Below are 454827 nucleotides of genomic sequence, written 5' to 3' on the forward strand. Positions count from 1 at the left end.
CCTTCGGCGTCGCGCTGACGGCCCCGGTCGCGTCCACCCTCCTCAACCCCGACCTCGGCATCCTCGAGTCGCTGGTCTCGGTCGGCTACAGCCTCGTGGTCGGCCTGCTCATCGGCTTCGTCGTCATCCGCATCGACCTGCTGCTCACCGGTGGTCGCGGCGCCGTCGTGCCGAGCGGTCGTCCGGCCGGCCGGCGGGCGGCGCGGGAGGCCGAGGACGCCTCCGCCGTACGCCCCGAGCCCGGTCGCACCCGCGCCCTGCTCTGACGCCGGCCTCCGCCCGAGTCCGGCCTACCGATGGGTAGGGCATACCTTTCTGACCATGCCGCGCAACCCCGTCACCGCCGTCACCGCAGAAATGGTCGCCAACGTCATGAGCGTGGCGGTCTCCCCGGGGGACGACGTGCAGGCCGGCGACACGGTGGTGCTGCTCGAGTCGATGAAGATGGAGATCCCCGTGCTCGTCGAGCAGCCCGGCACCGTCTCCGCCGTCAAGGTGGCTCCCGGCGACGTCGTCCAGGAGGGCGACGTGCTGGTCGAGATCACCCGCTGAGCGATCTCGCCTCCGCGCAGCAGCCGCCACGCCCGGCCGACGCCCCCTCTGGCGGCGCCTCGCTGGCGCTCGCCTCCGCAGAGGGGGCGGGATTCGAACCCGCGGTAGGTCTCCCTACGACCGCTTTCAAGGCGGTTCCGATAGGCCACTCCGGCACCCCTCCGTGGCCGGTCGCGACCGGCCACGGACCCGAGTGTAGGGCCCGAGTGTCGGGAGAGTACGCCGCGGATCAGTCCTCGCCGCCGAGCTCGAGCTCGACCTCGTCGTACGCCAGGTCGTTGAGCCGCTGCACGTGGTGGTTGAGGTCGACGACGAGCCGGCGCAGCTCGGCGCGGAGCCGCTCCACGTCGGGCCGGTCGAGCACGTCGGTGCCGAGGTGGGCGACGCGGCTCAGCAGGCTCCCGCGCTCGCGGAGGGCGGTGCCTCCGCGTGCGGCCAGCCAGGCGTTGCCGGCGGCCGTGACGGTGTCCTCGGCCGCGAGCGCGTCGCGTACGCCGCCCAGCCGTTGCCGGACCGACCAGCGCCAGTTGCCGACCGGCGTGCCCGGCCGCGGCGGCGCGATGGCCTGCTCCAGAGCGCGCAGCGCCTCCGTCATGGCGGGACCGGTCATGCGACGAGTGTGACCCAGGTCACCAAGGGCGGCAAGAGGATGCGGCGGTCGGCCGGGACCGGGGTGACAATGGGCGGGTGCCAGCTCCGACCAGCCCCGACGACGTCGTCCACTACCGCCTCGCCCCCTCCGTCGCGGCCCGCTTCCTCGGCGCCTCCGTGGTCGCGCTGGCGGTCGTCGTCTTCGTCGCGACGGCGGTGGTCGCGCTGGTCGGCGCAGACTTCGGCATCGTCCTGCTGGTGGCCCTGCTCGGCCTCGTCGGCGTGCTCACCTTCGGCTGGTGGCTCCGCGCCAAGGCGTACGTCGTCAGGGCGGCGACGCAGGGCTACTCGGTGCGTCTCGTGCGCGGTGCCGGCGTACGCGAGGCGCGCTGGGCGGACGTCGCCGAGGCGGTCACCTCCTCGCCGCGAGGTGTCCCGTGCCTCGTCCTGCGGCTCAAGGACGGCCGCACCACGACGATCCCCGTCACCATCCTGGCGATCGACCGCGAGGAGTTCGTCCGGCGGATGCAGCGCCACCTCGGCGGCTCCGTCCGTCGGCTCAGTCCGAGTGATCTGGGCTGAGGCCGGCCGGGACCTACAGATTCGTCCTCGGACCCGGTTGCCTTGTAGCCTGTGCGGGCTGTCGGGGAGGCGTCGCCTAGTCCGGTCTATGGCGCCCGCCTGCTAAGCGGGTTGAGGGCTACACCCCTCTCGCGGGTTCAAATCCCGCCGCCTCCGCCAGCCGGCCCCCTTCCTCCGGAAGGGGGCCTTCCCATGTCGTGACGGCGGTCACCCCAGCGCTGCACCTTTGTGCAGTGCAGATTTATGAGGGAGACGCCGACTAGGGCGCTGCAAGCACTTGCAGGCAGACTTCTCACTGCCCGGTGGTCTGCCCCGTCGGGTATTCCGAGACAACAAGGACACACCATGAAGATCGTTCGTAAGTTCGGCATCGCCCTGGCAGCCGTCACCGCTGTCGGCGTCAGCGTCCTGGGGATCTCGGCCCCGGCCCACGCTGACACGAGCTGGGGCCGGCCCGGCGTGGTCGCGACCGGCGTCTTCCGCTGACAAGGGCTCTTCACACGAACCGGAGGCCGCTGGCCTCCGGTTCGTTCCTTCGGGGCCGGCGCTCCTGCTGTTACGGCTCGTCGGTCCCTGTGACCCCGAGCCGGCCGATCGTGTAGCCGAGCTGGAAGCGGGTCTCGGCCTCGAACTCCTCCTTGAGGTCGGCGACGTAGCCGGCGTAGGTCCGGGGGCTGACGCCCAGCCGCTTCGCGGCGGAGGGGTCGGAGTGGCCCTCGATCAGCATCCGCATCGTCATCGCGCGCTGCTCGGCAGCGATGTCCCTCATCACCGAGGTGTCGCTGCTCGTGAACGGGCGGGCCCGCTCCCACGAGCGCTCGAAGACGTCGACGAGGTAGCCGACGACGGTCGGCTCGCGGATCGCGAGAGCGGAGTCGAAGCTCTCCGGGCTCGGGATGACCGCGATCCGGCGGTCGAAGACCAGCATCCGGTTGAAGAACTCGTCGAGCGTCCGCACCTCGGCGCCGAGCTCGGTCACGGCGGCGACGTACTCCCGGGTCACCGTGCTGCGCCTCGCCGCGTGCTGGTAGAGCGTCCGCATCGTCGCGCCCCGCTTGAGCAGATCGCTGTCGGTCTGCAGCGCCCGCGCCAGGTCGGCCCCGGTGTCTCGGCCCGTTTGCGGCTGCGCCGTGAGGACCTCGTCCTGGCACTCCGCGACGAGGCCGGCGATGAAGGGGCTGATCTGGTCGCCGTGGACGTAGGTGAAGGGGCCCCGCCCCGCCGCGGCGGGCGCGCGTCGCCAGACCTGGGAGACGCTGGCGAAGTCGTGGGCCCACTGCGAGGACTCGTCGAGCAGCCGGGCGCCCTCGGCGCCGAGCGGGGAGACGATCCGGGACTGGACGCTGGCCGGGTCCTCGGGCCGCCAGAGCGGTTGGCCCTCGCTGTCGAGCCGGAGCAGACCGAGCCTCACCAGGAGGTCGAAGGCGGGCTTCCACTTGCCGTCCGGTGTGATCCGCTCGTCGTCCTCGGCGATCCCGCCCGACTCGACCGCAGCCTCGTAGAGGGCCATTCCCTCGTTCTCGAAGAGCGCGCGGTCCTCGGGACCCAGAGCCTCCACCGTTCACCTCCCCACCGAGCCGGTGCGACGATCCTGTCACAAGGCATGCCCGCGGACGAGGAGCCGAAACGCCGCCAGGATCCCCTGGGCCTCCGACCGGGTCAGCCGCGGTGACGGCGTACGTCGAACCTCGTCGCCTTGACCTTGAACTCGTGCGCCTCGTCCTGGACCGTCTCGGCGTACCACTCGCCGTGGCCACGGAGCGTGTACTTCCCGGCGCGCCGGTAGTCGCAGAGCTGGAAGTACGACGTCCCGCGACCCGAGCCGGCGTAGGGATGGTCCCGGGTGATGACCTTGCCGCCGGGTCCGACGACCTCGACGGTGAGGTACCAGCTGTCGGTGGGCACGTCGAGGTCGTAGCGGTAGGTGTGGTGGTGGCAGCCGGTGCGCAGCACCACGTCCTTCGTGTGGAGGCTGCCACCGGCCCTGGGCTCGGGATCGGGCTCCTCGACGAGCGCGCCGCGTACGCCGTCGACCACCTCGCCGACCGTGTCGCCCACCGTCCCGACCAGATTCCCGACCGGCCCGCTCGGCAAGCCGCTCTGCAAGCCGCTCTGAAGACCGAGCGGGAGGAGGGCCAGCGCTGCCAGGGAGGAGGTGCCGCGTCGCATGCCGGTGAGTGTGACACGGTGTCGCACTATCTTTGGAGGTGCCGACGCCGTGCCCTTGGTCACGCGGGTCCGCCCGGACCCTGAGGATTTCGGCTCGTGCCCGCGCGTCCGCTACTCTTCTCTGGTCGCATGACGCTGCGCCTGTAGCTCAACGGATAGAGCATCTGACTACGGATCAGAAGGTTTGGGGTTCGAATCCCTACAGGCGCGCAGATGGCCCCGGCTGACCGACAGGTCGCCGGGGCCCTGTCGTTCCCGCTACTTCTCGGAGGACCCGAGCGCCGCGGCGAGCGAGGTCAGCATCTCGGGCACGACCTGGTAGTAGGCCCACTTCCCGCGCTGCTCGCGGGTCGCGAGGCCGGCCTCGACGAGCACCTTCATGTGGTGGGAGACCGTCGGCTGGGAGAGGCCGACGGGCTCGGTGAGGTCGCAGATGCACGCCTCGCCCTCGGGAGCGGCGGCGATCAGGGAGAGCAGCTTGACCCGGGTCGGCTCGCCCAGTGCCTTGAACATCCGCGCGAGCGTCTCGGCGGTCGCGTCGGTGACCACCCCGCCGGTGACCGGTGAGCAGCAGGCGGCGATGGCGTCGGGCTCGATGATCGGCAGGCTCGCGGGCATGGACCGATTCTGACTCATCCATTGACATTTGTCGATATGAGACGCAGTGTTGACGCATCGACGTTCGTGAATGTGAGGTTGATCGGGATGAGAGAGCTTCCTGTCGTCGTGATCGGTGCCGGCCCGCAGGGCCTGGCCGCGGCGGCGCATCTGCTGGAGCGTGGGCTGGAGCCGCTCGTACTGGAGTCCGGGGACGGCGCAGGTGCGGCGGTGGCCGAGTGGGGTCACGTGCGGCTGTTCTCGGAATGGCCCGAGCTGGTCGACCGATCCGCGGTCCGGCTGCTGGAGCCGACCGGCTGGAAGGCGCCGGCCAGCGGCTATCCGACGGGCGCGGAGTGGGTCGACCGCTATCTCGCTCCGCTCGCGGCGGTGCTCGATGACCGGGTCCGCTACGACGCCCGCGTCGTCGGGGTCTCGCGGCATGGACGCGACCGGTTGGTGGATGCCGGCCGCGGCGACCAGCCGTTCACGGTCCACGTCGCACCGCGCGCCGGCGGGGAGTACCGGATCGAGGCCCGCGCGGTGATCGACGCCTCCGGCACGTGGCGTACGCCGAACCCGGCGGGCGCCGACGGGCTGCCCGCGCTGGGCGAGCGAGCAGCAGGCGACCGGATCACCTACCGCGTCCCCGACTCCGCGGACCCCGCGGCGTACGCCGGCAGGCACACCGTGGTGCTCGGCGCGGGCCACTCCGCGGCGACCGCCGTCGTCGAGCTCGGCCGGATCGCCGAGGCGCATCCCGGCACCCGGGTCACCTGGGCCCTTCGCCGGGGCTCGGTGGGCAACGTCTACGGCGGCGGCGCCGCCGACCAGCTCCCCGCGCGGGGCGCACTCGGGATGAGGGCCAGGGAGGCCGTCGAGTCCGGCCTGGTCGACCTGGTGACGGGATTCCGCACCGCGCAGGTGCGCCGGTTCGACGACGGTCGGGTGGTGCTGGTGTCCGAGGACGGCCGCGAGCTGCCGCCCGCCGACACGGTGGTGGTGCTGACCGGGTTCCGGCCCGACCTGTCCTTCCTCACGGAGCTGCGTCTCGACCTGGACCCGACGCTCGAGGCACCCCGGAGGATCGCTGCGGAGATCGACCCCAACATCCACTCCTGCGGCACGGTCGGCGCCACCGGGGCGGCAGACCTGGCTCAGCCGGAGCCCGACCTGTATCTCGTCGGGATGAAGTCGTACGGCCGAGCCCCGACCTTCCTGGCCATGACCGGCTACGAGCAGGTCCGCAGCGTGGTGGCCGAGCTGGCCGGTGACCACGAGGCGGCGGCGCGGGTCGAGCTCCAGCTGCCCGACACCGGCGTGTGCGGCGGCTCCGGGCTGTACGACGACCCTGCCGGCGCCTCGGCCGGAGGCTGCTGCGCGCCCGCCCCGGCGCTCCTCACGATCGGCCGTCCGTCGAACGGCGGCTGTGGCTGACCGGGGCGACTCGACCGATGGGCGCCCGGTCGCCGGCGCCGCGCCGCCGCGCGGCGTGCTGGTCACCCTGTGCGTCACGGTCACGGTCAGCTACGGCGTCCTGTACTACGCGTTCGCGGTCCTCGCGCCGAGCATCACCCGGACGACCGGCTGGTCGCACGCGGCGATCACCGCCGCCTTCTCGGCGGGGAGCCTGACCGGAGCGGCCTCCGGCATCGCGGTCGGCCGGCACCTGCAGCGCCACGGCCCCTACCTCGTGATGGTGGCCGCCGCGGCCCTCGGCAGCCTCGCCGCTGGCGGCGTCGGGCTCGCGCCTGTCTATCCGGTCTTCGTCGCCTGCTGGGTGGTCGCGGGCCTGTCCACCTCGGGCCTGTTCTACCCGCCCGCCTTCGCCGCCCTCACGCAGTGGTACGGCGCCCGTCGGGTGCGCGCCATCACGACGCTGACCCTCGTCGCCGGCTTCGCCTCGACCATCTTCGCCCCGCTGACCAATGCGCTCGACGACGCACTCGGCTGGCGACGTACCTATCTCGTCCTGGCCGCGCTCCTCCTCGTCGTCGCCCTGCCGGCTCACGCCGTCGTGCTGCGGCGGCCCTGGACGGCCGCGGCGGAGCACACCAGACGGCGTACGACCGGAGACCGGGAGATCCTGGCCAGCCGGGCGTTCCTCCTGCTCGCGGCCGCCGGCACGCTCACCTCGCTGGCGATGTATGCCTCGCTGGTCAACCTCGTCCCGCTGCTGACGGATCGCGGGCTCAGCACCGGCCTGGCGGCCTGGGCGCTCGGCATCGGTGGCGCCGGCCAGGTCGCCGGCCGGCTCTGCTACCCGGCCCTCACCCGGCGTACGTCCGCGACCGGTCGTGCGGTCGCGGTCATCGGCCTCCTCGCCGCCACCCTGGCCGCGCTGGCGGTGGTGCCGGGCCCGGCGGCACTGCTCGTCGCGGTCGCCGTGCTGACCGGTGCGGCCCGTGGGTTGTTCACCCTGGTCGGCGCGACCCTGGTCGCCGACCACTGGGGCACGGAGCGGTACGCCGCCATCAGCGGGGTCTACAACGCGCCCGTCTCCGCGGCCGCGGCGCTCGCACCCGGCCTCGGCGCGGCTCTGGCGGCGGTCACGGGCGGCTATGGCCCGCTGTTCGCCGTGCTGTCGGTCGTGGCCGTGGCCGCCGCCGGGCTCGCCGCGCTGAGCGCCAGGTCCCCGAGCGGAGCGTCAGCGCTGCGCCGCGACGCCGAGCTCGTCGAGTAGCCCGAGCACCCGCTGCTCGATCTCGTCGCGGACCGGTCGGACCGCCTCCACGGCGAGGCCGGCGGGGTCGTCGAGGGTCCACTCCTCGTACCGCTTGCCGGGGAAGACCGGGCAGGCGTCGCCGCACCCCATCGTGATCACCACGTCGGCGGCCCGGACGATCTCGTCGGTCCAGGGCTTGGGGAACTCCTTGGAGATGTCGATCCCGCGCTCGGCCATCGCCGCGACGGCCGCGGGGTTGACCTGCTCGCCGGGCTCGGAGCCCCCCGACCACGCGATCGCGCCGTCGCCGGCGTAGTGCTGGAAGAAGCCCATCGCCATCTGCGAGCGGCCGGCGTTGTGCACGCAGAGGAACAGGACGGCCGGCCGCTCGTCGGTTGGCTCGGGGTGGACGGTGCTCATCGTGGAGGCTCCTCGTGGGGGTGGTGGTCGGCCGCGGCTGTCAGGAGGTGGAGGGAAGCAGGCGAGCCAGCTCGCCCACGCGGGCGGACAGGTCGTCGTAGGCGGCGTCGAACGCCGCCGGGGTGCCCGGGCGGGCCGGGTCGGGGACCGACCAGTGCACGGCTGAGCGGTCGCCCAGCTCCTCGTGCGCGAGGTCGCACACCGTCACGACGAGATCGCCCTCGGTGGCCACCTCGTCGACGTGGCGCGGGCGGAGCCGGGGTAGCGGCAGGTCGTGGCGCCGCGCGGCCGCGATCGCCCCGGGGTCGATCCGGTCCGCCGGCCGGGTGCCGGCCGACGCGGTCGGGATGACGCTGCTGCGTCGCCACAGCGCCGCCGCGAGGTGGGAGCGCGCCGAGTTCGCCGTACAGACGAACACGACGCGCTCGGGTGCTGCCATCGGCGCGGGCTGGAGGTGCTCGAGCAGGTCGCGGGACAGGCGGAGATAGGTACGCCGGCCGTCCCCCTCCGAGCGGTGGCGCGTGACCAGCCCGGCGGACTCCAGGGACCTGAGGTGGTGGGCCAGCAGGTTGGACGGCATGCCGAGCATCCCCGCGAGCTCGCCGGGGGACGCGTCGCCGACGAGCAGCGTGTCGACGATGCGCAGGCGCGCCGGATCGCCGAGCGCCGCGTGGACCGCCGCCCGCCTAGCCAAAGATTGATCAGTAAGCATTGACTCAAGTTTGACTGAGTAATCGCTCCGCGGTCAAGATGCTCCCGTGACCTCCTCCCTCGCGCGCCGGCTCCTGGCCGAGCTCCTCGGCACCGGCCTGCTCGTGACCGTCGTCGTGGGCTCCGGCATCGCCGCCCAGCAGCTGTCCCCGGACGACGTCGGGCTCCAGCTGCTCGAGAACGCGCTCGCCACCGTCCTCGGGCTCAGCGTGCTGATCCTGCTCTTCGGTCCGGTCTCCGGCGCCCACTTCAACCCGGTCGTCTCGCTCGCGGACTGGTTCCTCGGTCGGTCCACTCGCCGCGGCCTGTCGCTCCGCGACGTCGGGGCGTACGCCGTGGCGCAGTGCGCCGGCGGCATCGGCGGCGCCGTCCTGGCCAACGTGATGTTCGAGGTCGGCACCGCGATGTCGACCAAGCACCGCGCCAGCGGCGGCCACCTCGTCGGCGAGGTGGTGGCGACCGCGGTCCTGGTAGCGCTGATCTTCGCGCTCGTCCGCAGCGAGCGCGGCGCCCTCGCGGCGCCGACGGTGGGTGCCTACGTCGGCGCGGCGTACTGGTTCACCTCGAGCACGTCGTTCGCCAACCCCGCGGTGACCGTCGGCCGGATGTTCTCCGACAGCTTCGCCGGCATCGCGCCCGCCTCCGCGCCGGCGTTCGTGGCGATGCAGCTCGTCGGCCTCGTCCTCGGCGTGCTGATGACGCTGGTGCTCTATCCGGACGCCGGGGCCACCGCCGACGAGGTCGTCGTCCCGCACACCGAGCCGCGGCAGGGCAGCCCGAGGCGCTGAACCCGCTGGCGGTCGTCGGCCGTCGGGGGCAGCATGGCGCTCGACCAAGGAGACGCCATGGCAAGCTTCACGCAGTCCGACGACCTGCAGGGCGCCGAGTTCGTCGACACGGACCTGAGTGGCGCCCGGTTCGTCCGCGCGGACCTGTCGGGGGTCGTGATGCGCGGCGTCGAGGTGTCGGGCACCGAGATCGACGCCCCGTGGCTGCCCTACGGCGACGGCCTGGTGGTCAATGGCGTCGACGTCGTCCCGCTCGTCGAGGCGGAGCTGGACCGCCGCCATCCCGGCCGCGCCGAGCGGCACGCGAGCGACCCCGACGGACTGCGAGCCGCCTGGGCCGCGGTCGAGCGCACCTGGGCCGCCACCGTGGCTCGGGCCGCCGCGATGCCCGCCGGCACGGTCGACATCTCGGTCGCCGGCGAGTGGTCGTTCGCGCAGACGCTGCGCCACCTGGTGATGGCCACCGACGTCTGGCTGCGACAGACGATCCTCGGCGTCGAGCAGCCCTACCACCCGATCGGCCAGCCGTTCGCCGAGTACGCCGCCGACGGCTACGACGTCTCGGTGTTCGCGACCACCCCGCCGACGTACGACGAGGTGCTGGCGGTCCGCGCCGAGCGGGTCGCCATGGTGCGCGACTTCATCGCCTCCACCACGCCGGAGCTGCTCGCCGAGACCCGCCCGGACCCGTGGGCGCCCGACCGCCGGCGCAGCGTGCTCGGCTGCCTCCACACGATCCTCAACGAGGAGTGGGAGCACCACCGGTTCGCGTGCCGCGACCTCGACGCGATCGAGGCACGAGGCGATCCGGGGCCTGCGGAGTCGTCGCAGCCGACCTAGCCGCCACCGGCGTGGGGCCCCGGCCGGCCGGCCGGTGCTCTCGCTACCGTGACGGGGGTGAGCGAGACACCGACCCCCCAGCAGGTCCGCCGGGCACTCGCCCGTGCCGAGCGCGGAGCCGCCCTCGACGTCGACGAGGCCGCCGCCCTCCTCGCCGCGACCGGCGAGGAGCTCGACCGGCTGACGGCCGCGGCCGCGAAGGTGCGCGACGCGGGCCTGGTCGCCGCCGGCCGCGAGGCCACGGTGACGTACTCCCCGAAGGTGTTCGTCCCGGTCACCCGGCTGTGCCGCGACCGGTGCCACTACTGCACCTTCGTCGAGACCCCCGGCCAGGCGGCGCGGGACGGGCGGGAGCCCTACCTCAGCCCCGACGAGGTCCTCGAGATCGCGGGCGAGGGCGCGAGGCTGGGCTGCCTGGAGGCGCTCTTCACGCTGGGCGACCGGCCCGAGGACCGCTGGCCGGAGGCGCGGGAGTGGCTGGAGAGCCGCGGCTACGACTCGACGCTGGCCTACGTTCGCGCGATGGCGGTCCGGGTGCTGGAGGAGACCGGCCTGCTGCCCCACCTCAACCCCGGTGTCCTGAGCTGGGAGGAGCTGAACCGGCTCAAGCCGGTCTCGCCCTCGATGGGGATGATGCTCGAGACCACCTCGCGGCGGCTCTTCGAGACCCGGGGCGAGGCCCACTTCGGCTCGCCCGACAAGGACCCCGACGTACGCCTGCGGGTGCTCGAGGACGCCGGCCGGCTCGCCGTCCCGTTCACCTCCGGGCTGCTCGTCGGGATCGGCGAGACCCTCACCGAGCGGGCCGAGACGATCTTCGCGCTGCGGAAGGTCGCACGGTCCTACCACGGGCTGCAGGAGGTCATCGTCCAGAACTTCCGGGCCAAGCCCGACACGGCGATGCGGCACGCCGACGACCTCCCGCTCGAGCCCTACCGCGCGGCGATCGCCGTCACCCGGCTCGTCCTCGGGCCGAAGGCGCGGGTCCAGGCTCCGCCGAACCTCGTCGACCTCGACGAGTGCCGCGCGCTGCTCGACGCGGGCATCGACGACTGGGGCGGCGTCTCGCCGCTCACCCCCGACCACGTCAACCCGGAGCGGCCCTGGCCCTCCCTCGACGCGCTGCGCCGGGTCACCGCCGAGGCGGGCCTCGACCTGCGCGCGCGGCTCACCGTCCACCCGGAGTACGTCCTTGCGGGCACGCCCTGGCTCGACCCCCGCGTCTCCGCCCACGTGGCGGCCCTGGCCGCCGAGGACGGGCTGGCGAAGGACGGCGTACGCCCGCAGCCCGGGATCGCGTGGCAGGAGCCGGACGGCGGCTTCCAGGCGGTCGGGCGCACCGACCTGCACGCCAGCATCGACACCTCCGGCCGGACCCGCGACCGGCGCGAGGACTTCGAGACGGTGTACGGCGACTGGGACTCGGTGCGGGAGGCGGCCGCCTCCTTGGTCGAGCCGGCGTCGCGAGGGACGAGCGACGACGTGTCGAGACCGACACAGCACGTTGCGCTCGCCGGTTCGACCGCCGGCAGCGAGGCACTGCGCGCGGCCGAGCGCGACCCGGGCAACCTGTCCGACGAGCACGCCTACACCCTGATGACCGCCGAGGGCGACCTGCTGCGCGAGGTGACCCGGCTCGCCGACGAGCTGCGCAAGGAGGCGGTCGGCGACGACGTCACCTACGTCGTCAACCGGAACATCAACTTCACCAACGTCTGCTACGTCGGCTGTCGGTTCTGCGCGTTCGCACAACGGCGTACGGACGCCGACGCGTACTCCCTCGACCTCGACCAGGTCGCCGACCGGGCGCAGGAGGCGTGGGAGCTCGGCGCGACCGAGGTGTGCATGCAGGGTGGGATCGACCCGGAGCTGCCCGCGACCGCGTACTTCGACCTGGTCGCCGCCGTGAAGCAGCGCGTCCCCGACATGCACGTCCACGCGTTCAGCCCGATGGAGATCGTCAACGGCACCGCACGGACGGGGCTGTCGATCGAGGACTTCCTGATCAAGGTGCGCGAGGCCGGCCTCGGCTCGATCCCTGGAACGGCGGCGGAGATCCTCGACGACGAGGTCCGCTGGGTGCTCACCAAGGGCAAGCTGCCGGCGAAGACCTGGATCGAGATCATCACGACCGCGCACCGGGTCGGCATCCCGACAACCTCGACGATGATGTACGGCCACGTCGACAACCCGCGCCACTGGGTGGGTCACCTGCGGGTGATCAGCCGGATCCAGGACCAGGCGCTGGAGCACGGCGCCGCCGGGTTCACCGAGTTCGTGCCGCTGCCGTTCGTGCACACCAGCGCGCCGATCTACCTCGCCGGCGCCGCCCGGCCGGGGCCGACCCTGCGCGACAACCTCGCTGTCCACGCGCTGGCGCGGATCATGCTCCACGGCCGGATCGACAGCATCCAGACCAGCTGGGTCAAGCTCGGGATCGAGGGCACCCGGGCGATGCTGCAGGCCGGCGCGAACGACCTCGGCGGGACGCTGATGGAGGAGACCATCTCCCGAATGGCCGGCTCGGAGTTCGGGTCGGCGAAGACACCCGACGAGATCAGGGAGATCGCCGACGGGATCGGGCGGCCGGTGCGCGAGCGGACGACGCTGTACGACACGCGCTGAGGCGGGCGGTGTCGGGCAGCCGTTCACGGAGCCGACACGTCGGATGCGGCCGGGCCACCTTCTACCGCGGCGGCTCTCGGGCGCGTACGCCGATCGACCAGGCCTTCGCGAGCCCGGCGCTGGCGGTCGACCGCTACCGCGAGATCCGCGGCGCCGACGTACGCCGCGCCACCGATCACCAGCGGTTCCACCGAGCCCGGATCACGCTCCGCTGACCCCCGCGTGGCCGGATCCGGCACGGCCGCTGGCGGCCACGGGTAGGGTGCCCTTATGACGGGCGTCACAGCGGTCAGGAGTGTGCGTTGACGGGCAAGAAGGTGCGCGGCGGCGACGTCGACCCGCGCTCGCTGAGCACCCGCACCCTCGACGTGCTCGCGGCCTTCACGCCCGCCCACCCGAAGCGCACCCTCTCGGACATCGCCCGGGTCACCGGGCTGCCGCTGTCGACGACCCACCGGATCGTGACCGACCTGCAGCGCTGGGGTGCCCTGGAGGAGACCGCCTCGGGCTACCAGGTCGGGATCCGGCTGTGGGAGACCGCGGCGCAGGCCCCTCGCGGGCCGGCGCTCCGCGAGGCGGCGCTGACCGCGATGGAGGACCTCTACGAGGTCACCCACCAGAACGTGCAGCTCGCCGTGCGCGACGGTCTCGAGGTGGTCTACGTCGAGCGCTTCGCCGGCCGCGGCGCCGTCCAGATCCTCACGAAGGTCGGCGGCCGGTTCGCGCTGCACGCCACCGGGGTGGGCATCGTGCTGCTGGCCCACGCGCCGCGAGATCTGCAGGAGCGGGTGCTCGCCGGCCCGCTGCGGCGCTGGACGCCCCACACCGTGACCGACCCGCGGGAGCTGCGGGCGATCCTGGCCGAGGTGCGCCGGACCGGCTTCGTGGTCGCCGACCGGCAGGTGACGCCCGACGCCTCGTCGGTGGCCTGCCCGATCCACGACTCCTCGGGCTCGGTCATCGCGGCGCTCTCGGTCGTCGTGCCCACCGGTGGCGAGCCGTCGCCGTCCGCCCTGGTGCCCGCCGTCCGCGGCGCGGCACGGAGCGTCTCGCGGGCGCTGGGATGGCAGGGAGTCCCGGCCACGCGGGTCCCGCAGCGCTGACGAGCGAGCCGGCCGGCTACTGCCCCGAGATCGCCGACGCGACCGCCTGGTGGACCTCCGGGTGGAAGACGCTCGGGATGATGAAGCTCGGGTTGAGCTCCTCGTCGCTGACGACGGCCGCGATCGCCTCCGCGGCACGCAGCATCATCTCAGTCGTCACCTGCGGTGCCCGGGCGTCGAGCAGGCCGCGGAAGACACCGGGGAAGGCGAGCACGTTGTTGATCTGGTTCGGGAAGTCCGAGCGACCCGAGGCCACCACGGCGGCGTACTTCGACGCCTCGGCGGGGTCGACCTCCGGGTCGGGGTTGGCCATCGCGAAGACGATCGGACTCTCGGCCATCTCCGGGATCCACTCGGCGTCGAGGACGCCGGGGGCGGAGACGCCGATGAAGACGTCGGCGCCCTGCAGCGCGGTGCGCAGATCGCCGGCGACGCCACGCGGGTTGGTCGCCGCGGCCAGCTCGGCGTGGGCGGGGGAGAGAGCCGCGTCGCCCGCGACGAGGCACCCGGCGCGGTCGTAGACGACCACGTCGGTCACCCCCGCCGCGAGGAGCAGCTGCACGATCGCCGTCCCGGCGGCGCCGCCACCCGAGACGACCACGCGCACGTTCTGGAGCGACTTCCCGACGACGCGCAGGGCGTTGGTGAGCCCGGCGAGGACGACAATGGCGGTGCCGTGCTGGTCGTCATGGAAGACCGGGATGTCGAGCCGCTCGCGCAGTCGGGCCTCGATCTCGAAGCAGCGCGGGGCGGCGATGTCCTCGAGGTTGATCCCGCCGAAGCCGGGAGCGATCAGCTCGACCGCGCGCACGATCTCGTCGGTGTCCTGGGTGTCGAGGCAGATCGGCCACGCGTTGATGTCGCCGAACCGCTTGAAGAGGGCGGCCTTGCCCTCCATCACCGGCAGTGCGGCGCCGGGTCCGATGTTGCCGAGGCCGAGCACGGCGGAGCCGTCCGTCACGACCGCGACGGTGTTGCCCTTGATGGTGAGCCGGCGTACGTCCTCGGGGTGCTCGGCGAGCGCCCGCGAGACCCGGCCGACGCCCGGGGTGTAGGCGAGGGAGAGGTCGTCGCGGGTCTTCAGCGGGACCTTGGAGGAGACCTCGATCTTGCCGCCGAGGTGGACGAGGAAGGTCCGATCGCTGACCTTGTGGACGGTGACGCCGGCGACGGCGCCGACGACCTTCTCCAACTCGACGGCATGGTCGGCGTCGGCCGCCGAGCAGGTGACGTCGACGACGAGGCGGTCGTGGCTGGAGTCGGTGACGTCGATCGCGGTGACGACCCCGCCGGCCCCGGAGATGGCGGTCGCGACCGCGCCGACGACGCCGTGGTCGGGCGCGGTGTAGAGGCGCATGGTGATCGAGTTGGACGACGCGGTCGCGTGCTTCACGGGTGTCATGGGTCGAACTATCCGCCCGCCGCGTGGTTACTCGGAAGTCGCCGGCGTACGCCGAGAGGGCGCTGCTACTCGGCCAGCACGGACATCCAGGCGTCGGTGAGCAGGTCGAGCATCCGGTCCTGCTCGATCGCCCAGCGGTCGGCGTGGTCGGCCCAGTGCTGGGCGACGTAGTCGAACTGGCCCATCGCCAGGACGCCGCGGAAGTGGCGCGTGTCGGGCTCGAATCGGCCGGCCTCCTCGAGGCCACGCTCGATGTCGCCGATCGCGTCCTCCATCCAGGTGTCGACCACGGCGACGAGGGCCCGGTCGACGGCGGCGGCGTCCCGGCCCACCTGGATGAGCGGACGCACGTTCGGCCAGTTCTCCGCCGTCGTCCGGATCCACGACCCGATCTGCTCGCGCGTGCCTGCCGCGACGACCTCCACCAGCGCGGGCGCCGTCGAGTGCCCCTCCTGGGTGCTCCGACGGTGGAGCACCTCGTTGAGCCGGTCGTCGATGAGGGCGCGGACCAGCTCCGTCTTCGACGGGAAGTACGCGTAGAAGGTGACCCGCGTCGTCCCCGCCCGGGACGCGATCTCGTCGATGGTGGTCGGCGCGTAGCCGTTCTCCTGGAACAGGTCCAGCGCCGAGTCGAGCAGCAGGCGCCGGGTCATCTGCTTCTGCGCCGCGCGGAGGTTCGCCATGTCGTCACCCTAGGCGACGGTCAGCCGAGCGAGCGTGTGGTCCGAGGGTCGTACATCTCGAAACTTTGCTTGACAGACTGTAAGCGTCTGTGACACGTTGCACACGGCTCGGCGGTGACGTCGATCACAGCAGGCTTGCGGAGTCACGGGACCTGTGAGCAACGGCCGCGGCATGCGCCCCACCCGCGGACCCTCCGCACGGAACAAGGAGCACTCGATGAGCGAAGTGAGCGCGAAGTCCCGCTATCTCGCGACCCTGGTCACGGCCTGTCTGGCCGTCATGGTCGCCCAGGTGGCGTACTCCCTGCCCGGAGCCCTCAACGGGACCTTCCAGCAGGTGTTCAACACGGCCGGCTCACAGCTGACCTGGATCAGCGCCGCGTTCGCGATCCCGATGGTCATCTTCGAGCTGACCTCCGGGGTCGTCGGCGACCTGTTCGGCCGCAAACGGCTGCTGCAGGGCGGCACCCTCCTCGTCGTGGCCGGCGCGCTGGTGTCGCTGGTCGCCCACGACGTCCACGTCATGTGGGTCGGCCAGGCGGTCTCCGGCCTCGGCGCCGGCGTGCTCTTCCCGATCTCGCTCGCGATGATCGCGGCCGCCGCCCCCACCACCGAGGCCCGCTCGCGGGCGATCGCGCTGTGGGCGGGCTTCCTGTCGATCGGCGCCGCCCTGTCGCCGCTGCTCGCCGGGCTCTTCGCGAAGTACGGCTCCTGGCGGGGCTCGTACGTCGTCGTGGTGGCCGCCGCGCTCATCACCTGCCTGCTCGCCTTCGCCGCCGCCGACTCCTCCGCGCCCGAGGGCCGCAGGCTCGACCTGCCGGGCCAGCTCACCCTCGCGCTCGGCCTCTTCGCCATCCTGTACGCCGCGGTCCAGGGCTCCGAGAAGGGCTGGGGCCGCCCGGAGATCGTGGGCGCGTTCGTCGTCGGCGCCGCGCTGCTCGTCGCCTTCGTCGTCATCGAGCTGCGCACCGAGGTGCCGCTGCTCCACCTCGACCTGTTCAAGAACCGCGCGTTCACCGTCTCCGGGATCGTGGCCGTCGTCGGGATGTTCAGCTTCCTCGGCATCTGCTTCTCGATGTCGATCTGGATGGGCGCCGTCCAGCACCAGAGCGCCCTGAAGATCGGGGTGCTGTTCCTCTTCATCCAGGGCCCGGCGTTCGTGCTCGTGCCGGTTGTGTCGCACCTGATCCGCAACGTCTCGCCGCGCTGGGTGCTCACGGCAGGCTTCGCGCTGATCGCCGTCGCCGGGATCTGGTGCTCGACCTTCGATGTCCAGGACGCCAGCTGGACCCGCTTCATCCCGCCGCTGCTCGTGCTCGGTGTCGGCTTCGCCCTCACCGTCGGCTCGATCACCGCCGTCGCGATCAACACCGTGCCGGTCCGGCTCGCCGGCATGGCCAGCGCCACCACCAACCTGCTGCGCGACCTCGGTTTCGCGCTCGGCCCGGTCGTGGTCGGCGCGGTCGCCACCAGCGCCGCCAACGGGAGGCTCATGGACGGCCTCGGCGCCGTCGTCGGCAAGCTGACCGGGTCGGGCGCGCTCGACCAGGCACACGCCGGTGCCGCGATGGGCATCAGCCAGCAGGGCGGCGCCATCGCCCTGAACTCGCTCCCCGTCATCCCGGGCCAGCAGCCCGTGCCGATGCCCGCCGAGCTCCACACGCTGGCGCTCGAGTCGCTCGGCCACGCCTACGGCCTCGCGTTCCTCGTCTGCGGCCTGTGCGCCGCCGGCTCCGCCGCGCTCACCCTGGTCGGCCTCGTCGGCGCCAAGGAGCCGGCCACCGACATCGACCCGCTGCTCGAGGTCGCCGGCGTCGCGGGCGACGTGGAGGTCGCCTCGTGAGCACCGTCGCCCCGCCCACCGCCGATGTCGACCTGTTCGCCGACGACGTCCTGGTCGACCCGTATCCGACGTACGCCCGGCTTCGCGAGCTCGGCGCCGTCGTACACCTGCCGAAGAACGAGGCGTACGCCCTCACCCGGTACGACGTCATCCGCGACGCGCTCGGCGACTGGGAGACCTTCTCCTCGGCGGGCGCCATCGGGTTCAACCCGATGGTCAACGAGGCGCTCACCGGCACCTCGCTCGCGTCCGACCCGCCGATCCACACCCAGCTGCGGGCCGCGCTCACCGAGAACCTCACCCCCCGGGCGCTCCGCGGGCTGAAGGGCCAGATCGAGGAGAAGGCGGACGCACTGGTGGCCGAGCTCGTCGAGAAGGGCTCGTTCGAGGCCATCGACGCCCTCGCCCGCGCGTTCCCGCTCGAGGTGGTGGCCGACTTGATCGGCTTCACCGGGCACGTTCGCGACAACATGCCCTGCTGGGGCCAGGCGGCGATGCAGGTCATCGGCCCGATGAACCAGCGCACCGCGGAGTGCTTCCCGATCGCCGGCGAGCTCTACGGCTGGTGCTCCGGCGTCACCGCCGAAGACCTCGCCCCGGGGTCGGTGGGCCGCGGCATCTTCGAGGCCGAGGCGCGCGGGGCGATCCCGCCCGGGACGGCCGGCCACATCATCCACCAGTACCTCGGGGCCGGCGTCGACACCACGATCGCCGCGATCGGCAACATCGTCGCCCTCCTCGGCGCCCGTCCCGACCAGCTCGAGCTGGTTCGCACGGACCCGTCGCTGGCGCCGGCCGCGTTCAACGAGGTCCTGCGCTTCTGGCCACCGATCCACGCGTGGGGCCGCAAGGCGACCCGCGACGTCGAGGTCGACGGCGTCACGATCCCTGCCGGCTCGAAGGTCGCGATCCTCTTCGGCGCGGGCAACCGCGACCCGCGCCACTACGAGGACCCCGACGAGCTCCTCGTCGAGCGCAACCCGGTCGACCACCTCTCGTTCGGCTACGGCCCGCACGGCTGCGCCGGGCAGGGGCTCGCGCGCCTCGAGGCGCACGCCGTGATCGGAGCGCTGTCCCGCCGCGTCGAGCGGCTGGTCCTCGACCCCGAGGTGCGGGTGCCGAGCAACATCACCCGGAGCATCGACGAGCTCGCCGTCCTGGAGGTGGTCCCGGCATGAAGATCGTCCTCGACCGTCCGCGCTGCGAAGGGCACGGCCTCTGCGAGGAGGCGGCACCTGCGCTGATGCATCTCGACGACGACGGCGAGCTGGTCCTCGACCGCGAGGAGATCGGCGACGCCGAGGCGGCGGCCGCCAACGCGGCCGTCCGGGTCTGTCCCGTGGCGGCCCTTCGCATCGCATGAGCGGGCGTCAGCTCGAGCGGGTCGTCATCGTCGGCAACGGCATCGCCGGGCTGACCGCGGCCGACTCGCTGCGCGGCGCCGGCTTCGACGGGGAGCTCACGATCGTCGGTGACGAGCCGCACGCGGCCTACAGCCGCCCGGCGCTCTCCAAGGCGCTCCTCCTCGACGGCGACGACACCACGTCCCACGAGCTGCCGCCGACGACCCACGGCGCGACGGAGCTGCTCGGCGTGGCGGCGTCGCGGCTCGACCCCGAGCGCCGGCTCCTGACGCTCGAGGACGGAACCGAGCTGCCGTACGACCGCCTCGTCGTCGCCACGGGATCCCGGGCGCGGCGGCTCTCCGACCTGCCCGACGAGCTGACCCTCCGCGGCCTCGACGACGCGCTGGCGCTGCGGAGCCGGCTGGTCGAGCGGCCGTCGGTCGCGGTCGTCGGCGGCGGCGCCCTGGGGATGGAGATCGCCTCGGGGTTCCTGGCGGCCGACTGCCAGGTCACCCTGGTCTCCCGGGGGATGCCGCTGGTCCGCCAGCTCGGCGACCACCTGGCGGGCGTCTTCGTGTCGGCGGCGCTGGAGCGCGGGCTGACCGTCGTCGAGACCGGCACGGCGTGCGTCGTACGGCGGGACGGCGCCACCCGGGTCGCCCTCGACGACGGCGCCGTCCTCGAGGCCGACGTGGTCGTGACCGCCGTCGGCGACGTCCCCAACACCGAGTGGCTCGCCGACACCGGCCTCGCGCCCGCCGGCGTGGTCGAGGTCGACTGCCGCGGGCTCGCGCGCCCCGACATCGCGGCCGTCGGTGACCTGGCCGCGTTCCCGACGCCGTACGGGCTGCGCCGGATCCCGCTGTGGAGCAGCGCGATCGAGCAGGCCAAGGTCGCCGCGGCAGCCCTGGTCCGCGGCGAGGAGGCGCCGCCGCTCCGGTTCCAGCCGTACTTCTGGACCGAGCAGTTCGGCCTCAGCCTCAAGGCGGTCGGCTACCTCCCGCCCGCCGGCGGCCCGGCGTACGTCGAGGGCGGTCCGGGCGGGCCGGCCCTGATGCGCTGGACCGGCGCGGACGGCGGGGTCGCCGCGGCCCTCGACTACCGCATCCCCATCCCGCGACTGCGACGACTACTCGCCGTGTAAAGAACATGCGACGTGCACGTGTCCTTGACATGGTGTAAACCTAGACGTACTGTGACGGCGACCACAGGACGCGTCTCACCGCGTCCCAGACCCGCGAGGCAGGCATGACCGAGAAGAGCAACCCGAACAGGGACACCGTCAACACCGTCCTCGGCCCCGTGCCCGCCGGCGACCTGGGGGTCGTCGCGGTCCACGAGGGGCTGTTGTCGGTCGTTCCGGGCGCGGAGTACGCGTTCGACATCACGATCGACCGCGCCGTGATCTTCGAGACGCTCGAGCGGAAGCTGACCGAGTTCCGCGAGGCCGGCGGCGGCACGGTCGTCGACACGACGGGGATGTTCCACGGCCGGGACGTGCGGCTGTACGAGGCGCTCTCGCGATCGACCGGCGTCCACATCGTCGCCTCGACCGGCATGGGTCCCGAGTCCAACCTCGGCGGCTACTTCCTCACCCCGCAGACCAACCCGCCGACGCCGTGGCCGGCCGAGAAGTTCGCCGACCTCTTCGGCCGGGAGGTCGCCGAGGGCATGGTCGTCCCGCGCGTCGAGCGCCGCGGCGCCGCCGGCATGGTCGTCACGGCGACTACCCCGGAGGGCCGCACCCCGACCGACGAGAGCCTGCTGCGTGGCGCCGCGCGCGCCGCCGCCACCACCGGCGTCCCCGTCTCCATCCGTCCCGGCGCCGACGCCCTGGCGGACCTCGCGATCGTGCTGGAGGAGGGCGTCGCGGCCGACCGGGTGGCGGTCGCCGGCGCCGGTGACGATGCGCTCAAGATCGCCGAGCAGGGCGCGTTCGTCGTCCTGACCGATGTCGAGGAGGTCGATCGCCTCGTCGAGGCCGGCCACGCCGGTCGGGTCCTCTTCGCGACCGGTGGCGTCGCGGTCTCCATCGGGGAGGAGGCCCCGGCGGCGTCGTACGCCGGTCTGGTCGCCGGCCTCCCCGCCGACGTCACCGACCAGATCCTCATCGCCAACCCGGCCGCTCTCCTGGCCGTGAAGGGAGCCTGACCATGTCGCGCGTCAACACCGTCCTCGGCCCGATCCCGGCCGAGGAGCTCGGCTTCGTCGCCGTCCACGAGCACATCGGCTACGGCATGCCCGGCTCCGAGCTCGACACGAAGTGGTGGAAGACCCCGGAGCAGCGCTACGAGGAGACCGTCCCGAAGCTGCGCAAGTTCCACGAGAACGCCAGGCCGTACGGCGCCGCGACGTTCGTCGACGCCACCGGGATCTGCAACGGGCGCGACGTCAACTACTACCAGTCGCTGTCGGAGAAGACCGGGGTGAACATCGTCGCCTCCACCGGCTTCGTCGGCGGTGACACGGCGCTGCCGTTCTTCGAGCGGGCCAGCGTCGACTACCTCACCGACCAGTTCGTCCACGAGATCACGGTCGGCATCGGCAACACGGGTGGCCGGGCCGGCATCATCAAGGTCGGCGTCAGCCGCGGCTTCAAGATGAAGGAGCTCGACCTCCGGATCTATCGCGCCGCCGCCCGCGCCGCGCTCGCGACCGGCGTACCGATCTTCACCCACCTCGCCGTCGACGTCGAGCCGGCGATCGAGATCTTCCGCGAGGAGGGCCTCCCGCTCCACCGGGTCCTCTTCGGCCACGCCGACGACGGCGTGAGCCAGGGCAAGGTCCGCGACCGCTGGATCGCCGAGCAGGGCGGCCGGATCGGCTTCGACACCTTCGGCTACGACCTCGAGCTGCCCGACCCGCCGTTCTGGGGCCGACCGCGCCAGGAGCGCCTCGACCACTTCCTCGGCTACCTCCGCGACGGCCTGGTCGACAGCGTGCTGGCCTCCGCCGACGCCAACTGCAGCCCGCTGGGCTGGCCGGGCGTCAAGGGCCACACGGTCAACTACCTCTTCGAGACGCTGCTGCCCGCCGTGCGGGAGGCCGGCGTCGACGAGGCCACGATCCGCCGGATCTTCGTCGAGCTGCCCGCCGACTTCCTGTCCATCCAGCCCAGCAAGCCCCGCGCCGCGGCGACCGCCGCCTGACGCCCGACCTACCGAGAGAGACGACCATGGACCTTTCGAACCTCAAGATCGCCATCGTGGGCGGCGGCTACGGCGGCCTCGCCGCGGCCAAGGCGCTCTCCGTCGCCGGCGCCGACGTCACCGTCTACGAGCAGGCGCCCGAGATCAAGGAGGTCGGCGCCGGCATCGGGCTGCGCCCCTCGTCGATGGACCAGTTCCGCAAGTGGGGCGTCATGGAGGCCGTCGCCGGTGTCTCCAACCCCTCGGAGTCCTTCGAGATCCTCACCGCCGACGCGCATCCGATCGCCGAGGAGGCCTGGCCCGAGGCCGACGTCTACGGCGTCACCACCCACCTCATCCACCGCGGCGACTTCATCGACGCCCTGTTCGGCGTCCTGCCCGAGGGCATGGTCAAGCTCGGCTACCGCCTCGATAAGGTCACCGACAACGGCACCGATGCGACGCTGGACTTCGTCAACGGCGAGTCGGTCACCGCCGACCTGGTGATCGGCGCCGACGGCATCAAGTCGGTCGTCCGCGAGCAGGTCTTCTCCGACCAGCAGCCGGTCTTCGCCGGTGAGCACGCCTACCGCGTCGTCATCGACGACCCGGAGTGCCTCGAGATGGTCCGCGACGGCAAGCTCCGGATGTACCTCGGCCACGGCACCAAGGTCTACCTGCTCCCGCTGCTCTCCCGCGGGCAGGTCTCCTTCGACATCACCGCCCTGGACGCCGACGGCACCTGGGCACCGCAGGTCGACCTCGACTACGTCGTCAACACGGTCAAGGGCTTCGACGAGCGGATCGTCAACATCACCAAGCGCCTCGACATCGCGGCCGTCAACATGCGGGCGGTCTACGACATCGACCCGGTCGACGTCTGGCACACCGACTCCATCGTGCTGCTCGGCGACGCCGCCCACGCGATGTGCCACCACCAGGGCCAGGGCGCCAACTCCGCCATCCTCGACGCCGGTGCCATCGCCGACGCCCTCACCGAGGCCGCGTCGGTGCCGGAGGCGCTGGCGGCGTACACCGCGAAGCGCAAGCCGGTCACCGACGAGCTCCAGCGGATCTCGCGCCAGGGCTGGTCCGAGGGGGAGGTCGACGACGTCTTCCCCGGCCAGAAGCCGGCCGCGATGAGCCAGCAGGGCTGATCGCCGATGCCTCTCCATCCCGAGATCGCCAAGGTCCTCGCCAGCCTCCCGGCACCGCCGCCGGGTCCGCTCGACCCGGTCGCGATGCGCGCCGGGGAGGAGGCGCAGGTCCCGCCCGTCGAGGAACGCCTGCCCGTCGCCTCCGTCGAGGACACGAGCATCGCCGGCGTACCCGTGCGGATGTACGCCGACGTCTCCACCGACAGCCCCGGCACCCTGGTCTACCTCCACGGCGGCGCGTTCTTCCTCGGCAGCCTGAACACCCACGACCACGTGGCCCGGGAGCTGGCGAGGGCGACCGGGCTGCGGGTCGTCTCGGTCGGCTACCGGCTCGCCCCGGAGCACGCCTTCCCGGCCGGCCTCGAGGACTGCTACGCGGTGGTGAGGACCGTGGCGGAGGAGGGTCCCGGAACGCTCGCGCTGGCCGGTGACTCCTCGGGCGGGACCTTCGTGGCCGCCGTGGCAGCCAAGGCCCACGACGAGGGCGTCGACGCGATCACCCACCAGATCCTCTACTACCCGTCGCTGGACCTGGACTTCGACGAGGACCGCTACGCGTCGCTGCGGGAGAACGCCGTCGGCTACGGGCTCGAGACCGCCGGCCTCAAGCCGTTCAACGCCTTCTACCTCGACTCCGGTGCCGACCCGGCCGATCCGCTCGTCAGCCCGATCAAGCGCGAGGACCTCTCCGGTCTCCCGAAGGCACTGGTCATCACCGCCGAGCTCGACCCGCTGCGCGACGAGGGCGAGCTGTACGCCGAGCGGCTGGAGACCGCCGGTGTGGACGCGACGCTCCGTCGGTACGCCGGCGCCGGGCACGGGTTCGTCCAGCACTTCGCGTGGATCCCGGAGTACCACCAGGTCTACGACGACACCGCCGCCTTCCTCAGGGGCGAGCTGTGACCGTCCCCGTCCACCCGATCGCCGCGCCGTGGGGGCGGTTCGCCCTCTACAGCTTCCTCATCGACGGCTCGGCCGTCGGGGGCCAGCTCGCCCTGGTCGACACCGGCGTGACCGCGTCGGCGGCCGGCGTACCCGCGGAGCTCGAGAAGCTCGGCAAGCGGATCGAGGACGTGCGCTGGATCCTGCTCACCCATGGCCACATCGACCACGTCGGCGGCGCGTACGCGCTCTGGGAGGCCACCGGCCGCAAGGCGGAGGTCGTCATCTCGGGGACCGACGCCGACTTCCTGCGCTCACGTCGCGCCCACGTCGACGAGGCGCTAGCGCTGCGCGGCCCGTACGTCGACGCCGAGATGCTGGAGAAGGCGAAGAGCGCCGAGGCGGCCGAGGCGATCTCCGGTGAGATGGAGCCGACCCGCACGGTGGCCGACGGCGACGTCCTCGACCTCGGCGGCGTCGTGGTCCGGGTCGTCGCGATCCCCGGCCATACGCCGGGCGCGGTCGCGTACGTCCTCGAGCAGCCGGACGGCGGGGCCGAGGTGTTCGTCGGCGACGCGGCCCAGTGCTACGGCGCGGCCAGCGGCTTCCCCGGCTACGAGGACCCGGACGCCTACCGGGTCTCCTTGGAGAAGATCCTCGCCCTCGGGCCGACCCGTCTCTACCTCGGCCACCCCTACCGCCGGGCCGACGGCACCGCCTTCCCGGTCGCCCTGGACGCGGCCGGCGCCCGCGAGGCGCTCGAGGCGAGCCTCGAGCGCGAGGCGCGGATCCGCGCGGTCATGACCGAGGTCAGCCCGCGCCCCACCGACTCGCCGTACTCGCCCTTCGCCCAGGTGGCGGAGGAGCTCGGCTACACCGGCGATCCGGCCCTCGAGCCGTCGCCGTTCTTCACCACGCTGCACGGCTACCGCGCGCGTCACCCTCAGTAGGAAGCAGGTGCCACCCATGGCTGATGTCCGGATCGTCGACGCCGGCGGTCGGAAGATCGAGGTGCACAAGGACCTCGAGATCCCGATGCGCGACGGCGTGAAGCTGGTCGGCGACGCGTACGCCGAGGCCCCCTTCGATTGGCAGGGCACCACCCCTCGGCCGGCGCTGGTCGCGCTCTCGCCGTACGGCAAGGAGCTGCAGGCGCTCGCCCTGACGATGCCGCCGCAGCGGCGGCCCTCGCCGATGTGGGACGGCTGCATCGAGGCCGGCGACATCGCCCGGGTCGTCGACAACGGCTACGTCCACGTCATCGGCGACCTGCGCGGCTCGGGCGGCTCCGAGGGCGAGCACATCGGCAACTACAACGCCGGCGGCGTCTCGCTCGGCGAGGACGCCTACGACTTCATCGAGTGGGTCGCGGCGCAGCCGTGGTGCGACGGGAACGTCGGGATGATCGGCATCTCGTACTTCGGCTCCATGCAGGTGCTCGCCGCCGCCGAGCGGCCCCCGCACCTCAAGGCGATCTTCGTCTCCGGCGGCCACTACGACTTCTACGAGACGACCTACCACGGCGGCGTCATGTGGTTCATGCCCCGCGCCGCCCGCGAGGGTCGCGGCGGCGACTCCGGCTGGGCGTTCACCGATCGGGTGAAGTCGCGGATGCTCGAGACCTACAGCCCCGAGGAGATCAAGGAGCTGGTCGCGAAGCGGCTCGAGGACCCCGACGTCGCCGCCTGGCCCAACCTCGTGCACGTGCTGCACTACCCGAAGCACCACGAGGCCTGGTTCGACATCGTGATGAACGAGGTCGACGGGGAGTGGTACGAGGAGCGCAACCCCGTCAACCTCGCCCGCAACATCGACATCCCGGTCTGGCTCCAGATCGACCAGGGCCGCGGCTGGACGATGGACGGCACCATCGAGCTCTTCCACGCCATCCCGTCGGCGAACAAGAAGCTCTCGATCGGCTCGTACCCGCCGATGCAGTCGCGCCCCTTCATCGAGGAGCACGACAAGATGTTCCGCTGGTACGACAGGTGGATCAAGGGCATCGACAACGGCGTGGACACCGAGCCCGCCGTGGACGTCTACGTCGAGGGCTCGCGCGAGGTCGTCACGGCCGACACCTGGCCGCCGAAGGAGGTGGACTACACGCCGCTCTACCTCCGTCCGCGCCGCAAGCTGTCGTTCGAGCCCGAGGCGATGGGCACCGAGTACGCCGCCCCCGACGGCTTCTTCCAGGCGCCGCTGACGGTAACCGACAAGGTCGAGATCCTCGACTGGTCCTTCGGCCCGTTTGAGCAGCCGACCGAGATGATCGGCACCGGCGCCGCCCACCTCTTCGCCGAGATCGACCAGCCCGACACCAACTTCATCCTCCGGCTGTGGGACTACGCGCCCACGGGGAAGCGGCAGCTGATCACGACCGGCTACCTCAAGGCCTCCCACCGCGAGCTCGACGAGGAGCGCTCGACCGAGGGCGACCCGATCCATCCCCACACCCGGGCGGTCCCGGTCGAGCCCGGGAAGGTCGAGGAGTACGTCATCCGGCTCTACCCGTTCGCCGCGACCTTCCTCCCCGGCCACCGGCTCGTCGTCGAGCTGTCCTGTGACGAGCCGCTCGCCGACGAGCACAACGCCCTGCTGCCGCCGGACGCGTTCCACCTGCCGGTGGGACGCCCGGTCACGCACAAGATCTACCGGGACGCCGCCCACCCGTCCCGGCTGGTCCTGCCGTTCACGGCGCGTACGACGGAGGGCTGAGCCGAACTAACCCGTCGCCGGCACCCAGTCCGCCAGCAGCAGCCGCAGTACCGAGACCACGGCGAGCGGCTGGTCGAGGAGGACGTGGTGACCGGCGTCGGGGATCTCCGTCGTACGCACGTCGGCTCCGAGGCGGCCGGCGATCTCGGCCGTCGTACGCCGCGTCGCCAGGCCGTGCTCGGCGCGGACGAGGGCGACGGGGCAGTCCACCGGGCCGAGGTCGTCGGGCGTGACGAGCACCGGGGCCAGGGTCGCCGGGTCGGTCTTCCAAGCCCAGCCGCCGTCGACCTCGCGAACGGTGAGCGCCGCGATGTGGTCCTTGACGAACCCGAGCGCTCGCGGGTCGTCGGGGACGAGCCGGAAGCGCGAGAGCAGCTCCTCCCGCGAGGCGTACGTCGACGCCGACCGCCGCGGGGTGCGCTGCTGCGCGGGCGGACGGCCGTGCGGCACGCCGACGGGCGAGTCGATCACGGCGACGCCGGCGAGCGGCGCCTGGGAGGCGACGGCGATCGTCAGGCAGGCGGTCCCGCCCATGCTGTGCCCGACCAGCACCGGCGGCCGGTCGCTGACGTCGGCGGCGACGGCCATGATCTCCTGCGCCCACCGCTCGATGCCGTACGAGTCCCGCCACCCGCTGTCGCCGTGCCCCGAGAGGTCGAGCGCCGTCACGGACCGCCCGTCGCACAGGTACGGCGCGAGGTGGCTCCACCACAGCCCGTGCGCGCCGCGGCCGTGGACGAGGATCACCGGCGGACCGCCCGGCTCGCCCCAGGTGTGGTGCACGATCTCGCGCCCGTCCACGACCGTCACCCGGCGCTCCGACGGCACCGCCAGCGCGGTCGCGAACCAGTCGGGGGTCTCGCTCATCGGTGGGCTCCGTGGTGTCGGGTTTCGGGCTGTGGCTGCCTACCTTGGCAGACGGGCCGCGGGCGGCGGAGGACCCGCCTCTTGAGATCGTTGGGGTACTGACTATATTGTGACGCCTGCCTCATCCAGGGCCATCGAAGGAGATCGACGTGCAGTTCTATCGAGACGGGTATCGCCCGGGCGATCCCGACATCTGGCCGCCCGCGCCGGAGGCGGTCGCGCGCCCGACGGAGATCCCCGCCGAGCTCGACGTGCTCGTCGTCGGCACCGGCCCCGCCGGTGCGGTGCTCACTGCGCAGCTCGCCGCGTTCCCCGAGATCAACACCCGTGTCATCGAGCGCCGCGAGGGTCCGCTCCGGGTGGGACAGGCGGACGGCGTCGCGTGCCGCACCGTCGAGATGTTCCAGGCGTTCGGACTCGCCGAGGCGCTCACCCGCGAGGCCTACTGGATCAACGAGGTCCTCATGTGGAGCGCCTCGCCCGACGACCGGAACTCCCTGGTCCGGACCGGCTGGGTGCAGGACACCCCTGACGGGCTCAGCGAGTTCCCGCACGTGATCGTCAACCAGGCGCGCATGCAGCAGTACCTCTTCGAGTACGCCGCGAAGTCGAGCTCGAAGCTGGGCGTCGACTACGGCATCGAGCTCGTCGATCTCACGGTCGGCGACGGCGAGCACCCGGTGACGGCGAGGCTCCGCCGGGTCGCGGGCCCCGACGCGGGCGAGGAGCTCACCGTCCGGGCGAAGTACGTCGTCGGCTGCGACGGCGCCCGCTCGACGGTCCGCCGCTCGATCGGCCGCGAGCTCACGGGCGACGCCGCGAACCATGCGTGGGGCGTCATGGACGTGCTGGCGACCACCGACTTCCCCGGCTGGCGCTACAAGAACGTCATCCAGTCCGCCGGCAAAGGCTCGATCCTCTCGATCCCACGCGAGGGCGGCAACATGGTCCGCTGGTACGTCGACCTGGGCGTGGTGCCGGAGGGCGACGGCGGCGCGATCCGGCGGACGAGCGTCGAGCGGATCGTCGAGATCACGAACGAGATCCTCCACCCGTACTCCATCGACGTGAAGTCGGTCGTCTGGTCGAGCGTCTACGAGGTCGGCCAGCGCCTCTGTGACGCCTTCGACGACACCGCCGGTCGCAGCGACGCGCTGCCGAGCGTCTTCATCACGGGCGACGCCTGCCACACCCACTCCGCGAAGGCGGGGCAGGGCATGAACGTGTCGATGCAGGACGCGTTCAACCTCGGCTGGAAGCTCGCCGCGGTCCTGACCGGGCGCTGCGAGGCCGGGCTGCTCCGCACCTACTCCGCCGAGCGCCAGGCGGTCGCGAAGGAGCTCATCGAGTTCGACAAGCACTGGTCGGCCTTCATCGCCCAGCCGACCTTCGATCCTCTCCGCCCGGAGCTCGGGGGCGTGACGCCCCAGCAGATGGAGGAGGAGTTCAGCCGGCAGGGCCGCTTCACCGCCGGCCTTGCGACTCACTACGAGCCCTCCGTCCTCACCGGCTCCGGCGAGCACCAGGGACTCGCGACCGGGTTCCCGATCGGCGAGCGCTTCCACGCGGTCAAGGCGGTCCGCGCCGCCGACGCTCGGCGGATGTACCTCGGCCACACCCACCGGGCCGACGGCCGCTGGCGGATCTACGCCTTCGCCGACGCCGACGGGGCGGGACTGCGCGACCTCGCGCAGTGGCTCGGGGAGTCGCCCGACTCCCCGATCGCCCGGTTCACCCCGGAGTGGGCCGACATCGACGCCGTGATCGACGTCAACGGCATCTTCCAGCAGCCTCACCTCGAGCTCCTCGGCGAGATGCCCGAGGTCCTCCGCCCGCACACCGGTCCGCTCGGGATCCAGGACTGGGAGAAGGTCTGGTCGATCGACGTGCAGTACGGCCAGGACCCGTTCGCCGAGCGCGGCGTGAGCCGGGACGGCGCGATCGTCATCGTCCGTCCCGACCAGTACGTCGCCGAGGTGCTCCCGCTCGGCGCCCGCGCGGAGCTGACCGAGTTCTTCGCCGGGTTCCTGGTCGAGCAGCGGGTCCCGATCCGGGGATGAGCGCGTCGCCGGACGCCGCGCCGGAGCCCCAGCGCCACCTCGGCTACCTCATCCGGAGGGCGCAGCAGCGACACGTCGCGGTCTGGCAGCGCGAGGCGTCGGCGGACATCAGCAGCGTGCAGTACGCCGCCCTCGCCGTCCTCGACCGCCTGCCCGGGGCGAGCCAGCGCGAGCTCGGCGACGAGCTCGACCTCGACCGGTCGACGATCGCCGACCTCGTCGCACGGCTCGAGCGCGCCGGTCTCGTCGAGCGGCTCCAGGACGCGAGCGACAGGCGGCGCAAGGTCCTGCGGCTGACCGCGCGCGGCGCCGCGGAGCACGTCCGTCTTCGTCCCGGCGTCGAGCGCGTCCAGGCGGCCCTGGTCGCGGACCTCGACCCGGACGAGCGCTCCGTGCTCCGCGCCCTGCTGAGGCGGGTCGTCGGGGAATCGCCGAGATCTGGGTAAATCGAGTGAGCAGCGCGCTCGATTGTTCACAATCCTGTGTAATCTACGTCACACCGTCTCGGCCGTGGCGCCGAAGTGCGCCGAACTCGGAGGAGTCCCGATGCGACGTCTCGACAAGCTCGACGTACGCAGGATGCGCCGCCGCCTGGGTGCGACGCTCCTCGCCGTACCTCTCGCCCTGGCCGCGCTGACCGCCTGCGGAAGCGACAACGGGAGCAGCGCCAGCGCGAGCGGCACCACCAAGATCACCGTCGGCGTGATCCCGATCCTCGACGTCGCGCCGATCTACCTCGGCGTCGACAAGGGGTTCTTCAAGGACGAGGGCCTCGACGTCAAGCTCGAGCTGGCGCAGGGCGGCGCGGCGATCGTGCCGGCGGTGGTGAGCGGGCAGTACCAGTTCGGGTTCTCCAACACCACCTCGCTGCTCCTCGCCAACACGCAGGGGCTCCCGCTCAAGGTCGTCGCCTCGGGCGTCAACGCCGGCTCCCACGGCGACAGCTTCGAGGCCACCCTCGTCAAGGGGGACAGCGACATCAAGCGGCCGCGGGACCTCGCCGGCAAGCGGGTCGCGGTCAACACGCTGAAGAACATCAGCTCCACGACCGTCAACGAGATGGTGCGCCAGGACGGCGGCGACCCGTCGGGCATCCAGTACGTCGAGCTGGCCTTCCCCGACATGATCCCGGCGCTCAACAAGGGCGACGTCGACGCCGCCGCCGCGGTCGAGCCGTTCACGACGATGGGCCTGCAGTCCGGCGACCGGTCGATCGGCACCAACTACGCCGACACCGCGGACGGGCTCGCGGTCGCGCTCTACTTCACCTCCGAGCAGTACATCGCCGAGCACCAGGACGTGGTCGACGGCTTCACCAGCGCGATCAACAAGTCGCTCGACTACGCGGAGGCGCACCCGGACGAGGTCAGGCAGATCGCGACGACCTACACCGACATCGACCCGAAGCTGCTGAAGAAGCTGACCCTGCCGCACTACCAGACCGACATCGACCGCGACTCGATCCAGAAGCTGGCCGACCTCGGTGTGCAGGACAAGCTCTTCAGCAAGGAGCCGGATCTCGACAAACTGCTGCCGTGAGCGACTCTGTCGGTCTCGAGCCGCCGTCGCTCGTCCCTCGCGCCGGCGGCTCGACCAACGGTGGCCGGCGTACGCCGAGATGGCTGGCCGGCCGGGACGCGCTCCTCGGCGCGCTCGGGCTGCTGATCGTCGTCGGCGTCCTCGAGCTGCTGCCGCGCGCCGGGCTCGTCGACCGCGACTACCTGCCGCCGGCCAGCGACATGTTCCGGGAGCTGGGCAACCAGCTGGGCGAGTCGTCGTTCTGGACCGCGCTCGGCGACACCCTGCGCGGGTGGGCGATCGGGCTGCTCATCGCGATGGTCGGCGGGATCGTCGCCGGGGTGGTCATCGGCAGCGTGCCGTTCCTGCGGTCGCTCACGGCGTCGACGATCGAGTTCCTCCGGCCGATCCCGTCGGTCGCGCTGATCCCGCTCGTCGTGCTCGTCTACGGCAGCCGACCGCAGGCGGGCCTCGTGCTGGTCGTCTACGCCGCGTTCTGGCAGGTGCTCGTCCAGGTGCTGTACGGCGTGGCCGACGTCGACCCCGTCGTACGTGACACGGCGCGGTCGTACCGCTTCTCGCGGTGGGCGATCGTCCGCACGGTGATCTGGCCGACCGCGCTGCCGTACGTCCTCACCGGCTTCCGGCTCGCCGCCGCGGTCGCGCTGATCCTCGAGATCACCGCGGAGATCTTCGTCGGCGTACCCGGCCTCGGCAAGGCCATCGGCGTCGCGCAGAGCTCGGGCGCCGTCGCGAAGACGTACGCCCTCGTGATCGTCGTCGGACTGGTCGGGATCGCGGTCAACCTCCTCGCCCGGGCCCTCGAGCGGCGCGCCCTGCGCTGGCACGCGTCGGTGAGGAGGGAGGCCCGGTGAGGATCCTCAAGCAGCTGGCGTACGCCGTCGCACTGCCCGCCGTCCTGATCGCGATCTGGTGGGTGCTCTCGGCCGACAGCACCAGCTACTACTACCCGCCGCTGAAGACGATCGTGAAGGCGTTCCCGGACACCTGGACCGGCGACCGGTGGCTCCACGACGTCGTGCCGAGCCTGGTCCGGCTGGCGCTGGGCTACGCGATCGCGCTGGCCACCGGGGTCGCGGTCGGGACGACGATCGGCCTGTCGCGGACCCTGCGTGCGCTCTGCGAGCCGGCGCTGGAGTTCTTCCGCGCGCTGCCGCCGCCGGTGCTGGTGCCGCTGATCGCCCTGTTCGCCGGCTACACCGGGTCGACCTCGAAGGTCCTCGCCATCGCCCTCGGGTGCGTCTGGCCGATCCTCCTCAACACCGTGGAGGGGGTGCGCGGGCTCGACGAGGTGCTGCTCGACACCGCTCGCTGCTACCGCCTGCGCGCGCCCGCCCGGCTGATGGTGGTCCTGCGCGGCTCCAGCCCGCAGGTCGCCGCCGGCGCCCGCCAGGCGCTCTCGATCGGGGTGATCCTGATGGTGATCAGCGAGCTGCTCGGCGCCAACCGCGGGCTCGGGGCCACGGTGGTGCAGTTCCAGCGCGGCTTCCAGGTGAAGGAGATGTGGACCGGCATCATCCTGCTCGGCCTCATCGGTGTCCTCCTCTCCGTCCTCTTCCGCATCGCCGAGCACTTCGCGCTGGCGTGGTACCGCGGCCTGCGCCAGTCCGACCGTGGTGTCTGACCCGACAAGGAACCCGACCATGACCGCCATCCCGATCCGTCCTGACGAGGCGACACCGCCCGTCGACAAGGGGCCGGCCGCGCTCGACGTACGAGGCCTGAAGAAGACGTACGGCGCCGGCGCCCGCGCCGTCGAGGCGATCCGCGATCTCACCTTCGCGGTGTCCCGCGGCGAGCTGGTCTGCATCGTCGGGCCGTCCGGAGCCGGCAAGACGACCCTGCTGCGCTGCATCGCCGGGCTGCTCGATGTGAACGGCGGCACGATCACCCTCGACGGCGACGCGGTGACCGGGCCGCCGGCGGGGATGGCGGTGGTGTTCCAGGAGTACGGCCGCAGCCTCTTCCCCTGGATGACCGTGAAGCAGAACGTCGAGCTCCCGCTCAAGGAGAAGGGGGTCGGCCGCGCCGAGCGGAGGACCCTCGTCGCCGACGCCCTCGAGGCGGTCGGCCTCACCGAGAACGCCGGCGCCCACCCGTGGCAGCTCTCCGGCGGCATGCAGCAGCGGGTCGCCATCGCCCGTGCGGTCGCCTACGAGCCGTCGGTGCTGCTCATGGACGAGCCGTTCGCGGCCGTCGACGCCCAGACCCGGGCCGACCTCGAGGACCTGGTCCGGGCGCTGTGGCGGCGGCTCGGGATGACCGTCCTGTTCGTCACCCACGACATCGACGAGGCGGTCTACCTCGGCGAGCGGGTGCTCGTCCTCTCCAACCGGCCGACGGTGATCATGGAGGACGTCACCGTCGACCTGCCCTCGGAGCGCGACCAGCTCACCACCCGGTCGGCGCCGCGGTTCGCCGAGCTGCGGGCCCACGTCTACGAGCTCATCCAGCAGGCGAAGAAGGGACAGCGGCCGGACGAGGGTGCCACTAAGTTGGAGGAATGACCACCGTCGCACTCCTCGGCCTCGGAGAGGCCGGGTCGGCCTTCGCCGCCGACCTGCTCGACGCTGGGGCCACCCTGCGGGCGTACGACCCGAAGGTGCAGCCTCCCGACGGCGCCGTCGCCTGCTCGGACGAGGCCGACGCGGTCACCGGCTCCGACCTGGTCATCTCGGTGAACAGCGCCGCCGACGCCGTCACGGCCGCCGTCAACGGCGGCGGGGCGCTGGCCCCGGACGCGGTGTGGGCCGACGTCAACACCGCCTCGCCCGCCCGCAAGCGCGAGATCGCCGGGACACTGCCCGAGGGCACCCTCTTCGCCGACGTCGCGTTGATGTCGACCGTACCCGGGCTGGGGCTCCGGGTTCCGATGGTCGCCAGCGGGCCGGCGGCCGTGCGCGCCGGCGAGCTGCTCGGGTCGCTCGGGGCGTCGGTGACGGTCCTCGACGCCCCCATCGGCGAGGCCGCCGGACGCAAGCTGCTGCGGAGCGTCTTCTTCAAGGGGATGGCCGCGGCCGCCGTCGAGAGCATCGAGGCCGCCCGCGCCGCCGGCCTGGAGCTCGAGACCCGGGCGGAGATCGAGCGGGAGCTGGAGCGGGCCACCGCCGCGCTGCTCGACCGGCTCCTCGAGGGCAGCCGCAGGCACGCCGTACGCCGCTCCCACGAGATGTCCGCCGCCGTCGAGATGCTCGACGGGCTCGGCGTCTCCTCACGGGTGTCGGCCGCCAGCAGGGACTGGCTCGACGAGCTTGCGGCGGACGCGACGCGCGAAGGGGACGAGTGAGCGGCGCTGCCGAGGCGCGATCCGCCCTCGGGCTGCGCCTGCTCCTCGTCCTGTCCTTGCTCGCGGCGACCGCGCCCCTGTCGGTCGACTTCTACCTCGCGTCGTTCCCGGAGGTGCGGGCGTCGCTCGACACCGACGCGACCCACGTCCAGCTGACCCTGACCGGGTTCCTGCTCGGGCTCGGCATCGGCCAGGTGGCGTGGGGGCCGATCTCGGACCGCTACGGCCGGCTCCGGCCGCTCCTCGTCGGAGCCGGGGTCGGTGCCGTCGCGGCCGCCGGCGCAGCGCTCGCCCCGACCATCGAGATCCTCATCGCCGCCCGCTTCGTCCAGGCCCTCGCCGGCGCCGCCGGGATCGTGATCTGCCGGGCGGTGATCGCCGACCTGCTCGAGGGGTACGCCGCGGCGCGGGCCATGTCCCTCATGCTGACCATCAACTCGGTCGCGCCGATCGTCGCGCCGGTCGTCGGCGGCGCGCTGGCCGGCCACGTCCCGTGGCGGGGTGTGCTCGGCATCATCGTCGGCGTCATGCTCGTGCAGCTGCTGGGCATCGCCACGACGATCCGGGAGTCGCTGCCGCCGGAGCGGCGTACGCCCCGGGTGCAGTACGCCTACATCCCGCGGCTGCTCGCCCGTCCGGCGTACCTCGGCTACACCGTCACCTCGATGTTCGCCTTCGGCGCGATGATGGCCTACATCTCGTCCTCGTCGTTCATCTACCAGACCGTGATCGGCACCAGCGGGCTCGTCTACGGGCTCTGCTTCGCCGCCAACGCGGTCGGGCTGATGTTCGGCGGCGCGATGTCGGCGCGGCTGGCGCGCCGCGAGGTGCACCCGGCCCGGACGGTCTCGCGCTTCCTGCCGGTCATCGTCGCCTGCGCGGTCCTGCTGCTGCTCATCGCCGCCAGCGACGTCACGAAGTGGCTGCTGCTCGCGCCGCTGTGGTTCGTCGTGACCTCGGTGGGCTTCGTGGTCGGCAACGTCCAGACCCTCGCGATCGAGCAGGGCCGCGACGTCGCCGGCGCCGCCAGCGCGGTCGTGGGCGGGCTCACCTTCCTCTTCGCCGGCGTCGTCTCCCCGCTCGGCGGCATCGGCGGCGGCGACACCGCCGTACCCTTCGCCCTCGTCATGCTCTGCTCCGCCACGCTCGGCCTCGGCGTCTTCGCCCTCACCCGCTCCTACGTGCGCCGGCACCCCGACCTCGAGCGCGCCTTCGCCCCGCCCGCCCCGGTCGAGTCGGGGGTTTCGCCCCGTTGAGTCGGGGGTTTCGCCGCGTTGAGTCGGGGGTTTCGCCGCGTTGAGTCGGGCGTCCTGGTCGGTGCGAGGTCCGAAACCCCGGACTCGACGGGTCACAACCCCCGACTCGACGCCTATTCGGAGTCGGCGAGGGCCTCGAGGACGGAGGTGAGGTGCGCGCGTACGGCGGCCTCGGCGGCCTCGGGATCGCGGCGGCAGACGGCGTCGATGATGGCGAGGTGCTGGGGGAGCGAGACCTGGGGGCGGCCGGCGCGGTAGGCGAGCCGGAACTGGTGCCGCACATTGCGGGCGCGCAGCCGGGCGAGCACCTCGGCGGCGACCGGCTGCGCGGCGATGGCGATGACGCTGTCGTGGAGCCGCTGGTTGAGCCGGGAGTAGCCGACCACGTCGCCGCCCTCGACCGCCGACCTCATCCGGTCGCCGATCTCGCGCAGCTCAGCGATCTGGTCATCGGTGATCTGCCGGGCGGCCTTGACGCCGCACAGCCCCTCGACCGCCATCCGCACCTCGGTGATCTGCAGCGCCTCCTCGACGCTGACGACGCGCACCCGTGCGCCGCGGTTGGCGATCCGCTCGACGAGGCCCTCGTGGGTGAGGTCGATGAGCGCAGCGCGTACGGCGCCCCGGCTGGCGCCGAGCATGTCCGAGAGCTCGGCCTCGACGAGCCGCTGCCCGGCGACGAGGTCGCCGGCGAGGATGCTACGGCGTACAGCGTCGGCGACGTCGGCCTGGGAGACGACCCGGCCCACACCATCGGGCCCGGTGCTGCTCTCGGCGCTCGACACGTGACCTTCCCCCCTGTGACCGGCGGGTCCTCGCCGCCCTGCGCCGCATCCTAGGACGCGGGATCACGCTATCGCCGCACCTCCTCGTTCTCAAGATTGTTGACGATTTCGTCGTACGATGACTAGGTTGAATCCGTCGAGAGGGGAACCGCAGTGACCGAGGAGCACACCCTGGTCGTCACCGCCCACGCGGGCGACTTCGTCTGGCGGGCCGGGGGCGCGATCGCGCTCGCGGCCGCGCGGGGGGAGAAGGCGACGATCGCCTGCCTGACCTTCGGCGAGCGCGGCGAGTCCGCGTCGGAGTGGCGGGCCGGTAAGGGTCTGGAGGAGATCAAGGCCAGCCGCCGCGAGGAGGCGGAGGCGGCCGCGTCGGCGCTGGGCGCCGACGTACGCTTCTTCGACGCCGGCGACTACCCGCTCGTTGCGTCCCAGGAGCTGACGCACCGGCTGATCGAGCTCTACCGCGAGACCCAGCCGACCGTGGTGCTCACCCACACGCTCGAGGACCCCTACAACGGCGACCACCCCGCCGCCGCCCGGATGGCGCTCGACGCGCGCGTGCTCGCCGGCGCGATCGGCTACCCGGCCGAGGGCGACGTGGTGGGCGCGCCGCCGGTGTTCGCCTTCGAGCCGCACCAGCCGGAGATGTCCGGCTTCAAGCCGGAGGTGCTCCTCGACATCACCGAGGTGTGGGACACCAAGCGCAAGGCGATGGAGTGCCTGCCGGCGCAGAAGCACCTGTGGGAGTACTACACCGATCTCGGCCGCCGCCGCGGCGTCCAGCTCAAGCGCAACGCGGGCCCCAACCTCGGCCTGCCGAGCAACACGTACGCCGAGGCCTACATGCGCTTCTACCCGCAGACCACCGACCGGCTGGGCTGAGTCATGAGGAACCTCGTCGTCACCGACGTCCCGCGGGCCGACGCGGCGCAGATCGCGAAGCTGGCGGAGTACGGCGTCGCGACCGTCCACGAGGCGATGGGCCGCACCGGCAGCCTCGGACCCGAGATCGTCGCCCGCCAGCAGGGCCTGTCGATCGCCGGCAGCGCGGTCACGGCGCTGTGCTGGCCGGGCGACAACCTGATGATCCACGCGGCGGTGGAGCAGTGCGGCGAGGGCGACGTCCTCGTGGTCGCCACGGCCGCCCCGGCGACCCACGGCTTCTTCGGCGAGCTCTTCGCGACCGCGCTCGCCCGGCGCGGCACCCGCGCGGTCGTGATCGACGCCGGCGTACGCGACACCCGCGAGCTGCGCGAGATGGGCTTCGGCGCCTGGTCGCGCCACGTCTCGGCCCAGGGCACCGTCAAGGCCACCGCCGGTCACGTCAACCTCCCGGTCGTGATCGCCGGCCAGCGGATCGCACCAGGTGACGTCATCGTCGCCGACGACGACGGGGTCGTCGTCGTACCCCGCCTCGGCGTCACGGACGCCGTCGCCGCCTCGCAGGCCCGGGTCGAGAAGGAGGCCGCCACGCGAGCGGCCTTCCGACAGGGGGAACTGGGGTTGGACCGCTACGGCCTGCGCGCGACCCTGAAGGAGCTGGGCGTCGAGTACGTCGCCCATGCCGACCTGGACCCGGAGGAGTAGATGGCAGGCGTGCGGACCGCCCTGATGCGGGGAGGTACGTCGAAGGGGGCGCTGTTCCTCGCCGACGACCTGCCCGCCGACAGGGCCGAGCGCGACGACCTGCTGCTGCGGATCATGGGCAGCCCGGACCGGCGCCAGATCGACGGCGTCGGCGGCGCCCATCCGCTCACCAGCAAGGTCGGCGTGATCTCGCCGTCCGGCGAGACCGGCGTCGACGTCGACTACCTCTTCCTCCAGGTCGTCGTCGACCAGCCGGTCGTCACCGATGCCCAGACCTGTGGCAACATCCTCGCCGCCGTCGGGCCCTTCGCGATCGAGCGCGGCCTGGTGCCGGCGCACGACGGGGTGACCGACGTCGCCGTGCGCATGGTCAACACAGGCGGCCTCGCCACCCTGCGCGTCCAGACCCCCGGCGGTGAGGTGACGTACGACGGCGACACCGAGCTCTCGGGCGTCCCGGGCACCGCGGCCCCGGTCGAGATCCTGGTCGCGCCGAGCGACAAGCCGCTGCTCCCGACCGGCAACCTGGTCGACGACATCGCCGGTGTCGAGGCGACGCTCATCGACAACGGCATGCCGTCGGTCATCGTGCGGGCCGGCGACCTCGGCGCCACCGGCACGGAGGACCCGCGCGACCTCGAGGCCGACGAGAAGCTCACCGCCCGGGTCCGCGAGATCCGCGCGGCCGCCTCGCCGCTGCTGGGGATCGACCCCGACCCCGACGCCACCACCGTCCCCAAGATCGTGCTCGTCTCGCCGCCGACCGAGGGCGGGACGATCTCCACCCGCAGCTTCATCCCCGTGCGCGTCCACCAGGCCGTCGGCGTCCTCGGAGCCGCCACCGTCGCGGCCGCCGCGGCGCTGCCCGGCACGGTGGCCGCTTCGGTGATTGAGGAAGGCGCGCTAGCGCCTGTCTCGAAACCACAGACGGAGCGTGCCGGTGGTTTCGAGACGGCTGCTAGCGCAACCTCCTCAACCACCGAGAGCGGCCTCGTCCGCGTCGAGCACCCCACCGGGTTCCTCGACCTGCACGTCGAGACACAGGACGGCCGGGTCGTCCGCACCGCCGTCGTACGCACCGCCCGGATGCTGCTGGACGGCACCGTCTACCCAGGCCCCGCCAGAACCGATCAGGAGAGCTGACCCATGCCCAACCCCCTCGGCGACATCGCCCACCTCGGCCACGTCGAGCTGCTGACCCCGAAGCTCGACGAGTCGGTCTGGTTCTTCACCGAGTTCCTCGGGCTGACCGAGACGAAGCGCGAGGGCGACTCGGTCTACCTGCGGACCTGGGACAACTACGAGCAGACCAGTCTCATCCTCACCGGCCACGAGACCTCCGGCATCGCGAAGATGGCGCTGCGCGCCTCCAGCGAGGACGCGCTGACCCGCCGGGTGAAGGCGGTCGAGGAGTTCGGGATGAGCGGGGAGTGGACCGACGGCGTCGGCGGCACCGGGCCGACGTACCTCACCACCGACCCGGACGGCCACAAGATCGCGCTCTACTACGAGACCGAGTGGTACCAGGCGCCCGACGAGCTCAAGCCCGGCCTCAAGAACCAGCCGCAGGCCAAGCCCAACCGCGGGGTCGGCGTACGCCGCCTCGACCACGTCAACTACCTCGGCAAGAACGTCGTCGCCAACACCGACTTCCTGGAGCAGGCGCTGGGTGCCCGGCCCACCGAGCAGATCCAGCTCGACACCGGCGAGATCTCGGGGCGCTGGACGACCTTCACCCACAAGTCGTACGACGTCGTCTACTCCGCCGACTGGACCGGCTCGACCGGCCGGCTCCACCACATCGCATTCGCGCCCGACTCGCGTGACGACATCCTGCGGGCCGCCGACCTGGCGCTCGACAACGGCGTCCACATCGAGACCGGCCCGCACAAGCACGCCATCCAGCAGACCTTCTTCCTCTACCTCTACGAGCCCGGCGGCAACCGGATCGAGCTGTGCAACCCGCTCACCCGGCTCGTGCTCGCTCCCGACTGGGAGGTCGTCACCTGGACCGAGGCCGAGCGCGCCAAGGGCCAGGCGTGGGGCCTGAAGACCATCGAGACCTTCCACACCCACGGCACCCCGCCGGTGCCGACCGCCGACTGAGCGGGCCGATCGCCGACTGAGACCGATCTAACGCCGCCGTACCAGGGGCCCACCCCCGGTGCGGCGGCGTTCGGCGTACGCCCTGTTAGCGTCCCCGGCCGAAAAAAGAGTTAACAGTCTGGAGACATCCGGGGTCTTGACGCGTGTCAGTGCCCTGGCAAGTCTGTTGCGCAACCCACACGGTGTTGCGGCATGAGCAACAGAACGGGGAGAACCGGCATGGCTGACCTGTACATCGGCGGGCGGTGGCAATCCGCCGCGGCCGGTGGTCGCCGTACGATCCACTGCCCGGCCGACGGCACTCGCGTCGCCGAGGTGGACGAGGCCGACGCCGCCGACACGGCGGCGGCGATCGGGGCGGCGCGGGAGGCATTCGACGGCGGGCCGTGGCGGTCCTGGACGGCGGCCGAGCGTGGCGCCCTGCTCGGCAGGGTCGCCGACCTGCTCGAGCGCGACAAGGCGGCGATCGCGCGGGCGGAGTCGCTCGACACCGGGAAGCGCTACGTCGAGAGCGAGTACGACGTCGACGACGTCGCCTCCGTCTTCCGGCACTACTCCCATGCCGCGACGGAGGACAACGGCCGGGTCGTCGACACCGGCCGCGAGGGGATCGTCTCCCTGGTCGTCCACGAGCCGGTCGGCGTCTGTGGGCTGATCACGCCGTGGAACTACCCGCTGCTGCAGACGGCCTGGAAGGTCGCGCCCGCGCTCGCGGCCGGCAACACCTTCGTCCTCAAGCCGAGCGAGCTGACACCACACACGGCGATCCACCTGGTCCGGCTGCTCGAGGAGGCCGGCCTGCCCGCCGGGGTCGCCAACCTCGTGCTCGGCGCCGGCCCGGCCGCCGGTGCGCCGCTGGCCGAGGACCCGCGCGTCGACCTGGTCTCCTTCACCGGCGGCCTCGCGACGGGGAAGCACCTGATGGCGGCCGCCTCGTCCACGGTCAAGCGGATCGCCCTCGAACTGGGCGGCAAGAACCCCAACATCGTCTTCGCGGACTCGGACCTGGAGACCGCGCTCGACTTCGCGATGACCGCCGTCTTCCTCCACTCCGGCCAGGTCTGCTCCGCCGGCGCCCGGTTGCTGATCGAGGAGTCGATCCACGACGAGTTCGTCGACGGGCTCGTCGAGGGCGCGCGGGCGATCCGCCTCGGCGGACCGTTCGACGAGAAGGCCGAGACCGGCCCGCTCACCTCCGAGGCCCACCGCGACAAGGTCGAGTCGTACGTCGCCGCCGGGATCGCCGAGGGCGCCGTGCTGCGCTGCGGCGGCCGCCGCCCCGACGACCCGGAGCTCGCGAACGGCTACTACTTCCTGCCGACGGTCCTCGACCGCTGCACCGCCTCGATGACGGTGACCCGCGAGGAGTCCTTCGGACCGGTCCTCACGGTCGAGACCTTCAGCACCGAGCAGGAGGCGATCGACATCGCCAACGACACGATCTACGGCCTCGCCGGCGCGGTGTGGACCAGCGACCAGGGCAGGGCCACCCGGGTCGCCTCAGCGCTGCGCGCCGGCACCGTGTGGATCAACGACTACCACCCCTACGTGCCGCAGGCCGAGTGGGGCGGCTACAAGCAGTCCGGCATCGGCCGCGAGCTCGGCCGCGCCGGCCTCGACGAGTACCGCGAGACCAAGCACATCTGGCAGAACACCGCACCGGCGCCGGGGCGCTGGTTCGGTGAGTGACGACAGGAGAAGCGTGGAGAAGACCTACGACTACGTGATCGTCGGCGGCGGGTCCGCCGGCTCGGTGCTGGCCAACCGGCTGAGCGCCGACCCGTCCACGTCGGTGCTCGTGCTCGAGGCCGGCCACGGCGACTACGTGATCGACCCCTTCGTCCACATGCCGGCCGCGCTGACCTACCCGATCGGCAGCCGGCTCTACGACTGGAAGTACGAGACCGACCCGGAGCCGCACATGAACGGCCGCCGGATCTACCACGCGCGCGGCAAGCTGCTCGGCGGGTCGTCGTCGATCAACGGCATGATCTTCCAGCGCGGCAACCCGCTCGACTACGAGCGCTGGGCGGCCGAGCCGGGGATGGAGAGCTGGGACTACCTGCACTGCCTGCCGTACTTCAAGCGGATGGAGTCCCGCTTCCTCGCCGACGGCAGCTCGGGCGCCGACCGCTGGCGCGGCGGCTCCGGGCCGCTCCACCTCGAGCGCGGCAGGGCCGACAACCCGCTGTTCGGTGCGTTCTTCGAGGCCGTCCAGCAGGCGGGCTACCCGCTGACCGACGACGTCAACGGCTACCGCCAGGAGGGCTTCGCGCCGTTCGACCGCAACGTCAAGAACGGCCGCCGTTGGTCGGCCGCGCGTGCGTACCTCCACCCGGTCAAGAGGCGGAAGAACCTCACCATCGAGACCTTCGCGTTCGCCACGAGGATCCGGTTCGAGGGCAAGCGCGCCGTCGGGGTCGACTACACCCGCGGCGTCGGCCGTGCCGCCCGCCACCACACGGTGACGGCCGGCGAGGTGATCTGCTGCGGCGGCGCGATCAACACGCCACAGCTGCTCCAGCTCAGCGGCGTGGGCGACGAGACCCTGCTGCGCAAGTACGGCGTACCCGTCGTGCACCACCTCCCCGGCGTCGGGGAGAACCTCCAGGACCACCTCGAGGTCTACATCCAGTACGCCTCCAAGCTGCCGGTCTCCATCTCCGACGGCCTCAAGCTGCGCAACCGGCCCAAGATCGCCGCGCAGTGGCTCTTCGGCCGCACCGGCCTCGGCGCCACCAACCACTTCGAGGGCGGCGGCTTCGCCCGCTCCAACGAGGACGTGGACTGGCCGAACCTGATGTTCCACTTCCTCCCCATCGCGATCAGGTACGACGGGACCCAGCCCGCCGGCGGCCACGGCTACCAGGTCCACATCGGCCCGATGTACGCCGACACCCGCGGCTGGGTGCGGATCAGGAGCGCCGACCCCGGCGTACACCCCTCGATGCAGTTCAACTACCTCTCCACCCCCAACGACCGGCGCGAGTGGGTGGAGGCCGTCCGCGTGGCCCGCGACATCCTGACCCAGCCGGCGTTCGAGCCGTTCAACGCCGGCGAGCTCTCGCCCGGGCCGTCGGTCGAGACCGACGAGGAGATCCTCGAGTGGGTCCGCAACGACGCCGAGACCGCGCTCCACCCGAGCTGCACCGCGGCGATGGGCACCGGCGAGCTGTCGGTGACCGACCCGACCACGATGAAGGTGCACGGCACCGAGGGGCTCCGCGTCGTCGACGCGAGCGTCTTCCCCTTCGTGACGAACGGCAACATCTACGCACCGGTGATGATGGTCGCCGAGAAGGCCGCCGACCTCATCGCCGGCAACACGCCGCTCGCACCCGCGGACGTGCCGTACTACCGCCACCGCGACGGGACCCCGCTCTATCCGCCGGGCGACCCGCGCAACACGGCGGTCGAGCCCGTCGAGACCACCGGAGAGGCCTGATCCATGAGCGCCACCCCCGAGACCGAGAAGACCGCGACCGCGGCGGCGACGAAGCCCGCGCCGCCCGCCGCCCCGGCCGGCGAGCCCGCGCTGACCGTCGACTCGCTGTGGAAGATCTTCGGCCCCAGGGCCGACAAGATCCTCGGCACCCCCGACGAGTCGCTGTCGCGCCGCGAGCTCCAGGAGAAGACCGGCTGCGTGGCCGCCGTACGCGACGTGTCGTTCGACGTCGCCCCCGGCGAGGTCTTCGTGGTCATGGGCCTGTCCGGCTCCGGGAAGTCCACCCTCGTCCGGATGCTCACCCGGCTTATCGAGCCGACCGCCGGAACCGTGGCCATGAACGGCGAGGCCATCACGGGTGCCCCGCAGACCCGGCTCCGCGACCTGCGCCGCCGGGAGGTGGCCATGGTGTTCCAGCACTTCGGGCTGATGCCCCACCGCAAGGTCATCGACAACATCGCCTTCGGTCTCGAGATCCGCGGCGACGGCAAGGCCGACCGGCGCGCGAAGGCGCAGGAGATGGTCGACCTGGTCGGGCTGACGGGCTACGAGGACTCCTTCCCCGACCAGCTGTCCGGAGGCATGCAGCAGCGGGTCGGGCTGGCCCGCGCGCTCGCCACCGACCCGGAGCTGATGCTCTTCGACGAGCCGTTCTCCGCGCTCGACCCGCTGATCCGGCGGGACATGCAGAACGAGGTCATCCGGCTCCACCGCGAGGTCGGCAAGACGATGGTCTTCATCACCCACGACCTGTCCGAGGCGCTCAAGCTCGGCGACCGGATCCTCATCATGCGCGACGGCGAGGTCGTCCAGATCGGCAGCGCGGCGGAGATCGTCGCCAACCCCGCCGACGACTACGTCCGCGACTTCACCTCCGAGGTGCCCCGCTCCCACGTGCTGACCCTGCGCTACATCGCCCGGCCCGCGCGCGACGGCGAGCCGCTCGACGGGCCGGTCCTGCCGGCCGACACAGTGGTCAAGGACGCCGCGCAGGCGGTCCTCTCCGCCAACGGTCCCGTCCGCGTGGTCGACGAGGACGACCTCGTCCTCGGGCTGGTCGACGACGAGGAGATCCTCCGGGTCGTCGTGGCGGAGGAGACTCCCTCATGAGCGAGCGCCAGCGAGCGATCATCGGGTTTCTCAGGCCGCCGCCTTCGTATCGTTGGGCCTCTTCCACGGAGGCGGCGGCATGAGCACCACGGCCACCGGCTCGCTCGCCCCGTCGCGGAGGTTCCGGCTGCCCGGGCGCAAGCGCTGGATCGCGCTCGCGATCGTCGTGCTCTGGGTCGTCGGCTGGGCGATCCTGAAGAACCACCACACCCTCACCCTCGGCGGCGCCGAGACCACCGGCTTCCACCGCTGGCTCAACGACCTGCGCGACGACATCGAGGCCGCGCGCACCGACAACTGGTTCTTCCACGGCATCCTCGGCACGATCACCGACCGGATCGACTCGGCCGTCACCTGGGTGCAGGAGCTCCTCAGCGAGGCCCCCGCGGACCGGCCGACACCGCAGATCGGCTGGCTCGGCGTCGTCGCGCTCGCGGTCTGGATCGCGTACGCCGTCGCCGGCTGGGCCTCGGGACTGCTGGTCCTCGTCGCGATGCTGCTCTTCGGCTTCCTCGGCTACTGGAGCGAGAGCATCGACACGCTGATCGTCACCGGACTCTCGGTGCTGGTGAGCATCGTGATCGGCCTCCCGCTCGGCGTGTGGATGGCGGGCAGCAAGCGGGTCTCTGCCGTGTTCACACCGGTGCTCGACCTCGCCCAGACGCTGCCGGCGTTCGCCTACCTCGCCCCGCTCGCCCTCTTCTTCGGGATCGGTCCGGCCGCGGCGATCATCACCACCGTCATCTACGCCCTCCCGACCCTGGTCAGGATCGCCGCCCACGGCATCGCGACCGTCGACCCGTCCAGCCTCGAGGCGAGCGAGTCGCTCGGCAGCACCCGCTGGCAGCGGCTGCGCAAGGTCCAGCTGCCGATGGCCCGCCGCACGATCGTCGTCGGGATCAACCAGTGCACGATGGCCGCCCTCGCGATGGCCACCATCGTGACCCTGATCAACGCGCCCGGCCTCGGAGCCCCGGTGCTGCAGGCCCTGCAGTCGCTCGACATCGGGACCGCGTTCGTCAGCGGACTGGCGATCGTGATCATGGCGATCATGCTGGACCGTACGACGACGGCGGCCAGCGAGCGGGCCGAGCTGGCGGCCCGCGGCCGGGTGAGCAGCCGCGCGGTCGTCGTACGCCGCCTGGTGCTCGGGCTCGGAGCAGTGGCCGTGGTGGTGGCGCTCTACCTGTCCCACAGCTATCTCGACTTCGCCCGCTTCCCGAGCTCGCCCGACCTCGGCTCCCCGCTCTCGGACGCCGTCACCAGCGCCACGAACTGGGTCGTCGACACCTTCGACACCATCACCGAGTGGTTCAAGAACCGCATCACCGACATCCTGATCAACCCGCTCCAGGACGTCCTCGCCGAGTCGCCGTGGTGGCTCTCGGCCGTGGCGTTCGCGGCGCTGTCGTGGGTGCTCGGCGGCTGGCGGCCGCTCGCCGTGACCGTCGTGTGCGAGGCGGTCATCCTCGGCACCGGGCTGTGGCACGACTCGATGGTCACGCTGACCACCACCCTGGTCGCGACGCTCCTCGTCGTGATCGCCGCGGTGGTCGTCGGGGTCTGGATGGGGCGCAACCGGCTGGTCGACAGGATCCTGCGGCCGATCCTCGACGCGCTCCAGACGATCCCGCCGTTCGTCTACCTCGTCCCCGCGCTCGCGCTCTTCGGCCCGACCCGCTTCACCGCGGTCGTCGCGGCGCTCGCGTACGGCGTACCGATCGCCACCAAGCTCGTCGCCGACGGCATCCGCGGGGTGACCGCGGTGTCGGTCGAGGCGGCCGAGTCGCTGGGCGTCACCAAGTGGCAGATGATCCGCAAGGTCCAGCTCCCGATCGCCCGCGGGGCGGTCGTGCTCGCGGCCAACCAGGGCCTGCTCTACGTGCTGTCGATGGTCGTCGTCGGCGGCCTCGTCGGCGGTGGCGGCCTCGGCTACCTCGTGGTGTCGGGCTTCTCCCAGGGCGAGCTCTTCGGCAAGGGGCTCGCCGCCGGCATCGCCATCACCGCGATCGGCGTGATGCTCGACCGCACCGCCAAGCACACGGCCGCGCGCTTCGGCCGTGGCTGACCCAGGCTCTCGGCTCATCAGGCCCATCCGGGCACCATCCCAAGGAGGACACGTGGCAACACCCAGGACCGGCAAGCGCTGGTTGCTCTCGGCCGTCGCGGGCGTCGTGGCGCTCGCGCTGGCCGGCTGTGGCGGCGGGAAGATCTCGGACGACTCGGCCGGAGGAGGCTCGAGCTCGTGCGGGACCGTCAACCTCGCGGTCAACCCGTGGGTCGGCTACGAGGCCAGCATCCACGTCGTCGGCTACATCGCGAAGACCGAGCTCGGCTGCGACGTGAAGTACAAGAACCTCAAGGAGGAGGTGTCCTGGCAGGGGTTCCAGAGCGGCGACGTCGACGCGATCATCGAGAACTGGGGCCACCCCGACCTCGTCAAGCGCTACATCGACGAGCAGAAGGTCGCCGAGGACGCCGGCCCGGACGGCAACAAGGGCGTCATCGGCTGGTACGTCCCGCCGTGGATGGCGAAGAAGTACCCCGACATCACCAACTGGAAGAACCTCAACAAGTACGCCGACCTGTTCAAGACCAGCGAGTCCGGCGGCAAGGGCCAGCTGCTCGACGGCGACCCGTCGTACGTCACCAACGACGAGGCGCTGGTGAAGAACCTCGACCTCGACTACCAGGTGGTGTACGCCGGCAGCGAGGCCGCGCTGGTGCAGGCGTTCCGGCAGGCGGAGAAGAACAAGACCCCGCTGATCGGCTACTTCTACGAGCCGCACTGGTTCTTCTCCGAGGTGCCGCTGGTGCACGTGAAGCTGCCGCCCTACAAGGAGGGCTGCGACGCCGACCCGGAGAAGGTCGACTGCGACTATCCGGCCTACACGCTGAACAAGATCGTCTCGACGAAGTTCGCCGACTCGGGCAGCCCGGCCTACACGCTGGTCAAGAACTTCAAGTGGACCAACGACGACCAGAACCAGGTCGCCAAGTGGATCGCCGTGGACAAGATGGACCCCGAGGACGCGGCCAAGAAGTGGGTCGACGCCCACCCCGACCAGGTGAAGGCCTGGATCGGGAAGTGAGCCGGCGCCGCCGGGTCAGCCCAGGTGGCCGACCCGGCGGCTCAGCTCCTGCCCGGCCGCGACGACGACCGGGGTCACGTCTCGGATCCGCTCTGGCGTGAAGCGGAACGCCGGGCCGGACGCGCTGAGCGCCGCGATCGTCTCGCCGGCGGCGCCGAGGATCGGGACGGCGATGGCGTTGAGGCCCTCCTCGAGCTCGCCGTACGCCGTTGCATAGCCGGTGTCGGCGACGATCTTGAGCTCCCGCTCGAGGGCGTCCGGGTCGGTGACCGTCGCGGGGGTCACCGCCTCGAGCCCGACGGCGGCGAGGAGCTCCTCGCGGGTCGTCGCGTCGAGGCCGGCGAGGAGGACCTTGCCGCTGGAGGTGGCGTGGAGCGGCGTCAGCCTGCCGACCCAGTTCATCGCAGCGACCGTGGAGCCGCTGAGCGCCTGGTGGACGTTGACGGCGTACTGCTCCCGCAGCACCGCGACGTTGACCGTCTCGCCGAGCTCGGCGGCGAGCGGCTCGGTCACCGGCACCGACTGCTTGGTGAGGTCGAGCTGGCCCGAGGTCGCGCCGGCGAGCCGGACGAGGCCGAAGCCGAGGCGGTACTTCCCCCGGTCCTCGGTCTGCTCGACCAGCTCGCGGGCCTCGAGCGCTCCCAGGAGCCGGAACGCGGTGGACTTGTGGACGCCGAGCTCGGCGGCGAGCTCGCTCACGCCGCCCTCGCCCCAGCTGGCGAGCAGCTCCAGGACCTGGAGTGCGCGATCGACCGACTGCAGGCCTCCCGAGCCATTGCCGGAGTCGGTGGTGGCCATCAGGCTTCCCTTCCCGGTTGCCAGCCCGTGGCGGGCTGTTGCGGATGGTGCACTCTTGTGCTCATGGCGATGCGACCACTGTAGGGGGTCGGGTCGTTCGCGGAAGTCCGCCGGGGGTGCCCGCAGGGATCGCCCGAGGGTCGGCCATGTAAATCCACGTAACAGTCTCGAAAATCGACGGCGCGCCTCTTGACCCGCCCCGAGGCCGATCAGCAGAGTTGCACATGTTGCACGCAATCTCAGGATGCGCAACAAAGTGGACGTTGCAGGAGGGTTGCCGATGGTCGGCAGGCGGACCGTCATCATCGGGGCGGGCGTGGTCGGTGCCGCGCTCGCCGACGAGCTGTCCGAGCGCGGCTGGGACGACGTCGTCGTGGTGGACCAGGGGGACATCCCGGTCACCGGCGGCTCGTCGTCGCACGCGCCCGGCCTGGTCTTCCAGACCAACAGCTCGAAGACGATGACCCAGATGGCGCGCTACACCGTCGAGAAGCTGATGGGGCTGTCGTACGACGGCGAGCCGTGCTTCCTCCAGGTCGGCGGCCTCGAGATCGCGACGACGCCCGAGCGCCTCGCCGAGCTGCACCGCCGCCACGGCTGGGTCACCGCGTGGGGCATCGAGGCGGAGATCGTCGACCCGGAGCAGTGCGCCAAGCTCTTCCCGCTGCTCGACCCGGCGACCGTCTTCGGCGGGCTCTACGTCCCGACGGACGGGATCGCGAAGGCGATCCGCGGCGTCGCGGCCCAGCTCGAGCGAGCACAGGACCGCGGGGTCGAGCTGCGGCCGCGCACGGAGGTGCTCGAGATCCTGGTCGAGGACGGGTCGGCCGTCGGCGTACGCACCACTGACGGCGACATCCCCGCCGACGTCGTCGTGTGCTGCGCCGGCATCTGGGGCCCCAAGGTCGCCGGGCTGGTCGGGCTCCGCCTCCCGCAGACCCCGATGGCCCACCAGCTCGCCTGGACCGGCACCGTGCCGGGCCTGGAGGGTCGCGCGGAGGAGGCGGTCTCGCCGCTGCTGCGCCACCAGGACGCCGACCTCTACTACCGGGAGCGCTACGACGGCCTCGGCGTCGGCACGTACCGCCACCGCGCCATGCCGATCGACGCCCACGACCTGCTCCCGGTCGACGAGGCCGCCAAGACGAAGGGCGGGATGCCCTCGGTCCTCGAGTTCACGCCCGAGGACTTCGCGCCGTCGTGGGAGGAGACCCACCGCGTCCTCCCGGCCACCGAGGACGTCGAGCTGACCGACGCGATCAACGGCGTCTTCTCCTTCACCCCCGACGGCATGCCGCTGATCGGGGAGTCGCCGGACGTCGCCGGCTTCTGGGTCGCCGAGGCGGTCTGGGTCACCCACTCCGCGGGGGTCGGCAGGGCCGTCGCCGAGCTGCTCGTCGACGGGGCGTCGTCCTACGACCTCAGCGGCTGCGAGCTCGACCGCTTCGAGGAGTACCAGCTCGACCCGGCGTACGTCGTCGAGCGCAACTGCACCAGCTTCGACGAGGTCTACGACATCATCCACCCGCTCCAGCCGATGGAGCACCCGCGCCCGCTGCGCACCTCGCCGTTCTACGTCCGCGAGCGGGAGCTCGGCGGCGTCTTCCTCGAGGCGAGCGGCTGGGAGCGGCCGCAGTGGTACGCCGCCAACGACCCTCGCACCGACGTTTCGACAGGCTCGAGGTCCGGAACCGTGTTCACCCCGGACCCGTGGGCGGCGCGCTACTGGTCCCCGACGGTGGCGGCCGAGGCCCGGGCGACGCGCGAGGCGGTAGCGGTCTACGACATGACCGCGCTCAAGCGGCTGGAGGTGACCGGCCCGGGCGCGGCCGCGTTCCTGCAGCGGATGGTGACCGGCAACGTGGACAAGTCGGTCGGCTCGGTGACGTACTGCCTGCTCCTCAACCCGGACGGCGGCATCCGCAGCGACGTCACCGTCGCGCGCCTCGCGGAGGACCGCTTCCAGGTCGGCGCCAACGGCAACGCCGACCTCGCCTGGCTGCGCCGCCACCTCCCCGCCGACGGCACCGTCCAGGTCCGCGACATCACCGGCGGCACCTGCTGCCTCGGGCTGTGGGGCCCGCAGGCCCGCGACGTGCTCCAGCCGCTGGCCGACATCGACCTCTCGAACGACGGGCTGCGCTACTTCCGGGCCGCCGGGCTGCACGTCGGCAACGTGCCGGTGACCGCGCTCCGGCTGTCGTACGTCGGCGAGCTCGGCTGGGAGCTCTACACCAGCGCGGAGTTCGGTCTGCGGCTGTGGGACACGATCTGGGCCGCCGGGCAGGACCACGGCCTGGTCGCGGCCGGCCGCGGGGCGTTCAACAGCCTCCGGCTGGAGAAGGGCTACCGCAGCTTCGGGGCCGACATGACCTTCGAGCACGACCCGTGGGAGGCCGGGCTCGGATTCGCCGTGAAGCTCGACTCGGGCGACTTCATCGGCCGCGACGCCGTCGTACGCCGTCAGGAGCAGGTCACCCGCCGGCTCGTCACCCTCACCCTCGACGACCCCGCGAAGGTCGTCATGGGCAAGGAGCCCGTCCTCGCCGGAGGGACGACGGTCGGCTACGTCACCAGCGCCGCCTACGGCTACACCGTGGGCCGCGGGGTCGCCTATGCCTGGCTCCCCGCCGAGCTCGCCGCCGCCGGTACGCCGGTGGAGATCACCTACTTCGACACCCGGGTCGCCGCCACCGTCGCCGACGACGTTCTCGTAGACCCTTCGATGTCCAAGCTGAGGTCGTAAGCATGATCCCTGTGTGCCCCCTCTCCCAGCTGGCCCTGGGCGAGGCGATCCGGGTCGAGCCCGAGGGCGACGTACCCATCGCCGTGTTCCGCACCGACGACGACGAGGTGTACGCCATCGACGACACCTGCACCCACCAGGACGCCTCGCTCGCCGACGGCTGGCTGGAGGGCTGCGAGATCGAGTGCCCCCTGCACGGGTCGAGGTTCGACCTGCGCACGGGCGAGGTCGACGCGCTGCCCGCGACCAGGCCGGTCCGCACCCACGCCGTCCGGGTGGAGGACGACATGATCTACGTGGCCCTGTCGGACGAGGAGCCGAACCTGCCTCCGGGGGTGCGGCGATGATGCGTCCGACGAGGAGCGGCCTCGACAGGCTCGACCACCGAGTCCCGGGGGTGCGGCGATGAGCGCGCTCGAGTCGTTCGACTCCTACGAGTCGCTCGAGGCCGCCGAGGAGGCCGTCCAGCTCGCCGACATCCGGCCGATCCCCGAGGAGCTGCGGGTCTCGGAGAGCCTGGTGCGGACGCTGCCGGGGTCGGCGTACTCCGACCCGGTGCTCTTCGCCCGCGAGCAGGAGCGGATCTTCGAGCAGATGTGGATCTGCGCGGTCCGCTCCGCCGAGATCGCCCGGCCGGGGCAGTACAAGACCGTCACGGTCGGACGCGAGAGCCTCGTCGTCAGCCGCAACCGCAAGGGCGAGGCGCGCGCCTTCTTCAACGTCTGCCGGCACCGCGGCGCGACCGTCTGCCCGACGGAGTCGGGCGAGGCCAGGGCGTTCCAGTGCTCCTACCACGCCTGGACCTACGACCTCGACGGCCGGCTGCTGGCCGCCCCCAACCTGACGAAGATGCCCGACGTCGGCCGCGACCAGTACGGCCTGCGCAAGGCGCACGTGCGCGAGTGGCTCGGCTACGTCTGGGTCTGCGTCGCCAGCGAGGCGCCGAGCTTCGAGGAGACGGTCATGGGCGCCGTACGCTCGCGGCTCGGCGACCTGGACTCGATCGAGCACTACGGCGTCGAGGGCCTCGAGCTGGGCCGCCGGATCACGTACGACGTGAAGGCCAACTGGAAGCTCATCGTCGAGAACTTCATGGAGTGCTACCACTGCGCGACGATCCACCCGGAGCTGACCGCGGTGCTGCCCGAGTTCGCCGACGGGTACGCCGCGCAGTACTTCGTCGGCCACGGCGCCGAGTTCGGCGAGGGCGTCGAGGGCTTCACCGTCGACGGGTCCGCCGGGCTCGACCGGATCCCCGGCGTCACCGACGACCAGGACCGGCGCTACTACGCTGTCACCATCAGGCCCAACGTCTTCGTCAACCTCGTCCCTGACCACGTGATCCTGCACCGGATGTTCCCCGTCGCCCCCGACCGCACGATCGTCGAGTGCGACTGGCTCTACCTGCCCGAGGTGGTCGCGTCCGGCCGCGACCTCAGCAAGTCGGTCGAGCTCTTCGACCTGGTCAACCGGCAGGACTTCGAGGCCTGCGAGCTCTGCCAGCGGGCCACCGACTCGCAGGCGTTCGCCGAGGGCGGCGTGCTGGTCCCGAGCGAGCACCACATCGCCGAGTTCCAGGCCTGGGCGAGCGAGGCCGTCCGCTGATGCCTCGCGTCAACCCCGGCGAGCACCCCGACTTCCTGTGGCGCAACCCCGAGCCGAAGGCGTCGTACGACGCCGTGGTGGTCGGCGGGGGCGGGCACGGTCTGGCCACGGCGTACTACCTCGGGAGGAACCACGGCCTCACCAACATCGCCGTGCTGGAGAAGGGCTGGCTCGCCGGCGGCAACATGGCCCGCAACACGACCATCATCAGGTCGAACTACCTGTGGGACGAGAGCGCCGCGATCTACGAGCGCGCGCTGAAGCTGTGGGAGGGGCTGCCCGAGGAGCTCGACTACGACTTCCTCTTCAGCCAGCGCGGGGTGCTCAACCTGGCGCACACCGCGGCCGACGTACGCGAGTCGGTCAGGCGGGTCGAGGCCAACCGGCTCAACGGCGTCGACGCGGAGTGGCTGAGCGCCGAGGAGGTCGCGAAGGTCTGCCCGATCGTCAACGTGTCGCAGGACGTGCGCTACCCGGTCCTCGGCGCGACGTACCAGCCGCGCGCCGGCATCGCGAAGCACGACCACGTCGCCTGGGCGTTCGCGCGGGCGTGCGACGCGATGGGGATCGACCTGATCCAGAACTGCGAGGTGACCGGCTTCGAGCTCGATGGCTCCCGGGTCGTCGCGGTCGAGACCACGCGCGGACGGATCGCGACCGAGGTTGTCGGGCTGGCGGGCGCGGGCCACTCGAGCGTGCTGGCCGAGCGGGCCGGCTTCCGGCTGCCGGTGCAGTCGCACCCGCTGCAGGCGCTGGTCTCCGAGCTCTACGAGCCGGTCCACCCGACCGTGGTCATGTCCAACCACGTGCACGTCTACGTCTCCCAGGCCCACAAGGGCGAGCTGGTGATGGGCGCCGGCGTCGACACCTACAACGGCTACGGCCAGCGCGGCTCCTTCCACGTCATCGAGCACCAGATGGCGGCCGCGGTCGAGCTCTTCCCGATCTTCGCCCGGGCCCGGCTGCTGCGCACCTGGGGAGGCATCGTCGACGTCACCCTCGACGCCTCGCCGGTGATCTCGGCGACGCCGGTGGAGGGCATGTACGTCACCTGCGGCTGGGGCACCGGCGGCTTCAAGGCCACGCCGGCCGCCGGCGAGACGTTGGCGCACCTGATGGCGACGGGGGAGCCGCACGAGCTCGGCCGCCCGTTCGGGCTGGAGCGGTTCGTGACCGGGGCGTTGATCGACGAGCACGGCGCCGCGGCGGTGGCGCACTGATGATCACGGAGAGGACGACATGCTGCTGATCTCCTGCCCGTGGTGCGGGCCGCGGGACGAGACCGAGTACCACTACGGCGGCCAGGCGCACGTCGCCTACCCCGAGGACCCGTCGGCGCTGAGCGATGAGGAGTGGGCGGCGTACCTCTTCTACCGCGACAACCCCAAGGGCCTCTTCCGCGAGCGGTGGGTGCACTCCGGCGGCTGCCGGAAGTGGTTCAACGCGGTGCGCGACACCGTGACCTACGAGGTCGTGGAGACCTACGTCGGAGCCGACGCATGAGGCTGCCCGGGGGCGGCCGGATCGACCGGTCGCGGACGCTGAGGTTCACCGTCGACGGCGAGCCGTACGAGGCGTACGCCGGCGACACCGTCGCCTCCGCGCTGCTCGCCGCGGGACGGGTCCGGGTGGGCGACTCGATCTACCTCGGCCGTCCGCGCGGGATCTTCTCCGCGGGGGTCGAGGAGCCGAACGCGCTCATCCGGGTCGACGGCGGCGACGGCGCGGCGCTGGCCACGACGACGTACGTCACCGACGGGATGTCGGTCTCGCTGCTCTCCGGGCTGGGGGTGCTGACCGAGGGCGAGGAGGGCGTGCACGACAAGTACTTCGCCCACGCCGACGTGCTCGTCGTCGGCGCCGGGCCGGCCGGCCTGGCAGCCGCGCTCGTCGCCGGCCGGTCGGGTGCGCGGGTCACCCTCGTCGACGACCAGCCCGAGCCCGGCGGCTCGCTGCTCGGCGCGGGGGGCGACGAGATCGAGGGGATGGCGGCGCTCGACTGGGTCGGGATCGTCGCCGCCGAGCTCGACGCCCTGCCCGAGGTGACGGTGCTGCGGCGTACGCCGGCCTTCGGGTCGTACGACCACAACTACGTGCTCGCGCTCGAGCAGCGCGACGGCGGCACCCGGATCCACCACGTCCGCGCGAAGCAGGTGGTGCTGGCGACGGGCGCCGTGGAGCGGCCGCTCGTCTTCCCGGGCAACGACGCGCCCGGTGTGATGCTGGCGAGCGCGGTGCGGACCTACCTGCACCGGTGGGCCGTCGTGCCCGGCGAGCGGGTCACGGTGCTCAGCAACAACTCCTCCACCGACCCGCTCGTCGTCGAGCTGCGCGCGGCGGGGATCGAGGTGGAGGTCGCCGAGGAGCCACGGGCGGTGGGGCCCGGCGAGATCCTCGCCGTCTCCGGCGGGTGGAACCCGGTGACCCAGCTGTGGACCGGCCGCCAGGGCGGGACCCGGTGGGACGAGGGCCTGGCGACCTTCGTGCCCGACGGCACCGTGACGGGCCAGCAGATCGTCGGCGCGGCCAACGGGGCGTTCGACCTCGACCGCTGCCTGTGGGAGGGCGCCCGGGCGGGCGCGGCGGCCGCGAGCACCGCCGGCTTCCCCGTGGAGGCGCCGACGTTCCGGGCCGACAGCCGCGCGGCCGCGTCGTACGAGATCTCGCCGGTGTGGCTGCTCGCCGAGGAGGACGCGTACGCCGAGGCGTTCGTCGACCTGCAGCGCGACCAGACCGTCGCCGACGTGGCGAAGGCGCTCGGCGCCGGCATGACGAGCGTGGAGCACGTGAAGCGCTACACGTCGGTCGGGACCGGCGGCGACCAGGGCAAGACCTCCGGGCTGGTGACCGCCGGCGTCGTCGCGGCGCTCAGCGGCCGCGAGGTCGCCGAGATCGGGGTGAGCAGCCAGCGGCCGCCGTACGTCCCGGTGTCGTTCGGCGCCCTCGCCGGACGTGAGCGCGGCGAGCTCTTCGACCCCGAGCGGACGACGCCCGTCCACGGCTGGCACGAGGAGCACGGCGCGGCCTTCGAGATCGTGGGGCAGTGGCTGCGGCCGTGGTACTACCCGCAGCCGTTGCCCGACGGCACCCTCGAGACCATGGACGAGGCGGTCGCGCGGGAGTGCCGCGCGGCCCGGACCGGCGTGGCGATGCAGGACGCCTCGACGCTCGGCAAGATCGAGATCCGCGGCCGCGACGCGGGCGTCTTCCTCGACCGGATCTACACCAACGGCTTCTCGAAGCTGAAGGTCGGCTCGGCGCGCTACGGCGTCATGTGCAAGCCCGACGGGATGATCTTCGACGACGGCGTCACGCTGCGGCTCGCCGACGACCGCTACTTCATGACGACCACCACCGGCGGTGCCGCCGGCGTGCTCGACTGGCTGGAGGAGTGGCTGCAGACGGAGTGGCCGGAGCTGGACGTGACGTGTACGTCGGTCACCGAGCAGTGGACGACCGTCGCCGTCGTCGGCCCGCGCTCGCGTGAGGTGGTCGCGGCGGTGGCGCCGGCGCTGGACGTCTCGAAGGAGGCGTTCCCGTTCATGACGTGGCGCGAGACGGTCCTCGCCTCGGGGGTGCCGGCGCGGATCTGCCGGATCTCGTTCTCCGGCGAGCTCGCCTTCGAGGTCAACGTCTCGGGTCGGCACGGCCGGGCCGTGTGGGAGGAGATCTTCGCGGCCGGGTCGGAGCTGGGGATCACGCCGTACGGCACCGAGGCCATGCACGTCCTGCGCGCCGAGAAGGGCTTCCTCATCGTCGGACAGGACACCGACGGGACGGTCACGCCGGCGGACGCCGGCATGGACTGGATCGTCTCGACGACGAAGGACTTCATCGGCAAGCGCTCGTTCTCCCGGCCGGACACCTCCCGTCCGGACCGCAAGCACCTGGTCGGCATCCTCCCGCCGGAGCGGTTGGTCGAGGGGACGCAGCTGGTCGCCGCCAGGGCTGATCTGACGCCGCCGGTGCCGATGCTCGGCTGGGTCACCTCGAGCTACCACTCGGCGACGCTCGACCGGCCGTTCGGGCTCGCGCTGGTCGCCGGCGGCCGCGACCTGATCGGCTCCTCGGTCGCCGCCGTCGTCGGTGACCGGCTGGTCGAGGTCGAGGTGACCTCGCCGGTGTTCTACGACCCGGAGGGAGCACGCCGTGACGGTTGAGCTCGTGACCGAGCCGCGGCCCTTCCATACCTCGGTGCGGGTGCCTCCCGGGACGCCCGCCTTCGACCGGGTGGGAGCGGCCTTCGGCCTCGTCCTGCCCACCGCCGTCGGCGAGACGTCGACGGCCGGCCCGCACACCGCCCTCTGGCTCGGTCCGGACGAGTGGCTGGTGGTCTCGGACGGTGCGGTCCCCGCCCTCGACGGGCTGCTGCTCGCTGGCGAGCGCGGTCTGATCGTCGACGTCTCCGCCAACCGGACCTCCCTGCTGCTCTCCGGCCCGGACGCCCGTCACGTGCTCGAGAAGGGCTGCCCGGTCGACCTCCACCCGCGTGCCTTCGGCCCCGGCAACGCCGTGACCGCCACCCTCGCCCGGGTCCCGGTCGTCCTGTGGCAGACCGCTCCGGCGGCGTACCGGATCCTTCCGCGGACCTCCTTCACCGCCTACGTCGAGCGGTGGCTGCGGGACGCGATGGCGGAGTACGTCGCGGCGTGATCGGCTCGGGTGGTAGTAAGATGCAAGCAGTTGGCGGGAGGAGGAGCGATGGCGAGTCCGCGCTCGGGGTGCCCGATCAACGCGGCGGTCGAGGCGTTCGGCGATCCGTGGAGCCTCTTGGTGCTGCGCGACGTGATGTTCGGCAACAGGCGCTACTTCCGGGAGCTGCTGAGCAGCTCCGAGGAGGGCATCGCCTCCAACATCCTCAGCGACCGGCTGAAGCGGCTCGTCGCCTCCGGCCTGCTCACCCGCGAGGACGCCGGCCCCGGGCGCAGGGCCGCCTACAGCCTGACCGAGGCCTCCATCCAGCTCGTCCCGGTCTTCGCCCGGCTCGGTGAGTGGGGGCTCCGCCACCGGCCGACGACCACGGAGCTGCGCGTGCGCGCCGAGCTGCTCTCCGAGGGCGGACCGCAGATGTGGGCGGACTTCATGGACGAGCTCCGCGAGCTCCACCTCGGCATCCCTCGCCCCAAGAGCGGCCCGACGGTGGTCGAGCGGCTCGCCGCGGCGTACGCCGAAGCAGTGGCCGCGGCCGACTGACGCGCGAACTCAGCCGGCGAGCCCCAGGGTCGGCGTGGCGGCGGCGTCCCGGATCAGGCCGGCGTACGCGTCGAAGCAGCGCTGCTCGCTGAGCCGCTGCCGCTGGCGCACGATCCGCTCGGAGTGCTCGCCGCGGTGGGCGTACGCCTCACACCACGCGGTCGCCAGCGCGTCCGGGTCGGAGTCGGCGACCAGCCGCGGGTCGCCGACGAGGCGGGCGGCGTCGCCGACGTCGGTGGTCACCGGCACCGCGCCGCTGGCCATCCCCTCGAGCAGGCACAGCGGCGCGGCCTCGCCGTACGCCGAGGTGAGCGTGACCAGGTCGGCGGCGTTGTAGAGCGGCGCCATCTGCGACTGGATCCCCAGGGCGTGCACCTGCCGCTCGAGGCCCGGCCAGTGGCCGAGCTCGCTGCTGAGGAGCTCCTCGAGCGCGGCGTTGCCGCGGGTCATGCCGGCCCCGCACATCACCAGATGGGCGTCGGGGTGCTCGACCACGAACCGGCGCGCCGTGCGGACGAAGAGCGGGATGTTCTTCATCTCGTCGAACCGGGCGGCGATGAGGACGACGGGCGCCCCCTCCGGCGCGCCGAGCCGCCGGCGCACGTCCTTCCGGGCCCGCGGATCCGGACGGAACCGGTAGACGTCCACGCCGTTCTGGATCACAGGCAGCTGGTCGAGCGGGATCCCGGTGGCGCGGTGGTACGCCTCCTGCGTGCTGTGCGCGCAGCAGACCGCCGCGGTGAGCAGGCCGGCCTCGTGCAGCGCCACGAGCGCCTCGACGCCGGGCCCCTGGTGCTCGGGGTCGGAGCGGTGCAGGCAGACCAGGAGTGGGGCGCCGCCGGTGCCGACGCGGGCGAGGGCGGTGAGCGGCTGCTCCTTGAGCGAGAGGAGTACGTCGGCCCGCGCCACCGCCTGCTCGAGCTGGCGCAGGTGGCGCGGGCCGAGCCGGTCGGTGGGCATCCGCCGCAGCGCCTCGACGGGGACGCCGGCGGTGACCAGACGACGGTAGGAGGTGTCCTCGGTGATCGCCTGCGCGGTGAACTCGCGGCGTACGCGATCGCTGAGGCTCAGGACGGCGTGCTGCTGACTGCTGGTGGCGTCGAGCGCGCGGACGACCGCGGTGTGCAGGATCCGGGCGCCGCCGGCGAAGAAGCCCTCGTAGATGGAGAGGACTCGAGGACCGTCCTCGAGGTGGGCCACGTTCGACATGTCGACCTCACTGTCTGTCGCCCCGCCGGGCGTACGAACGAGAAGGGAGGTGGGGATCGGCAGAAGTACTGCTGGCAGTGACGTGCGCGGGGTCAGAGTCCCGTCCTGACGGCGGACAGTAGCCGTCGAAACCCCGCCGCCAAAGGAAGAACTGGCAGCGGCACCCAGGATTCACCGGAATGTCACCTGCCGGGGTGAGGCGCCCGGCCCTAGTTTGGGGTCATGGCCGACTCGGAGGCGACGACGTACCACTACGTCCGCGCGGCCCTGCTGGCGCTGCTCCTCGCGATCGCGGTCTCGATCGGAGCGGAGACGGTGCGGTCCGGCTGGGAGACCTCGATCAGCAGCTACTACTACACGGCCGCCGGCCCGGTCTTCATCGGAGCGCTCGTCGCCATCGGCGTCTGCCTGGTGTCGCTGCGGGGCGACACCGACGCCGAGGACGTCTGCCTCAACCTCGCCGGGATCTCGGCGCCGATGGTCGCGTTCGTGCCGACGCCGGAGCGGGGCGAGCGGCCCGACGTGCACGCCATCGCGAACAACTCCGCCACGTTCTGGGTCGTCCTGGCGGTGGGGTACGCCGTCGTACTCGCCCTCGGCCTGCGCCGGCGCGCCCGTGGCGAGCCGTGGCCGAGCCGGTGGGGCCTCGTCGGCCTCGGCTCGACCGCAGCCGCCTGGGTCGTCGGGGTCGTCTGGATCCTCGTCGACCGGCACTCGTTCGCCGCGCACGCCCACGCGCTCGCCGCGACCTTCACCTTCCTCCCGTTCGCCGGCGTCGTCGTCCTCAACACCGACTGGGGCGTGCGCGTTGTCGCGGGACGCCCGAACCGCCGCACCCGCTACGACGCGGCGTACTGGGCCATCGTCGCCGGCATCGTCCTCGACGTCGCCGTCTTCGCCGCGCTCTGGGCGTGGGACTACGCGATGCTCGCCCTCGAGATCGGGCTGCTCGGCCTCTTCGCGGTGTTCTGGATCCTCCAGACGCTCGACCTGATGGACGGCTAGGCGGGCAAGCCCACCGAGTGGGTGTCCATGAACTCCCGGATGCCCTCGATGCCCATCTCACGGCCCATGCCGCTGCGGTCGAAGCCCCCGAACGGGGCGCGCTCGTCGAGGAAGGCCGCGCCGTGGGCGTTGACGAAGGTGTAGCCGGTGCGCAGCCGGGCGGCGACCTCGGCGGCGTGGTCGAGGTCGGCCGACCAGACCGAGGAGCACAGCCCCGACCAGGTGTCGTTGGCCCGTGCGACGGCGTCGTCCTCGTCGTCGAAGGTCAGCAGCGGGATGGTCGGCCCGAACTGCTCCTCGGTCACGAGCCGGGAGTCCTCCGGAGCGCCGAGCACCAGCGAGGGGCGCAGGAACTGCCCGTGCGAGAGGTCCTCGCCCGGCGTGGCCTCGCCGTACTCCCTCACCTCCGCGCCGCGGCTGCGGGCATCGGCGAGCAGCTCCTCGACGTACGACACCTGGCGCGGGTGGTGCAGCGGGCCCATCGTCACGCCCTCGGCCAGTCCGTGCCCGAGCCGCGTGCGGGAGAGGCGGGCGGCGAGGCCGTCGACGACCTCGTCGAGCCGCGAGGAGTGCGCGTAGAGCCGCTTGGCCGCCATGCACACCTGCCCGGTCGTGTCGAAGATGCCGGAGAACATCGCGTCGAACGCCGCGTCGTCGAGCGCGGCGTCGGCGAGCACGAGCGACGGGTCGTTGCCGCCGAGCTCGAGCGCCACGCGGGTCAGCGCCGGTGCGGCCATCGCCATGATCCGCGCGCCGCCGCCGGGGGAGCCGGTGAAGCAGACCTTCTTGACCCGCTCGTCGGTGACCAGCGTCGGGCCGATCTCGCCGTCGTTGCCGGTGACGACGTTGAGGACGCCGGGCGGCAGCGCCTGCGCCACGAGCCGGACCGTCCGCACGGTGGCGAGCGGCGCGCTCGGCGGCGGCTTCACCACGACGGTGTTGCCCGCGACCAGTGCCTGCGGCAGCGAGGCGGCCAGGATCGCGAGCGGCCAGTTGAACGGCACGATGATGGTGACGACGCCGAGCGGGAGGTACCCCACCGAGGTGTTGTACGGCGGGGCCGGCAGCTCGACCCTCTCGCCGACCCGGTCGGCGAGCCCCGCGGCGAGCTCGAAGCGGTGCACGAACACGAGCGTGTCGATCACCGACTCCATCATGATCTTGCCGTTCTCCCGGGTGAGGACGGCGGCGGTGTCGTTGCGGTCGGCCTCGAGCGGCGCGAGCGCCTCCGTGATCAGCCGGGCCCGCTCGGTGGGCGCCAGCGCGCTCCACGCGGGGAAGGCCCGGTGGGCCGCGGCGACGGCCTCCTCGGCCTGCTTGGCGCTGGCCGCGGCGGCGTACCCCACGGTCGCGCGGGGATCGGCCGGGTCGACGACGTGCAGGGCGTCGTCGCTGCTCACCTCCCGGCCGTCGATGAAGAGGTCGGTCCTGATCTCGGGCAGTGCGGCGAGGTCCACGGTCATCTCCTAGCGGGGCTGTGTCCGCCCGAGCGGGGGTCGGTGCTCCTCACGGTAGGCACGCGCGCGGCTCGGGGCCACGGTCACGGGCTGCACCTGCCGCCAGGTGGAAGCGCGGCCGACATCGGAGGTGGTCGCTCGGTTGCATGGGGGCACAGGCAGGTGCCCGGACCGTACGGCGGGGCGCCGATCTCGGACCCTGAGGAGCTGACCTGTGACCACGTCCTCGGCACAGCCACGGACCCGACCCTCGACCCCCACGCTGGTGGCGGCGAGCTCCATCGGAACCGCGATCGAGTGGTACGACTACTACATCTTCGGCACTGCCGCCGCGCTCGTCTTCGGCACGGTGTTCTTCCCCCACTTCTCGTCGGTCGCCGGCACGCTCGCCTCCTTCGCGACGTACGCCGTCGGCTTCGCCGCCCGGCCGCTCGGGGCCGCGGTGATCGGCCACTTCGGCGACCGGATCGGGCGCAAGTCGATGCTGGTCATCACGTTGGTCGTGACGGGCGGGTCGACCACCCTGATCGGCCTCGTGCCGACGTACGCCGCCATCGGGATCGCCGCGCCCCTCCTGCTGGTGGTCCTGCGCCTGGTCCAGGGCTTCGCCGTCGGTGGCGAGTGGGGCGGTGCCGTCCTCATCTCCAGCGAGCACGCCGGCCCGCGCCGGCGGGCGGTCTACGGCAGCTTCGCCCAGATGGGGCTGCCGGTCGGCGTCTTCCTCTCGAACCTCGCCTTCCTGCTGGTCGCGCGTATGGACGACGACCGGTTCCAGTCGTGGGGCTGGCGGATCCCGTTCCTGCTCAGCGCCGTCCTGGTGGTCGTCGGGGTCCTGGTCCGTCGCAAGGTCGAGGACGCGGTCGAGTTCGAGGAGCTCAAGCAGACCGACCGGGTCAGCCGGATGCCTTTCCTCGACCTGCTCCGGCGGCAGCCGCGCAACCTGATCTTCGGCGGGCTCGCCGCGATCGCGCCGCCGCTGGTCGGCTACACCGTCATCGTCTACATGCTCACCTACGGGACGACCGTCGTCGGCTACGACCGCACCACCCTGCTCACCCTGATCCTGGTGTCGACCGGGGTCTGGATCCTCACCATCCTCGGTTGCGCGCTGCTCGCCGACCGCTACGACTCCAAGGCGGTGTACGTCGCCGGCGTCGTCACCACGATCGTCTGGCCGCTGCCGATGTGGGCGCTGGTCAACACCGGCAGCGTCGCCGCCGCCTGCCTGGCGTTCATGGTCGCCGCGGTGGTCCAGGGGATCATGGCCGGCGCCCAGGGCGGGCTGTTCACCGAGATCTTCGACACCGAGGTGCGCTACAGCGCGATCTCGGTCGCCTACCAGTTCGGCGGGATGATCGGCGGTGCCGTCACGCCCCTGCTGGCCACCGCGCTGTACGACGCCTACGGCTCCTCCACGCCCATCGCGATCTACATGATCATCGGCGGGCTGGTCAGCCTCGTCGGCGTACTCGGCCTCCGGCGGCTGCCCTCAGCCGCGACGTCGGACGTGCCGGCGCAGCGGGGCGAGGCCGGGGTGACGCGCAGCTACACCGGGTAGCGGCCCGGCGTGCTCACCTGCTCAGCTGCCGACGGCCCGCTGTCGCGGCGCGGCGCCGGGCGGGACCATCGCCGACGGCGCGCCGAGGGCGCGGGAGATGGCGCGGGCGGTGGCGGAGAGCGCGGGCAGGATCGCGTGCGGCGAGCAGCTGCCCTTCTGGATGGTGACGCCGAGCGCGGCGACCACCCGGTCGCGCTGGCCCCGCAGCGGTACGGCGAGGGCGAGCGCGTCCATGGTCAGCTGCTCCTCGGCGATGGCGACGCCCGTACGGCGTACCTGCGCCAGTGCCCGGCGCAGGTCCTCGGGGTCGCTGAGGGTGTTCGGGGTGAAGCGGCGCAGCTTGGTCGCGAGCACCTCGTCGCGGAACTCCGCGGACGCGAACGCGAGCAGCACCTGCCCGGTCCCGGTGGCGTGCATCGGCCAGCGGCCGCCGAGCCGGCTGAGGACGCGTACGCCGTCGCGGGCGTGCAGCGACTCGACGTACACCACGTCGTGGCCGTCGCGCACCGCCAGATGCACGTTGGCGTGGGTCGCGTGCTGGAGGTCGCCGAGGTAGGGAAGGGCGACGTCGCGGAGGTGGAGTCCCTGCGGCGCGAGGCCGCCGAGCTCGAGGATGCGCAGCCCGATCGAGTAGCGCCCGTCCCGGGCGCGGTCGAGCGCACCCCACTCCCGCAGCTCCCCGACAAGCCGGTGGGTGGTGCTCAGGCTCAGGCCCGAGCGGCGGCTGATCTCGCTCAAGGTGAGCAGGATGTGGTCGGGGTCGAACGCCTCGAGCACGGACAGCATGCGCTGGGCCGCCGTCTGGCGCTCGGAGCGGGGCGGTCGGATGGGGCTGACGGTCATCGTTGACCTCCGCGTCTGTGATGGCTGTCACATCTTGGTCGTCGAAGCGCGGCGATGACACGGCTCTTCCATCACGCGGAAAGGTCCGTGGGTCGCGGGATGGGCCGGTCTCGTTTGCTTCCGCCACGCGGCAATCGACCTGCGACGCTGGCGGAGCACTGCCTACGTTCGCTGTCGGGGCCTCCGACATCGGCCCCGCCGACACCCGCGTCGCACCACCTACGGCGTACCACCCACGTCGTACCACCCACGTCGTACACCGAGGAGGCCCCGGTGACCGCCGACCACGTGGCGCTCTTCCGCGCCTTCCTCGATCCCTCCGGCCGGACCAGCTGGCCTAGCGGCGAGGCGGCCCGCGCCGATCGTGTCCAGAGCCTCGCCGGCGCGCGCGTCGGGCTGCTGTGGAACACCAAGCAGAACGCCGAGCTCCTGCTGGTCGAGCTCGGCCGGCTGCTCGCCGAGCAGCACGACGCGCTCGTGACCGCGCGGCAGATGCCGTTCGCCCACGCGGTGCCGCTCGACGGGCCCGACCTCGCCACCCTGGTCGACAGCTGCGACGTCGCGCTGGTCGGCGTCGGCGACTGCGGCTCGTGCGCGGCCGCGGCGATCGCCGACGGCATCACGATCGAGCGGCACGGCATCCCAGCCGCGGTCATCTGCAGCGACGCCTTCGACGTCACCGCCCGGGCGACCGCCGAGGTGCAGGGCGACCCGGACTACCCGTTCCTGACGACGCCGCACCCGATCGCCGTCCTCTCGCCCACGCAGGTCACCCAGCGGGCCGCGCAGCTGCTGCCGGTCGTCGTCTCCCGCCTCACCCGGGAGGTGGCATGAGCACGCCGCGGCAGTTAGGAATCGTCCACGCCGCCGTCGAGTACGCCTACGAGCAGGACTGGTCCGACGGGCTCCCCGTCGTACCCGCCACCCGCGAGCTGACCGACGTCTTCCTCGCGACGACCTCGCGCGATCCGGACGAGGTCATCGGCCGGCTGGAGCCGCTGCGCCGCGAGGTCACCGTCGAGACCGCGGCGATCAACGCGGTGATGGCGGGATGCCGACCGGAGTACTTCCCCGTCGTCCTCGCCGCCTGGGACGCGATCACCCTGGACCCGAGTACGGCGGTCGGCGCGTGGCAGAGCACCAGCGGGCCGGCGCCGCTCATCGTGGTCAACGGCCCGGTGCGGGAGCGGCTCGGCTTCAACACCGGCGGGGGTGCCCTCGGCCCCGGCTTCCGCGCCAACGCGACCGTCGCCCGCGCGATCGGGCTGCTGGTGAGGAACGGCCTCGGCGTACGACCCCACGTCTTCGAGCAGGCCACCCAGGGCATCCCCGGCCGGTGGGCGATGTGCGTCGCCGAGAACGAGGATGAGTCGCCCTGGGAGCCGTTCTCGGTCGACGGCGGGCTCGCGCCCGGCACCGACGCGGTCTCCGCGATGCTGCTGCGCGACGCCGAGTTCGTCGACAACCGCCACACCGCCGACCCGCGGAAGCTGCTCACCGACTTCGCGGACACGCTCGCCCGGACCGGGTCGCTGGTCTTCGAGCACGCCGCCGCTGGGCTGGTGCTGTGCCCTGAGCACGCGCAGCTGCTCGCTCGTGCCGGGATGACGAAGCAGGACGTTCGCACCTGGCTCGTCGAGCACGCCACCCGAACCCAGGACGACCTGCGGGCGGCCGGCAAGAACGCCGTCGGCCCGAGCGGCGCACGGCTCGACGCCCCGTCGTCCTCCGAGTCACCGGCGGGCGCCGGTCGTCGTACGCCGGACGTCGCGGTCTTCGCCAGCGACACCGCCCGACACCTGCCGATCCTCGTCGCCGGCGCCCGCAACGCGGGCATCTCGACCGTGGTCAGGCTCTTCACGAGCTGGCCGCAGATCTCCGCGCGGGTCGAGACCTCACTCCACGCACCCGCGCTCGTCCCTGACGACGAGCCCACCGACCAGCTCCAGGAGGACCTATGAGCATCGACCAGGACCAGCTCGAGGAGTTCCGCCGCACGATGGCGGCCGACGACTACCACCTCGACGTGTCGGTGGACGACGGGTCGGCGGCCGTCAGCATCAAGGCCGGGCCGGACGCGTGCGAGGAGTGCCTCGTACCCAAGTCGATGATGGCCGCCATGCTCTCGCCGGTCCTCGGCGTGGAGGCGGAGCAGATCACGCTCACCTACCCGACCGAGTTCCCCGGCGACCACGCCTGAGTCACGAGCCCTGAGCACGAGCCCTGAGTCACGAGCCCTGAGTCACGAGCAAGGAGCACGACCCGTGGAGATCACCCTGGAGGGCAAGGTCGCCCTCGTCACCGGCTGCGGCCCCAACATCGGCAGCGGCGTCGCGCTGGCCCTCTCCCGCTACGGCGCGAAGGTGGCCTGCAACGACGTCGACCAGGGGGTCATCGACGCCTGCATCAAGCGCATCGAGCGCAACGACGGCGAGGCCATGGCCGCGCCCGGCGACGTCACCGACGAGGAGGCGGTGAAGGGGTACGTCGACGCCGTCCTCGAGCGCTGGGGCCGGATCGACATCCTGGTCAACAACGCCGCGATCCTCGGTGGCCGCGGCGTCCTGGACGAGACCGCCGAGGCGTTCGAGCGGGCGGTCCGCGTCTCCTCGCTCGGGTACTTCCTCAACACCAAGCACGTCGGCCGGGCGATGGCCGAGCGCGGCATCCGCGGCTCGATCGTGTGCATGTCCTCCTCCAACGGCTGGAACGGCTCGGCCGGCGTCATCGCGTACGCCTTCCACAAGGGCGGCGTCAACAACTTCGTGCGCGCCGCCGCGATGGACCTCGCGCCGTACGGCATCCGGGTCAACTCCTTCACGCCCACCGCTCCCACACCGGACAACCCCGAGCTGCTCGCGCAGGGCGCTCAGAGCGTGCTCAACGGGCCGCCCCCGAAGGGCGCGGTCCGCCACGGCCTGGGCAGCGAGGGCGGCGACGAGCCCTGGCGGCGGCCGGCCCGCTGGACCGGCGAGCGCCCGCCGATGGTGCCGATGGGCACGACGGGGACCCCCACCGACATCGGCCACGCCGTCGCCTGGCTCAGCTCCGACTTCGCCCGCCTCGTCACCGGCGTGGACCTGGTCGTCGACGGTGGCGCCCGGGCCAAGAACTTCGCGTACTTCCCCGCCCCCGCCGACCAGCTCGCCGGGCCGCTGCCGCTCATCAACCTCGACGACACGCCGCTGCCCGTCTCCTGAGTCGGGGGCGGTGGGGCGGCTCGGGATCCGCGGCCGGTTGCGCCGCGCCTCAGGATTCCCCGGCCGGCAGGGGAAACCCGACCTTGTGGGCTGAAATGACACCCCACAACATCGGATTTCCCCGGTCAACCGGGGATTCCTGCGCCCCGCCGGGTCAGCGGGGGATCCGTCAGCCGGGGATCCCCGCACCCGGCGCGGTTGGCGACGGCAGCCGGTTCTCCGGCGCGTAGACGGGCGAGGAGAGCAGGAACGGGATGGCGGCGGCCCGGGTGTCGTTGACCGGCTCGTCGGGGAATGCCGCCTCGATGGTCGCGTGCCGGTCGCGCAGACCGGGCAGGAACTCCGGGTGGGTGAGGATGAACAGGTCGCCGCGGCGTACGCCGGCCAGCACCCGCTCGCCGGCCTCCTCGGCGCTCATGTAGGGCTGCTTCCTGGCCATCTCCAGGAACTCCGCCGGAGGAGGGGTGTAGCCGGACTCGCCGTACGCCGCCGGGCGGTTGGCGACGCCGGCGGCGATGTTGGAGTGGACCGGCCCGGGGCAGTACGCCGAGACGCCGATCCCCTCGGGGGCCAGCTCGATGTGGAGCGCCTCGGAGAGGGCGATGACCGCCGCCTTCGTCATCGAGTAGAGGCCGGCGACGACGGGCATCAGGCCGCCCATCGAGGAGGTGTTGACGATGTGGCCGCCCTCGCCGTGGGCCCGGAGCTTCGGCAGGAACGCCATGATCCCGTTGCCGACGCCGTGGATGTTCACGTCGACGACCCAGCGCCAGTCGTCCGGCGTCGCCAGCGCGGTCGGTCCGGTGAGCCCGATGCCGGCGTTGTTGACCAGCACGTGCACCTTCCCGAACGCCGAGGCCACGTCGTCCGCGAGCGCCGTCATGGCGTCGAGGTCGGTGACGTCGACCTTCCGGGTGTGGACGTCGAGGCCGTGCTCGGCGAAGACCCGGACGGTCTCCTCGAGATGGTCGTCGCGGCGCCCGGTGACGACGACGCTCATCTCCGCCCGCGCGAAGGCGAGCGCGATGCCGCGCCCGATCCCGCTGGAGCCGCCGGTGACGACCGCGACCTTGCCGGCAACGTCCTGCATCAGTGCTCCTTCTTGAGGCCGAACAGCGTCAGCGCGTTGTCCTTGAGGATCAGCGGCCGGACCTCCGGCTTGATCGAGAGGTTCTCGAAGTCGGCGAGCCACCGGTCGGGGGTGATGACGGGGAAGTCCGAGCCGAAGAGCACCTTGTGGCGCAGCAGGCTGTTGGCGTACTGCACCAGCTGCGGCGGGAAGTACTTCGGCGACCAGCCCGACAGGTCGATGTAGACCCGCGGCTTGTGCGTGGCCACCGACAGTGCGACGTCCTGCCAGGGGAAGGACGGGTGGGCCAGGATGATGTCCATCCCGGGGAAGTCCACGGCCACGTCGTCGACGTGGAGCGGGTCGGTGTACTTCAGCCGGATCCCGCCGCCGCCCGGCTGGCCGGCTCCGACGCCGGTCTGACCGGAGTGGAAGAGCGCGATCAGGCCGTGCTCCTCGATCACCTCGTACAGCGGGTAGGCCAGCCGGTCGTTCGGGAAGAAGCCCTGCGCGCTCGGGTGGAACTTGAACCCGCGGACGCCGTACTCCTCGACCAGTCGCCGCGCCTCGCGTACGCCGGCGGCCCCGCGGTGGGGGTCGATGCTCGCGAACGGGATCAGCACGTCGGCGTGCTCGGCGCACTGCTCGGCGATCTCCTCGTTGGAGGGCAGCGGGTCCTCGCCGCTCATCGAGTAGCTGTCGACGGTGAAGACGACGGCGGCCATCCGCCGCTCCCGGTAGTACGCCGCCAGCTCGGGGACGGTGTGGTTCGGCATCGACCCGATGCCGAAGTACTCGCCCATCTCCTCGTTGCCGGCGCCCGTGGCGGCCACGTCGTCGCGGACCGACCGGTGGGCGTGGGTGTGGACGTCGAACGCGGTGATCGCGTCGGGGTCGACCGCGGTCTCGTAGCGCGCGCTCATGCCAGGTCCTCGATGTACGCCGCCTCGGTGGACTCCCGGACCAGATCAGGGGTCACGCCCGGCGCGCACTCCTTCAGCACCAGCCGCCCGTCCTCGAAGTGGAAGACGGCGAGGTCGGTGTAGACCCGGGTGACGCAGCGCCGCCCGGTGAGCGGCATCGTGCACTCCTTGACCACCTTGGAGCGGCCCTTCCGGTCGACGTGCTCCATGCAGACCCAGACCTGCGGCGTACCGGCGACGAGGTCCATCGCGCCGCCGACCGCGGGGTTGCGGCCGGGGACGTACCAGTTCGCCAGGTCGGCGTTCTCCGCCACCTGCAGCGCGCCGAGGACCGTCACGTCGAGGTGTCCGCCGCGGATGATCGCGAACGACTGCGCGGAGTCCACGATCGCCGCGCCGCTGACGAGGCTGACGGGCTGCTTCCCGGCGTCGGTCAGGTCCGGGTCCTCCTTGCCCGGGCCGGGGTGCGGCCCCAGTCCGAGGATGCCGTTCTCGGCGTGGAGGAAGATCTCCTTGTCCGCCGGCAGGTAGTTGGGCACGGCGAGGGGGATGCCCACCCCGAGGTTGACGAAGAAGCCGTCCTCGAGGTCCGCGGCGAGCCGCTCCGCGACCTGGTCCCGCGTCCACCCGGTACGGGTGGCGGTGGTGGTCGTCTCGGTCATGAGGCACTCCCGGCAAGGCTCGGTCGCGGGATCGTCACCGACGGCTTCGTCATCACGACGTCGTCGACGAAGACCCCGGGCAGGTGGATGTCGTCGGGGCCGAGGTCGTCGACCGGAACGATCCGCTCGACCTCGGCGAAGGTGTGCCGGCCGCACATGCCGGCCAACGGGTTGAAGTTGCGGGCGGAGAGGTGGAACCGGAGGTTGCCGATCCGGTCGGCCTGCTGCGCCTTGACGAACGCGAAGTCGGCGCGGATGCCGTACTCCAGGACGTGGGGTGCGCCGTCGAACTCGCGGGTCTCCTTCTGCGGGACGTACGACGTGGGCACGCGGTCGTCGCTGCCGTCGTACGCCAGCGGGAAGTCTCCGTCGGAGAGCATCGTCCCCGCCCCGGACGGCGTGTAGAACGCCGCGATCCCGGCACCGCCGGCGCGCATCCGCTCCGCGAGCGTGCCCTGCGGGATCAGCTCGAGCTCGACCCTGCCCTTGAAGTACTCGTCGTAGAACTCCGGCAGCACCGGGAACGACCCGGTGAAGCGGCGCAGCCTGCCCTCGTGGAGGAGGCGGCCGATGCCGGAGAAGTCGTCGCCGACGTTGTTGACGTAGACGTGGAGGTCGCGGCGGTCCAGGTCGCAGAGCCCGTCGATCAGCGCGTCGGGGCGGCCGGAGCTGCCGAATCCGCCGATGGCGATCGTGGCGCCGTCGGGGATCACGTCCAGCGCTGCCAGCAGGTCGTCACGGAGCTTGTCGATCACGCCCACCTTCCTATCCGCGACCGTCAAGGTGGTGAATCGGCTCTTCCGTGGCGCAGAAGCCGAACGGACACGGGGTCCGCCCACCGTCCGGGTTCTTTACCACCCCTTCCGCGCTGCGAAAGGGGAGTGGTGTGGCACAGGTCACGGGCGTGAGGTTGGAACCGGCTGCGGAGCCGTCCTCCGGATGCCCTGCGGCGGACCGGGCCGCCCGACAGCGGGCCGTCCCCTCCGCCGCCGCCCCACACCTGCCACCTCACTGCAGATCAGACACGATCAGAAGGGGGTCCACATGACCGTGACCACCCGCGCCGCCGTGTGCCGTACGCCGGGCGAGCCCTGGGAGATCACCGAGCTCGAGCTCGACGAGCCCCGGGCCAACGAGGTCCGGATCAAGTACTACGCGTCCGGCCTGTGCCACTCCGACGACCACATCCAGAAGGGCGACGCCCCGATGCGGCTGCCGGTGGTCGGCGGCCACGAGGGCGCCGGCGTCGTCGAGGCCGTCGGCGAGGGGGTGACGCGGGTCAAGGTCGGGGACCACGTGGTCTGCTCGTTCATCCCGGCGTGCGGGCACTGCCGCTACTGCTCCACGGGCCACCAGAACCTCTGCGACGAGGGCAAGAACGCCGGCATCGGCGAGATGCTCACCGGCGGCGGGGGCTTCCGCTTCCACCAGGGCGGCGAGGACTTCGGCGGGCTGTGCGTGCTCGGCACCTTCAGCCAGTACGGCGTCGTCATGGAGAACTCCTGCATCCCGATCCCCGACGACATCCCCTTCGAGGTGGCCTCGCTCGTCGGCTGCGGCGTCCCGACCGGGTGGGGCTCGGCGGTGCACGCCGCCGGCGTACGCGCAGGTCAGACGGTCGTCATCTTCGGCGCCGGCGGAGTCGGCAGCAACGCCGTCCAGGGAGCGGCGTACGCCGGCGCGCAGCGCGTCATCGTCGTCGACCCCGTCGAGTTCAAGCGCGAGATGGCGATGACCTTCGGCGCCACCCACACCTTCGCCTCGGCGAAGGAGGCCAAGGACTTCGTGGTCGAGTCGACCTGGGGCGAGCTGGCCGACCACGCGATCATCACCGTCGGCGTCCTCCACGACGAGGTGATCCACGACGCGATCGACATGGTCGGCAAGACCGGCCAGGTCACGATCACCGCGGTCGGCAACGGCTGGATCGAGGAGAACCCCGGGATGCTGATCGGCTTCCAGCGCCGGATCCAGGGCGCGATCTTCGGCGGGTGCAACCCGCTGTACGACGTCCCGCGGCTGCTCAGCCTCTACCGCACCGGTCACCTCAAGCTCGACGAGCTCATCACGAGGAAGTACCGCCTCGACGAGGTCAACCAGGGGTACGCCGACATGCTCGACGGCAAGAACATCCGCGGCGTCATCGTCCACGAGCACTGACCAGGAACCGAGGTAGAGACAGCGAATGACCGCCACCACCGAGCGCCCCGAGACGACGCTCGACCCCGACCTGCTCGTCGACGGCAGCATGCTGATCGGCGGGGAGTGGGTCCCCTCGTCCGGCGGCGAGACGATCGACGTCGTCAACCCGGCCACCGTGCAGGTGCTCGCCCGGGTCCCGCGCGGCAACGCCGCCGACGTCGACGCGGCCGTCCGCGCCGCCGAGCAGGCCTTCCCGGCCTGGCGCGACCTCGACGCCACCTCCCGCGGCCGGCTCCTCTTCCGCTGGGCCGACCTCATCGAGCAGCACGGCACCGCGCTCGACCAGCTCGAGTCCCAGGAGGTCGGCCGGCCCAGCTGGGGCCCGCCGCCGATGGCCGGCCAGCTCCGGTTCATCGCCGGCCAGGCCGACAAGGTGCAGGGGCTCTCCCTGCCGACGTACTCGCCCGACCAGCTCGGCCTCACCCTCCGCGAGCCGTACGGCGTCGTCGGCGCGATCATCCCGTGGAACGCCCCCGGCCCGATGTTCGCGACCGAGGTCGGCGCGGCGATCGCCGCGGGCAACACCATCGTCATCAAGCCCGCCGAGGACGCCCCGCTCACGCCGCTGGCGCTGGCCAAGCTGGCCCTCGAGGCCGGCATCCCGCCGGGGGTCGTCAACGTCGTCACCGGGTACGGCGGCGAGGCCGGGGCCGCGATCCCGGCCCACCCCTCCATCCGGCGGATGGGCTTCACCGGCTCCCCGCAGACCGGGTCGCTGATCATGAAGGCCTGCGCGGACAACCTGGTCCCGCTCCACCTCGAGCTGGGCGGCAAGTCGCCGCAGGTCGTCTTCCCCGACGCCGACCTCGACGCCGCGGTGCCTGCGATGGTCATGGGCATCACCCTCAACACCGGCCAGATCTGCGCCGCCGGCTCCCGCGTCGTCTGCCTGCGCAGCGTCCACGACGAGCTCGTCGACCGCCTGGCCGCCCAGATGCAGCGCGTCCGCGTGGGTGCCTGGCACGAGCCGGTCAACATGGGCCCGCTCATCAGCGAGCGGCAGCACCAGCGGGTGCTCGGCTACATCGACCTCGGCCGCGAGGCAGGCGCCGAGGTCGTCACCGGAGGCGGCGTCCCTGCGGGCTATGACACCGGCTACTTCGTGGAGCCGACCCTCTTCGACAACGTCGCTCCGGACATGCGGATCGCGCAGGAGGAGATCTTCGGCCCGGTGCTCTCGGTCATCGCGGTCGACGACGAGGCCGAGGCGATCGAGGTCGCCAACGGGACCGAGTACGGCCTCGTGGCCTCGGTCTGGACGAACGACGTCGGCACCGCCGTACGCATGAGCAGGCGGCTGCAGGCCGGCCAGGTCGCCGTCAACAGCCCGCTCGGCGCGGGCGTCATCGGCGGGCCGTTCGGCGGCTACAAGCACTCCGGCTTCGGCCGCACCATGGGCGCCGACTCGGTGCTCGAGTGGACCCAGGTCAAGACCGTGTCGATGCGTGCCGCCGTACCCCCCGTCCCGCGCACGCGCACCCCCGAGGACGACTGAGGAGCAAGGAGAGTCATGAGCACCATCACCACGCACGCCGCCATCGCCCGGGGACCCCACATCGGGTGGGAGCTGACCGACCTGCAGCTCGACGACCCGAAGGAGCACGAGGTCCGGATCAAGTTCGCCGCGTCCGGGCTGTGCCACTCCGACAACCACATCACCAAGGGCGACGCCCCGGTGCGCTTCCCGATGGTCGGCGGCCACGAGGGTGCAGGTGTCGTCGAGTCGGTCGGCCCCTACGTCCAGCGGGTGCAGCCGGGCGACCGGGTCATCTGCTCCTACATCCCCGCCTGCGGTGCGTGCCGGCCGTGCTCGACCGGCCACCAGAACATGTGCGTCAAGGGCCTCAACGCCGGCAGCGGGATGTTCCTCGACGGCAGCTTCCGCTTCCACAAGGACGGCGAGGACCTCGGCGGCTTCTGCTCGCTCGGCACCTTCAGCCAGTACGCCGTCGTGTCCGAGTGGGCCGTCGTACCCATCGCCGACGACATCCCCTGGGAGGTCGCGAGCCTCGTCGGCTGCGGCGTCCCGACGGGGTGGGGCTCAGCGGTGTACGCCGCCGGCGTGAAGCCGGGCGACACCGTGGTCGTCTTCGGGGCCGGCGGCGTCGGCAGCAACGCCGTCCAGGGCGCGCGGTACGCCGGCGCGAAGAACGTCGTGGTGGTCGACCCGGTCGAGTTCAAGCGCGACCACGCCAAGGTCTTCGGCGCCACCCACGCCTTCGCGACCGCCGACGAGGCCCGCGAGTTCGTCGTCGCCGAGACCTGGGGGCAGCTGGCCGACCACTGCATCATGACGCCCGACGCGGTGACCGAGGAGATGGTCCAGGCGGCGGTCCTGATGACCGGCAAGGGCGGGAAGACCACCATCACGGCGGTCGGCCACCTCCAGGAGAAGGCGGTCCACGTCCACGCCGGGTTCCTGATCAGCTACCAGCGGCAGATCCGGGGCGCCCTCTTCGGCGACTGCAACCCGCTCTACGACATCCCGAAGCTGCTGGGCCTCTACCGCTCCGGCGACCTCAAGCTCGACGAGCTCATCACCCGGAAGTACACCCTCGACCAGGTCAACGAGGCCTACGACGACCTCAACGCCGGCAGGAACATCCGCGGCGTGATCGTCCACGAGAACTGACCCTCACGAGCATCCTCACGGGAGGAGCACCACCGATGCCGAACGCGATTCTCGACCCGACCGGACGGGTCAAGGAGGAGACGGGCAAGCCGTCCCTCGAGGGGCTGGCGCCCCGTCGTACGGATCTCAAGGGCGCCCGCATCGGGCTGCTCGACAACACCAAGCACAACGCCCTGCTGTTCCTGCAGGAGGTCGGCCGGCTGCTCGTCGACGAGGAGGGCGCCGCCGAGGTCAGCATCGTCGAGACGAAGCGGAGCTTCTCGGTGCCGGTCGACGAGGAGATCGTCAACCGCTACAAGGGGAGCTGCGACGTCGTCGTCACCGGCGTCGGCGACTGCGGCTCCTGCAGCGCGGCGGCGGTGGCCGACGGCATCAACTTCGAGCGCGCCGGCCTGCCGGCCGCGGTCGTCCTCACCGACGCGTTCCTCGTGACCGGCCGGACGATGGCCACCATGCAGGGCGCGCCCGACTACGAGTGGGTCGTCACCCAGCACCCGATGGCGATCCTCGAGGAGGACCAGGTCAAGGCGCGCGCCAAGCAGCTGCTGCCCGAGATCGTCGCCATGCTGACCGGCTCGACGGGAGGCGGTCGGTGACGACGGCACCCCAGGAGTCGGCCCGGGAGTCCGCCCAGGAGTCGGCCCTCGACCCCGACGCCGCGCAGGCGGCGATCGAGCACTGCTACGAGCAGGGCTGGTCCGACGGCCTCCCGCTGGTCCCGGCCACCCGGCCGCTGGTGGACCGCTTCCTCGCGACCGTCGAGCGGGCGCCCGACGAGATCATCGGCCACCTGCCGCAGCTCGACCGCAGCGTCACCGTCGAGCTGGCGGCGATCAACGCCGCGATGGCGGGCTGCCTGCCGGCGTACTTCCCGGTCGTGCTCGCCGCCTGGGAGGCGCTCTCCCGGGAGCGGGTGACCGGCGGCGGCGGCTGGCAGTCGACCAGCGGGCCGTCCCCGCTGATCGTGGTCAACGGCCCGATCCGCAAGGAGCTCGGCTTCAACTGCGCCGGCGGCGTGTTCGGTCCCGGCTTCCGCCCCAACATGACGGTCGCGCGGGCGATCGGGCTGATCGTGCGCAACGCGTACGGCATCCACCCGCACGAGCTCGAGCAGGCCACCCAGGGCCTCCCGGGCCGCTGGCAGATCTGCCTCGGCGAGAACGAGGAGGAGAGCCCGTGGACGCCGCTGGCGGAGGAGAACGGCGTCACCGGCAACGCGGTCACGACGACGCTGCTGCGCACCTGTGAGTACGTCGACAACCGGCACACCCAGTCCGCCGAGCAGCTGCTCGGCGACTTCGCCGACACGATCGGCCGCTCCGGCTCGTGGATCTTCACCCACGCCGGCGCGGGGGTGGTCTTCTGCCCCGAGCACGCCCAGCTGCTGGCCGGGGCCGGCTACAGCCGCGACGACGTGCGCCAGTGGCTGTGGGAGCACTCCGGGCGTACGACGGCGCAGCTGGCGGCCGCGGGCAAGGACGACGACCGGCGCGTGCGCGGGCCGGGCGGCGTCCGCGCGCCCGAGGAGTTCCAGCGCACGCTGCCGAGCCCGGACCCGAAGAACCTGCTCATCGCCGTCGCGGGCGCCCGCAACGCCGGCATCTCGATGGTGGTGAGGTTCTTCGCCGACTGGTCGGGCACCTCGGTCGCCATCCCCGACCCGAAGGACGCGTGATGGACGAGAGGAACCCGCTCGAGGACCCGCTGGCCGGTCTCGGTGACCAGGAGATGAGGGGCCGCATCGCCCTGGTGACCGGGGCCGGCCAGAACGGTGACCTGCCCGGCGTCGGCTACGCCATCGCCCGGCTGCTCGCCGCGCACGGCGCGAAGGTGGCGGTGCTCGACCGCTCGGCCGAGGCCGCGCAGCGCACGGTCGACCGGATCCGGAAGGCCGACGGCGAGGCGTTCGCGGTGGTCGCCGACGCGACCGACGACGCCGAGTGCGAGCGCGCGGTGCAGGCGGTCGTGCAGGAGTACGGCGCCCTCGACACCCTGGTCAACAACGTCGCCTCCGGCGACCGGGCGGGGATCTTCGAGGTCACCCCGGAGCGGTTCGACGAGCTGATCGACCTCAACCTGAAGTCGGCCTGGCTGATGACCCGCAACGCCGTCCCCGTCCTGCCGCGGGGCAGCGCCATCGTCAACATCTCGTCGGCCGGCGTACGCATGCGCGGGCCCGGCATGCCCTACTGCGTCGCGAAGGCGGGCCTGGAGAACCTCACCGAGGGCGCCGCCACCACCCTCGGCCCGCAGGGGATCCGGGTCAACTGCGTCGAGGTCGGCGCCATCTGGGGCTCCTTCGCCGCCGCCAACATGGACGAGAAGTGGCGCGAGCCGCGCCGCGAGGGCACCGCGCTCAAGACCGAGGGCTCCGCCTGGGACATCGCCCATGCCGCTCTCTTCCTGCTGAGCGAGCGGGCCCGGTGGATCTCCGGGCACATCCTCGCCGTCGACGGCGGCCCGCCGCACCGGTTCCCGCCCTCGCCGCCGATCACGTCCGTCCCGAAGAGCACCCCGAGCAGCCCCCCGAGCAGCACAGGAGCATCCGCATGAGCGACCAGGTCCGCGCCGCCGTACAGACCGCGCCCCACACCCTCGAGCTGCGGGAGTTCCCGCGGCCGCGCGTCGGCGCCGACGACGGCCTGATCCGGGTCGAGGCCAACGGCATCTGCGGCAGCGACGTCGAGACCTTCCGCGGCCACCTCGGCATGAACCCCAACCCGTTCATCCCCGGCCACGAGCCGATGGGGATCGTCGAGGAGATCGGCGACGCGGCCGCGGAGCGCTGGGGCGTCCAGCCGGGCGACCGGGTGGCGCTGGAGGTGATCGTGCCGTGCCGGCACTGTGACGACTGCCTGACCGGCCGCTACCAGGCCTGCCGCAACCGGAAGTACGGCCACGGCGTCACCGGCATCGACGTCGAGCCGGTCCTGTGGGGCGGCTTCGCCGAGTACATGTACCTCTCGCCCACCTCCGTCGTGCACAAGATCGACAACAGCCTGCCGGCCGAGGTGGCCGCGATGTTCAACCCGATGGGCGCCGGTGTCCGCTGGGCCGTCCACCTCGGCGAGGTCGGCCTCGGCGACACTCTGGTCGTGCTCGGCGCCGGCCAGCGCGGCCTGATGGCCGTCATCGCGGCCAAGGCAGCCGGCGCCGGCACCGTGATCGTGACCGGGCTCGAGGCCGACGCCCACAAGCTGGCGCTCGCCAAGGAGTTCGGCGCCGACCACACCGTCACGGTCGACGGCGACGACGCCACCGACGTCGTCGACTTCGTCGCGGACCTCACCGGCGGACGCATGGCCGACGTCGCCCTCGAGCTCACCCCGATGGCCGCCGCGCCGGTCACCGACGCCCTGCGCGTCGTCAAGCACGGCGGCCGAGTCGTCCTCGCCGGGCTCAAGGGCCGCCGCGAGGTCCCGCTCGTCACCGACCTGATCATCAACCGCGCGCTGAGCATCAAGGGCGCCTTCGGCGTCGACTACAAGGGCTACGAGGAGGCCATCGCCCTCATCGAGTCGCGCCGCTTCCCGCTCGAGCGGCTGCATACCCACACGTTCGGGCTCGACGACGCCGCGCTCGCCATCGAGACGCTCGGCGGCGAGGCGCCCTCCGACGTACCCCCCGTCCACGTCTCCATCCACCCGCACTTCGCCTGAGGAAGGTCGTACGCCGTGATCGTCGACGCCCACGCCCACCTGCTGCCCAAGGACTACCCCGCCGACGCGCCCGAGTGCTTCCCGTCGATGGAGCCGATCGAGGGCTCCGCCGACCGGCTGCTGGTCTTCGGCCAGATGCGCTTCCCCGCGAAGGAGGTCTTCTTCGAGGCCGAGCGCCGGGTCGAGGCGATGAACGCCTCCGGCGTCGACGTCGAGGTGCTCAGCCCGATGCCGCCGCTGCTGCGCTACGACCTCCCGCTCGCCGACGGGCTCGCGCTCGCGCGCCACGTCAACGAGGTCACCGCCGGCGTCACCCAGCACGACCCGAAGCGGATGCACGGCCTCGGCATGGTCCCGATGCAGGACCCGGACGCCGCGACCGCGGAGCTGAAGGCGGTCAAGGACCTCGGTCTAGCAGGCGTCGAGATCGCCTCCAACATCCTCGGCTCCTCGATCGGCGACGAGAAGTTCCGGGACTTCTTCCTCGAGGCCGAGCGGCTCGGCCTGTCGGTCTTCGTGCACGCGATGCCGTCCCCGAGCGACCGGCTGCCGATGTCGGCGATGGGCACCTACGTCGTCGGCATCGAGGGTGTGTACGCCGCGGCCTCGATGATCCTCGGCGGCACCGCCGCCGCCTGCCCCGACCTGCGCATCTCCTTCTCCCACGCCGCCGGCGGGCTGGCGATGATGCTGCCGCGTGCCAACTACTTCTGGGGCGGCACGTGGAACGAGGAGCCCAAGAACCCCGAGCGTGCCGTCATGCCGGACGACGGACCCTCGCCGCTGGAGTACGCCCGCCGGTTCTACTACGACTCGCTCGTCTTCGACCGGCGAACGCTCCGCTACCTCATCGACCTGTACGGCGCCGACCGCCTTCTCGTCGGCTCCGACTTCCCCGCCATGCCCCGCGAGGACCCCGTCGCCCGCACGCTCCGCTCCATGGACCTCCCCGAGGAGCAGTTCGACGACATCGGCTGGCGCAACGCCTACCGCTGGCTCGGCCTCGACCCCGACGCCTGAGACCGGGTGCCGCTTCCGTGTCGCGGAAGGGCGGGCGACATCGCTCTTCCGACGGCCGGAAGCGGGCGTGCCGAGCACCACGAGCGCCCGCGAAGGTGCTGGAGGCGACCGTGACCGGACGGTCCCCTGAGGCACTCGGGAGCTCGACATGCGCATCATCGACCGACGACGGCGTCGGACCCACGCACTGACCCGCACCTTCGCAGCAGCCGCAGCCGCGGCCCTGGCCCTCGCGCTGGCCGCGTGCGGCGCGTCCTCCAGCGGGGAGGGCACGGGCGACCCGGGCACGCCACAGCGCGGGGGCAGCGTGAAGGTGCTGCTGCCGGTGGCCCACGAGGGCGGATGGGCGGGCGGCCTGGACCCGGCCACGAACCCCACCGGCGGATCCAACCTGCCGCAGATGCAGGCGATCTTCGGCGGGCTGTTCCTGCTGAGGGCCGACGACGACGGCGACAACGCCCGGGTCGTCCCCAACCAGGCGCGCAGCTACCAGCTGAGCGACGGCGGGCGCACCCTCACGATCCGGCTCCGGCCGGGCATCACGTTCAGCGACGGTACGCCGATGGACGCGGCCGCGGTGGCGTGGAACTTCCGCCGCGACATCGGGTCCCCGTGCAGCTGCGCGCCGACGTGGGAGCTGGCGAAGGGCGACCCGATCAGGACCCCCGACGACCTGACCGTCGTCGTACACCTGGCGCGGCCGAACGGCGCGCTGATCAGCAACTTCACCGTCAGCAACGTCAACTGGATCGCCTCTCCCACGGCGCTGAGGAAGCTGGGCACGGCGAGGTTCAAGGTCGCGCCGGTCGGCGCCGGCCCGTTCGTCGTGAAGAGCGACCAGCTCAGCTCCGAGCTCGTGCTCGAGCGCAACGCGCACTACTTCCGGAAGGGGCTGCCGTACCTCGACACGCTGACCTTCACCTCGATCGAGGGCGACCAGCCCGGCTACCAGGTGCTGCAGTCGGGGCAGGCGCAGGGCTACATCGGCATGGCCACCGTGTCGATCCTCGAGCAGGCGAAGGAGAACCCTGACCTGCAGGTCACGCCGGGTCCGCCGACCTCGCCGTACTTCATCCAGCTCAACACCATGGCCGCGCCGTTCGACGACATCAGGGCGCGGAAGGCGATCTACTACGCCACTGACTTCCAGGCGATCGCCGACGGGATCTTCGACGGCGCCTACCCGGTCAGCGAGTCGTTCACGGCGCCGGGCGGGCTCTTCCACCACGCGAAAGTGCCGGGCTATCTGCACTACGACCTCGACAAGGCCAAGCAGCTCGTGCAGGAGCTCGGCGGCCTGACCGTGCACCTCGGGACCAGTGACGACCAGAACAACCGGCAGCTCGCGGTCGCGCTGCAGACGCAGTGGGAGAAGGCGGGGATGAAGGTCGAGGTCAGCGCCTACCAGCTGCAGCCGAAGATCCAGCAGTACACCGCCGGCACCTGGCAGGCGATGGTCGCCACCGCGGGCTCGTGGGACCCGGCCGCGGGGATCGGGGTGATCTTCCGGTTCGCCTCCGACTCCGCCTTCACCGGCGTCAAGGACCCCCGGCTCGACCGGATGCTCGACGAGTCGGTCGCGACCACGGACCCCGACAGGCGGGACGCGATCTACCAGCAGATGGCGGCGTACGTCGCGAAGCAGGCGTACGGCCCGTTCGGCATCGCGTTCTCACCGGCGAACGTCGCGGTGAAGGGCGTGTACGGCCCCGGGCTGACCACGCCGATCCCCGCGATGGCCGTAGACACGGCCGTCGTCTGGGACGAGGTCTGGACCAACCGATGAGGCGGATCCGGTACGGCGGGAGAGCGAGCGCCAGCGAGCGACCATCAAGCCTTCCCTTTCGCCCGACGGAAGCGTCGTGGAAGGCACCTGAGGCACGGACGAGGCTGACCACGTGATCTCGGTCACTCGACCGAGGCCGGGTGAGGCTCGGCCCACCCGGCCACCCCACCATCCCCCGAGCCCTACTCCGGAGCAGGAGCATGACGTGAGAAGAATCGCGAATGTCAACCGGAAGGCGCGGCTTCTCGGCCCGCTGGCCGCGCTGCTCGCCGTCGCCATGGCCGTCGCGGCCTGTGGTTCAAGCGCCTCGAGCAACGACGGGAAGGGCGACGCGGGCGCCCAGGTCGGCCCGGCGCAGTCGGGCGGCAGCCTGACCGTGCTGGAGGACGCCAGCTTCGCCGGTGGCTACGCCTCCGGCCTCGACCCCGCCACCAACACCACCGGTGGCGCCAACCTGCCGCAGATGCAGTCGATCTTCGGCGGTCTGTTCCTGCTGCGTGCCGACGACGACGGCTCCAACGCCAAGATCGTCCCGAACCAGGCCGAGTCGTACGCCTTCAGCGACGGCGGCAAGACGCTCACCATCAAGCTCCGGCCGGGCATCAAGTTCAGCGACGGTACGCCGTTCGACGCCCAGACCGTGGTCTGGAACATGCTGCGCGACACGAGCTCCCCCTGCAGCTGCGCCCCGACGTGGCAGCTGACGAAGAAGGACCCGATCGTCGCCAAGGGCGACCTCACCGTCGTCATCCACATGACCCAGCCGAACGGCGCCCTGATCTCCAACCTGCCGATCAGCAACGTCAACTGGATCGCCTCCAAGACGGCGTTCCAGAAGCTGGGAGCGGCGAAGTTCAAGGTCGCCCCGGTCGGCGCGGGCCCGTTCACCGTCGTCAGCGACCAGCTCAGCTCGGAGCTGGTGCTGAAGAAGAACCCGAACTACTTCAAGAAGGGTCTTCCCTACCTCGACAAGCTGACCTTCAAGTCGATCGGCGGCGACCAGCCGGCGTACCAGGCCCTCGAGGCCGGGCAGGCCGACGCGTACGAGGGCATGAGCACCTCGCCGCTCATCACCCAGGCGATGAAGAACAGCAAGTTCACCGTGACGCTGGGCCCGGCGACCTCGCCGTACGTCATCCAGCTCAACACGATGAAGGCGCCGTTCAACAACATCAAGGCGCGCCAGGCGATCTACTACGCCACCGACTTCGACGCGATCAGCAAGGGCCTGTTCAAGGGCAGCGACCTCCCGGTCAGCGAGTCGTTCACCGCGCCGGGTGGGCTCTTCTACCACGAGAAGGTCCCGGGCTACCTGCACTACGACCTCGACAAGGCCAAGGCGCTCGTCAAGGAGCTCGGCGGGCTCAACGTCCAGCTCGGCACGACGGCGATCTACACCGCCAACCAGGTCATCACCGCGCTGCAGACGCAGTGGGAGAAGGCCGGGATCAAGGTGACGACGAAGCCGATGCAGCTCCCGCAGGTGATCCAGGCCTTCACGGGTGGCAACTGGCAGGCGCTGCTGCAGACCGCAGGCGCGTGGGACCCGGCCGCCGGCGTCGGCGTCGCGTTCCGGTTCGCCTCGACCTCGCCGTTCACCGGGGTCAAGGACCCGAAGCTGGACAACTACTTCCTCCAGGCCGCGGCGACCACCGACAGCGCCCAGCGCGACAAGCTGTACCAGCAGGCCGCGAAGTACATCGCCCAGAAGGCGTACGCCCCGTTCGGCATCGCCTTCACGCCCGCCAACATCGTGGCGAAGGGCGTGCACGGACCCGGCCTCACGACCCCGATCCCAGCACTCGCTGTGAACACGCAGACGATCTGGGACGAGGTGTGGAGAGAGCAGTGAGCGTAGCCTCGGGACTCCTTCCCACCCGGCCGAGGACCGGCTTCGGCCGCCTCGGCCGGGCGGCCGGCTCCCCCCTCGTGCGGCTGATCGTCAAGCGGGTCCTGCTCGCGATCCCGATCCTCCTCGGGGTCAGCGTGCTGACCTTCTGGGTGCTCAGCCTGATCCCCGGGGACCCGGCCCGGGCGATGCTCGGCATGAATGCCACCGACGCCCAGGTCGAGGCGCTGCGGCACGAGTACCACCTCGACGAGTCGGGCCCGCAGCGCTACCTCGACTGGCTCACCGGGGCCCTCCACGGCGACCTCGGCACCTCGATGGTCAGCAGCCAGACGATGTCGAGCATGCTCGCGGACCGGTGGGCGGTGACCTTCGAGCTGGTGGCGCTCGCGTTCATCGTCTCGCTCGCCGCCGCGGTCCCCGTGGCGCTGCTCGCCGCCCGCTGGCCGGGCGGGGTCTTCGACCGGATCAGCATGCTGTGCTCGGTCACCGGGCTGGCGGTCGCCAACTACGTGCTGGCCCTGCTGCTGGTCCTGGTCTTCGCCGTGGAGGTCAACGTGCTGCCGGCGATCGGCTACGTCGGCCTCGGGCAGGGACTCGGACCCAACCTGAAGTCGATGGTGCTGCCGACGCTGGCGATGGCGATCCCGCTGTTCTGCTTCTACACCCGCTTCCTGCGCGGCGACCTCGTCGACCAGATGCAGAGCGAGGACTACGTCGACACCGCCCGCGCGAAGGGGATCGGTCCGTGGCGCGTGCTCTGGATGCACGCCTTCCGGAACTCCTCCTTCGGCATGATCACCATCGTCGGTCTCAACATCGGGACCCTCGTCGGTGGCACCGTCATCATCGAGCAGATCTTCGCGCTCCCGGGCCTCGGGCAGCTGCTGCTGCAGGGGATCAACACCCGCGACACCGTCGTGGTCCAGGACCTGGTGATCATCTTCGCCGCGATCGCGGTCTTCGCGAACCTGCTCGTCGACGTCCTGTACGCCGTACTCGACCCGAGGATCCGCTATGGCAGTCATTGACGCGTCCAGCGCCCAGCTGGAGACCGCCCTCGCCGCGACCACGCGGCCCCGCGGGCGGTGGCGGGTCTGGGTCCGCACCTGGGTGCCGGCCGGGATGGTCGTCTTCATCCTGGCCATCTGCTTCCTCGGCCCGGTCGTGCTGCCGATCGCGAAGCCGACCGGCGGCGACGTGCTCGAGTCCGGCCTCTCGCCGTTCTCCTCGGGCCACCTGCTCGGCACCGACTCCAACGGCAACGACATCCTCTCCCGCCTGCTGTACGGCGGCCGCGCCTCCCTCGAGGTGGGCATCACCGTCAACCTGATCGGACTCGTGATCGGCGGCGGGATCGGCGCGATCTCGGCGTACGTCGGCGGCATCGTCGACACCCTCATCATGCGCGGGCTCGACGTGCTCATCGCGTTCCCGTCGCTGGTGCTGACCCTGGCCGTCGCGCAGAGCCTCGGCCCGAGCAAGCGCAACACGATCTTCGCGCTCGCCTTCTTCAGCATCCCGGCAGTGGCGCGCATCGCGCGGTCCTCGACGTTGCGACTGCGGGAGATGCCGTTCATGCAGGCGGCGCAGCTGTGCGGGAGTCCCTGGTGGCGGATCCTGCTGCGGCACATCACGCCCAACATCGGGCCGCAGCTGATCAGCTTCGCCGCGCTCGGGATGGGCATCGTGATCGTCACCGAGGGGGCGCTCAGCTTCCTCGGCCTCGGCATCCCGCCGCCGGCGCCGAGCTGGGGGAACATGATCTTCGACGGCCAGCAGAGCATGTCGGCGACCCCGATGGAGGTCGTCTGGCCGAGCGTCGCGCTGCTCATCACGGTCCTGTCCTTCAACCAGCTCGGTGAGTCCCTGCGAGCCCGATGGAGCGGCCGATGAACGTCCACGAGACCCTCGACGGCGCCACCCTCGACCGGCCCGACCGGTCCGCGGTCGGCATGCCGGGCGACCGGCCCCGGGCCCGGCGTACGAACGGCGGGAGCAGCGCGGAGGAGCCGATCCTCACCGTCTCGGACCTGCGGGTGACCTTCTCGCGGGCCGGCCGGACGGTGTACGCCGTCAACGGGCTCTCCTATGAGGTCAGGCCGGGCAGCATGCTGGCGATCATCGGCGAGTCCGGCTCCGGCAAGAGCGTGAGCACCCGGGCGCTGATGGGGCTGCTGCCGCCCAGCGCCACGGTCACCGGCTCGGCCCGGCTCGGCCGGCCGGGCGACGACATAGAGCTGGTCGGCCGCAGCGAGAAGGAGATGCGCAAGCTGCGCGGCTGCGACGTCGCGATGGTCTTCCAGGACCCGACCCGCTCGCTCAACCCGACGATGAAGATCGGGGCGCAGATCGTCGAGGCCATCAAGGCCCACCGCGACCTCGACAAGAGGGCGGCGCGCGAGCGGGCCGTCGAGCTGCTGAAGCTGGTCCGGCTGCCCGCGGCGGAGCGGCGCTTCCACGAGTACCCCCACCAGCTCTCGGGCGGCATGCGGCAGCGGGTGATGATCGCGATCGCGCTCGCCGGCGACCCGAGGCTCCTGATCGCCGACGAGGCGACCACGGCACTCGACGTGACGACGCAGGCGCAGATCATGGAGCTCCTCGTCGACCTGCAGAAGCGGCTCGGGATGGCGGTCATCATGATCAGCCACGACCTCGGCCTGGCGGCGAGCTACGCCGAGGAGGTGCTGGTGATGTACGCCGGCCGTGCGGTCGAGTACGCCTCGACCACCGACCTCTTCGCGCACATGCGGATGCCCTACACCTGTGCGCTGCTCGGCGCGATCCCCCAGCTCTCGACGCAGGCCCACAGCCAGCTGCCGGTCATCGGCGGGCAGCCGCCCGACCTCAGCGCGCTGCCGACCGGCTGCGCCTTCCGGCCGCGGTGCGCCAACGCGGCCGACGACTGCGCCGAGAGGCCGCCGCTGGCCGAGCACGAGCCCGGCCACTGGTTCGCCTGCTGGCACCCGGCCGACCGGCGCGCCGCCGTCGCGACGCCGCCCGCCGACCAGCGCGCCGACCAGCGCGCCGCCGCGACCGACCATCGAACCGACGGGGGAGAGGCATGAGCGTCGTCGAGCAGGAGCAGACCGGCCGGAGCGACCGGGCGGCGACCGAGCCGCTGCTAAGCGTGCGCGGGCTCGTCCAGGAGTTCGTGAGCCGCGGCGTCGGCGGCGTGAAGAACGGCGTCGTCCACGCGGTCTCCGACGTCTCCTTCGACCTGATGCCGGGGGAGACCCTGGGGATCGTCGGCGAGACCGGCTCGGGCAAGTCCACGCTGGCGCGCTCGATCATCCAGGCGCCGCGGCCGAAGTCCGGCGAGGTCGTCTTCCAGGGCAGGGACCTGATGCGCGCGTCCCACCACGCGCTCAAGAAGGCCCGCGCGGAGATGCAGATGGTCTACCAGGACCCGTTCGGGTCGCTGAACCCGCGCTGGCGGGTCGAGGACGTCATCGCCGAGCCGCTGCTCGCCCACGGCTGGAGCCGGGACGCGCGCCGCAAGCGGGTGGCCGAGCTGCTCGACCTGGTCGGGCTCGACCCCTCGTCGTACAGCCGTCGGCGGCCGCTCGAGCTCTCCGGCGGCCAGGCGCAGCGGGTCGCGATCGCGCGGGCGATCGCGCTCAACCCGGCGCTGATCATCTGCGACGAGGCGATCTCCTCGCTCGACGTGCTCATCCAGGCGCAGGTGCTCAACCTCTTCGAGCAGCTGAGGTCGGAGCTCGGGCTGTCCTACCTCTTCATCGCCCACGACCTGGCGACCGTCAAGCAGGTCAGCGACCGGGTCGCGGTCATGCACCTCGGCCAGCTGGCCGAGGTGGGGCCGGCGGAGCAGATCTACCTCGCGCCGCGGCACCCCTACACGAGGGCGCTGCTCGACTCGATCCCCGGCCTCGACCCCGAGACCGGCCAGGCGCGGCGTCCGGTGCCGCTCCAGGGCGAGCCGCCCTCGCCGCTCGACCCGCCGAGCGGCTGCCGCTTCCGGACCCGCTGCCCGCGGGCGGAGGAGAGGTGCGCGCTCGAGGAGCCCGCCCTCGCCGACCGCGGCGACGGCCACTTCGTGGCCTGCCACTTCCCGCTCGAGGACCTCGCGGCGACCATCCCGCAGCCGCGTGACAGCGCGCTCGTCGACGGGACCGCCGCCCCGCGTCCCTGAGGCTCTGGAACGCTCTGGTGGCGTGTCGCGTCTGTGACGGTCAGGGACCCGGGAGGGAGAGTCGCGTGACGGAGCTCGCCGGGCAGGCCTGGCCCGACGTACCCGAGCGGCCGCTCGTGCTGGTGCCGACCGGCTCGGTCGAGCAGCACGGACCGCACCTGCCGCTCGACACCGACGCGGTCATCGCCGCGGCGGTCGCGGCCGGGGCGGCGGAGCCGCTCGGGGCGGTGGTCGCGCCGCCGCTGGTCTACGGCAACAGCGGCGAGCACCAGAGCTTCCCCGGCACGATGTCGATCGGCGCCGAGGCGCTGCGGCTGGTCGTCGTCGAGCTGGTCCGCTCGTTGTCGACCTGGGCGGGGCGCGTGGTGTTCGTCAACGGCCACGGCGGCAACGTGCCGACGCTGGTCTCCGCCGTCGACCAGCTCGTCGCCGAGGGCCACGACGTCGCGTGGGTGCCGTGCGCCACAGCGTCTTCAGGGGAGGTCGACCTCCACGCCGGCCACACCGAGACCTCGCTCATGCTGCACCTGCGGCCCGACGGCGTACGCCTCGAGCGGGCGGCCGCCGGCACCACCGCGCCGCTCGAGGAGATCCTGCCCGCGCTGATGGCGGGCGGCGTCGCCGCCGTCTCCGCGAACGGAGTCCTCGGGGATCCGACGGCGGCGTCGGCCGACCACGGCCGGGAGGTGCTCGCGGCCATGGTCGACGACGTCGTACGCCGGCTGGCTAGAGGCTGACGTCCCCGCAGAGGTGGACCTGCAGGCCGAGCTCGTCGAAGAGGGCTGCCTTGGCGGCGAGGCAGCGGTCGGCGGTGGCCGAGTCGGGTGCGTAGACGACGTTGACGTGGTTGGCCTTGTGTCGGGCCATCAGCTGGTCGCGTCCGACGCCGTGGAGGACGGCGTGCATGATCGGCCACTGCGGGTTGGTCGCGTCGAGGCGGCGCTGGGTCTCCTCCGGGGGGAGCTGTACGACGGTGCCGCGGCCGAGGTCGGCGTGGAGGACGCCGTCCATGATGAAGACCCGTGACCAGACGATCTCGCCGGGCTTGGAGACCCCGGAGAGGGTGCCGCCGCCGAGCGGGAAGAACATCGGTGGCTGCCGCATGCTCCAGGACCTCTCGTAGCCGCCGTTGTGGGAGGCGGGCACCGAGCCGGAGATCTCGAAGACCCAGACGAAGCGGCCGTCGTACTCCTCGCCCCAGCGGATGTCGTGCAGCGTGGTCGAGGGGTCGAGGCCCATCGCCGTCCACAGCCGGTTGGTGACCAGCGAGTCGACGGCGACGCCCTCGTCGACCTCGTTGAAGTGCGGCAGCGCGCGGCCGGCGTACAGCTCGCGGGAGCCGTCGCGGGAGAGCACCGGCGGGCGGTGCGGGTCGTTGAGGAGTCCCTCGGCGAGGTCGCTGGCCGGGACGGTGTCCTTGAGGCCCTGCTGGTACTGGATGCCGACGGCGTCGAGGCCGAAGTCGTCGCAGATGCGCAGCGCGGCGACGTACATCTTGAACTGGCTGTGCAGCTGGGCGTCGGTGAGCTCGGTGGCCTCGTCGGTGCCGGTGCGGAAGTCGAGCCCGGCCTCCTCCAGCCAGCGGCGTACGCCGGCCGCCTCGTCGTCGCCGACCCGGTTCATCTCCGCGACCAGGGCGCTCTGGGAGAGCCGCTCCTTGTAGATGCCGAGCGGGTTGAGCAGCTCGTCGTCGAAGATCGCGTTGTACATCCCCATGCAGCCCTCGTCGAAGACGCCGATGATCGCCTTCTCGGTCCGCAGCTGGCGGGCCAGCGCCCGGCCGAGCTCGGTCTCGGGCGAGGCCGGCAGCGTGCCGACGTCGCGGACGTGGCTGAGGTCGTGCTCGATGCGGCCGGTCTCGAGCCAGGTCCGCAGCCCGTCCACGGCCCAGTCGTCGGTGAAGTCCTTGCTCCACAGCGTGGAGTGCTCGACGCCGGCCTTGGTCAGGCTGGCGGTGAGGTTGAGCAGGCCGACCAGGCCGGGGAACTCGCCGAGCCAGTTGGCGACCACCAGGATCGGGCCGCGGTGGCTGCGCAGCCCGGCGAGGACGTGGTGGCTGTACTGCCACACCCCCTCCACCACGATCAGCGGCGCCTCGGGCGGCAGGGTCTTGAAGACCTCGATGCCGGCGCGCTGGCTGTCGATGAAGCCGTGCCCCTTCTCCTCGTCGTACGCGTGACCGCGGCGGACCTGCCAGCCGAGCTTGGCCAGCGCCGTCTCCAGGTCGGCCTCGAGCTGCTGCTGGGTCGGCCAGCAGGTGACGTTGGCGGCCGGGCGGAGGTCGCCGCTGGCGACGGTGTAGACGGTCTGCGGCTCCGCGGCGGGCGGCTCGGCGAGGACGGGAACGGCGTAACCGGTGGGCGCGGTGGACATGGTGACTCCTTCGTCGTGATCAGCGTTGCTGCAGCGCCGCGAGAACGTGGGAGAGGTCCCGGGTGCTGGTGTAGAGTTCGAGGTAGCGCGGGTAGAGGTCGGCGTAGGCCGCGGTCGGCTGCGGGCGGAGGACCTCGCGGACCGGGTTCCACGCCTCGATCGAGACACCGCGGACGGCAGGGCGGACGGCCTGCGCGGCCAGCAGCGCACCGCCGTAGCTCGCGCCGATGGTCTGCGTCGGCACGACCTGCTCGCGGCCGGTGATGTCGGTGACGATCTGCGTCCACAGGTCGCCCTGGGTGCCACCGCCGACCGCGACGATCCGGCGTACGTCGCCGCCGGCGGCCTCGATGGTCTCGATGTTGTGGCGTACGCCGTAGCCGATCGCCTCGAGCGCGGCCCGGTAGAGGTCGCCGCGGTCGTGGCTGAGGGTGAGCCCGGCGATCACGCCGCGCGCGTGCGGGTCCATGACCGGGGTCCGCTCCCCGGCGAAGTAGGGGAGCATCAGCAGCCCGTTGGCGCCGGGCGGCGAGCATGCCGCCGCCTTGACCAGCTCGGGGTAGTCGACCTCGCCGAACAGGTCGCGCAGCCAGGCGGTGATCGCACCTGAGGTGGCCATGCCGCCGGCGAGGCAGCGGGTGCCGGGCAGCGCCCCGACGGTGCCCCACAGCGAGGGGCTGGTCACCGTCTCGGCGACGGTGTTCACGAGGAACATCGTGGTGCCGTACATCAGCATCAGGTCGCCCACCCCGTGGGCACCGACGCTCACCGCCTCGGCCCAGGCGTCGATCGTGCCGGTGATCACCGGGATCCCCTCCGGGAGACCGGTCTCACGGGCGGCCCCGGCGCTCACGGTGCCGGCGACCTCGCCGGACCAGCGCAGCGGCGGGAGCTCGAGGTCCGGGCAGATGTCGTCGGCCCACGGGCGGTACCACGTCTCGGCGGCGATGTCGTAGAGCGGCGTGCACTGGCTCGCGGAGTGCTGGTCGAGGACGTAGGCCCCGGTCAGGCCCCACACCAGCCAGGAGCTCGGCATGAAGAGCCGGCGGGCGCGGGCGAAGACCTCGGGCTCCTCCTCGGCGACCCAGGCGATCTTCGCGCCGGCCGCCTGGGTGGACAGCGACGAGCCGCCCCGGGCGCGGATCGCCTCGTCGCCGTACCGCTCGGTGAGCTCGGCGATCTGTCTCGTGGAGCGGGTGTCGACGCCGTACAGGATCGCCGGACGCAGCGGTGCGCCGGCCTCGTCGGTGAGCAGCACGCACGGACCCATCCCACTGACGCCGACGGCCAGGACCTCGGCGTCGCCGCCGGCGAGCAGCTCACGGCTGAGCGAGACCAGCTCGTCCCACCACACCGCCGCATCCATCTCGACGTGGCCCGGGCGCGGCCGGCTGACCGCGTGCTGTCGCGTCACGGAGGCGAGCACCCGCCCGCCGAGGTCGACGAGCACGCCCTTGCTGCTGGAGGTGCCGATGTCGACACCGAGGACTGCCTCGGCCATGCCGCGACCGTGTCAGAAATCGATTTCAGTGTCAAGCGTCACATCGCGCCGGCGGTGCAGGACGTCAGACGGACGGGGACGCCCGCCGGCGTACGACGGAATGACGTCGCGCGACGCCGGCCCCTTCAGGACCTGACCGAGGACTCCCGGACCTGCAGCGTCGGCGACAGCATGATCGTGCGCGCCGGGCCGGTGTTGCCGCCGAGCCGGCCCGCGAGGAGGGTGCCGGCGTCCTTGCCCATCTGGTACGTCGGCTGGTCGACCGTCGTCAGCCGCGGGCGGGTCAGCTTCGCCCAGGGGATGTCGTCGAAGCCGACGATCAGCAGGTCGCGCGGCACCTCGACGCCGCGGTCGACCAGCGCCTCGAGGGCCCCGACCGTCATGAGGTTGTTGGCGACGAACAGCCCGTCGGGCCGCTCGTCGAGGTCGAGCAGGCCGGTGGCGCCGGCGTACCCGCCGTCCTCCTTGAAGTTCTCGATCATCACGAGGCCCTCGTCGACGTCGATGCCCTCCCGGGTCAGTGCCTGCCTGTAGCCGTGGAGTCGCTCCTGGGCGGTCGTCGTCTTGGTGGGGCCGGTGATGCAGGCGATCCGGCGGCAGCCCGAGGCGATCAGGTGCTGTGTGGCAAGGAGCGCACCGCGGACGTTGTCGCCCACCACCGTGTCGACGTCGTGCCGGTCGAGGCGGCGGTCGACGGCGACGACCGGGATGCCCCGCTCGAGCAGGGGGGTCAGATCGCTGTCGGCCTCCGAGCTCGGCGTCAGGATGACCCCCGCCATCTGCTCGTCGACGGCCACCTGGATGTAGCTCTGCTCCTTCTCCAGGATCTCGTCGCTGTTGCACAGGACGAGCGAGTAGCCCGCCTCGTGGGCGGCGTCCTCGACGCCCCTGACGAGTGCGGTGAAGAACGGGTTGCCGATGTCAGAGATGATCAGCCCCCACACCCGGGTCGCCCGGCGGCGGAGGTTCCGCGCCACCCCGTTGGGGCGGTAGTCGAGCTCGGCCACGGCGTCGCGCACCCGCCGGGCCAGGTCGGGGGCGACCGAGTCGCTTCCATTGAGGACGCGGGAGACGGTCGCTGCGGAGACGCCGGCACGCGTCGCGACGTCGTAGATGGTGGTCAACAGCCGCACCTCGCTCGGGCCTGCCGACGAGGGGCAGGGAAATCGAATGCTTCAAAAATCGATTTCATGATCGCACGCCAAGCCCTTGACGCTCCAATGTGACCGACGTAACTTGCGTGAAATCGATTACTCATCTCGGGCTCTTTCTCGGGCCCGGCGACCCGGAGAGGCATCCAATGACGGATCGTCGCCCCTCGCTCATCATGCCGCCGTCGACGGGGATCACCAGACGCGGCTTCGTCCGCGGCGGTCTCGGGCTGACCGCGGCCTCGCTCTTCGCCGGCTCCGCCGGGACCCTCCTCGCCGGCTGCGGCAGCAGCAGTGCCGGAGGCTCCGCGAAGGAGCTGACCTTCTGGAACTTCAACGGTCCGGCGCCGGACAAGAACCCCCAGAGCCAGTGGTTCGTCGACCTCGCGGAGGAGTGGAACAGGAACAACGAGGTCAAGATCAGGCTCCACTACATGCCGGTGTCGGAGTACCTCGCCGGCACCGCGCTGCAGACCGCGTTCCAGTCCGGCGAGGGACCTGACATCTTCCTCATCAGCCCCGGTGACTTCCTGCGCTACTACAACGGCGGCGTGCTGCAGGACCTGACGCCGTACATCCCGCAGAACGTGCGCGACGACTTCCAGCCCGGCGTGCTTGACACACGGATGGTCGACGACAAGATCTACGGCCTGCCGATGGAGGTCGAGCCGCTGTCGATGTTCTACGACCTGAAGGCGTGGGAGACCGCCGGCCTCTCCGAGGGCGACATCCCGAAGACCTGGGACCAGCTCCTCGACACCGCCGACAAGCTGACCACCGACAAGCGGTTCGGGATCATCTTCGAGACGATCCCCGGCTACTACCAGAACTTCACCTGGTACCCGTTCATGTGGCAGACCGGCGCCGACGCGGTCAAGGACGGCAAGAGCGTCTTCGACTCGCCTGGCACCGTGAAGGCCCTCCAACTCTGGCAGGACACGATCAAGAACGGCTGGGCGCCCCGCAAGCCCCAGGGCGACGGCGGTGGCAACGCGCCGGCCAACCTCGCCTCCGGCTACGTCGCGATGGAGCAGACGGGGATCTGGGGCGTCTCGGACCTCAAGCACAGCAACCCCGACTACAAGTACGGCGTATTCAAGCTGCCCCTCCCCGACGGCGGCACCTACACGACCGATCTGGGCGGCTGGGCCTTCGTCGCGAACGCCAAGGGCAAGAACCCTGAGGCGGCGGCCAAGTTCGTCGCCTGGGCCCTCGGCTCCGACGACGCCGAGAGCATCGACCGGTGCCGAAAGTGGAACACCGTCGCCAAGACGAACCTGCCGCCACGCAAGTCCGTGCGGCGGGCGGCCGATGCCCACGGCGCCTACGACACCCCCGTGCTGAGGACCTTCGTCGAGGACATCGCGCCCGGCGGGCGGCCCGAGCCGCGGTTCCCGCCCGAGGTCTACAAGGCGATCTCCGACGCGCTGCAGTCCTGCCAGCTCGGTGGCGCCGACCCGGCCGGCGCGGCCGCCGACGCATCGTCGAAGATCGACAGCTACCTGCAGACCTACCAGGGCGCTCCGATCCTCTGACCATGACGCTGCAGACCTCCCCCCTCGACGCGGGCACCCCCGCGACCGCCGGGACCAGGGCCGCCGGCCGGCCGCCGCGAGCGCGGCGGTCGCGCCAGTGGCGCGAGGCGCTGGCGGCGTACCTCTTCCTCGCACCCGACGCGATCGGGCTCGCCCTGTTCGTCGGCCTGCCGATGGTGCTCGCCTTCGGCGTGGCGTTGTACAAGGTCGACGGGTTCGGCAACTACACCTACGTCGGGCTGGAGAACTACCGGACGATGGCCCACGACCCGCAGTTCTGGCACAGCCTGCGGGTCACCGGGGTCTACGTGGTGACGTTCGTGCCCGTCGCGTTCGTGGTCAGCCTCGCCCTGGCCCTGCTCGTGCGCGGCCGCTTCCGCGGTGTCGGCTGGGTGAGGGCGGCGTTCTTCATGCCGAACGTCGTGAGCCTCGTGGTGATCGGGCTGATCTGGCAGTTCCTGCTGGTCGAGAAGCGCGGCGTGGCGGCGCGGGCGCTGGAGCCGCTCGGGCTCGGCGACGTGTCCTTCCTCGGCTCGCCGCGGCTCGCACTCGGCACCTACGTGCTGATCAGCGTGTGGTTCCTGATGGGCTACTTCATGCTCATCTTCCTGGCCGGACTCACCGACATCCCGAAGGAGCTCGAGGAGGCCGCCGAGCTCGACGGTGCGGGCCGCTGGCAGCGGTTCCGCAACGTCACCTGGCCGCTGCTCCGTCCGACCAGCTTCTTCGTGGCCGTGAACGCGACGGTCGGCGCGGTGACGGGGATCCAGGCCTTCGACCTGGTCTACGTGCTCACGAAGGGCGGCCCGGCCAACGCGACCTCGACGATCGTCTTCTACATCTACGAGCAGGCCTTCACGTTCAGCAACATCGGGTACGCCTCCGCGATGACGACGCTGGTCGTCGCCCTCCTCGTGGTCATCACCGGCGTGATGTTCGCCTTCACCAGGGGAGGACGCTTTGACCAGGACTAGCCGCTCGCGGGTCAGGCCCCTTCCGATCGTGGCCCACGTGCTCGCCGTCGTCGCGATCCTGCCGATGCTCTGGGTGGTCGTATCCGCCCTGCGGCCGGCCGACGACCTGTTCTCGACCGGACTGCCGACGCGCTGGACGCTGGACAACCTCCGCTACGTCCTGACGGAGGTCCCGGTGCCGCGCTACCTGCTCAACAGCGCCATCGTCTCCGTCGCGGTCACGGTCATCGCCCTCTTCACCCACTCGATGGCGGCGTACGCACTGGCCCGGCTGCGCTTCCCGGGCCGCGGGCTGGTCTTCTCGCTGATCATCTCGACGCTGCTGGTGTCGCTGCCGGTGATCCTGGTGCCCCTCTTCCTGGTGGTGAAGCAACTCGGGATGCTCGACAGCTACGCCGGGCTCATCGTCCCGGCGATCTTCAACGCGTTCGGGATCTTCCTGCTGCGGCAGTTCTACCTGACCGTGCCTCGCGAGCTCGAGGAGGCCGCCGAGCTCGATGGCTGCGGCTACTGGAAGCGCTACTGGCACGTCATCCTGCCCATGAGCAGGCCCGCGCTCGCGTCGCTGTCGGTGCTGTTCTTCCTTGCCAACTGGAACGCGTTCCTGTGGCCCCTGACGATCACCCGGAGCCCGGACCTCACCGTCATCCAGCTCGGGCTGTCCAGCCTCACCGGGCAGTACTCCTCGGCGTACAACTACATTCTCGCCGCCTCTGTGCTCGCCGCCATCCCCACCATCGTCGTGTTCCTCGCCGGCCAGCGTCGCCTGGTCGACGCGATGAAGACCTCTGGGCTCAAGTGAGACCGCACGCCTCGATCGACCCGATCCCGACCCACAAGGAGACCCCCCAGTGACCTATGGCAGCTACGGCAGCAGCCTGCGCGACCTCCCCCGGCTGAGGGGCAGCCGTCGTCGGCGGGAGGCGAGCTGGGACCGGAGCGGCGGCAACGACGACCGGCTGACGGTCCGGCCCGGCCAGACCGCGGTGCTCGCCGACATCGAAGGGCCGGGCTCGATCAACCACCTCTGGTGCACAGTCGCGCAGCCGCTGGTGGAGGGTGGCGACGAGGTCGAGAAGGACTACCTGCGCCGGCTCGTCCTCAAGATCACCTGGGACGACGCCGAGCACCCCAGCGTGTTGGTGCCGCTGGGCGACTTCTTCGGCGTCGGTCACGGTCGCACGGTCAACTTCTCCTCCGCGCCGCTCCAGATGAGCCCCGAGGACGGCAAGGGGTTCAACAGCTGGTTCCACATGCCGTTCCGCACGCGGGCGAGGGTCGAGCTGATCAGCGAGCTGACGCAGTCGCCGGTCTACTTCTACTACTACGTCGACTACGAGCTCTTCGACGGCATCGAGGAGGATCTCGCCTACTTCCACGCGCAGTTCCGGCGGCAGAATCCCACCGACGGCGTGCCCCAGGGCGTGGAGACCAACCGGCAGTTCCTGCTCGAGGGCCACAACCTCACCGGCGACGGCAACTACGTCCTCCTCGAGGCGGAGGGTCGCGGGCACTACGTCGGGTGCGTGCTGAGCATCCGCAACCTCCGCGAGTCCGCCGAGTGGAACTGGTACGGCGAGGGCGACGACATGATCTTCGTCGACGGCGAGCCCTTCCCGCCGTCCCTGCACGGGACCGGCACCGAGGACTACTTCAACACTGCGTGGTGCCCCACCCAGGCGTACGCCGCGCCGTACCACGGCATCACCCTGCCCGGCGGTGAGAACTGGAGCGGGGAGATCTCGCTCTACCGGTTCCACATCGAGGATCCGGTCACCTTCGAGAAGTCGATCAAGGTCACGATCGAGCACGGGCACGACAACAAGCGCAGCGACGACTACGCCTCGGTGGCCTACTGGTACCAGACGCTGCCGCATGTCCCCTTCGGCATCCCGTCCGTCGAGGAGCGGGCCGCCTTCCCCAGGCCGTAGCGCGACGCCCGGGGCTCGCTCCTCCGACGCGCTCGAGAAGGGCGCCTTCGGGGTCCGCGCTGGCGGCACCGACCTGGCCAGGGTCGGGTTCCCGGCAACGGCCGACTACACCGAGCGGGCCCTGACGGTCCGGGTGCCTGCCGGCGTCGACGAGATCACGGTCTACGCCGGCTTCGACGGCCCCGGGAGCGACACGTGGCTCCAGCCCGACGACGTGAGCGTCGAGGAGACGTCCTGACGCAGCGTCACGACCGCGGCCGGAGCCGCAGGTCCTGCATGCCGCCGTCGACGGAGATCGCGGTGCCGGTCGTGGAGCCTGAGGTGGGACTGGCGAGGTAGGCGACCGCGCCCGCGACCTCCTCGGCGCTCACCAGCCGGCCGTGCGGCTGGCGCGCCTCGAGGGCGGCCCGCTCGGCGGCGGGGTCGTCGGCCTTGGCGAGCAGACGCCCGATCCAGGGCGTGTCGGCGGTTCCCGGGTTGACGCAGTTGACCCGGATGCCCTCGGCCAGGTGGTCGGCGGCCATCGCCCGCGTCAGCGCGAGCACGGCCCCCTTGCTCGCGCTGTAGAGCGCCCGCTGCGGCAGCCCGGCGGTGGCGACGATCGAGCCGGTGTTGACGATGACCGCGGCGTCCGAGCGGCGCAGGTGCGGGAGCGCGGCGCGGCTGGTGCGGACCATCCCGAGCACGTTGACGTCGAGCACCCGCCGCCACTCCTCGTCGTCGTTGTCGGCGACCGTGCCCTGGGCCCCGATGCCCGCGTTGTTGACGAGGACGTCGAGGCCGCCGAGCTCGCTGACCACGGTCTCGACCGCAGCGCGCACCGAGGCGTCGTCGGTCACGTCGGCCTTGACGGCGAGCGCTCCCTCGGGAGCTCCTGAGGGGTCCAGGTCGAGCACCGCGACCCGGGCGCCGCGCTCCTGGAGCAGCGTCGCGATCGCCTGGCCGATCCCGGACCCGCCTCCGGTCACGGTCGCCACGAGGCCGTCGAAGTCACCCATCAGGAGATCCCTCCGTCGTCGTAGGAGATGAAGCGCTGGCGCTGCCGGCCGAGGCCGTCGACCTCGAGCTCGACGACGTCGCCGGGGGCGAGATACGGGAAGCTCCCCGACAGCCCGACGCCCTGCGGCGTGCCGGTGAGGATGAGGTCGCCGGGCTCCAGGACGAGGTACTGCGACAGGTCGTGGACCAGCTCCTCGACCCCGAAGACCATGTCGGCGGTCGTCGAGTCCTGCCGCGGCTCGCCGTTGACGGTCGTCCGCAGGCCGAGCGCGCGGTGGTCGACCTCGTCGGGCGTCACCAGCCACGGACCGATCGGGCTGAAGCCGGCCGCGCACTTGCCCTTGCTCCACTGCCCGCCGGACCGCTCGAGCTGGAAGGCCCGCTCCGACACGTCGTTCGCGGTGACGAAGCCGGCGACGTGGGCCATCGCCTCCGCCGGCGAGGAGAGGTACGACGCCCGTCGCCCGATCACGACGCCGAGCTCGACCTCCCAGTCGGTCTTCGTGCTGCCGCGCGGGATCACCACGTCGTCGTACGGTCCCGACACGGTGTTGGGGGTCTTGAGGAACAGGATCGGGACCTCGGGCGGCTTCGAGCCCGACTCGGCGGCGTGGGCGGCGTAGTTCATGCCGATGCAGAGCACCGCACCCGGGCGGGCGATAGGCGCGCCGACGCGCAGTCCGTCCGCGCCGGCGAGCTCGGGCAGCGTCCCCGCCTCGAGTGCCTCACGGACGCGCTCGGGGCCTCCGCCGGCGAGGAACGCGCCGTCGATGTCGGCGGTGATCGCGCCGAGGTCGTAGTAGCGGTCCTCCCGGACCAGCACCGGTCGCTCCTCACCTGCGGGTCCGAGGCGGGCGAGCTTCATCGGCAGTCTCCTTGCGTGTGTCGCTTGAGTGTGTCGCTTGAGTGTGTCGGCTTGTGTACGACTGCGGGCGGCTATCCACCCCAACAGATATCCGATCTCTCGACCCTTTGTCAGCCCCGTCCAGTCCGCGGTCTGAAACCGTTGACCCCCCAGACGTCGGATGTCTAGTGTGACCGCTGTCACCCACCCACACTCATTGTGTCGAACTGCCGAGGAGCCCCGTGAGCCGGTTCACGACGTACCAGACCGACGACGTCCGGTTCCCGACCTCGCTCACCCTCGACGGCTCGGACGCCATGAACCCCGACCCGGACTACTCGGCGGCCTACCTCCACCTCGGCACCGACGCCGAGGACGGGCTGGACGGCCACGGCTTCGTCTTCACCATCGGCCGCGGCAACGACGTCCAGGTCGCCGCGATCGAGGCGCTCCGCGACCACCTCGTCGGACGCGAGGTCGAGCCGGTCCTCGCCGACCTCGGCGGCCTCTGGCGCGAGCTGGTCCACGACTCCCAGCTGCGCTGGCTCGGCCCGGAGAAGGGCGTCATCCACATGGCGATCGGCGCGGTCGTCAACGCGCTGTGGGACCTGCGCGCGAAGCGCGATGGCAAGCCGCTGTGGCGCCTGCTCGCCGAGCTGTCGCCCGAGGAGCTCGTCGACCTGGTCGACTTCCGCTACCTCACCGACGCGCTCACCCGCGACGAGGCGCTGGCGATCCTCGAGGCGGCCCGGCCGGGCCGCGCCGAGCGCACCGACGAGCTGCTGCGCAGCGGCTACCCGGCCTACACCACCACGCCCGGCTGGCTAGGCTACGACGACGAGAAGCTCGCCCGGCTCTGTCACGAGGCCGTCGCCGACGGGTTCACCCAGATCAAGCTCAAGGTCGGCAGCGACCTCGCCGACGACGTACGCCGGCTGGGCATCGCCCGCGAGGCGTGCGGCCCCGACGTGGCGATCGCCGTGGACGCCAACCAGCGCTGGGACGTCGCCGAGGCGATCGAGTGGGTCAAGGCCCTCTCCGGGTTCGACCTGGCCTGGATCGAGGAGCCGACCAGCCCCGACGACATCCTCGGCCACGCCGCGATCGCCCGCGGCGTCAGCCCGGTGCGGGTCGCGACCGGCGAGCACGTCGCCAACCGGGTGGTCTTCAAGCAGCTGCTGCAGGCCGACGCGCTCCAGGTGCTGCAGATCGACGCCTCCCGGGTCGCGGGCGTCAACGAGAACCTCGCCAACCTGCTCCTCGCGGCGAAGTTCGGCGTCCCGGTCTGCCCGCACGCCGGCGGCGTCGGGCTGTGCGAGGTCGCGCAGCACCTCGCGATGTTCGACTTCGTCGCGGTGTCGGGGACGACCGAGGACCGCTGCATCGAGTTCGTCGACCACCTCCACGAGCACTTCGTGACCCCGGTCGAGGTGCGCGCCGGTCGGTACGCCGCGCCGACCGCGCCGGGATCGGGCGCGGAGATGCTCGCGGCCTCCATCGAGGCCCACCGTTACCCGGCCGGATCCGGCAGCCATGCCTGACCTGCGGCTGGGGCCGCTCGGCTACGGGGCGGCCAACCTCGGCAACCTCCACCGGGCGCTCAGCGACGAGGACGCCTGGGCGGTCATGGATGCGGCGTGGGAGAGCGGGCTGCGCTACTTCGACACCGCGCCACACTACGGCCTCGGACTCTCCGAGCGGCGCCTCGGCGCCTTCCTCGCCACCAAGAGGCGGTCCGAGTTCGTCGTCTCGACGAAGGTCGGCAGGCTGCTGCGTCCCGACCCCGGCGGGACCGGGCTCGACCTGGCCAACGACTTCGTCGTACCCGCCGACACGACCCGGGTGTGGGACCTGACCGCCGACGGCGTACGTCGCAGCCTCGACGACTCGCTCACCCGGCTCGGGCTCGACCGGGTCGACGTCGTCTACGTCCACGACCCGGAGCGGCACGACCTCGAGCAGGGCCTGGCCGAGGCGCTGCCGGCGGCGGCCGCGCTCCGCGACGAGGGCGTCGTCTCGGCGGTCGGGGTCGGCTCGATGGACACCGCCGCGCTGGCCGCCGCTGCGCGGACCGGGCTGCCCGACCTGCTCATGGTCGCCGGCCGACTCACCCTGCTCGACCAGTCGGCCGCCACCGAGGTGCTGCCGCTGTGTCGCTCGCACGGCGTCGGGGTGGTCGCCGCGGCGGTCTTCAACTCCGGCCTGCTCGCGACCGACGAGCCTGCCGACGGCGCGCTGTTCGACTACGAGCCGGCCCCGCCCGCGCTGCTCGACCGGGCCCGCCGGATCGCCGCCCTCTGCCGGGACCACGGGGTGCCGCTGCCGGCGGCGGCGCTGCAGTACCCGCTCCGCGAGACGACGGTGGCCGCGGTCGTCGTCGGCGGCGCGACGCCGGACCAGGTCCGCGACAACGGACGCCGGCTCGGCGACCCGGTCCCGGCGGCCCTCTGGGACGACCTGCGCGACGAGGGGCTGGTGGCGGCATGATCGTCGACAGCCACCTGCACGTCTGGGACCTCGGCTCCGGCGGCTACCGCTGGCTCGGCCCTCAGCACGGGCCGCTCCACCGCACCTTCACCGCCGATGAGGCCGCCCGCGAGCTGACCACGGCCGGGGTCGACCGCGCCGTCCTCGTGCAGGCCGACGACACCGAGGCCGACACGCGGGCGATGCTCGCCGCCGCCGACGCCCACACCTTCGTCGCCGGCGTCGTCGGCTGGGTCCGGCTCGACGATCCGGCGACGGCCGAGCGGCAGCTCGACGACTACGGCACCCACCCGCGGTTCTGCGGCGTACGCCACCTGGTCCACGACGACCCGCGCGACGACTTCCTCAAGCTGCCCGGCGTACGCCGAAGCCTCGGCCTGCTCGCCGAGCGCGGGCTGCCCCTCGACGTACCCGATGCCTGGCCGCGCCACCTCCACCGGCTGCCGGCGCTCGCGGACGCGGTGCCGGGGCTGACCCTCGTGCTCGACCACCTCGGCAAGCCGCCGCGCGGCACCGACGAGCTCGACGCGTGGGCGGCGGCGGTGCGCGACCTCGCCGCCCGGCCGAACGTCGTCGCCAAGGTCTCCGGTCTCCAGCGCTCCGGACAGCCGTTCAGCGTCGAGGCGCTGCGGCCGGTCTGGGAGCTCGCGCTGGAGGCGTTCGGCCCGGACCGGCTGATGTACGGCGGCGACTGGCCGATGACGGTGCACGACGGCGGCTACGCGCCGCACTGGCGCGTCGTACGACGCCTGGTCGACGAGCTCGGGACCGACGAGCAGGCCGCGATCCTCGGCGGAACGGCGACTCGTTCGTACGGGTTGCCGAAGCGGATTGACGTGTGACCGCCGTCACCCGTAGCGTATCGCAAGAAATCGATTTCTGGAGGTGACTGTGCTGCTCGGCATCGACCCCCTGCTCACCGGCGGGCTGCTCGCCGGCCTCGATGCGATGGGGCACTCCGACGCCGTGGTGCTCGCCGACGCGCACTTCCCCGCGCAGCGCCTCGGCCGGCGGGTGATCGAGCTGCCCGGCGTCACGACGCCGGCGCTGCTGCGGGCGGTCTGCTCGGTGCTGCCGCTCGACGACGCCCCCGCGCTGGACCTGATGGCGACCCCCGACGGCGAGACCCTCCCCGTCCAGAAGGAGCTGGCCGCGGCCGCCGGCGTCGGACCCGACGAGGTCCGCTTCGTCGACCGGTTCGCGTTCTACGACCTCGCGGCCGACGCCCAGCTCGTCGTACGCACCGGCGAGACCCGCACCTACGGCAACGCGCTCGTGCGCAAGGGCGTCATGCCGACCGAGGAGCGGTGAGCATGGGCGACTACCTCCTCGAGGTCGAGGGCGTGAGCAAGGGCTTCCCCGGCGTCCAGGCCCTCGACGACATGCACGTCAACCTCAGGTACGGCGAGGTGCTGGCCCTCGTGGGCGAGAACGGCGCCGGCAAGTCGACGCTGATGAAGCTCCTCTCCGGGGTCTACCAGGCCGACAGCGGCAGCTTCCGGCTGCACGGCGAGCCCCTCGAGGTGTCCGGGCCGAAGGAGGCCCAGGAGAAGGGCATCAGCATCATCTTCCAGGAGTTCAACCTGATGCCCGACCTCACGGTCGCGCAGAACATCCTGATCGGCCGCGAGCCGCGCGCCGGCGGCTTCGTGCTCAGCGAGCGCGCGCTCAACCAGCGCGCGGAGGAGCTCGTCGCGAGCCTCGGGCTGCCGCTCGACGTACGCGCCAAGGTCGGCCACCTCACCGTCGCCAAGCAGCAGATGGTCGAGATCGCCAAGGCGCTGTCCTACGACGCCAGGGTGCTGATCATGGACGAGCCGACGGCCGCCCTGAACGACACGGAGGTGCAGACCCTCCACGACCTGATCAAGCGCTTCAAGCGGCCCGACACCGGCGTCATCTACATCTCCCACCGGATGGATGAGCTGAAGGCGATCAGCGACCGGATCACGGTCATCCGCGACGGGAAGTACGTCGACACCCTCGACACGGAGACGACCACGATGAAGGAGGTCATCTCCCTCATGGTCGGCCGCACCCTGGTCACCGACGCCAAGCCGGAGAACGTCCGCACCGACCGCGAGGTCGTGCTGTCGGTGGAGGGGCTGTCCACCAAGGACCTCCTCCGCGACGTGGGCTTCGAGCTGCGCGAGGGCGAGATCCTCGGCTTTGCCGGGCTGATGGGCGCCGGCCGCACCGAGGTGGCCCGAGCGGTCGTCGGCGCCGACAAGCGCTCTGCCGGCACGATCCGGCTGCGCGGCCGGGAGATCCACATCGGCAACCCCGCCGACGCCGCCCGGCACCGGATCGGCTACCTGTCGGAGGACCGGAAGAACTTCGGCCTCCTGCTCGAGCACGACGTCAGCGCCAACATCGGCCTGAGCGCGCTGGCCGAGCGGTTCACCCGGTGGGGCTTCGTGGACGTCTCCGGCGTACGCCGTGCCGCGCGCGAGATGGTCAAGGTGCTCGGCATCAGGACGCCCTCGGTGACCCAGACCGTCAAGAACCTCTCCGGTGGCAACCAGCAGAAGGTCGTCATCGCGAAGTGGCTCGTCAAGGACTGCGACGTCCTCATCTTCGACGAGCCGACCCGCGGCATCGACGTCGGCGCCAAGGAGGAGATCTACAAGCTCCTCAACGAGCTCGCGGAGCAGGGCAAGTCGATCGTGATGATCAGCTCCGAGCTCCCCGAGGTGCTGCGGATGTCGCACCGCATCGTCGTGATGTCGGAGGGCCGCGTCAGCGGCGTCCTCGACCACGACGAGGCCACCCAGGAGCGGGTCATGCACCTGGCCACGCTCCGCCCCGACGAGAGGGTCGAGGACGCGGTCGAGCTCGGGCTGGTCCCGGCCGGCGTACCCGACGAGCCCTCAGACACAGACCCGAAGGTGGGAGAGCGATGAGCACCGTCAACGTGACGGCCGACAACGACGTACGGCCCGGGTGGGCGTCCGGGCTGCGGGCGCGGCTGCAGCAGCTGCTGGCGTTCGCCAGCCTGATCGTCATCTTCGCGTTCTTCTCGATCGCGAACTCGACGTTCGCGACGTACGGCAACGTCACCAGCATCCTGTTCTCGACCGTCGTCATCGGCACCCTGGCGCTCGGGACGACCTTCGTCATCATCACCGGCGGCATCGACCTGTCCATCGGCACGGGGATGACGCTGTGCGCGGTCATGGCCGGCACGTTCATCACGACGTGGGGGCTGCCGATCGGGCTCGGCGTGCTCCTGACGATCCTGTTCGGCGGGGTGATCGGCCTCGTCAACGGGCTCAACGTCGCCGTCCTCAAGATCCCGCCGTTCATCGCGACCCTGGCGATGATGCTGGTGGCGCAGGGGCTCGCGCTGGTGATCTCGCACAGCGCGCCGATCTACTTCACCGAGGACCCCGGCTACGTGAAGATCTCGACGGGCAACCTGCTCGGCGTCGACTTCCCGAACGCCGTGCTCGTGCTCATCGTCGCCGCGGTCATCTGCATCGTCCTGCTCAACACGACGATCCTCGGCCGCTACACCTTCTCGATCGGCAGCAACGAGGAGGCAACGGCGCTCTCCGGCATCAACGTCCGGCGCTGGAAGATCGCGATCTACGCCTTCGCCGGCCTCTTCATCGGGCTGGCCGGGGTGATGATCTCGGCCCGGCTCGCGTCGGCGCAGCCGGCCACCGGCCAGGGCTACGAGCTCCAGGCCATCGCCGCGGTCGTCATCGGCGGCACCTCGCTCGCCGGCGGCAAGGGCTCGGTGGTCGGCACGATCATCGGCGCCCTCATCATCTCGGTGCTCAACAACGGACTGCAGATCATGTCGATCCCGCAGGAGTGGCAGAACGTCATCCTCGGCGTCGTCATCCTCATCGCGGTGTACGCCGACATGATCCGCAAGAAGGAGGCCTAGCCATGCCTCATCACAGCGCCCGCCGTACGGGCGGCCTGGTCGGCTCGGCGGCCGACGCATCCACGCACATCGGTACCACCACAAGGGAGTGACACCACATGAAGATCCGAAGCGTCGGCGCGGTCGTCGCGGCGATGATGCTCGCCGGGGCCGCCACCGCCTGCGGTAGCAGCAGCAGCGCGGGTGGCGACGGGCCGCAGATCGCCATCGTCTCGAAGGGCTTCCAGCACGAGTTCTGGCAGGCCGTGAAGAAGGGTGCCGAGCAGGAGGCGGACAAGGAGGGTGCCTCGATCACGTTCGAGGGCCCGGCCTCCGAGTCGGACGTCGAGGACCAGATCGACATGCTCACCAACGCGATCACCCGCAAGCCCGACGCGATCGGGTTCGCCGCCCTCGACAGCAAGGCCGCTGCCCCGCTGCTCGAGCAGGCGAAGTCGGAGGACATCCCGGTCATCGCGTTCGACTCCGGCGTCGACAGCGACATCCCGCTGACGACGGCCGCGACCGACAACAAGGCCGCGGCGGCGGAGGCCGCCAAGCACATGGCCGACCTGATCGGCGGCAAGGGCAAGGTCGCGCTGGTCGTCCACGACCAGACCAGCCTCTCCGGCATCGACCGCCGCGACGGGTTCATCGACTGGATGAAGCAGAACGCGCCCGGGATCCAGCTCCTGCCGGTGCAGTACGGCGGCGGCGACCAGGCCAAGTCGGCCGACATCACCAAGTCGATCATCCAGGCCAACCCCGACATCAAGGGCATCTACGGCTCCAACGAGGGCTCGGCCATCGGCGTCGTGAAGGGCGTCCAGGAGAGCGGCAAGAAGGGCATCACCGTGGTGGGCTTCGACTCCGGCCAGGCCCAGATCGACGCCATCAACAGCGGTGTCGAGGCCGGCGCCATCACGCAGAACCCGATCAAGATCGGCGAGGAGGTCGTCAAGGCCGCCATGCAGGCCATCGACGGCAAGGGCGACGACCTGCCGAAGACGATCGACACCGGGTTCTACTGGTACGACAAGTCCAACATCGACGACCCGAAGATCCAGGCGGTGCTCTACCACTGAGCGGAGCCTGAGCCAGCGACCCCGGGGGCGCGCACTGCCGGTCAGGCGGGCGCGCCCCCGGCGCGCTCCAGCCAGCGCTCGACCCCGCCGATGTGGACGGTGACGAGCGAGCGGGTCAGCTCCGGATCGCGAGCGGTCATCGCGTCGACGATCGCGGCGTGCTCGGCGAGCGTCCGGGCGACGGCGTTCTCCTCGGTGAGCCCGCGCCAGATCCGCGCCCGCTGGGTGCTGCTGGAGAGGCTGTCGAGGATGCTGCCGAGGTAGGCGTTGCCGGACAGGTCGCCGATCCGGCCGTGGAACTCCAGGTCGTGCGCGACCAGCTCCTCGACCGACGTACCCTCCTCGACGGCGGCGACCATCGCACGCAGCTCCTCGAGGTCGGCGTCGGCCGCGTGCCGGGTCGCCAGAGCGGCGGCCGCCGGCTCCAGGATGCGGCGTACCTCGAACAGCTTGAGGACGCTCGAGTCGGCGTGCAGGTCGACGACGAAGCCGATCGCCTCGAGCAGCAGCCGCGGCTCGAGGCTGGTGACGTACGTGCCGTCCCCGCGGCGTACGTCGAGGACCCGGATCAGCTCCAGAGCCTTGACCGCCTCGCGCAGCGAGTTGCGCGAGAGCCCGAGCTTCTCGCTCAGCTCCTTCTCCGGCGGGAGCCGGTCACCGGGGCGGAGCTCGCCGCTCAGCAGCATCTCCTTGATCCGGAGGATCGCCTCGTCGGTGACGGCCACGGACCGAGTCTAGGAGTGAGCCACGACTCAGGTGGTGTAGTCCGCGTTGATCCGGATGTAGCCCTCGGTGAGGTCGCAGCCATAGACCGTGAACGCCCCGTCGCCGATGCCGAGGCCCACCTCGATGGAGACCTTGCCGCCCCCGAGGTAGGTCGACAGCGAGGCGAGCGTGTCCGGTGAGACGGCGCCCGGGTAGATCTGCGTGCCGCCGAAGCCGATCGCGACCTTCTCCGGGACGATGTCGAGGTCGTCCTCGCACTTGCCGATCGCCATCGCGATCCGGCCCCAGTTCGGGTCGGCGCCGTGGACGGCGGTCTTGACCAGCGGGCTGTTGACGATCACTTTCGCGACCCGCTTCGCCTGCGCGTCGTCGCGGGCCCCGGTCACCTCGACGGCGATCAGCTTCGAGGCCCCCTCGCCGTCGGAGGCGATCTGCTTCACCAGCGCGAGCGCCGCGTCGTGGAGCTGTGCCTCGAACTCGCCGAGGTCAACCTCGCCCGCCAACCCGTTGGCGAAGATCGCCGCGGTGTCGGACGTGGAGGTGTCGGTGTCGATGCTGACCGCGTTGAAGGTGCGGTCGACCACGCGGCGGAAGATCGTGTCCAGGTCCGGGGCGGGGACGGCGGCGTCGGTGAAGAAGTACGCCAGCATCGTCGCCATGTTGGGCTCGATCATTCCAACCCCCTTGGCGATGCCGGTGATCGTCGCCGCGCCGACCTGCCGGGTCTCCACCTTCGGGTGGGTGTCGGTCGTCATGATCGCCGCGGCCGCGGCGTCGAGGTCGGCGGGGCCGACGGAGCCGGCGAGCTTGCCGAGCGAGGCGCGGATCAGGTCCATGGGGTACTGCACCCCGATCACCCCGGTCGACGCGACCAGCAGCTCCTCGGGGCGGCAGCCGACCAGCTCGGCCGCCAGCCGGCGTACCTCCAGCGCGTTGGCGCGGCCCTCGTCGCCGGTCGCCACGTTGGCGTTCTTGGAGATCGTCATCATGCCGCGGAACGCGCTCACGTCCTCGTCCCGGTTGACCAGCACGCTCGGTCCCGCGAAGCGGGAGCGGGTGAACACCGCCGCGCTCGTCGACGGCCCGGTCGATGCCACGACGGCGAAGTCGTCGGCGCCCTCCTTCAGGCCTAGGTTGGCGGTGGTGCCGATGAATCCCTTCGGGGTGGGCACGAGGTCTCCTCTGAGTGCGGGTGTGCGGGTGTGCTGGTGTGCGTCGGCGGCTGGTGCGCGGGACCAGTCTGCCGTGTGCGGTCGTGGTCGGTGGCCGGCGGCCCGGCGGTCGAAGCCCTTTGTCGCAGGCGACGATCCGCGCGTTGCCCTGTCAGGTCGATCGGCCGTTGCACGGCGCGGGATCGCCGCACGCCCCGTCGGGCCTCGACCGTCGATCCGCCGGTCAGTTACTCGGCCAGCTACTCGGGCGGTCGTCGTCGGCGGGTGAGGGCGGCGGTGGACTCGCGGAGAAAGAGCTTAGGAGGGAGGAGGGTGAGGGGGGCGAGCTCGGTGCCCTCGTCGAGGTGGCGGATGAGGGCCTGGGCGCAGGCGGAGCCGAGGTCGCGGGGGGAGAGGTCGATCGCGGTGACGGGTGGCTCGGCGCGCTGGAGGAGGCGGGCGTCGGCGGTGGCGGCGAGGAGGATGTCACGGCCGACGACGAGGTCGTGGTCGCGGAGCCAGTCGATGGCGGCCAGGGCGGCGTGCTCGCCGGACATGATCACCAGGTCGACGGGATCGGGGCCGGCGACGGCCTCCTCGAGGGCGGGGTACTGGATCGTGCGGGCGCTCACGAACCTGGTGACGCGGTGGAGCCCCTCGAGTTCGTGGTCGTGGCACCAGGCGAGGAAGGCGTCGCGGAGCACGATGCCCCAGCCGCTGTTGTCGTCGGGGGTGAAGAGCATGGGCCGGCGTACGCCGACGTCGTACGCGTGGTCGAGGAGCTCGATGAGAGCCTGCTCGTGGCCGATGCCGATCACGGGGGAGTCCGGCATGCCCGGTGGGTAGCGCTCCCCGGCCACCACGGGCAGCCCGGCCGAGAGCAGCTCGACGGCGCGCAGGTCGTCGGCGATGGGGTCGGCGATGATGATGCCGTCCACCTGGGGGGCGACCGGCCGCCGGCGGTCCGGGTCGCTCGAGAGCAGGGTGAGGTCGTAGTCGTGGGTGCGGGTGACGTCCATGACGCCGGCGACGAACTCGCGGAAGTACTCGGTGTCGAAGCTGTTGGCCGCGTCGAGGTGGTGGAGGGCGATGGCGTGGGTGCGGCCTGTGCGCAGGCTGCGCGCCAGCGCGTTGGGCCGGTAGCCGAGCCGCTCGGCGGCGTCACGCACGGACTGACGGGTGGCGGCGGTCATCCGGCCGCGTCCCGAGAGCGCTTCGGAGGCCGTGCTGATCGAGACCCCCGCCTCCCGGGCCACGTGCCCCAGCGTGACCTTCGTGGTGGACATGGCGGGCATCCTAGAGGACCTCGGCCCCGGCGGGCGGTTCTCGTCTGCGCTGGAGCGAATCGTTTCGGCGTCTCGTACGCCGGCACCTGGCCGGATGTCTCCGGGATGTGAACGGCGGGTCTCGCGACGGTAAGGCGGAGGGGTCGCAGATTTCCGCGGACCGGCCTGTGTGAAAGCGCTGTAAACCCTTGCTCCGCCTCGTTGACGGAACGTTTCGGCGGTCCCTACGTTCGGCGCCAGCCGACCGAGAGGACGAGGCATTCAGTGAGCGAGCGGGACCGCCCCGACGAGGGCACCGGCGAGGACGCGACCGAGGCGTTCCACGCGTACGTCGGGGACCACCACGACCACCCCCACGCGCCCCACGGCCACAGCCACGGGCACGACTGGGGCGAGGGCTACTGGGAGCAGCCGCCGCGGCTCGGCTCGAGCCTCGAGGGCCACGGAGCCGTCGACGACTACAACGTCGACCGGGCGCCCGGGCCCATCCACGTCAACCGGCGCGCCGAGGGCGGCTTCTCCGGGATCCAGACGTTCGCGAAGCTGCCGGTCTGCCTGACTCCCGAGGACCTGGTCGCCGGGGCGATCGACGTCGCGATCTGCGGGGTCCCGTGGGACTCGACGGCCAGCGGCCGCAGCGGCACCAACCACGGTCCGTGGGCGATCCGGAAGTGCGACTACATCGGTGGCTACGGCTTCCCGATGAACCACCTCGACACCCACGTCGACGCGCTCAAGGTGCTCAACTGCTGTGACTACGGCGACTCGCCGATCGCGCTCGGCAACACCCCGGAGACGTTCGAGGGGATCCGGAAGTTCGTCGGCACCATCGTCACCTCCGGGGCGATCCCGATCATCATGGGCGGCGACCACGGCATCACCTGGCCCTGCGCAACGGCGGTCGCCGACCACTACGGCCACGGCACGGTCGGCATCGTCCACTTCGACGCCCACGCGGACGCGAGCGAGGGGATGCCCGGCAGCCTCGGTGGCCACGGCACCCCGATGCGCAAGCTCATCGACTCCGGCGCCGTGCCGGGGGCCAACTTCGTCCAGGTCGGCCTGCGCGGCTACTCGCCCGACGGGCCGACGCTCGCCTGGATGAAGGAGAACCGGATGCGCAGCCACTTCATGGCCGAGATCAACCGCTACGGCTTCGACGCGGTCCTCGACCGCGCCATCGACGAGGCGCTCGACCAGGCCGACCACCTCTACATCAGCCTCGACATCGACGTATGCGACCCGGCGTACGCCCCCGGCACCGGGACGCCCGAGCCCGGCGGGCTCACCAGCATCGACATCCTCTCCGCCGTACGCCGGCTCTCGGCCGAGGTCGGGATCGTCGGCATGGACATCGTCGAGGTCAGCCCGCCGTACGACGCCGCCGGCGAGATCACCTGCCTGCTGGCCAACCGCGCGATCCGCGAGGCGATGACGGGCATCGCGATGCGGCGCACCGGTGTCACGACGCGCGACTACCTCCACCCGGACGCCCTCGGCCCGGGCGGGCCGGGCATGGCCCTCACCTTCCGCGACAACGAGCGCGACAACGAGCGCGACAACGAGAGAGTGTGATGAGCGAGAACGAGAACGGCGCGGAGAGCAACGGCGCCCCGAAGGGGCCGGACTTCCCCGAGCTGCACGCGTACGTCGGTGAGCCCCCTGCGGCCAGCGGCCACGACCACGCCAACGGTCACGACCACGGCCATGACCACGACCACGCCGACGGCGAGCCGCACGTGCACGGCCACGACTGGGGCGAGGGCTACTGGGAGCAGCCGCCCCGGCTGGGCAAGTCGCTGGAGGGCCACGGCGCCGTCGACGACTTCAACCAGGGGCGCAAGCCCGGGCCGATCCACGTCAACCGTCGCCGCGAGGGCGGCTTCTCCGGGATCCAGACCTTCGCGAAGCTGCCGGTCTGCCTGACCCCCGAGGACCTCGTCGCCGGCGAGATCGACGTCGCCGTCTGCGGCGTGCCGTGGGACTCGACCGCGACCGGCCGGACCGGCACCAACCACGGCCCGCTCGCGATCAGGGCCTGCGACTACAAGGGCGGCTACGGCCGGCCGCACTTCTCCCTCGACACCCGGGTCGACGCGTTCGAGGTGCTGAAGTGCTGCGACTACGGCGACAGCCCGATCTCGCTCGGCAACACCCCGGCCAGCTTCGAGGGGATCCGCAAGTTCATCGGGACGATCGTCACCAGCAACGCGATCCCGATCATCATCGGCGGCGACCACGGCATCACCTGGCCGTGCGCGACCGCGGTCGCCGACCACTACGGCTGGGGCAAGGTGGGCATCGTCCACTTCGACGCCCACGCCGACACCGGCACCACGATGCCGGGCAGCCTCGGCGGCCACGGCACCCCGATGCGCAAGCTCATCGAGTCCGGCGCCGTGCCCGGTGCCAACTTCGTCCAGGTCGGCCTGCGCGGCTACTGGCCCGAGCAGGAGACGCTCGACTGGATGAAGGAGAACCGCATGCGGACCCACTTCATGGCGGAGATCAACCGCTACGGGTTCGAGGCGGTGCTGGAGCGGGCGGTCGACGAGGCGCTCGACCAGGCCGACCATCTCTACATCTCCCTCGACATCGACGTCTGCGACCCCGCGTTCGCGCCCGGCACGGGGACGCCGGAGCCCGGCGGCCTGACCAGCGTCGACGTGCTGACCGCCGTACGCCGGCTCTCGGCCGAGGTCGGGATCGTCGGCATGGACGTGGTCGAGGTCAGCCCGCCGTACGACGACAAGGGCGAGATCACCGCGCTGCTCGCGAACCGGGCCATCCGGGAGGCCCTCACCGGTATCGCGATGCGGCGCACCGGCATCACCGAGCGCAACTACCTCCACCCCGAGGCCCTCGGCCCCGGCGGGCCGGGGCAGCCCCTGATCCACCGCGAACCCTCCCGGGACCTAGCCACCGACGTCTGACCCGGACACGTCAGCATCGAAGGAGCAGTGAATGAAGAACCTCTGGAAGCGGGCGTCCCGAGCCCCGCTGGCCGCGGGTCTCGCGCTCGCGCTGGGTCTCGCCCTCGCCGCGTGCGGGTCCGGCGGCGGCGCCAAGGTGGCCGACACCAAGGCCCCGACCGACGGCGTCCTGCGACTGGGATTCCTCCAGGACCCCGGCCAGCCGCCCGACCCCGACGTCTTCTACGCCGGCAGCGGCCTGGCGCTCACCACCAACCTCTACGAGGGGCTGGTGAAGTACCAGAACGGCTCCGGCACCAAGCTCGTGCCGTCGCTGGCGACCTCGTGGGAGGCGAACAAGACCAACACGGTCTTCACCTTCCACCTGCGCAAGGGCGTGACCTTCCACGACGGGACCCCGTTCACCTCGGCCGCGGTCGAGGCCTCCTTCGAGCGGCGGCTCGCGGTCGCCGGCGGGCCGGCGTACATGGCGGAAGGGGTCAAGTCCTTCGCCACGCCTGACGACTACACCTCGGTCATCACGCTGAAGCAGCCGAACTCGGCGTTCCTCGACGAGCTCGCCTCGCCGTACGGTCCGCGGATGATGAGCCCGACCGGCTTGAAGAAGTACGCCGGGAAGGACCACGCACAGACCTACCTGGAGAGCCACGACCTCGGCACCGGGCCCTACACGCTGACCGTGGCGAAGGTCGACGACCGCTACCAGATGAAGGCCTACCCGAAGTACTGGGGCACGAAGGGCGTCTTCAAGACCGTCGACTTCGGTGTCTACAAGGACACCTCGTCGATGCAGCTCGCGCTCAACAACGGCGATCTCGCGGCGATCATCGGCGCGGTGCCGTCGGCGGCCCAGGCGTCGTACGCCAAGCAGGACAAGATCAAGGTCTACTCGCTGCCGACCTTCCAGATCGGCGTGCTCTACATGAACCCGCACCGGCCGTTCCTCAAGACCGCGGCGGCGCGCAAGGCGCTCTTCGAGGCGATCGACTGGGAGTCGATCATCAAGCAGAACCTGCCGCAGTCCAACGTGCTCGCCACCGGCGCCTACCCGGACGGCTCGCTGCCCGACGGCGTCGCTCCTGTGAAGCTCACCCACGACACCAAGCCGCTGGAGGACTACGTCGCCTCGCTGCCCAAGGGCACGAAGGTCGACATCGGCGTCCAGGACGGCGGCGAGGACGACCAGCAGATCGCCGAGATCATCGCGGCGCAGCTGCAGGCGATGGGCCTCGATGCGACCGTCTCGACCCACCAGACCTCGGAGGTCTTCGGCGAGTTCCAGTCGCACCCGCAGCAGGCGCCGGACGTGATGGTCAATGCCAAGACCTGGCCGGACGCGTCCAACCCCTACCTCTACGGCCACATCTTCTGGGACCCGACCGGCGGGCTGAACTTCACCGCCTGCTCGTCGTCGGCTATCAGCAAATACCTCGCCGAGGGGCTGAAGACCGGCTCGGAGCAGGCGTACGCCAAGGCGGCGGAGGCCGAGCAGAAGGCGATGTGCAACCCGATCTGGTCCTACGCGCACGACTTCGTCGTCGCCCAGCCGTGGCTCGGCAACGTCGCCCAGTCCCACAGCATCGCCGAGCCCTACACGCTCGACTTCAACACGCTGACCATCGAGAAGTGACCCGATGACGGCCGCGCCGACCCCCACCTCCGCCCGTCCCCCCGCGGGCGGGGTGGCGGGTCGGCCGGTTCGCTGAGCACGGAGGACGACATGGGCAACAGCGCACCCGTGGCGGAGCCCGCGGAGCCGGGCCTCTCGGCACAGGAGCCGGTGGTCTCGGTCCGGGACCTGACGGTCAGCCTCGCGCGCGGCGGCGTCCGCTCGGAGGTCATCCGGGGCGTCGACCTCGAGATCGGCCGCGGCGAGATCCTCGCCGTGGTCGGCGAGTCCGGGTCCGGCAAGTCGGTGATGAGCCTGACCCTGATGGGGCTGCTCCCGGAGCGGTCCCGCCCGAAGGTCGGCGGCACGGCGCGGGTCGCCGGCGTCGACATGGTGAGCGCGAAGGCCGACCAGCAGCGGAAGGTACGCCGCAACGACCTCGGCGTCGTCTTCCAGGACCCGATGACCTCGCTCAACCCGACGACCCGGGTCGGCAAGCAGATCGTCGAGGCGGCCGGGTCGAAACAGGAGGCCGTCCGGCTGATGAAGGAGGTCGGGATCCCGCAGCCCGAGCAGCGCTTCTCGGCCTTCCCGCACGAGTTGTCCGGCGGTCTGCGGCAGCGGGTGATGATCGCGATGGCGATCGCCGGCAACCCGCAGCTGATCATCGCCGACGAGCCGACCACGGCCCTCGACGTGACCGTGCAGGCCCAGGTGCTGCGGGTGCTGCGCGACCTGCGCGAGCAGCTCGGCTGCTCGATCCTCCTGATCACCCACGACCTCGGTGTTGCCGCCCAGGTGGCCGACCGGATCGTGGTGATGCAGCAGGGCGAGATCGTGGAGCAGGGCGCCGCGCTCGACGTACTCGAGAGCCCGCAGCACCCCTACACCCAGCGGCTGCTGCGGGCGCGGCTCTCGCTCGACACCGACCGCGGGCGCAGCCTGCCGACCGGCGCGGACCAGGAGATCGTCGTCCTCGACCGTGCCCGCGCCCGGCAGGGCCGGATCCTCGAGCTCACCGAGGTGCACTGCGACTTCAAGGTGAAGGACGCCCAGGGCAGACGCGCGCTGCTGCACGCGCTCCGCGGCGTCACCGCCGACGTCACCGAGGGAGAGTCGCTCGCGCTCGTCGGCGAGAGCGGGTCCGGCAAGTCCACCCTGCTGCGCGCCATCGCCGGGCTCGAGACGCGATGGGAGGGCAGGATCGACAAGCCCGGCCGCGACGACATCCAGATGGTCTTCCAGGACGCCGGTGCGTCGCTGACGCCGTGGATGACGGTGGAGGAGACGCTCCACGAGCGGCTGCGGCGTACGAAGCTGTCGAAGGCGGACCGGCGTCGCCGGATCGAGGAGACCCTCGCGCTGATGGGCCTCCCGGAGGCCACCCTCAAGGCGCGTCCCGCGGAGCTGTCCGGCGGGCAGCGGCAGCGGGTGGCGCTCGCCCGGGCGACGATCGTGCCGCCCAAGGTGTTGCTCTGCGACGAGCCGACCAGCGCGCTCGACGTCTCGCTCGCCGCTGCCGTGCTCAACCTCATCCACCGGCTGCGCCACGAGTTCTCGATGACGGTCGTCTTCGTGACCCACGACCTCGGCGTCGCGCGGTTCGTGAGCGACCGGGTGGCGGTGATGTATCTCGGCCGGCTCGTCGAGACCGGCCCGGTCGAGGAGGTCATCGGCAGCCCGCGCCATCCCTACACCCGGGCCCTGGTCGACGCCGTGCCGAGCGCACGCAAGGAGCTGCCGGTCATCGTGGGCGAGCCGGCCAGCCCGCTCTCTCCGCCGTCCGGCTGCGCCTTCCACCCGCGCTGCCCGCTCGCCACCGACGAGTGCACCACCACCCTGGAGGGCACCCAGCTCGTCGCGCTCGACCACGACGTCGCCGAGCGCGAACGGCACGAGGTGGCCTGCCTCTTCCGCGAGGGGGTGAAGGCATGAGCACATCGATCGCGAGCACCGATCTCGCCACAGAACCGGTCACCGGCCGGCTCGGCCGCTTCGGCCGGTGGCAGGTCGCCGCGACCCGCTGGGTCAACTGGGTGATCGTCGGCGTGCTCGTCGCGCTCACCCTCGTCGCCCTGCTCGCACCGGTGATCGCGCCGTACGACCCGGTGCAGCCGGTGGGCGCGCCGTACCTCCCCGTCGGGAGCTCCGGCCATCTGCTCGGCACCGACAACATCGGCCGGGACCTGTTCTCCCGGGTCATCCTCGGGGTGCGTACGTCGTGGCTGATGGCGCTCGTCGTCGTCGCCGTCGGGCTGCTCATCGGTGGCGTGGTCGGGGTCGTCGCCGGCGCGTTCGGCGGATGGGTCGACGCGATCCTGATGCGGATCACCGACATGTTCCTCGCGCTGCCCGCCGCGATCGTCGCGATCGCCGTCGCCGCCGCCCTCGGCCCCGGCCTGCGCAACACCTTCCTCGCGATCACGGTCGTCTGGTGGCCGTACTACGCCCGCATCATCCGGGGCGAGATCCGTGCCCTGGCCGCCAGACCGCACGTCGAGGCCGCCCGGATGGCCGGCGCGGGGCGGCTCCGGATCATGGCCAAGCACCTGCTGCCCGGCGTCTACCCGACGGCGCTGGTGACCGCGTCGCTCGACATCGGCGCGGTCGTGCTGACCCTCGCCTCCCTGTCGTTCCTCGGTCTCGGGCAGTCGGCGCCCGCCCCCGAGCTCGGTGCCGACACGTCCCGCGGGATGAACGAGCTGCTCGCGCACTGGTGGATCCCGGTGATGCCGGGCCTCGCCGTGATGGTCCTCAGCCTGGTCGCGAACCTCGCCGGGGACGCCGTACGAACCCTGATGGCCGGCCGGAGGTGACCTGATCATGTTCAACCTGGCGATGGCACGCTTCCTGCTGACCCGGCTGGCCGCGCTCGTCGGCCTGCTGCTCGTCCTCTCGCTGCTGCTCTTCGTGCTGCAGGAGATCTCGGGCGCGGACCCGGTGGCCGCCTCGATGCCGCACGCCGAGAAGTCCGCGATCGACGCGAAGCGGCACGAGCTCGGCCTCGACGACCCGGCTCCGACGCGCTACGTGAGGTACGTCGGCGACCTGCTGCACCTCGACCTCGGGACGTCGTTCCGGACCCATCACGCGGTCACCACCGACCTGAAGACCTATCTCCCGCCGACGGTCGAGCTCGTCGTCGTGGCCCTGGTCGTGGCGCTCGCGCTGGCGCTGCTCTTCTCGGTCTCCAGCGTGCTGCGCTGGCCGGGGAGCGGGCTCTACCGCGGGCTGCTCTTCGTCGGGTCGACCACGCCGACCTTCCTCCTCGGCATCTTCGGGCTGATCGTTTTCTACCAGGACCTCGGCTGGCTCCCGGCCTCCGGGCAGGTGGACGATCCGGACACCGTGCCGGCGAGCTGGCACTGGCTGCTCCTCGACTCGCTGGTCCACGGCGACCTCGGCATGTTCGGCGACGTGGCCAAGCACCTGGTGATGCCGGCGCTGGCGCTGGCGATCGGCCCGGCGCTGGCGATCGGGCGGATCTTCCGGTCCTCGATCGTGGCGACCTTCGACTCCGACTTCGTGCGGACGGCGCGCTCCAAGGGACTCGCCGAGGGCGCCGTGCTCACCCGGCACGTGCTGCGCAACTCGGTCAACGGCGCGCTCTCGATGACCGGCCTGCACCTCGGCTTCATGTTCGCCGGGGTCCTGGTCGTGGAGTCGGTGTTCAGCCGGCCGGGGCTGGGGTCCTACCTCGGCGCGAGCCTCGACGTCTCCGACTTCCCGGCCGTGGCCGGGGTGACGTTCGTGCTCGCCACGATCTACATCGTGACCAACACCGTGGTCGACATCCTGCAGGGGATCGCCGACCCCCGCATCACCGTCTAGATCGCCTAGGAGAGCCGTGCACCTCACTCCCGCCGACACCGAGAAGCTGCTGCTCGCCGTCGCCGGCATGGTCGCCCGCGACCGGCTCGCCCGCGGTGTGAAGCTGAACTACCCCGAGTCGGTCGCGCTGCTCTCGACGTGGGTGATCGAGCGCGCCCGCGAGGGGGTGCCGGTGCCCGAGCTGATGACCTCGGGCCGGTCGGTGCTCACCCGCGAGCAGGTGATGCCCGACGTCGTCGACATGCTCGCCGAGGTCCAGGTCGAGGCGACGTTCCCCGACGGGCGCAAGCTCGTCACCATCCACCAGCCGATCGCGTAGGAGGCGACAGGTGTCCAGCCAGAGCAGCGGTCCGGGGGCGGTGAGGGTCGCCGAGGGGACGGTCGTCCTCAACGCCGACAGGTCGCCCGAGGAGCGCCGTACGCTCGTCGTCGTCAACACCGGCGACCGGCCGGTCCAGGTCGGCTCCCACATCCACCTCGCCGAGGTCAACGACGCGCTCGACTTCGACCGCACGCAGGCCGTGGGGTTCCGGCTCGACATCCCCGCCGGCACCTCCCGGCGCTTCGAGCCCGGTGCGTCCCGCGAGGTCGCGATCGTCGCGCTCAAGGGCCGCGCGGTCGTGCCCGGCATCCGGGTGAAGGAGCGCTGAGATGGTGGAGATCAGCCGGGCGGAGTACGCCGCGCTGTACGGCCCGACCACGGGCGACCAGGTGCGCCTCGGCGACACCGACCTGTGGATCGAGGTCGAGCAGGACCTGACCTTCGGCGGCGAGGAGTCCGTCTTCGGCGGCGGCAAGTCGATCCGGGAGTCGATGAACCAGTCGACGCTCAGCCGGGCCGGGGGCGCCCTCGACACCGTGATCACCAACGCGATCGTGCTCGACCACAGCGGGATCCTCCGTGCCGACGTGGGGATCCGCGACGGCCGGATCGTCGCGCTCGGCCGGTCGGGCAACCCCGACATCGCCGACGGCGTACATCCCGACCTCGTCATCGGCCCCTCGACCGACGTGGTCTCGGGGGAGGGGAAGATCCTGACCGCCGGGGCGATCGACGTCCACGTCCACCTTCTGTCGCGGTCCCAGGTCGTCGAGGCGCTCTCGACCGGGATCACCACGATCGGCGGTGGCGGCACGGGCCCGTCGGAGGGCTCGAAGGCCACCACCGTCACGCCCGGTGCGTGGCACCTCCAGGCGGTCCACCGTGCGCTCGACGACCTGCCCGTCAACGTCCTGCTGATGGGCAAGGGCAACACGGTCTCGGCCGAGGGCCTCGCGGAGCAGGCGCTGGCCGGCGCCGCCGCCTACAAGGTGCACGAGGACTGGGGCTCGACGCCCGCGGCCATCGACGCGGCGCTGAGGGCGGCCGAGGAGCACGGCCTGCAGGTGGCGCTGCACTCGGACTCGCTCAACGAGGCGGGCTACCTCGAGTCCACGGTGGGTGCCATCGCCGGCCGCTCGATCCACGCCTTCCACGCCGAGGGTGCCGGCGGCGGGCACGCTCCCGACATCCTGACCATCGCGTCGTACCCGCACGTCATCCCGGGGTCCACCAACCCGACCCTCCCGCACACGGTCAACACGGTGGCCGAGCACCTCGACATGCTCATGGTGTGCCACCACCTGAACCCGCGGGTGCCCGAGGACCTGGCCTTCGCCGAGTCCCGGATCAGGGCGACGACGATCGCCGCCGAGGACGTGCTGCACGACCTCGGCGCGCTCTCGATCACCTCCTCCGACGCCCAGGCGATGGGCCGGATCGGCGAGGTCGTCTGCCGGACCTGGCAGGTCGCCCACGCGATGAAGAAGCGGCTCGGCGACCTCGGCGGGCCGGCCGACAACGTGCGGGCGAGGAGGTACGTCGCGAAGTACACCATCAACCCGGCCATCGCCCACGGGATCGACCACGAGGTCGGCTCGGTCGAGCCCGGCAAGCTCGCCGACCTGGTGCTGTGGGACCCGCGCTTCTTCGGCATCCGGCCGGAGGTCGTCATCAAGGGCGGTGCGCTGGTCTGGGGGGCGCTCGGCGACCCGAACGCGTCCATCCCGACGCCCCAGCCGGTCCTGATGCGGCCCACGCTGGTGGGCCCGGGCGCCGACCACGCGGTCTCCTTCGTCGCACCCGCGGCGCTCGAGGACGGGCTCGCCGACCGGCTCGGCCTGCGCCGCCGACTCGTCGGCGTCACGCCGACCCGCGAGGTCGGCAAGGCCCAGATGGTCCACAACGACGCGCTGCCGGAGATCCGGGTCGAGCCGGAGACGTTCGCGATCTTCGTCGACGGCGAGATGATCGTGCCCGACCCCGCGACCGAGCTGCCGCTGGCGCAGCTCTACACGATGTTCTGATGTCGTCCGACCTGCTCCTCATGCTGCTCGCCGACGCGCGGCTGCCCGTCGCCGGGCACACCCAGTCCGGGCAGCTCGAGGCGGCGGTGCGCGACGGGCTGACCGCGGCGGAGGTGCCGCTCCTGCTGCGGGCCCGGCTGGGGACGGTGGCGAGGGTCGAGGCCGGTACGGCGGTCGTCGGGCTCCACCACCTGCGCGCCGGACTGCCGCTCGGGCCGGTCCTCGACGCCTGGGCGGCCCGGACGCCAGCGCGGGCGATGCGGGAGTCCTCCCGCACGCTCGCCCGGGCCCACCTCAGGCTCGCCGTGAGGCTCTGGCCCGACTCGTCGTACGTCTCGCTGGTGCGCGGCCTGCCCGGCGGCTGCCGGCCGCTCGCGCTCGCAGCCGCCGCCGGGGCGGGCGGGCTGGCGCCGGACGCGCTCGCCCGGCTGGTGGCGTACGACGACCTGCAGACCGTCTCCTCGGCGGCGCTCAAGCTGCTGCCGCTCGACCCCGCGGACGCGGCCGGCTGGGTCCACGACGCGCTTCCGGCGGCGGAGCAGGTGGCGGCTGAGGTCGCCGCGCTCACCGTCCCGGAGGACATCCCGGCGCCGGCCGCGCCCATGCTCGACCTGTGGGCCCAGGCCCACGCCACCACGACCAGGAGGTTGTTCAGTGCCTGACCGATCGACGCTGCGAGTGGGGGTCTGCGGCCCCGTCGGCACCGGCAAGAGCTCCCTCATCGCACTGCTGTGCCGCGAGCTCGCCGGCGACCTCCAGCTGGGGGTCGTCACCAACGACATCTACACCGACGAGGACGCCCGCTTCCTCCGCTCGGCCGGCGTCCTCGCGCCGGAGCGGATCCGCGCCGTCGAGACCGGCGCGTGCCCGCACACCGCGATCCGCGACGACATCACCGCCAACCTGCTCGCCGTCGAGGAGCTTGAGGACGACTTCGCGCCGCTCGACGTCGTCCTCGTCGAGTCGGGCGGCGACAACCTCACGGCGACCTTCTCGCCCGCACTCGTCGACGTCCAGGTCTTCCTCATCGACGTCGCCGGCGGCGGCGACGTCGCCCGCAAGGGCGGCCCCGGGATCGAGCGGGCCGACCTGCTGGTGGTCAACAAGACCGACCTGGCTCCCTACGTCGGGGTCGACGCCGCCCTCATGGTCGCCGACGCCATCGCCGCCCGCGACGGGCGGCCGGTCCTCGCGCTCTCCCGGAACGACCCGGAGTCGGTCGCCCGGCTCGTCGCGTGGGTCCGTGCACAGCTGTCCGCGCACCGCGCGGGCTCGCTCGTGCCCGCCGACCCTGGCCCGATGGCGCCGCACACCCACGCCGACGGGACCACCCACGCCCACCCGGACGCCGACGATGACCACGACGCCGCGTGAGGCACTGCGCGGCTCGGTGACCCGGCTGGCCGTCACCCGCACGGCGGGTCGGGTGCGCGTCGACACCGAGGTCGCCGGTGATCCTGGCTCGCCCGCGCTGCGGCCGATGCTGCTCGGCAGCGACGCCTCCTCCGCCCGGGTGTGCCTCGTGCCCGACGGCGCCGTCCTCCTCGCCGGCGACGCGTTGAGGCTGGAGGTGGTCGTCGGTGACGGGGCCACCCTCACCCTGGTCGAGCCGACCGGGACCGTGGCCTACAACATGGACGGCGCCGAGGCCGGCTGGCAGGCCTCGATCACCCTCGGCGACGGCGCGACGCTGGTCTGGGCCGCCGAGCCCTTCGTGGTCGCCGCCGGCGCGAGCGTCCGGCGTACGACGCAGGTCACGGTCGGCCGCGGTGCCCGCCTCGCCCTCCGTGAGACGCTCGTCCTCGGGCGCCACGGGGAGCGGCCCGGGCGTGGCCGGGTCGACTGGTCGGCGTACGACGGGGACGGGCGGCCGCTGCTCGTCGAGTCGCTCGAGCTCGACGGCCGCTCGGCGCTGCCGGGCATCCTCGGCGGGCCGGGCAGCGTCCACCGCGTCCTCGGATCGGTCACAGCGCTGGGGCTCGACCTGCCCGCCGGCGCCGCTCCCGCGGGCCGGCTCGACCTCGAGCGGGGCGGCACCACGTGGCGGCAGCTCGCGCACGACGCACACCGGCTCCCGGCCGAGCCCTGGGACGTCGTCCTCCGCGCGCTGGACGCCCGAGCGCCGGGCGACTGAGCAGCGCTCAGCCCACGAGCACGACGTGCAGCGTCCGTGGACCGTGGACGCCCTCGACGCGCTCGAGCTCGATGTCGCTGGTGGCGGACGGTCCGCTGATCCAGGTGAGCGGGCGGCCGTCGGCGACGGCGGCCGAGAGCCGCCCGACGCCCTCGGGCACGTCGCCGACGAGCTGGTCCTCGCGGATGACGCACACGTGGAGATCGGGCACGAGCGAGAGCGCACGCCGGCCCTGGTCGGCTCCGTGGTCGAGGACGATCGTCCCCGTCACCGCGATGCCGACGGCCGCACCAGTGACGACGCCGTCGAGCTCGTTGAGCTGCGCGGAGGTCAGCGTGCCGTCGTCGGTCACGACCTCGACGCCGTCGAGCCCACCCTCGAGCCCGGCGAGCCACGCCGGCTCGAGACCGCCCGGCACGACGATCCGACGGGCTCCTCCCAGCGCCTCCGCGACCGCACCGGCCACGCCCTCGCCGCTCACCCGGGTCACGACCGCCTTGTAGTCCTCCACCCGCTCCACGAAGAGCGCAGGGACGTCGGCGACGTCCGCGCCGGCGGCGTACGCCGGCCGTGGCGCCGCTCCGGGCGCCGATCGCGGCACCCCCGACAGGGCACCGGAGACCCGGCCGAGGATCTCCTCGCGCGCGCTCACCGGTCACCCTCCGACCCGCGCTCGCGCTTCCACCAGCTCCGGAACGTCTCCTCGGGCGGCGTCGGCGCGTCCCGCGCGTCGGACCACGCCCCGAGGCCCGGGATGCGGCCGAGGGTGTCGCGGCGCCGCAGCGCGCGGCCGCCGAGCTCGGCGCCGCGCTGGGCCCGCTCCCACCGGGCCGGGTCCGAGAAGAGCCAGGCGGCGCCCTTCATCGCCAGCTCCTCCCCGGAGGGGAGACCTCCGCGCCTCTCGTCCACCACCCGGGTCCGCAGGTGGACCAGCAGCTCGGGGATGTCGATCCGGACCGGGCAGGCGTCGAAGCAGGCGCCGCACAGCGAGGAGGCGTACGGCAGCGACTTGTCGATCGGCGACGCCGTCCCGCGCAGCTGCGGGTTGAGCACCGCGCCGATCGGGCCGGGGTAGACCGATCCGTACGCGTGCCCGCCCACCCGCTCGTAGACCGGGCAGACGTTGAGGCACGCCGAGCACCGGATGCACCTCAGTGCCTGCCGACCCACCTCGTCGGCGAGCGCGGAGGTGCGGCCGTTGTCGAGGAGCACGACGTGGACCTCCTGCGGGCCGTCGCCCGGGGTGACGCCGGTCCACATCGAGGTGTAGGGGTTCATCCGCTCGCCGGTCGAGGACCGTGGCAGCAGCTGCAGGAAGACCTCCAGGTCGGCGGTGGTCGGCAGGATCTTCTCGATCCCGACCACCGAGATGAGCGTCTCGGGGAGTGTCAGGCACATCCGGCCGTTGCCCTCCGACTCGACGACCACCAGCGTGCCCGTCTCGGCGATCGCGAAGTTGGCCCCCGAGATCGCGACCTTCGCCCGCAGGAACTTCTCCCGGAGGTGGACCCGCGCCGCCTCCGCGAGGACCCGCGGCTCGGCCGTCAGGCCGTCGGGTGCGGGCTGCCCGACCTTGCCCATCTCGTGGGTGAAGATCTCCTTGATCTCCGCGCGGTTGCGGTGGATCGCCGGCACCAGGATGTGGCTGGGCCGGTCGTGGCCGAGCTGCACGATCAGCTCGGCCAGGTCGGTCTCCCAGGCGTCGATCCCGGCCTGCTCGAGGGCCTCGTTGAGCTCGATCTCCTGGGTGGCCATCGACTTGACCTTGACCACCTCGTCAATCCTCTGGTCGGCGCCCTTCGCCCTCACCAGCGAGGTGACGATGCTGTTGGCCTCGGCGGCGTCGCGCGCCCAGTGGACGGTCGCGCCCGCCCGGGTCAGCGACTCCTCCAGCTGCACCAGGTAGGAGTCGAGGTGGGTCAGCACCTCGTCCTTGATCGCAGCACCCGCGACCCGCAGCTCCTCCCAGCCGTCGACCTCGCCGACCACGCGCGCCCGCTTGTCCCGGATCGTGTGGGTCGCGTGGTGGAGGTTCTTGCGCTGCTGGGAGTTCTCCAGCGCCGCCTTGGCCGCCTTCGGGAACTTCGGCATCCCGATGTAGGACGTCGTCACCGCGCCTCCCTCGCCAGGTCGGCCACCCGCGACCGGTCCATCTCCGCGGCCACGTCCGCCTCGGTGCTGGCGAGCACCTCCGCCAGGTGGAGCACGCGCACGCCGGCCCGCTGCCGGTGCAGCAGCCCGCCGATGTGGGCGAGGCAGCTGTTGTCGCCGGCCACGAGAACGTCGGCCTCGGTGGCGCGCACGTTGCGCACCTTGTCGCTGCCCATCGCCACCGACGTGTCGGCGTTCTTGACCGCGAACGTCCCGCCGAAGCCGCAGCACGAGTCGGCCTCCGGCAGCTCGACGAGGTCGATGCCGCGTACCTCGCGCAGCAGCCTCAGCGGCTTGTCGCCGACCCGCAGCATCCGCAGCGAGTGGCAGGTCGGGTGGTAGGTGACCCGGTGCGGGAAGGTGGCCCCCACGTCGGTCAGGCCGAGCACGTCGACGAGGAGCTCGCTCAGCTCGTACACCTTGCGCGCCCCCGCCTCCGCGCGCTGCTCCAGCGCCGGCTGCCCACACGTCCGGGCGATCATCGCGTGCTGGTGCCGCACCGACCCCACACACGAGCCGCTCGGCGCCACCACCGCGTCGTACGCCTCGAAGACGTCGGCGAACCGCTCCACCAGCGGCAGCGCCTCCCGGACGTACCCGGTGTTCGTGAACATCTGCCCGCAGCAGGTCTGCCCGAGCGGGAACTCGACCGTGCAGCCGAGCCGCTCCAGCAGGCGTACGACGGCCTTCGGCGTCTCCGGCCACATGGTGTCGTTGAAGCAGGTGGCGAAGAGCGCGACGCGGACGCCCGCGCCCGGTGGGGAGGTGCTCACCCCCACACCTTGGCACACCCCGCTACGCGCCGGAGCGGAGCTCCGCCAGGAGCTCCTCGGAGGTGTGCAGCTTGGCGGCCAGGATGTGGCGTCCGGCGGCGAGCAGCGAGGCGAGGTGCGGAGTGCTGAGCGAGTAGAGCACCGTCGACCCCTCGCGGGTGGACGTCACCAGCCCGGCACGGCGCAGGACGGCGAGCTGCTGGGAGAGGTTCGAGGCCTCCAGGTCGAGCTCGGCGAGCAGGTCGCGGACCTGCATCGGGCCACCCTGCAGAAGCTCCAGGACCCGGATCCGAGTGGGGTGCCCGAGAGTGCGGAAGAGCTCGGCCTTAGCCTCATAGAGCGGCACGCTGCCGGGCATCGAGACCCCCTGTTCGCGCTTGGATCGATCCATTGTCCCAAGTCGTGATCTATGACTCAGTCTGGTGCACGGTACCCCACTTGAAGAGTTCTTCAAGTCCGGTAACGTGCCTGCAATCGACGAGATTCGAAGGGTGTCGGAATGGTTGACGTTGACCTGGTCCTCGACGAGGCGGGGCTGAAGAACCCCCATGTGCGCGAGTACGTCGCGTACTGGGCTGAGGTGACGGGGGCCGACAGGGTCGAGGTCGTCACCGCCGCCGACGACGAGCGGCTCATCTCCGAGGCCCTGGAGGCCGGCGAGCTCTTCCCTGCGGGCGAGGGTCGCTACTACTCGCGGAGCTACCAGAAGGACACCGCCCGCTCCGAGGAGCGCACGGTCGTCGCGACCAGCAACCCGGCCGACAAGGGCGTCTACAACAACTGGCGCCCCGCCGAGGAGATGGTCCCGATGCTGACCGAGCGGATGCGCGGGGCCAGCAAGGGCAAGACGATGTACGTCGTCCCCTACCTCATGGCGCCCCCGGGCAGCCCGCTGGAGGCGTACGCCGCCGGCGTGGAGCTCACCGACACCCGGACCGTCGTGCTGCACATGATCCGGATGGCCCGCGTCGGCGTCGAGCACATCGAGAACATCGCCGATCCCAACAGCTTCGTGCGCGCCGTCCACGTGACCGGCGACCTGGAGAACCTCGGCCAGGGCACCCCCGACGACCAGCGCTACTTCGTCACCGTCGCCGACCAGCGGACGATCCTGCACTACGGCTCGTCGTACGGCGGCAACGCGCTCCTCGGCAAGATCGCCCACGGCCTGCGCCAGGCCTGCTACGACGGCAAGGACTCCGAGGAGTTCCTCGCCGAGCAGTTCCTGCTGCTCGGGATCGTCGACAAGGAGACCGGGAAGAAGTACCACGTGGTCGGCGGCTTCCCGTCCGCGTCCGGCAAGACGAACCTCGCGATGACCCTCGCCCCCGAGGCGCTCGGCGACCGCTACTACGTCGAGTTCTACGGCGACGACATCGCGTGGCTGTGGGTCGGCGAGGACGGCCGGATCTGGGCGCTCAACCCGGAGAACGGCGTCTTCGGCGTCGCCAAGGACACCAACGAGAAGACCAACCCCACCGCGATCGAGTCGATCAAGCCGGGCTCGGGCGCGATCTTCACCAACGTCGCCTACAACCCGCAGACCGAGGAGGTCTGGTGGGAGGGCAAGACCAAGAATCCGCCCGAGGACGTCACCGGCTGGCTGGACTGGAAGGGCGACCCGATCGCCGACCGGACCCCGGAGCAGAAGGACGAGCCCTGGGCCCACCCCAACAGCCGTTTCACGACCGCCATCGCGCAGGTCCCGAACGCCGCCGAGGACTTCAACGACCCGAAGGGCGTCCCGGTCGACGCCATCATCTTCGGTGGCCGCACCCGTGACCGGGAGCCGCTGATCCGCGCCATCGAGGACCTCGCCGAGGGCGTCTACGACGGCATGACGCTCGGCGCCGAGGCGACCTTCGCCGCCGAGGGCGTCGAGGGCCAGCTGCGCTACGACCCGATGTCGATGCGGCCCTTCATGGCCTACTCCGAGGGCGAGTACGCCGCGCACTGGCTCCACATCATCGGCCGCGCCTCCAACCGGCCCGTCTTCGCCCACGTCAACTGGTTCCAGCGCGACCCGGAGGACGGCCACTTCCGCTGGCCGGGCTACCGCGACAACCTTCGCGCCCTGCTCTGGCTGATGCAGTACAAGGCGGGCGAGGTCGAGGGCGTCGACACCCCGGTCGGCGTCATCCCGAAGGCGGAGGAGCTCAACCTCGAGGGCGTCGAGATCAGCCCCGAGGACCTCGACGCGATCCTCTCCATCGACATCGACCGGTGGCGCCAGGAGATGGGCTTCCGCGAGGAGCACCTCAAGCAGTTCGACCGCCTGCCCGAGGAGATCTGGGAGGCGCACCGCCGGGTCGCCGCCAAGCTGGACGCTGCCGCCGAATAGAGCCACTCGGCGTACGCACCATCATCGTCAGGTCCCGGCGAACCCGTCGGGCGGCGCCATGGTGTGGCCGAGCGCGGTGGTGCAGAGGACCCGGTCGGCGAACGCCATCGGGTCGCCGACGGGCAGCTCGGGCTTGGCGATGAGCAGCGCGGCGACGCCGTGCGCGGCGGCCCACAGCTCGAACGTGATCGAGAGGGTGTCCGGGCCGACCAGCTCGCCGAGCTCGACGGCGTCGGCGACGGCGGCGTTCAGGTGCGTGAACGCCGCCTCGCGCAGCATCTCGTCGATCTGCTTCTTGGGCTTGAGCGAGGGGTCCATCGTCGCGAGCCGATAGTGCTCGGGGTGGTCGAGGGCGAACCGGACGTACGACAGGCCGTATGACCGCAGCCGCTCCAGCGGGTCGGTGACGCCCTCGGCGGCGGCGATCATCTCCTCGTCGAGCTCGCGGAAGACGTCGATGACGACCGCCTCCATCAGGGCGTCCTTGTCCTCGAAGTGCAGGTAGATCGAGGGCGTCGTCACGCCGACCGCCTCCGCGACCGCGCGGACCGAGACGTCCTGGGCGCGGCCCGCCCTGGCCAGCAGCTCCTTCGTCGCCTCGATGATCTCCTCGCGGAGACGCTCGCCCGTGCCACGGACGCTCCTGCGTCGCCTCGCCTGCGTCAACCGGCCACCGGCTCTCCCTCGCGGGGGGCGGGCGACCCCTCGTGCAGGCCGATCCGGTCGTGGAGCCGGGCGAGCGGGCCGGGTGCCCACCAGTTCCACCGGCCGGCGACGCGCATGAAGGCGGGCACGAGCGTGCCGCGCACGATCGTCGCGTCCATCAGCACCGCCATCGCCAGTCCGCTCCCGAACAACATCATGAAGGAGACCTTCGACCCAGCGATCGCCGCGAAGACGATCGCCATGAGGAGGGCCCCAGCGGTGACGATACGGCCTGTCCGGCCCAGGCCGAGCGCGACGGCCCGGGTGTTGTCAGCCGTCGTACGCCCGCCTGCGAGCCACTCCTCCCGGATCCTGGACAGCAGGAACACCTCGTAGTCCATCGACAGACCGAACGCGACGCAGAACATGAGCAGCGGCATCGTCGGCACGAGGTAGCCGGTGGTGGTCAGGTCGCCGAACAGCCAGGGCCAGTGGCCGTCCTGGAAGATGAAGACCATCGCCCCGAACGTCGCTGACAGCGACAGCGTGTTCAGGACCAGCGCCTTCAGCGGCAGCAGCAGGCTCCCGGTGAAGAGGAAGAGCACGACGAAGGTCGCCAGGGCTATCCAGCCGATCGCGAGCGGCAGTCGCTCGCCGAGGACGTCGACGCTGTCGACGTCGGTCGCGGTCTGCCCGCCGACGAGCACCGGCCAGGGGGCGTCGGTCGCGCGGACGTCCCTGACGAGCTGCTTCGCCGCGTCCGAGCGCGGGTCCCAGCGGTTGGCGACGGAGAGGTACGCCGCGTCGCCGGAGCGTGCGGGGGGCGTCACGGAGGTGACGCCCGGCAGTCCGGCCAGGTCGCGCGCGTAGCCGGCCAGGGCGCCCGGGGCTGAGCTGACGTCGGGCGCGACGACCTCGAGCGAGGCGATGGCGTTGGTCGGATAGCGCTCGCGCATGCTGTCGCCGACCTGGTGCGCGCTGGCCGTCGACGGCAGCACCCGCTCGTCGGGGTAGCCGAACCGGGCGTGCAGGAACGGCAGCCCGACCGCGACCAGGAGGGCGATCACCGCGAGTCCGACCGGGACGGCGTACCTCATCGTCCAGCGGGCGAAGCGGTACCAGAAGCTGCGCTCCACCTCCCACGGCTGCGGTGGCGGCCGGCCGAGCAGGCGGCGTACGCCGGCACGGAGGTCGAGCGCGTCGATGCGCGGGCCGACCAGGGTGAGCAGGACGGGCAGGAGCACGAGTGCGGCCAGCGTCGCGAGCACGACGACGGCAACGCCGGCGTACGCGAAGGAGCGGAGGAAGTAGACCGGGAAGACCAGCATCGCCGCCAGCGAGAGCGCGACGGTGAGCGCCGAGAAGAGCACGGCGCGGCCGGCGGTCTGCATGGTGTGGCGTACGGCGGCGGCCGGCTCGTCGCCCGCACGGAGCTGCTCCCGATAGCGGTAGACGATCAGCAGGCTGTAGTCGATGCCGAGCGCGAGGCCCATCGCGGTGGTCATGTTGAGCGCGTAGATCGACACGTCGGTGACCATGCTGAGGGCGCGCAGGATCGCGAGGGTGCCGACGATCGCGGTGAGGCCGACGGCGAGCGGGAGCAGCGAGGCGACCACGCTGCCGAAGACCCAGATCAGCACGACCACGGTGATCGGGATCGCGATCATCTCCGCCCGGGCGAGGTCGTGGGTGGTCTGGTCGTTGACCTGGTGGTAGACCGTCGTCGAGCCGCCGGCGCGGACGTCGACACCGTCGTGCTCGCCGAGCAGCGGACCCACGATGTCGTGCGCCCGGTCGGGGGCCGTGCTGTCGTCGCCGGCGATCGTGGCCACGACGAGCGCCGACCTGCCGTCGTCGCTCCTCAGGGCGGAGCCGGCGCGGCCGGCGGTCCAGTACGAGCTGACCCGGTCGGCGTACGGCGACCGCTCGATCGCCTCCACGAGGCGACGGCCCTCGGCGCGGGCCGCCGTCGAGTCGGCGCCGTCGGGCGCGGTGACCTCCAGGATCAGGTTCGCCTCGCCGGTGTGGAACCTCGTCTGGAGGAGGTCGGCGGCACGGCTGGAGTCGGAGTCGGGGCTGTTGAAGCCCCCGGAGTGCAGATGACGGGACGCGGAGATCCCGAAGGCGCCCAGCACGACCAGCACGATCAGGCCGAGCGCGAGGATGCGGCGCGGAGAGCGGATGCCGAGGTCGGCGAGTCTGGTGAGCACTGTTGGTCCCCCGAACTGAGCGGCTGTCGCCTGGGTTACCCGCGCTAAGTTAGCGACGGTAAGTTAGCGCCGTCAAGGAAAATCGGCAGGGGTCCGGCGGGACCGGCCGGCCCCACCCTCGGGCCGGGCCCTCCGGTAGGTTGGGCTCCGTGAGCCTCCCCGCCGACAACCACGTCCACAGCGAGTGGTCGTGGGACACGCGCAAGGGCGACATGGAGGCCACCTGCGCCCGCGCGGTCGAGATCGGCCTCCCGTCCGTCGCCTTCACCGAGCATGTCGACCACACCGCGCGGTCGGCGCCGCTCGACGTCGAGGGCTACCTCGCGAGCATCGAGCGCTGCCGCGACCTCTTCCCCTCGCTCCGGATCCTCACCGGCGCCGAGATCGGCGAGGCCCACTGGGATCCCGAGGAGACCGAGCGGCTCCTCGCCGGCGGCCGCTTCGAGCGGGTGCTCGCCTCGCTCCACTCCGCGCAGGAGATCGAGGGCCGGCCCGACCTCGCGACGCTCTACGCCTCGCAGCCTCCCGAGCAGGTGCTCCGCGACTACCTGGCCGAGACCGAGAAGATGATCACCGCCTTCGACGGCTTCCAGGTGCTCGCCCACATCGACTATCCCGCCCGGCGGTGGCCGACGCCCGACGGCAGGAGCTGGGACAAGGAGCTCTTCGACCCACGGATCTGCGAGGAGGAGTACCGCCACGTCCTGCGCGTCCTCGCCGGCACCGGCCGGGTCCTCGAGTTCAACACCCGCGTCCCGCTGCACCCGCTGATCCTCGACTGGTGGCACGACGTCGGCGGGGAGGCGGTCAGCTTCGCCAGCGACGCCCACCGGCCCGACGTACTCGCGCATGGCTTCCGCGACGCCGTCCGGGTCGCCGAGGCCGCCGGCTTCCGCCCCGGACGCGATCCGCTGGACTTCTGGCGGCGCGCCTGAGCCGGAGGGCTCCCGTCGTACGCCGCCGGGCCCTAGGCTGGCCGATCATGGCCAACTACTACGGCAGCAATCCGTACGGCGAGCCCTCCGGCACCCCCTACGGCACCCCGCCCCCCGTCGACCCGCTCAGCCAGCCGCTGCGTGGCGCGTCGATCGGCACGGCGTACGTCCGGTTCTGGAAGAAGTACGCCGTCTTCTCCGGCCGCGCGAGCCGCTCGGAGTTCTGGTGGGTCTACCTGGTCAACGCGATCATCTCGGCGGTCGTCAACCTCACCAACAGCGAGGCGCTGACCATCCTCGGTGGGATCTACAGCCTCGCGACCATCGTGCCGTCGCTCGCCCTCGGCGCCCGCCGGCTCCACGACGTGAACCGCTCGGGCTGGTGGCAGCTGCTCGGGATCATCCCGATCATCGGCTGGATCATCCTGATCGTCTGGTGGGCGACCGGCCCCAAGCCCGAGGGCACCCGCTTCGACGTCTAGATCCGGAGGCCCGCCTCGTCGCCCTCGGTGCGCGCGGTCTTCCACAGGTCGATGCCGCCCCCGGTCGACGCAGCGACGGCGTGCTGGTCGATGGCGGCCAGCTCCTCGTCGGTGAAGGCGAGGTTGTCGAGCGCGCCGACGCAGTCGGTGACCTGCTCGGGCCGGGAGGCGCCGATGAGGACCGAGGTGAGCCGCGGGTCGCGCAGCGCCCAGGCGAGCGCCATCTGGGCGAGCGTCTGGCCGCGGCCGGCGGCGAGGTCGTTGAGCGCGCGGATGTGGGTGATGGCGTGCTCGCTCAGCAGGTCGGTCGACAGCGACTTGTCCTGCGCGGCGCGGGAGCCCTCGGGGATGCCGCCGAGGTACTTGCTCGTGAGCATCCCCTGCGCCAGCGGGGAGAACGCGATGCACCCCGCGCCGAGGTCCTCGAGGGTGTCGAGGAGCCCGTCGGTCTCGATCCAGCGGTTGAGCATGGAGTACGACGGCTGGTGGATGAGAAGCGGCGTGCCGAGCTCGTCGAGGATGCCGGCGGCCCGGCGGGCCAAGTCGGAGGAGTAGGAGCTGATCCCGACGTACAGCGCCTTGCCGGATCGGACGATGTGGTCGAGGGCGCCCATCGTCTCCTCGAGCGGCGTCCGCGGGTCGGGGCGGTGGTGGTAGAAGATGTCGACGTAGTCGAGGCCCATCCGCGCGAGGGACTGGTCGAGCGAGGCGACGAGATACTTCCGCGAGCCGCCGATGTCGCCGTACGGGCCGGGCCACATGTCCCACCCGGCCTTGCTCGAGATGACCAGCTCGTCGCGCAGCCCCTTGAAGTCCTTGCGCAGGTGGCGGCCGAAGTTCTGCTCCGCCGCGCCGTACGGCGGGCCGTAGTTGTTGGCCAGATCGAAGTGCGTGATCCCCGCGTCGAACGCCGTCCGCAGGATCGCCGCCTGCCGCTCGAACGGGACGTCGTCGCCGAAGTTGTGCCACAGCCCGAGGCTGACGGCCGGGAGGTCGAGACCGCTGCGTCCGGTGCGGCGGTAGGTCATCGAGTCGTAGCGGGTCGGGTCCGGTGCGTACGTCATGGGCGCCATCCTCGCCCATCCCCGATCTGGTGCATGAGGCCCTCCCGGTCCCGGTCGCGGAGTGGCACGATCGACCCGTTGGTCCAGCACGCCAGTCGACTTTCGAGGAGCTGACCATGGTTACCGCCGACCCCACCTTCTACCGCTCCGCCCGCGACGCCGCGGCCGCGCCCGTCGAGACGCTGGCCTACGTCGTCGCCTTCGACCGCGCCGGCGAGCAGCCCGACGCGCTCACCGTCATCGACGTGGACGACTCGTCGCCGTCGTACGGCCAGGTGGTCGGCTGGGCCGACACCCCCGGCCGCGGCGGCGAGCTCCACCACTTCGGCTGGAACGCCTGCAGCAGCGCGCTCAAGCACGAGGGGCACCACCACTCCAACGGGCACGGGGAGGACGGACTGCAGCGGCGCTACCTGCTGGTGCCGGGCCTGCGGTCCTCCGAGCTCTACGTGTACGACACCCAGCCGGACCCGTCCTCGCCGCAGCTGGTGAAGACCGTCCCGGCCGCCGAGCTGGCGGAGAAGGCCGGCTACTCCCGCCCGCACACGCTGCACTGCGGGCCTGACGGCGTCTTCATGACGTGCCTCGGCAGCGCCGACGGCACCGGCCCGGGTGGCATCGCGCTGCTCGACCACGACACGTTCGACGTCCAGCGCGCCTGGGAGACCGACCGCGGGCCGCAGCAGTTCGCGTACGACGCCTGGTGGCACCTCAACCGCAACGTGCTGATCTCCAGCGAGTGGGGCACGCCGGACATGATCGAGGACGGCGTCCGCGCCGACCTGCTGCTCGGCAACAAGTACGGCCACGCGATCCACTTCTGGGACCTCGCCGCGGGCAAGCACCTGCAGCGGGTCGACCTCGGCGAGCAGTACCAGATGACCCTCGAGCTGCGGCCCTCCCACGACCCCGAGGCGACCTGGGGATTCCTCGGCGTCGTCGTGTCGACCGAGGACCTCTCCGCGTCGGTGTGGCGGTGGTTCCTCGACGAGGCGAGCGGGGAGTGGAAGGTCGAGAAGGTCATCACGATCCCGGCCGAGGCGCCGCCCGAGGGCGTCGAGCTGCCGCCGGTCATCGCGCCGTTCGGGGCGATCCCGCCGCTCGTCAGCGACATCGACCTCTCCGTCGACGACCGCTTCCTCTACGTGTCGTGCTGGGGGACCGGCGAGCTCAAGCAGTACGACGTCTCCGACCCCGCGCACCCGGTCGAGACCGGCTCGGTCCGCCTCGGCGGCATCGGCGGCCATGTCGCGCACCCCGCCGTACCCGACCTGCCGCTCTCGGGCGGTCCCCAGATGGTCGAGGTCAGCCGCGACGGCCGCCGGGTCTACGTCACCAACTCCCTCTACGGTTCGTGGGACGACCAGTTCTATCCCGAGGGGGTCGGCGCCTGGATGGCCAAGCTCGACGTCGGCGACTCCGGCGGTCTCGGGGTCGACCCGCGGTTCTTCCCGCACGGCGACGACTTCCGCGGCCTGCGGCCCCACCAGACCCGACTCCAGGGCGGCGACGCCTCGTCGGACTCGTACTGCTACCGGTAGGGGCGCAGGCTGGGCCGGGCCGGGCGGAGCCGATTGAGGTTTCCCCGGTCGGCCGGGGAAACCTGATGTTGTGGGCTGTCTGAACACCCCACAAGGTCGGATTTCCCCGGTCAGCCGGGGAAACCTGAGCCGAAACCCGAGCCCCGACTACCCCGCCGCCACCGTCAGCGACACGCCATCCGCCAGCCGGTAGGGCCCGGTGGCGACGAGGGCACCGACGACGCGGCGCAGCCGGGAGACCTCGGCGCGGACGGTGACGACGTGGTCGGTGTCGCCGAAGACGGCGGCGCTGAGCTGGCGGGCGGTGAGGCCGTCGCGGCCTGCGCGGTGGAGGAGGTGGAGGATCTCGGCGTGCCGGCGGGTGAGCGTCGTACGCCACGGGCCGGCTCCGGAGGCGACCTCGAGGACAGGCTGGCCGGTCGGCTGCCCGGTGAGGTCGAGCACGGCGGTGAGGACGGTAGGCGCGGACCGTGGCCGGACCAGCCAGCCGCGGTCGGTGAGCCGCTCGGGGAGGCACAGCCCGAGACCGGGGACGGCCAGCGGGCGGTCCGGCCGCGGCACCTCGATCCGGTCGCGGGCGGCGATCCCCTCGTGGTGGGCCACCCAGCCGTGGTCGTCGACGACGAGCAGCGGCCCGCGTACGCCGGACACCACGTGCTCGGTCTCCCGCCGGAGTCGCTCGAGCCGGGCCTGGTGCCGCCGCCACAGCGACAGCTCCGCCAGCCTCACCGCGCTCTCGACGAGGGCACCGAGCGCGGGGTGCAGTGTGAGCGCCGGCCCGCTGACGTCGACGACGCCCAGCAGCTCGCCGGTGCGCGGGTCGTGGATCGGCGCCGCGGTGCAGTACCACGGGTGCTGCTTGTGCTCGAAGTGCTCCGCGGAGAAGAGCTCCACCGGCGCGGCCTCGGCGAGCGCGGTGCCGATCGCGTTCGTCCCGACGGCGCCCTCGGTCCACAGCGCACCCTCGGTGAAGCCGAGCCTGTCCGCGGTCATCCGCACCCGTGCCGACCCCTCGCGCCACAGCACCACGCCGTCGGCGTCGGTGATGACCATGAGGTACGTCGCCGCGTCGGCCGCCGAGGTCAGCACGGCGCGCAGGTCGTCGATCACGAGCGCCAGCGGCGAGGCCTCCCGGCGGCGTACGACCTCCGCCGGAGACGGCGTACCCCGGCCGTTCGTGCTGTCCGGGTCGAGTCCCATCCCGAGGACCCGCTGCCAGGAGCGGGCCACCAGTGTGCGCGGCCGCTCGGGCGGGCGGCGGCCGGACAGGACCGCGTCGTGCACGCGGACCAGGGCGCGGGCGTGCTGGCCCAGGTCGGTCCCCGGCAGCACGGCGGCGAAGCCGCCCGCCCCGGTCGTCCCGCTCGTCACCATCGATGGCCCTCCTGCCGTCGAGGGTAGGCCGGGCCTTGTGACCAGCGCCACATGCAACCCGTTGCAACCCTTCCGTGCGGGCGCGCGCGAGCGGTCTGCTGGTGGGTATGACGCAGACACTCGAGCAGCCGACCACGACCGGTCCGGCCGAGACCTGGTTCGCCGACTTCGAGGCGGCGCTGGCCGCCCGCGACATCCCGGCCGCCGCCGGGATGTTCGCCACCCGCAGCTTCTGGCGGGACCTGGTCTCCTTCTCCTGGAACATCACCACCGTCGAGGACCCGGCCGGGGTCACCGACCTGCTGGAGAACACCCTCGACCGCGTCGACCCGCACGGCTTCACGCTGACCGAGCCGGCCGAGACCGCCGACGGGGTGACGACGGCGTGGTTCGACTTCGAGACCTCGGTGGGCCGCGGCCACGGGCTGGTGAGGCTGGTCGAGGAGGACGGTGAGCAGAAGGCCTGGACCATGCTGACCACGCTCCAGGAGATCACCGGCCACGAGGAGCCGCGCGGCGTACGCCGGCCCAAGGGCGCGCAGCACGGGATCGACCGGCACCGGCAGACCTGGGCGGAGAAGCGGCAGCAGGAGGCGGAGACGCTGGGCCTGACCGAGCAGCCGTACGTGCTCGTGGTCGGCGGCGGCCAGGGCGGGATCGCGCTCGGCGCGCGGCTGCGGCAGCTCGGCGTACCGGCGCTGGTCATCGACAAGCACGCCCGCCCCGGCGACCAGTGGCGCGGCCGCTACAAGTCGCTCTGCCTCCACGACCCGGTGTGGTACGACCACCTGCCCTATCTCAAGTTCCCGGACAACTGGCCGGTGTTCGCGCCCAAGGACAAGATCGGCGACTGGCTGGAGTCCTACACGCGCATCATGGAGGTGCCCTACTGGTCGTCGACGACGGCCACGAAGGCGTCGTACTCCCCGGAGCGCGGCGAGTGGACCGTCGAGGTCGAGAGGGACGGCGACAAGCTCGTGCTGAGGCCGACCCAGCTCGTCCTCGCGACCGGGATGTCGGGGAAGCCGAACATCCCGGACTTCCCCGGGATGGACGTCTTCAAGGGCGACCAGCACCACTCGTCGCAGCACCCCGGGCCCGATGCGTACGCCGGCAAGCGGGCCGTCGTCATCGGGTCGAACAACTCGGCCTTCGACATCTGCGGTGCGCTGTGGGAGCACGGCGCCGACGTGACCATGGTGCAGCGCTCCTCGACCCACATCGTCAAGAGCGACTCGCTGATGGACATCGGCCTCGGCGACCTCTACTCCGAGCGCGCGGTCGCCTCCGGCGTGACGACGGAGAAGGCGGACATGATCTTCGCGTCGCTGCCGTACCGGATCATGCACGAGTTCCAGGTCCCGCTGTACGAGCAGATGGCCGAGCGTGACAAGGACTTCTACGACCGGCTCGAGAAGGCGGGCTTCTGGCACGACTGGGGCGACGACGGGTCGGGGTTGTTCATGAAGTACCTCCGCCGGGGGTCGGGCTACTACATCGACGTCGGCGCCGCCGACCTGGTGGCGAACGGCGAGGTCGAGCTCGCCCACGGCCAGGTCGACCACCTCACCGAGGACTCGGTGGTCCTCGAGGACGGCACCGAGCTCCCCGCCGATCTGGTGGTCTACGCGACCGGCTACGGCTCGATGAACGGCTGGGCCGCCGACCTGATCAGCCAGGAGGTCGCCGACAAGGTCGGCAAGGTCTGGGGACTCGGCTCCGACACCACGAAGGACCCGGGGCCGTGGGAGGGCGAGCAGCGCAACATGTGGAAGCCGACGCAGCAGGAGGCGCTGTGGTTCCACGGCGGCAACCTGCACCAGTCGCGGCACTACTCGCTCTACCTGGCGCTGCAGCTCAAGGCGAGGTACGAGGGCATCCCCACGCCCGTCTACCGGCTGCAGGAGGTGCACCACCTCCGCTGAGGACGCCCCGGGCGCCCGGAGTGATGGCTCTCAGGACCGGGCGCCCGGTGGTCAGCCCCGGGTCTCTGGCACTCTCGTGCCATGAGACTCCCGGGGGGACCGGCGGTGCGGAGGCTGCTGCTCGAGGGCGTCGGCTGGCTGCTCGTGCTCGCCGGCATCGCCGCGCTGGTCCTGCCCGGCCCGGGGCTGCTCATGATCTTCGCGGGGCTGGTGCTGCTCTCGCAGCAGTACGAGTGGGCCGAGCGCCGCCTCCAGCCGGTCCGGCTGCGGGCGCTGCGCGGCGCCGCGGAGAGCGTGGAGACCTGGCCGCGGATCACCCTCTCGACGGTGATCGCGCTCGGCATCCTCGGCTTCGGGATCGTCTGGACCGTCCAGCCGCCCGCGCCGGACTGGTGGCCGATCGGGCCGGAGTACTGGCTCCTCGGCGGCGCCTGGACCGGCATCACCCTCATCCTCTCCGCGCTCATCGCCCTGGCCCTGCTCGTCTACTCCTACCGCCGCTTCCACGGGAAGCCCGAGGCCGTGCGCGACCTCGACCGCGAGATCCGCGCGGCCGACGAGGAGGACGAGGAGTACGACGAGTCGCACGACTGAGCGTTCCCACCACCTCGCTACCGTGAGGGGCATGCCCCTCGACCGGCGGGTGCTGCTGCGGGCGGCGGCGGTCGCGCCGCTGGCCGGGCTCGCCGCGTGCGGGGCCGGCGACGACGGCTCACCGTCGTCGGGGTCCTCCCGCTCCACCTCCCCCTCGGCGTCCCCGTCGACGCAGTCCCCGAGCCGGTCCGCGAGCCCGAGCCAGACCGCGAGCGCGAGCGAGAGCCCGTCCGCGTCGCCGACCGACCAGGGACCGCCGAGGCCGGCGATCGCGCGGACCCTCGCCCAGGACCTCGCGGTCCCGTGGGGGATCGCGTTCCTGCCCGACGGCAGCGCGCTGGTGTCGTGCCGCGACAGCTTCGAGATCGTACGGATCGGCGGCCGGCGTACGTCGGTCGTCGGCACCGTCCCCGGTGTCGTCACGACCGTCGACTCGGGCGGCGAGGGTGGCCTGCTCGGGCTCGCCCTGCACCCGGACTACCCACGGAAGCCGTGGCTGTACGCCTACCACACCACCGACGAGGACAACCGCGTCGTGCGCATGCGGCTCATGCTGCGCGGCTCCGGCGGCCGGCTCGGCGACCCCGAGCCGATCCTCACCGGCATCAACACCTCGCTGCACCACAACGGCGGCGGCCTGCGGTTCGCCACCGACGGGCACCTGTTCGTCTCCACGGGCGATGCCGAGAACTCCGACGACGCCCAGGACAAGGGCAGCCTGAACGGCAAGATCCTGAGGATCACCGACACCGGCGGCGTACCTCCCGACAACCCGTTCGGCAACGAGGTCTGGACCTACGGTCATCGCAACGTCGAGGGGCTTGCGCTCGACGCCGGCGGGCAGCTGTGGGCGAGCGAGTTCGGCGACAAGGCGTACGACGAGCTGAACCGGATCGTGAAGGGCGACAACTACGGGTGGCCGTACGTCGAGGGTGCCGGCGGCGGCTACCACGACCCGCTGGCGCAGTGGCCGACGTCCGAGTGCTCGCCCTCCGGCATCGCGATCACCCGCGGCCGGGCGTGGCTCGGCGCGCTGCAGGGCGAGTGCGTGTGGTCGGTCGACCTCGACTCGGGGAAGACGCAGCGCTACCTCGACGGCCACGGCCGACTCCGTCTGGTCGCCGCCGCGCCCGACGGGTCGCTCTGGGTCGGAACGTCCCACCGCGACGGCCGCGACAGCCCCGGCCCGGGCGACGACCGGATCTACCGCGTCACCCTCTGAGCCGCCGGCGTCGTCGCGGGGTCGGGATGGGCGGGCGTCGGGGTCGGCCGGTGTCGGCGCCGCCCGCTAGGTTCGGGCTCGTGCCCGTCCATCTCCACCGCGCCCCGCGGACCGACCTGCTCGCCGACGCCCTCGGCGGGCTGCTAGCGGCGCCGCTGGCCGACCCGTTCGCGACCGAGGTCGTGGTGGTGCCGGCCAAGGGCGTGGAGCGGTGGCTCTCGCAGCGTCTGTCCCACCGCCTCGGCACGTCGCCGGGCCGCGGCGACGGGCTCTGCGCCGGCGTCGACTTCCGGTCCCCGTGGTCGCTGTTCTCCGAGATCGTCGGGACCCGCGACGAGGATCCGTGGTCACCCGACTCGCTGGTCTGGCCGCTGCTCGCCGCCATCGACGACTCGCTCGAGGAGCCGTGGGCGGTCCCGCTCGCCCGCCACCTCGGCCAGGGGCTGTCCGACCCGAAGGAGGTCGACCTGCGCCGCGGCCGCCGGTTCGCCGTCGCGCGCAGGCTGGCCAGGCTGTTCGCGTCGTACGCCGTCCAGCGGCCCTCGGTCGTCGCCGACTGGGCGGCGGGGCGCGACACCGACGGCTGTGGCCGTCCCGTGCCCGACGACCTCGCCTGGCAGCCGCCCCTGTGGCGGGCGCTCGCCGGGCGGGTGGACGCGCCCGGGCCCCACGAGCGTCACGCCGCGACCCTCGAGCGGCTGCGGGAGGCGGCCGAGGAGTTCGAGCTGCCCGAGCGGCTCTCCCTCTTCGGTCACACCCGGCTGCCGGCGACCGAGGTCGAGCTCCTCGGGGCGCTCGGGGTCCAGCGCGAGGTCCACCTGTGGCTGCCCCACCCGTCGGCCGTCCTCTGGGACGCGCTGACCGACCTCCGCGACCCGGTGGCGCGGGCCGAGGACCGCTCCCACGACAGGGTCGGACACCCGCTGCTCGCGACCCTCGGCCGCGACACCCGGGAGCTGCAGCGCACGCTCGCGGGCCTCGATCTCGTCGACGAGCCGGAGGCCGGCTCGGTCGAGGCGCCCGGCACGCTCCTCGGCTGGCTCCAGTCCGACCTCCGCGCCAACGCCACAGGCGCCGCGGCCACGCGCGTCCTCGACCCGAAGGACCGCTCGGTGCAGGTCCACGCCTGCCACGGCGCCGCCCGGCAGGTCGACGTGCTCCGCGAGGTGCTGCTCGGCCTGCTCGACGACGACCCCACCCTCGAGCCGCGCGACGTGCTCGTCATGTGTCCCGACATCGAGAGCTACGCGCCGCTGATCGCCGCCGGCTTCGGCCTCGGCGACGTCGTCGGCGACGACGGCCACCCGGCCCACCGGCTGCGCGTCCGCCTCGCCGACCGGGCGCTCGACCGCACCAACCCGCTGCTCGCGGTGGCCACCCGGCTGCTGGACCTCGCGGGTGGCCGCGCGGGGGTGGGTGAGGTGCTCGACCTCGCCCACCTCGAGCCCTGCCGCCGCCGGTTCGGGTTCCGCGACGACGACCTCCAGCAGCTCGCCGACTGGGCGGGCGAGGCAGGCATCCGGTGGGGCTTCGACGCCGAGCACCGCCGCGAGTTCGGCCTCGAGGACTACGTCGCCAACACCTGGCAGTTCGGGCTCGACCGGCTGCTCGCCGGGGTCGCGATGTCGGAGGACACCGGCACGTGGCTCGACAAGACCCTGCCGCTCGACGACGTCGGCAGCGGGGAGGTCGAGCTGGCCGGCCGGCTGACGGAGTTCGTCCACCGGCTGCAGGAGGTCACCGACCGGCTGGTCGGCAGCCACCCGCTCGACCACTGGCTGACCGTCCTCGAGGACGGCATCGCCGACCTGACCTGGACAGCTCCCGCCGACAGCTGGCAGAGCGGCCAGGTGCAGCGCGAGCTCGGCGCGGTCCGCCAGGCGGCGGCCGCCCTTCGAGACTCCTCGGGGACCCCGTCCGACACGGGTCCGGAGATGCGCCTGCCCGACGTCCGCGCGATGCTGTCGGACCGACTGGCAGGCCGTCCGACCCGAGCCAACTTCCGCACCGGCACCCTGACCGTGGCGACGCTCGTGCCGATGCGTTCGGTGCCCCACCGGGTCGTGTGCCTGCTCGGCCTCGACGACGGGGTCTTCCCGCGGGTCGGCATCACGGACGGCGACGATCTGCTCGCCCGCGAGCCGATGACCGGCGAGCGCGACCTGCGCAGCGAGGACCGTCAGCTCTTCCTCGACGCGCTCCTCGCGGCGACCGAGACGCTCGTGGTGACCTACACCGGCGCCAATGAGTACTCCGGCCAGCCGCGGCCGCCCGCGGTGCCCCTCGGAGAGCTCCTCGACACCCTCGACGTCACGGCGACCGTCCCGGGCGGCGGCCGGGTGGCCGAGGCGGTCACCGTCCGGCACCCGCTGCAGCCCTTCGACAGCCGCAACCTCACCCCGGGGGCGCTGGTGCCGGACCGTCCGTTCATCTTCGACAAGGCGGCGCTCGCGGGTGCCCGGGCGGCGCGCGCGGAGCGCACGTCCCCGCCGGTCCTGCTCACCGGCCCGCTCCCGCCGGTGCCCGCCGACGACGTCTCGCTCGACGACCTGCTGGCCTTCTTCAAGTCGCCGGTGAAGGGCTTCTTCCGCGACCGGCTCGACCTCGCCCTGCCGCGCGACGAGGAGCCGCTCAGCGACGGCCTGCCCGTCGAGATCGACAACCTCGCGCAGTGGTCCGTCGGCGACCGCGTGCTGCAGGACCTCCTGCGCGGGATGGACGCCGAGCTCGCCCGCCAGCAGGAGTGGCGACGCGGCGTGCTCCCGCCCGGCTGGCTGGGCTGGCGCCTGCTGCGCGACGTGATCACGAGGGCGCAGCCACTCGCCGCCGAGGCCGCCAGGCTGCGCCAGCGGGACGCCCGCGCCGTCGATGTCGACGTCGACCTGGGCGGGGGGCGCCGGCTGCGCGGGACGGTGCCGGAGGTCTACGGCGACCGGCTCGTCCCGGTCACCTACAGCCGTCTCGGCGCCACCCACCGGCTGCAGTCGTGGATCCAGCTCCTCGCCCTCGCCACGTCCGACGAGGACCGCGCCTGGTCGGCGCACACCATCGGCCGGCCGACCAACAGCCGCTCGCGCACGCCGTACTCCCTGAGCCAGCTCGGCCCGCTCGACCACACCGCCGGCGACGTCCTCCGCGACCTGGTGGCGCTCCGCGACGCGGGCCTCGCCGAGCCGCTGCCGCTGCCGCTGAAGTGCTCGCTCGCCTACGCCAGGCAGCGGCGCACCCGCGCCACCCCCGAGGAGGCCCTGGTGAAGGCCGGCTGGGACTGGGAGGACGGCCGCTTCCCGGGCGAGTGCTCCGACGCCGAGCAGGTCCGCGCGTGGGGCGTCAAGGCGCCCATCCCGGGACTCGGCGACGCTCCGCGCGCGGGGGAGGAGTACGCCGGGGAGCAGACCCGGTTCGGTGCGCTGGCGATGCGGCTGTGGTCGCCGCTGCTGACCGCGGAGCAGGGGAGCTGGTAGCCGGTGGACCAGATGCAGCCCTTCGACGTCTGCGGCCCGCTGCCCGGATCGGAGGACCACGGCACGACGACGCTGCTCGAGGCGAGCGCCGGCACCGGCAAGACCTTCACGATCGGCGCGCTGGTCACCCGCTACGTCGCCGAGGGGGTCGCCGAGCTCGACGAGCTGCTCGTCATCACCTTCGGGCGCGCAGCCAGCCAGGAGCTCCGCGACCGGGTGCGCGCCCACCTCGTCGAGGCGGAGCGGGCGTTCGCGGCCGCCGAGAGCGGCGCCGACCCGGGCGTCGGGAGCGACGTCCTGCGGCAGCTGCTCGACGTGGAGCCGTCGGAGGTCGTCGTACGCCGCCGGCGGCTGTCCGACGCGCTCGCGGCGTTCGACGCGGCGACGATCGCCACGACCCACCAGTTCTGCCAGCTCGTGCTGCGCTCGCTCGGGGTCGCCGGCGACACCGACGCCGGCGCGGAGCTGGTGGAGTCGCTCGACGAGCTGGTGGTGGAGGTGGTCGACGACCTCTATCTGTGCCGGTTCGGGCAGGACCAGGACCCGCCGCCCTTCGGTCGCGACGACGCCCTGGCGCTCGCCCGCGAGGCCGTCGACGACCCGCAGGCCGTGCTGGCGCCGGCCGACCCCCGCGACCAGGTCGCCGTCGCGCGGGTGACCTTCGCCGCGGACGTCCGGGCCGAGATCGAGCGGCGCAAGCGGCGGCTCGGCCTGCTGTCCTACGACGACCTGCTGAGCCGCCTCGCCGACGCGCTCGAGGACCCCGCCGCCCCGGCCCGGGCGCGGATGCGGCAGCGGTGGCGGATCGTGCTCGTCGACGAGTTCCAGGACACCGACCCCGTGCAGTGGCAGGTGCTCGACCGTGCCTTCAGCGGCCACGCCACGATGGTGCTGATCGGCGATCCCAAGCAGGCGATCTACGCCTTCCGCAGCGGCGACGTCTTCACCTACCTCACCGCAGCCCGCGCGGCGGACACCCGGGCCACCCTCGGCACCAACTGGCGCAGCGACGGCGACCTCGTCCGGCGGCTCCTCGTCCCGCTCCGCGGCGCGGCGCTCGGCGACGCCGACATCGTGGTGCGCGACGTCGCCGCCCACCACACCGGCACGCGGCTGGCGGGGGCGCCGCACCCCTCGCCGTTCCGGGTGCGCCGGGTGCCGCGCACGGGCTTCCGGCTCACCAAGAGCAAGCTGATCAAGGTCGGCGACGCCCGCTCGTTCATCGCCCGCGACTGCGCCGCCGACATCGCCGGACTGCTGGCCTCGGGCGCCACCTGGTGCGGCCGGCCGGTGGTCGCGGGCGACGTCGCCGTCATCGTGGCCGCGCGCGACCACGGGCTGCTCGTCCAGCAGGAGCTGCACGCCCGCGGCGTCCCGGCCGTGATGGCCGGCGGCGGCGACGTCTTCCTGACCCCCGCCGGCGACCAGTGGCTGACCCTGCTCGAGGCGCTCGAGTCGCCGCACCGCTCCGGCCTCGTGCGGGCGGCCGCACTCACCTGCTTCCTCGGCTGCACCCCGGAGCAGCTCGACGCCGAGGGCGAGGCGCTCACCGCCCGGGTCTCCGACGTGCTCCGCGGTTGGGCGCTGCTGCTCCGCGGCCGAGGCGCCCTTCGAGACGGCTCGTCCCTCGCCTCCTCAGGAACCGTCGCGGCGCTCGTCGAGGCCGCCGAAGAGCGCGGCCTGAACAGCCGGGTGCTCGGCCTCGCCGACGGGGAGCGGCTGCTCACCGACCTCCGCCACCTCGGGCAGCTCCTCCACGAGGTCTCCGTCCGCGAGTCGCTCGGACTGACCGCGCTGCTGGAGTGGTTCCGCGAGGAGCGTCGGCGCACCGCCGCGCTCGAGCGGCCGCGCCGGCTCGACTCCGACGCCGCCGCGGTGCAGATCGTGACGGTGCACGGCAGCAAGGGCCTGCAGTACCCCGTGGTCTACCTCCCCTTCGGCTACGACAACTACGTCCGCACGCCGTCCACGGCGCTCTTCCACGACGCCTCGACCGGCCTGCGCACGCTCGACGTGTCCGGCGGCGGGGCGCAGTGGCCCGACCACACCACCCGCCACCGCTCCGAGGAGCTCGGCGAGGAGCTGCGCAAGCTCTACGTCGCGCTCACCCGGGCCCAGTCGCAGGTGGTCGCGTGGTGGGCGCCGACGTCCAACACCTCGACCGGCGGGCTCCACCGGCTGCTGTTCGGGCGCGGTCCCGACGTCGCCGAGGTGCCCGACGAGGTGGACGCCGTCGACGACGACCTCGCCGCCCGGGTCTTCGCCTCGATCGAGGAGCTCGGCGGGCCGACCGCCGAGGTCGCGCAGATCGGCGCCGCCGTCCCCGACCTGCCCGCCCCGGCGCCCGGCGAGCTGGCCGTGCGGACCTTCGACCGCCGCGTCGACACCGAGTGGCGGCGTACGTCGTACTCCGGGCTCATCCGCGTCGAGGACGCCCACCCCGGCGTCGCGAGCGAGCCCGAGGAGACCCGCAAGGACGACGAGCCGGACGCGACCCCGGAGCCCGAGCCGGAGTCTTCGCCGCCGCCCGAGGGCGACGTGGTGGTCTCGCCGATGGCCGACCTGCCCGCCGGGGCGACGTTCGGCTCGCTGGTCCACGCCGTGCTCGAGCATGCCGACCCGGAGGCGCCGGACCTGCGCGAGGAGCTGCTCGACAAGGTGCGCGAGCAGCTGCGCTGGTGGCCGATCGCGGCCGAGCCGGAGGCCCTCGCTCACGGGCTGCTGCCGCTGAACCGCACGCCACTGGGGCCGTTGGCCGACGGGCTCCCGCTCGCGGCGATCCCGCTGCGCGACCGGCTCCGCGAGCTCGACTTCGAGTTCCCGCTGGCGGGCGGCGACGCCTCCGGCCGCGGCGAGCGCCCCGAGATCCGGCTGCGCGACCTCGGGCCGCTGCTCCGGCAGCACCTCCCGCCCGGTGACCCGCTCGCGGCGTACGCCGACCGACTCGAGCAGCCCGTCCTCGGCGACCAGGTGCTGCGCGGCTACCTCTCCGGGTCGGTCGACGCCGTGCTGCGCCTGCCGACCGGGCGCTTCCTGGTCGTCGACTACAAGACCAACCACCTCGGGCCCGACGCGCTGGACTACACCCAGGACAAGCTGGCCGAGGCCATGCTGCACTCCCACTACCCGCTGCAGGCGCTGCTCTACTCCGTCGTCGTCCACCGGTTCCTGCGCTGGCGGCTGCCCGGCTACGACCCGGAGGTCCACCTCGGCGGGGTGCTCTATCTCTACGTGCGCGGGATGTGCGGTCCGGAGACGCCGCTTGTCGACGGGCACCCGACCGGGGTGTTCTCGTGGCAGCCGCCGGCGTCCCTCACCCTCGCCCTGTCCGACCTGCTGGACGGCGCATCGGCCGGCTCGACGACGGAGGGCGCCGCATGATCGAGCGCTGGGAGACCGAGGATCCGCGCGACGCTCGCTACGCGCGCGGGGCGACCGGGCTGCTCGCCGACTTCAACGCCGCGGGCGTCCTGACGGCAGCCGACGTCCACGTCGCCACCCGCGCCGCGGAGCTCGTGGGCGAGCCGGCCGACGACGTACGCCTCGCCGTGGCCCTCGCCGTCCGCGCCGCCCGGCAGGGCTCGGTCTGCGTCGACCTCGACGGCGTGAGCGACGACCCGGCCGACGCCGACCTGCCCTGGCCGACCTCCGACGGATGGCTCGACCGGGTCGCCGCGAGCCCGCTGCACGAGCACTCGGTGGTGCAGACCGACGGCGGGCTGCTCTACCTCGACCGGTACTGGCGGGAGGAGGGCCAGGTCCGCGACGACCTGCTCGCCCGGCTCGCCGCCCCACCACCGGAGGTCGACGAGACGGCGCTCGCGGCGACGGCGGAGCGGCTCTTCCCGGGGGAGGGGTACGCCGAGCAGCGGGCCGCCGCCACGGCCGCCGCGACGCAGTGGACGACCGTCCTCACCGGCGGCCCCGGCACCGGGAAGACGACCACCGTCGCCGGCCTGCTGGCACTGCTCACCGAGCAGGCCGACTCGCGGCTCCGGATCGCGCTGACCGCGCCGACCGGCAAGGCCGCCGCGCGGCTGCAGGAGGCGGTGGAGGAGGCGCAGAGGGCCGGCCGGTTCACCGACGCCGACCGGGAGCGGCTCGCCGGGCTGACCGCGAGCACCCTCCACCGGCTGCTCGGCTGGCGGCCCGGCTCCTCCACCCGGTTCAAGCACCACCGCCGCAACAAGCTGCCCCACGACGTGATCGTCGTCGACGAGACCTCGATGGTGTCGCTGACGATGATGGCGCGCCTGCTCGAGGCGGTCCGACCCGAGGCCCGGCTGGTCCTCGTCGGCGATCCCGACCAGCTCGCCTCGGTCGAGGCCGGCGCGGTTCTCTCCGACCTGGTCAAGGGCCTCGCGACCCGCGCCCCGACGGCGATCGCGGCGCTGCGCACGGCCCACCGCTTCCACGGCGCCATCGGCGACCTCGCCGCGGCGCTGCGGTCCGGCGACGCCGACGCAGCCCTCGGCATCCTCGGCTCTGACGACCCGAGCGTCGAGCTCGTTGACCCCGACGACGTGGCGGCGATGGCGCGGGTCGAGGCCGACCTCACCGCCCACGCCGTCGCCGTGCGCGAGGCGGCGCTCATTGGCGACCCGGACGCCGCCGTACGCTCCGCCGACGCCCATCGCCTCCTCTGTGCCCATCGCGAGGGCCCCTGGGGCGCCCAGCACTGGAACCGGCAGGTCGAGCGCTGGCTCGGGGAGGCGACCGCCTCACCGGTGGGCGCGAGCTGGGGCCACGAGTGGTACGCCGGCCGGCCGATCCTCGTCACCGCCAACGACTACGGCCTCGGGCTGTTCAACGGCGACACCGGCGTCGTCGTGCAGGAGCCCGGCGGCGACCTCCGGGCGATCATCTCGGGCGCGAGGCTGACCTCCTACGCCCCCTCCCGGCTGGGCGACATCGAGACCCTCCACGCGATGACGGTCCACAAGAGCCAGGGCAGCCAGGCCCGCGCCGTCACGGTCCTGCTCCCGCCCGAGGACTCGCCGCTGCTCACCCGCGAGCTCTTCTACACCGCCGTCACCCGCGCCCAGGAGCGGGTCCGCATCGTCGGGACCCCCGAGTCGGTCCGCGCGGCCGTCACCCGCCAGGCGCAGCGCGCCTCCGGCCTCCAGACCAGGTTGAGTCGGGCCTCGTGACCGGTCGAGTCGGGGCTTCGGACCGGTCGAGTCGGGAGTTCAGGCCTCGATCTGCTTGACCATCCGCACCAGCGGCACGGGCGCGCCGCCGCGGTCGTCGATGACCTCCTCGACGGCCTCGAAGCCGTACGCCGCGTACAGCGGCTGCCCCGACATCGTCCCCATCAGCTCCAGCCGGGTGAACCCCTCCCGGGCGGCCGCCCGCTCGCAGAGCGAGAGGATGAGCCGGCCGACGCCGCGGCGGGCGTACGCCGGACGGGTGTACATCGCGCGGACCCGCGCCGCGTCGACCGCCGGGTCCAGCAGCGCGGCGTCGCGCCCGGGCGTGTGGTCGCCGCCGTACAGCGTCGCCCGCCGGCTCCAGCCGCCGCAGCCGGCGATCGGGGCGTCCTCCTCGGGCCCGGCGAGCACGACGTAGTAGGTGCCGTCCTCGACCAGCTGGGTGTCGATGCCCATGATCGTCCGGCTGGACTCGATCTGCTCCGGCGTGAGGAAGCCGCGCTGCAGCTCGCCGATCGCCGCGGTCATGACCTCGGCCAGCGCCGGCAGGTCCTCGCGGGTGGCGACCCGCGAGACGAGCTCCGCGCTCACGGGTTCGCGATGGACCCGGCCAGCGACACCAGGTGGCCGAGCCGGGCCAGCTCGGAGTCCAGGAACTCCGGCCCACCCCGTCGCCCGATGATGACGATCTCGTTGCCGTCGATCCGCGCCCCGGCGTACAGGTTCTCCTCGTCGCCCTCGACGTCGAGCCGGCTCGGTCGCTCGATCTCCACGAACGGCAGGTCCTGCGGCGCGCCCTCGGTGCAGGTGCCGGTGCCGTGGACGCGGTGCACGCGGACCGCCCAGTCCGCGCGGAACGTCAGCGGGAGGACGTCGACGAGCCGGTCGAGCGCCTCGTCGGGATTCTCGGTGAGGTCCTCGACGGCCTCGAGGTCCAAGAAGAGGTTGCCGCCGGCGGCGTACCTGCTGATCCAGATCACGCGTACGCCGTCGAGCTGGTTGCACGCCGAGACGATCCCGTCCGGCATGGCGCCCGGCGCCGTCTCGAGAAGGACGTCGTCGACGGCGGTGCCACCGTGGTTCTTCTCCACGATCTCGATCGCCTCGATGTCGCCCCCGGCCTCACCGATGGCGGAGGCGAGACGCCCCAGCGAACCGGGGACGTCGGGCAGCTCCACGCGCAGCAGGTACGGCATGCCCCCGACCCTAACGCCGCTTCGGACACCGGTGTTGCGCGTCCGTTGCCCGCAGATTTCTGCGGGACGGAGGTCAGCGGCACCCCACTCCTGTGATATCGGGGCTGCGCCGCCAGCCGCCGTCGGCGTGGAGGGAGTACGCCGAGCAGTAGTAGCCGCTGAGCCGCCGGTCGCGGTGCAGCGTGACCGGCTTCCACACCCCGTCGCCGACCGGCTCGAGGTAGCGCAGCGTCGGGTTCAGGATCTGGCCGACGCTCACGTCGTGCTTGAGATAGCGGCCCAGCCAGCGCTGCACGTAGACGCTCGCGACGTCCTGCCCGTAGCGGCTCGCGGGCAGCACGAGCGGGATGTCGGTGTAGTCCAGGTGGGTCGACGCGCGCGGCACCACGAGCATGGTGTTCTTCCCGGCGCGCCGCCAGTCGTCGTACCCGGTCCGGCGCTCGCGCACCGGGTCCGGACCGTCCGGCGACGGCTCCGGGTTGAGCCCGCTGCCGCCGCTCAGCTCCCACGGCGTCACGGTGAAGCCGTACTCCGACTGCACGGCCAGCGCGGGTACGACCGGCTTGTTCCCGGTCCCGTCGAGCGGCGGCGGCGAGTCCGGGCCGGTCAGCTTGTCGAGCGCCACGACCGCCTCGACCCGCTTGCTCGTGCCCTGCACCTTCGAGACCGCCGCCGCGCCCATCGAATGCCCGATGATCGCGATCCGGGTGGTGCGACCGGGGGTGGCGGTGCGCCGGTCGGGGGAGCGGTCGAAGAGCCGCCAGTAGGGGTTGTACGCCGTCACCGGCGCGCCCGCCGCCTTCGGGTTCCGGTAGTGCCGCGACGGGGTCGAGGTGAAGAAGCCGAGCGCGTCCTGCGTGCCGACGACGAAGTTGGAGAGCTGCTGCGACGGCACCCCCGGGCAGCCGAGCGTCTCGCCGTCGCGCGGCTCGGCGAACGGGTTGCAGAACGGCAGCGCGTCCACGGGTCCGTCGTGCGGGAGCGTCTCGCTGGTGCCCTGACCCTGGACGTCGTACGTCAGCACGACGTAGCCGCGCTCGGCGAGGTCCTGCGCCAGCCACTCGTACATCCCCTCCGAGCCCTGCACCGAGCCCTCGGTGATGACGACGCCGGGGAACGGCGGCCGCAGCCGCTCGTGCGTGTAGGGGTCGCGCGCTCCGGGCAGCGGCCGGTAGACGTGGCCCCGCAGCAGCGCGCCGTACCTGTTGGTGAACGCGACCGCCTTCATCTCGCCCCGGGTACCGTCCCAGCCCGCGCGCAGCGGGTTGCCGACGTTCCAGCCTGGCACCACCTCACCCGGCGTGATCGCGAGCCGGGTCGGCGTCGCCGCCTGCTGCAGCAGCTGGGAGGCGTTGGTGACCGCGCCGGTGGCTACCAGCGCCGGGAGGTACGCCGGGTTGCGCAGCTGCCCGCCCGGCCCGGTGATCCGGCCGTACGCCGCCGCCATGTTCCGCGCGTCGGCGACGTCGTACGCCGGGCTGCCCGGCTTCGGCTTCGCGGTCGCGGCATGGGCGCCGCCCGGCGCCAGCGGGAGCGCCAGGGCGAGAACGGCCAGGGCGAGGACGGCCAGGATCGTGAGAAGGGGGCGTCTCATGCCTGGGCCAACGAGCAGGACCCAGGGCAGGTGACGCCCCTCACACGATCAGTCGAGCGGCTCGAGCAGGAACAGCGGGATGGTGCGGCCCGCGGCCTCGGCGCGCGGCTTGTACTCGGCGTACGGCTCGTAGACCTCGACCGCGCGCTCCCACCACTCGTCGTACTCGCTGCCCTCGATCAGCCGGGCCTTGTAGAGCCGGGGCTCCGGACCGTCCTGCAGCTGGACGACGGGGTTGGCGAGGAAGTTGTGGTACCAGACCGGGTGCTTCGGGCCGCCGCCGTACGACGCCACCGCGAGGTAGCTGCCGTCCTTCTCCACCCGCATCACCGGGTTCTTGCGCAGCTTGCCCGACTTCGCGCCCACGGAGGTGATGACCACGATCGGCCAGTCCTCGCGGTCCTGGAGGTGCCAGCCCTCCTTGCCGCCGGTCGACTCGTAGAGCTCGACCTGGTCGCGCACCCACTTCTGGGCGCTGGGCTCGTAGTCGCCTTCGAGAAGATCTGCCATACCCCTCCCAATCCCCGATCCCGCCCGCGGTATTCCGTCGGACACCGGGGGATAGCCTCACCGTCCATGAGCGCCATCGAGGGAGTCAGCGACACGTTCGACCCGTCCCAGTGGGACGAGGTACCCGGCTTCATCAGCGGCACCGACCTCACCGACCTCACCTATCACCGCGCGAAGGCGCACGGCACCGTCCGGGTGGCGTTCGACCGACCGGACGTGCTGAACGCGTTCCGGCCGCACACCGTCGACGAGCTGCTCCGCGTCCTCGAGCACGCGCGCACCTCCGCCGACGTGGGCTGCGTCCTGCTCACCGGCAACGGACCCAGCCCCAAGAACGGCAAGCACTCCTTCTGCACCGGCGGGGACCAGCGGATCCGCGGGAAGGCGGGCTACCAGTACGAGACGGAGGGCCACACCGCCGCGGGCGCCGCGCCCGGTCCTATCGACAAGGCCAAGCTCGCCCGGCTCCACATCCTCGAGTGCCAGCGGCTCATCCGGTTCATGCCGAAGGTGGTCATCTGCGTCGTTCCCGGCTGGGCGGCGGGCGGTGGTCACAGCCTGCACGTGGTCTGCGACCTCACCCTCGCGAGCCACGAGCATGCCCGGTTCAAGCAGACCGACGCCGACGTGGGCAGCTTCGACGGCGGCTACGGCTCGGCCTACCTCGCGCGACAGGTCGGCCAGAAGTTCGCCCGCGAGATCTTCTTCCTCGGACAGGAGTACTCCGCGGAGGACGGCGTACGCATGGGCACCGTCAACAAGGCGGTCCCGCACGCCGAGCTCGAGGCCACCGCCCTCGAGTGGGGCCGCCTGGTCAACGGCAAGAGCCCGACGGCGCAGCGGATGCTGAAGTACGCCTTCAACCTTCTCGACGACGGCCTCGTCGGCCAGCAGCTCTTCGCCGGCGAGACCACCCGGCTGGCGTACATGACCGACGAGGCCCAGGAGGGCCGCGACCAGTTCCTCGAGAAGCGCGAGCCGGACTGGTCGCCGTACCCCTGGTACTACTGAGCCGTCCCGGAGCAGCAGGTCTTCGCCGAGTTGGCAGAGCGGCGAGGCGCTCGACAGACACTGGCGGGTGGTCAGTGCACCTTGCCAGCCGCTGCGCCACCACCAGCCGCTGCGCCACCATTGCCGAGACCTCGGCCGATCGCGCGTGCGGCGACGGTGAGGGCGGCGATGAGACGGGCCTTGTCGCGGCGGAAGTCGGGGACGACAACGCCGACCGCCGCGACCACGTCGTCGCCCGCGCGCACGGGGACGCCGATCGAGCAGGCGCCGAGGGTCATTTCTTCACGGGTGGTCGCGTACCCGTCCATGCGCACTCGGTCGAGCTGGCGGGCCAGAAGTCCGGGGGAGGTGACGGTGTACGGCGTGAATGGCCGTGGCCGCCGCATCACCTGCTGCGCCACCTCCTCAGGGGCATAGGCCAGCAGCGCCTTCCCAACGCCGGTGGCGTGCAGTGGGAGATGGCCGCCGACGCGGCTGACCACCGGAACGGAGGCCTGCCCGGAGATGCGCTCCAGGTACAGCGCCTGAAGCTCCTCTCGCACCGCCAGATGGACGGTCGCCCGGGTCGCGGCGTGGATGTCGTGCAGGTAGGGGGAGGCAATGTCGCGCAGTCCAGTCTGCGTGGGAGAGAGCAGCCCGAGGGTCCAGAGCCGATGACCGATGACGTAGGTGCGACCCTCCCGGCGGACCAGCGCGCGCCCCGCGACGAGCTCACGCACGATTCGCAGGGTGGTTGCCGGTGACAGACCGGCGCGCTCGGCGATGGCCGAGAGGGTCAGGCGGCGATGCTGATCGTCAAAGGCGCCCAGCACGTCGAGGGTCCTTGCGACGAGGGACGCCCCTGGTGGTGCTCCGCCCGACATCGTCACCTCTTTTCGCTGAGCGACATCATATCGTCGCGCACCGGCGAGAGTGGTCTCTAGCGTTCGGCCATGACAGACGCCATTGCGAGCACTACCCGGACCCAGGTCGCGATCGTCGGTGGCGGACCGGCAGGTCTGATGCTCTCGCATCTGCTCCATCTGGCCGGGATCGAGTCGGTGGTGCTCGACAACCGCTCTGCGCACACCATCGAGCACACCCACCGGGCCGGGATCCTGGAGCGTGACAGCGTGCGGCTGCTGGTCGACTCGGGTGTGGACCGCGTGGTCCGGGACGGACACCGGCACGAGGGCATCGACCTGCGCTTCAACGGCCTCAGCCACCGCGTCGACTTCGAGGGCCTGGTCGGCGCCTCCTGCTGGCTCTATCCGCAGACCGATGTCTTCGTCGATCTTCACGCCCGGCGTACCGCGGATGACGGCGACCTGCGTTACGGCATCGCCGACACCGAGGTCCTCGACGTCGTCGATGCGCCGCGGGTCCACTACAGCGACGCCGACGGCGTCCGGCACGAGATCGCCGCGGATCTGGTGGTCGGCGCGGACGGGTCGCGCAGCATCTGCCGGGCGCTGGTCCCGGACGCGACGCAGCACTTCAGGGAGTATCCGTTCGCCTGGTTCGGCATCCTGACCGAGTCGGCGCCGAGCGCGCCGGAGCTGATCTACACCCGCTCCGAGCGCGGCTTCGCACTGGTCAGCCAGCGCACGGCGACCGTCCAGCGGCTTTATTTCCAGTGCGATCCGGCCGAGGACGTCGCGGACTGGTCGGACGACCGGATCTGGTGCGAGCTGCAGGCGCGACTGGCCGGTGAGGACGGCTTCTCGTTGAACGAGGGGCCCGTGATCGAGCGGACCGTGCTGCCCTTTCGCAGCTTCGTGCAGACCCCGATGCGGCACGGCCGGCTGCTGCTCGCCGGCGACGCGGCGCACACCGTCCCGCCGACCGGCGCGAAGGGCCTCAACCTGGCCCTCGCCGATGTCCGGGTGCTGGCGGAGTGCCTTGAGCGAGCCATCAACGGGAAGGATGAGGTGGCGCTGGCGGAGTACGGCGAGCGAGCGCTGGCGCGGGTGTGGAAGGCGCAGCACTTCTCCTACTGGATGACTACGATGCTGCATCGCCTCGATGGCGCCAGCGAGTTCGACGAGCAGCGCCAGCTGGGGGAGCTCGCCTCGATCGTGGAGTCGACCGCCGGGGCCACGTACCTGGCCGAGGGCTACACCGGCTGGCCGCGCTGAGCGCTGATCGAAGCGGGTTCGATCCGCGAGCCGGCGCCGAGACATCGAAGGCCCGGATCCGTGAGTATCCGGGCCTTCGACGTGCCAATGGGGACGGCTCAGAAGGGATAGCGCTCGATGTCGCCCTGGATCGTCACCCACTGCACGTCGCAGAAGGTGTCGAGGTTGACCGAGGTGCCGAAGTGGCCCCCCACACCCGAGGCCTTGGTGCCGCCAAAGGGCGCGACCGCCTCGTCGTCGACCGTCTGGTCGTTGATGTGCACGGCGCCGGACTTGATCCGCTCGGCGAGCTCGAAGGCCTTGAACGGGTTGCCGGTCAGGATTGCCACCGAGAGGCCGTACTCGGAGGAGTTGATGATCTCGACGGCCTCCTCGAGGGTCTCGTAGCCCACGACGGGTGCCACCGGCCCGAAGATCTCCTGACTGAACGCCGGGCTGTCCAGGGGGACGTCGGCCAGGACGGTCGGCCGGTAGAAGAGCCCCTCGTGGGTGCCGCCGACGAGCAGCTTCGCACCCGCGGCGACGGTCTCCTCGACGATGGAGTGGACGTGCTTGAGCTGGTTCTCGTCGATGATCGGGCCGAGCGCGTTGGCCGGGTCGGTGGGGTCACCGACGGGAAGGTGCTCGGCCTTCTCGGCCAGCTTGGCGGCGTACTCCTCGACCTTGTCCTTGGGTACCAGGTGCCGGCCGGTGGTCATGCAGATCTGGCCCTGGTGCAGGAACGAGCCCCAGGCGCCCGCCGAGGCTGCCGCGTCGATGTCGGCGTCGGGCATCACCAACAGGGCGTTGTTGCCGCCCAGCTCGAGGTGGACCTTCTTCAGCAGCGGGCCGGCGGCCTCGCCGATCTTGCGGCCGGCGGCGGTGGAGCCGGTGAAGGAAATGCACGGTACGTCGTGGTGGGCAACCAGCGCGGCGCCGACCTCAGCGCCCGCCGGGAGCACGTGCAGCAGCCCCTCGGGCAGGCCCGCCTCGGCGAGCAGCTCGGCCAATGCCAGCCCTCCCGAGATCGAGGTGCGCGGGTCCGGCTTGAGGACCACGGCGTTGCCCAGGGCGAGCGCCGGGGCGACGGAGCGCATCGAGAGTATGGCCGGGAAGTTGAACGGGCTGATCACCCCGACCACTCCGACCGGCACGTAGCGGCCGATCGACACGCGCGGCTTCATCGACCGCAGCATCTGACCATAGGGCTGAGCAGCCAGGGCAGCGCCGGCCTGCAGCTCGGAGGTGACCAGCATCGCCTCGAAGTCGGCCTTGCCGTGGCCGGAGCCGGACTCCGGCACCAGCCAGCGGGTCAGCCGCTCGGGGTTCTCGGCCAGCAGGGCGGCCGCCTTGGTCATCACCGCCGCGCGCTCGGTGTAGGGCAGCGCCGCCCACGCCGGCTGAGCGGCCTTCGCCGCGACGACGGCGTTGTCGAGGTCGGTCACGTCGGCATGACCGATCGTCGCGATCACCTCACCGGTCGCGGGTGCCTTGACCTCGAGGGTGCCCGCGGCGCCGGCGACGTACGTGCCGCTGAAGATCTTCTCGTCCCAGATGTTGCTCATGGTGTCTCCTTGCTGAGGTGGTCAGGCGTCCTGTGCGGCGATCGCGGAGTCGAGCTGCTCGGCCCCGGCCCAGGTGCCGTGGAAGGCGAACGGGACGCGGACGGGAAGCTTGACGCGGGCGAGCGGCTCGCGTGCGAACTCGACGGTGTCGTGCACGAGCAGCTCGGAGAGGCCGGTGGCGGGGTTCCACCACAGCGACAGCAGGTAGCCGTCGTTCTCCTCGGTCGCGCCGCGCCGCTGCACGAACACGGGCTCGGACGGGCTGGTGAGCCCGTCGACGCCCTCGACCACCAGCGTCTGGCCAGCGGCGAAGTCGTAGCGCGCCATGCCGTCGGTCATGGTCAGCGGCGAGAGGTCGCGGGTGGTGGCGAAGTAGCCGTAGCGCAGCTGCTGGCCGAGGAAGGAGTCGTTGATCTTCGGGAACTCGCCGGCGATGCCGCTCAGCATCGCGTTCGTCGCCTTCTTGCTGGCCTTGTCCAGGGTGAAGCGCCAAGCCATCGCCGGCGGGAACCAGCTGTGCGAGCTCACCGGGTCGTCGGCGTGAGTGGCGGGGTTGCCGAGCCGCTCGATGACGTGCAGGTCGACCACGAAGCCGGTCGGCGTCTCATAGGCGTTGAAGAAGTGCGTCGGGGCGAGCATGACGCCGGTCTCGTACCAGGTCACCTCGTGGGTGCGGCGGTCGAGTACGGCGAAGCGGGAGCCGTCCGGGACGGCGTCGAGGTCCCACAGCACGCCGGGTCGGCCTTCCATGATCCGGTCGATCCGGAACTGCGTCGGGGAGATCAGGAAGATGGCGTGGTGCTCGCTGACGATGTAGTCGTGCACCATCGCGGGGCAGCCCATCGAGAAGGTGAAGGTGTCCACGACCTTCCCGGTCTGGGCGTCGGCCTGGTACCAGGTGAGGTTGGGGCCGACCGCGGCGAAGAAGAGCATGTCGCCGGTCTTCGGGTCGAGCTTGTGATGTGCGGTGCACAGGATGTCGATGCCGCCGTTGAAGTCGAACGCACCCTTGGTGTCCAGATTGCCCGGATGCATCTCGGTGGGCAGGCCGCCCTCGAAGTAGACCAGCAGGTGGTCGGCGAAGATGCCGACGTTGGTGTTGGCGACGTTCTTCGCCGGCGGTACGCCCGGCGGCAGCGGCCGTGGGTCGGCGCCGTTCACGAAGCCGGGGTAGATCGCCTCGCCGGCCTCGACCTCGACCTTCATGGTGTCGGTCATGACCCACTTCATCCGGAACGACGCCTTGCCGTCGCGGATGTAGGTCGCCGCTACGCCGCCGTCGCCCTCCCACCAGTGGTAGCGCTCCAGGTCGAGCGGTGTGAAGCGTGGATTGTTCGCGATCCGGAACAAGGCGCCGGCGAGGTCGTCGGGGAGCTTTCCGATCACGGGGAGGTCGAACGCCTCGGTCTCCTCGTGCCACGGCGCGAAGGGGCCGTTGAGGAACTTGTTGCCGGTCTCCCAGTCGACGTCGGCCGGGTGGCGCGGCTCGGGCCGCTGGGTCTGTGGAATGACGACGGTCGGTGGTAGGAGCTGCACGTCACGCATGGTGGATCTTCCTTCTTCTTCGAGTCGACAGTCAGGCGTTCCAGTGGGCGCTCGGCCAGATGCCGTGGCTGCCGGGGGAGAGGACTCCGGCCGGGTCGAGCGCGTCCTTGAGAGCGGAGTAGAAGCGGCGCAGCGCGTTGTCGTTGCGGCAGTAGAGGGAGGCGATGCGCTCCTGGACGGTGACGTGGCCCCGGTACTCGCTCCAACCGCGCTCGGCGGCCAGGTCGATCAGCCGGTCGGCGGCAGCCCGGGCACGAGCGGCCTCGTCAGGATCGGCGGTGTCGAACAGGATCATGCAGGCACCGATGAGGCTGCGTGACTGGGCGATCCAGCCGAAGCCGCCGACCAGCCCGTATTCGTCGAGGACCTCCATGACCATCCGCTCGTGCGCCGCGGCGGCCGCGCCCTCGAACGGGATGATGGGGGAGAAGTCGAAGTGGCCCAGCCCCGGCCCGAAGTGCTTGTGCAGCATGTCGAGCAGGAACATGTTGGGGATGCCCGCCGGGACGAGATCGAGCGGATGCACGCTGCTCGGGTCGACGTCGCCGGGGTAGGTTCGCAGGTCCACGGTGTGTCCGGGGATGTGCGCGACCGCGGCTCGCAGGATCTCCTCGCGCGCCTTCACCAGCGCTGGGTGCCCGTAGAAGGAGATGCGGGCGTTGACGCGGCCTGGGGGGAACGTCGCGGAGAGCTTCTGCTTCTTGGACTTGCCGGTGGTGTCGTCCATCGGCCCGCAGCGGCCGCCCTCGGGCTCCGGCGAGCTGACGATCAGCGGATGTCCTTGGACCGTGCCGTCCTTGACCAGCGTGGACAGGGTGTCGATCAGGACGGGGATCTGCTCGGCGTCATCGATGATGACCGAACCGGCCGTGAAGACCTCCGGCTCCGGCATGAGCCAGACGCCCATCTTCGTGATGATGCCGAAGTTCGACTGCAGGAACAGCGAGTCGATCGAGGGGCCGAAGCCGCGCTTCGCCCTCGCGCCGAGGGCGTTGTTCGGCACCGCCCACAGGCCCGTGCGGACCACCTCGCCGCTGGCGAGGACGACCTCCATGCCGGCCACGGAGCTGGCGTGGTCGCCCTGAACCGTGTATCCCACGCCATGCTCGGCGGTGTTCCCGACGACGCTGCCCCACCCGAGGTCGGGCACCGAGATCCAGAGCTTGGCCCCGCGCGACTTTATCTCGCGGTAGAGCTGCTCGAAGGACACGCCGGGCTCGATGACGGCGTACCCGCCGGCCTCGTCCAGCTCCAGGATGCGGTTCATCCGGCGGAGGTTGATGGCGATGCTGCCCTCGGTGATCGGAGCGGCGCCGCCGTACCCGAAGTTACGTCCCTGTGAGGAGGTCCAGACGGGGACGTGGAGCTCGTTGGCGATCTGCAGGACCTGCTGGATCTCCTCCACGGAGCTCGGCTGTACGACGAAGCGTGCCTCTGGGGTGGGTGTCTGGGAGGTCGCATACGGGTCACGGAACTCCCCGGCGGCCCGATCTCCGACGACTGCGTCCGCTCCCAGGACGGCCTCGATGCGGGCGCGCGCCTCGGTCAGGCGTCTGTCGAAGGAAGGCGGACTCATCAGTGTTGTCACCAGAAACCTCCACTGCAGAGAAGACAGGAAACTGCCGACGTGGTCGAAGCCACAGTGACGGCAGCCACAGTGTTCTTGCTTTCTGAGGCTGGTTTCACGCGGTAGCGCGACAGAAATCCGAGAAATCGTTGTCGTGTGACGCCAACGACCTACTGGAGAAGCTCCGGGAAGTTCACGGCGAGAGCGAGCGCTGCCAGCAGGTTCGTGCGGTTGGCGGAGACAGGACGGCGGAGCCGGGCCTCGGCCTGTTGTACGCGGTAGGCGACGGTGGTCGCGGCGACGTGCAACTGCTCAGCGGCGGCGTTGCGGCTGCCTTGATGTTCCAGAAACGCGAGAAGCGTCTCGCGCAGGACGGCATCCTTGGCAGTCGTGTTGTCGAGCCCCTCGAGCATCCGGCGTACGAAGGTCACAGCTCCATCGCTGTCCTGCATCATCAGGGCGAGTGCCCCGTGCTCGTCGGCGAGCCAGACTCGGGTCTGAGTGCCGCCGGCGGCCGCGCGGGCGAGCCCGCGCGCCGCTCGCAGTGTGGCACGGAAGCCGGCGGCGCCGGATGAGTCGAACCCGAACGCGGCGCTGAACCCCGGGGGCAGGGCGACGTCTCGCAGCGAGTCCACGGCTTGAGGTGGCAGATTCCCTGCGCAGGACCAGACGACGTCGGTCGAGCCGTCGGTGCGCGGGACCACGAGCGTCGTGGTGGCGCCGATAACCGTCTTGACCTCTTCGGTCCAGTGCGCCGAATCGTGGCTCCAGCCCGGGTAAGCCGCGACGTCGAGCGGCCACAGGACGGCGGCCACGTGATGCCAGGCGAGTCGGATGCCCAGGATCTCCTCGAGCGATGGTTCGGCGCGACCGGTCTCCAGTATCTCGTCGACCACCCGCCTGATCGTCGCGGAGCGGTGGCGGCCCCAGGCCGCACTCTCCTCCTCGAAGACGGTGCTGAGCGCGTTCACCAGTACGGCGACGAAGTCGAGAAGGCCGGCCGATATGCGACGGACCTCCGTTGCGAGGCGGTCCGCCGGCACGGCGGTGGTCATCGCCTCGATGACGTTGCGCTGCACGCCCGAGTGCGAGCGCCACACGACTCGCAGCAGCGCATCGAGCGCCAAGCCCTGGCGCGCGGCCCACCTCACCTGCGCGAATGCCTCGGGAGGAGGGTCGAACGGCTTGCCCGTGACCAGGCCGGAGAGCATCGCCAGCACCGAAGCCTCGAGGGCGGAGCGCTCGTGGCCTGTCAGGTGGATCTCGCCTGCGCGCTCCTCCGCCTCCAGTTCGTCATGGACCGCGGCGGCGGTCTGCACCCCCCAGGCGGTCGTGGCGTCACCGATCGCGACCCGCGCCGCAGCGACGGCGCGAGGAGCCGAGGCGTGATCGAGGGCCGAGGTGTCCGCCGACACCTCGAGGACCCAATCGGCCACTGCACCGGATCCTTTCTGGTCGAGCAATCGGCCCTGCAGCCAGGGCGCGACTATCGCAGCGCGACAAATCTAGCCGCATTCTCTGTCGCGACGGCAGGCGAGCCGATGGGCGGACGACAAACACACTGTGTCCCTCGTCACGTCCGTGCCGGGTTGAGATCGGTTCACAAGGAGCTCTCATGAGTGACGTCCAAGCGCGAGGCGGACAGAGGTTCGCCGCCACCTTGGTCGCCGGGTGTCTCGGGGTCTTCGTCGCGCAGGTCGCGTACTCGCTTCCCGCGGCGGTCATCGGCACCATCCAGACGACGTACAACACCTCTTCCTCCCAGCTGACGTGGGTGCCAGCGTCCTTCGCGGCGGCGATGGTCATCTTCGAGCTGACCTTCGGCGTGCTCGGCGACCTGTTCGGTCGCAAGCAGCTCCTGCTCGGGGGGCTCGCTCTGGTTGCAGTCGGACAGGTCATCTCCTACTACTCCGGCACCAACGTCCACACGTTGTGGACCGGACAGGCGATCGCGGGTGTGGGAGCAGGTGCGCTCTACCCCATGTCGCTGACACTCATCGCCGCGGCCGCTCCCGACGAGCGCGTCCGAGCGCGGGCGATCGCACTGTGGGCGGGCTTCCTGTCCGTCGGTGCCGCGGTCTCGCCGATCGTCGCGGGCACCCTGGCGACGAACGGTCATTGGCGCGTCTCGTTCTGGTTGGTCGTCGTCGCCGCCGTGGTCGCACTCCTTGCCTCCCTCCCGGCGGTCAACTCGTCGGCACCCCAGGGACGGCGCCTGGACATCCCCGGACAGGTGACGCTGGTCGTCGGCCTGCTGGCGCTCATCTGGGCGCTGACGCAGGGCTCCACCGAGGGCTACGGCAGCGGCAAGATCATCGTGGGGTTCATCGTCGCGGCCGTCTTCCTGGTCGCGTTCGTCGCCATCGAGACGCGCACGGCATCACCGCTGGTGCACCTCACCCTCTTCCGGAACCGAGCCTTCGCGGTCACCGGCCTGGTCGCCGTCGTTGGCATGTTCGGGTATCTCGGCGCCACCTTCACGATGCCGATCTTCATCGGCTCGGTCCTGCACGTGAGCCCGGTCAAGGTGGGCATCCTGTTCCTCTTCGTGCAGTTGCCGGCCTTGGCGCTGTTTCCGTTGGTGGCGCGGCTCATCCACTCCGTCAGCCCGCAGATGGTCCTCGCTGCCGGGTTCGCCGTCATGGGCGCCGGTGCCGTCTACGCAGCGATCCAGACCCGCCCGACTGCCGCCTGGACGGACTACATCGTTCCCATGCTTCTGGTCGGCATCGGCTTCTGCTTCACCGTCGGGTCGATCACTGCGGTGGCGATCAACACCGTGCCGCTACGACTCGCCGGCATGGCGTCCGCCACGATCAACCTGCTCCGAGACTTCGGGTTCGCGCTGGGCCCGGTCATCATCGGCGCGATCGCCACGCCGATCGCCAACAACCGCCTGAGCGACGGTCTGGGCGCCGCCATCGGCAGCGCCGGACTCACGAACCCCGCGGCCGCCGGAACCGTGACGGGCATCTCCAAGGAAGGTGGAGCCATCGCCATCAACTCGCTGCCGGTGATCCCCGGCGCCCCCGGCGCGGCGCCGCTGGGGCAGATGCCGGCCAGCGTCCACGAGCTGGCCCTGTCATCGCTCGCCCACGCCTACACGGTCGGCTTCGTCGTCGTTGCCGTTGCCATGTTCGGCTCCGCGGTCCTGGCGGCGGTCGGTCTCGCCGGTGTCAGGGCCGTAAGTCCCGTCGAGCCCAGCGCCGAGGTCATGTTCGAGGTCTCCGGGGTGGCGCAAAGCGTCGAAGGGTGACCTTCCGGTCTCGGTCTGACAGGCGTGTGGGTCGGGCGCGGCGAGGCGACCCGACCCCACACGCCACACTGGATCGCCCGCTGGCGGGGCAGTCCGCCGATGCCAGAAGCGAGTCGATCATGTTTCTTTCTCGTTAAGTCGTCGTTGACGCCTGAGTGGTCGTGCGGGACTCTGATGCTATCTCGGTGGCTCTGGGCGTGCCCCAAGTCGATTGCTCCGGAAACGAGGGCCCCCACATCTCCGGGTCGTTCCGACGGGTTCTCGGACAGGAGACGGTGGGCATGAGCGATCGCAGGTCGACGGAGTCGAACGCGATGGAGACAACGGGGGTCGCCGACGGCGCTGGTGGTGGCGCCGGCGTGACCCGGCGCCGAGCACTTCAGGTCGGCGCGCTCGCGGCCGGCGCCTTGGCCGCCGGCGGAACGGCCGCGCATGCCGGCACGGTCCCGGACAGAGGCGCGCCGTCGGCGGCCGGGTCCGGTGCGGGTCGCACCTTCTCCTTCGATGAGGACTGGCGCTTCCTGCGCGGCGACCCGGGTGCGGCGGAAGCGGCATCGTTCGACGACAGCCTATGGCGCCGGCTCGACGTCCCTCACGACTGGAGCATCGAGGACCTGCCTGGTGCTCCCACGAATGTCGGCGGCGAGACGGCGGACCCGTCGACCTTCGACTACACCACGAGCCTCGGTATCAATGGCCCGTCACCTGGCAACGTGCCGTCCCTCGTCGGTCCCTTCGATCGACAGAACAGCGCCGGCGGAGGCTCCACCGCCTATACCGTCGGCGGATTGGGCTGGTACCGCAAGCACTTCAGGCTGAGCGACTTCGTCGACGCTCGCTCTGCTCACGAGGCCTCACCCCACGTCGAGCTGCGTCTCGACGGGGTCTACGAGGTCGTCGACGTGTGGCTCAATGGCCAGCACCTCGACTTCCACCCCTACGGTTACACACCGATCGTCGTCGACCTCACGCCCGCCCTGGACCCGGGCGGCGACAACGTGCTGGCCGTTCGGGTCAACAACAGCGGAGCCAACAGTCGCTGGTACACCGGGTCCGGCATCTACCGCCACACGTGGCTGACGATCACGGGCCCCGTGCGGGTGCCGACGTACGGCGTCTTCGTGACCACCCCCACGGTCCGCTCGAGCTCAGCGGATGTCCACGTGCAGACGGCAGCCACGAACCTCGGCCAGGAGGCGAGGCGGGCGCGCGCACAGGTGACGCTGGTTCACCCCGACGGCCACGTGGTAGGCACCCACCGGTCTGCGTCGCTCACCGTCGCGCCCGGCTCGACGGTGAGCTTCGACGCCGACCTCACCGTCGGCCGCCCCCGGCGGTGGTCGCCCGACAGGCCCCACCTCTACACGGCCAGGGTCGACCTGTACGACGAGTCGGGACCGACCGACTCCGACAGCGCGACCTTCGGCATCCGGTCGATCGAGTGGAACGCCACGAACGGGTTCGTGCTCAACGGAGAGCGCACCGAGCTCCGCGGAGCCAACATCCACTCCAGCAACGGGCCGATGGGCGCCGTCGTCCTGGGGCGAAGCGAACAGCGGCGTATCGAGATCCTCAAGGCAGCCGGCTTCAACGCGATCCGCACCGCACACAACCCACCCTCCCCGGAGCTGCTCGACTACTGCGATCAGCTCGGCATGCTCGTCTGGGACGAGTTCGTCGACATCTGGGATGCGGGCAAGACCCCCGACGACTATCACGTCTACTTCCCCGAGTACTGGCGGGCCGACCTCGCGTCGATGATCAAGCGCGACCGCAACCACCCGAGCGTCGTCATCTGGTCGATGGGCAACGAGATCCAGGACACGACGAACGGTCAGCGCGGGGCCCAGATGAAGGCGCTGATCCAGACGCTGGACAGCAGCAGGCCCATCACCCAGGGCGCAACTCCTCACAAGGCCGCCACCGACGCCGACTACCAGTACGTCGACGTCAGCGACTTCCACTACGACATCGACGACCCGAGCCCTGAATCGCTGCACGCCACCTACCCGGATCGAGCGGTGACCCAGAGTGAGAGCTGGCCGGCGTCGATCTACGACGACTACCAGTTCGCCCAGGACAATCCCTGGTACGCCGGCAGCTTCGTGTGGGCCGGTTGGGACTATCTGGGCGAGTCGGGGGCCGGTGCACCCAAGTACGGGCCCCCGTCGACCGACCCGAGCACGCTGCCCCATTTCGGTAGCGCCAGATACCCCTGGTTCCAGGACTTCCAAGGCGACATCGACCTGATCGGACAGCGCAAGCCGCAGAACTACTGGCGTGCCGTCGTCTACGGACTCAGCCCCCTCGAGCTGCTCGTCGAGCGACCAGCCCCAGGGACAGGCAACGTCCAGTTCGCGCACTGGTGGGCGTACTACGACGAGCAACCCAGCTGGAACTGGGACGTCGCCAGTGGAACCGAGATGATCGTGCACGCCTACACCTCCGCCGACACCGTCGAGCTCTATCTCAACGGCACGCTCGTCGCGACCAACACGGTCACGGGCGCCGACAAGGCAGTCAGCACCTTCACCGTCCCGTACGACGCCGGGCAGCTCACCGCGGTGGCCTATCGAGGCGGCAGGGAGGTCGGCCGCAAGAGCCTCACGACGACCGGCAGCCCGGCCTCGTTGCGGCTCACCTCCGACCGGAAGCTGGTCACGACCGATCGTGACGACCTTGCTCACATCCTCGTCGAGGTTCTCGACCACGGCGGCCGATTGGTCCCCGACGCCACCCTCCAGGTCGGGTTCGAGGTCGAGGGCGCCGGCTCCCTGGCAGCGGTCGGTAACGGGAACCCCCACAACATCGACAGCTTCCAGCAGCCCTCCCGCTACACGTGGCACGGCCAGGCGCTGATCATCGTGCGCCCGGCGAAACGTCCCGGGGTGATGCGCGTGGCCGCGACCACCCCTGGGCTGCGCACTGCACGGCTCACCATTCCGGTGGGCCGTGCCCAGCGCCGGCCCCCCGCCTGACCGCCGTCGCGGGCCCGGACCCTCGGCGACCCTCCTCGGCCGAGGACCCCGCGCCCTGGTAGAACCAGCACCCATGGCTGCCGAGCGACCGACCATCGCGGCGTACCCGCACGTCACCACGATCACCACGCGGTGGGAGGACAACGACGTCTACGGGCATGTCAACAACGTCACCTACTACAGCTACTTCGACTCGGTCGCCAACGCCTACCTGATCGACCGGGGCGGGCTCGACATCCATGCGTCTGAGGTGGTCGGCCTGGTCGTCGAATCGGGCTGCCGCTTCCACGCGCCGGTCGCCTACCCGCAGCTGCTGCGGGTGGGCCTGCGGGTCGACCGGCTCGGCAACCGCGCGGTGACGTACGGGATGGCGATCTTCACCGACGACTCCGACGAGGCGGTCGCCGATGGTCACGTCGTGCACGTCTTCGTCGACCGGGAGAGGCGTACGCCGGTCCAGATCCCGTCCCGGATCCGCGACGCCCTTGCGGCGATCGCGGTCGACTGACGGAAATCTCTTTACCTGACGAGGCATCGTTCGCAAGGATGCCGCCGTGACTCTCGGGCGTCGCAGCATCCTCAAGGCCATGGCGGGGATCCCCGTCGCCACCGCTCTGCCGACCGTCGTCGACGCGCTCGGCAGCGCCGCGCGGGCGGACGACCCACCGACGGCGTACATCGACGTCTCGGTCGCCACCCTCTGGGTCTCGCCGGGCCGCAACCGGCCGGTCGACCTGCCGTCGACCACCAACCCAGCCGATCCCGCGGCGTGGATGGACGCGATGACGCTGGCCGAGCGGTACTGGCTGATCGGCGAGCTCGAGACCCAGGCGGCGTACGGCACGCCGGTGCGGATCCTCGAGACCTCGGGCGAGTGGTCCCACGTCGCCGTCGTCGGCCAGCCGACCCCGCGCAACGAGCTCGGCTACCCCGGCTGGATGCCGACCGCGCAGCTCGCGACGAGCGACTCCTACCGCGACCACCTCGCCGACAAGTCCTTCGCGATGGTCACCAGCAACACCGCCACGCTGTTCACCGACCCGCTCTGCACGAAGCCCGACCTCGAGCTCACCTTCAACACCCGGCTCCCGCTCCTGTCGCGTACGCCGAACGGCCTCCACGTCTCGGTGCCCGCGGGCGGCACCCGCTGGCTGCGGCTGGCCGACGTGGCGGTCTTCGACTCGGTCGCGGACATCCCCTACCCCAGCGCCGACGAGCTGGTCGCCACGGCGATGAGGTTCCTGGGGCTGCGCTACCTGTGGGCCGGCGTGTCGGCGTACGGCTTCGACTGCTCCGGCTTCACCAGCACCGTCTTCGGCAGCCACGGCATCACGATCCCGCGCGACGCCGGGCCGCAGTGCGCCGCCGGTCAGAAGGTCGCCCGCGACGAGCTGCGGACCGGCGACCTGGTCTTCTTCGCCCACGACCACGGCACTGGCTCGATCCACCACGTCGGGATGTACGTCGACGACGGCACGATCATCGACGCCCCGACCAACACGACGACGGTCGAGGGCGGCGTGGAGCGGGTGCCGCTCGTCGAGCACCGCTACATCGACGAGTACGCCGGCGCCGCCCGCTACCTCGGCGCCTGACGGCCGGCGACGGCGCTCGCGTCGTTTCGACCGGGTGAACGCGCGGTGGCCCTTGACGGGCGCCATAGCCTGTCCGGGATGAACATCGTGGTCCTCACCGGCGCAGGCATCTCGGCCGAGTCCGGTGTGCCCACCTTCCGCGACGCCGACGGGCTGTGGGAGGGCCACCGGGTCGAGGACGTCGCCACGCCGGCGGCGTTCGACCGCTCGCCGGACGTCGTCCACCGCTTCTACGACGAGCGCCGGCGGATGGTGCAGAAGGTCGAGCCGAACGCCGCCCACAGCGCGCTCTCCCGGCTCGAGCAGATGGTCGGCGACAGCCTGCTGGTCATCACCCAGAACATCGACGACCTCCACGAGCGGGCCGGCTCCCGCCGCGTCCTCCACATGCACGGCGAGCTGCTCTCGGCGCTGTGCCGCGCCTGCGACGGCCGGTTCGCGTGGGACGACGACCTCGCCGACTTCCCGCCCTGCCCCGGCTGCGGCTACAGCGAGCTGCGACCCGACGTGGTCTGGTTCGGCGAGATGCCGTACGAGCTCGACACCATCGACCGCGCCCTGCAGAAGGCCGACCTGTTCGTCTCGATCGGGACCAGCGGCGCGGTCTACCCGGCGGCCGGCTTCGTCCGGGCCGCCTCGGCGTACGGCGCCAGCACGCTCGAGCTGAACCTCGCCCCGTCCGAGGGCAGCCACTTCTTCGACGAGACCCGCCACGGCCCGGCCGGCACCCTCGTGCCGCACTGGGTCGACGAGCTGCTGGGTTAGCGCATCCAGGCCCGCCGGCCTAGGTCCGTCGGTGGAATCTCATGCTGCCGTCGGGGTGTCTTGTGAGGGCGTAGTTGGGGTTGTGGGCGAGTCGGTGGTGGTGTCGGCAGAAGAGGACGGCGTTGTTCATGTCGGAGAGGCCGCCGGTGGCCCAGGGGTGGAGGTGGTGGGCGTCGGTCCAGGGGGCGGGGATGTCGCAGCCGTCGACGGCGCAGGTCGGGTATCTGATTCGGAGGGCTTTGCGTTGGGCGGGGGTGAAGAGCCGGGTCTTGCGGCCGAGGTCCAATACCTCGCTGTGGGTGTTGAGGACGGCGGGGATGATGCCGGCGGTGCAGGCGAGCCGGCGGGCCTCGGCGGCGGAGATCTCGGTGCCGTTGACGCTGCCGCCGTCGGGGCAGGTGCCGATGGTGGCGGTGCCGAGCTCTCGGTGGAGCTGGTTGACGTCGATGGTGACGATGAGGGTGGTGGCGTCGCCGCCGTGATGGGGCAGGGTGTCGGGGTCGATCCGCTCGAGCATCTGGGTGAACGCGGTGCCGAGGAGCCGGTCGTAGGGGACGGTCTTGCCGCGTTCGGCGAGCTGGGCGAGGCGGGGTTGGGTGAAGGCGTCGAGGTAGGTCTTCAACCGGACCCCGGCCGCCCTGGGCAGCCGGCCGCGGAGGAGGACGTGCCGTCGCCGGGGTCGGTGATGGTCAGGGAGGTCCGCCGGTGGGCCCTCTCCTCCTCGGCGAGCAGTCTCTTGCCGAGCTCGGTCTCGGCGCGTTGGGGGTCGAGGACCTCGAGCAGGTGGGCGCCGACCCGGCGGAGCCGGGCCGGGTCGAGCCGTGCGGCCTCGTCGACCATCACCTGCTCGGCCTTCGCGACCTCGCCGGGGGTGAGGTCGTCGGGCAGCGCCTGGAGGGCTCGGGCGATCACGCGGGCCTGGTCGACCGAGACGGTGCCCTCGGCCAGCGCGGCGGCCAGCACCTCGTACCGGTCGAGTGCTTTGGCGAGCGTGAGGTCGGCGCGAGCGGCGCGGTGGTCGGCACGCAGGGCGTCGGCCCACCAGGCGCCCACATCTCGGGCGCCGGTCTGCTCGGCGACCGGCCCGGCGGCGGCCATCATCCGCAGCCGGAGTGCGGTGGTCTGGACCTCGAGGGCGCCCACCTCCCGCAGTGTCGCCTCGACCTCGTCGGGGCGCGGGAACAGTCCGGTGAGGTGGGCGGCGCGGGCGACCTCGCGGCGGGCGTGCCGCACCGAGGCGAGCACCGCCGGCACCGGCGTCAACTCGGCCATGACACACCTCCTCGACCACGAGACCGGTTTCGATCGGGTGTTCCCAAAGCTAGCGCCAGCCACCGACACTCCTGAGGCCTCACTCGACGACGATCGTCTTCGTCGCCTCGCCGCGCAGGTGCTCGGCGATCGCCCGGTCGGCGGTGTCGAGCGAGCCGAGGTGCGAGGTGACGCGCGACGGGTCGAGAGCACCGGAGGAGATCAGGTCGAGCACGGCGGGGATGTTGGCCCGAGCGTGCGAGCGCGCGAGGTGGTACGTGATGTTGCGGCCGTACATCGCCGCGGTGGGAAACCTCGTGTGGGCGCGCAGCGAGGCCGCCGAGACACAGACGCCGTCGGGAGCGGTCTTGTCGATCGCGGCCGCCAGGCCGCGGGCGGTGGCGCTGGCCTCGTACACCAGCGGCATCGGCGGCAGGCCGCGCAGCTCGCGCGGAGGGTGGGGAATCAGGCCGAGCGCCTCGGCGTGGCGGCGTACGTGCTCGCGGCGGTCGACGAGGTGGACCCGGCGGGCGCCGAGCGCCCTGGCCGTGAGGCCGGCGTACAGCGCGGCGCTCGCGGACAGCGGCAGCCCGCGGCCGAGCTCGGTGAGCAGGAGTACGTCGGTGTCGGGCTCGCGCGCCAGGATCCCGGGCAGGTGCGGGGCGATGCAGCGGTAGCCGTCGGTGACGTTGTCGGCGACGGAGGCCGCCGTGGCCGGCTCGATGCCGTCCGGGAGCGGCACGAGCATGCCGTCGGCGTACGGCACGGTGACGAGGTCGGCCAGGACGCCGCCCCAGTGGCCGCCGATGACGCCGAAGCCGTACATCGAGATCGGCGGCACCGTGGCGCAGTTCCCGGTCAGCCCCGCCCGGCACCGCTCGCAGGTGCCGCAGCTGATCTGGAAGGGCACGACGACGCGGTCCCCGGGGCGGACCGACGTGACCCGCTCGCCGACTTCCGTGACCTCGGCAACGCACTCGTGGCCGAACCGGAACGGAAGCACGAACGGCGTCATGCCCAGTCCCATCGCCCGGTCGAGGTCGCAGGTGGCCACCGCGACGGGGTGCACCACCGCCGCGTCCGGCCCGGGGCTCGGCGGTGCCGGCACGTCGCGCCAGCGCAGCCGGCCACCCGGGTAGGCCATCAGTGCGCGCATCCGTCGGAGAGGCCGGCGCCGTCGCGCCAGCCCCTGCGCCGCGGCCTCCCGCAGGCGCCCGGCCCGTCGCCCGGCGGCCCGCTCGAGCGCCACCCGCGCCGCCGGCACGGCCGCCGGGGACGTCGCGACACCCGCCAGGTGGCGCACCCAGCCGCGCGGCCGGTATCGCTCCTCGGTCGGATAGCCGTACGCCGGGTGGACCGGCCGTGCCGCGGGCGTCGACTCCCCGATGCCGGTGTCGGTCATCGCTGCCTCCTCGGTCCAGGGGTCGGCTCTCAGACTAGGCACGCCTCCTTTGTGCGCACCGCCCCTTTACCTTGCCGCGCGCGGGTCGCTAGCGTGCGACCAAGATGTGACGCCGGTCACATCCCGGGGCGGGAGGTCGCGATGGGTCTACGGGTCACGTCAGGAGTACGCCGGGGCGCCGTCGCCCTCGCGCTCGGGGCGCTCGTCCTGGCCGGGGCGGTCACCGCGCCGGCGTACGCAGCGCCGCCGGGGAGCGCCGCTCACGCGAAGGCCGGACCCGCGAAGGGGGCAACGAAGAGCAGGACGCCCCACCGGCTGACGCTGACGTCGCTCTCCAACCCGCGCCCGCAGCTGGTCAGCGGCGGCGACGTGCTGGCGAGCGTCGAACTGCCCGCCGGCGTACGCGGCCCGCAGGTGCGCGTCGCGCTCAACGGCCACGACGTCACCCGCTCGTTCGTGCCGCAGGACGACGGCACCCTGGTCGGCCTGGTCACCGGCCTCCGGGCCGGGACCAACTGGCTGACCGCCACCGCTCGCGGGCGCGGGTCTGCGCACCTGCTCGTCGTCGACCACTCGATCGACGGGCCGGTCATCTCCGGCAGGCGGCAGGCGCCGTACTACTGCCAGACGACCGCCTTCGGGCTGCCCGCGGCGACACCGCCGACGTGCAGCGTGCCGACGCAGGTCAGCTACGAGTACTACTCGACCGACAAGACCTTCAAGCCGCTCGCCGACCCGACGAGCCCGCCCGCCGACCTCGCGACCGCGACCGTCGACGGGCAGCAGGTGCCTTACATCGTCCGCCTCGAGCAGGGCACCATCGACCGCGCGGTCTATCAGATCGCCGCGCTGTACGACGGCTCCGACCCCTCGCCGACGGCGCCCGAGACGGGATGGAACGACCGGCTCGTCTACACCTTCGGCGGCGGCTGCAACTCCGGCTACCGCCAGGGCACCACCACCGGCGGCGTCCTCGACGACCGCTTCCTGTCGAAGGGGTACGCCGTCGCCTCGTCCACGCTCAACGTCCTGGACCAGAACTGCAGCACGGTCATCTCCGCCGAGGCGGCGATGATGGTCAAGGAGCACTTCGCGGAGACGTACGGCGCCCCCCTGTTCACCATGGGGTGGGGCGGCTCCGGCGGCGCGATCCAGCAGTACACCATCGCCGACGCCTACCCCGGCATCCTCGACGGCATCGTGCCGGGCATCTCCTTCCCCGATGCGCTCACGACCCTCGGACCGGTGACCGACTGCCGGCTGCTCAACACCTTCTTCGCCGGCGACGGCTCGGACTTCACGGCCGCGCAGCGGAGGGCGGTCGCGGGCTACAACGCCTACTCCACATGCACCTCGTGGGACGCCTCCTTCGCCAACCGGATCACCGCGACCGACAGCTGCGACCCGGTCATCCCGGAGGACGTCCGCTGGGATCCCGTCACCAACCCCGACGGCGTCATCTGCAACGCCTCGATGCAGATGATCAACCAGATCGGCACCGACCCGGACACCGGCTTCCCGAACATGACGCTCGACAACGTCGGGGTCCAGTACGGCCTGCAGGCGCTCCGGGACGGCGTCATCACACCCGAGCAGTTCGTGCGGCTCAACGCGAGCATCGGCGGCTTCGACTACACCGGGAAGGCGGTGCCGCAGCGGACCGTCGCGAGCACCCGCGGCCTGCGGGCGGCGTACGCCGACGGGCTCGCCTCGTACGGCTCGCAGGGCCTCCGTGACACGGCGATCATCGACCACCGGCAGGACCTCGACTCCGCCGGCAGCCTGTACGACATCCACACCACCGAGTGGTCGTACGTCACCAGGGCGCGGCTGCTTGCCCGCAACGGCACCGCCGCCAACCAGGTGATCATCGAGTCCCAGCCGACGGCCGACCAGTCGGTGGCGGCGGACTCGTACATCCTCGACGAGATGGACGCCTGGCTCACCCGGGTGAAGGCCGACCCGAGCAGGCTGCCGTTGTCGGCGAAGGTCGTGAAGGACCGGCCCGGCACCCTCTCCGACGGCTGCTTCCTCTCCGCGACCCAGCTCGTCCACCAGGACCTCACCTACCCCGCGACCGGGGCGTGCGCCGCGGCGTACCCGGTCGCCTCCAACCCGCGCCTGGTCGCCGGGCAGGGGCTGATGATGGACCAGCTCAAGTGCCGGCTGACGCCGCTGCGCCGTTCGGCGTACCCGGTCTCGTTCACCGACGACCAGTGGGCCCGGCTGCAGGCGGCGTTCCCGACCGGTGTCTGCGACTACCGGCTCCCGGGCGTCGGGGAGCGCGCGCCGATCGCGCCGTGGCTGAGCTACGGCAGCGACCCCGACGCCGTCCACGGGCCCGTGCCGGTGCGGGCGCCCTGAGGGCGTCTCCGAACCCACCGTCGGGACGCCCGCCGAGGTGGCCCGGAACGGGCGACCGGTCTGCCACGATGGGCCCATGCTGCGCGCGCCTGCCCGCCCGGCCGTCGCCGCCGGCCTGCTGGTCCTGGTGCTCGCCGTCACCAGCTGCAGCGACGAGAGCCAGGACGGCGACACGCTGGAGCACGCGCGGGACTACGCCAGCCAGGACGGCGCCGCGATCGCCGAGGACGCGCGGGCGGCGATGGCCGCGCTGACGACGGTGCACGTGTCGGGGAGCATCCGGCAGGGCGAGAACACCATCGCGCTCGACCTGTCCGCCTCCAGGAGTGGCAGGTGCGTCGGGACGATCGGCATCGACGACGGCAGCATCGAGCTGCGCAGCGTGGGTGGCCGGGCGTGGTACCGCGCCGACGACGCCTTCTGGAGGCTCGAGCTCGGCGCGAAGGCGGCGAGGATCAGCAGGGCCGTCCGGGGCCGGTGGGTCGTGCTCTCCGGCCAGCTCGCGGCACTCCGCTCGTTCTGCCGGATCGGCAGCCTGGTCGGCCAGACGCTCAGCGGCAAGGCCACGATCCGGAGCACCGGCGCGGCCATGGACGGGGCGACGCCGACCGCGCTGCTCTCCGTCGCGCGCTCCGGGGTGACCAGCACGGCGTACGTCCGCGCCGCCGAGCCCCACCACCTGCTCAAGGTCATCCGCGGCACGCCGGCCCACAACACCGGCGAGCTCGACTTCTCCGACTTCGACGCGAGGTTCCAGGTCGCCGCGCCCGGTCGGCGGGACGTCTTCAGGCCCCGCCCGGCCACGAAGTAGCGGCTCAGCGCACCATGGCACCCGCGTGGGCGGGCAGGCGGAGCTCGCCGCCGTCGAGGCGTACGCCGTCGCCGGTCGCGAAGAGCAGCTCGCCCTCGGTCGTCGGCACCGTGGCCGGCCGGTCGCCGAAGTTGACCGCGACGAGCACGTCGCCGCGGCGCAGCGTGAAGAGCCGGGAGTCCTCGTCGGCGGTGCAGCGGACGTGGCCGAACGACGGGTCGGTGAGCTCCGGGAGCGTACGCCGCAGCTCGGCCAGCCGGCGGTAGACCGCGAGCATCCGGCTGCCCCGCCCGCGCTCGGCCTCGCCCCAGTCCAGCTTGGAGCGGGCGAAGGTCTCCGGGTCCTGCGGGTCCGGCACCTCGTCGGCGTCCCAGCCGTGCTCGGCGAACTCCTTGATCCGGCCCTCCGCGGTCGCCCTCCCGAGATCGGGCTCGGGGTGCGAGGTGAAGAACTGGAACGGCGTCGACGCCGCCCACTCCTCGCCCTGGAACAGCATCGGCGTGAACGGCCCCGCCAGCGTGAGCAGTGCAGCACACGCGAGCTGGTCGTCGTCGAGGTGCGCGGTCAGCCGGTCGCCCACGGCGCGGTTGCCGACCTGGTCGTGGTTCTGGTTGGCGACCACCAGTCGCCAGGTGGGCATCGTCGCGGTGTCGATCGGGCGGCCGTGGTCGCGCCCGCGGAAGGAGGAGTAGGTGCCGTCGTGGAAGAAGCCCCGCTCGCACACCTTCGCCAGGGCGCCGAGCGGCGCGAAGTCGGCGTAGTAGCCCTGCGTCTCCCCGGTCAGCGCGACGTGGAGCGCGTGGTGGAAGTCGTCGCTCCACTGCGCGTCCAGGCCGTAGCCGCCGGCCTCCCGCGGAGTGACCAGCCGCGCGTCGTTGAGGTCCGACTCCGCGATCAGGGTCAGCGGGCGGCGCTGGTGGGCCGAGAGGGCCGCCACCTCGACGGCCATCTCCTCGAGCAGGTGGACTGGTGAGGAGTCCGACAGTGCGTGCACGGCGTCGAGCCGGAGGCCGTCGACGTGGTAGTCGGCCAGCCACATCCTGACGTTGTCGAGGATGCAGCGGCGGACCTCCGCCGACCCCTCGCCGTCGAGGTTGACCAGGTCGCCCCAGGTGTTGGCGCCCTCCTTGAGGTAGGGCCCGAAGAGCGGCAGGTAGTTGCCCGACGGCCCGAGGTGGTTGTAGACGACGTCCTGGATCACGCCGAGACCGGCCACGTGGCAGGCGTCGACGAACCGCTGGTAGGCCGGCGGGCCGCCGTACGGCTCGTGGACGGCGCTCCACAGGACGCCGTCGTAGCCCCAGTTGTGGACTCCGTTGACTGCGTTGACCGGGAGCAGTTCGACCAGGTCGATCCCGATGCTGCGCAGGTGGTCGAGCCGGCCGATCGCCGCGTCGAGAGTGCCCTCGGGCGTGAACGTGCCGACATGGAGCTCGTAGACCACCGACCCGGCCAGCTGCCGCCCGGTCCAGGCGTCGTCGTGCCAGGTGAACGAGGCGGGGTCGTGGGTTCGCGAGCGCTGGTGGACACCCGCCGGCTGGCGCCGCGACCGAGGGTCGGGTCGGGGCGTGTCCTCATCATCGATCAGATAGCCGTAGTCGACCTCCAGGGAGGGATCGGGGACGGGGCCGTCCGGACTCCACCAGTCGTCCGGGCCCTTGCTCATCGGCACGATCTCGTCGCCCACCGATAACGCGATCCGTGAAGCCCGCGGGGCCCACACGTCGTACGGGCCGCGCTCCACCGGCCGGGTCATCGCTGCGTCCTCACGAGCAGCGCGACCGGGTACGCCGCCAGCAGCTGCCCCACCTCGCCGGTCGTGGTCTCGGCGCCGGTGAGCTCGTCGCGCCACCGGCCGGGCGGGAGGTCGAGCCGGGTGTCGGCCCAGCCGCCGCCCGCGGCGAGCCCGACGGGCAGCCGGGTGGCGACGGCGAGCGCGCCGCCGCGGTCGAAGGCGAGCACGTGGCCGGCCGCGTGGCCGACCGCCCGCACGGGCGTGTAGTCGGTGAACAGCTCCGGTCGGTCCCGCCGCAGGGTCAGCGCCCGGTGGGTCAGCAGCAGCTTGGCGGCGCCGACGTCGTCGGCGGACGCGGTGAGCGGCACGCTCGCCCCGTCGTCGACGGCCCCGAGGAGTGCCTCCCGCTGGTCGAGGTCGACCGGCCGCCGGTTGTCGGGGTCGACGAGGCTCTGCTCCCACAGCTCGCTGCCCTGGTAGACGTCCGGCACCCCCGGCATCGTCAGGGCGACCAGCTTCGCGGCGAGCGCGTTGGACCAGCCCGGCGCGACGATCCGGGCGAGCAGCTCGGCGAAGACCGCGCGCACCGGCTCCTCGTCGTACAGCGCGTCGACGAACCGGTGCACCGCTGCCTCGTAGCTCGCGTCGATCTCGGTCCAGGTGGTGTGCTCGCCCGCCTCGCGCATCGCCTTCTCGGCGTAGGCGTGCAGCCGCTCGCGGGCGAGCGGCCAGGCACCCAGCGCCGCCTGCACCAGCAGCGACCCGAAGCCGCCGTCCATCGACCGGGCGGGCACGGGCGCGAGGGTCAGCAGCTCCAGCAGGTGCCCGGCCCAGACGTCCGGGATCTCGGCCAGCACCGCGATCCGGGCGCGGACGTCCTCGCCGCGCTTGGTGTCGTGGGTGGAGGTGGTCGTCATCGCGTGCGGCCACTCCCGCTGGCGCCGCGCCATCGTGTCGTGGAAGCCGGCCACGTCGACGGAGAAGACCGACGGGTCGCCGCCGACCTCGTTGAGCGAGGTGAGCCGGGACCAGCGGTAGAACGAGCAGTCCTCGACGCCCTTGGCCATCACCATGCCGCTGGTCTGCTGGAAGCGCTTCGCCGCCGCCAGGTCCGGGTCCGAGAGCCACGGCTCGAGGTCGTCGAAGGTGCCGGCCAGATCCGGCCGGGACGCCCGCGCGGCCGCGAAGGCCTCGTCGAGGTGGTCGCGGCCCTCGGGGAGGTAGGAGCGGTAGACAGGGAAGCAGGCGAGCAGCTCGGCCACGGCGTCCTCGGCCCGGAAGGCGGGCAGGAGCGGGTCGTGCCGGCGCAGGTCTCGGACGATCCGCTTGACCTCCGAGCGGAGGATCCCGTCGGCGACCTCGCGCTTGCGGTCGCGGACCATCGCAGCCCAGTCGACCGGCGCGCCGCGCAGCCTCGTCTCGAGGTCGTCGAGCGGCTTCTCCCCGGCCGGGTCGGTGAGCACCCGGTCGATCGCCGCGAGGGCGTCGTAGCCCGTCGTCCCGGCCGTCGCCCACGAGTGCGGCAGGTCCTCGCCGGACTCGAGGATCTTCTCCACCAGGACATAGGCGCCGCCGGTCAGGCCGCGCAGGTCGTCGAGGTAGCGCTGCGGGTCGCGCAGCCCGTCGGGGTGGTCCACCCGGAGCCCGTCGACCAGGCCCTCGCGGAACCACCGGCCGATCTCGGCGTGCGTCTCGGCGAAGACCTCGGGCTCCTCGACGCGTACGGCGGCGAGGGTGTTCACGGCGAAGAACCGGCGGTAGTTGAGCTCGTCGTCGGCGTGGTGCCAGTTGACCAGCTCGTAGTGCTGCCGGGCGTGGACCGTCTGTGCATCCGCCCCGTCGTCGGCCGTCCCGGGCGCGATCGGGTAGACGTTGTCGTGGTAGGCGAGGACGGGCTCCTCGCCCTCGTCCCGGACGACCGCGAGGTGGGCGATCGGGCCGCCGCCGACCGGCTGGTCGTCGTCGCCGACCACCGGGATCCGCAGCCGGCCGTGGCCCGCGTCCCAGTCCACGTCGAAGACCGCGGCGTGCTCGGCCTCCCGGCCGTGCTTGAGCACGTCCCACCACCACGGGTCCTCCCGCGGCGTCGCGACCCCGACGTGGTTGGGCACGATGTCGACCAGCACGCCCAGCCCGAGCCGGTGCGCCTCCGCGGCCAGGGCCGCGAGCCCGGCGCCCCCGCCGCGCGACTCGTCGACCTGGTCGTGCGCCACGACGTCGTACCCGTGGTCGCTGCCGGGCTCCGCGGCGAGCAGGGGCGAGAGGTAGACCCAGTCGGCGCCGAGCCGGTGGAGGTACGGCAGCCGCCGAGTGGCCTCGTGGAGGTCGAACCCCGCCGTGATCTGCAACCGGTAGGTGCTGGTCGGGATCCTCATCGTGCTCCCCGTCGGTCGGCTCGGTGTCGGTGGGCTCGGTGGACTCGGTCGGTCACTTCGTCCTGGACAGCGCCGCCACGGAGGCCGCGACGGAGTGGTCGGGCTCGGCCTCGGCGTCGCGGTGCTCACGGAGTACGACGACGGAGCCGGCCTCCAGCCGACAGACGGACCCGGCCTCGAGCGGCTCGCGGTCCTCGGCGGAGGCGCCGGTGTCGATCACGACGTCCCAGCCGGCGGCGTACTCGTCGGACGGCAGCGTCACGTCCGTCTCGCCGTCGGCGTTGAAGTAGAGCAGGAAGTGGTCGTCGTACACCCGCTGGCCGCGGAGGTCGGTGCCGGCGATGCCCTGGCCGTTGAGGTACATCCCGATCACCTGGTCGGCCTTCGCGTCCGACCAGTCGGCCTCCTCCATCGGTGCGCCGGTCGGGTCGAGCCAGACGATGTCGTTGAGCCGGTCGCCCTCGCCGCCGGGGATCGGCGTGCGGACCGTCGTACCGGCGAAGAACCGGCGCCGCCGGAAGGTCGGGTGGGCCCGGCGCAGCCTGATCAGCGCCGCGGTGAACTCGATGAGCGGCTTGTCGGCCTCGTCCCAGTGCACCCACGAGAGCTCGTTGTCCTGGGCGTAGACGTTGTTGTTGCCCTGCTGCGTCCGGCCGAGCTCGTCGCCGTGCAGGATCATCGGCACGCCCTGGCTGAGCAGCAGCGTCGCGAGGAAGTTGCGCTGCGCCTTGGCCCGCTCCGCGAGGATCTCCGGGTCGTCGGTCGACCCCTCGACACCGTGGTTGAACGAGCGGTTGAAGCTCTCGCCGTCCTTGTTGTCCTCGCCGTTGGCCTCGTTGTGCTTGTCGTTGTACGACACCAGGTCGCACAGCGTGAACCCGTCGTGGGCGGTCACGAAGTTGATCGAGGCGAACGGCCGGCGGCCGGAGTGCTCGTACAGGTCGGAGGACCCGGCCAGCCGCGAGGCGAACTCGCCGAGCGCCGGCTCGCCGCGCCAGAAGTCGCGGACGGTGTCGCGGTACTTGCCGTTCCACTCCGTCCACTGCGGAGGGAACCCGCCGACCTGGTATCCGCCCGGGCCGACGTCCCACGGCTCCGCGATGAGCTTCACCTGCGAGACGACCGGGTCCTGCTGCACGAGCTCGAAGAAGCTGGCCAGCCGGTCGACGTCGTAGAACTCCCGCGCCAGCGTCGCCGCGAGGTCGAAGCGGAACCCGTCGACGTGCATCTCCGTCACCCAGTACCGCAGCGAGTCCATGATCAGCTGCAGCGAGTGGGGATGGCGCACGTTGAGGCTGTTCCCGGTGCCGGTGTAGTCCATGTAGTACTGCTGGTCGTCCTCGACGAGCCGGTAGTACGCCGGGTTGTCGATCCCCTTGAACGACAGCGTCGGGCCGAGGTGGTTGCCCTCCGCGGTGTGGTTGTAGACCACGTCGAGGATCACCTCGATCCCGGCGGTGTGCAGGGTCTTCACCATCTGCTTGAACTCCTGCACGTGCTGCCCCGGCGCGTGCTGGCTGGCGTACCCGGCGTACGGCGCGAAGAAGCCGAGCGTGTTGTAGCCCCAGTAGTTGCGCAGCCCCTTCTCCAGCAGCGTGTTGTCCTGCACGAACTGGTGGACGGGCATCAGCTCGATCGTGGTCACCCCGAGCTTGGTGAGGTGCTCGATGATCGCGGGGTGCGCGAGGCCGGCGTACGTCCCGCGGAGCTCCTCGGGTACGTCGGGGTGGAGCTGCGTCAGGCCCTTGACGTGCGCCTCGTAGATGACCGACTCGTTGTAGGGGTAGCGGGGCCGCCGGTCGCCCTCCCAGTCGAAGAACGGGTTGACCACGACGCCGTGCATCATGTGCGACGCCGAGTCGTCGTCGTTGCGCTTGTCCGGCGAGCCGAACTCGTAGCCGAAGAGGCTCTGGTCCCAGTCGATCTCGCCGACGGTGGCCTTGGCGTACGGGTCGAGGAGCAGCTTGTTGGGGTTGCAGCGCAGCCCCTGCTTCGGGTCCCAGGGGCCGTGGACGCGATAGCCGTAGCGCTGTCCCGGCTGTACGGCGGGCAGGTAGCAGTGCCACACGTAGGCGTCGACCTCGGTCAGCTCGATCCGCTGCTCGGCCACACCGCCCTGGCCGCCCTTGCCGTCCGAGATCGGGTCGAGCAGGCAGAGCTCGATCTTCTCGGCCACCTCGCTGAAGATCGCGAAGTTGGTGCCGCTGCCGTCGAACGTCGACCCGAGCGGGTACGGCGTGCCGGGCCAGATCTCCATCGCATCCCCTTCGGGCGTCTCACTCGGTCGGGTCGTTGGATCGATCAAAGCACGGTCGGCCACATCCGCGCAGTACCCCGTGATGCTCGCGACACACCCCCGCCACATCCCGGACGGTCCACATTGTCTGTTTGTCGAGTAATTAAGTTGGGTTAATGCAGAATACGACGAACCACCGGATCCCAGGATCCGCTCTCGGGGTGCTCGTCATCCTCGTCGCCGCCGCCGTCGCCGCCGGCCCCACCATCCTCGGTCCGGGCCGGCTGCCGGGCGGCGTGAGCCTGGCCGCGGCGGCGGTCGGTGACCGACCCAACATCGTGCTCGTCCTCACCGACGACATGCGCAAGGACGATCTGCGGTGGATGCCGAAGACCAGGCGCCTGATCGGCGGCCGGGGCACGACGTTCACCCGGGCGGTGGCACCCAACCCGCTGTGCTGCCCGTCCCGCGCGGAGCTCGTCACGGCGACGTACACCCACAACAACGGGGTCCACTCCAACGGCGGGCAGTGGGGCGGCTTCCACGCCCTGAGGCAGCCGGACGACAACCTCGGCGTCTGGCTGCAGCAGGCCGGCTACCGGACGGCCTACGTCGGGAAGTACCTCAACGGCTGGTCCCTCGACGACGGGATCCCGAAGGGGTGGACCCACTTCGACGGCACGACGAAGTGGGTCTACGAGTACACCCGGTACCGGTTCGCCAACGACGGTCGTAACAACGTCGGCTACCGGACGATCGGCCGCGACGCCCAGGGCCGAAGCTACATCACCCGCGCGATGACGACGATCATGAACCGCTGGGTCGACGGGTTCACGGCCGAGAAGCGGCCGTTCTTCCTCTTCGACTCCGTGCTCGCGCCGCACATGACCGCCTGGGAGGCCAGCGGGAAGGCGGCGCCGGCGACGCCGGAGCCGCGCTACGCCGACCTGTACGCCGGCGCGGTGAACCCGGCGACCCGCTCGCGGGCCTACCGCGATCCCCGGGTCGGCGACGTCCCGCGCGAGGCGCGGTTGCCCCGTAACCTGCCGAGCAGCTACCACCGGCGGATGTTCCTCGGCCGCATCCGGGCGCTGCGCTCGGTCGACGACCACGTCGCGAGGATCGCGGCCCGGCTCAAGGCCCGCGGAGTCCTTCGCAACACCGTCTTCGTGTTCACCTCCGACAACGGCTTCATGAACGGTGAGCACCGCTACTCCAACAAGCTGCTGCCCTACCGCGAGTCGCTGAGCGTGCCGCTGCTCATCGCCGGGCCGGGCTTCCGGCACCGGCGTACCGCCCGCCCGGTGACGCTCGTCGACCTCGCCTCCACGATCGTCGACCTCGCCGGCGCCACGCCCGGACGTCGTACCGACGGCCGATCGTTCCTCGGTCGGCTGGGCCGGCAGAAGCCGCGACCCATCCCCATCGAGGGCGACGTCGCCAAGGCGATCCACCAGCACCCGTGGGGCTGGCGCGGCGTGCTGTGGGGCCGCTACACCTACGCGCGCTACTGGGCCGGTGGCGAGGAGCTGTACGACACGAGGAGGGACCCGTGGCAGGCCGAGAACCTCGTACGCCGGCCGCGCTACCGCGCGGTGCTCACCAGGCTGCGCACCGTCTTCCGCCGGCTGCGCGACTGCCGTGGCCAGCAGCAGTGCAACCCGGCAGCGAGGACGCCGCCGGCACCGCGCTGAGGTGGCGGGAATGAACCCGCGATCGTGAGCCTTGCTAAGGGACGTGACCTCTGCGCCGCCCCCCAGCATCACCCGAGCCTCCGTGGGACTGCGCAGCGAGCGCGGGCCGATCCTGCTCTCGGCGATGCTGGCGACCGGCCTGGTCGCGATCGACTCCACGATCCTGGCGACGGCCGTGCCGAGCATCGTCGACGACCTCGGTGGCTTCACCGAGTTCCCGTGGCTGTTCTCGGTCTACCTGCTCGCGCAGGCGGTGACCGTGCCGATCTACGGCAAGATCTCCGACCTGATCGGCCGCAAGCCGGTCATGCTGCTCGGGATCACGCTCTTCGTCGCCGGGTCGGTGCTCTGCGGGTTCGCGTGGGGGATGGGGGCGCTCATCGTGTTCCGCGCGGTCCAGGGGCTGGGCGCCGGCGCCGTGCAGCCGATGTCGATGACGATCGTCGGCGACATCTACTCCATGCAGGAGCGGGCGAAGGTCCAGGGCTACATCGCGTCGGTCTGGGCGATCTCCTCGCTGGTCGGGCCGACGCTCGGCGGCGCCTTCTCGGAGTACCTCTCCTGGCGGGCGATCTTCTTCGTCAACGTCCCGCTCGGGTTCATCGCGTTCTGGATGCTGCGCAGCCGCTTCCAGGAGCGGGTCACCCGTCGGCGTACGACCGTCGACTGGCCGGGCGCGCTCTTCCTCACCGCCGGCGGGATCCTGCTCCTGCTCGCCCTGCTCGAGGGCGGCCAGCGCTGGGCCTGGGACTCGGCCACCTCGATCACGCTCTTCGTGGTCGCCGTGGCGTCCCTCGCCTCCTTCGCGTACGTCGAGACCCGCGCCGCCGACCCGGTGCTGCCGCTGTGGGTCTTCCGCCACCGCACCCTCAACGCGGGCAACCTCGGCAGCCTGGTCGTCGGCTGCGTGATGCTCGGGCTGTCGTCGTACGTCCCGCTCTTCGGTGAGCAGGTGCTCGGCCACGGCGCCGTCGTCGCGGGCCTGGCGCTCGCGGCGATGACCCTCGGCTGGCCGATCGCGGCGTCGCAGTCCGGGCGGATCTACCTGGGCGCCGGCTTCCGCGCGGCCGTGATGCTCGGCGCGGTGCTCGCCGTCGCCGGCAGCCTGCTGCTTCTGACGGTCGACGGCGGCTCGGCGATCTGGCAGGTCGCGCTGCCGTGCCTGGTCATCGGCCTGGGCTTCGGCTTCTCCGTCAGCCCCGGCGTGGTCGCCGCGCAGTCCAGCGTCGCCTGGCAGAGCCGCGGCGTCGCCACCGGCGCCAACATGTTCGCCCGCTCGGTCGGCTCGGCGGTCGGCGTCGCGATCTTCGGCGCGGTCGCCAACGGGGTCGTCGCCGACCGGCTCGGCGGCCGGGTGCCCGCCCTGGAGCAGCTCGGCGCCGGCGTACTCGAGCCCGCCCTGCACACCGTCTTCGTGGTGGGGGCGGGGATCTCGCTCCTCCTCTTCGTGTCCTCGGCGCTGATGCCCTCGCGGGTCACCCCGCCCGTCGGGCGGGCGTCCGAGGCGGCCCCGGCCGCCGCGGTTACGGATCAGTAACTTCGCGCCTACACTGGCCCCATGAAGCGCGACATCTACGACGAGGACCACGAGGCCTTCCGCGCCTCCGTCAAGGAGTTCCTCGACCGGTCAGTCATCCCGAACGTCGAGAAGTACGCCGAGGACCACGCCATCCCGCGCGAGTTCTGGCTGGAGGCCGGCAAGCAGGGCTTCCTCGGGCTCGAGATCCCGGAGGAGTACGGCGGGTCCGAGGCCGGCGACTTCCGCTTCAACGCGGTGATGAGCGAGGAGCTCTCCAAGGTCAACGCCGCGCTCGCGTCCTGCTGGGGCATCCACGCCGACATCGTCGCGCCGTACCTCGTCACCCTCACCACCGACGAGCAGAAGAAGCGCTGGCTGCCGGGCGTCGCCTCGGGCGAGATCCTCTGCGCCATCGGCATGACCGAGCCCTCCGGCGGGTCCGACCTCGCCGCGCTCAAGACCACCGCCGTCCGCGACGGCGACGAGTGGGTCATCAACGGCTCCAAGACGTTCATCACCAACGGCTACTCCGCCGACCTGGTCGTCGTCGCCGCGCGCACCTCCCCGGAGAAGAAGGCTCGCGGCATCACGCTGTTCGGCGTGGAGACCAGCAAGGAGGGCTTCTCGCGCGGGCGCAAGCTCGACAAGGTCGGCCAGGACGAGTCCGACACCGCCGAGCTCTTCTTCGAGAACCTCCGGGTCACCGACGACGACATCATCGGCGAGCTCGACAACGGCTTCATCCACATGATGCAGAACCTCCCGCAGGAGCGGCTCGACTGCGCGGTGTCCAACATCGCCCACGCCAAGCAGATCCTCGAGGAGACGCTGCAGTACACCAAGGACCGCAAGGCCTTCGGCCAGTCGATCGGCAACTTCCAGCACAACAAGTTCCTGCTTGCCGAGCTCTTCACCAAGATCGAGGTCGCCGAGGCGTACGTCGACAAGTGCGTGCTCGCGCACTCCAAGAAGGAGCTGACCCCGGTCGAGGCCGCGAAGGCCAAGTGGTGGTCCTCGCAGGTGCAGTCGGACGTCCTCGACCACTGCGTCCAGCTCCACGGCGGCTACGGCTTCATGAACGAGTACCGCGTCGCCCGCGCCTGGCGGGACGCCCGGGTCACCAAGATCTGGGCAGGCTCCAACGAGATCATGAAGGAGCTGATCGGCCGGGATCTCGGGCTCTGAGGTTCGTCGCAACTGCCACCCCGCTTGCTCCCCTCCATCCGGCGGCGGGACGATGAGCGGGTGACCGCAGAGCTGCAGGCGCACGCCGCCCAGGAGCAACCGCAGGAGGGGCTCAACAACCGCCTGAACTGGCTGCGCGCGGGCGTGCTCGGCGCCAACGACGGCGTGGTGTCGACGGCCGGCGTGGTCATGGGCGTCGCGGGTGCGACGACCGACCGGTCCTCGATCCTGATCGCGGGTGTGGCGGCGCTGGTGGCCGGGGCGATCAGCATGGCGGCGGGGGAGTACGTCTCCGTCTCGACCCAGCGCGACGCCGAGCTGGCGCTGCTCGAGAAGGAGCGCCAGGAGCTGCGGGACATGCCCGAGGAGGAGCTCCAGGAGCTGCGCGAGCTGCTGGAGTCCAAGGGGCTGACGCCGAAGGTGTCCGAGGAGGTCGCCGAGCAGCTCACCGCGCGCAATCCGCTCCGCGCCCACGCCGTGCTCGAGCTCGGGATCGACCCCGACGACATCACCAACCCGTTGACGGCGGCGCTCGCGTCGATGGTGTCGTTCACCATCGGCGCGCTGCTCCCGCTGCTGACGATCACGCTGTTCCCGGGCCCGATCCGGATCTGGGGAACCGTCGTCGCCGTCGTCATCGCGCTCGCGATCACGGGCTGGACGAGCGCCAGGCTCGGTTACGCGCGGCCGGTCCGTGCCCTCATCCGCAACGTCCTCGGCGGCCTGCTGGCCATGGGCGTCACCTACCTGATCGGGAACCTGATCGGCACCCACGTCTGATGCGGGCGTTCGTGGCGGTCGTCCCGCCCCCCGAGGTGGTCGAGGACCTCGACGAGTTCCTCGACGTACGCCGCGCCGCGGTGTCAACTGCCTCGGGCTCCGCTTCGGCGGCCGGGTTCCGCTGGGCAGCGGTCGAGCAGCTGCACGTGACGCTCGCGTTCGCGGCGTCGGTCCCCGACAGGTCGTACGACGACTGGGTCGAGCGCCTGGCGCGGGCCGCCCGCCGGCGTACGCCCTTCGGTGCGGTGGTCGCCGGCGGCGGCGCCTACCCCAACGTCGGCCGCGCGAAGGTGCTCTGGGCGGGGCTCGACCTCGACGACGCCGCCCGGACCGAGATGGACCGGCTCGCGACCGGAGCCCGGGCGGCGACCGCGAAGGCCGGCATCGAGGTGGAGGGGCGCAAGTTCCACCCGCACGTCACGCTCGCCCGCGTCAACCGGCCGGAGGAGATGACCAACTGGGTCAGGCTCCTCGACGCCTACCGCGGTCCGGCGTGGACCGTCGACCGGATCGCGCTCATCGAGTCCCACCTCGGCGAGGGGCCGCGCAACCGGCCGCGCTACGAGATGCTGGAGGAGCTCCCGCTCGGGAAGTGAGCCGCCGCCGTCAGCCCGCGACGCCGTACAGCCGGTCCCCGGCGTCGCCGAGCCCGGGGACGATGTAGCCCTTCTCGTTGAGCCGCTCGTCGACGGCGGCGGTGACGACGGTGACGGGTACGTCGACGTGGCCGAGTCCCTTCTCGAGGGCGGCGAGCCCCTCGGGGGCGGCGAGCAGGCAGACGGCGGTGATGTGGTCGGCGCCGCGCTGGACGAGGAAGTCGATGGCCGCCGCGAGGGTGCCGCCGGTGGCGAGCATCGGGTCGAGCACGAAGCACTGCCGCCCGGAGAGGTCGGCGGGGAGCCGCTCGGCGTACGTCGCGGCCTCGAGGGTCTCCTCGTTGCGGACCATCCCGAGGAAGCCGACCTCGGCGGTCGGCAGCAGCCGCATCATGCCGTCGAGCATCCCGAGCCCGGCCCGGAGGATGGGGACGACGAGGGGCTGCGGACTGGCGAGGCGTACGCCGGTGGCCGGCGCGACCGGGGTGACGATCTCGACGGGCTCGACCCGGATCTCGCGGGTCGCCTCGTACGCCAGTAGCGTCACCAGCTCGTCGGCAAGCTTGCGGAACGTCGGCGATCCGGTCTCCTGATCGCGCAGCACGGTCAGCTTGTGGGTGACGAGCGGGTGGTCCACGACGGTGGTCTGCATGACCGCACCCTATTCGCTCCCCGGTCCGGGCAGAACGCGTCGCCTCCCCGCGTGACCTGCAGGTTGAACGCCGGGTGTCGACGGTGGAAAGGGGGTTGGCGAGGGTCCCCGGCTCTGTCACTCTGGACCTTGTGTCCGATCAGTCCGACCAGCTCGAGGGCGTCGACTTCGCGCTCGCGGCCTACCGCGAGGAGGGGGTCTGGACGGTGCAGGAGCTCGCCCACGACCTCCTGACCGACGTCGAGCCGATCGCTCACGCGCTGCGCCGCTTCCCCGGCGACAACGGCGCTGTCGGCCTGGTGGCGATCGACGAGGACTTCTTCGTGATCATCCGCGTCTCCGGCGGCGAGACCCGGGTCCTGCTCTCGGACGTGACCGCCGCCGACGAGTGGGAGCTGGCCGCCTCGGCGGTGGAGTTCCTCGGCCTCCCGCTGCCCGACGAGGACGACGAGCCGGAGCCCGCCGGCGACCTCGGCATCCTCGCCGACGCCGGGATGAGCGCCATGGACATGGGGATCCTGCTCGACGATCTCGACCTCTACCCGGACGAGATGCTCTCCGAGATCGCCCGCAAGGTCGGCTTCGGCAAGCTCTTCGACGACGCGGTCGGCCTCACTTCCGCGTGATCGAGCGCCAGCGAGCGACCGTCGGGGCTCTCACGCCGCCGCGTCCGTATTCTCCGATGTTCCCGACGGAGGCGTCCGCGTGAGCCAGGTCGACCGGTGGGGGTCGGCGATGCGTGCCGCCCTCGAGGAGGCCCACGCGGCGCTCGCCACCGGCGACGTACCCATCGGCGCCGTCGTCGTCTCACCCACCGGCGAGGTGATCGGCCGCGGCCGCAACGTCCGCGAGGCCGAGGCCGACCCCACCGGCCACGCCGAGGTCGTCGCCCTCCGGCAGGCCGCCCGGGCCCGCGGCGAGTGGCGCCTCGACGGCTGCACCCTCGTCGTCACGCTCGAGCCCTGCACGATGTGCGCCGGCGCCGCCGTCCTGGCCCGCGTCGAGCGCCTCGTCTTCGGCGCCTTCGACGAGAAGGCCGGCGCCGTCGGGTCGCTCTGGGACGTCGTACGCGACCGGCGGCTCAACCATCGTCCGGAGGTCGTGAGCGGCGTGTACGCCGAGGAGCAGATCGCCCTCCTCGACGACTTCTTCCGCGCCCACCGCTAGCGACGGTCGATTTCGTCCGGCCCCGCCGCCTCCGGTAGCCTTCCCGGCGGTGACGTGTCCGAGCGGCCTAAGGAGAACGCCTCGAAAGCGTTTGTGGGTGCAAGTCCACCGAGGGTTCAAATCCCTCCGTCACCGCCAGTTGAGACAAGTTGGAACCCCCGGTGAGCGAAAGCTCGCCGGGGGTTCTGTTGTTTCCTGGGGGCTGGCGCGCGGCGTCCTCCCCGGTGTGAGGCCCTGCGTGGCCGCGTGTGCCCCGTTCTGCCTCTGTCGCGGGTTCGGCGCCCAGGCAGGCCAGTGCGGCCGCGACAGGGGCGGTGTGCACGGCGTCGCTCACGAAGCCGGCGTAGCCGTTGCGTTCGGGTTCCGGCTCAGCGTCGAGCAGGATGTACTCGTAGACCGCGAGGTTGAGGTCTTGCCGTACTTCCTCGGAACCGAGTTGGTAAAACTTGGGGGCATTCATGATGGTAGTGAGCAAAATGTCCGCGTGGTCGAGTGCCCGCGAGATGTGTTCCTCGGCTTCAGCCAGCTTGCGGGCGGCTGCCGCGATCTCTTTGTCGAGCTCGGCCTGGTGGTGCTTGAGGTCGTCGACAGAGATGGCCTCGTTGAGGTAGGCGTGCAGCAGCTTGTCCCGTTTCCGCTTGGCCTCGGTCAGTCGCCGCTTCTGCCGTCGCAACGTGTCTTCGTTGTCGGCTTCCATCTTTGCTATGGCTTCGGCAAGCTCGTTCCGTACCTCCTCGATGACTTCTTGCGAGAAGTGGTACTTCTGCCACAACCCCTCAATAACCTCCTCAGCGCGCTCCGCCGAGATGTATGGCAGGTCGCACTTGGTGCGTCCGGTGTGTCGGCCGAGGCAGAACAGGTAGGCGTATTGGTTGCCGCCCTTGCCGCGGGAGTAGCCGAATCCCATCCGGCCGTGGCATCGCCCACAGCGCACCGAACCCTTGAGGTAGTGGGTGTGCCGCCATGATCGGTCGCCGGTGATCCGTCGGCCGTCGAGCACATCTTGCACCTGTTGCCAGAGTGCTTCGCTGACCAGCGGCTCGTGGTTGCCCGGGAAGTATGCCCCACGGAACGGCACCAGGCCCTTGTAGTAGGGATTGCGCAGCATGCGGTGGACGTGCGACGTAGACAGTGGCCCACCGACGTACTTGCGGGTGGTCTTGCTCTTGAGGCCGCGCTCGGCGAGCTCGGCTTGGATATCTGAGATGGCCCAGTCGCCCGTGGCGTAGGCCTCGAACGCCCAGCGCACGTGGTGCGCTCGTTCCGGGTCGGGCTCGACGACGCGCCGCTCCCAGCCATCCACGACTCGTCCGACGTTGATGTACCCGATGGGTGCCACGTTCGGGGTCCCGCCCCGGCTGACCTTCTGCTCGAGGCCCTTCTTAGCTTCGTGCGACAGGTTGGACGAGTAATACTCGGCAAAGCTCGCCAGCATGCCGTGCATGAGTTTGCCGGCCGGGGTTTCGTCGATGTTTTCTGTTACCGAGACCAGCTCGGCGCCAGCCTTGGTGATTCGCACCATGATGTCGACATCGTCCTTGCGGTCGCGTGCCAGGCGGTCGATCTTGTGCACGATGACGTAGTCGATGTCATGGTCGATCTCCAACCGCGCCAGCATGGCCTGCAATTGCGGCCTGTCGGCCGACCGGGCCGATTCGCCGGCATCGACATACTCGGCGACGACTTCCGCGCCGAGCTCAGCCGCCTTGCGGTAGCCGGCCTCACGCTGCGCAGGGATGGAAAAGCCTTCGGCCTCCCCTCCCTTGCGCGCCTGGCGCTGCGTCGAGACCCGCAGATAGAGCGCTGCGCGCCGTTGCTCACCGGGTGGTGCCGAGGCCGAAATTGAGAGAGAGGCCTTGTCGTCTGACAAAGGCCTCTCGGGTTGAACTGCGTGTTCAGGAGTTGGTATCCCGGAATTGCCTCCGAGTGGCATAGAACTGTCTGACATGTCAGGACGATACCTCTGTGAAAGGAATAAGTCAATACTTTTGCAACAGAGGTCAGAATGCCGCGCGACGCCGGCGGTCTTCCCCCGCTTTGAGCGGCCTTGAACAAGCTAGAGCACGGTGACAAAAAATGTTGTGGAATTAGCACCGATTAATCGGTGCGAGAGGGGTAGGCGACGACGCGTAAGGACTTGCGGATGCAGTCCACGAGCCGGCTTCACTCGTGTTGGTACTGGATACCATACGTTGAGGCGCGGCCGCTGTGTGGTGACCCGTTCGTTCCGGTGATCGTTTCGGCGATCGTCGGCAGCAGGCACATCCGAGTGCAATCAGGGCCCTGACCGGCGAGTATGCCTTCCTGCCAGATGGGACTGACCCGCTTTCAGCGGGTCTTCTTCGCAGCAGTTGCCCTCAGTAATTCCCAACGTTGTCTATTCTACAACTTCACAAGCGGGGGGGGGTGCCCTAAAATGGAACTAGCTACTAACCGTAAGCAGGAAAACTGTGCGTGCCTAACATCCCGCTACTTCGAAGACATCACCCCTCTCGACCCCAAAGACATTACGGCTTCACCCTTGTCGAGCTGCTCATCGTCATCGTGGTCATCGCCATCCTGGCTGCGATCTCCCTCGTTGCCTACAACGGCATCCAGAACCGGGCTCACGCTGCTTCCGCTGCCAGTGCGGCACGTCAAGCGGCGGACAAGATCAGCGTCTATTACGCTGAGAACGGGACCTATCCCGACATGCTCTACGACGTGGACGTGAAGAGCACTGACAGCACGACGTTCACCTACCTTGTTGAAGATACCGGCTACTGCGTCCAAGCGACCGATGGGGGCCAGTCCGCATATGTGTCGTCTACGCAGTCGAGCGCGACTTCCGGCACCTGTCCGGCAGGCGCAAATCTTGTCGCCTGGAACGAGCCAGATAGTTCCTCAGCACCGATCGACAGTCCGGCGTCGGTAGACACCTCCACGTATCGAACAGCTCCTGCCTCTGAGAAGGTTCCCGTCCAGTCAACTGGCGTCTCCCTTCGCGGCATGCCTTTAGCGGTGAGCGCGGGTGATCTATACACCGTCAGCTTCTATCTGAAAACCGATTCCGACTGGGATGGGAAGGTCAACAACTCAAAGGTCCGGTTTGCAAATGGTGACGGCGGATCGCTCCTGAAGAGCTGTAGCTACAATGGCGTCAAGACAAACTGGACGCTTGTGACTTGCGGATACACAGTCGCCTCAGGAATCACGAGCCTCGGCATTACGGTCGGCAACGACGGTACGACCGGAAACATCTGGATCGACGATGTGACCGTTACAAAGTCCTGACTGGTACGCGAACGCCTCAACCTCGGTCGACAGCTAGGCTCTGTGGCCGGTCGGTGCGGGCTGCGCTGGACAGGACCTCTCCTCGCAGACTACCGAGCTACATCGCCTGTAGGTGCTTGGCCACCTTGTCCCATGCGCCAGTGTTCCATGCTTGTCTCAATGCGCCCGCCAGCCGGATCCCGGTCCTGAAGAAGGGCCGGGATCCGTTGCATTTGCGCCCCGGCTGGCCCCGGGCGCCGGCAGCCGAGCACCGCAAGCACCATCTGCCCCATGCGACACGCGCGAAGGTCCGCCGGCGCGCGGGGCGGAGGTGGTGGGCTGGTCTCGTCATGACGACCATGCTCGACCGTCCGCCGAGCGCGTCCGGGGCCCCGACGCCGCGATCGGAGGTGCGCTCCGAGCAGCCCGAGCGCTGCAGCGGCGTGGGCCCGAGGCGCCTCCGCGAGCGGGTGGCGGCGCTGGACGGCCTGCGCGGGCTCGCGGTGCTCGGGGTGATCGGGTTCCACACGTTCCCCGACCAGCTGCCGGGCGGGTTCGTGGGGGTCGACGTCTTCTTCGTGCTGAGCGGCTTCCTGATCACCGGCGGGCTGCTGCGTCGCGACGGCCGGGGCGCGATCGGACGGTTCTGGCTGCGCCGCGCCCGGCGGCTGCTGCCGGCGCTCGTCGCCATGGTGCTCGCGTGCGGCCTCGGCGTACTCCTCGTCGGCGGCGACCCCGGCGTCGGCTTCGGCGGCCAGCTGGCCGCCGCGGCCGGGTTCGTCACCAACTGGCACCTCGTGGCGACCGGGAGCAGCTACTTCTCCGAGGCGTCGCCGCCGGTGCTGCAGCACCTGTGGTCGCTGGCGGTCGAGGAGCAGTTCTACGTGGTGTGGCCGCTCGCACTGCTCGCTCTCTCCGCCGTCGTACGCCGCTGGGGGCTGCGCCCTGTCGTCGCGGTGGTCGCCGCGCTGGCCGCGGCGTCGGTGGTCGCCGCCGGTCTGTTCGCGGCCGCGGGGGAGACGGGTCGGGCCTACTACGGGACCGACAGCCACGCGTTCGGGCTGCTCGCCGGCGCCGTGCTGGCGCTGGCGCGGGAGCGCAACCCGGTGCCGCGCGGCCGCCGGCCCGACCTCGCCGGCGCGATCGGGCTGCTCGGGCTGCTGCTCGCCTGCCTGGTGCTCACCGGCGACCGGCCCACGACGTACGCCGTCGGGCTCCCCGCGGTCGTCGGCCTCACGGTCCTCGTCGTCGCCTGCGTGACCCGGGGCGGGCCGCTCGCCCGGGCGCTGTCGGTGGCGCCGCTGCGCAGGATCGGACTGGTCTCCTACGGGCTCTACCTCTGGCACTGGCCGGTGCTGGTGCTGCTCCGCTACCGCGCGCCGGTCTGGACCCATGTGCACCCGGTCCGCTGCGCCGTGGTCGCGGTCCTGCTGACGGCCGCGGCCGCCACGGCGTCGTACCTCCTCCTCGAGCGGCCGATCCAGCGCGACGGCTTCCGGGAGTACGCCGCCGGCGTGGTGCGCCGGCTGCGCTGGCCGGGTCCCGCCCGGATCGCCCTCGTCACCGCCGGGGTCGTGGCGCTGGCCTGCGTCGGGGCGACCGCCGTCGCCGCGCTGCGGGCACCGCAGCACACCGTGGCCGAGGCGCAGATCCTGGCCGGACAGCGGGCGATCGCGAAGGCGAGCCTCGCGGCGAGCCACCGGACGGCAGCGACGCCGACGGCGCAGCGGCGTCGCGAGCACGCGAGGCACGCCGAGAAGGGGCGGCATCGCACGCCGCTGCCGCTCGGTCCCCGCCTCACCGCGGTCGGCGACTCCGTGATGCTCGCGTCGGCGCCCGGCCTGCTCGCGCGCTTCCCCGGCATCAGCATCGATGCGAAGGTGTCGCGCCAGGCCGGTGTGGTCCCCGGCATCCTCCGCGATCTCGCCCGCCATCACCGGCTGCGACCCGTCGTCATGGTCGGCGTCGGCACCAACGGCCCGATCCCGGCCGGCACCCTCGAGGCGATCCGTCGGATCCTCGGACCGAAGCGCGAGCTCGTGCTCGTCAACGTGTACGTCGACCGGCCCTGGGCCGGCGGTGTCAACCGCACCCTCGCGTCGTACGCTGCCCATGCCCGGCGCACGCGCCTGGTCGACTGGCGCTCGGCCATCGCGCAGCACCAGGACCTCCTCGGTCCCGATCACATCCACCCCGGCCCGTCGGGGGGACGGCTCTACGCGGCCACCGTCGCCGCCGCGCTGCGTTAGCCCGCCTGGTCAGCCCGCCTGGTCAGCCCGCCCGCGTGCGGTGCTCGCGGACCATCGCGGGCGTGGCGTACGTCGAGTAGCGCGGCACCCAGCGACCCAGCCCGGCGGCCGCGGCGAGGCCGAGCAAGCCGGTCACCGAGACCCCGAGCGCGAGGGTGGCGACGGTGGCGAGGGCGGCCGGCACGAGCGGCCCGAGAGCGTTGCCGGTGTCGCTGAGGAGCCGCCAGATGGACAGGAACGTAGTGCGGTTCTCGGGCGGGGCTGCGTCGGCGCCGAGCGTCATCATGATCCCCGAGCCGATGCCGTTGCCGATGCTCATGACGACCGCGGCGACCCCGAGTGTGACGGCGCCGTGCGAGAGCGGCAGCGCCATCATCCCGAGCCCGAGCAGGAGCATCGCCGGCACGGCCACCGCGAGCCGCCCGAGCCGGTCCATCACGTGGCCGGACGGGTAGAAGAGCGACATGTCCACGGCGTTGGCGACGCCGAAGACGAGGCTGGTGGTGGCCGCGTCGAGGCCGATGTGCTCCGCCCAGAGGGGTACGACGGTCTGCCGGGCCGCCCGCACGGCACCGACGGTGAGCACGGCGAGGCCGAGGGTGAGGAAGAGTCGCTGGTGGGTGCGGTACATCGCCGTCGTACTGCTCCCGCCGCGGTGCGCCGGCGGCCGGTCGGTCGCGCGGTCCTCGTCGGGCACGACGGCGAGGAGTACGCCGGTCGCGAGCGTGGTCGCGATCGCGACCCCGAACGCGGCGCGGGTGCCCCACGCGGAGATCGCCGCGGCACCCAGGAACGGGCCGACGAACAGGCCGATCCGGTGCGAGCCGGCGAGCGTCGAGAGCGCCCGCGCCCGCAGGTCGATGGGGACGACCTCGGAGATGTAGGTCTGCCGGGCGAGGTAGAACGTCGCGTTGCAGGCCCCGATGAGCAGCAGGGCGACGGCCAGGGCGGCGATCGACGGCACCAGCCAGCAGACCGCGAGCCCGACCGCCGTCACCGTCGCCGCACACATCATCGCGCGTCGGTCTCCGAGCCGGTCGGCGAGACGCGCCGCCGGCAGGTCGCCGAGGATCCGGCCGATCCCGAGCATCGAGAGCATCAGCCCGGCCACCGCCGTCGACGCGCCCTCGGCCAGTGCCACGAGCGCGATGATCGGCGCGATCGCGCCGTTCCCGATCTCGTACACCAGCGCCGGCAGCAGCGCAGACGGGGCGATCCGCCGCAGCACGGCCGCCGAGCTCTCCGAGACCTCCGTGGTCGCCGTCCCTGTCATGTCGTTAGCGATGCTAACTGACTGCGTCGGGTTGCCGGATCCGGCGGGCCACTCAACCCCGCCAAGGGTGCCGAATCAACCGGGCAGAACTGGCGACTCGACGGGGCAGAACTGGCGACTCGACGGGGCAGAACTGGCGACTCGACGGTCAGAGATACCGCCGGGCGGCCTCGGCGGCCCGGGCGGCATAGCCGCCGCCGAACATCGCGGCATGCACGAGGAGCGGGAACAGCTGGTGGAGGGCGATGCGGTCCTCCCAGTCCTCGGCGAGCGGAGCGACCTCCTGGTAGGCGGTGACGACCCGGTCCAGGTGGGGGAGGCCGAAGAGCGCGAGCATGGCGAGGTCGGTCTCGCGATGGCCGGCGTACGCCGCCGGGTCGATCAGCCAGACCCGGCCCTCCCGGTCCCAGAGCACGTTGCCGTTCCACAGGTCGCCGTGCAGCCGGGCGGGCGGCTCCTCGGGGACGAGGTCGGGCAGCTTCCCGACGACCGCCTCGACAGCGGCGGCCTCCTCGTCGTCGACCGTGCCGCGGTCGCGGCCGAGCTTCAGGTAGGGCAGCAGCCGGCGTACGGCGTAGAACTCCGCCCACGTCTCGGCGGGCTTGTTGGGCAGGGGGAGCTTGGCGATGTAGCCGTCCTGCTCGGCCCCGAAGCCCCCCGAGCCGCCCGAGCCGTCCGGACCGGCCTGGTGGAGCCGGGCGAGGCCGCGGCCGAACAGCTCGGCGGCCTCCGTCGAGGGCCGCCCGGGCTCGACCCACCGGATGATGATGCAGTCGTCGTCGACGGCGAGGACCTCGGGTACGCCGACCGCGGCCGGCTCGGCCAGCCATCGCAGCCCGCGCGCCTCGGCCGCGAAGAACCCCTCCGGGGCGTGGGCCAGCGTCTTCATCAGCGCCTGGGTGCCGTCGTTGAGACGCAGCTTGGTCGCCGTCGCGACGTCACCGCCCGCGACCGGGGCCGTGCTCACCACCGGCGTCCCGAGCAGCTGCTCGGCACGGCGGGCGACCAGCGGCTGGCGGGTCACCGCGCGGCGACCTCGCCGCGGGAGCCGTCCAGCAGCGCCGCCACGATCGCGTCCGACGTACGCTCCACCATCTCGAGCACCTCCGAGAAGCCGTCGGGTCCACCGTAGTAGGGATCGGGCACGTCCTCGCCCGCTCCCGCCGGGTCGAAGTCGCGGAAGAGCCGGATCCGGTCGGTCGGCCCGCCGAGGTCCTCGAGGTTCTGGTGGTCCATCGCCAGCACCAGGTCGTACGCCGAGGGCTCGCCCACGGGCCACTGCTTCGCGATGTGCCGCGTCGGGTCGTAGCCCGCCTCGCGCAGCGTCGCCGCCGCCCGGCGATCCATCTGCTCGCCGACGTGCCAGTCGCCGGTGCCGGCGGAGACGAGCTCCACCTGCTCGAGGCCGGAGGCGTCGAGGCGGTCGCGAAGGACGACCTCCGCCATCGGGGAGCGGCAGATGTTGCCGAGGCAGACGAGGGCGACCCGGGTCATCGGCGGTCGTCCTCCAGGATGCGGCGCACGATCGCGCCGACCACGGCGATGATCAGGCCGCCGAGGACCGCCGCCCAGAAGCCGTCGACGTGGAACCCGATCCGGCTGTGGCCCATGATCCACGCGGTCAGGCCGAGCATGGCGGCGTTGACGACCAGCAGGAACAGGCCGAGCGTCAGGATGATGAAGGGGATCGTGAGGATCTTCATGACCGGCTTCACGAAGTAGTTGACGATCCCGAGGATGAGCGCGACCACGATCAGCGGCCAGAGCTTGTGCTTCACCTCGTCCCAGCCGTGGGTCGGTCCCTCCAGCCGGATGCCGGGCACCAGCTGCAGGGCCACGGCCAGGGCGATGGCGTTGGTCGCCAGCCAGGTCACGAATCGCACGCCCTGATCTTGCCAGTCCGGTGGTTGGGACGTCAGAGGCCGAGCGCCTCGCAGATGTCGTGGGCGGCGTCGGTGAGGTGCTTGTCCAGGAACCGCTCGGCCGCCTCGACGTCGTCCTCGTCGAGGAGCTGGACGAGCGCGGCGTGGGACTCGGCCTGGTCGTGGGCGTTGCGGCGGATCCGCTCGACCTGGGCGAGCGCGAGCTTGAGCTCGATGACGAGCTGCTCCTCCATCGCGACCAGCCGGGGCGACCCGGTCAGCCCGACGAGGGAGACGTGGAAGGAGAGGTGGCGCTCGTTGAGCTCCTGGTACGACGCGCCGGCGTGGACGCCGTCGATGTACTCCTTCAGCGTCCGGTGCACCTCGTCCTTGGCGTCGGTGCTCGCCTGCCGCCAGCTGCGTACGCCGGCGCCCTCGAGCACCCAGCGTGCGGCGCAGACGTCGCGGACGGAGTCAGCCTCGGGGGAGACGACCGTGACGCCCTTGTTCGGCGTACGTGTCGCGAGGCCCTCGGCGACCAGCAGCGTGAGCGCCTCGCGCACCGTCGACCGGGCCACGCCCAGCGAGGCGGCGAGCGCCTGCTCGCGCAGGGGCGTACCGGACTCGAGCTCGCCGTCGAACAGCGCCCGGCGGAGCTCCTCGGCGACGCGGTCGACCGTCGACGCCGGCTCCTCCAGGGTGAGCGACGCGAACACTCCGGTGTCGGTCATGGCCCCATTGTCGCCCTTCGACACCGACCATGCGCTAATGTGTCCGTATCGTCAGATTGTCCGACAATCCGACATCGCGGTCGGCCCGGACAGCCTTCTTGATCAGCATTCCGTGAAGGAGACTGCCATGGACCTCGCCCGTCACCTCGCCTGGGGCCGTCACTACGTCGCCGTCGAGCCGACCCACTTCCGGATCGACTACTCGATCAACCCGTTCATGGACCCGGCCGACCAGCCCGACCCCGAGCGCGCGCTCGCGCAGTGGCGGAGCCTGGTCGACACCCTCCGCGGCCTCGGCGCCACCGTCGACGTGCTGCCGCAGCGGGCCGACGCCCCCGACATGGTCTACGCGATGAACCTCGGCCTCGGGTTCGTGCGGCCGACGCCCGCCGGCCCGCGTGCCGAGGTCCTGCTCTCCCACATGCGCTTCGCCGAGCGGCGGATGGAGACCGGCACCGCGGCGCGCTGGTTCCGGAGCCGCGGCCGCCGGACGTCGTACGTCGGGCGCGACGGGGTCGGCCCGTGCTTCGAGGCCGGCGACGCGTTCCCGTACGCCGGCGGGCTGGTCACGGGGTTCGGCCCGCGCACCGACGAGCTCGCGCTCAAGGCGCTGGCCACCGAGCTCGGCGTACGCGTTCACGGGGTGCGGACGACGCACCCGGGGATGTACCACCTCGACCTGGCCTTCTGCCCTCTCGACGAGCGGCACGCGATCGTCTGCCCCGACGCCCTCGAGCCGGCCTCTGCCGCGGCCCTGCTCGACCTCGTCCCGGACCCGGTCGTCGTCACGGAGGCCGAGGCGCTGGCGACGTTCTGCGCCAACTGCGTGGTCGTCGGGCGGACGATCGTCATGCCGGGCTGCCCGGACCGGGTGCGCACCCAGCTCGAGGAGCGCGGCTTCGACGTGGTCGTCGTGGACGTGTCGGAGTTCCACAAGGGTGGCGGCTCGGTGCGGTGCCTCACCAACCCCGTCGATCTCGAGCTCGGCCGCGACCTCGAGCTCGTCGCCGGCGGGGAGGTCGTCCTGCCTTGAGGGCTCTACCCTTCTGCCCGTGACCACGCCCCAGCCCCGTGCCAGTGTCCTCGCGATGCCGCCGTACGTCGCGGGCAAGCCTCCGGCGGAGCGGCCCGGGCTGACGACCTACAAGCTCTCCTCCAACGAGAACCCCTACCCGCCGCTGCCGGGCGTCCTGGAGGCGGCCGGGGCGGCGGTCGGCGCGGCCAACCGCTACCCCGACATGGGCAACACGGCGCTCTACGAGGCGCTCGCGGCGACGTACGCAGTGCCGGTCGAGGACCTCGCGGTGGCGACCGGCTCGACGGGGCTGATCTACCAGCTGCTGTCGGCGTTCTGCTCGCCCGGCGACGAGGTCGTCTACGCGTGGCGCAGCTTCGAGGCCTATCCGATCGCCGTGCTCGCCGCCGACGCCACCTCGGTGCAGGTCCCGCTCACCGCGGACAGCCACCACGACCTCGACGCGATGGCCGCCGCGGTCACCGACCGGACCAAGGTCGTCATCGTCTGCACCCCCAACAATCCGACCGGGCCCTCGCTCACCCAGACCGAGCTCGACGCCTTCCTCGAGCAGGTCCCCGAGCACGTGCTGGTCATCCTCGACGAGGCCTACTGCGAGTTCGTCCGGATGGACGACCCCGTCGACGGCATCGCGACCTACCGCGCCCACGCCAACGTCGCGGTGACGCGGACCTTCTCGAAGGCCTACGGCCTCGCCGGCTTCCGGGTCGGGTACGCCGTCGCGCCGGCCCCGATCGCCGCGGCCCTTCGCGCGGTCTCGCTGCCGTTCGGCGTCAACCTGGTCGCCCAGGCCGCCGCCGTCGCCTCGCTCGAGGCGCGTGAGGACCTGCTGAAGCGGGTCGACGACCTCGTCGCCGAGCGCACCCGGGTCGTCGAGGCGGTCCGTGCCGCCGGCTGGGACATGCCCGACGCGCAGGGCAACTTCGTCTGGTTCGGCTTCCCCGGCGAACCGGACCGGATCGCCGCCTTCTCGGCGGCGGCCGACGACCTCGGCATCGTCGTACGCCCCCTCGGCGACGACGGCGTACGCGTCTCGATCGGCGAGGTCGAGGCCAATGACCGGCTCATCGAGCTGGCGCGGTCGTTCGCTCGCTGAGGCTCTCGGCCGCCGGGGCGCCGGCCGCGGTCGCGATCAGTCCGCCGGCCGGGCGCGCAGGTCGCCGGTCGATCTCCCGCCAGGTCGGATCGAGGGCGGGGAACATAGTGACGACGAAGTACGCCGCACCGCAGACCAGCATCGCGCCGGTCAGCCCGAGGCCGCCGATCAGTCCACCCCCGAGCAGCCCGCCGAACGGCATCAGGGCATAGCAGGCAGCGCTGCCCAGCGAGCTCACCCGGCCGACGAGCCGGCTCGGGATCCGCTCGAACTCGATCGCGCCGAGGATCGGGTTGAGGAACCCGCTGGCGAACCCGCCCGCGGCGTACACCGCCACGACGCCCCACAGTGGCGTGTCGAGCCCGAGCACGAGGAAGCGCGGAACCCCGGCCACCAGGAAGCAGACGACGTAGGTCCAGTAGCGCGGCAGCCGGGCGGCGTACGTCGCGGCCAGGCCGGACGCGACCGCCGAGAACGCGGCGAAGACGGCGAGGAGCAGCCCGACGGTGCCGACGCTCGCGCGCTCGTGGCCCCACACCGGCGTCAGCACACCGACCATGGCGAGGTCGATGAGGTTGGTGAGCGTGACCATGACGACGATGCCGACCAGCACCCGGTCGCGGCGCAGGAAGTCCCAGCCCTCGCCGAGCTGGCGGAGGTACGGCTCCGCGGCGGGGTGCTCGACCGGTCGGGCGAGCCCGGCGGTCGACCAGGCCAGGACGGCCGCGCCGAGGGCGAAGGACGCGGCGTCGACGGCGATCGCCGTGGGCGCGCCGAGGACGCCGATGAGCACGCCCGCAGCGGCCGCGCCGAGCATCGTGGCCGACCGCTCGACCATCGAGCCGAGGCCCGTGGCCCGCTCGATCGGCACCCCCGCCCGCTCGACCAGCTGCGGGATGAGGGCGTTCTTGGCGGCGTCGCCGGGACCGCGGAGCGCGCCGCCCGTGCCCACGAGGAGCAGGAAGAGGCCGAAGTGCAGCGCGCCGGCGGCGTACAGCGTCGGGATGAGGGCGACCACCCCCGCGCTCGCGACGTCGCAGCTGATCGCGACGCGGCGCGGCCCGAGCCGGTCGATCACGGGGCCGCCGAGGACCTTGAGGACCACCATCGGCGCGGTCTCGACGAGCGCGATCAGTCCGGTCTTGGTCGCGCTGCCGGTGGTGGTGAGCGCGAACCACGGCAGCGCCAGCATCGAGAGCCGGGTCCCGGTCAGCGAGATCGCGTCGGCCGTGAGCCAGCCGTAGAGCGGGCGACGGCTCACCGCCCCTCCTCGGTCTCGTTCCCAGGCCCGGGGCCTTCATCGGGCGCGGTCCCCAGCCGCCCGGGCAGCGGGTAGCCGTTGAGCTGGAAGACGTAGACCTCCCCGTCGTCGGTCTCCTCTGCCCCCTGCAGCAACTCGTCGATCCGGTCGAGCAGCGCCTTCGCCTGCGACGCGGTGATCCGGACCGTCCAGTCGCTGAAGGTCGAGGCCTCCCGCCACTCCTGCGGGAGCAGCGGCCGCTCCTCCATGGCCTGCTGGAGCTGGTGGGCGTAGATCGTGCTGACGCTCTGCAGGTAGGCGTCGAGCGCCTCCTTCTCCTCCGGTGGCAGGTCGGCCTTGTTGGTCAGCGTCGACCCGTGGGCCGCCCGCCACCACCGCTCCCTCCCGTTGCCGCGAGTCTCGTCGTCGACGATGAACCCGTGCTGGGCGAGCTGGCGCAGGTGGTACGACGTCGCGCCGCTGTTGAGTCCGAGCCTGGTCGCGAGCGTCGTCGCCGTCGCCGGCCCGTCGATCCGCAGCATCCCCAGCATCCGCACGCGCACCGGGTGGGTCAGCGCCTTGAGCTGGTCGATGCCCGGGGTGATCGATCCCTCTGCCATGAGGACAGGGTAGACCGCAAAGGAATGTTTGCAAATAGATCCTTGCAATCTGGTCCGGCTTGACGCCCGGACACCCGTTACCGATGTGCAACACGGATCGGCGACCCTTGGACCATGTCGATCAAGGTGGCGCTGACCCACAGGACGGCCTACGAGTTCGCGCGCCCGGTGTCCGTGGGTCCCCACGTCGTACGCCTGCGGCCGGCGCCGCACACCCGGACCCCGATCGAGGCGTACTCGCTCGACGTCGCGCCCGCCGACCACTTCCTCAACTGGCAGCAGGACCCGTTCGGCAACTGGCTGGCCCGCCTCGTCTTCCCCGAGAAGGTGGCGAGACTGGAGATCACCGTCGGCCTGGTCGCCGACCTGATGGTGATCAATCCCTTCGACTTCTTCATCGAGGAGTACGCCGAGCGGTTCCCCTTCGACTACGAGCCGTCCCTGCGGGCGGATCTGGCGCCGTACCTCCGCGAGGTCGAGGACAGCGTGGACGCCGACGCCTGGCGGCGGAGGCTTCCGCCGCTGCCGGAGGACGGCGTCCCGACGGTCCAGTTCCTCTCCGACGTCAACCGCGCGGTCCACGGCGACGTGGCCTACAGCGTCCGGATGGAGCCGGGGGTGCAGACCCCCGACGAGACGCTCCGCGCCGGGATCGGGTCGTGCCGGGACAGCGCGTGGCTGCTGGTGAGCCTGCTGAGACAGTACGGCCTGGCGGCCCGCTTCGTCTCCGGCTACCTCGTCCAGCTCACCGCCGACCAGGAGGCGCTCGACGGCCCCAGCGGCCCCGAGCAGGACTTCACCGACCTGCACGCGTGGTGCGAGGTCTACATCCCCGGCGCCGGCTGGATCGGCCTCGACCCCACCTCCGCGCTCTTCGCGGGGGAGGGCCACATCCCGCTCTCGGCGACGCCGCATCCCAGTTCCGCGGCCCCGATCGAGGGCGCCACCGAGCCGGTGGAGGTCACCTTCTCCTTCGCCAACGAGGTGCGCCGGATCCACGAGGACCCGCGCGTCACGCTGCCCTACACCGGGGAGGAGTGGGGCCGGATCGACGCCGTCGGGGAGTACGTCGACGGACTGCTCCGCGACGGCGACGTACGCCTCACCATGGGCGGCGAGCCCACCTTCGTGTCACTCGACGACCAGACGTCGGCCGAGTGGAACACCGACGCCGACGGTCCGCACAAGCGAGCGCTCGCTGACGACCTCGCCGAGCGGCTGCGCGGCATCTACGCCAAGGGCGGGATCGTCCACCGCGGCCAGGGCAAGTGGTATCCCGGCGAGCCGCTCCCGCGCTGGAACATCGCGCTCCAGTGGCGCACCGACGGCGAGCCGCTGTGGCAGGACCCGAGCCTCTTCGCCGACCCCTGGGCCCCTCGTGATGCTGAGGGTGAGTTGACGCTCACTCCTGGCATCACGAGCGCCGTCGCCCACGGGATCGCGCGGATCCTCGGGCTGCCGGAGGAGCAGGTGCTGCCGGCGTACGAGGACCCGCTCGCCGCGCTCGCGAACGAGCTGCGGCTCCCGCACGGCCCCAGGCCGGACGAGAGCCTCGACGGGCTCGACGCCCGAGGGGTCGAGGAGCTGGACGCGGGCGTGTCCGAGCCGAGCGGCTGGGTGATCCCGATCAACACGGCCGGCGGGGAGTGGACCAGCGCGCAGTGGCGGTTCCGCCGCGGCCGGCTCGTCCTGACCCCGGGCACCAGCCCGGTCGGGCTCCGGCTCCCCCTCGACAGCATCGCGTGGACCGACCCGGCGTACGCCGGAGAGCCGTCCTACCTCGAGGCCGGGCCGCCCCTCGTCCCCGAGGTCCCGCAGGTCACGGTCATCGATCCCGAGGGCGCGGCGACGACGGCACTGTCGGTGGAGGAGCGCGACGGGATCGTCCACGTCTTCCTGCCGCCGACCGACCGGGTCGAGGACTACGCGACCCTCCTGCACGTCGTCGAGAGGGCGGTGGAGCAGGCGGGCTGTCGGGTCGTCCTGGAGGGCTACGGCCCGCCGCCCGACCCGCGGCTGACCCAGCTCGTCGTCACCCCCGACCCCGGCGTCATCGAGGTCAACGTCCAGCCGACCGCGAGCTGGGCCGAGCAGCGCGAGCTCACCACGACCCTGTACGAGCAGGCCCGACAGGCTCGCCTGTCGGCCGAGAAGTTCGACCTCGACGGGCTCCACACCGGCACCGGCGGCGGCAACCATCTCACCCTCGGCGGGCCGACGCCGCTCGACTCGCCGCTGCTGCGCCGCCCCGACCTGCTCGCCAGCCTCGTCACCTACTGGCAGCGCCACCCCTCGCTGTCGTACCTCTTCTCCGGCCGCTTCATCGGCCCCACCTCCCAGGCGCCGCGCTTCGACGAGGGCCGCCCGGAGGCGGTGTACGAGATGGAGATCGCGCTGCAGGAGGTGCGGCGGATCGCGGGTGGTGATGGTTTCGAGACGGTTGCTAGCGCAACCTCCTCAACCACCGGGGACTCAACCACCGGGGACTCAGCCACCGGGGACTCAGCCACCGGGGACTCAGCCACCGGGGACTCAGCCACCGGCGAGCCGCGGCCGTGGCTGGTCGACCGGGCGCTGCGGCACCTGCTCACCGACCTGACCGGCAACACCCACCGTGCCGAGTTCTGCATCGACAAGCTCTACTCGCCGGACTCCTCCCGCGGCCGGCTCGGGCTGCTCGAGCTGCGCGGCTTCGAGATGCCGCCGCACCCGCGGATGGCGCTGCTCCAGTCCCTGCTGGTCCGGAGCCTGGTCGCGATGTTCTGGGAGCGACCGTACGACGCCCCGCTCGTGCGCTGGGGCAGCGCGCTGCACGAGGACTTCCTGCTCCCGCACGGCTGCCTGCGCGACATCGAGGAGGTGCTGGGCGACCTGCGCTCGTTCGGGATCCCGTTCGAGAGCGGCTGGCTGGCGCCGTACGCCGAGTTCCGCTTCCCGCGCATCGGGATGGTGCGGGTCGGCGCGGACGGTGGTTTCGAGACGGTTGCTAGCGCAACCTCCTCAACCACCGGAGCCGGCGCAACCTCCCCAACCGGCTCCGGGATCGAGCTGGAGCTGCGGCAGGCGATCGAGCCGTGGAACGTGCTCGGCGAGGAGGCGACGGCGGGCGGGACGGCGCGCTACGTGGACTCCAGCGTGGAGCGGATCCAGGTCTCGGTGAGGGGGATCGACCCCCACCGCCACCTCGTCACGTGCCAGGGTGTCCCCGTGCCCCTGACTCCGACCGGGACCCCCGGCGAGTACTACGCAGGCGTCCGCTACAAGGCGTGGGCGCCCTGGTCGAGCCTGCACCCGAGCATCCCCGTCCACGCCCCGCTCCACGTCGACGTCGTCGACACGGCGGCCGAGGTGAGCCTCGGCGGCGCGACCTACCACGTCGTCCACCCGGGCGGTCGCTCCTACGACCACCCACCGGTCAACGCCAACGAGGCGGAGGCGCGCCGGGCCAGCCGGTTCGAGCCACGCGGCCACACCGCGGGCCGGCTGGACGTCGCGGCGATGCGCGAGGCCGGCGTACGCGCGGCGAGCGCCGAGTACCCCCACACCCTCGACCTGCGGCGGGTGCCACGGACGTGACCCTCCTGCGCGACTACGCCGACTCGCTGGGCCAGACGCACCTCGACGACGCGCACGGCGTCTACGACGAGGTGGTCGGTCCCGACGGCAGCCTGCGGCCGGCCTGGAAGGGGCTGGCCGAGCTGGCGGTGTCCATCACGGTCGAGGACCTGCGCCGCGTCGAGGGTGACATCTCGCGCTTCCTGGCCGACGACGGCGTCACCTACGCGCGTCCGGGCGAGCGGCCCGGCCCGTGGCGCCTCGACCCGGTGCCGCTGGTCATCGACGCCCCGCAGTGGCGGGCGCTCGAGGTCGGCCTCGCCCAGCGCGCGGAGCTGCTCAACGCCGTCCTGGTCGACCTGTACGGCGAGCAGCGGCTCCTCGCCGAGGGCATCCTCCCGGCCGCGGTGGTCTTCGGCCACGCCGGCTTCAACCGGGTCGTCGCCCGGCCGAGCGTGCGCGACCCGCGGCCGCTGGTGCTCTCCGCGACCGACCTCGGCCGCGCCGCGTCGGGGGAGTGGCAGGTGCTCGCCGACCGCGCCCAGGCGCCCAGCGGGATGGGCTACGCGATGGAGAACCGCCGCGTCATCAGCCGGGTCCTGCCCGAGCTCTACCGCCAGGCCGAGCTGCACCGGATGGAGCCGTACTTCTGGGCGCTCCGCTCCGCCCTGCTCCAGTCGGCTCCCGGCGACCAGGCCGACCCGCGGGTCGTCGTGCTCAGCCCCGGCACGCACTCCGAGACGGCGTACGACCAGGCCTTCGTCGCCTCCACGCTCGGCTTCCCGCTGGTGCAGGGCAGCGACCTGACGGTCAAGGACGGCTGGGTCTACCTGCGGGCCCCCGGCAACGAGCTGGAGCGGGTCGACGTCATCCTGCGCCGCGTCGACGCGTCCTGGTCCGACCCGCTCGAGCTGCGCGGCGACAGCCAGCTCGGCGTCGCAGGCCTGGTCGAGGCCGTACGCCGCGGCCGGGTCCGGGTCGTCAACGGCTTCGGCGCCGGGGTGCTCGAGAACCCCGGGCTGCTGCCCTACCTCCCGGCCGCCTGCGAGGCGCTGCTCGGGGAGTCGCTGCGGCTGCCCTCGGTGGCGACGTGGTGGTGCGGCGATCCCATCTCGCTCGACCACGTCCTCGACCATGTCGGCGCCGACTCCGGCGAGCTGGTGATCCGGACGATCGACGGCCCGCTCGACGGGCTGCGCGGCGTCGCTCCCGACGAGCTGCGCCGCCGGCTGCTCGCCGACCCGCACCGCTACGTCGGCCAGGCCCGCGGCGCGCTCTCCCAGGCGCCGACCTGGAGCAGGCACGAGGGCGCCGTCGGGCGGCCGCTCACGCTGCGGACGTTCACGCTGAGGTACGGCAGCGCCTACCGCCCGCTCGTCGGCGGCCTCGCCAGCGTGCTGCCCGGCCCGCACACGGTCCGCGGCGCGGGCACGGGCTCCGGCGCGTGCAGCAAGGACGTCTGGGTGCTCAAGGAGTCGCCGGGCACCGCCGACCAGGGGCTCGCCGACGTCGTGCCGATGACCAACGCCCGGTCGGTGACCGTGCTGGTCCCCCGCGCGCTCGAGGACATGTACTGGGCCGGCCGCTACGCCGAGCGCGCCGAGGACCTGCTCCGGCTCGTCCTCGCCGCCCACGTGCTGGCCGAGGACTTCCGCACCCGCCCGCGCTCGACCGGCGGCACCAGCCTCGAGGTCGTCATGTCGGCCGTACGCCGGCTGGCCGGCCACGGCGTCGACGACCTCGACGCGGAGTTCCGCTCGCTGCTGCTCGACGCCGGCCGGCCGGGCTCGGTCGCGCAGTCGCTGGACGGCCTCCGCGAGGCGCTCACCGGCGTACGCGACCAGCTGTCCAACGACACCTGGCGCACCTTCTCCTCGACCGGCCGGGCCGCAGACGCGCTCCGCGAGGTGCCCTACAGCCACCAGATCGCCGACTCCGCCGGCCGGATGCTCACCGCGATCCTCGCCCTCCAGGGCGTCACCGCGAGCATGATCCGCGACGCCGGCTGGCACATGATCGGCCTCGGCCGCGCCCTCGAGCGCTCGATCCAGCTGGTCCAGCTGCTGCGCGCCACCACGACCCTGCGTCGCGGCATCGACGTCGACCGGACCGTGCTCAACTCCGTCCTCGCCGCGGCCGAGTCGTCGGTGACGCACCGCCGGCGCTACCGCGGCTACGTCCGGCCCGGCGGCGTCCTCGACCTGCTCCTCATGGATCCGGACAACCCACGCTCGCTGGCGTTCTGCTACGCCGAGCTGCGCACCCACCTCGCCGCGCTGCCCGCCTCCACCGGCTCCTCCCGTCCCGAGCGGCTGCTCGACGACCTCGTCGAGGGGCTGGACGCGACCGACGTGGCGTCGCTCGTCGCCATCGGCGGCGCCGGGCGGCCCAACCTGGAGGCCTTCCTCGAGAGCACCCTCGCCCAGCTCGTCCGGCTGGCCGACGCCGTCGCCGAGGTCCACCTCGCTACGGGTCCCGCCCCGCGGCCGCTGGACGGCCTGCCGCACGCCCCGATCACGGCCGACCCCGCCTGACATGACCCGCTACACCGTCACGCACACCACGACGTACTCCTACGACGAGGACGTCACCGACAGCTTCGGCATCGCGCACGTCGTCCCGCGCGAGCTGCCCTGGCAGCACGTCGGCAACGTCGACGTACGCGTCGATCCCGCGCCCTCCGACGTCAACAGTGACACCGACTACTACGGCAACCCGGTCACCTACTTCCAGGTCACCGAGCCGCACCGGCGGCTCGAGGTGCGCGCCGTCAGCGCGGTCGAGGTGCTCACGCCCTCGTACGACGAGAGCGGCTTCGGCGTCCCGTGGGAGGTGGCCCGGCCGCTCGTCCGCCCGGAGCTGCCCGGCGCCTGGCGGGCGACCGACCTCGCGGTCGCCTCGGCGCTCGTGGAGCACACCGAGGAGGCCGAGGCGTACGGCGACCTCTCGCTCACGCCCGGCCGTCCGCTCATGGAGGCGGCCGAGGACCTGATGCACCGGGTCCACCGCGACTTCTCCTACGACAAGACGGCGACGACCGTGAGCTCGACCGTGGGCGAGATCTTCGAGGCCAAGGGCGGGGTCTGCCAGGACTTCGCCCACCTGATGCTCGCGTGCCTCCGCTCCCACGGGCTCGCCGCCCGCTACGTCTCGGGCTACCTCGCCACCGAGCCGCCGCCCGGCCGCGAGCGGCTGGTCGGCGCCGACGCCTCGCACGCCTGGGTGGCGCTGTGGGTGCCGCCGTTGGTCGACCCTGTCGACACCGCCGGTGGCCAGTGGGTGGCGCTCGACCCCACGAACGACCAGCGCGCCGACGACCGCTACGTCACGGTGGCGTGGGGCCGCGACTACGCCGACGTACCCCCCGTGAAGGGCGTCATCTTCACCGAGGCCAAGCGCTCGACGCTCGCGGTGTCGGTCGACGTCGCCCCCGAAGAGGAGGACGCTGTGCGATGAACCGACCGAGGAGCAGATGAGTGGACCTGGTGGACGCCGGTCGTCGCCGACGGTGGTGGATGTCCGCGGCGGCCGTCCTCCTTCTCGTGGCCGCCGCCGCGGCGGTGGCGGTGATCTGGTGGCAGCGGCGTGACGAGCCGGTGCCGGAGGACGCGGCGCGGGAGTTCCTGACCGCGAGGACGTGCCAGGGCCTGCGCGCCCTCGCCGACGGCGACGCGCAGAAGCGGCTGGGCAACGGCTCCTCGGAGTGCAAGGCCCTCACCGACACCGCGAAGGGCCGGCGGACCTACACCGACGGGAACATCACGAGCGGCCTCGAGCGCGACCTCGCCGTCCACGACGCGGTGGTCGACGGCGACCGCGCGCAGGTGCTCGTCACGGTGCACTTCTCCGCGCCCGACCGGCGCCTCGAGGAGGAGACGATGGGCGTCGTGCTCGTCCATCGCGGGGACCGGTGGCTCGTCGACGACTGGGGCCCGCGGGAGCCCGCGCAGGAGTGAGTGTCAGACTCGGCGCGTGAAGGCGTTCAGCTGCCGCGTCTGCGACAACCGGCTCTTCTTCGAGAACTCCCTCTGCCTCAGCTGCGGCACGGCCGTCGGCTACTCGCGGGCCGAGCGCGACCTGGTCCCCGTCGACGAGCAGGGGAGGTACGTCGACGCGGCGGGTCTGGTCTGGTGGGTCTGCCGCAACCTCAACGTGATCGGGTGCACCTGGCTCGCGCCGCTCGAGGGCGGGCAGTGCTTCGCCTGCGACCTGACCCGGACCCGGCCGCCCGACGGCGTGATGACGGCGGAGTACGCCGAAGCGGAGCAGGCCAAGCGCCACCTCGTCGTCGAGCTCGACGCGCTCGGGCTACCGGTGCGCACCAAGGCGGAGGACCCTGTCGACGGGCTCGCGTTCGACCTGCTCGCCAGCGACGGGGACGCCGGCACCTCCGACGTCGTGATCGGCCACGACAACGGGGTCATCACCATCGACCTCGCGGAGAGCGACGACGCCTACCGGGAGAAGGTCCGGGCGAGGCTCGAGGAGCCCTACCGCACGATGCTCGGCCACTTCCGTCACGAGATCGGGCACTACTACGAGTGGCAGCTGGTCCGCGGCGACGCGCTGATGGCCCGCTGCCGTGAGCTGTTCGGGGACGAGTCGGCCGACTACCAGGCCGCCATCGAGCGCCACTACGCCGAGGGGCCGCCGGCCGACTGGGCGGAGCACTACATCTCGACGTACGCCACCATGCACCCGTTCGAGGACTTCGCCGAGACCTGGGCGCACTACCTGCACATCTGCGACACCCTCGAGACCGCCGCCGAGTACGGCCTGGCCACGGTCGCCCCGATCTCCGCCTTCAGCCAGTTCCGCGACGCCGTCGCCGGCGTCTGGATCCCGCTGACCACGGCGCTCAACGTCATCAACCGCAGCATGGGCCGCGACGACCTCTACCCGTTCGTCATCCCGCCGCCGGTGCTCGACAAGCTGGACTTCGTCGCCGGCCTCGTCCAAGGGTTTGGGGACGCCGCGGCGGGGTAGGCGGGCGGACATGACGCAGACACCCGCAGGCTGGTACCCCGACGGACAGGGACAGGAGCGCTACTGGGACGGCTCGGCCTGGACCGAGCAGACCCGGGCGCCCGAGGCGCCCGCTCCGGAGGCGCCCGCGCCCGACCCGGACCGGACCGTCGTCCGCGGCTCGTCCGACGCGCAGCGTGCCGCGCAGGGCTACGGGCCCGGCGGCCAGCCGCCCGCCGGACCGCCGCCGGGTCAGCAGCCTGCCTACGGCCAGCAGCCGGGCCAGCCGGCGTACGGCCCGCCCGCCGGCTCGCAGTGGGGCGCGCCGACCGGCCAGCCCGCCGGAGCGCCGGGTCAGCCCGGCCAGCCCGCGTGGGGCACACCGGGACCGACGAAGAAGCCGCTGAACAAGGGCCTGATCGCCGCCATCGGCGGCGGGGCGGTCGTCGTGATCGCGGTGATCGTCGTCCTCGTCCTCACCCTCGGCGGCGGGGGCGGCGGCTCGTCCGACGACCCGAAGTCGGTGGCGCAGGGGTACGTCGACGCGGTGAGCGACTTCGACTTCGACAAGGCCTGCGACTACCTGAGCGCCGACGCGAAGAAGTCGATGCTCAGCGCCGCCGACGCCGACGACTGCTCCGGCGTCAAGGACGGACTCGCGAAGAGCTTCGACGATCAGGCCGACGGCGTGATGACCTTCGACGAGTTCATCAAGGACATCGACATCTCCGTCAGCCTGGGTGAGGTCAAGAAGAGCGGCGACACGGCGACGGTGGACTACAAGGCGACGATGAAGTACACCGGCGACAACTCGGCGCTCAAGTCGGCTTTCGACAGCGAGGACAGCAGCACGAGCGACGAGATCGACCTGGTCAAGGAGGACGGCGACTGGAAGGTCGACCAGGCCGGCGACATCGACTTCTCCGACCTCGGCTGAGCGGCCCGCTGGACCGCCGCGTCAGGATGGGGGCATGACCGAGGAGCAGACCGCGACCTACGTCAAGCCCGGCGAGGAGTTCAACCGGGACATGACCTACATCCCGGACCGGATCACCAAGGACGGGCGTACGCCGGAGTTCGGGCCCGGCTCCGACGGCACAGCCGTGCCGCTGTGGCCGGTCGAGCCGGGCCGCTACCGGCTGATCGCCGCGAAGGCGTGTCCGTGGGCCAACCGGGCGATCATCGTCCGCAACCTGCTCGGGCTCCAGGACGCGATCTCCTGGGGCGCGCCCGGTCCGGTCCACGACGCGCGCAGCTGGACCTTCGACCTCGACCCTGACGGGCTCGACCCGGTGCTGGGGATCCACTGGCTGCAGGAGGCGTACTTCACGCGCTACCCCGACTACCCGCGCGGCATCACCGTCCCGGCGATCGTCGAGGTCGAGTCCGGCAAGGTCGTCACCAACGACTTCCCGTGGATCACCCACGACCTCTTCCACGAGTGGCGGGAGTTCCACGCGGAGGGCGCGCCCGACCTGTGGCCCCGCGACCTGCGCGAGGAGATGGAGGAGGTCAACAAGCGCGTCTTCACCGAGATCAACAACGGTGTCTACCGGTGCGGGTTCGCCGGCTCGCAGCGGGCGTACGACAAGGCCTATGACCGGCTCTTCGCCGCACTCGACTGGCTCGAGGACCGGCTCTCCACGCGGCGCTACCTGGTCGGCGACCACCTCACCGAGTCCGACATCCGGCTGTTCACGACGCTGGCGCGCTTCGACGCGGTCTACCACGGCCACTTCAAGTGCAACCGCAACAAGCTGACCGAGATGCCGAACCTGTGGGGGTACGCCCGCGACCTCTACCAGACCCCGGGCATCGGCGAGACCATCGACTTCGACCAGATCAAGGCGCACTACTACGTCGTCCACAAGGACATCAACCCGTCCGGGATCATCCCGAAGGGTCCCGACCTCTCCGGCTGGGACGAGCCGCACGGGCGCGAGGCGCTGGGCTGACCGCCGGCGACGGCTAGCGTCGGCTGGCGTGCCGGCGCCGGTGGTGCGCCTTCTTCGCCTTCTTCGCCTGCTTCCTGGCGTGGTGCGGCGTCACCTCGATCATCGGGGTGAGGCCGTCGGGGTCGTGGGTCCGTGCCGGCAGCCGGGCGAGGTGCGGCCGGCCGTCGCGCCAGGTCAGCCTGGCGGCGTACAGCGTCCGACGGGCGTCCAGCTGCGGCCGGTCGTCGAGCCGCCCGCGTGAGGGACAGGTGTGCGCGAACCGCCCGCAGGCCCAGCCGTGGAAGAAGACGACCGGCCCGGCGTGGCGTACGACGACGTCGGCTCCCCCGGGGCCGCAGACCCCGGAGCCGCGGCCGAGCAGGAGCCTCGGCTTCGCGCTGCCCCAGCGCAGCAGGTGGGCCGAGCGGCGCCAGACCGTGCGGTAGCCGCAGTCGGCGTACGACCCCTCGGAGGTGAGCAACACGTAGCGCCCGCCCCGGCGCAGGAGCACCGGGTTCTCGACGATGTGACGGACGCGGATCAGCTCGCGGCTTCCGCGGGTGGCGCGCAGCCCGCCGTCGGTGAGCCGGACGATCCGGATGGTCGAGGGCAGCCCCTGGGTCTTGTAGAGCAGGAACGCCCGCCTGCCGAGGCGTACGACGGACGGGTCGATCACACCGCGGCGGGGGAGGCGGCTCCACGCGCTGCGGACCCGGTCCGGCGCGGGTGCGACGAGCCCGCCGCCCGGCTTGCGGGCGCCGCGCGGGCAGACCAGCGGCCGTCCGACCGGTGTGAACCTGCCGAGCGCCTCCCTGCTCACCGCGACCCCGATGCAGCGTCCCTCCGGGCCCAGGCCGCGGACCGGCGCGGCGAAGTAGAGCAGCCACCGGTCGCCGATCCGGATCAGGTCGACGCCCCAGAGCCCGGCCGAGCTCGCCCAGTCCGGCTTGCGGACCAGCGCGCGGCCGGCCCGGTGCCACGGCGCGTTGGCGGCCGCCGCTGTCATGCGCGGTGCGCCCGGCCCGGTCGCCACCGCGACGAGGCCGCCGCGGTAGGCGCTCACCGCCGGGTCGGGGAACTCCCCGCCGGTCCGCGGGACGTCGAGCCGCCCCGTCGGCGTACCCGCCCCCGCCTCTCCGGCGGCGCCGAGCAGCAGCAGGACGATGAATCCGACCAGCACGAGCGCACGCGCCGACGTACGCCGGCGCGCATCCGCGCGCGGACCCGACTCCACCACTCTTGACCTGCCCCTCGAGACGAGGTGGCAGCATCTCCCGACCGCCCGCCTCCTCGCTGCGGGACACGCCGGATCGGGTCCTTCGGCGCGGAACTCGGGCCCTTCGTCGCGGCTGGACGCGACCTGGGACGATAGGCGGGCCGACTCGCTGGTAGCTCCGGGTGGCAGGTACCTTGGTCGCACCCTCATGTGTCCCGGGTCACAGTCCCAGGACGCGGGTCTGCGCGGCGGTGGAGACCCCATCCAGCGCATCAGTGAAGGAGCACGCGCATGAGCGAGCGTCAGCGAGCGACCATTAGGCCTCTCAGGCCGCCGCGTCCGTATGCTTTTCTTTCTTACACGGAGGCGGCGGAATGAGCGAGTTGTTCGGCCCCGGTCCCCAGATGGAGTGGGACAAGACGACGAGTCCCGACCTCGTCCAGCTGCTGACCCCGGAGGGCCAGCGCGTGGAGCATTCGGCGTACGCCTTCGCGACGCCCGGCCGCGACGAGGCGGAGGTGATCCGCGGCTTCTACCGCGACATGGTGCTGACCCGGCGCATCGACGTGGAGGCCACCGCGCTGCAGCGCCACGGCGAGCTCGGCATCTGGGCGCAGCTGCTCGGGCAGGAGGCCGCGCAGATCGGCGCGGGCCGGGCCCTGCTGCCGCAGGACTACGTCTTCCCGACCTACCGGGAGCACGGCGTCGCCTGGTGCCGCGGGGTCGACCCGCTCCAGCTCCTCGGCCTGTTCCGCGGCGTCGACCAGGGCGGGTGGGACCCGAAGGCCAACAACTTCGGTCTCTACACGATCGTGATCGGCGCCCAGACGCTGCACGCGACCGGCTACGCCATGGGCATGCAGCGCGACGGCGTCGTCGGCAGCGGCGACCCCGAGCGTGACGCCGCGGTGGTCGCCCACTTCGGCGACGGTGCCTCGTCGCAGGGAGACGTCAACGAGTCGTTCGTCTTCGCCGCCTCCTACAACGCGCCGGTCGTCTTCTTCTGCCAGAACAACCAGTGGGCCATCTCCGAGCCCATCGAGCGGCAGAGCCGGATCCCGCTCTACAAGCGCGCCGAGGGGTTCGGCTTCCCCGGTGTCCGGGTCGACGGCAACGACGTCCTCGCGACGTACGCCGTCATGCAGACCGCGCTGCAGCGTGCCCGGGAGGGCGGCGGCCCGACACTCGTGGAGGCCTTCACCTACCGGATGGGCGCCCACACGACGACCGACGACCCGACCCGCTACCGCCTCTCCGACGAGGTCGAGACCTGGAAGCTCAAGGACCCGATCGCCCGCATCGAGGTCTACCTCCGCCGCGGTGGGCTCGCGTCCGACGACTTCTTCGACGAGGTCGAGGCCGAGGCGGAGGAGCTCGGCGCGCGGATGCGCGCGGGGGTGCGGGCGCTGCCCGACCCGGACCCGGTGGCCCTCTTCGACCAGGTCTACGCCGAGATCCCCGACGAGCTCGCTGCCCAGCGCGACGGCTACGCGGCCTACCTCGCCTCGTTCGACACCGACGGCGAGCTCGTCGAGACCCCCGGAGGTGTGCGATGACGAAGGTGACGCTCGCGAAGGCGCTCAACGCCGGCCTCCGCAAGGCGATGGAGGACGACCCCAGGGTTCTCCTCATGGGCGAGGACATCGGCCGGCTCGGCGGGGTCTTCCGGATCACCGACGGCCTGCAGAAGGACTTCGGCGAGGACCGCGTGATCGACTCCCCGCTCGCCGAGTCGGGCATCGTCGGCACCGCCGTCGGGCTCGCGCTGCGCGGCTACCGGCCGGTCGTCGAGATCCAGTTCGACGGGTTCGTCTACCCGGCCTACGACCAGATCGTGTCGCAGGTGGCGAAGATGCACTACCGCTCGCAGGGCCGCTCGCCGATGCCGATCGTCATCCGGATCCCGTTCGGCGGCGGCATCGGCGCCGTCGAGCACCACAGCGAGTCGCCGGAGGCGCAGTTCGCCCACACGCCGGGGCTCAAGGTGGTGGCCTGCTCCAACCCGGTCGACGGCTACTGGATGATCCAGCAGGCCATCGCCTCGCCCGACCCGGTGATCTTCCTCGAGCCCAAGCGGCAGTACCACGCCGACAAGGCCGAGCTCGACACCTCCGCCACGCCGGCCCCGCTGTTCACCTCGCGGGTCGCGCGCCGCGGCGCCGACGTCACCGTGCTCGCCTACGGCCCGACGGTGAAGACCTGCCTCGCCGCCGCCGAGGCAGCCGCTGGCGAGGGCACGTCGCTCGAGGTCATCGACCTGCGCACGCTCTCGCCGCTCGACCTCGGCCCCGTGGTGGAGTCCGTACGCCGTACCGGCCGCGCCGTCGTCGTCCACGAGGCCCACGTCAACCTCGGCCTCGGCGCCGAGCTGTCCGCCCGGGTCACCGAGGAGTGCTTCTACTCCCTCGAGGCACCGGTGCTGCGGGTCGGCGGCTTCGACACGCCCTACCCGCCCGCCCGCGCCGAGGAGCACTTCCTGCCCGACCTCGACCGCGTCCTCGACGCCGTCGACCGATCGCTCGCCTGGTGAGGAGCCCCACGTTGAGCACCGTGAACGAGTTCAAGCTGCCCGACGTCGGCGAGGGCCTCACCGAGGCCGAGCTCGTCACCTGGCTGGTGAGCGTCGGCGACACCGTCAAGGTCAACGACATCGTCTGCGAGATCGAGACCGCCAAGTCCGTGGTCGAGCTGCCCTCGCCGTACGCCGGCGTCGTCTCGGCCCTCCTGGTCCCCGAGGGCGAGACCGTCCCGGTCGGCACCCCGATCATCCGCATCGGCGACTCCGTCGCTGCCCCGGACGGTGAGCCCGCCGAAGCCTCCTCGGGCGTCTCGACGGACTCCGCCACCGCAGACGCGGACGTCGAGGCGGAGGAGCAGCCGCTGACGCTCGTCGGGCCCGGTCCCAAGGAGATGGCGGTGACCCGCCGGCCCCGCAGGGTCCCCACGGGCGCGGTGGCCGCCCACATGCAGACCCAGGCGGCGTTCGAGCCCGGGCTGCCCGCGCCGCGGGTCGAGGCCGAGGTCGAGGCAGAGCCGCAGACCGAGCCGCAGACCGAGCCGCAGACCGAGGTCGCGGCGGCGCAGGCGGACCTCTCGGCGGTGGCCGTGCTGGCCAAGCCGCCGGTCCGCAAGCTGGCGAAGGACCTCGGCGTCGACCTGCGCACCATCACTCCGACCCGTGAGGACGGCGTGATCACCCGGGAGCAGGTGGAGCGGGCCGCTGCCTCGGCGATTGAGGAGGGTGCCCCGGTGGTTGAGGAGGGCCGCCAGGCCCGTCTCGAAACCACTGACGGCGGTGGTTTCGAGACGGTTGCTAGCGCAACCTCCTCAACCACCGTCGGAGCCGCCTCAACCACCGGAGGAGACGCGCGGGAGACGCGCGAGCCGATCCGCGGCGTCCGCAAGATGATGGGTCAGGCGATGGTGGACTCCGCGTTCACGCTGCCCCACGTCAGCATCTGGAAGACCGTCGACGTGACGGCGACCGTGGCGCTGGTGGAGCGGCTGAAGGCGCGCCGGGAGTTCTCGGGAGTCAGAGTCAGCCCGCTGCTGGTGGTCGCGAAGGCCTGCCTGCTCGCGCTGCGGCGTACGCCGATCGTCAACTCGGTCTGGGACGACGCGGCGCAGGAGATCGTGTTCAAGCACTACGTCAACCTCGGCATCGCCGCGGCGACGCCGCGCGGGCTCGTCGTCCCCAACGTCAAGGACACCCAGGAGCTCTCCCTCGTCGACCTGGCGGCGGCGCTGGGCGAGCTGACCGCGACCGCACGCGACGGGAAGACGCCGCCCGCGGACCTTGCCGGCGGGACCTTCACGATCACCAACGTGGGGCCGTTCGGGATGGAGGCGGGGACGCCGATCATCAACCCCGGCGAGTCGGCGATCCTCTGCCTCGGGGCGATCGAGAAGCGGCCCTGGGTCGTGGACGACCAGGTCGTCCCGCGTGAGGTGTGCACCCTCGCGCTCAGCTTCGACCACCGCCACATCGACGGCGCCGCGGGGTCGCGGTTCCTCGCCGACGTCGCGAGCGTTCTCGAGGACCCCGCGACGGCGCTGCTGTTCTGACCGCCCGTGGGCGGGGTCAGAGGGTGTCGACGACCTCGCCCACGAAGGTGCGGTAGGTCGTGCCGCAACCCTGGGCGTGCTCGCCGGTAGCGGCCATCTCCGGGGTCTTCAGCGCGGCCTTGAAGGACGCCTCGTCGTCCCACCACAGCTCGGCGACGAGGTACGGCGCGCTGCCGCCGGCGCCCTTGGGGTGGCTGAGCACGAAGCGCGTCAGTCCCGGGATCGATCGCACGAGCGGGACGTGCTCGTCGGTGTAGCGGCTCTCGAACGCGGCCGGGTCGGCCGGCTCGTCGTACTCGACGGTCATGCGGAACATCGCGCCTCCGTGCTCGCGTGGGTGCCTTGCGTGGGCCTGTGGCCTGTGTCACGCTATTACAGACCGATCGGTCAGTAAATACGCGTTCCCGGGTGGAGGAAGCCATGTCGCAGGTCGCCGAGCTCGAGGCGGGCTTCGAGCGGACGATCGCTCACCAGGAGCGGATCGAGCCGCGGGACTGGATGCCCGACGAGTACCGCCGGACGCTCGTCCGCCAGATCGCCCAGCACGCCCACTCCGAGATCATCGGGATGCAGCCGGAGGGCAACTGGATCACCCGCGCGCCCTCGCTGCGGCGCAAGGCGATCCTGCTCGCCAAGGTCCAGGACGAGGCCGGCCACGGGCTCTACCTCTACTCCGCCTGCGAGACCCTCGGCGTCTCCCGCGAGGAGCTGACCCGGCTGCTCCTGGCCGGGAGGCAGAAGTACTCCTCGATCTTCAACTACCCGACCCTCTCGTACGCCGACGTCGGCACCATCGGCTGGCTCGTCGACGGCGCGGCGATCTGCAACCAGGTGCCGCTGTGCCGGACGTCGTACGGCCCCTACGGCCGGGCGATGATCCGGATCTGCAAGGAGGAGTCGTTCCACCAGCGGCAGGGCTATGAGCTGCTGATGACGATGATGCGCGGCACCGACGAGCAGCAGGCGATGGTGCAGGAGTCGGTCGACAGGTTCTGGTGGCCGTCGCTGATGATGTTCGGCCCGCCCGACGCCGACTCGCCCAACACCGAGCGGTCGATGGCGTGGGGCGTCAAGCGGCACACCAACGACGAGCTGCGGCAGCGGTTCGTCGACATGACCGTCCCGCAGGCCGAGGCGCTCGGCGTGACCCTGCCCGACCCGGACCTGCGCTGGAACGCCGAGCGCTCGTCGTACGACTTCGGCGAGCCGGACTGGGAGGAGTTCTGGGACGTGGTGAAGGGCGACGGTCCGTGCAACGCCCAGCGACTGACGCACCGGCAGCGGGCGTACGACGAGGGCGCCTGGGTCCGGGAGGCTGCCCTCGCCTTCGCGGACCGTGAGGGGCAGCCATGAGCGTGAAGGCGGAGTGGCCGCTCTACGAGGTGTTCGTCCGCAGCAAGCGTGGCCTCAACCACGTCCACGTCGGGTCGCTGCACGCGCCCGACGATGCGATGGCGCTGCGGCACGCGCGCGACGTCTACACCCGGCGCAATGAGGGCGTCTCGATCTGGGTCGTGCGCTCGGACGCGATCACGGCGTCGAGCCCGGACGAGAAGGACCCGCTCTTCGCGCCGAGCGGCGACAAGGTCTACCGGCACCCGACGTTCTACGAGATCCCCGACGACGTCCCACACATGTGAGCCGCTCATGAACCAGATCCACACCCACCCCGAGGGCGAGCACGAGTCGGCGTACGACGACGGGCTGCTCGCGAACGACGCCCACTGGGCGTTCGGGACATCCTTCGAAGACCCGCTGGCCGGCGTCGACACCACCGTGCCCGACGGCGTCGACCCCCGGGCGCTGGCCTGCTACTGCCTGATGCTCGGCGACGACGCGCTGGTGCTGTCCCACCGGCTGAGCGAGTGGTGCAGCAACGCGCCCGACCTCGAGGAGGACATCGCGCTCGCCAACATCAGCCTCGACCTGCTCGGCCAGGCCCGGCTGCTGCTGGCGCGGGCCGCGGCCGCCGACCCGGGCGTCGTGCCGGCCCTGCCCGAGGGCTCGCCGGTGCCGGCCGAGGACGCGCTGGCCTTCTTCCGGACCGACATGGACTACCGCAACGTACGGATGGCCGAGGTGCCGAACGGCGACTTCGCCGAGACGGTCTGCCGGCTGCTGCTGATGTCGGTCGCCCGGCTTGCGGTCCTGCAGCGGCTCACGACGAGCCGCGACGCCGTGCTCGCCGCCGTCGCGGCGAAGGGGGTCAAGGAGATCACCTACCACCGCGACTTCGCCGCCCGCTGGTTCCTCACCCTCGCGCAGGGCACGGAGGAGTCCCGGCGGCGGCTGCTCGCCGGCCTGGCCGGCCTGATGCCGCTGTGGGGCGAGCTCTTCGAGACGCATCCCGCGGAGTACGCCGTGGCCGAGGCGGGTGTGGGGGTCGACCCCGCCGACGTGCGCGGCGAGGCGGAGGTCGTCCTCGACCACGTCCTCGCCACGAGCGGCGTCGAGCGCCCCGAGGTCCGGCCGCTCGCCGGCGTACGCGGGAAGAAGGGGCGGCACGGCCTCCACACCGAGGCGCTCTCCCGCATGCTCGCCGAGATGCAGTCCGTCGCCCGGGAGCACCCGATGGGGGTGTGGTGACGGTGGCGTCGACGCGCGCCCGCCGGGTCGCCGAGTCCGTGACCGACCCCGAGCTGCCGATGCTGACGCTGGCCGACCTGGGCGTGCTGCGGTCGGTCGAGATCGTCGACGGAGCGGTCGAGGTGGCGATCACGCCGACGTACTCCGGCTGCCCGGCGATGGCGACCATGCGCGACGACCTGGTCCGGCGACTGCAGGAGGAGGGGTTCGCCGACGTACGCGTTCGGGTGGCGCTCGACGAGCCCTGGACGACCGACTGGATCACCCCGCGCGGGCGGGCGGCGCTGCGGGAGGCCGGGATCTCGCCGCCGGGTCCGGCGGCAGGCCCGGCGAGCCCGTCGACCCGCTCGACGGCCGGCGGCCCGGTGCCGCTGACGCTCCTGCCCGTACGCCGCCGGGTGAGCTGTCCGCGCTGCGGCTCGGACGACGTGGCGCTGACCTCGGAGTTCGGGTCGACGGCGTGCAAGGCGCTCTACCGGTGCCGGGCGTGCCTGGAGCCGTTCGACCACGTGAAGGAGCACTGATGACCTCCACGCTGCAGGCGCCCGCGCGCACCGGCTTTCACCCGCTCACCGTCGCGGCGGTGGAGCGGCTCACCGACGACGCGGTGGCCGTGACGTTCGACGTGTCCGAGGAGCTGCGCGAGGTCTTCACCTTCGACGCCGGCCAGTCGCTGACACTGCGGCGGGTGATCGACGGCGTGGACGAGCGGCGGACGTACTCGATCTGCGCGAAGGTCGGCGACCGGCCCCGGATCGGCGTACGCGAGGTGCCCGACGGGCTCTTCTCCCGCTGGCTGGTCCACGAGGTGCGGCCGGGCGACACGGTGGAGGTGCAGCCGCCGTCGGGGTCGTTCCGCGCCGACGCGGACCTGCTCGCCGCGGGTGGCCGGCACCTGCTCATCGCCGCCGGCTCGGGCATCACGCCGGTCCTCTCGATCGCCGCCTCGGTCCTCGACCGCCCGGAGGGCGAGGTCACCCTCCTCTACGGCAACCGCACCTCGGCCACCGTGATGTTCGCCGAGGAGCTCGCCGACCTGAAGAACGCCCACGGCGCCCGCCTCGACCTCGTCCACGTGCTCTCCCGCGAGCCCCGTGACGTCGAGCTCTTCTCCGGCCGGCTCGACGGGGAGCGCCTGCGGTCGCTCCTCACCCTGCTGGTTCCGCTCGAGGACGTCGACCACGTGTGGCTGTGCGGGCCGTTCGGGATGGTCGCCGACGCCCGCGGCGTGCTCCTCGGTCTCGGCGTGCCCACCGGGCGGATCCACACCGAGCTCTTCTTCGTCGACGAGCCGCCACCGCCGGTGCGCCACCTCGACCCCGCGGTCACGGGCGCCGGCACCGAGCTGACGGTCGTGCTCGACGGGCGCAGCACCACCGTCGTCGTACCCCGCGACCGGACGGTCCTCGACTCGGCCCAGCACCACCGCGGCGACCTGCCGTTCGCGTGCAAGGGCGGGGTGTGCGGGACCTGCCGGGCGCGGGTTGTCGCGGGGGAGGTCGACATGGTCCGCAACTACGCGCTCGAGCCGGCCGAGGTGGACGCCGGCTTCGTGCTCACCTGCCAGACCTATCCGGTCGGCGACGCGGTGACGGTGGCCTATGACGAGTGACCCGACGAGTGAGTCACCGGTCGACCGGATGTGGGCGGAGGACGCCGCCAGCCGGGTGCTCGGGATGACCGTCGTCTCCGTCGACGCGGGCAGCGCCGAGGTGACGATGAAGGTGCGCGATGACATGGTCAACGGCCACGACCTCTGCCACGGCGGGCTGATCGCCACCCTGGCCGACAGCGCCTTCGCGCTCGCGTGCAACAGCCAAGGGCCGGTCACCGTGGCCTCCGGCTTCGAGATCGACTTCCTCGAGCCGGGCCGGCTCGGCGACGTACTCCACGCCACCGCCGTCGAGCGCACCCGCCGCGGCCGGTCGGGGATCTACGACGTGACCGTACGCCGCGGCGGCCCCGACGGCCCGGTCATCGCCGAGTTCCGGGGCCGCAGCCGCACCCTCCGTTGAATCGGGGGTTCTGCCCGGTCGAGTCGGGGGTTCTGCCCGGTCGAGTCGGGGCTTCTGCCCGACCGGCGTACGCCTCAGCCGCCGAGCGGTGCGGGCCCGAACCGGCCCCACGCCACGAACGCCGCGAGGGCGAAGAAGATCAGGTCACCGGCGGCGTTGGGCCACTCCTTGCGCACGATCCGTACGGTCGTCGCCCCGGTCATCAGCAGTACCAGACCGAGCGCGGCCAGCGGGACCAGGTCGGTGGCGATGTCGAGGACCGCGGGGAGGATCAGGCCGGCCACGCCGAGTAGCTTCACCACGCCGATCGCCTTGATGAAGCCGGCATCGAACTCGTCGACGTAGTGCTGGCTCGGCCCGATGGCGCGGAACCGCTCCTTGGACAGCGACAGCATCGCCACCCCGCCGGTCAGGTAGCCGGCGGCGAGCAGACAGGTCACGATCCACAGTGCGATGTTCATCGTTGCTCCTCCTCGACGGCCCACCGCGTGTGGGGTGGGCCTCTGTCGTGAGGACGAGGCGCGGACGCCCGCTGTGACACCGCGGCGTCGGCTGCGGCGATGTCACAACTCGCCGGCCACGGACGTCTTGTGGTGGGAAGCACCCGTCCGACCGAAGGAGTACGCCGTGACCCGAGCAGCCGAGTTCGAGGAGCTGCGACCGCTGCTGTTCTCCATCGCGTACCGGATCCTGAGCAGCGTCACCGACGCCGAGGACGCGGTGCAGGAGGCTTGGCTGCGCTACGCGGCGGTCGCCACGGAGCCCCGGTCGCCGAAGGCGTACCTCTCCACCGTCGTCACCCGGATCTCGATCGACGTCCTGCGCTCGGCGCGCGTGCGACGAGAGACGTACGTCGGCCCGTGGTTCCCCGAGCCGCTGCCGACCGACTCGCCCACGGGCCTGCTGAGCGCGGGCGTGGACGGCGACCCGGAGCGCGCCGCCGAGCTGGCCGACTCGGTCTCGATGGCCGCGCTGCTGCTCCTGGAGCGGCTCTCACCGCTCGAGCGGGCCGTGTTCGTGCTCCGCGAGGTCTTCGGGTTCGGCTTCGACGAGGTCGCGGCCGCGGTCGGCCGCTCGCAGGCCGCCTGCCGTCAGCTCGCGTCCCGGGCACGGCGGCACATGGACACCGGTCAGCCGCGGTTCGAGGCCGACCGGCGCAAGCGCGCCGAGCTCGCCGACCGCTTCTTCGATGCCGTGCGCGACGGTGACCTCGACGCCCTCCAGACCCTCCTCGCCGCCGACGTCGAGACGGTCAACGACGGGGGCGGAACGGCCGGGGGGCAGGGCGGCTCGTTCGGGGCCGTCAAGGCCGCCCGCATCCTGGTCGCAGCGATCCCTCCGCTGCTCGCGACCGGCGCGCGCTTCGAGCGCCGGGAGCTCAACGGTCAGCCGGGCGCCATCCTGCGCGACCGCGACGGCAACGTCCTGGGCACCTGGACGCTCGAGATCCTGGACGGGCAGATCCAGCGGATCCGCTCGGTGACAAGCCCGGTCAAGCTCCGCCACCTAGGTCCGGTCGCCGACCTCCACTCCGTCGTACGCGAGCGCAGCCGCGCGCGGCGGGTCCAACGCCCGACTCGACCGGGCACTACCCCTGACTCGACGGGCCACAACGCCTGACTCGACGGGTCACAACCCCCCCTCGACGGGTCACAACCCCCGACTCGACGGGTCACAACCCCCGACTCGACGGGTCACAACCCCCGATTCAACGGCGGGTGAGGCCGTCGAAGGCGACGGTGGTGACCGCCTGGGCGAGCCGGTCGGCGTCGTATCTCCCCTGCGGGCGAACCCACTCGGCGAGCGAGTTCACCATGCCGAACAGCAGCCGGCTGATCAGGTCGGGTGGGAGGTCGTCGCGGAGGACGCCCTCGGCGACGGCCGCGCGTACGAGGTCGGCGAGCTCGTCGTCGATCCGCCGCCGGCGGCGCAGCGCCTCGCTCTCGGCGGGGCTGTTGCCGCGGACACGGAGCAGCAGGGTGACGGCGGGGAGGTGGTCGACGAGGACGCGTACGCCGCCCTCGACGGCACCCCGGAGCCGCTCGTACGCCGACCCGCCGGTCTCCTGCCGGGCCTCCTCGAGCACCGCGCTGAGGTTGTCGAGCGCCTCGTCGAGGGCCTCCTGGAGAAGATGCTCCTTGCTGGGCACGTGGTGGTAGATCGCCGACTTGGTGAGCCCGAGCTCCCTGGCGAGGTCGCCCATGGAGGTGGCGTCGTACCCCTGCCGGTTGAAGAGCTCGATCGCGGTCCGCAGCACGGTCGCCTGGTCGTAGCCCGGGCGGCCGCGCCTGACGGGCCGTCCGGGGGCTGGTGGGTCAGCGGGCATGGTGCAATCCTGACCGACAGGTCAGGAAATGCGCGCAAGGAGGCCGCCGCCCGTGTCAGACCCCGTGTCAGAGCCAGTGTCACAGCCCCAGCCCGTCATCGTGGATCGCGACGGAGCGCTCGTCGTCGTGACCGTCAACCGGCCGGAGCGGCGCAACGCCCTCGACGCGGAGGTGAAGGTGGCGCTGCGCGACACCCTCGCCGAGGTGGCGGCCGACCCCGGCGTACGCGGCGTCGTCCTCACCGGCGCCGGCGGCCACTTCTGCGCCGGCCAGGACCTCAAGGAGCACGCCGGCCTGCTCGAGCAGGGCTCCGACGTGGCACTGGCGACGGTCGCGGAGCACTACAACCCGATGGTCACGACCATCGTGACGATGCCGAAGCCGGTCGTCGCCGCGGTCGAGGGCTCCTGCGTCGGCGCGGGCCTCGGCCTGGCGCTCGCGTGCGACCTGCGGGTCTTCGGCCGCGACGCCACCCTCGCCACCGCGTTCAGCGCGATCGCGCTGACCTGCGACTCCGGCCTCTCCTACGCGCTCCCGCGCGCCGTCGGGGAGGCGCGGGCGCGCGAGCTGGTCCTGCTCGGCCGTTCCTTCAGACCCGAGGAGGCGGTCGGCTGGGGAATCGCGGGCGGGATCGCCGAGCCGGGGGAGGCGCTGACGGAGGCCACCCGGATCGCGACGAGGCTCGCGGCCGGCCCGACCTCGGCGTACGCCGAGTCCAAGCGTCTCCTCGCCGACACCTGGACCCGCGACCTCGCCGCCACCCTGGGCGCGGAGGACGAGGCCCAGCGCCGCGCCGGTGCGACCGAGGACCACGCCCTGGCGGTCAAGGCGTTCCTGGCGAAGGAGCGGCCGGTCTTCTCCGGCCGGTGACCGGCGATGACGATCGCAGACGCCGCCGAACTCGAGCCCGTCGAGACCGCCTCGGTCGACGAGCTGCGCGCGCTGCAGCTCGACCGGCTGCGCTGGTCGCTGAGGCACGCGTACGACCACGTCGACCACTACCGGAAGGCGTTCGAGGCCGCCGGCGTACACCCCGACGACCTCCGCGACCTGGCCGACCTCGCGAGGTTCCCGCTGACGTCGAAGGCCGACCTGCGGGAGAACTACCCGTTCGGGATGTTCGCCGTCCCGCGCGAGCAGGTGGCGCGGCTCCACGCCTCGTCGGGTACGACGGGACGCCCCACGGTCGTCGGCTACACGAAGGCCGACCTCGACGTCTGGGCGACGGTGGTCGCGCGCAGCATCCGCGCGGCGGGCGGACGGCCGGGCGACATCGTCCATGTCGCCTACGGCTACGGGCTCTTCACCGGTGGCCTGGGTGCCCACTACGGCGCGGAGCGGCTGGGCTGCACCGTCGTGCCCGTCTCGGGCGGGATGACCGAGCGGCAGGTGACGCTGATCCGCGACTTCCGGCCCGACATCGTGATGGTCACGCCGTCCTACATGCTCAACATCGCCGACGAGATGGAGCGGCAGGGTCTCGACCCGCGGGAGTCGTCGCTGCGGCTGGGCATCTTCGGCGCGGAGCCGTGGACGAACGAGATGCGGGCCGCGATGGAGGACCGGCTCGCGATCGACGCCGTCGACATCTACGGGCTCTCGGAGATCATCGGGCCCGGCGTGGCCCAGGAGTGCGTCGAGACCAAGGACGGGCTGCACGTCTGGGAGGACCACTTCTACCCCGAGGTCGTCGACCCGGTCACCGGCGACGTGCTCCCGGAGGGCGAGGAGGGCGAGCTCGTGCTCACCTCGCTGACCAAGGAGGCGATGCCGGTCGTCCGCTACCGCACCCGTGACCTCACCAGGCTGCTGCCGGGGACCGCGCGGCCGGCGATGCGGCGGATCGAGAAGATCACCGGCCGCACCGACGACATGATCATCCTGCGCGGGGTCAACCTCTTCCCGACCCAGATCGAGGAGATCGTGCTGCGGGTGCCCGAGCTGACCCCGCACTTCCAGTGCGTCCTCCAGCGGGCCGGCGCCCTCGACTCGATGGTGGTCCGCATCGAGCGGCAGGACGACGCGCCCGTCGATGCCGCGGCGGCCGCCGGCGTACACGTCGCCGAGCAGGTCAAGCGCACCATCGGCGTCACCGTCGGGGTCGAGGTGGTCGAGCCGTACGCCATCGAGCGGTCGGTCGGCAAGATGCGCCGGATCGTCGACGAGCGCCCCCGGCGCTGAGCGGCCGGCAGCTCAGCCGCCGTAGCGGCGTACCCGCTCGCCCGGCGAGCCGGGGCCGCAGCCGATCAGAGCAGTGAGCTCGTCGGCGAGTACGTCGCCGACCCGGCGGCAGAACGCCTCGGGCTCGTCGGCGGCGTCGGGGAGCTCGGGCACGATCCGGTCGACCACCCCGAGGCGGAGCAGGTCGACCGCCCGGACCGACTGCGCCCGGGCCACCTCGGGCGCGTGCGAGGTGTCGCGGTGGACGATCGCGGACGCCCCCTCGGGCGGCAGCGGGGAGAGCCAGGCGTGCTGGGCCGCGACGACGGTGTCGGCCGGCAGCAGCGCGAGCGCGCCTCCGCCGTTGCCCTCGCCGAGCATCAGGCAGAGCGTGGGGGCGCGCAGCGTCACCAGGTCGGACAGCGACCTCGCGATCTCGCCGGCCATCCCGCCGTTCTCGGCCTCGGCCGACAGCGCCGCCCCCGGGGTGTCGATGACGGTGAGCAGCGGCAGCCCGAGCTCCACTGCCAGCCGCATGCCGCGGCGCGCCTCGCGGAGCGCCCCCGGGCCCATCGGGTGGGCGGCGGTCTGGCCGCGCCGGTCCTGCCCGAGGAACACGCACGGCGCGTCCCCGAACCGCGCCAGCGCGATCAGCAGACCCGGGTCGGCCTCGCCCTCGCCGGTGCCGTTGAGCGGGATGACGTCCGAGGCCGCATAGCGCAGCAGCCTGCGCACCCCGGGACGGTCCTCCCGGCGCGACCGCGTGATCGCGTCCCACGCGTCCACGTCGGCGCCGGTCGTGGGGTCGGGCGGGACGCCGCGGGCCTCGCCGGACCCATCCCTCGGGGCCGGCCGGTCGCTGAGGATCGCGAGCGCCCGGTCGAGCAGGTCGGCGATCTCCTCGGGAGGTACGACGCCGTCGATGATGCCCCGCGCGAAGAGGTTCTCCGCGGTCTGGACGCCCTCGGGGAACTCCTCGCCGTACAGCGCCGAGTACACCCGCGGCCCGAGGAAACCCAGCAGCGCCCCCGGCTCGGCCACCGTCACGTGCCCGAGCGAGCCCCACGACGCCATGACGCCGCCGGTCGTGGGGTGGCGGAGGTAGACGAGGTAGGGCAGCCCGGCCGCCTTGTGCGCCGCGACCGCCTCGCTGATCCGCACCATCTGCACGAACGCCGGCGTGCCCTCCTGCATCCGGGTTCCGCCCGACGTCGGGGCCGCGAGCAGCGGCAGTTCCTCCGCGGTGGCCCGTCGGACCGCTGCGACCAGCCGGTCCGCCGCGGCCCGGCCGATCGACCCGGCGAGGAACCCGAACTCGCTCGCCACCACCGCCACGGGTCGGCCCAGCATGCGGCCCCGGCCGGTGAGGACCGACTCGTCGGCACCGCTGCGCTCCCGGGCGGCGGCAAGCTCGGCGGCGTACGCCCCGCCGATCTCGCCGTACGACGGCGGGGTGTCCCACGACTCGAACGAGCCGTCGTCGAGCACGAGGTCGATGAGCTCCCGGGCGGTAGGTCGCTGGCCGGCCATGAGACCGAAGTTACCGATGGGTCACCGCGTTGTCTCGTGGGCGTGCTCGCGCTCGCGCCCCTCCTCGTGCCAGGCGGCCAGGATCTCCGCCTCGCGCGCCCGGCCGATGCCGGTGAGCGGGGGTTCGTCCTGGGTGCGCAGCCAGGCGAGGGTGTCGCCGGCCGTCTCGCCGACGGGGTGTACGGCGAGCCCCGCCTGCAGCGAGGGCGTCGCGTCGTGCGCCAGCATGCCGTCGTACGCCGGCCGCGGAAGCCAGAGCGGCACCGAGCCGGGACCCATCCACGGCTCCACGCCCTGCGCGGCGAGGAACTCCTGGTCGACCCAGGTCCACTCCGGCGCCGCCCCCACCCCCTCGGCGACCCCGGCCAGCAGGTCGCCGATCGGCATCGCCGGGCCGACCCCGTCGTAGGTCCCCGCCCGCTCGGAGGCGGCGCAGCCGACGATCCAGTGCGCCAGGTCGCGGACGTCGATCAGCTGGACGGCGTCGTCCGGCGACCCAGGCGCCAGCACCTCCTCGCCGCGGCCGCTGGCGGCCAACCGGTGCGGCCAGTAGGAGAACCGGCCGCTCCGGTCACCAGGCCCCACGATCAGGCCCGGCCGGATGATCGTGTGGCTCGCGGCGGCCTCCCTGACCGCCTCCTCGCAGGCGACCTTCATGGGGCCGTACGCCTCCGGGTCCAGGGTCAGGTCCACGTCGCCGGTCACTGGCTCGCGCAGCGGCAGTGTGCCGGGGCGGCCGCCCGGGGTGTGCTCGTCGGCGTACACGTTGATCGTGGACACGAACACCCAGTGCGCCTCCGGGAAGGTCTCCACGGCCGAGCGCACCCGGGACGGGTGCCTGCCGACGTCGACGACCGCGTCGAAGTCCCGCTGCCGGAGCTCGACCGGCGCCGGCTCGGCGCGGTCCCACGCCACCAGCTCCGCGCCGTCGGGCGGCGTGCCCGAGACCCCGCGCGCCGCGCAGACGACGTCGAGCCCGCGGCGTACGCCGTCGGCGGCGACCGCGCGTGAGAGGAAGACCGTCCCGCCGAGCACCAGGAGCCTCATGGGGACACGCAACCACTCCCGGCTGCGGCCGCCAAGGGGGTCTCGCTCAGAGCGGGAGTGCCGTCCCGATCGGCTCGCCGGCCGACCGCCTCACGAGTGCTCGCGAAGCAGCGGGCGGGCCAGCTGGCGGCCGTGGTGGATCTGCGCCTTGACGGTGCCGAGCGGGATGCCGAGGAGCTCCGCGATGTCGTCGTACGCCATCCCGTAGACGTCGCGGAGCAGCAGCGGCTCGACGTACTTCGGGTGGTCCCTCTCCAGCGTCTCCATCGCGTCGAGGAGGTCGAGCCGGGTGCCGGCGATGACGGAGGTGGTGCGCGGGTCGGCGCGCTCGAGCGGGCCGACCTCCTGCGGATCGGCGGCCATCGCCTGGTTGCGCATGCGGCGGTACGCCGACCGGGCGGCGTTGAGCGCGACGACGTGCATCCACGTGGTGAACCTGCCCTGGCCGTTCCACGAGCCGATCTTGCTGCTCAGGTTGATCAGCGCCTCCTGGCAGGCGTCCTCCGCGTCGGGCAGGTAGGGGAGGACGCCGCGGCAGACGTTGAGCGCCCGCGGCCGGATGGCGCCGAGCAGAAGCTCGAGCGCGTCCCGGTCGCCGTCCTTCGCCCGTCGCGCCAGGTCGTCCAGGTCGTCAGGCGTGAGCGTTGTCTGGTACCCGTCGGTCATTCGGTCGTCCCCCCAAGCATCGCGTCGATCGTCCCGTCACGTGGCCGGCCGTCCCTCAGGAGACGCGTCCCCGACGTCAGATACAAGCGACTTTTCCACAGACAGATCCGGGCAAACCGTGCTCATAATGCCGGGGTGCCCATGCCACATCGTCTCGGACGCTACGCCGTTCAGCGGCGGATCGGCTCCGGTGGCTTCGCCACCGTCTGGCTGGCGTACGACGAACAGCTCGACTCGCCGGTCGCCGTCAAGGTGCTCGCCGACAACTGGTCGGGCGACGCGCACGTGCGGCAGCGGTTCCTGGAGGAGGGCCGCTACCTGCGCCGGGTGGAGTCACCGCACGTCGTCACGGTGTACGACGCCGGCGAGCTCGACGACGGCCGGCCCTACCTCGTCATGACGTACGCCGACCAGGGCACCCTCGCCGACCGGCTGGAGCTCTCCGGTCCTGCCCCCGGCCTGACCGCCGCCCAGTCGCTGCAGGTGATCAGGCAGGTCGCCGACGGACTCCAGGCGCTGCACGACCGCGACATCCTGCACCGCGACGTGAAGCCCGCCAACGTCCTCTTCCGCTCGGTCAGGAGCGGCACCGACATCCGCGCGATGCTCGGCGACCTCGGCCTCGGCAAGGCGCTCGACATGTCCTCGCGGCTCACCCTGGTGGCCGGCACGCCGTCGTACGTCGCACCGGAGCAGGCGGCCGCCGACCCGCTCGACCCGCGCGCCGACCAGTACTCCCTCGCCGCGCTCTCCTACCTCCTGCTCTCCGGGCGGCCGGCGTTCAGCCACGCCTCGCTCCAGGCAGCCTCGGCGCCCGGCCCGGTGCCGCCGCTGTCGACCGAGGAGCGCCCGTTCGCCGACTCCGTCGACGCCGTCGTACGCCGCGGGCTGGCGCGCTCCCGCGAGGACCGCTTCCCGTCGGTGACCGACTTCGCCGACGCCCTGGCCGCGGCGATGCTGGAGTCGAGCGGCGAGACGCCGGCCGTGACCGCGCCCGGCGACCCATGGCTGGCGATCAACAACGAGCTCACCGTGCCGGGCGTCCGGCCGACGGCGCACCCGGCCGCCCAGGACGACGACGTCCCCCACCCGCGCGAGCCGGAGCACCCCGCCGACGGCGGGCCGGCCGTCCCGGGCGTGACCGCTCCCGAGCCGGCTCCCGGCGTCACTGCCCCCGCCGGTGCCGCGGTCGAGACGCCTCCGCCGCGCCGCCGGCGCCGCTGGTGGCGCTGGGTCGCAGCGGCCGCCGTGCTGCTCGTCGTCGGGGCGGGAGCCGGCTATGCGGCGTACGACCGCGGACGCCGGGTCGACCGCGGCCCGACCGAGGTGACGGTGGCCGACGCGCACGGCGAGGTGGCGGTGACGGTGCCGGTGTCGTGGGACAGGTACCGCGCGCTCAAGGGCTGGACCCCGCCGGTCCACCAGCCGGGCAACCCGGAGTCGTTCCCGGCGGTCTGGGTCGGGACCAGCGACGTGTGGAACGCGGCGACGGTCACGGGCGAGGGCGTGTTCGCGACGATCATCCCCGGAGACCGGATGCCGGAGCAGTTCCCGGGCCATCCGAAGTGCACCGCGACGACGCCGCAGTCCTCGCGGAACAGCACCGGCGGCCGCGTCCTCACGACGCTGTTCACCGCCTGCCCCGGCGGGATCGTCGTCGAGCAGATCAGCCAGCTGACGAAGGGTCGGCTGCTGTGGGTGCAGGTCCACAGTGACGACCCGGACGAGGCGTACGACGTCCTCGGCACGGTTCGGACCGGCGCGGCGGCGCGGAGCGGATCGGCGGACGGGTGAGCGGAAGCGTCAGCGCACCATCCTGACGCTCTTCTGCACCTTCTCGAGCAGCTCGGCGAGCCCGTCCTGGTCGCGGTCGCGGCCGGCGACCGAGAGCTCGAAGCCGGCGTACGCCATCCCCGGCACCGTCACCCAGGCGAAGTAGTTGTAGCGCTTCAGGTTGCCGTTGCTCCGCAGGTAGAACCACACGCTGTCGTCGGTGATCTGGATGACCCGGACGTCCCGGTAGTAGCGCTCCATCAGCTCCCGGCGGTGGGCGAGCTCGTCGGCCGGGGTGTTGCGCGGCTGGATCGGCAGCACCCGCAGCACGTAGCCGCCGGTCTCCGGCTCGTCCGCCGGGCGCCACCGGACGGTGCCCTTCGGGTCCTCGCCGGACCCCGGGTACTCCTTCCAGCCCGCCGGTGCGTCGTACCACCACGTGTGCCCCGCGCCCGCCACCCGATGCCTGAGGTAGCGCAGGCCGGTGGGCAGTGCCGGATAGTCGATGTCGTCCTTGAACGGGAGGTTCTGCGCGATCGGGAGCTCCGGCAGTGCGGGGACGGGCGCCGCGGAGGAGACGTCGATCGGGCTGGGCGGCGGTGTCACGGTCGGCCGGTCGGATCGGCCGGCGTACCACCCCGCGGCGGCGCCGACGGCCGCGACCGCGAGGACCGCAGCCACGACGGCGACGATCCTCCTCAGCGCGGTCATGCCCGACACCGTATCCGTCCCCTCCGCCCTCAAACTCGCTCCCTGCTCGTGCTCCGCCTACGCCCGCCTATGCCCGTACTGACGCCGGAGGACGGCTCCTCGGTTGCGCGGGTTAGGTTGGCGCCACGATGACCGAGCCTCCATCCGACGCCGCCGACCCCGCCGACCTGCTCCTGCGCCGTGGGCGCCTCGTCCCGCTCACCGGCGCGCCGGCGTACGCCGGTCGATCCGGCGCCGGGCCGGTCGACGTGCTCGTGCGCCGCGGCGTGGTCGCCGAGATCGGTCCGGCGTTGCAGCGCCTCGCCGGCGTGGAGGAGTACGACGCCGACGGGCGCTGGCTGATGCCGGGGCTGTGGGACCAGCACACCCACCTGGGCCAGTGGACCCTGACGGCCAGCCGGCTCGACCTGCACGGCACCTCTTCGCCCGAGGAGGTGCTCGCCGTCGTGGGGGCCGCGGTCGCGGCCTCGCCGGGCACGCCGCTGGTGGCGAACGGCCACTCCGCGGGCGCGTGGCAGCGGCCGGCCACGGTGGCCGAGCTCGACGCGGTCACCGGCGACACCCCGGTCGTCCTCATCAACCACGACTTCCACCACGGCTGGCTCAACACCGCGGCCCTGTCGGCGCTCGGCCTCCCGCTGCGCGACGAGGTGGTGAGCGAGAACGAGTGGTACGCCGCCTACCCGCACCTCGACGACCTCGTCGGGCGGAGCGGGAGCTCCCCGGCGGCGTACCGCGCCATGCTCGAGCGCACCGCCGCCCTCGGCGTCGTCGGGATGGTCGACTTCGAGTTCCGGGCGACCTACGACGCCTGGTCGGCCCGCTGGGCCGAGGGCTGCGACCTGCTGCGGATCCGCGCGGCGACGTACGCCGACGGGCTCGATGCCGTGGTCGCCGCCGGCCTCCGCACCGGCGACCCGGTGCCCGACGTGGAGTCGGGCGGTCGGCTCACCGTCGGGCCGCTCAAGATCATCAGCGACGGCTCGCTCGGCACGCGGACGGCATGGTGCTGTGAGGCGTACGCCGAGCCCGGCCCCGACGGCGCGCCCTCCTACGGAGCGCCCAACCAGTCCCCCGACGAGCTGCACGACCTGCTCGCACGCGCGACCGGCGCCGGGCTCGAGGTGGCGACCCACGCGATCGGGGACCGGGCCGTCGGCGAGGCGCTGGCGGCGTACGCCGCGGCCGGCGCCCGCGGCAGCATCGAGCACGCCCAGCTCATCCGTCACGAGGACGTCAAGGAGCTCGCCCGCCTCGGTCTGCGCGCGTCGGTCCAGCCGGCACACCTGCTCGACGACCGCGACGTCAGCGAGCGGGTGTGGCCCGGCCAGGGGGAGCGGTGCTTCGCATTCCGGTGGATGCTCGATGCGGGCGTCACCCTGGCGCTCGGGTCGGACGCCCCCGTCGCGCCGCTGGATCCGTGGTTGGCCGTCTCCGCCGCCGTACACCGCACCGCCGACGACCGCGACCCCTGGCACCCCGAGCAGGCGATCACGCCGCGCGAGGCCCTCGCCGCCTCCGTCGACGGCGCCGGCACCGTCGACGTCGGCTCCCTCGGCGACCTGGTGGTCCTTGACCGCGACCCGCTCTCCTGCAGCCTCGACGAGCTCCGCACGATGGGCACCTCCGGCTCCGTCGCGCTCACCGTCGTCGGCGGCCGGGTCGTCCACCGCGCCTGAGCCGTACGCCGGTCCGCACTCCGGTCGGCTCTCACGTCCGTCGGTGGAATCTGATGCTGCCGTCGGGGTGTCTCGTCAGGGTGTAAGCCGGGTTGTGGGCGAGTCGGTGGTGGTGGCGGCAGAAGAGGACGGCGTTGCTCAAGTCGGACAGGCCGCCGCCGGCCCAGGGGTGGAGGTGGTGGGCGTCGGTCCAGGGGGCGGGGACCTCGCAGCCGTCGACCGCGCAGGTCGGGTATCTGATCCGGAGTGCTTTGCGTTGGGCGGGGGTGAACAGTCGGGTCTTGCGGCCGAGGTCCAGCACCTCGGAGTGGGTGTCGAGGACGGCGGGGATGATGCCGGCGGTGCAGGCGAGTCGGCGGGCCTCGGCGGCGGAGATCTCGCCGCCATCGGGGCCGTGGCCGGTGCCGATGGTGGCGGTGCCGAGCTCCTTGTTGAGCTGGTTGACGTCGATGGTGACGATGAGGGTGGTGGCGTCGCCGCCGTGGTGGGGCAGGGTGTCGGGGTCGATCCGCTCGAGGAGCTGCCCGAACGCGGTGCCGAGGAGCCGGTCGTAGGGGACGGTCTTGCCGCGTTCGGCGAGCTGGGCGAGTCGGGGTTGGGTGAAGGCGTCGAGGTAGGTCTTCAACCGGACCCCGGTCGCCCTGGGCAGCCGGGCTCGCAGGAACATCGTTCCGTCGCCGGGGTCGGTGATGGTCAGGGAGGTCCGCCGGTGGGCTCTCTCTTCCTCGGCGAGCAGTCTCTTGCCGAGCTCGGTCTCGGCGCGGTGGGGGTCGAGGACCTCGAGCAGGTGGGCGCCGACCGTGCGGAGTCGGGCCGGGTCGAGCCGTGCTGCTTCGTCGACCATCACCGCCTCCGCCTTCGACACCTCGCCGGGGGCGAGGTCGTCGGGCAGCGCGTCGAGCGCGCGAGCGATCACCCTCGCCTGCTCGACCGAGACGGTGCCCTCGGCCAGCGCGGCGGCCAGCACCTCGTAGCGGTCCAGCGCGCGGGCGAGCTTGAGGTCGGCGCGAGCGGCGCGGTGGTCGGCGCGCAGGGCGTCGGCCCACCAGGCGCCCACATCTCGGGCGCCGGTGGATGCGGCGACCGGTCCGGCCGACGCCATGAGCCGCAGCCGGAGGGCGGTGGTCTGGGCCTCGAGGGCGGCCAGCTCCCGCAGTGTCGCCTCGACCTCGTCGGGGCGCGGGAACAGTCCGGTGAGGTGGGCGGCGCGGGCGATCTCGCGGCGGGCGTGTCGCACCGAGGCGAGCACCGCCGGCACCGGCGTCAGCTCGGTCATGACACACCTCCTCGAACACGAGACCGGTTTCGATCTGGTGTTCCCAAAGCTAGCCGCGACCACCGACAGTTCCGGTCCGGCCGTCCACACCGGCCCAGCCGGCCGGCGGGCATGGGCCCAAGCACGCCGGCGGACCCGGATCCTCCTTGCACCCGTGCACGAGGACCATGATGGTGACGCGCGCGGCGCTAGGTACGCCATGAGGGGTTCAGCGCATTGCGGGATCCGCGGCAGCGATGACACTCGCGATGGCATCCCGCGACTCGGTGAGCGCACTGATCGAGCTCTCGATGCGTTGCTGCTCTTCTTCGAGCTGGGCGATCAGGTCTGAGCAGATCGGGGTGAGTCGTCCGGCTCTTTCGACCAGGCACGGCAGTACCTGCCGGATCGTGGCGGTGCTCAGTCCGGCATCGAGCAACTGGCGTACGTGCCGGGCGGCATCCAGGTCCGCCATGCTGTATCGGCGGTAGCCCGAGGCATCACGCGACGGCGCGAGCAGCCCCTGCTCCTCGTAATAGCGCAACAACCGCGCACTCACGCCCGCTTTCGCGCTCGCCTCCGATATCCGCATCCGCATCCCTCGTCCTCACGTCCCAGCGCTTGCCTTCTCACCAATGTCAACGTCGAGCCTGAAAGCGTGAACACCGATCGCACTAGCTCTCTTCCGCTCGTTGATCCAGGCCGTCCACGGTTGGCGCTGACTGCCTTCGTGGTGCTCGTCTTCTGCACGGGCACAGCCGAGTATCTGGTCGCGGGCGTACTGCCGCAGCTGGCACAGAGTCTCTCCGTCTCGGTCGCAACAGCCGGCCAAGCCGTCACCGCCTACGCCATGGGCGTGGCCATCGGTGGGCCCGCAGTCACGGTGCTGACTGCGCGGTTGCCACGCAAAGGGGTCGCGCTGTCGCTCGCGGCCCTGTTCGTCGCCGGCATCGTGCTGACTGCTCTCGCGCCGACGTTCGCGTGGGTGATCGTCGGGCGGGTGCTTTCGGCCTGTAGTCAGGCCACGCTGTTCGCGATCGCGCTGACGACGGCTATCGCGGCCCTGGGAGCAGAACAGACCGGCCGAGCGATCGCGATCGTCAGCTCAGGGCTCACCATCGCGACCGTTCTCGGCGTCCCATTGGGAGCTCTGCTCGGCGGCGACACAAGCTGGCGACGACCTTTCCTGGTGATTGCGCTGCTCGCCCTGATGGGCTTCGCCCTGCTGGCTTCCACGATGCCTCGCCCGTCCCATCCCGGCACCGGGGTGGTCAACGAGATTCGAGCCCTCACGCGCCGCGCTGTCCTCATGGCGGTGCTGACCACTGTGGTCGGATTCGCCGGTGTCAGCACCGTGTTCACCTATCTGGTCCCGCTCCTCACCAAAGTCTCGGGCATCTCGTCGACCTACGTCCCCCCGCTCCTACTCGCCTACGGAGTCGGTGGCTTCATCGGAAACCTCGCGGCCGGACGGCTGGCGGACCTCTCCCTGGGGCGCACCCTGACGGGCGTATTCCTGGTCCTTGCCATCACACTTGGGCTGTTCCCGCTCGCGGCCGTGCATCAAGCCCTCATCGCCGTCCTCGTGATGGTCCTGGGGCTAGTGTCGACCGCCACCATTGCCCCGTTGCAGGCTCTTGTTCTCCGCTACGCCAGCGACGCCCCGACGCTGGCGCTGGCCGTCAATGTGGGTGCCTTCAACCTGGCCAACGCGACCGGTTCTGCCCTCGGAGGCGTAGCCGTGGCAGCGGGTCTGATGCGCAGCACCGGATACCTCGGAGCCGTCCTTTCTCTGGTCGGACTCGGACTTTCCATAGTCGCGCTACGGCAGTCACCGCCCGGCCCGACTCCTCGGAGAAGGAGCGAGCGCGGGCGCGCCGCGGGCAGTTCTACCCGAGCGCGTCGGCGATGAGCCCGGCGACCGCCGTCTGCTCCCGCGGGAACGGATGGAGCGGCTGCGCGTCGGGGGCAGGGGAGGCGCCGTCGATCCACGGGCTCTCGGAGCAGATGTCGTGGCCCTCGCTGGCATCGGAGACGTCGACGTAGGTCGCACCGGCCTTCTCAGCCGCCTCCCGGAGGTAGTCGTTGACCTGGTCGATCAGCTGGGCGGCGAACGCGTAGTCACCGCTCGCGAGCGGCAGCTGCGTGCACGTCTCGTCGGTGGGGAACGGCTGCGGGTAGCCGACGACGACCACGGTGGCCTTCGGGGCGCGCCGCCCGACCTCGCGTACGGCGGCTACAAGGTGCTGCCGCACGCGGGGGGAGTACTCCTCGACGTCGGCGGCGTACCTGTCCTTGCACGGCGACCCGGTCGCACCGTTCTGCGCGAGCGCCGCACACTGGCCGAGCAGGCCGATGAGGTTCATGTCGTTGCCGCCGATGCTGATCGTGACCAGGTCGGTGTCGGAGGACAGCGCGTCGAACTGCGGCGCGACCGACGTGCCGCTGTCGTACGTCGCCTGCCGGCCGGTGAGGTCCTGGGTCCGGGCGCCCGAGCAGGTGACGTCGTGGAGCGTCCGGATCCCGAGCTGTGCGGCGAGCAGGTGCGGGTAGTCGTGGTCGGAGCGCACGCAGCCGTTGGCCTGGGCGGTGGTCGGGTTGCCGGGCGCGGCCGAGTAGGAGTCGCCGAGGGCGACGTACGACGTGTAGTCGGAGGAGGCGGTCACGGAGCTGCCCGCCGACGAGGGGCTCCCGGGCGTGCCGGCCGCCCCGGGACCCGACGGACCTCCGCACGCGGCGATGAGGAGGACCAGGCCGACGGCGAGCCCGACGGCCAGCGCGGCGGTCGCGTGCAGGGAACCGGGTCGGCGCATGTCCGCCACGGTACGGCCGGCCCGGGCGGATCCGCCGGTGAAGCCGGAAGTAAAGCCATCGGTTACCGATGATCGGGTACCTCACCCGGCATGGCGCAGCAGGTGTACGAGCAGGAGGCCCGCGACCAGCGCGGGGAGCACGGTGAGTCGACCCTCACCGTCCTGATCGCGCTCACGGCCAACGGGCTGCTCGCGATCGCCAAGAGCGTCGCCGCGGCGATGACCGGGTCGGCCGCGATGCTGGCGGAGGCGGCGCACTCGTGGTCGGACACGGGCAACGAGGTCTTCCTCGTCATCGCGGAGCGGACCGGTCGCCGGCCGCGCGACGAGAAGCATCCCCGGGGCTACGGCCGGTCGACGTACATCTGGTCCCTCGTCGCCGCCTTCGGTCTCTTCTCCGCCGGCGCGATGGTGTCGGTCTGGCACGGCGTCTCGCAGCTGATGTCGGAGCCGAGCGGCGAGACCAGCTTCACGCTCAACTACGTCATCCTCGGCATCGCCACGCTGCTGGAGGGGTCGTCATTCTTCCAGGCCTCCCGCCAGGTGCACGGCAAGGCGCAGACGTTCGGGATGCACCCGATCCGCTACGTCTCCCGCACCTCGGACTCGACGCTCCGGGCGGTCTTCTTCGAGGACTTCTCCGCCCTGCTCGGCATCGCGCTCGCCGGCGCCGGCATCGGCCTCCACCAGCTGACCGGCGAGCCGGCGTACGACGCCGCCGGCTCGATCGCCGTCGGGCTGCTCCTCGGGGTGGTGGCCGTGTTCCTGATGCGCCGGAACATGTCCTACCTCCTCGGCGAGGGGCTCTCCCCGGCGATGTACCAGGAGGTGCTCCGCATCCTCCTCGCCCACCCGCAGGTGGACCGGATCACCTACCTCCACGTCGAGTACGTCGGCCCGAGCCGGCTCTTCGTCGTCGCCGCCGTCGACCTCGTCGGGGACGACACCGAGGGGCACCTCGCGCTCCGCTTCCGCCGCGTCGAGGCGGACATCGAGCGCTCCGATCTCATCGAGGACGCCGTGCTCACGCCGGCGCCGCCCGACGAGCCCGAGCTCACCCCCGACGCGCGCCCACAGCGCTGACCTTCGCTGGCAGGATGGTCGCCGTCATGGAGATCGTCCCCCTGCCCACCGCCGCCGACGTCGCCCGGCTCGCCGCGGACACCATCGAAGGGCTGGTACGCCGCCGGGCCGCCGACGGACAGCCCGCCGTGCTCGGGCTCGCCACCGGGTCGACCCCGCTCCCGACGTACGCCGAGCTCATCGCCCGCCACCGCGCCGGCACGGGTCCGTCGTACGCCGGCGTGCGGACGTTCAACCTCGACGAGTACGTCGGCCTGCCGCCCGGCCACGAGCTGAGCTACCTGGCGACCATCAGGCGCGACCTCACCGATCCCCTCGGGATCCCGCCCGAGCTGGTCCACGGCCCCGACCCGGACGAGGCGGGGCTGCCGACGGCGGGCGAGCGCTACGAGGAGGAGCTGCGGGCGGCCGGCGGCGTCGACCTGCAGCTGCTCGGCATCGGCACCGACGGCCACGTCGCCTTCAACGAGCCCGGGTCCTCGCTCGCCTCGCACACCCGGATCAAGACGCTCGAGGAGCAGACCCGGCAGGACAACGCGCGCTTCTTCGGGGCGCCCGACGACGTACCCCACCACGTCCTCACCCAGGGCCTCGGCACCATCCTCCGGGCCCGGCACCTCCTCCTGATCGCCACCGGTGAGTCCAAGGCGGAGGCTGTCGCGACGGCGGTGGAGGGCCCGCTGTCGGCGTCCTGCCCGGCGTCGGTCCTGCAGCTCCACCCGCACGCCACCGTCCTCCTCGACGAGGCCGCCGCGTCGAGGCTCGAGCGCGCCGTCCACTACCGGTTCGTCTACGAGGGCAAGCCCGCCTGGCAGGGCCTGTGAGGTCGACTTCGAGCCCCCGGCTCACCCGAGGGCGACGGTGAGGGCCAGCAGGGTGGCGGGGTCCTCGAGCCGGTCGCCGAAGGCGTCGCGGAGCTGGCCGAGCCGGTAGCGCACCGTCTGCGGGTGGACGAAGAGCTCGGCGGCGATCTCCTCGCGGCGGCCCTGGTGGAGCAGCCAGGACCGGAGCGTCTCGGTGAGCTTCTCGGCGGTGGCGGGGCGCAGCTTCGCGAGCGGCGCGAGCATCTGCGCGCGCAGGTCGGCGCGGGCGTCCGGGTCGGCGGCGAGGACGAGCTCGACGAGGTGCCGCTCGGTGTCGGTCCCGAGACCCGCCTGCTGCGCGCGCCGGGCGCGCTCGAACGAGAGCCGAGCGTCCCGCCACGGCTTCGCGGGCCCGATCACGGCGCCGCGGTCCTCGAGCGTACGGAGCAGCGGGCGGCGCCGGTGGTCGTGCGCGTCCGGGACGAGCAGCAGGGTGAGGTCCTCCTCGAGCTCCGGCGGGTCCTCGAGCACGAGCGTCGCCTGGCTCACCTGAGCGAGGACGGCGCCGACCTGCGCCTTCGGGAGGAGTACGGCGGTCAGCGTCTGCGGCGGCGTCCAGTCGGCCCGTTCCGCGGCGTCGTCGAGCACGTCGGCGGCCGCGCCCGCCAGCAGGCGGCGCGCGAGCCGCTCCATCATCTGCCGCTGCACCCGTCCGGTCGTGGCGAGCTCGTCGGCGTGGCCGGCCGCTGACGCGTCCGAGACCTCGTCGATCCACGCGAACACCAGCGCCGCGAACTCCACCATCGACTCGGGCGGCATGCCGCCCTCCACCGCCGTCGACGAGAGCTCGCGCCACGCGACCCGGGCGCCGATGCGGTACGCCGCGAGCAGCGCCTCCGTCGTACGCCCGCTCCTCGCCTCGCCGCGGCCGAGCTCGTAGGCGCCCTCGAGGGCGGCCGGCGCGGCGGCGGGCACGTCGCCGGTGCGGCCCGACGCGATCGACAGGAACCCGCCCAGCGCGACGCGTACGGCGGTCCGGATCGTCTCGCCCATCGGGCCCGACAGCGCATCCTGGTAGCTGGGCACCTCGGCGATGATCGAGGCCACCACGTCCTCGCCCACCTGGGGCAGGATCTCGCGCATCCGCTCGACGATCTCGGGGCTCAGTCGGACGTCGTACGTGCTCAATCGGGCGGTACGACGAGCCATTTTCATCTCCTGCGAACAAAAGTGATGCAGAGTTTCACGTCATTGGCACAGGAGTTTACGTCCTGCGTCTAGCAGGCTGAAGAACATGGTGTCGATGCCCGTGCCCGCTCCCCATTTCGGCCGTCCCGGCCAGGGTCGAGCCGCTGCGGACCGCACTGCTCAGCCCTCCTCCGGCCCCGCGTCCGGCTCCGCGTCCGGCCACACCTCCTCCTCCGGCTTCGGCAGGTCGATGCGCGAGCGGATCTGGCGGGTCGCGGAGGCGGTGGCGACGCCATTGATGCCCTCGGACTACCTCGACATGTTCAGCCCGCTGCGTCCCGGCGCCGACCTGCGCGGCCGGATCGTCAAGGTCGTCCCCGAGACGGCTGACGCGGCGACGATCGAGATCAAGCCGGGCGCCGACTGGGCGGGCCACACCCCGGGGCAGTACGTCCGGATCGGCGTCGACGTCGACGGCGTACGCCACTGGCGGGCCTACTCGCTCACCCACGGACCCCGCGCCGACGGCCACATCTCCATCACCGTCAAGGCCGTGCCGAACGGCAAGGTCTCGCGCCACCTCGTCCACCGCGCGCGGCCCGGCACGCTGGTCCACCTCGAGCAGGCGGCGGGCGACTTCGTGCTGCCGACGGACCTGCACAGCCGGCCGCGCAAGCTGCTCTTCGTCACCGCCGGCTCCGGCGTGACGCCGGTGATCGGCATGCTGCGCAACCTCTTCCCCGTGACCGACGAGGGTGTCGTACGCCTCGTCCGGAGCCGGCACCTCGACGTCGTCGTCGTCCACGTCGCCCCCAGCCGGCCGGGCTCGATCTTCATCCGCAACCTCGAGCAGCTCGACGGCGTCGGCGCGATCCGGCTGGTGCCGCGCTACACCGACGCCCACGGGCGGCTCGACACCGAGCAGCTCGGCGACCTCGTCCCCGACCTGGCCGAGCGTGCGACGTACGCCTGCGGGCCGGCCGGGCTCCTCGAGGCGCTCGAGGAGCACCACGAGCGTCACGGCCTGCCGCTCCAGACCGAGCGGTTCCGTACGGCGACCGTCGTCGCCGCCAATGATGAACACAGTGGCGGCACCGTCGCCTTCGCGAGGGCCGGTACGACGCTCGACGCGCCCGGCGACACCCCGATCCTCGACGCCGCCGAGGAGGCCGGCGTCCTGATGCCGAGCGGCTGCCGGATGGGCATCTGCTACGGCTGCGTCCTCCCCCTGAAGGAGGGCGCCGTGCGCGACCTCCGCAACGGCGAGGTCACCGTGGCGGTGCCGGGTGAGACCGGCGCCGGCGGGGTACCCGTCCAGACGTGCATCAGCGCCGCCGCCGGCGCGTGCACCTTCGACCACTGACCCTGATCACGACCACAGATCGAGATCAGCCGATCACGAGATCACGAGGAGCCTTCATGACCGCGATGACCAAGAAGCCGGAGACCCCGGTCGGCCACCTGACCCCCGAAGACGTCGAGCAGCTCGGCATCGAGCTCGACGCCATCCGCCAGCAGGTGATGGACAGCCGCGGCGAGAGCGATGCGGCGTACATCCGGAAGGTCATCAAGGTCCAGCGCTCGGTCGAGCTCGGCAGCCGCGCGGTGCTGCTCGCGAGCATGTTCCCGCCGGCGTGGATCCTCGGCACCGCGGGTCTCTCGATCGCCAAGATCCTCGACAACATGGAGATCGGCCACAACATCCTGCACGGCCAGTGGGACTGGATGCGCGACCCGAAGATCCACTCGACGACGTGGGAGTGGGACAACGCCAGCACCGCCGAGGGCTGGAAGAAGAGCCACAACGAGACCCACCACACCTACACGAACATCGTCGGCAAGGACAACGACCTCGGCTGGGGCATCATGCGGGTCGACGAGGACCAGCCCTGGACGCCGCGGATGATGTTCCAGCCGCTGGTGAACTTCGTCAACATGTGCATCTTCGAGTACGGCATCGCGATGTACGACCTCGACCTCGGCGAGATCAAGCGCAAGAAGAAGGTCGGCAAGCAGCCGCCGCCGGAGTTCCACGAGAACATCAAGAAGACGCTTGCGAAGATCCGCCGCCAGGCCACCAAGGACTACGTCGTCCACCCGCTGCTGTCGGGTCCGTCGTTCCTGACCACGGTCGCGGCCAACCTGACGGCCAACTTCGTCCGCAACGTGTGGAGCCACTCGGTCATCATGTGCGGCCACTTCCCCGAGGGCGTCGAGACGTTCGAGCTCGCCGCCGTCCCGGAGAAGGAGACCCGCGGCGAGTGGTACCTCCGCCAGATGCTCGGCTCCGCCAACATCTCCGGCTCGAAGCTGATGCACATCATGACCGGCAACCTGTCGCACCAGATCGAGCACCACATCTTCCCCGACCTTCCCTCGAACAGGTACGCCGAGATCGCCCCCAAGGTGAAGGCGCTCTTCGAGAAGTACGGTCTCAACTACCACTCCGCCCCGCTGCCCCAGCAGGTCGCCTCCGCGTGGCACAAGGTCCTGCGGCTCTCGTTCCCGAACGGCTGGCTGCAGACCACCAACCGCCGCAACCTGCCCTCGCAGCTGAAGAAGCTCTACACCGCCGTGACCGGCGACGTCCGCAGCCGCCGGCGCATCCTCAAGGAGCTCGAGGCGGCGGCCGCGGTCCAGCCGGCCTGACCCGACGCGCTGTCCCGCCGTCCTGCCCTCGCCGCCGGTCTGAACCATGCGGAATGATGCCCCCGTGAGCACCGAGGGAGGCACCGTGACGGCGAGGACGGCGACGAAGGGGATCTTGGGCAGATACGTGCGCACGGCTCCCGCGCCGGACGCCAAGCAGATCGTCGAGGGGCTCTGGGTGCTGCCGCCCGACGTGCTCTCGAGCGGTGACCGGGCGGTCCTGTTCGACCAGTACCGCCTCCAGGTCGAGCAGACCGAGCGGCTCGGCGTACGCCGGACGGTGACGAGCGCCTTCTTCCTCGTGCTCAACAGCGTGGCCATCGGCGTGGCCGGCATCCTGCTCGTCCGCCGCCCGGACCAGCCGGCCCTCCTCGCCGTCCCGCTGGTGGCGATGCTGGCGCAGTGCCTGGCGTGGTTCTGGCTCGTCCGCGCCTACCGCCAGCTCGCGACCGCGAAGTACGCCGTCCTCGGCCAGCTGGAGAAGCAGCTGCCCGCCTCTCCGGGCGTCGCCGAGTGGGCGGCACTCGGTCTCGGCCGCGACCCCGCGCGCTACCTCCCGCTGAGCAGCATCGAGAGCTGGGTGCCGGCGGTGTTCGCGCTCTGCTACGTCGCAGGCTTCGTCGCGCTCCTCGTCGTGTGAGGCTCAGCCGAGCTCGCGGACCTCGAGCGGCGTCTCGACCGCACGGCCGCCGACGCGGGTGACGCGGAACGCCCGTCCGCCCGCCCGCTCGGTGACCGCCTCGACCAGCTCGCCGTCACGCCACAGCAGCGCGGCGTGGTCGTCGGCTGCGACGCCCTCGGGGAGGCCGCCGCCCGCGACCCAGGACGTGTACGCCGCCTGCCGCCCGGGCTCGCCGAAGTAGTGCGGGCAGCACGAGCCGGGCAGCAGGCCGAGACCGTCGGTGAGCGGGGCGAGCGGCCCGAACGAGTCGGTCGAGGAAGCCTCGTACCAGCAGTTCATCCCGGCCGAGATCCCCGCCATGACCGTCCCGCCGGCGGCCGCGCGTGCGAGCAGCTCGTCGAGACCGTGCAGCCGCCAGACGGCGAGCAGGTTGGCGGTCGAGCCGCCGCCGACGTACACCACGTCCTGGTCCAGCACCCGCTCGACCTCCTCCACCGGGATCGCCCACTCCGCGTCGCGCTCGTTGTTGAACAGCGGGAGCACGGTCGCCTCGGCCCGGTCGCGGAAGGCGCGGAGGAAGCGGTCGATGTACGTCGGCGAGTCGCCGCTCGCGGTCGGCACGAAGCACACCCGGGGCCGGTCCTTCCCCGTCAGGGACAGCAGGAAGGCGTCCAGCGGGGAGGCGGCGAGATCCTCCCCGTCGGCGATCATCGAGAAGCCGCCACCCCCGAGGGTGAGGAAGGTGCCGGGAGCCATGCGGCGACCCTAGCGACCCTGAGGCCGGAGGGTGGCGGGCCAGGGTCAGCGAGCCTCCACCACGAGGCCGAAGGTGCTCTCGATCCCGGTCGCGCCCGACGGCGTGATCCGCAAGGCCCGTGGCGTCGCTCGCTGCTCGACCCAGCCGAGCTCGAAGAACCGGTCGCGCAGCCCGCGACCCACCTGGCCGGCGAGGTGGTGCCGGGTCTCGGTCCAGTCCACGCAGTAGCGCACCAGCGGCCGCCGCCCACCGGGCAGCGTGACGCCGAGGTCGTCGAGGAAGTCGCGGCCACTGCCGGTGAGCTCGTACGCCACGTCGCGGCCGTATGACGCGGGCCGGTCGCCCGCCTCCGGGTGGAACCCGCCGTCGCCGCCGAGCAGGAAGCCGCGCTCGACCATGCTCTGCATGATGCCGACGCCCAGGCGGCCGGCGAGGTGGTCGTAGCACGAGCGCGCCCGGCGCAGCTGGGCCGCGCGGGTGCTGGCCCGCAGCGACGAGATCGGCTCGGGCGGCGCGAGCTCCATCATCCGCTCGAGCACGTCGGAGACGGCGGGGCCGGTGAGTCGGTAGTGCCGGTGCTTACCGTCGGCGCGGCACGCGATCAGCCCGCCCTCGGTCAGCCGGCGAAGGTGAGCGCTGGCGGTCGGGCGGCTGACACCCGCCTCCTCGGCGAGCATGCTCGCGGACAGCTCGCGGCCCGAGGTCAGCGCGAGCAGGATCCGGCTGCGGGCCCGGTCGGCGATCAGCTCCGCGACGCTCGCGAGGTCCACGTCCCCGTTCGCTGGCCGGTTCGCTGACATGTCACTCCTCCGTGCCGGTCGGACGGCGTACGGCCGTGGCCTCGACGGTACTCACCAGGCCGCACCCGCACGCGACCGCGGCCAGGAGCAGGGCGCAAGCGAAGCCGGTCCGGTAGCCGCCGGCGTTGAGCACCGCGCCGAGCACCGCGACGCCGATCGCCCCGCCGACCTGACGCGCCGTGTTGAGCGACCCGCCGGCGAAGCCGGCGTGCGGTCCGGGTGCCGCGTCGAGCGTGACCGAGGTCATCGCCGGCATCGCGAGGGAGCAGAGCCCGACCACGCCGAGCCCGACGATCATCACCGCAGGGGAGGAGAGCAACCCGCCGACGGCGACGACGAGCGCGCCCGCGCCGGCGCAGCCGAACCCCACCAGCATCGGCCGCCGCGGCCCCACCGCCGCCGCGAGGAACCCGCTGAAGGTCGCGCCGAAGCTCACCACGACCGCCATCGGCAGCACCGCGAGTCCACCGGCGAGCACCGAGAACCCGTACGCCGACTGGAGCGACAGGGAGAGGCAGAGCAGCGCGCCGTACATCGCGAAGTTGAAGGCGAATCCGGTCGCCAGCGCCCACCGGAAGGGCGGCGAGGAGAGGAGCTCGGGCGGCACCAGCGGGTGCCGGCCGTGCCGCTCGGAGCGGGCGAAGAGCCAGCCGCCCGCGAGGCCGACGGCGAGCACACAGACCGCGGTCGTCGTGCGCCGCTCGCCGGCCTCGATGATCCCGGCGGCCAGGCCCGCCAGCGCCACGGTACCGAGGAACGTGCCGGCCGGGTGGATCCTCCTCGGGCGGGGCCGGTCTCGGGGCCCGAGCAGCGCGATCGTCCCGCCGACGAGCGCGGCGGCCGGCACGTTGACCCAGAAGATCCACGGCCAGCTCGCGGCGGTGACCAGCACGCCGCCCAGGAGCGGGCCGGACGCGAAGCCCAGCGTCGCGACGCCGCCCCAGATCCCCAGCGCCCCGGCCCGCTCCCGCGCGTCGGGGTAGAGCTCGGTGATCATCGCCAACGACGCCGGCAGCATCACCGCCGCGCCGACGCCCTGGAGCACACGGGCCGCGACCAGCGGCGCCCAGCCACCGGCCAGGGCCGCGGCCGCGGAGGCGAGCCCGAAGAGCGCGAAGCCCAGGACGCACGTACGCCGGTGGCCGTGCCGGTCCCCGAGCGCACCCGCGGTGAGCATGCAGGCGGCGAACGGCACGGCGTATCCGTCGACGACCCACTGCGCCGCCCCACCCCGCCGCCGAGGGCAGCGCGCAGCGTCGGCAGCGCGACGTTGACGATCGTCGCGTCGAGCTGCACGAGCCCGAAGGTCAGGGACAGCGCGACCAGCGCGGCGGAGCGCCGCGCGCTCCGGGTGCGGGCTCCTGTGGTCGCGAGGTCGTACGAGCTCGACATGCGGCCATCGTCCGCCGCGGATGGTTCGGCGCCGGGCGAATCGAGCCGACCGTGGACCGGGCTCAGTCCAGCGCCGCGGAGACGACCGCCCGGGCCTCCTCCTGGACCTGCGCGAGGTGGTCGGGCCCACGGAAGGACTCCGCGTAGATCTTGTAGACGTCCTCGGTGCCGCTCGGCCGGGCCGCGAACCAGGCGGACTCCGTGGTGACCTTGAGCCCGCCGATCGGGGCGCCGTTGCCGGGCGCCTCGGTGAGCTTGGCGGTGATCTCCTCGCCGGCCAGCGTCGTCGCCGTGACCGCCTGGGGGGAGAGGGTGGCGAGCCTCGCCTTCTCCTCGCGGGTGGCGGGCGCGTCGATGCGGGCGTACGCCGGGTCGCCGAACCGGTCCACGAGCTCGGCGTAGCGCCGGCTCGGGGTCTTCCCGGTCCGCGCGAGGATCTCCGAGGCGAGCAGGGCGAGGATGATGCCGTCCTTGTCGGTGGTCCACGCGGTGCCGTCGATGCGCAGGAAGCTGGCGCCGGCCGACTCCTCGCCGCCGAAGCCGAAGCTGCCGTCGATCAGCCCGGGCACGAACCACTTGAACCCGACCGGCACCTCGACGAGCGGCTTGCCGAGCGACTCCGCGACGCGGTCGATCATCGAGCTCGAGACCAGCGTCTTGCCGATCCGTGCGGTCGCCGGCCAGTCCGGCCGCGCGCCACCGAAGAGGTGGTCGATCGCGACGGCGAGGAAGTGGTTGGGGTTCATCAGCCCGGCGTCGGGCGTGACGATGCCGTGCCGGTCGGAGTCGGCGTCGTTGCCGGTCGCGATGTCGTAGTCCGCCCGCCGGTCGATGAGGCTCGCCATGGCGTACGGCGAGCTGCAGTCCATCCGGATCTTCGCGTCCCAGTCCAGCGTCATGAAGCGCCAGGTCGGGTCGACGAGCGGGTTGACGACGGTCAGGTCGAGCTTGTGCCGCTCAGCGATCTCGCCCCAGTAGGCCACGCTGGCGCCGCCGAGCGGGTCCGCGCCGATGCGTACGCCGGCCGACCGGATCGCGTCGAGGTCGACCACGTGGGGCAGGTCGTCGACGTACGTCCCGAGGAAGTCGTACGAGCCCGCCGCCGCGCGGGCGCGGGAGAACGGCACCCGCCTCACGCCCTCGAGCCCCGCGGCGATGAGCTCGTTGGCGCGGGCTGCGATGACCTTGGTGGCGTCGGAGTCGGCGGGGCCGCCGTGGGGCGGGTTGTACTTGAACCCGCCGTCGGTCGGCGGGTTGTGCGAGGGCGTCACGACGATGCCGTCGGCCAGGCCGGCGCCCCCGGCGGTCGAGCCCGTCGAGACCCGCCCGCCGTTGGCGCGCAGGATCGCGTGCGACACCGCCGGGGTGGGCGTGTAGCCGTCGCGGTCGTCGACCAGCACGGTGACGTCGTTGGCGACGAGCACCTCCAGCGCGCTCGCCCAGGCGGGCTCCGAGAGACCGTGGGTGTCCCGGCCGAGGAACAGCGGGCCGTCGTACCCCTGCTCCCGGCGGTAGTCCACGATCGCCTGCGTCGTCGCCAGGATGTGGGCCTCGTTGAACGCCGTCTTCAGCGACGAGCCGCGGTGGCCGCTCGTGCCGAACACGACCTGCTGCGCGGGATCGTCGGGATCGGGCTGGAGCGTGTAGTACGACGACACCAGGTGCGGCACGTCGACGAGGTCCTCGGGGGTGGCGGGGGTTCCTGCGCGCGGATCGGCCATGTGCCCATCATGCCCAGCGGGCCTGTGCAGTGACCTCTAGGGTGTCCCCATGGCCCTGGTCACCTGCGAGATCACCGACGGCATCGCCCAGGTCCGGCTCGACCGGCCCGCGAAGCTCAACGCCCTCACCCTCGACCTGCTCGAGGAGCTGGCGGCGACTGCGCACCGGCTGCGCGCCGACAAGACGCTGCGGGCGGTCGTGATCGCCGGCGAGGGCGACGCGTTCACTGCGGGGCTCGACTTCGCCTCCGTCGAGGGCCAGCCGAGGAGGCTGGCGCTCTCGTTCGTGCCGCGGCCGTGGCGCAGCGGCGGGACCAACCTCTTCCAGGAGGCGTGCTGGGCCTGGCGGCGGCTGCCGGTGCCGGTCATCGCCGCCGTCCACGGTCACTGCCTCGGCGGCGGGGTCCAGATCGCGCTCGCCGCGGACTTCCGCTTCGCCCACCCGGACTCGTCCTGGTCGGTGCTCGAGGGCAAGTGGGGGATCATCCCGGACATGACCGGCGTACGCACCCTGTCCGAGCTGGTCGGACTCGACGTCGCCAAGCGGCTCACCATGACGGCCGAGACGCTCTCCGGCAAGGAGGCGCACGACCTCGGCCTCGTCACCGAGCTCCACCCGGACCCGGTCACCGCGGCCACCGCGTTCGCCCAGCGGCTGGCGCAGCGCTCCCCGGACCAGCTGGCCGCCGCCAAGAGGCTCTTCAACGGCACCTGGTTCACCTCCGCCCGGCGCACCTTCTCCCGCGAGCGATTCGAGCAGCTCAAGCTCCTCCGCGCCCCCAACACGAAGATCGCCCGCCGGGCCGCGCTCAAGCGGGAGACAGCGGTCTACAGGCCGAGGTCCTAGGGGTAGGCGATCCCGGTCGTCTGCTCCGAGAGCTCCCAGAGCGCCCGGGCGGCGTCCGGGTCCCGCGCCGGCCGCGACGGGCGTACGACGCGGGGCGGCCCGGAGACCTCGAACGGTCCGCCCGGCCCGACGTACGTCCCGCCTGGCAGGTCGGCGGTCGCTGCCATGAGCACCGGCAGCGCCCCGCTCTCGGGCGACTGGGCGACGGCCGAGGAGACGGCCTGCCCGATGGTCGCCGCCCGGCCGACGCCCCAGCGCGTCAGCGGGCCGTTGGCGACCAGCCTGGTGTCGGCGTACCCGGGGTGTGCCGCCACCGCCGACACCGGCAGGCCGGCGGCGCGCAGGCGCCGGTCGAGCTCGGCGACGAAGAGCAGGTTGGCCAGCTTGGACTGGCAGTAGGCGCCCCACGCGGAGTAGCGACCGACGGCGACCGTCGGATAGCGCAACGGCGCGGTGCGGGCGAACCGGTGCATGAGGCTGGAGACGGTCACGACCCGCCCGCTGCCGCTCTCGGCGAGTGACTCGAGCAGCAGCCCGGTGAGCAGGAACGGTCCGAAGTGGTTGGTCGCCAGCTGCAGGTCGAGCCCGTCGACCGTGCGCTTCTGAGGGGTCGCCATCACGCCCGCGTTGTTGACGAGGAGGTGGAGCTGGCCGCCGAGCTCGTAGGCCGCGTCGCCGATCGCCTCGGCGCCCGCCCGCACCGACTGCAGGTCGGCGAGGTCGAGCATCACCTTGTCGGTCCGGGCGTCGGGCACCGCGTCGCGCAGCGCCTTCTCGGCCTCGTCCAGCCGCGCCCAGGAGCGGCCGGCGAGGATCACGCCGGCGCGGTGCGAGGCCAGCCCGCGGGCGACGTACCACCCGATGCCGCCCACGCTGGGGCCGGTGACCACCGCGGTGCGGCCGCCGAGGTCGGGCAGGTCCGAGATCCCCCAGGTCATGAAGACACACAGTAGAGGAGATCAGCCGAGCGCGAGCCGGGCCGCGATCACCAGCATCACCAGACCGATCGCGACGTCCAGCACCTGCCACGCCCGCGGCCGCGCGAGGAGCGGCGCGAGGAGGCGCGCGCCGAACCCCAGCCCGCTGAACCAGAGCAGACTGGCGGCCACCGCCCCGACCGCGAACCACCACCGCCCGCCCGGGCCGTGGCTGTTGGCGATCGAGCCGAGCAGCAGGACGGTGTCGAGGTAGACGTGCGGGTTGAGCCACGTGAGCGCCGAGGCCTTCGCGACGACCCGTGCCCGGGACTCGGCCGGGGAGCCGCCGGCGGCCGACAGCGCGCCGGGCCGGGCTGCCCGGCGCAGCGACCCGACGGCGTACCACACCAGGAAGGCGGCGCCGAGCCACCTGACGGCGGTGAGCAGCCAGTGCGCGTGGTCGACGACCGCGCCGATCCCGCTGACCCCGGCGAGGATGAGGACGACGTCGGCCGCCGCGCACACGGCGACGACCGCCCCCACGTGGGAGCGCAGCAACCCCTGTCGCAGCACATAGGCGTTCTGCGCGCCGATGGCGACGATGAGGGACAGGCCGGTGAGCAGGCCCGCGAGTCCGGCGTGGGTCACGCGTCGACGCTAGGCGGTCGGTCTGGTGAAGACCAGCGAAGGTTTCTTCAGGATGTGAAGCAGTGCTTCACTAGGGACGTGCAGTTCGACCCCGACCAGCTCGAGACGCTGGTGACGATCACCGAGGAGGGCACGTTCGAGGCGGCCGCCCGGCGGCTCCACGTCACGCCGAGCGCGGTGAGCCAGCGCGTGCGGGCGCTGGAGCGGGCCGCCGGCCAGGTGCTCGTACGCCGGACCACGCCGTGCTCGGCCACCCCCGCGGGCGAGCCGCTGGTGCGGCTCGGTCGCCAGCTGCGGCTGCTTCTCTCCGAGGCGGCCGCGGATCTCTCCACCGGTGAGGTCGTCGACCTCACCGTCGCCGTCAACGCCGACTCCCTCGCGACCTGGTTCCGGTCGGTCGTCGGCGAGGTCGCGGAGTGGCACGCGACGGCGCTGCGACTCGCGATCGAGGACGAGGCGTACTCCCACGACCTGCTGCGCCGCGGCGAGGTGCTCGCCGCGGTCACCAGCGAGCCGCGCCCGGTGCAGGGCTGCGTCGTCGAGATGCTCGGCGCGCTGCGCTACACGCCGGCGGCCAGCCCGGCTTTGCTCGAGCGGCACCGCCGCGGTCGCGGGGTCGACTGGTCGGCGATGCCGGTGGTCGTGTTCAACGAGAAGGACTACGCCCAGGACCGCGTGCTCGCTGCCCACGGCTCGTCCCGGCCCCCGGTGGTCCACCGGGTGCCGGGTACCGCCGACTTCCACGAGGCCGTGCGCCGTGGCCTCGGCTGGGGCATGCTGCTCGACCCGCAGCTCGAGCCCGACCTCGACTCGGGCGCCGTCGTACGCCTCCCGGGGAGCCGGCACATCGACGTACCCCTCTACTGGCAGCGCTGGCGGCTGGACTCACCCACGCTGGCCCGGCTCACCGAGGCCGTACGCCGGGCGGCTGCCACGGGGCTGAGGCGTCCGCGGGACGAGTGACCCTGCGGTCCATCAGTCCCGGTCCTCGTAGGTCGTCTGGCGTCGCCCGGTGGGCTCGCCGTAGTCGCGGCGCTCCTCCACGTGGGTCGTGGTCACCCGGTTGCGCTGGTGGTTGACGATGAGCCCCAAGAGGATCGCCAATGCACCGACGCCGACGAGGATCCAGCCGAGTGTGTCGCTCGCGATGTTGGCGTCCCAGCTGTCGGGCAGGTCGACCGCGCCCGTGACGAGCACAAGTCCGAGGACGAGCAGAATGATGCCGACTCCGATGACCATGGGGGCCTCCTTCCGGCCGTCCCCAGGTATCCGGCACGTCGCCGCCCGAAACCTGCCGGACGACGACCGCGGCCCGCCCGGCGTGAGCCGGACGGGCCGCGGTGGAGTGGGTCAGGTCAGAACGCAGACTCCGGGAGGTCCATGATCGAGTTGTCGACCGCCTCGGCGATCGCGCGCTCGGCGGAGACCTTGGGCAGGTTGTAGGCCGCGAAGAACTGCGCAGCGGCGACCTTGCCCTCGTAGAAGTCCTTGTCCTGAGGGAGGGTCACCGTCCCGAGCTTCTCGAGCGCGACCTCCGCGCCGCGCAGCAGGAGCCAGGCGCAGACCACGTCGCCGATGACCATGAGGAGGCGGCTGGTGTTCTGGGCGACCTTGTAGACGTTGCGGATGTCGCCCGAGCTTGGGTCGGAGGCCATCAGGTCGTTGAACATGTGGCCCACGATCGCGTTGGCGTCCTCGAGCGCGGTGGCGAGCAGCTCGCGGCTCTCCTTGAGTCGGCCGTTGCCACCCTCGTTCTCGAGGAAGGTCTTGATCTCGCCGGCGAGGTGGCCGAGCGCCTGGCCCTGGTTCTTGACGATCTTGCGGAAGAAGAAGTCCTGGCCCTGGATCGCCGTGGTGCCCTCGTAGAGGGTGTCGATCTTGGCGTCGCGGACGTACTGCTCGATGGGGTAGTCCTGCAGGAAGCCGGAGCCGCCGAAGGTCTGCAGCGACTCGGTGCCGAGGATCGTCCACGAGCGCTCCGAGCCGTAGCCCTTCACGATCGGCAGCAGCAGGTCGTTGACCGCCTCGGCCAGCTGGTCCTCCCGGCCCTCAGCCTCGGCGAGCTGGACCTGGTCCTGCCAGGACGCGGTGTAGAGGACCAGCGACCGCATCGCCTCGGCGAACGACTTCTGCACGAGCAGCGAGCGGCGTACGTCGGGGTGGTGGGTGATCGTGACGCGCGGGGCCGTCTTCGCGGGGTTGGTGAGGTCGGCGCCCTGGACGCGCTGCTTGGCGTACTCAAGGGCGTTGAGGTAGCCGCTCGAGAGCGTCGCGATCGCCTTGGTGCCGACCATCATGCGGGCGTTCTCGATGACCTGGAACATCTGCGCGATGCCGTCGTGGACCTCGCCGAGCAGCCAGCCCTTCGCAGGCTCCCCGCCACCGACCTGCGGGTCGCCGAAGGTGAGCTCACAGGTGTTGGAGACCTTGATGCCCATCTTGTGCTCGACGTTGGTGACGTAGACGCCGTTGCGCTCGCCGGTGAGCTCACCGGTCTCGAGATCGAAGTGGTACTTCGGGACGAGGAAGAGCGAGAGCCCCTTGGTGCCCGGGCCGCCCGCGCCCTCGACGCCCTCGGGGCGGGCGAGGACGAGGTGCATGATGTTCTCCTGCAGGTCGGACTCCGCAGAAGTGATGAAGCGCTTGACGCCCGAGATGTTCCAGGTGCCGTCCTCGTTGAGCGTGGCCTTCGTGCGGCCCGAGCCGACGTCGGAGCCCGCGTCGGGCTCGGTCAGCACCATCGTGGCGCCCCAGAGCCGCTCGACCATGATCTCGGCGATCCGCTTGTCGCGGTCGGTGCCGTTGCGGTGGACGACGGAGGAGAAGAACGGGCCGGCGCCGTACATCCAGATCGGCGCGTTGGCGCCGAGCACGAGCTCGGCGGTGGACCACACCAGCGAGGACGGGGCGGCCGTGCCGCCGACCTCGGCGGGGGCCTGCAGGCTCCAGAAGCCGGAGTCCATCCACGTGTCGTAGCTCTTCTTGAACGCTGCGGGGACCGGCGCGGTGTTCGTCGTGGGATCGAAGACCGGCGGGTTGCGGTCGCTGTCCTCGAACGAAGCGGCGAGGTCCTCGCGCGCGACCCGGTCGACTTCGGCGAGGATCTCTCGCGCCGTGTCGGCATCGAGCTCTGCGAACGGGCCGGCGCCGAGGATCTTGTCGCGGCCGAGGACCTCGAAGAGGTTGAACTCGATGTCGCGCAGATTGCTCTTGTAGTGGCTCACTGCTCCACCTTCTGTGTCGGTTCGGGAGGCTGGTCAGCGCGTGAAGCACCCCATGAGCCGCTACTGACCAGTAACTTCAATCATAAGGAGGCCACTTGAGGGTCGCAAGGCACCCCCCGGCCAGGATCGTTCGGCTCCCGATATGCCTGAGGTTCGGTACGCCCGCCCGGCACTTCCGCACAACTGTGGGAACTTGCGGCGTTCCGGCCCTCCTTGGCCTGGCATTTTCCCGCACACGTGCGAAAGTGCCGGGCGGGCTGACGCCGCGGCTCAGGCCCCGGCGGTGTGCTCGGTGATCCACTCCACCAGCGGGCGTACGGCGCGCCAGTCCCGGCGGACCTCGTCGAGCAGGGCCGCGGTGTGGATGACCGGCTCGAAGCCGAGCGAGCGGCCGGCGGCGAGTGACTTGTGGCGGAGCAGCTCGATGCGGTGGTGGTCCTTGTCGTAGCCACGGGGTGCGGTCTTGAGCCGCTCGCCGGTGACGTCGTACCCCTTCTTCTCCAGCACGGCGAGCCGCTTCTCGAGCTCGGCCCCGTAGGTGTCGTGGACGACGGCGTCGCGGTACGCCGAAAGGCGGGGTGACTCGAACCAGTAGCAGCCGCCGCCCGTGCGGACCCCGCGCGGCGACACCTCGACGTAGTAGCCGGTGTGGTCGGCGACGCGGACGAACGCGCCCTGGTGGGTCTTGTAGGGCGTCTTGTCCTTCGCGAACCGGACGTCGCGGTAGGGCCGGAAGATCTTGGCGCTCCCGAACTCCTCCTCCAGCGCGGCGGTCAGCGCCTTCATCGGCGCGAGCACGGCCTCGTCGTACAGGTGCTTGTGGGCCTGCCAGAACGACCTGGTGTTGTCGACCTCGAGGTCGTCGTAGAAGTCCAGTGCGGCGACGGGAAAGCCTTCGAAACCCACGCGGTCACCCTACGAGCCCGCGCGGACAGTGGTGTGTCCGGCCGGTCAGACCTCGCCGATCTGGAGGCGGTCGGCGACCCGGCGGGCGTGCTCGGCCATGGCGCGGGCGGTGGCGGCGCTCTCGCCGAGGTGGTGGGCGGGATCGAGCAGGCGGTCGATCTCGGCGGGGGAGAAGTGTCCGGCGACGGTCTCGTCCCGCCCGAGCAGGCCGGCGAAGTCGCGGCCGGTGACCGCGGCCTCCTGGGCGAGGTCGTAGACGATCTCGTGGGCCCGGTCGCGTCCGATCCGCTCACCGAGCTGCAGCATCAGCGACTCCGACCCGATCAGTCCGCCCGACAGGGCGAGGTTCGCCCGCATCCGGTCGGTGTCGAGCTCGAGGCCGCCGGCGATGACGACGAGGCGGGTGAGTACGTCGCCGGCGAGGACGCTCGCCTGCGCGACGGTCTCCTCGAGCAGCCCGGTCATGCCGCCGTTCGCCTCGTGGTCGTGGAGCATCGACTCCAGCGCCGGCGCGACGAGGCCGCGCAGCTGGGCGGAGGCGGTCATCACGTCGAGGGTGAGCTGCGGGTTGCGCTTGTGGGGCATCGTCGAGCTGCCGATGGTGCCGTCGGGGATCGGCTCGAACGCCTCGCCGAACTCCGGCTGCATCATCGCGTAGACGTCCTTGGCGATCTTGCCGGCCGTGCCGGCGAGCAGGCCGAGCACGGTGACGTACTCGACCATCCCGTCGTTGGTCGCGCGCGAGGGCACGGGCATCGGCGCGAGGTCGAGCAGCCGCGCGACCTGGGCCTCGATATCCCGGCCGCGGTCACCGAAGGAGGCCATCGTGCCGACCGCGCCGCCGAGGAGCAGCCGGAAGAGCCGGTCCTCGAGCCGCTGGAGCCGGTCGACGTGGCTGGCGAGCTCGTCGATCCACATCGCGACCTTGAAGCCGAACGTGATCGGGACGGCGTGCTGGCTGTGGGTGCGGCCGGGCATGGGGACCTCGGCGCTGTCGTCCGCGAGCTTCGAGAGCGCGCGCAGCAGGTCGCCGAGCAGGTCGAGGATCCGGCCGTGGGCCTCGCGGAGCAGCAGCAGGTCGGCGGTCTGGGTGATGTTCTGCGTCGTCGCCCCCCAGTGGACCCAGCCGCCGTGCTCGGCGCCGACGACGCGGGAGAGCTCGTCGAGGAGCGGGGTCAGCGGGTGGCTGTGGGCAGCGGTGCCGTCCTCGATCCGGTCGAGGTCGAGCCGGTCCAGGTCGGCCGCTTCGGCGATCACCTCGCCGGCCTCGGCCGGGATCACGTCCAGCGCCGCCTCGGCGCGGGCGAGCGCGGCCTCGACACGGAGCCGGGCCTGCAGCCGGCTCTTCGTGGAGAACAGCTCGGCGATCCCGGGATCGGGTACGCGAGCGTCGGTGAACCGGCGACTCGATCCCGTGGGCATGTCACCGATCCTTTGCGCGTCGTTCACCTGGAAGAGAAATGACGAAATGCAACCTTAACAGCGCTCGGGTCAGGAACCCTGATCCTCGCAACCCCCGGTAACCGCTGGAACTGGCGACTGAACGGGCCGGAACTGGCGACTCGACCGGCCGGAGCTGGCGGCTCAACCCACTGGTGCGGTGACCTGCTCGTCCCCGGAGTCGGAGAACGACGCGACGGTCAGGGCGGAGCCGGCGCACTCGGGTGGACCGAGGAACGCGGCGCCCCGTCCGGACTCGTACGCCGTGGAGAGCGTGCTGCCGTCCCACCGCATCAGCCGGGCCGGGCCGTTGTCGGTCTCGGGGTCGGCGGCCCAGAGGACCGCGTCGCCGCAGACCGTCAGCGTGCCGTTGACGCCCGGACCGAGGTCGGCGATGCCGTCGGCCGTCGTCGCGTAGACCTCGACCGCCTCGTACCGGTGCTCGTTCGGCACGACGCTCCACACCCGGCCGTCGCCGAGCAGCGCGCCCTGCGCGCCCTTGCACCGGGCTACGTCGGGGAACGGCGTGATGGTCGCGCCGTCGACGGTGACGACGGTGCGGCATGACGGGTGGTGGGCGTCGAACGTCAGCATCGCCTCGCCGTCGGCTCCGATGACCGGGCTGTTCCAGCCGTTGCGCGGCGGGGCGCACCAGCCGACCGTGCTGCTGCGGCTCGTGATGTCGACCCGCGCCTGGCAGTAGCGGCGGCCGTCGAGCGTCGCGTGCACCAGCCTGTCGCCGTACAGCGCCCACGAGCCGCCGGTCGCGGTCGGTACGTCGGACGACCCGTCGATCGTCCAGGTCTTGAACGTCTTCGCGTTCAGGTCGACCACGGTCGCGCGCTGCGGGAGGGTCTCCTGCTTGTCCTGGGCGACGACGACCGCCCAGTCGTCGTCGAGCAGCGCGTCGACGAAGTGGAAGCGGCTCGCGGCCTGGCCGCCCTCGCCGCGGCCGGGGCCGTCGAGCGAGAACGACCGCCCCGACTGCGGCACCCGCAGCGTCCACCGCCCGGTGGTGACGACGGTGTCCTCGGCGCTCTCGTCGATCTTCCTCCAGGCGAGCGGGGCGGTCGTCGGCGTCGGCGTGGTGGTCGGTCCCGACGCGGTCGGGGTCGTGCTCGGCGTGGCGCTCGGAGCCGTGCTCGCCGACGCGCTCGGCGTCGCGGCGGCGCCGGGCGACGCCGCCGAGTGCGGCGAGTCGTCGTCCGAGGAGCAGCCTGCGGCCGTCGTACCGACGGCGACGACGATCAGGAGACCGGCCAGGCGGGGGCCGCGCATCAGACGCCGATGTTGTGCTGGAAGTGCGCCTCGTTGGCGCGGTAGCTGCGCGTGGCGACCCGCCACTGCGAGCGGGCGATGTAGGGCTCGGAGGGGTCGAAGCGCTGCTGGTTCCACGGCTCGAAGTAGCCGATCAGGTCCGGCTTCTTGTCGAGGGTCTTGTAGCCGCGGCCGACCTGGAAGTGTCCGGAGGCGTCGTCGTCGAGGTAGGGGTAGTACTTCTTGAGCAGGATCGGGTGGAGCACCACCGGGGCGGTGTAGGCGCTGATGTGCTTCTTGATGAGCTTCCACCACTGGTTGTAGCTCCACCCCTTGATGTCGAGGACGATGTACTTCCCGGCGTGCCACTGGTTGTCCCAGCCGGTGTTGTTGTTGACCACCCTGACCATCGCGGAGATGGCCGTGCCCGCCGTGGTCGTCCCGAGACGCTCGGCCCAGTGCTTCTGGGAGCGGTGCTTGTCGCGCCAGCCCCACACGATCATCTGTGCGGCGGTCGGCCCGCACCAGTACGTCCGGGTCTGCGCCGCGGTGTGCTTGGGGTTCAGGATCCACTTGTGCTTCGGGTACGTCGTCGCCTTCGGGCGGGTGCCGGCGGCGACGGCCACCCGGGCCTCGGGGTGGCGGTCGAGGAAGCCGGTCGGCAGCGGGACGCCCTGGAGCTCGTGGCGGAGCAGCCAGACCTTCGCGACAGAGCGCGCGGCCGAGGTGAGCTCGGCGCGGTCCCGGGCGGCGCGGGCCGCCGGCGTACCCGCCATCAGGCGGCTCAGCACCGTCCGTGCATCGGCGTCGCCGGTGCCCGCCGTCGTACGCGGGCGCTCGAGCGCGCGGATCATCCCGGTGCGCACCGCCCTGGGCGACTCGGTGGTCCAGCCGACGCCCAGGCAGTAGCGCTGCCCCTCGAGCTCGGCGCATCTCACCACCGACCTCACCGCACGTGCGCGCGCAGCGGCGGTGACCGGCCGGGGGAGGCGTACGCGGCCGGCCGCGACCACGGCGTCGATCTCGCGCCGCATCGCGGCCGTCACCGTCGTCGGGCCGGCGGCCGTCGCCGTACGAGGGGCGTACGCCGGCTGGGCCGACGGGCTGATCGCGCCCTCGTCGTGGATGCCGCGCGGCAGGAACGGCGCGGCGGCGAGGAGCGCGGCGAGGGCGACCAGCGGCACGACGATGGTGCGGTTTCGAGACATGGTCCTTCTCCCGAGTCAGGCGGTGAGCCTTCTCAGACTGACCCACAAGTCACAGAAATCGCAATAGTCACAGGTGTAACAGCCAGCTCGGTCCGGGGCGGTCGTCGGCGGCTCCCGGCGCGGGCGGGGCGGAAATGACTCACGGCCGGGTCCGTGTGGACCCGGCCGTTCACCGGAGCGGATGACGAGGCTCGAACTCGCGACATCGACCTTGGGAAGGTCGCGCTCTACCAACTGAGCTACATCCGCACTGCCCGTTTCAGCGGGCGCCGAGGATGCTACCTCACGATCCGAGCGGACCGGAAAGCGATCCGGGGAGCGGGGCGGGATCGGGGTACTTCGGGCTGAGTCCGTCGCCCGAGGAGCGGCCGGTGAGACGCCGCTTCACCCAGGGCCCGGCGTGCTCCTTCGTCCACTCCCAGTTCGCGGCGCGCTGCTCGGCGCGGCTGAGGACCGGCCGGCGCAGCGGCGCGGGAACGGGCAGCCCGTGCTTGACGCCGAGGACGTCGAGCACCTTGATGGCCATCAGCTCGTGGCCGGGTGTGGCCATGTGCAGCCGGTCGGTGTCCCAGTAGCCCCAGTCGTCGTACTCGCTCATCCGCCAGTAGTCGACGAGGGTCGCGCCGTGCCGGTCGGCGATCTCGCGGACGAGCTCGTTGTAGTAGGCGAACCGGCCCCGCAGCGGCCTGTAGAAGGCCGACGAGCGGGCCCCGAACGCGGTGAACAGCAGCACCCGGGCGCCGGTGCCGGTGAGCTTGCCGACGGCGGCGTCGTACTCCGTCATCAGCGCGTCGAGGTCGACCCGCGGGCGCAGGATGTCGTTGGCGCCGGCGTACAGGGTGACGAGGTCCGGCTGCATGCGTACGGCGGGCTCGAGCTGCTCCTCGACGATCGCGCGCAGCTTGCGGCCGCGGATCGCGAGGTTGGCGTAGCGGAAGGCCGGGTCGTGGGCCGCGAGCACCTCGGCGACACGGTCGGCCCAGCCGCGTACGCCGTTGGGCCGGCTCGGATCCGGGTCGCCCACGCCCTCCGTGAACGAGTCCCCGATCGCGACGTAGCGGTGGAAGCTGCCGGGGATGAGCGCGTCGAGGACCATGGCCCCATTCTCCCTGTGGCGCGGACGGGCTCGACACCGGCCGGTCGCGGGTAGGTTGTCGGCGTGATCCTGAGCGACAAGGACATCCTGACGGAGATCGAGTCCGGCCGGATCGTCATGGACCCGTGGGACGAGTCGATGCTGCAGCCGTCGTCGATCGACGTACGCCTCGACCGCTACTTCCGCGTCTTCGAGAACCACAAGTACCCCCACATCGACCCCGCCGCGGACCAGTCGGACCTGACCCGGCAGGTCGAGCCGGAGGGCGACGAGCCGTTCATCCTGCACCCGGGGGAGTTCGTGCTGGGGTCGACGTACGAGGCGGTCAGCCTGCCCGACGACCTCGCCGCGAGGGTCGAGGGCAAGAGCTCGCTCGGCCGGCTCGGGCTGCTCACCCACGCGACCGCCGGCTTCGTCGACCCGGGCTTCTCCGGCCACGTCACGCTCGAGCTCGCCAACGTCGCGACGCTGCCGATCAAGCTCTATCCGGGGATGAAGATCGGGCAGTTCTGCTTCTTCCGGCTCTCCTCGCCGGCGCAGAGCCCGTACGGCTCGGAGAAGTACGGCTCGCGCTACCAGGGCCAGCGCGGTCCGACGCCGTCGCGGTCCTACCAGAACTTCCACCGCACGAAGATCTGACGAATCGCTTGCCAACGCCTCAGCAGGTTGGGTTAGGCTTCCCTAAGTAAGCCTGACCTAATTAGAGAGGCGGACCCGTGATCCGTCGTACGAAGACCGCGGTCCTGCTGGCCGCGGCCGCGCTGCTGCTCGGGGCCGGCGCGCTGGCCGGCTGCTCCACCGGCTCCACCGACGGCGCGACGGGCACGCCGTCGGCCGCGAGCTCGGTGGACGCCGACGCCTTCCCCGTCACGATCAAGCACGCGTACGGCGAGACCACGATCGAGAGCGAGCCGAAGCGCATCGTCTCGATCGGGTCCAGCGACCAGGACATGCTGCTCGCGCTCGGCGTCGTCCCGGTCGGGATCCAGAAGGTCACCTGGGGCGGCAACGCGCACGGCACCACCCCGTGGTTCGACGCCAAGCTGAAGGAGCTCGGCGGCACGATGCCGACGCTCATCGACGAGACCGACGACATCCCGGTGGACGAGGTCGCGAAGCTGGACCCGGACCTGATCCTCGCGACCCTCTCGGGGATCACCAAGGCGCAGTACACCAAGCTCTCCAAGATCGCCCCGGTCGTCGCGTACCCGGGCAAGCCGTGGATGACCACCTGGCAGCAGTCGCTGGAGATGACCGGGAAGGCGGTCGGCCGGACCGAGCTCGCCGGACAGCTCGAGAAGGAGACCGAGGCGGAGTTCACGAAGGCCCGCGAGGAGTACCCGCAGATCCAGGGCAAGACCTTCATCTGGGCGGCGCTCGCGACCACCGATCTCTCCCAGATCTCGTACTACACGCCGAGCGACCTGCGCCCCACCTTCCTGCGGGCCATCGGCATGGAGGACGCCCCGATCATCGAGAAGATCAGCCCGAAGAACTCCTTCTACGGGACCGTCTCCGCCGAGCGCGCGGCCGACCTGAAGTCGGACTTCCTCTTCACCTACGCCGTGAAGGACAGTGACGCCAAGACCTACGCCGATGACAAGCTGATCGGGCAGATCCCGGCGGTCAAGAGCGGCCACATGTGGGCCTCCACCGACAACGTCGCCTCCAACGCCGCCGGTGTCCCGACGCCGCTCTCGGTGCCGTACGCCATGAAGCACTTCGTGCCGAACGTCGCGAAGGCCGTCGAGGGCCAGTGACGGTCACCGCGGCCCCACGACTGACCCCGGCGCGGCCCGCCACACCGCGCCGGGGCAGGTACGCCGTCGGGCTCCTCGGCGCCGTGCTGCTGGTCGCGGTGGTCGCCTCCGTGCTCGTCGGCTCCCGGATGGTCGCGCCGACCGAGTTGTTCCACGACGGCTCGGTCGGGCAGGCGATCCTCCAGGCCCGGCTGCCGCGCACCGTACTGGGGCTGCTGGTCGGCGCCGCGCTCGCGCTCGCCGGCGGCTGCCTGCAGGGGCTCACCCGCAACCCGCTCGCCGACCCGGGGCTGCTCGGGGTCAACGCCGGGGCGTCGTTCGCGATGGTGCTCGCCGTCTCGGTCTTCGGTGTCAGCTCGCTGCACTCCTACCTCTGGTTCGCGTTCGTCGGGGCGGCGGCGGCAGCGGTGCTGGTCCACACGGTGGCCTCGTTCGGCCGCGACGGCGCGACCCCCGCGAAGCTCGTGCTCGCGGGGGCCGCCCTGTCGGCGGGCGTGGCCAGCTGGACCAGCGGGGTGCTCCTCACCGACAAGCAGACGTTCGACGTCTTCCGCGGCTGGCAGGTGGGCACCATCGGCGGCCGCGGCTGGGACGTGGTGGCCACCGGGCTGCCGTTCCTCGGGGTGGGCGCGCTGCTGGCGCTCGCGGGCGCGCGCACACTCGACACCCTCGCGCTGGGCGACGACCTCGCCCGTGGGCTCGGGCGCCGCACGGCGGTCGACCGGCTGGTCATCGGGCTCGCCGTCGTCCTGCTCGCCGGCACCGCCACCGCCCTGGCCGGCCCGGTCGCGTTCGTCGGCCTGGTCGTCCCGCACGCGGTCCGGACGCTCGTCGGCAGCGCCTACACGCGGGTGCTCCCGCTCTCGATCGGGTACGGCGCCGCGCTGGTGCTCCTCGCCGACGTGGTCGGCCGGGTGGTGCTGCCCCCGACCGAGGTCCAGGTCGGGATCATGACCGCGGTCGTCGGCGTACCCGTCTTCTGCTGGTTCCTGCGACGCGGACGGATGGCCCTGTGAGCACGCTCCACCTGGTCGAGCCGACCGCCGTCGTACGCCGCGCCCGGCGGAGGCCGCGGCGACGTCTCGCGCTCGTGGTCGGCGGCCTCGGGGCGGTGCTCGTCGCGCTCTTCTTCCTCTGTGTCCTCGGCGGGCGTGACTACATCATCACCTTCCCCGACTTCCTCGCGATCCTGGGCGGCAAGGACATCCCGGGCGCGACCTTCATCCTGATGGAGTCCCGGCTTCCGCAGGCGCTGCTCGCGGTGCTCGTCGGCCTCGCGTTCGGGACGGCCGGCGCGGTCTTCCAGAGCACTCTCCGCAACCCGCTCGCCAGCCCGGACATGCTCGGGATCAGCACCGGCGCCAGCGCCGCGGCGGTCTTCGGCATCGTCGTCCTCGGCCTCTCCGGCCTCGCCCTCAGCGCGGCCGGCGTCCTCGGCGCCGTCCTGGTCGCGGCGCTGATCCGGCTGGTCGCCGGCGGGGACGGCGGCTACCGCCTGGTGCTCGTCGGCGTCACCGCGGCGGCGGCACTGCTGGCGGTGATCCAGTACCTCTTCACCCGCGCCGACGAGTACGACGCCCAGCTCGCGCTGCGCTGGATGACCGGCAGCCTCAGCGCCGCCGACTGGCCGACCGTACGGATCCTCGCGGTCGCGCTCGTCGTGCTGCTGCCGCTGGTCGCGCTCACCGCGCGGACGCAGCGGACCCTCGAGCTCGGCACCGACGTGGCCGCCGGGCTCGGGGTCACCGGCCGGCGTACCGACCTGCTGCTCCTCCTCGCCGTCCTGCTCACCGCGCTCGGGGTGGCCGCCGCCGGTCCGGTCGCGTTCGTCGCCTTCGCCGCCGGGCCGATCGCGCGCGCTCTCAACGGCGGGCGTACGACGCTTGCCGGCGCGGCCCTCGTGGGGGCGGTCGTCATGGTAGGGGCGAGCTATCCGGCGGCGTACGCCATTCCAGACACCAACCTGCCCGTCGGTGTCGTCACGGGCGCCTTCGGTGCCCCGTTCCTGCTCTGGCTGCTGGCGAGCGGCCGTACCGGAAGGAGGTCCGCATGACCGCTCTGACCGATCCGCCGCAGGCGCACGCCGGGAGCCCGACGCCGTCGACGTCGCGACTGGCGGCGGAGGAGGTGACCCTGGGGTACACCGGCCGCCCAGTCGTCCGCGGCGTGACCCTACAGATCCCGGACGCCGCCACCACGGTCGTCGTCGGCCCCAACGGCTGCGGCAAGTCGACGCTGCTGCGCGGCATGGCCCGGCTGCTCCGGCCGACGGCCGGCGCCGTGCTCCTCGACGGGCGCGCCGTCCACCGGCAGCCGACGAAGGAGGTCGCGCGGACGCTCGGCCTGCTGCCGCAGTCGCCGGTCGCGCCGGAGGGGATCACCGTCGTCGACCTCGTCGGCCGCGGCCGGCAGCCCCACCGCGGGCCGCTGACCCGGTGGACCGCCGCCGACGACGAGGCGGTCGCCGAGGCGCTCACCCTGACCGGCACCCTCGACCTCGCCGACCGGGTCGTCGACGAGCTCTCCGGCGGCCAGCGGCAGCGGGTGTGGGTCGCGATGGCGCTCGCCCAGCAGACCGACCTGCTGCTCCTCGACGAGCCGACGACCTTCCTCGACGTCGCCCACCAGATCGACCTGCTCGACCTGCTCCGGACGCTGCGCGAGACCCGCGGCACCACCGTCGTGATGGTGCTGCACGACCTGAACCTCGCCGCGAGGTACGCCGACCACCTCGTCGCCATGCGCGATGGCAGCGTCGTCGCCGAGGGGACGCCTCACGACGTCGTCACCGAGGAGTGCGTCCGCCAGGTCTTCGGCCTCGACTGCCGGGTCGTCCCCGACCCGGTCTCCCACACCCCGCTCGTCGTCCCGATGGGGCGCCACCACAGGACGGAAGCCTGACATGCCCCTCCTCGCCCGCGTCGCCGTCCGCTCCGTGGAGCGGCTGTCGCCGTCGTACGTCCGCGTCGAGCTGGGCGGCGACGAGCTCGCGGAGTTCGGCACCGACGGGCCGACGTACGACCAGCGGATCAAGCTCGTCTTCCCCGGGCCGGCCGGCCTCCCCGTCCTCGGCCAGGACACCTGGTGGCAGGAGTTCTGTGCGCTGCCGGAGGAGGGGCGCGGCCACGTCCGGACCTACACGATCCGGGAGGTGCGGGGGAGCGTCGAGGCGCCGACGATCGTGGTGGACTTCGTGCTCCATCCCGGCGCCCACGGCCCCGGCTCCGGCTGGGCGGAGACGGCCGCGGTCGGCGACGAGCTGCTCACCGTCGTACCCCGCCGGGGGCAGCTCTTCGGCGGGATCGAGTGGTCGCCGGGCGACGCCGAGCGGCTGCTCCTCGTCGCCGACGAGACGGCCGTCCCGGCGGTCTGCTCGATCCTCGGGTCGCTGCCGGACGACGCCGCGGGGACCGCCTTCCTCGAGGTGCCGGACGCCGCCGACGTCCAGAAGGTGTGCGCGCCCGCGGGGATCGACGTGCAGTGGCTGCCGCGCCACGGCGCCCCGGTCGGGTCGCTCGCCCTCGGAGCCGTCGGCGGGCTCTTGGGATTCTCGGCCCCGGCCGAGGTGCCGGCCTCGGGCGAGGTGGACCCGAACCTGTGGGAGACCCCGACGTACTCCTCCTCGGGCGAGGCGCTGGACCCCGGCCGCGGCGACGGGCGGTACGCCTGGATCGCCGGCGAGTCCGGCATGGTCACCGCGCTGCGCCGCCACCTCGTCAAGGAGGTCGGCCTCCCGCGCCAGCAGGTCGCCTTCATGGGCTACTGGCGCCACGGCGTCGCGATGAAGGCATGAGCGACGCCCAGCCGCTCCTGCAGCATCAGGAGTCCAGCCGGTCCGCGAAGCGGCGCAGCTGGCTGGCGAGGGAGTGCCGGGTGGCGCGCCTGGGGCGGCGTACGCCGTCGGCGCGGCGCGCCTGCTCGGCCTGACGGAGCCGCTCGTCGCGGGCGTACTTCGCCTGGAGCTCGGAGATCGAGTCGATCATGGTGTCCTCCTCCCGGTGCTCTCGTCAGGCCTCGACGACGGTGACGTCGCCGCTGACCGTGCGGGCGCGGAGCTCGACGTGGTCCTGGCCGTCGGCCGGCTGGCCGGAGCCCTTGACGTAGGACCGGATCTCGCCGGTCACGGTGGTGATGTCGGTCCAGACCGGCGTGCCGGCGGGGATCCCGATGCGGATGTCGCCCGAGGCGCCCTTGCCCTCGACCCGTCCCCTGACGGCCTCGCGGACCTCGAGGTCGCCGGAGCCGGTGGAGAGCGAGACGCTGCCCTCGGCGTGTCCGACCCGCAGGTCGCCGGAGCCGGTCTTGGCCTCGACGTTGCCGGTGGTGCGGTCGAGGCGTACGTCGCCGGAGCCGGTCGCGACGTAGACGTCGGCGAGCGCCTCGTCGACCTCGACGTCGCCCGAGCCGGTCTTGGCGCGGAACGGGCCGCGCACCTGGGCGGCGGAGACGTCGCCGGAGCCGGTCGCCAGGTCGGCGGGACCGTACACCCGGTCCAGCGCGACCTCGCCCGAGCCGGTCTTGACCTGCGCGGTGCCGAGGGCGCCAGTGGCGCTGACGTCGGCGCTCTGGGTCTGGGCCTTGAGGGCGGACTCGTCGGGCAGCGTGACGGTGACGATGTGGCCCTTGCTGGCGAAGTCGAAGAGCCCGCGGTGCTTCGGGCCGATGACGCTGACCAGCTCGCCTTCCTGCTTGACGATCACGCTCTCGGGGTCGTCGCCCTCGACGCTCACGGTCGTGGTGTCGGTGTCGGTCGCGGTGAGGACGAGCTGGCCCTTGCTCAGCTCGACGTACAGCCTGATGGCCGCGGGGGTACCGAAGGTGTAGAGCGTCATGGCTTCTCCTGGATGAGGGTGTGCGGGACCAGGGGGCCGGCAGGGCCGCCGGTCCCGGAGTCAGGTGATGCTGGCTAGAGCCAGCCGGTCATGCGGCGCTTGTTGCTGGTGCCGCTGAACGGGTCGAACTTGTCGAAGCCCGACATGGCGTCGTTGATGAACTGCGGGAGCGAGCTGAGGTCGACGTCGACGTTGATCGAGCCCTCACGCGTGGCAGCCCGGATGACGTTGACGACCCAGGTGTTGAGCGAGCTGCCGGAGCGGGCCGCGAACTCCTCGGCGCGGGCCTTGACGGACTCGGGGATGCGGAGCGTGATCCGGGCGGTCGCGCCCTCGTCCTCGTCCTCCTCCTCGGGCTGCGGAGCCGGGGCGGCGGCCGGAGCGGGCGGAGGCGGGAGGTGGACGCCGAACTCGAGCTCGCGGCCGTTGAGCCGGACGTCCACGTTGCCGCTGGGCAGCTCGGCAGTGATCTCGGAGGCTGCCTGGGAGACGGCCTCCATCAGCGCCAACCGGGCGGCCGGGTCGAGGGCGTACGACAGCCGCTCGGCGGCCGCCCGGGCCTCCGGGCCGGCCGCGTCGGCGGCGGCGAGCAGGTCGCGGCGCAGGCTCTCGACGTACGGGGTGATGTCCATGGGCACCACGATGACATCACTGTGATGTCATGTCAAGCAGAAAGCGACATCACTTGACGTCACGTGTGATGCCACGGAGGTGCGTGCCCGCCGTCGGCGGGTGGCAATGGTTTAGTGGGACGGCACGTCGAACTGACAGAAAGGTCGATATGGCCGGCATCCACGTCCCGGTCCTGGAGACACTCATCCAGGCGAGCACGGTCGACTACCTCATCATCGCGATCTACTTCATCTTCGTCATCGGCATCGGCGTCCTCGCCAGTCGCGGCGTCTCGGACTCGGTGGACTTCTTCCTCTCGGGGCGATCACTCCCGGCCTGGGTCACCGGGCTGGCGTTCATCTCGGCCAACCTCGGCGCGGTCGAGATCATGGGCATGTCGGCCAACGGCGCGGAGTACGGCCTCCCGGCGGTGCACTACTTCTGGATCGGCGCGATCCCGGCGATGCTCTTCCTCGGCGTCGTGATGATGCCGTTCTACTACGGCTCGAAGGTGCGGTCGGTGCCGGAGTTCATGCTCCGCCGCTTCGGCACGGGCGCCCACCTCGTCAACGCGCTGTCCTTCGCGATCGCGCAGCTGCTGATCGCCGGCATCAACCTCTACCTGCTCGGCGCCATCGTCCACGCGCTGCTGGGCTGGCCGCTGTGGGTCGCGCTGATCGTGGCCGCGGCCATCGTGCTGTCGTACATCACCCTCGGCGGCCTCAAGGCGGCGATCTACAACGAGGTGCTGCAGTTCTTCGTGATCGTCGGCGCGCTCGGACCCCTGGCGATCGTGGGGCTCCGCAAGGTCGGCGGCTGGGGCGGTCTCAAGGACAGGATCACCCAGATGGCGGTCGAGCACTCCGACAAGGTGCCGGGCGCCTCCGACCAGCTGCACTCCTGGCCCGGCAACGACCTGACCGGCTTCAGCTCGAGCGCGCTGTCGGTGATCGGGATCGTCTTCGGCCTCGGCTTCGTGCTGTCGTTCGGCTACTGGACCACGAACTTCGTCGAGGTGCAGCGGGCGATGGCCTCGCAGTCGATCACCGCCGCACGTACGACGCCGATCATCGGTGCCTTCCCCAAGATGTTCATCCCGTTCGTCACGATCCTGCCCGGCATGCTCGCCGCCGTCCTCGTCCCCGAGATCGTCACGGTGAAAGAGGGCGGATCGGCCCCCGGCGGGGCGTCGGGTGAGGGCGTCACCTACAACGACGCGCTCATCTACCTGATGCGCGACCTGCTGCCCAACGGGCTCCTCGGCGTGGCGATCACCGGCCTGCTCGCTGCGTTCATGGCGGGCATGGCGGCGAACATCTCGGCGTTCAACACCGTCCTCTCCTACGACCTCTGGGAGAGGTACGTCGTCAAGGACCGCTCCGACGACTACTACCTGCGGGTCGGGCGGATCGCGACGGTCGCCGCGACGCTTGTCGCCATCTTCACCGCATCGCTGGCGTCGAACTTCACCAACATCATGAACTACCTCCAGACCCTCTTCGGGTTCTTCAACGCGCCGCTGTTCGCGACGTTCATCCTGGGGATGTTCTGGAAGCGGATGACCGCGACCGCCGGCTGGGTCGGGCTGATCTCGGGCACGGCGTCGGCGGTGGTCGTGGCGTTCCTCAGCGAGGACGCCTTCGGCTCGGCGAGCACCGGCGTACTGTCGCTCAGCGGCCAGGGCGCCTCCTTCGTCGCCGCCGGTGCGGCGTTCGTCGTCGACGTGCTCCTGAGCATCGTGGTCTCCCTCGTGACGGCGCCGAAGCCGGACGAGGAGCTCAAGGGGCTCGTCTACTCCGAGACGCCGAAGGCCGACCTCGTCGACAAGGGCGCCGCCGACTTCCCGTGGTGGCGCCGCCCGGTGCCGCTCGCCAGTGTCGGGCTCGCGCTCGTCGTCATCCTCAACATCGTCTTCGCCTGAGAGGAGTCCACCCATGACACAGGGACAGAGCCAGGGACAGACCCAGGGCCCGGGCCCGAGGAAGACCGCGGGGGCCTTCGACATCCGCAACGTGATCGGCGCGCTGCTCGTCGTGTACGGCGTCGTGCTGCTCATCGTCTACGCCGTCGGCGCGAACGACGCGATGGGCGACAACACCGACAACCTCGCCGGCGGTCTGACCTTCCTCGTGGTCGGTCTCGTCTTCCTCGCCTGGGCCCAGCTGCGGCCCATCGTCGTGGAGCCGCCGAAGGAGGGTGAGGCGCCCAAGGGCGGCCTGCACTAGGGCCGCTCCCGCGCTGGCGGTACGACAGTGCCCCGGGTCGCAGTCAGGGACGGCTGCGACCCGGGGCACTGTTCTTTTCGTCGTGTCTTTTCGTCGTGCGGCTGGCGGCCGGCGGCCGGCGTCAGAGGTCGAAGAGGGACCCGGCCTCGTTGATGTCGACGTCCGTACGCGGCGCGTGGGCCTCGCCGCTGCTCGACTGGGTTGCCGGCTGCTTGGGCTGACCCTCCGCCTCCTGCGGCTCCGCCTCCTCGACGGTCTCGTCCTCGAAGATCGTCTCCGCCTCGGCGGGCTCCTCGGCAGGCTCCTCCGGGGCGGGGGCCTCTGCGGGGGCCTCTGCGGGGGCCTCTGCGGGGGCCTCTGCGGGGGCCTCTGCGGGCGCTGGTGCGGCGGCCGGGCTCGCCGGGGTCGCCGGGGCGGCGGTGGGTGCCGCTGCGACTGCGCCGTCGGGGGCCTCGATGTCGAACAGCGAGGAGACCGCGTCGATGTCGACGTCGTCGTGCGGTGCCGATGCGACCCCGGAGGCGGAGGAAGTACCGGTCGGCGGTTGAGCGAACGTTTGCTCAACCGGCTCCGGGGTCTCCTGGGCAGGCTCGGCCGAGGGGACGTCCGCCTCGGCCGCGGGCGCCTCCGCCTCGACCGGAGTCGCCTCGGCTGCCGCCTGCGCGGGCGGCGCCTCTGGCTCCGGGGCCGCGGGGGTTGCCGGGGTCGCCGGGTCGGCGGTCGGCGCCGCTGCGACTGCGCCGTCGGGGGCCTCGATGTCGAACAGCGAGGAGGCCGCGTCGATGTCGACGTCGTCGTGCGGCGCCGATGCGGCTCGGGACGCGGCAGCCGCGGGCGGCGTCTGGGCGACCGTCTCCTCGGGGGCGGCTTCGGTTCCCGACTCGCCGCCGGCCGGCTCGGGGGGCGCGGAATCAGCGGGAGCCTCCGGTCCGGCAGCCGGGATGTCGAACAGCGAGCCACCGCCCAGGTCGGTCTCGGCCGACTCCGGCTCGGCCGCCGCCGGCTCGTCGGCGGTCGGGGTCTCGGCCGGCGCGGAGTCCTCGGCGGGCGTGTCGAACAGCGAGCCGCCCTCGTCGAAGAGGGAGCCGCCGCCGGAGGCGGACTTCGCCTCGGGCTCGGCGGGCGCCGGGGTGTCGAAGAGGGACGAGGCGTCGTCAGGCGCGGCACCAGCGGGCTCGGCGGCCCCGGCGGCCTCTGGCTCGGCGGACGTCTCCGGCGCCTCGGCGGGGGTGTCGAAGAGCGACCCGCCGGTGTCCTGGGATGCCTTCGCGGCCGGTCCCACCTCGGCGGTCCCGGTGACGGTGGCAGCGGTGTCTGTGATGTCGCCGGCCGAGGGCTCGGCGGCGGTCGCGACCGAGGCCGCGGTGGCGGCGCCGGCACCTGGCGCGAGCTTGGTGGCCATCTCGCCCTTGACCGAGGCGAGCAGCATCTGGGCGACGTCGAGTACCTCGACCTCCTCACGCGCGGTCCCGTCGGACTGCGCGGCGGTGAGGCCGTCGGAGAGCATCACCCGGCAGAACGGGCAGCCGACGGCGATCTGGTCGGCGCCGGTGGCGACGGCCTCGTCGGTGCGGTTGCGGTTGATCCGCTCGCCGATCCGCTCCTCCATCCACATCCGGGCACCGCCGGCGCCGCAGCAGAAGGATCGTTCGGAGTTGCGCGGCATCTCCTTGTAGTCAGCGCCCGGAAGCACCTGGAGCAGCTCGCGGGGCGGGGTGTAGACCCCGTTGTGGCGGCCGATGTAGCACGGGTCGTGGTAGGTGATCGAGCGCTTGTGGGCACCGGCGCCGTCGGCCACCGGGGTCAGCCTGCCCTCCCGCACGAGCCGGTTGAGCAGCTGGGTGTGGTGGACGACCTCGAGCTCGACGCCGAACTCCTTGTACTCGTTCTTCAGCGTGTTGAAGCAGTGAGCACAGGTGGTGACGGCCTTCTTGACCTTGAACTCCTTGAAGGTCTCGACGTTCTGCTGCGCCAGGCCCTGGAACACGAACTCGTTCCCGGCCCGACGGGCGGAGTCGCCGGTGCAGGTCTCACCGTTGCCGAGTACGCCGAACGAGACGCCGGCCAGGTCGAGCAGCTCGGCCACGGCGCGGGTCGTCTTCTTGGCGCGGTCCTCGTAGGCGCCGGCGCAGCCGACCCAGAACAGCCAGTCGACCTCGTCCAGGGACTCGATGTCCTCGCCGACGACCTTGACGTCGAAGGGGAGCCCGTCGGCCCACTCCATCCGCTTGCGGGACGACATGTTCCACGGGTTGCCGTTGTTCTCGAGGCCGCGGAAGAGACCGTTGAGCTCGGTCGGGAAGTTCGACTCGACGAGCACCTGGTAGCGGCGCATGTCCATGATGTGGTCGACGTGCTCGATGTCGACCGGGCACTGCTGCACGCAGGCGCCGCACGACGTGCACGACCAGAGCACGTCCTCGTCGATGACGAAGTCGCCGCCCTCGGGGTTGTAGAACCACTCGTCCTCGTCGGCCTTGCCGACGAGTGACCGCTGCAGGACGTCGGCGTCGGAGCCGTCACGTCCACCGTCCTGCAGGTAGGGCGCCGCGGCGTATGCGTGGTCCCGCAGCCCCATCACGAGCAGCTTCGGGGAGAGCGGCTTCTCGGTGTTCCAGGCCGGGCACTGCGACTGGCAGCGTCCGCACTCGGTGCACGTGGTGAAGTCGAGGATGCCCTTCCAGGAGAAGTCCTCGATGGCGCCGACGCCGAGCTTGGAGTCCTCGTCGAGGTCGTCGATGTCGTCGAGCGTGATCGTCTTGCCGCCCGAGGTGAGCGGCTTGATCGAGCCGAGCGCCGTACGGCCGGAGGACTCGCGCTTGAACCAGATGTTGAACCAGGCGGTGAAGCGGTGCCACGCGATGCCCATCGTGAGGTTGACCGCGATGACGTCGAGCCACACCAGCGCGGAGAGCACCTTGACGAAGGCGATCACGACGATCGCCGCTTCGACGGCGTCCTTGTCGGTGCTGCTGTAGAGACCGCTGAGGAGGTGGGCCACCGGGTAGTGGAAGGAGCCGGCCCGGTCGCTGTGGCCGTCGAGGATCTCGAGGTTGCGTTCGGCACCGCGGATGAAGAGGATCGCGACGCCCTCGAGCAGTGCCATGAACTCGACGAAGTAGGCCTGCCAGAATGTCGAGCCGAAGAACCGGCTCCGGCGGCCGAGCTGGGCCGGCTTGTGGAGCTGGCGGTAGACGATCAGGAAGACGATGCCGATCGTCGAGAGGACGCCGATCGCCTCGCTCACCCACTCGAAGACGAACCAGTGCCCGATGACCGGGATCTGCCACTTCGGGTCGAAGAGCTGGACGAAGCCGGTCGCGACGGCGCTGGAGAGGATGAGGAAGCCGAAGTAGACGAACCAGTGCATCACGCCGACCCAGCGCCACTGGAACATCCTGGTGTGGCCGAAGGTCTCCTTCATCATCGTCGCCCACCGGCGGCCGGGGTTGTCGGCGCGCGGGGCCGGCTGGCCGATCCGGACGACGCCGACCATGCTGCGTACTGCCTTGACCACCAGGTAGACGGTGACCACGGTCAGCGCGAGCGTGACGGCGATGACGATCGTCTGCAACATGCGGGTTGGGCTCCTCGTCGAGTCGTGCTCGTCGTACGGCGGTGTACTGCCGGGAGTGGCGACTCTAGTGAGACGAGCGCCACGCCCGGCAGCCCTCCGTCAGGTGAGAAGGATCCTACCCGTTGGTAACTTCGCCCGTCAGGCCGGCTGCAGTCCCGGCCGGCCTGGGCGACGAACCTGCCGGCCGTCGTGAGCGCGTCCGGCGCTCAGTGCGTCAACGGGTGCTCGCCGCGGACCGGGACGAGGCCGATCGCGACGAGTGGGAAGAGCCCGGCCAGGGCGAACGCCCAGGAGTAGCCGAGGTGGGCGACGACGAGCCCGCCGACGGGTGGCACGACACTGCTGGCGAGGAACTGCGCGGTGTTCTGCAGCGCGAGCGCCCGCCCGGACCAGAACGGCCCGGCCCGCTCGGCCACGCCGGTGAACGCGAGGCCATTGTCGGCGACGGTGAGCACCGTCGCGACCACGATCAACGGGACGGAGACGAGCCAGCCCAGCCCGGCGGTGAGGCCGAGGAGGAGCATCGTGAGGCCGGCGCCCCAGGCGACCCAGCGCAGCGGCCGCATCCGGCTGCGTACGACGTCGGAGAGCTGCCCCGCGGCGATCCGGCCGAGCGCGCCGAAGACCTGGGCGACCGCGACCAGGGTGCCGGCCGGGGCGGCGCCCCAGTGCCGGTCCTGGACCAGCCAGACCAGGGCGAACGTCCACACCACGAACTGCGGCACGACGAGCAGCACCGAGACGCCGTGGATGCGGGCGAGGTAGCCGTCCCGGCGGTAGGGGTTCGGGGCCGTGCCGGTCTTCCGGTCCGGCCGTGGCGGGTCGAGGTCGGCGACGGCGAGGTGCTCGTCGGCGGCGCCGCAGGAGAGCGTCGGCACCCACATCGCGACGTGCACCCCTCGGCTCTCGGCGAGCACCGAGACGGTGATCGCGGCGATCCCGACGCCGACCGGCTGGGCCATCTGCCGGATCCCCATGGCCAGCCCTCGCCGGTGCGGCGGGAACCACCCGACGACGACCCGGCCGCTGGCGGCGTTGGTGCTCGCTGCGGCCGCCCCACCGAGGAGCAGAAGGATCCCGAGCAGCACCAGTCCGTGGGTGAGCGCGGCGAGCAGGCCGACGGCCGCCGTGCCGACGAGGCCGGAGAGCAGCACCAGCCGCTCGCCGCGGTGGTCCGTCACCCAGCCCCACGGCACCAGCGCGAGCATGACGCCGACCGTGGGTGCTGCGGCGATGAGCCCCGCGTCGGCGAGGCTGAGGCCGTTGCGCTCGTGGAGGGCCGGGATCAGGAACGCGGCCCCGTGCATCATCGTCGCCGCGGAGGCCTGGGCGATCGTGCTCGCCGCCAGCATCGCCCAGCGGCGTACGTCACCGACCTGCGCTGGGGGCGGGGCGGTCACGGTCACGCCACCAAGTAAAGGTGCTCCGAACGCGACGGACCCCGCCGTGTCCGTCCCTCAGGACGGCTCGGCGGGGTCCGATGGTGCCCGGGTCAGGGCTTGGCGATCTTCAGCCGTGCCCGGCCGAGGTCGATCACCGTCTTCGTCACGTCACTCGCGCTGAGCACGGTGATTCGGAGCCCGACCACCTGAATGCCCTGCCACTGGTTGGTCACGACCTTGGTCTGGATCGACAGTGCGCCGCCCGGGATGTCGATCTTCTTGCCGTCCAGCTGCGCGAGGGAGTAGCTCGTGCCGTTGGCTGTGATGGAGCCGACCGTCGTCCCGCTCGCGTTTCGGGTCAGCTTGGTGAGCCCCTTCCCGGTGCGGGTCACGTTGGCCCGAGCGACCAGCCCCTTGACGACGAGCGCGCCGTTGCCGATGTTGACGCTGGCGACCCGGGAGATGGCCCGGCCCCAGGCCTTCCTGCCGCTCTGGTTGCCCTGCATCTGCGAGGTGAGGGCACCGACCTTGATCGGCACGCCGACGTTGCTAAGGGGCAGGCCGGCGATCGCCTTCGTCAGCGTCTTTCCCTTCGGGCTCTTGCACGGCATCAGGAGCAGGGGCTGCGGGCCGACGGAGGCCAGCGAGCCGAGGGCGCTGGCGCGGATCGCCGCAGCGGAGCCACCGAAGATGCCGGACTCGACCCCCTCCGACATGTAGGCCCACGCGTGGGCGAGCGCCAGCGTCGTCTTCGAGGGGGCGACGTACAACCGCAGGCCGTCGCTGTTCGCGCCCGCCCAGTTCGGGCCGCGGTGCGTGGACTTGGCACCCATCGAGAGGGTGGCCAGGCCGGGGATCTTGAGCGGGTTGCCCGGCGTCGGGAGCGGGGCCGAGTGGGTCCCGGTGATCGGATCAGTGACCGCGATCCTGGCGACGTCGGGGACCACCTCCGAGTGGAAGCCCTTGGCGTCGTGCCACACGTGGGCGGTCACGGTGAGGCCCTGGATCGAGAGCTTGCCGAGGCCGCTCCGGGCAAGGGTGATGTCGGCGACCTTGGACCGCGTGTAGCGGTTGACGGTGCCGCCGACCTTCGTCGTCCAGGTGCGACTGGTGACGGCGCCGATGGAGCCGAGCTTGTCGGGCAGCGTCGCGCCGGCGAGGTGGTTCTCCCGGCTGACGCCAGCCTTGTTCATGCAGCCGGAGGACACGGCGGCGGTGTCGCCCGAGCTTGCGGGAAGCGATCCCCCGAGGACGCGGAGCCCGTAGCCGTAGCCGCGGAGGACGTACGGCGTCGAGACGGGCTTGGCCGCGTGGGCGTCATCCGGTGTCAGAAGGAGAAGGCTGGTGGCGGCGACGGCAGTGGCCGAGCCGAGTGCGAAGAGACGGCGCATGAAGACTCCAGTGAGACGCGAGGGACCCCCCATCCCTCCGGACATGGTCGAAACCACTCGTCACGGGGCGCGGAACGGGGACCCTCCGTGCCTCCCTCCCAGATGGGGCGTGACACCGTGCTCAACGACGATGTCGCGAATGTGTGACGGGTGCCCCACTCATCTGTTCGGACCAATTCGCCTAGTCCGAAATGACTAGGACCCCTGGGGTAGATCGGCGGCCGTTGGACGCCGTCCGGGCACCGGGCTTGGATGGGCCCGTGACCAGCACCGAAGCGCTCTCCCCGTCCGTCCCCACCGTCGCCGTCGGCGTCGGCCCGCTCACGCCCGAGGAGGTCGTCGCGGTGGCACGCCACGGCGCCGGGGTGGTGCTGACCGACGAGGCGCTCGGGGCGATCGACCGGGCCCGTGAGGTCGTCGACTCGCTCGCGGGGGCGGCCACGCCGGCGTACGGCATCTCGACGGGGTTCGGCGCCCTCGCTACCCGTCACATCCTCGCCGACCAGCGCGCCCAGCTGCAGCGGTCGCTCATCCGCTCGCACGCCGCCGGGTCCGGGCCCGAGGTCGAGCGCGAGGTCGTACGCGCCCTGATGCTGCTGCGGCTCTCGACGCTGGCGACCGGCCATACCGGCGTACGCCGGGCCACGGCCGAGCTGCTCGCCGCGCTGCTGTCGCACGGCATCACGCCGGTGGTGAGGGAGTACGGCTCGCTCGGCTGCTCCGGCGACCTCGCCCCGCTCGCGCACTGCGCGCTCGCGCTGATGGGGGAGGGCGAGGTGCGCGACGCTGCCGGGACCCTCGTGCCCACCGCCGAGGCACTGCGGGCGGCCGGGCTCGAGCCGGTGGAGCTCGCCGAGAAGGAGGGGCTCGCCCTCATCAACGGCACCGACGGGATGCTCGGCATGCTGCTGCTCGCGATCGCCGACCTCCGCCGGCTGCTCCGGACGCTCGACGTCGCCGCCGCGATGTCGGTCGAGGCCCAGCTGGCCACCGACCGGGTCTTCGCAGCGGAGCTGCAGGAGCTGCGGCCGCATCCGGGCCAGGCCCTCTCCGCGGCCAACCTCGTCGCCCTGCTCGCCGACTCCGGCGTCGTGGCGTCCCACCGCGGCCCGGACTGCAACCGCGTCCAGGACGCCTACTCACTCCGCTGCAGCCCGCAGGTTCACGGCGCCGCCCGCGACACCGTGGAGTACGCCGCCACCGTGGCGGCCCGCGAGCTCGAGTCGGCGATCGACAACCCGGTCGTGCTGCCGGAGGAGGGCCGGGTCGAGTCGAACGGCAACTTCCACGGGGCACCCGTCGCCTACGTCCTGGACTTCCTCGCGATCGTGGCCGCCGACGTCGCCTCCATCTCGGAGCGGCGGACCGACCGGTTCCTCGACGTCGCCCGCAGCCACGGGCTGCCGGCGTTCCTCGCCGGTGACCCCGGCGTCGACAGCGGCCACATGATCGCGCAGTACACCCAGGCCGCGATCGTCTCCGAGCTCAAGCGGCTCGCCAACCCGGCCTCGGTGGACTCGATCCCGTCCAGTGCGATGCAGGAGGACCACGTCTCCATGGGGTGGTCGGCCGCCCGGAAGCTGCGTCGCGCGGTCGACGGGCTGACCCGCGTGGTGGCGATCGAGCTGCTCACCGCCGCCCGCGGGCTCGACCTCCGGACGCCGCTGCAGCCCTCGCCGGCCACCGGCGCCGTCGTACGCCTGCTGCGCGACGCCGGCGTTCCCGGCCCCGGCCCGGACCGGTTCCTCGCCCCGGAGATCGAGACCGTGGTGGGATTGGTGTCCTCAGGCGCGGTGCTGCGCGTGGTCGAAGAGGTGATCGGAGAGCTGCGATGACGATCCAGGACAACCCCCGGCTTCCGATCCGCGCTCCTCGCGGTGCCGAGCTGAGCGCGCGCAGCTGGCAGACCGAGGCGCCGCTGCGGATGCTGATGAACAACCTCGACCCCGAGGTGGCGGAGGCTCCTGCGGACCTCGTCGTGTACGGCGGGACCGGCAGGGCCGCGCGCTCGTGGTCGGCGTACGACGCGCTCGTGCGGACCCTCCGGACGCTGGGCCCGGACGAGACGATGCTGGTGCAGTCCGGGAAGCCGGTCGGCGTGATGCGGACCCACGAGTGGGCGCCCCGGGTGCTGATCGCCAACTCCAACCTGGTCGGCGACTGGGCCAACTGGGAGGAGTTCCGAAGGCTCGAGGAGCTCGGGCTGATCATGTACGGCCAGATGACGGCCGGCTCCTGGATCTACATCGGAACGCAGGGAATCCTGCAGGGCACGTTCGAGACCTTCGCCTCGGTGGCCGACAAGCGGTTCGACGGCTCCCTCGCGGGCACGATCACGCTGACCGCCGGGCTCGGCGGGATGGGCGGCGCCCAGCCGCTCGCGGTCACCATGAACGACGGGGTGGCGATCTGCATCGAGTGTGACCCCGCGCGCATCGCCCGCCGGATCGAGCACCGCTACCTCGACGTCGAGGCGCCCAGCCTCGAGGAGGCGCTGCGGATGGCGGTCGAGGCCCGCGACGCGCGGACGCCGCTCTCCATCGGCGTCCTCGGCAACGCCGCCGAGCTGATGCCCGCGCTGCTCGAGCTGGACGCCCCGATCGACGTCGTCACCGACCAGACCTCGGCCCACGACCCGCTGGCCTACCTCCCCCTCGGCGTCCCGTTCGAGGAGTGGCAGACGCAGCGTGAGGCCGACCCGGCCGGGTTCACCAAGCGCGCGCAGGAGTCGATGGCCGCCCACGTGCGCGCGATGGTCGGCTTCCTGGACAAGGGCGCGGAGGTCTTCGACTACGGCAACTCGATCCGCGACGAGGCCCGCAAGGGCGGGTTCGACCGCGCCTTCGACTTCCCGGGGTTCGTGCCGGCCTACATCCGGCCGCTGTTCTGCGAGGGCAAGGGGCCCTTCCGCTGGGCGGCGCTGTCCGGTGACCCCGCCGACATCGCGGCCACCGACCGGGCGATCCTCGAGCTCTTCCCGGACAACGAGCGCCTGCGGAAGTGGATCACCATGGCTGGCGAGCGGGTGCACTTCCAGGGCCTGCCGGCGCGGATCTGCTGGCTGGGGTACGGCGAGCGCCACCTCGCCGGGCTGCGCTTCAACGAGATGGTCGCGAGCGGCGAGCTGAAGGCGCCGATCGTGATCGGCCGCGACCACCTCGACTGCGGGTCGGTCGCCAGCCCGTACCGCGAGACCGAGGCGATGCTCGACGGGTCGGACGCGATCGCCGACTGGGCGCTGCTCAACGCGCTGGTCAACACCGCCTCGGGGGCCACCTGGGTGAGCATCCACCACGGCGGCGGTGTCGGCATGGGCCGCTCCATCCATGCCGGGCAGGTGACCGTCGCCGACGGCACCGACCTCGCCGCGCAGAAGATCGAGCGTGTGCTCACCAACGACCCGGGCATGGGGGTCATCAGACACGTCGACGCGGGCTACGACCTCGCGGTGGAGGTCGCGGCCCGCGCCGGTGTGCGGATCCCGATGACTGAGCTCTGAGCGGAGGGGGAGCCGGCTCAGCCGCCCAGACCGAGTCCGCCCGTGACACCGCCGACCACGTCGTCGACGGTGTTCGTCAGGGTGTCCACGGTGCCGGACACGGGGTCCGACGGGGTGGTGTCCTTCGGTTCGGTCTCCTTGGGCTGGCTGTCCTTGGGCTGGGACTGCTTCGGCGTGCTGGACTGCTGCGTGCTCGAGGACGTGTCGTCCGATCCGGTCGCCGCATGCTTGCCGCCGGACCGGGTCGCGCTCACCGACCCGGTCGAGGAGCCCTTGTGGGTGCCCGCGGAGGGCGTGGACGGCGTACCGCTCGCGCTGCCCGCGTCGGCCGAGCCTGTCTGCGGGCCCGTCGTCGGCGCGGTGTCGCCGGCGCCGGTCGCGCGGTGCTTCGGCCGGTGCGTCACGGCACCTGCGCCGGTCGTCGGCGCGGTGGCCGCACGGTGCTTCGGGGCCGCCTCCTGCTGGTGGGCGACGGGCGCGGCCGCGCCGCCGTCGTCGAAGAGGTGGCGTACGCCGTCGACGACGCCGTCCACGACGCCGCCGGCGTGCGGCGCGAGCGTGACCGTGCCACCGGCGACCGCCGCCAGGAGCGCGGCCGGCGCGAGCATGGCGAGCTTGCGACCGAGCGTCAGCGTGGGGGTCGCGACGCCCTTGCGTGGCTGGACGAGGCGTACGCCGCGGGGAAGGGGGACGACCGTCGCCCCGGAGGCGTCGTCGGGGACCGGGTAGAGCGCCGGGCGACGCTCGTCGAGGTAGGCGATCTCGGCCGGGGGCCGCTCGAGAGTGATCGTCACGGGTGTCTTCTCCTGCACTGGGCCTGGGGTGGGGGATAGCCCGTCCGGGCTACTTCACCAGATCAGGGCGGTCGCTGTCACCTTCGGTGTCACATCGAGTTGCATTTTTACCTGGTCCTCATTCGCGACGCGTCCCGCAGCGTGCGGTCGGTGACGGCGAGCAGCCCGGCGGCCACCGAGCAGACCGCGATGAGCACGCCGATGACGTGCACGTTGGCGTCGGTCGGCGCGTCGCCGAAGGTCGCGCCGAGCACGCCGGAGGAGAGGATCGCGCCCAGGTAGACGAACGTGCGCGAGAGCCCGGAGGCCGTGCCGACGCGGTCGGGCGGGGACTGTCGGTAGAGCACCTGCTGGTTCGAGACGCTGGCCAGGCCCTGGGCGATGCCGAAGAGGCCGGCGATGACGAGGAGGTACGCCACCGGGCTGCTCGAGTGCAGCCAGATCATCAGGACGCCGCCGACGATCGGCGCGCCGCAGGCGACGAGGATCGGCACGCGGACCCGCGTCGTACGCGCGACCGCCACCGACATCGCCCCGGCGAGGACCGCCGTCGGCAGCTGCAGGAAGCCCGCCTGGGCGCTGCTGAACCCGGCGTCGTCCTGGATCCACTGCGTGTAGCCGTACATCATCGAGTAGAAGCCGAGGTAGAGCAGGAGCATCCGCAGGTAGGTGCGGGTGAGGCCGCCGTTGCTCGCCAGCATCCGGAAGTCGATGAACGGGCTCGTACGCCGCAGCTCCCAGCCGAGCAGCCCGAGCAGGGCGACGACGGTGACAGGCAGCAGCCACCAGTGCGGGGTGGACAGGGTGAGCCCGAAGACGAGCAGCGAGGCGACCGAGGCCGCGAAGAGCAGGATGCCGACGAGGTCCAGGTCGCGCAGCCGCGGCCGCTCGCCGGCGGCGGGCCGGACCTCGTCGGGGACCCAGAGCAGCGTCATCACGAGCGCCGCGACCGCGAGCGGGACGTTGACGAGGAAGATCGCGCGCCAGTCGAACAGGTCGATGAGCACACCGCCCAGCACCGGGCCGACCGCCGTCGTGCTCAGCGCCGAGATCGAGATCCCGGAGAGCACCGCCGGCGGGGTCGCCGCCCCTGCGACGCGGGACCGTCCGCGGATCATCGCCATGACGGAGGGGTACGCCGCCGACGTACCGACGCCGAGGAGGACCCGCGAGGCGACGACCGGGCCGAAGCCGCCGGCGAGGCTGGGGAGCACGCCGGCGACGCCCACCACCACGAGGCCGGCGAGGTAGACCCGCCGCGGGCCGAGGATGTCGCCGACCCGGCCGAGGGTCGGCTGCGCGATCGCGCTGGTGAGGTAGAGGCCGGCGACGAGCCAGACGACGGTGCTGCTGGGTACGCCGAGGTCGCGGCTGATCGGCACCAGCGCGACCGAGACCATCGTGGTGTTGATCGGGTTGAGCAGCGGCCCGAGGAAGAGCGGCGCGAGGAACCGCGCGCCGTACACGCCCTTCGGGGCGGTCTTCTCGTCCGTCGACGGCTGGTCGACCGAGGTCACGCCCGGGTCGCCTCCAGGAGGGCGAGGAGCTCGGCCGTCGTGCCGGTCTCGGCGCGCTTGGGGAAGTGATGGGTCACGGAGTACTCGTGGCTGGCGAGCTCCGCGTCGGTCATCGCGTCGAGCGGGGCGGTGACGTGGAAGCCGAGCTCGAAGGCCTGCTGCACGGTGGCGGCGACGCCGTTGCCGGTCGCGACGCCGGTGACCACGACCTGGGTGACGCCCTGCTCGCGCAGGTAGGCCTCGAGGTCGGTGCCGGTGAACGCGCCGGGAGTGTGCTTGGTGACGAGCTTGTCGGCCTCGCCGAGCTCCGGGACGACTGGGAGTGCCTGCTCCGGCAGGGCCGCCGGGGTGCCGGCGGGGTTGTTGTCGGTGCGGACCCCCGGGGCGCCGGCCACGTTGACCAGGACGACGGGGAGGCCGTGCTTGCGGAACGCGTCGGCGAGCTCGGCGCTGCGGGCGATCACGTCGGGGACGGCGTGGGGCGTGCCGTCGATGCCGACGATCCCGGCCTGCAGGTCGATGACGATCAGTGCGGTCCTCGCGTCGAGCGTGGTGAGGGACATGGCGGTCCTGTCTTGTCGAAGGTTGGGCGGGTCAGTGCTCGACGAGCCGCGCGAGCAGCGCGACCGTCTCGGCGAGCCGGCGCTGCTCCGCGGGGGAGAGTGCCGTGGAGATGCGCTGGGCGAGCCAGTCCTCGCGGACGCTGCGGCTCCGGGCGACCAGGTCGCGGGCCGTGGCGGTGACCGCGATGACCTTCTGCCGACCGTCGGCGGGGTCGGGGGTCACGGCGACCAGCCCCTGCTCCTCGAGCGCCGCGACGGTCGCGCCCATCGACTGGGACCTGACGCCGCTGAGCTTCGCGAGGGCGGTCACGGTCAGCGGGCCGTCCCGGTCGACGTAGCCCAGCGCCTCGGACTGGCTGGGGGTCAGCCCGAGCCGTCCGCCGTGCTCCCTCAGCGCCCTGGTCAGCCGGCCCGTCGTCGTACGCACCTCATGGGCGAGGGCGCCGATCGCGGCGTCGTCGAGTGTCCTGGTCACGGCGTACGACGCTAGCAGGTGTGAAGGTTACCTTCAAAGGTTGCCTTCGCATTTATGGAAACGGTTCCGAGCGCAGGCGCACCGGGGGAGACTCGGGGCATGGCCACTCCCGTGCGCTCCCGCGTGACGCTCACCGACATCAGCTCCCGCGCCTGGGAGCACCCGGCCGACAAGGGCGCGCTCGTGGCGCTGCGGAAGCTCAGGGGCTTCGACACCGTCCTGAAGGCCGTCAACGGCCTGATCAGCGAGCGGACCGTCCGGCTGATGCTGCTCGGCGACTCCGTGCGCGTCGACGAGCGGCAGTTCCCGGTGATCCAGAGGCTGCTCGCCGACGTGGGGCGGGTGCTGGACGTGGCCGAGCTGCCGGAGGTGTACGTCGTCAACGACCCGTACGTCAACGCGATGACGATCGGGATGGAGAAGCCCGTCATCCTGCTCAACTCCGCGCTGGTGGACCTGATGGACGAGGAGGAGCTGCGGTTCGTGGTCGGCCACGAGCTCGGCCACGCGCTCTCCGGCCATGCGGTCTACCGCACGCTGCTGCTGCGGCTCATGCAGCTCAGCGGGATCCTGGCGGCGCTGCCGCTGGGCGGGCTCGGCGTACGCCTGATCGTGGCGGCGCTCATGGAATGGTCGCGCAAGGCCGAGCTCTCCGCCGACCGGGCCGGTCTGCTCGCCACCCAGGACCCGGCCACCGCGCTGCGCGTCCACATGAAGACCGCGGGAGGCGGCCACCTCGAGGACCTCGACCCGGTCTCGTTCCTGGCCCAGGGGGCGGAGTACTCCGAGGGCGGCGACCTGCGCGACTCGATCCTGAAGCTGCTGCTCGTCGAGCAGCAGTCCCACCCGTTCGCCGTCGTACGCGCCACCGAGGCGAAGCGCTGGGTCGACTCCGGCGCCTACACCCGGATCCTCTCCGGCGACTACCCGCGCCGGTCCGGGGACGCCGACGCGACCATGAGCGAGGCGGCCAAGGAGGCCGCCGACCACTACGCCCGGAGCTTCGCCCGCGCCTCCGACGCCCTCACCAAGCTCCTCCGCGACCTCGGCGGCGTTCTCACCGGGGTCAAGGGGTGGTTCGACGAGAGGTTCGGCCGCGGCTCCTCCGACTGACCGCCGACCCGCGGTCAGAGGGCGGCGATGGCCTCCGCGATCGCGAGGGTGCGCCGGGCGGACTCGACGTGGAGGCTCTCGACCATCCGGCCCTTGTAGGTGACGACGCCGGAGCCCTTGCCCTCCTCGAAGGCGGCGATGAGGCCGTTCGCGTCCTCGACCGCCTCGGCGGAGGGGGCGAAGGTGGCGTTGGCGCCCTCGACCTGGCCCGGGTGGATGAGGGTCTTGCCGTCGAAGCCCATCACCCGTCCCTGCTGGCACTCGGCGAGGAACCCCTCGGTGTCCTTCACGTCGTTGTAGACGCCGTCGAGGACGACCTTCCCGCTGGCGCGGGCGGCGAGCACCGCCAGCGACAGCGAGGAGAGGATCGGCGCCCGGCCGGGCACGTGCTCGGCGTACAGCTCCTTGACCAGGTCGTTCGTGCCCAGGACGAGCACGGTCAGTCGGTCGGAGGCGGCGGCGATCTCCTCGGCGTGGAGGATGGCGTACGGCGACTCGATCATCGCCCACAGCTTCGTCCGCTCCGGAGCGCCGGCGTCCTCGAGCGAGGTCACCAGCGCGTGCACGGCCTCGGGGCTGTTGACCTTGGGTACGACGACGGCGTCCGGGCCGGCCTTCGCGGCTGCGGCGAGGTCGTCGGCATGCCACTCGGTGTCCGCGCCGTTGATCCGGATCGTGAGCTCGCGGTTGCCGTAGGCGCCGCTGGTCACGGCGTTGACCGCGTTGTCCCGCGCGGCCGCCTTCGCGTCCGGCGCGACCGCGTCCTCGAGATCGAGGATCAGCGCGTCGGCCGGGATCGTCTTGGCCTTCTCCAGCGCCCGCTCGTTGGAGCTGGGCATGTAGAGGACGGAGCGGCGGGGCTTGAAGGCCCCGGTCATCACGGTCATGTCAGTCCTCCAGCTCGATGGCGTCGTAGAGCTCCTTGAGCTTCGGGTCGATCGCGGCGAGCTGGTCGGCCAGCTCGACCAGGACGAGGCACTGCTTGAGGCTGGCGTCGTCCTCCATCTTCCCGTCGAGCATCACGGCCCCGGTGCCGTCGCCCATGGCTGCGACGACGCGACGGGCGTGCTTGATGTCCTCGACCGACGGGCTGAAGACCCGGTTGGCGATCTCGATCTGCTTGGGGTGGAGCGACCAGGCGCCCACGCAGCCGAGCAGGAAGGCGTTGCGGAACTGGTCCTCGGTTGCCACGGTGTCGGTGATGTCCCCGAACGGGCCGTAGTAGGGGTAGATCCCGTGGGTCGCGCAGGCGTCGACCATCCGCGCGATCGTGTAGTGCCACAGGTCCTGCTGGAAGATCCGCCGCTCGCCGGTGATGTCACCGTCCTTGGGGTCCTCGCGGACGAGGTAGCCGGGGTGGCCGCCGCCGACCCGTGTGGTCTTCATCCGCCGGTCCGCGGCGAGGTCGGCCGGCCCGAGGGAGAGGCCCTGCATGCGCGGCGAGGCGCCGCAGATCGCCTCGACGTTCGCGACCCCGCGGGCGGTCTCGAGGATCGCGTGGACCAGGATCGGGCGGTCGAGGCCGGCCTTCGCCTCCAGCTGGGCGAGCAGCCGGTCGACGTAGTGGATGTCCGCAGGCCCCTCCACCTTCGGGACCATGACCACGTCGAGCTTGTCGCCGATCGCGGGGACCAGCGTCGTCAGGTCATCGAGCACCCAGGGGCTGTCGAGAGAGTTGATCCGCGTCCACAGCTGTGTCGGCCCGAAGTCGGTGGCCTGGCCGATCTTGACCAGCCCCTCGCGGGCGGCCACCTTGTTGTCGGCCTTGACGGCGTCCTCCAGGTTGCCGAGGAGCACGTCCACGGTGCCGACCATGGCCGGGATCTTCGCCGCCATCTTCTCGTTGCTGGGGTCGAAGAAGTGGATCGCGCGGCTCGGCCGGAACGGGATCTCCCGCACGGGCGCCGGCGCACCCACGGCCAAGGGTGCGAAGAAGTCCTTCGGGCTGTCGATGCTCATGCCCCGGAGCCTAGCGAGGACCGGTTACCCGTCGGTAGGGCGTCCGCATCGGTCCACGCGTGGCCCGGTCAGTCGCTCAGCAGGACCCCGAGCAGGGCGCCGGTCGTCGCCATGACGACCGCCAGCGCGAGGAGCGTCGGGTGGCGGCGTACGACGTGCTCGCCGGCCTCGACGTCGTCCTCCAGCGAGTGTCGGAGGGGTACGCCGGCGGCCACGATCAGCGTGGACGGCCAGATCCCCGGCGTGGCGCCCGAGGCCACGGCGGCGGCCAGCAGGAGGAAGCCGCCGACGGCCAGGAGCGCGCCGGCGACGATCGCCGGGCGGGGAGTGGTGGGGTGGAGAAGGACAGGGGTCGAAAGGGACATGGGCTGCTCGCTTCGGTGCTGCTCGATTCCCAGATGGGACGAGCGGTACCCCAAGCGATGACGTCGTCAGACTGTCGTCTTCGCCACACTCGCCGAGCGGGCAGCGTCAGCCAGCGTCAGCCGCGGCGCCACCACCGCTTCCTGCGCGGCTTCTCGGCGGCCTCCCGGCGGCGTAGCGCGGCCTCCGCCTCGGCGGCGCGCGCGGCGCGGCGCTCCCGCCAGCGGGCGAGCGTCTCCTCGACGTCGCGCGGCATCGTGATCAGCGGAGGCCCCTGCGGCAAGCCGTAGCGCGCGGCGATCACCCGCTCGTTGAACTCCTCCACCAGCGCCCGCGCCTCGTCCTCGGAGCGCTGCCGGTCGAGCAGGTCGTCGAGCTCGGCGTCGTCCTTGCGGAGCTGCAGACTGGGCGGGAGCACCCCGGTGATCTGCTCGCGCTCGATCAGCTTCTTCAGCCACCAGTCGGGGTCGTAGTCCTTGTCGAGCCCCTGGATCGGCTTCCCCTGGCCGGGCAGGTCGTCGAACTCGCCGCGCTCGATCGCCTGCCGGATCTGCAGGTCGACCCACTTCACCTGGTCCCGGGCGCGGGCCGCGGCGGCGGGGCTGCCGGTGCGGCCGTCGACGTCTCGGCGGTGGCGGTTCGCCGGCATCGGACGGCCCTCCGGCCAGTCCTCGCTCTCAGGCATCCCGATCACCCCCTGCCTGCCCCAGCCTAACCCAGGAGAAGTACGCGACGGTGGCCGACGACGGTCCAGAGGCCCCGGGTGACGGCGGGCGCCCGCTGGTCGAGGCTCACAGCGCCTCGACGAGGCGACGGTAGAAGGCGACGCCGTCGTGCAGGTCGGCGACGGCGAGGTGCTCGTCGGCGGCGTGGATGGAGCGCCGCTGGGCGGCGGTCATCCGGAACGGCGCGAACCGGTAGACCCTGTCGCAGATCGCGTGGAAGAAGCGGGCGTCGGTGGCGGCGAGGACGACGTACGGCGCGGGGACGGCCTCCGGGAATGTCGCCTCGACCGTCTGCTCGAGAAGGGCGAACGCGTCGTCGCGCGGGCTGACCGGCGACGGCTCGCCCGCCTCCACCGTCCGGATCTCGACGGCGTCGTCGGCGATGGCGGCACGGAGCCGGTCGAGGACCTGGGCGACGGTCTCGCCGACCATGACCCGGACGTTGACGCCGGCCACGGCGGTCGACGCGATGACGTTGAGGGCGGGGCTGCCGCGGAGGGTCGTGACGGCGACGGTGGTGCGTACGAGGGCGGCGGGCTCGGGCCCGAGCCGGGTCAGCACCCGGGCCAGGGCCGGCGCGACCCGGCCGGCGTTCGAGAGAAGCGGGCGCAGCGGTGCCGGCGCGTGCGGCGCCATCCGCCGGAACAGCTCGATGGTCGGCTCGGGCAGGCTGACCGGCATCGGCGTACGGTCCACGCGGCGGACCGCTCGCGCCAGCCGCACCGTCGGCCCGTTGCGCCGCGGCGTCGAGGAGTGCCCGCCGTCGCCGGTGACCCGCAGCTCGAGGCTGGTCGTGCCCTTCTCCGCCACTCCGACCACCGCCACCGGCGTGCTCACGCCCGGGAAGGCGTCCAGGGCCACGGCGCCGCCCTCGTCGAGGACGAACCACGGCGCGACCCCGCGCCGCCGGAGCTCGTCGACCGCCGCCTGCGCCGAGCCGCCGGAGACCTCCTCGTCGCAGCCGAACGACAGCCAGACGTCGTACGCCGGCGTGAAGCCGCGCGCGAGGAGCGACTCGACGGCGGCGCAGATCGCCACGACGCAGCCCTTGTCGTCGAGGGTGCCGCGGCCGTGGACGGCGCCGTCGGCGAGCTCGCCGCCGTAGGGGTCGCGGGTCCAGTCGCCGTCGGGGGGTACGACGTCGAGGTGGGCCATCAGGACGACCGGCCGCTCGGCGCTGCGGCCGGGCCAGCGGAGGAGCAGCGCGTGGTCGGCGACGCGGGTGGGCTCGAGCCGCTCGTGGAGCAGCGGGAACTGGGCGCGCAGCTCCTCGAGGAGGCGCTCGAAGGCGTCGTGGTCGACCTGCTCCGGGTCGCGGCTGCTCACGGTCGGGATGCGCACCAGCGCCTGCAGCGCGCCCACCGGGTCGGTCATGAGCGCACGCTAGCGGCTCCACCGGCCCCGGTGGACGACCTCCTCCATCGGCTTGCGGCGCCGCCGGCTGGGAGAGCCCTTGGCCCCACCCTCGGCCGGGTGGCCGAGGGTGATGACGCCGACCGGGTCGTAGTCGTCCGGGATGTCGAACGCGTCGCGGACGTGGCGGTCGCGCTCGGGCACGACCCCGAAGAAGCAGGCGCCGAGCCCCTCGTCGACGGCGGTCTGCAGGATCAGCAGGCTCGCCATCGCCGCGTCCATGTGCCAGAACGGCATCGGCCAGCGCGACTCGTCGCGGTCGGTCCAGCCCTTGTCCTGCTCGGCATAACGGGACAGGTAGGCCGCCTTGCTGCTGCACGGGATGATCACGACAGGCGCGCGCATCATCCCCGCCAGCCACGCATCCGGCTCCTCGACGTAGCCGCTCGCCTCCCAGAACCGGCGGACGTCGTCGGGGGTGTCGAGCACGAGGAACGCCCAGCCCTGGCTGAAGCCCGCGCTCGGCGCGCGCACCGCGTTGTGCAGCGCTCGGTCGACCACCGCTGGGTCGACCGGGTCGGCGGTGTAGTTGCGGACCATCCGGCGGCGGCGTACGACGTCGTGGAACTCCATGCGCGCAGCATGCCGTACGCCGCCGACGGTCAGGCGGCGTCGTGGTCGTGGACGGCGTCCGGGTCGAAGCCCGCCGGCGCGCGGTCGAGGAAGCTCACGACGTCGCGGACGCGGCCGTCCTCCTCGACGCTGATCACGTCGGTGCCCTCCGCGAACGAGGTGCCGTCGGGGAGCACGATCTCCCAACGGAGCCGGATCCGGTCGTGGTGCTCCTCCGGCTCCGAGCGGGCGGTGAAGACCGCGGCGCCCATGTGCTGCCGGAACTCGGTGGCGAACCCGACCAGCGCCTCGGCGCCGGTGAGGACGCCGACGGGTGCGTGGTACATCAGGTCGCCGGTGAACAGCTCGGCGCCCAGGGCGCGCATGGCCTCCGGGGTCGGCGCGTTCCAGAAGGCGACGTAGCGGTCGGTGGTGGTCATGGTGTCTTCCTCTCCTCGGTGGATGATCGGTGGGTGAGCCACGACGATGGGCCCGCCGGCCGCGGCCTGTCGATAACCTCCGAGGTCATTGCCGGGGGCCTCGTGCGGGCGGGAGCCTGGGGCCATGACCGCGATCGCGCCCGCCCCGTCCGGCACCCCGTCCCGCACTGAGACCGTCGGTGCGCTCGTACGCCGCTGGCGGGAGCGGCGTCGCCGCTCGCAGCTCGACCTCTCGCTCGCCGCCGACGTGTCGACGAGGCACCTGAGCTACATCGAGACCGGCCGCTCGCTGCCGAGCCGGTCGATGATCGAGCGGCTCTGCGACGAGCTCGACGTGCCCCTCCGGGAGCGGAACGCGCTCTACCTCGCGGCCGGCTACGCGCCGGTCCACCGGGAGCGGCCCCTGACCGACCTCGGTGCCGTCCGCGCGGCCGTCGACGCCGTCCTCGCGGGACTGGCGCCGAACCCGGCCGTGGCGGTCGACGTGCGCTGGGACCTGCTCGCCGCCAACGACGCGGCCCTGACCTTCCTCGGCGACGTGCCCGCGAGCCTGGCCGGCCCGCCGTTCAACGTCCTGCGGGCGACGCTCCACCCCGACGGCCTGGCCTCCCGGGTCCGCGACCTGCCCCGGTGGCGGGCCCACGTCCTGCGTCGCGTACGCCGGCAGGTCGAGCGCACCGCTGACGCCGGTCTCACCGCGCTCCTCGCCGAGATCGAGGGCTACCCGGCGCCGGGCGGCGTCCCCGAGCCACCGGCCGGCCCGACCGACGAGCTCGTCGTCCCGCTCGAGCTGGCGACGCCGTACGGCGACCTCGCGTTCTGCTACGCGACGACGGTCTTCGGCTCGCCGCGCGACGTCACCTTGGACGAGATCGCGATCGAGACGTTCTTCCCGGCCGACGAGGCGACCGCGGAGGTGCTGCGGCGAGCCGCCCCGGCGTGAGGCTCTATGCCGGCAGGGGCCGCTGCTCGACGACGCGCTTCATGACCAGCGTGGAGGTCAGCCGCTGGACGCCGGGCAGCGCGGAGAGGACCTCGTCGTACAGCTTCTGGTAGGCCGCGATGTCCTCGGCGACGACCCAGAGCAGGTAGTCGGGGTCGCCGAAGAGCCGCTGGGCGAGGACCACCTGCGGGATCGCGTCGACGGCCGCCTCGAACGCGGCGATCGTCTCGCGGTCCTCCTGCCGCATCACGACGAAGAGCAGCGCCTCGAACTCGAGCCCGACGGCGGACGGGTCGATGATCGCGCGGTAGCCGTGGATCACGCCGCTGCGCTCGAGTTCGCGCAGTCGGCGGTGGCAGGGCGACACGGTCAGCTGCACCTTCTCGGCGAGCTCGGTGATGGTCTGGCGGCCGTCGCGCTGCAGCTCGACAAGGATCTTCCGGTCGATCTCGTCCACGATCCAGATCCTTCCACAGCAGGCATGGCGCATGGAAATAGTCGGGACCATTTCCTGGCGATTCTTGCCTATCTTCCCTCTCATGGATGTGGGAACGGTCATCGGGTTCTGGGGCGTGGCCCTGCTGCTCATCCTCGTACCCGGAGCCGACTGGGCGTACGCCATCGGAGGCGGCGCGCGCGGACGGGTCGTGGCGGCCGTGGGCGGCCTGCTCGTCGGGTACGTCGCGATGACCGGCGTGACCGCCGCGGGCGTCGGTGCGGTGGTCGCCGCGTCGCCGACCGCCCTCGGCGTGCTGACCCTGGTCGGTGGCGGCTACCTCGTCTGGCTCGGCGTGCGCGCGCTGCTGCGGCCCGCGGCCGTCGGCGAGGCCGGCGGTGAGGTCACCGGTGCGTGGTCCACGCTCGCCCGCGGGGCGGCGGTCAGCGGGCTCAACCCGGAGGGGCTGCTGCTGTTCGTGGTCGTCCTGCCGCAGTTCACCGACGCGGCGTCGTCCTGGCCGGTGGCGGGCCAGGTCTGCGTGCTCGGGCTGGTCTACCTGGTCGCCTGCGCCGCGGTGTACGGCGTCGTGGCGACCGCCGCCCGGGGCCTGCTGCGTGCCCGGCCGGGCGCCGGGATCGTCCTGGCCCGGGTCTCAGGAAGCGCCATGGTGCTCGTCGGCGGGCTGCTCCTGGCCGAGCGCGCGGCCGGATCTCTCTAGCGGATCTCTATAGCGTTGGGGCATGTCCTTCGAGGAGATGTGGGCCGACCTGCTGCCGGTGGGGCGGTCGAGCGTCTCGGGCGGCTACTTCCGCCAGCCGTGGACCGGTCCCGAGCTGGAGCTGAGGGCGTGGTTCTCCGAGCAGGTCGCGGCTCGCGGCCTGCGCCTGGAGGAGGACGGCTACGGCAACCTGGTGGCGTGGTGGGACGTGGGCAGCGGGCCGGGCGTCCTGACCGGGTCGCACCTCGACAGCGTCCTCGACGGCGGGGCGTACGACGGCCCGCTCGGTGTCGTCTCCGCGCTGGCCGCCGTCGACGAGCTCCGGGCGCGCGGGCTCGAGCCCGCGCGGCCGCTCGGGGTCGCGGTCTTCGCCGAGGAGGAGGGCTCCCGCTTCGGCCTGGCCTGCCTCGGCTCGCGGCTGGCGACGGGGCAGACGTCGTGGGAGACCGCGCGCGAGCTGCGCGACCGCGACGGCGTACGCCTCGGGGACGTGGTGGCGGGCTCCGGACCGGGACTGCTCGACGGGGTCGCGGCGTACGTCGAGCTGCACGTCGAGCAGGGGCGGGCGCTCGTCGACCTCGGCGAGCCGGTGGGGACGGCGAGCGGGATCCGGCCGCACGGACGCTGGCGCTTCGACGTAGCCGGCTTCGCCGACCACGCGGGGACGACCCGGATGGAGGACCGCCGCGACCCGATGCTGACCTTCGCGATGACGGCGCTCGCCGCCAACAAGCAGGCCCGACTCGCCGACGGTTCCGGAACGGGGGCGCGGGCGACGTTCGGCCGCGTCGAGGCGACGCCGAACGGCACCAATGCGGTGCCCTCCCACGTCGCCGCCTGGCTCGACGCGCGGGCGGGCTCGGAGGAGGCGCTGGCCGCGCTGGTCGAGACGATCGTGAAGCAGGCCGCCGACCGGGCCGGCCGGGACGGCACGACGCTGACCGTCACCGCGGAGTCGGTGAGCGGTGCGGTCACCTTCGACGACCGGCTCCTCGGCGGTCGCCCCTGGCCGGTCCTGCCGTCCTGGGCGGGCCACGACGCCGGCGTACTGCAGGCCGCCGGGATCCCCTCCGCCATGCTCTTCGTGCGCAACCCGACCGGCGTCTCGCACTCGCCGGCCGAGCACGCCGAGACGCCCGACTGCCTCGCCGGCGTCACCGCGCTGGCCGACGCGCTCGCGGGGCTGGTCTCGTGACCGGTCGCGGCAGCTATCTGCTGGAGCGGGCGCTGCTGCCCGAGGGGATCCGCGACGGCGTACTCGTCGAGATCAAGGACGGCCGCTTCACTTCTGTCACAGCGGACTGGCAGCTCCGGAACTCCCGGGGCTCCATTTCGGCTGGGGAGTTCCGGAGTCCCCGGTCCACCGGGGACTCCTCCCAGCGCCTCGCCGGCCTCACCATCCCCGGCCTCGCGAACTGCCACAGCCACGCGTTCCACCGCGCGCTGCGGGGACGGACCCAGCGCGAGAGGGGGAGCTTCTGGACCTGGCGGGAGCAGATGTACGCCATGGCCGAGCGCCTGGACCCGGACTCCTACCTGACGCTGGCGACGGCGGCCTACCGCGAGATGGCGGCGGCGGGGATCACGACGGTGGGGGAGTTCCACTACCTGCACCACGGGCCGGGCGGGACGCCGTACGCGGAGCCCAACGCCATGGGCCTCGCGCTGGTCGAGGCCGCCCGACGGGCCGGGATCCGGATCGCGCTGCTCGACGCCTGCTACCTCTCGGCCGGGTTCGGGCGGGCGCCGGAGGGCGTCCAGGAGCGCTTCTCCGATGGTGACGCGGAGGCCTGGGCGGCGAGGGTCGACGCGCTCGCAGCCGAGGACAGCGACGACGGCACCGTGGTCGGCGCCGCGATCCACTCCGTCCGCGCGGTCCCGGCCGAGCAGCTCGACACCGTCGTGGCCTGGTCGCGACGGGCCCGACCTGCGGGCGCGCCGCTCCACGTCCACCTCAGCGAGCAGCGCCAGGAGAACGCGGACTGCCTCGCGGCGTACGGCCTCACCCCCACCCGACTCCTCCACGACCACGGCGCCCTCGGCCCGACGACGACGGCGGTGCACGCCACCCACCTCACCGACGACGACGTCGACCTGCTGGGCGGGACCGGCACGTTCATCTGCCTCTGTCCGACCACGGAGCGCGACCTGGGAGACGGGATCGGCCCGTCCCGGCGCCTCCACGAGGCGGGCGGCCGACTGACGCTGGGCAGCGACAGTCACGCGGTGGTCGACCCGTACGAGGAGATGCGCGCCGTCGAGCTCGACGAGCGGCTGGCCACCGAGCGGCGCGGCCACTGGGGCGCCGCCGAGCTCCTCGTGGCGGCGACCCGCCACGACAGCCTCGGCTTCGGCGACGCCGGCGCCATCGAGGTCGGCCGCCGCGCCGACCTGGTCACCCTCGACACCACCACGTTGCGCACCGCCGGCACCGGCGCCGACGAGCAGACGGCCGTCTTCGCCGCTACCGCCGCCGACGTCGCACAGACCATGGTCGAGGGCCGCATCGTCCACACCGCCGGCGACGGGGCGGAGGTCGGCCGCGACCTCGACGAGGCGATCCGGAAGGTGCTGCCGTGACGACGACCGTGCTGACCGGCATCGGCGAGCTGACCACCTGGGACGAGGAGCAACCGGTGCTGCGCGACGCCGCGCTCGTCGTCGAGGGCGGCCGGGTCGCCTGGGTCGGCGCCGCCGCCGACGCCCCTCCGGCCGACGCCGCCGTCGACGCCGGCGGCCGCGCGGTCATCCCCGGCTTCGTCGACAGCCACAGCCACCTCGTCTTCGCCGGCGACCGGGCCGAGGAGTTCGCCGCCCGGATGAGCGGGGAGAGGTACGCCGCCGGCGGCATCCGCACGACCGTCGCCGCCACCAGGGCCGCCACCGACGAGCAGCTTCTCGGCCACGCCGCGACGCTCGTGCAGGAGATGCTGCGGCAGGGGACCACCACCGTCGAGATCAAGAGCGGCTACGGCCTGAGCGTGCGCGACGAGGCCCGCAGCCTCGCGGTCGCGGCCCAGCTCACCGAGGAGGCCACCTTCCTCGGCGCCCACGTCGTCCCCGAGGAGTACGCCGACGACCCGGCCGGCTACGTCGCCCTCGTGACCGGCCCGATGCTCGAGGCCGCGGCGCCCTACGCCCGCTGGATCGACGTCTTCTGCGAGCAGGGCGCCTTCGACGTCGACCAGGCGCGGACGATCCTGGCCGCGGGCGCCGACCACGGCCTCCGCGGCCGGCTGCACGCCAACCAGCTCACCTACGGCGGCGGCGTACGGCTGGCGTGCGAGCTCGGACTCGCCGCGGTCGACCACTGCACCTTCCTCGCCGACGCCGACGTGGACGCGCTCGCGGACTCCGGCACGATCGCCACGCTGCTGCCGGGCGTGGAGTTCTCCACCCGCCAGCCCTACCCCGACGCCCGCCGGCTGCTCGACGCGGGCGTGCGGGTCGCGCTCGCCTCCGACTGCAACCCCGGCTCGTGCTTCACCTCCTCGATCCCGCTGTGCATCGCCCTCGCCGTACGCGAGATGGGGATGACCCCCACCGAGGCGCTCCGGGCGGCCACCGAGACCGGCGCGGCGGCGCTCGCACGCGAGGACGTCGGGCGCCTGACCGTCGGCTCACGCGCCGACCTCGCCGTCCTTGAGGCGCCCTCGCACCTCCATCTCGCCTACCGCCCCGGCGTACCCCTCCTGAGGCAGGTCTGGAGAGCCGGCGCACCGATATAAGGCAGTTGCCTCATGTGCCCGTCTACCTCAGGGGACGAGCGTGGACCTCACGATCCCGCCACCCGAGGAGCACGAGATGTACGGCATGTCACCCCAGCACGAGGCCGAGCTGAGCTACCGCCGCGAGCAGCTGCGCCAGGGCGCCGTCGCGCGCCGGCAGCGCCAGCGGGTCAAGCAACGCCGCAAGAACCGGACGGACTCCGTCACCGACCTGTGACCGCCCGACCGGCGGTCGGGCCGGTCGTCGAGCCCGCCGAAACCACGGAACCCGAGGTTTCGACAGGCGCGATCCCCAGCACGCACGCCATCATGGATGCCGTGGCGCAGAGCAGCCGGATCCTCGTCGGTCGCGACGCCGAGCTGGAGAACCTGATCTCCCAGCTCGGCGTCGCGCCCGCGTCCGGAGCGCTCGACGGCGCGCGGCACCACGTCGTGCTCGCCGGCGATGCCGGCGTCGGCAAGACCCGGATCCTCACCGAGCTGACCACGCGGGCACGTGACGCCGGATGGCAGGCGTACGTCGGCCACTGCCTCGACTTCGGCGAGAGCGCCGTGTCCTACCTCCCGGTCTCCGAGGTCATCGACCGGCTCGTCGTCGACCTGCCCGACGTGGTCGAGCAGGTGGCGGCGCACTATCCCGTCCTCACCCGGCTCGAGCCTGTCCGGCGCGTGGTGGGCGCTGCCCGGGACGACGACGGCGAGAGCCTCGACCGGACCACCCTCTTCTCGGCGGTCCACACGCTCCTCGACGCGCTCGCCGACAAGGCGCCGACGCTCCTGGTGATCGAGGACGTCCACTGGGCCGACCGCTCGACGCGCGACCTGCTGACCTTCCTGTTCACCCGGCCGTTCACGGGCCCGGTGGCGATCGTGGCGTCGTACCGCTCCGACGACCTGCACCGCCGCCACCCGCTGCGCCGCCAGGCCGCCGAGTGGGCGCGGCTTCCGGGCGTCGAGCGGGTGGCGCTCGAGCCGCTCGACGCCGACGACACCGACATGCTCGTGCGGGAGCTCGTCGAGGGCGGGCTGGGCGACGCCCAGGTCCGCGACATCGTCGAGCGCGCCGACGGCAACGCGTTCTTCGTCGAGGAGCTCGTGTCGGCCGCCGCCGGTCCCGGCCGCTGGGTCCCCGAGGACCTCGCCGACCTGCTCCTCCTCAGGCTGGACCGGCTCGACGACGTCGCCCGTCAGGTGGTGCGCACCGCCGCGGTGGCGGGCCGCAAGGTCCGCCACGGCACGCTCGAGACCGTCTCCGGGCTCACCGCCGAGGCCCTCGACGGCGCCGTGCGCGAGGCGGTCGAGACCAGCGTCCTCGTGCCCGACGGGCCGGCGTACTCCTTCCGCCACGCGCTCCTCGCCGAGGCGGTGTACGACGACCTGCTGCCCGGCGAGCGGGTGCGGCTGCACCAGCGCTACGTCGACGCGATCCGCAGCGGTGCCGCGCGCGGGACGGCGGCCGAGCTGGCCCGGCACGCCCTCCTCGCCGGCGACCGCGACACGGCGCTCGACGCCAGTCTCCGGGCCGGCGACGAGGCAGCCTCGGTCGGCGGCCCGGACGAGGCGGCGCTCCACTACCAGCAGGCGCTCGGCCTCCTCGCCGAACGCGGCGGCGACGTCGACTCGGCCCTCGTCGATCTGGTCCAGAAGACCGCCTACGCGCTGATCGCCTCCGGACAGGCCGCCCGGGCGGAGGGCCTGGCCCGCGAGCACCGCGAGCGGCTGCCGGCCGATGCCCCCGGGCTTTGGCGTGCGCAGCTGCTCGACAGCGAGGTGCAGGCGAAGTTCGCCTACGTCACCGGCGATGACGTGCTCCCCCTCACCACCGAGGCGGTCGAGGCGCTGCCCGACGACGCCCCCGACTCCGTGCGGGCGCGGGTGCTGGCCACGCACGCGCGGGTCCTCACGCTGGAGTACCGCTTCGACGAGGCCGCCCGCTTCGGCGAGGAGGCGCTGGCCCTCGCCGAGCGGGTCGGCCTCCACGGCCTCGCCGCCGGCATCGCCATCACGCTGGCCCGCCCGCACGGAGACTCCGTCGAGTCGTTCCTCCCGGCCCTGCGCGCGGCGATCGCGCGCGCCCACGACGCCGGCGCGGTGCACGCCGAGCTGCGCGGCCGGATGATGCTCGGGCTGACCCTGATGCATCTGGGTCAGCTCGACGAGGCCGTCGAGGTGTTCACCGTCGCCCACGAGCTCGCCCTGACGCTCGGGCTGCCGTGGGCGCCGTACGCCTTCGACGCACGGATCCATCTGATGTGGCTCCACTTCGCCCAGGGCCGGTGGGACGCCGCGCTGGCGCTCGCCGACGTCCACGACCCGCCGCCCGTGCTCGGTGCCTGGCTCACCTCCCAGCGGCTCGCCATCGTGCAGGCCCGCGGTGGCGACGTCGCGGCCGCGGTCTCGCGGCTCCGGCCGTACTGGCCGCAGGAGGTCGCCACCGTCCTCGACGCCGCCCCGGTGGAGATGGTCGCCGCCGGGCGGCGCGGCGGACTGGACGGGGTGGCCGCGATCATGGCGACGTACGCCGACGCGGTGGAAGTCCTCGAGCGCGCCTACGGCATGCCGCTCGAGGCCGCCGCGCGGCTCGCCGCGGTGGCCGTCGGCCAGATCTCGGCCATCCTGCCGACCGTGGCGGCGACCGACCGCGCCGGCGTCATCGAGCAGGTCGAGAGGCTGTACGCCGAGGGCCGGGCGGCCGACGCGTCGGGGCGCTACGCCTGGGGGCCCGAGGGCCGGGCCTGGTCGGCCCGCCTGGAGGCGGAGACCCTGCGCGCCGGCTGGGTGGCGGGGATCGGCGCTCCGTCGCCCGAGGAGCTGGTCGCGGCGTGGTGCGAGGCCGAGGACGCCTTCGAGGCGTTCGGCCACGTCTACGAGCTCGCCTGCGTCCGCACCGGGCTGGCCGGCGTGCTCCGGGCCACCGGCGACCAGGCCGGCGCCCGCGAGGCGGTCGAGCTCGCCCGCGAGACCGCGCGGGCGCTCGGTGCGCGGCCGCTGCTCGAGGAGCTGCGGGCGCTCGGCTCCGCACCCGTACGCCGTGGCGCCGACGAGCTCACCGGCCGGGAGCGGGAGATCCTCGCCCTCGTCGCGCAAGGCAGGACCAACGGCGAGATCGGCCGGCAGCTCTTCATCAGCACGAAGACGGTCTCGGTCCACGTGTCCAACATCCTCGCCAAGCTGGGGGCCGCCGGGCGGACCGAGGCCGCCGCGATCGGGCGGCGGCGCGGGCTGGTGGAGTGACGCCCGTGCGATCTGCCCGTGCGATCTGCCGGTGCGATCTGCCCGTGCGATCTGAGGGTCCGGTCCGGGGCGGATAAGGCACTCTCCCGATGTCCCGCGCTACCTCAGGCGACGAGTGTGGGAACCACGATCCCGCCACCTGAGGAGCCCCCGATGTACGAACTGATCCAGCCCCAGTACGAGGCCGAGCTCGAGTACCGCCGCGAGCAGCTGCGCCGCGGCGTCGCCGTACGCGTCCGGCGCCGCAGGCTGAAGGCCCTGCGCCACAGCAGGCTCGGCCACGCGCTGGTCCACTGAGCGGCGCACCGGCCCGCCGGCTCGGGCGAAAACGTGACGAAACGGTGACGGCGTTGTCGGTGGTGCCCGCCATGATGGAGGGCGTGGCACAGAGCAGCCGGACCCTCATCGGACGCGACGCGGAGCTCGCGAGCCTGGTCACGCTGCTCGGCGTCGGCTCGCCCGACGGTCCCCGCCGCCACATCGTCCTCTCCGGCGATGCCGGGGTCGGCAAGACCCGGTTGCTCGCCGAGCTCTGCGACAGGGCCGAGCGCGACGGGTGGCAGGCCTACGTCGGGCACTGCCTCGACTTCGACGACAGCGCCATCGCCTACATGCCGTTCTCGGAGGTCCTCGACCGGCTCGTCGTCGACCTGCCCGACGTCGTCGCCGGGGCGGCGACGGCCTATCCCACGGTCGGCCGGCTGCGCCCGGTCCGGCGGCTCCTCGGCGCCGACGGGCCGACGGTCGGCGAGCTGGCGGATCGGACCGCCCTCTTCGAGGCGGTCCACGCACTCTTCGAGGAGGCGGCCGAGAAGGCGCCGTTCCTGCTCGTCATCGAGGACGCCCACTGGGCCGACCAGTCGACCCGCGACCTGCTCACCTTCCTCCTCAGCAGGCCGTTCGACTGCCCGGTGGCGGTCGTGGTGTCCTACCGTGCCGACGACCTCCACCGTCGCCACCCGCTGCGCAAACAGGTCGCCGAGTGGGGCCGGCTCCCCGGTGTCGAGCGGCTCGCGCTCGGCCCCCTCGACGACGACTCCGTGCGCGACCTCGTCGACGAGGTCTCCGCCGGCATGTCGCTGGCCGAGCGCGAGGAGATCGTCCGCCGCGCCGAGGGCAACGCCTTCTTCGTGGAGGAGCTCGCCGCGGCGGCCAGCGGGCCCGACCGGCGGCTCCCCGAGGAGCTCACCGACGTGCTCCTCGTCAGGCTCGACCGCCTCGACGACCGCAGCCGCGAGGTGGTGCGCACGGCCAGCGTGTCGGGCCGCCGGGTCACCCACCAGCTCCTCGCGGCGGTCACCGGCCTCGACGACACCGAGCTCGAGGAGGCGCTGCGCCACGCCGTCGAGCTCAACATCCTCGTCCCCGACCAGGGGCGCTACGTCTTCCGCCACGCCCTGCTCGCCGAGGCCGTCTACGACGACCTGCTGCCGGGGGAGCGGGTGCGGCTCAACGCCCGCTACGCCGCGGTGATGCAGGAGGTCCCCGGCCTCGGCACCGCCGCCGAGCTCGCCCGCCACGCCCGCCGCGCGCTCAACCTGCCGCTCGCGCTGACGGCGAGCGTCCAGGCCGGCGACGAGGCGAGCGCCGTCGGCGGCCCGGACGAGGCCGCCCAGCACTACCAGGTGGCGCTGACCCTGGCCAACGACCCCACGACCCTGGCGGCGGTCGACGTCGACGTCCCCGGCCTCGTGGTCAAGGCGGCCGAGGCGCTGACCCTGTCCGGCCAGCCCGAGCGGGCGGCCGCGCTCGCCGCCGAGCAGCTCGACCACGCGCTGCAGTCCGGCGCAGACGTCACCGACCGCGCCCGGGTGATGTCGGCCCGCGCCGAGGCCCTCTTCGTCACCGAGTCCGGCCAGGAGTCCCTGGAGCTCTCCGGCCAGGCGGTCGCGCTGCTGCCCGAGGACGCGCCCGTCGTCGTCCGCGCCCGCATGCTGGCCACCCACGGACGGATCCTGGAGGCCTACGACCGACCGGAGGAGGCCCAGGCGGTGGCGCTCGACGCGCTCGCGATCGCCGAGCGCCACAACCTCCAGCAGATCGCCTCCGAGGCGGTCATGACCCTCTCCCGTGTGGAGGATCCCGAGAAGGCCGAGGGCCTCCGCGACGCGCTCACCGAGGCGGTGGCCCGCGCGGAGGAGGCCGGCGCGATCCACGCCGAGCTGCGCGGCAGGTTCTTCCTGGGCCGCTTCCACGAGGACCGGGGGGAGTACGCCGAGGCGAGGCGCTGGTTCGCCGGCGCGGTCACCCGGGCGGAGGACGCCGGCATCCCGTGGGCGCCCTACGGCGCCGACGCGCGCTGGCAGCTGCTCTGGCTCCACGTGACCCTCGGCCACTGGGACGAGGCGGTCGCACTCTGCTCGGCCCGCCGGGCGCCGGCGGTCATGCAGGCGGTCCTCGACGCCGTCGTGCTCGGCGTCAGGCAGGCCCGCGGTGAGGCCGTCGCCAACGAGGTCGCCGCCCTGCGCCGGCACTGGCGCGAGGAGGGCGGAATCGTCATCAACGCTGCCAGCCTCGAGATCGTGGAGGCGGTCCGCCGGGGCGACGTGGCCGGCGTACTCGCCGCCTACGACGACGCCGTCCGCACCCTCGCCGCGATCTGGCACCCGTGGTTCAGCGCGCGGGTGCGGCTCGCCGCGCAGGCGGTCGGGGGCGTCGCCGACCTGCTGCCCACGGTCGCCGCGGCCGACCGGCCCGGACTGCTCGAGCAGGTCGACCGGCTCGCCGACGACGGCCACTCAGTCCTGTCGCAGTACGCCGACCCCTCCGGCCAGTGGGGCCCCGAGGGCCACGCCTGGGCGAAGCGGCTCGACGCCGAGGTCCACCGGGCGCGCTGGCTCGGCGGCGGCGACGCGCCCGAGCAGGAGGCGCTGGTCGAGAGCTGGCGGGAGTGCGAGCAGCGCTTCGTCGAGTTCGGCCACGTCTACGAGCTCGCCCGCGTCCGGACGGCGCTCGCCTCGATCCTGCGGGCGACCGGTGACCTCGCCGGCGCCCGCGAGGCGGCCGACCTCGCCCGCGAGACCGCCCGCAGTCTCGGCGCCCGTCCGCTCCTCGACGAGCTGCGCGCCCTGGGCTCAGCCCCCGTGCGCGGCTCGATCGAGTCGACCGTCCTCACCCCGCGCGAGACCGAGATCCTCGCGCTCGTCGCCGCCGGCCGCTCCAACGGCGAGATCGCCCGCCAGCTCTTCATCAGCACCAAGACGGTCTCGGTCCACGTCTCCAACATCCTCGGGAAGCTCGGCGCCGCCGGCCGCACCGAGGCCGCCGCCATCGCCCGCCGCCGCGGCCTGATCGAGACCGGTTGAGTCGCGGGTTCCGACCCGTCGAATCGTGGGTTGTGGCGCGCCGCGGCCCATAGGGACACAATGTGGCCGCGTGGGCGGATGGGACGTGACCTGGTGCCACGGGCGGAAGGGTGAGCCGCCCGTGCAGGTGCACTGGTACGACGACAGCACGGCGGTGCTGCGCCAGAGCAAGCGGACCCACTACGAGGCGCCGTACCTCGTCCTCCTCCTCGGCCACCGCCGCGCGCTGCTGCTCGACACCGGCGCCACCGCCGACCCGGCGGTCTTCCCGCTGCGCACGACCGTCGACGGGCTCGTCGACACCTGGCTGGCGCACCACCCCGAGGTCGACCCGACGGCGTACGAGCTCGTGGTCGCCCACACCCATGCCCACGGTGACCACGTGGCCGGTGACGCGCAGCTCGCCGACCGCCCGGCCACGACGGTCGTCGGGACGGACCTCGAGGCGGTCGTGGAGTTCTTCGGGTTCGTGGACTGGCCGGAGCGGCCGGTGCGCTTCGACCTCGGCGGCCGTGAGGTCGAGGTCATCGGCTCACCGGGCCACCACGAGACCTCGATCAGCGTCTACGACCCGCACTCCGGGCTGCTGCTGACCGGCGACACGGTCTACCCGGGGCGGCTCTATGTCGTCGACCGGGAGGCGTTCGCCGCGACGCTCGACCGGCTCGTCGCCATCTGCGACATCCGCGACGTGAGCTGGGTCCTCGGCTGCCACGTCGAGATGACGACGACCCCCGGCCGCGACTACCCGCTCGGCGCGACCTTCCAGCCGCACGAGCCGCCTCCACAGCTCACCGTCGACCAGCTGCACCGCATCCGCGACGAGGTCGCCCGGGTCAAGCACCGCCGCGGCGTACACCGCCTCGGCGACGTGATCCTCTACAACGAGGCCCCCAAGGCGGACTGGGCCCGGCTGATGCTCCGCGGCAAGATGCGCGGCCTCCTCGAGCGTGTCCTGGTCTGAACCGCCCGTCGCCGTCGGCACCGTCCGTGGGCGCGCCCTTGTGGCGCGCCGGAGCCGCGGTGTACGACGGACCTGGTGGGTACCTGCGCCCCGACCGACAACTTCGACGTGGAGGATCCGATGACCGACGAGCTGCCCGACCAGCCCCTGTCCGACGACGACATGAGCACGACCTCCACGGGTGGCGGGTACGCCGCCCCCAGCGACTCCGACGGCGTCGACGGCGACGCGACCGACACGGTCGACGGTGACGGCACCGATGGCGACGGGACCGACGGCGACGGCACCGACGGCGACGGCACCGACGGTGACGGGACCGACGGTGACGGGACCGACGGTGACGGGACCGATGGCGACGGCACCGATGGCGACGGCACCGATGGCGACGGCACCGATGGTGACGGCACCGATGGCGACGGCACCGACGGCGACGGCACCGACGGCGACGGGACCGACGGTGACGGGACCGACGGGAGCGCGCTCTGAGCGCCGACCCCGGTGCCCTCGACCTGCTGAGCGGTGACGCCCAGGTCTTCCGCGAGAAGATCTGGGCGTCCCGCGTCCACCTGCACCGCACCGACCCGCAGCGGCTGGTCGGGATGCTGTCGCTCGAGGACGCGGACGCGCTGCTGACCTCGACGGCGATCCGTACGCCGTCGATCCGGCTCGCCAAGGACGGCGCGGTGCTCGGTGAGTCGACCTACACCCGCCATGCCACCCTCGCGGGCAAGACGCTGACCGGGCTGGTCGACGGCCGCAAGGCCCTCGCGGCGTTCCGCGAGGGGGCGACGGTGGTGTTCCAGGGGCTGCACCGCTACCACCCGCCGCTGACCCGGCTGGTCGCCGAGCTCGAGCTCGAGCTCGGCCATCCCTGCCAGGCCAACGCCTACCTCACCCCGCCCGGCAGCCAGGGGTTCGCGGTCCACTCCGACAGCCACGACGTCTTCGTCTTCCAGACCGCCGGCGCCAAGCAGTGGGAGGTCCACAGCGGCGACACGGTCGAGGCGATCACGATGGAGCCGGGCCTCAGCCTCTACCTGCCGACCGGCACCCCGCACGCCGCCCGGGCGCAGGAGACCGTCTCCCTGCACGTCACCATCGGCATCAACCAGCTGACCTGGCGCGGGCTCGTACGCCGTACGGTCGAGGGCCTCCTGCCGGCCGAGGAGCACCTCCCGGCGGGTTACCTCGACGACCCCGCGGTGCTCGGCGACGGGCTCGCCGCGCGCCTCCGCGAGCTCGCCGACCGGCTCACGGCCACCGACACCGGGGCGGCGGCCACGGCGGAGGTACGCCGGTTCCTCACCAGCCGGCAACCGCGACTGCCCGGCGGCCTGCTCGACCAGCTGGCCGAGCGCGAGCTCGGCGACGAGACCCTGCTGCGCCGCCGGCCCGGCCACCCGTGCGTGGTCGTCGACCACGGCGAGCGGCTCGAGGTGCTTCTCGGAGACCGGGCGCTGGACACCCCCGGTTACCTCCGGCAGGCCTTCGCAGAGGTCCGTGCCCGCAGCGAGCTGCGCCCCGCCGACCTGCCCCTCGACCCGGAGAGCCGGGTCGTCCTGTGCCGGCGGCTGGTGCGCGAAGGGCTGCTCGAGGTGGCCCGCTGAGCCGCTCCGGCTTCCGTTGCTCGACCGCCAGCGAGGACCGCTCCGAGCTCCTCGCCGGCAGCGCGTCGACCGTCAACACCTTCCTGCTGCTCGAGCACACCGGTGCGTGGGGCATCGAGGCGCTGCGCGACTCCCGGCTCCCCGAGGGGCTCGGCTCCGCGCTGTCGCGCGCCGCCGCGGAGGCGAAGGTCCGCGTCCTCCTCGTACGCCGCCCCGACCGCAGCGCCGTCGACGGCCACCGGGTCTTCGCGGTCTCCGCCCGGCCGCGCAACCCGTGGGTCGAGGCGGGCGTGCTCGACCACCCCGCCGACGTACTCGACCTCGACCTGCACTCCCTCCGCGCCGGCCACTCGGTCGGCCTCGACCGCCACGACCAGCCGCTCTTCTGCGTCTGCACGCACGGCCGTCACGACGCCTGCTGCGCCGAGCGCGGCCGGCCGGTCGCGGGCGCGCTGGCCGAGGCCTACCCGCGCCACACCTGGGAGGTCTCCCACCTCGGCGGCGACCGGTTCGCCGGCAACATGCTGCTCGCGCCTGACGGCCTCTACTACGGACGGCTGACCCCCGAGGCCGCGGTCGAGGTCGCCCGTGCCCGGCTCGCCGGCGAGCTCGAGCTGGACCACCTGCGCGGCCGCACCGGCTACCCCATGCCCGTCCAGGCCGCCGAGATCGGGCTGCGCCGCGAGCTCGGCCTCACCCGGCTCGGCGGCGTACGCCTCACCGCGCGCACCGTCGAGGGACCCGTCACCACCGCCACCTTCGACACCGTCCACCCCGAGGCCGGCCGCGCGGCGTACGCCGTGAGGGTGCGCAGCACCCGCGGCGACCCGGTCCGGCTCACCTGCCGCGCCGCCCGCGACCAGCCCCCGATCCGCCACGAGGTCCTCGACGTCACCCCCACCGGTTGAGTCGGGGGTCGTGACCCGTCGAGTCGGGGGTTCTGCCCCGTCGAGTCGGGACTTGCGACCGTGCCGACGGTGCAGACTTCGACCATGGCGTCGCAGGAGTTCGGGGTGGCGATCGAGTCCCACCGCCGTGAGCTCACGGTGCACTGCTACCGAATGCTCGGCTCGGTCCACGACGCCGAGGACCTGGTCCAGGAGACCCTGCTGCGGGCGTGGCGGGCGGCCGACTCGTACGACGCGAGCCGGGCAACGCTGCGGACCTGGCTGCACCGGATCGCGACCAATGCCTGTCTCAACGCCCTCGCGAGCCGGGCGTCGCGCCCGCTGCCGTCCGGCGTGGGCGAGCGGTTCGAGGATCCCGACGCCGCGTTCGCGCCCGCTCTCGAGGTGCCCTGGCTGCAGCCCTTCCCGACCGGTCCGGAGGCCAGCGCGGTCGAGCGCAGCCGGCTCCGGCTCGCGCTGGTGGCCGCGCTCCAGCTCCTCCCGGCGAGGCAGCGCGCCGCCCTGCTGCTGCGCGAGGCACTCGACCTGCCCGCCGCCGAGGTCGCCGACGCCCTCGGCCTGACGACCGCGGCGGTCAACAGCGCCCTCCAGCGCGCCCGCGCGACCCTCGCCCACGCGGGTGTCGATCCCGACACCGCCGCCGAGCCCGCCGACGTCCAGCGCCGCGTCGTCGACCGCTACATGGCCGCCTTCGAGCGCGCCGACGTCGCCGCCCTCACGGCGCTCCTCGCCGACGAGGTCGTCCTGGAGATGCCGCCGATGTGGAACTGGTACGCCGGTCGGCAGCCGTACGCCGGCTTCATGCGGCGGGTCTACCGGACCAGGGGCACGAGCTGGCAGCACCGTCCGCTCTGGGCCAACGGCGAGGCCGGCGTCGCGGCGTACGCCGGCGGGCGGCTGCACACCGTCCAGCTGTTCACCACCGCGGGCGACCTGGTCGTACGCACGACCGTCTACCAGGATCCTGACGTCTTCGCGCTCTTCGACCTGCCTGCGGAGATGCCGCCCGCGACCCCTGAGAGAGCGCAGACGATCTCCACCTGTCGCCGATGAGTCCGGCTCCTCCCACCGGTACGTACACACGAGACCGGCACCGGGCCGGGCGAGCGAAGGAGAGACCATGGGCGAGATCGTCGTCATCCAGTACGTCACCCTCGACGGGGTCGTCGAGGACCCCGACGGCCGCGGCGGGACCGAGCACGGGGGCTGGGCGTTCCGGTTCGGTCCGGAGGCGATCGCCGGGGACAAGTTCCGGCTCGGCCCTCTGCTGCAGAGCGCCGAGCTGGTCTTCGGCCGGCGCACGTGGGAGCACTTCGCCACGCTGTGGCCGACCCGCTCCGACCCGTTCGCGGGCGCGATGAACGCCGCCCGCAAGGCGGTGGTCACCTCGTCCGAGTGCGACCTCGGGAAGTGGGCGAACTCGACGGTGGTCGCAGACGGCGTCGACGGCGTCGCTCGGCTCGCGACGGAGCGGGACGTCGTGGTCATCGGGAGCACGAGCCTCGTCCACGCGCTTGCCGAGTCTGGCGACGTGGACGAGTACCGACTCATCATCTTCCCCACCGCACTCGGCACCGGGCGCCGACTCTTCGCGCGGCCGGCCGACCTCGAGCTGGTCTCCGCGGAGGCGGTGGGGGCGGGGGTGCTCGCGCGCTACCGGCCGGTCCCCGGCTGAGCCTGCTGAGCCGCATCGCCGGCCGCGCCCCCGGTTACCGGGCCCGGCGGGACCGAGCCTGGCGACGGGAGGTGACGCGTGAGCGCAGCAGCGCGAGGGCGCTACCCCTTCGCCGTGGCGATCGCCCTCCTCGGGCTGGGCCCGAACGTCGTGCTCTCGACCGCCTTCGTCCCGCTCGAGACGCCGATCGCCACCTCGCTGGGCGCCGGGAGCACCGGCATCTCGCTCGGCATCGGCCTGAGCAGCGCGGCGTACGCCGTCGGTGCCGTGCTGGCGGCCCAGCTGGGCGAGCGGATCGTGCAGCGCCGGATCTTTCTGACGGCCGAGGCGGTGTTCCTCGCCGCCTCGGTGCTGACCGCGGCGGCCCCGGACCTCGCGGCGTTCCTGGTCGGCCACGTCGCGCAGGGACTGGCCGCCGGCGCGATGCTGATCACCTCGCTGCCGCCGCTGGTGACGAGGTTCGGCGCCCGGCGGGTGCCGCTGAGCGCGGCGATCGTCAACGTGGGGATCTTCGGGGCGAGCACGCTCGGCCCGCTCGTGGGCGGTCTCGCGGCAACCGGCGGCGGCTGGCGCTGGCTGATGGCGGCCGCGGCGGTGCTCGCCGCGGTCGGGTGGCTGGTCGCCCACGTCGGGTACGACGAATGGGAGCCGAGCGATCCGGAGTTCCCGATCGACACGCCCGCCCTGGCGCTGGTGGTGGTCTCGACCGTGGCGACCTTCGCCGGCGCCTCCCTCGTCGAGGGCCGGTCGCTCGGCTCCTGGGAGGTGCTGCTGCCGCTGGTCGGCGGCCTCGTCTGCCTGGTCGCCCTGCTGCTCGTGGAGTCCCGCAAGGAGGAGTCGCTGATCCCGGTCGGCGCCCTCGCGACCCAGCTCCCGGTGACCGGGATGCTCGTCGCGATGATCGGCGGTGCGGTCTTCGTGGCGGTCGTCGAGCTCGTCCAGACCCGGCTCGCCGAGGTGGAGGGCCGCTCGGCCCTCGACGTCGCGGGCGCGTGCTGGCCGACGCCGGTCGGCGCGGCGGTCGCCGCGCTCGTCTTCTGGCGGCTCTTCCCGACCCGGTGGGTGCCGGTGCTCATCGACACGGGGCTGCTCGCGCTCGCCGCGGCGCCGCTGCTGCTCCTGCTCGGGTCGGCCGCCGGCGTACTCGTCCCCGCGCTGCTCCTCCTCGGCTTCGGTGCCGGCGCGACGGTCTCGCCGGGTCTCTTCATCACCGGGTTCGGGCTGGCCTCGACCGAGCTGGCGCGCGCCTTCGCCCTGGTGCAGCTGCTCCGCTCCGTGGCGACGTACGCCGTCGCGCCGGTCGTCCTCGCGCTCGCGACCGCCGCCGCGTCGATGCGACACGGGATCGCCGTCGGTCTCGCCGCGATGGCGGCCGTCGCTGGCGCCGGCCTCGTGGCCGCCCTCCTCGTCCCCGCGCTCTCCGGCGCCCGTCTCCGCGAGCCCGACCTGGAGGCCTGGCTCGAGGGCGAGCCGGGGCTCCCGTCGCCGACGACCGGCACCCATGTGCGGCCGGCGGTCGAGGACCCGGACGCGGCGCCGCTGCTGCCCGGCCGGCTGCGGCGGGACCGGCAGCGGACCCGATAACGGGGAGGCGGTCGCCCGGTCCGGGTGGGACGATCTCCCGGCCATGACCTGGACCGACCGCCTGAGGAAGCTGCGGCTCGACGTCACCCCGCTGCGGACGTCGCGCGACTTCCGGCTTCTTGTCGTCGCCGGCACCGTCTTCTGGTTCGGGGGGATGGTCAGCTACGTCGCGATTCCGTACCAGCTCTACCGCCTCACCCACTCCTCCTTCGCCGTCGGCGCGATCGGATTGGCCGAGCTGGTGCCGCTGCTGGTCTTCGGGCTGTACGGCGGCGCGCTGGCCGACCACGTCGACCGGCGGCGGCTCCTGGTGTGGACCGGCGTGGCGCAGCTGGCGCTCACGGCGGTCCTGGCGGCGAACGCGTTGGGCGACCCGCAGATCTGGGTGATCTTCGCCGTCGCGGTCCTGCTGGCGTCGGCGCAGAGTCTGCAGCGGCCGTCGCGCGAGGCGCTGCTGCCGCGCACGGTCGCCCACGCGGAGCTGCCCGCCGCCAACGCGCTGAGCAGCCTGGGCATGGACCTCGGCCTGCTCGCCGGCCCCGCGGTCGGCGGCCTGCTGGTGGCGTACGTCGGCATCGCCTGGTGCTTCGTCGTCGACTGCACCGGCCTGGCGACGGCGACGTTGCTCTACGCGCTGATGCGCTCCTACCCGCACCGGGAGGACACCACTCCGCCGAGCCTCGCGGGGATCGCCGAGGGGCTGCGCTACGCGTTCCGCCGGCGCGACCTGCTCGGCACCTACCTCGTCGACATCGCTGCGATGCTGCTCGCGATCCCGGTCGTGCTCTTCCCCGCGCTGGTCGAGGACGTGTTCCACCGGCCGGAGCTGCTCGGGCTGCTCTACTCCGCCGAGACGGTCGGCTCGCTGGTCGCGACCGCACTGTCCGGCTGGACCGGCCACGTGCACCACCACGGCCGCGCGATCGTGCTCGCCGCGGCGGCGTACGGCCTCTGCATCGCGGTCGCCGGCGTCATGCCGTCGATCTGGCTGGTCGGTGCCGCGATGGCCGGCGCGGGCGCGGCCGACATGATCTCGGGGATCTTCCGCTCGACGGTCTGGAACCAGACGATCCCGGAGGGGATGCGCGGCCGGCTGGCCGGGATCGAGATGCTGTCGTACTCGCTCGGTCCCCTCGGTGGCCAGGTCCGCGCGGGTGTCACCGCGGACCTGTGGTCGGTGCGCGGGGCGATCACCTCGGGCGGCCTCGCCTGCGTCGTCGGCGTCGCCGCGACCGCCGCCTGGCTGCGCGGCTTCTGGGCGTACGACGCGCGTACCGACGAGTACGCCGTCGCGGAGCGTGCCACCCGGGCGGCGGCGGGCGAGCGGTGAGCCGCGAGCGCAGCCCGATTCGTCAGCCTTGCCCTCGTCGCGGAGAATGGGGCCCGCCGCACCGACTGCAGACCCGATGAACCGCACCCGTCGAACAGGGGGAACCGCGCCGTGAGCCAGGACGAGAAGCACCCGATCGCTGCGGGACTGATCGCACTCGTCGCCGTGGCCGTCGCGGTCGGCCTGATCATCGGCGTCGTCACGCTTGCGGCCACCCACGTCCTCGGCATCGGCGGTGACAGTGCCAAGCGATCCTCGGGTGCGGGCGCGTCGCTCTACCTCCCGACGCCGTCGCCGACCGACACGCCGAGCGGCCCGCTCGTGACGCTCACCCCTGACGAGACCGAGTCCGCCGAGCCCTCCGAGGGCGCGAGCAGCAAGCCCGAGAAGACGAAGAAGCCGGAGAAGAAGATCACCCTCCAGGCGGGCGAGCTCTCGGTCTCACCGATGCAGCAGATCGACCTGACCGGCGTCTACCCGGGCGGCGAGGGCGCCATCCTGCGCGTGCAGCGCCAGTCCGGCAACGGCCCGTGGGAGGACTTCCCCGTGCCGGACCTCGCGGTCTCGGGCGGCCAGTTCTCGACCTACGTCCAGACCTCGCGGCCGGGCGTCCAGAAGTTCCGGATGAAGGACATCGACTCCGGCGCCTTCTCCAACGTCGTCAAGGTCACCATCCGCTGACCGCCGCTCGGTCGGGCCCGGGTCACGTCGCCCGGGCCCGACCGAGGCCCCACGTCAGGCCGGGACGTAGTCGAACGTGTCCGGGTTCGGGCCGGTGCGGCCGGCCTCGCCCCTGTCGAGCGCTCCGAGCGAGGCGATCTCGTCCTCGGAGAGGGCGAAGTCGAAGACGTCGAAGTTCTCCGCCAGCCGCTCCTTGCGCGTCGACTTCGGGAAGACGATGTTGCCGAGGTCGAGCTGCCAGCGCAGCAGCACCTGGGCCGGCGACTTGCCGTGCTTCTCGGCGATCGTGGTGACGACCGGGTCGGTGAGCTCGCCGCCGCCCTGGCCGAGCGGCGACCAGGCCTCGACGTGCGCCCCGTGGCGCAGGGTCGCCTCCCGGGCGGCGCCGTTGCCGAAGTAGGGGTGCACCTCGATCTGGTTCACCGCCGGTACGACGCCGGTGCGCGACACGATGGTGTCGAGGTGGGCGGGCTGGAAGTTGGAGACGCCCACGGAGGTCGCCAGGCCGGCGTCGCGCAGCTCGACGAGCGCCTCCCAGGTGGAGGTGTAGTCGCCGCCGTACTCGGTCGGGAGCGGCCAGTGGATCAGGAACAGGTCGACCCGGTCGAGGCCGAGCTTCTGCAGGGACTCCTCGAGCGACGCCTTCGCCCGCGCCGGCTCGTGGTTGCTGTTGTTCAGCTTCGTGGTGACGTACAGCTCGTCGCGGGCGATCCCGGCGTTCTTGATCGCGGCGCCCACGCCCTCCTCGTTGCCGTACATCTGCGCGGTGTCGATGTGCCGGTAGCCGAGCTCGAGGGCGTCGCTCACGACCCGCTCGGTGATGTCGGCCGGCACCTGCCACACGCCGAGGCCGAACTGGGGGATGGTCGTCTGGTCGTTCAGGGTGATCGTGGAAACGGTCATACCCCTCCTGAACCCACTCGCCCTCGATCTATTCCGAGCGGTGTTCGGTCACAATGGAGGGGTGGCCGAGCCGCTCCACTACACCGAGTACGACACCCGGCTCGCGGCGTACGCCGTCATCGTCCGCGACGGGCAGCTGCTGCTCGCCCTGTGGAACGAGGACGTCGACCGCAAGCGCTGGACGCTGCCCGGCGGAGGAGTGGACCTGTACGAGACGCCCGAGGAGGGGGCGGTGCGGGAGGTCGGCGAGGAGACCGGGTACGCCGTCGAGCTCACCGGGCTGCTCGGCATCGAGACCGACGTGATCCCCCCGGAGGGCCGGATGCGCGAGACCGACCGGACGTTCAAGGCGGTCAGAGTCTTCTACGGCGCCCGGGTCGTGGGCGGCGAGCTCACCCACGAGGTCGGCGGCACCACCGACGAGGCACGCTGGTTCCCGCTCGACGACGTCCCCGGCCTGGCCCGGGTCTCGATGGTCGACACCGGCCTGCGGCTGCTCTCCGAGCGCTCCTGCTGAGTCCGCGCGGCATGCTGGACGCATGCGCCGAGCCGCTGCGGCCGTCGCGCTCGCCCTCGTCCTGACCGGCTGCTCCGGGAGTGCGCCGGAGGGCGGGGGTACGCCGTCGTCACCCTCGTCGGTCGAGCCGCCATCGTCGGTCGAGCCGCCGTCGCGAGCAACGAGCGGTGGAGTGTCGAGACCAACACGGTCGCCGTCGGCCGTCGAGAGGCCCACGGTCCGGCTGACCGTCGTCGGCGACCTGATGCTCGTGCGCGGCGTCCCGGACCCGGCGGCCGCGCTCGCGCCGCTGGCACCCCGTCTGCGCCGCGCGGACATCACGGTCGGCAACCTCGAGAGCACGCTGTCGACCGACGGCGCGCCGACCCAGGGCGGGGACTCCTTCGGCGGCAGCCCGGCACTGCTCGGGCCGCTCCGCAGCGCGGGCCTCGACGCGCTCGATCTCGCCAACAACCACACCGGCGACTACGGGAACCGCGCGCTGCTCGAGACCGTCGGCACGCTGCGTCGCAGCCCGATCGAGCCGTTCGGCGCCGGGGCCGACCTCGCGGCGGCAGCCGCGCCGGCGTACGTGACGCGCAAGGGGGTCACCTTCGCGTTCCTCGGGTTCAACGCCATCGGCGAGACCCCGCGCGCGACGCCGACGAGCCCCGGCGCGCTGAGCGTCCGGATGCCGCCGCGCACCGGTCCGCTCGTCCTCGCCGACCTGCGGGTCGTCACGCGGGCGATCCGGGAGGCCCACCGGCGGGCCGACGTCGTGGTGGTGCTGCCGCACTGGGGCACGCAGTACACCCACACCCCCGACCCGGTGCAGCACACCGTCGCGCGCCGGCTGGTCGCGGCCGGCGCCGACCTCGTCGTGGGCGGCCACCCGCACTGGACGCAGCCTCTCGAGCGGATCGACGGCGTACCCGTCGTGCACTCGCTCGGCAACTTCGTCTTCGACATGGACTTCATGCCCCAGACGATGGAGGGCGTCTTCCTCGAGGCGACCTTCCGAGGTGACCGGCTGCGTCGGGTGCGGCTCGTGCCCTACCGGATGGATCCTGGGAGCTTCGCGCCGCGGGTCGTGCGCGGTCCCGCGGCGGCGCGGATCCTCGCCGCCTTGCATTGACCGGCGGTATAGAACGGGGGCATGCGAGCCATCGGCGTGACGGAGTACGGCGGCCCCGAGGTCCTCCACGAGGTGGACGTCCCGCCGGAGGAGCTCGGTGAGGGCGAGGTCCGGATCCGGGTGACCCGGGCGACGGTCAACCCGACCGACACCGGGATCCGCGCCGGCCTGCGGTCGCAGACCGGCCGTCCCGAAGACCCAGCCGACGTCCCCGGCATGGAGGTCGCCGGCAGGGTGGTCGAGGTCGGCGAGGGCGTCGAGGGCCCGGCCGTGGGCGATCGGGTGATGGGGATCGTCGTGCCGTCGGGCACCCACGGCGCCTACCGCGAGGAGGTCGTCCTGCCCGCCGCCTCGGTGGTGCCGGTGCCCGCCGGCGCGAGCGACGCCGAGGCGGCGACCCTGCCGATGAACGGCCTCACCGCCCGGCTCGCCCTCGAGCTGCTGGGCCTCGAGCCGGGCCAGGTGGTCGCGGTGAGCGGCGCGGCCGGCGCGCTCGGGGGCTACGTCATCCAGCTCGCCAGGGCCGACGGCCTCACGGTGGTCGCCGACGCGGCCGAGAAGGACGAGGAGCTCGTCGGCTCCCTCGGCGCCGACGTCGTGCTGCCCCGCGGCGACGACTACGCGCAGGCGATCCGTGAGCGCTACCCCGACGGTGTCGACGGGCTCGTCGACGCCGCGCTCCTCAACGAGGCGGTGCTGCCCGCGGTCAAGGACGGCGGCACGATGGCGACCGTCCGCGGCTGGGCGGGCGAGGGCCAGGACCGGGTCTGGGTCCGGCCCGTCGGCGTACGCACCGTCGCGGAGCGCCACGACCTCCTCGACCGGCTCCGGCAGCAGGCCGAGGAGGGGGTGCTCACCTTGCGCGTCGCCGGCGTCCTGCCCGCCGCCGAGGCGCCGGAGGCGCACCGCCGCCTCGAGGCCGGCGGTGTGCGCGGCCGGCTCGTCCTCGACCTCACCTGAGCCACTCGACGACCAGCCGGGACGTCCGCCGCAGCTGGGCGGCCGACACCACCGAGGGCATGTCGGTGGGCGAGTGGTAGCCGGCGTACGACGTCCCGCCGAGGCGCGCCGCCGGCAGCCCGACCTCGGCGAACGACCAGTGGTCGGCGGACCGGTTGGGCACGACGGAGCACTGCGTCGTCGGTACGCCGGCGCGGCGCGCCGCGCGCACGAGCGAGCTCAGCGTCGGCTCGGGGCCGGTGGTCGCGGCGCACGCCGGCACCGCCGCGCCGACCCCGACCCGGTCGAGCGCGACCATGCCACGCAGGGTCCGCCGCTGCGTGGGCGAGAGCCCGGCGACGTACGCCCGCGAGCCGTAGTGGTGGTCGGCGTCGCTCGGCCCGCGCGGCTCCTCCGACCCGAACGCCACCAGGACCACCGGCAGCCGCGTCCGCCGGTCCCGGAGCGCCTCGGCCACGGCCAGCAGCACGCCGATCCCGGACCCGTCGTCCTCCGCGCCGGGCGACTGCGGCACAGTGTCGAGGTGGGCGCCGACCAGCAGCCACGGCCGTCCGCGGCGTACGTCGCCCCGGTCGGCGACCAGGTTCACCGACCGCCCGGCCGGCACCGGCACTCCCCAGGAGACCCCGCCCGGCGTACGGAACGGCTGCCGGCGGACCTCCCAGCCGAGGTCCGCGAAGCGCTCCTCGACCCAGTCCGCGGCCCGGGCGTACGCCGCCGACGTCCCCGGCCGCGGGCCGATCCCGCCGGCGAGGGCGCGGACCGCCGCCACCGCCGTCCGCACGCGCACGTCGTCGGGGTCCGCGCGCGGTCGGCGCGACGGCGCGCTCGGGCCCGCGGCCGACGGCGCCGGTGCCGAGGAGACGGACGCACTGGTCGGCGGCGGGCTGGGGAGCGGGCCGGGCGCAGGTCTCGACGTGCCGCCCCCGCACCCGGCGAGCAGCACCAGCCCGGCCAGCAGCACCCGCAACGGCGCCATGCGAGCGATCCAACCACCGCGCCGGAAATCGTCGACGACGGCGGGAATGATCGCCGCTTTGCCTTCGTTGCGATCAGTGAGCAAACTTGAGTTGAAGCGACTCAAGTTCTTCGCCTGATCAGCTATCAGTGCGAGGATGGCACGGACGGCCCCGCCGGGGCCGACACGAGTTTCAACAGGCAGTAGCAGCCAGACAGCGGAGGTAGCAACACCATGGCACGTGCGGTCGGTATCGACCTCGGTACGACGAACAGCGTCGTATCGGTCCTCGAGGGTGGCGAGCCCACCGTCATCGCAAACGCGGAAGGCGCGCGTACGACCCCGTCCGTCGTGGCCTTCGCGAAGTCCGGCGAGGTCCTCGTCGGTGAGGTGGCCAAGCGTCAGGCGGTCACCAACGTCGAGCGGACGATCAAGTCGGTCAAGCGCCACATGGGCACCGACTGGACCGTCAAGATCGACGACAAGACGTTCACGCCGCAGCAGATCAGCGCGTTCGTGCTGCAGAAGCTGAAGAGGGACGCCGAGGCCTACCTCGGCGAGACGGTGACCGACGCGGTCATCACGGTCCCGGCGTACTTCTCCGACGCCCAGCGCCAGGCCACCAAGGAGGCCGGCGAGATCGCGGGCCTCAACGTCGCCCGCATCGTCAACGAGCCGACCGCCGCCGCGCTGGCCTACGGCCTCGACAAGGGCGAGGACCAGACGATCCTCGTCTTCGATCTCGGTGGCGGCACGTTCGACGTGTCCCTGCTCGAGATCGGCGAGGGCGTCGTCGAGGTGAAGGCGACCTCCGGTGACAACCACCTCGGTGGTGACGACTGGGACGCCCGGATCGTCGACTGGATGGTCACCAAGTTCAAGAACGCCAACGGCGTGGACCTGTCCGCCGACAAGATCGCCGCCCAGCGTCTGCAGGAGGCGGCGGAGAAGGCGAAGATCGAGCTGTCGAGCTCGAGCGAGACCACGATCCACCTGCCCTACATCACCCACGGTGAGAACGGCCCCCTCCACTTCGAGGAGCGGCTGTCGCGCGCCGAGTTCCAGAAGATCACCGCCGACCTGCTCGACCGGACCAAGGCCCCGTTCCAGAGCGTCCTCAAGGACGCCGGCGTCAAGGTCTCCGACATCGACCACGTCGTGCTGGTCGGTGGCTCGACCCGCATGCCCGCGGTGACCGACCTGGTCAAGTCCCTGCTCGGCGGCAAGGAGCCCAACAAGGGCGTCAACCCCGACGAGGTCGTCGCCGTCGGCGCCGCGCTGCAGGCCGGTGTGCTCAAGGGTGAGGTCAAGGACGTCCTCCTGCTCGACGTCACCCCGCTGAGCCTCGGCATCGAGACCAAGGGCGGTGTCTTCACCACCCTGATCGAGCGCAACACCACGATCCCGACCAAGCGGTCCGAGATCTTCACGACGGCCGACGACAACCAGCCGTCCGTCGAGATCAAGGTCGCCCAGGGCGAGCGCCCGATGTGGTCCGAGAACCAGCCGCTCGGCAACTTCGAGCTGACCGGCCTCCCGCCGGCGCCGCGTGGCGTGCCGAAGATCGAGGTCACCTTCGACATCGACGCCAACGGCATCGTCCACGTGTCCGCGAAGGACCAGGCCTCCGGCCGTGAGCAGTCGATGACCATCTCCGGCGGCTCGGCCCTCTCCAAGGAGGAGATCGACCGGATGGTCCGCGACGCGGAGCAGTACGCCGAGGAGGACGCCAAGCGGCGCGAGGCCGTCGAGGTCCGCAACCAGGGCGACACCCTCCTCTACACCACCGAGAAGTTCCTCACCGACAACGGCGAGAAGATCCCGGAGGACGTCAAGACCGAGGTCCAGACCGACCTCGACGCCCTCAAGGCCCTGCTCGAGAAGGAGGACTCCTCCACCGACGAGATCAAGGGGGCGATCACCAAGCTCGGTGAGTCCAGCCAGAAGATGGGCGCCGCGATGTACGCCGCGGCCGACGCCGACCAGGCCGCCGCCGGTGGGACCACCGGCGCGACCGGCGAGGCCGACGACGACGTCGTCGACGCCGAGATCGTCGACGACGAGCCGGGCGAGGACAAGTGACTGAGGACCGCCGCGCCGAGACCCCGGACGCCCCCGTCGAGGAGACGGCGGCGCCCGGGGCCGAGGCCGACACCGAACCGGGAGGCACCGCGGCCCCGCCCGAGGCGGACGTCGAGCCAGGCGAGACGTCCCGCGGGGCGGGCTCGGCCTCCGGGGAGGAGCACGCCCCGGAGGCGGACGCCCTCGAGGCCGAGACCGTCGAGGACGACCTGACCGCCGCGCAGCGGGCGGTGACGGAGCTGACCGCCGACCTGCAGCGGCTCCAGGCCGAGTACCTCAACTACAAGCGCCGGGTCGACCGCGACCGCGAGCTGATCAGCCAGAACGCCACGTTCAAGGTGCTCAGCCCGATCATCGAGGTGCTCGACACCATCGACCGGGCCCGCGAGCACGGCGAGGTGGAGGGTGGCTTCAAGGCCGTCGCCGACCAGCTCGAGCGGATCGTCAGCAACCTCGGGCTCACCAGGTTCGGCGAGCCGGGGGAGCCGTTCGACCCGACGATCCACGAGGCGCTCAGCCACATGGGGACCGACCCGGACGTCAAGGAGACGACCGTCAAGGTGCTCGCGAAGGCCGGCTATCGCATCGGCGACCGGGTCGTCCGCGCCGCGCAGGTGCTGGTCGTCGACCCGGAGTAGGAAGTAAGCAGGAGAGCAGGGGAAGGGAGGCGCGCGCATGGCAGGCAACAACGGCAACGAGGGCATCCGGCCCGACTGGGTCAACAAGGACTTCTACGCCGAGCTCGGCGTGAAGAAGGACGCCACGGCCGACGAGATCAAGAAGGCCTACCGCAAGCTCGCGCGCGCCAACCACCCCGACTCCAACCCCGACGACACCGCCAAGCACGAGAAGTTCAAGAAGGTCGCCGAGGCCTACGACGTCGTCGGTGACCCCGAGAAGCGGAAGAAGTACGACGAGGTCCGCTCGCTCTACGCCGGCGGGGGCTTCCCCGGAGGCTTCCCGGGCGGCACGACGACCACGACCGGCGGCCGCGGCTACAACTTCGAGGACCTCTTCGGAGGCGGAGGCGCTGGCGCCGGCGGTGGCCTCGGCGACATGTTCGGCGACCTGTTCGGTGGCGGCTTCGGCCGTGGCCGCACCCAGGCCCGTCCGCGGCCCACGAAGGGCGCCGACGTCGAGTCGACCGCCACGATCGGCTTCGTCGACGCGCTCGAGGGGCTCACCATCTCGCTGCGGCTGACCAGCGACGCCGCCTGCCCCGACTGCAACGGCACCGGCGGCAAGCCCGGCACCAAGCCGCGGGTCTGCCCCGAGTGCGAGGGCGCCGGCTACATCGTCCAGTCCGTGGGCGGCGGCTTCTCGATGAACGAGACCTGCCCGCGCTGCGGCGGCCGGCAGCTCATCTACGACGAGGCCTGCCCGACCTGCCACGGCACCGGCCGCGGCACCTCCGCCCGGACGATCCAGGCCCGCATCCCGGCCGGCGTCAAGGACGGCCAGCGGATCCGCCTCAAGGGCAAGGGCGGCGCGGGCGAGAACGGCGGCCCCAACGGCGACCTCTACGTCACCGTGCGGGTCACCCCGCACCGTGTCTTCGGCCGCAAGGACGACAACCTCACGATCGACGTGCCGGTCTCGTTCGACGAGCTCGCGCTCGGCGCCGAGGTCAAGATCCCGACGCTGACCGGTGCGCCGGTGACGCTGCGGATCCCCGCCGGGACCCCCAACGGCCGCACCTTCCGCGTCCGCGGCAAGGGTGCCCGCCGCTCCGACGGCACCACCGGCGACCTGCTCGCGACCGTCGAGGTGCAGGTGCCCGCCCACCTCGACGAGGCCGCCCGCGCCGCGGTCGAGGCCTACCGCGAGGCCACCGCCGACAAGCCGCTGCGCGCCAACCTCTTCGAGCAGGCGGCCCGCTGATGGCGAGCCGCAAGCCGACCTACACCACGCCGTCGCCGGACGCGGCGGTCTACGTCATCTCCGTCGCCGCCGAGCTCACCGGGCTGCATCCGCAGACCCTGCGCACCTATGAGCGGATGGGGCTCATCACGCCCGGCCGCACCGGTGGCGGCGGCCGGCGCTACTCCTACCGCGACATCGAGCTGCTCCGCTCGATCGCCGAGCTGACCTCGTCGGGCATCGGCATCGAGGGCGTACGCCGGATCCTCGACCTCGAGAACCGCGTCGCCGCCCTCCAGGCCCGCAACGAGGAGCTGCAGCGCGAGCTCGCCGCCACCCGCGACGCGCTCCGCCAGGCGGGCACCGCTCGGCGTACGCCCCAGCGGGCCAGCCGCCTGCCCGCGCTGCGCGACCCCGACCCCGGGCAGTCCCTGGTCGTCTGGCGTCGTCGTCCGTAGTCCCGGAGGACTACGCCGACACCCTCCAGGTCGGCCAACTTGGGACATAGTTGACGATTCGACTGAATCCGCTGCGAACCGGTGAGTAGGTTCCGCTTTCGGTTGTCTCGCACCGCCACCATCGATCGATCCACTGACCTCGGAGCTTTGGGGAGCTCACCGGAGGTCGTGCGCTGCGGGCAGCTGACCACGCACGCGCAGACGGACTCTTCCGCCGGTGTCTTCCGACGCCCGCGGACGGTTCCCCCTGTCGCACCACAAAGGGGACCATCATGAACAACTCACTCAAGGGCGCCATCGGCGCCGCCGCCGGGGTCGCACTGCTCCTCGGTGGGGCCGGCACCTTCGCCATGTGGAACACCACCACCAGCACCGACCCGGCGACGATCAACACCGGACAGCTCAGCCTCACCAAGGCCACCGGTACGTGGAAGCACGGCGGCGCGACGATCGACCTCAGCAGCTTCCACCTCGTGCCGGGCGACGTCATCACCTACACGGTGCCGCTGACGATCACCGCCACGGGCGATGACCTGAAGGCCAAGCTCACCGTCGATTCCGGCTCGATCTCGGGCCTGACCACCTCGGGCGACGTCACCGTGGCGACGGCACTCTCGAGCGGCGGCAGCGGCGTGACCATCGACCAGACCGACCACAAGTCCGCGACGATCACCGCCCCCGCGAGCGGCGACTACACGGTCGACGCCACTGTCACCGTCACCTTCACCGACGTGAAGGACCAGGCCGAGCAGAAGCGTGCGCTGACGCTCGACCCGGTGACGTTCGACCTGAACCAGACCGCCTGATCGGGCACCCATGTGGGGGGACCGGCGCGGTGAGCGCCGGGGCAGCCGCCGACGGGGAAGCCTCGTCGGCGGCGCCCTCGGCGTCGCCGCGATCATCATCGTCACCGTCGTGCTAGGCCTGGCCGGGACCGGCGGGGTGTACGCGCTCTGGGACGCGAGCGCGACGGCGCCCGGCGCCACGATCACGACGGGCAGCATCGGGCTGACCGTCGCCGGGCGCGAGTCGGCCGTGCTCACCGGCCTCGACGGGCCGTTGGCTCCGGGCGCGCAGGTGTCGGCGTCGGTGACGCTGCACAACACGGGCAGCGTGCCGCTGTCGGTCGGCGTCGCGTCGACGACGGGCTCTGCGCCGCTGGCCGACGCGCTAACGCTGCGGGCGGCCGCCGTACCCGTCGGGACGTCGTGTCCGACGAGCGCCGGCACGACCGGTGCTCTGGTCGGCTACGTCGCCCGGCAGCTCGTCACCCTGCCCGCCGACGGCAGCGAGGACCTCTGCCTCGTCCTCGCCCTCGACGGCTCCGCCCCGGTCACGCTCGCCGGGACGTCGGCCGACCTGGGCCTCACCATCACGGGGGACCAGGCATGACCCGCCGGCGTACCACGCTCGTGGTGACCCTCACGCTCGCCGTGCTGCTCGTCCTCGGCACTGTCGGGGTGGCCTCCGCCGCGTGGCGGACCCAGGCGTCGGTGTCGGGTACGCCGATGGCCGGCACGGTCGGTCTCACCGTCGCGGGGTTCGACGGGCTCGGCGGCACGCTGAGCAGCGGTACCCCGCTGTCCGGCGCGGTGACGGTCAGCAACACCGGCGGTCTCGAGCTCACCTCGCTGACCGCGACGGTCGCCGTCGCAGGCACGGGAACCGGCTCGGTCTCCGTCGCCGTCTGGCCGGTGACCTCGAGCACCACCGACTGCGGGAGCGTCCCGTCCGCCGTGACGAGCGGCACCTGGGCGTCGGCGGTCCCGTCGTGGCTCTCGGGCGCCACGCTGGCGGCCGGCGGCACGGCGACGTACTGCTTCCGGGCGACGACGACCTCGACCTCCGCGGCGATGGTGACGCCGACGGTCACCGTGACCGGCCACGCCGCCACCTGGGCGACCGCTCCGGTGGCCTCCACCTTCACCGAGACGGTGCCCGCGCCCACCTCGCCGACGACGGTGACGCCCGCCCAGGCCGGGATCGCCCCCGGCAACGCCTCGACGACCGTCCCGTCGGTGACCTTCCCGGTCGACGCCGACGGCACGCTGAGCAACCCGTACTACTTCTGCGTCGACGTCACCGTCGCGCCGGCGGCCGGCTCCGCGGTCTGGTCGCTCCGGATCGACACCACCAAGCCGCCGTACAACAGCCTGCCGCCCGCCTCCGGCTGGCGCTGGGAGACGGACGTGACGGTCAGCGGACCGACGCAGGGGATCCTCACCGTCGCAGGCGGCCGCAGCAACGCGACGATCACCGCACCGCTGGTCGTGAGGTTCTGCGTCACCCAGAAGGCGGCCGCCCCGATCATGGACGCGGGCCCCGGGACCTACTCGGTGAGCACGCCCCAGCTGGCGTCCTGCAGCGACCGCACCCGGGCCGCGAGCAGGTACGACGCCTGCGTCTGGACCGACGTCACCGGCCTCTACCCGCACTTCTACATCGGCTTCCACTACCAGTTCGTGCTGGCCGACGTGGTCAACGCCAGCTCCCTCGGCAGCGAGCTGAAGGGCCAGCTCCTCAAGGACACCCTGTCCGGTGTCGAGGGCGGGGGCGGAGGCATCGCCGCGACCGGCGGCGGTACGCCGTACACGGTCACGGTGACCTCGGACGGTGTCGGACCCAGCGAGGGCGCGATCACCGGCGGCATGACCCGCACGCTCAAGGCCCGACTCACCTCGAACGGCTGACCCATGACCCTTCGCAAGGCGCTCGCCACCGGCCTCAGCCTCGGCCTGCTCGGCCTCGTCCTCGGCCTGGCCGCTGTCACGGTCGTGGTGCCGAAGCTGGCCGGCGCCACCCCGCTGACCGTGCTGACCACCTCCATGCGACCCCATCTGCCGCCCGGCACGCTGCTCGTCGTACGCCCGCGGCCGGTCGACCAGATCCGGATCGGCGACGTCGTCACCTACGAGCCGCGCCCGAACGACCCCACCCTCGTGTCGCACCGCGTCGTCGGCATCACCACCTCGACCGACGGCACCCGGGTGTTCACGGTCAGGGGCGATGCCAACGCCGAGGCCGATCCCCCGGTCCGCGCACGACAGATCCGGGCCGTGCTGTGGTACTCCGTCCCGTGGCTCGGCTGGGTCAACGAGGCGGTCAACGGCCACTGGCGGCGGGTCGCCGTGCCGGTCGGTGCCGGCCTCTGCTTCGCGTACGCCGGCTGGATGTTCCTCGGTGCGCTCGTCCGCGGCGCACGCCGCCGCCCGGTGTGACCGCCGTCTCCGCTAGTCTCTGCGGGTCGGCCGGGGAGGGCTGAGCGTGAGGGGTACTCGTGTGGCCTGAGTGGCTGCGTGACTGGGCATCCGAGGTGAACTGGCTCCACCTGGTCACCGTGCCGGTCTTCACCGGTGTGGTCGGCTGGCTGATCAACTGGTCGGGCCTCTACATGCTCTTCTACCCGCTGCGCTTCAAGGGCGTCGGCGTCCCCGGCTTGCGCGACCTGGCCGGCGTCCTGCCGCGCAAGGTGCAGGAGGTGCCGGGACTCGCCCAGGGCGGCATCGGCTGGCAGGGGATCATCCCTGCGAGAGCCGCCAAGATGGGCTCGATCGCGGTCGACAAGGCGATCTCCAAGCTGGGCACGCCGGGGGAGTTCTACCAGCAGCTGCAGCCCGAGCAGATCGCCGCGCACATCGTGGAGACGTTCCGCCCGGAGGTGCCGGCGCTGGTCGACGAGATCATGCTGCGCGAGCACCCGCGGCTGTGGCGCGACCTCCCGCAGCCGGTGCGCGACGCCATCGTCGTACGCGTCCAGGACCAGCTGCCCGCCATCGTCGGCCAGGTCACCGAGGACATCGGCACCCACATCGACCAGCTGCTGGACCCGAAGCTGATGGTCATCGAGCACTTCCGCGCGAACCCGGGTCTGGTCGTCCGCATCTTCCGCGACTTCGGCCAGCGCGAGCTCAACCTGATGGTCGCGTTCGGGTTCGTGTTCGGCTTCCTGCTCGGCATCCCGGTCGCGGTCGTCGACTCGATCCTCCAGCAGCCCTGGCTGCTGCCGGTGATGGGCGTCGTCGTCGGCTGGGTGACGAACCTGCTGGGCATGTGGCTGATCTTCGAGCCGCCGACGCCGCGCCGGATCCTGGGCATCAAGGTCCAGGGGCTCTTCCCGCGGCGGCAGGCACAGGCCGCGGAGGTGTATGCCGACATCATCGCCTCCGACGTCATCACCCTCGAGCGGATCGGCGACTTCCTGCTCAGCGGCCCGCGCGGCGACGCCACCCGCAAGCTGCTGGCCACCGCGCTCGAGCCAGCCGTCGACCGCGCCGCCGGCCCCTACCGCGGCGCGGTCCGCGTCGTCGTCGGCCCGGAGCGCTTCGACCGGATCAGCCACTCGGTCGCCTTGGAGGCGGCCGACCGCACTCTCGTACCCTTCAAGGACCCGCAGTTCAGCAGGCACCAGGCCGACAAGATCCAGCGGCTGGTCGCCCGGCGTACGAAGGAGCTACCGCCGGCCGACTTCGTTGAGATGATGCGGGCTGCGATCAAGGAGGACGAGTGGATGCTCTACGCCCATGGCGCCGTCATGGGGCTGGCCGGCGGTTTCCTGCACTTGCTGCTCTTCCCCTCATGAGGGACGGCGACCCGGAGGGGCAGCCGGAGCCGGGCTCGACCGGCTCGGCCACCGGTCCCGACGGTGGGCTGCTGCCGGCGGTCGCCCCGGTTGCCGGCGCGCTGCCGGGCCTGGCCCGGGTGGCCGCCGGTGCCGCGTGGCAGGCGACGGCGTGGGGCGTCAAGGCGTACGTCCGGACCGGCCTGCGGGTCGCGCGGGCGGTCACCGACCCCGACGTACGTGCCGACCTCGCCCGCGACGCCGCCGACGCGGCCGACGTCGTCACCGGCGTGGCCCGCTCCCTCGTCACGGGTACGCCGCCGCACCTCGACGCCGCGACCCAGCTGGGCCATCCCGGCTCCACGGCCCCACGCCAGACCCAGGTCTCCGCGACCACCCCGGAGGCCCTCCGCCGCCGCGGTGCCGAGCTGCTCGAACGCTCGCGCGACGTGTGGTCGGAGGAGCAGGGCCACCCGGCGTACGCCCGCATCCTCGACGACCTCGCACCCGACGAGGCGCGGATCCTGCTGCTGCTCCTGCAGGGCGGGCCGCAGGCCAGCGTCGACGTCCGGACCGGCGGCCCGGCCGGCCTGGTCAGCAGCCAGCTGGTCGCCCCCGGGCTGACGATGATCGGCGCCCGGGCCGGGGTGCGCTACCCAGCGCGGGTGCCGGCGTACCTCAACAACCTGTTCCGCCTCGGCCTCGTCTGGTTCTCGAAGGAGCCGCTGCGGGATCCGGCGGAGTACCAGGTCCTCGAGGCCCAGCCCGACGTCCTCGGCGCGCTGCACTCGGTGAAGTTCGCCAAGGTCGTACGCCGCTCGGTCCATCTCACGCCGTTCGGCGAGGGCTTCTGCCGCACCGTCCTCGTCCAGCCCGAGGAGGCCGCCGGCGACTTCCCCGAGCATGCCAACCCCGAGGCCGGCGACGCCGCGGAGCCGCCCAAGCCCTGAGGTCGAGTCGGGGGTTCTGCCCCGTCGAGTCGGGGGTTCTGCCCCGTCGAGTCGGTGGTTCTGCCCCGTCGAGTCGGTGGTTCTGGTCAGTCCTTCGCCGTGCTCGGCGGCGCGCCGTACACCAGCGGCACCCACTCCCGGTGCCGCTTGATGTACGCCGAGATGAACGGGCACAGCGGGAGCACCTGGCGCTGCCCGGCGTCGCGTACGTCGCCGAGCGCGTACGCCGCGATCGCCGAGCCGACTCCCTGACCCTCGTAGCGCTCGCCCACCTCGGTGTGGGTGAAGACGATCAGCTGGTCGGTCAGCTGGTACTCCGCGAAGCCGGCGAGCTGCCCGTCGACCCAGCCCTCGTAGCGGCTCTTCTCCTGGTCGTTGACGACCGAGACCTTGCTCTCCTCGGAGCTCATGCACGCGACCCTAGCGGTGCGGCGACACCGATGTCGCCGGTCCGGCAAATTCATAAAAGTTGAGCGGAACAGACTCAACTTCTAGCGTGTTGCAGCAAGTGGCGAGCACACTCGCCGACAGGGACCGCATCGCGCAGGAGACCACCACACCATGAGTCAGTTCACGGCCGACAAGTTCACCAACCGCAGCCGTGAGGCCATCGAGGCCGCACAGCTCGCGGCGACCACGGCGGGCAACACGACCACCGAGCCGATCCATCTGCTCGTCGCCCTGCTCCAGCAGGAGGACGGCACCGCCCGGACGATGGTCGCCAAGTCCGGCGTCGACGCCGACGTGCTCACCCGGCAGGCGGTCTCCGCCCAGGAGGCGCTGCCGCGCGCGACCGGCTCGACCGTCCAGCAGCCCGGCGCCTCCGCCGCACTCACCCGGGTGCTCGCCGGCGCGATCTCGCTGGCCGCCTCGATGAAGGACGACTTCGCCGCGACCGAGCACCTGCTCATCAGCCTCGCGACCGTCGAGAGCTCGGCCAAGAAGCTGCTCACCGACGCCGGCCTGTCCGAGGACGGCCTGCGCGAGAGCCTCACCGCCGTCCGCGGCAGCCGCCGGGTGACGAGCCAGGACGCCGAGTCGACGTACGAGGCGCTCGACAAGTACTCCGTCGACCTCACCAAGGCCGCCGAGGAGGGCAAGCTCGACCCCGTCATCGGCCGCGACGCCGAGATCCGCCGGGTGATCCAGGTGCTCAGCCGGCGTACGAAGAACAACCCGGTCCTCATCGGCGAGCCCGGCGTCGGCAAGACCGCCGTCGTGGAAGGCCTCGCCCAGCGGATCGTCGACGGCGACGTGCCCGACTCGCTCAAGGGCCGCCGGGTGCTGAGCCTCGACCTCGCCGGCATGGTCGCCGGCGCGCAGTACCGCGGCCAGTTCGAGGAGCGGCTGAAGTCCGTCCTCGAGGAGATCAAGCAGGCCGAGGGCCAGGTCATCACGTTCATCGACGAGCTCCACACCGTCGTCGGCGCGGGCGCCGGCGGCGACTCCGCGATGGACGCCGGCAACATGCTGAAGCCGATGCTGGCCCGTGGGGAGCTGCACATGATCGGCGCGACCACGCTCGACGAGTACCGCGAGCGGATCGAGAAGGACCCCGCCCTCGAGCGCCGCTTCCAGCAGGTCTTCGTCGGCGAGCCGAGCGTGGAGGACACCATCCAGATCCTGCGCGGCATCCAGGAGAAGTACGAAGCGCACCACGGCGTACGCATCACCGACGCCGCGCTCGTCGCCGCGGCGACGCTCTCCGACCGCTACATCACCGGCCGGCAGCTGCCCGACAAGGCGATCGACCTGATCGACGAGGCCGCCTCCCGGCTGCGGATGGAGATCGAGTCCTCCCCGGAGGAGATCGACCAGCTCCGCCGCCAGGTCGACCGACTCAAGATGGAGGAGTTCGCGCTCGAGAAGGAGAGCGACGAGGCATCCAAGGAGCGGCTCGCCAACCTGCGCAGGGACCTCGCCGACAGGGAGGAGGAGCTGCGCGGCCTCGAGGCCCGATGGGAGCAGGAGAAGGCGTCCCTCGAGGGCGAGGGCGCGCTGCGCAAGCAGCTCGACGCGCTCCGCATCGAGGCCGACCGGCTGACCCGTGAGGGCAACCTCGCCGGCGCCTCGGAGATCCTGTACGGCAAGATCCCGGCGCTCGAGGAGCAGATCAAGGCGGCCCAGGAGGTCGCCGAGTCACCCACCGAGAAGCTGGTCGGCGAGGAGGTCGCCCCCGAGCAGATCGCCGAGGTCGTCGAGTCGTGGACCGGCATCCCGACCGGCAAGATGCTGCAGGGCGAGACCGCCAAGCTGCTCGAGATGGAGGACGTCATCGGGCAGCGGCTGATCGGGCAGAAGGCCGCCGTCAACGCGGTCGCCGACGCCGTACGCCGCTCCCGGGCGGGCATCTCCGACCCGAACCGGCCGACCGGCTCGTTCCTCTTCCTCGGCCCGACCGGCACCGGCAAGACCGAGCTCGCGAAGGCGCTCGCCGACTTCCTGTTCGACGACGAGCGGGCGATCGTCCGGATCGACATGTCGGAGTACTCCGAGAAGCACTCCGTCTCGCGGCTCGTCGGCGCGCCTCCGGGCTACGTGGGATACGACGAGGGCGGCCAGCTCACCGAGGCGGTCCGCCGCCGGCCCTACAGCGTCGTACTCCTCGACGAGGTCGAGAAGGCCCACCCCGAGGTCTTCGACATCCTGCTGCAGGTGCTCGACGACGGGCGGCTGACCGACGGCCAGGGCCGGACCGTGGACTTCCGCAACACGATCCTCATCCTGACCTCCAACCTCGGCTCGAACTTCCTGGTCGACCCGATGCTCGACGAGCACCAGAAGCACGAGAGCGTGATGACGGTCGTGCGGTCCAGCTTCAAGCCGGAGTTCCTCAACCGGCTCGACGAGATCGTCATGTTCGACGCGCTCACGCTCGCCGACCTCACCAGGATCGTCGACATCCAGCTCGGCCTGCTCGAGAAGCGGCTCGCCGTACGCCGGATCACGATCGAGGTCACCGACGCCGCAAAGGAGTGGCTCGCCGAGACCGGCTACGACCCGGCCTACGGCGCCCGCCCGCTCCGCCGGCTGATCCAGACCTCCATCGGCGACCCGCTCGCCCGGATGCTCATCGCCGGCGAGGTCAACGACGGCGGCAAGGTCGTCGTCGACAAGGGTCCCGAGGGGCTGCTGCTCACCGCCTGAGCGTCGACTCGCGTCCGGTTGGGGCGGGTTGGTGAAATGGGGGCCATGTCCGAACGGAAGCTCCCACGGCCCAGCCAGGTGACACTGGCGGGCTGGCTGATCGTGGGCGGCTCGCTGGCGGCGCTGGTGACGGTGTACGAGCAGCTGTCCCGTCTCCACAGCCTCGACACCCGCGAGTCGATCCAGAAGACGCTGAGCGAGCCGCCGTTCGACGCCGTGGGAATCTCGGTTCCCACGGTGCTCGACGTCATGCACGTGCTCGCCCTGGTCACCGGCGCGTGCGCCGCGGCGGCCATCGTGCTCGGTTGGCACGCGCTCCAGCGTCACAAGGCCTCGCGCATCGCGCTGACGGTCCTCGCCGTACCCCTGCTGCTGTCCGGGATGGCGAGCGGCGGGTTCTTCTCGACGATCGTCGCGGTGGCCGTCGTGCTGCTGTGGGTCCCGCGCTCGCGGGACTGGTTCGACGGGCGCGAGCCGGAGCCGCCGGCCCCCGGCAGCGGTGAGCAGGCAACCGATCCCTCCGGGCAGTCGGTTGCGCAGCCACCGCCGCCTCCGAGCAGCGGTGGGCAGGCAACCGACCGGCCGCACCAGACGGTCCCTCAGCCACCGCCGTCGCCCGGCTGGCCGCAGCAGGTCCCGCAGCTGACGCAGCCGATCCACCCGGCCGCGCCCACCCGCCGCCCGCCGGCGGTGACCTGGGCGGCGGTGCTGACCTGGATCCTGTCCGGGCTCGGCGGACTCCTGCTGGTCGCGACCGCCGCCACGGTGCTGATCGACCCGGCCGGCGCGTTCGAGAGCGTCCGCGAGCAGGACCCGGACCTCGTCGCGCGCAGCGGCGTCACACAGGACCTGCTCGTCGCCTCGGTCGTCACGATGGCCGCGCTGGGCGTGCTGTTCAGCATCGCCTGCGCCGTCGCCGCGCTCCTGGCCTGGCGCCGGGTGCGGTGGTCGTGGGTCACTCTCGTCTGCCTGGAGGCGGCCGCCGTCGCCGTACTCCTCTTCGCGACCGTCATCGCCGCGCCCTTCGTCGTCGCGCTCGCGGGCGCCGTGGTCGCGCTCGCGCTGCTCCTGCGTCCCGAGGCGCGGCTCTGGTTCAGCAGCGCGCGTCCGCGTGCGCCCAGGGATGGGTAGTCTCCCGCCCATGTCGGATCCCTACGGCTCGTACGAGAAGCCCAACCCGTACGGCGACGCGCCGTTCGCGGGGCAGCCGCAGCAGCCCGGCCAGCCGCAGCAGCCCGGCCAGCCGCAGCAGCTCGGCCAGCCGCAGCAGCCGGGCCGGCCCTACGGGCAGTACGGCCAGCAGCCGCCCTACCGGCCGTCGTACGGCTCCGGCCACCCGCAGCGGCCCGACAAGCGCCCCGGCACGGTGACGGCAGCGGCCGTGATCACGATCGTCTCCTCGGCGCTGGTCACGCTGTTCGCGCTGTTCCTGGCCGTCGCCACCATCGGCTTCCGCGAGTGGACGAGGGACGAGGTGGTCGGCGACAGCGAGTTCTCCGACTTCGACCCCGACAGCCTGGTCAACGCCATGGCGGTGATGGCGGCGATCCTCATCGTCCTGTCGCTGGCGGCGATCGCGATGGCGGTGCTGGTGCTCCGCCGCTCCAACGTCGGCCGGGTCGTGCTCGTCGTCCTCGCGGCGATCAGCATCGTCATCAGCCTGATCGGCATCGCCTCGGTGGTCAGCCTCCTCACCCTGGTCGCCGCGATCGCCGCGATCGTGCTGCTCTTCGTGGGAGGCGCCAACGCGTGGTTCCGGCGTACGCCGACCGTGCTGCCCTACGGCCAGCCGCCGTACGGCCAGCAGCCTCCTCCGCCGCCGACCCACAACCCCTGGGGCTGACCCGGCCGACTGAGTGGGCCGTGGGTCAGGCGGAGAGGTCGGCCTTCCCGAGCCGGACGACGGCCTCCTCGATGACCTCCGGCCGCTTGCAGAAGGTCCACCGCACCAGCTGCCGGCCGGCGTCGGAGTCGTAGAACCCCTGCAGCGGGATCGCGACCACGCCCGCCCGCTCGGGCAGCGCCCGGCAGAACGTGTCGCCGTCGGGCCAGCCGAGGTCGCTGATGTCGGTCACGGCGAAGTATGTCGCGTCGGGCACGCTGACCCGCAGGCCGAGCTCGCCCAGCCCGGCGCAGAGCAGGTCACGGCGCCCCCTCAGGTCGGCGGCAAGCTCACTCGGCCACGAGCCCAGCTCGTCGAGGGCGTACGCCGCCGCCGGCTGCAGCGGGGCGCCGGAGACGAACGTCAGCCACTGCTTGGCGGCGAGCACCGCACCGACCAGCTCCTGCGGGCCGGTCGCCCAGCCGACCTTCCAGCCGGTGAAGGAGTACGACTTCCCGATGCTCGACAGGGTGAGCGTCCGCTCGAACATGCCGGGCAGCGTCGCGACGGGCACGTGCGGGATGCCGAACGTCAGGTGCTCGTAGACCTCGTCGGTCACGACCACCAGGTCGTGCGCGGTCGCGACCTCCGCAACGGCGCCGAGCTCGTCACGGCTCAGGACCGTGCCGGTCGGGTTGTGCGGGGTGTTGACCAGGATCATCCGCGTCCGAGGCGTGACCGCCGCGCGCAGGTCGTCGGCGTGCAGCCTGAACGAGCCGCCCTCGGGTCGCAGCGTCACGGCCCGCCGTACGCCGCCGGCCATCTGGATCATCGCGACGTAGCTGTCGTAGTACGGCTCGAGCACGATCACCTCGTCGCCCGGGTTCACCAGGCCGAGGATCGCCGCCGCGATCCCCTCGGTCGCGCCGGTCGTGGCGACGACCTGGGTCATCGGGTCGAGCTCGATCCCGTAGTTGCGGTGCTGGTGCCTGGCGACGGCCTCGCGCAGTGCCGGCACGCCCGGCCCGGGGGTGTACTGGTTGGCGCCCGTCTCGAGCGCCTCGACGGCCCGCTTGATCACCGCCTCGGGCCCGTCGACGTCGGGGAACCCCTGGCCGAGGTTCACCGCGCCGGTGCGTACGGCGAGTGCCGACATCTCGGTGAAGATCGTCGGCGGGATGCCCTGGAGGCGGGTGGCGGTCAGACGCGAAGCAGTCACCGCCCTAAGGTATCCACGTGACCGCAGACGCCATGGCCTCCCCAAGCCCCGATCCCGCCCTCGCCGCCGACATCGACGCCATCAGCCGCCTGACAGGGGAGTTCGTGCTCCGCTCCGGGCAGGTCGCCACCGAGTACTTCGACAAGTACCTCTTCGAGGCCGAGCCGACCCTGCTCGACCGGATCGCGACCCGGATGGTCGGCCTCCTGCCGGAGGGCACCGAGCTGCTCGGCGGGCTCGAGATGGGCGGGATCCCGATCGTCACGATGATCTCGGCGAAGACCGGCCTGCCGGCGCTCTTCGTCCGCAAGAAGGCCAAGGAGTACGGCACCAAGAAGCTCGCCGAGGGGCCCGACGTCGCCGGCCGACGGGTCACGCTCATCGAGGACGTCATCACCACCGGCGGCGCCGTACGCAACGCTGCCGTGGCCCTGCGGGAGTACGGCGCCACCGTCGACGTGGTCGTCTGCGCCATCGACCGCAGCCCGGGCGAGGAGAACCCGCTCGCCGACGCCGGCCTCGAGATCCGGTCGGTCCTCACCAAGGCCGACCTCGACGCGGTGCGGAGCTAGTCCGAGCTAGTCCTCCGGGACCTTCGCGACCTCGGTGTCGATGACGGCGTGGACCGGCTGCGGTGCCGAGTCCGCCGCCTTCCGCGCCCGCTCGTCCTTGCGCTTCTTGCGCCATTCCAGGCCGATCGGGATCACGGTGAGCGCCAGCAGGCCGATGGTGACGTAGTCGATGTTGTCGCCCAGCCACGGGACGGCGGTGCCGAGGAAGTAGCCGAGCAGCGTGACGGCGAGGACCCAGAGCACCGCACCGACGGCGCTCCACACGAAGAACCGGCGCCGCTCCATCCGGGTGACGCCGGCGACCAGCGTGATGTAGGTCCGCACGAACGGCACGAACCGGCCGAGCACGAGCGCCTGCGGGCCGTGCTTCTCGAAGAACTCCGAGGTCTTGTCGAGGTACTCCCGTTTGATGATCCGGCCGTCCCGCTCGTAGATCCGCGGGCCGATCTTGCGGCCTATCTCGTAGCCGGCGACGTTGCCTCCGAAGCCGGCCACGACGAAGAGCACCAGCGCGACGATCAGGTCGACCTGGTGGGGACCGGGGACGATGTCGACCCGGTCCAGGCCGATGAAGACGCCCAGCGCGAAGAGGAGCGTGTCGCCGGGGAGGAACGGGAAGAACAGGCCACACTCCACGAAGACCACGGCCAGACTGACCCAGAAGAGTGCGGGCCCGAACCAGTCCAGCAGGGTGTCGGGGTTCATCCAGTCCATCCCCAGCATCAACGGCTGGACCCCCAGGAGCGCGTCCACCCCCCAAAGGTACCTGCCGGTTCCTGACGGCTGCATGAAGACCGCTTAACCTTCACCTTCCATGGACGAGTACGCCGAACGGTCGCCGTACGACCCGATGCCGCACGGCCCCGACGAGGTCGGCGTCGGGCCGTGGGAGGGACCGTGGCCGGAGGGCCCGCAATGGGACCCGGACCTGCTGGCGAACGGCGACCGGCGCAACGTCGTCGACCGCTACCGCTACTGGACCGTCGAGGCGATCGTCGAGGATCTCGACACCCGTCGCCACGACTTCCACGTCGCCATCGAGAACTGGCGGCACGACTTCAACATCGGCACGATCGTCCGCACCGCCAACGCGTTCCTCGCCGCCGAGGTCCACATCGTCGGCAACCGCCGGTGGAACCGGCGCGGGGCGATGGTCACCGACCGCTACCAGCACGTGCGGCACCATCCGGACGTGCCGTCGCTGGCGGCGTACCTCCACCGGCTCGAGGGCGGTCCGGTGCGGCTGCTCGGCATCGACAACCTGCCCGGGTCGCTCCACCTGGAGACGATGGAGCTCCCCCGCCGGGTCTGCTTCCTGTTCGGCCAGGAGGGCCCCGGCCTCTCCGAGCAGGCCCGTGCGGCCTGCGACGGCACCTTCTCGATCGCGCAGTTCGGCTCGACCCGGTCGATCAACGCCTCGTCGGCTGCCGCGATCGCGATGCACTCCTGGATCAGGGCGTACGCCGACCTCTCCCACGAGGAGGTCTGGCGCGGCTGAGCATCGACTAGGTCCGCCGGTCCACGGCGAGCGTGATGCGCACCTGCTGACCGCTCTGCGCGACGTCGGTCACGTGCAGGCGCTTGCTCGTGATCCGGCGGGGGAGCAGCGGGGCGCCGGCGCCGAGGGTGACCGGGCACATCCCGAGGACGATCTCGTCGAGCAGCCCGGCGTCGTCGAACTGGCCGACGAGGTCGCCGCCCCCGACGAGCCAGATCCCCCCTTCGATGGTGGCCCCGACCTCGTCGTACACCGCCCTGACGTCGCCCTGGACGAAGCGCAGCTCGACCCCGGGGACGCGCGGCAGGTCGGTGCGGTGGGTGAAGACCCAGGCCGGACGCTCGCCGTACCACTCCTTCCACTGCGCCGGATCCGTCAGCAGGCCCGGCTCCTGGTCGAGCACCCAGGCGTACGTCGTCGCACCCATCACCATCGCGCCGGTCTGCGCCATCAGCGAGTCCCACGCGGTCTCGTCGTCACCGTGCGGCACCTCGAAGAGCCAGTCGAGCGAGTTGTGCTCGTCGGCGATGAAGCCGTCGAGGGTGCACGCGGTGTAGTAGATGACCTTCGGCATGACGACGACGCTAGACCCGGCCACCGACAGGGGTGTGACGCCGGTCACCTCCCGGGTCTAGATTCCAAGGGTTCCCGCTCGACGAGGAGAGGAGCCCGGCGATGTCCCGTACGACGACCCGCGTGCTCGGCGTCGCCACAGCGCTGGCCGGGTCGGCCGCGTTCGCAGTCCCCACCGGCCCGGCGGCGGCAGCCGCCCCCGACCGCACGATCCCGCCGGCGTACGTCTCGGTGTGGGTGACGACCCCCGACGGCGCCCAGCGGCTCGCGCCGCAGCAGCCGGTGAGCTTCGCCCGGGGCTCCTCGGACCTGACCACCATCACGATCGAGCCGACGCAGACCTACCAGTCGATGGTCGGCTTCGGCGGCGCGATCACCGACTCCTCGGCGGCGGTGCTCGGCGAGCTGAGCCCGGCCGCGCGGGCGCAGGCGATGCGCTCGCTCTTCAGCCGCGCCGACGGCATCGGCGTCAGCTTCCTGCGCCAGCCGATCGGCTCCTCCGACTTCACGGCCGCCGCCGAGCACTACACCTACGACGACGTGCCTGCCGGGCACGCCGACTTCGCGCTGCGGCACTTCAGCATCGCCCACGACCGCGCCCGGATCCTCCCGCTGCTCCGCGAGGCGAAGCGGCTCAACCCGACGCTCGAGGTCGTCGCGACGCCGTGGAGCCCGCCGGCGTGGATGAAGACCGGTGACTCGCTGGTCGGCGGACGGCTGATCGACGACCCGCGGGTCTACGACGCCTATGCGCGCTACCTGGCCCGCTTCGTGCAGGCGTACGCCGCCGCGGGCGTGCCGATCGACTACCTGACGGTCCAGAACGAGCCGCAGAACCGTACGCCGAGCGGCTACCCGGGCACGGACATGCCGGTCGCGCAGGAGGCGGCGGTGATCGAGCGGCTCGGCCCGCTGCTGCGCCGGGTCAGCCCGCGTACGAAGATCCTCGGCTTAGACCACAACTGGCAGGAGCACCCCAACGACATCGCCAACACGCCGCCCGGGGACGACCCGGAGACCGACTACCCCTACCGGCTGCTGCGGACGCCGGCGGCGCGCTGGATCACGGGCACGGCGTACCACTGCTACTACGGCGACCCGAGCGCCCAGACCACGCTGCACGACGCCTTCCCGACCAAGGGCATCTACTTCACCGAGTGCTCCGGCTCGCACGGCGCGACCGACACCCCGGAGGAGTACTTCCGCGGCACCCTCACCTGGCACGCCCGCACCATCACCATCGGCGTGACCCGCAACTGGGCGCGCACCGTCGACGACTGGAACGTCGCGCTGAACGACGACGGCGGCCCGCACCTCGGCGGCTGCGACACCTGCACCGGCATGCTCGACGTGCACCCGGACGGCACCGTGAGCGAGAACGCCGAGTACTACACGATCGGCCACCTCTCGAAGTTCGTCGACAAGGGCGCGGTGAGGCTCGGGTCGACGTCGTACGGCACCACCGGGTGGAACGGCCAGATCATGGACGTGGCGTTCCGCAACCCGGACGGTACGACGGCCCTCGTCGTCCACAACGAGAACGACGACCCGCGCTCGTTCGCCGTCGCGGTCGGCTCCGACGTCTTCGAGTACACCCTGCCGGGCGGCGCCCTGGCGACGTTCACCTGGCCACGATCCGCCGTACGTGACCCAGCGCTGCTGCTGCGGCCCGTGTCGCTGGCCGGGGCCACCGCGACGGCGTCCTCGGCCGCGTCGGACGCCGGGCTCGCGATCGACGCGGACGGCTCCACCCGGTGGTCGAGCGGGACCGGGCAGGCCCCGGGGCAGTACGTCAGCGTCGACCTCGGCCGGCGTACGGAGTTCCGCAGGGTCGCGATCGACAACGGGGACAACCTCGGCGACTACCCGCGCGGCTGGACGGTCTCGGTGAGCGACGACGGCGCCACCTGGCGGGACGTCGCGAGCGGCACCGGCACCGGCCAGCTCGCGAACGTCGACCTGGCACCGACGGTCGCCCGCTACGTCCGGGTCACCCAGACCGGCTCCTCGGGCAGCTGGTGGAGCGTGGCCGACCTGCGGCTCTATCGGTGACCGCCGGGTCGGCCAGCGGGCGCCAGTGGCGGCCGTCACTGACGGTTGATCGATCCAAGTTCCTGCTCGCCCGGTGCGCACTACTGTGGCGGGACCAGCCGAACCAAGTTCACCCACCGTCCGGATGCAACGAGGAGTCACTCGCATGCCCATCGCCACCCCCGAGAAGTACGCCGAGATGCTCGCGACCGCGAAGGAGAAGGGGTTCGCCTACCCGGCGATCAACGTCTCCTCCTCCCAGACGCTGAACGCCGCGCTGGCCGGGTTCGCGGAGGCCGGCTCGGACGGGATCATCCAGATCTCCACCGGTGGTGCGGAGTACCTCTCCGGCCCGACGGTCAAGAACATGGTCACCGGCTCGGTCGCCTTCGCGGCGTACGCCGCCGAGGTCGCCAAGTCGTACGACGTCAACATCGCGCTCCACACCGACCACTGCCCCAAGGACAAGCTCGACGGGTTCGTCCGGCCGCTGCTCGAGCTCTCCACCGAGCGGGTCAACCGCGGCGAGGCGCCGCTGTTCCAGTCGCACATGTGGGACGGCTCCGCCGTACCGCTGGACGAGAACCTCCAGATCGCCGAGGAGCTGCTCGCCAAGGCGGCGGCGGCGAAGTGCGTCCTCGAGATCGAGGTCGGGGTCGTGGGCGGCGAGGAGGACGGCATCGTCGGCGCGATCGACGAGAAGCTCTACTCCACACCCGGGGACGCGATCGCCACCGTCGAGGCGCTCGGCACCGGCGACGACGGCATCTACCTCACCGCGCTGACGTTCGGCAACGTCCACGGCGTCTACAAGCCGGGCAACGTCAAGCTCCGTCCCGAGATCCTGAAGGACGCCCAGGACGCGGTCTCCGAGAAGCTCGGCCTGCCGGCCGGCAGCAAGCCGTTCAACCTGGTCTTCCACGGTGGCTCCGGCTCGAGCGCGGAGGAGATCGCCGCGGCGGTGTCGTACGGCGTCGTGAAGATGAACATCGACACCGACACCCAGTACGCCTACACCCGGCAGGTCGCCGCGCACATGTTCACCAACTACGACGGCGTGCTGAAGGTGGACGGCGAGGTCGGCAGCAAGAAGGCGTACGACCCGCGCACCTGGGGAAAGGCCGCCGAGGCCGGCATGGCCGCGCGGGTCGTCGAGGGCGCCCAGCACCTCGGCTCGGCCGGCCAGACCATCGGCTGAGCGCCGCTCAGCGGCCACCCAGGTGGCGGGGCGTGGTGAAGAACAGGCAGCCGAGGAACCCGATCGCCAGCACGAGCGCAGGCAGCCACATCGCCTGTGACATCGCGTCGCTGAACCGGCTCATGACCTGGGCGGGCAGCTCGCCGGTCGTGGAGGTGGTGCCGCCGGTCGGGATGCCGTGGGCGACCAGCCGGTTGTCCATCAGCACGGCGATGCCGGCCGAGCCGATGACCGACCCGACCAGCCGGGTCGCGTTGTAGACGCCGGCGCCGGCCCCGGCGAGGTGCATCGGCAGGTTGCGGGTCGCGGTGGCGGCCAGCGGCGCCCAGACCATCGACATGCCGAAGCCCAGCAGCGCCATCGGCGGGATGAACTCCCACCAGTGCGAGCCCACCGAGACCGGCGCGGAGACCCAGAAGACGGCGATCGAGCAGAGCGCGAAGCCGAGCGCGGTCAGCGCGCGCGGGTGGACCTTGTCGGTGAACCGCCCGACGACCGGCGCCATCGTCAGTGAGACGAGGGCCATGGGCACCATCAGCAGCGAGGCGCGGAAGGCGGAGTAGTCCCGCACGAGCTGGGCGTAGAGCATCAGCGGGAAGCCGATCGCGACCGCCGCGAAGCCCATGCAGGTGATCGCGACGTTGGCGACGGAGAAGTTGCGGTCGCTGAAGATGTGGAGCGGCACCAGCGGCTCCTTGGTGTTGCGCGCCTCCCACCAGACGAAGATCGCGAGCACCGCGACGCCGCCCACGATCAACAGCCACGCGAGGCCGTCCCAGTCACGCTGCTCGCCGTTCTGCAGGCCGAAGACCAGGCCGAACATCCCGACCGCGCTCAGGAAGACGCCCACCCAGTCGAAGGTGTGCTCATGCGTCGGGAGCGTGGGGATCAGCCGCCAGTTGGCGGCGAATGCGACCACGCCGACCGGCACGTTGATGAAGAAGATCCACTCCCAGCCGATGCCGACCAGCGCGCCGCCGAGGACCGGGCCGACCAGCGTCGCGATGCCGGCCGTCGCGCCCCACAGCGCCATCGCCTGGCCGCGCCGGTCGGAGGGGAAGATGCGGGTGATGACGGCCATCGTCTGCGGCGTGATCAGCGCGGCCCCGATGCCCTGCACCGCCCGCGCGGTGACCAGCATCGCGATGCTGCCCGAGAGGCCGCACCACAGCGAGGCGAGCGTGAAGACCGCCATCCCGACGAGGAAGACCCACTTGGGGCCGACGCGGTCGCCGAGGCGCCCGGTGATGAGGACCGGTGCGGCGTAGGCCAGCAGATAGGCGCTGGTCACCCAGAGCACGTCGTTCTCGCTGGCGTCGAGCGAGGACATGATGTCCGGCGTCGCGACCGTCACGATCGTCATGTCGACCAGGATCATGAAGAAGCCGATGCACATGGCGATGAGCGCCGGCCAGGGCCGGACATCGGCGGGCACGTCGGTCTGCGGGGCGGTCGTCTGCGTCACCGCCTCAGTCAAGCACCGACCACCGACAGCGGCACATGGCATTCCTCACTACTTCGCATCACCACTCGACGGCCGACTCAGGAGAGCGCGTCGAGCGACTCCGGCAGGATCTGGCCGCCGTCGACGACGAGCGCGTGGCCGGTGATGTAGCCGGCCTCCTTCGAGGCGAGGAACGCGACGGCGTGGCCGATGTCCTCCGGGGTGCCCAGCGCCCCGAGCGGGATGGAGCGCGCCACGCCGGCGAGATACTCCTCGCCCAGGTCGGCGAGGCCCTCGGTGAGCACGTTGCCCGGCAGGACCGCGTTGACGGTGATGCGCGCCGGCGCGAGCTCGATCGCGGCGCTGCGCAGGAAGCCGAGCTGGGCCGCCTTGGACGCCCCGTAGTGCGACCAGCCGGGGTAGCCCGTCACCGGACCGGTGATCGACGAGGTGAGCACGACCCGGCCGCGGCCGGAGTCGGTGAGCGCAGGAATGGCCGCCTGGACGGCGTACACCGTGCCCTTCACGTTCACCGCGAGCACCTCCTCGAGCTCGTCCTCGGTCATCGTCGCGAGCCGCGCCTCGGGGAAGATGCCGGCGTTGGCGCAGAGCACGTCGAGCCCGCCGAGGGCGCCGGCCGCGGTGTCGACCATCGCCGTCGCGGAGGCCTTGTCGGAGACGTCGCCCGGCGCGGTCACGACGTGCCCGTGCTCCTTGAGCCGGGCGGCCGCTGCGTCGAGGTCGGCCTCGGAGCGGCCGCCGATGGCGACGGCGGCCCCGGCCCTCGCGAAGACCGTCGCGATCCCGAGGCCGATGCCCCGCGAGCCGCCGGTCACCAGGACGCGTACGCCGGACAGGTCGAACATGACGATCAGTCAACCGGGTCTGCAGCCCGGGACACCGGGTGCGACGAACTCTTCACGCAGCCTTTACACGACAATGGGGGCATGACCCATCAGGACCTCCTCGCCGGCCCCCCGCCAACCCTGCTCCCCGAGGACCCGGCCACGGCCGAGCTCGCCGACGGCGCCGCCGCCGTCGACGTCGTACGCCGTCACCCCGCGTCACCGGCCGCCTGGGCCGCGCTCGCGGAGTACGCCCGCGGCGCGGGCGCCGACGACGTCACGGTCTACGCCTACTCGCGGGTGGGCTACCACCGCAGCCTCGACCTGCTGCGCCGCAACGGCTGGAAGGGCCACGGCCCGGTCCCGTGGGAGCACGAGCCCAACCGCGGCTTCCTCACCTGCCTCGCGGTCCTCGCGTCCTCGGCGCAGGCGATCGGCGAGACCGACGAGTGGGAGCGCTGCAGCACGTTCCTGCGCGAGAGCAGCCCGACGGCGTACGACACGCTGCTCGGCTGACCGCGCCCGGCGGGTCACGCGGCGACCGGGCCCACCGCTCAGCGACCCAGCAGGCCGCGGATCGTGTCCGGGCCCAGCGCGAGGAAGAGCGTGGGCAGCCGCGGGCCGCGGTCGGCGTCGACGAGCAGGTTGTAGAGGAGCCGGAAGAACGCCTTCTGGTCGGCCTTGACCTCGTCCGTCGGGGCGTCGTCGAGGGCGAGCCCGCGGTTGAGCTTGGGTACGCCGTAGATCAGCGAGGTGACCGGCTCGAGCTCGAAGCTCTCGGGGAGGTTCGCGAGCAGCGTGTCGAGCCAGCCGGACTCCTGGTCGGTGAGCTCGGCGAGCCGGGGCGACGGCGTGGTGCGGACCGTGGTGCGGTCCTCCTCGGGGACGTACTCGGTCATCCACGTCGACGCCTTCGTCAGCCGCGGCTCGAGGTCGGCGACGCCGTCGTGGGCGTAGCCCGACTCGGTCACGACCCGCGAGATCAGCTCGGCCGACCCGGCGGTCACGTCGGCCACCGACGACAGCAGCCGGAACGGCACGACGACCTTCGGCGTCGGCAGCCGTCCGGCCGTCGAGGTGGCGGCGGCACGCTCGAACGCGAGCGTCTGCAGGTCGTGCCGGTCCGGGTCGGCGGCCTTGCGGCCGAGCGCGTCCCACTCGTCGTAGAGGCGTACGACGTCCGGGCCGAAGTCGATGTTGAACGCCTGCTTCGGCTGCCGGCGTACGTAGAGCCAGCGCACCATCGGCGCCTCGAGCACCTTCAGCGCATCGGCGGGGATCGGCACGCCGCCGGCCGAGGACGACATCTTCTGCCGGCCGGCGAAGCCGACGAACGCGTAGGAGACGTACGACGGTGCCCGGCCGTCGAAGATCTCCTTCACCAGCTCCTTGCCGACGGTGTAGGACGAGCCGGGGGTGGAGTGGTCGAGGCCGCCGGGCTCGAAGTTGACGCCCTCGTACGCCCAGCGCATCGGCCAGTCGACCTTCCAGACCAGCTTGCCCTCGTTGTCGGTGTCGAGCCGGGTGACCCCCTCGTAGCCCGTCGCGTCGCACACGTAGGAGAGCTCGGTCGTCTCGTCGTCGTACGCCGTGATGGTGGTGGTGTCGCGGCCGCAGTCGCGGCAGTACGGCTTGAAGGGGAACCGCGCCAGGTCGCCGGCGCCGGTGGTCTCGTCGTCGTTCGTCACCGAGTCCGCGAGCGCCTCGGCCTCCTGCTCGGACTCCGCCTCGACCTGCCCCTGAGTGCGGTTCAGGGTGCGATAGCGGGCGAGCACGCTCTCGATGTCGTGGCGGCGCGAGACGGCGAGCAGGATCTGGTCCCGGTAGGCGCCCGCGCGGTACTGCTCGGTCTGGCTGATCTCCTCCATCTCGACGCCGAGCTCGGCGAGCGCGGCCTGGAGGGGAGCCTTGAAGTGGGCGGCCCACGAGTCGTGGCAGCCCTCGGGATCCGGAACGGCGGTGAGCGGTCGCCCGATGTGGTCGGCCCAGGACGGGTCGACGCCGGCAGGCACCTTGCGGAAGCGGTCGTAGTCGTCCCAGCTGTGCAGGTGCCGGACGGGTACGCCGCGGCGGCGCAGCTCCTCGGCGACGAAGTGCGGGGTGAGGAACTCCCGCAGGTTGCCGAGGTGGATCGGACCCGACGGGCTCGCGCCCGAGGCGACCGTGACGAGGTTGCCCTCCCCGGCGTGCCGGATCGCCTCGTCGGCGGCCCGTGTCACCCAGTCGGTCGGTTCCTTGGACATGCTGCTCCTGCGTCGTACTCGAAGGTCAGGGAAACGCTAGCCCAGCGGGAACCCGCGACCTGAATCGTCCGCCCACCGTGAGAGCGCGGGCGTACGGCGGCGCGACGCGGCCACTGGCACTAACCTGCCAGGCATGGAGAGAAGCCGCTCGGAGACGCTGATGACGGCGCTCGGGTTCAGGCCCGAGACGGGGCGGCTGTACGGCCGGCTGCTCCCGATGGCCGGGTGGCCGCTCGACTCGGTCGCCGCGTCGCTGGCCATCACCGTCGAGGCCCTCCACGAGGAGCTGGCGCCGCTGGCGGAGGTCGAGGTCGTACGCACCGACGACGACCTGCTCGCCGTGCTCAACCCGGCGGACGTCGTCTCGCGCATGCTGTCGGTCGCGGCCGACCGGGCGAGGTTCGCCCACGACCGACTGCTCGACATCTCCCGCGCCATCCCGTACGTCGCCGGCACGACCGCCCATGTCCCGGCCGGCCACATCGCCGACGAGCGGCCGCTGGACGGCGAGGTGTTCGCCAGCCAGGACCTCGCCGAGACGGTCGAGACGCTGGTCGACAACACGATCGGCGACCTGCTGTGGATGCGCCCCGAGATCTGGTCGCAGCCCTACGAGGACCAGATGGTCGCCGTCGTCGCGAAGTCGGTCGCGGCAGGCAGGCGCTGCCGCGCGATCTACCCCGCCCGCGCGCTCTCTGTCGCGCCGGTCGAGCTCTCCGCCCGCGCCCGCGCCGGGGAGGAGATCCGGCTGCTCGCGGACGTCCCGACCCGGCTGCTGGTGATCGGCAGCACGCACGCCATGCTCCCCGAGCCGCTGGGCAACGCCGACACCCCGCGCGTCCTGGTCCGGCAGCCCGCCATCGTCGACGCCGTGACGATGCTCTTCGAGCAGTACTGGCGGCTCGGCGAGCCGGTCGCCGGCTTCGAGCGCGGCCGCCACGGCACCGGCGGCCAGCGCGCCCTGCTCCTCGAGCAGCTCGCCGCCGGAGCCCAGGACGAGCAGATCGCCCGCCGGCTGGGCATCAGCCTGCGGACCGTACGCCGCCGGGTCGCCGAGGTGATGGACGAGCTCGACGCCGGCTCCCGCTTCCAGGCGGGCGTCGAGGCGGTGCGCCGGGGCTGGATCTAGGCCCTAGGTCAGGTCGAGGCTGGCGATCATCGAGGACTCGAGGTCGGCCTCCTTCGCGGGCTTCGCGAGCAGCGTGTTGTATTCGAGCGTGAAGTAGACGGCGTCGCCGTCGTGGAGCGTCAGGTAGTCGTGCCGGACGAAGATCTCGCGCCGGCCGACGATGTGGATCCACGGCTGGCCGTCGATGACGACGTCGGGCTGCCGCTCCGGGTGCTCGTGGACGTGACGCTGGCTGGTCAGCTCGGCGGCCGCGAGCCTCGCGAGCTCGGCCTCGGTCGGCTGGCCGGGCGGGCTCGCCTGGCTGCTCAGCGTGCCGCGGATCCCGGACGGGCTCGAGAAGCTCTGCAGCCAGTCGCCGGGCTTCGTCGAGACCGTCCAGCCGGGCGGCAGGTTCACGGACGCCCCGTCGACCTTCACCAGCCGGCCGGAGGTCGGCTCGACGCCGGACGACGCCGATCCGCTCGGCGACCCGCTCGGCGACGCGCTCGGCGACGCGCTCGAGGGGGCGCTCGCGGTACCACTGGACGCGGCGGCACCGGTGGACGCCGACCCACCTGATCCGCACCCGGCGAGGCCGGCGCAGAGCGCGCCCGCGACCAGGAGAGCGGCACCCGCGCGTCGTCGCAACCCGAGACTCCTTCGTGGTGAGAGGCAGCCACCGGCACCGTAGCCGAAGTACCGCCGCACCGAGGTTTCATCCACCGCGGCCCCGGGAAGTCCTGCGATGTAGACGCGACCACGGAGGACGAGATGGGCTCGATCGACTACGACCCCGAGGCGGTCCAGCGGATCCGCAAGAAGCTGCTCGGGAACGCCGACACCATCGGCCGTACGCCGCTCCGCCCGACCGGCGGATTCGGCGGCAGCGACGGCGGCCGGACGCTCGCCCAGGACGCGCTCGACGCCCACCACCACATCCTCGCGACGCTCGGCAACATCTCGACCGGCCTGGCCAGCTACGCCGAGGGGCTGCTGGAGTCAGGTCGCGGCATCGAGCACACCCAGCAGGACGTCGTCGCCGGCGCCAACGCGATGGCGGTCGCGGAGGGCCTCATCAAGGTGCCCTTCAAGAGCGCGCGCGCCGACGCCGTGGGCCCGGGCCAGGTGACGGCCTCGGGCCAGGAGCCGATCGAGCAGGACCCGGCGACCGACGAGCCGGAGGAGTGACCCGATGACCCAGGGACCCAACCGCGCGCGGCTCGACACCTACCTGGAGGGCGTCGAGGGTGCCCTGCCCGACCTCGAGCAGGCGCTGACCGACTGGTTCGCCGTGCATGACCGGCTGCAGCGGACCGCCAGCAACCTCCGCAAGCAGTCCGGCAGCCTCGGCGACGCGTTCGGCGACGAGAGCCGGGTGGCCGCGTCCGGCACCGCCGCCTTCAAGACCAGCGCCGAGAGCCTCGAGACCAAGGCCGACGACGTCTACGACGGCTACACCAAGCTCACCGTCGTCCAGTCCCGCCTCCAGCAGGCCCTGGCCGACCGCAAGACGATGGACGCCAGGCTGGCCGGCGCACCCGACCCCGGTGCCGCGCCCAAGCCGGAGGACTACAAGAAGCTCGGCAGCCCAGCGAGCTCCGGCCACGGCGCCTTCCAGGCCGACTACAACGCCTGGCGGACGCAGCAGAGCAACCACGAGGCCGCCTTCAACGAGGCCGAGACCAAGGCGGCGCACCACATCCGGATGCTCGACGGAGCCTTCACCGACGCGTCCGCCGCGCTCCGCAGGATCCATGGCAAGACCCAGACCCCCGCCTCGGGCTCCGACGGCCGGACGCAGTCGGGCGGCGGCACCACCATGCCGGTCTACGCCCCGACGTCGCCCGGGACCTCCTCGCGACGGCGCACGTCGACCGCGACACCCGCCGAGGCGGCACCCACCGGCGGGCACACCGACCCGTACGCCGACGGCGGGCCGCCGCCGGTCGGCGCGCCGTCGCCCCACCCGCAGCCGGGGCCGGCGTACGCCGACCCGGGCCACGCCGCCGACCCGGGGCCGGCCGACGGACCGCCCGACGACGGCTGGCTGGCCGGCGGAGACCACCCCTATACGGCGACACCGACGACCCCGGCCGGTGCTGCGCCCACCACCGGGCCCGGACCCGTCGCGGGCGGAGCCGGCAGCCCCGCGACTGGAGCCGGTGTCGCCGCGGCCTCGGCCGCGGGCGGTGCGGCCGGGCTGGCCGCCGGAGCGATCCGGGCGGCCTCGGCCGCGGGCCGCGCGGGGGCGGCGCTGCCGGCGACAGAGGCCGGGGCGATCGGCACCGGCGATCGGGCGGCAGGAGCCGGCCTGACCGGACGCGCGGGCGCGTCCGGGGCGGGTGCGCGCGCCGGTGCAGCAGCGGGCCGCACCGGCGCAGGCGGCGGCCGGGCCGGGGCACGGTCGGGCTCGGCCCGGTCCGGCGGCGCGAGGTCCGGCGGAGGAGCCGGCGGCCGCGGCGGCCGCAAGCGCGACGAGCGCGAGGGCCGGGAGCGCGACCTGTGGGACGACGGCGAGGACTGGCTCGACGACGAGGCGACCGGCCCGTCGGTGCTGGAGTAGCCGGCCTACGGCACCAGCAGCGTGTACGCCGCCTGCTCGATCCGCCAGGTCCGCCGGCTCACCGGTCCTTGGGTCTCACCGTCGGCGGTGCACCAGAACTCCTCGCCCGACACCGTGACCTCGCGCCCGCTCGCGCGGCCGACGTCGCCGCGGCGGTGGTGCCGCCCGCGCACCAGGTCGACGGCGTACGCCGCCATGGCGGCCGCCCCCACCGGCCGGGAGACGATCACGTCGAGCCGCCCGTCGTGCGGCCGGGCGTCGGGCACGAGCGCGGTGCCGCCGCCCACCTGGGAGCCGTTGCCGACGGCGACCTGCAGGATCCGGTCCTGTCCCGCCACGCGTACGCCGTCGACCTCGACGTCGAGCCGCAGCGTCGGCGGCCGGAGCGCGGTGAGGAAGGCGCCGATCGGGTAGCCGACCCGGCCGAGCCGATGCTTCCACCGCTCCGCGCGGAGCGTCGCGATCGTCCCGACGCCGACGTGCACGTTGTTGACGACGACCGACCCGGTGTCGTCGACGATCAGGTCGACCTGCCGCTCCTGCCCGGTGACGACGACCCGCGCCGCCTCGGCCGGGTCGAGCGGCAGCCCGTTGCCGCGCGCGAAGTCGTTGCCCGTCCCCAGCGGCAGCAGCCCGACCGTCGTACGCCCCAGGTCGCCGCGCCGGTGAAGCTCCCCGACGACCGCATGCATCGTCCCGTCGCCGCCGGCGACGACCACCGGCGCGTCGCAGCGCCCCGCGAGTGCGTCGTCGAGCTCCTCGGCCGTGCTCGTGATCGCCACCTCGACGTCCCCGTGGGCGCGCAGGACCGTCAGCGCCGCCTCCAGCGCCTCACCGCGGGCGCCGGGGTTGCCGACGACCAGGAGCCTCTCGCCTCGCACGGCAGCGAACCTACCCGTACGCCGAGGGCGGCCCGCGACGAGCGGTGGCGAGCAGCGAGGATCAGGGCGGCGGCCGCACCCTTTGGTAGCGTGCGGTTGCAAGAGCCCCGGCCGAGGCAGTCGATCTTGCAGCCGGGGCTGCTTGCATCCACAACACAACCAGCGACACAACGTGGTGCGTCGAGCAGCCGGACGTCGAAGCGGAGCCCGAGACAATGGACGCCGCGGGGCCGGAGGGACTCCGTCCGTAGTGAGGAGCAAGCACACAATGCCAGCGATCGCCATCATCGGCGCCCAGTGGGGCGACGAGGGTAAGGGCAAGGCCACCGACCTGCTCGGCAGCAGCGTCGACTACGTCGTGAAGTTCAACGGCGGCAACAACGCCGGCCACACGGTCGTCATCCGCCAGGAGGACGGCTCGGTCGAGAAGTACGCCCTCCACCTCCTCCCCAGCGGCATCCTGACCCCCGGCTGCACGCCGGTCATCGGCAACGGCGTGGTGGTCGACCTCGCGGTCCTCTTCGAGGAGCTCGACGCGCTCGACGCCCGCGGCGTCGACACCTCGAAGCTGAAGGTCAGCGCCAGCGCCCACGTCATCGCCGACTACAACCGCCAGCTCGACAAGGTCACCGAGCGGTTCCTCGGCTCCCGCCGGATCGGCACCACCGGCCGCGGCATCGGCCCGACGTACGCCGACAAGGTCAACCGGATCGGCATCCGGGTCCAGGACCTCTTCGACGAGAAGATCCTCTACGGCAAGGTCGAGGGCGCCCTCGAGCTCAAGAACCAGATCCTCACCAAGATCTACAACCGCCGCGGGTTCACCGTCGACGCGGTCGTCGAGGACCTGCTGTCGTACGCCGACAAGGTCGCGCCGATGGTCTGCGACACCGGTCTGCTGCTCAACGAGGCGCTCGACCGCGGGGAGACCGTGCTGCTCGAGGGCGGCCAGGCGACGCTGCTCGACGTCGACCACGGCACCTACCCGTTCGTGACCTCCTCCAACGCCACCTCGGGTGGCGCCTGCACCGGCTCCGGCATCCCGCCGACCCGGATGGACCGGGTGATCGGCATCGTCAAGGCCTACACCACCCGCGTCGGCGAGGGCCCGTTCCCGACCGAGCTGCACGACGACATGGGCGAGTTCCTCCGCAAGACCGGCGCGGAGTACGGCGTCACCACCGGCCGGCCGCGCCGGTGCGGCTGGTTCGACGCCGTGATCGCGCGGTACGCCGCCCGGGTCAACGGCGTGACCGACTTCGTGCTCACCAAGCTCGACGTGCTCACCGGGCTCGAGCAGGTCCCGGTCTGCGTGGCGTACGACGTCGACGGTGTCCGTCACGACGAGATGCCGGTCAACCAGACCGACTTCCACCACGCGGTCCCGATCTACGAGTACCTCCCCGGCTGGTGGGAGGACATCTCCCAGTGCCGGACCTTCGAGGAGCTGCCGAAGAACGCGCAGGACTACGTCACGGCGGTCGAGGGGATGTCCGGCGCCCGGATCTCGGTCATCGGCGTCGGCCCGAAGCGCGACGAGACCGTCGTCGTCCACGACCTCACCGCCTGAGCCGCCTGAGCCGCCTGAGCCGCCTGAGCCGCGCCGGGTCCCGCCGGCGGTGCACCTGCAACCGTCCCTACCCCCAGGACGGTTGCCCACGCACCGCCGGTGGGCGCCGGGTCACCGGTCCCAGGCGACGGCGCCGAGGGCGTGGTCGAGCTTGTCGACCTTGCTGATCCCGGCGGCGTTCCAGTGCTTCACCGTGAAGCCGTCCTTGTCGGCGAGGTCGACGACCAGCGTCGGCCTCCAGCGTCCGCCCGCGGTGGCGTCGTAGGTGACGAAGACGAGGTCGTCGTCGCCGTCGCCGTCGACGTCGGTGGCACTGATCTGGCCGTAGAACGACTTGTCCGCCTCGGTCGCGCCGGTGACCTTCACGGCGTGCTTGACCCAGGCGTCGTCCTCGTAGTCGAAGACCTCGAGGGTCGCCCCGCTCTGCGCGATGACCAGCTCGGTCGCCTTGTCGCCGTCGACGTTCGCCGCGACCAGGCGGGTGTTGTAGGAGAGGGCGCTCCCGGTCTTCGGCGCCGGCACGTCGACGGGGTCGTAGGTGTCGCCGTCGGAGAGCATCAGGGTGTCGTACTCGGCGGCGTCGCCGGTGCCGAGGACCAGGTCGTCGGTGCCGTTGCCGTCGAAGTCGCCGACCATCGCCGAGAAGGAGAACTCCTCGCCCTGGAACAGGTCGTCGTACATGTTCGTGCGCCACGCGAACGTGCCGTCAGCCTGGCTCTTGACGACGGCGATGTGGAGCTCGAGGTCGTCGGGGGTGTCGCTGCCGATCCCGCGGTTCTTGCCGTTGCCGATGGTGATGAGGCCGACGTCGTCGCGGCCGTCGCCGTCGACGTCGGCGGCGAAGGCGGCGAGCACGTCGTCGTAGAAGGGGACCTTGAGAAGGCCGGCCGACTGGCCTTTGGCGTCGGTCGTGACCTGGAAGGTGGAGTGCGACCCGGTGACCTGGATCAGGTCGTTCTTGCCGTCGCCGTCGACGTCCCCGAGGAGCTGCGCCTTGCCGAGCCCCGACACCACCGCCGCCTTCGTGAAGCCGGTGCCGGTGGAGGACAGCACGTGGTCGACCCGCTTCGCGTAGTAGCTGTCGTTGCCGTTGTCGACCCCCTCGAGGCCCATGCCCATGAGTACGTCGCCCTTGCCGTCGCCGTCCACGTCGCCGCTGACCGCCTCCTTCACCGTCGCCGCGGCCGCGGCCGGCTGGTCGGAGTCGCCCTTGGTCGCGAGCCACACCCCGCCGCCGGCGAGCGCCGCGAGCAGGACGGCCCCCGCCGCACCGGCGGCCACGGTCTTCCTCCCGGCGCCGCCACGCGTCCGGACCGACGGCCCGGCCGCGAACGAGGTGCCGCGGTCGGAGAGCAGCCGGAGCTGGTCGCGTACGTCGATCGCCGACGTCGGGCGCTGCGCGGGATCCTTCGCCAGCACCCGCGCGAGGACGGCGTTGGCGCCGCGGGTGAACGCGTCGTCGCCGGGGAGCTGCGGCACCTCGCCCTGCAGGTGGGCGAGCGCGACCTCGACGTCGCTGCCGGCGTACGGCGCGCGCCCGGTCAGCGCCTCGTAGAAGAGGCAGCCCAGGGCGTAGAGGTCGCCGGCCGGGCTGCCGGGGTCGCCCTCGGCACGCTCGGGGGCGAGGTAGTTCCAGGTGCCGGCGACCGAGCCGGGCTGGGTGAGCCCGGAGGAGTCGGTGTGGGCGACGCCGAAGTCGCCGAGGTAGGCGTGCGGGCGGTCGAGCCGCTCGTCGCGGAGCAGGACGTTCTCCGGCTTCACGTCGCGGTGGACGATCCCGACGGCGTGGGCGGCCGCGAGCGCATCGGCGATCTGGGCGCACACGTCGGCGGCCAGCGGCCCGGGCAGCGGGCCGTAGCGCTGGATGAGGGTGGCGAGGTCGCCGCCGGCGGCGTACTGCGACACGAGGTAGGGCCAGCCCTCGAACCGGCCGTGGTCGTAGACGGCGATGACGTGCGGCGACTCCAGCCGCGCCATCACGGCCGCCTCCCGGTCGAACCGGGCGAGGAACTCCTCGGACTGCGCCATCGAGGCGAGCATGATCTTGATCGCGACCGGGCGGTGGAGGCGGGTGTCGGTGCCGGCGTACACCATCCCCATGCCGGTGGTGGCGAGCAGCCGGTCGAGGCGGTAGGGACCGATCTGGCTGCCGAGGCCCGGCGGGGTCGCGGCGTTCGGCGGCTGCGTCACAGCGGTGCTCCTGTCAGCTGGTAGGAGTGGAGTGCGGTCGGCCCGCCGGCCCAGGTGGCCCAGGTCTTCACGCCGCTGAACGTCTCGCCGCCCAGGCAGGCCTGGACGACGTAGTCGGCGCTCGTCTTGTCCTTGGTGAAGGTCGCGAGGTCGGCGCGGCCGTCGCCGTTGAGGTCGCTCAGGAAGAGCGGGTGGACGACGTCGGAGAAGGTGTCCGGCTCGCTCATGCTGCCGACGACGCGCGCCGGGCCGGGTACGCCGTCGTCGAAGTCGGACACCCGGATCGTCTGGGTCACGTTGTCGGCGAAGACGTAGACCAGCTCGTTGGCGCCATCGCCGTCGGTGTCGCCGAGCAGCAGGCCGTTGATGAACTGGTGCCGCACCTGGACGGTCTTCTGCTCCTCGAAGCCGCCGCCGTCCTGCTGGGTGTAGGTGTGCAGGTCGGAGATGCCCGTGGTGTGGTAGCCGGTGCCGTGCTTGGAGCGGTCGAGGACGACCAGGTCGGCGCGCTTGTCGCCGTCGACGTCGCCGACCGCGGTCTTCTCCATGTGCACGTCCGACATCTGCAGGACCTTCGTCGCCTTGTCGAACCCGGAGCCGTTGTTGAGGCCGACCCAGAGCCGGAACTTCCCGTTGTAGGTGTTGCCGTCGGCGGTGCTGTCGAAGAACTCCCACACGATGTCGGTGAGGCCGTCGCCGTCGTAGTCGAGCGCGGTCCAGGAGAGCGTCGAGGGGTGCTTGTGCTCGCGCTCGGCGGACGGGTAGGGCAGGTCGCCGCTGAGCTTGCCGGTGCTCGACTCCACCGGGAACACGTCGCCGCCGTCCTTCTCGTGGGAGGCGGTGAGCAGGTCGCCCTTCCCGTCGCCGTCGAAGTCGCCGGTGAACGCGAGCGTCGTGGAGCCGAGCTTGCCCTCGATCCGCTTCGTCGCCGGGGTCAGCGTCGTCCCGTTCGACTTCCAGGTGGTCAGCTCGGTGGTCGTCTTCTTGCCGAACTCGTCGTCGGAGTAGGGGTAGGTCACGACGTCGCCGTACCCGTCGCCGTCGGCGTCGCCCAGCACCGGGCCGTCGGGCTTCGGCGTCGCCGCCTGGCCGTGCTGCCCCGACCCGCCGGTGCCGGAGTCGTCGGACCACGGCCGGGTGATGCCGAGCGCCGCGCCGCTGCCGACGACCACCGCGGCAACGCCGACCGCGCCGGCCAGCAGCAGGCTCTGCGTCCGGGAGCGTCCGGGCATCCGCGGCATGGCCGGCGCCGTCACCGGCGTACGCCGCGAGGTGACGGGGGCCGCACCGACGCCGGCAAGCGGTGTCTGACCCGTCGGCGGCGCCCCCGCGGCGGACGCCCCGACCGGGACGATGCCGGCCGGCGGCGCGGGCAGCCCGCGCAGCGTCATCAGGTCGTCGCGCAGCTGCTCGGCGTTCGGGTAGCGGTCGCGCGGGTCCTTGGCCATCGAGCGCAGCAGGATCGCGTTCGCCGCCGCGCTGAACTCATCGGTTCCGGCGAGCTGCGGGATCGGCGCGGTCTGGTGGGCGATGGCGATCTCGACGTCGGTCCCGGCGTACGGCGCGTGTCCGGTGAGCGCCGCCCAGAGCAGGCAGCCGGACGCGTAGATGTCGGCGGCCGGCGTACCGGCCTCGCCGCGGCCGCACTCGGGGGAGAGGTAGCTCCACGTGCCCGACACCGTGCCGGTCCGGGCGAACCCGTCGGTCTCGGTGTGGGCGATGCCGAAGTCGCAGAGGTACGCCATCGGGTCACGGGTGTCGTCGGGGTTGCGGAGCAGCACGTTGCTCGGCTTGATGTCGCGGTGGACGACGCCCGCCCGGTGGGCGTCCGAGAGCGCCTCCGCGACCTCCGCGCAGACCAGTGCCGCGAGCGGCGGCGGCATCGGGCCTCGTGCCCGCATGAGGCCGCCGAGGTCGCCGCCGCCGATGTACTGGGTGACGATGTAGGGCGCCCCGTCGTGCGTGCCCACGTCGTAGATGGCGATCACGTGCGGGCTGTTGAGCCGCGCGAGCACCTCCGCCTCGCGCTGGAACCGCTCGAGGAACTCCTGCTCGCCGAGCGCCGCCGAGACCACCTTGAGCGCGACCTTGCGCCCCAGGTCGAGATCGGTGGCGGCGTACACGACACCCATCCCGCCGAAGCCGAGCTGGCTGTCGATGCGGTACCTGCCGAACTGGTCACCGATGGAGGGGAGCACGGGCATGGCCGCGTCCTACCCATGCCACGGGGCGCTGAATCATGGGCGGGCGAAATTCGCCGCCCTCCCGGCGGGCCCTAATGTTTGTGGGTGTGAAGAGCCCGCTGAGGATCCTGGTGATCGGCACCGGCGGCCGGGAGCACGCCCTGGCCCGCAAGCTCGCGACCGAGGGCGGCACCGAGGTCCACGCGGCCCCCGGCAACCCCGGCATCGCCGCCGTCGCGACGCTCCACGACGTGGACCCGCTGGACGGCGCCGCCGTCGCCGACCTGGCCGAGTCGCTCGGCGCCGACCTCGTCGTCGTCGGCCCCGAGGCGCCGCTCGTGGCGGGCGTCGCCGACGTCGTGCGCGACCGCGGGATCGCCGTCTTCGGCCCGTCGAAGGCGGCCGCGATGCTCGAGGGCTCGAAGGCGTTCTCGAAGGAGGTCATGGAGGCCGCCGGCGTCCCGACCGCCCGCTCCTTCACCTGCACGACCCCCGAGGAGGCGGTCGCCGCGCTGGACGAGTTCGGGCCGCCGTACGTCGTGAAGGACGACGGCCTCGCGGCCGGCAAGGGCGTCGTCGTGACGCCCGACCGTGAGGCCGCGCTCGCGCACGCGGCCGCCTGCGAACGGGTGGTGATCGAGGAGTACCTCGACGGGCCGGAGGTCTCGCTCTTCGCGGTGTGCGGCCACGACGGGTCCGGGGTCAGCGCGTGGCCGCTGCAGCCGGCGCAGGACTTCAAGCGGATCTTCGACGGCGACGGGGGCGCCAACACCGGCGGGATGGGCTCCTACTCGCCGCTCACCTGGGCGCCGGCGGGGCTCACCGACGAGGTCATGGAGACCGTCGTACGCCCGACCCTGGAGGAGATGGAGCGGCGGGGCACGCCGTTCACCGGCCTGCTCTTCGTCGGACTAGCACTCACGTCGCGGGGTCCTCGGGTCGTGGAGTTCAACGCCCGCTTCGGCGACCCGGAGACGCAGTCGCTGATGCCGCTGCTCGCGTCGCCGCTCGCGCCCGTCCTGTGGGAGTCGGCGACCGGCGCCGGGCTCACCTCGGAGCCGTCCTTCTCCGCCGAGGCGGCCGTGACCGTCGTGCTGGCCTCCGCGGGCTACCCGGAGGGCTCCTCGAAGGGGGACGTCATCACCGGTGTCGAGGACGCCGAGCGGCTCGACGGCGTCCACGTCATCCACGCCGGCACCGCGCTCGACGACGACGGCCGGCTCGTCACCGCGGGCGGCCGGGTCCTCGCCGTCGTCGGGACCGGCACCGACCTGGAGGAGGCGCGCGCCACGGCGTACGCCGCCGTCCGGCTCATCCACTTCGACGGCGCCCAGCACCGCACCGACATCGCGCTCAGGGCCGCCGCCGGCGCGCTCCGCTGAACCCGAGCCGCGCACGGCCGCGCCGACGGTTCGGCCACCCGGAGGCCGCATGGGACAATGGGGGCCGTGACGGTCCCCAACATCCTCGCCACCCGCTACGCCGCGCCGGACCTCGTCGAGATCTGGTCGCCGGAGCACAAGATCGTGCTCGAGCGGCAGCTGTGGATCGCGGTGCTGAAGGCACAGAAGGACCTCGGCATCGAGGTGCCCGACGGCGTGATCGAGGCCTACGAGGACGTCGTCGAGAAGGTCGACCTGGCCTCGATCGCCGCCCGCGAGCGGGTCACGCGCCACGACGTGAAGGCGCGGATCGAGGAGTTCTCCGCCCTGGCCGGCCACGAGCACATCCACAAGGGCATGACCTCGCGCGACCTGACCGAGAACGTCGAGCAGCTCCAGATCCTCTCCAGTCTCGCGATCATCCGGGACCGCGCCGTCGCGACCCTCGCCCGGCTCGCCCGGCTGGCCTCCGAGCACGAGGGGACGGTGATGGCCGGCCGCTCCCACAACGTCGCCGCCCAGGCCACCACCCTCGGCAAGCGGTTCGCGACGATCGCCGACGAGCTGCTCGTCGCGCTGCAACGGGTCGAGGAGCTGATCGCGCGCTACCCGCTGCGCGGCGTCAAGGGGCCGATGGGCACCGCCCAGGACATGCTCGACCTGCTCGACGGCGACGCCGACAGGCTGGCGACGCTGGAGGAGCGGGTCGCCGCCCACCTCGGCTTCGACCGGGTCCTCACCTCCGTCGGCCAGGTCTACCCGCGCTCGCTCGACTTCGACGTCATCTCGTCCCTGGTGCAGCTGGTCGCCGCACCGTCCAACCTCGCCACCACGATCCGGCTGATGGCCGGCAACGAGCTGGTCACCGAGGGCTTCAAGGAGGGCCAGGTCGGGTCCTCGGCGATGCCCCACAAGATGAACTCCCGCTCGACCGAGCGGGTCAACGGCCTGGCCGTCGTGCTGCGCGGCTACCTCTCGATGGTCGGCGAGCTCGCCGGCGACCAGTGGAACGAGGGGGACGTCTCCGACTCGGTCGTACGCCGGGTCGCGCTGCCCGACGCGTTCTTCGCCGCCGACGGGCTCTTCCAGACGTTCCTGACCGTGCTCGACGAGTTCGGCGCCTTCCCGGCGGTGATCCAGCGCGAGCTCGACCGCTACCTGCCGTTCCTGGCCACGACCAAGGTCCTGATGGCCGCGGTCAAGCAGGGCGTCGGCCGCGAGACCGCCCACGAGGCGATCAAGGAGGCCGCCGTCGGCACCGCCCTCGACATGCGTCAGGGCCAGGCCGACAACGATGTCTTCGCCCGGCTCGCCGCCGATCCGCGACTCGGGCTCACCGCCGAGCAGCTCGACTCGCTCGTCGCCGAGCCGATCGCCTTCACCGGCGCCGCGGTGGCGCAGGTGCAGGAGGTCGTACGCCGCGTCGAGGCGGTCGTGGCACGTCACCCCGAGGCCGCGGCGTACGCCCCCGGCGAGATCCTCTGACCTGCTGAGCATCGTCGACGGCGTCATCACCGCCGCCGTCGTACACACACGGCGGTCCCGCTAGCGGCGCCAGTCCCGCACCGCCATGACGAGCGCGGCGCAGGAGAGGAGCACGGCGGCGACGAGCGCCAGCCGGAGCGCCTGGCCGGCCGACGTGTGGGTCTGCGCCACCGAGTAGATCGTCATCAGCAGGGCTGCGCCGACCGACGAGCCGATCCGCTGGCCGGTCTGCAGCGCGCCGCCGGCGGCGCCGCCCATGGCGGGCGGCACGCTGTCGAGGCTGAGCGTCATGTTGGGGGAGACGACCGCACCCCCGCCGAGCCCGGCGACGAGCAGCGCGGGGACCGACACGCACCACAGGTGGTCCGGGTCGAGGGTGGGTACGACGAGCGCGACGACCGCCACCCCGGCGGCGACGACGACCAGCGCGCAGACGGTCACGAGCCGGCCGACGTCGCTGACGACGCGGCCGGCCGCCGGCGCGCTCACCGCGGCGCCGAGGGCGAAGGGCGCCAGCAGCAGCCCGGCGGTGAGCGGACCGAAGCCGAGCGCGTCCTGGAGGTAGTACGACGTGACCAGCAGCGTGCCGGTGAAGCCGGTGAAGTAGAGCGTGCCGATGGCGAGTCCGCCGGCGTACCCCCGGACGCGGCGCAGCAGCGACACGTCGAGCAGCGGCGGCCGCTCCGCCGCGACCGTGCGGTGCTCCCACCGCACGAACGCCCAGCCGAGCGCCGGTGCGAGGACCAGGAACGACAGCGGCCAGTAGGCCTCGCCCTCGACGCTGACGACCGGGAAGAGCACGGCCACCACCGTCGCCCCCAGCAGGGCGGCGCCGACGAGGTCGATGCGGGCGTCGCCGGTGGCCTGGGACCGGCCGGGAACAAGGCGTACGACGAAGAGCAGCGCGACCAGCCCGATCGGGACGTTGATCAGGAAGAGGTAGCGCCAGCCGTTCTCCTGCCCCGCCAGCGCCAGGATGAGGCCGCCGAGGACCGGCCCGGTGGCGGACGAGACGGACACGGTGAACCCGAGCAGCCCGAAGGCGCGGCCGCGCTCCGGACCGCGGAAGAGCTGCTGGATCAGCCCGGCGTTCTGCGGCGTGAGCAGGCCCGCGGTCGCGCCCTGGAGGAGCCGGGCCACCACGACCAGCGTCGCGTTCGGCGCCAGCCCGACGGCGGCGCTCGAGACCACGAACCCGCACAGCCCGACGACCATCAGACGGCGCCGGCCGAACGCGTCGCCTAGTCGTCCGCCGGCCACCAGCGTCAGCCCGAACGCGAGCGCGTAGCCCGACACGACCCACTGCACCGTCCCAGGACTGGTGTCGAGGCCGACCTGCATCGACGGCACGGCGACGTTGACGATCGAGACGTCGAGCAGCGACATGAAGCCGACGACGAGGGAGACGCCGAGGATCCGCCAGCGCCGAGGGTCGGGCGTGAAGTCGGCGTACGACTCCTGCTCCCGGGACGCGGCGGCGTGCTCGCTCATGCCCTCCACTGTTGCCCATGCGGCCGAGGATCACGCCGCCGCGCCGTGCGGCGGACTTGAGCGTCGTGCCGGGCCGACGGGACGATGCAGCGCATGACAGCGATCCAGGGCCCGGTCACCGTCACCATCGCCCGCCGCGTCTCGCCGACCCGATCGGCGGAGATGGTGGCCTGGATGCAGGCCGGGATCCGGCTGGCGAGCGAGTTCCCCGGCTTCCTCGGCGCCGGCTGGGTGCGCCCCGCCGCCGACTCCGACGAGTGGCACCTGCTCTACCGCTTCGACGACGCCGACCGGCTGCACCGGTGGGACTCCAGCCCGCAGCGCGGCTGGTGGCTCGGCGCGGGCGAGCCGTTCGTCGAGGAGACGCGGATCGAGCGGCGTACCGGCATCGAGGGCTGGTTCGACCCCGCCCACACCTACGACGTCGAGGAGGTGAGCGGCGTCGCGACGACCCCTCCACGGTGGAAGCAGACCATCGCGATCTTCCTGATGTTCTTCCCCGTGAGCCTGCTCGCCAACTGGGTGCTGGCTCCGCTCGTCGGCGACTGGGTGCTGCCGCTGCGCGTCCTCGGCGTCATCGTCGTCACGCTGCCCTTCATGACGTACTTCGGCCTGCCCTGGATCACCCGCAACCTCGAGTGGTTCCTGCAGGGCAAGCCCGCCCCGTGGCGACACCGTTGAGTCCGGGGTTCTGACCCGTCGAGTCCGGGGTTCTGGCCGGTCCGCGGCGCTCAGACGAGCGCGCGGCCCCGGTGGGTGGCCAGCTTGCGCGCCACCGCGGCCAGGTCGGCCTTCCAGACGTCCTCGGGGCCGGGCGGGATGATCTCGTCCCACTCCATCGCGTACGAGCCGCGGGTCGACAGCAGCCCCGCCGTACGCGCGGTGAACCAGACGTGGACGTGCGAGCAGCCGTCCCCGAAGCGGTGGACGTGGCAGCGGACGATCTCGGGCAGCGACTCGACGATCCGCGCGAGCCGGACCGAGATCCGGCCGAGGTCGGCGGCCTGGTCGTCGTCGAGCTCGTGGTAGTCGATGTGCTCGTGGGCTTCCAGCAGCAGCACGAGCGGCAGGCCGCTCTGGCCGCGCGGGTGGGTCTTGACCCGCCAGGTCTCGTCCTCCCAGATGACGCCGGTCGGCGGCTTGCACACCGGGCAGGGCCGGTCGCCCTCGCCCTCGCGCGGCTGCTCGGCCTCGGGCGACGCGAGCCGCTTGGCGACCAGCGCGCCGTCCTCGACCTCCCACGGGAAGGTCGGCCACTCGGTGATCGGCGGGGTCGACAGCCGGCCACCGGCTGCGCTGACGCGGGCGTAGACCTCTTCGGCTGACTCGGGCATGGCCCCACCTTGCCACGGGCGGGCCGGGTCACTCCTGCCGGGCCAGCAGGACGTCCAGCTTCGCCTCCAGGCGCCTGATGTCGTCGAGCGTGGCGTTCTGCTCGCCGTCGTACAACGTCGCGACGATGGCACCGCCCGGCTCGAGGACGAGCTCCTTGACCTCGGAGACGTCGTTGGCGTTCTGCCGCCGCAGGGCGGCGTCGACGTCGGCCTTGCGCAGTCCCTCGTCCCGCAGGGCGCCCTCGTTCCACACCCCGTCGCGGGCGAGCTCGGTCGGAGTGCCCTCGAGGAGTCGGGAGACGCGGTCGCTGCGGCGCATGCCGCGGACGATCACGGCGTTCGCGAGAAGCAGGACCACCGCGCCCAGCAGTCCGCCGGTCAGCGAGTTGTCGGGGCCGATGACGGCGTTCTGGACGACGTTCGAGAGCAGCAGCATCACGACGAGGTCGAACGAGTTCAGCTGCGCGAGGTCGCGCTTGCCCGCCAGCCGGAGCAGGATCGCGAGCGCGACGTAGACCACGACGGTCCGGACGATCTTGTCGGGAGCCGAGATCCCGAGGTGGGTGAGGTCGTGCCACATGCCTCAAGAGTGGTCGAGTGAGGCCCGGCCGACACGGCGACTCGTCGAGCGTGACCGAAAGATCATTAGTCGACCGCTTCACTCGACTATGATGGTGGTATGACCACCACAGTCCTGCCTTCCCTGCCGTCGTACGACGGCGCAGAGCTCGTGATCCCCGCACCCGGCTCCGGACCCGGCAACTGGGCCGGCGCCGCCAGCGCGACCCTCGTCGACGGCGTCTTCTGGCTGACCTGGCGCAACCGGCGCCCGCTCTCCGACGGACGCGGCGTCACGGTGACCGTCGCCCGCTCCGAGAACGGGGTCGACTTCGAGACCGTCGCCGAGGTCGGCCGTGACCAGTTCGGCTGCGAGTCCCTCGAGCGGCCCGTCCTCGTCGCCCTGCCTCCCCAGGAGTCGGGAGAGGGTGGCTGGCGGCTCTACGTCTCCTGTGCGACCTGGGACTCCAAGCACTGGTGGGTGGACAGCCTCACCGCCGCCACGCCGGAGGAGCTCCCGGACGGCAAGCGGCAGGTCGTGCTCGCCGGCGACGACCGGACCGCCGTCAAGGACCCGGTCATCGACATCGACCCGGTGACCGGCTTCTGGCAGATGTGGCTGTGCTGCCACCCCCTCACCGAGCCCGGTGACGAGGACCGGATGACGACCCGCTGGCTCACCAGCACCGACGGCCTCGAGTGGGAGGACCACGGCGTCGTCCTCGCCGGCCGGCCGGGGGAGTGGGACGCCCGAGGTGCCCGTGTCACGACGGTGCTGTCGCACGACCCCCTCGTCGTGCTGTACGACGGCCGGCCCGACGCCGCCTCGAACTGGTTCGAGACCACCGGCGTCGCGCACTGGGACGGCACCCGGCTGGTGGCCGACCCCGACCTGCCGCCGATCACGTCGCCGTACTCCGACGGCGCGTTCCGCTACGCCTCCGCAGTGCCGCTGCCCGACGGGCGCACCCGGTTCTACGTCGAGGCCGCCCGCCCCGACGGCGCCCACGACCTGGTGACGCTGGTCAGGTGACGCTGGTCAGGTGACGCGACTCGGCGTCAGACCGCCGAGCGTTGGCTGAACGACCCCTTGCTCTCCGAGGAGAGCCAGTCGCCGAAGTCCCGGCCGGTCACGGCGGAGAGCAGCTTGACGTCCTCGGCGAAGGCGGGGACGAGCCGGGTGCGCTGCTCCTGGGTGAGGATCGGCCGGTGCGCCTCGTCCGGGCCGGCGAGCTGCCGCAGCAGCGGCGGGGCGGCACGGCGCCACAGCTGCGGCGGCGCGAACTGGCCGAGCCAGGCGCCGGCCCTGACGACCGGGCCGACGACGCGCGGGCGCCAGCCCGGCTCGACGTACGACCGGCTGTTGTCGCGCGGGATGCTCCCGACCCGGCCGGTCTCGATCCCGAGGAAGGTGCAGGCGCGGTCGACGGCGCCGCGGGGGTCGTCGACGATGTCCTTGTAGCGGAGCACGAGCACCCGCTGCGGGTCGACGTGGTCGTAGAGGTGAGCGAGCTGCTCGCCGTACAGCCCCAGGTCGCGGTAGCGCCAGAACGGCGCCCACCCCTCCGCGACCCGCTCGTCCTGGAGCGAGAACGCCGTCATGAAGTCGGGCACCGGCTCCAGGCCGTCACACCACAGGTGCATCCAGTTGGAGTACGCGCGGTCGATCGGGTCGCGTACGACGGCGATGAGCTTCACCTCCGGGAGCTCGGCGCCGAGCCGCCGGTGGGCGGCGCGGCTCCACAGGTAGAACGGGGTGCTCTCGCCCCGCACCCGATCTGCCGGCGCGCCGGCGAAGAGCCGCTCGTAGTCCGCGCGCCGCCAGATCCACTCCTGCTGGGAGTGCGCGTCGCCCGGGCCGTGCCAGGCGGGCGGCGGCGCGTCGTCGCAGAGCCAGTACTTCGGCTCCTTCGGCTGCGACATGAAGACCTGCGGGTGCCCCGAGAGTGCCGAGTGGAGGGCGGTCGTGCCCGCCTTCGGTGCGCCGATGATAAGGAAGTCGGGCTGGGCCGGTCGTCCCATGGGTCCCTCCCTGGGCTCGGGAGCGTGGCTCCGCTACTAAACAACCTTTGTCAGCGTACTAACTCGACATGATCCACGGCAGCCCCACGCCGGGGGATCTTCTACTGTTGCCCCGTGGCCGTCTCGAACATTCCGCCAGCCCCGCCGATCGCCGGCGCCCGTCACCTCCACTCCGGGAAGGTGCGCGACCTCTACGAGCTGGAGGAGGGGCCGTACGCCGGCGAGCTGCTCATGGTGGCGAGCGACCGGATCTCGGCCTTCGACCACGTCTTCGACACGACCATCCCGGACAAGGGCGAGATCCTTACGCGGCTCTCGCTGTGGTGGTTCGAGCAGCTCGAGGACCTCGTGCCCAACCACGTCATGTCCACCGACGTGCCCGAGGAGGTCAAGGGCCGCGCGGTGATCTGCCAGCGGCTCCACATGTTCCCGGTCGAGTGCGTCGCGCGCGGCTACCTCACCGGTTCGGGTCTGCGCGAGTACGCCGCCACCGCCACCGCTCCTGGTGGGCACAGCGTCTGCGGCATTCCGCTGCCCGACGGCCTGGTCGACGGCTCGCGGCTCACCGCCGCGATCTTCACCCCGGCGACGAAGGCCGAGCTCGGTGACCACGACGAGAACGTCACCTTCGAGCAGGTCGCCCGCCAGATCGGCGAGGACGACGCCTCGGAGCTGCGCCGGCTGACCCTGGCGGTCTACCACCGTGCCGAGGAGATCGCCCGGGGTGCGGGCCTGATCCTCGCCGACACCAAGTTCGAGTTCGGCGTACGCCAGGACGATCTCGGCATCCGCGCCATCGTGCTCGGCGACGAGGTGCTCACACCGGACTCCTCGCGCTACTGGGACGCCGCCCAGTGGCACCCCGGCAACGCCATCCCGTCGTTCGACAAGGACGTCATCCGGCGCTGGCTGCTCTCGCCGGAGGCCGGCTGGGCCGGTGGACCCAAGGAGAGCGGCGCCCCGCCCCCGCCCCTGCCTGCCGAGATCGTCGAGAAGACGCGGGCGAGGTACGTCGAGGCGTACGAGAAGCTCACCGGCCACCCGTTCTGAGGCTGACCGGGCTCCCGGGGATGAGTACTCACGGGTAAGTTGTGCGCGCACAGTCCGAGTGATGGAGGCCACGTGTCAACGCCGTACAACCTGTCGTCCCTGCTGGAGAACGGTGCCGCCCTGCACCCCGACCGCGACGCGATCGTCATCGGGGACACCCGGCTCAGCTACGCCCAGGTCAACGCGCTCGCCAACCAGGTGGCCAACACGCTGGTCGACCGCGGCGTCAAGCCGGGCGACAAGGTGGCGCTGACCAGCCCGAACACGCCGTACTTCACGATCGTCTACTTCGGCATCCTCAAGGCCGGCGCGACGGTGGTGCCCCTGAACGTCCTGCTCAAGCGCCGCGAGGTGGCCTACCACCTCAACGACTCCGACGCGAAGGCCTTCTTCTGCTTCGAGGGCACCCCCGAGCTGAAGATGGGCGAGGAGGGGTACGCCGGCTTCGCGGAGGCCGAGGGCTGTGAGCACTTCTTCGTCATCACCGCCGACCCGCTGGCCGGCTCGCCGATCGAGGGTCGCCCGGGACGTCCGGTGGACACCCTCTTCGGCGCGATCGGCCAGTCGGCGCCGACGTTCGAGACCGTCGAGACCGACGAGGACGACAGCGCGGTGATCCTCTACACCTCCGGCACCACCGGCCAGCCGAAGGGCGCCGAGCTGCGCCACCGCAACCTGCGCGACAACGCCACCGTCGGCGACGCCCTCTTCGCCGCCTCGGCCGACAACCCCGACACGTTCCTCGCCGTGCTCCCGCTCTTCCACGCGTTCGGCCAGACGGTCGTGCAGAACGGCGCGCTGGCCTACGGCGGCACCATCGTCATGCTGCCGCGCTTCGAGGCGCGGGCGGCGCTGGAGCTGATGCTGAAGGAGAGGGTCTCCTTCTTCGCCGGCGTCCCCACGATGTTCTGGGGCCTGCTCGGCGCCCTCGACGCTCCGTCTGATTCTGGGGCGATCGAGATCGCCGCGCTCAAGGAGAACCTCCGCGTCGCCGTCTCCGGCGGGTCCGCCCTGCCGGTGGAGATCCACAAGGAGTTCGAGACCCGCTTCGGGGTCACCATCCTCGAGGGCTACGGCCTGTCCGAGACCTCGCCGGTCGCCTCCTTCTCCAAGTACGGCGAGCCGGCCCGGCCCGGCTCGATCGGTGTCCCGATCCCCGGCTGCGAGATGGAGCTGATCGAACCGCACGGGTGGGGCCCGGTCGAGTGGACCCCCGACGCCGTCGGCGAGATCGCGATCCGCGGCACCAACGTGATGAAGGGCTACTACAAGCGCCCCGACGCGACCCGCGCCGTCATCAGCGAGGACGGCTGGTTCCGCTCCGGCGACCTGGCCAAGCGCGACGCCGACGGGTGGTACTACATCGTCGACCGCACCAAGGACCTCATCATCCGCGGCGGCTACAACGTCTACCCGCGCGAGATCGAGGAGGTCCTGCTGACCCACCCGGCCGTCTCGCTCGCGGCGGTCATCGGCGTCCCGCACGACAGCCACGGCGAGGAGGTCAAGGCGTTCGTGATCCTCAAGCCCGGCGCCTCCGCCACGCCCCAGGAGATCGTCGCCTGGTCGAAGGAGCAGATGGCGAGCTACAAGTACCCCCGCCTCGTCGAGATCGTCGACTCCCTGCCGATGACCGCGACGGGCAAGATCCTCAAGCGCGAGCTCTCCTGACGCAGACGTACGCCGGGTCGTCGAGGCGGTTCGACGAGCCCGGCGTACGCGCGTGGTCGCTGCTCAGCGCAGGACCGGGTACCTCTTCACGAGCGGCGTCCGCGCCCAGATCTTGCCCAGGCCCCAGGTGTCGCCGGCGTAGGTCAGCGCGAGCACACCCAGGACGATGAACCCGGTGAGGTGCTCGTCGATGACCGGGTTGCTGTCGAGCGGCCAGCTCGCCACCCACATGAACAGGTAGAGCAGGCCGCCGAGTGCGCCGGCCAGTCGCATGCCGATGCCGAGCGTCAGGGCGAGGCCGACACCGAGCAGGCCGGCCATGAACAGCCAGTCGGCCCAGGCGTCACCCGCGATGCTTCCCCAGAAGCCGTGCAGCGGGTTGTCGGCGGAGGTGTGCGAGAGGAACCCCTCGGTGGGGCTGCCGCCGTTGAGCCAGGCGCCGTCCTTGGCGAAGAAGTCGATCCCGGTCCGGTCGCCGGCCGCGTTGGTGATCGCGCCTGTCGAGTAGCCGAGCGCGAGCAGCTTATCGAAGAACGCCCACAGGAAGGTCAGTCCGAACGCGATGCGGAGCACCGCGAGAGCCCGGGTGGCGAAGCCCGAGATCGGGCGCGCCTGGTCGGTCGCGATGTGGATCCGGTGGCTGACGGCTGGACGGTGGATGGTGGTCATTGCTGCCTCCTGATGATCCCTTTGTCGACTCCAGCCAACGCCCGTGGCAGCGAGCGGGTGAGAGGCCGCGGTCACCCGGCCGACGGGACGCAGGTCCCGCGCCGGCGGGACGTCTGTCGTGGGTGGGTCTCCGGCGGCTCGCCGGCTCTTGTTTGCGAGCCTCGATCCGGGGAATCCCATCGGTGACCCCGATCACGACCCGGAGCACCCGATGCGAGCCACACCCACGGATCTGTGCCGCCTGGCCGAGGACTGCATCACCATCTCGCAGACCCTCGGCGACGGCTGGAGCGGCCACCAGGACGGCCTGAGCGTCCCGGCCTCGGCGGCCGGCGACGTCACCGGCGCCGGCGCGCTCGCCACGGCCCACGGGAAGGCGGTCCAGCAGGCCGCGACCGCGATCGGCCGGCTCGTCGGCGTCCTCGAGATCGACTCCGACGGTCTGATGCTCTGCGCCTTCGACATCTCCGGCGCCGACGAGAAGGCGGCCGAGGGCTTCGAGAACGTCCCGCGGCCCTCGCCCGGACCGTCGCCGCAGCCGACGCCCGCACCGCCCGGTCGTACGCCGACGCCGCCGGTCCCGACCCCGTCGCCGTCGCCAGGACCGAGTCCGACGCCACCGGCGCCGACGCCGACCCCGGGGAGCTGACCATGGCCGCAGGGATCTGGGACCTCCACGACGACGTCCAGAAGCTCGACGACGCGTCGGCGGCGTGGGACGCGGTCGCGAGCGCGCTCACGAAGGCGGGCGACGACCTGAGCGCCGCGTCGAAGACGGTGATGGACGACGGCTGGGAAGGCGAGTCGGCCGACTCGTGGGAGAAGCACCGCAAGCTGCTGGTGAGCTCGCTGGACCAGGGGAGCAGCACGGCCGAGAAGCTCGCCCGGCACCTCTCCCTGGCCGCCGGGTCGGTCCGCACGGCCCAGGGCACGCTCGACGAGTCGTGGGCTACCGTCGTCGGCGTGCGCCACACCTGGGAGCCCGGTGGCCAGCTGGTCTTCTGGCCGGAGGGTGACGACGAGCAGAAGCTCGTGACCGACGCGCAGCAGGCCGCGCTCGACGCCCGGGACCACCTCACCAAGAAGCTCGCCGAGGACCGCAAGGCGATCGCCGAGGCGGGCGCGGCGTGGCAGAAGATCGCGGACGCATGGCGGGACGTCGCCAACGGCACCACGCCGCCGTTCACGCTGCCGGCCGACGTCGACTCGGTCGGTGTCATCACCGTCGACGGCAAGGCGATCATCAACACCGGCGGTGGCGACGACGACGTCACCATCCGCAACGGCCCGAACGGCACCACGATGGTCACGATCAACGGGGTGCAGTACCTCATCCCCGCCGGCGACGACATCGTCCTGCGCACCGGCGCCGGCAACGACACCGTGACGGTGCCCTCCGACGTCGACCTCCACGTCACCGTCCTCGGCGGCGCCGGCGACGACAAGGTCGACACCGGTGGCGGCGCCGACACCGTGCTCGGCCTCGGCGGCCGCGACAAGATCCAGGGAGGCGGGGGCGACGACCACCTCTCCGGCGGCGCCGACCGCGACTACCTCGACGGCCAGGACGGCGACGACGCCGTCTCCGGCGGCACCGGCGACGACACGGCGTACGGTCTCGACGGCGACGACACCCTCACAGGCGGCGACGGCCAGGACTACCTCGAGGGCGGCACCGGTGACGACGCGCTCGCCGGCGGCGCCGGCAACGACATCCTCTCCGGCGGCCGGGGCGACGACACGATCGGCGGCGGCGACGGCGACGACGTGACGTACGCCGGCGCCGGCCGCGACACCACCGACGCGGGGACCGGCCACGACACGACGTACGCCGAGGCCGGCGACCGCAGCACCGGCTCCGAGAAGACGGTCACCGTGGAGATCCGCGACACCGCGCGGTTCATCAAGATCGAGGGCAGTCCCGACTTCGTGAAGCGGATCCAGGCCGACCTCGACATGCTCCGGTCCTCGCCGACCGGTCAGAAGATGCTCGAGTCGCTCCAGGAGCGGCACGACAACACCGGGTTCCTCGGCATCGGCCAGGAAGACCTGACGATCAAGGAGTACACCGACCCGCAGCCGAACAGCAACGCCAGCGACGGCCGGCTCGGCGGCAACGAGATCCACATGATGCCGGAGCTGGACACCGTCGGGACCGGGACCCAGCAGTACGCCCAGTCGGACGGCCCGCCCTCGGTCTTCCTCTACCACGAGATGGCTCACGTCTACGACTACATGCACGGCACGCTGCAGCCCGGGGACTATCACGGCGACGATTGGTTCGACGACGGCGTTCCCAACCGCGAGCGCGAGGCGGTCGGGCTGAAGGTCGACGACGACGGCGATCCCAGGACGCCGGAGCGGGTCGACCCGGACCACCCCTACGTCTACACGGAGAACGGCCTGCGCGACGAGATGGGGGTCCCGCGTCGTGATCGCTACTGAGCGCCGTCGGCTCGGTGCCCTCGTGGTCGCCGCCGGGCTCGCCGGTGCGACGGCCTGTGGCTCGAACGCGGGCGGCGAGGGAGCCGACGAGGGCACCGGCGTCCACCCAGAGCTCGGCCCGCGGAGCACCGCCGCCGCACCTCCGGCGACCTTCCACGCGACCGTGACGCCGACGAAGACGGCCGTCGAGGTGAGCTACACGTTGACCAACAGGTCCGACGGGCCGCTCTACGTGGTCAACAGGGTGCCCGTCGCCGCCGGTGCGGGGGTCCGCTACCGCAGCAGCCACGCCTTCGCGACCGCCGGCCCCGGCGATCGGGTCGTCCTCTCCCAGGCCCTGTTCGACCAGCCCGGCGAGTCCTGCTCGATGGCGTGGAGCGCGCCGCACCCGATCGGTGTCACGAAGGTGGCGCCGGGCGCGTCCACGACGGCGCGGGTGGCGGTGTCGCTCCCGCTCCGGTTCGACCACCCGTACGGCGACGAGTTCTGCGACGGGCCCGAGCAGCTGCCGGCCGAACCGGCCGGGGTCGAGTTCTGCCTCGGCGTCATCGCCGACGACCCCGACCTGGAGAAGCAGGTGGGCGACACGTCGCCCCTCCTCGTCACGCACGAGGCCCACTGGCCCCAGCACCTCTTCTGCTCGGACGACGTCGACCTCTGATCTACTCGAACGGATTCGGCAGCGCCCCCGGCAGCTTGGCGAGCAGCTCGCGCGCCTGTGCGGCGACCTTGTGCTCGACGAGCACCTCGTACTTCGTCGCGACCACCTGTGTCACCGACGAGAAGTCGCGCTGGCCACGGGTCGCGGCGAAGCCGACGAGCGCCCAGATCAGCCCGAACAGGGCGCCGAACAGCATCGTCGAGACCACGATCCCGAGCCAGGCGTCGTTGCTGAACAGCGACAGCACGATGCCGATGAACAGGCCGAACCACAGGCCGGAGACGATCCCCGCGAGCGCGACCCGGCCCCAGGTCAGCCGGCCGGTGATCTTCTCCAGCTGCTTGAGCTCGGTGCCGACGATCATGCAGTTCTCGACCGGGAACTCGTTGTCGCTGAGGAAGTCCACCGCCTTCTGGGCGGCCGCGTAGTCGTCGTACGTCGCCAGCGACTGCGGGAACTGGAGCTTGAGCGGGTTCGAGGCGGAGGGGTGGGTGGACGGGAGGCTCATTCCCACAGTGTGCCCGACGTGCGCGCGAGGATGCGGCCGGTGCGGGGCGTACCGCCTAGAATCCGTGCCATGCCGCGAGTCGTCGTCGACGTCATGCCCAAGCCCGAGATCCTCGACCCGCAGGGGAAGGCCGTCCTCGGCGCCCTGCCGCGGCTCGGGTTCACCGGGGTCACCGACGTCCGCCAGGGCAAGCGCTTCGAGCTCGAGGTCCACGAGGTCACCGACGACGTGCTCGCCCAGGTCCAGAAGATGGCCGAGACCTTCCTCGCCAACACCGTGATCGAGAACTACACCGTGCGGGTGGAGCAGTGAGGGTCGGAGTCGTCACCTTCCCGGGCACGCTCGACGACGTCGACGCCGCCCGCGCGGTCCGCATCGCCGGCCACGAGGCGGTCACGCTCTGGCACGGCGACCACGACCTGCAGGGCGTCGACGCGGTGATCCTCCCGGGCGGCTTCTCGTACGGCGACTACCTCCGCTGCGGCGCGATCTCCCGCTTCTCGCCGGTCATGACCGAGGTGATCGAGGCGGCCGGCAAGGGGCTGCCCGTGCTCGGCATCTGCAACGGCTTCCAGATCCTGTGCGAGTCCCACCTGCTGCCGGGTGCGCTCATCCGCAACGACCACCGCAGGTTCATCTGCCGGGACCAGCGGCTGCGGATCGAGAACGCCGACACCGCCTGGACCTCCGCGTTCGAGGCCGGCCAGGAGATCGTCGTACCGCTCAAGAACGGCGAGGGGCAGTACGTCGCCGATGCCGAGACCATCGCGCGGCTCGAGGGTGAGGGCCTGGTCGTGGCGAGGTACGTCGAGGTCAACCCCAACGGCTCGATCGACGACATCGCCGGCGTCACCAACGCGGCCGGCAACGTCGTGGGCGTCATGCCGCACCCCGAGCACGCCGTCGAGGACCTGACCGGCTCCGGCACCGACGGGCTCGGGTTCTTCGTCTCGCTGGTCGAGAAGGTCTCCGCCTGATCCTCGGCGCGGCCGCGCCGGCCCTGTCGGACGGCCGGGTCGTCAGTCGCCGCCCAGCTCGTCAAGGCGGCCCATCGCGAGGTCCAGCAGCCTGCTGACCGGCACCTGCGGGTCACCCGCGACCGAGTGGAGGGAGCCGACGGCGAGGAGCCGGTGGTCCGGGGTCACGGCGTACGCCCGGTCCTGGGTCTCGCCGTCGCCGCTCGTGAGGCGGTAGCCGAGGGCGTCGTACGGCAGGCCCTGCAGCGGCTTGATGCCGACGCCCATCTTCTCGAACCGCGGCGTGGCCGCGCGCTTCTCGCAGGCCGTCACCGCCTGGTCGAGCGCCTTCGTCATGGCGTCCGTCGTTGCGAGCAGGTCGCCGGGGGTGATGACCACGGCGTACACCTCGGTCGCCTTGCCGAGCACCGCGTCGGTGCCCACCGGCTGACGCTCGCCGTGTCCGGTGGAGGTGTTGAGCCGGTCCTGGACGTCGACGAGCTCCTGGCACCACGGCGATCCGGCGATCCCCAGCGAGGCCGCCTTGATCGAGCTGACGTCGTCGAAGTCGCCGGCGTGCAGGAGGACGGTGTCGTCGGATCCGTCGTCGTCGCCACCGCACCCGCTGAGCGGCGCGGCCAGGGCGAGCGCGCCGAGCGCGAGCGCGAGCAGTCGTGGGCGTGGTGTCATCGTCAGCCGTCGTAGTACTTCAGGAAGGCGTCCTTGTAGGCGGTGGAGAAGTCCTCGGTGCTCAGGTACTTGTTCAGGTAGTTGTTCATCGCGATCGAGGCGTAGTCGCCCATCTTCTGGGACGAGACGGTCGACAGGTCGACCGGCTCGCCGTTCGGGGTGAGGATATGGGCGTCCTCGGGCGAGAGCTCGATCACCCCGCTGTTGACGAGCGACATCAGGGCGTTGACCTCGACCCGGTTGAGCCCCTCGGCGGCGCGCGTGTTGGAGTCGGCGACGGCGCCCTCGGTGGCGTTCGCGAAGTGGTGCTCCGCCGCGCCGGTGCCGAGGTCGAGCGCGTGGCTGACGCCCATGTCGATCACCTTGCTGCCCAGGTCGCCCACCACGTCCGCACCCGGCAGCGGCACGAGGCCGGCGGCCTCGTTGACGAGGCCGATGAACGCCGCCCGCTGGGCGTCCTGGTCCTTGGCGCCGTCGATCTCGACCTGCCCGACGGCGTGCTCGGCGGCGCCCTGCAGGTTGGCGCTGCGCTGGAGCACGTCGCGGAGCTGGTTGCGGGTGTCGATGTCGTCGGGGTGCTTCTGCAGCTCGGAGGTGAGGGCGTTGACCTGCTCCTGCTGGTAGCCGCCGACGCCCTCCGCGATGTGCTGCATGCCGTCCGGGGTGGACATCGACACCTGCAGCAGCTTGTCGATGTCCGGCGCGAACATCCGGGGTGCGTACTCGATCGTGCCGAACGGCCCGAGGGCGAGGCTCTTGGTGCCGGGGTCCAGGTCGTCGGGCTGGTGCTGGAGGGCGTCGTCGACCGCGGGCATGTAGGCCTTCATCAGGTCCGAGACGTACGGCGACGCCGGCTTGGCGTCGTCGGCGTTGAAGCCGTCGCTGTCGGTGACGTAGTCGAAGTACGACGAGACCAGCTTCGTGGTCGCCTCGGGGTGGTCCTTCATGTTGGTCTCGTCGGTGCCGATGCCGTCGGCGGCATGCGAGATCCCCTCGTAGCCGTCGGCCTTCCAGGTGCGCTCGTCGAAGTAGTACTTCTCCCTGTCCGGGTCGCCGGTGAAGAACTGCAGCCCCGCCTTCGGGTGGTCGCCGAGCTGGTTCATGATGGCGGCCATCGGGTCGTCGTAGTAGGAGCCGGTGGCGCCGGTGTCCAACGGGCTGTAGCCGTTGTGGCTGTACCACATCTCGGCGTTGTCCCACCCGGCCTGGCGCTCCCAGGCGTCGAGCTGGTTCGCGGCACCGCTGACGAGGCCGTCGGAGTAGCCGGTGCCCTGCATCAGGTAGGTGAGGATCGAGGCGCCGTCGCCGTAGCCGGGATAGCGGTCCTGGAACTCGTCCTGCTCGTCCTGGCTCAGCTGCGGTACGACGGAGTACCTCACCAGGTCACGGCCGAACTGGTCGGCCGGGAACCCGGGCTGCTGCGAGGCGGTGCCGAGCCCGTCGCGGAGGTTGGCGGCGAGGTCGTCGAGGTTGTCGAGCCCGCTGTTGCGCATGTAGGACTCGAGGTTCGCGTAGTTCCCGACGAGGCCCTCGGCGCCGAGCTTCTGGTAGAGCGAGCTGGTGATCGTGCCGTCCCGGCCGTAGGCGTCGAGCAGCGTGTTGAGCTGGTCGACGTCGTTCTGCGAGAGGTCGTAGTCGTCGTCGCTGATCGTGTTGTCGATGTCGTCGGCCAGCAGGTCGCCGAGCGCCTTCTTGGTCGCCTCGGGGAGGTCGGGCAGCAGGGTGCTGGCGCGCTCGGGGTGGTCGAAGAGGTACTTCGCCTGCTGCTGCGTCGACATGTGGCGCAGGTCGTCGTACAGGCTCTGGTCGGCGAGCGTGCCGGAGGCGTCGGCGGTGGTCTTCTTCGCGGTGGTGAGTACGCCGGCCAGTGTGCCGTCGGCGTCGGCCGCCTTCTGCAGCGCGTCGCCGATGTCGCCGGCGATCTCCTTCATCAGCGCCTCGTCGTCGCTGCGCGCGGTGTCGTCGTCGTACGTCTTCGGCGAGCTGACCGTGCCGGTGGTCCTGTCGACGTCGAACCCGTGGTTCTTCGCCCGGGAGAGGGCGCCGTCGAGCAGGGTCTTGGCGCTGCTGATGTCGCTGGCGGCGGCGTCGAGGGCGGCGATGACTCCGCCGAGCTCCGCGACCTGGTCGACCAGCTTGTCCACGAGCTGGTTGTGGGTGTTCTCGGCGGCGACGGAGTCGGCGCCGACCCAGCTCGTGGGCGGCTTCCCGTCGTCGACCTCGTCCTGCAGGTCGGTGAAGGTGGTGCGGCGGCGGGTCAGGTCGTCGGCGATCGAGGTCAGCTTGTCCGGCTTCCACTTCTCGAGGTCGCTGATCGTCACCATCAGTACATCCCGTCCATCTCGCGCGCCATCTTCTCCTGCTGGGCGGCGTGGGTGTGGTCGGTCTTCGTCCAGGTGTCGGCGGCGTGGTGCATGGCCGTGACGTGGGCGTTGGCGCTCTTGACCCAGTTCGTGTAGTCGGTGTGCCAGGTCTGCTTGAGTGCGGTGCCGGCGCTCGCGCTCTGGCTCCCCGGCAGCGCGTCGCCGATGTCGCCGACCTCGGTGGGGATGTGCTTGCTCACCGCCGTGACCGCGGTGTGCATGCGGGAGGCGGCCTTGTGGATCTGTGTGGGTACGACGCGGTTGACCATGTCGCCTCTCCAGCCGGGGGTGGGCTCGTTCGGGACGGGTTATCCCCAGGTCAGTCGAGCCGAAACACCGGCCGCGTGCAACACCGGGGTGCTGATCGGGCCCCGGTCAGGCGCCGGTCAGGTCAGCGGGCCGCCGTACTTCCCCTTCAGGAGTGCGTTCCACGTCCACGACTGGGCGATGCCGGTCCGCTTCCAGCCCAGGCTGGCCTGGTAGTCGGCGAGCGCGTCCCTGGTGGCGGCGTTGAAGACGCCGGTGACCGGCAGATGGAGTCGTACGTCGACCGCGTCGAGCGCGCGCTGCAGGTCACGGACCCGCTCTCCGGCCGACCCGAGCTTGAGCACCGGGTGGGCGTTGGTGGCGTGCAGGGACATCCAGTTCTTCCGGCCGAAGATCGGGTTGACGTACATGTGGTGCTTGCGCTGCCAGTCCTTGATCGCATGCATGAGGCCGCTGCCGTAGTCACCCGTCAGCTTGCCCCCGAACGACCCGCGCTCCTTGAGCAGGCACTTGAGCGCCTTCACGACGCTCGGGTTCGGCTTGCTGTTCTTCGTGGGGGGCTTCACCGGGTAGTAGTGGTCGAAGGTGACGTTGACGCCGCCGCAGTGGGTGACCTTCGCGGCGTACGACCCGCGGCCGAGGTCCACCCAGTCGCGGTCGATGTTGATCGTGACGCCGCCCCAGGTCTCGTTGTGGCCGCCGCGGTACTGCTTGGCCCGCTTGTGCGGCTGCCATCCGTCGCTGCGGACGTACGCCGAGCTGGTGTTGGCCTTGCCGTCCCAGTCGGCGATCCAGAGCTGGTCGGGGAGCTGCGGGAAGTGGCCGGGTCGGTAGACGCGGGCGTTGTCGAGCGCCTTGATGCCGGAGGCGGCGCTGGAGTAGACGCCTGACTTGTAGTGGTGCTTGTGCACGACCGAGGTCCAGCCGTTGAGGAACCACAGCGCCGACTCGCGGCAGCGGGTGTTGTCGAAGTCGAAGCCCTCGAGGTCGTAGAAGAGCGTGCTGCCCGGGACGATGCCGAGCTTCGTGGCGGCGTTGACCGACCAGGTGGCCTGCCGCCGGCCCTGCATCCGGGCGCGGTAGTAGCTGTTGGCCGGGTCCGGGTTGATCGTCGAGTCGTCGCCGTAGCGCGGGAAGCGCGGGTTGCACGACGCCTGCGGGCCGAGCGTGATCGGCAGCAGCTTCCAGCCCTTGGCGAGCTGCGTCCGAACCCAGGTGGCGTTGAGGTAGGTCTGGTTCCGACAGCCGCGCGAGGCGCCGGCGATGTAGATGCCCACCGCGAGGAACGGGGAGGAGGTCATCCAGCTGTCCATCGCGCTCTGCTTCGGCGCCTGGCACTGGTCGAAACCGTGCCCGGTGAAGTCACCCGGCGTGATCGGGTTCGACGCCGCCTCGAGGCGCACCCGGTCGGTGCCGGGGCGCGGGTCCCCCGGAGCGAGGAACAGGGTCGCGGCGAGCGCCGCGGAGAGGACGACTCCGAGGCCGGTCACGAGGCTGCGGCGGGCGTCGGCCCGGACTTCGACTCTGCTCATGGCGAGTCACGATAACCACAGAAATCACATTCGTAACACCCTTCACAAATAACTACAGAACTGTAATTCGGCGAATTACACAGGTGTCATTAAGTGCATTTCCGGAATTGTGCCGAAATGCGCCCGCGGGACGTCATACGGCACTCGCGACGAGAGGTCGCCGTCCGTATGACGTCCCGCGGTCGGGAGGCCGGTCAGTCTGCCTCGGGGGCTGCGGCCGGCGCTGCGGCGTACGACGGCCGGCGTACGACGAGGGTCAGCGCACTCACCAGCGCGAGGCCGGCCAGGACCGCGGCGGCGAGGAACGCCTGGTGGACCCCCGGCATGAACCGGTCGGGGACCGCGTTGGCGGCGTAGACCGACGCGATGACGGCCAGGCCCACGGCCCCCCCGAGCTGCTGCATGGTCTGGAGCAGGCCGGACGCGGCGCCGGCGTGCTCCGGCTCGACGCCGCCGAGGACCAGTGCGGTCGACGGCATGAAGACCAGCCCCGCGGAGAGCCCGTTGAGCAGCATCGGGCCGAGGATCGCCGCGGCGTACGAGCTCGTGCTGCCCAGCTCGCTCAGCCAGACGAAGCTCAGGATCGCGCCGACCGAGCCGACGACCATGAGCGGCGGCGCGCCGAAGCGGGAGAGCAGCCGCGGCGTCAGCCGCGACATCGCGAAGATGCCGATCGTCAGCGGCAGGAAGGCGACGCCGGTCGTGAGCGGCCCGTAGCCGAGCTGGATCTCGACGTACTGCGTCAGCAGGAAGAACATCGAGAACTGCGCTCCGACGATGGCCGGGATCAGGGCCAGTGCGGCGACCCGGCGGTGACTGCGGAACAGCGCGAGGCGCAGGAGCGGGTGGGCGACTCGTCGCTCGGTGAGGACGAATGCCCCGATCAGCAGCGCGCCGACGACGAGGCCGCCGACGGTCCGGGCGGACCCCCAGCCGTGGTCGGGGGCGCCGATGAGCGCCCAGACGACGGCCACGGCGCCACCGGTTGCGGTGACCGCGCCGACCACGTCGAAGCGGCCCGGCCGGCGAGCGGTCTCGTCGACGTACCGCCCGACCAGCGCGAGCACGGCCAGCCCGATCGGGACGTTGATGAAGAGCGTCCAGCGCCACGAACCGGCATCGGTGAGGATGCCGCCGAGGATGAGCCCGACGGTGGCGCCGCCGGACGTGACGGCCGAGAACAGCGCGAGCGCGCGGTTGCGGGCGGCCTCGTCCGGGGCGCTGGTGGTCAGCAGGGCGAGCACCTGCGGGGCGGCGAGCGCGGCCCCGACACCCTGCAGCGCGCGGGCGGCGACGAGGAGGCCGGCCGTGGGCGCGAGCCCGCCGGCGAGCGAGAACAGCGTGAAGACGGCCAGGCCGACCGCGAAGGTGCGGCGCCGGCCGAACACGTCGCCGATCCGGCCGCCCAGCAGGAGCAGGCCGCCGAAGGCGAGGGTGTAGCCGTTGAGGACCCACGAGAGCGCGGCGGGACCGAAGGAGAGGTCGACCGCGATGCGCGGGAGCGCGACGGTCACGACCATGGCGTCGAGGATGAGCATCAGCTGGGCGACCAGCACGATCGCGATGCCCATGGCGGCCCGCCCGGCATTGGGCGGCAGGTCGGTGGGTAGGTCGGCGCGCCGTCGATCGGTCTGGTTCCGGGCGCGCGAGAGGAACGGTGAAGACATCTGGGAGGGAGCTCCTGTTCTGGCCGGAGCGGCCGGTGTACTCTTAACGGAGGGTTGCTCCGCTTGACTTGGACACTACCGGAGACTGTCTCCGGATCGCAAGCGATATATGGTGCCGCCCGGCTGATTGACAACGGCTCGCGCCACGGAGCCGAGGAGGAAGTGCACTATGCGAGCGGACGCGAAGCGCAACCGCGACAAGCTCATCGAGGTCGCCCACGTGGTGTTCAAGGAGCAGGGCATGAACGCTCCGCTCGACGAGATCGCCCGCCGCGCGGGAGTCGGACCCGGCACTCTCTACCGCCACTTCCCGACCCGGGAGAACCTCCACGACGCCGTCATGCAGGCCTGGGTCGACCGGGTCAACGTGCAGGCCGACAAGGCGCTCGCCCACGAGGGCGGCGCCCACGAGCGACTGGTGGCGTGGTTCGAGGAGTACGTCGAGCTGCTGACCCAGCACAAGGGCGCGGCCGCCCGCATCACCGCCTCGCTGGGCGACGAGAACTCCCCGATCAAGACGAAGTGCATGGTCTACAAGGACGCCACCGAGCGGGTGCTCGAGAACCTCCGCGAGGAGGGCGCGCTCCGCGACGGGGTCGACGGGATCCAGGTCTGTCGCCTCGTCGGCGGCGTCGCCACCATCGCCGACCAGGCCGAGCTCGACGACGACGCCATCCGGCCGATGCTCGAGGTCGTCGCCGACGGGCTGCTCGCCTGACCTCCTCGGGCTGCCCGCTCAGCGCTCGGCCCTCCTGACGGATACCCCCGGGGCTGTCTAGGCTGACCCCAGCCAGCAGGTTGGGGGACCGGCATGACGATCCAGACGCGCACCACGCGCACCGTGCGCCGCCGCTCCCATCCGCCGCACCGGTGGCTCTTCCGGGTGCTCCTCGGGCTCGCCACCGTGCTCGCGCTCGCCGTCGGGACGATCGTCGCCCTGGTGCTCACCCGGGACGACACGACGAACCCGGCCGCGCCCACCCCGCCCGTGACACCGTCGACCGGCGACACCGGGGTCACGACGTCGTACGCCGCGGCGCAGCCCGCCTACGCCTGCTGGGACGACCCGGACTCCTCGGTGCAGAGCCTGGCCGGCTGCACGGACCCGGCCGGCGTCCAGGGGCTCAACTGGGTCTTCCAGGACCGCGTGCGCGCCGACGACTTCGGCAGCTGCTCGACGCACCCCGCGCCGGGCCGCGACGTCTTCGTCGCCTGCGACCTGAGCTGGCACGGCCACCCCGTCCACCTGCACTACGCCCAGTGGCGAAGCGCCGCCGTGGCCCGCACCCACTACGGCGCGGGCGGCGCCGAGCTGGTCAGCGACCCGCGCGACGACGGAGCGCTGTTGCTCCAGTGGCAGCCGCACGCCGCCCGCCGGGGCTTCCCCGACGCCCGGTGGAAGGCGGCCGAGATGCTGGAGGGCCGGCGCTGGACCCTGGCGGCGTACGCCGACGACCGCGCCGTCGTGCAGGGTGCGCTGGCGACGTTCGGCCACATCCGCGACGTACGCGAGTGGCGCGGCACGCCGCGCTGACCGGCGCGGGCGGCGTCGCGGACTCGGAGATCAGCGCTGCCCGCGGGTAGATTTCGACGCGTGACCGCGACCTCCTCGTCCGTCCCCCCGTCTGTCACCGTCTCTCCCGACCTCCCCGCCCTCGACACCGTCCACCACGCCGCGTCCGACCCCGAGCGCGAGCAGCCCTGGGCCGAGCTGGGCCTGAAGGAGGACGAGTACGCCCGGATCAAGGAGATCCTCGGCCGTCGGCCGACCTCCTCCGAGCTGGCGATGTACTCCGTCATGTGGTCGGAGCACTGCTCCTATAAGAGCTCGAAGGTCCACCTCAAGCAGTTCTCCGAAATTCCGCAGGAGACGAAGGCCGGCAAGATGCTGGCCGGCATCGGCGAGAACGCGGGCGTCATCGACGTCGGCCAGGGATATGCCGTCACCTTCAAGATCGAGTCGCACAACCACCCGTCGTACGTCGAGCCGTACCAGGGCGCCGCGACCGGCGTCGGCGGCATCGTCCGCGACATCCTGGCGATGGGCGCCCGCCCCGTCGCGGTGATGGACCCGCTCCGCTTCGGGCCGCTCGAGGCCGACGACACCCACCGGGTGCTGCCCGGGATCGTCGCCGGTGTCGGCGGCTACGGCAACTGTCTCGGCCTGCCCAACATCGGCGGCGAGGCCGTCTTCGACGAGTCCTACCTCGGCAACCCGCTCGTCAACGCGCTCTGCGTCGGCGTGCTCCGTCACGAGGACCTCCACCTCGCCAAGGCGTCCGGCGCCGGCAACCTCGTCATCATGTACGGCGCCCGCACCGGCGGCGACGGCATCGGCGGCGCCTCGATCCTGGCGTCGGTGGAGTTCGACGAGGACGGCCCGGCCAAGCGGCCGTCGGTCCAGGTGGGCGACCCCTTCATGGAGAAGCTGCTGATCGAGTGCACGCTGGACCTCTTCCAGGCGGGCATCGTGCGCGGCATCCAGGACTTCGGCGCCGCCGGCATCTCGTGTGCCACCTCCGAGCTGGCGGCCGCCGGCGACGGCGGCATGCACGTCCACCTCGAGCGCGTCCCCCTCCGGGACTCCACCCTCGCTCCCGAGGAGATCCTCATGAGCGAGTCGCAGGAGCGGATGATGTGCGTCATCGACCCCGCCGACGAGGCGACGTTCATGGAGATCTGCGCCAAGTGGGACGTCGAGGCCGCGGTCATCGGCGAGGTCACCGAGGACAACCGGCTCCGCGTCGACTGGCACGGCGAGACCGTCGTCGACGTCGATCCCAGGACCGTCGCCCACGAGGGCCCGGTCTACCAGCGCCCGCTCGCCAGGCCGGAGTGGCAGGACGCGCTCCAGGCCGACGCGGCCGAGAGGCTGCCGCGGCCCTCGACCGCCGACGAGCTCCGCGAGACGGTGCTCCGGCTGGTCGCCTCGCCCAACCTGTGCGACAAGTCGTGGATCACCGACCAGTACGACCGCTATGTCCGCGGCAACACCGTCCTCTCGCAGCCCGCCGACAGCGGCATGATCCGGGTCGACGAGTCGACCAACCTCGGCGTCGCGATCTCGACCGACGCCAACGGCAGGTTCGCCAAGCTCGACCCGTACGCCGGCGCCCAGCTCGCCCTCGCCGAGAGCTACCGCAACGTCGCAACCGGAGGCGCGATCCCGCTCGCCATCTCGGACTGCCTCAACTTCGGATCGCCGGAGGACCCCGCGGTCATGTGGCAGTTCGCCGAGGCCTGCCGCGGGCTCAAGGACGCCTGCCTCGAGCTCGGCGTACCCGTCACCGGCGGCAACGTCTCGCTCTACAACCAGACCGGCGAGGCGGCGATCCACCCGACCCCGGTCGTCGCCACCCTCGGCGTGATCGACGACGTCACCACGCGGGTCCCGTCGACGTTCCAGGCCGAGGGCGACGTCGTACTCCTCCTCGGCGAGACCCGCGAGGAGCTCTCCGGCTCCGAGTGGGCACATGTGGTCCACGGCCACCTCGGCGGCCTCCCGCCGAAGGTCGACCTCGCCGCCGAGAAGGCCCTCGCCGAGCTGCTCCACGAGGCCCGCGGACTCCTCACCTCCGCCCACGACGTCTCCGACGGCGGCGTCATGCAGGCGCTCGCCGAGCCCGCGATGGTCTCCGGCCTCGGCGTCTCGGTGACGGTCCCCGGCGACCCGTTCCTCGCGCTCTTCGCCGAGTCCGCCGGCCGGGCGATCGTGACCGTGGCACCGGCCGACGCCGGTCGGCTCTTTGCGCTCGCGGAGCGCCACGGGGTGCCGGTGACCGAGCTCGGCACCACCGGCGGCACGTCGTACGCCGTCTCCTTCGAGGGCGGCTCGCTCGAGATCCCGCTCGAGGAGCTCGCCGGCGCCTGGCGCTCGACGCTGCGGTCGGCGCTGGGCTGATCCCGCGCCGGGCGGGGTAATCCGGGACGAACTGGTCGTTCTACTCGCGAGTAACCGACCATTTCGTCCCGGAGTACCCCGGCTCGCGAGCCGGATGAGCCGGATGAGCCGGCGGTCGCCGGAGGACGGCGAGCGCGATGACGAGCGCCCCGGCCATGAGTACGACGGGCAGGGCGAACGCCACCCGGAACGACTCGGCGACCTCGGGCGCGACGGCGGCCAGTCTGCCGGGCGGGACCGCCTGCAGGCTGCCGACCCCGCCGTCGAGGCTCGGCAGACGGGACGACAGGGCGGAGGCCAGCAGCACCGAGACGCCTGCGGTGCTGATCGCCGTCGCCACCTGGTTCAGGACGTTGATCATCGTGGAGCCCGACGGGATGTCGGCGTCGTCGAGGTAGCGGGTGGCCAGCGTCATCGTCGGCAGCAGGGTGCATCCGGCGCCCGTGGTGCCGACCATCGTCGCCACCACGAGCCGCCACGTGGGCGTGTCGGCGCCGAGCTGGACGGCGAGGCCGGCGTACCCGACGACGGCGATCAGGACCCCGGTCCCGATCACCCTCACCGGCGGCACCCGGTCCACGAGCCGCCCCGACAACTGGATCGCGATCCCGGCGGCGAGCCCGGGAGGCATCATCAGCAGGCCCGCGGTGGTGGCCGACTGGCCGCGGGCGACCTGCCAGTAGAGCGGCATCAGCATCATCGAGCCGAAGTAGCCGCCGGCGAACAGCACGAGCAGCGCGGCGCCGCCGCCGGTCAGCCGTCGGCCGAGCAGCCGCACCTTCAGCAGCGGCGCGGGCGCCCGGAGCGCGTGCGCCGCGAACACCGCCGTGAGCGCGATCCCTGCGACGACGGGCACGAGCACCTTGGCGGTAAGCAGACTTCCCTCCGCGAACGACGTGCCGAGCACGAGCAGCGCCATCGCGGGCGGCAGCAGCACCAGCCCGCGTACGTCGAGCCGGTCGCGGGAGTCGCCGGTGACCCGGGGCAGGTTGCGGAGCCCGAGGACGAGGCCGAGTACGCCGACGGGCAGGTTGACCAGGAACATCCACCGCCACGACAGGGTGTCGAGCAGCCAGCCCCCGAGCAGCGGCCCGAAGACCGGTCCGACCAGCACCGGTAGCCCCATCAGCGCCATCAGCCGCCCGCGCTGCTCGGGTGGTGCGGACCGCAGCGTGAGGGTCATCGCGGACGGCATGACGAAGCCGCCGCCTAGGCCCTGCAGGACCCGGAAGCCGATGAGGCTCTCGATGTTCCAGGACGAGGCGACCAGCGCGGAGCCCAGGGTGAACAGCCCGATCGCCGTGAGCAAGACGGCGCGGGCGCCGTATCTCCCGATCGCCCACGCCGCCGCCGGGATCACCGTCGCCAGCGCGAGGGTGTAGCCGGTCGCGACCCACTGGATGACCGGCAGCGAGGCCCCCGTCTCGCCCGAGAGCCGGGCCAGCGCTACGGCGACGATCGTGACGTCGATCGGGATCATGACGGTCCCGGCGACCACGGTCAGCACGACCGTCGTCGGCCTGACCGGTCGGCCCGTCGGGCCCGCGGGCGGGAAGAGCGTCATGGCTCAACCCTGCGAGCTCAAGCGAGGTCGAGGTCAAGCCGGTTTCCGCCCGGCCCGCGACTCAGAAGTGCTTCACGACGCCGACCGGGTCCTCGTCCTCCTGGGCCACCCACAGCTCGCTGCCGGCGCCACCCGGCCGCGGCACCCGGAGGGTCCGGCCGTGGGTCTCGTCGATCACGTCGTGGCCGATGCCGGCGTCGATGAGCGCCTTGTGGGCCGCATCGAGATCGGCCACGTCCACGGCCACGTCGGCGCCGATCGGGCCGCCGTCGTCGACGTGGACGAGTACGTCGCCCTCGGCCGCCCGCAGGTCGATGGTGCGGCCGTTGACGTTGGTGATCCGCGTGCGCAGGCCGAGCGCCTCGAGGTCCTGCGCGGTGGCAGCGACGTCGGTCGAGATCCAGAGCGCGTGGACCCAGGCGGCCGGCCGCGCGGGTCGCGGCTCGCCCGGGATGCGCTCGTCGATCAGGAAGGTCAGCCCGTCGCGGCCGACGACACGGAGCGACGTGCCGTCGTCGGTGGTGAGCCACTCCACGGTCATGCCGTCCATGGGCACCACCGCGTCGGCGTACGCCTGCAGGTCGGGGGTCTCGAAGCCGAGCGAGACCTCGCCCTCGCTCGCGCCGGGGTGCAGGCCGGAGAGGGTCACTCGGCCGAGGTCGAGCTCGAGCTCGGTCCACATCGGGTCCCCGGTGAGCGTGCGGGCGTCGAGGGCGCGGAAGATCGCGAGCCACTCGCGGAGGTGCTCGGTGTGGACGATCGGGCGGACGGTGAGAGGCGGGATGCTCACTTCGGCTCCTCGAGATAACGGGTCAGCGCCCGCTCGACCAGCATCGACAGCGAGATCTCCTCGTCGACGGCGCGATGCTTCACCGCGCGGATCAGGTCGGGCGGCAGATAGACGTTGAACTGCGACTTGGCAGGCGTGGTGGCCATGCAAGGATGCTAGCATCCTACTGTTCGGACGGGAACGGCGATGGCCGGATCACTTGGGGTAGTCCGGGACGGTTGTCATCGGTTACTGCCGAGTAGCCCATGCGGAACGTCCCGGACTACCCCGCCAGGGCGGCCGGCTCGACCCCGGCCGCCTCGGCCTCGCGCCAGGCGGCGGGCCGGGGGATCCCCCAGATGGTGCGGCTGAGCGTGGGCAGGAGGGCGACGAGCGCGACGGGTACGGCGAGCGCCAGGACCGCCTCCTCACCGCCGACCGCCGAGAGCAGCACGCCGGCGAGCAGCGGGGAGAGCGGCATGGTCGACATCAAGACGAACTGCATCGTGGAGGAGTACCTCCCGAGCAGCTCCCGCGGCAGGATCGACTGCGCGTAGGCGCTGAGGCCGGCGTTGGTGGCCGGGTTGGCGAACAGCCCGAGCGCGACCGCGGAGCCGACGACCCACGGCCGGTTCCAGACCGCCATCGGCACGAGGAGCGGCACGAAGAGCCAGGACTCGACGACCATCAGCACGCCTGTCCGCGTCCGGTCGATGATCCACGGGGCACACAGCGCGCCGAGGATGCCGGCCGCACCGGCCATCGTCTCGACCAGGCCGATCTGCCAGGCCGGGTAGCCGGCGGAGATCAGCCGGAGGACGGCCACGTAGAAGACCGCGTTGACCGCGAGGTTCGCCAGCGGCGCCCAGGTCCCGAGGACGCGGTAGAACGGCCGGCCGACGAGGTAGCGCAGCCCCTCGCCGATCTCGCCGAGCGGGGACGCGGCGCGGCCCGCGCCGGCCGCCGTACGGGTCCGGGGCTCGGGCGTCAGGGAGGCGCGGATGCGGCCGAGCAGCACCCAGCAGGCGGCGTACGACAGCAGATCGGCGGCGAACGGCACCCACCGGGCGAGTCCGAAGAGGACCCCGCCGAGCGGCGCGCCGAGCAGCGAGGCAACGTGCTCGCGCGCCTGGCTCTGGCTGAGCGCTGCCGGCAGCTCCTCGGTGCTCACGACCGTGCGGACGGCCGCCGACTCGGCCGGTGAGAACAGCCCGGCGGCGATGCCGGTGCCGAGCGCGACGGCGACGAGGTGGGGGATGGTCAGCGCGTGCGCGAGCCCGGCGGCGACGAGGGTCAGATAGAGGAGTACGCCCACGGCGGCCGACGTCCGCATGAGGAGTCGCCGGTCGAGCCGGTCGGCGAGCAGCCCGGCGGGCAGCAGTGCGCCCACCATCCCGACGAGGTACGCCGCCTCGGTGAGCGAGGTGACGACGGCCGACCGGGTGGCGGCGTACGCGACGAGGGGGAACGCGAAGGTGCTGATTGAGCTGCCGAGCCCCGAGATGGTCCGGCCGGTCCACAGGACCGCGAAGTCGTGGTTCCGCGCCAGCGAGCGGTAGGAGGTCACGATCCGCAACCTAAGGTGCGCAACTAATAGTGCGCAACTAGTGGTGCGAGACTCCGCTAGGCTGGTGGGGTGGCCGGTGAGATCACCATCGACGACCCCCGGGTGCTCCGGGCGATCGCCCACCCCGTGCGGATGCGGATCCTCGACGAGTTCGACAGCAGCGGGTCTCAGCGCGCGGCCGACATCGCCGCGGCGCTGGGCATCCCGGCGAACCAGGCCAGCTTCCACCTGCGCCAGCTGGCGAAGTACGGCCTCGTCGTGGAGGCGCCCGAGGAGGCTCGGGACGGCCGCGACCGGGTGTGGCGTCGAGCCGACGTCGCCCTCAACCTCGACTCGAAGCGCCTCGATGAGACGCCTGGTGGCCGGGCGGCGCTCGACGCGTTCATGGCGCGCTGGTTCGGGCAGGCGCACGAGCTCATCGACCGGGTGGCCTCTCCGCACAAGCGCGAGGGCACGACGGCCACCACGACTCACGAGACGCTGCGGCTCACGCGGGACGAGGCGCGACAGCTCTCCGAGGATCTGAGCCAGACGGTCCGCCGGTGGACCGAGCGGACCCGGGGCCGCACCGAGGAGGTCCGCTACGAGATCCTTGCGGTCGTCGCTCCCGGTCCGGACGGCGAGCGCGGCGCCGGGCGCCCGGAGGAGGACTGATGCCGGCACGCCTGAAGCCCGCCCCGATGGCCGACGTGGTCGCGTCGCTGGCGCGCGTGCGCGCCGGTGGGGCGGAGAGGTCCGACCTGCGTCTGCTCGTCAAGCACTACCTCGCCCTGCTCGAGCAGCGCGCGCCCGGACGCAGCGTCGAGGTACGCGTGCCGCCGTACGCCGCTGTCCAGTGCGTCGAGGGTGTACGCCACACCCGTGGCACCCCGCCGGCGGTGGTCGAGACCGACGCCGACACCTGGATCGCGCTCGCCACGGGCGAGCTGGCGTGGGCCGACGCGGTCGACCAGGCCCGGGTGACGGCCTCGGGCGAGCGGACCGACCTGACGGCGTACCTCCCGCTCGCCTGACCAGCGGCGCGCGAGCGGAGCGAGCGCGGCGCGTCGAGACCACCCTGACCCGGACCGGGGCCCACGACGAGGTCCCATTAGTCTCGCCCCATGACTGCCTCGATCGACGAGATCCACGCCCTGGTCGCCGAGCTGCTCCCCGGGATCCGGAAGGACCTCGAGGACCTCGTCCGCATCCAGTCGGTCAGCGCCGACCCGGAGCGCCTCGGCGAGGTCGAGCGCAGCGCCGCGAAGACCGCCGAGCTGTTCAGCGGCGAGGGGTTCGACGTCGAGATCGTGCGCGCCCACGAGGGTGCGCCGCCCGCGGTCATCGGGGAGAGGAAGGGGCCGGAGGGTGCGCCGACCGTGCTGCTCTACGCCCACCACGACGTCCAGCCGGAGAACGACCACAGGGACTGGGACACGCCGCCGTTCGAGCCGACGGAGCGGGGGACGAGGCTCTACGGCCGCGGCGCCGCCGACGACAAGGCCGGGATCGCCGGCCACGTCGGCGCGGTGCGCGTCCTGGCCGGTCTCGACGAGCACGGCGACCTTCCGGTGACCCTGCGCCTCTTCATCGAGGGCGAGGAGGAGGTCGGCTCCGAGACGCTCCCAGACCTGCTGAGGGCCTACCGGGACCGGCTCGCCGCCGACGTCATCGTCATCGCCGACTCGGGCAACTGGGACATCGGCGTGCCCGCTCTCACCACCAGCCTCCGCGGCCTGGTCCGGATGGACGTCGAGGTCCGCACCCTGACCCACGCCGTCCACTCGGGCATGTGGGGCGGCCTCGTCCCCGACGCGGTCATGACGCTCGCCCGCCTGATCAGCACGCTCCACGACGACGAGGGCAACGTCGCGGTCGAGGGCCTCCACAGCGGGCCGGCGGCCGACGTGGAATACCCGGAGGAGCGGTTGCGCGCCGAGTCCGGCGCGGCGCCGGGGATCGAGTGGATCGGCTCCGGGTCGGCGGTCGAGAGGCTCTGGACCAAGCCGTCCCTGTCGATCACCGGCCTCGACGCGCCGAAGGTCGCCGGTGCGTCCAACACCCTCGTGCCCGCCGCCCGTGCGCGGATCTCGATGCGGATCGCTCCCGGCGACACCACCGCCAACGCCGTCGCGCGCCTCCGGGAGCACCTCGAGAAGCACGTCCCGTGGGGCGCCACCCTCACCACGACCGTCGTCGACACCGGCGAGGCCACGCAGATCGAGGCGAGCGGGCCGGCGTACGACGCGGCGCGGGCGGCCTTCACCGAGGCCTGGGACGGCATGCCGCCGATCGACATGGGCGTGGGCGGGTCGATCCCGTTCATCGCCGAGTTCCTCGAGGCGTTCCCGCAGGCCAGCGTGCTGGTCACCGGTGTCGAGGACCCCGACACGCGCGCCCACGGTGCCAACGAGGGGCTCCACCTCGCCGAGTTCGAGCGGGTCGTCGCCGCCGAGGCGCTCATGCTCGCCCGGCTCGCCGGACGCTGAGCTCGCTCCGGCTCCTCCGCCGCGGCGTTTCGGCTGCAATGCCGTCCGACCCTTAGACTCGAGTCGTGGTCAACCTAACCAGCAGTGGTAGGCGCCCCGTCCGGCGAATGGGTGGCGACGGTCGGCTCACCGCAGCGCTCGACCCCCAGGACCAGGGTCCACAGGACCACTGCGGTGTCTTCGGGGTCTGGGCTCCCGGTGAGGACGTCGCGAAGCTGACCTACTTCGGGCTGTACGCGCTCCAGCACCGCGGCCAGGAGTCCGCGGGCATCGCGGTCAGCAACGGCCGCCAGATCCTCGTCTACAAGGACATGGGGCTCGTCTCGCAGGTCTTCGACGAGACGACGCTCGACTCCCTGCAGGGCCACCTCGCCGTCGGCCACGCGCGCTACTCCACCACCGGCGCCAGCGTCTGGGAGAACGCCCAGCCGATCTTCCATCCGACCTCCGGCGGCTCGGTGGCGCTGGGCCACAACGGCAACCTGATCAACGTGCACGAGCTGCGCGAGGCGGTCGCCGGGCTCCCCGACCACCAGGGCCGGCGCGACAAGCCGGTGTCGACAAACGACACCTCGCTGCTCACCGAGCTGCTCGCCCACCACCCCGACAGCTCGCTCGAGCAGCGCGCCCTCGAGGTGCTGCCGACGGTCCGCGGCGCCTACAGCCTGGTGTGGATCAACGAGGACACCCTGTTCGCCGCACGCGACCCCCAGGGCATCCGCCCGCTCGTCCTCGGCCGGCTCGAGCGCGGCTGGGTCGTCGCGTCGGAGGACGCCGCCCTGGCGACGGTCGGCGCGAGCGTCGTACGCGAGATCGAGCCCGGCGAGCTGGTCGCCATCGACGAGTCCGGGCTCCGCACCCACCGCTTCGCCGAGCCCGACCGCAAGGGCTGCGTGTTCGAGTACGTCTACCTCGCCCGACCCGACGCGACCATCGCCGGCCGCAACGTCCACGAGGCGCGCGTCGAGATGGGGCGCCAGCTCGCCCGCGAATACCCCGTCGAGGCCGACCTCGTCATCCCGGTCCCGGAGTCCGGCACCCCGGCCGCCACCGGCTACGCCGAGGAGAGCGGCATCCCGTTCGGGCAGGGCTTCGTCAAGAACTCGTACGTCGGCCGGACCTTCATCCAGCCGTCGCAGACGCTGCGCCAGCTCGGCATCCGGCTCAAGCTCAACGCCCTGGAGCACATGATCCGCGGCAAGCGGGTCGTGGTCGTCGACGACTCGATCGTCCGGGGCAACACCCAGCGCGCGCAGATCCGGATGCTCCGCGAGGCCGGCGCCCGGGAGGTCCACGTCCGGATCTCCAGCCCGCCGGTCAAGTGGCCGTGCTTCTACGGCATCGACTTCGCCACCCGCGCCGAGCTGATCGCCAACGGCCTCGACGTCGAGGAGATCGCCGCGTCGATCGGCGCCGACTCGCTCGGCTACATCTCCCTCGAGGGCATGATCGCCGCCACCAAGCAGCCGCGCTCCACGCTGTGCACCGCCTGCTTCACCGGCGAGTACCCCGTCGAGCTGCCCGACGAGAGCCTGCTCGGCAAGCACCTCCTCGAGGTCAGCCTGCACTCCCCGACGGCCGGCAAGGCACTCCCGGTCCTCAACAACCCCTGATCCCAGGAGCCTCCTCGTGAGCGACAGCCAGACCGAGCCCACCGCCTCCGGCTCCGCTTCGGCCAACGCCTACGCCGCGGCCGGCGTCGACATCCACGCCGGCGACCGGGCCGTCGAGCTGATGAAGGTGTGGATCGAGAAGTCCCGGCGCCCCGAGATGGTCGGCGGGATCGGCGGCTTCGCCGGGCTCTTCGACGCGTCCGCGCTCAAGGCGTACGACCGCCCGCTGCTCGCCACCTCGGCCGACGGCGTCGGCACGAAGGTCGCGATCGCGCAGGCCCTCGACAAGCACGACACCATCGGCTTCGACCTCGTCGGCATGCTCGTCGACGATCTCGTCGTCTGCGGCGCGGAGCCGCTCTTCCTCACCGACTACATCGCCACCGGCAAGGTCGTGCCCGACCGGATCGCCGCGATCGTCAAGGGCATCGCGGAGGCCTGCGTCGAGGCCGGCTGCGCCCTCATCGGCGGCGAGACCGCCGAGCACCCCGGCCTGCTGGGCCCGGACGAGTACGACGTGGCCGGCTCGACCACCGGCGTCGTCGAGGCCGCCGAGCTGCTCGGCGCCGAGCGGGTGCGGGCCGGTGACGTCGTACTCGCCATGGAGTCCTCCGGTCTGCACTCCAACGGCTACTCGCTCGTCCGCCACGTGCTGCTGGAAGTGGCCGGCCTGTCGCTGGACGCGCACGTCGACGAGCTCGGCTCCACGCTCGGCGAGGAGCTGCTCGTCCCGACCCGGGTCTACGCCAAGGCGTGCCTCGACCTCGCCCGCTCGACGCGGACCCACGCGATGTCCCACGTGACCGGTGGTGGCCTGGCCGCCAACCTCGAGCGGGTCATGCCCGAGGAGCTCTCGGCCACCGTCGACCGTGCCACCTGGGCGCCGGCGCCGATCTTCGATCTGGTCCGCAGGACCGGCGACATCGCGCTCCCGGACCTCGAGATGACGCTCAACTGCGGTGTCGGCATGGTCGCCCTGGTCGACCCCGAGGACGTCGATGCCGCCCGCCGTCTCCTCGACGGCTACGGCATCCGGGCCTGGGCCGCCGGCGAGGTCACCGCCGCCCCGGGTGGACGGGTCGAGCTCGTCGGGGCGCACCCGGGCTGGTGAGGGCCCGGCCGGCGCTTCAGGTTTCCCCGGTCGGCCGGGGAAACCTGACCTTGTGGGGCGTCTGAACACCCCACAAGGTCGGATTTCCCCTGCCAGCCGGGGAAACCCAGCCGTCCGACGTGTGACTTCCGCAACGTTCGCGACGCGCGAACGCATTTTCGACACCCGGGTGTGCCGGAACGTCTTTGGAGCAGGTAGCGTTGTCCCCACGAGAAACCTTTGAGTCAGCCCGGGACTCATCCCGGCCAAGTGTGCGAGGGGGCTGGACCCTATGGGGCGCGGCCGAGCTAAAGCCAAGCAGACGAAGGTCGCTCGCGACCTGAAGTACCGCACTCACGAGACGGACTTCGGGGCGCTGGCGAGGGAACTGCATGGCGAGACGGACGACACCGACCAGACGGACGAGTACGACGACTGGTCGGACTACGAGGCTCCCTCTCGCGACTGACGTCTCGGCGGGCCTGGCTCTGATGCCGGCTCATCCGACGCTTCTCGAGATCACTACGTCGCCGTGCGTGCCGTAGCCGAGCAGGCTGCCGCCGTACGCCGTGCCGTCGAAGCCGACGAGCAGCCACCGGCCCGCGCCGGTCGTGTCGTCCGCGGTCGTGTCGTCGACGGCGGACGCTGTCGGGGCGGGCACGAGCGTCGGCCACGGGATGTTGCTGGGGTACGCCGCGTCGAGGGTGCCGACCTGCCGTAGGTCGAGGTCGAAGACCGGGTACTGCGCCCGCAACCCGCGCGGGTTGTCCCGCCCGTCGCTCGCAAGCACCCGCCACCCGTCGGGTGTCCGGAGTAGCGTCGTGCCCTCGGTCGCCCGGCGGTCGGTCGCGGCCGCCCGGAGGGTGAGCTCCTCGAGCGAGCGGCCGGTCGCGAGGACGGGGTGGAAGTCGAAGTACCTCCGCGCGCTCACGTAGCCGACCAGCCACCGGTCGCCGTCGTGCACCAGGTGCGGGTCCCAGACCCCGACCCAGCCCAGGCCGTCGACCGGCAGCGCGAGCGGCTCGGCGTCGAGCACGTGCCGGCCGCAGAGCAGGTCGGCGCGGCTGCGCGCGAGGGTGACCCCGACGGGCCGCCGCTTGGCGTCGAAGTCGCCCCACGTGCTGCTCGCGAACAGCCAGGTGCCACCGTCGTTGACGAGGTGCGCGGCGTGGTCGGCGTACACCCCGTCGCGTCGCCGCACGAACAGGTCTGACCGGTGGCGCAGCTCGAGCGTGGAGCGGTGCAGCTCCCAGACCGAGGTGTGCGCGGTGTCGAAGAAGCCGGGGCCGGCGGACGTGGCGGTGAGGAAGACGCGCCCGTCCCGCTCGTACGCCGAGCCGTCGGCGTTGCTGACCAGCCGCAGGTCGCGCAGCCCCAGCTGGCCGAAGGCGCCCGCCCGCAGCCGGGCGAGGGCCCCGCGACCGCCGACCGAGAGACCGGCGAGCCAGGCCTCGTCGTGGGTGTCGACGCGCGGGTCCTTCGGGTCGGCGAGGTGGACCCGGGCCCGCCCGGTCCACGTCCCACCCTCGCGGGTGAACGCCGTCAGGTGCGTCCCGGTCAGCGTCAGCGCGAGCGCCTCGACCGGGCCGTCGGGCCGTCCGAAGCGCCGGCTGCGGTGGACCGTCGTCCGCTCGCCGGTCGTCACCCGGAGCGACACGCCGCCGTCGTACGCCGCCGTCAGGACCGCCTCCCCGGACGCGAGCGTCAGCTCGGCCGGACCGTCGAGGAGCGCCTCCACCGCGACACTCGGAGCCGGCTGCGGGAAGGACGTCGACGCGCCCGCCCCCGGTTGCGCGAGCGTCACCTCGGTGAAGTCGGGGGCGACGAGGTCGACCGGGCGCTGGCGTCGTACGGTCTCGAAGCGGGGGAGCACGGCGCCAGTCTTGCGGATGCGACCGTCGTCATCTGCAGGAGTCTGCGGTGCAGGAAGTTGAGGCACCCTCGTCCTCGCATTCGTTCGCGAACCGATGCAATCTGCCGCGGGTGACGGGCTGTCATCGGGGCCGCCCGCAATGCTGCGAGGGAGAAGCACGTGAAGCGAGCCCGTCTGAAGGGCACCGTCGCGGCCACGCTCGGCGCTGCCGCACTCGTCCTGTCCACCGTGTCGTCGCTGACCTCAGCCCCCGCCGACGCCGTCGGTGGCGGCGCCCAGGTCCTGCATCCCAGCCACGTCTGCACCGCCGTCAAGGCCGGCCACGCCCGGTGCCAGGCGGAGGTCATGGTCAACGCCAACGGGGCCAAGCCGCGCGCCAGCACGCCGCCCGCCGCCGCGCTCACCCCGGACGACATCCAGGACGCCTACAACCTGTCCGGGCTGTCCTCGGGCGGGAAGACCGTCGCGATCGTCGACGCCTACGGCTACACCAACCTGGAGAGCGACCTGGCGACCTACCGCAGCTACTTCGGGCTGCCCGCGTGCACCAAGGCGAGCGGCTGCCTCAAGGTCGTCGACGAGAACGGCGGCTCCAGCCTGCCGCGGATGGACGTCGGCTGGGCCGGTGAGCAGGCCCTCGACGTGGACGCCGTCTCGGCCGCCTGCCCCGACTGCAAGATCGTCGTGGTGCAGGCCAAGAGCGCCTCGTTCGCCGACCTCGGCACCGCGGTGAAGACCGCCGCCTCCCTCTCCGGCGTCGTCGCGATCTCGAACTCCTACGGCGGCTCGGACGCCGCCGACTCCACCTACGGGACGTACTACGACCACCCCGGCATCGCGGTGACCGCCTCGACCGGTGACGACGGCTATCAGGGCGGCTCCTACCCGGCCTCGTCGTCGTACGTGACCGCCGTCGGCGGCACGACGCTGACCTCCTCGAGCACCAGCCGCGGCTGGTCCGAGACCGTGTGGGACGGCGCCGGGTCGGGCTGCTCGTCCTACAACACCGCGCTCGCGGCGGCCTCGTCGTACGACACCGGCTGCTCGAAGCGCGCCATGGCCGACGTCTCGGCCGCGGCCGACCCGGCCAACGGCGGGCTGGCGGTCTACTTCCCGACCAGCAAGACCCAGTCGTCGTGGGCCCAGGTCGGCGGTACGTCGGAGTCCGCGCCGCTGATCGCGTCGGTCTACGCGCTCGGCAGCAACTCGCTCTCGGGGTACCCCAACGCGCTGCCGTACGAGCACAGCAGCAGCCTGTACGACGTCACCAGCGGCTCCAACGGGTCCTGCACCACCGCGCAGTGGTGCACCGCCCGGAGCGGCTGGGACGGCCCGACCGGGCTGGGTACGCCGAACGGCGCCGGCGCCTTCTGACGCCACTCCCCGCCGTACGACAGGGCCGCACTCCTCGACGGGGTGCGGCCCTGCTCGTGGTGGATGGACTCAGGCGGTCTGGTCGACCAGCGCAGCCCCGTCGGCCGCGCGCTTCACGGCCTCGACGCCCTTGAGACACGCGGCTTTCGTGGGGTACGACTCGCCGGTCGCGACGGTCTGGCCGTTCCCGGCCTTCAGCCGGAAGCGGTACTGCCCGCCCTTGTCCTGATAGACCTCGAACTTCCCTGCCATGACCCCTCCCGGGATTCCGGGGCGGTCCCTCACCGCCCTCGATCCGGACGCTACGCCGCACCGCGGCCCGGCGACAGGGCGATCGTCGCGCGGTCGCGAGATGCGGATGAGGAGATCCGAATGCGGATGAGCGGCGGACGAGGCGAAGATCGCCAACCTGCAGGATGCGCACGGCGGCGCGGTGCTCCTATGGTCGAGAGGCCCGGGTCCACGGGGGGTGGGCGCGGGACGCACAGGGGGGTGCGTCATGATCCACGTCCGTCAATTCGCTCCGGGTAGGGCTCCCAGACTCGCTCTCGCCGCACTCGTCGCCGCGGCGCTCGCGGCGATCCCGGTCGCGATGGCGGGACCCGGCGCGGCGCAGCACGCCAGGGCCTCGGCGTACGACCACCACGAGGCGAGGACGCAGATCGTCTGGTCGCGCTACACCGCCGACGGCGGCGCGGTCCAGCTCGTGGCGTCCGGGCTCGGTGGGTCGGTACGCGAGCTCACCGCGACGCAGCCCGGGATCAGCGACGTACTCCCGCGGATCTCTCCCGACGGTCGGCAGGTGGTCTTCCAGCGCGAGTCCTCCGACGGCTCGATCAGGCTCGGGGTCGTCGGCATCGACGGCGACCATGAGCGGATCCTCGACCTCGGGTGCGCCGATCCCTGCATCGACGACCAGTCGCCCACGTGGGCGCCGGACGGCCGGCACCTGCTCTTCACCAGGGTGCTCGGCCCGTACATCCCCGAGACCGACAGCTTCGCCTCCGTCGTCCTGATGTCCGCCGATCTGTCCGGCCACCGGATCACGCGGGTCTCCCCGCCCGGCATCGACGGCGTCTACGAGGACTACGGGGCGACCTTCGCGCCCGACGGGACGATGTACTTCCTCCGCGTGCGGGACTCCGACGCCCTTCACGCCGCGTTCCGCAGGTCACCCGGTGGGCATGTCCAGCGCCTCACTCCGTGGTCGCTCGACGTCGACGAGGTGTCGGTCTCGCCGGCTCGTCGCGGCCCTACGAACGCCCGGGTCGTGTTCGAGACCGGCACGTCGGGGGGACGCAGCGCGGCCGTGGCGACCGTAGACGGTCGGTGCCGGTCCGCCGCGTCCTGCGTCGCCAGCCTCCGGTACCTGACCTCGCCCGGCCCGAGCGCGGTGGCGAACTACCACCCGGCCTGGAGCCCCGACGGGCGCAGCATCGCGTACGTCAGGGACGAGACCCGAAGTGACGGCTCCCGACTCGGTGACATCTGGACGATGAGCTGGGACGGCAGCCACAAGCGCCGGTTCTCGGTGTCGCCGCTCTTCGACAAGGACCCGAGCTGGGGCCCCGCCCCCGCGCACCGTCACTAACCGGGAGGCTCAGACCGAGAAGTCGACCCCCTGGGCCAGCGGCAGCTCGCCGGAGTAGTTGATCGTGTTGGTCGCCCGCCGCATGTAGGAGCGCCAGGCGTCCGAGCCGGACTCGCGGCCGCCGCCGGTCTCCTTCTCGCCGCCGAACGCGCCGCCGATCTCGGCGCCCGAGGTGCCGATGTTGACGTTGACGATCCCGCAGTCGGAGCCCTCCGCGGAGACGTACAGCTCGGCCTCGGCCTGGTCGCGCGTGAACAGCGACGACGACAGCCCCTGGGGCACGTCGTTGTTGAGCGCGATCGCCTCGTCGAAGTCGTCGTACGTCACCAGGTAGAGGAGCGGCGCGAAGGTCTCGGTGCGGACGATGTCGGTCTGGCCGGGCATGGTCATGATCGTCGGCTGGACGTAGTAGGCGTCCGGCGCCGCGTCGGCGAGGACCCGCTCGCCACCGGCGACGACGGTGCCGCCCTCGGCGCTCGCCTGCTCGATGGCGGCTGCCATGACGTCGTACGCCTTGCCGTGGACGAGCGGCCCGACGAGGGTGCCCTCGGCCATCGGGTTGCCGATGGGGAGCCGGACGTAGGCCTCGGCCAGCCGCTTGGTGAGCTCGTCGGCGACGCTGCGGTGGGCGATGACCCGCCGCATCGTGGTGCAGCGCTGGCCGGCGGTGCCGGCGGCGGCGAAGACGATGCCGCGCAGGGCGAGGTCGAGGTCGGCCGAGGGCGCGACGATCGCGGCGTTGTTGCCGCCGAGCTCGAGCAGCGACCGCCCGAACCGGTTGGCCACCCGCGGTCCGACCGCGCGGCCCATCCGGGTCGACCCGGTGGCGCTCACCAGCGCGACACCGGGGTGGTCGACGAGCGCCTCGCCGACGTCGGGCCCGCCGACGACGACCTGGCTGACGTACGCCGGGGCGCCCTGCTCGGCCAGCGCCCGGTCGAGCAGCGCGGCCGCGGCCCGGGCGCACAGCGGCGCCTGCTCGGAGGGCTTCCAGACGACGGTGTCGCCGCAGACGAGGGCGATCGCGGTGTTCCACGACCAGACCGCGACGGGGAAGTTGAACGCGCTGATCACACCGACGACGCCGAGCGGGTGCCAGGTCTCCATGAGCCGGTGACCGGGCCGCTCCGAGACCGACGTACGACCGTAGAGCTGCCGGGACAGGCCCAGCGCGAAGTCGCAGATGTCGATCATCTCCTGCACCTCGCCGGCCGCCTCGGAGGTGATCTTGCCGACCTCCAGGCTGACCAGCGCGGCGAGGTCGGCCTTGTGCTCGGTGAGCAGCTCGCCGAACCGCTTGACCACCGCGCCGCGAGCGGGGGCCGGGACCCGGCGCCACTCCAGGAACGCCGCCCGGGCGCGCTCGACGGCCGTGTCGACGTCGGCGGGGGCGACCCAGCCGATCGGGCCGAGGGTGGCGCCGTTGACGGGCGAGTCGTGCCGGGCGTCGCCGGCGAGCGCGGCGACGTCGACGCCGCACGCGGTCGCCGCCTCGAGCGCGCGCGGACCGAGGACGTCGCTGCCGGGGATCTGGGAACGGGACATCGGGACTCCTTTGTCGTGGGGTGCGTCAGACGAAGTTGGCTTCGGGGCGGGTGCCGGCGTCGGCGAACCGCTCCGCGTCGAGGGCGGAGACGTCGACGAACGGCGTCTCCCCGAGGACGAGGGCGCGCATCACCTCACCGACCGCGGGGCCCATCAGGAAGCCGTGGCCGGAGAAGCCGGCGGCGTAGAAGAACCCGGGGGTGGCGCGCGACCGGCCGATGAGGGCGTTGTGGTCGGGGGTCATCTCGTAGAGCCCCGCCCAGCCGCGGGCGAGGCCGACATCGGCGAGGGCCGGCGTACGCCGCTCCATCGCCTCGGCAACGCCGGTGAGCCATGCCGGGTCGCGGCTGAGGTCGAAGCCCCAGGAGTCGCTCGGCTCGCCCATCCCGACGAGGAGCCCGTCGCCCTCGCGGTGGAAGTAGAACCCGGTCGAGAACTCGATGGTGAACGCCAGCGGGTCGGGCAGCTGCGGGACGGGGCCGGTGACGATGATCTGCCGTCGCAGCGGCTCGACCGGCAGCGGCGTGCCCACCCATGCGCCGACCTCCTTGGACCAGGCGCCCGCGGCGCAGACGACCTGCGAGGTGGCGATCGTGCCGGCCGGCGTACGCACCCCGGTGATCCGATGGCCGGTGCCGTCGCCGTCGAGGTCGATCCCGGTGGCGGGGCACCCGGTGACGAGCCGTGCTCCCGCCCGCCGGGCGGCGCGGGCGTAGCCGAGCACGACCGACTCCGGTGTGCAGTGCCCGTCCCGCGGGGAGTACAGCGCGCCGACCAGCCCGTCGGTGTCGATGACCGGCGAGAGCCGCTGCGCCTCGTCGACGTCGACGAGCCGGCTCTCGACCCCGAGCGAGTTCTGCAGGGCGGCGTTCGCCTCGAAGAGACGTACGTCGTCGGGGTCGTCGAGCAGGAAGAGGTAGCCCGGCTGGTGGAGGTCGATCTCCTGCTCGAAGTCGGCGGCGAACCGCTCGAACGTCTCCAGGCTGCGCAGCCCGAGGGCGATGTTGATCTCGTCGGAGAAGTTGGCGCGTACGCCGCCTGCGGCCTTGCAGGTCGAGCCTCCGCCGAGGCTGTCCCGCTCGAGCAGCACGACGCCGAGGCCCGCCGTCGCGAGCTGGTAGGCCGTGCTGAGGCCCATGATCCCGCCGCCGATGACGACCACGTCAGCGGCGGCGGGATGCGGCTGGCTCATCGCTCTCCTCCTCCGGGCTGCCCGTCAGCCGATGAGCCGGGGAGCGCCCGGCTCGGCGGCGGACTCGTCGAGTCCGTTCTCCTTCATGATCTTCGCCAGTTCACCACTGTCGCGCAGGTCGGCGATGTCCTCGTTGAGCGCGTCGAGCAGCGCGGTCTCGGACTTCATCGTCGGGAAGGTCGACTGGGCGCCCTGCAGCGACGCCTTGACCGGGTCGAACTTCTCGGCGACCTCGACCTTGTACTTCCCGTCGTACTTGTCGGTGTTGTAGACGCCCGACCCGAAGCTGTCCACGGCGATGTCGAGGCGGCCGGTCGTGAGGTCCTGGTAGAGGTTGAGCGGCGAGCTGTAGACCTTGAGGTCGCCGAGGTACTTCTTCAGGTCGTCGACCCAGAGGAAGCCGTCGACGGTGCCGACCGACTTGCCCTTCATGTCCGGGATCGAGCTCACGCCGTCCTCGGAGATGATCCCCATCTGGTCGGTGTAGATCGGGTCTGTGAGGCTGACGATCGCGGCCCGCTCCTTGGTGCGGTACCAGTCGCCGAAGGCGATGTCGGCCTGGCCGTTCTGCACCATCGGGATCGCGGCCGCCGCCTGGACGCTCTTGACCGTGACGGTGAGGCACTCCTTCTTCGCGATCGCCTTGATGATGTCGCCGTCGACGTCGGTGATCTCGTCGCCCTCGATCTTGCTGAAGGGCGGCAGGTCGTAGCCGGCCGCCGTGAGGGTGCCGTCCTTGAGCGTCGTGACGTCGCTGTGGGCGGGCTTGCAGTCCGCCGACACCGTCGAGGTCGAGGACGACCCGCAGGCGGTCAGGGTCGCGGCCGTCAGCAGGCCCACCGGGACGAGGGTGGCGATGCGCTTCAACATGGGTCTCTCCTTGCGGGTGGGTGGGTCCGGACGGGTCAGAGGTGACGGGACAGCCGGCGCTCGGCCCGCTCGGTGAGCAGTCCGGCGGGGATGGTGATGACGGCGTACATCAGCCCGGCGAGCACGAGCACCGGGAGGTACTTGAAGCTCGAGGAGCCCCAGGAGTACGCCTGCGCGAGGAGCTCGGGGAGCGCGATCGTGTAGGCCAGCGAGGAGGCCTGGAAGATCAGGATCGCGAACCCCATCAGCGCCGGGATCGCGACCCGCAGCCCCTGCGGCACGACGATGAACCGCAGGGTGTCCGTCCGGGACAGGTTGAGCGCCGTCGCCGCCTCGACCTCGCCCTGCGGGACGGCGTTGAGGCCGCCGCGGATGATCTCGGAGGTGTAGGCCGCCGTGGTGAGCCCCAGTCCGAGGCCGGCCGCCCAGAACGAGCTGAGCACGACGCCCGCGGTCGGGAGGCCGAAGTAGAGGAGCTGCAGCATCACCAGCGCGGGCATGCCGCGGCCGATCTCGACGAGCAGCACCGCGAGCCAGCGGACCACGCGGGCGCGGGCACCGTTCGCGATCGCGAGCAGCAGCCCGAGCGGCAGGCCGATCACCAGCGCGATCAGGGTCACCTTGATGCTGACCCAGAGTCCGGGCAGAAGGTCGGGGAACGCGTCGGCCCAGTCGTCGACGAACGTCAGGGGGGCGATCGCCGGGATGCTCATCGCGCCACCCGCCTGCGCAGCACCCCGCCGAGGGACCGGGCACCCCACGCGCACAGCACCGACAGCACGATGTAGAGCAGCCCGGCGGCGACGTACGGCCCGATCGCGTCGGAGCGGGTGCGGGCGACGTCGTTGGTCCAGTACATAACCTCCTGGACGCCGACGGTGAAGGCGATCGAGGAGTCCTTGAGGAGCCCGATGCCGTACGTCGCGGCGGCCGGGATCGAGATCCGAGCGATCTGCGGGCCGACGATCCGGGCCATCGTGTCGAGGCGGGTCATCCCGAGCGCGGTGGAGGCCTCGAACTGTCCGGCGTGGATCGCGGCGAGGCCGCCGCGGTAGATCTCGGCGAGGTACGCCGAGGAGATCAGGCCGAGGCCGAGGACCACCGGGAGCGTGACGTCGTCATACTGGATGTAGGCGCCCAGCCCGAAGATGACGATGAAGAGCCACACGATGATCGGGATGCCGCGCAGCAGGTCGATGACCAGCCGCGCCAGGGTCCGGACCGGCCAGATCCTCGACTGGCGCAGCACGGCCAGCGGGATGCCGCCCACGATGCCGAGGCCGAGACCCGCGAAGGTCAGGAGCAGGGTCATGGGCACGCCCTGCAGGATCGTGGTGACGTAGTCCAGGCTCATCGGTCGAGCACCGCGCGCAGGAACTGCCGGGTCCGCTCGTGGGCCGGCTCGGCGAAGATCCTCTCCGGGTGTCCCTGCTCGATGATGCCGCCGTCGGCCATCACCAGCAGGTGGTCGGAGACGTCCCGGGCGAACTGCATCTCGTGGGTGACGACGACCATCGTCATGCCCTCGTCGGCGAGCTCGCGCATCACGGTCAGCACCTCGAGCCCGAGCTCGGGGTCCAGTGCGCTGGTCGGCTCGTCGAAGAGCATCACCTCGGGGTCGAGTGCGAGGGCCCGGGCGATCGCGATCCGCTGCTGCTGCCCGCCGGAGCAGCGCGCGGGGTACTGGGTGGCCTTCTCGGCCAGGCCCACCCGGGTGAGCAGCTCCATCGCGCGGGCCTCCGCCTCCACCTTCGACCGTCCCAGCACGCGCTGCTGCGGCAGGGTGATGTTGCGCAGCACGGTGAGGTGCGGGAACAGGTTGAAGCTCTGGAAGACCATCCCGACCTTGCGGCGCAGCCTCGCGAGGTCCTTCGCGCGCACGGACCGGCCGGTGTCGACCGTGGTGCCGGCGACGGTGATCGCGCCGGCGTCCGGGGTCTCGAGCAGGTTGATGCAGCGCAGCATCGTGCTCTTGCCGGCGCCGCTCGGGCCGATGACCGCGGCGACCTCGCCCTGCTGCACCTGGAGGTCCACGCTGTCGAGGACCACGTGGTCGCCGTACTGCTTGCGCAGGTGCCAGACGTCGACCACTGCCTTGGGCTCGGGACTCACGGTTCTCCTGACGGTGCGGGCTCGGGGGCTCCACCGTCGGGCGACCGCGTAACCGGGCCTTTTCGCGGCCGTAAAACCTTGAAGTCCGCCGTCAGCCGCTCAGGTCGATGACGCGGGCGTCGCCGCTCCCGCGCGCGAGGTCGAGGAGTACGCCGGCGGCGGCCGCGTCCTGGGCGCCGATGCCGACCGAGTTGTAGAGCACGATCTCCTCCGCCGAGCCGCGTCCCGGGCGGGCACCGACGAGCACCTCGCCGAGGGTGGCGACCGCGTCCCGTTCGAGCGTGCCCTCGCGCAGCGCCTGTGCGACCGGGCCGGCGTGCTCCTCGGCGGTCTCGAGATCGTCGACCACGACCGCGCCTGCGGTGGTGAGGAGGTCCTGGGCGTACTCGTGCCGGTCCGGCGCGAAGGAGCCGACGCTGATCACCGTCGTCCCCGGCGCGCACCACGCCGTCTCGATCACCGGGGTCGTGCTCGTCGTGCACAGCGTCACGAGGTCGGCTCCGCGGACGGCGGCCTCGGCCGATCCCGCCGCGACGACCGTGGTGTCGAGCTCGGCGGTCAGCGCCGCGGCCGCCTCCTCCCGCCGTCGCGTGTCGCGGCCCCACACCCTGATCTCGTCCAGCGCGTGGGTGCGCGTGATCGCGCGGGCGTGTGCGAGACCCTGGACCCCGGTGCCGAGGACCGCGAGCGTGCGGGCCCGGGGTGCGAGAGCCTCAGCCGCGACGGCCGACGCCGCCGCCGTACGGATCTCGGTCACGCTCGTCCCGTCCATCAGCGCTGCCGGCATGCCGGTGGCCGGGTCGAGCACGAGCACCGCCGCATTCACCACCGGCAGCCCGGCCGCCGCGTTGCCCGGGTTGACGCTGCCGAACTTGCTCACCGCCGGAGCGTCCGGCCGCAGCCGGGCGGCGTAGCAGAACGCCATCGACTCCTCGGCCCCCTCCACCAGCAGCCGCGCCGGCAGCACCGCCTCGCCCGACCCGAGCGCCCGGAAGCACGCGCGCTGGGACTCGATCGCGGCGTCCAGGGTCAGCAGGCGGCGTACGTCGCGCTCGGTGAGCACGACCAGGGGAGAGCTGCTCATCGGGGTCCTCCGGGGTCGCGGGAGCCCCGAGGGTATCGATACCGAACAGCCCCGTCAGCGGATCCTGGCGCTGCGCGGCGAGGCGAACGAGCGGGTGACCAGGCCGGGGCCGGAGGCGGTCACCGTGAACGAGACGCGCTGGTTCCTCCAGGCGCTGCGCAGCAGCAGGGTGCGGCCGGTGACCCCCCTGACGCGCGTGCCGCCGGCGTACCAGACGTAGCTCAGGTGCGGGTGGACGACGGCGCCCCGGGTCGTGTCCTCCCGGAACAGGCCGACGGTGGCCGTGACCCGCGTGCCGCGCCTGGCCTGGCCGGTGACCACGATCCTGCCGGCGCGGACGATCCGGTGGACCACGACCTTCCAGTGGAAGGTCGTCGAGCCCGTCCTGTACGTCGGCGTCGCGCCGCCCACGGCGCGAGCCGTGATCGTCGCGGTGCCTGACCCCGTCCGGGTCGGGGTGCCGGTGACGTAGCCGCCGAGGACCCGCATCCCGGCCGGCAGGCCGGTGGCCGAGTAGGTGACTCCGGTGACCGGTGCGCGGCCGGTGTAGGAGATGTTCCACCGCGTGGCCCGGCCCTTGGTCGCTGTCACGGTGCCCGGGTTGCGAGGGCTCAGGGTCACCGGTGCGACCGCCTTCGTGCTCGTCCTGAGGCCCTCGACGCCGAGCGGGCTGCCCAGTCCGGTCGGGCCGTCCCAGCCCGTCTTCGCGGTGCACAGCAGCTTCCCGCTCGGGCAGCCCGTGGTCGCGCCCGACGTGACGTCGCGGAACCGCGAAGGGGCGATGAGGTAGTTGCCGTAGATCGAGCCGGCGTTCGTGTGGTTGCCCGCGATCGCGTACATCGCGGCGATCGCCGGGGCGGCCGCGGAGGTTCCGCCGATCAGCGACCACTCGCCGTGCACCCGGACCAAGGGCCCGGTGTTCGGGTCGGCCAGCGCGGAGACGTCGCTCTGGGCTCGCCTGCCGCAGGCCTTGGTGAGCGCGGCGATCAACGTCTGGCCCGAGGGCTGCGCCTCGTACTTCGAGCAGCCGGACCCGGTGCCCGTCCATGCGGTCATGGTGAAGTCGCTGGCGGTGCCGTTGGTGGCCGTCCGCTTCACGGTCGTGCCGCCCGCCGCGATGACGCCCTTGCCCGCCGCGGGCCACATCGTCCCGGCCGAGTAGCCCGAGTCGCCGGTCGCGGCGACGTAGGTGACGTTCGGCTCGCTCAGGTAGGCAGTGTCGTAGTCCGTCTCTCCGGTGCCCTCCGCGCCGCCCCACGACATGGAGACGTACTGGGCGCCCAGGTTCGTCGCGGTCCGCACCGCCGTACCGAGGTCGTCGGCGGAATCCGAGTCCGCGTCGACCAGCAGGATGTGGCAGGTCGGGCAGATCGCGGAGACCATCTGGAGGTCGAGGGCGATCTCTCCGTCCCAGGTGGTCTTCTCGCTCGGCAGGTTGGAGGTCGAGCCATGCTGGTTGACCTCCTTGAGGCATCCGCTCGCCTTCGTGCAGGCAGGGAGCTTGAAGTACGAGCGGTAGTAGGCCAGGTCGGAGACCGCGCGGGGGTCGTGGCCGACGTCGACGATGGCGACGGTCGGGTTGCCGGTGAACGACGGCAGGTCGTACATCGCCTGCAGGTCGGCCGGGGTGTAGTACCCGGAGACGGGCGTGGAGGCCGGCTCGCTCGCGTCGGAGTCCTCGGTGTCGGTGTCCTCGGCAGCGTCGAGGGACCGCAGGCGGGCGACTGCCGCCGTCTTGGTCGTGACCACCGTCGTAGCGCGGGCGAAGCAGGACATCCGGCCGGGCGCGGTGTTCCGAGGGCATACCTGGTCGGGGGAGAGGACCGTCCCCGTCGTGGTCACGTCGTCAGCACTCGCCGAGCCGGTCGTCGTCGCGAGCACGGTCAGGCCGACGACCAGACTCGCGAGCACCGCGATGGCGCGGGCCACGGGCCGACGTCGAGAGGTCACCCCAGCATGATCGGGCAGGTCGGGTGCCCTTCGCAGCACAACGACGAAGCTGGCCCGTCGGGCCGTCTCGAAGCCACCACGTCACATCAGAAATCGCACGCGATCCCGTTGACGACCATATATATGTCTTCATATCCTTTTGGTGTGGCACGCGCCACATCGCATGCCGTTCAGCCGCGAGATCGCGGCAAGGAGGAGAGGTCCCCATGAGTCGTGGCTCGGTTCTTGTCGTGGGAGGCGGGATCGGTGGTCTGTCGGCCGCCATCGCGCTGCAGCAGAAGGGGTACGAGACCACGGTCGTCGAGCGGCACTCGGACGTGCACTCGTCGGTCTACGGCGTGGGGATCATCCAGCCGATGAACGCCCTGCGCGCGCTCGACATGATCGGCTGCGCCCAGGACTGCATCGCCGGCCAAGCGCTGGGGCGGTCTGTACTCGACCGACGGGAGGTTCATCAAGGAGATGCCGGGCACGCCGGTCCCCGGCGTCGACCTACCGCCGATGAACGGTCTCACCCGGCCCAGGCTGCACGAGATCCTCACCGGCCACGCCCTCGGCGCGGGCGTGACCATCCGCTACTCGCTGACGTTCAGCGAGCTCAAGGATGACGGAGCGGGCGTCGACGTCACCTTCACCGACGGGAGCACGGGCCGGTTCGACCTCGTCGTCGGCGCCGACGGCGTCTACTCCAAGGTCCGCGGCTACGTCGTCGAGAGCGACGTCGAGCCCTACTACATCGGCCAGTCGGCCTACCGCGTCAACATCCCGCTCCTGCCCGAGATCGACAGCATCATCCTGCAGGCGAGTGAGGCCGGTATGGCCGGCCTGGTGCCCATCGGCAAGGACCTCGCGTACCTCTTCTACAACGCCCAGATGGAGAGGCAGGCGCCCGACTCCGGCATGGACAGTGCGGAGAGGCTGCGTGACCACCTCGCGCCCTTCGGCGGCTTCATGGGCCGCATCCGCGACGAGTTCATCACCGACGAGTGCGACATCGTGCTCCGGCCCGAGGAGTCCCTCATCGTCGACGCGCCGTGGCACAAGGGCCGCATCGTGCTGATGGGCGACGCCGTCCACGCCATCACGCCGCACCTGGGTCAGGGCGCGGCGCAGGCGATCGAGGACGGTGTCGTGCTCGCCGACGTCCTCGGCAAGCACGACGAGCTCGAGGCCGCCTTCGCGGAGTACACCGATCGTCGCTTCGAGCGATGCAGGCTCGTCGTCGACACCTCGCTCGACATCGCGGAGTGGGAGATGGGGCGCAAGCCGGGCTACGACAACGTCGCAGCCACCGACCGCGTCCTCGAGGTCATGGCGCAGCCGCTGTGATCGTGTCGATGGTCGCTACGATCCGCCGGTGAGCGAGCTCCGGCGACGACGTGAGTTGGCCGAGGTCCTGCGCGAGCTCGGATGGACCGTCCACCGGCGGGCCCCCGAGCGCGCGGGCGTCGGCCCCATCCCGACCACCGAGCTGGCCCTGCTCAAGCAGATCGTCGACGCCCCTGGATCGACCATCGGGGAGCTCGCCCAGGCGCTGGGACTGCGCCAACCCAATGTGAGCGCGGCGATCCGGGTGCTCGTCGACCGCGGGCTGGTGACCAAGGAGACGAGCCCCGCGGACCGGCGGATCACGCTCGTACGTGCGACCGCCGAGGGGGAAGCGGAGCACGAGGCCATCGCCGCCGGCTGGTCGCGACCGATCGAGGAGGCGTACGCCGCCCTCGGCGAGGAGCACCAGCGCGCTCTCGCCGACGCGACAGAAGCCCTCGAGGCTCTCTACGACCTCCTGCGGCTGCCGCGGTCCTGACGGGCGGGCCGGACCGGCCAGGCGGGGACGACGGGCACGTCCGGCCCGTCGATGGGCTCGGTGATCCGGCGCAGGAGGCCGATCAACGAGGCGATCTCCTCTTCCGAGAGGTCGCCGGCGACGCTCGCGTTGGTCCGTCTCATGGCCTCTCGGCCTGTCGTCGTCCCGTCCCGGCCGGCCTCGGTCAGCTCGTAGAGCACGACTCGCCGGTGCACCGGGTGCGTACGACGTCGCACCCAGCCGAGCTTCTCGAGGCGGTTGAGGGCGGTCCCGACGCTCTGCGGTGCGATGTGGAAGCCTCGCGAAAGGTCTGCCGCGGACAGCGGCCCGATCTGGTCGAGGTGCACCGCCAGCCCGAGCTGGGTCGCTGTGACGCCCAGATGGTCCAGCGACTCCTGGACGTGACGGTGGACCGCGTTCTGTGCCCGCCACAACACGTGGGTGAGCTCGTCGTCCCATGACCTCGCGGCGTCTTCCACGGGAGCATTCTCTCCGAGCCCTTGTTAACAGACAACTTCTATGTTGACATACATCTGTCATCATGGACGGCTCGCGCAGAGGCGATGCCGGAACGAGAGGAACGGGCCATGGCACGACCCAGCTTGCAGGACGGCATCGAGAAGGCCGGTTCGGCCGTCGCACTCCGGTGGACCGACCAGCCGCGACCCTGGAGCCCCCCGGTGATCGCCCCGGAGTACTCGGGATGGCGCAAGGAGCAGGCCGCCTGGCGCGACGGGGTCGCCCTCATGGACTTGTCGTACCACATGTGGGACACCTTCGTCTCCGGCCCGGACGCGTCGCGCATGCTCGCTGAGCTGACCGCCAACAACTACGAGAGCTTCGCCGTCAACCAGGCCAAGCAGCTCGTGGTGGTCAATGAGAGCGGCTACCTGGTGGGCGACGGGATCCTGTTGCGCCGTGGCGAGCAGGACTATGTGATCACGGGCCGCCCGACGGCGCAGAACTGGCTCACCTACCACGCCCAGCAGGGCGGCTACGACGTCGAGCTCTCCAGCGACCCCGACTGCTCCCGCGATCCCGACCACATCCCGCCCTTCTTCCGGTACCAGATCCAGGGCCCTCTCGCGCAGCAGCTGATCGAGAGCGCGTTCGGCGGCCCGCTGCCCGAGACGAAGTTCTTCCACGCGACGAACGTCACGCTGGCGGGGAGGACGTTCCGCGCACTGCGGCACGGCATGGCCGGTCAGCCCGGCTACGAGTTCATCGGCGACCACGCCGACCAGGCGCCGGTCAAGGAGGCGCTGATGAAGGCCGGGGAGCAGTTCGGCCTCGAGCTGGTCGGATCTCTGGCCTACCCGACCGCCCAGGCCGAGGGCGGCTGGGTGCCGGCCCCGATACCGGCGATCTACGAGGACACCTCCGACCAGAAGGGCTACCGCTCGTGGCTGCCGCTGCACACTCCGGACGGGATGCAGCCGCTCAACGGCAGCTGGTACTCGCCGACCATCGCCGACTACTACGTCACGCCTTATGAGCTCGACTACGGACGCTCGGTCTCGTTCAACCACGACTTCCTCGGCCGCGACGCACTGCGCGCGCTGAAGGACTCAGAGCGTCGCCACAAGGTGACCCTCGTGATGGATGCGGCCGACGTGGCTGAGGCCCTCGGGCCGGACCACGGAGTCGTCAACACGCTCGCGAAGCAGCGGGTCGAGCTCGGCGGCGCGCTCGTGGGCAATACCGAGTACACCGCCTTCAATGCCCCGTACGGCACGATGCTGAGCCTCGCGCTGGTCGCCGAGAACGCGTCGAAGCCCGGCACGGAGGTCACCGTGGTGTGGGGCAACCACCCGGGCGGCGACGTCGCGCCCGATGCCGACCTCGGGTTCCCGCGTCTGCGGGCGACGGTCCAGCCGTGCCCGTACAACGAGTTCGCCCGGGCCGGCTACCGGCAGGACTGACGAGCCGCGGCATGCTCAGTGCTTCTCGTAGACCTGCGGGGCGTACCACGACTCGGTGACCAGCGGGGCGTCCTCGGTGGGCCGGTTGGAGACCAGGCGGCGCTGCAGATGCTCGCCGTTCGGGCCGTGCTGGGCGTAGTGGTCGAGCAGCAGGTCGTGGCCGAGGTCGTTGTCGAGGTCGCGCCAGACCGTGTGGACGTGCTGTCCGGCGGCGACGGCGTTGTCCGCCTCGACGAGCAGGCCGGAGGTCGAGATGCGGAAGTAGTGGGCGGTGTTCGCCTCGGTGCCCCCGGCCCACGCGAAGCGGAGCCTGGCCGGGTCCTCGGCCAGCACCTGCGCCCGGTACTGTCCCGCGATCTCGTCGGGGCCCGTCTCGATGAAGTAGAGGAGCAGGTCGCGCACGGCCTGCAGCTGCGCGCCGGTGAGGTCGGCGCCGCTGATGCCTGAGGGGTCGGCCTTGACGAAGCGGAGCAGCTCCCGGTCCTTGTCGGTCGTCTCGTAGCCCACGATGCCGAGGTCGACGTTGTCCGGCCACTCCTCCGCGCCGACGTACGGCACCTGCCGGGTCGCGAAGTCGGCGGGGGCGACGTCGTGGATGACCGCCTGCGCGCGGGCGTCGGCGGAGAGGGAGTGGAGGATGTCGAGGGCGCGCTCCTCGTTCTCGCCCAGTGCGTTGAGTACGCCGGCGGGCACCGGCTGCGCGCCCATCGCCAGCGGCGTCACGGTGAGGTAGCGCTGCGCCACGATCGTGTAGTTCACCGACAGGTGGTGACCGATGACGCGCCAGCCCCAGGTGTCCTCGAAGCCGGGCCGTCCGAAGAAGCTGAACCAGTACGCCTCGGGGTCGCGGAAGTCCCCGGCCAGGACGCCGAATCCGCGCTCGATGGCCTCGAGCTCCCGCAGCATCGCCTCGGTGGCCATGACCGTGAGCGCCTGGCTGTAGCCGCGCATGCTCAGCCCCGACTTGAGCAGCGCGTGGGCCAGCACCTTCTGGTGCCGGTCGAGCGCGTGCATCGGGATCCCCGCCCGGTCCGGCTTGGGGATGAAGTCCCAGTCGACGCGGCGCGGGTCGGCCATGTCGGGGCTGAAGGCCTGCGCCTTCAGGTCGGGGCGGAGGGAGTCGAGCAGCGCCCACGTGGCGAAGAGCATCCGCTTGATCGTCTGGGGCGCCTCGTACGTCATCGTCGGCTCGGTCATGGATTGCTCCTCAGGCGAAGGGTTCGGGGGTGAGGGTGTACTTGGTCTGGAGGTACTCGTGGATGCCCTCGTCCCCGCCCTCGCGGCCGAGCCCGGACTGCTTCCAGCCGCCGAAGGGGGCCGCGGCGTTCGAGATCACGCCGACGTTGAGACCCATCATCCCGGTCTCGAGCCGCTCCTCCATGCGCTGGCCGCGGGCGGCGGACTCGGTGAAGACATAGGAGACGAGGCCGTACCGGCCCGAAGATCTCCTCCCTCAGCAGGTCTGAGCCGGGGCGTACGTCGGAGAGCACCGTCGCCGGATAGAAGCTGCCCGGGCCGTCGGGTGGCCTGCCGCCGGTACGCAGAGTGGCGCCCCTCGCGACGGCGTCCTGCACCAGGGCATCGGCCTTCGCGACCGCCTTGTCGTCGATCAGCGGGCCGATCACGACCCCTTCCTCGGTGCCGCGGCCGGTCTTCAACGCCTCGACCCGTACGGTGACCCGCTCGGCGAACTCCTCGGCCACGTCGCGGTGCACGAGGAAGCGATTGGCCGCGGTGCAGGCCTGCCCCACGTTGCGGAACTTGGCGAGCATCGCGCCGTCCACGGCGCGATCCAGGTCGGCGTCCTCGAACATCAGGAACGGCGCGTTGCCGCCGAGCTCCATCGAGGCGCGCAGCACGTTGTCCGCGGCCTGCTTGAGCAGCCGCTGGCCGACCGCCGTGGAGCCGGTGAAGGAGAGCTTGCGCAGCCGCGGGTCGGTGATGATCGGCTCGGTGACCTCACCCGGCCGGCTGGTGGTGACGACGTTGACCACGCCCGGCGGGAGGCCCGCCTCCTCCAGGATCCTCACGAGGAAGGAGGTGGTCAGCGGAGTCGGCGCGGCCGGCTTGATGACGACCGTGCAGCCCGCGGCCAGCGCCGGAGCGATCTTGCGGGTCGCCATCGCCAGCGGGAAGTTCCACGGGGTGATCAGGTAGCACGGGCCCACCGGGTGGTGGGTCACCGTCATCCGGCCGGTGCCCTCCGGGGTGGCCCCGTAGCGGCCCTGGACGTGCGCGGCGACCTCGGCGAACCAGCGGACGAACTCCCCGCCGTACGCCACCTCGGCGCGCCCACGCGCGGGGGTGCGCGCCCACGCCGGGAAGGCGTCGCAGGCGGCGTCGAGCGCCGCCACCCCGTCCTCCGGCGATGCGCTGGCGACGGTCCTGATCACCGCTCCGGTCGCCGGGTCGAGGACGTCGAGCGTGGCACCGTCGGAGGCGGCCCGCCACCGGCCGCCGACGTACAGGCCGTCGGGGACGGAGGAGAGCAGCTCGGACTCGTTCATGGGCTCTTTCACGGCAGATCGGTGGAGAGGACGGCGAGCAGGTCGCAGTGGATGAGTGCGCCGCCGTCCAGCCGGGCGGCGACGGCCTGGCGGGCCGGGCGGCTCCCCGCGTCGGGGAACATCGCGGTCCACTCCCGGTTGAGTGCGTCGCGGTCGCGCGGGTCGGCGAGGTGGAACGTCATCTTCAGGATGTCGTCGGTGGTCCCACCCGCGGCCTGGAGCAGCGCGCGGACGTGCCGGAAGACGTTCGCGCACTGCTCGTCGAGCCGCTCCGGCATCTCCTGCGTCTCGGGATCGCGGCCGGTGAGTGCACCGGAGGCGAGGATGGGGCCGATCCGGCTGGCAGCAGGGATCGGGTTGGCATGCCGGAAGCCGGGTACGTCGATGCTGACGCGAGGTGTCATGAGCCGCTCGGCCCGGGCTCCGCGACGACGCGGTTCTCGATCGCCCCCAGGCCTTCGATCTCGGCGCGGACGACGTCACCGACCTTCAGGAAGTTGCCGGTGGGAGCGCCGATGCCCGACGGCGTACCCGTGGCGAGGATGTCGCCCGGCATCAGCGTGAACACCTGGGTGAGGTAGGCGATCTGCTCGTAGATGTCGTAGATCATGTCGCTGGTGGGCCAGTCCTGACGCACCTCGCCGTTCACGGTGAGCCGCATGGTGAGAGCGAGCGGGTCGTCGATCTCGTCGGCCGTCGTCAGCCACGGTCCGATGGGACCGTGGGTGTCGAAGGACTTGCCGAGGGTGAAGGTGGGCGAGCGCTTCTGCAGCCAATCGCGGACGGAGACGTCGTTGGCCACCAGGTAGCCGGCGATCACCGACCGGGCGTCCCTCGCGGAGACGTTCTTGCACCGCTGGCCGATGACCACGCCGAGCTCTATCTCGTAGTCGAGCTCGTCGGAGATGGCCGGCTTCACGATGTCGTCGTACGGACCGTTGATGCACGAGACCTGCTTGTTGAACCACATCTGGCTGGTCGGCACCGGGATGCCGGCCCGGCGCGCCTCCTCGGCGTGCTCCTTGTAGTTCATGCCGATGCCGAGGTACTTCTGCGGGTTGTCGATCGGCGCCTCGAGCACGACGTCGTCGAGCGCGTGGGTCTCACCATGCGCGCTGAGTATCTGCGGCTCGAGCGAGGGCAGGAACGGCAGGATCGCCCGGAGCGACCTGCCCACCTGACCCGAGATGTCGGTGATCTTGTCGCCGTCGACGCGGCCGAGCAGCGTGGGGCCGTCGCCGACGTGGAACCGGGCGATCTTCATGACTGTCCTTCCTCCTGCGCGATCTTCTCGAGGCTCGCCTGCTCGGAGGCGGTGGGCTTCCAGACGTGCTCCCCGTCCGGCGTCATCTGGAAGCTGATGAAGCGCCAGGCACCGTCCTCGCAGCGGCGCAGCACCTGGATGACCTGGCCGCTGAGGACGCGTTCGCTGCCGTCCGGGCTGCCGAGCCGGTTGGTGATCCGTCCGGTCACGACGGCGACGTCGCCGACCAGGCGGATGGTCAGCTCACCGCGCTTGATGTCGTGATAGGCCTGCCGGGTGCGGACGTGCTCCAGAAGCTGTGCCTTGTCGTGGGTGAGTCCGGGCGCGTGGGTGTGCACGATCGAGTCGTCGAACAGGTCGTCGAGCGTCTCCAGGTCGACGGCGAGCAGCGCCTTCTGGCGGCGTTCCTCCACCGCCAGGATCTCGGCCCGCGTCTTCTCGTCGGCGGGTACGACGGGAGCCACCTCAGCCATGGGAACGCCTACCCCTTCACCGAGGTCAGGGCGTGCTCGGTACGGAACCCGGTCGCCTCGCCGGCTTCGAAACCGGGTCGCGGCGAGCCGACGAGCGCGTGGTACTTGCTGAAGATCTCGTCGGCCTCCGCGAGCGGCAGCACCTCCTCGACGTCGTCGAAGGGCTTGCCGCCGGTGCGCTCCGCAACCATGCGGCGGATGACCTCGTAGCCCTCGCCGCGCATGTTCATGACGATTCGGTTGACGCCCTCGCGGCGGGCGGCGTCGTACGCCACGAACGCGGCGTGCGGGTCGTCCGGGTCCTCGACCAGCTTCTGCACGACGACGCGCGCGTCGAGCATCGCCTGGGTGATGCCGTTGCCGCCGCGCGGGTACATCGCGTGCGCAGCGTCGCCGAGGAGCACGACGCGGCCGTCGACCCAGTTGTCGAGCGGATCGTGACGGATCAGCGGGAAGAGGTAGACCTCGCGGGCGTTGCGCATCATCTCCTGCACGTCGAGGAAGGGAATCTTCACGGTGTCGAACAGCGGGATGACCTCGCTGATGTCGCCGGTCTGGTTCCAGTCCTCGATCGTCTCCTCGCCGTTCGTCTCGGCGACCCAGTTCACGAGCGTCTTGCCGGTGCCCTCGAAGTCGTCGGCGATGGGATAGACGATCATGGAGGCGATGTTGGGGTCCCCGATGTGCAGGATCGTGTGGCCGCCCCGGAAGGGCTCCATCAGCGTCGTGCCTCGCCACATGGTGATGCCGGAGAAGTGCGGCTCGGACATGTCGGGGAACATCTGGCGACGGATCGCCGACTTGATGCCGTCGGCGGCGATGACCGCGCCGTGCCGCACCTGCTCGGTGCGGCCGTCGGCGTGCGCGAGGTCGAGCGTGACGCCGGTGTCGTCCTGCGAGTAGCCGCTGACCTTCACGCCGAGCTGGATCGCGTCGGTCCCGAGGCGCTCGAGGGCCACCTTGTAGAAGAGCATCTGAAGCGTGCCGCGGTGGACGAACCGCTGCTCGTGCACGTAGCCCATGTGGACGCCGCACTTCTCGGCGTAGATCTCCTGGCCGAAGTGGTTGAAGAAGATCGAGTCCTCCGCGTCGACGGAGATCGCCCGGAACTCCTCGAGCAGGCCGAGGTCGTCGATCTCGGCGGTGCCGACCGTCTTGATGTCGACGCCGACGCCGAGTGGCTTGAGCTCGGGGACCGCCTCGTAGACGGTCGGCCGGATGCCCTGCTGGTGCAGCCGGAGCGCGGTGACGAGGCCCGCGGGGCCGGCGCCGATGATGGCGATGTCGAGGTCGGGCATGAGGAGTCCTTCGGTTCGGTTCAGGGGCGGCGTCGGCGGGGCCGATCGCGGGGGCGGAGCCTCGGCGCGGGGGCTCCTGACAGCCGACGAACGGGAGCGGAAGCACCATAGCCAGGATCGTGTACGATCTCAAGCACGATTTGACATGGCCGAAATTGGGACTTGCGTCACAACGGATTACGTATATCGTTTCGTACACGATCTCATCTCGTGACCGTCGTCACAACCCTCACGTGGATGGGAAAAGCAACCGCCGCAGCGCCGCCCCGGGGGGCGGAGCGCCCCACTCCAGTGCCGTCATGCACTCCAGACGGGAGACCACTTCGCATGTCCGAGACTTCGTCTGCCACGACGCAGGCTCCGCGCGACGTCGCGCCGGCTCAGCCCGAGCCCGCCCCCGCGCCACCGCAGGCTGGAGCGGGCTGGTTCGCTGCCCGCTTCGCAGTCATCGGCGTCTGGGTCCTCCTGGCCGTCCTCTTCGGCCTCCTGCGCCCGGACACCTTCCTGACCTCGGGCACGTTCAAGGTCATCTTCGGTGGCCAGCAGGCGCTCGTGTTCCTGACCGCGAGCCTGCTCTGCACGATCCTGGTCGGCGAGTTCGTGGACATGTCCGTCGCCTCGAACTTCGGCCTCGCGGCGACTCTCGTCACGATCCTCAACGTCAACCACACCTGGAACGTCTGGCTCGCGGCCGTGGTCGCCCTGCTGGCCTCCACGGCCGTCGGCGCGGTGAACGGCTGGCTGGTCGTGAAAGTCGGGGTCAACACCATCGTCGTGACGCTCGGGATGGGCACCTTCCTGCTCGGGATCGCGCTCTGGCTCGCGCACCTCATGCCGGTCAGTGGACTCCCGGACTCGTTCAAGCAGATCTCGCTCCAGCAGCTGTTCGGACTGCCGATCAGCTTCTACTACGGCCTGGCGCTCATGCTCGCGTTCGCCTATCTGCTCCACTACACGCCGCTCGGCCGCAACATGCGGTTCGTCGGCGAGAACCGCGAGGTGAGCCGGCTCGCCGGCGTACGCGTCACTCGGATACGCCTGGGCGCCTTCACCTTCGCCGGCCTGATCGCCGGCGTGGGTGGCGTGCTCGCGGCCGCGGCGACCGGCGGCTTCGACCCCAACAGCTCGCAGGCCTACCTGCTCCCGATCTTCGCCGCGACCTTCCTCGGGACGGCGATCCTCCAGCCCGGTCGGTTCAACCCGATCGGGACGCTGATCGCCGTCTACTTCCTCGCCACCGGCGTGCTCGGTCTGCAGCTTCTCGGTGCCACGTCGTGGGTCACGAGCGTCTTCTACGGCGGTGTCCTGGTGGTCGCGGTCACCATCTCGACCGTGCTGCGTGACCGATCGCGGTGACAAGGCGAGCCCCGTCCGCTCTCGGGACCTGCTTCACCATCGCTACGCCACTTTTCGAAACCGAAGGAGTTTTCTCATGACCACTGCAAGCCTCGCCCCTCGCCGGCGGCGTGCGCGCACCTGGGCGGCCGCTGGCGCCATCGCGGTCCTGGCGGCGTCGCTGTCCGCCTGCGGAAGCGGCTCGGACGCCTCGGACGGAGGGTCGGCCGGCGGTGACCCGAAGCTGTCCGCAGAGGTCGATGCCCTGACCAAGCCGCTGGACTCCTACCCGGTCCCGAGCGATCCGGTCAGCAACGTCAAGTCCCTGTCGGGCAAGACCGTCTTCTACATCCCCATCACGCTTCAGGCGCCTCAGTTCGCGGCCACCCAGGCATCGGTCACGGACGCCGCTCGCGCCGTCGGGCTGCACGTCGAGGTCTGCGACGGCAAGGGCACACCGACCGATGTCGACGCGTGCGTGTCCCGGGCGACGGACGCCAAGGCCGGCGCCATCATCACCGACGCCATCCCGTACGCACTGGCCTCCAACGCGTTCACCGCTGCGCAGAAGGCCGGCATCCCGGTCCTCATCAACAACCAGGTGCCCGACCCCGCACATCCCGCCTCGAAGACGCTCGAGTACATCGGTCAGGATGCGGGCTCGAGGATGGAGGAGGCGCTGGCCACGTGGGTCGCCCTCGACTCCGGCGGCAAGGCCCAGGTGCTGATCAACGAGAACAGCGACGGTCCGTCGCCGGCCGCCTTCGTCAGCGCCGGCCAGAAGGTGTACGCCAGCAAGTGCTCCGACTGCAAGACCACGATCAACAAGGTCTCGTCGGCCAACTTCTCGCTCGTTCCCTCGTCCACGGGCGCCGCGCTGATCAAGAATCCCAACATCAACTACGTCGAGGCGCAGTTCGAGCAGTTCCTCCAGCCGACCCAGACGGGGATCCAGCAGACGTCGCGGACCGGCATCAAGACGATCGCCGGTGCGGCTGCGCTCAGCAGCCTCAAGGCCGTCGCCTCGGGGTCGCTCGCCGCCGCCGTGGGCCAGGCCTCGACGTACCAGGCCTGGGTCGACGTCGACGCCGCGGTGCGCATGATGCTCGGCGAGAAGGTGCCGAGCTACACGATCCCGGTGCGGCTGTTCACGAAGGACGTCGTCCAGGACATGACGCTGACGGAGGCGGCGCAGAACTCGGGCGAGTGGTACGGGCCGAGCGACTTCACCGATGACTTCAAGAAGCTCTGGGGCGTTTCGTGACCGACGGAAGTGACGCGCGGGCGCGGGGCACGGACCTCGCCCCCGCGGCTCCCCGCCTCACGGTCGAGTCGGTCTCGATGACCTTCGGCAACGCACGGGTGCTGCGGGACGTCACGCTCGACGTGGCGCCCGGCGAGATCCATGCGCTGATCGGGCAGAACGGCAGCGGCAAGTCGACGCTCGCCAAGATCCTCACCGGGATCTACACGCCAGACCCCGGTAGTCGGGTCAGCGTCGACGGGACGCAGCTCAACCTTCCGATCCGTCCCGACGAGTCCCGGGCGGCCGGGGTCGCCGTCGTCCACCAGAGCCTGGGCCTGGTCCGCGACGCGACGGTCCTCGAGAACACCCGCCTCGGTCGGCTCAGCGGCTCGCGGTTCCTCCGCCGGATCGACTGGCGGCGGGAGCGGGAGGCGACCGAGGCCGTCTTCGAGCGCATGGGGCGGCGGATCCCGCTCGACGCCCGCGTCGCCGACCTGCGCGAGGACGAGCGGGCGGTCGTCGCGATCGCCCGGGCGCTCCAGGACCTGCCGGACGACGGTGGCCTCATCATCCTGGACGAGTCGACCCGTGCGCTCGGCCGCGAGTCGCTCGAGCGCTTCTTCGGGCTGCTCGACGGGATCGTCACCGCCGGCACGTCCGTACTCCTGATCACCCATCGTCTCGAGGAGGTCGTGGAGGCCGCCGACCGTGTCACGGTCCTCCGCGACGGCCTGATCGTCGAGGCCGGGCGCCCCGTCGAGGGGATGGACAAGACCGCGCTGGCGTCGCTGATGCTCGGTCGCAACGCCGACGACCTCGAGCACCGGACCGTCGCGACGAAGGCTCATGCCGGCGACCCGGTGCGGGTCCAGTCGCTCACCGGGTTGCGCGTCAAGGACGTCAGCCTCGACATCAGACCCGGGGAGGTCCTCGGCCTCACCGGTCTCGGCGGCTCGGGGTACGACGACGTGCCGTACCTCCTCAGCGGCGTCACGCCGGCCGAGTCGGGGACCGTCGTGCTTCCGCGCGGCAGCGTGACGATGCGGGGGCTCAACCCGGCCAAGGCGATCGCCGCCGGCATCGCGCTCGTCCCCGAGGGGCGCGAGTCCGCGGGCCTCGCCCTCGAGATGACGGTCACCGAGAACCTTGCGTTCCCGCAGTCGTGTACGTCGAGGCGGACTGTCGCGCCGCTGAGGATGACCGCGGAGAAGGAGCTCGCCTCGACGTGGATCGACCGGCTCGACGTACGCCCCAGGCTTCCGCACGCCCTCCTCAAGAACATGAGCGGCGGCAACCAGCAGAAGGTGCTGCTGGCCAAGTGGCTGGCCACCGATCCGAGCCTGCTGCTCCTGCACGAGCCCACCCAGGCGGTTGACGTCGGTGCGCGACACACGATCGTCGAGGCGGTGCGGAAGGCCGCGCACGAGGGCCGGGCCGTCGTCGTCGCCGGCTCCGACGAGAACGAGCTCGCGCTGCTGTGCGACCGCGTGCTCGTGTTCGCCGGCGGAGTGGTCCGCGACGAGCTCAGCGGCGAGCTCAGCCCGGCGAGGATCGTGGGCGCCATCTACACCAACGGCTCTCGAAGCCGCCTGCGGCCCCGCGTCGCCGCAGGTCGGTGACGACACCACCAACAACCAGAGAAGGACGTTTCCCCATGACCGTGGTCGACATCAACATCCACCACCTGCCCGAGGACCTGTTCACGAACGAGAAGATCCTCAACGGCTTCCTCAACAGCGCTCCCCGCGGGTTCGGCGAGATCGCCAGCGTGGGCCAGCTCGATGACGGGCGCCACCATCTGATCCTGGAGAAGCCGAAGGGCTACCAGAACCTCAACTACGTCGAGGGCGACTACAACGCCGAGGCCAAGCTCGCCGCCATGGACGAGGCGGGCGTCGACTACGGCATCATGCGCGTCCCGGTCTGGCAGGAGTGGCTCGACCTGGAGACCTGCAGGGAGGTCAACGACAACGCCGCCAAGATCGTCAAGGACTCCAACGGCCGGCTCTTCTCGACCGCGTGCGTGCCGCCGTGGGGTGGCAAGGAGAACATCTACGAGCTCGAGCGCTGCATCGGCGACCTCGGCGCGGTCGGTGTGCAGCTGGCGTGCCACTACGGGCAGCTCTATCTCGACGACCCGGTCTTCGAGCCGTACCTGAAGGTCATCGAGAAGCTGGGTGTCCCGGTCATCGTCCATCACACGCCGCTGCCGGTCGAGTGGAAGTCGGTCATCGACTACACGAACCTGCGCCGCGAGTTCGGCCGGATCGTCGACCAGGCCACCGCGGTCGGTCGCGAGCTGTTCTCCGGGATGTTCGACAAGATGCCGGGCCTCAGGTTCACCCACACGATGCTCGGCGGGAACTGGTTCGCCAACCAGGCGCTCCTCACCCCGCACGCCTCGAACAAGAAGGAGGCGATCACGCGCCTGCCCTCCGACGGCGCGGAGAAGATCCAGCAGTACCTGAGGGAGAACATCTTCTACGACCTCACCCACCCGCACTCGTGGGGCAAGGAGCAGGTCGAGACCGCGATCAAGGTGGGCGGCGCGGACCACTACATGTTCGGCTCCTCCTTCCCGGTCTTCTACGGCTGGATGAGCCAGGGCGTGGAGTTCATGCAGAAGACAGTCGAGCTCTCCGACGAGGACCGCGAGGCGGTGCTGTACGGCAACGCCAAGCGCATGTTCAACCTGCCGATCTGAGGTCCGCCGGATGACTGACGACCAGGACATCGACGGCTTCTTCACCACCGCCCGCGTCAGCGGGAGGGCGGAGGCCGTCGAGCAGCCCGCGGACGGCTACCGCGCCTATCTCCTGGACCTCGACGACCCCAGGCTCGCCGAGGTCCGCGGGATGACGTACGAGGAGTTCGCCCGGGACCGCTACCAGGCGCCGTTCCTGCGGGAGCTGCTCGACTACTGGGACGGGCTCTACCGGGAGCCCTTCGTGGGCGTGACCAGCGATGGGGTCTTGCGGGAGAACCTGTACGCCCTGCCGACCGTCCCGGTCGACCAGACCGCGGCGGCCGCCGCCGCCCAGCGTCTCCTGGCGACCTTGACCCCCGGGGAGCGCGACGCGGTCTGCTACGACACCGACGACCCGCACTGGCGGGCGTGGAGCAACCCGGAGTTCGCGGTCTACCGGGTCGGGATGCGCCTGGAGGTGCTCTCGGAGGAGACGTACGACGCCTTCGACTCCCTGGTGAGGGCCTCCCTGTCGCCGGCCGGATACGAGCGGGTCACCGAGGCGATGGCACTCAACGGCTACCTCGGCGAGCTGGTGGATCTGCCGACGGTGATGAACGCCCGGTCGTACTTCTTCGCCGTCTACGGCACGCCGGACCCGGTCGAGCCCTGGGGGTGGCAGCTCTTCGGGCACCACGTCGTGGTCAACTTCGTCTCCGTCGGCGGGCGGCACGTGATCGCACCGGTGTTCATCGGCGGGGAGCCGGCGGTCACCGAGGAGCATCCCCCGCTCTTCGAGGCGCGGGAGCGGTTGGCGCTGCAGCTGGTGTCCTCCCTGGACGAGGGCCAGCGCGCCTCGGCTGTGGTCTACGGCTCGGTGCTCGACCCGGCGATGCCCGAGGGCCGGCTCCACCCGGCCGACGAGCGTCACGTGGCCGGCGCGTTCCGGGACAACCGGGTCGTCCCCTATGAGGGGATCCGTGCCTGCGACCTGGACGAGCAGCAGCGCGGGCTGCTGCGGGAGATCGTCGCCGACAGCCACGGGCTGCTGGCGCAGCCCCAGCTGGAGCTGACCCTGGCCGAGTACGACGCCCATGTCGAGGAGACCTGGTTCTCCTGGTACGGCGCGACCGACGGGTCCCAGCCGTTCTACTTCCGGGTCCACTCGCCGGTGGTCCTCGCCGAGCTCGACCACCACGCGGGCGTGTGGCTCGGCAACCGGCTACCGGCCCGGTTCCACGTGCACACCACGTTGCGCCACCCGAACGGCAACGACTACGGCCGCGCCCTGGTCGCCCAGTGGCGCGGGCGGGAGGTGATCAGGGATGGCCGCTCGTGACAGCCTCGGCGGCGATCTCCGCCTCGTACTTCGTCACGGCCTCGACGGTGTTGAGCTCGTGCTGCTTCGCCGCCGCCTCGATGGCGTCGGGCGAGGCGCCGCCCTCGATGAGCTCGAGGATCCCCTCGTGCTCGGCGAGCGCGGCCTGGGCGCGTCCGGGGGCATACCAGAACGCGGACTTGCGAATGAGCTCGAGGCGCGCCCACTCGTTCGACACCATGCTCATGAGACGCTCGTCGCCGCTGCGCGAGGCCAGCAGCTGGTGGAACTCGCGGTTCAGCCGGCCGAACCGGGCCGGGTCGAAGCTCCTCAGGGCCTCGCCCATCTGGCGGTTCAGCGTGTGGGCGGTGGCGAGGTCGTCGGCGGTGAGGTTGGGCGCGGACAACGCCGTCGCGTAGCCGCCGAGCCGTGCGACGAGGCTGAGCCCGCGCTGCCACGCGTCTGTGTCGAAGGTGCGGACCAGCGCGCCCACGTTGGGCACGATCTCGACCCAGCCCTCGGCCTCCAGCCGGCGCAGGGACTCGCGCCACGGGACGGAGCTGATGTTGTGCTCGCGAACGAGCTGGTCGATGACCAGACGGTGCCCGGGCCCGTAGGTGCCGTCCATGATCCGCTCCTTCAGGATCTGGAACGCCCGGTCGGCCTTGCTGACCATGCTGTCACCGCCTCGTCAGTCCCGCGGAAGTCGACAGGACTCCTCTTCACGCTCTCCAGCGCCACAGGGCCCACATCGTACGGCACGACCGTCCGTGATCCCGCACGTGATGACCTATGCGATTTCGTTGACAACCAGGAAGGAACGACCGCGGATGCAGCCAGCAGACCCCGCGCCGGGCTCGGGCGGTACTGAGGGGCCGATCGGTCTCGCGACCAGCGTGCGCGAGAAGCTGATGCGGGCACCGGTCGCCGCGCTCTCGGCGCAGTTGCGCAAGCGCGGCATGAACAACGTGACCGTCGACGGCGTACGACCGCTCGGCGCGGGACGGAAGTTCGTCGGGACGGCGCGGACGCTGCGCTTCCTGCCGAACCGGGAGGACCTCTTCGCCAAGTACGGCGGCGGCTACAACGCGCAGAAGCGGACCTTCGACTCGGTCGCGCCCGGCGAGGTCATCGTGATCGAGGCCCGCGGGGAGGCCGGCTCCGCCACCCTGGGTGATGTGCTCGCCCTCCGGGCGCACGCACGTGGCGCGGCGGCGATCGTGACCGACGGGGGCGTCCGCGACGCCGAGGCCGTCGCCGCGATGGGCATCCCGGTCCACTGCGTCGGCGCGCACCCCGCCGTCCTCGGTCGCCGCCACGTCCCCTGGGACGCCGACCTCGCCGTGGCCTGCGGCGGTACGACGGTGCAGCCCGGGGACGTCGTCGTCGGCGACGGTGACGGCGTGATCGTGATCCCGCCGGAGATCGCGGAGGAGGTCGCGGACCAGGCACTGGCCCAGGAGGACGAGGACGCCTGGATCGCCGAGCAGGTCAAGGCCGGGCACCCCATCGACGGGCTGTTCCCGATGAACGCCGAGTGGCGGGCCCGCTACGACGAGAGTCGCGAGGCACGATGAGCCCGCCCGATGAGCTCAGCAAGTCGCGCCTCGCCTACCAGTGGATCCGTGAGCGGATCATCACCGGCAGGTACGGGCCCGGGTACCGACTGGTGCTCACCTCCCTCGCGGCCGACCTCGCCATGAGCGTCGTGCCCGTCCGCGAGGCCATCCGCGAGCTGACCGCAGAGGGACTGGTGACCTTCGAGCGCAATGTCGGTGCCCGGGTGGCGATGGTCGACGCCGAGCAGTACCGCTTCACGATGCAGGTGATCAACGTCGTCGAGGGCGCCGCGACGGCGCTCGCCGCGCGCTTCCTGACCGCCGACGACCTGGCCCGAGCACACGAGCTGAACGACGCGTTGCGCGGAAGGCTGTCCGATCTCGACCCCCGGCTCTTCAGCGCGCTCAACCAGGAGTTCCACCACACCCTGTACTCCAAGTGTCCGAACCCTCGGCTGCTGGAGATCGTGGAGATCGAGTGGGCGCGGCTCGGCCACCTGCGGCAGTCGATCTTCGCCTTCGTGCCCGGGCGGGCGCCGGCGTCGGTCTGCGAGCACGATCGTCTCCTCGAGCTCATCGAGGGCGGCGCCCCGCTCGAGGAGATCGAGCAGGCGGTGCGCGAGCACCGCACCGCGACCCTCGCCGCGTTCTTGACGAACCACCCGGTCGAGCAGAGCTCGACGCCCCGCGCCGCCGGCGACCGGGTCACCGGCGGCGCGACGATCCCGGATCGCGGCCCGACGACCGGGGACATGCGCGACCTACCGCTGACAGAAGGAGCATGAATGCTTCCCCCGGAGACCATCACCGCGCTCGCGGACGAGCTCGCCAAGGCCGACCGTGAGCGGGCGGTCATACCGCGGATCACCGCACGCCACCCCGACGCCACCGTGGAGGACTCCTACGCGATCCAGGCGATCTGGCGCGACCAGAGCCTGGCCGCCGGCCGCCACCTCGTCGGCCGCAAGATCGGACTCACCTCGAAGGCCATGCAGGCCGCGACCGGGATCACCGAGCCGGACTACGGCGTCATCTTCGCCGACACGGTCTGGGAGAACGGCGCGGTCGTCCCGTACGACGACTTCTCCAACGTCCGCATCGAGGTCGAGCTCGCCTTCAAGCTGGGTGCGGCGCTCGACGGTCCGACGTGCACGCTCTTCGACGTGCTGCGCGCGACCGAGTACGTCGTACCGGCGCTGGAGATCCTGAACTCGCACATCGAGCTCGAGGGGCGCACGATCGTCGACACGATCGCCGACAACGCGGCGTACGGCGGCCTCGTGCTCGGCGGCAACCCGATGCGGCCGGACTCCGTCGACCTGCGCTGGATCTCCGCGCTGCTCTATCGCAACGAGACCATCGAGGAGACCGGCGTCGCCGCCGGCGTGCTCAACCATCCGGCCACCGGCGTGGCGTGGCTGGCGAACAAGCTCCACCAGCACGGTGCCCGGCTCGAGGCGGGTGAGCTCGTGCTCGCCGGCTCCTTCACCAGACCGATGTGGGTGTCGCGAGGTGACAGCGTGCTGTGCGACTACGGACCGATGGGGACGATCTCGTGCCGCTTCCAGTGACTCCGACCCTCCGCGACGCCCTCGCGGCCGCGGAGCGCCCGCTCGCCGGCATGTGGGTGTGCAGTGGCAGTCCCCTGGTGGCCGAGATCTGCGCCGGCAGCGGCCTGGACTGGCTGCTCATCGACATGGAGCACGCGCCCAACGGTCTGGAGTCGGTGCTCGCCCACCTCCAGGCGGTGGCGGCGTACCCGGTCGTCCCGCTGGTCCGCGTGCCCGGCTACCTCCCGGTCATGATCAAGCAGGTGCTCGATCTGGGCGCCCAGAGCATCCTGATGCCGATGGTGGACACCGCCGAGCAGGCGGAGGCCGCGGTGCGGGCGGTGCGCTACCCGCCGCGCGGCATGCGCGGCGTCGGGTCGGCGCTGGCGCGCTCGGCGCGGTGGAACCGAGTCGACGACTACCTCCTGGAGGCCGACCGCCACGTCTCGCTCTTCGTCCAGATCGAGTCCGTCGCCGGGGTCGAGAACGCCGCCGAGATCGCCGCCGTCGACGGCGTGGACGGCGTCTTCGTCGGTCCCTCCGACCTGGCCGCCTCGATGGGGGTGATCGGCCAGCAGACGCACCCCGAGGTCGTCGACGCCGTACGCCGGACCTTCGCCGCGGTGACGGCCGCCGGCAAGCCGGTCGGCGTGAACGCGTTCGATCCCGCGGTCGCCGACGGCTACCTGGACGCGGGGGCCTCCTTCGTCCTCGTGGGCGCCGACGTCGCCGTCCTCGCGCGCGGCTCCGAGGCGCTCGCCACCCGCTACGTCGGGGCACGCCAGCGCGACCGCGCCGGCTACTGACCGGCTCGCTCCTGGTCAGACCCGACCGCCGGAAAGGGGAAACCCCAGGTCAGAACGGTCTGACCCGGGGCTCCGGTGCTGGTGGGCAGGGGCGGGGTCGAACCGCCGACCTTCCACTTTTCAGGCGGACGCTCGTACCAACTGAGCTACCTGCCCAAGCGGGGGAGAGATTACCCGAGTCGTCGTTACTGTCACGAATCGGGACCGGCGGGCGTACGCCGGGCGGCGCGCCGCTCGGCGGCGAGCAGCTCGGCGGCGAGCAGCTCGGCGAAGGCCTGCTGCAGCTCGGCGGGCGGCTCGAGACCGGTCTCCTGGGCGAGGACGCGGCGGCCGGCGTCGTAGACCGCGAGGGCGTCGGCCCGTCGCCCGGCGAGCTCGAGGGCGCGCATGAGGGCGAGCCGGGCGCGCGGGCGCAGCGGGTGTACGCCGAGGAGGTCGCGCAGCTCGCCGATCGCGGCGGAGCGGGTGGCCGAGTCGCGCAGCTGCGTCTCGGCGTGGACCTCGCGCGCGGTGAGCCAGAGCTCGTGGAGGCGGCGGCGGGCCGCGGCGACGACGAGGTCCTCGTCGAGGTCGGTGAGCGGCTCGCCGCGCCATAGCGCGAGGGACGCGCGGGCGGCGTCGCAGGCGAGCGTGTGGGCGCCGTCGTCGAGCGCCGCCTCCGCCTCGGCGACCAGCGCGGTGAACCGGCCGAGGTCGGTCTGGTCGGGCGCCAGGGCCAGCCGGTAGGCGCCCTGGGCGAACGACAGCGAGCCGCCGTGGTCGCCGAGCAGCCGGCGCAGCCGGGACACCTTCACCTGCAGCGCGTTGCGGGCGTTGGCGGGCGGGTCCTCGCCCCAGATCGCGTCGACGAGGGTGTCGACCGAGACGGTCCGCTCCTCGGCGAGGACGAGCCGCGCGAGCACCAGCCGGTCCAGTCGCGCGGGCACCGGCCGGGGGCCGTCCGGCGTACGCACCTCCAGCGGGCCGAGCAGGGCCACGACCGGAGCGGAGCGTAGGTCGAGGTAGGTCATCGGACGGTGGAGAGCTCGGGCACCGGCGGCTGTCCGATGCCGTTGGGGAAGACGATCTCGCCGGAGGTCACGATCCGCGCCACGGGCTCGGTCAGCAGCGCGGCGAGCCGGGAGGTCGGCCCCTCGCCGAGCCGGGCGAACGGCGGGTGGGCGAGGCGCTCGGTGACCAGCTCGACGTCTCGCCTGACCCGGCCGCCGGCCTCGGTGATGCCGCCGTCGTCGGTGACCCAGCCGCGCTCCGCGAGCCGGCGCGTGGCGGCGTCCCAGTCCTCCTCCGACCAGCCGCGGTAGACCCGTTGGTCGGCCGGCACCAGGCCGAGGGCGGCCATAAGGACGTGGGCCTCACAGCCGTCGATGCCGGCGGCGGTGAGGGCGATGGTGTGGCCGTCGCCGCGGTACTCCCGCAGCACGGCCGAGGCCCAGAAGAGCCGCAGGTGCGGGTCCTCCGGCACCGGCAGCGCGGTGTGAGCGGCGGCGAGCGGGCGGCCGGCGGTGTCGACGACGCGCGCGAGCTCCATGGCGAGGTCGGCCGCCTCGACCAGCCACGGCTCGTCGAGCCCCCCGAGCAGTCGCCTCATCGCATCGTCGATCACGCGGAGCCGGGCGGCGTACGCCTTCTCGGGGGTGGTGTAGAGCCAGGCGTCGGGCAGGGCGCGGGCGACCATCGGGTGGTTGAAGTTGTAGAAGCACGCGGTCACGACCTCCGGAGGCACCCGGCCGAGCGCGGCCGAGCGGGTCGCGAAGTAGCCCATCCAGCCGCCCTTGAGCCCGAGCGCCGGGTAGTGCACGGTGCGTTCCTGCGCGAAGTAGACCACCGAGTGGTAGACCTCGAGCAGCCGCCACAGGTCCCGCTCGCGCTCCGCCGGCGTGCTGGGTCCCGTGGCCCCAGCGGTCGGGTCCGTCATCCTCGCCTCCTCGCGTCGGTGCTGCCGAGTCTGGCACCGCGCCGCCGCTCCCGGCACCGCAGTTCCGGTGGGTTGTCAGCGCCCTGTCAGTGGCCGGTCAGTGGCCCGTCAGCGCCGGGTCAGCGCCCGGTCAGCGCCCGGGCGCAGGGTGGGTGCATCGGAAGGAGACCTGCCATGGTCGTCGGTGTCGGTGAGAGAGTCGGGACGAGTGCACGCTCGGCCGCGGAGATCGGCGTACGCGCCCTGGGGCCTGCGGACGCCTCCGACGTCGGGGCGATGGTCGGGCGGTGCGGTCCGGAGACGCTCTACCGGCGGTTCCACGGCGTACCGAACCGGCCCGGTCAGCGGCTGGCCGACCAGGTGCGGGCCGAGGAGGCGGGCGTGCACCTCGGTGCCTTCGGTCCCGGCGGCCTGCTCGCTCTCGCGTCCCTCGTCCGGCATCGCGACGCGGCCTGGGAGATCGCCCTGCTCGTCGAGGACCGCTGGCAGCGGCGCGGCGTCGGCCGCGTGCTGACCGTGGCCCTCGGCGAGGTCGCGCGCCGCCGTGGCGTGCGGCGGGTCGTCGTCACCTACCTGTACGACGCCGCCGACCCGGTCCGCGCGCTGCTGCGCACCGGCGGCTGGCGGGCGGTGAGCACGACGGTCGACACCGGGGCGGTCGAGGTGGTCCTCGAGCCCCGCCGGCGGACTCAGGTCGCGATGTCGGGGTAGGGCAGCGAGAAGTGCTGCAGCCGCTCGGCGTACGCGTGCTGCATGGCGAGCGGCTCGTCGTAGTCCTGCTCGAACATCGCGATCCAGAGCGTCAGGGTGAGGAACGGGTGGGCGCCGAGCTCGAACAGCTTCACGTGGTCGTGGGCCGCGAGGGCCTCCCGTTCCTCGTCGGTGAACGAGAGCCAGGTCGACGCCTCGCCGGCGTGGCAGTTGAGGATCTGGTTGGCCCGCTCCCGCTCCCACCAGGCCACCGTCCCGGCGGGGTCGTCCCGGTAGCGCTGCACCAGCTCCGGGTCGCGGTCGACGGTGAAGAGGAACTTGTCGACGACGTACTTGCTCATCGGGGTGCCTCGCTCTGCGCGTCGAGGGCGAGCGGGTCGGGGTACCAGGTGAAGTACGCCTCCATCGTATGGAAGAGGTCGAGGCTGTCGACGTAGTCGGCCTTGTTGTAGCCCGCGATCCCCATCATCAGCATGAAGTCCATGAAGCCGTGGGTGGCGTTCCCGGGGGCGTGCAGGCTGTCCAGGGTCACCTCACCCAGGCAGCTGTCGATGTCGCCGTTGCCGATCCACTCCACCGCCTTGGCGTCGAACTCGGGGTCCGGTCCGTGCGGCCCGAACTGCCTCGGCCCGCCGAGCTCGAGGGAGAGGTGGCCGGTGCCGATGACCGCCACCCGCACGTCGCTCGGCCAGGCGTCGACCAGCTCGCGGATCGTCCGCCCGAGGGCGACGAACCGCTCCGGACGGGGGAGCGGCGGGGCGAAGATGTTGGTGTAGATCGGCACCACGGGCAGGTCGTTCTGCGGCCGCACCGTGATGATCGGGCAGGTGATCGAGTGGTCGACCCGCAGCTCGTTGGAGAAGGCGAGGTCGAAGCCGGCGTCGATCCCCTGGCGGAGGATGTAGGCCGAGAGCTCCTCGTGGCCGCGGAGCTTCAACCGCGGCAGCCCGAACTCGCGCTCCTCGTTGTAGTAGTTGGCGTCGTAGTACGGCGCCTTGCCCACCAGGAACTGCGGCATGTTGTCGAGCCAGAGCTGGTGGAAGTGGTCGGACCCGACCATGACGAGGACGTCGGGCCGGGCCCGGGTCAGCGTCTCGCGGTAGGCCTCGATCTTCCGCACCCACTCGGCCGCGAACGGCGGCGCCTCCTCGGGCGGCAGCAGGCTGGTCCGGTAGAAGAACGGGTGGTGGGTCGTGGCCAGGATCGCCACCAGCTTCGCCATCGGCTGCCTCCAGATGCTGACGGACATCTGTCCGTATCGCGGCTTCCGTCACGATGCCCGCGCGGGGCGCACTGTGTCAACCGTCACAGCGGAGCGCTGCGGGCGGTGGCGGCTGTGCGTGCGGATGGTCGTCCGCTGTGACAGCATCGAGCCATGGCAGGACGCGGCACCGGCCCGGACTTCGTCGAGGCGCTCGCGCGCGGGCTCGACGTGCTCACCTGCTTCGACGAGCACCACCGGACGATGTCGCTGAGCGAGGTCGCCGACGCCACCGGACTCGCGCGGCCGACCGCCCGCCGGCTGCTGCTGACCCTGGAGGAGCTCGGCTACGTCCGGACCGAGGCGGGGTCGTACGCACTGACGCCGAAGGTGCTCCGGCTCGGGGTCGCGTACGCCGCCTCCCTGGGGCTGTGGGAGATGGCCCGCCCCCACCTCGAGGCCCTGGTCACGAAGACCGGCGAGTCCTCCTCGATGTCACAGCTCGACGGCTCGGACATCGTCTACGTCGCCCGGGTGGCGGTGCCGAAGATCATCACCCTCCGGGTCGACATCGGCACCCGCTTCCCCGCTCTCCAGACCTCGCAGGGCAAGGTCCTGCTGGCCGCCCTCGGCCGGGAGGAGCGGGAGAAGGTGCTCGCCGAGCCGAGCCGCTCGGGCCTGCCGCCGTTCCCCACCCGCGACCCGGACGACGTGGAGCGGGAGCTCCGCACCGTCCGGGCCCGGGGCTGGGCGATGGCCGACGAGGAGCTCGCCCGCGGCATCCGCTCGGTCGCCGTCCCCGTGCGCGACGGCGACGGCGTCGTACGCGCGGCCATGAACGTCACCGTCCACGCCGCCGAGACCAGCGTCGAGACGCTGACCGGCGACTACCTGCCGCTCCTCCTCCAGACCGCGGGCGAGGTCTCCGCCGACTGGGCGCTGTGGCAGCACCGGTCGGCGGTCGAGGTCGCGCGCTAGGAGCGTTGGGAGCGCTCAGAGCGCGACGTACGCCTCGTTCGCCTTCCCCAGCACGGTGCGCAGCGCGCCGACGAGGTGGTCGAACTCGGGGGTGTCGGCGACGAGCGGCGGCGAGATCCCGAGTACGGCGGACTCGCCCGGCGTGACCCGCAGCAGGACCCCCTCGGCGGCGAGGCCGTCGTCGACCTGCTTCCTGCCCCACAGCCGGTCCTTCTGCTCCTGGGTGAGCGGGGTGCCGTCGGGCAGGGTGTTCTTCAGCTCGATCGAGTAGAAGAACCCCATCCCGCGGACGTCGCCGACGATCGGCAGCTCGTACAGGCTCTCCAGCTTGGTGCGGAGCTCGTCCTCCTTGGCCATCACGTGGCCGTTGATGTCGAGCCGCTCCATGATCTCGAGGTTCTTGAGCGCGACCGCGCACATGACCGGGTGGGCGCCGAAGGTGTTGCCGTGCTTGAACGTGACGCCCGCCCTGGCGAACGGCTCGTAGACCTTGTCGTTGGCGATGACCGCGCCGATCACGGCGTGGGCCGACGAGAGCCCCTTGGCCGAGGTCAGGATGTCCGGCTTCAGCCCGATCCGCTGGCTGCCGAACCAGGTGCCGAGCCGGCCGTAGCCGGTGATCGTCTCGTCGGCGACGAGGAGGATGTCGTACTTGTCGCACAGCGCGCGTACGCCGTCGGCGTACCCGGCCGGGGGGACGAGCATGCCGCCGGAGTTCTGCACCGGCTCGATGAGCACCATCGCGACGGTGGACGGGCCCTCCTGCAGGATGCGCTGCTCGAGGTCGTCGAGGAGGAAGGCGGTGAACTCCTCCTCGGTCTCGCCCTCGGGACGGCCGTAGCGCTTGGTGTTGCGCACCTTCACCGCGCCCGGGACGAGCGGCTCGAACGGCTCCCGGCTCGTCGGCGTGCCCATCAGGCTGAGGGCGCCCATCGAGACGCCGTGGTAGGCGTGGTCCCGGGTGATCGCCTTCCACCGGTTCTCGCCCTTGAGCTTGTAGTACTGCCGCGCGATCTTCCAGCAGGTCTCCACGCCCTCGCCGCCGCTGGGCGTGAAGAACGCGTGGTGCAGGCCCTCCGGGGCGATCTCGGCGACCCGCGCGGCGAGCTCGATCGCGCGCGGGTGGGTGCTCGCCCAGTTGGCGTGGTAGCCGAGCTCGAGGTACTGCTTCGAGGCCGCCTCGGCGAACTCCGCGCCGTAGGAGTAGCCGATGTTGACGCAGAACAGGTTGGCGAGCGCGTCGAAGTAGCGGTTGCCGTCGGTGTCGTAGAGGTAGCAGCCCTCGCCGCGCGTGATCACGCGCACCGGGCGCCCGTCCTCCGGGGACATCTCGGCGAAGTGACGCCAGTTGTGCCTGGCGGAGTCCTCCTGGAGCTCCGCCGTGGTGGGGGCGGTGGTGGGGGTGTCGACCGCTGTCATTGACCAGCTCCGTCCGCTTCGCGATGGGTGTGCCGAATCGTTACGTCACGGACGTTAAAGGAGCGGCACGCGGTCGGGGAACGCGCGAAATCGACTCTTAACACACTCGCCACGGACCGGACTCGCACGAGCCCGTGCGGCCGGTCCGCGGCCGGGTGCGGTTTACAGCGAGGAGTGCGTCCGCTCGCTGGCGTAGTCGGTGTAGGTATAGGGGTTGTCGAGCACCTTCGACTGCGGGATCTCCGGATGCATCCCGTCGGCCCACTCCTGGTCGCCGAGCGTCGCGCGGAGGTGGTCGACGGTCTCCGCGACCGCCGCGCGGGCGCGGTCGAGGTCGATGCCGACCAGCCGGCCGTCGTACTTCACGACGCGGCCGTTGACCAGCACGGTGTGGACGTCGCCGCGCTGCGCCTGGAAGACCACGTGGCCGTACGGGTGCAGGATCGGGAACATCGCCGGGGAGGCGTCGTTCTTCACGAGTACGACGTCGGCGTACCGCCCCGGCTGGAGGCTGCCGACCTTGTCGTCCAGCCCGAGCGCCTTCGCGCCGCCGCGGGTCGCCCAACCGACCACCTCCTCGGCGCGCAGCGACAGGTTGGTGACCGTGTCGCCCTTCGCGTGCGCCTCGAAGTGCTCGCGGGTGCGGTCCGCGGACAGCGTCGCCCGCATCGCGGCGAACAGGTCGGCGCTCCACCAGACGCTGGTGTCCATCGACAGCGAGATCGGGATGCCGTACGCCCGCAGCGCCCAGCTCGACGGGTAGCCCTGGCCGCACGACGACTCGCTCTCGGAGGAGACCGATGCCGAGCCGCCGGTGGCGGCGATCCGCTGGTAGGAGTCCTCGCTCAGCGTCGCCGCGTGGACGTAGACGGTCTCGGGGGTCATGAAGCCGCCGTCGTACATCAGCCGGATGCCGTCGTCGTTGGTCGCGCCCCAGACGCCGGCGTGGGTCGTGACGGGCACGCCGAGGTCGCGGGCGACCTCGAACGCCGCCCTCTCCGGGAAGCCCGGGTCGCCGGTCACGTCGAAGGCGATCTGGAAGCCGAGCATGTCGCTGCGCGGCAGCCGGTCGACGAACGCGCGGAACGCAGGCGAGGTGCTCCATTCCCACGGACCGGCCTGGATGTTGCCGTACGCGAGCACGAACCGTCCGGGCACCTCCTGCAGGGCCTGCACCGCGGCGTCGGCGTGCTCGGTGGTCTGCAGGTTGTGGGACCAGTCGACCGAGGTCGTGACGCCGGCGTCGACCGCCTCGATCGCGCTGAGCAGGTTGCCGGCGTGGATGTCCTGCGGGCGGAAGTGCTTGCCGTAGTTGAGGTAGTTCCAGACGAAGTACTGCGTGAGGGTCCAGTCGGCGCCGTACCCCCGCATCGCGGTCTGCCACATGTGGCGGTGGGTGTCGATCATGCCCGGCATGACGATGCCGCCGGACGCGTCGATCTCGACGGTGCCCTCCGGCAGCTCGACGTGCGGCCCGACCGCCTCGATCCGGTCGCCGACGACGAGAACGTCGCCGGGGTCGAGGACGGTGCGGGCGTCGTCCATGGTGAGGACGAGGCCGCCGCGGAAGACGATCGCGGGGGCTGCGGCGACGGCGCCCGCGTCGGGGTTGGTGATGGTCATGGGAGTGCCTCCCCAGGCGAGTGTCCAGGCTGACGCGGACACGTGTCCGCATCTCTGGCAGCCTGACGTGACTCAAGTCACATGTCAATGGTCCGCTCGTCGGCGGCGGATGGGCCGCTGAGCGCCTTGACAGCGGCGTTCAGGGCGCGGAACTGTTGACGGACGAGTGTCCGATACGTGAGGAGCGCACATGGCCGGGCCGCTGGACGGACTGCTCGTCGCCGACTTCTCGCGGGTCCTCGCGGGCCCGTACGCGACGATGCTGCTGGCCGATCTCGGGGCGGAGGTGGTGAAGGTCGAGAGCCCGAGCGGCGACGACACCCGGCACTGGACCCCGCCGGTGCGGGAGGACCGCGACCGCGGTGACGCCGGCACCTACTACCTCGCGGTCAACCGCAACAAGCGGTCCGTCGTCCTCGACCTGGCCGACCCGGAGGACCTCGCCGTCGCCCACGAGCTCTCCCGCCGGGCCGACGTCTTCATCCACAACTTCCGGCCGGGAGGGCTCGACCGCTTCGCGCTGGGGTACGACGACGTGGCCGGCCGCAACCCGGGCGCCGTCTACTGCTCGATCAGCGGGTTCGGGTCGGGCGCCGGCGCCGTGCTGCCGGGCTACGACCTGCTCGTCCAGGGCATGTCGGGGCTGATGAGCCTGACCGGCAGCCCGGACGGGCCGCCGTACCGCGCCGGCATCTCGGTCTTCGACGTCGTCACCGGCCTGCACTCCGCGCTCGGCATCCTCGCCGCGCTCCGCCACCGCGACCGGACCGGCCGCGGCCAGCACGTCGAGACCAACCTGATGTCGACGGCCCTCTCGGCGCTGGTCAACCAGAGCTCGGCGTACGTCGCCGGCGGGGTGGTGCCCCACCGGATGGGCAACGGGCACCTCAGCCTCTTCCCGTACGAGCCGCTGGCGACCGGCGACGGCGACCTCATCGTCGCGGCGGGCAACGACCGCCAGTTCCGCAGGCTCGCCGAGACCCTCGGCCGGCCGGAGTGGGCCGACGACGAGCGGTTCGCGACCTCTCCCCTCCGGAACGCCCACCGCGAGGAGCTGCGCCCGCTGCTGCTGGAGCGGCTCGCGACCCGGTCGGCCCAGGAGTGGTTCAAGGCGCTCAGCGACGCCGGCGTCCCGTGCGGTCCGATCAACGACGTACGCGGCGGGGTCGAGCTCGCCGAGGAGCTCGGGCTCGACCCGGTCGCGGTCGCCGGCGGCGTACCGACCGTCAGGCACCCGATCCGGTTCAGCGAGACCGGTCCGCGCCACGACCTGGCGCCGCCCACCCTGGACGAGCACGGCGCCCAGATCCGGGCCTGGCTCGGCTTCCCGCGCCACGACCACCCCACCGATCACCCCACCGGCCCGCCGGACGAGCCGCCGGTGCCGTCCGGCTGACCCAGCCGCCTGACCCAGCCGCCTGACCCGCAGCCGCCGTACGAGAGGAAGCCATGGCCGACGCCCCCTCCTTCCCGACCTCGCTCGGGACCTCCGAGCCGACCACGATCACGCTGCTCGGCAAGAACCTGGCGGACGAGCTGATGGGGGAGGTGTCGTTCGGCGAGCTCGCGTACTGGCTCATCACGCTGCGTCGGCCGACGCCCGGGGAGCGGCGGGTGTTCGAGGCGGTGCTGGTGGCGCTTGCCGACCACGGGTTCACGCCGACCGCGATCGCGGCCCGGCTCACCTACCTCAGCGCTCCGGACGCGATCCAGGGGGCGCTCGCCGCGGGGCTGCTGGGTGGCGGGTCGCGCTACCTCGGCGTCACCGAGGACACGGGGAGGTTCCTCGACGAGGTGATCGGGCGGCTCGCCGAGGTACCGGACGCGGACGACGGCGCGGCCTGGGAGGCCGTGGCGACCGACGCCGTACGCGAGCGCAAGGAGAGCGGACGGTTCGTGCCGGGTCTGGGCCATCCGGTCCACAAGGAGGGCGACCCGCGTACGCCGAGGCTCGTCGCGATCGCCCGCGGCGCCGGGCTCTACGGCTCCCACCTCGCCCTGTTCGAGGCGATCGGCCGGGCCCACCCCGATGTCCTGGGCCGGACGCTGCCGCTCAACGGAGCCGGGGTGTGCGGCGCCGCCCTCGCCGACCTCGGCCTGCCGCTCGAGCTGCTGCGCGGCGTCGTGCTGCTCGCCCGCTGCGCCGGCCTGCTCGGCCACGTCGCCGAGGAGATCCGCCGGCCGATCGGCAACGACATCTACCTGGCGGTGGACCGCAACGCCGTCTACGTCCCGCCCGAGGAGGACTGAGGCGTGCGGGCGGCCGTCCTCGAGGTGTGCGGCGAGCCGCCCGTCGTCGGGCAGCGCCCCGACCCGAGCCGCCGCGACGGCGAGGCGCTGGTCGCCGTCGTCGCCGCGCCCGTGACGCCGCTCGACCTGCTGTGCGCCTCGGGCACGTCGTACTTCGGAAGACCTCAGACGCCGTACGTCCCCGGCGTCCAGGGCGTCGGCGTCGTCGAGGAGTCCACCCGCCACCCGGCTGGCACCTGGGTCTGGTTCCCCACCGTGGCCGGGATGGCACCGGGCGACGGCAGCCTCGCCGAGCTGGTCGTCGTACCCGACGGCGACCTGGTGCCCCTCGAGTCCGGTGTCGACCCGCGGCAGCTGGCCGCGCTCGGCCTCTCCGCCGTCGCCGCCTGGGGAGCGCTGGTGCTGCGCGGCGGCCTGGTGCCCGGCGAGCGGGTGCTCGTCCTCGGCTCCAGCGGCGTGGTCGGGTCGGTCGCCCTCCAGCTCGCGCGGCTCCACGGCGCCGCGAGGACGTACGCCGCCGCGCGACCCTCCCGCCATGCCGAGGCCGACGCGGGGCGCCTCGGCGCCGACGGCTTCGTGCCGATCCTCGCCGACGACGACATCGCGACCCTGGCCGAACGGATCGGTTCGGTGGCGGGCGAGGTCGACCTCGTGATCGACCCGCTCTGCGGCCTACCGTCCGCGGCCGCACTGCTCCGACTCGCGCCCTGCGGGCGCCTGGTCAACCTCGGCAGCAGCGCAGGCGAGACGGCGGTCTACTCCTCGGCCCACCTGCGCAGCGGCAGCCGGGCCGTGCTGGGCTACACGAACAACGACCTCACCGAGGAGCAGCGGGCCGACGGGCTCACCGAGATCCAGCGGCGGCTCGTCGCCGGCGAGCTGACCGCCCGGTCCGAGACCTTCACGCTCGACGACGCCACGACGGCCTGGCGGCGACAGCGGGCCGGCGACGTCGACGGGCGCGCCGTCATCGCCGTACGCTGACCCACCTCGCACGGCGGAGGACCTGAGCGGCATGCGGCTTTGGTCGGCCCCCTCGCGTCGCCCTAGGATGAGCCGCCGGGCCCCCTTCGTCTAGCGGCCCAGGACCCCGCCCTTTCACGGCGGTAGCGCCGGTTCGAATCCGGTAGGGGGTACGACGCCAGAGGTGGGCCCCGACCAGCGAGTCGCGAGCCTCGCTTCCTCGGTGTCAGGAAGCGGTCGTGCCTGAGGCGGCGTCCTGGCTCTGGCTCGCGCGCCAGCGGCGGTTGGTGTCGATGACAGCATCGAGATTGCGCAGCGTGCCGGCCAGGTCGTCGATGTGGGACTTGAGCCGCTCACGCTCCTCGACCATCCGGTCGAAGGCGTCGTCGCTGGTCTGGATGCTCGGCGCGTAGGTGCAGGGCAGCAGCTCGGCAATGACCCGGCTGGTCAGGCCCGCGGCGTAGAGGCGTTTCAGGAACAGGACGCGGTCGAGTGCCTCCTCGGAGTAGTACCGCTGCCCCGACGCGCTGCGCTCGGAGGTCAGCAGCCCCTGCTCCTCGTAGTAGCGCAGCGACCGCACACTCACGCCGGCCCGCTTCGCCAGCTCCCCGATCCGCATGGGACACCTCCATGATCCGCCTCACACCATGCCATGTTGGCTTGCCTCTGACGTCAGTGTCAGGTTTTAGCGTACCCGGTGTCCTGATTCCGACATGCGAGGGAACAGCACCCATGACCAGCCTCTTCGACCGTCACCAGCTCGGCGCGTTGGCCCTGCCCAACCGCGTCGTGATGGCGCCCATGTCCCGAGTGCGCGGCACCGCCGACGGCCTCGCGACCGACTCCATGGCGACCTACTTCGCCCAGCGCGCGACCGCCGGCCTGATCATCTCCGACGGCATCCAGCCCAACCTCGTCGGCACCTCGAACCCCGGCGCCGCCGGGTTGCGCACCGAGGAGGAGGCGGCCTCGTGGAAGCCGATCACCGACGCCGTCCACGCCAACGGCGGTCGGATCTTCGCCCAGCTCATGCACGGCGGTCGGATCGGCCACGAGTCGATCACCGGGGTCCGGCCGGTCGGCCCCTCGGCCGTCGCCGCGAACGCGTCGCTCTTCACCCCGGCAGGTCCGCAGCCCGCGCCCGTCCCGCGCGCTCTCGGGACCGCAGAGGTGCCGGAGCAGGCCAGGTCCTACGCCGACGCGGCCGTCCGCGCGATCGGCGCCGGCTTCGACGGTGTCGAGCTTCACGGCGCCAACGGCTACCTGATCGGCCAGTTCCTCTCCTCCAACGCCAACCGGCGCACGGACCGGTACGGCGGCTCGATCGTCAACCGGATCCGGTTCGCCGTGGAGGCCGCCGAGGCCACCGCCGACGCGGTCGGCGCGGACCGCACCGGCATCCGCCTCTCCCCGGACGCCGGGCTGTGGGATGCCGTCGAGGACGACGCCCCCGAGCTGTACGCCGCCCTCGTCACCGAGCTCAACCGGCTCGGCCTGGCGTACGTCCACCTCGAGGCGACCACCGACGAGGCCACCATGGTCGACCTGCGAAAGCGCTGGGACTCGACCTACATGGTCAACCCGAGCACCTGGCTGGAGCGCGGCGAGAGCCCGTACGGCCCGGTGCCGACCAACCGCGCCATCGCCGAGCGCTGGCTCGGGCTGGGTGCCGACCTCGTCAGCTTCGGTCGTGCCTACATCGCCAACCCCGACCTCCTCGAGCGGCTCCGCCTCGAACTCCCGTTGGCCGAGGCCGACCCGGCGACGTTCTACGGCGGCGACGACAGGGGCTACCTCGACTACGCGACCTACCTGCACGCCCCCTCCTGACCTGGCGGATGGTGGCCGGACCGGTGGACCGCGGGTGAGCCCTTCAGTTCGACCAGCGGTCATGAACGCACCGATTGGGAACGGCGAGGCACAATGGGTTACTGTTCCACCGCTCCTGCAAACGAGACGTCGCTTGCGGAGAGCGCCAATGGCCCCGTAGCGCAGTTGGTTAGCGCGCCGCCCTGTCACGGCGGAGGCCGCGGGTTCAAGTCCCGTCGGGGTCGCAGAGAAGAAGAGGGCTCTGACCAGCGGAAACGCTGAGTCGGAGTCCCTTTTTCGTTTCAGCCCCAGAGGCGCAGTACGGCGGCCGTGTTCCGTCTGGGTCCCGCCGCAGCGTGAGCGGTCGGCGCCGTCAGTACAGCTTCGGCACCGTTGGAAGATCTTCTCGGGGAAGATGTCGATGTCGGCCGGTCGTGTCCGACCACGGGGTGACGCGCCCGGTGGGCGGGCGCCGCGAGGAGGACTGTCATGAAGTACCTGATGATGATCTACGCCAACCAGGAGACCTGGTCCGGCTTCGGCCCGGAGGACTGGGTGAAGGCCATCGCCGAGCAGGACGCCTACAACGCCAAGTTCTTCGCCTCCGGCGAGATGCTCGGGGCCTTCGGCCTCGCCGATGCTGAGCAGGCCAAGGTGGTGCGCGTCCGCGAGGGCAAGACCGCCGTGACCGACGGGCCCTATGTGGAGATGAAGGAACATCTGGCCAGCTACTACCTGCTCGATGTCGAGTCGGAGCAGCGGGCGCTGGACATCGCCGCGGAGATGCCGTTCGCCTCGTTTCGTGGTGTGGAGGTCTGGCCGGTGCTGCACGAGGCCGTTCCGGGTCAGTAGTCCGTTGGCACGATGAGTACGCCGTCGCCGACACCGTCGGGTGTGGACCGGGTGGTCGAGGGCCTGCTGCGCGAACATGCGCCGCAGGTCCTCGCCGCGCTGGTCCGTCGCCACGGCATGTTCGACCTGTGCGAGGACGCGACCCAGGAGGCGCTGCTGGCCGCGGCTACTCAGTGGCCGGCCGAGGGCGTTCCGGCCAATCCGCGGGGGTGGCTGATGACCGTCGCCGCGCGACGGCTGACCGACCAGATCCGCTCGGACGCGGCCCGCCGGCGTCGCGAACACGACGGCGCCCGTCATGCGGCGGCGTCCGGGCCGCTGTGGTCCCCGGCACCCGACGAGCAGGTGGACGACGACCGCGACGACAGCCTGACCCTGCTGTTCCTCTGCTGCCATCCCGACCTTTCGCCTCCTTCGCAGATCGCCCTGACTCTGCGCAGTCTGGGCGGGCTCACCACCACCCAGATCGCTCGGGCGTTCCTCGTCCCGGACGCGACCATGGCCCAGCGGATCAGCCGCGCGAAGGCCGCACTCGCCCATGCGGGTGCGCGGTTCGAGATGCCCAGCGCCGAGGAGCTCGGCCAGCGCCTCGACGCCGTGATGCGTGTCCTCTACCTGATCTTCAATGAGGGCTACACGGCGGCCAGCGGACCCGACCTTCTCACCGTCGACCTGACCACCGAAGCAATCCGGATGACCCGTCAGCTTCGCTCGGCGCTCCCCGACCACAGTGAGGTCGCCGGCCTGCTCGCCCTCATGCTGCTCACCGACGCCCGCCGCTCCGCGCGCCTCGGGCCGAGTGGAGAGCTCATCCCGCTGGTCGAGCAGGACCGTGCGCTCTGGGATCAGACGCTCATCGCCGAGGGTGTTGCCATCGTCACGACCGCGCTCGCCGCCGGCCCACCCGGCCCGTACCAAGTACAGGCCGCGATCGCCGCGGTCCATGACGAGGCTCCTGACGTCGCCAGCACCGACTGGGTGGAGATCCTCGGCCTGTACGCCGTGCTCGAGAGGCTCGAACCCAATCCCGTCATCGCCCTCAACAGAGCCATCGCCCTCGCGATGGTCTCAGGCCCGAGCGCCGGGCTGCGCGCGATCGAGCATCTCGCCGACGATCCCCGCGTGGCCCGAGGGCACCGGCTGCCCGCCGTCCGCGCACACCTCTACGAGATGGCAGGTGACCTCGCGGCCGCCCGCGACGAGTTCCTCGCCGCAGCCCGCCGCACCACCAGCCAGCCCGAGAAGCGCTACCTCGAACACAAGGCCGCTCTTCTTCACCCCATGGCCGATGGTGGCCCGAAGGACGCCCAACGCCCGGACTGAGCGTCGGGACGGTCGGCACGGCCTCAGTGAGCGGGCTCGTAGACCCCGAGCCGGTTGCCGCCCGGGTCGGTGAAGAGGAACCGCCGCCCGCCGGGATACTCGTAGGGCGGCTCGACGACCGTGCCGCCGGCCGCCTCCACAGCCGTGACGGCGGCGTCGAGGTCGCTGGTGCGGAGCAGCGGAAGCGGCGCGACCGGGGCCTCCGAGGCATACATCCCGCCGGCCTCGTCAGTGCCGTCCGGGCCCACGAAGCAGGCGTACACCCCTCCGTAGTCGTTGAAGGTCCACCCGAAGGCGGACTCGTAGAACGCCCGCGCGGCCGGCAGGTCGCCGACGGCGAGCTCGACGTAGTCGATGAACAGCTTGGTCATGGTCCCGGACGCTACGCCCGACCACCGACAGTTCCGACGGGTCAAAGAGAGCGGCCGACGACGCATGGATCCGCTCGGAATAGGGAGATCTCCCGATGCCCCCGGCTACCTCATCCGGCGACCTTAGATGGCGCGACCGGCGTGGGGCGGGTCGTGGCATCGGAGGTGGTTGAGGTGACGCTGAGGGTCCTCGAGGGCTTTCGGGAGCACGAGGGGGCGGTGGGCGACGTGCCTTGCCTGGTCCATGACCCGGAGCTGTGGTTCGCGTCGACACCGCGGGGGGTGGAGCGCGCCAAGGAGCTGTGCCAGGACTGCCCGGTGAGGGCGATGTGCCTGGACGGGGCGCTCGCTCGTCGCGAGCCGTGGGGCGTCTGGGGCGGCCAGCTCTTCCTCGACGGCGTCGTGATCCCGCGGAAGCGCCCGCGCGGCCGGCCGCCGAAGGTGCGTCACGAGGAGCTGGACGGCGACCACCTTGCCGGCAGCCTCGACGACGACGCGGCCCGGATCGCCTGACCGGCGTCCGGGCACAATGGCGACGTGCCCGTCCAGGTCGATGCCGTTCGCTTCGACGCCCTCGTCGACGAGGCCCTCGACTCGATCCCCGAGGAGCTCGCCGGCCAGGTGCGCAACCTCGTCGTCCTCGTCGAGGAGTGGCCGCCGCCCGAGGAGCCGCAGGACACCCTCGGCCTGTACGACGGCGTGGCGATCACCGAGCGCAGCGACCTGTGGGCCGGTGGCCTGCCCGACCGCGTCTTCGTCTTCCGTCAGCCCCTGCTCGCGCTGTGCGACTCGGAGGAGCAGCTCGTCGACGAGGTGCGGATCACCGTCGTCCACGAGATCGCCCACCACTTCGGCCTCTCCGACGACCGGCTGCACGAGCTCGGGTGGGCCTGAAGCCGGCCGCCAGGCGGGGTAGTCCGGGACGAAACGGTCGGTTACTCGCCAGTAGAACGACCGCTTCGTCCCGGACTACCCCAGCGCGGAGCCGACCACCCACCCCACCGCGCACGCGCCGAGCCCGACGGCCACCGAGCCGACCACGTTGAGCGCGGCGGAGCGCCAGGCGCCGGTCTCGACCAGCCGGAGGGTCTCGAAGCCGAAGGTGGAGAAGGTGGTGAGCGCGCCGCAGAAGCCCGTGCCGGCGACGGTGAGCACCCAGGACGGGAAGGCGCCCGCCGCGGCGCCGCCGGCGAGCAGGCCGAGGATCAGCGAGCCGACGATGTTGACCGTGAAGGTCCCGAGCGGCAGCACGGTGTCGTGGCGCGACTGGACCCACTGGTCGGTCAGATAGCGCACGGGCGCCCCCACGGCTCCGCCGAGGAGCACCAGCAGCGCCGTCACTCGCCGCCCTCCGGCGGGTGGAGCGGGCTCGGCCGGCCGGTCTCGATCACGTCGACCTCCTCGAGGGTGACCAGTCGGCCCTTCACGAGCTCGGCGAGGTCCTCGGCGAAGGCGCGCAGCCGGTCGGGGAAGTCGACGATCACGACCATGCACGGCAGGTCGTCGCCGAGGGACAGGATCCGCTGGGTGTGGATCCGCTGGGACACGCCGTACCCCTCGACGCCGTGGAAGACCGACGCCCCGGCCAGCCCCGCGCCGTGGGCGCGGTGGACGAGCTCGGTCGAGAGCGGCCGGTGGTGCCACAGGTCGTTCTCGTGGAGATAGATCGTGAGACGTGCGGGCATCAGTCCTCCTGGGGTGCGATCTCGTGGCCGCGGCGACGCCGGGCACGGCGGGTGGCGACGGCGATCGTCAGCCGGCCGGCGGTGACGCCGACCCAGACCGCGACCAGCCCGACGACGACGGTCCCGAGAAGGTACGCCGCGGCGGTCGCCGGGGCGTCCGCCGCCAGCAGCCCGCGGGTGTCGAGCTCGTACGTCGAGAAGGTGGTGTAGCCGCCGAGGACCCCCACCCCGAGGAAGGGCCGGACGTACCTCGTGTGCGACCACGGCCCGAGGACGAACGCCATCAGCAGCCCCAGCAGCATCGCGCCCGTCGCGTTGACCACGAACGTGGCGAGCGGGAAGTCGCCGCCGGAGTGGGGCAGCGCCTCTGCGATCCCCCACCGGGCCAGGCTGCCGAGCGCACCGCCGACGGCGATCGCCGGCAGCAGGTCGGCATGGGCGCGGATCAGAGAGGGCATGGGTCTACCTAACGGTGAGTCGTCGGGTAGGGACTGTCGGCGACCCCGGCCTGAGCCGGGAGCGCGGTTGTCGGCGAGCCCCACCGCCATCGGCCGCAGTCTAGTGGGATCGGTGGTGGGAGCGGCCCCCGCCTCGTCAGCGGAGTCAGCGGACGGCGCGCTCCCTCGCATCAGAAGGCCAGGGCGTCGGGGACGACCCGGCGGCCTGGCGGATGTACTCCCCAAGGAACCAGCGCTGGAAGCGCACCTGTTCGGGACTGCGGGCAAGGGTCAGCAGCCGCTCCTGGCGGCAGAACTCGTCGGTGACGTCGAGGAGCTCGAGGAAGCGCTGCAGCGTCTCGGCGGCGGCCCGCGGCATCCGCACGCGCAGGTCGGCGCGCTCGGCCCCGCTGTCCACGGCGCCCTCGATCTCGGCCTGGCCGATCCCGTCGCGGAGCTGCCGCTCGAGGGCGCTGAACAGGTCGGAGAGGCTCTTCGCGAGCGGGTACTCGGCCGCGTGCGCGAGCGCGAGCAGCCGGACCTCGCGGCGCAGCTCGCGGAAGTGGTTCTGGAAGCCGACGTACAGCGCAAGGGGTACGCCGAGGACGTGCACCTCGACCGGGTCCTCGACCTCCGCGCGCGGCTCGGGGACGGCGGGCGCACCCGTGATGACGCCCGGGACGCCGTCGCCGTCGGAGATGTCGGTGGCCGGGGCGAACCAGACGACCTTGCCGTCGTTCTCGATCTCGGCCCCCCACGCGTCGGAGACCTTGGCGACGATCGTGAGCCCGCGACCGAAGGTCACGAGCAGGTCCTCCTCAGCCTCGATCGAGAGCGGTCCGGGCAGGACCGGCTGCTCCACCGAGCCGTCCCGGACCTCGACCCGCGGGTGGTCGCGGGTGCCGCGCACCCGGACCTGGACCGGCTCGGTCCCGTGGAGGAGGGCGTTGGCGACGAGCTCGGCGACGCCCAGCTGGGCGCACTCGATGAGCTCGGGGCGGCCGATGTCCTGACAGGCCCGCACGACCCAGTGCCGGGCGTCCGCCGCAGCCCGCGGACCAGGTGCCAGCGTGAGGGCCGGCCGATTGAGCGGCACGGTAGCTCCTTCGTGCAGACAGGGGTGGTCGATCGGCGACCCTCGGTCCGAGGCGGCGGAAGTCGAGAGTACGGGACGCATCTACCCACGCAATGTGGCGGTCAAACCGAATTCTCCGCACATTTTCGTGGTTGCAAAGTCCCGGCTCGACATGCGGGACCTGGGCGGGTGCGATGTGAGGATGCAGACGGCCCCCTGGGTTACCGGGTGGTGGACCGACGGGCAGAATAGGGAATGGAACGATCTAACCCCCGTGGGAAGGGTGAGGCATGGCAGCCAACCAGCCAGAGATCCAGCAGGCGTCCGCCGCTCAGGGCTCGGGCAAGCACCGCGTCGTGATCATCGGGTCGGGCTTCGGCGGCCTCTTCGCCGCGAAGGAGCTCAAGCGCGCCGACGTCGAGGTGACGGTCATCGCCCGCACGACCCACCACCTGTTCCAGCCGCTGCTCTACCAGGTGGCCACCGGCATCCTCTCCCAGGGCGAGATCGCGCCGCCGACCCGCGAGGTCCTCCAGCATCAGAGGAACACCACCGTCCTCCTCGGGGACGTCATCGACATCGACCTCACCAACAAGACCGTCACCTCCGAGCTGCTCAACCGGCGTACGGTCACCGGCTACGACTCGCTCATCGTCGCCGCCGGCGCCGGCCAGTCCTACTTCGGCAACGACCAGTTCGCCGAGTTCGCGCCCGGGATGAAGAGCATCGACGACGCGCTTGAGCTGCGCGGCCGGATCTTCGGCGCCTTCGAGCTCGCCGAGATCGGTGCCGCCCGCGGCGAGAACGTCGACAACCTGCTGACCTTCGTCGTGGTCGGTGCGGGCCCCACGGGCGTCGAGATGGCCGGCCAGATCGCCGAGCTCGCCCGCCGTACGCTCAAGACCGACTTCCGCCACATCCAGAGCCAGAAGGCCCGCGTCGTGCTGGTCGACGCCGCACCGCAGGTGCTGCCGCCGTTCGGGGAGAAGCTGGGCGAGAAGTCCCAGAGGGCCCTCGAGCGGACCGGGGTCGAGGTCATCCTCGGCGCGATGGTGACGCGCGTCGACGAGCAGGGCCTGGAGATGAAGTTCAAGGACGGTACGACGCAGCGCATCGACTCGGTCACGAAGGTCTGGGCCGCCGGGGTCCAAGCCTCCGAGCTCGGCAAGACCCTGTCGGAGCAGACCGGCGCCGAGCTCGACCGGGCCGGCCGGATCGCGGTCAACCCCGACCTGACGCTGCCCGGCCACCCCGAGGTGTTCGTGGTCGGCGACATGATCAATCTCAACCACCTGCCCGGCGTTGCGCAGGTCGCGATCCAGGGCGCCAAGCACTCCGCGAAGACGATCAAGAACCGGCTCAAGGGCAAGCCGGACCCAGGCGACTTCAAGTACTTCGACAAGGGCTCGATGGCCACCATCAGCCGCTTCAACGCGGTGGTGAGCATGGGCAGGTTCAAGCTCTCCGGGTTCCTCGCGTGGATGATGTGGCTGGTCGTGCACCTCGCCTACATGACGGGGTTCCGCAACCGGCTCACCGCGACGCTGCACTGGTTCATGTCGTTCATCGGCCGGGACCGGTCCGAGCGGACCACCACGATGCAGCAGATCTTCGCCCGGTCCGCCCTCGAACGCATCGAAGGCGGCGCCGCCGGGCTGGTCTCCCCGCCCGGCGAGGGCGACCGGCTCATCGAGGAGCGCCGCCGCGAGCTCGAGGAGCAGGCGGCCGAGGAGGCCCGGCTCACCGACGAGCACGAGCGCGGGGTCACAACGCCGAGCTGAGCGGGCCCGTCCCGCGTCAGTCCGGGTCGACGTCGCGGCGGTAGTACCTCAGCACCCGCATGAACTCCGCCGGGTCGACCATGGACGCGTCGACGACGTACGGCGCCAGCGACCGCCTCTGGAACAGCACCTTCCAGCGGCGGCTGCCCGGGCGGCCGACGACCTCCAGCCGGGTGTCCGGGCTGGCCAGGTCGAAGGAGGTGCGGCTTCCGCCGCGCCGGATCTCGAGCAGCCCGCCGGTGACGGTCAGGGTGGCGAGCGCGGAGCCGGCCCGGACGGCGTACGTGATCGCGGTGAGGCCGACGGCGACCGCCGCGAGCTCGTAGCCGAAGACGGTGCGCTCGCGCCAGGCGTCGACGAGCAGCACGACGGCCGAGGCCGCGGCCAGCACGAGCAGCGTCGTCAGCAGCCGGCGGGCCTGCTTGCGCGGCCTGAAGAAGATGGTGCGCGGCAGTGCGTCGTGCCGCTCGTCGAGGTCCCCCATGGCGGCAGGGTAGGTCCGCCTTCCGGACCCCGCAGGAAGTTCGCTCAGGCCGTGACGATGGTCCCTGAACCACCCTTGTCCAGCGCGCGCGAGATGACCATCCGCTGGATCTGGTTGGTCCCCTCGAAGATCTGCATGACCTTGGCCTCGCGCATGTAGCGCTCGACCGGGAAGTCCCTGGTGTAGCCGTAGCCGCCGAGCACCTGGACCGCGTCGGTCGTCACCTTCATCGCGTTGTCGGTGGCCACCAGCTTGGCGACCGACGCCTCGGTGGAGAACGGCAGCCCGCGGTCGCGGAGGGTGGCGGCCGCCTGCAGCGTCGCCCGCGCCGAGACGACCGCCGCCTCCATGTCCGCGAGCACGAACGCCAGCCCCTGGTGGTCGATGATCCGCTTCCCGAAGGTCTCCCGCTCACGGGCGTAGGCGACCGCCCGGTCGAGCGCGCCCTGGGCCAGCCCGGTGGCGACGGCCGCGATGCCGAGCCGTCCGGAGTCGAGCGCCGCGAGGGCGATGCGCAGGCCCTCGCCCTCGCCGCCGATGAGTCGGTCGGCCGGGACGCGTACGCCGTCGAAGCGCATCGTGGCGGTCGCGCTGCCGGTCAGCCCCATCTTACGCTCGGGCGGGTCAGCGGTGAGGCCGTCGGCGTCGGCCGGCACGAGGAAGCAGGAGATCGCGCTCCTCGGCTCGCCGGTGCGCGCCAGCACGGTGTAGAAGTCGGCCTTCCCGCCGTGGGTGGTCCATGCCTTGGCGCCGGTGATCACCCAGGCGTCGCCGTCGCGCACCGCCCGGGTCTGCATCGCCGCGGGGTCGGAGCCCGCATGGGGCTCGCTGAGGCAGTAGGCCCCCAGCAGCTCGCCGCCGAGCATGTCGGGCAGCCACTGCTTCTTCTGCTCGTCGGTGCCGAAGGTGGCGAGCGGGTAGCAGGAGAGGGCGTGCACCGAGACGCCGACGCCGATCGACGCCCACGCCGCGCCGAGCTCCTCGAGCACCCGGAGGTAGTCGGCGTACGAGACCCCGCCGCCGGCGAACTCCTCGGGGTAGGGGAGGCCCAGCACTCCCGTCCGGCCCAGCAGCGTGAACATGTCGCGCGGGAACGCCTCGTCGGCCTCGGCCGCGGCCGACCGCGGTGCCAGCTCCTCGGCCGCGATCTCCCGCACGAGACGCAGCAGCTCGGCGGTCTCCTCGGAGGTGACGACGTGGCGTGCGGGCATGGCCCCAGCGTAATCCGTGGACGTCCTAGCAAACAGCCGGATGCCCGACTCCGCCACGGCTGCTACGGTGCGCGGACCGCCGACCCTCGGACCCAGGAGAGCGATGCGCGAGCCGCACCCCGTCGATCCGTTCGTGCTGCGTCAGCTCGACGTCGAGACCGAGGCCCGGGCCCGGGCGTCACGGGCGGTCGCGTCCAGCGCGGCGGGCGCTCCCGACGAGGTCCTCCACAAGCTGGCGAAGGCCGTCGACGGGCTGCGCGACGAGCTGCTCACCGCCTCGCACGACCTCGCCGAGCACCCGGAGGTCTCCTTCGAGGAGCACCGCTCGGCGGCGGCGCTGGCCGACCTCGTCGAGGGCCACGGCGTCGCGGTCACCCGCGGTGCCCACGGCCTCGAGACCGCGCTGCGCGCGGAGGTCTCCGGCGGCGACGGGCCGACGATCGCGATCCTCTCGGAGTACGACGCGCTCCCCGGAGTCGGCCACGGCTGCGGCCACAACGTCATCGCGACCGCCGGCCTCGGCGCCTTCCTCGCGCTGGCCGCGCTGGCGGGCCACTCGGGCGAGCGCCTGCCCGGCCGGGTCGTCTGGCTGGGCACCCCCGCCGAGGAGGGCGGCGGCGGCAAGGAGCTGATGGCCCGCGACGGTGCCTTCGACGACATCGACGCGGCGGTGATGGTGCACCCGTTCGGCTACGACCTCGCCGAGCCGGTCTTCCTCGGACGCCGCCAGCTCCGCGTCACCTACACCGGCATCGCCGCCCACGCCTCGATCCAGCCGTTCATGGGCCGCAACGCGCTCGACGCCGCCCACCTGCTCTACACCGGCGTCGCGCTCAACCGGCAGCAGATGCCGCCGTTCGACCGGGTCCACGCGGTCATCAGCGACGGCGGCGTGCGCCCCAACGTCATCCCCGAGCGGGCCGAGGTCGTCTTCTACGTCCGCAGCCAGTACGCCGAGGAGCTCTCCCTGCTGAGCACCCGGCTCGAGGAGATCGCTCACGGCGCCGCCCTGATGACCGGCTGCGGCGTGGAGCTCGCCTGGGACGAGTCGCCGGCGTACCTCCCGCTCCGCAACAACACCCCGCTGGCACAGGCCTGGAACAGGCGGTACGCCGAGCGCGGCCGCTCGCTCCTCGCGGCCGGGGTGCTCCCCGACCTGCTGGCCGGCTCGACCGACTTCGGCAACGTCTCCTTCCGGATCCCCGGACTGCATGCGATGGTCAAGATCGCCGAGCCGCAGGTGTCGCTGCACAGCCACGAGTTCGCCGCCGCCGCGGTCACCGAGGCGGCCGACGCGACCGTGCTCGACGCGGCCTACGGCCTCGCCGGCGTCGCCGCCGACTACCTCTGGGACGGCGAGCTGCGGCAGGCCGTCGCCGACGACTTCGCGGCGGCGGGCGGCGCGGTGGACGTCTCGACGTACTTCGACTGAGACCGGTCCACCGGCAGCGACTCCTGATCGCTCGATCAGTGGGTCCTCAGACGTCTCCGGCACGTCCGAGGGCCCACCGTCCCTCGGCTCGTCCGCCGCGCCGCACGCCCGTACGACTCCCATCGTGCGGGCGCTGGCCTTTGTCCGCAGCGAGCCATGAATAGTTCATGAGATAGTGCGGAAATAGATCAGCAGAATTCCCCATTCTTGTTGCGCACGTCACATCCCGGTGCCACGATCACCACCATTCTCGGGCTGCTCGGCGGCATCTGGCATCGGGCTGGGTGCCGGTTGTTCACGTTTGTTCATGAACGGAGTGCGCCGATGGCGTCGCAACTTCCTTCGGACGACCGCGCCCTCGGGCGCGGCGTACGACCCCTTCTGACCCGGCGCCTGGCCTTGCAGGCCGGCGCCGTCACCATGGCCGGGCTCGTGCTGAACCGCCCGGTCCCCGCCCGTGCCGCAGCGGCGGGCAGCTACCCGTCCGTCGCCGAGCTCCCGCCCGGGGCACCGAAGCGAGAGACCTTCGAGAAGCAGGAGCAGGGTCTGGCGGCGTACCTGATGATCCTCGCGCCGATGGCCAACGACATCGTCACCGACGGATCGGACCTGCACGGCTGGATGTCCGGCGGCTGGTGGCGCTCGCCGTCGGCCAGCTACAACGCCCGCGTCATGGAGCACGTCGCGACGCTCGCGTGGTTCTACGCCAACGAGCGGCCGTGGAACCCCTACCACCTCGACCAGGCGCTCGGCGATCGGCTGGACGCGGCGATCGGCTACTACCTGGGGCTGCAGCACGACGACGGGACCTTCCCGGAGACCTCGCTGAGCCAGCACGGGAAGGCAGCCACCGCTTTCGGGCTGACGGCGCTGTCCACGACGCTCCGCGCGCTGAGCGGTGCGGGTGCCTATCCGGAGCGTCGGGAGCAGATCCGGTCGGCCCTCGGTGCCGCGGCGGACTGGGTGCTCGACGAGACGAACGCCGCGATGTGGACGTACGGCTCGAGCGGTGCCGCCAACCAGTCGGCGGCCGCGCTCGTCGGGGCGTACGAGGCCGCCGTCGCCATCGGGGACGACGTACGCCGGCAGAGCGCCGTCGACCGGATCGGGCTGCTGGCGCAGACCTGCCAGTCGGCCGGCGGCTGGTTCCACGAGTCCGACGGCTTCGACCAGGGCTACAACTTCGGCGTCGAGCTGCCGGACCTCGGGCACCTCTACGCCCTCACCGGGGACGAGCGCGTCGCGGCGATGGCGCGGAGCTTCGCCGACTTCCTCCAGTACGTCGCGCTCGACGAGCCCGACAGTCCCGGACCCATCCTCGCCGCGGCGTTCTCCTCGCGCACGAACCCGGTCGGCAGCGTCCGGGACTTCGAGCCGCCCGACGACGACAGCCGGGCCGAGGTGAACGAGCTGCTCGCCGCGGCGCCGCTCCTCGGCGCCTTCCGCCCGGCCTCCCAGGACGTGCAGGCCAGCCAGGTCGCGTGGGGGAAGTCGAGCGAGGCGGTGGCGCCGCGCGCCAAGCAGGACACCTCGCCCCGGCTGTGGATGTATGAGCTCCTCGCCCCGAAGGGGCTGGACGTCAACGAGAAGGCCCGCCGGGCCGCGCAGCTCGCCCCGGTCGCCAACAGTCGGTTCACCGAGCCGCGGGTCGGGGAGTTCCACGACATGCAGTTCCTCTTCGTACGCCGCCCCGCGTACTACCTCGCCGCGCTGTACGGCGAGCCGTCGTCGGTCTCCGTCCGGGTCGGTCCGCAGCTGCTCTGGCACCCCGACGCCGGCACCGTCGTGCTCGGCTTCAACGGCAACACGACCGACTCCTTCTGGGGGACGCTCACCCCGGGCAGCGGGACCTCCGACGCCCGGGAGCACCTTGCGGTGTCCTACGCCGCCGGCGGCGCCGCTGTCGGTGTCGACCAGCTGCGCGGGGCCACCGGGGACCTGACGATCACGACCCGCGGCGCCTCGACCGGCGTGGTCACCACGACCACGATCGCCGACGACGGGTTCGTCCGCGACGTCGACGCCGGCTTCCGCGCCTACGAGCAGGTGCCGCTGCTGCTGCGCGAGGCCGACCAGATCGCGCTGGCCGGCTCGGACGCGTCCGCGTCGTGGGGCTCCTCGACGTCCACCACCGCGACCGGGGTGAGCATCACCCGGAGCGGCATCACCGTGACCTGGGACTGGGGCGAGCCCCTCGCCACGACGATCACCGCGAAGCCGGCGCGCCTCGCCTTCGCCGACGACGACCGGATGCAGCACCTGCTGCGGGTCACCCATCCCGGCACCATCCGGGTGCGCACGACCATCGCCTGATCGGTCGATCAGTGGGCCCTCAGACGGAGCCGGTACGTCTGAGGGCCCACCGTCGCTCTCCGGCCGCGCGGTGGCAGACTGTCGCCACGCACGGGCCTCTAGCTCAGTTGGTAGAGCACCGGACTTTTAATCCGAGGGTCGTCGGTTCGAGCCCGACGGGGCCCACCGAGTCGGCGTGTCGAGAATGGCGGTCCTCGTCGCGGTTACCGGAGACGGACGGACAACCACGAGGAGGACTGCAATGTCGCAGCGCACCGAGACCGGCCACACGACCGGCACCGCTGACAAGGACTACAACATCATCTGGTTCACCGAGGCGTGCCTGAGCAACGCGCTGAGGCTCGAGAACTACATTGAGGACGCCGAGCGCGCCGGTGACAGCGAGCTCGCGGACTTCTTCCGCAAGGCGCAGTCGGACAGCCGCAAGGGTGCCGAGCAGGGCAAGGAGCTGCTCGCGCGACGCCTGCAGGCCGTCTGACCCCGGAGGTCGACCATGGCGGTGTGCGAGGTCTGCGGGAACGACTACGACAAGAGCTTCGACGTACTGGTCGCGGGAGCGCAGCACACCTTCGACAGCTTCGAGTGCGCCATCCACGCGCTCGCGCCGGTCTGCGAGCACTGCGGCTGCCGGGTGATCGGGCACGGCGTCGAGGTCTCCGGCCACTTCTACTGCTGCGCGAGCTGCGCGCGCATGTCCGAGGAGGGTGCGGCGGTCCAGGACCGGGTCTGAGCCGAATCGCGTGTAGCCCTAGGGCTACGTCGCGCGAGTGCTAGGTCGCGCGCGGCTCGAAGCCGTACGCGATCTCGCCGTTGGCCACGGTGACCTGCTCAAGCAGGTCCTCGTCGCCCTCGAACCAGACGTCGAGCTCATCGAGCAGTTCCCGCGCGGTCGGGGGCCGGATCGGTGCGGCGACGTGCGGCCAATCCGATCCCCACAGCAGCCGGTCGGGGACCTCGGCGAGCAGACGGCGTACACGCGGAGCGACCCGGTGGCCCGCCTCGGCGGGCTCCTCCTCGGTAACCCGCGCGGCACCGGAGAGGGTGATCCAGGCCTGGCCGTCACGGGCGAGGCCGACGAGTGTGTCGATCGCGGCCGCCTCGTCGTGATGGCCCGGCGGGAAGTAGCCGAGATGGTCGACGACCACGGGCACCGGGCTCGCCGCGACCGCCCGCGGGAGCCAGTCGAGATGGTCGGTCCATGCCGTCCAGATCTCGAGGTGCCAGCCGAGGTTGGCGGCCCGACGCGCCATCGTCCCGAGCGACGCCAGCGGCGCGCCGCCGGGAAAGCGGTCCTGCAGTCGCAGGGCACGTACGCCGTACGAGTGCAGCCGCAGCAGCTCGTCGTCGGTGGCGTCGGTGTTGACGACGGCGACGCCGCGCAGCTCGCGGTCGGAGTGCGCGAGGGCGTCGAGCAACGGCTCGTTGTCGGACCCGTGGGCAGATGCCGTCACGAGCACCCCGCGCCCGGCGCCGAGAGCCGCGAGGTGCTGCATGTACGCGGGCAGTGGCGCGTCGAAGATCGGGTAGCGCGCCCCGCGCACGCCGGTCCGGGACCCGTCGAGCACATGGCAGTGGTTGTCGATCGCCGCCGGTGGGAGACCGGTCACGCGAGGGCCTCGTCGACGGTGTCGATGTCCACGTCGTCCCGCTCGCGCACGACGAGCGCGCAGATGGCCAGCAGGGCGTACGCCGAGCCGGCGAAGACCGCGATCGCGGTACCGACCTCGATCCGGTCGGAGAGGAAACCGATGGCTGAGGGGAACAGCGCGCCGATCCCGCGGCCGAAGTTGTAGCAGAAGCCCTGGCCGGAGGCGCGGATGCGGGTGGGGTACTGCTCGGAGAACAGCGGGCCGAGCGAGCTGAAGTACGCCGCAGAGAACATCCCGAGCGGGAAGCACAGCACGGTGAACACGGCCGTCGAGGGATGGAGCAGGGTGAACACCAGCGAGATCGCGAGGGCGAGGATCGAGGTGACCACCAGCGTCCAGCGCCGCCCGAGCCGGTCGGAGAGGTCCGCCCCGAGCAGGTATCCGACGAACGCGCCGACGATGACGACCGCGAGCGTCCCGCCGAGAGCGAGGACCTCGAGTCCGCGCTCCTCCTCGAGGAACTGGGGAAGCCACGTGGTGAGCGCGTAGTAGCCGCCCTGTGCGCCCACCGCAATGAGCGAGCAGAGCACGGTACGGCCGAGGAACTCGGGGTGGAAGATCTGCAGCACGCCGGCCAGACCGGGCCGTGGCCCGGCCGTACGACGCGCGAGCGGCGGCTCCTCGACGTGGCGCCGGATGTAGAGCACCAGCAGCGCGGGCAGCAGTCCGGCCCAGAACATGATCCGCCACAGCCAGTCGTCGCTGACCCCGTCACTGACCACGACGTACAGCACGACCGCGGCGCCCCAGCCGACCGACCAGGCGGCCTGGACCCCGCCGACGGCCCGGCCCCGGATGCCGGCCCTGACGGTCTCGGCCATGAGCACGGCGCCAACGGCCCACTCGCCTCCGAAACCGAGGCCCATCAGCGCGCGCAGTCCGCCGAGCTGGAGATCGTCCTGCGCGAACCCGCAGGCGCAGGCGAAGACCGCGAACCAGCAGACGGACACCTTGAGCATCGTGATCCGCCCGAACCGGTCAGCGAGGAGCCCGGCGACCCACCCGCCGAAGGCCGAGCTGACCAGTGTGATGGTGGCGATCGTGCCGGCCTCGCCGTTGCTGGCCAGGAACCCGGTCGAGAGCAGCACCGTGAGGACGAGGCTGAACATCTGGACGTCGAAGGCGTCGGTGGCCCAGCCGCCGAAGCACGCCCAGAACGTACGACGCTCGTTGGGCGACATGTCGGCGTACCAGAGCCGCCCCCGTCGGGCGGTCTTCGCCGCCTCGGTGCTCGTGTCAGCGTCCATGCTCTCGCCGCGGTACCCGATCCCGCGGCGTGGCAACGGTCCGCGAAGCGGCACCGGGTCAGATCGCCTCCGGACCCTCGCGCAGCGCAGGGGCCTGGAGCATGGCGCCGCCGTCGACGGTGTAGACGCCTCCGGTCATGAAGCTGCCGGCGTCGGAGGCGAGCAGGAGGGCGAGGCCGCGGACCTCGTCCGGCTCGCCCATCCGGCCGAGCGGGACCATCGAGGACCACATCGCCTCGCCCGCGGGGTCGATCGGGCCCTCGCCGCCGATGTTGGTGCGGAACGGGCCGGGGGCGATGGCGTTGACGCGTACGCCCCAGCGGGCCAGGTCGAGGGCGGCCTGGCGGGTCAGGTTGACGACGCCCGCCTTCGCGACGACGTAGGAGTACGAGACGAGCGGGTCGGCCCGCAGCCCGGCGGTCGAGGCGGTGAGCACGATGCTGCCGCGGCGGCGCGGCTTCATCAGCCGGGCGGCGGCGCGGACCGTGCGGAGCACGCCGTGGAGGTTCACGTCGACGAGCGCGTCCCAGTCGTCGAGGTCGAACGTCTCCAGCAGGCCGCGCTCGTCGCCGGGACCCGGACCGCGGGCGATCCCGGCGTTCGCGAAGACCGCGTCGAGCCCGTCGCGCCGGGCGGCGACGTCGTCGAGGAGGGCGTCGACCGCCGCGGTGTCGCGTACGTCGAGCTCGGCGGTCTCCAGCCGCTCCGAGCCGAGCTCGGCGGCGACCTTGGCGAGCCGGTCGGTGGAGACGTCGGCCACGACGACGTGCGCGCCGGCATCGTGCAGGCCCTCGACGATCGCGCGGCCCAGCCCGGACCCGCCGCCGGTGACGACGGCGGTCCGGTCGGACATGTCGAAGAGGGGGTTCACCGGTTCCGCCGGATCTGCCGCGAGAGTACGACGGCGAGGACCAGCGCGGCGCCGTAGAACAGCTGCTGCACGTAGTTCTGCGCGCCGAGGATCTGCAGCCCGATCGTGCCGGTCGCCAGGAAGTAGACCGCCAGGCCCGTGCCGAGTGCGTTGAACCGGCCGGGCTTGATGCTGGTCGCGCCGAGGAACACCGCAGCGTACGCCGGCAGCAGGTAGGGCCCGCTCGCGGTGGGGTCGGCCGAGCTCGTGGTGCCGAGGAAGAGCAGCCCGGCGATGCCCGCGATCAGCCCGCCGAGCACGTAGCCGCCGAAGCGGATCCGCGACACCCGGATCCCGGAGAGCCGGGCGACGTCGCGGGACTGGCCGACGAAGAGCGCCCGCAGCCCGAGCGGGTGGTAGGTGGTGACCCACCAGATGACGAGCATGATGATGACGCCGTACCAGAACTCGAAGGGCACGTCGAAGAGCTTCGCGCTGAAGGTCCACCGGGTCAGGTCGCCGTCGATGCCGACGATCGTCTTCGACCCGGCGACGTAGTAGATCAGGCCGGTGAAGACGGTGCCCATCCCGAGCGTGGTGATCAGGGCGTTCGTGTCGCAGACGACGACGAAGAACCCGTTGACGATGCCGGCGAGCAGGGCGACGGCGACGCCGATGAGGCTGGCGACCCAGATGTTCATCCCCTGCGAGGTGTTGAGGTCGCCGACCACGACGGCGGTCAGCCCCATCACCCCGCCGAGGGAGAGGTCGAAGTCGCCGGTGATGGACGGCATCAGCGCGGCGAGCGCGAGCACGAACAGCACGGCCTGCGAGCCGAGGATGTTCGAGACGTTGGACCAGGTGGCGAACTGCTCGGGCCGCAGCACCGAGAAGAAGACGATGATCGCGACGAACGCGACCGGGAGGGCGAGCCGCTCGGCGAGGACGGCGAAGCTGCGCTCCTCCTGCGCCTGCCGCGGGCCGGCGGGCTTCGGTGTGGGTGTCTTCGCGGGGGAGGACACCTTGGTGGTCGACATCGCGCGTTCCCCTCTCGGCGGTCAGGCGCCCGGGACGTCCGCGAGGACGGACGCCGCGTTGGTGGAGTACTGGTAGACGGAGGTGCTGATCCGGTCCTCGGTGACGTCCTCGCCGGTGAGCTCGGCGCGGATGACGCCGTCGGCCATGACGAGCACGCGGTCGCAGACCGTGGCCAGCTCCTCGAAGTCGTTGGACACCCAGAGCGTGCCCATGCCGGTCGCGGTCGCCTGCCGGACGTGCCGGTAGATCGACGCGCGCGCGGCGACGTCGACGCCCTGGGTCGGCTCGTGGAGGAGCAGCAGCCGCGGCTCGATCTCCATCCACTTCGCGAGCACGACCTTCTGCTGGTTGCCGCCGCTGAGCCGGCCGAGCAGCGCGGACGCGTTCCGCGGGCGTACGTCGAACTTCTCGAGCAGCTCGCCCACCCGCGACCGCACCCGCTTGAACCGGATCCCGCCGAGCCGGGTGTAGCGGTCGTTGACCAGGATGGTGGCGTTCTCCCCGACGGTCATCGACGCGGCGATGCCGTCGCGCCTCCGGTCGGCGGGGACGAGCGCGATCCGGTGCTGGACGGCCTCGGCCGCGGTGAGCCGCGTCAGCCGGAGCGGCCGCCCGTCGATCGTGAGGGTCCCGCCGGTGGAGCGGTGCGCACCGAAGCAGAGGTACGGCACCTCCTCCGCGCCCGACCCGAGCAGGCCGGCGATGCCGACGATCTCTCCGGCATGAACGGTGAGGTCGGCCCGCTCGACGCGGCCGCCGGACAGCCCGGACACCCCGGCCACGACCGGCAGCTCGGCGGCCGGTGGTTCGTCGTCGGTCTCCTGGCGGCGGTACGTCGCGCCGACGAGCCCGGCCGACTGCCCGACGATCATCTCGATGAGCTGCTCGTCGGTGACCTCGTCGAGACGGGCCTCGCCGGCGACGACCCCGTCGTGGAGCACCACGGCGCGGTCGCACAGCCGGCGTACGGCGTCGAGGTCGTGGGAGATGAAGACGACGCTCGCGCCGTCGCGCACGATCGTCCGGACCAGGTCGAAGAGGAACTCGACCTCGTTCTCGGGCAGGAACACCGTCGGCTCGTCGAGGAAGAGGATCGACTGGCCGACCGTGCCCTCCTCGCGGAACCGGCGCTGCTCCTCGGCCGCGCGCACGATCGCGACCAGCGCCTGGCCGACCGGGGGCAGCTCGTTGATGGTGAGCAGCGGGTCGACGTCAACGCCGTACTCCCGCAGGAGGGTGCGCACGCGCCTGGTCTCCTTGCGCCAGCTGATCATCCCGCGCCGGGTGGCGGCGTCGCCGACCATGAGGTTCTCGACGACGCTCAGCGTCCGGGCGAGGCCGAGGTCCTGGTGGACGAAGCTCAACCCGAGCTCGCGGAACTGCCCGGGCGCGAGCGGCAGGGGCACGTCGGCGCCGGAGAGCCGCAGCGTGCCGCCGGGCTCGGGCACGTTGACCCCGGCCAGCACCTTGACCAGCGTCGACTTGCCGCAGCCGTTCTCGCCGAGGAGCGCGACGATCTCGCCCGGGTAGACGTCGAGGCCCACCCCGTCCAGCGCGTGGAAGAGCCCGAAGCGCATGGTGATGTCCCGCAGCTCCAGGACCGGCGCCGCGCCCGTGCCAGCTCCTCCGCGCGGGGCGGGGACGGCCACCCCGCGCGGGTCCTCGGTGCTCAGCTGACCCCCCAGAGCTTCTCGTACTCGGTCTGGAAGTCGGTCCCGAAGCCGTTGTTGACCTTCGTGACCTCGTCGTGGTTGCTGAGCGTCCACAGCCGGGACGGGTCGCCGTCCTTCGACGGAGGTACGGCGCCGGCGCCGCTCAGCACCCGCAGGGTCTGGTCCATCGTGGCGTACGCCCGCCACAGCTGGGTCGGGCCGACGTCGGCCTTCATCGGGATGCTGTCGCCCATCGCCTTGACGTACTCCGGCGTGCCGCCGTAGGCGCCGTAGATGAAGACGTCGTCGCGGCCGCTCGCCCGGATGCCGGCGGCGGCCGGTGGGACCTCGCCGTCGAAGATCGGGATGACGGCCTTGATGTCCGGGTTGGCCTGGAGGGCGGAGCTGACCGCCGACTGCACCTTCGTCGCCCAGTCGGGGACGGCGATGTTGGTCGTGGTGACCTTGCAGTCGGGGCAGTACTTCTTGAACTCGCCCTTCAGCGCGCCGTACATGTCGACCCCGCTGGGGACGTCGTTGGACGTGATCACGAAGGCGTGGAACGGCTCCTTGCGGTTGTCCAGGATCGCCTTGTCGATCGCCCAGCGCATCGCCTCCATGTTGGGCAGGTTGGTCTGCGCGGTCACGAGCGGATTGGTCGCCTCCCCCTTCTCGATGTCGGTGAGGCCGGAGTCGATCACGGCGATGCCGGCCCGCTTGGCGGCCTGCAGCTGCGGGCCGATGAGGTTCGGGTCGATGCCGCACACCAGGACGATCGCGTCGTAGTGCTGGCTGATCGCCTGCTGGATGCCGGGGATCCAGCCCGACGCGCCGCCGCTGTTGTCGAAGACCTTGCCCGACATCCCGACCTTCGGGGCCAGCTTCACGATCGACTCGGCGATCTGCTGGCAGACCGGCAGCTGGCTGGCGGTCGGGATGACGAAGAGGCGCTTGCCCTTCGCCTTCGAGATGTCGAACGCCTTGCCCGGGCTGACGAACTGCGGGACAGCCTCGGCCTTGTCGACGATCGACGACAGCTGGTCGTACTGCGCCTGGGAGAGGAAGCCGGTGTCGCTGCTGTCCAGGTCGTCGTCGCTGCCCGAGGCGCCCGAGCCCGTGTCGACGGCTCCGCATGCCGCGAGGGTGGCGGCCGCCGCTGCTGCCGCGACCGCCGTCGTGACGCTCCGCCATCTACCCCGAGACGAACCGTGTCCGGACTGGATCCTCATCGATCAGCTCCTCCGCTGAGGGTTCCTCGTGGCGAGGAAGGGCGGGGTTTGCGCGACTGTGTCGCCGGTCACATTCGATTGTCAACACTATGTATGACGATCTGAGGACACCTTCCACTGAGCGGGAGGCGGCTACTTCGGCCCGAGGATCCGTGGGCAAGGTGCAGGCATGCCCGTCGACACCGCGCCGGTCGGGTCGCGTCTCGAGCGCGCCCGCCCCGTCACACCCTCCGAGCTGCGGAACCGGGCCGACTGGATCCGCCTCCGGACCATCGAGCTGATCGACCAGGCCGGCCTCGGCCACTACGCCAGCACGTTCTCGTGCGCGGAGATCTACGCCGTCCTCTACTACCACTCGCTGCGGCTCGACCCCGCCCACCCGGACTGGCCCGACCGTGACCGGTTCCTGCTCGGGAAGGGCCACGTCGCGACCGGGCTGTGGCCGGTGCTGGCCGACCTCGGCTACTACCCGGAGGAGTGGCTGGCGAAGTTCGGCAGGATCGGATCGCCGCTCAACGACCACCCCAACATGCGGCTCGCCCCCGGCATCGACTTCAGCTCCGGTGCGCTCGGGCACAACCTCTCGGTCGCCACCGGCATGGCGCTGGCCGGGCGGCTCTCCGGCCGCGACTACCGGACCTTCGTGCTGACCGGCGACGGCGAGCTGCAGGAGGGTCAGGTCTGG

420 protein-coding genes, 9 tRNA genes and 2 pseudogenes (2 of these 431 cut by a window edge) are annotated in these 454827 nt (G+C 71.9%); 261 read left to right on the forward strand and 170 right to left on the reverse strand.

The genetic code is table 11. The features are described from left to right. Together ABLE53_RS06330 and ABLE53_RS06335 are read left to right on the forward strand one after the other, a co-directional pair. Positions 1 to 266, forward strand: the final stretch of a protein-coding gene (locus ABLE53_RS06330; protein WP_348857899.1) for a hypothetical protein. The gene continues 1231 nt to the left of window position 1, outside the view; 266 of the gene's 1497 nt are visible here — the last part of the coding sequence; its start codon lies off the left edge, out of view; it ends in the stop codon at positions 264 to 266. A 55-nt stretch (positions 267 to 321) separates the two neighbouring features. After that, positions 322 to 552: a biotin/lipoyl-binding carrier protein gene (locus ABLE53_RS06335; RefSeq protein WP_348857900.1), complete on the forward strand. Its 231-nt coding sequence runs from the start codon at positions 322 to 324 to the stop codon at positions 550 to 552. Positions 553 to 630: 78 nt separating this feature from the next. On the opposite strand, the gene ABLE53_RS06340 is transcribed toward ABLE53_RS06335, so the two are convergent. Together ABLE53_RS06340 and ABLE53_RS06345 are read right to left on the reverse strand one after the other, a co-directional pair. Continuing rightward, positions 631 to 715 (reverse strand) — tRNA-Ser (locus ABLE53_RS06340). A gap of 66 nt (positions 716 to 781) precedes the next feature. Further along, positions 782 to 1162 (reverse strand): hypothetical protein, encoded by a 381-nt coding sequence (locus tag ABLE53_RS06345; protein ID WP_348857901.1) that lies wholly within the window; start codon positions 1160 to 1162, stop codon positions 782 to 784. A 77-nt stretch (positions 1163 to 1239) separates the two neighbouring features. Between ABLE53_RS06345 and ABLE53_RS06350 the strand changes: the two genes are divergently transcribed. The 3 genes from ABLE53_RS06350 to ABLE53_RS06360 all read left to right on the forward strand — a co-directional run bounded on the left by ABLE53_RS06350 (position 1240) and on the right by ABLE53_RS06360 (position 2211). Beyond that, on the forward strand, positions 1240 to 1725 hold the full coding sequence (locus ABLE53_RS06350; protein WP_348857902.1) for a hypothetical protein: 486 nt from the start codon (positions 1240 to 1242) through the stop codon (positions 1723 to 1725). A gap of 65 nt (positions 1726 to 1790) precedes the next feature. Next, positions 1791 to 1884, forward strand: a tRNA-Ser gene (locus tag ABLE53_RS06355). Positions 1885 to 2070: 186 nt separating this feature from the next. Further along, complete coding sequence (locus tag ABLE53_RS06360) at positions 2071 to 2211, forward strand: hypothetical protein (protein ID WP_348857903.1); 141 nt, start codon at positions 2071 to 2073, stop codon at positions 2209 to 2211. Between the two features lie 70 nt (positions 2212 to 2281). Here the strand turns inward: ABLE53_RS06360 and ABLE53_RS06365 are convergent, their stop codons facing one another. Together ABLE53_RS06365 and ABLE53_RS06370 are read right to left on the reverse strand one after the other, a co-directional pair. Further along, positions 2282 to 3283: a LuxR family transcriptional regulator gene (locus ABLE53_RS06365; RefSeq protein WP_348857904.1), complete on the reverse strand. Its 1002-nt coding sequence runs from the start codon at positions 3281 to 3283 to the stop codon at positions 2282 to 2284. A 101-nt stretch (positions 3284 to 3384) separates the two neighbouring features. Continuing rightward, a complete protein-coding gene (locus ABLE53_RS06370; protein ID WP_348857905.1) occupies positions 3385 to 3894 on the reverse strand; it encodes a hypothetical protein in 510 nt (169 codons plus the stop codon). Between the two features lie 137 nt (positions 3895 to 4031). On the opposite strand from ABLE53_RS06370, the gene ABLE53_RS06375 reads away from it, so the two are divergent. Next, positions 4032 to 4104 (forward strand) — tRNA-Arg (locus ABLE53_RS06375). 48 nt (positions 4105 to 4152) lie between these two features. Here ABLE53_RS06375 and ABLE53_RS06380 read toward each other — a convergent pair. Further along, positions 4153 to 4512 (reverse strand): ArsR/SmtB family transcription factor, encoded by a 360-nt coding sequence (locus ABLE53_RS06380; protein WP_348857906.1) that lies wholly within the window; start codon positions 4510 to 4512, stop codon positions 4153 to 4155. A gap of 87 nt (positions 4513 to 4599) precedes the next feature. Here ABLE53_RS06380 and ABLE53_RS06385 point away from each other — a divergent pair, with 87 nt between their 5' ends. After that, positions 4600 to 5928 carry an NAD(P)-binding domain-containing protein gene (locus ABLE53_RS06385; protein WP_348857907.1) on the forward strand — a complete coding sequence of 443 codons (1329 nt, stop codon included), beginning with the start codon at positions 4600 to 4602 and terminating at the stop codon, positions 5926 to 5928. Then, positions 5921 to 7174 (forward strand): MFS transporter, encoded by a 1254-nt coding sequence (locus tag ABLE53_RS06390; RefSeq protein WP_348857908.1) that lies wholly within the window; start codon positions 5921 to 5923, stop codon positions 7172 to 7174. Before ABLE53_RS06385 ends, ABLE53_RS06390 begins: the two co-directional genes overlap by 8 nt. Here the strand turns inward: ABLE53_RS06390 and ABLE53_RS06395 are convergent. Both ABLE53_RS06395 and ABLE53_RS06400 read right to left on the reverse strand, forming a co-directional pair. Continuing rightward, a complete protein-coding gene (locus tag ABLE53_RS06395; protein ID WP_348857909.1) occupies positions 7139 to 7576 on the reverse strand; it encodes an arsenate reductase ArsC in 438 nt (145 codons plus the stop codon). The two genes, ABLE53_RS06390 and ABLE53_RS06395, sit on opposite strands and share 36 nt — an antisense overlap. A gap of 40 nt (positions 7577 to 7616) precedes the next feature. Continuing rightward, on the reverse strand, positions 7617 to 8288 hold the full coding sequence (locus tag ABLE53_RS06400) for a metalloregulator ArsR/SmtB family transcription factor (RefSeq protein WP_348857910.1): 672 nt from the start codon (positions 8286 to 8288) through the stop codon (positions 7617 to 7619). Between the two features lie 46 nt (positions 8289 to 8334). Between ABLE53_RS06400 and ABLE53_RS06405 the strand changes: the two genes are divergently transcribed. From ABLE53_RS06405 to ABLE53_RS06425, 5 genes are all read left to right on the forward strand, one after another. Beyond that, on the forward strand, positions 8335 to 9075 hold the full coding sequence (locus ABLE53_RS06405) for an aquaporin (RefSeq protein ID WP_348857911.1): 741 nt from the start codon (positions 8335 to 8337) through the stop codon (positions 9073 to 9075). Positions 9076 to 9132: 57 nt separating this feature from the next. Then, entirely contained in the window at positions 9133 to 9915 is a 783-nt protein-coding gene (locus ABLE53_RS06410) for a DinB family protein (protein WP_348857913.1), read from the forward strand. Positions 9916 to 9972: 57 nt separating this feature from the next. Beyond that, positions 9973 to 12540 carry a bifunctional FO biosynthesis protein CofGH gene (locus ABLE53_RS06415; RefSeq protein ID WP_348857914.1) on the forward strand — a complete coding sequence of 856 codons (2568 nt, stop codon included), beginning with the start codon at positions 9973 to 9975 and terminating at the stop codon, positions 12538 to 12540. Between the two features lie 8 nt (positions 12541 to 12548). Further along, positions 12549 to 12755, forward strand: a complete 207-nt coding sequence (locus ABLE53_RS06420; RefSeq protein WP_348857915.1) for a hypothetical protein — start codon at positions 12549 to 12551, stop codon at positions 12753 to 12755. Between the two features lie 87 nt (positions 12756 to 12842). Further along, the gene (locus ABLE53_RS06425; RefSeq protein WP_348857916.1) at positions 12843 to 13643 is read left to right on the forward strand and encodes an IclR family transcriptional regulator; all 801 of its coding nucleotides are present in this window, start codon (positions 12843 to 12845) and stop codon (positions 13641 to 13643) included. Positions 13644 to 13659: 16 nt separating this feature from the next. Here the strand turns inward: ABLE53_RS06425 and ABLE53_RS06430 are convergent, their stop codons facing one another. Next, entirely contained in the window at positions 13660 to 15045 is a 1386-nt protein-coding gene (locus ABLE53_RS06430; protein ID WP_348857917.1) for an NAD-dependent malic enzyme, read from the reverse strand. 65 nt (positions 15046 to 15110) lie between these two features. Continuing rightward, a complete protein-coding gene (locus ABLE53_RS06435; RefSeq protein WP_348857918.1) occupies positions 15111 to 15728 on the reverse strand; it encodes a TetR/AcrR family transcriptional regulator in 618 nt (205 codons plus the stop codon). Between the two features lie 217 nt (positions 15729 to 15945). On the opposite strand from ABLE53_RS06435, the gene ABLE53_RS06440 reads away from it, so the two are divergent. The 10 genes from ABLE53_RS06440 to ABLE53_RS06485 all read left to right on the forward strand — a co-directional run bounded on the left by ABLE53_RS06440 (position 15946) and on the right by ABLE53_RS06485 (position 26799). Further along, positions 15946 to 17571, forward strand: coding sequence for an MFS transporter (locus tag ABLE53_RS06440; RefSeq protein WP_348857919.1), 1626 nt, complete (start codon positions 15946 to 15948; stop codon positions 17569 to 17571). Next, positions 17568 to 18749: a cytochrome P450 gene (locus tag ABLE53_RS06445; RefSeq protein WP_348857920.1), complete on the forward strand. Its 1182-nt coding sequence runs from the start codon at positions 17568 to 17570 to the stop codon at positions 18747 to 18749. Before ABLE53_RS06440 ends, ABLE53_RS06445 begins: the two co-directional genes overlap by 4 nt. Then, positions 18746 to 18934 carry a ferredoxin gene (locus tag ABLE53_RS06450; RefSeq protein ID WP_348857921.1) on the forward strand — a complete coding sequence of 63 codons (189 nt, stop codon included), beginning with the start codon at positions 18746 to 18748 and terminating at the stop codon, positions 18932 to 18934. Before ABLE53_RS06445 ends, ABLE53_RS06450 begins: the two co-directional genes overlap by 4 nt. Further along, positions 18931 to 20061, forward strand: coding sequence for an NAD(P)/FAD-dependent oxidoreductase (locus ABLE53_RS06455; protein ID WP_348857922.1), 1131 nt, complete (start codon positions 18931 to 18933; stop codon positions 20059 to 20061). The genes ABLE53_RS06450 and ABLE53_RS06455 overlap by 4 nt, the downstream gene beginning before the upstream one ends. Before the next feature lie 104 nt (positions 20062 to 20165). Continuing rightward, positions 20166 to 21068: a phosphotriesterase family protein gene (locus ABLE53_RS06460; RefSeq protein WP_348857923.1), complete on the forward strand. Its 903-nt coding sequence runs from the start codon at positions 20166 to 20168 to the stop codon at positions 21066 to 21068. A gap of 2 nt (positions 21069 to 21070) precedes the next feature. Then, complete coding sequence (locus tag ABLE53_RS06465) at positions 21071 to 22066, forward strand: phosphotriesterase family protein (protein WP_348857924.1); 996 nt, start codon at positions 21071 to 21073, stop codon at positions 22064 to 22066. Between the two features lie 26 nt (positions 22067 to 22092). After that, positions 22093 to 23202 (forward strand): FAD-dependent monooxygenase, encoded by a 1110-nt coding sequence (locus ABLE53_RS06470; protein ID WP_348857925.1) that lies wholly within the window; start codon positions 22093 to 22095, stop codon positions 23200 to 23202. A 6-nt stretch (positions 23203 to 23208) separates the two neighbouring features. Further along, positions 23209 to 24105: an alpha/beta hydrolase gene (locus ABLE53_RS06475; protein ID WP_348857926.1), complete on the forward strand. Its 897-nt coding sequence runs from the start codon at positions 23209 to 23211 to the stop codon at positions 24103 to 24105. Next, positions 24102 to 25034 carry an MBL fold metallo-hydrolase gene (locus ABLE53_RS06480; protein WP_348857927.1) on the forward strand — a complete coding sequence of 311 codons (933 nt, stop codon included), beginning with the start codon at positions 24102 to 24104 and terminating at the stop codon, positions 25032 to 25034. Before ABLE53_RS06475 ends, ABLE53_RS06480 begins: the two co-directional genes overlap by 4 nt. 16 nt (positions 25035 to 25050) lie before the next feature. Then, entirely contained in the window at positions 25051 to 26799 is a 1749-nt protein-coding gene (locus tag ABLE53_RS06485) for a CocE/NonD family hydrolase (RefSeq protein WP_348857928.1), read from the forward strand. 6 nt (positions 26800 to 26805) lie between these two features. Here ABLE53_RS06485 and ABLE53_RS06490 read toward each other — a convergent pair whose 3' ends face one another. Beyond that, positions 26806 to 27666 (reverse strand): alpha/beta fold hydrolase, encoded by an 861-nt coding sequence (locus tag ABLE53_RS06490; RefSeq protein WP_348857929.1) that lies wholly within the window; start codon positions 27664 to 27666, stop codon positions 26806 to 26808. 149 nt (positions 27667 to 27815) lie between these two features. Here ABLE53_RS06490 and ABLE53_RS06495 point away from each other — a divergent pair, with 149 nt between their 5' ends. From ABLE53_RS06495 to ABLE53_RS06530, 8 genes are all read left to right on the forward strand, one after another. After that, the gene (locus ABLE53_RS06495) at positions 27816 to 29726 is read left to right on the forward strand and encodes an FAD-dependent monooxygenase (RefSeq protein WP_348857930.1); all 1911 of its coding nucleotides are present in this window, start codon (positions 27816 to 27818) and stop codon (positions 29724 to 29726) included. After that, on the forward strand, positions 29723 to 30172 hold the full coding sequence (locus ABLE53_RS06500; protein WP_348857932.1) for a MarR family winged helix-turn-helix transcriptional regulator: 450 nt from the start codon (positions 29723 to 29725) through the stop codon (positions 30170 to 30172). Before ABLE53_RS06495 ends, ABLE53_RS06500 begins: the two co-directional genes overlap by 4 nt. Positions 30173 to 30272: 100 nt before the next feature. Next, entirely contained in the window at positions 30273 to 31265 is a 993-nt protein-coding gene (locus ABLE53_RS06505; protein ID WP_348857933.1) for an ABC transporter substrate-binding protein, read from the forward strand. Next, the gene (locus ABLE53_RS06510; protein ID WP_348857934.1) at positions 31262 to 32119 is read left to right on the forward strand and encodes an ABC transporter permease; all 858 of its coding nucleotides are present in this window, start codon (positions 31262 to 31264) and stop codon (positions 32117 to 32119) included. The genes ABLE53_RS06505 and ABLE53_RS06510 overlap by 4 nt, the downstream gene beginning before the upstream one ends. Next, positions 32116 to 32889 (forward strand): ABC transporter permease, encoded by a 774-nt coding sequence (locus tag ABLE53_RS06515; protein ID WP_348857935.1) that lies wholly within the window; start codon positions 32116 to 32118, stop codon positions 32887 to 32889. The genes ABLE53_RS06510 and ABLE53_RS06515 overlap by 4 nt, the downstream gene beginning before the upstream one ends. 19 nt (positions 32890 to 32908) lie before the next feature. Continuing rightward, positions 32909 to 33772: an ABC transporter ATP-binding protein gene (locus ABLE53_RS06520; protein WP_348857936.1), complete on the forward strand. Its 864-nt coding sequence runs from the start codon at positions 32909 to 32911 to the stop codon at positions 33770 to 33772. Next, a complete protein-coding gene (locus ABLE53_RS06525; RefSeq protein ID WP_348857937.1) occupies positions 33769 to 34551 on the forward strand; it encodes a DUF1932 domain-containing protein in 783 nt (260 codons plus the stop codon). The genes ABLE53_RS06520 and ABLE53_RS06525 overlap by 4 nt, the downstream gene beginning before the upstream one ends. Continuing rightward, positions 34548 to 35807 (forward strand): multidrug effflux MFS transporter, encoded by a 1260-nt coding sequence (locus ABLE53_RS06530; RefSeq protein ID WP_348857938.1) that lies wholly within the window; start codon positions 34548 to 34550, stop codon positions 35805 to 35807. Before ABLE53_RS06525 ends, ABLE53_RS06530 begins: the two co-directional genes overlap by 4 nt. Before the next feature lie 113 nt (positions 35808 to 35920). Here the strand turns inward: ABLE53_RS06530 and ABLE53_RS06535 are convergent, their stop codons facing one another. Then, positions 35921 to 36592, reverse strand: a complete 672-nt coding sequence (locus tag ABLE53_RS06535; RefSeq protein ID WP_348857939.1) for a GntR family transcriptional regulator — start codon at positions 36590 to 36592, stop codon at positions 35921 to 35923. 153 nt (positions 36593 to 36745) lie between these two features. On the opposite strand from ABLE53_RS06535, the gene ABLE53_RS06540 reads away from it, so the two are divergent. The 9 genes from ABLE53_RS06540 to ABLE53_RS06580 all read left to right on the forward strand — a co-directional run bounded on the left by ABLE53_RS06540 (position 36746) and on the right by ABLE53_RS06580 (position 47932). Next, entirely contained in the window at positions 36746 to 37474 is a 729-nt protein-coding gene (locus ABLE53_RS06540; RefSeq protein ID WP_348857940.1) for a PIG-L deacetylase family protein, read from the forward strand. 3 nt (positions 37475 to 37477) lie between these two features. Continuing rightward, the gene (locus tag ABLE53_RS06545; RefSeq protein ID WP_348857941.1) at positions 37478 to 38179 is read left to right on the forward strand and encodes a 4-carboxy-4-hydroxy-2-oxoadipate aldolase/oxaloacetate decarboxylase; all 702 of its coding nucleotides are present in this window, start codon (positions 37478 to 37480) and stop codon (positions 38177 to 38179) included. Continuing rightward, positions 38180 to 39322, forward strand: a complete 1143-nt coding sequence (locus ABLE53_RS06550) for a PrpF domain-containing protein (protein WP_348857942.1) — start codon at positions 38180 to 38182, stop codon at positions 39320 to 39322. It begins immediately after the preceding gene. A gap of 3 nt (positions 39323 to 39325) precedes the next feature. Next, positions 39326 to 40285 (forward strand): catechol 2,3-dioxygenase, encoded by a 960-nt coding sequence (locus ABLE53_RS06555; protein WP_348857943.1) that lies wholly within the window; start codon positions 39326 to 39328, stop codon positions 40283 to 40285. Positions 40286 to 40504: 219 nt separating this feature from the next. Then, on the forward strand, positions 40505 to 41974 hold the full coding sequence (locus ABLE53_RS06560; protein ID WP_348857944.1) for an aldehyde dehydrogenase family protein: 1470 nt from the start codon (positions 40505 to 40507) through the stop codon (positions 41972 to 41974). 13 nt (positions 41975 to 41987) lie between these two features. Continuing rightward, the gene (gene betA, locus ABLE53_RS06565; protein WP_348857945.1) at positions 41988 to 43730 is read left to right on the forward strand and encodes a choline dehydrogenase; all 1743 of its coding nucleotides are present in this window, start codon (positions 41988 to 41990) and stop codon (positions 43728 to 43730) included. A gap of 3 nt (positions 43731 to 43733) precedes the next feature. Continuing rightward, positions 43734 to 44840, forward strand: coding sequence for a quaternary amine ABC transporter ATP-binding protein (locus ABLE53_RS06570; RefSeq protein ID WP_348857947.1), 1107 nt, complete (start codon positions 43734 to 43736; stop codon positions 44838 to 44840). Between the two features lie 79 nt (positions 44841 to 44919). Continuing rightward, entirely contained in the window at positions 44920 to 46908 is a 1989-nt protein-coding gene (locus ABLE53_RS06575) for an ABC transporter permease subunit (RefSeq protein WP_348857949.1), read from the forward strand. Positions 46909 to 46960: 52 nt separating this feature from the next. After that, a complete protein-coding gene (locus ABLE53_RS06580; protein ID WP_348857951.1) occupies positions 46961 to 47932 on the forward strand; it encodes an ABC transporter substrate-binding protein in 972 nt (323 codons plus the stop codon). Between the two features lie 15 nt (positions 47933 to 47947). Here the strand turns inward: ABLE53_RS06580 and ABLE53_RS06585 are convergent, their stop codons facing one another. After that, a complete protein-coding gene (locus ABLE53_RS06585) occupies positions 47948 to 48730 on the reverse strand; it encodes an IclR family transcriptional regulator (protein ID WP_348857952.1) in 783 nt (260 codons plus the stop codon). A 280-nt stretch (positions 48731 to 49010) separates the two neighbouring features. Here ABLE53_RS06585 and ABLE53_RS06590 point away from each other — a divergent pair, with 280 nt between their 5' ends. The 8 genes from ABLE53_RS06590 to ABLE53_RS06625 are packed head-to-tail and all read left to right on the forward strand — an operon-like array spanning position 49011 to position 58274. Further along, a complete protein-coding gene (locus ABLE53_RS06590; RefSeq protein ID WP_348857953.1) occupies positions 49011 to 51476 on the forward strand; it encodes a GcvT family protein in 2466 nt (821 codons plus the stop codon). Between the two features lie 2 nt (positions 51477 to 51478). Next, complete coding sequence (locus tag ABLE53_RS06595) at positions 51479 to 51823, forward strand: bifunctional 3-phenylpropionate/cinnamic acid dioxygenase ferredoxin subunit (RefSeq protein ID WP_348857954.1); 345 nt, start codon at positions 51479 to 51481, stop codon at positions 51821 to 51823. 58 nt (positions 51824 to 51881) lie between these two features. Further along, complete coding sequence (locus tag ABLE53_RS06600; RefSeq protein WP_348857955.1) at positions 51882 to 53081, forward strand: aromatic ring-hydroxylating oxygenase subunit alpha; 1200 nt, start codon at positions 51882 to 51884, stop codon at positions 53079 to 53081. Then, entirely contained in the window at positions 53081 to 54301 is a 1221-nt protein-coding gene (locus tag ABLE53_RS06605) for a sarcosine oxidase subunit beta family protein (protein ID WP_348857956.1), read from the forward strand. Before ABLE53_RS06600 ends, ABLE53_RS06605 begins: the two co-directional genes overlap by 1 nt. Before the next feature lie 19 nt (positions 54302 to 54320). Then, positions 54321 to 54584: a sarcosine oxidase subunit delta gene (locus ABLE53_RS06610; protein ID WP_348857957.1), complete on the forward strand. Its 264-nt coding sequence runs from the start codon at positions 54321 to 54323 to the stop codon at positions 54582 to 54584. Continuing rightward, positions 54581 to 57241, forward strand: a complete 2661-nt coding sequence (locus tag ABLE53_RS06615) for a 2Fe-2S iron-sulfur cluster-binding protein (protein ID WP_348857958.1) — start codon at positions 54581 to 54583, stop codon at positions 57239 to 57241. Before ABLE53_RS06610 ends, ABLE53_RS06615 begins: the two co-directional genes overlap by 4 nt. Then, a complete protein-coding gene (locus tag ABLE53_RS06620; RefSeq protein WP_348857959.1) occupies positions 57231 to 57734 on the forward strand; it encodes a sarcosine oxidase subunit gamma in 504 nt (167 codons plus the stop codon). Before ABLE53_RS06615 ends, ABLE53_RS06620 begins: the two co-directional genes overlap by 11 nt. 48 nt (positions 57735 to 57782) lie before the next feature. Next, complete coding sequence (locus tag ABLE53_RS06625; RefSeq protein WP_348857960.1) at positions 57783 to 58274, forward strand: winged helix-turn-helix transcriptional regulator; 492 nt, start codon at positions 57783 to 57785, stop codon at positions 58272 to 58274. Positions 58275 to 58283: 9 nt separating this feature from the next. Here the strand turns inward: ABLE53_RS06625 and ABLE53_RS06630 are convergent, their stop codons facing one another. Then, positions 58284 to 59483: a glycosyltransferase gene (locus tag ABLE53_RS06630; protein ID WP_348857961.1), complete on the reverse strand. Its 1200-nt coding sequence runs from the start codon at positions 59481 to 59483 to the stop codon at positions 58284 to 58286. 222 nt (positions 59484 to 59705) lie between these two features. Here ABLE53_RS06630 and ABLE53_RS06635 point away from each other — a divergent pair, with 222 nt between their 5' ends. Then, positions 59706 to 60488 (forward strand): hypothetical protein, encoded by a 783-nt coding sequence (locus ABLE53_RS06635; RefSeq protein ID WP_348857962.1) that lies wholly within the window; start codon positions 59706 to 59708, stop codon positions 60486 to 60488. Here the strand turns inward: ABLE53_RS06635 and ABLE53_RS06640 are convergent. Beyond that, entirely contained in the window at positions 60485 to 61945 is a 1461-nt protein-coding gene (locus ABLE53_RS06640) for an aldehyde dehydrogenase family protein (protein WP_348857963.1), read from the reverse strand. The genes ABLE53_RS06635 and ABLE53_RS06640 overlap by 4 nt on opposite strands. Before the next feature lie 214 nt (positions 61946 to 62159). Here ABLE53_RS06640 and ABLE53_RS06645 point away from each other — a divergent pair, with 214 nt between their 5' ends. Continuing rightward, positions 62160 to 63503, forward strand: coding sequence for an MFS transporter (locus ABLE53_RS06645; protein WP_348857964.1), 1344 nt, complete (start codon positions 62160 to 62162; stop codon positions 63501 to 63503). A 21-nt stretch (positions 63504 to 63524) separates the two neighbouring features. Here ABLE53_RS06645 and ABLE53_RS06650 read toward each other — a convergent pair whose 3' ends face one another. Then, a complete protein-coding gene (locus tag ABLE53_RS06650; RefSeq protein ID WP_348857965.1) occupies positions 63525 to 64346 on the reverse strand; it encodes an IclR family transcriptional regulator in 822 nt (273 codons plus the stop codon). Positions 64347 to 64619: 273 nt separating this feature from the next. On the opposite strand from ABLE53_RS06650, the gene ABLE53_RS06655 reads away from it, so the two are divergent. The 4 genes from ABLE53_RS06655 (at position 64620) to ABLE53_RS06670 (ending at position 67546) form a co-directional block, all read left to right on the forward strand. After that, positions 64620 to 65180: a UGSC family (seleno)protein gene (locus ABLE53_RS06655; RefSeq protein ID WP_348857966.1), complete on the forward strand. Its 561-nt coding sequence runs from the start codon at positions 64620 to 64622 to the stop codon at positions 65178 to 65180. Continuing rightward, on the forward strand, positions 65177 to 66307 hold the full coding sequence (locus tag ABLE53_RS06660) for a hypothetical protein (RefSeq protein WP_348857967.1): 1131 nt from the start codon (positions 65177 to 65179) through the stop codon (positions 66305 to 66307). The genes ABLE53_RS06655 and ABLE53_RS06660 overlap by 4 nt, the downstream gene beginning before the upstream one ends. Next, positions 66304 to 66546 carry a hypothetical protein gene (locus ABLE53_RS06665; RefSeq protein WP_348857968.1) on the forward strand — a complete coding sequence of 81 codons (243 nt, stop codon included), beginning with the start codon at positions 66304 to 66306 and terminating at the stop codon, positions 66544 to 66546. Before ABLE53_RS06660 ends, ABLE53_RS06665 begins: the two co-directional genes overlap by 4 nt. A 64-nt stretch (positions 66547 to 66610) precedes the next feature. Further along, positions 66611 to 67546, forward strand: a complete 936-nt coding sequence (locus ABLE53_RS06670; RefSeq protein WP_348857969.1) for an SDR family NAD(P)-dependent oxidoreductase — start codon at positions 66611 to 66613, stop codon at positions 67544 to 67546. Between the two features lie 169 nt (positions 67547 to 67715). Here ABLE53_RS06670 and ABLE53_RS06675 read toward each other — a convergent pair whose 3' ends face one another. Genes ABLE53_RS06675 through ABLE53_RS06690 form a run of 4 tightly spaced genes read right to left on the reverse strand, consistent with a single transcriptional unit; the run spans position 67716 to position 70955 of the window. Then, positions 67716 to 68636 carry an SDR family NAD(P)-dependent oxidoreductase gene (locus ABLE53_RS06675; RefSeq protein ID WP_348857970.1) on the reverse strand — a complete coding sequence of 307 codons (921 nt, stop codon included), beginning with the start codon at positions 68634 to 68636 and terminating at the stop codon, positions 67716 to 67718. Next, a complete protein-coding gene (locus ABLE53_RS06680) occupies positions 68636 to 69538 on the reverse strand; it encodes an amidohydrolase family protein (RefSeq protein WP_348857971.1) in 903 nt (300 codons plus the stop codon). Before ABLE53_RS06680 ends, ABLE53_RS06675 begins: the two co-directional genes overlap by 1 nt. Further along, the gene (locus tag ABLE53_RS06685; protein WP_348857972.1) at positions 69535 to 70200 is read right to left on the reverse strand and encodes a 3-oxoacid CoA-transferase subunit B; all 666 of its coding nucleotides are present in this window, start codon (positions 70198 to 70200) and stop codon (positions 69535 to 69537) included. The genes ABLE53_RS06680 and ABLE53_RS06685 overlap by 4 nt, the downstream gene beginning before the upstream one ends. After that, positions 70197 to 70955: a CoA transferase subunit A gene (locus tag ABLE53_RS06690; RefSeq protein WP_348857973.1), complete on the reverse strand. Its 759-nt coding sequence runs from the start codon at positions 70953 to 70955 to the stop codon at positions 70197 to 70199. Before ABLE53_RS06690 ends, ABLE53_RS06685 begins: the two co-directional genes overlap by 4 nt. Positions 70956 to 71244: 289 nt before the next feature. Between ABLE53_RS06690 and ABLE53_RS06695 the strand changes: the two genes are divergently transcribed. From ABLE53_RS06695 to mftE, 15 genes are all read left to right on the forward strand, one after another. Beyond that, positions 71245 to 72360 (forward strand): NDMA-dependent alcohol dehydrogenase, encoded by a 1116-nt coding sequence (locus ABLE53_RS06695; protein WP_348857974.1) that lies wholly within the window; start codon positions 71245 to 71247, stop codon positions 72358 to 72360. 25 nt (positions 72361 to 72385) lie between these two features. Continuing rightward, positions 72386 to 73897: an aldehyde dehydrogenase family protein gene (locus ABLE53_RS06700; RefSeq protein ID WP_348857975.1), complete on the forward strand. Its 1512-nt coding sequence runs from the start codon at positions 72386 to 72388 to the stop codon at positions 73895 to 73897. A gap of 15 nt (positions 73898 to 73912) precedes the next feature. After that, positions 73913 to 75034 (forward strand): NDMA-dependent alcohol dehydrogenase, encoded by a 1122-nt coding sequence (locus ABLE53_RS06705; RefSeq protein ID WP_348857976.1) that lies wholly within the window; start codon positions 73913 to 73915, stop codon positions 75032 to 75034. A 35-nt stretch (positions 75035 to 75069) separates the two neighbouring features. Further along, entirely contained in the window at positions 75070 to 75630 is a 561-nt protein-coding gene (locus ABLE53_RS06710) for a UGSC family (seleno)protein (protein ID WP_348857977.1), read from the forward strand. Then, entirely contained in the window at positions 75627 to 76709 is a 1083-nt protein-coding gene (locus ABLE53_RS06715; RefSeq protein ID WP_348857978.1) for a hypothetical protein, read from the forward strand. Before ABLE53_RS06710 ends, ABLE53_RS06715 begins: the two co-directional genes overlap by 4 nt. Then, positions 76709 to 77587, forward strand: a complete 879-nt coding sequence (locus ABLE53_RS06720) for an SDR family NAD(P)-dependent oxidoreductase (RefSeq protein ID WP_348857979.1) — start codon at positions 76709 to 76711, stop codon at positions 77585 to 77587. The genes ABLE53_RS06715 and ABLE53_RS06720 overlap by 1 nt, the downstream gene beginning before the upstream one ends. Next, a complete protein-coding gene (locus ABLE53_RS06725; RefSeq protein ID WP_348857980.1) occupies positions 77584 to 78693 on the forward strand; it encodes a zinc-dependent alcohol dehydrogenase in 1110 nt (369 codons plus the stop codon). Before ABLE53_RS06720 ends, ABLE53_RS06725 begins: the two co-directional genes overlap by 4 nt. Before the next feature lie 15 nt (positions 78694 to 78708). After that, on the forward strand, positions 78709 to 79713 hold the full coding sequence (locus tag ABLE53_RS06730; RefSeq protein WP_348857981.1) for an amidohydrolase family protein: 1005 nt from the start codon (positions 78709 to 78711) through the stop codon (positions 79711 to 79713). A gap of 148 nt (positions 79714 to 79861) precedes the next feature. Next, the gene (locus ABLE53_RS06735; RefSeq protein ID WP_348857982.1) at positions 79862 to 81499 is read left to right on the forward strand and encodes an ABC transporter substrate-binding protein; all 1638 of its coding nucleotides are present in this window, start codon (positions 79862 to 79864) and stop codon (positions 81497 to 81499) included. 205 nt (positions 81500 to 81704) lie between these two features. Continuing rightward, on the forward strand, positions 81705 to 83351 hold the full coding sequence (locus tag ABLE53_RS06740; protein ID WP_348857983.1) for an ABC transporter substrate-binding protein: 1647 nt from the start codon (positions 81705 to 81707) through the stop codon (positions 83349 to 83351). Next, positions 83348 to 84379: an ABC transporter permease gene (locus tag ABLE53_RS06745; protein WP_348857984.1), complete on the forward strand. Its 1032-nt coding sequence runs from the start codon at positions 83348 to 83350 to the stop codon at positions 84377 to 84379. The genes ABLE53_RS06740 and ABLE53_RS06745 overlap by 4 nt, the downstream gene beginning before the upstream one ends. Continuing rightward, positions 84366 to 85244 carry an ABC transporter permease gene (locus ABLE53_RS06750; RefSeq protein ID WP_348857985.1) on the forward strand — a complete coding sequence of 293 codons (879 nt, stop codon included), beginning with the start codon at positions 84366 to 84368 and terminating at the stop codon, positions 85242 to 85244. The genes ABLE53_RS06745 and ABLE53_RS06750 overlap by 14 nt, the downstream gene beginning before the upstream one ends. Further along, on the forward strand, positions 85241 to 86419 hold the full coding sequence (locus ABLE53_RS06755) for an ABC transporter ATP-binding protein (protein WP_348857986.1): 1179 nt from the start codon (positions 85241 to 85243) through the stop codon (positions 86417 to 86419). Before ABLE53_RS06750 ends, ABLE53_RS06755 begins: the two co-directional genes overlap by 4 nt. After that, positions 86416 to 87504, forward strand: a complete 1089-nt coding sequence (locus ABLE53_RS06760; protein ID WP_348857987.1) for an ABC transporter ATP-binding protein — start codon at positions 86416 to 86418, stop codon at positions 87502 to 87504. Before ABLE53_RS06755 ends, ABLE53_RS06760 begins: the two co-directional genes overlap by 4 nt. Positions 87505 to 87569: 65 nt before the next feature. Further along, positions 87570 to 88241 (forward strand): mycofactocin biosynthesis peptidyl-dipeptidase MftE, encoded by a 672-nt coding sequence (mftE, locus tag ABLE53_RS06765; protein ID WP_348857988.1) that lies wholly within the window; start codon positions 87570 to 87572, stop codon positions 88239 to 88241. Here mftE and ABLE53_RS06770 read toward each other — a convergent pair. The 3 genes from ABLE53_RS06770 to ABLE53_RS06780 all read right to left on the reverse strand — a co-directional run bounded on the left by ABLE53_RS06770 (position 88231) and on the right by ABLE53_RS06780 (position 92502). Next, positions 88231 to 89877 carry a hypothetical protein gene (locus tag ABLE53_RS06770; RefSeq protein WP_348857989.1) on the reverse strand — a complete coding sequence of 549 codons (1647 nt, stop codon included), beginning with the start codon at positions 89875 to 89877 and terminating at the stop codon, positions 88231 to 88233. The genes mftE and ABLE53_RS06770 overlap by 11 nt on opposite strands. A gap of 19 nt (positions 89878 to 89896) precedes the next feature. Further along, on the reverse strand, positions 89897 to 91378 hold the full coding sequence (locus ABLE53_RS06775; RefSeq protein WP_348857990.1) for an FGGY-family carbohydrate kinase: 1482 nt from the start codon (positions 91376 to 91378) through the stop codon (positions 89897 to 89899). Positions 91379 to 91503: 125 nt separating this feature from the next. Continuing rightward, a complete protein-coding gene (locus tag ABLE53_RS06780) occupies positions 91504 to 92502 on the reverse strand; it encodes a LacI family DNA-binding transcriptional regulator (protein WP_348857991.1) in 999 nt (332 codons plus the stop codon). A gap of 176 nt (positions 92503 to 92678) precedes the next feature. Between ABLE53_RS06780 and ABLE53_RS06785 the strand changes: the two genes are divergently transcribed. The 5 genes from ABLE53_RS06785 to ABLE53_RS06805 are packed head-to-tail and all read left to right on the forward strand — an operon-like array spanning position 92679 to position 97207. Beyond that, positions 92679 to 94064: an ABC transporter substrate-binding protein gene (locus ABLE53_RS06785; RefSeq protein ID WP_348857993.1), complete on the forward strand. Its 1386-nt coding sequence runs from the start codon at positions 92679 to 92681 to the stop codon at positions 94062 to 94064. A gap of 2 nt (positions 94065 to 94066) precedes the next feature. Further along, positions 94067 to 95038, forward strand: a complete 972-nt coding sequence (locus ABLE53_RS06790) for a carbohydrate ABC transporter permease (RefSeq protein ID WP_348857995.1) — start codon at positions 94067 to 94069, stop codon at positions 95036 to 95038. Beyond that, positions 95025 to 95840: a carbohydrate ABC transporter permease gene (locus ABLE53_RS06795; RefSeq protein WP_348857996.1), complete on the forward strand. Its 816-nt coding sequence runs from the start codon at positions 95025 to 95027 to the stop codon at positions 95838 to 95840. The genes ABLE53_RS06790 and ABLE53_RS06795 overlap by 14 nt, the downstream gene beginning before the upstream one ends. A gap of 49 nt (positions 95841 to 95889) precedes the next feature. Next, a complete protein-coding gene (locus ABLE53_RS06800; RefSeq protein WP_348857997.1) occupies positions 95890 to 96969 on the forward strand; it encodes a glycoside hydrolase family 172 protein in 1080 nt (359 codons plus the stop codon). Next, positions 96914 to 97207 carry a hypothetical protein gene (locus ABLE53_RS06805; RefSeq protein WP_348857998.1) on the forward strand — a complete coding sequence of 98 codons (294 nt, stop codon included), beginning with the start codon at positions 96914 to 96916 and terminating at the stop codon, positions 97205 to 97207. Before ABLE53_RS06800 ends, ABLE53_RS06805 begins: the two co-directional genes overlap by 56 nt. Before the next feature lie 7 nt (positions 97208 to 97214). Here the strand turns inward: ABLE53_RS06805 and ABLE53_RS06810 are convergent, their stop codons facing one another. Next, the gene (locus ABLE53_RS06810) at positions 97215 to 97967 is read right to left on the reverse strand and encodes an SDR family NAD(P)-dependent oxidoreductase (RefSeq protein ID WP_348857999.1); all 753 of its coding nucleotides are present in this window, start codon (positions 97965 to 97967) and stop codon (positions 97215 to 97217) included. After that, entirely contained in the window at positions 97967 to 98833 is an 867-nt protein-coding gene (locus ABLE53_RS06815; protein ID WP_348858000.1) for a fumarylacetoacetate hydrolase family protein, read from the reverse strand. The genes ABLE53_RS06810 and ABLE53_RS06815 overlap by 1 nt, the downstream gene beginning before the upstream one ends. 221 nt (positions 98834 to 99054) lie before the next feature. Here ABLE53_RS06815 and ABLE53_RS06820 point away from each other — a divergent pair, with 221 nt between their 5' ends. The 7 genes from ABLE53_RS06820 to ABLE53_RS06850 all read left to right on the forward strand — a co-directional run bounded on the left by ABLE53_RS06820 (position 99055) and on the right by ABLE53_RS06850 (position 106258). Continuing rightward, positions 99055 to 100353: an L-fuconate dehydratase gene (locus tag ABLE53_RS06820; RefSeq protein ID WP_348858001.1), complete on the forward strand. Its 1299-nt coding sequence runs from the start codon at positions 99055 to 99057 to the stop codon at positions 100351 to 100353. After that, positions 100346 to 101299: an aldo/keto reductase gene (locus tag ABLE53_RS06825; protein WP_348858002.1), complete on the forward strand. Its 954-nt coding sequence runs from the start codon at positions 100346 to 100348 to the stop codon at positions 101297 to 101299. The genes ABLE53_RS06820 and ABLE53_RS06825 overlap by 8 nt, the downstream gene beginning before the upstream one ends. Further along, positions 101296 to 102141, forward strand: coding sequence for an amidohydrolase family protein (locus tag ABLE53_RS06830; protein ID WP_348858003.1), 846 nt, complete (start codon positions 101296 to 101298; stop codon positions 102139 to 102141). The genes ABLE53_RS06825 and ABLE53_RS06830 overlap by 4 nt, the downstream gene beginning before the upstream one ends. Before the next feature lie 43 nt (positions 102142 to 102184). Beyond that, a complete protein-coding gene (locus ABLE53_RS06835; RefSeq protein WP_348858004.1) occupies positions 102185 to 102610 on the forward strand; it encodes an RbsD/FucU family protein in 426 nt (141 codons plus the stop codon). A gap of 2 nt (positions 102611 to 102612) precedes the next feature. Further along, positions 102613 to 104202 (forward strand): sugar ABC transporter ATP-binding protein, encoded by a 1590-nt coding sequence (locus ABLE53_RS06840; RefSeq protein ID WP_348858005.1) that lies wholly within the window; start codon positions 102613 to 102615, stop codon positions 104200 to 104202. Beyond that, the gene (locus ABLE53_RS06845) at positions 104199 to 105194 is read left to right on the forward strand and encodes an ABC transporter permease (RefSeq protein ID WP_348858006.1); all 996 of its coding nucleotides are present in this window, start codon (positions 104199 to 104201) and stop codon (positions 105192 to 105194) included. The genes ABLE53_RS06840 and ABLE53_RS06845 overlap by 4 nt, the downstream gene beginning before the upstream one ends. Before the next feature lie 98 nt (positions 105195 to 105292). Beyond that, entirely contained in the window at positions 105293 to 106258 is a 966-nt protein-coding gene (locus tag ABLE53_RS06850; RefSeq protein ID WP_348858007.1) for an ABC transporter substrate-binding protein, read from the forward strand. Positions 106259 to 106299: 41 nt separating this feature from the next. On the opposite strand, the gene ABLE53_RS06855 is transcribed toward ABLE53_RS06850, so the two are convergent. The 3 genes from ABLE53_RS06855 to ABLE53_RS06865 form a co-directional block, all read right to left on the reverse strand. Further along, on the reverse strand, positions 106300 to 106983 hold the full coding sequence (locus ABLE53_RS06855; RefSeq protein ID WP_348858008.1) for a FadR/GntR family transcriptional regulator: 684 nt from the start codon (positions 106981 to 106983) through the stop codon (positions 106300 to 106302). A 27-nt stretch (positions 106984 to 107010) separates the two neighbouring features. After that, complete coding sequence (argJ, locus tag ABLE53_RS06860; protein ID WP_348858010.1) at positions 107011 to 108156, reverse strand: bifunctional glutamate N-acetyltransferase/amino-acid acetyltransferase ArgJ; 1146 nt, start codon at positions 108154 to 108156, stop codon at positions 107011 to 107013. 239 nt (positions 108157 to 108395) lie between these two features. Next, positions 108396 to 109421 (reverse strand): LacI family DNA-binding transcriptional regulator, encoded by a 1026-nt coding sequence (locus ABLE53_RS06865; protein ID WP_348858011.1) that lies wholly within the window; start codon positions 109419 to 109421, stop codon positions 108396 to 108398. 264 nt (positions 109422 to 109685) lie between these two features. On the opposite strand from ABLE53_RS06865, the gene speB (ABLE53_RS06870) reads away from it, so the two are divergent. From speB (ABLE53_RS06870) to ABLE53_RS06925, 12 genes are all read left to right on the forward strand, one after another. Beyond that, the gene (gene speB / locus ABLE53_RS06870; protein WP_348858012.1) at positions 109686 to 110996 is read left to right on the forward strand and encodes an agmatinase; all 1311 of its coding nucleotides are present in this window, start codon (positions 109686 to 109688) and stop codon (positions 110994 to 110996) included. Continuing rightward, positions 110996 to 112354 (forward strand): agmatinase, encoded by a 1359-nt coding sequence (speB, locus tag ABLE53_RS06875; RefSeq protein ID WP_348858013.1) that lies wholly within the window; start codon positions 110996 to 110998, stop codon positions 112352 to 112354. The genes speB (ABLE53_RS06870) and speB (ABLE53_RS06875) overlap by 1 nt, the downstream gene beginning before the upstream one ends. Before the next feature lie 31 nt (positions 112355 to 112385). Further along, on the forward strand, positions 112386 to 113984 hold the full coding sequence (locus ABLE53_RS06880; RefSeq protein WP_348858015.1) for an ABC transporter substrate-binding protein: 1599 nt from the start codon (positions 112386 to 112388) through the stop codon (positions 113982 to 113984). Positions 113985 to 114074: 90 nt separating this feature from the next. After that, positions 114075 to 115898 (forward strand): dipeptide ABC transporter ATP-binding protein, encoded by a 1824-nt coding sequence (locus ABLE53_RS06885; RefSeq protein ID WP_348858016.1) that lies wholly within the window; start codon positions 114075 to 114077, stop codon positions 115896 to 115898. Next, positions 115895 to 116779, forward strand: a complete 885-nt coding sequence (locus ABLE53_RS06890; protein WP_348858017.1) for an ABC transporter permease — start codon at positions 115895 to 115897, stop codon at positions 116777 to 116779. The genes ABLE53_RS06885 and ABLE53_RS06890 overlap by 4 nt, the downstream gene beginning before the upstream one ends. 7 nt (positions 116780 to 116786) lie before the next feature. Further along, positions 116787 to 117794, forward strand: coding sequence for an ABC transporter permease (locus ABLE53_RS06895; RefSeq protein ID WP_348858018.1), 1008 nt, complete (start codon positions 116787 to 116789; stop codon positions 117792 to 117794). Positions 117795 to 117810: 16 nt separating this feature from the next. Beyond that, complete coding sequence (locus ABLE53_RS06900) at positions 117811 to 118113, forward strand: urease subunit gamma (RefSeq protein ID WP_348858020.1); 303 nt, start codon at positions 117811 to 117813, stop codon at positions 118111 to 118113. Positions 118114 to 118123: 10 nt separating this feature from the next. After that, the gene (ureB, locus tag ABLE53_RS06905; protein ID WP_348858021.1) at positions 118124 to 118444 is read left to right on the forward strand and encodes an urease subunit beta; all 321 of its coding nucleotides are present in this window, start codon (positions 118124 to 118126) and stop codon (positions 118442 to 118444) included. Between the two features lies 1 nt (position 118445). After that, positions 118446 to 120140 (forward strand): urease subunit alpha, encoded by a 1695-nt coding sequence (locus ABLE53_RS06910; RefSeq protein ID WP_348858022.1) that lies wholly within the window; start codon positions 118446 to 118448, stop codon positions 120138 to 120140. Beyond that, on the forward strand, positions 120140 to 120802 hold the full coding sequence (locus ABLE53_RS06915) for an urease accessory protein UreF (RefSeq protein WP_348858024.1): 663 nt from the start codon (positions 120140 to 120142) through the stop codon (positions 120800 to 120802). The genes ABLE53_RS06910 and ABLE53_RS06915 overlap by 1 nt, the downstream gene beginning before the upstream one ends. Then, positions 120795 to 121514 carry an urease accessory protein UreG gene (gene ureG / locus ABLE53_RS06920; protein ID WP_348858025.1) on the forward strand — a complete coding sequence of 240 codons (720 nt, stop codon included), beginning with the start codon at positions 120795 to 120797 and terminating at the stop codon, positions 121512 to 121514. The genes ABLE53_RS06915 and ureG overlap by 8 nt, the downstream gene beginning before the upstream one ends. Then, positions 121495 to 122274: an urease accessory protein UreD gene (locus tag ABLE53_RS06925; RefSeq protein WP_348858026.1), complete on the forward strand. Its 780-nt coding sequence runs from the start codon at positions 121495 to 121497 to the stop codon at positions 122272 to 122274. The genes ureG and ABLE53_RS06925 overlap by 20 nt, the downstream gene beginning before the upstream one ends. Before the next feature lie 7 nt (positions 122275 to 122281). Here the strand turns inward: ABLE53_RS06925 and ABLE53_RS06930 are convergent, their stop codons facing one another. From ABLE53_RS06930 to ABLE53_RS06945, 4 genes are read right to left on the reverse strand one after another with little or no spacing between them, the layout of a single operon-like run. Further along, entirely contained in the window at positions 122282 to 122926 is a 645-nt protein-coding gene (locus ABLE53_RS06930) for a LutC/YkgG family protein (protein ID WP_348858028.1), read from the reverse strand. Next, positions 122923 to 124365, reverse strand: a complete 1443-nt coding sequence (locus tag ABLE53_RS06935; RefSeq protein WP_348858847.1) for a LutB/LldF family L-lactate oxidation iron-sulfur protein — start codon at positions 124363 to 124365, stop codon at positions 122923 to 122925. The genes ABLE53_RS06930 and ABLE53_RS06935 overlap by 4 nt, the downstream gene beginning before the upstream one ends. 17 nt (positions 124366 to 124382) lie before the next feature. After that, positions 124383 to 125204, reverse strand: coding sequence for a (Fe-S)-binding protein (locus tag ABLE53_RS06940; protein WP_425474850.1), 822 nt, complete (start codon positions 125202 to 125204; stop codon positions 124383 to 124385). Positions 125205 to 125220: 16 nt separating this feature from the next. Then, complete coding sequence (locus ABLE53_RS06945; RefSeq protein ID WP_348858030.1) at positions 125221 to 125556, reverse strand: ArsR/SmtB family transcription factor; 336 nt, start codon at positions 125554 to 125556, stop codon at positions 125221 to 125223. Between the two features lie 141 nt (positions 125557 to 125697). On the opposite strand from ABLE53_RS06945, the gene ABLE53_RS06950 reads away from it, so the two are divergent. Continuing rightward, entirely contained in the window at positions 125698 to 127539 is a 1842-nt protein-coding gene (locus ABLE53_RS06950) for a phosphoenolpyruvate carboxykinase (GTP) (protein ID WP_348858031.1), read from the forward strand. 27 nt (positions 127540 to 127566) lie between these two features. On the opposite strand, the gene ABLE53_RS06955 is transcribed toward ABLE53_RS06950, so the two are convergent. Both ABLE53_RS06955 and ABLE53_RS06960 read right to left on the reverse strand, forming a co-directional pair. Then, positions 127567 to 128205 carry a TetR/AcrR family transcriptional regulator gene (locus ABLE53_RS06955; RefSeq protein ID WP_348858032.1) on the reverse strand — a complete coding sequence of 213 codons (639 nt, stop codon included), beginning with the start codon at positions 128203 to 128205 and terminating at the stop codon, positions 127567 to 127569. Further along, complete coding sequence (locus ABLE53_RS06960; RefSeq protein WP_348858033.1) at positions 128202 to 130394, reverse strand: MMPL family transporter; 2193 nt, start codon at positions 130392 to 130394, stop codon at positions 128202 to 128204. The genes ABLE53_RS06955 and ABLE53_RS06960 overlap by 4 nt, the downstream gene beginning before the upstream one ends. A gap of 149 nt (positions 130395 to 130543) precedes the next feature. Between ABLE53_RS06960 and ABLE53_RS06965 the strand changes: the two genes are divergently transcribed. Together ABLE53_RS06965 and ABLE53_RS06970 are read left to right on the forward strand one after the other, a co-directional pair. Further along, complete coding sequence (locus ABLE53_RS06965; RefSeq protein ID WP_348858034.1) at positions 130544 to 131329, forward strand: PHP domain-containing protein; 786 nt, start codon at positions 130544 to 130546, stop codon at positions 131327 to 131329. A 47-nt stretch (positions 131330 to 131376) separates the two neighbouring features. Continuing rightward, positions 131377 to 131811, forward strand: a complete 435-nt coding sequence (locus ABLE53_RS06970) for a DUF805 domain-containing protein (protein WP_348858035.1) — start codon at positions 131377 to 131379, stop codon at positions 131809 to 131811. Here ABLE53_RS06970 and mgrA read toward each other — a convergent pair. Continuing rightward, complete coding sequence (gene mgrA / locus ABLE53_RS06975) at positions 131808 to 132884, reverse strand: L-glyceraldehyde 3-phosphate reductase (protein ID WP_425474851.1); 1077 nt, start codon at positions 132882 to 132884, stop codon at positions 131808 to 131810. The two genes, ABLE53_RS06970 and mgrA, sit on opposite strands and share 4 nt — an antisense overlap. Positions 132885 to 132991: 107 nt before the next feature. On the opposite strand from mgrA, the gene ABLE53_RS06980 reads away from it, so the two are divergent. After that, positions 132992 to 134416: a selenium-binding protein SBP56-related protein gene (locus ABLE53_RS06980; protein WP_348858037.1), complete on the forward strand. Its 1425-nt coding sequence runs from the start codon at positions 132992 to 132994 to the stop codon at positions 134414 to 134416. Between the two features lie 147 nt (positions 134417 to 134563). Here the strand turns inward: ABLE53_RS06980 and ABLE53_RS06985 are convergent, their stop codons facing one another. Continuing rightward, positions 134564 to 135790, reverse strand: a complete 1227-nt coding sequence (locus ABLE53_RS06985) for a GAF domain-containing protein (protein WP_348858038.1) — start codon at positions 135788 to 135790, stop codon at positions 134564 to 134566. Between the two features lie 107 nt (positions 135791 to 135897). Between ABLE53_RS06985 and ABLE53_RS06990 the strand changes: the two genes are divergently transcribed. The 6 genes from ABLE53_RS06990 (at position 135898) to recD (ending at position 148145) form a co-directional block, all read left to right on the forward strand. Beyond that, entirely contained in the window at positions 135898 to 137715 is a 1818-nt protein-coding gene (locus tag ABLE53_RS06990; protein ID WP_348858039.1) for a flavin-containing monooxygenase, read from the forward strand. Positions 137716 to 137796: 81 nt separating this feature from the next. Further along, a complete protein-coding gene (locus tag ABLE53_RS06995) occupies positions 137797 to 138309 on the forward strand; it encodes a PGPGW domain-containing protein (protein ID WP_348858040.1) in 513 nt (170 codons plus the stop codon). A gap of 31 nt (positions 138310 to 138340) precedes the next feature. Beyond that, positions 138341 to 139531, forward strand: a complete 1191-nt coding sequence (locus ABLE53_RS07000) for a PQQ-dependent sugar dehydrogenase (protein ID WP_348858042.1) — start codon at positions 138341 to 138343, stop codon at positions 139529 to 139531. A gap of 80 nt (positions 139532 to 139611) precedes the next feature. Further along, positions 139612 to 142995, forward strand: coding sequence for an exodeoxyribonuclease V subunit gamma (gene recC / locus ABLE53_RS07005; protein ID WP_348858043.1), 3384 nt, complete (start codon positions 139612 to 139614; stop codon positions 142993 to 142995). A gap of 12 nt (positions 142996 to 143007) precedes the next feature. Next, positions 143008 to 146376, forward strand: coding sequence for a UvrD-helicase domain-containing protein (locus ABLE53_RS07010; RefSeq protein ID WP_348858848.1), 3369 nt, complete (start codon positions 143008 to 143010; stop codon positions 146374 to 146376). Continuing rightward, on the forward strand, positions 146373 to 148145 hold the full coding sequence (gene recD, locus ABLE53_RS07015; RefSeq protein WP_348858044.1) for an exodeoxyribonuclease V subunit alpha: 1773 nt from the start codon (positions 146373 to 146375) through the stop codon (positions 148143 to 148145). Before ABLE53_RS07010 ends, recD begins: the two co-directional genes overlap by 4 nt. 39 nt (positions 148146 to 148184) lie before the next feature. Here recD and ABLE53_RS07020 read toward each other — a convergent pair whose 3' ends face one another. The 4 genes from ABLE53_RS07020 to ABLE53_RS07035 all read right to left on the reverse strand — a co-directional run bounded on the left by ABLE53_RS07020 (position 148185) and on the right by ABLE53_RS07035 (position 151445). Continuing rightward, positions 148185 to 148736 (reverse strand): GNAT family N-acetyltransferase, encoded by a 552-nt coding sequence (locus tag ABLE53_RS07020; RefSeq protein ID WP_348858045.1) that lies wholly within the window; start codon positions 148734 to 148736, stop codon positions 148185 to 148187. Further along, entirely contained in the window at positions 148733 to 149341 is a 609-nt protein-coding gene (locus ABLE53_RS07025; protein ID WP_348858046.1) for an ACT domain-containing protein, read from the reverse strand. Before ABLE53_RS07025 ends, ABLE53_RS07020 begins: the two co-directional genes overlap by 4 nt. Before the next feature lie 73 nt (positions 149342 to 149414). After that, a complete protein-coding gene (locus ABLE53_RS07030; RefSeq protein WP_348858047.1) occupies positions 149415 to 150935 on the reverse strand; it encodes an alpha/beta hydrolase family protein in 1521 nt (506 codons plus the stop codon). Between the two features lie 48 nt (positions 150936 to 150983). Further along, positions 150984 to 151445, reverse strand: a complete 462-nt coding sequence (locus ABLE53_RS07035; RefSeq protein WP_348858048.1) for a nitroreductase family deazaflavin-dependent oxidoreductase — start codon at positions 151443 to 151445, stop codon at positions 150984 to 150986. Between the two features lie 66 nt (positions 151446 to 151511). Between ABLE53_RS07035 and ABLE53_RS07040 the strand changes: the two genes are divergently transcribed. Next, positions 151512 to 152456, forward strand: a complete 945-nt coding sequence (locus tag ABLE53_RS07040) for a 1,4-dihydroxy-2-naphthoyl-CoA synthase (RefSeq protein WP_348858050.1) — start codon at positions 151512 to 151514, stop codon at positions 152454 to 152456. A gap of 71 nt (positions 152457 to 152527) precedes the next feature. Here the strand turns inward: ABLE53_RS07040 and ABLE53_RS07045 are convergent, their stop codons facing one another. Then, positions 152528 to 153319 (reverse strand): IclR family transcriptional regulator, encoded by a 792-nt coding sequence (locus ABLE53_RS07045; protein ID WP_348858051.1) that lies wholly within the window; start codon positions 153317 to 153319, stop codon positions 152528 to 152530. A 69-nt stretch (positions 153320 to 153388) separates the two neighbouring features. Here ABLE53_RS07045 and ABLE53_RS07050 point away from each other — a divergent pair, with 69 nt between their 5' ends. Beyond that, a complete protein-coding gene (locus tag ABLE53_RS07050; RefSeq protein WP_348858052.1) occupies positions 153389 to 154573 on the forward strand; it encodes a 4-hydroxybenzoate 3-monooxygenase in 1185 nt (394 codons plus the stop codon). A 98-nt stretch (positions 154574 to 154671) separates the two neighbouring features. On the opposite strand, the gene ABLE53_RS07055 is transcribed toward ABLE53_RS07050, so the two are convergent. The 4 genes from ABLE53_RS07055 to ABLE53_RS07070 form a co-directional block, all read right to left on the reverse strand. Beyond that, complete coding sequence (locus ABLE53_RS07055; RefSeq protein ID WP_348858053.1) at positions 154672 to 156117, reverse strand: aldehyde dehydrogenase family protein; 1446 nt, start codon at positions 156115 to 156117, stop codon at positions 154672 to 154674. Positions 156118 to 156138: 21 nt separating this feature from the next. Continuing rightward, positions 156139 to 157662 (reverse strand): carotenoid oxygenase family protein, encoded by a 1524-nt coding sequence (locus ABLE53_RS07060; protein WP_348858054.1) that lies wholly within the window; start codon positions 157660 to 157662, stop codon positions 156139 to 156141. 31 nt (positions 157663 to 157693) lie between these two features. Further along, entirely contained in the window at positions 157694 to 159238 is a 1545-nt protein-coding gene (locus ABLE53_RS07065) for an FAD-binding oxidoreductase (protein WP_348858055.1), read from the reverse strand. Positions 159239 to 159399: 161 nt separating this feature from the next. Beyond that, complete coding sequence (locus ABLE53_RS07070) at positions 159400 to 160548, reverse strand: helix-turn-helix domain-containing protein (RefSeq protein WP_348858056.1); 1149 nt, start codon at positions 160546 to 160548, stop codon at positions 159400 to 159402. 296 nt (positions 160549 to 160844) lie between these two features. Here ABLE53_RS07070 and ABLE53_RS07075 point away from each other — a divergent pair, with 296 nt between their 5' ends. The 5 genes from ABLE53_RS07075 to ABLE53_RS07095 all read left to right on the forward strand — a co-directional run bounded on the left by ABLE53_RS07075 (position 160845) and on the right by ABLE53_RS07095 (position 167823). Continuing rightward, the gene (locus ABLE53_RS07075; RefSeq protein ID WP_348858057.1) at positions 160845 to 162485 is read left to right on the forward strand and encodes an MFS transporter; all 1641 of its coding nucleotides are present in this window, start codon (positions 160845 to 160847) and stop codon (positions 162483 to 162485) included. Positions 162486 to 162766: 281 nt separating this feature from the next. Beyond that, positions 162767 to 165463, forward strand: a complete 2697-nt coding sequence (locus ABLE53_RS07080; RefSeq protein WP_348858058.1) for a glycoside hydrolase family 2 TIM barrel-domain containing protein — start codon at positions 162767 to 162769, stop codon at positions 165461 to 165463. 73 nt (positions 165464 to 165536) lie between these two features. Then, positions 165537 to 165971 (forward strand): acyl-CoA thioesterase, encoded by a 435-nt coding sequence (locus ABLE53_RS07085; protein ID WP_348858059.1) that lies wholly within the window; start codon positions 165537 to 165539, stop codon positions 165969 to 165971. Between the two features lie 46 nt (positions 165972 to 166017). Beyond that, complete coding sequence (locus tag ABLE53_RS07090) at positions 166018 to 167058, forward strand: C40 family peptidase (RefSeq protein WP_348858060.1); 1041 nt, start codon at positions 166018 to 166020, stop codon at positions 167056 to 167058. Positions 167059 to 167136: 78 nt separating this feature from the next. Beyond that, a complete protein-coding gene (locus ABLE53_RS07095) occupies positions 167137 to 167823 on the forward strand; it encodes an NAD-dependent deacylase (RefSeq protein WP_348858061.1) in 687 nt (228 codons plus the stop codon). Between the two features lie 19 nt (positions 167824 to 167842). Here the strand turns inward: ABLE53_RS07095 and ABLE53_RS07100 are convergent, their stop codons facing one another. From ABLE53_RS07100 to ABLE53_RS07110, 3 genes are all read right to left on the reverse strand, one after another. Continuing rightward, the gene (locus tag ABLE53_RS07100) at positions 167843 to 168445 is read right to left on the reverse strand and encodes an HNH endonuclease signature motif containing protein (protein WP_348858062.1); all 603 of its coding nucleotides are present in this window, start codon (positions 168443 to 168445) and stop codon (positions 167843 to 167845) included. Beyond that, positions 168442 to 169095 carry a DUF222 domain-containing protein gene (locus tag ABLE53_RS07105; RefSeq protein WP_348858063.1) on the reverse strand — a complete coding sequence of 218 codons (654 nt, stop codon included), beginning with the start codon at positions 169093 to 169095 and terminating at the stop codon, positions 168442 to 168444. Before ABLE53_RS07105 ends, ABLE53_RS07100 begins: the two co-directional genes overlap by 4 nt. A 79-nt stretch (positions 169096 to 169174) precedes the next feature. Beyond that, positions 169175 to 170476, reverse strand: a complete 1302-nt coding sequence (locus ABLE53_RS07110) for a zinc-dependent alcohol dehydrogenase (protein WP_348858064.1) — start codon at positions 170474 to 170476, stop codon at positions 169175 to 169177. A gap of 141 nt (positions 170477 to 170617) precedes the next feature. Here ABLE53_RS07110 and ABLE53_RS07115 point away from each other — a divergent pair, with 141 nt between their 5' ends. Beyond that, the gene (locus ABLE53_RS07115; RefSeq protein ID WP_348858065.1) at positions 170618 to 172840 is read left to right on the forward strand and encodes a DUF6351 family protein; all 2223 of its coding nucleotides are present in this window, start codon (positions 170618 to 170620) and stop codon (positions 172838 to 172840) included. Positions 172841 to 172916: 76 nt separating this feature from the next. Then, a complete protein-coding gene (locus ABLE53_RS07120) occupies positions 172917 to 173651 on the forward strand; it encodes a hypothetical protein (protein ID WP_348858066.1) in 735 nt (244 codons plus the stop codon). Positions 173652 to 173655: 4 nt separating this feature from the next. Here ABLE53_RS07120 and treZ read toward each other — a convergent pair whose 3' ends face one another. Genes treZ through glgX form a run of 3 tightly spaced genes read right to left on the reverse strand, consistent with a single transcriptional unit; the run spans position 173656 to position 180018 of the window. Beyond that, positions 173656 to 175407, reverse strand: a complete 1752-nt coding sequence (gene treZ, locus ABLE53_RS07125) for a malto-oligosyltrehalose trehalohydrolase (RefSeq protein ID WP_348858067.1) — start codon at positions 175405 to 175407, stop codon at positions 173656 to 173658. Beyond that, a complete protein-coding gene (gene treY / locus ABLE53_RS07130) occupies positions 175404 to 177761 on the reverse strand; it encodes a malto-oligosyltrehalose synthase (protein WP_348858068.1) in 2358 nt (785 codons plus the stop codon). The genes treZ and treY overlap by 4 nt, the downstream gene beginning before the upstream one ends. A 52-nt stretch (positions 177762 to 177813) precedes the next feature. Further along, on the reverse strand, positions 177814 to 180018 hold the full coding sequence (glgX, locus tag ABLE53_RS07135) for a glycogen debranching protein GlgX (protein WP_348858069.1): 2205 nt from the start codon (positions 180016 to 180018) through the stop codon (positions 177814 to 177816). A gap of 155 nt (positions 180019 to 180173) precedes the next feature. Here glgX and ABLE53_RS07140 point away from each other — a divergent pair, with 155 nt between their 5' ends. The 5 genes from ABLE53_RS07140 to thpR all read left to right on the forward strand — a co-directional run bounded on the left by ABLE53_RS07140 (position 180174) and on the right by thpR (position 185771). Next, positions 180174 to 181691: a sulfatase family protein gene (locus ABLE53_RS07140; RefSeq protein ID WP_348858070.1), complete on the forward strand. Its 1518-nt coding sequence runs from the start codon at positions 180174 to 180176 to the stop codon at positions 181689 to 181691. A gap of 82 nt (positions 181692 to 181773) precedes the next feature. Next, entirely contained in the window at positions 181774 to 183228 is a 1455-nt protein-coding gene (locus ABLE53_RS07145; protein ID WP_348858071.1) for an MDR family MFS transporter, read from the forward strand. A 21-nt stretch (positions 183229 to 183249) separates the two neighbouring features. Then, the gene (locus ABLE53_RS07150; protein ID WP_348858072.1) at positions 183250 to 184395 is read left to right on the forward strand and encodes an acyl-CoA dehydrogenase family protein; all 1146 of its coding nucleotides are present in this window, start codon (positions 183250 to 183252) and stop codon (positions 184393 to 184395) included. A 60-nt stretch (positions 184396 to 184455) separates the two neighbouring features. Further along, entirely contained in the window at positions 184456 to 185175 is a 720-nt protein-coding gene (locus ABLE53_RS07155) for a VIT1/CCC1 transporter family protein (protein ID WP_348858073.1), read from the forward strand. Continuing rightward, positions 185175 to 185771: an RNA 2',3'-cyclic phosphodiesterase gene (gene thpR, locus ABLE53_RS07160; RefSeq protein WP_348858074.1), complete on the forward strand. Its 597-nt coding sequence runs from the start codon at positions 185175 to 185177 to the stop codon at positions 185769 to 185771. The genes ABLE53_RS07155 and thpR overlap by 1 nt, the downstream gene beginning before the upstream one ends. 10 nt (positions 185772 to 185781) lie before the next feature. Here thpR and upp read toward each other — a convergent pair whose 3' ends face one another. Further along, positions 185782 to 186423, reverse strand: a complete 642-nt coding sequence (upp, locus tag ABLE53_RS07165) for a uracil phosphoribosyltransferase (protein WP_348858075.1) — start codon at positions 186421 to 186423, stop codon at positions 185782 to 185784. A gap of 131 nt (positions 186424 to 186554) precedes the next feature. On the opposite strand from upp, the gene ABLE53_RS07170 reads away from it, so the two are divergent. From ABLE53_RS07170 to ABLE53_RS07180, 3 genes are all read left to right on the forward strand, one after another. Then, complete coding sequence (locus tag ABLE53_RS07170) at positions 186555 to 187049, forward strand: tRNA adenosine deaminase-associated protein (RefSeq protein ID WP_348858076.1); 495 nt, start codon at positions 186555 to 186557, stop codon at positions 187047 to 187049. A 109-nt stretch (positions 187050 to 187158) separates the two neighbouring features. Next, positions 187159 to 187590 carry a nucleoside deaminase gene (locus ABLE53_RS07175; protein WP_348858849.1) on the forward strand — a complete coding sequence of 144 codons (432 nt, stop codon included), beginning with the start codon at positions 187159 to 187161 and terminating at the stop codon, positions 187588 to 187590. 48 nt (positions 187591 to 187638) lie between these two features. After that, positions 187639 to 187728 (forward strand) — tRNA-Ser (locus tag ABLE53_RS07180). 697 nt (positions 187729 to 188425) lie between these two features. Here the strand turns inward: ABLE53_RS07180 and ABLE53_RS24790 are convergent. After that, a pseudogene (locus ABLE53_RS24790) lies at positions 188426 to 189538 on the reverse strand (recombinase family protein); the annotation flags it as partial. A 506-nt stretch (positions 189539 to 190044) separates the two neighbouring features. On the opposite strand from ABLE53_RS24790, the gene ABLE53_RS07195 reads away from it, so the two are divergent. After that, positions 190045 to 190863, forward strand: coding sequence for a type IV pilin protein (locus tag ABLE53_RS07195; protein WP_348858079.1), 819 nt, complete (start codon positions 190045 to 190047; stop codon positions 190861 to 190863). Between the two features lie 329 nt (positions 190864 to 191192). Then, positions 191193 to 193091 (forward strand): acyltransferase family protein, encoded by a 1899-nt coding sequence (locus tag ABLE53_RS07200; protein WP_348858080.1) that lies wholly within the window; start codon positions 191193 to 191195, stop codon positions 193089 to 193091. A gap of 22 nt (positions 193092 to 193113) precedes the next feature. On the opposite strand, the gene ABLE53_RS07205 is transcribed toward ABLE53_RS07200, so the two are convergent. The 5 genes from ABLE53_RS07205 to ABLE53_RS07225 form a co-directional block, all read right to left on the reverse strand. Further along, positions 193114 to 194364: an MFS transporter gene (locus tag ABLE53_RS07205; protein ID WP_348858081.1), complete on the reverse strand. Its 1251-nt coding sequence runs from the start codon at positions 194362 to 194364 to the stop codon at positions 193114 to 193116. A gap of 148 nt (positions 194365 to 194512) precedes the next feature. Next, a complete protein-coding gene (locus ABLE53_RS07210; protein WP_348858082.1) occupies positions 194513 to 195388 on the reverse strand; it encodes a fructosamine kinase family protein in 876 nt (291 codons plus the stop codon). Next, positions 195385 to 195858, reverse strand: coding sequence for a low molecular weight protein-tyrosine-phosphatase (locus tag ABLE53_RS07215; RefSeq protein ID WP_348858083.1), 474 nt, complete (start codon positions 195856 to 195858; stop codon positions 195385 to 195387). The genes ABLE53_RS07210 and ABLE53_RS07215 overlap by 4 nt, the downstream gene beginning before the upstream one ends. Then, positions 195855 to 196247, reverse strand: a complete 393-nt coding sequence (locus ABLE53_RS07220) for a phage holin family protein (protein ID WP_348858084.1) — start codon at positions 196245 to 196247, stop codon at positions 195855 to 195857. The genes ABLE53_RS07215 and ABLE53_RS07220 overlap by 4 nt, the downstream gene beginning before the upstream one ends. Before the next feature lie 32 nt (positions 196248 to 196279). Further along, positions 196280 to 196957 (reverse strand): GntR family transcriptional regulator, encoded by a 678-nt coding sequence (locus tag ABLE53_RS07225; protein WP_348858085.1) that lies wholly within the window; start codon positions 196955 to 196957, stop codon positions 196280 to 196282. A gap of 127 nt (positions 196958 to 197084) precedes the next feature. On the opposite strand from ABLE53_RS07225, the gene ABLE53_RS07230 reads away from it, so the two are divergent. Together ABLE53_RS07230 and hisC are read left to right on the forward strand one after the other, a co-directional pair. After that, the gene (locus tag ABLE53_RS07230; RefSeq protein ID WP_348858086.1) at positions 197085 to 197990 is read left to right on the forward strand and encodes a dimethylarginine dimethylaminohydrolase family protein; all 906 of its coding nucleotides are present in this window, start codon (positions 197085 to 197087) and stop codon (positions 197988 to 197990) included. A gap of 19 nt (positions 197991 to 198009) precedes the next feature. Beyond that, positions 198010 to 199089 (forward strand): histidinol-phosphate transaminase, encoded by a 1080-nt coding sequence (gene hisC, locus ABLE53_RS07235; protein ID WP_348858088.1) that lies wholly within the window; start codon positions 198010 to 198012, stop codon positions 199087 to 199089. Here hisC and ABLE53_RS07240 read toward each other — a convergent pair. Continuing rightward, positions 199058 to 200350 (reverse strand): MFS transporter, encoded by a 1293-nt coding sequence (locus ABLE53_RS07240; RefSeq protein ID WP_348858090.1) that lies wholly within the window; start codon positions 200348 to 200350, stop codon positions 199058 to 199060. The two genes, hisC and ABLE53_RS07240, sit on opposite strands and share 32 nt — an antisense overlap. After that, positions 200347 to 200949, reverse strand: a complete 603-nt coding sequence (locus tag ABLE53_RS07245) for a helix-turn-helix domain-containing protein (protein WP_348858092.1) — start codon at positions 200947 to 200949, stop codon at positions 200347 to 200349. Before ABLE53_RS07245 ends, ABLE53_RS07240 begins: the two co-directional genes overlap by 4 nt. A 114-nt stretch (positions 200950 to 201063) precedes the next feature. Here ABLE53_RS07245 and ABLE53_RS07250 point away from each other — a divergent pair, with 114 nt between their 5' ends. From ABLE53_RS07250 to ABLE53_RS07280, 7 genes are read left to right on the forward strand one after another with little or no spacing between them, the layout of a single operon-like run. Beyond that, a complete protein-coding gene (locus ABLE53_RS07250) occupies positions 201064 to 204525 on the forward strand; it encodes a transglutaminase family protein (RefSeq protein ID WP_348858093.1) in 3462 nt (1153 codons plus the stop codon). After that, positions 204522 to 207038: a circularly permuted type 2 ATP-grasp protein gene (locus ABLE53_RS07255; RefSeq protein ID WP_348858095.1), complete on the forward strand. Its 2517-nt coding sequence runs from the start codon at positions 204522 to 204524 to the stop codon at positions 207036 to 207038. Before ABLE53_RS07250 ends, ABLE53_RS07255 begins: the two co-directional genes overlap by 4 nt. Before the next feature lies 1 nt (position 207039). Continuing rightward, positions 207040 to 207960 (forward strand): transglutaminase family protein, encoded by a 921-nt coding sequence (locus ABLE53_RS07260; RefSeq protein WP_348858097.1) that lies wholly within the window; start codon positions 207040 to 207042, stop codon positions 207958 to 207960. A gap of 20 nt (positions 207961 to 207980) precedes the next feature. Beyond that, positions 207981 to 208460, forward strand: coding sequence for an Rv0361 family membrane protein (locus ABLE53_RS07265; protein ID WP_348858099.1), 480 nt, complete (start codon positions 207981 to 207983; stop codon positions 208458 to 208460). Positions 208461 to 208476: 16 nt separating this feature from the next. Continuing rightward, a complete protein-coding gene (locus ABLE53_RS07270; protein ID WP_348858100.1) occupies positions 208477 to 209490 on the forward strand; it encodes a zinc-binding metallopeptidase family protein in 1014 nt (337 codons plus the stop codon). A 10-nt stretch (positions 209491 to 209500) separates the two neighbouring features. Then, complete coding sequence (locus ABLE53_RS07275) at positions 209501 to 210406, forward strand: Rv0361 family membrane protein (protein ID WP_348858101.1); 906 nt, start codon at positions 209501 to 209503, stop codon at positions 210404 to 210406. Positions 210407 to 210440: 34 nt separating this feature from the next. Next, a complete protein-coding gene (locus ABLE53_RS07280) occupies positions 210441 to 211424 on the forward strand; it encodes a glutathione S-transferase family protein (protein ID WP_348858102.1) in 984 nt (327 codons plus the stop codon). Between the two features lie 13 nt (positions 211425 to 211437). Here the strand turns inward: ABLE53_RS07280 and ABLE53_RS07285 are convergent, their stop codons facing one another. After that, positions 211438 to 212637, reverse strand: coding sequence for a glycoside hydrolase family protein (locus ABLE53_RS07285; RefSeq protein WP_348858103.1), 1200 nt, complete (start codon positions 212635 to 212637; stop codon positions 211438 to 211440). A 356-nt stretch (positions 212638 to 212993) separates the two neighbouring features. On the opposite strand from ABLE53_RS07285, the gene pdhA reads away from it, so the two are divergent. From pdhA to ABLE53_RS07300, 3 genes are read left to right on the forward strand one after another with little or no spacing between them, the layout of a single operon-like run. Next, the gene (pdhA, locus tag ABLE53_RS07290; protein ID WP_348858104.1) at positions 212994 to 214175 is read left to right on the forward strand and encodes a pyruvate dehydrogenase (acetyl-transferring) E1 component subunit alpha; all 1182 of its coding nucleotides are present in this window, start codon (positions 212994 to 212996) and stop codon (positions 214173 to 214175) included. Further along, positions 214172 to 215149, forward strand: coding sequence for an alpha-ketoacid dehydrogenase subunit beta (locus tag ABLE53_RS07295; protein ID WP_348858105.1), 978 nt, complete (start codon positions 214172 to 214174; stop codon positions 215147 to 215149). Before pdhA ends, ABLE53_RS07295 begins: the two co-directional genes overlap by 4 nt. Positions 215150 to 215169: 20 nt before the next feature. Beyond that, positions 215170 to 216684, forward strand: a complete 1515-nt coding sequence (locus tag ABLE53_RS07300) for a dihydrolipoamide acetyltransferase family protein (protein WP_348858850.1) — start codon at positions 215170 to 215172, stop codon at positions 216682 to 216684. 16 nt (positions 216685 to 216700) lie between these two features. Here ABLE53_RS07300 and ABLE53_RS07305 read toward each other — a convergent pair whose 3' ends face one another. Then, on the reverse strand, positions 216701 to 217000 hold the full coding sequence (locus tag ABLE53_RS07305) for an EthD family reductase (protein WP_348858106.1): 300 nt from the start codon (positions 216998 to 217000) through the stop codon (positions 216701 to 216703). A 104-nt stretch (positions 217001 to 217104) separates the two neighbouring features. Between ABLE53_RS07305 and paaA the strand changes: the two genes are divergently transcribed. Genes paaA through paaI form a run of 6 tightly spaced genes read left to right on the forward strand, consistent with a single transcriptional unit; the run spans position 217105 to position 221285 of the window. Continuing rightward, a complete protein-coding gene (paaA, locus tag ABLE53_RS07310; protein ID WP_348858107.1) occupies positions 217105 to 218037 on the forward strand; it encodes a 1,2-phenylacetyl-CoA epoxidase subunit PaaA in 933 nt (310 codons plus the stop codon). Then, the gene (gene paaB / locus ABLE53_RS07315) at positions 218034 to 218324 is read left to right on the forward strand and encodes a 1,2-phenylacetyl-CoA epoxidase subunit PaaB (RefSeq protein ID WP_348858109.1); all 291 of its coding nucleotides are present in this window, start codon (positions 218034 to 218036) and stop codon (positions 218322 to 218324) included. Before paaA ends, paaB begins: the two co-directional genes overlap by 4 nt. A 7-nt stretch (positions 218325 to 218331) precedes the next feature. Continuing rightward, positions 218332 to 219270 carry a 1,2-phenylacetyl-CoA epoxidase subunit PaaC gene (paaC, locus tag ABLE53_RS07320; RefSeq protein WP_348858110.1) on the forward strand — a complete coding sequence of 313 codons (939 nt, stop codon included), beginning with the start codon at positions 218332 to 218334 and terminating at the stop codon, positions 219268 to 219270. Between the two features lie 2 nt (positions 219271 to 219272). Then, positions 219273 to 219794, forward strand: coding sequence for a 1,2-phenylacetyl-CoA epoxidase subunit PaaD (gene paaD / locus ABLE53_RS07325; protein WP_348858111.1), 522 nt, complete (start codon positions 219273 to 219275; stop codon positions 219792 to 219794). Beyond that, positions 219794 to 220882, forward strand: a complete 1089-nt coding sequence (gene paaE / locus ABLE53_RS07330; RefSeq protein ID WP_348858112.1) for a 1,2-phenylacetyl-CoA epoxidase subunit PaaE — start codon at positions 219794 to 219796, stop codon at positions 220880 to 220882. Before paaD ends, paaE begins: the two co-directional genes overlap by 1 nt. Further along, entirely contained in the window at positions 220872 to 221285 is a 414-nt protein-coding gene (gene paaI, locus ABLE53_RS07335; RefSeq protein ID WP_348858113.1) for a hydroxyphenylacetyl-CoA thioesterase PaaI, read from the forward strand. Before paaE ends, paaI begins: the two co-directional genes overlap by 11 nt. Positions 221286 to 221359: 74 nt before the next feature. On the opposite strand, the gene ABLE53_RS07340 is transcribed toward paaI, so the two are convergent. Next, the gene (locus ABLE53_RS07340; RefSeq protein ID WP_348858114.1) at positions 221360 to 221746 is read right to left on the reverse strand and encodes a DoxX family protein; all 387 of its coding nucleotides are present in this window, start codon (positions 221744 to 221746) and stop codon (positions 221360 to 221362) included. Between the two features lie 166 nt (positions 221747 to 221912). Here ABLE53_RS07340 and sigJ point away from each other — a divergent pair, with 166 nt between their 5' ends. Continuing rightward, positions 221913 to 222905, forward strand: coding sequence for an RNA polymerase sigma factor SigJ (gene sigJ, locus ABLE53_RS07345; protein ID WP_348858115.1), 993 nt, complete (start codon positions 221913 to 221915; stop codon positions 222903 to 222905). 88 nt (positions 222906 to 222993) lie between these two features. On the opposite strand, the gene ABLE53_RS07350 is transcribed toward sigJ, so the two are convergent. Next, on the reverse strand, positions 222994 to 223611 hold the full coding sequence (locus ABLE53_RS07350) for a TetR/AcrR family transcriptional regulator (RefSeq protein WP_348858116.1): 618 nt from the start codon (positions 223609 to 223611) through the stop codon (positions 222994 to 222996). A gap of 100 nt (positions 223612 to 223711) precedes the next feature. Between ABLE53_RS07350 and ABLE53_RS07355 the strand changes: the two genes are divergently transcribed. Next, positions 223712 to 224482: an enoyl-CoA hydratase/isomerase family protein gene (locus tag ABLE53_RS07355; protein ID WP_348858117.1), complete on the forward strand. Its 771-nt coding sequence runs from the start codon at positions 223712 to 223714 to the stop codon at positions 224480 to 224482. A gap of 6 nt (positions 224483 to 224488) precedes the next feature. Next, a complete protein-coding gene (gene paaK, locus ABLE53_RS07360) occupies positions 224489 to 225793 on the forward strand; it encodes a phenylacetate--CoA ligase PaaK (protein WP_348858118.1) in 1305 nt (434 codons plus the stop codon). A gap of 12 nt (positions 225794 to 225805) precedes the next feature. Here paaK and ABLE53_RS07365 read toward each other — a convergent pair whose 3' ends face one another. From ABLE53_RS07365 to ABLE53_RS07375, 3 genes are all read right to left on the reverse strand, one after another. Beyond that, the gene (locus tag ABLE53_RS07365) at positions 225806 to 227302 is read right to left on the reverse strand and encodes a carboxyl transferase domain-containing protein (RefSeq protein ID WP_348858119.1); all 1497 of its coding nucleotides are present in this window, start codon (positions 227300 to 227302) and stop codon (positions 225806 to 225808) included. Between the two features lie 21 nt (positions 227303 to 227323). Further along, positions 227324 to 228349 (reverse strand): NAD-dependent epimerase/dehydratase family protein, encoded by a 1026-nt coding sequence (locus ABLE53_RS07370; RefSeq protein ID WP_348858120.1) that lies wholly within the window; start codon positions 228347 to 228349, stop codon positions 227324 to 227326. Between the two features lie 90 nt (positions 228350 to 228439). Continuing rightward, positions 228440 to 229015: an RNA polymerase sigma factor gene (locus tag ABLE53_RS07375; protein WP_348858121.1), complete on the reverse strand. Its 576-nt coding sequence runs from the start codon at positions 229013 to 229015 to the stop codon at positions 228440 to 228442. Between the two features lie 141 nt (positions 229016 to 229156). Between ABLE53_RS07375 and ABLE53_RS07380 the strand changes: the two genes are divergently transcribed. Continuing rightward, positions 229157 to 230809, forward strand: a complete 1653-nt coding sequence (locus ABLE53_RS07380) for a serine/threonine-protein kinase (protein ID WP_348858851.1) — start codon at positions 229157 to 229159, stop codon at positions 230807 to 230809. Positions 230810 to 230818: 9 nt separating this feature from the next. On the opposite strand, the gene ABLE53_RS07385 is transcribed toward ABLE53_RS07380, so the two are convergent. After that, entirely contained in the window at positions 230819 to 231499 is a 681-nt protein-coding gene (locus tag ABLE53_RS07385) for a hypothetical protein (protein WP_348858122.1), read from the reverse strand. A 128-nt stretch (positions 231500 to 231627) separates the two neighbouring features. On the opposite strand from ABLE53_RS07385, the gene ABLE53_RS07390 reads away from it, so the two are divergent. Beyond that, positions 231628 to 233178: an amidohydrolase gene (locus ABLE53_RS07390; protein ID WP_348858123.1), complete on the forward strand. Its 1551-nt coding sequence runs from the start codon at positions 231628 to 231630 to the stop codon at positions 233176 to 233178. A gap of 31 nt (positions 233179 to 233209) precedes the next feature. Here ABLE53_RS07390 and ABLE53_RS07395 read toward each other — a convergent pair whose 3' ends face one another. Further along, positions 233210 to 234454: an HNH endonuclease signature motif containing protein gene (locus tag ABLE53_RS07395; protein ID WP_348858124.1), complete on the reverse strand. Its 1245-nt coding sequence runs from the start codon at positions 234452 to 234454 to the stop codon at positions 233210 to 233212. 208 nt (positions 234455 to 234662) lie between these two features. Continuing rightward, positions 234663 to 235031 (reverse strand): MerR family transcriptional regulator, encoded by a 369-nt coding sequence (locus tag ABLE53_RS07400; RefSeq protein ID WP_348858125.1) that lies wholly within the window; start codon positions 235029 to 235031, stop codon positions 234663 to 234665. A gap of 132 nt (positions 235032 to 235163) precedes the next feature. Here ABLE53_RS07400 and ABLE53_RS07405 point away from each other — a divergent pair, with 132 nt between their 5' ends. Further along, complete coding sequence (locus tag ABLE53_RS07405) at positions 235164 to 236345, forward strand: MFS transporter (protein ID WP_348858126.1); 1182 nt, start codon at positions 235164 to 235166, stop codon at positions 236343 to 236345. Here the strand turns inward: ABLE53_RS07405 and ABLE53_RS07410 are convergent. After that, complete coding sequence (locus ABLE53_RS07410; RefSeq protein ID WP_348858127.1) at positions 236323 to 237246, reverse strand: SGNH/GDSL hydrolase family protein; 924 nt, start codon at positions 237244 to 237246, stop codon at positions 236323 to 236325. The two genes, ABLE53_RS07405 and ABLE53_RS07410, sit on opposite strands and share 23 nt — an antisense overlap. A 90-nt stretch (positions 237247 to 237336) precedes the next feature. Between ABLE53_RS07410 and ABLE53_RS07415 the strand changes: the two genes are divergently transcribed. Further along, positions 237337 to 238329, forward strand: a complete 993-nt coding sequence (locus ABLE53_RS07415; RefSeq protein WP_348858128.1) for a cation diffusion facilitator family transporter — start codon at positions 237337 to 237339, stop codon at positions 238327 to 238329. Positions 238330 to 238355: 26 nt separating this feature from the next. Then, positions 238356 to 239153, forward strand: coding sequence for a glucosamine-6-phosphate deaminase (gene nagB, locus ABLE53_RS07420; protein ID WP_348858129.1), 798 nt, complete (start codon positions 238356 to 238358; stop codon positions 239151 to 239153). 21 nt (positions 239154 to 239174) lie between these two features. On the opposite strand, the gene ABLE53_RS07425 is transcribed toward nagB, so the two are convergent. Next, positions 239175 to 240341 carry a PucR family transcriptional regulator gene (locus tag ABLE53_RS07425; RefSeq protein ID WP_348858130.1) on the reverse strand — a complete coding sequence of 389 codons (1167 nt, stop codon included), beginning with the start codon at positions 240339 to 240341 and terminating at the stop codon, positions 239175 to 239177. A gap of 85 nt (positions 240342 to 240426) precedes the next feature. Here ABLE53_RS07425 and ABLE53_RS07430 point away from each other — a divergent pair, with 85 nt between their 5' ends. The 3 genes from ABLE53_RS07430 to ABLE53_RS07440 all read left to right on the forward strand — a co-directional run bounded on the left by ABLE53_RS07430 (position 240427) and on the right by ABLE53_RS07440 (position 243609). Next, positions 240427 to 241683 carry a ferredoxin reductase gene (locus ABLE53_RS07430; protein WP_348858131.1) on the forward strand — a complete coding sequence of 419 codons (1257 nt, stop codon included), beginning with the start codon at positions 240427 to 240429 and terminating at the stop codon, positions 241681 to 241683. Between the two features lie 56 nt (positions 241684 to 241739). Then, positions 241740 to 242969, forward strand: a complete 1230-nt coding sequence (locus tag ABLE53_RS07435) for a fatty acid desaturase family protein (protein WP_348858133.1) — start codon at positions 241740 to 241742, stop codon at positions 242967 to 242969. Between the two features lie 64 nt (positions 242970 to 243033). After that, positions 243034 to 243609, forward strand: coding sequence for a RipA family octameric membrane protein (locus ABLE53_RS07440; protein ID WP_348858135.1), 576 nt, complete (start codon positions 243034 to 243036; stop codon positions 243607 to 243609). Positions 243610 to 243612: 3 nt separating this feature from the next. Here ABLE53_RS07440 and ABLE53_RS07445 read toward each other — a convergent pair whose 3' ends face one another. The 4 genes from ABLE53_RS07445 to pgm are packed head-to-tail and all read right to left on the reverse strand — an operon-like array spanning position 243613 to position 248261. After that, on the reverse strand, positions 243613 to 244347 hold the full coding sequence (locus tag ABLE53_RS07445; RefSeq protein WP_348858136.1) for a Type 1 glutamine amidotransferase-like domain-containing protein: 735 nt from the start codon (positions 244345 to 244347) through the stop codon (positions 243613 to 243615). Between the two features lie 45 nt (positions 244348 to 244392). Continuing rightward, positions 244393 to 245148, reverse strand: a complete 756-nt coding sequence (locus ABLE53_RS07450; RefSeq protein ID WP_348858138.1) for an ArsR/SmtB family transcription factor — start codon at positions 245146 to 245148, stop codon at positions 244393 to 244395. A 1-nt stretch (position 245149) separates the two neighbouring features. Beyond that, a complete protein-coding gene (locus ABLE53_RS07455; protein WP_348858139.1) occupies positions 245150 to 246670 on the reverse strand; it encodes an MFS transporter in 1521 nt (506 codons plus the stop codon). Continuing rightward, positions 246603 to 248261, reverse strand: a complete 1659-nt coding sequence (gene pgm, locus ABLE53_RS07460; protein ID WP_348858140.1) for a phosphoglucomutase (alpha-D-glucose-1,6-bisphosphate-dependent) — start codon at positions 248259 to 248261, stop codon at positions 246603 to 246605. The genes ABLE53_RS07455 and pgm overlap by 68 nt, the downstream gene beginning before the upstream one ends. A 49-nt stretch (positions 248262 to 248310) precedes the next feature. Here pgm and ABLE53_RS07465 point away from each other — a divergent pair, with 49 nt between their 5' ends. Beyond that, on the forward strand, positions 248311 to 249108 hold the full coding sequence (locus tag ABLE53_RS07465; RefSeq protein ID WP_348858141.1) for a crotonase/enoyl-CoA hydratase family protein: 798 nt from the start codon (positions 248311 to 248313) through the stop codon (positions 249106 to 249108). Here the strand turns inward: ABLE53_RS07465 and ABLE53_RS07470 are convergent. After that, positions 249105 to 250046 (reverse strand): oxidoreductase, encoded by a 942-nt coding sequence (locus ABLE53_RS07470; RefSeq protein WP_348858142.1) that lies wholly within the window; start codon positions 250044 to 250046, stop codon positions 249105 to 249107. The two genes, ABLE53_RS07465 and ABLE53_RS07470, sit on opposite strands and share 4 nt — an antisense overlap. Positions 250047 to 250067: 21 nt before the next feature. Then, positions 250068 to 250673 (reverse strand): LysE/ArgO family amino acid transporter, encoded by a 606-nt coding sequence (locus ABLE53_RS07475; protein ID WP_348858143.1) that lies wholly within the window; start codon positions 250671 to 250673, stop codon positions 250068 to 250070. A 78-nt stretch (positions 250674 to 250751) separates the two neighbouring features. Here ABLE53_RS07475 and ABLE53_RS07480 point away from each other — a divergent pair, with 78 nt between their 5' ends. Then, complete coding sequence (locus ABLE53_RS07480; protein WP_348858144.1) at positions 250752 to 251636, forward strand: LysR family transcriptional regulator ArgP; 885 nt, start codon at positions 250752 to 250754, stop codon at positions 251634 to 251636. A 12-nt stretch (positions 251637 to 251648) separates the two neighbouring features. Here the strand turns inward: ABLE53_RS07480 and ABLE53_RS07485 are convergent, their stop codons facing one another. The 8 genes from ABLE53_RS07485 to ABLE53_RS07520 form a co-directional block, all read right to left on the reverse strand. Further along, positions 251649 to 251912 (reverse strand): DUF6458 family protein, encoded by a 264-nt coding sequence (locus ABLE53_RS07485; protein WP_348858145.1) that lies wholly within the window; start codon positions 251910 to 251912, stop codon positions 251649 to 251651. 116 nt (positions 251913 to 252028) lie between these two features. Further along, positions 252029 to 253897 (reverse strand): acyl-CoA dehydrogenase, encoded by a 1869-nt coding sequence (locus tag ABLE53_RS07490; RefSeq protein ID WP_348858146.1) that lies wholly within the window; start codon positions 253895 to 253897, stop codon positions 252029 to 252031. Positions 253898 to 254167: 270 nt separating this feature from the next. Beyond that, positions 254168 to 254803 carry a DUF2461 domain-containing protein gene (locus tag ABLE53_RS07495; RefSeq protein ID WP_348858147.1) on the reverse strand — a complete coding sequence of 212 codons (636 nt, stop codon included), beginning with the start codon at positions 254801 to 254803 and terminating at the stop codon, positions 254168 to 254170. Positions 254804 to 254848: 45 nt separating this feature from the next. Next, entirely contained in the window at positions 254849 to 256225 is a 1377-nt protein-coding gene (locus ABLE53_RS07500; RefSeq protein WP_348858148.1) for a class-II fumarase/aspartase family protein, read from the reverse strand. A gap of 162 nt (positions 256226 to 256387) precedes the next feature. Further along, complete coding sequence (locus tag ABLE53_RS07505) at positions 256388 to 257521, reverse strand: hypothetical protein (protein WP_348858149.1); 1134 nt, start codon at positions 257519 to 257521, stop codon at positions 256388 to 256390. Beyond that, positions 257521 to 258708: a C39 family peptidase gene (locus ABLE53_RS07510; protein WP_348858150.1), complete on the reverse strand. Its 1188-nt coding sequence runs from the start codon at positions 258706 to 258708 to the stop codon at positions 257521 to 257523. The genes ABLE53_RS07505 and ABLE53_RS07510 overlap by 1 nt, the downstream gene beginning before the upstream one ends. 176 nt (positions 258709 to 258884) lie before the next feature. Then, positions 258885 to 258957: transfer RNA gene (locus ABLE53_RS07515), tRNA-Gly, on the reverse strand. A 34-nt stretch (positions 258958 to 258991) separates the two neighbouring features. Continuing rightward, on the reverse strand, positions 258992 to 259804 hold the full coding sequence (locus ABLE53_RS07520; RefSeq protein ID WP_348858151.1) for an SGNH/GDSL hydrolase family protein: 813 nt from the start codon (positions 259802 to 259804) through the stop codon (positions 258992 to 258994). Positions 259805 to 259867: 63 nt separating this feature from the next. Between ABLE53_RS07520 and dcd the strand changes: the two genes are divergently transcribed. The 6 genes from dcd (at position 259868) to ABLE53_RS07550 (ending at position 265357) form a co-directional block, all read left to right on the forward strand. Further along, positions 259868 to 260443: a dCTP deaminase gene (gene dcd / locus ABLE53_RS07525; protein WP_348858152.1), complete on the forward strand. Its 576-nt coding sequence runs from the start codon at positions 259868 to 259870 to the stop codon at positions 260441 to 260443. Positions 260444 to 260520: 77 nt separating this feature from the next. Further along, complete coding sequence (locus ABLE53_RS07530) at positions 260521 to 261564, forward strand: iron-siderophore ABC transporter substrate-binding protein (RefSeq protein ID WP_348858153.1); 1044 nt, start codon at positions 260521 to 260523, stop codon at positions 261562 to 261564. Continuing rightward, complete coding sequence (locus tag ABLE53_RS07535; RefSeq protein ID WP_348858154.1) at positions 261561 to 262580, forward strand: FecCD family ABC transporter permease; 1020 nt, start codon at positions 261561 to 261563, stop codon at positions 262578 to 262580. Before ABLE53_RS07530 ends, ABLE53_RS07535 begins: the two co-directional genes overlap by 4 nt. After that, positions 262577 to 263617 carry a FecCD family ABC transporter permease gene (locus ABLE53_RS07540; protein ID WP_348858156.1) on the forward strand — a complete coding sequence of 347 codons (1041 nt, stop codon included), beginning with the start codon at positions 262577 to 262579 and terminating at the stop codon, positions 263615 to 263617. The genes ABLE53_RS07535 and ABLE53_RS07540 overlap by 4 nt, the downstream gene beginning before the upstream one ends. Beyond that, entirely contained in the window at positions 263614 to 264465 is an 852-nt protein-coding gene (locus ABLE53_RS07545) for an ABC transporter ATP-binding protein (RefSeq protein WP_348858157.1), read from the forward strand. The genes ABLE53_RS07540 and ABLE53_RS07545 overlap by 4 nt, the downstream gene beginning before the upstream one ends. A gap of 1 nt (position 264466) precedes the next feature. Next, positions 264467 to 265357 (forward strand): siderophore-interacting protein, encoded by an 891-nt coding sequence (locus ABLE53_RS07550; protein WP_348858158.1) that lies wholly within the window; start codon positions 264467 to 264469, stop codon positions 265355 to 265357. A gap of 25 nt (positions 265358 to 265382) precedes the next feature. Here the strand turns inward: ABLE53_RS07550 and ABLE53_RS07555 are convergent, their stop codons facing one another. From ABLE53_RS07555 to ABLE53_RS07565, 3 genes are all read right to left on the reverse strand, one after another. Continuing rightward, positions 265383 to 265547, reverse strand: coding sequence for a hypothetical protein (locus ABLE53_RS07555; protein WP_348858159.1), 165 nt, complete (start codon positions 265545 to 265547; stop codon positions 265383 to 265385). A 24-nt stretch (positions 265548 to 265571) separates the two neighbouring features. After that, the gene (locus ABLE53_RS07560) at positions 265572 to 266396 is read right to left on the reverse strand and encodes a DUF4097 family beta strand repeat-containing protein (protein WP_348858160.1); all 825 of its coding nucleotides are present in this window, start codon (positions 266394 to 266396) and stop codon (positions 265572 to 265574) included. Between the two features lie 74 nt (positions 266397 to 266470). After that, complete coding sequence (locus ABLE53_RS07565) at positions 266471 to 267028, reverse strand: toxin-antitoxin system HicB family antitoxin (RefSeq protein ID WP_348858161.1); 558 nt, start codon at positions 267026 to 267028, stop codon at positions 266471 to 266473. A 149-nt stretch (positions 267029 to 267177) separates the two neighbouring features. Between ABLE53_RS07565 and ABLE53_RS07570 the strand changes: the two genes are divergently transcribed. Both ABLE53_RS07570 and ABLE53_RS07575 read left to right on the forward strand, forming a co-directional pair. Then, entirely contained in the window at positions 267178 to 268929 is a 1752-nt protein-coding gene (locus ABLE53_RS07570) for a sodium:solute symporter family protein (RefSeq protein WP_348858162.1), read from the forward strand. 13 nt (positions 268930 to 268942) lie between these two features. After that, positions 268943 to 269233 carry a hypothetical protein gene (locus tag ABLE53_RS07575; RefSeq protein WP_348858163.1) on the forward strand — a complete coding sequence of 97 codons (291 nt, stop codon included), beginning with the start codon at positions 268943 to 268945 and terminating at the stop codon, positions 269231 to 269233. Between the two features lie 121 nt (positions 269234 to 269354). Here the strand turns inward: ABLE53_RS07575 and ABLE53_RS07580 are convergent, their stop codons facing one another. From ABLE53_RS07580 to ABLE53_RS07590, 3 genes are all read right to left on the reverse strand, one after another. After that, complete coding sequence (locus ABLE53_RS07580) at positions 269355 to 272810, reverse strand: (Fe-S)-binding protein (RefSeq protein WP_348858164.1); 3456 nt, start codon at positions 272808 to 272810, stop codon at positions 269355 to 269357. A 206-nt stretch (positions 272811 to 273016) separates the two neighbouring features. Next, positions 273017 to 274216, reverse strand: coding sequence for an MFS transporter (locus tag ABLE53_RS07585; RefSeq protein WP_348858165.1), 1200 nt, complete (start codon positions 274214 to 274216; stop codon positions 273017 to 273019). A gap of 86 nt (positions 274217 to 274302) precedes the next feature. Continuing rightward, positions 274303 to 275583, reverse strand: coding sequence for a choice-of-anchor P family protein (locus tag ABLE53_RS07590; RefSeq protein WP_348858166.1), 1281 nt, complete (start codon positions 275581 to 275583; stop codon positions 274303 to 274305). Between the two features lie 260 nt (positions 275584 to 275843). On the opposite strand from ABLE53_RS07590, the gene hutH reads away from it, so the two are divergent. Both hutH and hutU read left to right on the forward strand, forming a co-directional pair. Further along, positions 275844 to 277418: a histidine ammonia-lyase gene (gene hutH, locus ABLE53_RS07595; RefSeq protein WP_348858168.1), complete on the forward strand. Its 1575-nt coding sequence runs from the start codon at positions 275844 to 275846 to the stop codon at positions 277416 to 277418. Then, positions 277415 to 279082: a urocanate hydratase gene (hutU, locus tag ABLE53_RS07600; RefSeq protein WP_348858169.1), complete on the forward strand. Its 1668-nt coding sequence runs from the start codon at positions 277415 to 277417 to the stop codon at positions 279080 to 279082. Before hutH ends, hutU begins: the two co-directional genes overlap by 4 nt. A 17-nt stretch (positions 279083 to 279099) precedes the next feature. Here the strand turns inward: hutU and ABLE53_RS07605 are convergent, their stop codons facing one another. From ABLE53_RS07605 to ABLE53_RS07620, 4 genes are all read right to left on the reverse strand, one after another. Beyond that, positions 279100 to 279876, reverse strand: a complete 777-nt coding sequence (locus ABLE53_RS07605) for a hypothetical protein (RefSeq protein WP_348858170.1) — start codon at positions 279874 to 279876, stop codon at positions 279100 to 279102. A gap of 107 nt (positions 279877 to 279983) precedes the next feature. Continuing rightward, entirely contained in the window at positions 279984 to 281393 is a 1410-nt protein-coding gene (locus ABLE53_RS07610) for an MFS transporter (protein ID WP_348858171.1), read from the reverse strand. Next, positions 281390 to 281956 (reverse strand): isochorismatase family protein, encoded by a 567-nt coding sequence (locus ABLE53_RS07615; protein ID WP_348858172.1) that lies wholly within the window; start codon positions 281954 to 281956, stop codon positions 281390 to 281392. The genes ABLE53_RS07610 and ABLE53_RS07615 overlap by 4 nt, the downstream gene beginning before the upstream one ends. Positions 281957 to 281987: 31 nt before the next feature. Next, positions 281988 to 282431, reverse strand: coding sequence for a MarR family winged helix-turn-helix transcriptional regulator (locus ABLE53_RS07620; protein WP_348858173.1), 444 nt, complete (start codon positions 282429 to 282431; stop codon positions 281988 to 281990). 99 nt (positions 282432 to 282530) lie between these two features. Between ABLE53_RS07620 and ABLE53_RS07625 the strand changes: the two genes are divergently transcribed. Then, the gene (locus tag ABLE53_RS07625) at positions 282531 to 283544 is read left to right on the forward strand and encodes a M48 family metallopeptidase (RefSeq protein WP_348858174.1); all 1014 of its coding nucleotides are present in this window, start codon (positions 282531 to 282533) and stop codon (positions 283542 to 283544) included. A gap of 14 nt (positions 283545 to 283558) precedes the next feature. Here ABLE53_RS07625 and ABLE53_RS07630 read toward each other — a convergent pair whose 3' ends face one another. The 7 genes from ABLE53_RS07630 to ABLE53_RS07660 all read right to left on the reverse strand — a co-directional run bounded on the left by ABLE53_RS07630 (position 283559) and on the right by ABLE53_RS07660 (position 288996). After that, positions 283559 to 284422 (reverse strand): HpcH/HpaI aldolase/citrate lyase family protein, encoded by an 864-nt coding sequence (locus tag ABLE53_RS07630; RefSeq protein WP_348858853.1) that lies wholly within the window; start codon positions 284420 to 284422, stop codon positions 283559 to 283561. 10 nt (positions 284423 to 284432) lie between these two features. Further along, positions 284433 to 285503, reverse strand: coding sequence for an HpcH/HpaI aldolase/citrate lyase family protein (locus tag ABLE53_RS07635; RefSeq protein WP_348858175.1), 1071 nt, complete (start codon positions 285501 to 285503; stop codon positions 284433 to 284435). A 68-nt stretch (positions 285504 to 285571) separates the two neighbouring features. Beyond that, positions 285572 to 285868 (reverse strand): hypothetical protein, encoded by a 297-nt coding sequence (locus ABLE53_RS07640; protein ID WP_348858176.1) that lies wholly within the window; start codon positions 285866 to 285868, stop codon positions 285572 to 285574. Positions 285869 to 285984: 116 nt separating this feature from the next. Continuing rightward, positions 285985 to 286551, reverse strand: coding sequence for a DnaJ family domain-containing protein (locus ABLE53_RS07645; RefSeq protein WP_348858177.1), 567 nt, complete (start codon positions 286549 to 286551; stop codon positions 285985 to 285987). 106 nt (positions 286552 to 286657) lie between these two features. After that, on the reverse strand, positions 286658 to 287965 hold the full coding sequence (locus tag ABLE53_RS07650; RefSeq protein ID WP_348858178.1) for a M20/M25/M40 family metallo-hydrolase: 1308 nt from the start codon (positions 287963 to 287965) through the stop codon (positions 286658 to 286660). A 9-nt stretch (positions 287966 to 287974) separates the two neighbouring features. Then, positions 287975 to 288577, reverse strand: coding sequence for a nitroreductase family protein (locus ABLE53_RS07655; protein WP_348858180.1), 603 nt, complete (start codon positions 288575 to 288577; stop codon positions 287975 to 287977). Between the two features lie 29 nt (positions 288578 to 288606). Then, a complete protein-coding gene (locus tag ABLE53_RS07660; protein WP_348858182.1) occupies positions 288607 to 288996 on the reverse strand; it encodes a nuclear transport factor 2 family protein in 390 nt (129 codons plus the stop codon). A 124-nt stretch (positions 288997 to 289120) separates the two neighbouring features. Here ABLE53_RS07660 and ABLE53_RS07665 point away from each other — a divergent pair, with 124 nt between their 5' ends. Continuing rightward, the gene (locus tag ABLE53_RS07665; protein ID WP_348858183.1) at positions 289121 to 289939 is read left to right on the forward strand and encodes an MmyB family transcriptional regulator; all 819 of its coding nucleotides are present in this window, start codon (positions 289121 to 289123) and stop codon (positions 289937 to 289939) included. A gap of 4 nt (positions 289940 to 289943) precedes the next feature. On the opposite strand, the gene ABLE53_RS07670 is transcribed toward ABLE53_RS07665, so the two are convergent. Beyond that, positions 289944 to 290396: an Lrp/AsnC family transcriptional regulator gene (locus ABLE53_RS07670; protein WP_348858184.1), complete on the reverse strand. Its 453-nt coding sequence runs from the start codon at positions 290394 to 290396 to the stop codon at positions 289944 to 289946. Positions 290397 to 290478: 82 nt separating this feature from the next. On the opposite strand from ABLE53_RS07670, the gene ABLE53_RS07675 reads away from it, so the two are divergent. The 17 genes from ABLE53_RS07675 (at position 290479) to ABLE53_RS07755 (ending at position 310112) form a co-directional block, all read left to right on the forward strand. After that, positions 290479 to 291096 carry a LysE family translocator gene (locus tag ABLE53_RS07675; RefSeq protein ID WP_348858185.1) on the forward strand — a complete coding sequence of 206 codons (618 nt, stop codon included), beginning with the start codon at positions 290479 to 290481 and terminating at the stop codon, positions 291094 to 291096. Positions 291097 to 291118: 22 nt separating this feature from the next. Further along, positions 291119 to 292291 carry an allantoate amidohydrolase gene (locus ABLE53_RS07680; RefSeq protein WP_348858186.1) on the forward strand — a complete coding sequence of 391 codons (1173 nt, stop codon included), beginning with the start codon at positions 291119 to 291121 and terminating at the stop codon, positions 292289 to 292291. Next, positions 292288 to 293676: a formimidoylglutamate deiminase gene (locus ABLE53_RS07685; RefSeq protein WP_348858187.1), complete on the forward strand. Its 1389-nt coding sequence runs from the start codon at positions 292288 to 292290 to the stop codon at positions 293674 to 293676. Before ABLE53_RS07680 ends, ABLE53_RS07685 begins: the two co-directional genes overlap by 4 nt. Continuing rightward, positions 293673 to 294824 (forward strand): imidazolonepropionase, encoded by a 1152-nt coding sequence (gene hutI / locus ABLE53_RS07690; RefSeq protein ID WP_348858188.1) that lies wholly within the window; start codon positions 293673 to 293675, stop codon positions 294822 to 294824. The genes ABLE53_RS07685 and hutI overlap by 4 nt, the downstream gene beginning before the upstream one ends. A gap of 40 nt (positions 294825 to 294864) precedes the next feature. Next, positions 294865 to 295041, forward strand: a complete 177-nt coding sequence (locus tag ABLE53_RS07695; RefSeq protein WP_348858190.1) for a hypothetical protein — start codon at positions 294865 to 294867, stop codon at positions 295039 to 295041. Positions 295042 to 295142: 101 nt separating this feature from the next. Beyond that, positions 295143 to 298058, forward strand: a complete 2916-nt coding sequence (locus ABLE53_RS07700; RefSeq protein ID WP_348858191.1) for a helix-turn-helix transcriptional regulator — start codon at positions 295143 to 295145, stop codon at positions 298056 to 298058. Positions 298059 to 298211: 153 nt separating this feature from the next. Further along, positions 298212 to 298355, forward strand: a complete 144-nt coding sequence (locus tag ABLE53_RS07705; protein WP_348858192.1) for a hypothetical protein — start codon at positions 298212 to 298214, stop codon at positions 298353 to 298355. Positions 298356 to 298438: 83 nt separating this feature from the next. After that, positions 298439 to 301363: a helix-turn-helix transcriptional regulator gene (locus tag ABLE53_RS07710; RefSeq protein WP_348858193.1), complete on the forward strand. Its 2925-nt coding sequence runs from the start codon at positions 298439 to 298441 to the stop codon at positions 301361 to 301363. A gap of 70 nt (positions 301364 to 301433) precedes the next feature. Beyond that, positions 301434 to 302327, forward strand: coding sequence for an MBL fold metallo-hydrolase (locus tag ABLE53_RS07715; RefSeq protein ID WP_348858194.1), 894 nt, complete (start codon positions 301434 to 301436; stop codon positions 302325 to 302327). A 75-nt stretch (positions 302328 to 302402) separates the two neighbouring features. Beyond that, positions 302403 to 302813: a hypothetical protein gene (locus ABLE53_RS07720; RefSeq protein WP_348858195.1), complete on the forward strand. Its 411-nt coding sequence runs from the start codon at positions 302403 to 302405 to the stop codon at positions 302811 to 302813. Between the two features lie 113 nt (positions 302814 to 302926). Further along, positions 302927 to 303934 (forward strand): JmjC domain-containing protein, encoded by a 1008-nt coding sequence (locus ABLE53_RS07725; protein ID WP_348858197.1) that lies wholly within the window; start codon positions 302927 to 302929, stop codon positions 303932 to 303934. Then, positions 303889 to 304842: a ferredoxin family protein gene (locus tag ABLE53_RS07730; protein ID WP_348858198.1), complete on the forward strand. Its 954-nt coding sequence runs from the start codon at positions 303889 to 303891 to the stop codon at positions 304840 to 304842. The genes ABLE53_RS07725 and ABLE53_RS07730 overlap by 46 nt, the downstream gene beginning before the upstream one ends. An 84-nt stretch (positions 304843 to 304926) precedes the next feature. Continuing rightward, the gene (locus tag ABLE53_RS07735; RefSeq protein WP_348858199.1) at positions 304927 to 305895 is read left to right on the forward strand and encodes an RNA polymerase subunit sigma-70; all 969 of its coding nucleotides are present in this window, start codon (positions 304927 to 304929) and stop codon (positions 305893 to 305895) included. 67 nt (positions 305896 to 305962) lie between these two features. Next, positions 305963 to 306517, forward strand: a complete 555-nt coding sequence (locus ABLE53_RS07740) for a dihydrofolate reductase family protein (protein ID WP_348858200.1) — start codon at positions 305963 to 305965, stop codon at positions 306515 to 306517. A 78-nt stretch (positions 306518 to 306595) separates the two neighbouring features. Further along, positions 306596 to 308101 (forward strand): MFS transporter, encoded by a 1506-nt coding sequence (locus ABLE53_RS07745; RefSeq protein WP_348858201.1) that lies wholly within the window; start codon positions 306596 to 306598, stop codon positions 308099 to 308101. Between the two features lie 43 nt (positions 308102 to 308144). Then, a complete protein-coding gene (locus tag ABLE53_RS07750; RefSeq protein ID WP_348858202.1) occupies positions 308145 to 309431 on the forward strand; it encodes an MFS transporter in 1287 nt (428 codons plus the stop codon). Positions 309432 to 309542: 111 nt separating this feature from the next. After that, positions 309543 to 310112 (forward strand): hypothetical protein, encoded by a 570-nt coding sequence (locus ABLE53_RS07755; RefSeq protein WP_348858203.1) that lies wholly within the window; start codon positions 309543 to 309545, stop codon positions 310110 to 310112. A gap of 54 nt (positions 310113 to 310166) precedes the next feature. Here the strand turns inward: ABLE53_RS07755 and ABLE53_RS07760 are convergent, their stop codons facing one another. Further along, positions 310167 to 311015: an aldo/keto reductase gene (locus ABLE53_RS07760; protein ID WP_348858205.1), complete on the reverse strand. Its 849-nt coding sequence runs from the start codon at positions 311013 to 311015 to the stop codon at positions 310167 to 310169. A gap of 61 nt (positions 311016 to 311076) precedes the next feature. On the opposite strand from ABLE53_RS07760, the gene ABLE53_RS07765 reads away from it, so the two are divergent. The 3 genes from ABLE53_RS07765 to ABLE53_RS07775 are packed head-to-tail and all read left to right on the forward strand — an operon-like array spanning position 311077 to position 313606. After that, positions 311077 to 311532 (forward strand): NUDIX hydrolase, encoded by a 456-nt coding sequence (locus ABLE53_RS07765; RefSeq protein ID WP_348858206.1) that lies wholly within the window; start codon positions 311077 to 311079, stop codon positions 311530 to 311532. Positions 311533 to 311554: 22 nt separating this feature from the next. After that, entirely contained in the window at positions 311555 to 312646 is a 1092-nt protein-coding gene (locus ABLE53_RS07770; RefSeq protein WP_348858207.1) for a CapA family protein, read from the forward strand. Positions 312647 to 312667: 21 nt separating this feature from the next. Then, on the forward strand, positions 312668 to 313606 hold the full coding sequence (locus tag ABLE53_RS07775) for an NADP-dependent oxidoreductase (RefSeq protein WP_348858208.1): 939 nt from the start codon (positions 312668 to 312670) through the stop codon (positions 313604 to 313606). On the opposite strand, the gene ABLE53_RS07780 is transcribed toward ABLE53_RS07775, so the two are convergent. Continuing rightward, on the reverse strand, positions 313599 to 314585 hold the full coding sequence (locus tag ABLE53_RS07780; RefSeq protein ID WP_348858210.1) for a M28 family metallopeptidase: 987 nt from the start codon (positions 314583 to 314585) through the stop codon (positions 313599 to 313601). The genes ABLE53_RS07775 and ABLE53_RS07780 overlap by 8 nt on opposite strands. A 213-nt stretch (positions 314586 to 314798) precedes the next feature. Here ABLE53_RS07780 and dnaK point away from each other — a divergent pair, with 213 nt between their 5' ends. The 10 genes from dnaK (at position 314799) to ABLE53_RS07830 (ending at position 324472) form a co-directional block, all read left to right on the forward strand. After that, positions 314799 to 316646, forward strand: a complete 1848-nt coding sequence (gene dnaK, locus ABLE53_RS07785; protein ID WP_348858211.1) for a molecular chaperone DnaK — start codon at positions 314799 to 314801, stop codon at positions 316644 to 316646. Continuing rightward, entirely contained in the window at positions 316643 to 317284 is a 642-nt protein-coding gene (grpE, locus tag ABLE53_RS07790) for a nucleotide exchange factor GrpE (protein ID WP_348858212.1), read from the forward strand. The genes dnaK and grpE overlap by 4 nt, the downstream gene beginning before the upstream one ends. Before the next feature lie 37 nt (positions 317285 to 317321). Further along, on the forward strand, positions 317322 to 318527 hold the full coding sequence (locus ABLE53_RS07795; RefSeq protein WP_348858213.1) for a DnaJ C-terminal domain-containing protein: 1206 nt from the start codon (positions 317322 to 317324) through the stop codon (positions 318525 to 318527). Continuing rightward, complete coding sequence (locus tag ABLE53_RS07800; RefSeq protein WP_348858215.1) at positions 318527 to 318964, forward strand: heat shock protein transcriptional repressor HspR; 438 nt, start codon at positions 318527 to 318529, stop codon at positions 318962 to 318964. Before ABLE53_RS07795 ends, ABLE53_RS07800 begins: the two co-directional genes overlap by 1 nt. 272 nt (positions 318965 to 319236) lie before the next feature. Then, a complete protein-coding gene (locus ABLE53_RS07805; RefSeq protein ID WP_348858216.1) occupies positions 319237 to 319770 on the forward strand; it encodes an alternate-type signal peptide domain-containing protein in 534 nt (177 codons plus the stop codon). A gap of 10 nt (positions 319771 to 319780) precedes the next feature. Continuing rightward, complete coding sequence (locus tag ABLE53_RS07810) at positions 319781 to 320356, forward strand: hypothetical protein (RefSeq protein WP_348858217.1); 576 nt, start codon at positions 319781 to 319783, stop codon at positions 320354 to 320356. Next, positions 320353 to 321654: a hypothetical protein gene (locus tag ABLE53_RS07815; protein ID WP_348858218.1), complete on the forward strand. Its 1302-nt coding sequence runs from the start codon at positions 320353 to 320355 to the stop codon at positions 321652 to 321654. The genes ABLE53_RS07810 and ABLE53_RS07815 overlap by 4 nt, the downstream gene beginning before the upstream one ends. A 3-nt stretch (positions 321655 to 321657) precedes the next feature. Next, positions 321658 to 322182, forward strand: coding sequence for a signal peptidase I (locus ABLE53_RS07820; protein ID WP_348858219.1), 525 nt, complete (start codon positions 321658 to 321660; stop codon positions 322180 to 322182). A 59-nt stretch (positions 322183 to 322241) separates the two neighbouring features. Continuing rightward, positions 322242 to 323543, forward strand: coding sequence for a DUF445 domain-containing protein (locus ABLE53_RS07825; RefSeq protein ID WP_348858220.1), 1302 nt, complete (start codon positions 322242 to 322244; stop codon positions 323541 to 323543). After that, the gene (locus ABLE53_RS07830; RefSeq protein WP_348858221.1) at positions 323540 to 324472 is read left to right on the forward strand and encodes an Abi-alpha family protein; all 933 of its coding nucleotides are present in this window, start codon (positions 323540 to 323542) and stop codon (positions 324470 to 324472) included. Before ABLE53_RS07825 ends, ABLE53_RS07830 begins: the two co-directional genes overlap by 4 nt. Before the next feature lie 86 nt (positions 324473 to 324558). Here ABLE53_RS07830 and ABLE53_RS07835 read toward each other — a convergent pair whose 3' ends face one another. Beyond that, positions 324559 to 324882, reverse strand: a complete 324-nt coding sequence (locus ABLE53_RS07835) for a GNAT family N-acetyltransferase (RefSeq protein ID WP_348858222.1) — start codon at positions 324880 to 324882, stop codon at positions 324559 to 324561. Between the two features lie 151 nt (positions 324883 to 325033). Between ABLE53_RS07835 and clpB the strand changes: the two genes are divergently transcribed. The 3 genes from clpB to ABLE53_RS07850 are packed head-to-tail and all read left to right on the forward strand — an operon-like array spanning position 325034 to position 329462. Beyond that, positions 325034 to 327619 carry an ATP-dependent chaperone ClpB gene (gene clpB / locus ABLE53_RS07840; protein ID WP_348858223.1) on the forward strand — a complete coding sequence of 862 codons (2586 nt, stop codon included), beginning with the start codon at positions 325034 to 325036 and terminating at the stop codon, positions 327617 to 327619. Between the two features lie 45 nt (positions 327620 to 327664). Next, entirely contained in the window at positions 327665 to 328750 is a 1086-nt protein-coding gene (locus ABLE53_RS07845; RefSeq protein WP_348858224.1) for a hypothetical protein, read from the forward strand. A 10-nt stretch (positions 328751 to 328760) separates the two neighbouring features. Further along, positions 328761 to 329462: a hypothetical protein gene (locus ABLE53_RS07850; protein WP_348858225.1), complete on the forward strand. Its 702-nt coding sequence runs from the start codon at positions 328761 to 328763 to the stop codon at positions 329460 to 329462. 25 nt (positions 329463 to 329487) lie between these two features. Here ABLE53_RS07850 and ABLE53_RS07855 read toward each other — a convergent pair whose 3' ends face one another. Further along, positions 329488 to 330645, reverse strand: a complete 1158-nt coding sequence (locus ABLE53_RS07855; RefSeq protein WP_348858854.1) for a pyridoxal phosphate-dependent aminotransferase — start codon at positions 330643 to 330645, stop codon at positions 329488 to 329490. Between the two features lie 32 nt (positions 330646 to 330677). On the opposite strand from ABLE53_RS07855, the gene pyrE reads away from it, so the two are divergent. Beyond that, on the forward strand, positions 330678 to 331232 hold the full coding sequence (gene pyrE, locus ABLE53_RS07860; RefSeq protein ID WP_348858226.1) for an orotate phosphoribosyltransferase: 555 nt from the start codon (positions 330678 to 330680) through the stop codon (positions 331230 to 331232). A gap of 6 nt (positions 331233 to 331238) precedes the next feature. On the opposite strand, the gene ABLE53_RS07865 is transcribed toward pyrE, so the two are convergent. Then, positions 331239 to 331985: a DedA family protein gene (locus ABLE53_RS07865; RefSeq protein ID WP_348858228.1), complete on the reverse strand. Its 747-nt coding sequence runs from the start codon at positions 331983 to 331985 to the stop codon at positions 331239 to 331241. A 61-nt stretch (positions 331986 to 332046) separates the two neighbouring features. Between ABLE53_RS07865 and ABLE53_RS07870 the strand changes: the two genes are divergently transcribed. Continuing rightward, positions 332047 to 332730, forward strand: coding sequence for a TrmH family RNA methyltransferase (locus ABLE53_RS07870; protein ID WP_348858229.1), 684 nt, complete (start codon positions 332047 to 332049; stop codon positions 332728 to 332730). A gap of 7 nt (positions 332731 to 332737) precedes the next feature. On the opposite strand, the gene ABLE53_RS07875 is transcribed toward ABLE53_RS07870, so the two are convergent. Further along, complete coding sequence (locus ABLE53_RS07875) at positions 332738 to 333304, reverse strand: dihydrofolate reductase family protein (RefSeq protein ID WP_348858231.1); 567 nt, start codon at positions 333302 to 333304, stop codon at positions 332738 to 332740. Between the two features lie 101 nt (positions 333305 to 333405). Between ABLE53_RS07875 and ABLE53_RS07880 the strand changes: the two genes are divergently transcribed. Together ABLE53_RS07880 and fbaA are read left to right on the forward strand one after the other, a co-directional pair. Continuing rightward, positions 333406 to 335355, forward strand: a complete 1950-nt coding sequence (locus ABLE53_RS07880) for a discoidin domain-containing protein (RefSeq protein WP_348858232.1) — start codon at positions 333406 to 333408, stop codon at positions 335353 to 335355. A 145-nt stretch (positions 335356 to 335500) separates the two neighbouring features. Next, positions 335501 to 336532, forward strand: coding sequence for a class II fructose-bisphosphate aldolase (gene fbaA, locus ABLE53_RS07885; RefSeq protein WP_348858233.1), 1032 nt, complete (start codon positions 335501 to 335503; stop codon positions 336530 to 336532). A 7-nt stretch (positions 336533 to 336539) separates the two neighbouring features. Here fbaA and ABLE53_RS07890 read toward each other — a convergent pair whose 3' ends face one another. Beyond that, a complete protein-coding gene (locus ABLE53_RS07890) occupies positions 336540 to 337997 on the reverse strand; it encodes a DHA2 family efflux MFS transporter permease subunit (protein ID WP_348858234.1) in 1458 nt (485 codons plus the stop codon). A 77-nt stretch (positions 337998 to 338074) separates the two neighbouring features. Further along, on the reverse strand, positions 338075 to 338842 hold the full coding sequence (gene fabG, locus ABLE53_RS07895; RefSeq protein ID WP_348858236.1) for a 3-oxoacyl-ACP reductase FabG: 768 nt from the start codon (positions 338840 to 338842) through the stop codon (positions 338075 to 338077). An 81-nt stretch (positions 338843 to 338923) separates the two neighbouring features. Between fabG and ABLE53_RS07900 the strand changes: the two genes are divergently transcribed. Then, positions 338924 to 339337, forward strand: coding sequence for a DUF3151 domain-containing protein (locus tag ABLE53_RS07900; protein ID WP_348858237.1), 414 nt, complete (start codon positions 338924 to 338926; stop codon positions 339335 to 339337). A gap of 38 nt (positions 339338 to 339375) precedes the next feature. Here the strand turns inward: ABLE53_RS07900 and lysS are convergent, their stop codons facing one another. Then, the gene (gene lysS / locus ABLE53_RS07905) at positions 339376 to 341064 is read right to left on the reverse strand and encodes a lysine--tRNA ligase (RefSeq protein ID WP_348858238.1); all 1689 of its coding nucleotides are present in this window, start codon (positions 341062 to 341064) and stop codon (positions 339376 to 339378) included. A gap of 133 nt (positions 341065 to 341197) precedes the next feature. On the opposite strand from lysS, the gene ABLE53_RS07910 reads away from it, so the two are divergent. Beyond that, complete coding sequence (locus tag ABLE53_RS07910; RefSeq protein WP_348858239.1) at positions 341198 to 342193, forward strand: helix-turn-helix transcriptional regulator; 996 nt, start codon at positions 341198 to 341200, stop codon at positions 342191 to 342193. 3 nt (positions 342194 to 342196) lie between these two features. Here ABLE53_RS07910 and ABLE53_RS07915 read toward each other — a convergent pair whose 3' ends face one another. Then, complete coding sequence (locus ABLE53_RS07915; RefSeq protein ID WP_348858240.1) at positions 342197 to 342820, reverse strand: hypothetical protein; 624 nt, start codon at positions 342818 to 342820, stop codon at positions 342197 to 342199. A gap of 123 nt (positions 342821 to 342943) precedes the next feature. On the opposite strand from ABLE53_RS07915, the gene ABLE53_RS07920 reads away from it, so the two are divergent. Both ABLE53_RS07920 and ABLE53_RS07925 read left to right on the forward strand, forming a co-directional pair. Continuing rightward, on the forward strand, positions 342944 to 343360 hold the full coding sequence (locus tag ABLE53_RS07920) for a hypothetical protein (RefSeq protein WP_348858241.1): 417 nt from the start codon (positions 342944 to 342946) through the stop codon (positions 343358 to 343360). Positions 343361 to 343364: 4 nt separating this feature from the next. Beyond that, entirely contained in the window at positions 343365 to 344735 is a 1371-nt protein-coding gene (locus ABLE53_RS07925) for a hypothetical protein (protein WP_348858243.1), read from the forward strand. A 5-nt stretch (positions 344736 to 344740) separates the two neighbouring features. Here the strand turns inward: ABLE53_RS07925 and ABLE53_RS07930 are convergent, their stop codons facing one another. Beyond that, positions 344741 to 345616 (reverse strand): diacylglycerol/lipid kinase family protein, encoded by an 876-nt coding sequence (locus ABLE53_RS07930; RefSeq protein WP_348858245.1) that lies wholly within the window; start codon positions 345614 to 345616, stop codon positions 344741 to 344743. A gap of 268 nt (positions 345617 to 345884) precedes the next feature. Here ABLE53_RS07930 and ABLE53_RS07935 point away from each other — a divergent pair, with 268 nt between their 5' ends. Then, positions 345885 to 347186 (forward strand): adenylosuccinate synthase, encoded by a 1302-nt coding sequence (locus ABLE53_RS07935; RefSeq protein ID WP_348858246.1) that lies wholly within the window; start codon positions 345885 to 345887, stop codon positions 347184 to 347186. Positions 347187 to 347297: 111 nt separating this feature from the next. Here ABLE53_RS07935 and ABLE53_RS07940 read toward each other — a convergent pair whose 3' ends face one another. Both ABLE53_RS07940 and ABLE53_RS07945 read right to left on the reverse strand, forming a co-directional pair. Next, complete coding sequence (locus ABLE53_RS07940) at positions 347298 to 349376, reverse strand: serine/threonine-protein kinase (RefSeq protein WP_348858247.1); 2079 nt, start codon at positions 349374 to 349376, stop codon at positions 347298 to 347300. Next, positions 349373 to 351580 carry a protein kinase domain-containing protein gene (locus tag ABLE53_RS07945; RefSeq protein ID WP_348858248.1) on the reverse strand — a complete coding sequence of 736 codons (2208 nt, stop codon included), beginning with the start codon at positions 351578 to 351580 and terminating at the stop codon, positions 349373 to 349375. Before ABLE53_RS07945 ends, ABLE53_RS07940 begins: the two co-directional genes overlap by 4 nt. A gap of 98 nt (positions 351581 to 351678) precedes the next feature. Here ABLE53_RS07945 and purD point away from each other — a divergent pair, with 98 nt between their 5' ends. Continuing rightward, positions 351679 to 352941, forward strand: a complete 1263-nt coding sequence (purD, locus tag ABLE53_RS07950) for a phosphoribosylamine--glycine ligase (protein ID WP_348858855.1) — start codon at positions 351679 to 351681, stop codon at positions 352939 to 352941. 66 nt (positions 352942 to 353007) lie between these two features. Further along, positions 353008 to 354426 (forward strand): adenylosuccinate lyase, encoded by a 1419-nt coding sequence (purB, locus tag ABLE53_RS07955; protein ID WP_425474852.1) that lies wholly within the window; start codon positions 353008 to 353010, stop codon positions 354424 to 354426. Between the two features lie 60 nt (positions 354427 to 354486). Here the strand turns inward: purB and ABLE53_RS07960 are convergent, their stop codons facing one another. Further along, on the reverse strand, positions 354487 to 355917 hold the full coding sequence (locus ABLE53_RS07960) for an MFS transporter (protein WP_348858250.1): 1431 nt from the start codon (positions 355915 to 355917) through the stop codon (positions 354487 to 354489). 93 nt (positions 355918 to 356010) lie between these two features. On the opposite strand from ABLE53_RS07960, the gene ABLE53_RS07965 reads away from it, so the two are divergent. Then, positions 356011 to 356598 (forward strand): antibiotic biosynthesis monooxygenase, encoded by a 588-nt coding sequence (locus ABLE53_RS07965; RefSeq protein WP_348858251.1) that lies wholly within the window; start codon positions 356011 to 356013, stop codon positions 356596 to 356598. A 50-nt stretch (positions 356599 to 356648) separates the two neighbouring features. On the opposite strand, the gene ABLE53_RS07970 is transcribed toward ABLE53_RS07965, so the two are convergent. Next, the gene (locus ABLE53_RS07970; protein ID WP_348858252.1) at positions 356649 to 357251 is read right to left on the reverse strand and encodes an HIT family protein; all 603 of its coding nucleotides are present in this window, start codon (positions 357249 to 357251) and stop codon (positions 356649 to 356651) included. Positions 357252 to 357279: 28 nt separating this feature from the next. Next, positions 357280 to 357831: a DUF421 domain-containing protein gene (locus ABLE53_RS07975; protein ID WP_348858253.1), complete on the reverse strand. Its 552-nt coding sequence runs from the start codon at positions 357829 to 357831 to the stop codon at positions 357280 to 357282. A 99-nt stretch (positions 357832 to 357930) separates the two neighbouring features. On the opposite strand from ABLE53_RS07975, the gene ABLE53_RS07980 reads away from it, so the two are divergent. Further along, positions 357931 to 358842 carry a hypothetical protein gene (locus ABLE53_RS07980; RefSeq protein ID WP_348858254.1) on the forward strand — a complete coding sequence of 304 codons (912 nt, stop codon included), beginning with the start codon at positions 357931 to 357933 and terminating at the stop codon, positions 358840 to 358842. A 26-nt stretch (positions 358843 to 358868) separates the two neighbouring features. Here ABLE53_RS07980 and ABLE53_RS07985 read toward each other — a convergent pair whose 3' ends face one another. Next, positions 358869 to 359831 carry a sulfotransferase family protein gene (locus tag ABLE53_RS07985; RefSeq protein WP_348858255.1) on the reverse strand — a complete coding sequence of 321 codons (963 nt, stop codon included), beginning with the start codon at positions 359829 to 359831 and terminating at the stop codon, positions 358869 to 358871. Between the two features lie 114 nt (positions 359832 to 359945). Between ABLE53_RS07985 and ABLE53_RS07990 the strand changes: the two genes are divergently transcribed. Then, on the forward strand, positions 359946 to 360881 hold the full coding sequence (locus ABLE53_RS07990; RefSeq protein WP_348858256.1) for a phosphoribosylaminoimidazolesuccinocarboxamide synthase: 936 nt from the start codon (positions 359946 to 359948) through the stop codon (positions 360879 to 360881). Positions 360882 to 360953: 72 nt separating this feature from the next. Beyond that, positions 360954 to 362552, forward strand: a complete 1599-nt coding sequence (locus tag ABLE53_RS07995; protein WP_348858257.1) for a long-chain-fatty-acid--CoA ligase — start codon at positions 360954 to 360956, stop codon at positions 362550 to 362552. 63 nt (positions 362553 to 362615) lie between these two features. Here the strand turns inward: ABLE53_RS07995 and ABLE53_RS08000 are convergent, their stop codons facing one another. Next, a complete protein-coding gene (locus tag ABLE53_RS08000; protein WP_348858258.1) occupies positions 362616 to 363221 on the reverse strand; it encodes a hypothetical protein in 606 nt (201 codons plus the stop codon). Positions 363222 to 363432: 211 nt separating this feature from the next. Between ABLE53_RS08000 and ABLE53_RS08005 the strand changes: the two genes are divergently transcribed. The 3 genes from ABLE53_RS08005 to ABLE53_RS08015 are packed head-to-tail and all read left to right on the forward strand — an operon-like array spanning position 363433 to position 366327. Beyond that, positions 363433 to 363870 carry a hypothetical protein gene (locus tag ABLE53_RS08005; RefSeq protein ID WP_348858259.1) on the forward strand — a complete coding sequence of 146 codons (438 nt, stop codon included), beginning with the start codon at positions 363433 to 363435 and terminating at the stop codon, positions 363868 to 363870. 2 nt (positions 363871 to 363872) lie between these two features. Next, the gene (locus ABLE53_RS08010) at positions 363873 to 365666 is read left to right on the forward strand and encodes a M91 family zinc metallopeptidase (protein WP_348858260.1); all 1794 of its coding nucleotides are present in this window, start codon (positions 363873 to 363875) and stop codon (positions 365664 to 365666) included. Further along, complete coding sequence (locus ABLE53_RS08015) at positions 365653 to 366327, forward strand: hypothetical protein (protein ID WP_348858261.1); 675 nt, start codon at positions 365653 to 365655, stop codon at positions 366325 to 366327. The genes ABLE53_RS08010 and ABLE53_RS08015 overlap by 14 nt, the downstream gene beginning before the upstream one ends. A gap of 1 nt (position 366328) precedes the next feature. Here the strand turns inward: ABLE53_RS08015 and ABLE53_RS08020 are convergent, their stop codons facing one another. Next, on the reverse strand, positions 366329 to 366835 hold the full coding sequence (locus ABLE53_RS08020; RefSeq protein WP_348858262.1) for a YflT domain-containing protein: 507 nt from the start codon (positions 366833 to 366835) through the stop codon (positions 366329 to 366331). 69 nt (positions 366836 to 366904) lie between these two features. Between ABLE53_RS08020 and purS the strand changes: the two genes are divergently transcribed. Next, complete coding sequence (purS, locus tag ABLE53_RS08025; RefSeq protein WP_348858264.1) at positions 366905 to 367147, forward strand: phosphoribosylformylglycinamidine synthase subunit PurS; 243 nt, start codon at positions 366905 to 366907, stop codon at positions 367145 to 367147. Then, entirely contained in the window at positions 367144 to 367812 is a 669-nt protein-coding gene (gene purQ / locus ABLE53_RS08030) for a phosphoribosylformylglycinamidine synthase subunit PurQ (RefSeq protein ID WP_348858265.1), read from the forward strand. The genes purS and purQ overlap by 4 nt, the downstream gene beginning before the upstream one ends. A 42-nt stretch (positions 367813 to 367854) precedes the next feature. Here purQ and ABLE53_RS08035 read toward each other — a convergent pair whose 3' ends face one another. The 5 genes from ABLE53_RS08035 to ABLE53_RS08055 form a co-directional block, all read right to left on the reverse strand. After that, entirely contained in the window at positions 367855 to 368481 is a 627-nt protein-coding gene (locus ABLE53_RS08035; RefSeq protein WP_348858266.1) for a hypothetical protein, read from the reverse strand. A 2-nt stretch (positions 368482 to 368483) separates the two neighbouring features. Continuing rightward, positions 368484 to 370805: a hypothetical protein gene (locus tag ABLE53_RS08040; protein WP_348858267.1), complete on the reverse strand. Its 2322-nt coding sequence runs from the start codon at positions 370803 to 370805 to the stop codon at positions 368484 to 368486. Further along, complete coding sequence (locus ABLE53_RS08045) at positions 370805 to 371113, reverse strand: hypothetical protein (protein ID WP_348858268.1); 309 nt, start codon at positions 371111 to 371113, stop codon at positions 370805 to 370807. Before ABLE53_RS08045 ends, ABLE53_RS08040 begins: the two co-directional genes overlap by 1 nt. Positions 371114 to 371230: 117 nt before the next feature. Next, a complete protein-coding gene (locus ABLE53_RS08050) occupies positions 371231 to 372643 on the reverse strand; it encodes a glycoside hydrolase domain-containing protein (protein ID WP_348858269.1) in 1413 nt (470 codons plus the stop codon). Positions 372644 to 372837: 194 nt separating this feature from the next. After that, the gene (locus ABLE53_RS08055; protein WP_348858270.1) at positions 372838 to 374310 is read right to left on the reverse strand and encodes an MFS transporter; all 1473 of its coding nucleotides are present in this window, start codon (positions 374308 to 374310) and stop codon (positions 372838 to 372840) included. 169 nt (positions 374311 to 374479) lie between these two features. On the opposite strand from ABLE53_RS08055, the gene ABLE53_RS08060 reads away from it, so the two are divergent. The 3 genes from ABLE53_RS08060 to purL all read left to right on the forward strand — a co-directional run bounded on the left by ABLE53_RS08060 (position 374480) and on the right by purL (position 378211). Continuing rightward, complete coding sequence (locus tag ABLE53_RS08060; protein WP_348858271.1) at positions 374480 to 375028, forward strand: TetR/AcrR family transcriptional regulator; 549 nt, start codon at positions 374480 to 374482, stop codon at positions 375026 to 375028. Positions 375029 to 375121: 93 nt separating this feature from the next. After that, on the forward strand, positions 375122 to 375844 hold the full coding sequence (locus tag ABLE53_RS08065) for a hypothetical protein (RefSeq protein WP_348858272.1): 723 nt from the start codon (positions 375122 to 375124) through the stop codon (positions 375842 to 375844). A gap of 60 nt (positions 375845 to 375904) precedes the next feature. Beyond that, on the forward strand, positions 375905 to 378211 hold the full coding sequence (purL, locus tag ABLE53_RS08070; protein ID WP_348858273.1) for a phosphoribosylformylglycinamidine synthase subunit PurL: 2307 nt from the start codon (positions 375905 to 375907) through the stop codon (positions 378209 to 378211). A gap of 40 nt (positions 378212 to 378251) precedes the next feature. Here purL and ABLE53_RS08075 read toward each other — a convergent pair whose 3' ends face one another. The 4 genes from ABLE53_RS08075 to ABLE53_RS08090 form a co-directional block, all read right to left on the reverse strand. Next, complete coding sequence (locus ABLE53_RS08075; RefSeq protein ID WP_348858274.1) at positions 378252 to 379775, reverse strand: DHA2 family efflux MFS transporter permease subunit; 1524 nt, start codon at positions 379773 to 379775, stop codon at positions 378252 to 378254. A gap of 61 nt (positions 379776 to 379836) precedes the next feature. Further along, complete coding sequence (locus ABLE53_RS08080; protein WP_348858275.1) at positions 379837 to 380565, reverse strand: hypothetical protein; 729 nt, start codon at positions 380563 to 380565, stop codon at positions 379837 to 379839. Continuing rightward, positions 380562 to 380711 carry a ribbon-helix-helix domain-containing protein gene (locus ABLE53_RS08085; protein WP_348858276.1) on the reverse strand — a complete coding sequence of 50 codons (150 nt, stop codon included), beginning with the start codon at positions 380709 to 380711 and terminating at the stop codon, positions 380562 to 380564. The genes ABLE53_RS08080 and ABLE53_RS08085 overlap by 4 nt, the downstream gene beginning before the upstream one ends. Positions 380712 to 380827: 116 nt before the next feature. Further along, the gene (locus ABLE53_RS08090) at positions 380828 to 382111 is read right to left on the reverse strand and encodes an MFS transporter (protein WP_348858278.1); all 1284 of its coding nucleotides are present in this window, start codon (positions 382109 to 382111) and stop codon (positions 380828 to 380830) included. 69 nt (positions 382112 to 382180) lie between these two features. On the opposite strand from ABLE53_RS08090, the gene ABLE53_RS08095 reads away from it, so the two are divergent. From ABLE53_RS08095 to ABLE53_RS08120, 6 genes are all read left to right on the forward strand, one after another. Further along, entirely contained in the window at positions 382181 to 382765 is a 585-nt protein-coding gene (locus ABLE53_RS08095) for a helix-turn-helix domain-containing protein (RefSeq protein ID WP_348858279.1), read from the forward strand. Further along, entirely contained in the window at positions 382765 to 383124 is a 360-nt protein-coding gene (locus tag ABLE53_RS08100) for a sterol carrier family protein (RefSeq protein WP_348858280.1), read from the forward strand. Before ABLE53_RS08095 ends, ABLE53_RS08100 begins: the two co-directional genes overlap by 1 nt. Positions 383125 to 383214: 90 nt before the next feature. Beyond that, positions 383215 to 384579, forward strand: a complete 1365-nt coding sequence (locus ABLE53_RS08105; protein ID WP_348858281.1) for a dipeptidase — start codon at positions 383215 to 383217, stop codon at positions 384577 to 384579. 107 nt (positions 384580 to 384686) lie between these two features. After that, the gene (gene purF, locus ABLE53_RS08110; protein WP_348858282.1) at positions 384687 to 386192 is read left to right on the forward strand and encodes an amidophosphoribosyltransferase; all 1506 of its coding nucleotides are present in this window, start codon (positions 384687 to 384689) and stop codon (positions 386190 to 386192) included. A 16-nt stretch (positions 386193 to 386208) separates the two neighbouring features. After that, positions 386209 to 387303, forward strand: a complete 1095-nt coding sequence (gene purM / locus ABLE53_RS08115; RefSeq protein ID WP_348858284.1) for a phosphoribosylformylglycinamidine cyclo-ligase — start codon at positions 386209 to 386211, stop codon at positions 387301 to 387303. Between the two features lie 271 nt (positions 387304 to 387574). Then, a complete protein-coding gene (locus tag ABLE53_RS08120) occupies positions 387575 to 387751 on the forward strand; it encodes a DUF3073 domain-containing protein (protein ID WP_348858285.1) in 177 nt (58 codons plus the stop codon). A gap of 30 nt (positions 387752 to 387781) precedes the next feature. Here the strand turns inward: ABLE53_RS08120 and ABLE53_RS08125 are convergent, their stop codons facing one another. Further along, the gene (locus tag ABLE53_RS08125; protein WP_348858287.1) at positions 387782 to 389155 is read right to left on the reverse strand and encodes a hypothetical protein; all 1374 of its coding nucleotides are present in this window, start codon (positions 389153 to 389155) and stop codon (positions 387782 to 387784) included. A gap of 159 nt (positions 389156 to 389314) precedes the next feature. Here ABLE53_RS08125 and ABLE53_RS08130 point away from each other — a divergent pair, with 159 nt between their 5' ends. After that, positions 389315 to 390529, forward strand: a complete 1215-nt coding sequence (locus ABLE53_RS08130; RefSeq protein WP_348858289.1) for a S53 family peptidase — start codon at positions 389315 to 389317, stop codon at positions 390527 to 390529. 69 nt (positions 390530 to 390598) lie between these two features. Here the strand turns inward: ABLE53_RS08130 and ABLE53_RS08135 are convergent, their stop codons facing one another. Beyond that, positions 390599 to 390781: a YegP family protein gene (locus tag ABLE53_RS08135; RefSeq protein ID WP_348858290.1), complete on the reverse strand. Its 183-nt coding sequence runs from the start codon at positions 390779 to 390781 to the stop codon at positions 390599 to 390601. Positions 390782 to 391028: 247 nt separating this feature from the next. Here ABLE53_RS08135 and ABLE53_RS08140 point away from each other — a divergent pair, with 247 nt between their 5' ends. Further along, positions 391029 to 392120, forward strand: a complete 1092-nt coding sequence (locus tag ABLE53_RS08140; RefSeq protein ID WP_348858291.1) for a hypothetical protein — start codon at positions 391029 to 391031, stop codon at positions 392118 to 392120. 9 nt (positions 392121 to 392129) lie between these two features. Here the strand turns inward: ABLE53_RS08140 and amaB are convergent, their stop codons facing one another. The 8 genes from amaB to ABLE53_RS08180 all read right to left on the reverse strand — a co-directional run bounded on the left by amaB (position 392130) and on the right by ABLE53_RS08180 (position 400873). Beyond that, positions 392130 to 393665, reverse strand: a complete 1536-nt coding sequence (gene amaB / locus ABLE53_RS08145; RefSeq protein WP_348858292.1) for an L-piperidine-6-carboxylate dehydrogenase — start codon at positions 393663 to 393665, stop codon at positions 392130 to 392132. A gap of 25 nt (positions 393666 to 393690) precedes the next feature. Beyond that, positions 393691 to 394857, reverse strand: coding sequence for an NAD(P)/FAD-dependent oxidoreductase (locus tag ABLE53_RS08150; RefSeq protein ID WP_348858294.1), 1167 nt, complete (start codon positions 394855 to 394857; stop codon positions 393691 to 393693). A 24-nt stretch (positions 394858 to 394881) separates the two neighbouring features. Next, positions 394882 to 395727 (reverse strand): substrate-binding periplasmic protein, encoded by an 846-nt coding sequence (locus ABLE53_RS08155; protein ID WP_348858295.1) that lies wholly within the window; start codon positions 395725 to 395727, stop codon positions 394882 to 394884. Positions 395728 to 395762: 35 nt separating this feature from the next. After that, positions 395763 to 396440 (reverse strand): amino acid ABC transporter permease, encoded by a 678-nt coding sequence (locus tag ABLE53_RS08160; protein ID WP_348858296.1) that lies wholly within the window; start codon positions 396438 to 396440, stop codon positions 395763 to 395765. Next, entirely contained in the window at positions 396437 to 397081 is a 645-nt protein-coding gene (locus ABLE53_RS08165; RefSeq protein ID WP_348858297.1) for an amino acid ABC transporter permease, read from the reverse strand. The genes ABLE53_RS08160 and ABLE53_RS08165 overlap by 4 nt, the downstream gene beginning before the upstream one ends. Next, positions 397078 to 397839 carry an amino acid ABC transporter ATP-binding protein gene (locus tag ABLE53_RS08170; RefSeq protein ID WP_348858298.1) on the reverse strand — a complete coding sequence of 254 codons (762 nt, stop codon included), beginning with the start codon at positions 397837 to 397839 and terminating at the stop codon, positions 397078 to 397080. The genes ABLE53_RS08165 and ABLE53_RS08170 overlap by 4 nt, the downstream gene beginning before the upstream one ends. 91 nt (positions 397840 to 397930) lie before the next feature. Further along, complete coding sequence (locus ABLE53_RS08175; protein WP_348858299.1) at positions 397931 to 398923, reverse strand: ornithine cyclodeaminase family protein; 993 nt, start codon at positions 398921 to 398923, stop codon at positions 397931 to 397933. A 54-nt stretch (positions 398924 to 398977) separates the two neighbouring features. Continuing rightward, positions 398978 to 400873, reverse strand: coding sequence for a S53 family peptidase (locus ABLE53_RS08180; RefSeq protein ID WP_348858300.1), 1896 nt, complete (start codon positions 400871 to 400873; stop codon positions 398978 to 398980). Between the two features lie 206 nt (positions 400874 to 401079). On the opposite strand from ABLE53_RS08180, the pseudogene ABLE53_RS24795 reads away from it, so the two are divergent. From ABLE53_RS24795 to ABLE53_RS08190, 3 genes and pseudogenes are all read left to right on the forward strand, one after another. Continuing rightward, positions 401080 to 401271 (forward strand): annotated as a pseudogene (locus ABLE53_RS24795) (FAD-dependent oxidoreductase); the annotation flags it as partial. A gap of 64 nt (positions 401272 to 401335) precedes the next feature. Next, complete coding sequence (locus ABLE53_RS08185) at positions 401336 to 402202, forward strand: FAD-dependent monooxygenase (protein WP_348858301.1); 867 nt, start codon at positions 401336 to 401338, stop codon at positions 402200 to 402202. Positions 402203 to 402230: 28 nt separating this feature from the next. Then, a complete protein-coding gene (locus ABLE53_RS08190) occupies positions 402231 to 402680 on the forward strand; it encodes a MarR family winged helix-turn-helix transcriptional regulator (RefSeq protein ID WP_348858302.1) in 450 nt (149 codons plus the stop codon). Here ABLE53_RS08190 and ABLE53_RS08195 read toward each other — a convergent pair. Then, a complete protein-coding gene (locus ABLE53_RS08195) occupies positions 402650 to 403159 on the reverse strand; it encodes a MarR family winged helix-turn-helix transcriptional regulator (protein ID WP_348858304.1) in 510 nt (169 codons plus the stop codon). The genes ABLE53_RS08190 and ABLE53_RS08195 overlap by 31 nt on opposite strands. A 108-nt stretch (positions 403160 to 403267) precedes the next feature. Between ABLE53_RS08195 and ABLE53_RS08200 the strand changes: the two genes are divergently transcribed. Then, positions 403268 to 404602, forward strand: coding sequence for a hypothetical protein (locus tag ABLE53_RS08200; RefSeq protein WP_348858305.1), 1335 nt, complete (start codon positions 403268 to 403270; stop codon positions 404600 to 404602). 15 nt (positions 404603 to 404617) lie between these two features. Here ABLE53_RS08200 and ABLE53_RS08205 read toward each other — a convergent pair whose 3' ends face one another. From ABLE53_RS08205 to ABLE53_RS08230, 6 genes are read right to left on the reverse strand one after another with little or no spacing between them, the layout of a single operon-like run. Beyond that, on the reverse strand, positions 404618 to 405799 hold the full coding sequence (locus tag ABLE53_RS08205; RefSeq protein WP_348858306.1) for a DUF3500 domain-containing protein: 1182 nt from the start codon (positions 405797 to 405799) through the stop codon (positions 404618 to 404620). Next, the gene (locus ABLE53_RS08210) at positions 405796 to 407109 is read right to left on the reverse strand and encodes an aldehyde dehydrogenase family protein (RefSeq protein ID WP_348858307.1); all 1314 of its coding nucleotides are present in this window, start codon (positions 407107 to 407109) and stop codon (positions 405796 to 405798) included. Before ABLE53_RS08210 ends, ABLE53_RS08205 begins: the two co-directional genes overlap by 4 nt. Positions 407110 to 407117: 8 nt before the next feature. Beyond that, positions 407118 to 407513, reverse strand: coding sequence for a RidA family protein (locus ABLE53_RS08215; protein ID WP_348858308.1), 396 nt, complete (start codon positions 407511 to 407513; stop codon positions 407118 to 407120). Beyond that, complete coding sequence (locus ABLE53_RS08220) at positions 407510 to 408373, reverse strand: fumarylacetoacetate hydrolase family protein (protein ID WP_348858309.1); 864 nt, start codon at positions 408371 to 408373, stop codon at positions 407510 to 407512. Before ABLE53_RS08220 ends, ABLE53_RS08215 begins: the two co-directional genes overlap by 4 nt. Then, entirely contained in the window at positions 408370 to 408846 is a 477-nt protein-coding gene (locus tag ABLE53_RS08225) for a nuclear transport factor 2 family protein (protein WP_348858310.1), read from the reverse strand. Before ABLE53_RS08225 ends, ABLE53_RS08220 begins: the two co-directional genes overlap by 4 nt. An 8-nt stretch (positions 408847 to 408854) precedes the next feature. Then, complete coding sequence (locus ABLE53_RS08230; RefSeq protein ID WP_348858311.1) at positions 408855 to 410144, reverse strand: FAD-dependent monooxygenase; 1290 nt, start codon at positions 410142 to 410144, stop codon at positions 408855 to 408857. A gap of 327 nt (positions 410145 to 410471) precedes the next feature. Between ABLE53_RS08230 and ABLE53_RS08235 the strand changes: the two genes are divergently transcribed. The 5 genes from ABLE53_RS08235 to ABLE53_RS08255 all read left to right on the forward strand — a co-directional run bounded on the left by ABLE53_RS08235 (position 410472) and on the right by ABLE53_RS08255 (position 416750). Further along, entirely contained in the window at positions 410472 to 411500 is a 1029-nt protein-coding gene (locus ABLE53_RS08235) for an ABC transporter permease (protein ID WP_348858312.1), read from the forward strand. Between the two features lie 76 nt (positions 411501 to 411576). Continuing rightward, positions 411577 to 412743, forward strand: a complete 1167-nt coding sequence (locus ABLE53_RS08240) for a sugar ABC transporter substrate-binding protein (protein ID WP_348858313.1) — start codon at positions 411577 to 411579, stop codon at positions 412741 to 412743. Next, the gene (locus ABLE53_RS08245) at positions 412740 to 414344 is read left to right on the forward strand and encodes a sugar ABC transporter ATP-binding protein (protein ID WP_348858314.1); all 1605 of its coding nucleotides are present in this window, start codon (positions 412740 to 412742) and stop codon (positions 414342 to 414344) included. Before ABLE53_RS08240 ends, ABLE53_RS08245 begins: the two co-directional genes overlap by 4 nt. A gap of 35 nt (positions 414345 to 414379) precedes the next feature. Next, positions 414380 to 415429, forward strand: coding sequence for an amidohydrolase family protein (locus ABLE53_RS08250; protein WP_348858315.1), 1050 nt, complete (start codon positions 414380 to 414382; stop codon positions 415427 to 415429). Positions 415430 to 415439: 10 nt separating this feature from the next. Beyond that, positions 415440 to 416750, forward strand: a complete 1311-nt coding sequence (locus tag ABLE53_RS08255) for a DUF3500 domain-containing protein (protein WP_348858317.1) — start codon at positions 415440 to 415442, stop codon at positions 416748 to 416750. Here the strand turns inward: ABLE53_RS08255 and ABLE53_RS08260 are convergent. Beyond that, the gene (locus tag ABLE53_RS08260; protein WP_348858318.1) at positions 416731 to 417405 is read right to left on the reverse strand and encodes a GntR family transcriptional regulator; all 675 of its coding nucleotides are present in this window, start codon (positions 417403 to 417405) and stop codon (positions 416731 to 416733) included. The genes ABLE53_RS08255 and ABLE53_RS08260 overlap by 20 nt on opposite strands. Positions 417406 to 417559: 154 nt before the next feature. Between ABLE53_RS08260 and ABLE53_RS08265 the strand changes: the two genes are divergently transcribed. From ABLE53_RS08265 to ABLE53_RS08280, 4 genes are read left to right on the forward strand one after another with little or no spacing between them, the layout of a single operon-like run. Next, positions 417560 to 418306 carry an RraA family protein gene (locus ABLE53_RS08265; RefSeq protein WP_348858319.1) on the forward strand — a complete coding sequence of 249 codons (747 nt, stop codon included), beginning with the start codon at positions 417560 to 417562 and terminating at the stop codon, positions 418304 to 418306. Beyond that, entirely contained in the window at positions 418303 to 419073 is a 771-nt protein-coding gene (locus ABLE53_RS08270; protein WP_348858320.1) for a GntR family transcriptional regulator, read from the forward strand. The genes ABLE53_RS08265 and ABLE53_RS08270 overlap by 4 nt, the downstream gene beginning before the upstream one ends. After that, positions 419074 to 419859: an FAA hydrolase family protein gene (locus ABLE53_RS08275; protein ID WP_348858321.1), complete on the forward strand. Its 786-nt coding sequence runs from the start codon at positions 419074 to 419076 to the stop codon at positions 419857 to 419859. After that, the gene (locus tag ABLE53_RS08280; RefSeq protein WP_348858322.1) at positions 419856 to 420644 is read left to right on the forward strand and encodes an HpcH/HpaI aldolase family protein; all 789 of its coding nucleotides are present in this window, start codon (positions 419856 to 419858) and stop codon (positions 420642 to 420644) included. The genes ABLE53_RS08275 and ABLE53_RS08280 overlap by 4 nt, the downstream gene beginning before the upstream one ends. Positions 420645 to 420723: 79 nt before the next feature. Here the strand turns inward: ABLE53_RS08280 and ABLE53_RS08285 are convergent. From ABLE53_RS08285 to ABLE53_RS08295, 3 genes are all read right to left on the reverse strand, one after another. Continuing rightward, positions 420724 to 420800 (reverse strand) — tRNA-Phe (locus tag ABLE53_RS08285). Positions 420801 to 420835: 35 nt separating this feature from the next. Next, a complete protein-coding gene (locus ABLE53_RS08290; protein ID WP_348858323.1) occupies positions 420836 to 421654 on the reverse strand; it encodes an AfsR/SARP family transcriptional regulator in 819 nt (272 codons plus the stop codon). Further along, positions 421651 to 422559 carry an SCO6745 family protein gene (locus ABLE53_RS08295; RefSeq protein WP_348858324.1) on the reverse strand — a complete coding sequence of 303 codons (909 nt, stop codon included), beginning with the start codon at positions 422557 to 422559 and terminating at the stop codon, positions 421651 to 421653. Before ABLE53_RS08295 ends, ABLE53_RS08290 begins: the two co-directional genes overlap by 4 nt. Positions 422560 to 422733: 174 nt before the next feature. Here ABLE53_RS08295 and ABLE53_RS08300 point away from each other — a divergent pair, with 174 nt between their 5' ends. Beyond that, positions 422734 to 423270, forward strand: coding sequence for a GNAT family N-acetyltransferase (locus ABLE53_RS08300; protein ID WP_348858326.1), 537 nt, complete (start codon positions 422734 to 422736; stop codon positions 423268 to 423270). Here ABLE53_RS08300 and ABLE53_RS08305 read toward each other — a convergent pair. Further along, positions 423249 to 423611, reverse strand: a complete 363-nt coding sequence (locus ABLE53_RS08305) for a hypothetical protein (RefSeq protein ID WP_348858327.1) — start codon at positions 423609 to 423611, stop codon at positions 423249 to 423251. The two genes, ABLE53_RS08300 and ABLE53_RS08305, sit on opposite strands and share 22 nt — an antisense overlap. Beyond that, complete coding sequence (locus ABLE53_RS08310; protein ID WP_348858328.1) at positions 423608 to 424492, reverse strand: DODA-type extradiol aromatic ring-opening family dioxygenase; 885 nt, start codon at positions 424490 to 424492, stop codon at positions 423608 to 423610. The genes ABLE53_RS08305 and ABLE53_RS08310 overlap by 4 nt, the downstream gene beginning before the upstream one ends. A gap of 153 nt (positions 424493 to 424645) precedes the next feature. Here ABLE53_RS08310 and ABLE53_RS08315 point away from each other — a divergent pair, with 153 nt between their 5' ends. Beyond that, entirely contained in the window at positions 424646 to 425449 is an 804-nt protein-coding gene (locus tag ABLE53_RS08315; protein WP_348858329.1) for an IclR family transcriptional regulator domain-containing protein, read from the forward strand. 15 nt (positions 425450 to 425464) lie between these two features. Here the strand turns inward: ABLE53_RS08315 and ABLE53_RS08320 are convergent, their stop codons facing one another. Next, positions 425465 to 426868 carry an aminotransferase class III-fold pyridoxal phosphate-dependent enzyme gene (locus ABLE53_RS08320; protein ID WP_348858330.1) on the reverse strand — a complete coding sequence of 468 codons (1404 nt, stop codon included), beginning with the start codon at positions 426866 to 426868 and terminating at the stop codon, positions 425465 to 425467. A gap of 162 nt (positions 426869 to 427030) precedes the next feature. Continuing rightward, positions 427031 to 428491 carry an amidohydrolase family protein gene (locus ABLE53_RS08325; RefSeq protein WP_348858331.1) on the reverse strand — a complete coding sequence of 487 codons (1461 nt, stop codon included), beginning with the start codon at positions 428489 to 428491 and terminating at the stop codon, positions 427031 to 427033. Between the two features lie 190 nt (positions 428492 to 428681). On the opposite strand from ABLE53_RS08325, the gene ABLE53_RS08330 reads away from it, so the two are divergent. The 4 genes from ABLE53_RS08330 to ABLE53_RS08345 all read left to right on the forward strand — a co-directional run bounded on the left by ABLE53_RS08330 (position 428682) and on the right by ABLE53_RS08345 (position 431877). Then, positions 428682 to 429887: a CaiB/BaiF CoA transferase family protein gene (locus ABLE53_RS08330; RefSeq protein WP_348858332.1), complete on the forward strand. Its 1206-nt coding sequence runs from the start codon at positions 428682 to 428684 to the stop codon at positions 429885 to 429887. Positions 429888 to 429940: 53 nt separating this feature from the next. After that, positions 429941 to 430741, forward strand: a complete 801-nt coding sequence (locus ABLE53_RS08335) for a citryl-CoA lyase (RefSeq protein WP_348858333.1) — start codon at positions 429941 to 429943, stop codon at positions 430739 to 430741. 3 nt (positions 430742 to 430744) lie between these two features. Further along, positions 430745 to 431725 carry a quinone oxidoreductase family protein gene (locus tag ABLE53_RS08340; RefSeq protein WP_348858334.1) on the forward strand — a complete coding sequence of 327 codons (981 nt, stop codon included), beginning with the start codon at positions 430745 to 430747 and terminating at the stop codon, positions 431723 to 431725. A gap of 79 nt (positions 431726 to 431804) precedes the next feature. Further along, positions 431805 to 431877 (forward strand) — tRNA-Glu (locus ABLE53_RS08345). Positions 431878 to 431930: 53 nt separating this feature from the next. Here ABLE53_RS08345 and ABLE53_RS08350 read toward each other — a convergent pair. Next, complete coding sequence (locus ABLE53_RS08350; protein ID WP_348858335.1) at positions 431931 to 432323, reverse strand: MerR family transcriptional regulator; 393 nt, start codon at positions 432321 to 432323, stop codon at positions 431931 to 431933. A gap of 113 nt (positions 432324 to 432436) precedes the next feature. On the opposite strand from ABLE53_RS08350, the gene ABLE53_RS08355 reads away from it, so the two are divergent. The 4 genes from ABLE53_RS08355 to ABLE53_RS08370 all read left to right on the forward strand — a co-directional run bounded on the left by ABLE53_RS08355 (position 432437) and on the right by ABLE53_RS08370 (position 435688). Further along, positions 432437 to 433534, forward strand: coding sequence for an alkene reductase (locus tag ABLE53_RS08355; RefSeq protein WP_348858336.1), 1098 nt, complete (start codon positions 432437 to 432439; stop codon positions 433532 to 433534). Positions 433535 to 433684: 150 nt separating this feature from the next. Beyond that, a tRNA-Asp gene (locus ABLE53_RS08360) sits at positions 433685 to 433758 on the forward strand. 244 nt (positions 433759 to 434002) lie between these two features. Then, the gene (locus tag ABLE53_RS08365) at positions 434003 to 434365 is read left to right on the forward strand and encodes a YciI family protein (RefSeq protein ID WP_348858337.1); all 363 of its coding nucleotides are present in this window, start codon (positions 434003 to 434005) and stop codon (positions 434363 to 434365) included. A 12-nt stretch (positions 434366 to 434377) separates the two neighbouring features. Next, positions 434378 to 435688 carry an RNA polymerase sigma factor gene (locus tag ABLE53_RS08370; RefSeq protein WP_348858338.1) on the forward strand — a complete coding sequence of 437 codons (1311 nt, stop codon included), beginning with the start codon at positions 434378 to 434380 and terminating at the stop codon, positions 435686 to 435688. A gap of 23 nt (positions 435689 to 435711) precedes the next feature. On the opposite strand, the gene ABLE53_RS08375 is transcribed toward ABLE53_RS08370, so the two are convergent. Then, on the reverse strand, positions 435712 to 436059 hold the full coding sequence (locus ABLE53_RS08375) for a VOC family protein (RefSeq protein WP_348858339.1): 348 nt from the start codon (positions 436057 to 436059) through the stop codon (positions 435712 to 435714). A gap of 174 nt (positions 436060 to 436233) precedes the next feature. Between ABLE53_RS08375 and ABLE53_RS08380 the strand changes: the two genes are divergently transcribed. Continuing rightward, positions 436234 to 436572, forward strand: a complete 339-nt coding sequence (locus ABLE53_RS08380) for a WhiB family transcriptional regulator (protein ID WP_348858340.1) — start codon at positions 436234 to 436236, stop codon at positions 436570 to 436572. Between the two features lie 24 nt (positions 436573 to 436596). Continuing rightward, complete coding sequence (locus tag ABLE53_RS08385) at positions 436597 to 436953, forward strand: metallopeptidase family protein (RefSeq protein WP_348858341.1); 357 nt, start codon at positions 436597 to 436599, stop codon at positions 436951 to 436953. A 75-nt stretch (positions 436954 to 437028) separates the two neighbouring features. Here ABLE53_RS08385 and crcB (ABLE53_RS08390) read toward each other — a convergent pair whose 3' ends face one another. From crcB (ABLE53_RS08390) to ABLE53_RS08405, 4 genes are all read right to left on the reverse strand, one after another. Then, positions 437029 to 437400, reverse strand: a complete 372-nt coding sequence (gene crcB / locus ABLE53_RS08390; protein ID WP_348858342.1) for a fluoride efflux transporter CrcB — start codon at positions 437398 to 437400, stop codon at positions 437029 to 437031. Then, positions 437397 to 437744, reverse strand: a complete 348-nt coding sequence (locus ABLE53_RS08395; RefSeq protein WP_348858343.1) for a DUF190 domain-containing protein — start codon at positions 437742 to 437744, stop codon at positions 437397 to 437399. Before ABLE53_RS08395 ends, crcB (ABLE53_RS08390) begins: the two co-directional genes overlap by 4 nt. After that, a complete protein-coding gene (crcB, locus tag ABLE53_RS08400) occupies positions 437744 to 438202 on the reverse strand; it encodes a fluoride efflux transporter CrcB (RefSeq protein ID WP_348858344.1) in 459 nt (152 codons plus the stop codon). The genes ABLE53_RS08395 and crcB (ABLE53_RS08400) overlap by 1 nt, the downstream gene beginning before the upstream one ends. Before the next feature lie 145 nt (positions 438203 to 438347). Further along, positions 438348 to 439277, reverse strand: coding sequence for an ATP-binding protein (locus tag ABLE53_RS08405; RefSeq protein ID WP_348858345.1), 930 nt, complete (start codon positions 439275 to 439277; stop codon positions 438348 to 438350). Between the two features lie 269 nt (positions 439278 to 439546). Between ABLE53_RS08405 and ABLE53_RS08410 the strand changes: the two genes are divergently transcribed. Continuing rightward, complete coding sequence (locus ABLE53_RS08410) at positions 439547 to 441037, forward strand: NAD(P)/FAD-dependent oxidoreductase (protein WP_348858346.1); 1491 nt, start codon at positions 439547 to 439549, stop codon at positions 441035 to 441037. 16 nt (positions 441038 to 441053) lie between these two features. Here ABLE53_RS08410 and ABLE53_RS08415 read toward each other — a convergent pair whose 3' ends face one another. Together ABLE53_RS08415 and ABLE53_RS08420 are read right to left on the reverse strand one after the other, a co-directional pair. After that, positions 441054 to 441521: a hypothetical protein gene (locus tag ABLE53_RS08415; RefSeq protein WP_348858347.1), complete on the reverse strand. Its 468-nt coding sequence runs from the start codon at positions 441519 to 441521 to the stop codon at positions 441054 to 441056. Between the two features lie 44 nt (positions 441522 to 441565). Further along, positions 441566 to 442732, reverse strand: coding sequence for an acyl-CoA dehydrogenase family protein (locus tag ABLE53_RS08420; RefSeq protein ID WP_348858348.1), 1167 nt, complete (start codon positions 442730 to 442732; stop codon positions 441566 to 441568). Between the two features lie 103 nt (positions 442733 to 442835). Between ABLE53_RS08420 and ABLE53_RS08425 the strand changes: the two genes are divergently transcribed. The 5 genes from ABLE53_RS08425 to ABLE53_RS08445 all read left to right on the forward strand — a co-directional run bounded on the left by ABLE53_RS08425 (position 442836) and on the right by ABLE53_RS08445 (position 447207). Beyond that, positions 442836 to 444164 carry a M20 family metallopeptidase gene (locus ABLE53_RS08425; protein ID WP_348858350.1) on the forward strand — a complete coding sequence of 443 codons (1329 nt, stop codon included), beginning with the start codon at positions 442836 to 442838 and terminating at the stop codon, positions 444162 to 444164. A gap of 324 nt (positions 444165 to 444488) precedes the next feature. Further along, positions 444489 to 446477 (forward strand): hypothetical protein, encoded by a 1989-nt coding sequence (locus ABLE53_RS08430; protein WP_348858351.1) that lies wholly within the window; start codon positions 444489 to 444491, stop codon positions 446475 to 446477. Between the two features lie 92 nt (positions 446478 to 446569). Beyond that, a tRNA-Lys gene (locus ABLE53_RS08435) sits at positions 446570 to 446642 on the forward strand. A gap of 76 nt (positions 446643 to 446718) precedes the next feature. After that, a complete protein-coding gene (locus ABLE53_RS08440) occupies positions 446719 to 446955 on the forward strand; it encodes a hypothetical protein (protein WP_348858352.1) in 237 nt (78 codons plus the stop codon). Between the two features lie 15 nt (positions 446956 to 446970). Further along, the gene (locus ABLE53_RS08445; RefSeq protein ID WP_348858353.1) at positions 446971 to 447207 is read left to right on the forward strand and encodes a Prokaryotic metallothionein; all 237 of its coding nucleotides are present in this window, start codon (positions 446971 to 446973) and stop codon (positions 447205 to 447207) included. Positions 447208 to 447247: 40 nt separating this feature from the next. Here ABLE53_RS08445 and ABLE53_RS08450 read toward each other — a convergent pair whose 3' ends face one another. The 6 genes from ABLE53_RS08450 to ABLE53_RS08475 are packed head-to-tail and all read right to left on the reverse strand — an operon-like array spanning position 447248 to position 454142. After that, the gene (locus ABLE53_RS08450; RefSeq protein WP_348858354.1) at positions 447248 to 448084 is read right to left on the reverse strand and encodes an amidohydrolase family protein; all 837 of its coding nucleotides are present in this window, start codon (positions 448082 to 448084) and stop codon (positions 447248 to 447250) included. Further along, the gene (locus tag ABLE53_RS08455) at positions 448081 to 449373 is read right to left on the reverse strand and encodes an MFS transporter (RefSeq protein ID WP_348858356.1); all 1293 of its coding nucleotides are present in this window, start codon (positions 449371 to 449373) and stop codon (positions 448081 to 448083) included. The genes ABLE53_RS08450 and ABLE53_RS08455 overlap by 4 nt, the downstream gene beginning before the upstream one ends. A gap of 58 nt (positions 449374 to 449431) precedes the next feature. Then, entirely contained in the window at positions 449432 to 450226 is a 795-nt protein-coding gene (locus tag ABLE53_RS08460; RefSeq protein WP_348858357.1) for an SDR family NAD(P)-dependent oxidoreductase, read from the reverse strand. A 14-nt stretch (positions 450227 to 450240) separates the two neighbouring features. After that, positions 450241 to 451260: an ABC transporter permease gene (locus tag ABLE53_RS08465; RefSeq protein ID WP_348858358.1), complete on the reverse strand. Its 1020-nt coding sequence runs from the start codon at positions 451258 to 451260 to the stop codon at positions 450241 to 450243. Positions 451261 to 451281: 21 nt separating this feature from the next. Then, positions 451282 to 452910 carry a sugar ABC transporter ATP-binding protein gene (locus ABLE53_RS08470; RefSeq protein ID WP_348858359.1) on the reverse strand — a complete coding sequence of 543 codons (1629 nt, stop codon included), beginning with the start codon at positions 452908 to 452910 and terminating at the stop codon, positions 451282 to 451284. A gap of 20 nt (positions 452911 to 452930) precedes the next feature. Further along, complete coding sequence (locus ABLE53_RS08475) at positions 452931 to 454142, reverse strand: sugar ABC transporter substrate-binding protein (RefSeq protein ID WP_348858360.1); 1212 nt, start codon at positions 454140 to 454142, stop codon at positions 452931 to 452933. A 169-nt stretch (positions 454143 to 454311) separates the two neighbouring features. Between ABLE53_RS08475 and ABLE53_RS08480 the strand changes: the two genes are divergently transcribed. After that, a protein-coding gene (locus tag ABLE53_RS08480) for a transketolase (protein ID WP_348858361.1) crosses the window boundary here: on the forward strand, positions 454312 to 454827 show its 5' portion. The gene runs 363 nt beyond the window's last position; only the first 516 of its 879 coding nucleotides appear in the window; it begins with the start codon at positions 454312 to 454314; the stop codon falls past the right edge of the window.

This window comes from Nocardioides asiaticus, assembly GCF_040049175.1.
GTDB lineage: Bacteria > Actinomycetota > Actinomycetes > Propionibacteriales > Nocardioidaceae > Nocardioides > Nocardioides cheoyonin.

Coding starts and splice junctions, on each gene's coding strand:
- ABLE53_RS06335 (WP_348857900.1), top strand. CDS start 322: ATGCCGCGCAACCCCGTCACCGCCGTCACCGCAGAAATGGTCGCCAAC.
- ABLE53_RS06345 (WP_348857901.1), bottom strand. CDS start 1,162: ATGACCGGTCCCGCCATGACGGAGGCGCTGCGCGCTCTGGAGCAGGCC.
- ABLE53_RS06360 (WP_348857903.1), top strand. CDS start 2,071: ATGAAGATCGTTCGTAAGTTCGGCATCGCCCTGGCAGCCGTCACCGCT.
- ABLE53_RS06370 (WP_348857905.1), bottom strand. CDS start 3,894: ATGCGACGCGGCACCTCCTCCCTGGCAGCGCTGGCCCTCCTCCCGCTC.
- ABLE53_RS06380 (WP_348857906.1), bottom strand. CDS start 4,512: ATGCCCGCGAGCCTGCCGATCATCGAGCCCGACGCCATCGCCGCCTGC.
- ABLE53_RS06385 (WP_348857907.1), top strand. CDS start 4,600: ATGAGAGAGCTTCCTGTCGTCGTGATCGGTGCCGGCCCGCAGGGCCTG.
- ABLE53_RS06395 (WP_348857909.1), bottom strand. CDS start 7,576: ATGAGCACCGTCCACCCCGAGCCAACCGACGAGCGGCCGGCCGTCCTG.
- ABLE53_RS06400 (WP_348857910.1), bottom strand. CDS start 8,288: ATGCTTACTGATCAATCTTTGGCTAGGCGGGCGGCGGTCCACGCGGCG.
- ABLE53_RS06410 (WP_348857913.1), top strand. CDS start 9,133: ATGGCAAGCTTCACGCAGTCCGACGACCTGCAGGGCGCCGAGTTCGTC.
- ABLE53_RS06430 (WP_348857917.1), bottom strand. CDS start 15,045: ATGACACCCGTGAAGCACGCGACCGCGTCGTCCAACTCGATCACCATG.
- ABLE53_RS06435 (WP_348857918.1), bottom strand. CDS start 15,728: ATGGCGAACCTCCGCGCGGCGCAGAAGCAGATGACCCGGCGCCTGCTG.
- ABLE53_RS06440 (WP_348857919.1), top strand. CDS start 15,946: ATGAGCGAAGTGAGCGCGAAGTCCCGCTATCTCGCGACCCTGGTCACG.
- ABLE53_RS06450 (WP_348857921.1), top strand. CDS start 18,746: ATGAAGATCGTCCTCGACCGTCCGCGCTGCGAAGGGCACGGCCTCTGC.
- ABLE53_RS06455 (WP_348857922.1), top strand. CDS start 18,931: ATGAGCGGGCGTCAGCTCGAGCGGGTCGTCATCGTCGGCAACGGCATC.
- ABLE53_RS06460 (WP_348857923.1), top strand. CDS start 20,166: ATGACCGAGAAGAGCAACCCGAACAGGGACACCGTCAACACCGTCCTC.
- ABLE53_RS06465 (WP_348857924.1), top strand. CDS start 21,071: ATGTCGCGCGTCAACACCGTCCTCGGCCCGATCCCGGCCGAGGAGCTC.
- ABLE53_RS06470 (WP_348857925.1), top strand. CDS start 22,093: ATGGACCTTTCGAACCTCAAGATCGCCATCGTGGGCGGCGGCTACGGC.
- ABLE53_RS06475 (WP_348857926.1), top strand. CDS start 23,209: ATGCCTCTCCATCCCGAGATCGCCAAGGTCCTCGCCAGCCTCCCGGCA.
- ABLE53_RS06485 (WP_348857928.1), top strand. CDS start 25,051: ATGGCTGATGTCCGGATCGTCGACGCCGGCGGTCGGAAGATCGAGGTG.
- ABLE53_RS06490 (WP_348857929.1), bottom strand. CDS start 27,666: ATGAGCGAGACCCCCGACTGGTTCGCGACCGCGCTGGCGGTGCCGTCG.
- ABLE53_RS06500 (WP_348857932.1), top strand. CDS start 29,723: ATGAGCGCGTCGCCGGACGCCGCGCCGGAGCCCCAGCGCCACCTCGGC.
- ABLE53_RS06505 (WP_348857933.1), top strand. CDS start 30,273: ATGCGACGTCTCGACAAGCTCGACGTACGCAGGATGCGCCGCCGCCTG.
- ABLE53_RS06520 (WP_348857936.1), top strand. CDS start 32,909: ATGACCGCCATCCCGATCCGTCCTGACGAGGCGACACCGCCCGTCGAC.
- ABLE53_RS06525 (WP_348857937.1), top strand. CDS start 33,769: ATGACCACCGTCGCACTCCTCGGCCTCGGAGAGGCCGGGTCGGCCTTC.
- ABLE53_RS06545 (WP_348857941.1), top strand. CDS start 37,478: ATGAGGAACCTCGTCGTCACCGACGTCCCGCGGGCCGACGCGGCGCAG.
- ABLE53_RS06550 (WP_348857942.1), top strand. CDS start 38,180: ATGGCAGGCGTGCGGACCGCCCTGATGCGGGGAGGTACGTCGAAGGGG.
- ABLE53_RS06555 (WP_348857943.1), top strand. CDS start 39,326: ATGCCCAACCCCCTCGGCGACATCGCCCACCTCGGCCACGTCGAGCTG.
- ABLE53_RS06560 (WP_348857944.1), top strand. CDS start 40,505: ATGGCTGACCTGTACATCGGCGGGCGGTGGCAATCCGCCGCGGCCGGT.
- ABLE53_RS06570 (WP_348857947.1), top strand. CDS start 43,734: ATGAGCGCCACCCCCGAGACCGAGAAGACCGCGACCGCGGCGGCGACG.
- ABLE53_RS06575 (WP_348857949.1), top strand. CDS start 44,920: ATGAGCACCACGGCCACCGGCTCGCTCGCCCCGTCGCGGAGGTTCCGG.
- ABLE53_RS06585 (WP_348857952.1), bottom strand. CDS start 48,730: ATGGCCACCACCGACTCCGGCAATGGCTCGGGAGGCCTGCAGTCGGTC.
- ABLE53_RS06590 (WP_348857953.1), top strand. CDS start 49,011: ATGGTCGGCAGGCGGACCGTCATCATCGGGGCGGGCGTGGTCGGTGCC.
- ABLE53_RS06595 (WP_348857954.1), top strand. CDS start 51,479: ATGATCCCTGTGTGCCCCCTCTCCCAGCTGGCCCTGGGCGAGGCGATC.
- ABLE53_RS06600 (WP_348857955.1), top strand. CDS start 51,882: ATGAGCGCGCTCGAGTCGTTCGACTCCTACGAGTCGCTCGAGGCCGCC.
- ABLE53_RS06605 (WP_348857956.1), top strand. CDS start 53,081: ATGCCTCGCGTCAACCCCGGCGAGCACCCCGACTTCCTGTGGCGCAAC.
- ABLE53_RS06610 (WP_348857957.1), top strand. CDS start 54,321: ATGCTGCTGATCTCCTGCCCGTGGTGCGGGCCGCGGGACGAGACCGAG.
- ABLE53_RS06615 (WP_348857958.1), top strand. CDS start 54,581: ATGAGGCTGCCCGGGGGCGGCCGGATCGACCGGTCGCGGACGCTGAGG.
- ABLE53_RS06625 (WP_348857960.1), top strand. CDS start 57,783: ATGGCGAGTCCGCGCTCGGGGTGCCCGATCAACGCGGCGGTCGAGGCG.
- ABLE53_RS06630 (WP_348857961.1), bottom strand. CDS start 59,483: ATGTCGAACGTGGCCCACCTCGAGGACGGTCCTCGAGTCCTCTCCATC.
- ABLE53_RS06635 (WP_348857962.1), top strand. CDS start 59,706: ATGGCCGACTCGGAGGCGACGACGTACCACTACGTCCGCGCGGCCCTG.
- ABLE53_RS06650 (WP_348857965.1), bottom strand. CDS start 64,346: ATGACCGTCAGCCCCATCCGACCGCCCCGCTCCGAGCGCCAGACGGCG.
- ABLE53_RS06660 (WP_348857967.1), top strand. CDS start 65,177: ATGAGCACGCCGCGGCAGTTAGGAATCGTCCACGCCGCCGTCGAGTAC.
- ABLE53_RS06665 (WP_348857968.1), top strand. CDS start 66,304: ATGAGCATCGACCAGGACCAGCTCGAGGAGTTCCGCCGCACGATGGCG.
- ABLE53_RS06675 (WP_348857970.1), bottom strand. CDS start 68,636: ATGCAGGACGTTGCCGGCAAGGTCGCGGTCGTCACCGGCGGCTCCAGC.
- ABLE53_RS06680 (WP_348857971.1), bottom strand. CDS start 69,538: ATGAGCGCGCGCTACGAGACCGCGGTCGACCCCGACGCGATCACCGCG.
- ABLE53_RS06685 (WP_348857972.1), bottom strand. CDS start 70,200: ATGACCGAGACGACCACCACCGCCACCCGTACCGGGTGGACGCGGGAC.
- ABLE53_RS06695 (WP_348857974.1), top strand. CDS start 71,245: ATGACCGTGACCACCCGCGCCGCCGTGTGCCGTACGCCGGGCGAGCCC.
- ABLE53_RS06700 (WP_348857975.1), top strand. CDS start 72,386: ATGACCGCCACCACCGAGCGCCCCGAGACGACGCTCGACCCCGACCTG.
- ABLE53_RS06705 (WP_348857976.1), top strand. CDS start 73,913: ATGAGCACCATCACCACGCACGCCGCCATCGCCCGGGGACCCCACATC.
- ABLE53_RS06710 (WP_348857977.1), top strand. CDS start 75,070: ATGCCGAACGCGATTCTCGACCCGACCGGACGGGTCAAGGAGGAGACG.
- ABLE53_RS06720 (WP_348857979.1), top strand. CDS start 76,709: ATGGACGAGAGGAACCCGCTCGAGGACCCGCTGGCCGGTCTCGGTGAC.
- ABLE53_RS06725 (WP_348857980.1), top strand. CDS start 77,584: ATGAGCGACCAGGTCCGCGCCGCCGTACAGACCGCGCCCCACACCCTC.
- ABLE53_RS06735 (WP_348857982.1), top strand. CDS start 79,862: ATGCGCATCATCGACCGACGACGGCGTCGGACCCACGCACTGACCCGC.
- ABLE53_RS06750 (WP_348857985.1), top strand. CDS start 84,366: ATGGCAGTCATTGACGCGTCCAGCGCCCAGCTGGAGACCGCCCTCGCC.
- ABLE53_RS06755 (WP_348857986.1), top strand. CDS start 85,241: ATGAACGTCCACGAGACCCTCGACGGCGCCACCCTCGACCGGCCCGAC.
- ABLE53_RS06760 (WP_348857987.1), top strand. CDS start 86,416: ATGAGCGTCGTCGAGCAGGAGCAGACCGGCCGGAGCGACCGGGCGGCG.
- ABLE53_RS06770 (WP_348857989.1), bottom strand. CDS start 89,877: ATGTCCACCGCGCCCACCGGTTACGCCGTTCCCGTCCTCGCCGAGCCG.
- ABLE53_RS06775 (WP_348857990.1), bottom strand. CDS start 91,378: ATGGCCGAGGCAGTCCTCGGTGTCGACATCGGCACCTCCAGCAGCAAG.
- ABLE53_RS06785 (WP_348857993.1), top strand. CDS start 92,679: ATGACGGATCGTCGCCCCTCGCTCATCATGCCGCCGTCGACGGGGATC.
- ABLE53_RS06790 (WP_348857995.1), top strand. CDS start 94,067: ATGACGCTGCAGACCTCCCCCCTCGACGCGGGCACCCCCGCGACCGCC.
- ABLE53_RS06805 (WP_348857998.1), top strand. CDS start 96,914: ATGTCCCCTTCGGCATCCCGTCCGTCGAGGAGCGGGCCGCCTTCCCCA.
- ABLE53_RS06810 (WP_348857999.1), bottom strand. CDS start 97,967: ATGGGTGACTTCGACGGCCTCGTGGCGACCGTGACCGGAGGCGGGTCC.
- ABLE53_RS06815 (WP_348858000.1), bottom strand. CDS start 98,833: ATGAAGCTCGCCCGCCTCGGACCCGCAGGTGAGGAGCGACCGGTGCTG.
- ABLE53_RS06825 (WP_348858002.1), top strand. CDS start 100,346: ATGCCTGACCTGCGGCTGGGGCCGCTCGGCTACGGGGCGGCCAACCTC.
- ABLE53_RS06830 (WP_348858003.1), top strand. CDS start 101,296: ATGATCGTCGACAGCCACCTGCACGTCTGGGACCTCGGCTCCGGCGGC.
- ABLE53_RS06840 (WP_348858005.1), top strand. CDS start 102,613: ATGGGCGACTACCTCCTCGAGGTCGAGGGCGTGAGCAAGGGCTTCCCC.
- ABLE53_RS06845 (WP_348858006.1), top strand. CDS start 104,199: ATGAGCACCGTCAACGTGACGGCCGACAACGACGTACGGCCCGGGTGG.
- ABLE53_RS06850 (WP_348858007.1), top strand. CDS start 105,293: ATGAAGATCCGAAGCGTCGGCGCGGTCGTCGCGGCGATGATGCTCGCC.
- ABLE53_RS06865 (WP_348858011.1), bottom strand. CDS start 109,421: ATGTCCACCACGAAGGTCACGCTGGGGCACGTGGCCCGGGAGGCGGGG.
- speB (WP_348858013.1), top strand. CDS start 110,996: ATGAGCGAGAACGAGAACGGCGCGGAGAGCAACGGCGCCCCGAAGGGG.
- ABLE53_RS06880 (WP_348858015.1), top strand. CDS start 112,386: ATGAAGAACCTCTGGAAGCGGGCGTCCCGAGCCCCGCTGGCCGCGGGT.
- ABLE53_RS06885 (WP_348858016.1), top strand. CDS start 114,075: ATGGGCAACAGCGCACCCGTGGCGGAGCCCGCGGAGCCGGGCCTCTCG.
- ABLE53_RS06890 (WP_348858017.1), top strand. CDS start 115,895: ATGAGCACATCGATCGCGAGCACCGATCTCGCCACAGAACCGGTCACC.
- ABLE53_RS06895 (WP_348858018.1), top strand. CDS start 116,787: ATGTTCAACCTGGCGATGGCACGCTTCCTGCTGACCCGGCTGGCCGCG.
- ABLE53_RS06910 (WP_348858022.1), top strand. CDS start 118,446: ATGGTGGAGATCAGCCGGGCGGAGTACGCCGCGCTGTACGGCCCGACC.
- ABLE53_RS06915 (WP_348858024.1), top strand. CDS start 120,140: ATGTCGTCCGACCTGCTCCTCATGCTGCTCGCCGACGCGCGGCTGCCC.
- ABLE53_RS06925 (WP_348858026.1), top strand. CDS start 121,495: ATGACCACGACGCCGCGTGAGGCACTGCGCGGCTCGGTGACCCGGCTG.
- ABLE53_RS06935 (WP_348858847.1), bottom strand. CDS start 124,365: ATGCCGAAGTTCCCGAAGGCGGCCAAGGCGGCGCTGGAGAACTCCCAG.
- ABLE53_RS06945 (WP_348858030.1), bottom strand. CDS start 125,556: ATGCCCGGCAGCGTGCCGCTCTATGAGGCTAAGGCCGAGCTCTTCCGC.
- ABLE53_RS06950 (WP_348858031.1), top strand. CDS start 125,698: ATGGTTGACGTTGACCTGGTCCTCGACGAGGCGGGGCTGAAGAACCCC.
- ABLE53_RS06970 (WP_348858035.1), top strand. CDS start 131,377: ATGGCCAACTACTACGGCAGCAATCCGTACGGCGAGCCCTCCGGCACC.
- mgrA (WP_425474851.1), bottom strand. CDS start 132,884: ATGGCGCCCATGACGTACGCACCGGACCCGACCCGCTACGACTCGATG.
- ABLE53_RS06980 (WP_348858037.1), top strand. CDS start 132,992: ATGGTTACCGCCGACCCCACCTTCTACCGCTCCGCCCGCGACGCCGCG.
- ABLE53_RS06985 (WP_348858038.1), bottom strand. CDS start 135,790: ATGGTGACGAGCGGGACGACCGGGGCGGGCGGCTTCGCCGCCGTGCTG.
- ABLE53_RS06990 (WP_348858039.1), top strand. CDS start 135,898: ATGACGCAGACACTCGAGCAGCCGACCACGACCGGTCCGGCCGAGACC.
- ABLE53_RS06995 (WP_348858040.1), top strand. CDS start 137,797: ATGAGACTCCCGGGGGGACCGGCGGTGCGGAGGCTGCTGCTCGAGGGC.
- ABLE53_RS07000 (WP_348858042.1), top strand. CDS start 138,341: ATGCCCCTCGACCGGCGGGTGCTGCTGCGGGCGGCGGCGGTCGCGCCG.
- ABLE53_RS07010 (WP_348858848.1), top strand. CDS start 143,008: ATGCAGCCCTTCGACGTCTGCGGCCCGCTGCCCGGATCGGAGGACCAC.
- recD (WP_348858044.1), top strand. CDS start 146,373: ATGATCGAGCGCTGGGAGACCGAGGATCCGCGCGACGCTCGCTACGCG.
- ABLE53_RS07025 (WP_348858046.1), bottom strand. CDS start 149,341: ATGCCGTACCTGCTGCGCGTGGAGCTGCCCGACGTCCCCGGTTCGCTG.
- ABLE53_RS07030 (WP_348858047.1), bottom strand. CDS start 150,935: ATGAGACGCCCCCTTCTCACGATCCTGGCCGTCCTCGCCCTGGCCGTT.
- ABLE53_RS07035 (WP_348858048.1), bottom strand. CDS start 151,445: ATGGCAGATCTTCTCGAAGGCGACTACGAGCCCAGCGCCCAGAAGTGG.
- ABLE53_RS07040 (WP_348858050.1), top strand. CDS start 151,512: ATGAGCGCCATCGAGGGAGTCAGCGACACGTTCGACCCGTCCCAGTGG.
- ABLE53_RS07045 (WP_348858051.1), bottom strand. CDS start 153,319: ATGTCGGGCGGAGCACCACCAGGGGCGTCCCTCGTCGCAAGGACCCTC.
- ABLE53_RS07050 (WP_348858052.1), top strand. CDS start 153,389: ATGACAGACGCCATTGCGAGCACTACCCGGACCCAGGTCGCGATCGTC.
- ABLE53_RS07055 (WP_348858053.1), bottom strand. CDS start 156,117: ATGAGCAACATCTGGGACGAGAAGATCTTCAGCGGCACGTACGTCGCC.
- ABLE53_RS07060 (WP_348858054.1), bottom strand. CDS start 157,662: ATGCGTGACGTGCAGCTCCTACCACCGACCGTCGTCATTCCACAGACC.
- ABLE53_RS07065 (WP_348858055.1), bottom strand. CDS start 159,238: ATGAGTCCGCCTTCCTTCGACAGACGCCTGACCGAGGCGCGCGCCCGC.
- ABLE53_RS07075 (WP_348858057.1), top strand. CDS start 160,845: ATGAGTGACGTCCAAGCGCGAGGCGGACAGAGGTTCGCCGCCACCTTG.
- ABLE53_RS07080 (WP_348858058.1), top strand. CDS start 162,767: ATGAGCGATCGCAGGTCGACGGAGTCGAACGCGATGGAGACAACGGGG.
- ABLE53_RS07085 (WP_348858059.1), top strand. CDS start 165,537: ATGGCTGCCGAGCGACCGACCATCGCGGCGTACCCGCACGTCACCACG.
- ABLE53_RS07095 (WP_348858061.1), top strand. CDS start 167,137: ATGAACATCGTGGTCCTCACCGGCGCAGGCATCTCGGCCGAGTCCGGT.
- ABLE53_RS07105 (WP_348858063.1), bottom strand. CDS start 169,095: ATGGCCGAGTTGACGCCGGTGCCGGCGGTGCTCGCCTCGGTGCGGCAC.
- ABLE53_RS07110 (WP_348858064.1), bottom strand. CDS start 170,476: ATGACCGACACCGGCATCGGGGAGTCGACGCCCGCGGCACGGCCGGTC.
- ABLE53_RS07115 (WP_348858065.1), top strand. CDS start 170,618: ATGGGTCTACGGGTCACGTCAGGAGTACGCCGGGGCGCCGTCGCCCTC.
- ABLE53_RS07120 (WP_348858066.1), top strand. CDS start 172,917: ATGCTGCGCGCGCCTGCCCGCCCGGCCGTCGCCGCCGGCCTGCTGGTC.
- treZ (WP_348858067.1), bottom strand. CDS start 175,407: ATGACCCGGCCGGTGGAGCGCGGCCCGTACGACGTGTGGGCCCCGCGG.
- treY (WP_348858068.1), bottom strand. CDS start 177,761: ATGAGGATCCCGACCAGCACCTACCGGTTGCAGATCACGGCGGGGTTC.
- glgX (WP_348858069.1), bottom strand. CDS start 180,018: ATGGAGATCTGGCCCGGCACGCCGTACCCGCTCGGGTCGACGTTCGAC.
- ABLE53_RS07140 (WP_348858070.1), top strand. CDS start 180,174: ATGCAGAATACGACGAACCACCGGATCCCAGGATCCGCTCTCGGGGTG.
- ABLE53_RS07150 (WP_348858072.1), top strand. CDS start 183,250: ATGAAGCGCGACATCTACGACGAGGACCACGAGGCCTTCCGCGCCTCC.
- thpR (WP_348858074.1), top strand. CDS start 185,175: ATGCGGGCGTTCGTGGCGGTCGTCCCGCCCCCCGAGGTGGTCGAGGAC.
- upp (WP_348858075.1), bottom strand. CDS start 186,423: ATGCAGACCACCGTCGTGGACCACCCGCTCGTCACCCACAAGCTGACC.
- ABLE53_RS07175 (WP_348858849.1), top strand. CDS start 187,159: ATGCGTGCCGCCCTCGAGGAGGCCCACGCGGCGCTCGCCACCGGCGAC.
- ABLE53_RS07200 (WP_348858080.1), top strand. CDS start 191,193: ATGACGACCATGCTCGACCGTCCGCCGAGCGCGTCCGGGGCCCCGACG.
- ABLE53_RS07205 (WP_348858081.1), bottom strand. CDS start 194,364: ATGACAGGGACGGCGACCACGGAGGTCTCGGAGAGCTCGGCGGCCGTG.
- ABLE53_RS07215 (WP_348858083.1), bottom strand. CDS start 195,858: ATGACCCGGGTCGCCCTCGTCTGCCTCGGCAACATCTGCCGCTCCCCG.
- ABLE53_RS07225 (WP_348858085.1), bottom strand. CDS start 196,957: ATGACCGACACCGGAGTGTTCGCGTCGCTCACCCTGGAGGAGCCGGCG.
- ABLE53_RS07230 (WP_348858086.1), top strand. CDS start 197,085: ATGGACCTCGCCCGTCACCTCGCCTGGGGCCGTCACTACGTCGCCGTC.
- ABLE53_RS07245 (WP_348858092.1), bottom strand. CDS start 200,949: ATGGCAGAGGGATCGATCACCCCGGGCATCGACCAGCTCAAGGCGCTG.
- ABLE53_RS07250 (WP_348858093.1), top strand. CDS start 201,064: ATGTCGATCAAGGTGGCGCTGACCCACAGGACGGCCTACGAGTTCGCG.
- ABLE53_RS07260 (WP_348858097.1), top strand. CDS start 207,040: ATGACCCGCTACACCGTCACGCACACCACGACGTACTCCTACGACGAG.
- ABLE53_RS07275 (WP_348858101.1), top strand. CDS start 209,501: ATGACGCAGACACCCGCAGGCTGGTACCCCGACGGACAGGGACAGGAG.
- ABLE53_RS07280 (WP_348858102.1), top strand. CDS start 210,441: ATGACCGAGGAGCAGACCGCGACCTACGTCAAGCCCGGCGAGGAGTTC.
- pdhA (WP_348858104.1), top strand. CDS start 212,994: ATGAGCGAGTTGTTCGGCCCCGGTCCCCAGATGGAGTGGGACAAGACG.
- ABLE53_RS07295 (WP_348858105.1), top strand. CDS start 214,172: ATGACGAAGGTGACGCTCGCGAAGGCGCTCAACGCCGGCCTCCGCAAG.
- ABLE53_RS07305 (WP_348858106.1), bottom strand. CDS start 217,000: ATGTTCCGCATGACCGTCGAGTACGACGAGCCGGCCGACCCGGCCGCG.
- paaA (WP_348858107.1), top strand. CDS start 217,105: ATGTCGCAGGTCGCCGAGCTCGAGGCGGGCTTCGAGCGGACGATCGCT.
- paaB (WP_348858109.1), top strand. CDS start 218,034: ATGAGCGTGAAGGCGGAGTGGCCGCTCTACGAGGTGTTCGTCCGCAGC.
- paaC (WP_348858110.1), top strand. CDS start 218,332: ATGAACCAGATCCACACCCACCCCGAGGGCGAGCACGAGTCGGCGTAC.
- paaE (WP_348858112.1), top strand. CDS start 219,794: ATGACCTCCACGCTGCAGGCGCCCGCGCGCACCGGCTTTCACCCGCTC.
- paaI (WP_348858113.1), top strand. CDS start 220,872: ATGACGAGTGACCCGACGAGTGAGTCACCGGTCGACCGGATGTGGGCG.
- ABLE53_RS07340 (WP_348858114.1), bottom strand. CDS start 221,746: ATGAACATCGCACTGTGGATCGTGACCTGTCTGCTCGCCGCCGGCTAC.
- ABLE53_RS07350 (WP_348858116.1), bottom strand. CDS start 223,611: ATGCCCGCTGACCCACCAGCCCCCGGACGGCCCGTCAGGCGCGGCCGC.
- paaK (WP_348858118.1), top strand. CDS start 224,489: ATGACGATCGCAGACGCCGCCGAACTCGAGCCCGTCGAGACCGCCTCG.
- ABLE53_RS07365 (WP_348858119.1), bottom strand. CDS start 227,302: ATGGCCGGCCAGCGACCTACCGCCCGGGAGCTCATCGACCTCGTGCTC.
- ABLE53_RS07370 (WP_348858120.1), bottom strand. CDS start 228,349: ATGAGGCTCCTGGTGCTCGGCGGGACGGTCTTCCTCTCACGCGCGGTC.
- ABLE53_RS07375 (WP_348858121.1), bottom strand. CDS start 229,015: ATGACCGACGGGTACCAGACAACGCTCACGCCTGACGACCTGGACGAC.
- ABLE53_RS07380 (WP_348858851.1), top strand. CDS start 229,157: ATGCCACATCGTCTCGGACGCTACGCCGTTCAGCGGCGGATCGGCTCC.
- ABLE53_RS07385 (WP_348858122.1), bottom strand. CDS start 231,499: ATGACCGCGCTGAGGAGGATCGTCGCCGTCGTGGCTGCGGTCCTCGCG.
- ABLE53_RS07390 (WP_348858123.1), top strand. CDS start 231,628: ATGACCGAGCCTCCATCCGACGCCGCCGACCCCGCCGACCTGCTCCTG.
- ABLE53_RS07395 (WP_348858124.1), bottom strand. CDS start 234,454: ATGACCGAGCTGACGCCGGTGCCGGCGGTGCTCGCCTCGGTGCGACAC.
- ABLE53_RS07400 (WP_348858125.1), bottom strand. CDS start 235,031: ATGCGGATGCGGATATCGGAGGCGAGCGCGAAAGCGGGCGTGAGTGCG.
- ABLE53_RS07410 (WP_348858127.1), bottom strand. CDS start 237,246: ATGCGCCGACCCGGTTCCCTGCACGCGACCGCCGCGCTGGCCGTCGGG.
- ABLE53_RS07415 (WP_348858128.1), top strand. CDS start 237,337: ATGGCGCAGCAGGTGTACGAGCAGGAGGCCCGCGACCAGCGCGGGGAG.
- nagB (WP_348858129.1), top strand. CDS start 238,356: ATGGAGATCGTCCCCCTGCCCACCGCCGCCGACGTCGCCCGGCTCGCC.
- ABLE53_RS07425 (WP_348858130.1), bottom strand. CDS start 240,341: ATGGCTCGTCGTACCGCCCGATTGAGCACGTACGACGTCCGACTGAGC.
- ABLE53_RS07430 (WP_348858131.1), top strand. CDS start 240,427: ATGGTGTCGATGCCCGTGCCCGCTCCCCATTTCGGCCGTCCCGGCCAG.
- ABLE53_RS07435 (WP_348858133.1), top strand. CDS start 241,740: ATGACCGCGATGACCAAGAAGCCGGAGACCCCGGTCGGCCACCTGACC.
- ABLE53_RS07445 (WP_348858136.1), bottom strand. CDS start 244,347: ATGGCTCCCGGCACCTTCCTCACCCTCGGGGGTGGCGGCTTCTCGATG.
- ABLE53_RS07450 (WP_348858138.1), bottom strand. CDS start 245,148: ATGTCAGCGAACCGGCCAGCGAACGGGGACGTGGACCTCGCGAGCGTC.
- pgm (WP_348858140.1), bottom strand. CDS start 248,261: ATGGCCGATCCGCGCGCAGGAACCCCCGCCACCCCCGAGGACCTCGTC.
- ABLE53_RS07465 (WP_348858141.1), top strand. CDS start 248,311: ATGGCCCTGGTCACCTGCGAGATCACCGACGGCATCGCCCAGGTCCGG.
- ABLE53_RS07470 (WP_348858142.1), bottom strand. CDS start 250,046: ATGACCTGGGGGATCTCGGACCTGCCCGACCTCGGCGGCCGCACCGCG.
- ABLE53_RS07485 (WP_348858145.1), bottom strand. CDS start 251,912: ATGGTCATCGGAGTCGGCATCATTCTGCTCGTCCTCGGACTTGTGCTC.
- ABLE53_RS07500 (WP_348858148.1), bottom strand. CDS start 256,225: ATGCCCACGGGATCGAGTCGCCGGTTCACCGACGCTCGCGTACCCGAT.
- ABLE53_RS07505 (WP_348858149.1), bottom strand. CDS start 257,521: ATGCGCGGCCCCCGCCTGGCCGGTCTCCTGATCGTCGTCGCCGTCGGT.
- ABLE53_RS07510 (WP_348858150.1), bottom strand. CDS start 258,708: ATGTCTCGAAACCGCACCATCGTCGTGCCGCTGGTCGCCCTCGCCGCG.
- ABLE53_RS07520 (WP_348858151.1), bottom strand. CDS start 259,804: ATGGTCCTCGACGCGCTCATCCCCGGCAGCTTCCACCGCTACGTCGCG.
- ABLE53_RS07545 (WP_348858157.1), top strand. CDS start 263,614: ATGACCGCTCTGACCGATCCGCCGCAGGCGCACGCCGGGAGCCCGACG.
- ABLE53_RS07550 (WP_348858158.1), top strand. CDS start 264,467: ATGCCCCTCCTCGCCCGCGTCGCCGTCCGCTCCGTGGAGCGGCTGTCG.
- ABLE53_RS07555 (WP_348858159.1), bottom strand. CDS start 265,547: ATGATCGACTCGATCTCCGAGCTCCAGGCGAAGTACGCCCGCGACGAG.
- ABLE53_RS07560 (WP_348858160.1), bottom strand. CDS start 266,396: ATGACGCTCTACACCTTCGGTACCCCCGCGGCCATCAGGCTGTACGTC.
- ABLE53_RS07565 (WP_348858161.1), bottom strand. CDS start 267,028: ATGGACATCACCCCGTACGTCGAGAGCCTGCGCCGCGACCTGCTCGCC.
- ABLE53_RS07570 (WP_348858162.1), top strand. CDS start 267,178: ATGGCCGGCATCCACGTCCCGGTCCTGGAGACACTCATCCAGGCGAGC.
- ABLE53_RS07575 (WP_348858163.1), top strand. CDS start 268,943: ATGACACAGGGACAGAGCCAGGGACAGACCCAGGGCCCGGGCCCGAGG.
- ABLE53_RS07580 (WP_348858164.1), bottom strand. CDS start 272,810: ATGTTGCAGACGATCGTCATCGCCGTCACGCTCGCGCTGACCGTGGTC.
- ABLE53_RS07590 (WP_348858166.1), bottom strand. CDS start 275,583: ATGCGCCGTCTCTTCGCACTCGGCTCGGCCACTGCCGTCGCCGCCACC.
- hutU (WP_348858169.1), top strand. CDS start 277,415: ATGACGATCCAGGACAACCCCCGGCTTCCGATCCGCGCTCCTCGCGGT.
- ABLE53_RS07615 (WP_348858172.1), bottom strand. CDS start 281,956: ATGTCCCTCACCACGCTCGACGCGAGGACCGCACTGATCGTCATCGAC.
- ABLE53_RS07625 (WP_348858174.1), top strand. CDS start 282,531: ATGGCCACTCCCGTGCGCTCCCGCGTGACGCTCACCGACATCAGCTCC.
- ABLE53_RS07630 (WP_348858853.1), bottom strand. CDS start 284,422: ATGACCGGGGCCTTCAAGCCCCGCCGCTCCGTCCTCTACATGCCCAGC.
- ABLE53_RS07635 (WP_348858175.1), bottom strand. CDS start 285,503: ATGAGCATCGACAGCCCGAAGGACTTCTTCGCACCCTTGGCCGTGGGT.
- ABLE53_RS07640 (WP_348858176.1), bottom strand. CDS start 285,868: ATGTCCCTTTCGACCCCTGTCCTTCTCCACCCCACCACTCCCCGCCCG.
- ABLE53_RS07645 (WP_348858177.1), bottom strand. CDS start 286,551: ATGCCTGAGAGCGAGGACTGGCCGGAGGGCCGTCCGATGCCGGCGAAC.
- ABLE53_RS07650 (WP_348858178.1), bottom strand. CDS start 287,965: ATGACCGACCCGGTGGGCGCGCTGCAGGCGCTGGTGCGCATCCCGACC.
- ABLE53_RS07655 (WP_348858180.1), bottom strand. CDS start 288,577: ATGGAGTTCCACGACGTCGTACGCCGCCGCCGGATGGTCCGCAACTAC.
- ABLE53_RS07660 (WP_348858182.1), bottom strand. CDS start 288,996: ATGACCACCACCGACCGCTACGTCGCCTTCTGGAACGCGCCGACCCCG.
- ABLE53_RS07665 (WP_348858183.1), top strand. CDS start 289,121: ATGACCGCGATCGCGCCCGCCCCGTCCGGCACCCCGTCCCGCACTGAG.
- ABLE53_RS07675 (WP_348858185.1), top strand. CDS start 290,479: ATGGATGTGGGAACGGTCATCGGGTTCTGGGGCGTGGCCCTGCTGCTC.
- ABLE53_RS07680 (WP_348858186.1), top strand. CDS start 291,119: ATGTCCTTCGAGGAGATGTGGGCCGACCTGCTGCCGGTGGGGCGGTCG.
- ABLE53_RS07705 (WP_348858192.1), top strand. CDS start 298,212: ATGTACGAACTGATCCAGCCCCAGTACGAGGCCGAGCTCGAGTACCGC.
- ABLE53_RS07725 (WP_348858197.1), top strand. CDS start 302,927: ATGCTGTCGCTCGAGGACGCGGACGCGCTGCTGACCTCGACGGCGATC.
- ABLE53_RS07735 (WP_348858199.1), top strand. CDS start 304,927: ATGGCGTCGCAGGAGTTCGGGGTGGCGATCGAGTCCCACCGCCGTGAG.
- ABLE53_RS07740 (WP_348858200.1), top strand. CDS start 305,963: ATGGGCGAGATCGTCGTCATCCAGTACGTCACCCTCGACGGGGTCGTC.
- ABLE53_RS07750 (WP_348858202.1), top strand. CDS start 308,145: ATGACCTGGACCGACCGCCTGAGGAAGCTGCGGCTCGACGTCACCCCG.
- ABLE53_RS07760 (WP_348858205.1), bottom strand. CDS start 311,015: ATGACCGTTTCCACGATCACCCTGAACGACCAGACGACCATCCCCCAG.
- ABLE53_RS07770 (WP_348858207.1), top strand. CDS start 311,555: ATGCGCCGAGCCGCTGCGGCCGTCGCGCTCGCCCTCGTCCTGACCGGC.
- ABLE53_RS07775 (WP_348858208.1), top strand. CDS start 312,668: ATGCGAGCCATCGGCGTGACGGAGTACGGCGGCCCCGAGGTCCTCCAC.
- ABLE53_RS07780 (WP_348858210.1), bottom strand. CDS start 314,585: ATGGCGCCGTTGCGGGTGCTGCTGGCCGGGCTGGTGCTGCTCGCCGGG.
- dnaK (WP_348858211.1), top strand. CDS start 314,799: ATGGCACGTGCGGTCGGTATCGACCTCGGTACGACGAACAGCGTCGTA.
- ABLE53_RS07795 (WP_348858213.1), top strand. CDS start 317,322: ATGGCAGGCAACAACGGCAACGAGGGCATCCGGCCCGACTGGGTCAAC.
- ABLE53_RS07800 (WP_348858215.1), top strand. CDS start 318,527: ATGGCGAGCCGCAAGCCGACCTACACCACGCCGTCGCCGGACGCGGCG.
- ABLE53_RS07805 (WP_348858216.1), top strand. CDS start 319,237: ATGAACAACTCACTCAAGGGCGCCATCGGCGCCGCCGCCGGGGTCGCA.
- ABLE53_RS07810 (WP_348858217.1), top strand. CDS start 319,781: ATGTGGGGGGACCGGCGCGGTGAGCGCCGGGGCAGCCGCCGACGGGGA.
- ABLE53_RS07815 (WP_348858218.1), top strand. CDS start 320,353: ATGACCCGCCGGCGTACCACGCTCGTGGTGACCCTCACGCTCGCCGTG.
- ABLE53_RS07820 (WP_348858219.1), top strand. CDS start 321,658: ATGACCCTTCGCAAGGCGCTCGCCACCGGCCTCAGCCTCGGCCTGCTC.
- ABLE53_RS07830 (WP_348858221.1), top strand. CDS start 323,540: ATGAGGGACGGCGACCCGGAGGGGCAGCCGGAGCCGGGCTCGACCGGC.
- ABLE53_RS07835 (WP_348858222.1), bottom strand. CDS start 324,882: ATGAGCTCCGAGGAGAGCAAGGTCTCGGTCGTCAACGACCAGGAGAAG.
- clpB (WP_348858223.1), top strand. CDS start 325,034: ATGAGTCAGTTCACGGCCGACAAGTTCACCAACCGCAGCCGTGAGGCC.
- ABLE53_RS07845 (WP_348858224.1), top strand. CDS start 327,665: ATGTCCGAACGGAAGCTCCCACGGCCCAGCCAGGTGACACTGGCGGGC.
- ABLE53_RS07850 (WP_348858225.1), top strand. CDS start 328,761: ATGTCGGATCCCTACGGCTCGTACGAGAAGCCCAACCCGTACGGCGAC.
- ABLE53_RS07870 (WP_348858229.1), top strand. CDS start 332,047: ATGGACGAGTACGCCGAACGGTCGCCGTACGACCCGATGCCGCACGGC.
- ABLE53_RS07875 (WP_348858231.1), bottom strand. CDS start 333,304: ATGCCGAAGGTCATCTACTACACCGCGTGCACCCTCGACGGCTTCATC.
- ABLE53_RS07880 (WP_348858232.1), top strand. CDS start 333,406: ATGTCCCGTACGACGACCCGCGTGCTCGGCGTCGCCACAGCGCTGGCC.
- fbaA (WP_348858233.1), top strand. CDS start 335,501: ATGCCCATCGCCACCCCCGAGAAGTACGCCGAGATGCTCGCGACCGCG.
- fabG (WP_348858236.1), bottom strand. CDS start 338,842: ATGTTCGACCTGTCCGGCGTACGCGTCCTGGTGACCGGCGGCTCGCGG.
- ABLE53_RS07900 (WP_348858237.1), top strand. CDS start 338,924: ATGACCCATCAGGACCTCCTCGCCGGCCCCCCGCCAACCCTGCTCCCC.
- lysS (WP_348858238.1), bottom strand. CDS start 341,064: ATGTCCAAGGAACCGACCGACTGGGTGACACGGGCCGCCGACGAGGCG.
- ABLE53_RS07910 (WP_348858239.1), top strand. CDS start 341,198: ATGGAGAGAAGCCGCTCGGAGACGCTGATGACGGCGCTCGGGTTCAGG.
- ABLE53_RS07920 (WP_348858241.1), top strand. CDS start 342,944: ATGGGCTCGATCGACTACGACCCCGAGGCGGTCCAGCGGATCCGCAAG.
- ABLE53_RS07925 (WP_348858243.1), top strand. CDS start 343,365: ATGACCCAGGGACCCAACCGCGCGCGGCTCGACACCTACCTGGAGGGC.
- ABLE53_RS07935 (WP_348858246.1), top strand. CDS start 345,885: ATGCCAGCGATCGCCATCATCGGCGCCCAGTGGGGCGACGAGGGTAAG.
- ABLE53_RS07945 (WP_348858248.1), bottom strand. CDS start 351,580: ATGCCCGTGCTCCCCTCCATCGGTGACCAGTTCGGCAGGTACCGCATC.
- ABLE53_RS07960 (WP_348858250.1), bottom strand. CDS start 355,917: ATGAGCGAGCACGCCGCCGCGTCCCGGGAGCAGGAGTCGTACGCCGAC.
- ABLE53_RS07965 (WP_348858251.1), top strand. CDS start 356,011: ATGACAGCGATCCAGGGCCCGGTCACCGTCACCATCGCCCGCCGCGTC.
- ABLE53_RS07970 (WP_348858252.1), bottom strand. CDS start 357,251: ATGCCCGAGTCAGCCGAAGAGGTCTACGCCCGCGTCAGCGCAGCCGGT.
- ABLE53_RS07975 (WP_348858253.1), bottom strand. CDS start 357,831: ATGTGGCACGACCTCACCCACCTCGGGATCTCGGCTCCCGACAAGATC.
- ABLE53_RS07980 (WP_348858254.1), top strand. CDS start 357,931: ATGACCACCACAGTCCTGCCTTCCCTGCCGTCGTACGACGGCGCAGAG.
- ABLE53_RS07985 (WP_348858255.1), bottom strand. CDS start 359,831: ATGGGACGACCGGCCCAGCCCGACTTCCTTATCATCGGCGCACCGAAG.
- ABLE53_RS08000 (WP_348858258.1), bottom strand. CDS start 363,221: ATGACCACCATCCACCGTCCAGCCGTCAGCCACCGGATCCACATCGCG.
- ABLE53_RS08005 (WP_348858259.1), top strand. CDS start 363,433: ATGCGAGCCACACCCACGGATCTGTGCCGCCTGGCCGAGGACTGCATC.
- ABLE53_RS08010 (WP_348858260.1), top strand. CDS start 363,873: ATGGCCGCAGGGATCTGGGACCTCCACGACGACGTCCAGAAGCTCGAC.
- ABLE53_RS08020 (WP_348858262.1), bottom strand. CDS start 366,835: ATGAGCCTCCCGTCCACCCACCCCTCCGCCTCGAACCCGCTCAAGCTC.
- purS (WP_348858264.1), top strand. CDS start 366,905: ATGCCGCGAGTCGTCGTCGACGTCATGCCCAAGCCCGAGATCCTCGAC.
- ABLE53_RS08035 (WP_348858266.1), bottom strand. CDS start 368,481: ATGACACCACGCCCACGACTGCTCGCGCTCGCGCTCGGCGCGCTCGCC.
- ABLE53_RS08040 (WP_348858267.1), bottom strand. CDS start 370,805: ATGGTGACGATCAGCGACCTCGAGAAGTGGAAGCCGGACAAGCTGACC.
- ABLE53_RS08045 (WP_348858268.1), bottom strand. CDS start 371,113: ATGGTCAACCGCGTCGTACCCACACAGATCCACAAGGCCGCCTCCCGC.
- ABLE53_RS08050 (WP_348858269.1), bottom strand. CDS start 372,643: ATGAGCAGAGTCGAAGTCCGGGCCGACGCCCGCCGCAGCCTCGTGACC.
- ABLE53_RS08055 (WP_348858270.1), bottom strand. CDS start 374,310: ATGTCTTCACCGTTCCTCTCGCGCGCCCGGAACCAGACCGATCGACGG.
- ABLE53_RS08060 (WP_348858271.1), top strand. CDS start 374,480: ATGCGAGCGGACGCGAAGCGCAACCGCGACAAGCTCATCGAGGTCGCC.
- ABLE53_RS08065 (WP_348858272.1), top strand. CDS start 375,122: ATGACGATCCAGACGCGCACCACGCGCACCGTGCGCCGCCGCTCCCAT.
- ABLE53_RS08075 (WP_348858274.1), bottom strand. CDS start 379,775: ATGACGCTCTTCCCGCCCGCGGGCCCGACGGGCCGACCGGTCAGGCCG.
- ABLE53_RS08085 (WP_348858276.1), bottom strand. CDS start 380,711: ATGGCCACCACGCCTGCCAAGTCGCAGTTCAACGTCTATCTGCCGCCC.
- ABLE53_RS08100 (WP_348858280.1), top strand. CDS start 382,765: ATGCCGGCACGCCTGAAGCCCGCCCCGATGGCCGACGTGGTCGCGTCG.
- ABLE53_RS08105 (WP_348858281.1), top strand. CDS start 383,215: ATGACTGCCTCGATCGACGAGATCCACGCCCTGGTCGCCGAGCTGCTC.
- purF (WP_348858282.1), top strand. CDS start 384,687: ATGGGTGGCGACGGTCGGCTCACCGCAGCGCTCGACCCCCAGGACCAG.
- ABLE53_RS08120 (WP_348858285.1), top strand. CDS start 387,575: ATGGGGCGCGGCCGAGCTAAAGCCAAGCAGACGAAGGTCGCTCGCGAC.
- ABLE53_RS08135 (WP_348858290.1), bottom strand. CDS start 390,781: ATGGCAGGGAAGTTCGAGGTCTATCAGGACAAGGGCGGGCAGTACCGC.
- ABLE53_RS08140 (WP_348858291.1), top strand. CDS start 391,029: ATGATCCACGTCCGTCAATTCGCTCCGGGTAGGGCTCCCAGACTCGCT.
- amaB (WP_348858292.1), bottom strand. CDS start 393,665: ATGTCCCGTTCCCAGATCCCCGGCAGCGACGTCCTCGGTCCGCGCGCG.
- ABLE53_RS08150 (WP_348858294.1), bottom strand. CDS start 394,857: ATGAGCCAGCCGCATCCCGCCGCCGCTGACGTGGTCGTCATCGGCGGC.
- ABLE53_RS08155 (WP_348858295.1), bottom strand. CDS start 395,727: ATGTTGAAGCGCATCGCCACCCTCGTCCCGGTGGGCCTGCTGACGGCC.
- ABLE53_RS08160 (WP_348858296.1), bottom strand. CDS start 396,440: ATGAGCATCCCGGCGATCGCCCCCCTGACGTTCGTCGACGACTGGGCC.
- ABLE53_RS08165 (WP_348858297.1), bottom strand. CDS start 397,081: ATGAGCCTGGACTACGTCACCACGATCCTGCAGGGCGTGCCCATGACC.
- ABLE53_RS08175 (WP_348858299.1), bottom strand. CDS start 398,923: ATGAGCAGCTCTCCCCTGGTCGTGCTCACCGAGCGCGACGTACGCCGC.
- ABLE53_RS08185 (WP_348858301.1), top strand. CDS start 401,336: ATGCCGGGCACGCCGGTCCCCGGCGTCGACCTACCGCCGATGAACGGT.
- ABLE53_RS08200 (WP_348858305.1), top strand. CDS start 403,268: ATGGCACGACCCAGCTTGCAGGACGGCATCGAGAAGGCCGGTTCGGCC.
- ABLE53_RS08205 (WP_348858306.1), bottom strand. CDS start 405,799: ATGACCGAGCCGACGATGACGTACGAGGCGCCCCAGACGATCAAGCGG.
- ABLE53_RS08210 (WP_348858307.1), bottom strand. CDS start 407,109: ATGAACGAGTCCGAGCTGCTCTCCTCCGTCCCCGACGGCCTGTACGTC.
- ABLE53_RS08215 (WP_348858308.1), bottom strand. CDS start 407,513: ATGACACCTCGCGTCAGCATCGACGTACCCGGCTTCCGGCATGCCAAC.
- ABLE53_RS08220 (WP_348858309.1), bottom strand. CDS start 408,373: ATGAAGATCGCCCGGTTCCACGTCGGCGACGGCCCCACGCTGCTCGGC.
- ABLE53_RS08225 (WP_348858310.1), bottom strand. CDS start 408,846: ATGGCTGAGGTGGCTCCCGTCGTACCCGCCGACGAGAAGACGCGGGCC.
- ABLE53_RS08230 (WP_348858311.1), bottom strand. CDS start 410,144: ATGCCCGACCTCGACATCGCCATCATCGGCGCCGGCCCCGCGGGCCTC.
- ABLE53_RS08235 (WP_348858312.1), top strand. CDS start 410,472: ATGTCCGAGACTTCGTCTGCCACGACGCAGGCTCCGCGCGACGTCGCG.
- ABLE53_RS08240 (WP_348858313.1), top strand. CDS start 411,577: ATGACCACTGCAAGCCTCGCCCCTCGCCGGCGGCGTGCGCGCACCTGG.
- ABLE53_RS08250 (WP_348858315.1), top strand. CDS start 414,380: ATGACCGTGGTCGACATCAACATCCACCACCTGCCCGAGGACCTGTTC.
- ABLE53_RS08255 (WP_348858317.1), top strand. CDS start 415,440: ATGACTGACGACCAGGACATCGACGGCTTCTTCACCACCGCCCGCGTC.
- ABLE53_RS08260 (WP_348858318.1), bottom strand. CDS start 417,405: ATGGTCAGCAAGGCCGACCGGGCGTTCCAGATCCTGAAGGAGCGGATC.
- ABLE53_RS08265 (WP_348858319.1), top strand. CDS start 417,560: ATGCAGCCAGCAGACCCCGCGCCGGGCTCGGGCGGTACTGAGGGGCCG.
- ABLE53_RS08270 (WP_348858320.1), top strand. CDS start 418,303: ATGAGCCCGCCCGATGAGCTCAGCAAGTCGCGCCTCGCCTACCAGTGG.
- ABLE53_RS08275 (WP_348858321.1), top strand. CDS start 419,074: ATGCTTCCCCCGGAGACCATCACCGCGCTCGCGGACGAGCTCGCCAAG.
- ABLE53_RS08290 (WP_348858323.1), bottom strand. CDS start 421,654: ATGACCTACCTCGACCTACGCTCCGCTCCGGTCGTGGCCCTGCTCGGC.
- ABLE53_RS08295 (WP_348858324.1), bottom strand. CDS start 422,559: ATGACGGACCCGACCGCTGGGGCCACGGGACCCAGCACGCCGGCGGAG.
- ABLE53_RS08300 (WP_348858326.1), top strand. CDS start 422,734: ATGGTCGTCGGTGTCGGTGAGAGAGTCGGGACGAGTGCACGCTCGGCC.
- ABLE53_RS08305 (WP_348858327.1), bottom strand. CDS start 423,611: ATGAGCAAGTACGTCGTCGACAAGTTCCTCTTCACCGTCGACCGCGAC.
- ABLE53_RS08310 (WP_348858328.1), bottom strand. CDS start 424,492: ATGGCGAAGCTGGTGGCGATCCTGGCCACGACCCACCACCCGTTCTTC.
- ABLE53_RS08315 (WP_348858329.1), top strand. CDS start 424,646: ATGGCAGGACGCGGCACCGGCCCGGACTTCGTCGAGGCGCTCGCGCGC.
- ABLE53_RS08320 (WP_348858330.1), bottom strand. CDS start 426,868: ATGACAGCGGTCGACACCCCCACCACCGCCCCCACCACGGCGGAGCTC.
- ABLE53_RS08325 (WP_348858331.1), bottom strand. CDS start 428,491: ATGACCATCACCAACCCCGACGCGGGCGCCGTCGCCGCAGCCCCCGCG.
- ABLE53_RS08330 (WP_348858332.1), top strand. CDS start 428,682: ATGGCCGGGCCGCTGGACGGACTGCTCGTCGCCGACTTCTCGCGGGTC.
- ABLE53_RS08335 (WP_348858333.1), top strand. CDS start 429,941: ATGGCCGACGCCCCCTCCTTCCCGACCTCGCTCGGGACCTCCGAGCCG.
- ABLE53_RS08350 (WP_348858335.1), bottom strand. CDS start 432,323: ATGCGGATCGGGGAGCTGGCGAAGCGGGCCGGCGTGAGTGTGCGGTCG.
- ABLE53_RS08355 (WP_348858336.1), top strand. CDS start 432,437: ATGACCAGCCTCTTCGACCGTCACCAGCTCGGCGCGTTGGCCCTGCCC.
- ABLE53_RS08365 (WP_348858337.1), top strand. CDS start 434,003: ATGAAGTACCTGATGATGATCTACGCCAACCAGGAGACCTGGTCCGGC.
- ABLE53_RS08370 (WP_348858338.1), top strand. CDS start 434,378: ATGAGTACGCCGTCGCCGACACCGTCGGGTGTGGACCGGGTGGTCGAG.
- ABLE53_RS08375 (WP_348858339.1), bottom strand. CDS start 436,059: ATGACCAAGCTGTTCATCGACTACGTCGAGCTCGCCGTCGGCGACCTG.
- ABLE53_RS08395 (WP_348858343.1), bottom strand. CDS start 437,744: ATGCCCGCACGTCTCACGATCTATCTCCACGAGAACGACCTGTGGCAC.
- crcB (WP_348858344.1), bottom strand. CDS start 438,202: ATGCCCTCTCTGATCCGCGCCCATGCCGACCTGCTGCCGGCGATCGCC.
- ABLE53_RS08410 (WP_348858346.1), top strand. CDS start 439,547: ATGGCAGCCAACCAGCCAGAGATCCAGCAGGCGTCCGCCGCTCAGGGC.
- ABLE53_RS08415 (WP_348858347.1), bottom strand. CDS start 441,521: ATGGGGGACCTCGACGAGCGGCACGACGCACTGCCGCGCACCATCTTC.
- ABLE53_RS08420 (WP_348858348.1), bottom strand. CDS start 442,732: ATGCCCGCACGCCACGTCGTCACCTCCGAGGAGACCGCCGAGCTGCTG.
- ABLE53_RS08425 (WP_348858350.1), top strand. CDS start 442,836: ATGCGCGAGCCGCACCCCGTCGATCCGTTCGTGCTGCGTCAGCTCGAC.
- ABLE53_RS08430 (WP_348858351.1), top strand. CDS start 444,489: ATGGCGTCGCAACTTCCTTCGGACGACCGCGCCCTCGGGCGCGGCGTA.
- ABLE53_RS08440 (WP_348858352.1), top strand. CDS start 446,719: ATGTCGCAGCGCACCGAGACCGGCCACACGACCGGCACCGCTGACAAG.
- ABLE53_RS08445 (WP_348858353.1), top strand. CDS start 446,971: ATGGCGGTGTGCGAGGTCTGCGGGAACGACTACGACAAGAGCTTCGAC.
- ABLE53_RS08455 (WP_348858356.1), bottom strand. CDS start 449,373: ATGGACGCTGACACGAGCACCGAGGCGGCGAAGACCGCCCGACGGGGG.
- ABLE53_RS08460 (WP_348858357.1), bottom strand. CDS start 450,226: ATGTCCGACCGGACCGCCGTCGTCACCGGCGGCGGGTCCGGGCTGGGC.
- ABLE53_RS08465 (WP_348858358.1), bottom strand. CDS start 451,260: ATGTCGACCACCAAGGTGTCCTCCCCCGCGAAGACACCCACACCGAAG.
- ABLE53_RS08475 (WP_348858360.1), bottom strand. CDS start 454,142: ATGAGGATCCAGTCCGGACACGGTTCGTCTCGGGGTAGATGGCGGAGC.